This is a genomic window from Flavobacterium sp. JAS, assembly GCF_020991455.1.
Taxonomy (GTDB): domain Bacteria; phylum Bacteroidota; class Bacteroidia; order Flavobacteriales; family Flavobacteriaceae; genus Flavobacterium.
Window position 1 is genome coordinate 57,672 of the sequence record NZ_JAJMOX010000001.1, and the last position, 461,373, is coordinate 519,044.

At 33.7% G+C, this 461,373-nt stretch carries 377 protein-coding genes, 6 tRNA genes and 3 riboswitches (2 of these 386 running past the window's edge); of the genes, 209 read left to right on the plus strand and 174 right to left on the minus strand.

Annotated features, from left to right (window positions below; genetic code table 11):
• Positions 1 to 1,187: the start of an AsmA-like C-terminal region-containing protein gene (locus LPB88_RS00240; RefSeq protein ID WP_230711797.1), read on the minus strand. Its footprint begins 1,273 nt before the window's first position; the window shows 1,187 of its 2,460 coding nt (coding positions 1-1,187); its start codon is at positions 1,185 to 1,187; its stop codon lies beyond the left edge, outside the window.
• Between the two features lie 245 nt (positions 1,188 to 1,432).
• Between LPB88_RS00240 and trxA the strand changes: the two genes are divergently transcribed.
• The 10 genes from trxA to LPB88_RS00290 all read left to right on the plus strand — a co-directional run bounded on the left by trxA (position 1,433) and on the right by LPB88_RS00290 (position 12,642).
• Entirely contained in the window at positions 1,433 to 1,750 is a 318-nt protein-coding gene (gene trxA / locus LPB88_RS00245; RefSeq protein ID WP_035621938.1) for a thioredoxin, read from the plus strand.
• Positions 1,751 to 2,031: 281 nt separating this feature from the next.
• A complete protein-coding gene (locus LPB88_RS00250; protein WP_230711799.1) occupies positions 2,032 to 4,608 on the plus strand; it encodes a M1 family aminopeptidase in 2,577 nt (858 codons plus the stop codon).
• The gene (locus LPB88_RS00255; RefSeq protein ID WP_230711801.1) at positions 4,605 to 5,531 is read left to right on the plus strand and encodes a DUF58 domain-containing protein; all 927 of its coding nucleotides are present in this window, start codon (positions 4,605 to 4,607) and stop codon (positions 5,529 to 5,531) included. Before LPB88_RS00250 ends, LPB88_RS00255 begins: the two co-directional genes overlap by 4 nt.
• A gap of 86 nt (positions 5,532 to 5,617) precedes the next feature.
• Positions 5,618 to 5,691, plus strand: a tRNA-Asp gene (locus LPB88_RS00260).
• Between the two features lie 566 nt (positions 5,692 to 6,257).
• Positions 6,258 to 6,331: transfer RNA gene (locus tag LPB88_RS00265), tRNA-Asp, on the plus strand.
• Positions 6,332 to 6,506: 175 nt separating this feature from the next.
• On the plus strand, positions 6,507 to 7,331 hold the full coding sequence (locus LPB88_RS00270) for an AraC family transcriptional regulator (RefSeq protein ID WP_230711803.1): 825 nt from the start codon (positions 6,507 to 6,509) through the stop codon (positions 7,329 to 7,331).
• A gap of 409 nt (positions 7,332 to 7,740) precedes the next feature.
• A complete protein-coding gene (locus tag LPB88_RS00275; RefSeq protein WP_230711805.1) occupies positions 7,741 to 9,051 on the plus strand; it encodes a TolC family protein in 1,311 nt (436 codons plus the stop codon).
• 74 nt (positions 9,052 to 9,125) lie between these two features.
• Positions 9,126 to 10,178: an HlyD family secretion protein gene (locus LPB88_RS00280; protein WP_230711807.1), complete on the plus strand. Its 1,053-nt coding sequence runs from the start codon at positions 9,126 to 9,128 to the stop codon at positions 10,176 to 10,178.
• 1 nt (position 10,179) lies between these two features.
• Complete coding sequence (locus tag LPB88_RS00285; protein WP_230711809.1) at positions 10,180 to 11,763, plus strand: MFS transporter; 1,584 nt, start codon at positions 10,180 to 10,182, stop codon at positions 11,761 to 11,763.
• A gap of 219 nt (positions 11,764 to 11,982) precedes the next feature.
• Entirely contained in the window at positions 11,983 to 12,642 is a 660-nt protein-coding gene (locus tag LPB88_RS00290) for an HAD family phosphatase (protein ID WP_230711811.1), read from the plus strand.
• 406 nt (positions 12,643 to 13,048) lie between these two features.
• On the opposite strand, the gene LPB88_RS00295 is transcribed toward LPB88_RS00290, so the two are convergent.
• Both LPB88_RS00295 and LPB88_RS00300 read right to left on the minus strand, forming a co-directional pair.
• Positions 13,049 to 13,405 carry a hypothetical protein gene (locus LPB88_RS00295; protein WP_230711813.1) on the minus strand — a complete coding sequence of 119 codons (357 nt, stop codon included), beginning with the start codon at positions 13,403 to 13,405 and terminating at the stop codon, positions 13,049 to 13,051.
• Positions 13,406 to 13,630: 225 nt separating this feature from the next.
• Positions 13,631 to 13,712 (minus strand) — tRNA-Leu (locus LPB88_RS00300).
• 108 nt (positions 13,713 to 13,820) lie between these two features.
• Here LPB88_RS00300 and LPB88_RS00305 point away from each other — a divergent pair.
• From LPB88_RS00305 to LPB88_RS00325, 5 genes are all read left to right on the plus strand, one after another.
• Positions 13,821 to 15,209 carry a dipeptidase gene (locus LPB88_RS00305; protein WP_230711815.1) on the plus strand — a complete coding sequence of 463 codons (1,389 nt, stop codon included), beginning with the start codon at positions 13,821 to 13,823 and terminating at the stop codon, positions 15,207 to 15,209.
• Between the two features lie 557 nt (positions 15,210 to 15,766).
• Positions 15,767 to 16,189 carry a hypothetical protein gene (locus tag LPB88_RS00310; RefSeq protein WP_230711816.1) on the plus strand — a complete coding sequence of 141 codons (423 nt, stop codon included), beginning with the start codon at positions 15,767 to 15,769 and terminating at the stop codon, positions 16,187 to 16,189.
• 19 nt (positions 16,190 to 16,208) lie between these two features.
• Positions 16,209 to 17,171, plus strand: coding sequence for a DUF6624 domain-containing protein (locus LPB88_RS00315; protein WP_230711817.1), 963 nt, complete (start codon positions 16,209 to 16,211; stop codon positions 17,169 to 17,171).
• A gap of 143 nt (positions 17,172 to 17,314) precedes the next feature.
• Positions 17,315 to 17,686, plus strand: a complete 372-nt coding sequence (locus tag LPB88_RS00320; RefSeq protein WP_099710456.1) for a BlaI/MecI/CopY family transcriptional regulator — start codon at positions 17,315 to 17,317, stop codon at positions 17,684 to 17,686.
• Positions 17,683 to 18,909 (plus strand): M56 family metallopeptidase, encoded by a 1,227-nt coding sequence (locus LPB88_RS00325; protein WP_230711818.1) that lies wholly within the window; start codon positions 17,683 to 17,685, stop codon positions 18,907 to 18,909. Before LPB88_RS00320 ends, LPB88_RS00325 begins: the two co-directional genes overlap by 4 nt.
• Positions 18,910 to 18,990: 81 nt before the next feature.
• Here LPB88_RS00325 and LPB88_RS00330 read toward each other — a convergent pair whose 3' ends face one another.
• Positions 18,991 to 20,355, minus strand: a complete 1,365-nt coding sequence (locus tag LPB88_RS00330) for a saccharopine dehydrogenase family protein (protein ID WP_230711819.1) — start codon at positions 20,353 to 20,355, stop codon at positions 18,991 to 18,993.
• A gap of 195 nt (positions 20,356 to 20,550) precedes the next feature.
• Between LPB88_RS00330 and LPB88_RS00335 the strand changes: the two genes are divergently transcribed.
• The gene (locus LPB88_RS00335) at positions 20,551 to 20,937 is read left to right on the plus strand and encodes a DUF423 domain-containing protein (RefSeq protein WP_230711820.1); all 387 of its coding nucleotides are present in this window, start codon (positions 20,551 to 20,553) and stop codon (positions 20,935 to 20,937) included.
• A 300-nt stretch (positions 20,938 to 21,237) separates the two neighbouring features.
• A complete protein-coding gene (gene pckA, locus LPB88_RS00340; protein ID WP_230711821.1) occupies positions 21,238 to 22,842 on the plus strand; it encodes a phosphoenolpyruvate carboxykinase (ATP) in 1,605 nt (534 codons plus the stop codon).
• 117 nt (positions 22,843 to 22,959) lie between these two features.
• Here the strand turns inward: pckA and LPB88_RS00345 are convergent, their stop codons facing one another.
• Positions 22,960 to 24,015 carry a phytase gene (locus LPB88_RS00345; protein WP_230711822.1) on the minus strand — a complete coding sequence of 352 codons (1,056 nt, stop codon included), beginning with the start codon at positions 24,013 to 24,015 and terminating at the stop codon, positions 22,960 to 22,962.
• A gap of 72 nt (positions 24,016 to 24,087) precedes the next feature.
• Positions 24,088 to 26,898, minus strand: coding sequence for a TonB-dependent receptor (locus tag LPB88_RS00350; protein WP_230711823.1), 2,811 nt, complete (start codon positions 26,896 to 26,898; stop codon positions 24,088 to 24,090).
• A 234-nt stretch (positions 26,899 to 27,132) separates the two neighbouring features.
• On the opposite strand from LPB88_RS00350, the gene LPB88_RS00355 reads away from it, so the two are divergent.
• Positions 27,133 to 28,233 (plus strand): DUF4407 domain-containing protein, encoded by a 1,101-nt coding sequence (locus LPB88_RS00355; protein ID WP_230711825.1) that lies wholly within the window; start codon positions 27,133 to 27,135, stop codon positions 28,231 to 28,233.
• A gap of 128 nt (positions 28,234 to 28,361) precedes the next feature.
• Here LPB88_RS00355 and LPB88_RS00360 read toward each other — a convergent pair whose 3' ends face one another.
• From LPB88_RS00360 to ruvC, 7 genes are all read right to left on the minus strand, one after another.
• On the minus strand, positions 28,362 to 29,084 hold the full coding sequence (locus LPB88_RS00360) for a PH domain-containing protein (protein ID WP_230711826.1): 723 nt from the start codon (positions 29,082 to 29,084) through the stop codon (positions 28,362 to 28,364).
• 70 nt (positions 29,085 to 29,154) lie between these two features.
• Entirely contained in the window at positions 29,155 to 29,526 is a 372-nt protein-coding gene (locus tag LPB88_RS00365) for an MmcQ/YjbR family DNA-binding protein (RefSeq protein WP_056189993.1), read from the minus strand.
• Positions 29,527 to 29,534: 8 nt separating this feature from the next.
• Positions 29,535 to 29,885, minus strand: coding sequence for a DUF4260 domain-containing protein (locus LPB88_RS00370; protein WP_110837068.1), 351 nt, complete (start codon positions 29,883 to 29,885; stop codon positions 29,535 to 29,537).
• The gene (locus tag LPB88_RS00375) at positions 29,882 to 30,280 is read right to left on the minus strand and encodes a GNAT family N-acetyltransferase (protein ID WP_230711828.1); all 399 of its coding nucleotides are present in this window, start codon (positions 30,278 to 30,280) and stop codon (positions 29,882 to 29,884) included. The genes LPB88_RS00370 and LPB88_RS00375 overlap by 4 nt, the downstream gene beginning before the upstream one ends.
• A gap of 49 nt (positions 30,281 to 30,329) precedes the next feature.
• Positions 30,330 to 31,121: a cyclase family protein gene (locus LPB88_RS00380; protein ID WP_230711829.1), complete on the minus strand. Its 792-nt coding sequence runs from the start codon at positions 31,119 to 31,121 to the stop codon at positions 30,330 to 30,332.
• Positions 31,122 to 31,199: 78 nt separating this feature from the next.
• Complete coding sequence (hemW, locus tag LPB88_RS00385) at positions 31,200 to 32,336, minus strand: radical SAM family heme chaperone HemW (RefSeq protein WP_230711830.1); 1,137 nt, start codon at positions 32,334 to 32,336, stop codon at positions 31,200 to 31,202.
• A gap of 121 nt (positions 32,337 to 32,457) precedes the next feature.
• Entirely contained in the window at positions 32,458 to 33,012 is a 555-nt protein-coding gene (ruvC, locus tag LPB88_RS00390; RefSeq protein WP_230711834.1) for a crossover junction endodeoxyribonuclease RuvC, read from the minus strand.
• Between the two features lie 104 nt (positions 33,013 to 33,116).
• Between ruvC and LPB88_RS00395 the strand changes: the two genes are divergently transcribed.
• Together LPB88_RS00395 and LPB88_RS00400 are read left to right on the plus strand one after the other, a co-directional pair.
• The gene (locus LPB88_RS00395) at positions 33,117 to 34,061 is read left to right on the plus strand and encodes a lysylphosphatidylglycerol synthase domain-containing protein (protein WP_230711835.1); all 945 of its coding nucleotides are present in this window, start codon (positions 33,117 to 33,119) and stop codon (positions 34,059 to 34,061) included.
• Positions 34,058 to 35,161, plus strand: a complete 1,104-nt coding sequence (locus tag LPB88_RS00400) for a glycosyltransferase (protein ID WP_230711837.1) — start codon at positions 34,058 to 34,060, stop codon at positions 35,159 to 35,161. Before LPB88_RS00395 ends, LPB88_RS00400 begins: the two co-directional genes overlap by 4 nt.
• Before the next feature lie 68 nt (positions 35,162 to 35,229).
• On the opposite strand, the gene LPB88_RS00405 is transcribed toward LPB88_RS00400, so the two are convergent.
• Positions 35,230 to 35,715 carry a hypothetical protein gene (locus LPB88_RS00405; RefSeq protein ID WP_089349925.1) on the minus strand — a complete coding sequence of 162 codons (486 nt, stop codon included), beginning with the start codon at positions 35,713 to 35,715 and terminating at the stop codon, positions 35,230 to 35,232.
• Between the two features lie 48 nt (positions 35,716 to 35,763).
• Complete coding sequence (locus LPB88_RS00410) at positions 35,764 to 35,994, minus strand: hypothetical protein (protein ID WP_132022530.1); 231 nt, start codon at positions 35,992 to 35,994, stop codon at positions 35,764 to 35,766.
• A gap of 202 nt (positions 35,995 to 36,196) precedes the next feature.
• On the opposite strand from LPB88_RS00410, the gene LPB88_RS00415 reads away from it, so the two are divergent.
• A complete protein-coding gene (locus LPB88_RS00415) occupies positions 36,197 to 36,697 on the plus strand; it encodes a DUF456 domain-containing protein (RefSeq protein WP_230711839.1) in 501 nt (166 codons plus the stop codon).
• A gap of 271 nt (positions 36,698 to 36,968) precedes the next feature.
• Positions 36,969 to 37,571, plus strand: a complete 603-nt coding sequence (locus LPB88_RS00420; RefSeq protein WP_230711840.1) for a DUF937 domain-containing protein — start codon at positions 36,969 to 36,971, stop codon at positions 37,569 to 37,571.
• A 66-nt stretch (positions 37,572 to 37,637) separates the two neighbouring features.
• Here LPB88_RS00420 and LPB88_RS00425 read toward each other — a convergent pair whose 3' ends face one another.
• The 6 genes from LPB88_RS00425 to LPB88_RS00450 form a co-directional block, all read right to left on the minus strand.
• Positions 37,638 to 38,546, minus strand: coding sequence for a pseudouridine synthase (locus LPB88_RS00425; RefSeq protein WP_230711841.1), 909 nt, complete (start codon positions 38,544 to 38,546; stop codon positions 37,638 to 37,640).
• Positions 38,547 to 38,928: 382 nt separating this feature from the next.
• The gene (locus LPB88_RS00430; protein ID WP_230711843.1) at positions 38,929 to 39,885 is read right to left on the minus strand and encodes a geranylgeranylglycerol-phosphate geranylgeranyltransferase; all 957 of its coding nucleotides are present in this window, start codon (positions 39,883 to 39,885) and stop codon (positions 38,929 to 38,931) included.
• A 64-nt stretch (positions 39,886 to 39,949) separates the two neighbouring features.
• Positions 39,950 to 40,540, minus strand: coding sequence for a hypothetical protein (locus LPB88_RS00435; protein ID WP_230711844.1), 591 nt, complete (start codon positions 40,538 to 40,540; stop codon positions 39,950 to 39,952).
• A gap of 73 nt (positions 40,541 to 40,613) precedes the next feature.
• A complete protein-coding gene (locus tag LPB88_RS00440) occupies positions 40,614 to 41,552 on the minus strand; it encodes a mevalonate kinase (RefSeq protein ID WP_110837074.1) in 939 nt (312 codons plus the stop codon).
• Between the two features lie 106 nt (positions 41,553 to 41,658).
• Positions 41,659 to 41,853, minus strand: coding sequence for a hypothetical protein (locus LPB88_RS00445; RefSeq protein ID WP_230711846.1), 195 nt, complete (start codon positions 41,851 to 41,853; stop codon positions 41,659 to 41,661).
• Positions 41,854 to 41,882: 29 nt separating this feature from the next.
• Complete coding sequence (locus LPB88_RS00450) at positions 41,883 to 42,965, minus strand: diphosphomevalonate/mevalonate 3,5-bisphosphate decarboxylase family protein (RefSeq protein ID WP_230711847.1); 1,083 nt, start codon at positions 42,963 to 42,965, stop codon at positions 41,883 to 41,885.
• A gap of 154 nt (positions 42,966 to 43,119) precedes the next feature.
• Here LPB88_RS00450 and LPB88_RS00455 point away from each other — a divergent pair, with 154 nt between their 5' ends.
• Positions 43,120 to 43,596, plus strand: coding sequence for a TspO/MBR family protein (locus LPB88_RS00455; protein ID WP_230711849.1), 477 nt, complete (start codon positions 43,120 to 43,122; stop codon positions 43,594 to 43,596).
• 59 nt (positions 43,597 to 43,655) lie between these two features.
• The gene (locus LPB88_RS00460; protein ID WP_230711851.1) at positions 43,656 to 44,615 is read left to right on the plus strand and encodes a M48 family metallopeptidase; all 960 of its coding nucleotides are present in this window, start codon (positions 43,656 to 43,658) and stop codon (positions 44,613 to 44,615) included.
• A gap of 17 nt (positions 44,616 to 44,632) precedes the next feature.
• On the opposite strand, the gene LPB88_RS00465 is transcribed toward LPB88_RS00460, so the two are convergent.
• Positions 44,633 to 45,796: a XylR family transcriptional regulator gene (locus LPB88_RS00465; RefSeq protein ID WP_230711853.1), complete on the minus strand. Its 1,164-nt coding sequence runs from the start codon at positions 45,794 to 45,796 to the stop codon at positions 44,633 to 44,635.
• A 385-nt stretch (positions 45,797 to 46,181) separates the two neighbouring features.
• On the opposite strand from LPB88_RS00465, the gene LPB88_RS00470 reads away from it, so the two are divergent.
• From LPB88_RS00470 to LPB88_RS00490, 5 genes are all read left to right on the plus strand, one after another.
• Entirely contained in the window at positions 46,182 to 48,794 is a 2,613-nt protein-coding gene (locus tag LPB88_RS00470; RefSeq protein WP_230711855.1) for a glycoside hydrolase family 2 TIM barrel-domain containing protein, read from the plus strand.
• 136 nt (positions 48,795 to 48,930) lie between these two features.
• The gene (locus LPB88_RS00475) at positions 48,931 to 50,190 is read left to right on the plus strand and encodes an MFS transporter (protein ID WP_230711856.1); all 1,260 of its coding nucleotides are present in this window, start codon (positions 48,931 to 48,933) and stop codon (positions 50,188 to 50,190) included.
• Positions 50,191 to 50,208: 18 nt separating this feature from the next.
• On the plus strand, positions 50,209 to 51,066 hold the full coding sequence (locus tag LPB88_RS00480; protein WP_230711859.1) for an ROK family protein: 858 nt from the start codon (positions 50,209 to 50,211) through the stop codon (positions 51,064 to 51,066).
• 80 nt (positions 51,067 to 51,146) lie between these two features.
• Positions 51,147 to 54,188, plus strand: a complete 3,042-nt coding sequence (locus tag LPB88_RS00485; protein ID WP_230711864.1) for a SusC/RagA family TonB-linked outer membrane protein — start codon at positions 51,147 to 51,149, stop codon at positions 54,186 to 54,188.
• A gap of 11 nt (positions 54,189 to 54,199) precedes the next feature.
• Positions 54,200 to 55,759, plus strand: coding sequence for a RagB/SusD family nutrient uptake outer membrane protein (locus LPB88_RS00490; protein ID WP_230711865.1), 1,560 nt, complete (start codon positions 54,200 to 54,202; stop codon positions 55,757 to 55,759).
• Between the two features lie 104 nt (positions 55,760 to 55,863).
• On the opposite strand, the gene LPB88_RS00495 is transcribed toward LPB88_RS00490, so the two are convergent.
• The 13 genes from LPB88_RS00495 to LPB88_RS00555 all read right to left on the minus strand — a co-directional run bounded on the left by LPB88_RS00495 (position 55,864) and on the right by LPB88_RS00555 (position 73,065).
• Positions 55,864 to 56,613: a hypothetical protein gene (locus LPB88_RS00495; protein WP_230711866.1), complete on the minus strand. Its 750-nt coding sequence runs from the start codon at positions 56,611 to 56,613 to the stop codon at positions 55,864 to 55,866.
• 11 nt (positions 56,614 to 56,624) lie between these two features.
• The gene (locus LPB88_RS00500; RefSeq protein ID WP_230711867.1) at positions 56,625 to 57,347 is read right to left on the minus strand and encodes a hypothetical protein; all 723 of its coding nucleotides are present in this window, start codon (positions 57,345 to 57,347) and stop codon (positions 56,625 to 56,627) included.
• 85 nt (positions 57,348 to 57,432) lie between these two features.
• Entirely contained in the window at positions 57,433 to 58,098 is a 666-nt protein-coding gene (locus LPB88_RS00505) for an MBL fold metallo-hydrolase (RefSeq protein ID WP_230711868.1), read from the minus strand.
• Between the two features lie 60 nt (positions 58,099 to 58,158).
• Positions 58,159 to 58,731 (minus strand): Crp/Fnr family transcriptional regulator, encoded by a 573-nt coding sequence (locus LPB88_RS00510; RefSeq protein WP_230711869.1) that lies wholly within the window; start codon positions 58,729 to 58,731, stop codon positions 58,159 to 58,161.
• Positions 58,732 to 58,739: 8 nt separating this feature from the next.
• On the minus strand, positions 58,740 to 59,948 hold the full coding sequence (locus tag LPB88_RS00515) for an NAD(P)/FAD-dependent oxidoreductase (protein ID WP_230711870.1): 1,209 nt from the start codon (positions 59,946 to 59,948) through the stop codon (positions 58,740 to 58,742).
• 128 nt (positions 59,949 to 60,076) lie between these two features.
• The gene (locus tag LPB88_RS00520) at positions 60,077 to 60,754 is read right to left on the minus strand and encodes a glycerophosphodiester phosphodiesterase family protein (RefSeq protein WP_230711871.1); all 678 of its coding nucleotides are present in this window, start codon (positions 60,752 to 60,754) and stop codon (positions 60,077 to 60,079) included.
• A gap of 226 nt (positions 60,755 to 60,980) precedes the next feature.
• Complete coding sequence (locus tag LPB88_RS00525) at positions 60,981 to 62,648, minus strand: alpha-amylase family glycosyl hydrolase (protein WP_230711872.1); 1,668 nt, start codon at positions 62,646 to 62,648, stop codon at positions 60,981 to 60,983.
• A gap of 270 nt (positions 62,649 to 62,918) precedes the next feature.
• Complete coding sequence (locus tag LPB88_RS00530; RefSeq protein WP_230711873.1) at positions 62,919 to 64,778, minus strand: glycoside hydrolase family 13 protein; 1,860 nt, start codon at positions 64,776 to 64,778, stop codon at positions 62,919 to 62,921.
• 163 nt (positions 64,779 to 64,941) lie between these two features.
• Positions 64,942 to 67,056: a glycoside hydrolase family 97 protein gene (locus LPB88_RS00535; protein ID WP_230711874.1), complete on the minus strand. Its 2,115-nt coding sequence runs from the start codon at positions 67,054 to 67,056 to the stop codon at positions 64,942 to 64,944.
• A 22-nt stretch (positions 67,057 to 67,078) separates the two neighbouring features.
• The gene (locus tag LPB88_RS00540; protein ID WP_230711875.1) at positions 67,079 to 69,382 is read right to left on the minus strand and encodes a glycoside hydrolase family 65 protein; all 2,304 of its coding nucleotides are present in this window, start codon (positions 69,380 to 69,382) and stop codon (positions 67,079 to 67,081) included.
• Positions 69,383 to 69,683: 301 nt separating this feature from the next.
• Positions 69,684 to 70,340 (minus strand): beta-phosphoglucomutase, encoded by a 657-nt coding sequence (gene pgmB / locus LPB88_RS00545; protein ID WP_230711876.1) that lies wholly within the window; start codon positions 70,338 to 70,340, stop codon positions 69,684 to 69,686.
• Complete coding sequence (locus LPB88_RS00550; protein WP_230711877.1) at positions 70,333 to 71,853, minus strand: MFS transporter; 1,521 nt, start codon at positions 71,851 to 71,853, stop codon at positions 70,333 to 70,335. Before LPB88_RS00550 ends, pgmB begins: the two co-directional genes overlap by 8 nt.
• A 180-nt stretch (positions 71,854 to 72,033) precedes the next feature.
• Positions 72,034 to 73,065: a LacI family DNA-binding transcriptional regulator gene (locus tag LPB88_RS00555; protein WP_230711878.1), complete on the minus strand. Its 1,032-nt coding sequence runs from the start codon at positions 73,063 to 73,065 to the stop codon at positions 72,034 to 72,036.
• Positions 73,066 to 73,301: 236 nt separating this feature from the next.
• Between LPB88_RS00555 and LPB88_RS00560 the strand changes: the two genes are divergently transcribed.
• The 4 genes from LPB88_RS00560 (at position 73,302) to LPB88_RS00575 (ending at position 82,205) form a co-directional block, all read left to right on the plus strand.
• Positions 73,302 to 76,274 carry a SusC/RagA family TonB-linked outer membrane protein gene (locus tag LPB88_RS00560; protein ID WP_230711879.1) on the plus strand — a complete coding sequence of 991 codons (2,973 nt, stop codon included), beginning with the start codon at positions 73,302 to 73,304 and terminating at the stop codon, positions 76,272 to 76,274.
• Positions 76,275 to 76,284: 10 nt separating this feature from the next.
• On the plus strand, positions 76,285 to 77,805 hold the full coding sequence (locus LPB88_RS00565; protein WP_230711880.1) for a RagB/SusD family nutrient uptake outer membrane protein: 1,521 nt from the start codon (positions 76,285 to 76,287) through the stop codon (positions 77,803 to 77,805).
• Between the two features lie 22 nt (positions 77,806 to 77,827).
• On the plus strand, positions 77,828 to 79,015 hold the full coding sequence (locus LPB88_RS00570; RefSeq protein WP_230711881.1) for a SusE domain-containing protein: 1,188 nt from the start codon (positions 77,828 to 77,830) through the stop codon (positions 79,013 to 79,015).
• A gap of 313 nt (positions 79,016 to 79,328) precedes the next feature.
• Positions 79,329 to 82,205: an alpha-amylase family glycosyl hydrolase gene (locus LPB88_RS00575; RefSeq protein ID WP_230711882.1), complete on the plus strand. Its 2,877-nt coding sequence runs from the start codon at positions 79,329 to 79,331 to the stop codon at positions 82,203 to 82,205.
• Positions 82,206 to 82,319: 114 nt separating this feature from the next.
• Here the strand turns inward: LPB88_RS00575 and LPB88_RS00580 are convergent, their stop codons facing one another.
• The 3 genes from LPB88_RS00580 to LPB88_RS00590 all read right to left on the minus strand — a co-directional run bounded on the left by LPB88_RS00580 (position 82,320) and on the right by LPB88_RS00590 (position 84,458).
• On the minus strand, positions 82,320 to 82,547 hold the full coding sequence (locus tag LPB88_RS00580; protein WP_230711883.1) for a DUF6814 family protein: 228 nt from the start codon (positions 82,545 to 82,547) through the stop codon (positions 82,320 to 82,322).
• 12 nt (positions 82,548 to 82,559) lie between these two features.
• Positions 82,560 to 84,056, minus strand: coding sequence for an MFS transporter (locus tag LPB88_RS00585; RefSeq protein WP_230711884.1), 1,497 nt, complete (start codon positions 84,054 to 84,056; stop codon positions 82,560 to 82,562).
• 329 nt (positions 84,057 to 84,385) lie between these two features.
• A tRNA-Phe gene (locus LPB88_RS00590) sits at positions 84,386 to 84,458 on the minus strand.
• A 104-nt stretch (positions 84,459 to 84,562) separates the two neighbouring features.
• On the opposite strand from LPB88_RS00590, the gene LPB88_RS00595 reads away from it, so the two are divergent.
• The 7 genes from LPB88_RS00595 (at position 84,563) to LPB88_RS00625 (ending at position 91,528) form a co-directional block, all read left to right on the plus strand.
• Positions 84,563 to 85,297, plus strand: a complete 735-nt coding sequence (locus tag LPB88_RS00595) for a type III pantothenate kinase (RefSeq protein ID WP_230711885.1) — start codon at positions 84,563 to 84,565, stop codon at positions 85,295 to 85,297.
• Positions 85,290 to 86,519 carry a hypothetical protein gene (locus LPB88_RS00600; RefSeq protein WP_230711886.1) on the plus strand — a complete coding sequence of 410 codons (1,230 nt, stop codon included), beginning with the start codon at positions 85,290 to 85,292 and terminating at the stop codon, positions 86,517 to 86,519. Before LPB88_RS00595 ends, LPB88_RS00600 begins: the two co-directional genes overlap by 8 nt.
• A gap of 51 nt (positions 86,520 to 86,570) precedes the next feature.
• Positions 86,571 to 87,125: an LPS export ABC transporter periplasmic protein LptC gene (lptC, locus tag LPB88_RS00605; protein ID WP_230711887.1), complete on the plus strand. Its 555-nt coding sequence runs from the start codon at positions 86,571 to 86,573 to the stop codon at positions 87,123 to 87,125.
• A gap of 12 nt (positions 87,126 to 87,137) precedes the next feature.
• Positions 87,138 to 87,332, plus strand: a complete 195-nt coding sequence (locus LPB88_RS00610) for a hypothetical protein (RefSeq protein ID WP_230711888.1) — start codon at positions 87,138 to 87,140, stop codon at positions 87,330 to 87,332.
• 2 nt (positions 87,333 to 87,334) lie between these two features.
• Positions 87,335 to 88,597 (plus strand): hemolysin family protein, encoded by a 1,263-nt coding sequence (locus tag LPB88_RS00615; protein ID WP_230711889.1) that lies wholly within the window; start codon positions 87,335 to 87,337, stop codon positions 88,595 to 88,597.
• A gap of 108 nt (positions 88,598 to 88,705) precedes the next feature.
• Complete coding sequence (locus tag LPB88_RS00620; RefSeq protein ID WP_230711890.1) at positions 88,706 to 90,805, plus strand: peptidylprolyl isomerase; 2,100 nt, start codon at positions 88,706 to 88,708, stop codon at positions 90,803 to 90,805.
• Positions 90,806 to 91,093: 288 nt separating this feature from the next.
• Positions 91,094 to 91,528: a hypothetical protein gene (locus tag LPB88_RS00625; protein WP_230711891.1), complete on the plus strand. Its 435-nt coding sequence runs from the start codon at positions 91,094 to 91,096 to the stop codon at positions 91,526 to 91,528.
• A gap of 40 nt (positions 91,529 to 91,568) precedes the next feature.
• Here the strand turns inward: LPB88_RS00625 and LPB88_RS00630 are convergent, their stop codons facing one another.
• Complete coding sequence (locus tag LPB88_RS00630; protein WP_230711892.1) at positions 91,569 to 92,486, minus strand: GYDIA family GHMP kinase; 918 nt, start codon at positions 92,484 to 92,486, stop codon at positions 91,569 to 91,571.
• Positions 92,487 to 92,623: 137 nt separating this feature from the next.
• Positions 92,624 to 93,937, minus strand: coding sequence for a hydroxymethylglutaryl-CoA reductase, degradative (locus LPB88_RS00635; protein ID WP_230711893.1), 1,314 nt, complete (start codon positions 93,935 to 93,937; stop codon positions 92,624 to 92,626).
• Between the two features lie 181 nt (positions 93,938 to 94,118).
• Here LPB88_RS00635 and LPB88_RS00640 point away from each other — a divergent pair, with 181 nt between their 5' ends.
• The 6 genes from LPB88_RS00640 to LPB88_RS00665 all read left to right on the plus strand — a co-directional run bounded on the left by LPB88_RS00640 (position 94,119) and on the right by LPB88_RS00665 (position 101,390).
• Positions 94,119 to 96,284: a S9 family peptidase gene (locus tag LPB88_RS00640; RefSeq protein WP_230711894.1), complete on the plus strand. Its 2,166-nt coding sequence runs from the start codon at positions 94,119 to 94,121 to the stop codon at positions 96,282 to 96,284.
• Positions 96,285 to 96,321: 37 nt separating this feature from the next.
• Complete coding sequence (locus LPB88_RS00645; protein WP_230711895.1) at positions 96,322 to 97,998, plus strand: peptide MFS transporter; 1,677 nt, start codon at positions 96,322 to 96,324, stop codon at positions 97,996 to 97,998.
• 1 nt (position 97,999) lies between these two features.
• The gene (locus LPB88_RS00650) at positions 98,000 to 99,484 is read left to right on the plus strand and encodes a peptide MFS transporter (RefSeq protein WP_230711896.1); all 1,485 of its coding nucleotides are present in this window, start codon (positions 98,000 to 98,002) and stop codon (positions 99,482 to 99,484) included.
• 52 nt (positions 99,485 to 99,536) lie between these two features.
• Entirely contained in the window at positions 99,537 to 100,004 is a 468-nt protein-coding gene (locus tag LPB88_RS00655; RefSeq protein ID WP_230711897.1) for a thioredoxin family protein, read from the plus strand.
• A 223-nt stretch (positions 100,005 to 100,227) separates the two neighbouring features.
• Positions 100,228 to 100,680, plus strand: a complete 453-nt coding sequence (locus tag LPB88_RS00660; protein WP_230711898.1) for a thioredoxin family protein — start codon at positions 100,228 to 100,230, stop codon at positions 100,678 to 100,680.
• Between the two features lie 263 nt (positions 100,681 to 100,943).
• Positions 100,944 to 101,390: a thioredoxin family protein gene (locus tag LPB88_RS00665; protein ID WP_230711899.1), complete on the plus strand. Its 447-nt coding sequence runs from the start codon at positions 100,944 to 100,946 to the stop codon at positions 101,388 to 101,390.
• Positions 101,391 to 101,410: 20 nt separating this feature from the next.
• On the opposite strand, the gene LPB88_RS00670 is transcribed toward LPB88_RS00665, so the two are convergent.
• The 6 genes from LPB88_RS00670 to surE all read right to left on the minus strand — a co-directional run bounded on the left by LPB88_RS00670 (position 101,411) and on the right by surE (position 106,222).
• A complete protein-coding gene (locus LPB88_RS00670) occupies positions 101,411 to 101,800 on the minus strand; it encodes a hypothetical protein (RefSeq protein WP_230711900.1) in 390 nt (129 codons plus the stop codon).
• Positions 101,790 to 103,436, minus strand: a complete 1,647-nt coding sequence (locus LPB88_RS00675) for a ComEC/Rec2 family competence protein (protein ID WP_230711901.1) — start codon at positions 103,434 to 103,436, stop codon at positions 101,790 to 101,792. The genes LPB88_RS00670 and LPB88_RS00675 overlap by 11 nt, the downstream gene beginning before the upstream one ends.
• Positions 103,437 to 103,492: 56 nt before the next feature.
• Positions 103,493 to 103,978: a C40 family peptidase gene (locus tag LPB88_RS00680; RefSeq protein WP_230711902.1), complete on the minus strand. Its 486-nt coding sequence runs from the start codon at positions 103,976 to 103,978 to the stop codon at positions 103,493 to 103,495.
• Positions 103,979 to 103,990: 12 nt separating this feature from the next.
• A complete protein-coding gene (gene lpxB / locus LPB88_RS00685; protein WP_230711903.1) occupies positions 103,991 to 105,109 on the minus strand; it encodes a lipid-A-disaccharide synthase in 1,119 nt (372 codons plus the stop codon).
• Between the two features lie 68 nt (positions 105,110 to 105,177).
• Complete coding sequence (locus LPB88_RS00690; protein ID WP_230711904.1) at positions 105,178 to 105,450, minus strand: hypothetical protein; 273 nt, start codon at positions 105,448 to 105,450, stop codon at positions 105,178 to 105,180.
• Positions 105,443 to 106,222, minus strand: coding sequence for a 5'/3'-nucleotidase SurE (surE, locus tag LPB88_RS00695; protein WP_230711905.1), 780 nt, complete (start codon positions 106,220 to 106,222; stop codon positions 105,443 to 105,445). The genes LPB88_RS00690 and surE overlap by 8 nt, the downstream gene beginning before the upstream one ends.
• 203 nt (positions 106,223 to 106,425) lie before the next feature.
• Here surE and LPB88_RS00700 point away from each other — a divergent pair, with 203 nt between their 5' ends.
• Positions 106,426 to 108,609, plus strand: a complete 2,184-nt coding sequence (locus LPB88_RS00700; protein ID WP_230711906.1) for a carboxy terminal-processing peptidase — start codon at positions 106,426 to 106,428, stop codon at positions 108,607 to 108,609.
• A 149-nt stretch (positions 108,610 to 108,758) separates the two neighbouring features.
• Entirely contained in the window at positions 108,759 to 109,544 is a 786-nt protein-coding gene (locus LPB88_RS00705) for a DNA/RNA non-specific endonuclease (RefSeq protein WP_230711907.1), read from the plus strand.
• Between the two features lie 44 nt (positions 109,545 to 109,588).
• On the opposite strand, the gene LPB88_RS00710 is transcribed toward LPB88_RS00705, so the two are convergent.
• The gene (locus LPB88_RS00710) at positions 109,589 to 111,124 is read right to left on the minus strand and encodes an MFS transporter (protein ID WP_230711908.1); all 1,536 of its coding nucleotides are present in this window, start codon (positions 111,122 to 111,124) and stop codon (positions 109,589 to 109,591) included.
• An 85-nt stretch (positions 111,125 to 111,209) separates the two neighbouring features.
• Here LPB88_RS00710 and LPB88_RS00715 point away from each other — a divergent pair, with 85 nt between their 5' ends.
• Positions 111,210 to 112,058, plus strand: coding sequence for an AraC family transcriptional regulator (locus LPB88_RS00715; protein ID WP_230711909.1), 849 nt, complete (start codon positions 111,210 to 111,212; stop codon positions 112,056 to 112,058).
• A gap of 52 nt (positions 112,059 to 112,110) precedes the next feature.
• Here LPB88_RS00715 and rpe read toward each other — a convergent pair whose 3' ends face one another.
• The 16 genes from rpe to LPB88_RS00795 all read right to left on the minus strand — a co-directional run bounded on the left by rpe (position 112,111) and on the right by LPB88_RS00795 (position 133,406).
• Positions 112,111 to 112,773, minus strand: a complete 663-nt coding sequence (gene rpe, locus LPB88_RS00720) for a ribulose-phosphate 3-epimerase (protein WP_230711910.1) — start codon at positions 112,771 to 112,773, stop codon at positions 112,111 to 112,113.
• 397 nt (positions 112,774 to 113,170) lie between these two features.
• Positions 113,171 to 114,034, minus strand: a complete 864-nt coding sequence (locus LPB88_RS00725; RefSeq protein ID WP_007804760.1) for an RNA polymerase sigma factor RpoD/SigA — start codon at positions 114,032 to 114,034, stop codon at positions 113,171 to 113,173.
• Between the two features lie 154 nt (positions 114,035 to 114,188).
• Positions 114,189 to 114,440 (minus strand): hypothetical protein, encoded by a 252-nt coding sequence (locus tag LPB88_RS00730; protein ID WP_230711911.1) that lies wholly within the window; start codon positions 114,438 to 114,440, stop codon positions 114,189 to 114,191.
• A gap of 198 nt (positions 114,441 to 114,638) precedes the next feature.
• Complete coding sequence (locus LPB88_RS00735) at positions 114,639 to 115,385, minus strand: LytTR family DNA-binding domain-containing protein (protein ID WP_230711912.1); 747 nt, start codon at positions 115,383 to 115,385, stop codon at positions 114,639 to 114,641.
• Positions 115,378 to 116,919 (minus strand): ATP-binding protein, encoded by a 1,542-nt coding sequence (locus LPB88_RS00740; RefSeq protein ID WP_230711913.1) that lies wholly within the window; start codon positions 116,917 to 116,919, stop codon positions 115,378 to 115,380. The genes LPB88_RS00735 and LPB88_RS00740 overlap by 8 nt, the downstream gene beginning before the upstream one ends.
• Positions 116,920 to 117,219: 300 nt before the next feature.
• On the minus strand, positions 117,220 to 117,612 hold the full coding sequence (locus tag LPB88_RS00745; RefSeq protein ID WP_230711914.1) for a hypothetical protein: 393 nt from the start codon (positions 117,610 to 117,612) through the stop codon (positions 117,220 to 117,222).
• 178 nt (positions 117,613 to 117,790) lie between these two features.
• Entirely contained in the window at positions 117,791 to 119,572 is a 1,782-nt protein-coding gene (locus tag LPB88_RS00750; RefSeq protein ID WP_230711915.1) for a hypothetical protein, read from the minus strand.
• Between the two features lie 15 nt (positions 119,573 to 119,587).
• A complete protein-coding gene (locus LPB88_RS00755; protein ID WP_230711916.1) occupies positions 119,588 to 120,817 on the minus strand; it encodes a DUF4249 domain-containing protein in 1,230 nt (409 codons plus the stop codon).
• 15 nt (positions 120,818 to 120,832) lie between these two features.
• Positions 120,833 to 122,062, minus strand: a complete 1,230-nt coding sequence (locus tag LPB88_RS00760; RefSeq protein ID WP_230711917.1) for a DUF4249 domain-containing protein — start codon at positions 122,060 to 122,062, stop codon at positions 120,833 to 120,835.
• A gap of 3 nt (positions 122,063 to 122,065) precedes the next feature.
• Positions 122,066 to 124,849 (minus strand): TonB-dependent receptor domain-containing protein, encoded by a 2,784-nt coding sequence (locus LPB88_RS00765; protein WP_230711918.1) that lies wholly within the window; start codon positions 124,847 to 124,849, stop codon positions 122,066 to 122,068.
• Positions 124,850 to 125,593 (minus strand): hypothetical protein, encoded by a 744-nt coding sequence (locus LPB88_RS00770; protein WP_230711919.1) that lies wholly within the window; start codon positions 125,591 to 125,593, stop codon positions 124,850 to 124,852. It abuts the gene before it with no gap.
• A gap of 316 nt (positions 125,594 to 125,909) precedes the next feature.
• Entirely contained in the window at positions 125,910 to 127,511 is a 1,602-nt protein-coding gene (locus tag LPB88_RS00775; protein ID WP_230711920.1) for a hypothetical protein, read from the minus strand.
• Between the two features lie 71 nt (positions 127,512 to 127,582).
• A complete protein-coding gene (locus tag LPB88_RS00780) occupies positions 127,583 to 128,755 on the minus strand; it encodes a DUF4249 domain-containing protein (RefSeq protein ID WP_230711921.1) in 1,173 nt (390 codons plus the stop codon).
• 18 nt (positions 128,756 to 128,773) lie between these two features.
• Positions 128,774 to 131,524: a TonB-dependent receptor domain-containing protein gene (locus tag LPB88_RS00785; RefSeq protein ID WP_230711922.1), complete on the minus strand. Its 2,751-nt coding sequence runs from the start codon at positions 131,522 to 131,524 to the stop codon at positions 128,774 to 128,776.
• The gene (locus LPB88_RS00790; protein ID WP_230711923.1) at positions 131,524 to 132,255 is read right to left on the minus strand and encodes a hypothetical protein; all 732 of its coding nucleotides are present in this window, start codon (positions 132,253 to 132,255) and stop codon (positions 131,524 to 131,526) included. The genes LPB88_RS00785 and LPB88_RS00790 overlap by 1 nt, the downstream gene beginning before the upstream one ends.
• 188 nt (positions 132,256 to 132,443) lie before the next feature.
• Positions 132,444 to 133,406: a helix-turn-helix domain-containing protein gene (locus LPB88_RS00795; RefSeq protein ID WP_230711924.1), complete on the minus strand. Its 963-nt coding sequence runs from the start codon at positions 133,404 to 133,406 to the stop codon at positions 132,444 to 132,446.
• Positions 133,407 to 133,509: 103 nt separating this feature from the next.
• On the opposite strand from LPB88_RS00795, the gene LPB88_RS00800 reads away from it, so the two are divergent.
• Entirely contained in the window at positions 133,510 to 134,253 is a 744-nt protein-coding gene (locus LPB88_RS00800; RefSeq protein WP_230711925.1) for an LA_2272 family surface repeat-containing protein, read from the plus strand.
• 1 nt (position 134,254) lies between these two features.
• A complete protein-coding gene (locus LPB88_RS00805) occupies positions 134,255 to 134,875 on the plus strand; it encodes a hypothetical protein (RefSeq protein ID WP_230711926.1) in 621 nt (206 codons plus the stop codon).
• Positions 134,876 to 134,952: 77 nt separating this feature from the next.
• Here the strand turns inward: LPB88_RS00805 and LPB88_RS00810 are convergent, their stop codons facing one another.
• The 3 genes from LPB88_RS00810 to LPB88_RS00820 form a co-directional block, all read right to left on the minus strand.
• Positions 134,953 to 137,088 (minus strand): polyribonucleotide nucleotidyltransferase, encoded by a 2,136-nt coding sequence (locus LPB88_RS00810; RefSeq protein WP_230711927.1) that lies wholly within the window; start codon positions 137,086 to 137,088, stop codon positions 134,953 to 134,955.
• Between the two features lie 177 nt (positions 137,089 to 137,265).
• A complete protein-coding gene (gene rpsO, locus LPB88_RS00815) occupies positions 137,266 to 137,532 on the minus strand; it encodes a 30S ribosomal protein S15 (protein ID WP_026983900.1) in 267 nt (88 codons plus the stop codon).
• A gap of 163 nt (positions 137,533 to 137,695) precedes the next feature.
• Positions 137,696 to 138,151, minus strand: coding sequence for a GAF domain-containing protein (locus tag LPB88_RS00820; protein WP_230711928.1), 456 nt, complete (start codon positions 138,149 to 138,151; stop codon positions 137,696 to 137,698).
• A gap of 72 nt (positions 138,152 to 138,223) precedes the next feature.
• Between LPB88_RS00820 and xrtF the strand changes: the two genes are divergently transcribed.
• From xrtF to LPB88_RS00850, 6 genes are all read left to right on the plus strand, one after another.
• On the plus strand, positions 138,224 to 138,760 hold the full coding sequence (xrtF, locus tag LPB88_RS00825) for an exosortase family protein XrtF (protein WP_230711929.1): 537 nt from the start codon (positions 138,224 to 138,226) through the stop codon (positions 138,758 to 138,760).
• Entirely contained in the window at positions 138,750 to 139,196 is a 447-nt protein-coding gene (locus LPB88_RS00830) for an exosortase F system-associated protein (RefSeq protein ID WP_230711930.1), read from the plus strand. Before xrtF ends, LPB88_RS00830 begins: the two co-directional genes overlap by 11 nt.
• Before the next feature lie 46 nt (positions 139,197 to 139,242).
• A complete protein-coding gene (locus LPB88_RS00835; RefSeq protein ID WP_230711931.1) occupies positions 139,243 to 139,641 on the plus strand; it encodes a hypothetical protein in 399 nt (132 codons plus the stop codon).
• A 117-nt stretch (positions 139,642 to 139,758) separates the two neighbouring features.
• Entirely contained in the window at positions 139,759 to 141,765 is a 2,007-nt protein-coding gene (locus LPB88_RS00840; RefSeq protein WP_230711932.1) for a TonB-dependent siderophore receptor, read from the plus strand.
• Positions 141,766 to 141,794: 29 nt separating this feature from the next.
• Positions 141,795 to 142,139 carry a heavy-metal-associated domain-containing protein gene (locus tag LPB88_RS00845; RefSeq protein ID WP_230711933.1) on the plus strand — a complete coding sequence of 115 codons (345 nt, stop codon included), beginning with the start codon at positions 141,795 to 141,797 and terminating at the stop codon, positions 142,137 to 142,139.
• Between the two features lie 140 nt (positions 142,140 to 142,279).
• The gene (locus tag LPB88_RS00850) at positions 142,280 to 142,966 is read left to right on the plus strand and encodes a DedA family protein (RefSeq protein WP_230711934.1); all 687 of its coding nucleotides are present in this window, start codon (positions 142,280 to 142,282) and stop codon (positions 142,964 to 142,966) included.
• A 241-nt stretch (positions 142,967 to 143,207) separates the two neighbouring features.
• Here LPB88_RS00850 and rodA read toward each other — a convergent pair whose 3' ends face one another.
• From rodA to purH, 6 genes are all read right to left on the minus strand, one after another.
• Positions 143,208 to 144,443 carry a rod shape-determining protein RodA gene (rodA, locus tag LPB88_RS00855; protein ID WP_230711935.1) on the minus strand — a complete coding sequence of 412 codons (1,236 nt, stop codon included), beginning with the start codon at positions 144,441 to 144,443 and terminating at the stop codon, positions 143,208 to 143,210.
• 15 nt (positions 144,444 to 144,458) lie between these two features.
• The gene (mrdA, locus tag LPB88_RS00860) at positions 144,459 to 146,408 is read right to left on the minus strand and encodes a penicillin-binding protein 2 (protein ID WP_230711936.1); all 1,950 of its coding nucleotides are present in this window, start codon (positions 146,406 to 146,408) and stop codon (positions 144,459 to 144,461) included.
• The gene (locus tag LPB88_RS00865; protein ID WP_230711937.1) at positions 146,405 to 146,911 is read right to left on the minus strand and encodes a rod shape-determining protein MreD; all 507 of its coding nucleotides are present in this window, start codon (positions 146,909 to 146,911) and stop codon (positions 146,405 to 146,407) included. The genes mrdA and LPB88_RS00865 overlap by 4 nt, the downstream gene beginning before the upstream one ends.
• On the minus strand, positions 146,904 to 147,728 hold the full coding sequence (mreC, locus tag LPB88_RS00870) for a rod shape-determining protein MreC (RefSeq protein WP_230711938.1): 825 nt from the start codon (positions 147,726 to 147,728) through the stop codon (positions 146,904 to 146,906). Before mreC ends, LPB88_RS00865 begins: the two co-directional genes overlap by 8 nt.
• 110 nt (positions 147,729 to 147,838) lie before the next feature.
• Complete coding sequence (locus LPB88_RS00875; protein ID WP_007804822.1) at positions 147,839 to 148,867, minus strand: rod shape-determining protein; 1,029 nt, start codon at positions 148,865 to 148,867, stop codon at positions 147,839 to 147,841.
• A 54-nt stretch (positions 148,868 to 148,921) separates the two neighbouring features.
• Positions 148,922 to 150,448 carry a bifunctional phosphoribosylaminoimidazolecarboxamide formyltransferase/IMP cyclohydrolase gene (gene purH / locus LPB88_RS00880; RefSeq protein ID WP_230711939.1) on the minus strand — a complete coding sequence of 509 codons (1,527 nt, stop codon included), beginning with the start codon at positions 150,446 to 150,448 and terminating at the stop codon, positions 148,922 to 148,924.
• A gap of 165 nt (positions 150,449 to 150,613) precedes the next feature.
• On the opposite strand from purH, the gene LPB88_RS00885 reads away from it, so the two are divergent.
• Both LPB88_RS00885 and LPB88_RS00890 read left to right on the plus strand, forming a co-directional pair.
• The gene (locus LPB88_RS00885) at positions 150,614 to 151,861 is read left to right on the plus strand and encodes an ABC transporter permease (protein WP_230711940.1); all 1,248 of its coding nucleotides are present in this window, start codon (positions 150,614 to 150,616) and stop codon (positions 151,859 to 151,861) included.
• Positions 151,862 to 151,956: 95 nt separating this feature from the next.
• Positions 151,957 to 153,003, plus strand: coding sequence for an NAD(P)-dependent alcohol dehydrogenase (locus LPB88_RS00890; RefSeq protein WP_230711941.1), 1,047 nt, complete (start codon positions 151,957 to 151,959; stop codon positions 153,001 to 153,003).
• Between the two features lie 319 nt (positions 153,004 to 153,322).
• On the opposite strand, the gene LPB88_RS00895 is transcribed toward LPB88_RS00890, so the two are convergent.
• The 4 genes from LPB88_RS00895 to LPB88_RS00910 all read right to left on the minus strand — a co-directional run bounded on the left by LPB88_RS00895 (position 153,323) and on the right by LPB88_RS00910 (position 158,672).
• Positions 153,323 to 153,961: a hypothetical protein gene (locus LPB88_RS00895; RefSeq protein WP_230711942.1), complete on the minus strand. Its 639-nt coding sequence runs from the start codon at positions 153,959 to 153,961 to the stop codon at positions 153,323 to 153,325.
• Between the two features lie 86 nt (positions 153,962 to 154,047).
• Entirely contained in the window at positions 154,048 to 154,902 is an 855-nt protein-coding gene (accD, locus tag LPB88_RS00900) for an acetyl-CoA carboxylase, carboxyltransferase subunit beta (protein ID WP_029271807.1), read from the minus strand.
• Positions 154,903 to 154,969: 67 nt separating this feature from the next.
• A complete protein-coding gene (gene fbaA, locus LPB88_RS00905) occupies positions 154,970 to 156,037 on the minus strand; it encodes a class II fructose-bisphosphate aldolase (RefSeq protein ID WP_230711943.1) in 1,068 nt (355 codons plus the stop codon).
• Positions 156,038 to 156,098: 61 nt separating this feature from the next.
• Positions 156,099 to 158,672, minus strand: a complete 2,574-nt coding sequence (locus LPB88_RS00910) for a BamA/TamA family outer membrane protein (protein WP_230711944.1) — start codon at positions 158,670 to 158,672, stop codon at positions 156,099 to 156,101.
• A 37-nt stretch (positions 158,673 to 158,709) separates the two neighbouring features.
• Here LPB88_RS00910 and LPB88_RS00915 point away from each other — a divergent pair, with 37 nt between their 5' ends.
• A complete protein-coding gene (locus LPB88_RS00915) occupies positions 158,710 to 159,438 on the plus strand; it encodes an RNA methyltransferase (RefSeq protein WP_230711945.1) in 729 nt (242 codons plus the stop codon).
• A 9-nt stretch (positions 159,439 to 159,447) separates the two neighbouring features.
• Here the strand turns inward: LPB88_RS00915 and LPB88_RS00920 are convergent, their stop codons facing one another.
• The 4 genes from LPB88_RS00920 to LPB88_RS00935 form a co-directional block, all read right to left on the minus strand.
• On the minus strand, positions 159,448 to 160,164 hold the full coding sequence (locus LPB88_RS00920) for a porin family protein (RefSeq protein WP_230711946.1): 717 nt from the start codon (positions 160,162 to 160,164) through the stop codon (positions 159,448 to 159,450).
• A 1-nt stretch (position 160,165) separates the two neighbouring features.
• Entirely contained in the window at positions 160,166 to 160,897 is a 732-nt protein-coding gene (gene ubiE, locus LPB88_RS00925) for a bifunctional demethylmenaquinone methyltransferase/2-methoxy-6-polyprenyl-1,4-benzoquinol methylase UbiE (RefSeq protein ID WP_230711947.1), read from the minus strand.
• 579 nt (positions 160,898 to 161,476) lie between these two features.
• The gene (locus tag LPB88_RS00930; RefSeq protein WP_230711948.1) at positions 161,477 to 161,959 is read right to left on the minus strand and encodes a dihydrofolate reductase; all 483 of its coding nucleotides are present in this window, start codon (positions 161,957 to 161,959) and stop codon (positions 161,477 to 161,479) included.
• A gap of 12 nt (positions 161,960 to 161,971) precedes the next feature.
• On the minus strand, positions 161,972 to 162,319 hold the full coding sequence (locus LPB88_RS00935) for a 2TM domain-containing protein (protein WP_230711949.1): 348 nt from the start codon (positions 162,317 to 162,319) through the stop codon (positions 161,972 to 161,974).
• 238 nt (positions 162,320 to 162,557) lie between these two features.
• Between LPB88_RS00935 and LPB88_RS00940 the strand changes: the two genes are divergently transcribed.
• Entirely contained in the window at positions 162,558 to 162,854 is a 297-nt protein-coding gene (locus LPB88_RS00940) for an isoamylase early set domain-containing protein (protein ID WP_230711950.1), read from the plus strand.
• A gap of 37 nt (positions 162,855 to 162,891) precedes the next feature.
• On the opposite strand, the gene LPB88_RS00945 is transcribed toward LPB88_RS00940, so the two are convergent.
• The 4 genes from LPB88_RS00945 to LPB88_RS00960 form a co-directional block, all read right to left on the minus strand.
• Positions 162,892 to 163,743, minus strand: a complete 852-nt coding sequence (locus LPB88_RS00945) for a thymidylate synthase (protein WP_230711951.1) — start codon at positions 163,741 to 163,743, stop codon at positions 162,892 to 162,894.
• A gap of 78 nt (positions 163,744 to 163,821) precedes the next feature.
• Positions 163,822 to 164,445 (minus strand): bifunctional nuclease family protein, encoded by a 624-nt coding sequence (locus LPB88_RS00950; RefSeq protein WP_041516529.1) that lies wholly within the window; start codon positions 164,443 to 164,445, stop codon positions 163,822 to 163,824.
• A 164-nt stretch (positions 164,446 to 164,609) separates the two neighbouring features.
• Positions 164,610 to 165,578, minus strand: a complete 969-nt coding sequence (locus LPB88_RS00955; RefSeq protein WP_089354460.1) for an electron transfer flavoprotein subunit alpha/FixB family protein — start codon at positions 165,576 to 165,578, stop codon at positions 164,610 to 164,612.
• Positions 165,579 to 165,723: 145 nt separating this feature from the next.
• Positions 165,724 to 166,470: an electron transfer flavoprotein subunit beta/FixA family protein gene (locus LPB88_RS00960; RefSeq protein ID WP_041516527.1), complete on the minus strand. Its 747-nt coding sequence runs from the start codon at positions 166,468 to 166,470 to the stop codon at positions 165,724 to 165,726.
• Positions 166,471 to 166,961: 491 nt separating this feature from the next.
• Here LPB88_RS00960 and LPB88_RS00965 point away from each other — a divergent pair, with 491 nt between their 5' ends.
• The 5 genes from LPB88_RS00965 to LPB88_RS00985 all read left to right on the plus strand — a co-directional run bounded on the left by LPB88_RS00965 (position 166,962) and on the right by LPB88_RS00985 (position 174,548).
• Positions 166,962 to 167,939 carry a pyruvate dehydrogenase complex E1 component subunit beta gene (locus LPB88_RS00965; RefSeq protein ID WP_089354461.1) on the plus strand — a complete coding sequence of 326 codons (978 nt, stop codon included), beginning with the start codon at positions 166,962 to 166,964 and terminating at the stop codon, positions 167,937 to 167,939.
• Positions 167,940 to 168,007: 68 nt separating this feature from the next.
• Positions 168,008 to 170,509: a DUF5686 and carboxypeptidase-like regulatory domain-containing protein gene (locus LPB88_RS00970; RefSeq protein ID WP_230711952.1), complete on the plus strand. Its 2,502-nt coding sequence runs from the start codon at positions 168,008 to 168,010 to the stop codon at positions 170,507 to 170,509.
• A 141-nt stretch (positions 170,510 to 170,650) separates the two neighbouring features.
• Positions 170,651 to 171,250 (plus strand): DNA-3-methyladenine glycosylase, encoded by a 600-nt coding sequence (locus tag LPB88_RS00975; RefSeq protein ID WP_230711953.1) that lies wholly within the window; start codon positions 170,651 to 170,653, stop codon positions 171,248 to 171,250.
• Between the two features lie 109 nt (positions 171,251 to 171,359).
• A complete protein-coding gene (locus LPB88_RS00980; RefSeq protein WP_026983866.1) occupies positions 171,360 to 171,890 on the plus strand; it encodes an inorganic diphosphatase in 531 nt (176 codons plus the stop codon).
• A 111-nt stretch (positions 171,891 to 172,001) separates the two neighbouring features.
• Positions 172,002 to 174,548: a sodium-translocating pyrophosphatase gene (locus LPB88_RS00985; protein WP_230711954.1), complete on the plus strand. Its 2,547-nt coding sequence runs from the start codon at positions 172,002 to 172,004 to the stop codon at positions 174,546 to 174,548.
• Positions 174,549 to 174,662: 114 nt separating this feature from the next.
• On the opposite strand, the gene LPB88_RS00990 is transcribed toward LPB88_RS00985, so the two are convergent.
• Positions 174,663 to 175,277 (minus strand): deoxynucleoside kinase, encoded by a 615-nt coding sequence (locus tag LPB88_RS00990; RefSeq protein ID WP_072970398.1) that lies wholly within the window; start codon positions 175,275 to 175,277, stop codon positions 174,663 to 174,665.
• Positions 175,277 to 176,011 carry a hypothetical protein gene (locus LPB88_RS00995; protein ID WP_370635796.1) on the minus strand — a complete coding sequence of 245 codons (735 nt, stop codon included), beginning with the start codon at positions 176,009 to 176,011 and terminating at the stop codon, positions 175,277 to 175,279. The genes LPB88_RS00990 and LPB88_RS00995 overlap by 1 nt, the downstream gene beginning before the upstream one ends.
• Before the next feature lie 315 nt (positions 176,012 to 176,326).
• Here LPB88_RS00995 and LPB88_RS01000 point away from each other — a divergent pair, with 315 nt between their 5' ends.
• The 3 genes from LPB88_RS01000 (at position 176,327) to LPB88_RS01010 (ending at position 182,268) form a co-directional block, all read left to right on the plus strand.
• Positions 176,327 to 177,241 carry a GLPGLI family protein gene (locus LPB88_RS01000; RefSeq protein WP_230711956.1) on the plus strand — a complete coding sequence of 305 codons (915 nt, stop codon included), beginning with the start codon at positions 176,327 to 176,329 and terminating at the stop codon, positions 177,239 to 177,241.
• 33 nt (positions 177,242 to 177,274) lie between these two features.
• Complete coding sequence (locus tag LPB88_RS01005; protein WP_230711957.1) at positions 177,275 to 179,962, plus strand: carboxypeptidase-like regulatory domain-containing protein; 2,688 nt, start codon at positions 177,275 to 177,277, stop codon at positions 179,960 to 179,962.
• An 89-nt stretch (positions 179,963 to 180,051) separates the two neighbouring features.
• Complete coding sequence (locus LPB88_RS01010; protein WP_230711958.1) at positions 180,052 to 182,268, plus strand: hypothetical protein; 2,217 nt, start codon at positions 180,052 to 180,054, stop codon at positions 182,266 to 182,268.
• A gap of 83 nt (positions 182,269 to 182,351) precedes the next feature.
• On the opposite strand, the gene metK is transcribed toward LPB88_RS01010, so the two are convergent.
• A complete protein-coding gene (metK, locus tag LPB88_RS01015) occupies positions 182,352 to 183,602 on the minus strand; it encodes a methionine adenosyltransferase (RefSeq protein ID WP_230711959.1) in 1,251 nt (416 codons plus the stop codon).
• A gap of 532 nt (positions 183,603 to 184,134) precedes the next feature.
• On the opposite strand from metK, the gene LPB88_RS01020 reads away from it, so the two are divergent.
• The 11 genes from LPB88_RS01020 (at position 184,135) to LPB88_RS01070 (ending at position 197,994) form a co-directional block, all read left to right on the plus strand.
• Complete coding sequence (locus LPB88_RS01020; RefSeq protein ID WP_230711960.1) at positions 184,135 to 186,981, plus strand: TonB-dependent siderophore receptor; 2,847 nt, start codon at positions 184,135 to 184,137, stop codon at positions 186,979 to 186,981.
• Positions 186,982 to 187,507: 526 nt separating this feature from the next.
• Positions 187,508 to 187,696 (plus strand): hypothetical protein, encoded by a 189-nt coding sequence (locus LPB88_RS01025; protein WP_230711961.1) that lies wholly within the window; start codon positions 187,508 to 187,510, stop codon positions 187,694 to 187,696.
• Between the two features lie 72 nt (positions 187,697 to 187,768).
• Complete coding sequence (locus tag LPB88_RS01030; protein ID WP_230711962.1) at positions 187,769 to 189,073, plus strand: O-acetylhomoserine aminocarboxypropyltransferase/cysteine synthase family protein; 1,305 nt, start codon at positions 187,769 to 187,771, stop codon at positions 189,071 to 189,073.
• A gap of 220 nt (positions 189,074 to 189,293) precedes the next feature.
• Complete coding sequence (locus tag LPB88_RS01035) at positions 189,294 to 190,382, plus strand: aspartate kinase (protein ID WP_230711963.1); 1,089 nt, start codon at positions 189,294 to 189,296, stop codon at positions 190,380 to 190,382.
• 613 nt (positions 190,383 to 190,995) lie between these two features.
• Positions 190,996 to 191,199 (plus strand): hypothetical protein, encoded by a 204-nt coding sequence (locus tag LPB88_RS01040; RefSeq protein ID WP_230711964.1) that lies wholly within the window; start codon positions 190,996 to 190,998, stop codon positions 191,197 to 191,199.
• A 187-nt stretch (positions 191,200 to 191,386) separates the two neighbouring features.
• Positions 191,387 to 191,495: riboswitch (SAM riboswitch) on the plus strand.
• A 71-nt stretch (positions 191,496 to 191,566) separates the two neighbouring features.
• A complete protein-coding gene (locus LPB88_RS01045; RefSeq protein ID WP_230711965.1) occupies positions 191,567 to 192,556 on the plus strand; it encodes an alpha/beta fold hydrolase in 990 nt (329 codons plus the stop codon).
• Between the two features lies 1 nt (position 192,557).
• The gene (thrA, locus tag LPB88_RS01050) at positions 192,558 to 194,972 is read left to right on the plus strand and encodes a bifunctional aspartate kinase/homoserine dehydrogenase I (protein WP_230711966.1); all 2,415 of its coding nucleotides are present in this window, start codon (positions 192,558 to 192,560) and stop codon (positions 194,970 to 194,972) included.
• Between the two features lie 74 nt (positions 194,973 to 195,046).
• Positions 195,047 to 195,472: an OsmC family protein gene (locus tag LPB88_RS01055; RefSeq protein ID WP_230711967.1), complete on the plus strand. Its 426-nt coding sequence runs from the start codon at positions 195,047 to 195,049 to the stop codon at positions 195,470 to 195,472.
• Positions 195,473 to 195,615: 143 nt separating this feature from the next.
• The gene (locus tag LPB88_RS01060; protein WP_230711968.1) at positions 195,616 to 196,788 is read left to right on the plus strand and encodes a PLP-dependent aspartate aminotransferase family protein; all 1,173 of its coding nucleotides are present in this window, start codon (positions 195,616 to 195,618) and stop codon (positions 196,786 to 196,788) included.
• A gap of 63 nt (positions 196,789 to 196,851) precedes the next feature.
• Complete coding sequence (locus LPB88_RS01065; RefSeq protein WP_230711969.1) at positions 196,852 to 197,382, plus strand: alpha/beta hydrolase; 531 nt, start codon at positions 196,852 to 196,854, stop codon at positions 197,380 to 197,382.
• A 201-nt stretch (positions 197,383 to 197,583) separates the two neighbouring features.
• Positions 197,584 to 197,994 (plus strand): Rrf2 family transcriptional regulator, encoded by a 411-nt coding sequence (locus tag LPB88_RS01070; protein ID WP_099710601.1) that lies wholly within the window; start codon positions 197,584 to 197,586, stop codon positions 197,992 to 197,994.
• An 88-nt stretch (positions 197,995 to 198,082) separates the two neighbouring features.
• Here LPB88_RS01070 and LPB88_RS01075 read toward each other — a convergent pair whose 3' ends face one another.
• Positions 198,083 to 198,865, minus strand: a complete 783-nt coding sequence (locus LPB88_RS01075; protein WP_230711970.1) for a sulfite exporter TauE/SafE family protein — start codon at positions 198,863 to 198,865, stop codon at positions 198,083 to 198,085.
• A 313-nt stretch (positions 198,866 to 199,178) separates the two neighbouring features.
• Here LPB88_RS01075 and LPB88_RS01080 point away from each other — a divergent pair, with 313 nt between their 5' ends.
• From LPB88_RS01080 to LPB88_RS01165, 18 genes are all read left to right on the plus strand, one after another.
• Entirely contained in the window at positions 199,179 to 200,081 is a 903-nt protein-coding gene (locus LPB88_RS01080) for a sulfite exporter TauE/SafE family protein (protein ID WP_230711971.1), read from the plus strand.
• A gap of 26 nt (positions 200,082 to 200,107) precedes the next feature.
• The gene (locus tag LPB88_RS01085; protein ID WP_230711972.1) at positions 200,108 to 200,818 is read left to right on the plus strand and encodes a phosphoadenylyl-sulfate reductase; all 711 of its coding nucleotides are present in this window, start codon (positions 200,108 to 200,110) and stop codon (positions 200,816 to 200,818) included.
• Positions 200,819 to 201,086: 268 nt separating this feature from the next.
• A complete protein-coding gene (cysD, locus tag LPB88_RS01090) occupies positions 201,087 to 201,986 on the plus strand; it encodes a sulfate adenylyltransferase subunit CysD (protein WP_026983843.1) in 900 nt (299 codons plus the stop codon).
• Between the two features lie 151 nt (positions 201,987 to 202,137).
• Positions 202,138 to 203,382, plus strand: coding sequence for a sulfate adenylyltransferase subunit 1 (locus LPB88_RS01095; RefSeq protein ID WP_042566296.1), 1,245 nt, complete (start codon positions 202,138 to 202,140; stop codon positions 203,380 to 203,382).
• A 166-nt stretch (positions 203,383 to 203,548) separates the two neighbouring features.
• On the plus strand, positions 203,549 to 205,639 hold the full coding sequence (locus LPB88_RS01100; protein ID WP_230711973.1) for a HEPN domain-containing protein: 2,091 nt from the start codon (positions 203,549 to 203,551) through the stop codon (positions 205,637 to 205,639).
• Complete coding sequence (gene cobA, locus LPB88_RS01105; protein ID WP_230711974.1) at positions 205,632 to 206,405, plus strand: uroporphyrinogen-III C-methyltransferase; 774 nt, start codon at positions 205,632 to 205,634, stop codon at positions 206,403 to 206,405. The genes LPB88_RS01100 and cobA overlap by 8 nt, the downstream gene beginning before the upstream one ends.
• Positions 206,406 to 206,542: 137 nt before the next feature.
• Positions 206,543 to 207,124 carry a bifunctional precorrin-2 dehydrogenase/sirohydrochlorin ferrochelatase gene (locus LPB88_RS01110; protein WP_230711975.1) on the plus strand — a complete coding sequence of 194 codons (582 nt, stop codon included), beginning with the start codon at positions 206,543 to 206,545 and terminating at the stop codon, positions 207,122 to 207,124.
• A 98-nt stretch (positions 207,125 to 207,222) separates the two neighbouring features.
• Complete coding sequence (locus LPB88_RS01115) at positions 207,223 to 208,275, plus strand: NAD(P)/FAD-dependent oxidoreductase (RefSeq protein ID WP_230711976.1); 1,053 nt, start codon at positions 207,223 to 207,225, stop codon at positions 208,273 to 208,275.
• 102 nt (positions 208,276 to 208,377) lie between these two features.
• Positions 208,378 to 208,605, plus strand: coding sequence for a hypothetical protein (locus LPB88_RS01120; protein WP_089354622.1), 228 nt, complete (start codon positions 208,378 to 208,380; stop codon positions 208,603 to 208,605).
• On the plus strand, positions 208,596 to 208,889 hold the full coding sequence (locus tag LPB88_RS01125; protein WP_089354621.1) for a type II toxin-antitoxin system RelE/ParE family toxin: 294 nt from the start codon (positions 208,596 to 208,598) through the stop codon (positions 208,887 to 208,889). The genes LPB88_RS01120 and LPB88_RS01125 overlap by 10 nt, the downstream gene beginning before the upstream one ends.
• A gap of 46 nt (positions 208,890 to 208,935) precedes the next feature.
• Positions 208,936 to 209,295, plus strand: a complete 360-nt coding sequence (locus tag LPB88_RS01130; protein ID WP_230711977.1) for a TfoX/Sxy family protein — start codon at positions 208,936 to 208,938, stop codon at positions 209,293 to 209,295.
• Between the two features lie 161 nt (positions 209,296 to 209,456).
• A riboswitch (SAM riboswitch) is annotated at positions 209,457 to 209,571 on the plus strand.
• Positions 209,572 to 209,899: 328 nt separating this feature from the next.
• Positions 209,900 to 210,904, plus strand: coding sequence for a homocysteine S-methyltransferase family protein (locus LPB88_RS01135; RefSeq protein ID WP_230711978.1), 1,005 nt, complete (start codon positions 209,900 to 209,902; stop codon positions 210,902 to 210,904).
• Positions 210,905 to 210,956: 52 nt separating this feature from the next.
• Positions 210,957 to 211,604, plus strand: a complete 648-nt coding sequence (locus tag LPB88_RS01140; protein WP_132022492.1) for a hypothetical protein — start codon at positions 210,957 to 210,959, stop codon at positions 211,602 to 211,604.
• Positions 211,605 to 211,815: 211 nt separating this feature from the next.
• Positions 211,816 to 214,491, plus strand: a complete 2,676-nt coding sequence (gene metH, locus LPB88_RS01145; protein ID WP_230711979.1) for a methionine synthase — start codon at positions 211,816 to 211,818, stop codon at positions 214,489 to 214,491.
• A 171-nt stretch (positions 214,492 to 214,662) separates the two neighbouring features.
• Positions 214,663 to 215,619 carry a methylenetetrahydrofolate reductase [NAD(P)H] gene (metF, locus tag LPB88_RS01150; RefSeq protein WP_230711980.1) on the plus strand — a complete coding sequence of 319 codons (957 nt, stop codon included), beginning with the start codon at positions 214,663 to 214,665 and terminating at the stop codon, positions 215,617 to 215,619.
• 110 nt (positions 215,620 to 215,729) lie between these two features.
• Entirely contained in the window at positions 215,730 to 216,386 is a 657-nt protein-coding gene (locus tag LPB88_RS01155; protein ID WP_230711981.1) for a class I SAM-dependent methyltransferase, read from the plus strand.
• A 355-nt stretch (positions 216,387 to 216,741) separates the two neighbouring features.
• The gene (locus LPB88_RS01160; RefSeq protein WP_230711982.1) at positions 216,742 to 217,965 is read left to right on the plus strand and encodes a dicarboxylate/amino acid:cation symporter; all 1,224 of its coding nucleotides are present in this window, start codon (positions 216,742 to 216,744) and stop codon (positions 217,963 to 217,965) included.
• A 109-nt stretch (positions 217,966 to 218,074) separates the two neighbouring features.
• Complete coding sequence (locus tag LPB88_RS01165) at positions 218,075 to 219,484, plus strand: pyridoxal-dependent decarboxylase (RefSeq protein WP_230711983.1); 1,410 nt, start codon at positions 218,075 to 218,077, stop codon at positions 219,482 to 219,484.
• A 354-nt stretch (positions 219,485 to 219,838) separates the two neighbouring features.
• On the opposite strand, the gene gldA is transcribed toward LPB88_RS01165, so the two are convergent.
• Complete coding sequence (gene gldA / locus LPB88_RS01170; RefSeq protein ID WP_230711984.1) at positions 219,839 to 220,735, minus strand: gliding motility-associated ABC transporter ATP-binding subunit GldA; 897 nt, start codon at positions 220,733 to 220,735, stop codon at positions 219,839 to 219,841.
• Between the two features lie 143 nt (positions 220,736 to 220,878).
• On the opposite strand from gldA, the gene LPB88_RS01175 reads away from it, so the two are divergent.
• The gene (locus LPB88_RS01175; protein WP_230711985.1) at positions 220,879 to 221,457 is read left to right on the plus strand and encodes an outer membrane beta-barrel protein; all 579 of its coding nucleotides are present in this window, start codon (positions 220,879 to 220,881) and stop codon (positions 221,455 to 221,457) included.
• A gap of 238 nt (positions 221,458 to 221,695) precedes the next feature.
• On the opposite strand, the gene metE is transcribed toward LPB88_RS01175, so the two are convergent.
• Positions 221,696 to 224,017: a 5-methyltetrahydropteroyltriglutamate--homocysteine S-methyltransferase gene (gene metE, locus LPB88_RS01180; RefSeq protein WP_230711986.1), complete on the minus strand. Its 2,322-nt coding sequence runs from the start codon at positions 224,015 to 224,017 to the stop codon at positions 221,696 to 221,698.
• 158 nt (positions 224,018 to 224,175) lie between these two features.
• Here metE and LPB88_RS01185 point away from each other — a divergent pair, with 158 nt between their 5' ends.
• Both LPB88_RS01185 and LPB88_RS01190 read left to right on the plus strand, forming a co-directional pair.
• On the plus strand, positions 224,176 to 224,637 hold the full coding sequence (locus LPB88_RS01185) for an Lrp/AsnC family transcriptional regulator (protein WP_089353020.1): 462 nt from the start codon (positions 224,176 to 224,178) through the stop codon (positions 224,635 to 224,637).
• Between the two features lie 193 nt (positions 224,638 to 224,830).
• Positions 224,831 to 226,177 carry a deoxyguanosinetriphosphate triphosphohydrolase gene (locus LPB88_RS01190; protein WP_230711987.1) on the plus strand — a complete coding sequence of 449 codons (1,347 nt, stop codon included), beginning with the start codon at positions 224,831 to 224,833 and terminating at the stop codon, positions 226,175 to 226,177.
• A 170-nt stretch (positions 226,178 to 226,347) separates the two neighbouring features.
• On the opposite strand, the gene LPB88_RS01195 is transcribed toward LPB88_RS01190, so the two are convergent.
• From LPB88_RS01195 to LPB88_RS01210, 4 genes are read right to left on the minus strand one after another with little or no spacing between them, the layout of a single operon-like run.
• Positions 226,348 to 227,349, minus strand: a complete 1,002-nt coding sequence (locus LPB88_RS01195) for a DUF3078 domain-containing protein (protein WP_230711988.1) — start codon at positions 227,347 to 227,349, stop codon at positions 226,348 to 226,350.
• Positions 227,350 to 227,383: 34 nt separating this feature from the next.
• Positions 227,384 to 229,171, minus strand: coding sequence for a 1-deoxy-D-xylulose-5-phosphate synthase (locus LPB88_RS01200; RefSeq protein ID WP_230711989.1), 1,788 nt, complete (start codon positions 229,169 to 229,171; stop codon positions 227,384 to 227,386).
• 52 nt (positions 229,172 to 229,223) lie between these two features.
• The gene (locus tag LPB88_RS01205; protein WP_230711990.1) at positions 229,224 to 230,066 is read right to left on the minus strand and encodes a hypothetical protein; all 843 of its coding nucleotides are present in this window, start codon (positions 230,064 to 230,066) and stop codon (positions 229,224 to 229,226) included.
• A complete protein-coding gene (locus LPB88_RS01210) occupies positions 230,066 to 230,893 on the minus strand; it encodes an energy transducer TonB (protein WP_230711991.1) in 828 nt (275 codons plus the stop codon). The genes LPB88_RS01205 and LPB88_RS01210 overlap by 1 nt, the downstream gene beginning before the upstream one ends.
• 61 nt (positions 230,894 to 230,954) lie before the next feature.
• Here LPB88_RS01210 and LPB88_RS01215 point away from each other — a divergent pair, with 61 nt between their 5' ends.
• The 6 genes from LPB88_RS01215 to LPB88_RS01240 all read left to right on the plus strand — a co-directional run bounded on the left by LPB88_RS01215 (position 230,955) and on the right by LPB88_RS01240 (position 241,411).
• The gene (locus LPB88_RS01215; RefSeq protein ID WP_230711992.1) at positions 230,955 to 231,398 is read left to right on the plus strand and encodes a nucleoside deaminase; all 444 of its coding nucleotides are present in this window, start codon (positions 230,955 to 230,957) and stop codon (positions 231,396 to 231,398) included.
• 20 nt (positions 231,399 to 231,418) lie between these two features.
• Positions 231,419 to 232,051 (plus strand): hypothetical protein, encoded by a 633-nt coding sequence (locus LPB88_RS01220; protein ID WP_230711993.1) that lies wholly within the window; start codon positions 231,419 to 231,421, stop codon positions 232,049 to 232,051.
• A 210-nt stretch (positions 232,052 to 232,261) separates the two neighbouring features.
• A complete protein-coding gene (locus LPB88_RS01225; RefSeq protein ID WP_230711994.1) occupies positions 232,262 to 237,934 on the plus strand; it encodes an MG2 domain-containing protein in 5,673 nt (1,890 codons plus the stop codon).
• Positions 237,935 to 238,064: 130 nt separating this feature from the next.
• A complete protein-coding gene (gene pbpC, locus LPB88_RS01230; RefSeq protein ID WP_230711995.1) occupies positions 238,065 to 240,440 on the plus strand; it encodes a penicillin-binding protein 1C in 2,376 nt (791 codons plus the stop codon).
• Positions 240,441 to 240,558: 118 nt separating this feature from the next.
• The gene (locus LPB88_RS01235) at positions 240,559 to 240,783 is read left to right on the plus strand and encodes a DUF2798 domain-containing protein (RefSeq protein WP_230711996.1); all 225 of its coding nucleotides are present in this window, start codon (positions 240,559 to 240,561) and stop codon (positions 240,781 to 240,783) included.
• A 55-nt stretch (positions 240,784 to 240,838) separates the two neighbouring features.
• Positions 240,839 to 241,411 carry a Crp/Fnr family transcriptional regulator gene (locus tag LPB88_RS01240; protein WP_230711997.1) on the plus strand — a complete coding sequence of 191 codons (573 nt, stop codon included), beginning with the start codon at positions 240,839 to 240,841 and terminating at the stop codon, positions 241,409 to 241,411.
• 219 nt (positions 241,412 to 241,630) lie between these two features.
• Here LPB88_RS01240 and LPB88_RS01245 read toward each other — a convergent pair whose 3' ends face one another.
• Positions 241,631 to 243,175 (minus strand): ribonuclease E/G, encoded by a 1,545-nt coding sequence (locus LPB88_RS01245; protein WP_089353031.1) that lies wholly within the window; start codon positions 243,173 to 243,175, stop codon positions 241,631 to 241,633.
• Positions 243,176 to 243,569: 394 nt separating this feature from the next.
• The gene (locus LPB88_RS01250) at positions 243,570 to 243,860 is read right to left on the minus strand and encodes an HU family DNA-binding protein (protein WP_007805026.1); all 291 of its coding nucleotides are present in this window, start codon (positions 243,858 to 243,860) and stop codon (positions 243,570 to 243,572) included.
• A gap of 140 nt (positions 243,861 to 244,000) precedes the next feature.
• Between LPB88_RS01250 and mutY the strand changes: the two genes are divergently transcribed.
• Genes mutY through gldD form a run of 4 tightly spaced genes read left to right on the plus strand, consistent with a single transcriptional unit; the run spans position 244,001 to position 247,405 of the window.
• Positions 244,001 to 245,047 carry an A/G-specific adenine glycosylase gene (gene mutY, locus LPB88_RS01255; RefSeq protein WP_230711998.1) on the plus strand — a complete coding sequence of 349 codons (1,047 nt, stop codon included), beginning with the start codon at positions 244,001 to 244,003 and terminating at the stop codon, positions 245,045 to 245,047.
• Positions 245,048 to 245,083: 36 nt separating this feature from the next.
• Positions 245,084 to 245,524: a single-stranded DNA-binding protein gene (locus tag LPB88_RS01260; RefSeq protein ID WP_230711999.1), complete on the plus strand. Its 441-nt coding sequence runs from the start codon at positions 245,084 to 245,086 to the stop codon at positions 245,522 to 245,524.
• A gap of 23 nt (positions 245,525 to 245,547) precedes the next feature.
• A complete protein-coding gene (locus LPB88_RS01265) occupies positions 245,548 to 246,843 on the plus strand; it encodes a gliding motility-associated protein GldE (protein ID WP_230712000.1) in 1,296 nt (431 codons plus the stop codon).
• A gap of 1 nt (position 246,844) precedes the next feature.
• Positions 246,845 to 247,405 (plus strand): gliding motility lipoprotein GldD, encoded by a 561-nt coding sequence (gene gldD, locus LPB88_RS01270; RefSeq protein WP_230712001.1) that lies wholly within the window; start codon positions 246,845 to 246,847, stop codon positions 247,403 to 247,405.
• A 63-nt stretch (positions 247,406 to 247,468) separates the two neighbouring features.
• On the opposite strand, the gene LPB88_RS01275 is transcribed toward gldD, so the two are convergent.
• Positions 247,469 to 247,846 (minus strand): heavy-metal-associated domain-containing protein, encoded by a 378-nt coding sequence (locus LPB88_RS01275; RefSeq protein ID WP_230712002.1) that lies wholly within the window; start codon positions 247,844 to 247,846, stop codon positions 247,469 to 247,471.
• Between the two features lie 101 nt (positions 247,847 to 247,947).
• Between LPB88_RS01275 and LPB88_RS01280 the strand changes: the two genes are divergently transcribed.
• Positions 247,948 to 248,814: a DMT family transporter gene (locus LPB88_RS01280; RefSeq protein ID WP_230712003.1), complete on the plus strand. Its 867-nt coding sequence runs from the start codon at positions 247,948 to 247,950 to the stop codon at positions 248,812 to 248,814.
• A 197-nt stretch (positions 248,815 to 249,011) separates the two neighbouring features.
• On the opposite strand, the gene LPB88_RS01285 is transcribed toward LPB88_RS01280, so the two are convergent.
• Both LPB88_RS01285 and LPB88_RS01290 read right to left on the minus strand, forming a co-directional pair.
• The gene (locus LPB88_RS01285) at positions 249,012 to 251,060 is read right to left on the minus strand and encodes a pitrilysin family protein (RefSeq protein ID WP_230712004.1); all 2,049 of its coding nucleotides are present in this window, start codon (positions 251,058 to 251,060) and stop codon (positions 249,012 to 249,014) included.
• Positions 251,061 to 251,072: 12 nt separating this feature from the next.
• Positions 251,073 to 252,395 (minus strand): pitrilysin family protein, encoded by a 1,323-nt coding sequence (locus LPB88_RS01290; RefSeq protein WP_230712005.1) that lies wholly within the window; start codon positions 252,393 to 252,395, stop codon positions 251,073 to 251,075.
• A gap of 274 nt (positions 252,396 to 252,669) precedes the next feature.
• On the opposite strand from LPB88_RS01290, the gene rplU reads away from it, so the two are divergent.
• From rplU to LPB88_RS01305, 3 genes are all read left to right on the plus strand, one after another.
• On the plus strand, positions 252,670 to 253,107 hold the full coding sequence (rplU, locus tag LPB88_RS01295) for a 50S ribosomal protein L21 (protein WP_089353040.1): 438 nt from the start codon (positions 252,670 to 252,672) through the stop codon (positions 253,105 to 253,107).
• A 24-nt stretch (positions 253,108 to 253,131) separates the two neighbouring features.
• A complete protein-coding gene (gene rpmA, locus LPB88_RS01300; RefSeq protein ID WP_017497241.1) occupies positions 253,132 to 253,392 on the plus strand; it encodes a 50S ribosomal protein L27 in 261 nt (86 codons plus the stop codon).
• Positions 253,393 to 253,606: 214 nt separating this feature from the next.
• The gene (locus LPB88_RS01305) at positions 253,607 to 254,890 is read left to right on the plus strand and encodes a hypothetical protein (protein WP_230712006.1); all 1,284 of its coding nucleotides are present in this window, start codon (positions 253,607 to 253,609) and stop codon (positions 254,888 to 254,890) included.
• A gap of 253 nt (positions 254,891 to 255,143) precedes the next feature.
• Here the strand turns inward: LPB88_RS01305 and LPB88_RS01310 are convergent, their stop codons facing one another.
• Both LPB88_RS01310 and LPB88_RS01315 read right to left on the minus strand, forming a co-directional pair.
• Positions 255,144 to 257,900, minus strand: coding sequence for an AsmA-like C-terminal region-containing protein (locus LPB88_RS01310; RefSeq protein WP_230712007.1), 2,757 nt, complete (start codon positions 257,898 to 257,900; stop codon positions 255,144 to 255,146).
• A gap of 53 nt (positions 257,901 to 257,953) precedes the next feature.
• Complete coding sequence (locus tag LPB88_RS01315; protein WP_230712008.1) at positions 257,954 to 258,535, minus strand: tRNA-(ms[2]io[6]A)-hydroxylase; 582 nt, start codon at positions 258,533 to 258,535, stop codon at positions 257,954 to 257,956.
• 114 nt (positions 258,536 to 258,649) lie between these two features.
• On the opposite strand from LPB88_RS01315, the gene LPB88_RS01320 reads away from it, so the two are divergent.
• On the plus strand, positions 258,650 to 259,894 hold the full coding sequence (locus LPB88_RS01320; protein ID WP_230712009.1) for a glycosyltransferase: 1,245 nt from the start codon (positions 258,650 to 258,652) through the stop codon (positions 259,892 to 259,894).
• Here the strand turns inward: LPB88_RS01320 and LPB88_RS01325 are convergent.
• The 8 genes from LPB88_RS01325 to porU form a co-directional block, all read right to left on the minus strand.
• Positions 259,891 to 260,769, minus strand: a complete 879-nt coding sequence (locus LPB88_RS01325) for a helix-turn-helix domain-containing protein (RefSeq protein ID WP_230712010.1) — start codon at positions 260,767 to 260,769, stop codon at positions 259,891 to 259,893. The two genes, LPB88_RS01320 and LPB88_RS01325, sit on opposite strands and share 4 nt — an antisense overlap.
• A 77-nt stretch (positions 260,770 to 260,846) precedes the next feature.
• Positions 260,847 to 261,398: a carboxymuconolactone decarboxylase family protein gene (locus tag LPB88_RS01330; protein WP_230712011.1), complete on the minus strand. Its 552-nt coding sequence runs from the start codon at positions 261,396 to 261,398 to the stop codon at positions 260,847 to 260,849.
• Between the two features lie 376 nt (positions 261,399 to 261,774).
• Entirely contained in the window at positions 261,775 to 263,625 is a 1,851-nt protein-coding gene (locus LPB88_RS01335) for a hydrolase/aminopeptidase (protein WP_230712012.1), read from the minus strand.
• A 115-nt stretch (positions 263,626 to 263,740) separates the two neighbouring features.
• Positions 263,741 to 265,390, minus strand: a complete 1,650-nt coding sequence (locus LPB88_RS01340; protein WP_230712013.1) for a pyruvate dehydrogenase complex dihydrolipoamide acetyltransferase — start codon at positions 265,388 to 265,390, stop codon at positions 263,741 to 263,743.
• A gap of 6 nt (positions 265,391 to 265,396) precedes the next feature.
• Positions 265,397 to 266,395, minus strand: coding sequence for a pyruvate dehydrogenase (acetyl-transferring) E1 component subunit alpha (pdhA, locus tag LPB88_RS01345; protein ID WP_026983801.1), 999 nt, complete (start codon positions 266,393 to 266,395; stop codon positions 265,397 to 265,399).
• Between the two features lie 158 nt (positions 266,396 to 266,553).
• Positions 266,554 to 267,036: a cytidine deaminase gene (gene cdd / locus LPB88_RS01350; protein ID WP_230712014.1), complete on the minus strand. Its 483-nt coding sequence runs from the start codon at positions 267,034 to 267,036 to the stop codon at positions 266,554 to 266,556.
• An 80-nt stretch (positions 267,037 to 267,116) separates the two neighbouring features.
• Positions 267,117 to 268,325 carry a type IX secretion system outer membrane channel protein PorV gene (gene porV / locus LPB88_RS01355; RefSeq protein WP_230712015.1) on the minus strand — a complete coding sequence of 403 codons (1,209 nt, stop codon included), beginning with the start codon at positions 268,323 to 268,325 and terminating at the stop codon, positions 267,117 to 267,119.
• A gap of 41 nt (positions 268,326 to 268,366) precedes the next feature.
• Positions 268,367 to 272,203, minus strand: coding sequence for a type IX secretion system sortase PorU (gene porU / locus LPB88_RS01360; RefSeq protein WP_230712016.1), 3,837 nt, complete (start codon positions 272,201 to 272,203; stop codon positions 268,367 to 268,369).
• A gap of 214 nt (positions 272,204 to 272,417) precedes the next feature.
• On the opposite strand from porU, the gene gldJ reads away from it, so the two are divergent.
• Positions 272,418 to 274,103, plus strand: a complete 1,686-nt coding sequence (gene gldJ / locus LPB88_RS01365) for a gliding motility lipoprotein GldJ (RefSeq protein ID WP_230712017.1) — start codon at positions 272,418 to 272,420, stop codon at positions 274,101 to 274,103.
• A 115-nt stretch (positions 274,104 to 274,218) separates the two neighbouring features.
• Positions 274,219 to 275,502 (plus strand): UDP-N-acetylmuramoyl-tripeptide--D-alanyl-D-alanine ligase, encoded by a 1,284-nt coding sequence (murF, locus tag LPB88_RS01370; protein WP_230712018.1) that lies wholly within the window; start codon positions 274,219 to 274,221, stop codon positions 275,500 to 275,502.
• 38 nt (positions 275,503 to 275,540) lie between these two features.
• On the opposite strand, the gene LPB88_RS01375 is transcribed toward murF, so the two are convergent.
• Positions 275,541 to 278,411, minus strand: a complete 2,871-nt coding sequence (locus LPB88_RS01375; protein WP_230712019.1) for a triple tyrosine motif-containing protein — start codon at positions 278,409 to 278,411, stop codon at positions 275,541 to 275,543.
• A gap of 345 nt (positions 278,412 to 278,756) precedes the next feature.
• Here LPB88_RS01375 and LPB88_RS01380 point away from each other — a divergent pair, with 345 nt between their 5' ends.
• The 10 genes from LPB88_RS01380 to LPB88_RS01425 all read left to right on the plus strand — a co-directional run bounded on the left by LPB88_RS01380 (position 278,757) and on the right by LPB88_RS01425 (position 295,647).
• Complete coding sequence (locus LPB88_RS01380) at positions 278,757 to 281,867, plus strand: TonB-dependent receptor (RefSeq protein WP_230712020.1); 3,111 nt, start codon at positions 278,757 to 278,759, stop codon at positions 281,865 to 281,867.
• Positions 281,868 to 281,881: 14 nt separating this feature from the next.
• The gene (locus tag LPB88_RS01385) at positions 281,882 to 283,393 is read left to right on the plus strand and encodes a RagB/SusD family nutrient uptake outer membrane protein (RefSeq protein WP_230712021.1); all 1,512 of its coding nucleotides are present in this window, start codon (positions 281,882 to 281,884) and stop codon (positions 283,391 to 283,393) included.
• A gap of 26 nt (positions 283,394 to 283,419) precedes the next feature.
• The gene (locus tag LPB88_RS01390) at positions 283,420 to 284,295 is read left to right on the plus strand and encodes a hypothetical protein (protein ID WP_230712022.1); all 876 of its coding nucleotides are present in this window, start codon (positions 283,420 to 283,422) and stop codon (positions 284,293 to 284,295) included.
• A gap of 153 nt (positions 284,296 to 284,448) precedes the next feature.
• Entirely contained in the window at positions 284,449 to 285,903 is a 1,455-nt protein-coding gene (locus LPB88_RS01395) for a glycoside hydrolase family 30 beta sandwich domain-containing protein (RefSeq protein WP_230712023.1), read from the plus strand.
• A gap of 88 nt (positions 285,904 to 285,991) precedes the next feature.
• Positions 285,992 to 287,449, plus strand: a complete 1,458-nt coding sequence (locus LPB88_RS01400) for a glycoside hydrolase family 30 beta sandwich domain-containing protein (protein ID WP_230712024.1) — start codon at positions 285,992 to 285,994, stop codon at positions 287,447 to 287,449.
• A gap of 27 nt (positions 287,450 to 287,476) precedes the next feature.
• A complete protein-coding gene (locus LPB88_RS01405; protein ID WP_230712025.1) occupies positions 287,477 to 288,949 on the plus strand; it encodes a glycoside hydrolase family 30 beta sandwich domain-containing protein in 1,473 nt (490 codons plus the stop codon).
• A gap of 38 nt (positions 288,950 to 288,987) precedes the next feature.
• On the plus strand, positions 288,988 to 290,742 hold the full coding sequence (locus LPB88_RS01410; RefSeq protein WP_230712026.1) for a cellulase family glycosylhydrolase: 1,755 nt from the start codon (positions 288,988 to 288,990) through the stop codon (positions 290,740 to 290,742).
• Positions 290,743 to 291,057: 315 nt separating this feature from the next.
• Entirely contained in the window at positions 291,058 to 291,897 is an 840-nt protein-coding gene (locus tag LPB88_RS01415; RefSeq protein ID WP_230712027.1) for an endonuclease/exonuclease/phosphatase family protein, read from the plus strand.
• A 1-nt stretch (position 291,898) separates the two neighbouring features.
• Positions 291,899 to 293,323: a glycoside hydrolase family 30 beta sandwich domain-containing protein gene (locus tag LPB88_RS01420; RefSeq protein ID WP_230712028.1), complete on the plus strand. Its 1,425-nt coding sequence runs from the start codon at positions 291,899 to 291,901 to the stop codon at positions 293,321 to 293,323.
• Positions 293,324 to 293,421: 98 nt separating this feature from the next.
• Entirely contained in the window at positions 293,422 to 295,647 is a 2,226-nt protein-coding gene (locus tag LPB88_RS01425) for a glycoside hydrolase family 3 N-terminal domain-containing protein (RefSeq protein ID WP_230712029.1), read from the plus strand.
• Between the two features lie 297 nt (positions 295,648 to 295,944).
• Here the strand turns inward: LPB88_RS01425 and LPB88_RS01430 are convergent, their stop codons facing one another.
• On the minus strand, positions 295,945 to 297,966 hold the full coding sequence (locus LPB88_RS01430; RefSeq protein WP_230712030.1) for a hypothetical protein: 2,022 nt from the start codon (positions 297,964 to 297,966) through the stop codon (positions 295,945 to 295,947).
• 296 nt (positions 297,967 to 298,262) lie between these two features.
• On the minus strand, positions 298,263 to 298,481 hold the full coding sequence (locus LPB88_RS01435; RefSeq protein WP_230712031.1) for a hypothetical protein: 219 nt from the start codon (positions 298,479 to 298,481) through the stop codon (positions 298,263 to 298,265).
• A 395-nt stretch (positions 298,482 to 298,876) separates the two neighbouring features.
• Here LPB88_RS01435 and LPB88_RS01440 point away from each other — a divergent pair, with 395 nt between their 5' ends.
• The 6 genes from LPB88_RS01440 (at position 298,877) to LPB88_RS01465 (ending at position 303,068) form a co-directional block, all read left to right on the plus strand.
• A complete protein-coding gene (locus LPB88_RS01440; protein ID WP_230712032.1) occupies positions 298,877 to 299,632 on the plus strand; it encodes an NUDIX domain-containing protein in 756 nt (251 codons plus the stop codon).
• Between the two features lie 31 nt (positions 299,633 to 299,663).
• Positions 299,664 to 299,984, plus strand: a complete 321-nt coding sequence (locus tag LPB88_RS01445; protein ID WP_230712033.1) for an MmcQ/YjbR family DNA-binding protein — start codon at positions 299,664 to 299,666, stop codon at positions 299,982 to 299,984.
• A gap of 62 nt (positions 299,985 to 300,046) precedes the next feature.
• Positions 300,047 to 300,973, plus strand: a complete 927-nt coding sequence (locus LPB88_RS01450) for an AraC family transcriptional regulator (protein WP_230712034.1) — start codon at positions 300,047 to 300,049, stop codon at positions 300,971 to 300,973.
• A 93-nt stretch (positions 300,974 to 301,066) separates the two neighbouring features.
• A complete protein-coding gene (locus LPB88_RS01455; protein ID WP_230712035.1) occupies positions 301,067 to 301,807 on the plus strand; it encodes an SDR family oxidoreductase in 741 nt (246 codons plus the stop codon).
• A gap of 88 nt (positions 301,808 to 301,895) precedes the next feature.
• Complete coding sequence (locus LPB88_RS01460; RefSeq protein ID WP_230712036.1) at positions 301,896 to 302,648, plus strand: SDR family oxidoreductase; 753 nt, start codon at positions 301,896 to 301,898, stop codon at positions 302,646 to 302,648.
• Between the two features lie 60 nt (positions 302,649 to 302,708).
• Positions 302,709 to 303,068, plus strand: coding sequence for a hypothetical protein (locus LPB88_RS01465; protein WP_230712037.1), 360 nt, complete (start codon positions 302,709 to 302,711; stop codon positions 303,066 to 303,068).
• 46 nt (positions 303,069 to 303,114) lie between these two features.
• Here LPB88_RS01465 and LPB88_RS01470 read toward each other — a convergent pair whose 3' ends face one another.
• From LPB88_RS01470 to ahcY, 10 genes are all read right to left on the minus strand, one after another.
• Complete coding sequence (locus tag LPB88_RS01470; protein WP_230712038.1) at positions 303,115 to 303,723, minus strand: alpha-ketoglutarate-dependent dioxygenase AlkB; 609 nt, start codon at positions 303,721 to 303,723, stop codon at positions 303,115 to 303,117.
• On the minus strand, positions 303,710 to 303,955 hold the full coding sequence (locus LPB88_RS01475) for an Ada metal-binding domain-containing protein (RefSeq protein ID WP_230712039.1): 246 nt from the start codon (positions 303,953 to 303,955) through the stop codon (positions 303,710 to 303,712). Before LPB88_RS01475 ends, LPB88_RS01470 begins: the two co-directional genes overlap by 14 nt.
• 78 nt (positions 303,956 to 304,033) lie before the next feature.
• Positions 304,034 to 304,747, minus strand: a complete 714-nt coding sequence (locus LPB88_RS01480) for a 2OG-Fe(II) oxygenase (RefSeq protein WP_230712040.1) — start codon at positions 304,745 to 304,747, stop codon at positions 304,034 to 304,036.
• A 2-nt stretch (positions 304,748 to 304,749) separates the two neighbouring features.
• Entirely contained in the window at positions 304,750 to 305,472 is a 723-nt protein-coding gene (locus tag LPB88_RS01485; protein WP_230712041.1) for an alpha/beta fold hydrolase, read from the minus strand.
• A 72-nt stretch (positions 305,473 to 305,544) separates the two neighbouring features.
• A complete protein-coding gene (locus LPB88_RS01490; protein ID WP_230712042.1) occupies positions 305,545 to 306,390 on the minus strand; it encodes a methylated-DNA--[protein]-cysteine S-methyltransferase in 846 nt (281 codons plus the stop codon).
• Between the two features lie 123 nt (positions 306,391 to 306,513).
• Positions 306,514 to 306,981, minus strand: a complete 468-nt coding sequence (locus LPB88_RS01495; protein WP_230712043.1) for a GNAT family N-acetyltransferase — start codon at positions 306,979 to 306,981, stop codon at positions 306,514 to 306,516.
• Positions 306,982 to 306,992: 11 nt separating this feature from the next.
• Positions 306,993 to 307,325: a multidrug efflux SMR transporter gene (locus LPB88_RS01500; protein WP_230712044.1), complete on the minus strand. Its 333-nt coding sequence runs from the start codon at positions 307,323 to 307,325 to the stop codon at positions 306,993 to 306,995.
• 76 nt (positions 307,326 to 307,401) lie between these two features.
• On the minus strand, positions 307,402 to 308,490 hold the full coding sequence (locus LPB88_RS01505; RefSeq protein WP_230712045.1) for a WG repeat-containing protein: 1,089 nt from the start codon (positions 308,488 to 308,490) through the stop codon (positions 307,402 to 307,404).
• A gap of 266 nt (positions 308,491 to 308,756) precedes the next feature.
• Positions 308,757 to 311,075 carry a patatin-like phospholipase family protein gene (locus LPB88_RS01510; protein WP_230712046.1) on the minus strand — a complete coding sequence of 773 codons (2,319 nt, stop codon included), beginning with the start codon at positions 311,073 to 311,075 and terminating at the stop codon, positions 308,757 to 308,759.
• Between the two features lie 186 nt (positions 311,076 to 311,261).
• A complete protein-coding gene (ahcY, locus tag LPB88_RS01515; protein WP_230712047.1) occupies positions 311,262 to 312,578 on the minus strand; it encodes an adenosylhomocysteinase in 1,317 nt (438 codons plus the stop codon).
• A 390-nt stretch (positions 312,579 to 312,968) separates the two neighbouring features.
• On the opposite strand from ahcY, the gene LPB88_RS01520 reads away from it, so the two are divergent.
• The 4 genes from LPB88_RS01520 to LPB88_RS01535 all read left to right on the plus strand — a co-directional run bounded on the left by LPB88_RS01520 (position 312,969) and on the right by LPB88_RS01535 (position 316,486).
• Positions 312,969 to 313,745 (plus strand): hypothetical protein, encoded by a 777-nt coding sequence (locus LPB88_RS01520; RefSeq protein WP_230712048.1) that lies wholly within the window; start codon positions 312,969 to 312,971, stop codon positions 313,743 to 313,745.
• Complete coding sequence (locus LPB88_RS01525; protein ID WP_230712049.1) at positions 313,746 to 314,834, plus strand: glycosyltransferase; 1,089 nt, start codon at positions 313,746 to 313,748, stop codon at positions 314,832 to 314,834.
• A gap of 52 nt (positions 314,835 to 314,886) precedes the next feature.
• Positions 314,887 to 315,687, plus strand: a complete 801-nt coding sequence (locus LPB88_RS01530; RefSeq protein WP_230712050.1) for a lipid II flippase family protein — start codon at positions 314,887 to 314,889, stop codon at positions 315,685 to 315,687.
• A 136-nt stretch (positions 315,688 to 315,823) separates the two neighbouring features.
• Positions 315,824 to 316,486, plus strand: a complete 663-nt coding sequence (locus LPB88_RS01535) for a 4'-phosphopantetheinyl transferase superfamily protein (RefSeq protein WP_230712051.1) — start codon at positions 315,824 to 315,826, stop codon at positions 316,484 to 316,486.
• Between the two features lie 109 nt (positions 316,487 to 316,595).
• Here the strand turns inward: LPB88_RS01535 and LPB88_RS01540 are convergent, their stop codons facing one another.
• The 3 genes from LPB88_RS01540 to LPB88_RS01550 all read right to left on the minus strand — a co-directional run bounded on the left by LPB88_RS01540 (position 316,596) and on the right by LPB88_RS01550 (position 317,973).
• Positions 316,596 to 317,012 (minus strand): group III truncated hemoglobin, encoded by a 417-nt coding sequence (locus tag LPB88_RS01540; RefSeq protein WP_230712052.1) that lies wholly within the window; start codon positions 317,010 to 317,012, stop codon positions 316,596 to 316,598.
• On the minus strand, positions 317,009 to 317,296 hold the full coding sequence (locus tag LPB88_RS01545; RefSeq protein WP_133523218.1) for a hypothetical protein: 288 nt from the start codon (positions 317,294 to 317,296) through the stop codon (positions 317,009 to 317,011). The genes LPB88_RS01540 and LPB88_RS01545 overlap by 4 nt, the downstream gene beginning before the upstream one ends.
• Positions 317,297 to 317,376: 80 nt before the next feature.
• The gene (locus LPB88_RS01550) at positions 317,377 to 317,973 is read right to left on the minus strand and encodes a Crp/Fnr family transcriptional regulator (RefSeq protein ID WP_230712053.1); all 597 of its coding nucleotides are present in this window, start codon (positions 317,971 to 317,973) and stop codon (positions 317,377 to 317,379) included.
• 93 nt (positions 317,974 to 318,066) lie between these two features.
• Between LPB88_RS01550 and LPB88_RS01555 the strand changes: the two genes are divergently transcribed.
• The 5 genes from LPB88_RS01555 (at position 318,067) to LPB88_RS01575 (ending at position 324,405) form a co-directional block, all read left to right on the plus strand.
• Positions 318,067 to 318,795, plus strand: a complete 729-nt coding sequence (locus tag LPB88_RS01555) for a geranylgeranylglyceryl/heptaprenylglyceryl phosphate synthase (RefSeq protein ID WP_230712054.1) — start codon at positions 318,067 to 318,069, stop codon at positions 318,793 to 318,795.
• A gap of 24 nt (positions 318,796 to 318,819) precedes the next feature.
• Positions 318,820 to 319,443, plus strand: a complete 624-nt coding sequence (gene pnuC, locus LPB88_RS01560) for a nicotinamide riboside transporter PnuC (protein ID WP_230712055.1) — start codon at positions 318,820 to 318,822, stop codon at positions 319,441 to 319,443.
• Positions 319,404 to 321,518 carry a DUF4301 family protein gene (locus tag LPB88_RS01565; protein WP_230712056.1) on the plus strand — a complete coding sequence of 705 codons (2,115 nt, stop codon included), beginning with the start codon at positions 319,404 to 319,406 and terminating at the stop codon, positions 321,516 to 321,518. Before pnuC ends, LPB88_RS01565 begins: the two co-directional genes overlap by 40 nt.
• The gene (arfB, locus tag LPB88_RS01570) at positions 321,518 to 321,922 is read left to right on the plus strand and encodes an alternative ribosome rescue aminoacyl-tRNA hydrolase ArfB (protein ID WP_230712057.1); all 405 of its coding nucleotides are present in this window, start codon (positions 321,518 to 321,520) and stop codon (positions 321,920 to 321,922) included. The genes LPB88_RS01565 and arfB overlap by 1 nt, the downstream gene beginning before the upstream one ends.
• A 329-nt stretch (positions 321,923 to 322,251) precedes the next feature.
• Positions 322,252 to 324,405, plus strand: a complete 2,154-nt coding sequence (locus tag LPB88_RS01575) for a TonB-dependent receptor (protein WP_230712058.1) — start codon at positions 322,252 to 322,254, stop codon at positions 324,403 to 324,405.
• 57 nt (positions 324,406 to 324,462) lie between these two features.
• Here the strand turns inward: LPB88_RS01575 and LPB88_RS01580 are convergent, their stop codons facing one another.
• Positions 324,463 to 324,876, minus strand: coding sequence for a hypothetical protein (locus LPB88_RS01580; RefSeq protein ID WP_230712059.1), 414 nt, complete (start codon positions 324,874 to 324,876; stop codon positions 324,463 to 324,465).
• Between the two features lie 155 nt (positions 324,877 to 325,031).
• Between LPB88_RS01580 and greA the strand changes: the two genes are divergently transcribed.
• From greA to LPB88_RS01595, 3 genes are all read left to right on the plus strand, one after another.
• On the plus strand, positions 325,032 to 325,508 hold the full coding sequence (gene greA, locus LPB88_RS01585; RefSeq protein ID WP_089353083.1) for a transcription elongation factor GreA: 477 nt from the start codon (positions 325,032 to 325,034) through the stop codon (positions 325,506 to 325,508).
• Between the two features lie 45 nt (positions 325,509 to 325,553).
• A complete protein-coding gene (locus tag LPB88_RS01590) occupies positions 325,554 to 325,940 on the plus strand; it encodes an HIT family protein (protein WP_230712060.1) in 387 nt (128 codons plus the stop codon).
• Between the two features lie 79 nt (positions 325,941 to 326,019).
• Positions 326,020 to 327,171: a transglutaminase domain-containing protein gene (locus LPB88_RS01595; RefSeq protein ID WP_230712061.1), complete on the plus strand. Its 1,152-nt coding sequence runs from the start codon at positions 326,020 to 326,022 to the stop codon at positions 327,169 to 327,171.
• Here LPB88_RS01595 and LPB88_RS01600 read toward each other — a convergent pair.
• Positions 327,168 to 328,316, minus strand: a complete 1,149-nt coding sequence (locus LPB88_RS01600) for a PAS domain-containing sensor histidine kinase (protein ID WP_230712062.1) — start codon at positions 328,314 to 328,316, stop codon at positions 327,168 to 327,170. The two genes, LPB88_RS01595 and LPB88_RS01600, sit on opposite strands and share 4 nt — an antisense overlap.
• A 162-nt stretch (positions 328,317 to 328,478) precedes the next feature.
• Between LPB88_RS01600 and LPB88_RS01605 the strand changes: the two genes are divergently transcribed.
• From LPB88_RS01605 to LPB88_RS01620, 4 genes are all read left to right on the plus strand, one after another.
• Positions 328,479 to 329,354 carry a flavin reductase family protein gene (locus LPB88_RS01605; RefSeq protein ID WP_230712063.1) on the plus strand — a complete coding sequence of 292 codons (876 nt, stop codon included), beginning with the start codon at positions 328,479 to 328,481 and terminating at the stop codon, positions 329,352 to 329,354.
• Positions 329,355 to 329,384: 30 nt separating this feature from the next.
• Positions 329,385 to 329,756 carry a DUF3127 domain-containing protein gene (locus LPB88_RS01610; protein WP_160375588.1) on the plus strand — a complete coding sequence of 124 codons (372 nt, stop codon included), beginning with the start codon at positions 329,385 to 329,387 and terminating at the stop codon, positions 329,754 to 329,756.
• Positions 329,757 to 329,978: 222 nt separating this feature from the next.
• Entirely contained in the window at positions 329,979 to 330,617 is a 639-nt protein-coding gene (gene aat / locus LPB88_RS01615) for a leucyl/phenylalanyl-tRNA--protein transferase (RefSeq protein ID WP_230712064.1), read from the plus strand.
• Positions 330,618 to 330,619: 2 nt separating this feature from the next.
• Complete coding sequence (locus tag LPB88_RS01620; protein ID WP_230712065.1) at positions 330,620 to 331,414, plus strand: MOSC domain-containing protein; 795 nt, start codon at positions 330,620 to 330,622, stop codon at positions 331,412 to 331,414.
• Here LPB88_RS01620 and LPB88_RS01625 read toward each other — a convergent pair.
• From LPB88_RS01625 to LPB88_RS01685, 13 genes are all read right to left on the minus strand, one after another.
• Positions 331,411 to 332,121, minus strand: a complete 711-nt coding sequence (locus LPB88_RS01625) for a HesA/MoeB/ThiF family protein (protein WP_230712066.1) — start codon at positions 332,119 to 332,121, stop codon at positions 331,411 to 331,413. The genes LPB88_RS01620 and LPB88_RS01625 overlap by 4 nt on opposite strands.
• Positions 332,122 to 332,197: 76 nt before the next feature.
• Positions 332,198 to 333,340, minus strand: coding sequence for a 2-iminoacetate synthase ThiH (gene thiH, locus LPB88_RS01630; protein ID WP_230712067.1), 1,143 nt, complete (start codon positions 333,338 to 333,340; stop codon positions 332,198 to 332,200).
• A gap of 28 nt (positions 333,341 to 333,368) precedes the next feature.
• Positions 333,369 to 333,746: a GxxExxY protein gene (locus LPB88_RS01635; protein ID WP_110837542.1), complete on the minus strand. Its 378-nt coding sequence runs from the start codon at positions 333,744 to 333,746 to the stop codon at positions 333,369 to 333,371.
• A 170-nt stretch (positions 333,747 to 333,916) separates the two neighbouring features.
• The gene (locus tag LPB88_RS01640) at positions 333,917 to 334,693 is read right to left on the minus strand and encodes a thiazole synthase (RefSeq protein WP_305070309.1); all 777 of its coding nucleotides are present in this window, start codon (positions 334,691 to 334,693) and stop codon (positions 333,917 to 333,919) included.
• Positions 334,674 to 335,312: a thiamine phosphate synthase gene (locus tag LPB88_RS01645; protein ID WP_230712068.1), complete on the minus strand. Its 639-nt coding sequence runs from the start codon at positions 335,310 to 335,312 to the stop codon at positions 334,674 to 334,676. The genes LPB88_RS01640 and LPB88_RS01645 overlap by 20 nt, the downstream gene beginning before the upstream one ends.
• A complete protein-coding gene (locus LPB88_RS01650; protein ID WP_230712069.1) occupies positions 335,302 to 336,057 on the minus strand; it encodes a hydroxymethylpyrimidine/phosphomethylpyrimidine kinase in 756 nt (251 codons plus the stop codon). The genes LPB88_RS01645 and LPB88_RS01650 overlap by 11 nt, the downstream gene beginning before the upstream one ends.
• Entirely contained in the window at positions 336,024 to 336,623 is a 600-nt protein-coding gene (locus LPB88_RS01655; protein ID WP_230712070.1) for a thiamine phosphate synthase, read from the minus strand. Before LPB88_RS01655 ends, LPB88_RS01650 begins: the two co-directional genes overlap by 34 nt.
• A 36-nt stretch (positions 336,624 to 336,659) precedes the next feature.
• A complete protein-coding gene (gene thiC / locus LPB88_RS01660; protein ID WP_230712071.1) occupies positions 336,660 to 338,483 on the minus strand; it encodes a phosphomethylpyrimidine synthase ThiC in 1,824 nt (607 codons plus the stop codon).
• A gap of 302 nt (positions 338,484 to 338,785) precedes the next feature.
• Positions 338,786 to 338,992, minus strand: a complete 207-nt coding sequence (gene thiS / locus LPB88_RS01665; RefSeq protein ID WP_230712072.1) for a sulfur carrier protein ThiS — start codon at positions 338,990 to 338,992, stop codon at positions 338,786 to 338,788.
• A 65-nt stretch (positions 338,993 to 339,057) separates the two neighbouring features.
• A riboswitch (TPP riboswitch) is annotated at positions 339,058 to 339,155 on the minus strand.
• Positions 339,156 to 339,244: 89 nt separating this feature from the next.
• On the minus strand, positions 339,245 to 339,805 hold the full coding sequence (locus LPB88_RS01670) for a DNA-3-methyladenine glycosylase I (RefSeq protein ID WP_230712073.1): 561 nt from the start codon (positions 339,803 to 339,805) through the stop codon (positions 339,245 to 339,247).
• 70 nt (positions 339,806 to 339,875) lie between these two features.
• Positions 339,876 to 340,316, minus strand: coding sequence for a lipocalin family protein (locus LPB88_RS01675; protein WP_230712074.1), 441 nt, complete (start codon positions 340,314 to 340,316; stop codon positions 339,876 to 339,878).
• A 262-nt stretch (positions 340,317 to 340,578) separates the two neighbouring features.
• Positions 340,579 to 341,238 (minus strand): hypothetical protein, encoded by a 660-nt coding sequence (locus LPB88_RS01680; RefSeq protein WP_230712075.1) that lies wholly within the window; start codon positions 341,236 to 341,238, stop codon positions 340,579 to 340,581.
• 15 nt (positions 341,239 to 341,253) lie between these two features.
• The gene (locus LPB88_RS01685; RefSeq protein ID WP_230712076.1) at positions 341,254 to 341,922 is read right to left on the minus strand and encodes a queuosine precursor transporter; all 669 of its coding nucleotides are present in this window, start codon (positions 341,920 to 341,922) and stop codon (positions 341,254 to 341,256) included.
• A gap of 204 nt (positions 341,923 to 342,126) precedes the next feature.
• Here LPB88_RS01685 and LPB88_RS01690 point away from each other — a divergent pair, with 204 nt between their 5' ends.
• Positions 342,127 to 344,214, plus strand: a complete 2,088-nt coding sequence (locus LPB88_RS01690; protein ID WP_230712077.1) for a M3 family metallopeptidase — start codon at positions 342,127 to 342,129, stop codon at positions 344,212 to 344,214.
• Positions 344,215 to 344,286: 72 nt separating this feature from the next.
• On the opposite strand, the gene tsf is transcribed toward LPB88_RS01690, so the two are convergent.
• The 6 genes from tsf to LPB88_RS01720 all read right to left on the minus strand — a co-directional run bounded on the left by tsf (position 344,287) and on the right by LPB88_RS01720 (position 348,980).
• On the minus strand, positions 344,287 to 345,249 hold the full coding sequence (tsf, locus tag LPB88_RS01695) for a translation elongation factor Ts (RefSeq protein ID WP_230712078.1): 963 nt from the start codon (positions 345,247 to 345,249) through the stop codon (positions 344,287 to 344,289).
• Between the two features lie 136 nt (positions 345,250 to 345,385).
• Positions 345,386 to 346,183, minus strand: coding sequence for a 30S ribosomal protein S2 (gene rpsB, locus LPB88_RS01700; RefSeq protein ID WP_230712079.1), 798 nt, complete (start codon positions 346,181 to 346,183; stop codon positions 345,386 to 345,388).
• A gap of 173 nt (positions 346,184 to 346,356) precedes the next feature.
• Positions 346,357 to 346,743, minus strand: a complete 387-nt coding sequence (gene rpsI, locus LPB88_RS01705; RefSeq protein ID WP_007808909.1) for a 30S ribosomal protein S9 — start codon at positions 346,741 to 346,743, stop codon at positions 346,357 to 346,359.
• Complete coding sequence (gene rplM, locus LPB88_RS01710) at positions 346,743 to 347,198, minus strand: 50S ribosomal protein L13 (protein ID WP_160375569.1); 456 nt, start codon at positions 347,196 to 347,198, stop codon at positions 346,743 to 346,745. Before rplM ends, rpsI begins: the two co-directional genes overlap by 1 nt.
• A gap of 193 nt (positions 347,199 to 347,391) precedes the next feature.
• Positions 347,392 to 348,204 carry a ferritin-like domain-containing protein gene (locus LPB88_RS01715; protein ID WP_230712080.1) on the minus strand — a complete coding sequence of 271 codons (813 nt, stop codon included), beginning with the start codon at positions 348,202 to 348,204 and terminating at the stop codon, positions 347,392 to 347,394.
• A gap of 26 nt (positions 348,205 to 348,230) precedes the next feature.
• The gene (locus LPB88_RS01720) at positions 348,231 to 348,980 is read right to left on the minus strand and encodes a ferritin-like domain-containing protein (RefSeq protein WP_230712081.1); all 750 of its coding nucleotides are present in this window, start codon (positions 348,978 to 348,980) and stop codon (positions 348,231 to 348,233) included.
• Between the two features lie 193 nt (positions 348,981 to 349,173).
• Between LPB88_RS01720 and LPB88_RS01725 the strand changes: the two genes are divergently transcribed.
• Entirely contained in the window at positions 349,174 to 350,199 is a 1,026-nt protein-coding gene (locus LPB88_RS01725) for a LacI family DNA-binding transcriptional regulator (protein ID WP_230712082.1), read from the plus strand.
• Between the two features lie 42 nt (positions 350,200 to 350,241).
• Here the strand turns inward: LPB88_RS01725 and LPB88_RS01730 are convergent, their stop codons facing one another.
• The gene (locus tag LPB88_RS01730; protein ID WP_230712083.1) at positions 350,242 to 351,354 is read right to left on the minus strand and encodes a hypothetical protein; all 1,113 of its coding nucleotides are present in this window, start codon (positions 351,352 to 351,354) and stop codon (positions 350,242 to 350,244) included.
• A gap of 44 nt (positions 351,355 to 351,398) precedes the next feature.
• On the minus strand, positions 351,399 to 354,245 hold the full coding sequence (gene polA, locus LPB88_RS01735; protein ID WP_230712084.1) for a DNA polymerase I: 2,847 nt from the start codon (positions 354,243 to 354,245) through the stop codon (positions 351,399 to 351,401).
• 325 nt (positions 354,246 to 354,570) lie between these two features.
• On the opposite strand from polA, the gene LPB88_RS01740 reads away from it, so the two are divergent.
• The 7 genes from LPB88_RS01740 to LPB88_RS01770 all read left to right on the plus strand — a co-directional run bounded on the left by LPB88_RS01740 (position 354,571) and on the right by LPB88_RS01770 (position 359,333).
• Positions 354,571 to 354,792: a hypothetical protein gene (locus tag LPB88_RS01740; RefSeq protein ID WP_230712085.1), complete on the plus strand. Its 222-nt coding sequence runs from the start codon at positions 354,571 to 354,573 to the stop codon at positions 354,790 to 354,792.
• A gap of 60 nt (positions 354,793 to 354,852) precedes the next feature.
• On the plus strand, positions 354,853 to 355,044 hold the full coding sequence (locus LPB88_RS01745; RefSeq protein ID WP_230712086.1) for a hypothetical protein: 192 nt from the start codon (positions 354,853 to 354,855) through the stop codon (positions 355,042 to 355,044).
• A 192-nt stretch (positions 355,045 to 355,236) separates the two neighbouring features.
• Positions 355,237 to 355,911 carry a response regulator transcription factor gene (locus tag LPB88_RS01750; protein WP_230712087.1) on the plus strand — a complete coding sequence of 225 codons (675 nt, stop codon included), beginning with the start codon at positions 355,237 to 355,239 and terminating at the stop codon, positions 355,909 to 355,911.
• Positions 355,912 to 355,921: 10 nt separating this feature from the next.
• On the plus strand, positions 355,922 to 357,259 hold the full coding sequence (locus LPB88_RS01755) for a HAMP domain-containing sensor histidine kinase (protein WP_230712088.1): 1,338 nt from the start codon (positions 355,922 to 355,924) through the stop codon (positions 357,257 to 357,259).
• A 106-nt stretch (positions 357,260 to 357,365) separates the two neighbouring features.
• Complete coding sequence (locus tag LPB88_RS01760; RefSeq protein ID WP_089353114.1) at positions 357,366 to 357,551, plus strand: hypothetical protein; 186 nt, start codon at positions 357,366 to 357,368, stop codon at positions 357,549 to 357,551.
• A 175-nt stretch (positions 357,552 to 357,726) separates the two neighbouring features.
• Positions 357,727 to 358,962, plus strand: coding sequence for a metallophosphoesterase (locus LPB88_RS01765; RefSeq protein WP_230712089.1), 1,236 nt, complete (start codon positions 357,727 to 357,729; stop codon positions 358,960 to 358,962).
• A gap of 74 nt (positions 358,963 to 359,036) precedes the next feature.
• The gene (locus tag LPB88_RS01770; RefSeq protein WP_230712090.1) at positions 359,037 to 359,333 is read left to right on the plus strand and encodes a co-chaperone YbbN; all 297 of its coding nucleotides are present in this window, start codon (positions 359,037 to 359,039) and stop codon (positions 359,331 to 359,333) included.
• Between the two features lie 34 nt (positions 359,334 to 359,367).
• Here the strand turns inward: LPB88_RS01770 and LPB88_RS01775 are convergent, their stop codons facing one another.
• Both LPB88_RS01775 and LPB88_RS01780 read right to left on the minus strand, forming a co-directional pair.
• A complete protein-coding gene (locus LPB88_RS01775) occupies positions 359,368 to 360,003 on the minus strand; it encodes a polysaccharide deacetylase family protein (RefSeq protein WP_230712091.1) in 636 nt (211 codons plus the stop codon).
• Between the two features lie 92 nt (positions 360,004 to 360,095).
• Positions 360,096 to 363,374 carry a DUF2723 domain-containing protein gene (locus LPB88_RS01780; protein ID WP_230712092.1) on the minus strand — a complete coding sequence of 1,093 codons (3,279 nt, stop codon included), beginning with the start codon at positions 363,372 to 363,374 and terminating at the stop codon, positions 360,096 to 360,098.
• A 245-nt stretch (positions 363,375 to 363,619) separates the two neighbouring features.
• Between LPB88_RS01780 and LPB88_RS01785 the strand changes: the two genes are divergently transcribed.
• Together LPB88_RS01785 and LPB88_RS01790 are read left to right on the plus strand one after the other, a co-directional pair.
• Positions 363,620 to 363,690: transfer RNA gene (locus tag LPB88_RS01785), tRNA-Gln, on the plus strand.
• Positions 363,691 to 363,886: 196 nt separating this feature from the next.
• Positions 363,887 to 363,957 (plus strand) — tRNA-Gln (locus tag LPB88_RS01790).
• 275 nt (positions 363,958 to 364,232) lie between these two features.
• Here the strand turns inward: LPB88_RS01790 and LPB88_RS01795 are convergent.
• The 3 genes from LPB88_RS01795 to LPB88_RS01805 form a co-directional block, all read right to left on the minus strand.
• Positions 364,233 to 365,039 (minus strand): AraC family transcriptional regulator, encoded by an 807-nt coding sequence (locus LPB88_RS01795; RefSeq protein WP_230712093.1) that lies wholly within the window; start codon positions 365,037 to 365,039, stop codon positions 364,233 to 364,235.
• 69 nt (positions 365,040 to 365,108) lie between these two features.
• A complete protein-coding gene (locus LPB88_RS01800) occupies positions 365,109 to 366,524 on the minus strand; it encodes an aldehyde dehydrogenase family protein (protein ID WP_230712094.1) in 1,416 nt (471 codons plus the stop codon).
• A gap of 198 nt (positions 366,525 to 366,722) precedes the next feature.
• The gene (locus LPB88_RS01805; protein ID WP_230712095.1) at positions 366,723 to 367,547 is read right to left on the minus strand and encodes a universal stress protein; all 825 of its coding nucleotides are present in this window, start codon (positions 367,545 to 367,547) and stop codon (positions 366,723 to 366,725) included.
• A gap of 177 nt (positions 367,548 to 367,724) precedes the next feature.
• On the opposite strand from LPB88_RS01805, the gene rimP reads away from it, so the two are divergent.
• The 4 genes from rimP to LPB88_RS01825 all read left to right on the plus strand — a co-directional run bounded on the left by rimP (position 367,725) and on the right by LPB88_RS01825 (position 373,456).
• Entirely contained in the window at positions 367,725 to 368,189 is a 465-nt protein-coding gene (gene rimP / locus LPB88_RS01810; RefSeq protein ID WP_165902277.1) for a ribosome assembly cofactor RimP, read from the plus strand.
• Positions 368,190 to 368,202: 13 nt separating this feature from the next.
• A complete protein-coding gene (gene nusA, locus LPB88_RS01815) occupies positions 368,203 to 369,456 on the plus strand; it encodes a transcription termination factor NusA (RefSeq protein WP_042566274.1) in 1,254 nt (417 codons plus the stop codon).
• Between the two features lie 48 nt (positions 369,457 to 369,504).
• Entirely contained in the window at positions 369,505 to 372,393 is a 2,889-nt protein-coding gene (infB, locus tag LPB88_RS01820; RefSeq protein ID WP_230712096.1) for a translation initiation factor IF-2, read from the plus strand.
• A gap of 271 nt (positions 372,394 to 372,664) precedes the next feature.
• Positions 372,665 to 373,456 carry a phosphatase PAP2 family protein gene (locus LPB88_RS01825; RefSeq protein ID WP_230712097.1) on the plus strand — a complete coding sequence of 264 codons (792 nt, stop codon included), beginning with the start codon at positions 372,665 to 372,667 and terminating at the stop codon, positions 373,454 to 373,456.
• A 44-nt stretch (positions 373,457 to 373,500) separates the two neighbouring features.
• Here the strand turns inward: LPB88_RS01825 and LPB88_RS01830 are convergent, their stop codons facing one another.
• A complete protein-coding gene (locus LPB88_RS01830; protein WP_230712098.1) occupies positions 373,501 to 374,307 on the minus strand; it encodes a helix-turn-helix domain-containing protein in 807 nt (268 codons plus the stop codon).
• Between the two features lie 100 nt (positions 374,308 to 374,407).
• Here LPB88_RS01830 and LPB88_RS01835 point away from each other — a divergent pair, with 100 nt between their 5' ends.
• Positions 374,408 to 375,616 carry an MFS transporter gene (locus LPB88_RS01835; protein ID WP_230712099.1) on the plus strand — a complete coding sequence of 403 codons (1,209 nt, stop codon included), beginning with the start codon at positions 374,408 to 374,410 and terminating at the stop codon, positions 375,614 to 375,616.
• A gap of 120 nt (positions 375,617 to 375,736) precedes the next feature.
• Here the strand turns inward: LPB88_RS01835 and LPB88_RS01840 are convergent, their stop codons facing one another.
• On the minus strand, positions 375,737 to 376,126 hold the full coding sequence (locus LPB88_RS01840; RefSeq protein WP_230712180.1) for an SPOR domain-containing protein: 390 nt from the start codon (positions 376,124 to 376,126) through the stop codon (positions 375,737 to 375,739).
• A 219-nt stretch (positions 376,127 to 376,345) separates the two neighbouring features.
• Between LPB88_RS01840 and LPB88_RS01845 the strand changes: the two genes are divergently transcribed.
• The 28 genes from LPB88_RS01845 to LPB88_RS01980 all read left to right on the plus strand — a co-directional run bounded on the left by LPB88_RS01845 (position 376,346) and on the right by LPB88_RS01980 (position 426,681).
• The gene (locus LPB88_RS01845; RefSeq protein ID WP_230712100.1) at positions 376,346 to 377,680 is read left to right on the plus strand and encodes a c-type cytochrome; all 1,335 of its coding nucleotides are present in this window, start codon (positions 376,346 to 376,348) and stop codon (positions 377,678 to 377,680) included.
• A 32-nt stretch (positions 377,681 to 377,712) separates the two neighbouring features.
• Positions 377,713 to 380,766, plus strand: a complete 3,054-nt coding sequence (locus LPB88_RS01850) for a TAT-variant-translocated molybdopterin oxidoreductase (protein WP_230712101.1) — start codon at positions 377,713 to 377,715, stop codon at positions 380,764 to 380,766.
• A gap of 33 nt (positions 380,767 to 380,799) precedes the next feature.
• On the plus strand, positions 380,800 to 382,200 hold the full coding sequence (gene nrfD, locus LPB88_RS01855) for an NrfD/PsrC family molybdoenzyme membrane anchor subunit (RefSeq protein WP_074660558.1): 1,401 nt from the start codon (positions 380,800 to 380,802) through the stop codon (positions 382,198 to 382,200).
• On the plus strand, positions 382,193 to 382,717 hold the full coding sequence (locus LPB88_RS01860; protein ID WP_041516373.1) for a DUF3341 domain-containing protein: 525 nt from the start codon (positions 382,193 to 382,195) through the stop codon (positions 382,715 to 382,717). The genes nrfD and LPB88_RS01860 overlap by 8 nt, the downstream gene beginning before the upstream one ends.
• 8 nt (positions 382,718 to 382,725) lie before the next feature.
• The gene (locus LPB88_RS01865) at positions 382,726 to 383,271 is read left to right on the plus strand and encodes a cytochrome c (protein ID WP_230712102.1); all 546 of its coding nucleotides are present in this window, start codon (positions 382,726 to 382,728) and stop codon (positions 383,269 to 383,271) included.
• A gap of 27 nt (positions 383,272 to 383,298) precedes the next feature.
• Positions 383,299 to 384,693: a quinol:cytochrome C oxidoreductase gene (locus LPB88_RS01870; RefSeq protein ID WP_230712103.1), complete on the plus strand. Its 1,395-nt coding sequence runs from the start codon at positions 383,299 to 383,301 to the stop codon at positions 384,691 to 384,693.
• A 19-nt stretch (positions 384,694 to 384,712) separates the two neighbouring features.
• Positions 384,713 to 385,903: a cytochrome c oxidase subunit II gene (locus LPB88_RS01875; RefSeq protein ID WP_230712104.1), complete on the plus strand. Its 1,191-nt coding sequence runs from the start codon at positions 384,713 to 384,715 to the stop codon at positions 385,901 to 385,903.
• 31 nt (positions 385,904 to 385,934) lie between these two features.
• Positions 385,935 to 387,737: a cbb3-type cytochrome c oxidase subunit I gene (locus tag LPB88_RS01880; RefSeq protein WP_099710744.1), complete on the plus strand. Its 1,803-nt coding sequence runs from the start codon at positions 385,935 to 385,937 to the stop codon at positions 387,735 to 387,737.
• A gap of 201 nt (positions 387,738 to 387,938) precedes the next feature.
• Complete coding sequence (gene ruvB, locus LPB88_RS01885) at positions 387,939 to 388,961, plus strand: Holliday junction branch migration DNA helicase RuvB (RefSeq protein ID WP_055096839.1); 1,023 nt, start codon at positions 387,939 to 387,941, stop codon at positions 388,959 to 388,961.
• Between the two features lie 11 nt (positions 388,962 to 388,972).
• Entirely contained in the window at positions 388,973 to 390,319 is a 1,347-nt protein-coding gene (locus tag LPB88_RS01890; RefSeq protein WP_230712105.1) for a cytochrome P450, read from the plus strand.
• Complete coding sequence (gene queG, locus LPB88_RS01895; RefSeq protein WP_230712106.1) at positions 390,316 to 391,248, plus strand: tRNA epoxyqueuosine(34) reductase QueG; 933 nt, start codon at positions 390,316 to 390,318, stop codon at positions 391,246 to 391,248. The genes LPB88_RS01890 and queG overlap by 4 nt, the downstream gene beginning before the upstream one ends.
• 268 nt (positions 391,249 to 391,516) lie before the next feature.
• Positions 391,517 to 406,369 carry a gliding motility-associated C-terminal domain-containing protein gene (locus LPB88_RS01900; RefSeq protein WP_230712107.1) on the plus strand — a complete coding sequence of 4,951 codons (14,853 nt, stop codon included), beginning with the start codon at positions 391,517 to 391,519 and terminating at the stop codon, positions 406,367 to 406,369.
• A 325-nt stretch (positions 406,370 to 406,694) separates the two neighbouring features.
• Positions 406,695 to 407,120: a CBS domain-containing protein gene (locus LPB88_RS01905; RefSeq protein WP_230712108.1), complete on the plus strand. Its 426-nt coding sequence runs from the start codon at positions 406,695 to 406,697 to the stop codon at positions 407,118 to 407,120.
• A 159-nt stretch (positions 407,121 to 407,279) separates the two neighbouring features.
• Positions 407,280 to 409,571 (plus strand): NADP-dependent malic enzyme, encoded by a 2,292-nt coding sequence (locus LPB88_RS01910; protein ID WP_230712109.1) that lies wholly within the window; start codon positions 407,280 to 407,282, stop codon positions 409,569 to 409,571.
• Positions 409,572 to 409,648: 77 nt separating this feature from the next.
• Entirely contained in the window at positions 409,649 to 410,230 is a 582-nt protein-coding gene (ruvA, locus tag LPB88_RS01915) for a Holliday junction branch migration protein RuvA (protein ID WP_230712110.1), read from the plus strand.
• Positions 410,231 to 410,254: 24 nt separating this feature from the next.
• Positions 410,255 to 417,490 carry a cell surface protein SprA gene (sprA, locus tag LPB88_RS01920; protein WP_230712111.1) on the plus strand — a complete coding sequence of 2,412 codons (7,236 nt, stop codon included), beginning with the start codon at positions 410,255 to 410,257 and terminating at the stop codon, positions 417,488 to 417,490.
• 85 nt (positions 417,491 to 417,575) lie between these two features.
• Entirely contained in the window at positions 417,576 to 417,956 is a 381-nt protein-coding gene (gene gcvH / locus LPB88_RS01925) for a glycine cleavage system protein GcvH (protein ID WP_230712112.1), read from the plus strand.
• A complete protein-coding gene (locus LPB88_RS01930) occupies positions 417,949 to 418,332 on the plus strand; it encodes a VanZ family protein (protein WP_230712113.1) in 384 nt (127 codons plus the stop codon). Before gcvH ends, LPB88_RS01930 begins: the two co-directional genes overlap by 8 nt.
• A 114-nt stretch (positions 418,333 to 418,446) precedes the next feature.
• Complete coding sequence (gene deoC, locus LPB88_RS01935; RefSeq protein WP_230712114.1) at positions 418,447 to 419,190, plus strand: deoxyribose-phosphate aldolase; 744 nt, start codon at positions 418,447 to 418,449, stop codon at positions 419,188 to 419,190.
• Positions 419,191 to 421,332 (plus strand): energy transducer TonB, encoded by a 2,142-nt coding sequence (locus LPB88_RS01940; protein WP_230712115.1) that lies wholly within the window; start codon positions 419,191 to 419,193, stop codon positions 421,330 to 421,332. It abuts the gene before it with no gap.
• A 159-nt stretch (positions 421,333 to 421,491) separates the two neighbouring features.
• Positions 421,492 to 422,394 (plus strand): heme o synthase, encoded by a 903-nt coding sequence (gene cyoE / locus LPB88_RS01945; RefSeq protein WP_230712116.1) that lies wholly within the window; start codon positions 421,492 to 421,494, stop codon positions 422,392 to 422,394.
• A 2-nt stretch (positions 422,395 to 422,396) separates the two neighbouring features.
• A complete protein-coding gene (locus tag LPB88_RS01950; protein ID WP_099710761.1) occupies positions 422,397 to 422,984 on the plus strand; it encodes a cytochrome c oxidase subunit 3 in 588 nt (195 codons plus the stop codon).
• A 42-nt stretch (positions 422,985 to 423,026) separates the two neighbouring features.
• Entirely contained in the window at positions 423,027 to 424,007 is a 981-nt protein-coding gene (locus LPB88_RS01955) for a cytochrome c oxidase subunit 3 (RefSeq protein ID WP_230712117.1), read from the plus strand.
• An 18-nt stretch (positions 424,008 to 424,025) separates the two neighbouring features.
• Positions 424,026 to 424,382: a cytochrome C oxidase subunit IV family protein gene (locus tag LPB88_RS01960; protein WP_230712118.1), complete on the plus strand. Its 357-nt coding sequence runs from the start codon at positions 424,026 to 424,028 to the stop codon at positions 424,380 to 424,382.
• Positions 424,383 to 424,460: 78 nt separating this feature from the next.
• Positions 424,461 to 425,102: a hypothetical protein gene (locus LPB88_RS01965; RefSeq protein ID WP_230712119.1), complete on the plus strand. Its 642-nt coding sequence runs from the start codon at positions 424,461 to 424,463 to the stop codon at positions 425,100 to 425,102.
• Between the two features lie 10 nt (positions 425,103 to 425,112).
• Positions 425,113 to 425,802 (plus strand): SCO family protein, encoded by a 690-nt coding sequence (locus tag LPB88_RS01970; protein WP_230712120.1) that lies wholly within the window; start codon positions 425,113 to 425,115, stop codon positions 425,800 to 425,802.
• A gap of 2 nt (positions 425,803 to 425,804) precedes the next feature.
• Positions 425,805 to 426,386: a DUF420 domain-containing protein gene (locus LPB88_RS01975; protein ID WP_230712121.1), complete on the plus strand. Its 582-nt coding sequence runs from the start codon at positions 425,805 to 425,807 to the stop codon at positions 426,384 to 426,386.
• Positions 426,379 to 426,681, plus strand: coding sequence for a hypothetical protein (locus LPB88_RS01980; protein ID WP_230712122.1), 303 nt, complete (start codon positions 426,379 to 426,381; stop codon positions 426,679 to 426,681). Before LPB88_RS01975 ends, LPB88_RS01980 begins: the two co-directional genes overlap by 8 nt.
• 36 nt (positions 426,682 to 426,717) lie before the next feature.
• Here LPB88_RS01980 and LPB88_RS01985 read toward each other — a convergent pair whose 3' ends face one another.
• Positions 426,718 to 428,124: a DUF4403 family protein gene (locus LPB88_RS01985; RefSeq protein ID WP_230712123.1), complete on the minus strand. Its 1,407-nt coding sequence runs from the start codon at positions 428,122 to 428,124 to the stop codon at positions 426,718 to 426,720.
• 176 nt (positions 428,125 to 428,300) lie between these two features.
• Here LPB88_RS01985 and LPB88_RS01990 point away from each other — a divergent pair, with 176 nt between their 5' ends.
• The 7 genes from LPB88_RS01990 to tsaB all read left to right on the plus strand — a co-directional run bounded on the left by LPB88_RS01990 (position 428,301) and on the right by tsaB (position 436,383).
• Positions 428,301 to 429,002, plus strand: coding sequence for an ABC transporter ATP-binding protein (locus LPB88_RS01990; RefSeq protein ID WP_230712124.1), 702 nt, complete (start codon positions 428,301 to 428,303; stop codon positions 429,000 to 429,002).
• Positions 428,995 to 430,239 carry an ABC transporter permease gene (locus LPB88_RS01995; RefSeq protein ID WP_230712125.1) on the plus strand — a complete coding sequence of 415 codons (1,245 nt, stop codon included), beginning with the start codon at positions 428,995 to 428,997 and terminating at the stop codon, positions 430,237 to 430,239. The genes LPB88_RS01990 and LPB88_RS01995 overlap by 8 nt, the downstream gene beginning before the upstream one ends.
• Before the next feature lie 2 nt (positions 430,240 to 430,241).
• Positions 430,242 to 431,507, plus strand: a complete 1,266-nt coding sequence (locus LPB88_RS02000; protein WP_230712126.1) for an ABC transporter permease — start codon at positions 430,242 to 430,244, stop codon at positions 431,505 to 431,507.
• A gap of 38 nt (positions 431,508 to 431,545) precedes the next feature.
• Entirely contained in the window at positions 431,546 to 432,664 is a 1,119-nt protein-coding gene (locus LPB88_RS02005; protein WP_230712127.1) for an efflux RND transporter periplasmic adaptor subunit, read from the plus strand.
• 78 nt (positions 432,665 to 432,742) lie between these two features.
• Positions 432,743 to 434,125, plus strand: a complete 1,383-nt coding sequence (locus tag LPB88_RS02010) for a TolC family protein (RefSeq protein WP_230712128.1) — start codon at positions 432,743 to 432,745, stop codon at positions 434,123 to 434,125.
• Between the two features lie 4 nt (positions 434,126 to 434,129).
• Positions 434,130 to 435,422 carry an efflux RND transporter periplasmic adaptor subunit gene (locus LPB88_RS02015; protein WP_230712129.1) on the plus strand — a complete coding sequence of 431 codons (1,293 nt, stop codon included), beginning with the start codon at positions 434,130 to 434,132 and terminating at the stop codon, positions 435,420 to 435,422.
• A gap of 286 nt (positions 435,423 to 435,708) precedes the next feature.
• Positions 435,709 to 436,383, plus strand: a complete 675-nt coding sequence (gene tsaB / locus LPB88_RS02020; protein WP_230712130.1) for a tRNA (adenosine(37)-N6)-threonylcarbamoyltransferase complex dimerization subunit type 1 TsaB — start codon at positions 435,709 to 435,711, stop codon at positions 436,381 to 436,383.
• 7 nt (positions 436,384 to 436,390) lie between these two features.
• On the opposite strand, the gene LPB88_RS02025 is transcribed toward tsaB, so the two are convergent.
• From LPB88_RS02025 to LPB88_RS02035, 3 genes are all read right to left on the minus strand, one after another.
• Positions 436,391 to 437,200, minus strand: coding sequence for a mechanosensitive ion channel family protein (locus LPB88_RS02025; RefSeq protein ID WP_230712131.1), 810 nt, complete (start codon positions 437,198 to 437,200; stop codon positions 436,391 to 436,393).
• A gap of 89 nt (positions 437,201 to 437,289) precedes the next feature.
• Complete coding sequence (locus LPB88_RS02030; RefSeq protein WP_230712132.1) at positions 437,290 to 437,697, minus strand: YtxH domain-containing protein; 408 nt, start codon at positions 437,695 to 437,697, stop codon at positions 437,290 to 437,292.
• Between the two features lie 150 nt (positions 437,698 to 437,847).
• The gene (locus LPB88_RS02035; protein WP_230712133.1) at positions 437,848 to 438,747 is read right to left on the minus strand and encodes a NifU family protein; all 900 of its coding nucleotides are present in this window, start codon (positions 438,745 to 438,747) and stop codon (positions 437,848 to 437,850) included.
• A 143-nt stretch (positions 438,748 to 438,890) separates the two neighbouring features.
• On the opposite strand from LPB88_RS02035, the gene LPB88_RS02040 reads away from it, so the two are divergent.
• Together LPB88_RS02040 and LPB88_RS02045 are read left to right on the plus strand one after the other, a co-directional pair.
• Positions 438,891 to 439,880, plus strand: coding sequence for a type IX secretion system membrane protein PorP/SprF (locus tag LPB88_RS02040; protein WP_230712134.1), 990 nt, complete (start codon positions 438,891 to 438,893; stop codon positions 439,878 to 439,880).
• A 9-nt stretch (positions 439,881 to 439,889) separates the two neighbouring features.
• Entirely contained in the window at positions 439,890 to 440,408 is a 519-nt protein-coding gene (locus LPB88_RS02045; protein ID WP_230712135.1) for a gamma carbonic anhydrase family protein, read from the plus strand.
• Positions 440,409 to 440,500: 92 nt separating this feature from the next.
• Here LPB88_RS02045 and LPB88_RS02050 read toward each other — a convergent pair whose 3' ends face one another.
• From LPB88_RS02050 to LPB88_RS02075, 6 genes are all read right to left on the minus strand, one after another.
• Entirely contained in the window at positions 440,501 to 441,217 is a 717-nt protein-coding gene (locus LPB88_RS02050; RefSeq protein ID WP_230712136.1) for a LytTR family DNA-binding domain-containing protein, read from the minus strand.
• A gap of 107 nt (positions 441,218 to 441,324) precedes the next feature.
• Complete coding sequence (locus tag LPB88_RS02055; RefSeq protein ID WP_230712137.1) at positions 441,325 to 442,035, minus strand: intradiol ring-cleavage dioxygenase; 711 nt, start codon at positions 442,033 to 442,035, stop codon at positions 441,325 to 441,327.
• 12 nt (positions 442,036 to 442,047) lie between these two features.
• Positions 442,048 to 443,157: a sensor histidine kinase gene (locus LPB88_RS02060; RefSeq protein WP_230712138.1), complete on the minus strand. Its 1,110-nt coding sequence runs from the start codon at positions 443,155 to 443,157 to the stop codon at positions 442,048 to 442,050.
• A complete protein-coding gene (locus LPB88_RS02065; protein WP_230712139.1) occupies positions 443,158 to 443,490 on the minus strand; it encodes a DUF4907 domain-containing protein in 333 nt (110 codons plus the stop codon).
• Positions 443,480 to 444,487, minus strand: coding sequence for a kelch repeat-containing protein (locus LPB88_RS02070; protein WP_230712140.1), 1,008 nt, complete (start codon positions 444,485 to 444,487; stop codon positions 443,480 to 443,482). The genes LPB88_RS02065 and LPB88_RS02070 overlap by 11 nt, the downstream gene beginning before the upstream one ends.
• A gap of 16 nt (positions 444,488 to 444,503) precedes the next feature.
• Positions 444,504 to 445,265 (minus strand): DUF6268 family outer membrane beta-barrel protein, encoded by a 762-nt coding sequence (locus LPB88_RS02075; protein ID WP_230712141.1) that lies wholly within the window; start codon positions 445,263 to 445,265, stop codon positions 444,504 to 444,506.
• A 311-nt stretch (positions 445,266 to 445,576) separates the two neighbouring features.
• Here LPB88_RS02075 and LPB88_RS02080 point away from each other — a divergent pair, with 311 nt between their 5' ends.
• Both LPB88_RS02080 and LPB88_RS02085 read left to right on the plus strand, forming a co-directional pair.
• Positions 445,577 to 446,905 carry a DUF4270 family protein gene (locus tag LPB88_RS02080; RefSeq protein ID WP_230712142.1) on the plus strand — a complete coding sequence of 443 codons (1,329 nt, stop codon included), beginning with the start codon at positions 445,577 to 445,579 and terminating at the stop codon, positions 446,903 to 446,905.
• Positions 446,906 to 448,141, plus strand: coding sequence for an aromatic hydrocarbon degradation protein (locus LPB88_RS02085; protein ID WP_230712143.1), 1,236 nt, complete (start codon positions 446,906 to 446,908; stop codon positions 448,139 to 448,141).
• A 4-nt stretch (positions 448,142 to 448,145) separates the two neighbouring features.
• Here LPB88_RS02085 and murI read toward each other — a convergent pair whose 3' ends face one another.
• Positions 448,146 to 448,922: a glutamate racemase gene (murI, locus tag LPB88_RS02090; protein WP_230712144.1), complete on the minus strand. Its 777-nt coding sequence runs from the start codon at positions 448,920 to 448,922 to the stop codon at positions 448,146 to 448,148.
• Positions 448,923 to 449,036: 114 nt separating this feature from the next.
• Here murI and LPB88_RS02095 point away from each other — a divergent pair, with 114 nt between their 5' ends.
• Positions 449,037 to 449,201, plus strand: coding sequence for a bacteriocin (locus LPB88_RS02095; RefSeq protein ID WP_230712145.1), 165 nt, complete (start codon positions 449,037 to 449,039; stop codon positions 449,199 to 449,201).
• An 84-nt stretch (positions 449,202 to 449,285) separates the two neighbouring features.
• Here LPB88_RS02095 and LPB88_RS02100 read toward each other — a convergent pair whose 3' ends face one another.
• The 7 genes from LPB88_RS02100 to LPB88_RS02130 all read right to left on the minus strand — a co-directional run bounded on the left by LPB88_RS02100 (position 449,286) and on the right by LPB88_RS02130 (position 456,788).
• Entirely contained in the window at positions 449,286 to 449,789 is a 504-nt protein-coding gene (locus tag LPB88_RS02100) for an OmpH family outer membrane protein (RefSeq protein ID WP_230712146.1), read from the minus strand.
• 15 nt (positions 449,790 to 449,804) lie between these two features.
• The gene (locus LPB88_RS02105) at positions 449,805 to 450,815 is read right to left on the minus strand and encodes an OmpH family outer membrane protein (protein WP_230712147.1); all 1,011 of its coding nucleotides are present in this window, start codon (positions 450,813 to 450,815) and stop codon (positions 449,805 to 449,807) included.
• 40 nt (positions 450,816 to 450,855) lie between these two features.
• Positions 450,856 to 453,603 carry an outer membrane protein assembly factor gene (locus LPB88_RS02110; RefSeq protein ID WP_230712148.1) on the minus strand — a complete coding sequence of 916 codons (2,748 nt, stop codon included), beginning with the start codon at positions 453,601 to 453,603 and terminating at the stop codon, positions 450,856 to 450,858.
• Entirely contained in the window at positions 453,536 to 454,276 is a 741-nt protein-coding gene (locus tag LPB88_RS02115) for an isoprenyl transferase (RefSeq protein ID WP_230712181.1), read from the minus strand. Before LPB88_RS02115 ends, LPB88_RS02110 begins: the two co-directional genes overlap by 68 nt.
• Before the next feature lie 4 nt (positions 454,277 to 454,280).
• Positions 454,281 to 454,970 carry a DUF6089 family protein gene (locus tag LPB88_RS02120; RefSeq protein WP_230712149.1) on the minus strand — a complete coding sequence of 230 codons (690 nt, stop codon included), beginning with the start codon at positions 454,968 to 454,970 and terminating at the stop codon, positions 454,281 to 454,283.
• Between the two features lie 173 nt (positions 454,971 to 455,143).
• On the minus strand, positions 455,144 to 456,028 hold the full coding sequence (locus LPB88_RS02125) for an NAD kinase (protein WP_230712150.1): 885 nt from the start codon (positions 456,026 to 456,028) through the stop codon (positions 455,144 to 455,146).
• Positions 456,029 to 456,128: 100 nt separating this feature from the next.
• Positions 456,129 to 456,788 (minus strand): CBS domain-containing protein, encoded by a 660-nt coding sequence (locus tag LPB88_RS02130; protein ID WP_230712151.1) that lies wholly within the window; start codon positions 456,786 to 456,788, stop codon positions 456,129 to 456,131.
• A 116-nt stretch (positions 456,789 to 456,904) separates the two neighbouring features.
• Here LPB88_RS02130 and LPB88_RS02135 point away from each other — a divergent pair, with 116 nt between their 5' ends.
• The 3 genes from LPB88_RS02135 (at position 456,905) to LPB88_RS02145 (ending at position 460,979) form a co-directional block, all read left to right on the plus strand.
• A complete protein-coding gene (locus tag LPB88_RS02135) occupies positions 456,905 to 457,618 on the plus strand; it encodes a pyridoxine 5'-phosphate synthase (RefSeq protein WP_089353979.1) in 714 nt (237 codons plus the stop codon).
• 229 nt (positions 457,619 to 457,847) lie between these two features.
• Positions 457,848 to 460,127: a TonB-dependent receptor domain-containing protein gene (locus LPB88_RS23825; RefSeq protein WP_230712152.1), complete on the plus strand. Its 2,280-nt coding sequence runs from the start codon at positions 457,848 to 457,850 to the stop codon at positions 460,125 to 460,127.
• A gap of 3 nt (positions 460,128 to 460,130) precedes the next feature.
• Positions 460,131 to 460,979 carry a DUF4249 domain-containing protein gene (locus LPB88_RS02145; RefSeq protein WP_230712153.1) on the plus strand — a complete coding sequence of 283 codons (849 nt, stop codon included), beginning with the start codon at positions 460,131 to 460,133 and terminating at the stop codon, positions 460,977 to 460,979.
• Positions 460,980 to 461,033: 54 nt separating this feature from the next.
• Here the strand turns inward: LPB88_RS02145 and LPB88_RS02150 are convergent, their stop codons facing one another.
• On the minus strand, positions 461,034 to 461,373 hold the end of the coding sequence (locus LPB88_RS02150) for a hypothetical protein (protein ID WP_230712154.1). Its footprint extends 923 nt past the window's final position; the window shows 340 of its 1,263 coding nt (coding positions 924-1,263); its start codon lies off the right edge, out of view; the stop codon is at positions 461,034 to 461,036.

Here is a 461,373-nt window from a genome sequence, read left to right on the forward strand (position 1 = left end):
TGCGGAATCTTAAGTGGTATGTTTTTATAATTACACACAAAATGGTTTAAAATAATAGCCGAATTAGCGTCGTTAAAACCTTCTTTTGGTTTAAAATTATTGGTAAAAATGCCTTTAAAACTACAATCGGTAAGTAATCCGTCCGGAATACTGAGTTCGTTATTTTTTATCACAGCCTGAACTACAATTCTGGGATCGCCTTCGGCATTAAAATCGCCTTTGATATCGCAATTGACGTCGATTTCTTTTTTTAAATTAAATCGGTTAAGCTTAGAGCTAATGTTTGCCGATAATAAGTTGGAGGCGTTTTGCCATAAAATAGTAGTCCCGATATTGATTCCGAAAAGGGCATTTCCTTTGGCTAAATTAAAATAAGCGGTAATATCAAAAGCGTCTGTTCCAATTTTGAGGCCTTTGGTTACAACATCAATTTTTTGTTTTTCGGAATCATAAGAAACTGCAAAAGTACCTTTGAGTTCTTTTTGTTTTGCAAAACTTCCATGTACGGTATTAAAAGCTAAACTGGCGATTTGTGTGTCCAGAAAAACATCGGTTTGCCAATCATCACCGTCATATTCTACTTTTGAAGTTAAGTCGGCTATATCAAAATCAAATAATTTATGTCCCAAACGATTGTCCAGAATAAAGTGAACATCGCTGAGTTCGATTTGGTCAACGGTAGTTTCGGTTTCTGATTTATTTTTGGGATCTTTTTTCTTTTTGGGTTTAAAGATGTTTGCGTTCGAATAGCCATTTTCGGCTTTATAAACATAAATATTAGCGTCGTTAATGAGAATTTTATGGATTTTGATATCGTGTTGCAATAAACTCCAAACGTTCAATCGAACTTCGATTTCTTTTGCGTTGAGCAACGTATGTTTGTGTGTTTGCCATTGATTGTCTTTGATTTCGACATCTCTTAAAGCCAATGTAAAGTTGGGAAAACCGGTTAGAAACTTATAATGAAAATCACCAATATGAAATTTTCCGTTTATGTTCTCGTTGATTTTGGTGTTAACTTTCGCAATAATTTCGGGTTTATTCTGGTTGAAATAAATTGATAATCCACCGCAGGCAAGAAGCAGTAAAGCAATAAGGCCTAAAATAAAAAAGCCAAAACGTTTGGCATATTTCTTAAAACGAACCGATTGTAAAAAGTTTTTTAGTGGTTGTAAAATTGCTTTCATCTGGACGAGTTTTCGGAATCATTAAAGATAAGGTAAAATACTGACAATTTTATAAAAAGATGAAATTCAGGGGGTTGTAGGTTAAAACTTATAAACAATACTTTTCGTGTTAATATAATTATTGACAATACATTTATAATGAAAACTAATTTGGGAATGGTGTTTCATTTGTATTTAATTTTTAAATTTGTACTCTAGTTTGAAGCATAACAATTCAGACGATAATTTTAAAAAGATAAGAAATTATGGCATTAGCAATAACAGATGCTACTTTTGATGAAGTAGTTTTGAAATCAGATAAACCAGTAATGGTAGATTTTTGGGCAGCATGGTGCGGTCCTTGTAGAATGGTTGGTCCAATCATTGACGAACTAAGCAACGAATACGCAGGTAAAGTTGTTGTTGGTAAAGTTGATGTTGATGCAAACCAAGAATTTGCTGCAAAATATGGTGTGCGTAACATACCAACCGTTTTGGTTTTTCATAACGGTGAAGTAGTAGGAAAACAAGTAGGAGTTGCTCCTAAACAAACCTACGCAGATAGTTTAGATGCTTTGTTGTAGTCGTAAGATTATAATTTATATAAAGAAGGTTTGGCGAAAGTCAAACCTTTTTTATTTGGTTTATTTTTTTTTGCCACTAATTGCACAAATTTTTTCGAATTATTTATTTTGATGCTGCTTAAAAAGTTTGCCACAGATTAGATGATTCTCACAGATTAAAAAAACATTTTATCCCGATAGCTATTGAGAGTGGCTAAAAGTCATACTCTTTTAATTAGCGAAAATTCGTGAAATTCGTGGCAAACTTTTTTTATTTTTACAGATCTAACATTCCTTTAAAAATGAAAATTTTCTACAGCTTTCTTTGTTTTTTTGTCCTCATTACAACTGTTTTCTCTCAAGCTAAACAAAAAGAAAATTTGGTTTTAGATAACGGTGTTTCAGAACAATTGGCGCGTTTTCGAAAACATCAAATCTCTAATGTAACTTATGGGCTTTCGTTTGAAATTCCGACAGAGAAACAACAAGATATTAATTCGAATCTTAATTTGAATTTGACAATATCTGATTTGAGCGAGCCTCTATATTTAGATTTTAAAGAGAAAACTCAAAACATAAAAGCAATAGAAAGTAACGGAAAAAGCATCGCAATTGTTCCTGAAAAAGGACATATTGTAATTGCTCCATCAGCTTTAGTTTTGGGCGATAATACAATTACAATTGCTTTTATAGCAGGTAATTTATCTTTAAATAGAAATGACGATTTCTTATATACTTTATTAGTTCCTGATCGTGCGAGTACTCTGTTTCCGTGTTTTGATCAGCCGGATATCAAAGCAACTTATAAATTGAGTTTGACAGTTCCAAAAGATTGGTCTGTTTTGGCTGGTGCCGATGTGAAAGAGAAAGTAGAAAAAGGTGATTTTATAGCCTATACTTTTAAAGAATCGGATAAAATGAGTACGTATTTGTTCTCGTTTGTTGCCGGAAAATTTAAAAGCATAACAGAGAAACCAGGAAATCTCGAAATGACGATGTTGTATCGAGAAAACAATCCGGAGAAGATACAAGTAAGTACAGATACAATCTTCAAGTTACACCAACAATCGTTGGACTTTTTAGAAAAATATACCAATTATCCTTTTCCTTTTCAGAAGTTGGATTTTGCTTCAATTCCCGTTTTTCAATATGGCGGAATGGAACATGTTGGCGCAATTCAGTATAAAGAATCGAGCTTGTTTCTGGATAACAGTGCCACAGATAGTGAGAAACTTGATCGTGCGAAATTAATTGCACATGAAACTTCGCACATGTGGTTTGGCGATTTAGTGACTATGAAATGGTTTGATGATGTGTGGATGAAAGAAGTGTTTGCGAATTTTATGGCAGACAAAATCATGAATCCAATTTTCCCGAAAATTAATCACAATTTACAGTTTTTTGCGGCACATTATGCAAACGCTTACGCGGAAGATCGTTCGTTGGGCACACATCCCATAAAGCAAAATTTAGCCAATTTGAAAGATGCAGGTTCGCTTTACGGAAGTATTATTTACAACAAAGCGCCCATTATGATGCGTCAATTAGAAGCTTCGATGGGAAAGGAAGCTTTTCAGAAAGGAATTGAAAAATACATTAAAAAATACGCCAACAATAATGCTGATTGGAATAATCTGGTAGAAATTCTCGATGCCGAAACGCCGCTCGACATTCAAAAATGGAGCTCGGTTTGGGTAAATAAATATGGAAGAGCGATTTTTAATGATCAGATAAAATACGATGCTCAAAACCGAATTTCATCGTTTGAAATTTGGCAGGAGGCAGAGGGTAAATCAGATAATATCTGGCCTCAGGTTTTTCAGATTGGTTTGGTTTATTCGGATAATGTAAAGGTTATTGATGTTACTATTAAAGATAGAAGTCTTTCTTTAAAAGAAGCAATTGGACTTGAGAAGCCTTTAAATATCATTTACAATTATAATGGTTTTGGATATGGAGTTTTTCCGCTTGACGGGAATAATTTAAATTCTATTTCGAGTTTGAAAGATGAGGTTGCAAGGGCATCGGCTTACAGCAATCTTTATGAAAATATGTTGATTGGAAATGTTTCTCCGGATAAAGCTTTTGATTGTTTTACAAAAGGAATTCAGACCGAACAAAACGAATTAGTTTTAAAAATAATTACAAATCAAACCAGTGCTGTTTTTTGGAAATTCCTGACTGAAAAACAACAAAATGAAGCACAAAAGCAACTTTCGGATGTTTTGTATGCACGTTTACAAGTTGATTTACCAAGTAATATCAAAAAGACATTATTCAATTTATTTAGTTCAATCGCGTATTCAGATTCGGCGAAAGCCAAATTATATCAGATTTGGAATAAAGAAATCACAATTTCGGGTTTGAAATTAAACGAAGACGATTATACTAATATCGCCATGAATCTTGCAATTTTCAAACATGAAAAAGCAGATGAAATTCTAAATAAAACCAGAACGACAATCACAAATCCTGACAAACAAAAGCGATTTGAATTCTTGCTTCCATCTTTATCAAAAGACGAATCTGTTCGTAATGCTTTTATGGAATCTTTAAAAGACGATAAAAACCGGGAAAAAGAAGCTTGGGTTTCTGTGGGACTGGCAAATTTTCATCATCCATTACGTCAGGAAAGTGCTCAAAAGTATATTAGATTTTCATTAGATTTGGTAGATGAAATTCAGCGTACGGGAGATATTTTCTTTCCGAAGGATTGGCTTAGTAATACCGTTGGAAAATATTCATCGAAATATGCTTTTGATGAAGTACAGCGATTCTTAAAAGAAAACCCTAATTTTAGTCCGATATTAAAACGAAAATTATTTCAGGCAACAGATGCTTTATATCGGGCACAAAATATTAAAAAAGAAACCGAATGAAAATTGAAACGGAAATAGAGAAGGTCTCCAGTTTTCAGCATCTCGAAATGCTGGCAAATCAGGTTGTAGAAGGTTTTATATCCGGAATGCACAAAAGTCCGTTTCATGGATTTTCTGCCGAATTTGCCGAGCATAAAGTCTATAATGCCGGAGAAAGTACCAAACATATCGACTGGAAATTATTTGCCAAAACAGATCGTTTGTACACCAAACGTTTTGAGGAAGAAACTAATTTACGCTGCCATCTTATTGTCGATAATTCGTCTTCAATGCATTATCCTGAACTAAAATCGAATCAGCCTTTTTATGAAAAGAAGATTGGTTTTGCGGTTCTGGCATCGGCAGTTTTAATGAATATCTTAAAGAAACAGCGCGATGCCGTGGGGTTAAGTGTTTTCTCAGACAGTTATGAATATTATGCTCCGGAGAAAGGAAGCGATCGCCATCATAGAATGCTTTTGAACAAGCTCGAAGAATTATTACAGCAGCCAAAAGTTAAGAAGAGCACAGATACGATTACCTATTTGCATCAAATAGCAGAGAAAATGCATCGTCGTTCGATGATTATTTTGTTTACCGATATGTTTCAGTCAGAAGATGATGAAAAGCTGTTTAATGCTTTGCAACACTTAAAGCACAACAAACATAAAGTAGTTTTGTTTCATGTTGTAGATGATAAAACCGAGCTTAAATTTGATTTTGATAATGCACCGCGAAAGTTTATTGACTTAGAATCTGGAGAAGAAGTATCGATTTTTGCCGACAATGTAAAAGTAGAATATGAAAAAAGGGCAGAGGAATACTTTAAAAAACTGTCTTTGACTTGTGCAAAGAACCAAATTAAGTATGTTCCGGTGAATGTTGGTGATAATTTTGAAAAAATATTGACTACATATTTAGTTGAAAAACAAAACTTTGGCTAATAAATTAAAAATATATTTAATTTTTTTTAGCAAAACACTTGCAGAAACGAAATTCTGTACTATCTTTGCAACCGCAATAACGCAGAGGTTTGGTAGTTCAGTTGGTTAGAATACATGCCTGTCACGCATGGGGTCGCGGGTTCGAGTCCCGTCCAGACCGCAATATTGGGAAAAGCCTTTCTGTTAAGAAAGGCTTTTTTGCCCAAAAACGGTATCTAAGATTAGTTGTGTTGTTTGCTACGACTTTGTAACTCGTAGCTGGTTTAGTAGTTAGACCAATGAAAAGCTTTCCACTTTTGTGGATGGCTTTTTTGATTTAGGACACTTTTGATTTAACCGCAAAGAGCGCTAAGATTTACGCAAAGTTCGCAAAGTTTTTTTTAAGCTTTGCGGACTTTTTGTTTTTACTTATATTTTTTAACCGAAAAGGTCACAAAGATTTTACTTTATATTAGGTTGAGAAAATACAAAGTTCACAAAGTTGGTTCAATACACAGCTTTGTGAACTTTGCGTTTTTAGAACTAATTATGCATACAAACTTTGCGAACTTTGCGGTTAAATTCGACTTTTTAGCTTTTTATATCTGGAATTTGGTCCCGAAGCGTCGGGATTTAGGTTTGGAATTTATTTAAAATCAGTTCGTTAAAAATATTTCAATTTTTATTCGCAAAAACCCTTGCAGAATCCAACTTCTGTTGTATTTTTGCACTCACAATAACGCAGTTGGTTTGGTAGTTCAGTTGGTTAGAATACATGCCTGTCACGCATGGGGTCGCGGGTTCGAGTCCCGTCCAGACCGCAATATTGGAAGAAGCCTTTCTTAACGGAAAGGCTTTTTTATTTTGAACAGTGTACAAATAAATCCCAATCTTTTTAAATTCCAAATTCCAATAGTGTTATATATCTTATTGGAATTTGGAATTTTTTTATTTGAAATTTAAATTTCCTTATATTTATATATCATTATTACTTAAATGGAGGAACAATTCAATAATAAAATTGAGAAGTATTACATTAAAAAAGTTGATGCTGATAAAAAGAGTATTTATTGTCATCATGATTTAATGGGAGAATTGTTTGTTACCACACACAAACATGATAAAGCACAATTACTGTATGCTGAAGGCGATGTTGTTTTTGTGACTACTGAAACCAAAACTTATTTTTTACCTGCTCGACATTTGATATGGCTTCCGGCCGGAGTTGAACACAGTATCCATCCCAAGTCTGAGAATGTAATGATGCGAAATCTGTATTTTCCGGTAGAAAAAGACGAAGATGCTTTTTATCAAAACGAAGGTATTTATCCCGTGAATAATTTACTGCTTCAAATGATGCTTTTCACCAATCAATGGAATGGCGATTTAAAGAAAGGTTCTCCAAACTTTGTGATTGCAAAAGCGATTAAAGCGATTCTTCCGCAAATATGTCTGAGTAATTTACCTTTAGAATTGCCACAGCCAAAAGATGTGCGTTTGAGTAAAATCTTACGTCATGTTGAAAATAATCTTGGAGAAACAATTTTGTTTTCAGAAGTTGCGCATGAATTTGGTTATAGCGAACGCTCTTTGTATCGCTTATTTCAGAAAGATCTCGGAATGTCATTTATTCAATATTATACTATTCGTAGAATTCTAAAAGCAATCGAACTTCTGCTTGACAGAAAACTTTCGGTCAAAGAAGTGGCGCAGGAGGTAGGTTATAGTAGTGTGCCGACATTTAGTAATACATTCTTCAAAATCCTCGGTCAACGTCCTTCCGATTACTTAAATGGAGAAGATGTTTTGAGAAAAAAGTAAAAAATATTTGCCCACAGATTATACTGATTTAGCGGATACACGCAGATTTTTTAATTATCTGTATAATCATGTTTTGATTTTTTTAATGTGCATAAAATGAAAAATTATTTCTCTCGAAAATTTTGCAGATCAAGCAGATAATTAACTTTAAATAAAAAAAATCTGCCGAATCTGCAAAATCTGCGAGAAAACTTTTTTAAGTGATTGTTTTTTAATGTTTTGTTTATCGGTATTTTAATATAACGTTTTTGGAAAATACAATTTTAACATTTGTCCGAAATGAATATGTTATTGACTTTTTAGAATTATCAGTCACAAAAAAAATGCAGGAACTTTGCAGTATCAAAATATTTATACATTCATGTTCCTTAAAATAACAAATTCTACAGAAGATTGTTTTCTCAAAATTGTGTTGCTATTTTTAATTGTATTGACATTTAATAGTTTACAAGCACAGGAAATTCATTCGGTTTCTTTGAACGAAGCGGTGAAACTGGCTAAAGAAAACAACAAAAAAATCCTTAGATCTCAATTAGAGATTACACTTTCTGAGCAAAACATCAAAGAAAGAAAAGAACTCCGTTTGCCGGAAATCGAGTTAAACGGCGAATACTCCAGAATTACCAATATTACGGAATTCAAAGGAAACGGTTTCCTAAATGGTAAAGAAGTGACAAAGGCAATTCCGGAGATTTATCAGGTAAATTCCACTCTTAAAATGCCAATTTATGCTGGAAACAAGATCAATAACGCCATTAAAATTGCCAATCAGGAAAATGAAATTGCCAAAATAAAAACCGAAAAGACCGAGAATGATATCGAGCTCGAAGTGGTGGCTAATTATCTGGCGATTTATAAAATGATGGAACTTCAAAAGATTTTTGAAGAAAATATCAAAGAAGAAAAAAGCCGATTGAAAGAAGTTCAGTCACTTCAAAAACACGGAACCGTTACCAAAAACGAAGTTATCAGAGCCGAATTACAACTTTCAGACCGTGAATTAAACTCATTGACGAATTCTAAAAATATTAAAATCGCATTGCACGATTTGAAGACTTTGATTCAGCTTCCGGAAAACGAAGAAATGGCGATTGATACTACGGCTAATATCGATGAAATGAATAGTCTTGATCCATATGATTTTTATCTAAACAAAGCTTTTCAGAATGAAGAAATGCGAATAGCAAGCCAGGAATTAAATATCAAAAAAACAGAACTGAAATTGGCGAAAGCAAATTATCTGCCAACGGTAAACTTCTTTGGGAATTATGGTTTTTATTATCCAAACTACAAATTTTTCCCTCCAAATCCGTACTTGTATACTTTAGGGCAAATAGGTATTGAAGCGCATTTTGATATTTCGGCTTTGTATAAAAATAAGGTAAAAGTACAACAAGCTACGACACAAATCGAATGGCAGAAAATGCAATCTGAAATTACAAAAGATGAAATTCAGGACAAGCTGTTTAAAGAACATACACAATATCAGGAAATCCTTGAAAAATTTGTAGTTGTAGATAAGGCTTTGGATTTGGCCAATGAAAATTACCGAATCGTAAAATTAAAATACCTTAACCAATTGGTTTTAATAACTGAAATGGTCGATGCTGATAATGCTTTGTTACAGGCAAAATACAATAAGATTTCTACTCGATTGGACGCGATTCTAAAACATTATGAGTTGCTGCACACCGCGGGGATAATGCCTGGTGAGATTTAGATTTTAGATGTTAGAAGAAAGAAGTTAGAGGCAAGAGTTAGAAGAAAGACAATAGAAAATAAGAAATAGAATTTATGGTAAAGATTAAAAATGAAACTAGAGCAAACAGATCGTTTCATATCATCATAACAATTATAGCTTGCGTATTAGTGGCAAGCGGAATCACTTTGGGAATTTGGTTTTATGTGTTTAGCAGAAACCACGAAGAAACAAATGACGCTCAGGTGGAACAATACGTAACGCCAATTATGTCCCGAATTACGGGTTATGTGCAGGAAGTTCGTTTTGAAGAAAATCAGTTTGTGCATAAAGGAGATACTTTGGTTGTGATTGATAATCGAGAATACAAGTCAAAATTGAATGTGGCTCTTGCCGATGTTCAAAGTGCGAAACAAAGCAGTGTTGTAGCCGAAAGAAATGTAGCAACAACAGCAAGTACAACAGTAATTGGAGAATCGCAATTGGCGGTGGCCAAAACCAATCTTTGGAAAACAAAATTAGAATACGATCGATACAAAGCTTTGGTAAAAGATGAAGCGGCAACATCGCAACAATTAGAAAAAGTAAAAGCAGATTACGAATCGGCGCAAGCGCATTTTCAGGAAATGCGAGATCGAATTCAATCTTCAAATTTAAGTACGTCTCAGGCGCAGGCAAATGTTCCTACAATGCAAACCAATATTGCGTCGAAACAAGCTGTTGCCGATAATGCGGCATTGTTTCTTTCGTACACTATAATTACCGCGCCTTATGACGGTTGGGTTGGAAAAAGAACTTTACAACCGGGACAAATGGTAAAAGAGGGACAATCGCTGCTCTCTATCGTAAGTAAAGAAAAATGGATTACGGCCAACTTTAAAGAAACACAATTGCAATATTTAACCGTTGGCCAGGAAGTTCGCATTCAGGCCGATGCTTTGAGCGATAAAGAATTTACAGGAATCGTAACGTCATTATCGCCTGCAAGTGGCGCACGATTTTCGTTATTGCCTCCGGATAATGCAACAGGAAACTTTGTAAAAATCGAACAAAGAATTCCCGTTAGAATTCAATTAAAAGAAATGGACAAACAAGCTGACTTTTTAAGAGCCGGAATGAATATCACCGTTATTGCCGAACACCAATAAAATGGAAGATAAAAGTATTTTTAAATCCTGGGTTCCCAATTGGGCGATCATCATTATCTTGTTTGTGTGTTTACTGCATTCGATGATTTTGTTGGGCGTTTACAGTTCGAATGTTACTTATGCGGCTAGTTTTCTAGATATCGAAGCCGAAGATTTGCAGTTTGCAATGTGCGTAACCTATGGAACTTTGCTGGCGACAATCTTGATAGAAAGTAGGTTTTCGAATTATTTCCCTGCAAAAACATATTTAATGGCGCTCTATGTTTTGATTGCCGTAACGATAATTGCTTCGGGATATGTGACCAATTTTGCAGTTTTTATTATGTTAAGAATCCTCGAAGGAATCTTAATGGCTTTGCCGGTAATGATTCTGAGACAATTACTAGTAGAACGTTTTAATTCTAAAAACGCCATTATTATTGGATTCTCATTCTATTATGGCTCACTTTTATTAGCGACGCCTTTTATCATGAACATTGCAGTTTGGTTTCTGGATCATTACGATTGGAAATACATGCTGTACGTTTCGGGAATGCTTCAGGTAATCAATGTCTTTTTGATTCTAATAACCTTTAACAGTCATAGAATCACGAAGAAAATACCGTTGTATCAAATCGATTATTTGAGTTATGTTTTGGTTTTAACCTCGATTATAACCGGAGCTTACTTTTTTGTTTATGCCGAAAGAAAATATTGGTTCGAATCTTCGCAATTGATTCTTTCTTTAATAATATGTTTCATTACAGGCGGATTATTTATTTTCAGACAATTACTGGTAAAACGACCAAGCTTTGATTTTAATGTTTTACGCTATGCAAATCTAAGAATTGGATTTCTGCTATTTTTTATTTTCTATATCTCAAGAGCAACTTTAAGTTTGTGTCATGCCGCGATGTTTACAATCTGGAATTGGGACCCATCGCGTGTCGCCGGAGTTCAATACATAAACGGACTCGGAAATGTAATCGGGCTGATTCTGGCTGCAATTTTCCTGATGAAATCCATGGCGACCAAATATATTTTTATGATAGGTTTCGCGCTTTTGGCAGTTTATCATTTTTGGTTTACGTTTCTTTTTGTGTCCGATGTTTCATTGTCTGATATCTTGATTCCGTATATTTTGCAAGGAATTGCGGTTGGTGTTTTATTTGTGCCTTTGGTTTTATTTACCGTTACGGCGGTTCCAGGAAAAATGATGACTTCCTCCGGAATTGTTGGCGTTTCGGGACGTTTCTGGGGGAGTACAATTGGTTTTTGTATCATGCAGAATGCGCAGGTATTTTTGAACAAAAAACACTTTCTAAAACTGAGTCAATTCGTAACAGGTGATAATCCGCAAGCGCAGGAAACAATCGCTAAAACGGCGCAGAGTTTCGCAGCAAAAGGATATTCGCTTGACGATTCAAATGCCTTGGCTTTAAAAAAAGTTTTTAGCTCCGTTGCAAAACAATCGACTTTGCTTTCTGATATGGAAATTTATACCGTTGTGGCATATTCGCTGTTGGTTTTAGTGGTTTTAATTGGTGTAAATCAACATTTAAAACAGACGGCAAATTTGTTTAAAAAGAAGATTTGGATAAGCTGATTTGGTCTGGTATTTTTTATTTAAAGCCCTTGATTAAAATGATTTTGGTTTCTCGCAGATTTAGCGGATTCTGCAGATAATTATTGCTTAAATGAATCTGCCAAATCTGCTAAATCTGCGAGAGAAAAATTTTTGCAAATCTCCGCGAAAAACCTTTGTGAATCTCTGTGGAATAACGCTTTATTGAAGTATCTTGCAATCGTTAAAACAAAATATAGAATGAAGCAGCAATGTGTTATTTTTGATATGGATGGCGTGATTTCTCACACGAATCCGCATCATGTAAAGGCTTTCGAGGCATTTTTCGATAAATATCAAGTTCCTTATACAAACGAAGAGTTTGAAGACCATATGTACGGAAAACATAATAGTTATATTATGACGCATTTCTTCAAGCGCCCAATTGCGGGAGAAGAACTTATAAAGCTAGAAGACGAAAAAGAAGCTTTGTTTCGGGAGATTTATAAAGACAAAGTCGATACGATTCCATATTATTTGGAGTTTTTAAGCGAATTGAAATCCCGAGGTTTTAAAACTGCTGTTGCAACTTCGGCACCGCGCGCGAATCTTGATTTGATTATAAGCGCCTTAAATATCGCTGACAAAATGGATTCTATGATGTCAAGCGAAGACGTAACGTTTCATAAACCAAATCCCGAAGTATATTTGGAATCGGCAAAACGTGTTGGAGTTTCTCCGTCCGATTGTGTGGTTTTCGAAGATTCTTTCTCGGGAATTACAGCGGGACTAAATGCAGGAATGAAAGTTGTTGGCGTTTTGAGTACACATACAAAAGAACAACTTCCGCCATGTAGTTTTTATATCAATGATTACAGCGACATTGATGTCGATAAGATTTTAGAATTATTAAACGGCTAAAATTTTAAACCATATAAGAAATATAAGTTCATTTAAATACGAGAGACCTTTGTCAAAGTTTTAAACTTTGACAAAGGTTTTTTTGCGAACAGTTTGTCATTTCGAGCGAAGGGAGAAATTCTAGCAAGTAACTCCGCAACGAGATTCCAATCTTTGTCGAGCTTCTCGCGAGGATTTCTCCCTTCGCTCGAAATGACAGACTAGAAGGGTTTACTTCATTTAATTAAACGAGCATAATTATGAATAGCCTCCTGCTTTAGCTGGAGGTTTTTTTATGTTTTGAAAGGAATGGCTTTAGCCGAATTTTGATTTTGTAAAGAGTTCCAAAGGAACGGATCATATTGTAGGGATGGATTTTAATCCGTCCTATGGGAGATTATTTGTTGTGTTTGATTCTTAGATTGAATTATGCTTCTAACTCCCACAATAATTTTATGGATAATACAATTGATAAAAAGCAAAAAATCCAAAATATAATTTGACCCGCAGCTCCTTTAAATTTAAGCCCTAAGATTTCAAGTTCAATTTTTCCGGATACATATTCAAGGACCAAAACAATAAATAGAGACACTATTGCCGCCATTGGAAGTCCAATAGCTGCGGCAAAATGTTTTTGAGCAATTGGCAGCCAAATTTGAGTATCATATCCTCTTTTTGCCATTATGAAAAAAACATAAATAGAAAATAAAGTTATTAGTGTTGCTGCGACCCATGCAAAGATGCCTACGATTTTCTTTTTATTATTATAATCTTCATTGTCCATATAAAGTTTTTAAAGATTTGAATTTTTTAAAGACATGTCTAGTTTGTTTAGATCCTCTTGAAAAAAAAGTTAATTTATTTGAAATCAGATGGGTATGTTTAGATGTGTTTCCCGAAATCAAATATAGAAAGAATTTTATAAATCAGAGAAAAGCTTTTTGGAGGCAAAAAATAAGAAATGCACTAAAAACAAAAAAGCTTCTGATTTCTCAGAAGCTTTTTTCAGTGCGGATAATAGGACTCGAACCTACACGCCTTGCGGCACCAGATCCTAAGTCTGGCATGTCTACCAATTTCACCATATCCGCTCAATTGTGGGTGCAAAGATAATCATAACTTCTACATTTCAAAACATTTTTGCAAAAAAATATTAATTCTCTTTTTTGTATTTTTGAATTTCTATAAAAATAATTTAAATGGAAAATATTAAGTCATACGTTCAACAACATAAAGATCGCTTTATCAATGAGTTGATCGAATTATTAAAAATTCCGTCGGTAAGTGCCGACACTGCATATTCGCAAGATGTTATTGATACTGCCGAGGCGGTAAAAGAAAGTTTATCAAAAGCAGGTTGCGATTTTGTCGAAATTTGCGATACTCCGGGCTATCCAATTATTTATGGAGAGAAAATAATCGACCCAAATTTACCTACAGTTCTTGTTTACGGACATTATGATGTTCAACCACCAGATCCAATCGAATTATGGACATCGCCACCATTCGAGCCTGTAATTAAAAAGACTGAAATTCATCCAGAAGGTGCAATTTTCGCCCGTGGAGCTTGTGACGACAAAGGCCAAATGTACATGCACGTAAAAGCGCTTGAATATATGGTGCAAACCAATAATTTGCCTTGTAACGTAAAATTCATGATCGAAGGCGAAGAAGAAGTAGGTTCAGCAAGTTTGGCTTGGTTTGTAGAACGCAATCAAGAAAAACTGAAAAATGACGTAATTCTAATTTCAGATACCGGAATGATCTCTAATCAACAACCATCGATCACGACAGGTTTACGTGGTTTGAGTTATGTTGAGGTTGAGGTTACAGGTCCAAACCGCGATTTGCATTCAGGATTATATGGTGGAGCAGTGGCGAACCCAATCAATGTTTTGGCAAAAATGATCGCTTCAATGCACGACGAAGACAATCATATTACCATTCCTGGTTTCTACGATAAAGTACAAGAATTATCTCTTGAAGAAAGAGCCGAAATGGCAAAAGCGCCTTTCAGCCTTGAAAAATATAAAAAGGCCTTAGATCTAAACGATGTTTACGGCGAAAAAGGATATGTAACCAACGAACGCAACTCGATTCGTCCAACATTAGACGTAAACGGAATATGGGGCGGATATCAAGGCGAAGGAGCAAAAACCGTTATTGCGAGCAAAGCATTTGCTAAAATCTCAATGCGTTTGGTTCCAAATCAGGATTGGCATGAAATCACAGAACTTTTCACTAAACATTTTCTAAGTATTGCACCGGCTGGAGTTACCGTAAAAGTAACGCCACATCATGGTGGACAAGGTTATGTAACGCCAATTGACAGTATTGGATATCAGGCAGCAAACAAAGCGTATACAGAGACTTTTGGAGTTCCTGCAATTCCGGTTCGCTCAGGCGGAAGTATCCCGATTGTAGCTTTATTCGAAAAAGAATTAAAAAGCAAAACAATCCTTATGGGCTTTGGTTTAGATTCTGATGCAATTCACTCGCCAAACGAACATTTCGGAATTTTTAATTACTTAAAAGGAATCGAAACTATTCCGTTGTTTTACAAATATTTTGTAGAGCTTTCTAAATAAGGTTTCGCTCTTTGTCAAAGTTTAAAACTTTGACAAAGATGAATCTGATAAATATACAATTCAAAATCCGTTTATTCTTTATAAGAGTAAGCGGATTTTTTTATGGACGTTCCCTTCGGTCGTCCCGATAGCTATCGGGATTCGGCTATATCTTTTATTCCGTTCTACTTCATAAAAGAATACCGCCTCTATCCCTAACGCGGAAGATAGGTTCAAAGTTGCAGAGGTTCAAAATGACAAAGGTTTTAGCATCAAAATTGAATAGTCTCTAGCTTCAGCTAGGGGATTTTTAGAGAAAAGGAATTGGCTTTAACCGAATTTTTTAATCTTCAAAACGTAATTATTTGGCTAAAGCCATTTTCTAACAACCCATTTCAAACCCCAGCTAAAGCTGGAGCCTATTCAAAAAACTTTTGCGTCTTAGCGCCTTCGTGGCAAAAGAAAACTTAGTGCCTCAGGAACTTAGGATCTCAGCACCTTTAAAAAAACTTGCATATTAAAAAATAACTTCTACATTTGTAGAGCAACATCTATAATTGTAGAGTTAAAATATTCAAATGAGACCACTTTTAATTTTATTGTTTTGCGCAATACTGTTTTCGGGATGCAAAAGCAAGCCCATCAATCAGAAAATTGACCGAAAAAAAGAAGGTGTTTGGATAGACGATTATACGCAAGACAGTGTCAGATACAAATCGTTTGAATATTATAAACACGATGAACCCGTAAAAAAGTGGAAATCTTACATTGGCGGAAAAATCTACAAAACGGAGAAATACAAAAACGGAATTTGTACGGTTACTTATTATTATGAAAACGGAAAAATAGAATCAAAAGGAAAAACGAAATTAGAAACCAATTCTGTACAAACGCACTGGTTTTATTTTGGAGATTGGAAATTCTACTCTGACAAAGGAAAATTAACCGAAATCAAGAAATACAACAACGGCGAATTGATTTCGGTACAAAAGATAAAATAATCCAAATAATATTAAATTTATGAAAAAACTAATTGCTTTCTTTATGGTAATAAATGTTGGTTTCCTACAAGCACAAACTTATAAGGAATTTGTTCAAAAAGGAGATTCTTGTTACCAAGCAAAAGATTATAAAACATCTGTTGGTTATTATGAGAAAGCTTTTAAAATAGAGCACAAAACCTCGGGAGATTTATACAATGGTGCGTGTTCTGCCGCTTTATTAAATGACAATAAAAAAGCATTGGACTGGTTAAATTTAGCAATTGATAATGGTTATGAGGGTATCGCACATTTGCAAATAGATAAAGATTTAGAATCTTTACACAGTAAAAAAGAATGGCAAGAATTAATTACTAAATTTCAAAAGAAATTAGAAATTTTAGAAGTGAATTATGATAAACCTTTGCAAAAAGAGCTTTTAGCAATTTACGCCGATGATCAGGGAATTCGCGGAGACTTTATGAAAGTTTATAAAGAGAAAGGTTCCGGAAGCAAAGAAGTTGATAGTCTTGGCAAAATCATGATGTACAAAGACAGTTTAAATTTAATTAAAGTTTCAAAAATACTCGATGAAAGAGGTTGGCTTGGAAAAGATGTTATAGGATCGCAGGCAAATCAAACCTTGTTTTTGGTGATTCAGCATTCGGATTTAAAAACGCAGCAAAAGTATATGCCAATGATGAAAGAAGCTGTGAAAAAGGGAAATGCAAAAGCAAGTTCTTTAGCCTTAATGGAAGACAGAGTTTCTTTGAGAGAAAGTCACAAGCAAATTTACGGAAGTCAGATTTCTATGATTCCGGGTGTCAAAGCTTTTGTTTTGCCGCTTGATGATCCTGATAATGTAGATAAAAGACGCGCAGAAGTAGGTTTGGGGCCAATAGCGGATTATGTAAAGAAATGGAATATCGTTTGGGATGTTGAAGCTTATAAAAAAGAACTCCCGGAACTGGAAAGAATTAGTCAACAAAAGAAAACGAAATAGCCCACGGATTTTAGAAAGATATTTAGAGGCAAGATTGTAGAAGCAAGATGCAAGATGTTAGATGGAAGACTTTAGAATTTACTTAATACGTGGCAAAAAAAACTTAGAACCTTAGTAACTCAGAACCTTAGAACCTAAAGAAAATGCAATTATCAAACTCAGAAGAACAGTTAATGGAGCATCTTTGGAAGCTTGAAAAAGCTTTTATGAAAGATTTGCTCGAAGCTTATCCGGAGCCAAAGCCGGCGACGACAACCGTTGCAACGCTTTTGAAACGAATGATCGACAAGAAATTTGTAGCATATAATGAATTCGGGAATTCTCGGGAATATTATCCGTTGGTCAAAAAAACAGCTTATTTCTCCAAACATGTAAACGGATTAATAAGTAGTTTTTTTAATAATTCGGCATCACAATTTGCTTCTTTTTTTACGACCGAAACTAATTTATCAACTTCGGAATTAGAAGAACTCAAGAAAATAATCGATTCAGAAATTCAAAAAAAGAAAAAATGATAAGCTATCTTTTAAAATCAGGAATACTGCTTTTGGTTTTTTATGCAGTGTATAAATTATGGTTAGAAAACGAAAAAATGTTTCGCTTTAATCGTGCTTACTTAATTGGAAGTTTGGTTTTTAGCTTGATTATTCCGCTGCAATTGTTCTCGATTGAACTTCCTTTTTCAGCAGAAATCAGTAAGATTCAACTGGACGGAATTGTAATTAGAGCCAATAAAGTAGTTGTTGACAAGATCGACTACAGCGAAATCATAATGTACATTTTAGGTGTAGTTTATGTGGTAATTGCACTTGTTTTGGTCTTTCGATTTGTGATGAATTTGTTTTCTTTTTATCAAAAAATGAGAAACAATAAAACTCAGCTTATTCACGATCATAAAGTGGTTTTGATAAAAGAAGCGATTTTGCCACATTCTTTCTGGAATGCTATTTTTATTAATGAAGAAGAGTTTCAAAACAATAAAATTCCACTGGAATTGCTAACGCACGAACAAGCGCATTTACAGCAAAAACATACTTTGGATATTCTATTTATCGAGATTTTGCAAATCATATTTTGGTTTAATCCGCTGATTATTTTTTACAAAAAAGCCATAAAACTAAATCACGAATTTCTGGCTGATGAAGCAGTAAATAAACAGTTTAATTCAGTTTCAACGTATCAAAATTTGTTGCTTGATATGGTTTTTAATAAAAGCAATGTTGGTTTAGCGAGTACAATTAATTATCAAATAACTAAAAAACGTTTTTTAATGATGACAAAAGAAAAATCTCCGGTAAAAAGTATGCTTAAAGTTTTGAGTGTTGGTGTCATTAGCAGCTTATTATTGTTTGTTTTTAGCACAAAAACTTCGGCACAAGAAGTGCTGAACAAAATTGGTGATCAGGAAAAAACCGATTATGTAACGATGGCAGAAATCGAAGTAAAACCTGAATTTCCGGGCGGAGTTATAGAATTTTATAAGTATGTAGGACAGAATTTTAAAATGCCGGATGAGGCTGCAAAGAACAAAATTGAAGGAAAAGCTTATATGCAGTTTATTGTCGAAAAAGATGGACGTTTGTCTAAAATTAAAGTCTTAAAAGATGCCGGATACGGAATTGGAGCCGAAGCAGTTCGTGTTTTGAAAAAATCTCCAAAATGGACACCGGGAACTATTAAAGGAAAACCGGTTAGAGTAATGTACAGTTTGCCAATATTGGTTCAGGCGGCATCATAACAAAAAAAATCCGCTTCTGGATTCCAGAAGCGGATAAATTAAAAACTAAAAAAAAATTCTAAAAAACAAACAAACCAGACCCTAGAACAAATCTGGATTGTAACCGAAATAAGGCATAATTTGTTCGTTAAAAACAACCCCATATTCTTCTAACTCCTTTAAAATTGGCTGATACACTTCCTCTTTTATCGGAAGTTGTACGCCCGGAGTTGTGATTTTTTTATTCAAAATCAATAATGTCGCCATCGCAACGGGTAATCCAACCGTTTTTGCCATTGCAGTATACGTTTGATCGTCGCCAATGCAAACCATTTTTGAGTCAATTTGTCTTTTCTCGCCATTGATTTCAAAACCAAACTTATGATACATTACAATCATATCTTTATCATTTGGTTCCAGAGTCCAACTGTCCGAAAGTATTTTTTCTAATATTTGAGCCGGAGTTGCATTAGGTAAATTCACTTTTTTGTCAGGATTAAACAAATCCAGTTCCAAAAGTTTATCCCACATAATATCGTCCTGATCAATTTTTAAGATCAATCTCGTTTTAATCTCTACAGAATCTGTTGGGTGATACGGTAAAAAAGAATTTACGAACTGGCGGTAGCTCATATTTTCAGAATCTTCCATGATATAACTATCATCTGTCATTCCTAATTGTATAAACATGTTCCAGGCTTTCGAGTAGCCAACTCTTCTAATGGTTCCTCTATATAAAGTCAGAATATCGTCTAAACCGTAAATCGATCTGTATTTAAGCGAATCGCGATTCGAATAAGCTTCAAATTTGCCATAATCTTCTACTTCAAGAAATTCGGTTCTGCGAAACAAAGCTCCGTAGGGAATATATTTGTAAGTTCCTTCCTGAATAAACTTTGCTGCACCGCCCTGACCAGCCAAAACAACGTTTCTAGGCGCCCAGGTAAATTTATAATTCCATAAATTATTATCCGATTCCGGAGCTACTAAACCACCACAAAACGATTCAAAAAGTAACATTTTACCACCTTTTACTCTAATTTCATCAATAACTTTCATGGCACTCATGTGGTCGATCCCGGGATCAAGACCAATTTCATTCATGAAAATCAAATTATTCTTCTTTGCTTCTTCATCCAGAGCTTGCATTGCATCACTTATATAAGATGCAGTAACAAGGTGTTTTTTAAATTCTAAACAATCTTTGGCAATTTCAATATGCAAATGTGCCGGCAACATCGAGATTACAATAGAAGCTTTTTCTATGGCTGCTTTTCTTTCTTCAGTATTAAAAATATCTAAAGCTATTGGAGTTGCATTTGGGTGTTTCTGTGTCTTTTTTTCGGCTAGAGCCAAAGATAAATCGGCTACTATAAGATGTAGATTTTCACTCTCAGATTTTGATAACAAATATCGTATTAACGATGATGCAGATCTGCCTGCTCCAATAATTAAAATGCTTCTCATGTTTTAAATTTATAACACAAATATATTAAAATGTTATATATGTAACAATTTTAATTTACTAAAAATGCATTATTTTTTATTTTGATGCTAAAATGTAGCGGATTTCCTTTTAATGAAAGATTTTTAAAAACTAAAAAGCTTTTTAAGTTCTATTGAAGTATTTTTGTTTTGAAAAAATTGAAAAGTATAGAAACTATGAAAAGAAGAATTGTTTTAACAGGAGCTTTTATCGGAATGTTAGCTATTATTCTAGGTGCTTTTGGGGCGCATTTATTAAAAAAGTATTTATCTGTCGAAGAACTAAATACTTTTGAAGTTGGAGTTCGTTACCAAATGTATCATGCTTTCTTTTTATTCTTTTTATCTACCAGAAAAGACATTGCCGAAAAAACCTTAAAAACAATCTATAACTTGGTTGTTGCCGGAGTACTTCTGTTTAGCGGTTCAATCTATTTACTGGCTACAAAAAACTTCACTTTGTTCGATTTTAAAATTATCGTATTCGCAACACCTTTAGGCGGTTTCTTATTAATTATTGCTTGGGCGCTATTATTTGTTACGATTTTGAGGAGAAAATCATAAAATCCAGAATAAAAAATTCTATCTAAAAATTAATCTTTAATTTTGTCTCATAAATAACATATAATCTTGTTTATGTGAGTTTATTTTGTTTTTTACTTTAATTAGTAAAAAATGTAACAAATTCATTTACTGGGTTATAAGAAAACAAATTAAAAGCAGTTATTTTTTTGTTTTATTAATTTTAAACATCAAATTTTACTTTATTAATATAAATTAAAGTGAAATTGAAATATTTTTAATGGTTTAACAATAAATCTATAATTTTGCTTTTTATTAAATATCACACACAACTAAAAATTTATGGACAGTCACACAGTTTTCACGCAATCGATTTCGCTAAATGATTTAGGAATTGAAAATGCAAAGGTTCGCTACCAATTATCTGCAGATGAATTGCATGCGGTTACTTTGCAATCAGGCCAAGGTGTTGAGAACTCTACAGGCGCATTGGCAATTAATACAGGCGAATTTACAGGACGTTCTCCTCAGGATCGTTTTATTGTAAAAGATAGTATCACCGAAGATAAGGTTTGGTGGGGAAATGTCAATATTCCGTTTTCATCAGAAGCTTTCGAAAAATTATACAATAAGGTAACTCAGTTTTTATCAAACAAAGAAGTTTTTGTACGTGATTCTTATGTTTGTTCTGATGCAAATTATAGATTAAATGTTCGCGTTGTTACAGAAACAGCTTGGTCAAATTTGTTTTGCTATAACATGTTTTTAAGACCTGAAGAATCTGAACTTGCAAACTTTACTCCGGAATGGACCGTAATTTGTGCTCCAAGTTTTATGGCAGATCCTGCTGTAGACGGAACACGTCAGTCTAATTTTGCTATCTTAGATTTTACTAAAAAAATTGCACTTATTGGAGGAACAGGTTATACTGGAGAAATGAAAAAAGGAATTTTTTCTGCTTTAAATTTCATTTTGCCGGTTTTCAAAAATACCTTACCAATGCACTGTAGTGCTAATGTTGGAGAAGCTGGAGATACTGCAATTTTCTTTGGATTATCAGGAACAGGAAAAACAACTTTATCAGCAGATCCGGAACGTAAGTTAATTGGAGATGATGAACACGGTTGGACTGCAGAAAATACTGTTTTCAACTTTGAAGGCGGATGCTATGCAAAAGTTATTAATTTAACGGAAGAAAACGAACCGGACATTTTTAGAGCAATCAAAAAAGGAGCTCTTTTAGAAAATGTGGTTTTCAAAGCAGGAACAAACGAAGTTGATTATGATGATGTTTCAATCACACAAAATACTCGTGTAAGTTATCCTATAACACATATTGATAATATTCAGCCAGGATCTATTGGACATAATCCTAAAAATATATTTTTCTTAACGGCAGATTCTTTCGGAATTTTGCCTCCAATCTCAAAATTAACTCCAGGTCAGGCTGCTTATTATTTTATTTCAGGATATACTGCAAAAGTAGCTGGAACAGAAGCTGGGGTAACAGAACCACAACCTAACTTTTCGGCTTGTTTTGGAGCGCCATTTATGCCGTTACACCCAACACGTTATGCAGAAATGTTAACCAAGAAAATGGAAGATGCTGGTGTAAAAGTTTGGTTGATCAACACAGGTTGGACAGGTGGACCTTATGGAACAGGAAGTCGTATGAAGTTGAAATACACTCGTGCAATGATTACCGCTGCATTAAAAGGAGAATTGGATACTGTAGCATTTAAAAATCATAAAGTATTTGGAATTGCACAACCAGAAAGTTGTCCTAACGTTCCAAATGAAATTCTTGATCCAAGAAATACTTGGGCAGATCCAGAATTATACGATAAAAAAGCAGTAGAATTGGCTCAAAAATTCAAAGCTAATTTTGCCAAATTTGAAGAATTTGCTAATGCCGAAATTTTGGCTGGCGCACCGATTACAGAATAAGGAAAGTTACTAATTCAAATTTAAAAAAGCTGTTCAGAGATGAACAGCTTTTTTGTTTTATTTCAAGTTTCAGGTTTCAGGTTCAAACAAAAACTTGAAACCTGAAACAAAAAATAACTATTTCTTAGCGTCAATACGCGCCTGAATCAAATCCCATGCATAATAATGAAACGTCATTCCGTTACTCATGGCTACAAAAAGACCGTTTTTAAAATTTCCGCCTAAGTTTATGCTAGTTACATCAGCTCCGTCACATTCAATAGTTGACGTTGGAATTTCTGCCAACAAAGGATAATTGTTTGGATTGCCTTTTGCACCTTCTCTAGGATAAACCATAAAAGTATTCGCTTGCTGATTTGATACTAAAATATATCCGGTAGAATCTGTTTTTTTGTAAATCGCGATTCCTTCATTATCAGCTTTAAAACCAGTTTTCCCGAATAAAGCAATTTCTTTATTATCATTTAAAGCAGGATCAGCTTTATATTTTCTAATTCCGAATTGTTCGTCGCAATATAAAACAGTTCCTAATTCGTTGTCAACCGCAATAGCTTCGATTTCTTTTTTCCCGCTATAAGCGCCAAATTTACGAACCACTTTTGCAGTAGCGAATATCCCATTTCCTGAAAGTTCATATTGCCATAAATAAGAACCAGAAGGCCCCGATTTTCTTCCCACAATAACAAAAATTTTATGATCGCTTGGTCTTGTGTACAAGGCAACTCCCATTGGATCACGTAATTCTTCGCCTTCAAAAACAGAGATTCCGCCGTTATCAATTGGTTTTAAATCAGGCAAACTAAAGATTCTTATTTTATTAGATTCACGTTCTGTAGTTACGGCAACATCAACTTTTTTTCCATCGATTAGTAAACCATAAGCGATATCAACATTGTTTGGACGTTTTAAAACCTCAGATTTTGCAACGATTTTTCCCTTTAAATCAAAAGCGTACAAACCACCTTCTGTATCTTTATCCGTTCCCACGATAATACTTTTAGACGAATCTGTTGGATGAATCCAAATTGAAGGATCGTCAGTATCATGGGGTAAAGCTTGAGTAACAACTGTTGGTTTTACAGCATTTGGAGCGATTGGAGCTAATTTATCGTCTTTACAAGCGATGAATAAAGTGCTCAAAAGTAAAAAAGCTATTATAGATTTATTTCTCATTAGGATTTCATTTGAATAGATTAGACAGAACTGCAAAGTCCTGTCTAATGTAAGAATTTTATAAATTGATTATTACAAGTCAAGTTTCAAACCAAAATTGTATTTGGCTTGGTAATACTCAGCTTGTTTGGTGTGCGCCTCAACTCCTTGGTAGTAACGTAAAGGCTGGTTAGTTAAGTTGTTAGCTTCAGCAAAAAGACGAAGTTTTGGAGTAATCTTGAAAGAAGCATTTGCGTCTAAGAAAAACTGTTTGTCATAATAACTGTCTTTATAAGATTCAGAACCCAATTCATCTAAATAATCTGAAGTGAAATTAGTTGAAACTCTGGCAGAAAAACGTTTGTTTTCCCAAGACAATGATGCATTAAACATGTGTGGAGTTGTTCCCGGAAGACTGATGTTTTTTCTTTCGTTTCCGTCTTCATCGGCAATTCCTTTTGCTTTAGATTTCGTGTAAGTATAGTTCAAAAAGATACCAAATCCTTTAAGGAATTTCCCAGGAAGAAAATCTAACTGACGTTGAAACGCCACTTCAAATCCGTAAACATCAACTTTGTCTCCATTTCTGGATTGTAAAAATGACCAGTTTTCTCCAACCGGAATTGGGTTTGTTTGGTTAGGGAAATCGGCAGCAAATTTTGCAGTATCATATTGATTGTCGCTATAATTGTAGATAAAATCATTTAATTTTTTGTAGAAAACACCTCCTGAAATTAAACCAACAGATTTGAAATAATTCTCAGCCATAAAATCATAGTTGTAGGAGTAAGTGGCATTAAGATCTGGATTTCCGGCGCTAATTTCTTTATCAGCAGCAATATTATTTACATAAGGAGCCAATGCATAATAATTAGGTCTTGCCAATGCAGTTGTTGCAGCAGCTCTTAAAACTAAATCTTTTGTGGCATTATATTGAAAAGAAATACTTGGCAATACGTTTGTGTATGAATTTTTAGTGTTGATTTTACTTTCTAATTCTTCTTCATCCAAAACTCTGTTTCCGGTATAATCAATATGAGTATTCTCTACACGGAAACCCAAAACCATTGATAGTTTATCGTTAAAATCCTGATCCCATCTTACATAAGCAGCATAAATATTTTCTTTGGCATTATAATTTACTGCTAAAAATTCTGCCGGATCTGCTGATTTTTTAAATAAAGCAGCATTATTTAAATCTAAACTTCCAAGAAAATTAGCCGACGCGAAACTTCCCGGAATATATTTGCTTCCCGGATTAAAGTTTTGACCATCGTAATAACTGTTCGGAATTTGCGATAACAAAGCCATATCAGTACTAATTGGTGTGTAAGCGTAGAAATTGTTATCTCTCTCTTTTTCTTTTAATCGAAGTCTAAGTCCGGTTCTCAATCTTCCCTTTTCAGAAGGAATAATGGTAAAAGGAAAACGAATATTAATTTTTGCTCCAAATTCGCTTTCGCTGGTTTCATTTGTATTTTCGGTAACCGTTTGAAATTTGAATTTATCCAGTGATTCTCCGGTTGTTGTGATTAACGGAAATTTGATATCAGATAAATCTTCGGTCATATCCAGACCTTTCTGACGGTATTCGATATAACGTTCCTCAGGGCGATATTCTCTTGCTTTGGCATAATTTGCAGACCAGTCTAAATCTAGTTTAGAGTTGATTAAATGTTCTCCACGAATCGAATAATTTTGAACTCGTTGATCTTCTAATCGTCTGTTTTTGTTGCGATCGTTGTCAACTCCACCTTTTGTCTGACGTTTTACACGACCTTTAAAACCTGTAATTTCTTCTCCATTATAAATAGGATTAATATCATCGTAAGTAGTTCTGAAACGGTTTTCTCTATCATCTCTCCAATTGTAAATAGCATTGGCAAAAATCGTATTGTTTTCGTTAAATTTATAATCTAACGCCACAGATCCGCTACGACGAATACGCTGTACGTCGTATTTTCTAATTTCTGAAGCTTGAAGATATTCATTCCCGAACTTATCTTTTACCCATTGGTTTTCGATATTGTCAGACCCATAATTTACATTATTATAAGATCCGCTAAAAACTGCTCCAAGTTTGTTGTCCAGAAAGCGATTTCCGTACACTAATCCTGCAGTATAAGTTGCGTGCTCACGAATTGGCATATAACCACCGGCAAGAGTTGCAGAGATTCTTTCGCCATTGGGAGTTGCTCTTGTTACTAAATTCACAGAACCTCCAATCGCATCAGCATCCATATCAGAAGTTAAGGTTTTGTTTACCTCGATTGTAGAAATCATATCAGACGGAATCAAGTCCATTTGTACGTTTCTATTATCTCCTTCGGCAGAAGGAATTCGGTCACCATTTAAAGTTACCGAGTTCAATGACGGAGCCAAACCTCTAATGATAATATTACGAGCTTCACCCTGATCATTTTGCATTGTGATGCCCGGAACGCGTTTTAAAGCATCTCCAACATTAGCATCAGGAAAGCGTCCCATTTGATCAGATGAGATTACGTTTCCAATATTCTTATTGTTTTTTTGTTGGTTCAGTGCCTTTGCCTGACCTTTTAAAATGTCTCCAACAACCACTTCATTCAACTCTGTTCCTGAAGTTTTTAGCGCAAAATCAACAACGTTGTTTTTACCTTGTTCTACAGTGATTTCTTTAGTTATTGCCGTATATCCTATATATTTTACTTGTACTTTATAAGTTCCTGCATTAATGTTAAGTAACTCAAAACGACCATTGTAATCAGATACTGTGTATTTGTTTTCTCCTACAATTTGAATCATCGCTCCCGGCAAAGGAAGTTTGTCATCAATGTCTAATACTTTTCCTGAGATTATTGCTTTTTGAGCATAACCTGAAAAGGCCAAAAGCATGAATGTTACTATTAAATAAATTTTTTTCATTGTGTTTTAGTTTGATTTCTTGCGAAACTAAAACCTTAATGTTATTAAAGACGTTAAAAAAAATTAACATAAGGTTATGATTAATCTTATAAAAAAAGCAGTTATTAATGTTAAAGTAACACTTGTCTACTCTAAATAGTTTAAGAGTAACTAAAAACAAATCAACTATTTATCTCAGAATTAATTTTTTGGCGTTAAATTTGCCCTATCAATCACAATCAAAAATCATCAATCATGTTAAAACAATTTTTTATCCTATGTTCCGGGACCGATCGAGACCTGCTCGAAGGTTGCTCAGAAGGCGAACAAACCAAATATGTTGGTATTGGCGCCACCGTTTTCTTTACTGCAGTTATGGCTTTTTTGGCCAGTGCTTATGCGCTTTTTACTGTTTTTGACTCTATTTATCCAGCCGTAATTTTCGGGTTTGTATGGAGTTTACTGATCTTTAATTTGGACCGATTTATTGTTTCGACTATCAAAAAGAGAGATCGTTTTATGGATGAATTTCTGCAAGCGACACCTCGAATTATGTTAGCGATTATCATTGCAATTGTAATTTCGAAACCATTAGAAATTAAAATTTTCGAAAAAGAAATCAATACCGTTTTGCTGAAAGAAAAAAACGAAATGGAATTGGCAAACAAAAAGCAAGTTGGTAATTATTTTAAATCAGATTTAGATAAAAACAAAGCTGAGATTGCAGCTTTAAAAGCTGATATTCTGAAAAAAGAAAAAGAAGTAAACGCTTTATATTCTACTTATATTACAGAAGCTGAAGGAACGACAGGAACTAAAAAACTAGGAAAAGGTCCGGTTTATAAAGAGAAACGTGAAAAACATGATGCAACTTTAAAAGAATTAGAAACATTAAAGACGACTAACGAAGCTAAAATTGCCGATAAAGAAAAAATAGGTAAACAACTCCAGGCCGATTTAGATAAAAAAGTATCGCAAACTCAACCAATTATCGAAGGATTTGACGGTTTAATGGCGCGTATTAATGCATTAGATAAATTGCCTTGGCTGCCATCATTCTTTATAATGTTGTTGTTTTTGGCTATCGAAACGTCTCCAATTATTGCTAAATTATTAGCTCCAAAAGGCGAATTCGATTTTAAACAAGAAGAAGCCGAAACAGCAATGAAAGCAACTTTGGAGCAAAACAAATACCAACGTGATTTGTTAGTCAAAACAAGCGCCCAAATGCACGATAAAGTGTATGCAGATATCGCCGAAGATAAAAGCTTATATGATCTGCAGCGTAAAAATGCCAAAGAGTTATTAGAACTGCAATCGAATAGTTTTGTAGAAAAGCAGAAAGCGACTCTTTAAGTCTTAAAGTTGGAAAGTCGAAAGTCTGAAAGTAATTTACTTTGTATAAAAAAGAAAGCCAGAAATAGAAAATTCTATTCTGGCTTTTTTACTTTAGAAACTTTATGACTTTAGACTTTCAGACTAAATTACATGTAGCTCAATATTTCTTTTTTGAACCCATCATATTCACCTTGCATGATTAATCCGTTGTCGAGTAATTTTTTGTAATTCTGTAATTTATCAAAAAGTTCTTCTTTAGATAATTCGCTCAATTTACGATCTCCTGTTGAAGAAGGCTGAGTTGACTGGATTGGCTGAATTGGTTCAAAAGTTTCAGTATAAGATGGAGTAGTAGCCGGCATAATTTCGGCATAATTAGTAACTTCTTCCGTTTCAACTTCTTCAACTTCAAAATCGTCTTCTTCCTCGATAACTTGTGCAGTTTCTACAACCGGAGTTTCAGCAACAACTGGATTTTTAAGTAAATCTAATTGTTCTTTAGCATAAGTATAAATTTTTCTAGCCTGAGTTTTCGGAATATAATCTATCGAAATAGTCAGGTCAGTTGTAGTTCTAAATGAAAATTCAGAACCCAAAATATTCTCTTTTACAAAAGTGCTTGCAATATCATCCCAAGTATAATCTGTAAAATCCATTGAAAGGCCTAAATTTTTAGGTTTGCAAATAATAATACGTTTGTTGGTTAAGATTATGCTATCTGGAAAAACAGTAATTGCAGGTTTTTTTTGAACCGCGATATAACCAATTTCTTCGTTTTTCATCAATAAATCATTGAGTTTCGAAGTGATTTTTTCAATCGCTTTTGGATCTTGTTCTTCGTTCAGAAATTTTTTAAATTGTTCTTTCATGTTCTATAAGTTGCTAAGTTGCAAATTAATTGAGTGGTTAAGTTTATATCTTACGCTGCAAATGTAATGCCTAATTTTCTAATTCGATAATTTCATTCTGAATTTTCTTTGTCAAACTTTTGAAAACCAATTCATACGAGTGATCAATCAATTCTTTGACAAAAGCAGTCGATAAATTTCCGTTTAAAGCAATCGTATTCCAGTGTACTTTGCTCATGTGAAAGCCCGGTTTTATCTCATCATATTCGGCTCTTAATTCCTGAGCACGTTCCGGATCGCATTTTAAATTGACCGAAGGTTCGTTTTTTTCCCATTGTGATAAGGAAGATAAAGCAAACATTTTTCCGCCAACTTTAAACACTAAAGTATCTTCATCAAAAGGAAAATGTTCGCTAACGCCTTTTTTCGAAAGACAATATTCGTAATAGGTTTCTAGATTCATATCAATTTTTATTTACCAATTTCACCTAAATGAGTGTATTTAAATCCCTTTTCATATTTCAAACCGTAACCAAAAATCCGATCCATTGCAGCATGTGAAAATAGAATAATGCCTATAAGCTGAACGATTTCAATTTTTAAGTAACAGCCAATTATATAAAGTAAAACTGCAATGCCTTTATGATGAACTAAGTTGTACAAAAAAGCACCAATTTTATTACCAAAAGCATAACCAATCATAGAAAGATCTGGTGCTAAAATCAAGACCAAAAACCACCACCATTGATAGTTTAAGAGACTAAACAAATAGATTCCGAGAACAAATAGTCCTAATTCTTCAAGTTTGAGTATTGTTTTCATAATTTCTTTTCCATCATTTTCTCTGGATGTTCCAAAGGTTTAAAACCAAATTTTTCATATAAAAAATGAGCGTCAGTTGTAGCTAATCTCCAAATTTTAATCTCTTTCAAGATAGGTTCATTCATCATAGTTTCTATCAAAACAGACGAATATCCTTTTCCGCGATGTTCTTCAGTAATAAAAACATCCATTACATATCCAAAAACCACATAATCAGTTATAACACGCGCAAAACCAATTTGTTTGTCATTCAAATAAATTCCGAAGCAAACAGAAGCATCAATTGTAGTTTGCACTTCGTCAATAGTTCTTCCTGCCGCCCAATAAATGTCTTTTAAAAAATCCTGAATAAAAGGAACGTCAAGTTTGGTTTTATCAGTAGAAACATTAATCATAATAATTGTTGATTTTAGATTTTAGACTTTAGATTGGAAGATTTGAAATCTAAAATCTACGTTCTAAAATCTTAAATAATAAAGGTTTTGATGGACTTGCGTCATTTTCAAACGAAGCAATTTGTAAATTTAGTATATAATCGCCATCCTGAATTTCGTCAGAAGCAAAAATCATTTCGGTAATTGTAGCATTCAATCTCGCATCAGAATTTAAATTTAAAGTATCTTTTACATTCCAAAATGCTTTGTGGGCCAATAGTTTTCCTTCATCGTGTTCTTTATCAACACTTGGCAAATCAATTAATAAATGCTGAATTTCGCTTTCTCGGATGAAAATCGCTGCTTCTTCAGATAAATAAGGAGGATTGGTATTTGAATATTTTCGAGACTTTTTATCCTTCTGATTTGGAAGTGTTCTGATAATTAAAGCCTCAGTTTTTCCACTAAATGCAGTCGAAGCGTTTGTCAAATTGAGCGCAGTCGAAATGCTTTCTTCCGTAATCACCAAATCATCACCAATTTTTTCAGGTTCAATCGTAATCAGTTTTGCGAAAAAGAAAAACTGTTTTAAACACTGATTAATACTGTAAAAATCATTCGTAATATGCCCCAAACATTCCGTATGCGTTCCGTGTCCATGCGGATTGAAGAAAATATTATTAAAATTAGTAGAAGATTTTCCTTCAGAAACTTTCCCAATCCAATCTCCAAAAACTACAGGTTCGATAACTGGTTTTTCAATGTACCAAGCAATCGGATTTTCGTCTGTATTGGTTAATGGAATTGAAATATCAATTGGTTTTAATAAGTCTATCTCGAAGTTGTTGATTTTTGCTAACACAAATTAGGTTTTTATGCCGCAAAGTCGCTAAATCACAAAGTTTAAATAATTTGTGCCTTCGAGCCTTCGTGGCTAATTTTATTCTTCCAAATTTAGATAAAATAAATCTGAAGCAATTCCATCCGTTAAAAATTTTCCTTTTGAGGTTGGTTTTAAAATATTATTTTCAATTGAAAGCAAATCATCATTCAAGAATTTCTGACTTTGTTTTGTGAGGTAATTCAAGTATTCCAAACCGAATTCGGTTTCAATTCGTTCTAACGAAACGCCCCAAATGGTTCGCAATCCTGTCATAATATATTCATTATAACGATCCGATTTTGAGAGAATTTCGGTTTCAATAGGAAGAATATTATCCTGAATTGATTTTAAGTAAAGAGAATTGTTGGCAATATTCCAGCCTCTTTTTTCGCCATCATAACTATGTGCCGAGGGACCAATTCCGATATATTTTTTCCCCAACCAATATGCCGAATTATTCTTAGAGAAATAATTCTCTTTTCCGAAATTGGATAATTCGTAATGTATAAAACCATTTTTTTGAAGTGTATCAACCAAAATCATAAAATGGTTCGAAGCGACTTCGTCTTGTGGTTCAGCAATTTTTCCCGTATCGATTAGTTTTCTTAAAGCTGTTTTTGGTTCAACAGTCAAGGCATAACTGGAAATATGGGGAATACCAAAACTCAATGCCGTTTCAATATTTTTCTTCCACATTTCATCTGTCAATCCCGGGATTCCGTAAATTAAATCAAGCGAAATATTATCGAAATATTTTGTAGCTTCTTGTAAACATCTTATGGCTTCCGCCGAATTATGAGCGCGATTCATCATCTTCAAATCTTCTTCATAAAAAGACTGAATTCCGATACTTAAACGGTTTATTGGGCTTTTAGACAATTCAATAATTCGCTCTGTAGATAAATCATCAGGATTTGCTTCTAATGTGATTTCAGGATTTTCGACGACCTTATAATTATCGTAAATGGTATTTATTAGAAAATTAATTTCTTCAGTCGTTAAAACAGAAGGCGTTCCGCCGCCGAAATAAATTGTTTCTACAACATCGTTTTGAAACTCACTTTTACGCATGATAATTTCTTTGGCTAAAGCCAAAACCATATCATCTTTCTTTTTCATTGAAGTCGAAAAATGAAAGTCGCAATAGTGGCAAGCCTGTTTGCAAAAAGGAATATGTATGTAGATACCTGACATTTTTTTAATTAGATAATTTGTCAATTAGAAAATTAGATAATGTAATATTGGAATGTTGAAAATTATATAATTAGTTAATTTCAATTCAAGAATTATCTAATTTTCTAATTGGCACATTATCTCATTTCCTCACTTTGTCTTCGTTTTGTTTTACAAAAGCATCCCAGCCAGAATAATTTTTTCCGGCAACGATTTTTCCTGAATTAAAGAAATGACAAACGGCTGCCGCCAAGCCATCTGTTGAATCGAGATTTTTAGGTAATTCTTTTAAACCTAAAAGTTGCTGCAGCATTTTGGCAACTTGTTCTTTGCTGGCATTTCCGTTTCCGGTAATAGCCATTTTTATCTTTTTTGGTTCGTATTCTGTAATCGGAATATCTCTCGAAAGTCCTGCCGCCATTGCAACACCTTGCGCGCGACCCAACTTTAACATCGATTGTACGTTTTTACCAAAGAAAGGTGCCTCAATTGCGATTTCGTCCGGATGATGTGTTTCGATTAGTTCGATGGTACGCTCAAAAATAATTTTTAGTTTTTGGTAATGATTGTCATATTTGGACAATTGCAATTCGTTCAATTGCAAAAACTCCATTTTTTTATTGATGACCTTAATCAATCCAAAACCCATAATCGTTGTTCCGGGGTCAATACCTAATATGATGCGTTCTTTTGTCAAGTGTTTTTTGTTTCAGGTTTCAGGTTTAGAAAATTGACTCATTTTCTAATTTTCTAATTGGCACATTTTCATTGCCACATTTTCAAATTGATTACTTTTGCGGCATGATTTCAATTCCTCACAAAGCTAAACAATTCCTAGTTCTTCTAATCAAACTTTTGATTGTAGGTGGCGCATTTTATTTTATTTATGATCAATTGGCGCACAACGACAAACTCGATTGGCAAAAGTTCATCACATTGTTTCGTAAAAATCAATCGGTTTTAGGGATTGGGTTTATTTTGCTTTTGAGTGTTTTGAACCGTTATTTTGAGATTTTGAAATGGCAGAATCTGGCCAAAGTCATTCACGAAATTTCTTTGGGAGAAGCTACAAAACAAGTTCTTGCGGCTTTAACAGCAGGGATTTTTACACCAAATGGAGTTGGAGAGTATGCTGGAAAGGCGTTGTATTATCCAAAAACAGAAGCTAAAAAAGTGGTTTTCCTGAACTTGATCTGCAACGGAATCCAGATGATTCTAACGGTGATTTTTGGCCTTTTTGGATTGATGTATTTCAATGCACAACATGAAGTAATAACGGCACAAACCGTAGCAATTTTATTCGGAATTTTTGTGTTGCTTTTTGTTGTTTTATTCTCTTTGAAGAAGATAAAAATCAAAGGATATTCGATCGAAAAATTACTGCATAAAATTAATGAGATTCCGAAACCAATTCATCGTAAAAATATTCTTTTAGGGACTTTACGTTATTTGGTTTTCTCACATCAATATTACTTTTTGTTTTTGGCTTTTGATGTCGATTTGCCTTATTTTACTTTGATTGCCACAATTGCTGTGGTTTATTTTTTGGCTTCATCATTGCCAACTTTTCAGTTTTTAGACTTTGCTGTAAAAGGAAGTGTTGCCATTTATTTCTTCGGAATTTTAGGTGTAAACGAATGGGTTGTAGTTTTTATAAGCACTTTAATGTGGTTTCTAAATGTGGTTTTGCCAGTAGTTATCGGGTCTTATTATGTGCTGAATTTTAAAACGAAAACGGTAGAATGATTTTGGGTTTATTTCTCATATTGATCATTTATATAGGGAGTATTGGAATGCTTATTTATGGTTTTTCCAAAGTGAAAAAATATCAGAAAACAGATCTCAAACCTCAAACAAGTTTTACAATTATAGTTCCGTTCCGAAATGAAGCAGAGAATTTACCGAAACTTTTACAGAGTTTCTCAGAACTTAATTATCCGGATGATTTGTTCGAAGTTGTTTTAGTAGATGACAATTCGAAGGAAAAGTTTCAGGTTTCAGGTTTCAAGTTTCAGGTTTCTTTGGTCGATAATATTCGGATTTCGAATTCGCCTAAAAAAGACGCCATTTCGACAGCAATGCAACACGTAAAAACCAATTGGGTAATTACTACAGATGCAGATTGTATTGTACCCGAAAATTGGCTTTTGACTTTTGATAATTACATTCAGCAAAATGATGTTTCGATGCTTGCCGGTGCTGTTACTTATAAATGTGAGAATTCTTTTTTGGATCATTTTCAGCAATTAGATTTAACCAGTTTGCAGGGCGCAACAATTGGAAGTTTTGGACTTCAGAAAGCTTTTATGTGCAACGGAGCCAATTTTGCATACAAAAAGTCACTGTTCGAAAAATTAAATGGATTTGATGGAAACAATAAAATTGCGAGCGGAGACGACGTTTTTTTATTACAAAAAGCAGCAAGTTTATTCGCTGATAAAGTTCATTATCTAAAATCAGAAGAAGCAATTGTTGTAACTAAACCAACAGAAAATTGGAAATCTTTATTTTATCAAAGAGTGCGATGGGCGGCAAAAACAAGTTCATATCAAAGTGGTTTTGGAAAGGTTTTAGGTTTAATTGTTTTCTTCGGAAATCTCAGTTTTGTTGTTGGATTTTTATTTTCTGTTTTCGCTATTTTGCCTTATCCGTTTTTTGTAATGTTTGCTTTTTTAAAGTTTACAGTTGATTTTGTTTTGCTTTATATCACCAATCAATTTTTGACAAAAAACAGAATTAAGAGTTTATTATTAAGTAGTTTGCTTTATCCTTTTTTCAGTTCGACTGTGGCTTTGTACAGTTTGTTTGGTTCTTATGAATGGAAGGGAAGAAAGTTTGGAAAGTAAAATTCAATAAGAAAGACAAGTAAACGGAAAATTAAATGAACTTATATCACTTAAATAGTGAAAAACTGCTACTCTTTGCCTTTAGCTTTAAGAATAACGGGTAAAATAAATTGAGTTTTTACCGGAAGTCCACGTTTAAGCGCAGGATTTATTTTTGGGAAATCGACCAAACGAGCATGTAAAATACTATCGATTTTAATAGTATCATAAGCAACAGAATCTTTAGGAAACTGCGGTTCGAATTTCATGGTTGCATTTGGGAAAACCGTTACTTTTACTTCTATTGTATCCAATTCCGGATACATTATCGATAGCGTGTCAATATCTAATTTCTCCTGAATAAGCTGTGCCATTACCTGAAAAAAACATTGCTGACGCTGTTTCTTGTCGGCGATTTTTTCGCAATTGGCAACAGATGGATATTCATCAACTTCTTTCCAGTTAATTGTTTTTAGTTCTTTTTGAAGTAATTCTTTTTCAGATGGAACCTGCTTGTCAATATATTGACAAGAATGGAGGGCTAAAAAAGCTAAAAAAAGGAAAAACTGCTTCAAGATTATGAATTTGAATGAATAAACTAAATTATTGGTATAAAAATACGATTATTTTTTTTGAGAAGCTTTGAATTGTAAATATTCTTCATAGCTTTCTGATAGCCATTGCTCTTTATTTTTTGCTGCAACTTCCTTTTGTTCAGGATATAATTTAGCAAGCCGATCAGAAAAAGTAGCGATTTGAACCGTGTAGTTATAAAACTCAGTTTTTGTTAAAATAATATCTGCATCATTTTTGCGCTTAAAGTATTCAAAGAAAAGTGCATCGAATTCTTTCATAGAGAAGTTTAATACTTTTTTCTTATTACTTTTATAAATGCTGTCTTGCAATAATTGATCGTCAATCGAAAGTTTTTTAGACTGTGCATACATTGAATTACTGATCGGGATGATCAGAAATAAAAACAATATAAGTTTTAAAAGTCTACGCATTTATTAGCTTTACTAAATGATTTGTAGGGACAAAGTTACAAAAAATATTATGGATTTACTATTGCTATTGCTTGGTTTTATATGTATGATTGTTGGTATTTTTGGGAGTTTTCTTCCTGTTTTACCCGGTTTATCCAGTTGTTGGGTAGGTTTGCTGTTATTGTATTTAACAAAAGCGGTCGAGAATAATTATTGGGTTCTGGGTATTACACTTTTGCTGACCATAATTATTACTGTTCTGGATTATGTAATTCCAGCCAAAGGAACCAAAAAGTTTGGAGGAAGTTCCTACGGAATTTGGGGAACCAATATAGGCTTAATAGTTGGTATTCTGGCACCTATACCTTTTGGAGTTATCATTGGTCCTTTTGTAGGAGCCTTGGTCGGAGAATTAATTTATGATTCTAAAAATCATAAGCGTGCCTTAAAAGCTGCTACAGGATCTGTACTTGGTTTTCTGGCTTCAAGTTTTATTAATTTCATGTTCTGTATCATCTTTCTTGGTGTTTTTTTGAGCATAACATGGAAATATCGAGCATTATTGTTTTAATTGTATAACACACATTTAAGCTTTTTCTTATCTTTTTTAATTTTTAAGAAAACAATTAAATTTTTCAAAAAAAACTTTTTTGTTTGTTTTGATAACTAAGGGGTTATGTTTACTGACGATTCGAGATTTTAGTTCTAAATTACTGTTAAAATTGCTGTTATTATTTTAACTTCTTTTTTGGAAATGTTAAAATATTTTATATTTTTATCCTGATAAACGATAAAAAGCCTCACTTTATCGATTATTTTGAACTAATTTAAATAGTAAATTTATGACTCCAAACCTACAAATTGAACTTAGACGTTTCATTTCGTCTAATGTTGTCTCAAAATTGAATAAATTTTATTTTGAAAACGATGCACTTTTAATTAAGGGAATTGATGTTTCGATAGGAACAGTTTTAATGGGTTTGTATAATAGGGCCGGGGAGTCGGGCTTTTACAAAGAGATTATTTCATTAATAAAAGACGATTCTACATTTTATCAGGAAGTTGATTTTGCTTCTGGTCGAATTTTATCAGTCGATGACTGTTACCGATTGGAAGGAAACGCAATACTAAAAGAAATTTTTACCGCCAAAAAAGGCAGAATTTCTGAAATGATTTCTAACGAAGTTGGAATCAAAAGCGAAACGGCAAGAGAAATCCTTAACTTCTCAGCACTACTAGTCGTTTCTTACTTAAAAAACAATATCCAATTGTTAGACAGTTTAAAATTATTGCTAGACGAGCAAAAAAGAGAAATTTTAAACAGCATCCATCCCGGAATCAAAATTATCTTAGGTTTCTCTTGTTATGAATCAGTAGAAGATAAAAACCAATCTATCGGAAGATCAATTTTCACACTATTCGGTCATAACTTTTTCAGTTTTTAGATAAAAAAAATCCCATCTTACAAAAGTAAAACAGGATTTATATTTAAGTCCAAATTTGAAGTGCTTTTAAACGTTCTTCAAATTGATAATTTCTTGCTCGGTCAAAAAGCGCCAGTTACCTCTAGGTAAGTTCTTTTTGGTCAAACCAGCAAATGATACACGGTCTATACGTAAAACATCGTAGTCAAAGTTTTCGAATATTGCACGAACAACTTTTACATTCGATGAGCGTAGTTTAAGACCTACCTCGCTTTTTGCTTCTTTTTCAATATAACTTATTTCTTCAACAAACACGCGGTGTCCGTCAAGAACCAAACCTTTACTGATTTTCTCTAAATCCTCAAATTTCAAGTTTTTATCTAATGAAACCTGATAAATTTTAGATGATTTCTGACTTGGTAAAGTAAATTTACGAATCATATCTGTATCGTTAGTAAACAACAACAAACCAGTAGTGTTTTTGTCCATTCTTCCAATCGGAGCAATTTTTGCCGTTGTAGAACCACGAACAAGTTCCAGAACGTTACGGTATTCCTGACCTTCGTCAAGAGCAGTTGTAAAGTTTTTAGGTTTGTTCAACAAGATGTATTCTTTCTTTTCAGGAGTCAAAACAACACCGTCAAAGTTCACAACATCATTCAATTTTACTAAATAACCCATTTCAGTTACCGGAACGCCATTTACTTTTACGTTTCCAGACTGAATGTATATATCGGCATCACGACGTGAACAAACACCAGAATTAGAGATGTATTTGTTCAAACGAATTTCGTCTGCAGCTTTTTGTCTTTTTGGAGCCTGATTCTGTTTTTTAATTTTTTCAGCCTTTTCTTCTTCGGCAGCCTTAACAGCAGGTTTCACTTTTTTTGGCCCTTGAGCGCGCTTCGCCATAGGAGGTTTTGGCTTGTTAGAGTTTGGCCTAGAGCCACTTGGTCTAGAACCGCCTCTTTTATTATTGCCTTCCTTATTGTTCATAAATTCTGTAATTTGTGCAAAGATAGTTTATTCTTGCTAAATAATCCTAAGTTCATTGTTCTTAGATTAATAGCTATTAATTTTTGAGGTTCCAGAAGCATCACAACTGGCTTTTTTTCAGGCATGATTTCCCGCTTTTCGTTTCAATCTTTTATTTTTCTAAAGAAAAAAATAAAAGGATTTCCACTTCAAACGAAGTTCACTGAACTCCTATGAAAATAAATGTTAAGTGAAGTAATCGGGGCTAGTTTCAAACAATTAGCTTCTTTTAAACATTTAAAAAAAAAATATATCACAGAGATTCACAAAGTTGAAGAGTTACACAAAGTAAAATAAAGATCTGTGCAAATCTGCCTAAATCCGCGTCATCTGCGTGCAATCTTTAAAATTTCAAAAGCAAATTCTTCCCGTGCCATAAAACACTTGGATTAATCAGAACGATACAGAAAACGCCCGAAACAATCAAGAATTTAAGTACATTATGTAGTAGTAAAAATTGTTCTTTAGAATTTGATTTCCATAAATAAAGCAGGAAAAATAAGAGAACAGCAAAACAAACATAAAAGTAAATATCCATATAACCCACATCATAAATATTGATCAGAATATAAACCGGAATCACCGTTAAGAATGTCAGAACCGTAATAATTTGTTTAGAAACCGTTTCGTTATAGAGTATCGGAATTGTTTTGTAATCATTCGCCAAATCACCTTTTAAGTTTTCTAAATCCTTTATCATTTCCCGGATTAGTAATAATAAAAATAAGAAAACTGCATGTGCCGAAATCACCGCAAAATGACTCATGTGATCTTCGATTTCTTCAAACGAAATCTTATTATAAAAGTATAATAAAATAGCAAAGAAAGGAATTACAGCCAGCAATGCAGACGTTAGATTGCCAACAATTGCGTATTTTTTTATTTTATGAGAGTAAAACCAAATCAGAAAAATATATACTGAAAAAAACAGAAAAGCACGCCACGAAACAATCAGCGCCATTAAAACAGCAATAAAATTAAGCGTAAAATAAACTGATAATTTTGTTTTCTGACTCACCAATCGATCGAGCATCGATTTGTTAGGGCGATTAATTAAATCCTTTTGACTGTCGTAAAAATTATTAATAATATATCCCGAAGCGATCGTAATTGCCGAAGCAAAAACAATCAGGAATAGATTGAAATCAAGTAGAATATCGAGCGCTCTTTTTTCAGGAGCCAATATGAAAATTGCCGATAAATATTGTGCTAAAACAATAATCGGAATGTTATAACCTCTTACCACAGAGAACAAACTGACAATTTTCATCACTAAAAGTTTGTGCTGTCTGCTTAACATTTTTTAATTTCAGTTTTAGGAATTGAGGCGTAATTTAAGATTTTTTGTCGAGGGAACCTCAAGATCAAAGTTTATTTTTTAGTAGCTCCTTAGAACCAAATCCTAATTTTCGAATACAAGCCAAGGCTTGTTTTTGAGTCATATTAACTTCAGTGATGTCTTCTTTCTTTACAAAAACAACAGAACCGCTCCACGGATTTGGAGCATCCGGAATAAATACTGTAAAATTATTTTCATCGATTTGTTCTACTAAAAAGGCAAATTGTAAACCTGCATCTGTTGGTACCAAAATAACTTTTAAATCCTGATTAGATTCAAAACCCATTATGCTTTCGTTCATGCTTTTCATAAAAGAATAACCAGGAACGAAGCCTAAAATTCCGTCTTCTAGTTTTTGTATTAACTTTTGTGCAGCCGAAGTTTTCGAGATTAAACCGGCAGTAAAACAAATAAAAGCGATGATAAATATGGCAACAACTTCTTCGATTGCTAATCCCAAAATTTTCACTTTTGGGAAGTGATTGATAATAGGAAGAGTAATTTTTTGAACAATATTAAAGCCTTTTTCCAAAAGAACCAAGAGTAAAATCAATGGCGCTAAAAATAGAATTCCTCCTAAAAAAGTTGCTTTGATAATCTTTAAAATACTCTTCATATTCAATAGCTTTTTTAGGGTTAAGGTTTTAGGAAAATGTACTCAAATAACTAGCTTTTAGGAAGATTTTAATTTAAAACTGATATACTACTTCTAATTTATAGTCTTTCAAAGATGCTTTGGCGCGTTCTAAATCTTCGGTAAAACCAAGAATATATCCGCCACCGCCAGAACCACAAAGTTTTAGGTAATAATCGTTTGTGTCAATACCATTTTGCCAAATTCCGTGAAATTGCTCCGGAATCATTGGTTTGAAATTGTTCAAAACAACTTTAGAAAGCTTTTTAGTATTGGTAAACAATGATTTCATGTCGCCATGCAAAAAGTTCTCTACACAAGCGTCAGTATATTTCACAAATTGGTTTTTAAGCATCGTACGGAAACCTTTATCTTTTAAGTTTTCCATGAAAATGTTAACCATTGGAGCCGTTTCTCCAACAATTCCTGAATCTAATAAAAACACAGCGCCTTTTCCGTCAAAACTTTGAGTCGGAATGCCGGTTGCTTCAATATTATCTTTAGAATTGATTAAAATCGGAATACTCAAATAACTGTTTAAAGGGTCTAAACCAGAACTTTTTCCGTGGAAAAAACTCTCCATTTGAGCAAATATATTTTTTAATTGTAACAGTTTCTCACGAGTTAAATTCTCTAAAACCGTTATTTTATGTGTAGCATATTTATCATAAATAGCAGCAACAAGAGCGCCACTACTACCAACTCCGTATCCTTGTGGAATACTTGAGTCAAAATACATTCCGGTTTCAACATCGTTTTTTAAAGTTGCCAAATCAAAAGTAACCAATTCAGGTTGTTCTGTTTGTAGCGTTTCAAGGTAAGATGCAAAACGTTTTAAACTTGCATTTGATGCTATTGCCTCCGCCGAAGGATCTTCGATTTTCTTCAAAGCACCATTGTAAAAATTATAAGGAATAGAAAGTCCTTTAGAGTCGCGGATGATTCCGTATTCTCCAAAGAGTAATATTTTTGAGTAAAATAATGGTCCTTTCATGTTTATTTTATGTCTTTCTTAATTTTATTTGGGTCTTGTCTTGTGTGTTTCAAAAGATAAATAGAAGTTTGTTAAAAAATGCTATCTATATTTTTTCATTAAGTCTTCATAAACTTACAACTTCTCCTCTTTCAAATTCTTTTACGCTAAGTTCAAGTTCTTCTTTTTGTTCTTCAGTCAAATCATCCCACCAATCTTTTTTCGCCTCAGTCAATAATTTTTTGACTGCTTTAATGATGGATAGATCATTTGTCTCTTCCAATATTTTTATGATTTTGAGCTTTTCAGATTCGATATCCATAACCTAAATTTTAATTAAAGATACGAAAATTATCTCTTCATTGCTCCGTCTCCAATTTGGTCACAAATGTACTGACCATTCTGGCAAAATACAACTAATTCGTCCTGAATAAATTGTAGTACTTTTTCGCTAACGTTTTCGGGATATAAAACGTGAACATTCGCGCCCGCATCAAGCGTAAAACAAACCGGAATTTGTGTTTCATTTCTGAATTTCCAAATTGCATTAATGATCTGTAATGTATTTGGTTTCATCAAAATAAAATACGGCATCGAAGTCATCATCATTGCATGCAAAGTCAAGGCTTCGCTTTCTACCACTTTAATGAATTCATCTAAATTTCCGCTCTCAAAAACCGCAATTAACTGATCGAGATTTTCATGTGCCTGAGCAAAACGTCTTTCGGCATACGGATGATTGTGCATTAAATCGTGACCAACAGTACTCGAAACTTGTTTTTCGCCTTTGTCAACTAATAAAATGGTATCTTGATAATTCTTGAAATTTTCATGAATTGTATACGGAAATTCAACTCCATATAAATCAGTACTTCCTTGAATATTCGCCTGGTTTCCCCAAACAACAACATTTCCTTTTACGCTACGGCAAGCGCTTCCAGAACCTAAACGGGCTAAAAATGATGCTTTTTGATAAAAGTAATCCTCTGTCATTTCTGGATTCAATGCTTTTTCCAAACTCATAAAATTCATCGCCAAAGCCGCCATTCCTGAAGCCGAAGAAGCAATTCCGGAACTGTGTGGAAATGTATTTTGTGTGTCAATCGTAAAATGATAGTCTTTCAAAAAAGGAAAATACACTTCAATTCTTTCTAAAAACTTCTGAATTTTTGGTTTAAAATCTTCCTTCGGTTTTCCTTCAAACAATAAATCAAATGAAAAAGAATTTTGATTTTCTCTTTTTTCAAAACCTAATTTAGTAATCGTTTTGCAATTATTTAGTGTAAAACTCACCGAAGGATTTGCCGGAATTTGATTGTCTTTTTTTCCCCAATATTTCACTAATGCAATATTGCTGGGAGCGCTCCATTCAAAATTTCCGTTTTCGATGGTCGAAGTATATTTTTTAGGAATAAAATCAGTTGCTGTAAACATGAATTATAAAATTTTGGCAAAGATAGTTTTTATAATATTTCACCATATAAGTTAGATAAGAAAATATAAACGAAACGTAAACTAAAATGAACTTATATCACTTCTATGGTTTAACCTTTCTTTTTGACTATTTTTGGAAAAAAATCAGAGGAAGATGAACAAGACAGTCAAAATTGCAATAGCGTTAATTATTTGTTTAATGGTAGGATATTCTGCAAGTGTCGTAACAAGGCCAAGCGTAGAAACGTGGTATCCAACGATTGTAAAACCAAGTTTTAATCCGCCCAATTGGATTTTTATGCCGGTTTGGACCATACTTTATATTTTTATGGCTGTTGCAGCAGGATTGGTTTGGGATAAAATAAAAGAACAAAACGAAGAGGTAAAAAAAGCCTTAGGGTTTTTCTTGATTCAGTTGACTTTGAATGCGATTTGGTCGTACATTTTCTTCGGATTAAAAAACCCGATGCTGGCCGTTGTCGAAATTACACTTTTATGGTTGATGATTTATGAAACTTATTTTAAATTCAACAAAATCAATAAAATTGCCGGATATTTATTGATTCCGTATATGGCTTGGGTTGCTTTTGCCGGAATTTTGAACGCCAGTATCTGGTGGTTGAATAGATAAGAATTTTTGTTTCAGGTTTCAAGTTTCAGGTTTAATCTTTAATCAATACGTTTTACTTTATGAATAAATTCAGGGTTTTTGTTGTTGTGTTGGTTTTGTTTTCGTTTAAGACTTTTGCTTGTTTGAATGGGGATACAAAGGTTTTGAAAAATGGAGTTGAAGTTTATTACGATGAATTTGAACGAATTCCTGAGGGGCATCGATTTATTGTAGAGAATTTTCCAAAACTAATCCAAGATCTTGAAGAGCAATACAAAAAAACGAATGATATTGATTATTTGTCTGATAAAGGATATGTCCTAATTATTAGTGGGAAATATCAGGAAGCTTTAAAATTATATTTAGAGATTGAAAAATTAAAACCAAATAGATATTCTACAGCTTCAAATCTGGGAACTCTTTATGAGTTAATGGGAGAAAACCAAAATGCTTTTAATTGGATTAAAAAATCGATTCAAATTAATCCGGAATCTCACAAAGGTTCAGAATGGCTCCATTTAAAAATATTAGAAGCAAAAATCAAAAATCTTAAAGAGGTTTCAGGTGAGTTTTTAATCAATACTACTTTCGGTTTAGAAAAAACTCCTAAAACAAATTTGTCTAAGAAAGAGTTAGAAGAATTAAAGAAAGCTTTGTATTATCAATTAAACGAGCGCATAACTTTTATAAAGCCAAAAGATCGAATTATTTCGGTTTTACTTTTTGAGTTAGGAAATATTGCAATAATAAATAAAGATTATTTGTCTGCGTCTCAAATCTATGAACTTTCAAAGAAATATGGATTTCAAGAGGAATTGATAAACAAGAGAACAATACTTTGTTATGAGAAATGGGTACATTATTATTCGAGTAAAGCTGAAGAACTTGAAATGCAAAAAGGTGGTTCATTTCGATTAGAAGGATATCAAATCGATGCTGTTGTAATTAGTTTGATTATTGTGTCTCTTTTTTTTCTGAGTTTATTGATCTATTGTATTGTTCTTTTTCGAAAATTGAAAAAGGCTAATGTCTCAACTTAAATTATTCGTTTTTTAAATCATTTCGACTGTTTCAATTTTCTAAATTCTAACGGATTAACGCCTTCATGACGGCTGAAATATCTCGAAAGGTTTTTGATGTCAGTATATCCACAAACGTCTGAAATTTCGGTGATGGATAAATCTGTTTCGATCAAAAGCTGCTTTACTTGTTTAATTCGTAGCGTATTGATTTCGTCGAGAATACTTCTTTTTAAAACCAATTGAAATCTTTTTTCTAAAACTCTTCGTGACAATGCCGTTGCATTAACAACATCATCTACAGATATTCTTTCTTTATAATTGTAATAGATGAAATGCAATGCTTTACTTATTTCTTTGTCATTTACGGCAAGAAAATCAGTTGATCTTCGGGTAATTATTTGCAAATGTTCTACATAAATATCATCATAATGACCTTCTTTATTCAGCATCATTTTGTTAAGAAGCTGAGCAGTTTCGAAACCTGCTTTTTCAGTATTCAGAGAAATACTCGATAAAGGAGGATCTGACAAATTACAAATACTTAAATCATTGTCAACTCCAAGAACAGATACTTGCTCGGGAACATTAATACCAACCGCTTTACAGGCTTCCGTGACGTGTTGTCCCTGATTATCGTCGCAAGTCATAATTGCGATAGGTTTTGGTAAAGCTTTAAGCCAATCTGCCAATTGTGATTCTTTGTAACTCCATAATGGCGGAGTTTCTTCTTTTTGATGTTGGTAGATATGAACATTAAAATTGAATTCTGCTGCTTTTTCGCAGAAACCTTCACATCTTTCACGAGACCAGACAATATTGTCGAAGCCATAAAAGCCAAAATTTTTAAAGCCTTTTTCAATAAAATAAGAAGCCGCCATTTGCCCCGTTTCTTTATAAGGTCCCGTAATGTTAGGTATTCCAATAAAACGTTCGTTTGTGTCTTGTGCAATGATTGGAATGTCTAATGAAAGTAATTTTTCAAAATCCTGCTCGTTTTCAATTTGAGCAATAATACCATTTGCGCCCCAGGTTTTTGCCCATGCAATGGCGTTTTTTAGTTCCTTTTTATTTCCGCTCACAATCGGAATTCGGCAAAAGTTAAACGGACCAAATAGTCGCGAATATTTCGCAATTCCGTTTAAAAGGCCACGTCCGTATTCTTCAGAAAAGTTAACTAATAGCAGTACTTTGGGGATCATTTTATTAGATATTGGTTGATATAGAGTGTTTTATATTAAAATAAAATCAGAAAATTATTAACTGTTTACTTTGAGTTTTATAATTGTAAATATTCGCAAAATGAAGATTAATTATCGCAAATATACCATTATCAATTAAATTACAAGCCTACTTTTGTTTCGTGGTTTTCAATAAAAAACACAAAAATGCTTTAATTATTAATTTTTTTAACCTTTTTTAAATGCATTTAGGTCTTTTTACTGCTTTTGGCAAAATATACCATTTGTAATTTTGTAGTAAAAAAATGATGAATTTTAGTAAATAAACCATGAAATTTAAAACGTTTTAAACCTTAAATTTTGTTAACCAATACATTAATCTCTTTATTAGATTAAAAGAAAAATTATGAAGAATATAAATTATACTAATGGTAGAATGATCTCATTCCTTTTATGGCTTATGTGCAGTTTGGCTACTATAAGTGCTCAAAATGTAAAATTTGAGAAGCAATTAAAAGAGGGATGGAATATAGAATCATCAGCAAAAATAAATATTACCGGAGATAAAATTTCACAGGCTAATTTTGATGTCACAAAATGGTACAAAACTTCAGTTCCATCGACTGTAATGGCATCTTTAATTGCGAACAATGAGTATTCTGATATTTTTATGGGAGAAAATATCAATAAAGTTGACACGACAAGATTTAGAGTTCCGTGGTGGTATCGAAATGAATTTGTTATCGAAGATGCTTCAAAAAATACAGAATTAATATTTGAAGGAATTAATTACAGAGCAAATGTTTGGCTAAATGGTAGCCGAATAGCTTCGGCAGATAGTTTATTTGGAGGATTTAGAATATTTGTTTTGAACATTTCAAAGTATGTAAAAAAAGGAAAGAATGTTTTGGCTGTTGAAGTTTTTAATCAAAAAACAGACGAACCTTCAATTGGTTTTGTCGATTGGGCTCCTATGGCTCCGGATCGCGAATTGGGATTATGGAGACCTGTAAAGCTTAAAATCTCGGATAAAACAAGTCTGAACAGCATCTTTGTGACTTCAAAAATTGATAAAAAAGGCTATAAAAGTGCCGAGTTAGAAATTTCTGCGGAAGCGGTAAACAATACTAATGAAGCGATAGAAGCAGTTGTAAAAGGAAAAATCGAAAACATCAACTTCGAAAAGAAATTTACGCTTAAACCTTTAGAAAAACGAGTGATTGTTTTTAATGCTTCAGAATTCAAACAGCTAAAAATTAATAATCCTCGTTTGTGGTGGACGTATGAATTGGGAAAACCTAATTTGTATAAGCTAACAATGTCAATCGAAACCAATAATAAAGTTTCGTTTTCAAAATCTACTTCTTTCGGAATACGAGAAGTTGAGGATTACATGACGGCAAAAGGATACAGAGGTTATAAATTAAATGGTGTTGAAGTTCTGATTAAAGGTGGCGGTTGGGTCGATGGAATGTTCCTGAATGATACCGAAGAAAAAGTAAAAGCACAATTAGAATATGTGAAACAAACTAACATGAATACGGTTAGGATGGAAGGCTTTTGGGGAAATAGCGAAAGAATCTACGAAATGTGCGACGAAATGGGGCTTTTGATGATGGTGGGATGGAGTTGCCAATGGGAATGGAAAGGTTATCTTAATAAACCGGAAGATGATTTTATGTCGATCAAAACGCCCGAAGACATGAATCTGATTATAAACTATACTCGCGATCATGTGAATTGGCTGCGAAACCACCCGAGTATTTTTGTTTGGGTAATGGGAAGCGATAAATTACCACGTCCGGAATTGGAAGCAAAATACAATGTTCTTTTTAAAGAAGTTGATCCTTCAAGACCGCTTTTAATGTCTTGTAAAGGAATGGAAAGTTCAATTTCAGGAAAAACCGGAGTAAAAATGAACGGCCCTTACGATTATGTTGCACCTGGTTATTGGTTTGAGGATACAGAAAATGGAGGAGCCTTTGGATTTAATACAGAGACAGGCCCTGGACCGCAAGTTCCTTCGCTTGAAGTGGTAAAAAGTATGATTCCCGAAGATAAATTATGGCCCATAAATTCGACTTGGGATTTTCACTGCGGGAGAAATGAATTTCAAACGCTTGATCGTTTTACAAAAGCATTCGATAAAAGATACGGAATTCAGAATAATGTTGAAGATTTTACTTTTAAAAGCCAGGCTTCAAATTTAGAATCTATGCGATCAATGTACGAAGCTTTTGCAATAAACAGAAGTAATACAACCGGAATCGTTCAATGGATGTTTAATTCTCCGTGGCCAAAATTAATCTGGCAGTTTTGGGATTATAATTTGTTACCAAATGCCGCTTTTTACGGTGCAAGATTAGGCGCACGCCAAGTAAATATTGCCTACAATTATGGTGATAATGCGGTTTATGTAAGCAATCTAAATCCTGAGAAAACGAAGAATCTGAAAGCGAAATTACAGATATATGATTTTAACGGAAAAGTAATTTTCGAAAAAGAAGCAACAGTTTCTGTAAACGGAAATGCTTCGGTTAAAACAATTAATTTGCCTGATAATGCAGCCTATTCGAAAGTATATTTTCTGAAGATAAATTTATCTGATGAAAAAGGAAATTCAATTGCAGACAACTTTTATTGGTTATCGACTAAAAAAGATGTGTTCGATTTTGCAAAATCAGATTGGATCAATACTCCGTTAAGTGAATATGCTGATTTTACGGATTTAGACAAATTACCAAAAGTAAAAATTGAAACTCAAAACATTATTAAAAAAGAAAATGACCAATATGAGGTTACAGTACAACTTAAAAACTCATCAAATTCTATTGCATTTTTAATTGAATTAAACATTGTTGGAGACGTTTCAGGAAAATCAATAGTTCCGGTTTTATGGGACGACAACTATATTTCATTAGTGCCAAAAGAAAGCAGGACAATCAAAGTCACTTTTCCAGTCTCTGCTTTAAAAGGCGAAAAACCTGTTTTTAAATACAAAGGCTGGAATGTAGAATAAAAAGATCAGGATCGATTACTTGAAATAGTAAAATACTATTTAATAATTAAAGTGAATTAGAAGTCCAAAAAACGGATTTCTTTTTCAGAAGGAAAACTCATGTCTAAATCTAAAATTTTAATAAATAAACAAACAAATGAAAACGAGTAAATTAACAGTAGGATTGGTGTTTTTGACCTTTTTTGTTATTTCTTTTCTGACTAACATTATGGGACCATTAATTCCGGATATTATCAATAGTTACCATTTATCGCTTGGTATGGTTGGTTTTCTTCCGTTTTCATTTTTTGCTGCTTATGGCGTGATGTCGACTTCAGCAGGAGTTTTGCTCGAAAAATACAGAGAGAAAAAAGTGATGGCATTTTCGTTTCTGATAGCCGCATTAGGTTCGTTGTTATTCGGTTTGTTTCCGTATTATTCTATGGCACTGGTTTCCTTGTTTTTAATCGGAATTGGAATGGCGGCTTTGCAAGTAGCAATTAATCCGTTGTTGCGAGTTTCAGGAGGCGAAGAACATTTTGCGTTCAACTCTGTAATGGCGCAATTATTCTTTGGGTTAGCTTCTTTTTTAAGTCCGTTGGTTTATAGTTACTTGGTAACCAACATCAAACACGATCAGAAAAATTCAAATGAGTTTCTGGAAATCTTATCAAAACTAGTTCCTGCAAATCTAAATTGGGTTTCTCTATATTGGATTTTTGCCATAACAGCACTTGCCATGGTTCTTATTATTCTGCTTTTTAAGTTCCCAAAATTTGAATTAGACGAAACCGAAAAAGCAGGAACATGGAGCGTTTACAAAGATTTGCTTAAAAACAAAACGGTGCTTTTATTCTTCTTCGGAACTTTTGCCTACGTAGGAACGGAGCAAGGAATCGCCAATTGGATGTCGAAATTTCTAAGTGATTATCACGGTTATTCTCCTCAAACTGTTGGTGCCGAAGCCGTGGCCTATTTCTGGGGACTTTTGACCGCGGGATGTCTTTTAGGTTTGGTTTTGCTTAAATTTCTAGACAGCCGAAAAGTACTTATTCTATTTGCAGCTGGGGCAATTATTCTTCTAACACTTGCCTTATTTGGTTCGGCAGAAATTTCGCTTTATGCGTTTCCGCTTTCTGGTTTTGCCCTTTCAGTAATGTGGTCTGTCGTTTTTTCATTGGCATTAAACTCTCTTAAAAATAATCATGGCGCTTTCTCTGGTATTTTATGTACCGGAATTGTTGGCGGAGCTGTGATGTCATTAATCATTGGGAAACTAGGCGATATAATTGGGCTTCAATATGCAATGACCACCTTGTATATTACACTCGGATACATCCTGAGCATTGGTTTTTGGGCCAAGCCTTTAGTCAACAATGCCACAATAAATTTAAAGAAAACAAAAGAAAATCAATAATTATATAAAGTTTTAAAAATGTCGGAAAGAAAGATCATAGGCGTTGACATGGGAGGGACAAAAATCCACACTAGCCTTATTTTAGGAAAAGAAATAATCTCCGAATGTGTAGTAGATACACCCGCCAAAGAATCTGAAAAAGTAGTTTTAGACAGATTGATACATGCCATAGAACAAGTTTATCAGCCCGGTTGCGAAGGTATTGGTATTGGCGTACCAAGTGTAGTAGATTGGAAAGAAGGAATTGTATATGATGTTGTTGCCATCCCATCCTGGAAAGAAGTTCACGTGAAAAAAATACTTGAAGAGCACTTCAAAATTCCGGTGTATGTCAATAACGATTCGAACTGTTTTGCTTTAGGCGAAAATTTCTTTGGAAAAGGAACTGACTCTGCAAATTTTGTGGCAGTAACTATAGGAACCGGTCTTGGAAGCGGAATCATTATCGAAAATAAATTATATCAAGGAGTAAATACGGGAGCCGGCGAAATAGGAAGTATCTCTTATAAAGACGGAATTATTGAGCAATATTGTGCCAGCGAGTTTTTTATTTCCCGCGGATTAGACGGAGAAAAAGTCTATCTCGAAGCTAAAAAAGGAGATCCACAAGCCTTAGAAATTTTTAAGGAATATGGTAAAAATCTCTCTCAGGTTATCAAAATAGTTTTATACGCCTACGACCCCGAAATCATAATTCTGGGAGGTTCTATAAGTAATGCTTATGAATTTTTTATTGATGCGGTTTGGGAAGGTCTTCATGATTTTATGTTTCCTGTTGAGCTAAAAAAACTCAGAATTGAGAATTCAGAACTTAAAAACAGTGCCGTTTTGGGTGCTGCTGCATTAGTATACAATTTTAACCTCGAAACGGTTTAGTTTCAACCAAAAGTATTTATAACCACATTAAAAAAAATAACTAAACAAAAACCAAAATTATTAACCAAAAAAATATTACGATGAAAAATAGTCTACAAAAAGGCTTAATGGTTATTATAACCATGCTATGTACTAGTTGGATGTATTCGCAAGATGTGTCCGGGCTGGTTTCAGATTCTAATGGCCCGCTTCCTGGCGTTTCAATATTAGTAAAGGGAAGTAAAAACGAGGCTCAAACTGATTTTGACGGTAGATTTACGATTAAAAACGTAAACAAAAGTGCGGTATTGATTTTTAGCTACATCGGTCTTAAAAATCAGGAAGTAAATGTTGACGGACGAACTAAGATAAATGTAGTATTGGCTCAGGACCGCAGCGAACTAAACGAAGTTGTAGTCGTGGGTTACGGAACTTCAAAAAAGAAAGATTTAACGGGAGCTGTAGACGTGCTTTCGTCAAAAGATTTTGATGGAGTTTCAAATACATCGCCAGCTTTATTGCTAAGGGGTAAAGTTGCCGGAGTACAAATTACGCAAACAAGCGGAGAACCAGGTTCTGCAGTTACGATTCGGGTTCGTGGTTCCTCTTCTGTTCGTTCCGGAAATGGACCTTTAATTGTAGTTGATGGAGTTCCGTTAAGTGGAGGAGATGTATCTGCAGAAGGAGCTGATTTATTAGGAACTTCTTCAGCAAAAAATCCTTTAAACTTTATAAACGAAGCCGATATCGAATCTATTTCTGTTCTAAAAGATGCTTCTTCTACAGCAATTTATGGCGCACGTGGAGCAAATGGAGTAATCGTAATTACAACCAAAAAAGGAAAATCTAACGTTCCTGAATTCAACTTTAGCACCTCAACACAGTTTAGTACAAAAGCAGGAAATTTTAATGTAATGAATCCTGATCAGTTTGTTGCAGCAAGCAAAGCAGCCGGTGTACCATCTATTCCTGCGGATCCTGTTGCAGGAACTCCGGCAATTAATAACCAAGATTACGGGGGAAGAAATTACAATTGGGAAGATGCTGTATTGCAGAGGGGAGTAGCGGTAAACAATAATTTATCTTTTAATTCGTCAAGCGAAAATTCGAGCACCAGAGTATCTTTTTCTACCAGTAATAACAAGGGAATTGTAAAAAATACAGGATTAGACAAATACACGATTTCGTTTTTCAACTCAAACAATTTCTTTGATAAAATATTAAAAGTAGATACAAAATTGCTTTATGCAAGTATAAACGACCAGACGACTTTAATAACAAATAATGCGAGTTACATTGGGAACGTTATTGGATCTGCTTTATATTGGAATCCGACAAGACCAATTTACAACGCCGATGGACATTATAATGTGGTAAGCGAAACGTATTTAAATCCGGTACAACTACTGGATTCTTATAAAGATTACACCAATACCAATAAATTATTAGGAAGTATTAATGCCGTACTTAGGTTGGGAAATCACTTTAAATATAATTTCTTATTTGGCGTAGAAACTTCAAATTCTACCAGAAAAAGTCAAATTTTACCAACGATGCAAATTCAGGGAGATGCGTTTTTTGGTGCAGTTCCCGGATCAGATCCTGCGATTACAAAATACGGTACAGCGTCTATTCAGGGACTTAGTAATTTCAATAAAACCTTCGAAAACAACTTAAATTATACCAATAAATTTGGAGATAATTTTAACCTGAATGCTTTAGTTGGATATTCCTATTATTACTATCTGGCGAGTGGTTTTCTAACTTCAGGAAAAGGATATGACCCGGCTCAAACCAATTTAATAGATAATATCGAAGGCGGACTTCAAAATGAATTTAGAACCAGTTCTTTTAAAAATGCTTCTGAATTGCAATCTTTTTATGCCAGAGCCGATGCTACTTTTTTCAAACAATATGTAATTACGGCCACCGTTCGTACAGATGGATCTACAAAATTGGGAGCGAACAATAAATACGGAACGTTTCCGTCTATTGGTTTTGCTGACAATTTATTTCAGGATAAAGATGGAATTCTGAATAACTTGAAAATTAGAGGAAACTGGGGTATTACAGGAAATCAGGAATTTGCTCCAAACTCCGCTATCGGAAGAGCGAGTTATGGCAATAATGGAACTTTAAATATTGATACGAATGCCAATGATAATCTGAAATGGGAAACTACAGAATCATGGGGAATTGGAACAGATTTCACTTTATTAAAATACAGATTAACAGGGACGGTAGATTACTTTTACAGAAACACAAAGGATTTAATTTTCCCTGTTCCGCAAGCGTCAACGCAGCCGGGACCAAATACGCCGCGTAACAAAAACTTACCTGGAAACTTAATCAATCAGGGAGTTGAGGTTAGTTTGGATTATAAAATAATTGAGACTGAAAATGTTTCTTGGGAAATTGGTGCCAATGCTTCTTTCCTTAAAAACGAAATGAAAAACTTTAGCGGAACTGTTGGAACCGGAGGTTTAAACGGACAAGGATTAGACGGTGCTTATACACAAGTAATCACGAATAACAAACCGCTTTATTCGTATTATTTATATGATTTTAAGGGATATGATGCCAGCGGAAATTCTATTTATACAAATGCCGCTGGAGCACCAGCCGGACTCGGAGACGCTTCTAAACAATTACTGAATAAACAGCCATTACCAAAAATAAATTATGGTTTTTCGTCAACTTTTAAATACAAAGGTTTTGATGCTGTAGTTTCGTTCTACGGAGTTGCAGGAAATTATATTTATGATAATACACAAAATGCTTATTTCTTTAAAGGAGCTTTTTTAGGAGGAAGAAATGTTACTGAAAAAGCAGCTTATTCTGAGCAGGCACAAGGAGATCCAAACTCGCCTTCGACTAAATTTTTGCAAAAAGGAGACTTCTTAAGAATGGGAGAATTAACCTTTGGATACACTTTTACAGGAGCTTTAATCGAAAGAATGAAATGCAAAAATGTGCGTATTTATGCAAACGGTTCAAACCTGTTATTGTTTACAAATTATACCGGATTTGACCCCGAAGTAGATATTAACAAACAAGTTAACGGAGTTCCTTCTGCAGGTATGGATTATCTGGCTTACCCAAGATCAAAAGGAATTGCTTTTGGACTTAACGTAACATTTTAATTTTAAAAACTATGAAAACTATCAATATTATAAAAAGTATCTTTTTCGTAAGTACACTAATTTTAAGTGTTAGCTGTACGAACTTGAATGAAGAAGTTTTAGACGGAATCCCTACCGGAGGAGAAAATACTCCTGTAAATACAGCTGCTTTGTTACATACTGCTTATCAGGGATTAAGAAATTTTCAGGCTCAGGAACAAATGCATACATTAAACGAAATGTCTACAGATGCATTAGTTGGTCCAACACGTGGAGGAGATTGGGATGATAACGGTACCTGGAGACAATTTCATACCCTGACCTGGACGCCGGATAATGTCGAGATCAGGAATGCCTGGAACAGTTTATTGGCAAGTGTGTACGATTGTAATACGATTATCGAAAACTCTAAAGATGCTTCAGAGATTGTTCAGGCCCGTTTTTTAAGAGCTTTCTATTATTATAATGTTTTGGATCTATACGGACAAACTCCTTATAGACAAGCAGGAACTCCATTAACAAGTGATCCTAAAGTATGGACAAGAGCTCAGGCAACTGATTTTGTACTTAGCGAATTAGAAGCGATTCAGCCAGATTTACCAGCTCGTATTGCAGGAGATGCAAGTATAGTAAATGCAGATGCAGGTCATTTTTTATTAGCTAAAATTTATTTGAATCTTGGTGTTTTCAAAGCAGCAAATCCTGCTGGGCCATACACTTTTGAAGTCGCAAATATGAACAAAGTTATTGCTCATATAGAAGCCATACAAAGTAGTTTAGCCCATTCTTATTGGGATAATTTTACACCGGACAATAACAATTCGCCTGAGATTTTATTCTCTTCAAAAAATGTATTAGGAGACGGAGGATCTCTTGGAGATTACTGGAGATACGGAATGCATTACAACCAAACGCCAGACGGTTATAATGGATTTTGTACGGTAGGAGAATATTATGATCGTTTTAATGTGGCAGATGATCGTCTTCAGCATTCAACACCCGAAATTATTGCTCATTTTGGAAACCCAATCGGATTTCAATACGGACAAATGTATGCTCCCGAAACTACAGATGAGGTTACAGGCGCAATCACGCCCGGAGGAACAATTCCGTTAAAAGACAGAAACGGAAATCCGTTATTCTTTACCAAAGAAGTGACCTTAATTCTTTCAGGACCAACTATTGAAACAGCCGGAATTAGAACTCAAAAATACCAGCCGGATGTTAATAATCTTGATCATCCGGAAAATGACTTTATCTTAATGCGTTATGCCGATGCTTTGTTAATGGAAGCCGAAGCAATTCTTAGAGGAGGAGCTGCATCAGGTAATGGTTCTGCTCAGGATATTATGGATAAAATTGCAGTAAGAACAGGTGTTCCTGCGCCAACGGCTACTTTAGAAAATTTATATGCCGAAAGAGGCAGAGAATTATGGTGGGAAGGATGGAGAAGAAATGATATGATTCGTTTTGGAACTTTTCTGGGAGCCAGAGAATTAAAAAAGAACGTTTCACCAGAGAAATATTTATTGTATTGTCTTCCGTCAGATGCTTTATTTAATTTGAATTTAAAGCAGAATCCGGGATACTAAACACAAATTTTCATGTTTAGCAAATTCGATATGCAAATTCCTAATGGCAAAGGTTTTTGTATATCGAATTTGTGTTTACACAAACGAGAATTAAATGCTGCGAATTAATTTTTAGGCTCCATTTTTATTTTTTTGAACATCTCATTTTTAGCGTACAAAAAATCCATTGTAGTTAATACATTATTGTTTTCTAAAAGGTTTTTAGATTTTGGATCTGCATCGCAGAAGTCCAGAAAAAGTTCAACTTCTTCGGGAGGTAATTTTAAATCCTTGGTAAAAAAAGTGGAAGGAATTGATGCTGTTACGAGTTTTTTGAAAACAGTTTGTTCCGTTTTCTTTTTTAGTTCTTTGTCTTTATCTTTTTTGAATAAATTTATAAGCCCTGTTCCCATTCGGCCGAAGTCCGCACCATTTGTAATTGTTCCGTTGTAAACGCCAGTATATTTTTGAAGAGATAAGGCATCTTTTGTGAGCTTTATGTCGTCCAAATCTTGTTGAGAAATCTTAAAAGGATTAAGTTTTATAGAAGTGACTACTACTTCGTCCAGTTCTTCGGGCCTGATAATCATATTTACTATAAGATTATTTTTAGCAATATCTTCAGGTGTTATTTTTAATCTTGTAAAAAAGTAATCTTTAGAAAAAAACAGTAAACTATCTTTAGCTTTAACCAAAATTGAAAACTCTCCTAAATAATCTGTTGTTGTGCTGGTTTTCGCTGTTTTATTGATAACCTCTACTTTTTTAATAGGATAGTTATTAGACAGGACTTTTCCGTGAAGTAATTTTTCAGTTTGAGAAATAGAAAGCTGATAGGTTAAAAAAGAAATTGTGGTAAGTAATTTTACTTTCATTTACTTGTTTTTTAGTTTTTACTTGTGGAATTCAATTTTTTAAACTCATCATTTTTGATATACAAAAAATCCATTGTAGCTAAAATGTTTGGATGTTCCAGAAGCAATTTAGATTTTGGATCAGCATCGCAGAATTCAATAAAAAGATCTTTTTCTTCGGGTTTTATTTTTAGATTATTGATGAAAAAATCGGGTGGACAAAAAGCAATTACCAGTTTCTTAAAACGATCGTCGTCAAGTTCGATTGTTTTCTTTTGTTTGCCTTTTAAAGGAAATGAAATTCGAAGAGCTTCTCTAATTGAATTATCACTAACTCCTGTATTCCAGAATAAATCTTTGGCATTTTTGCTGATTAATACATCTGCAACAGCATCAGCATCGATCTTAACTTTATCGAATTTGGCCTTAGTTATTACAACTTCATTTAATTCTTCTGCTTTCGGAATCATATTTACTATAAGATTATTGATTTCGATTTCCTTTTCGGTAATTTTCAACCGTGCGAATAGATAATCTTTAGAATAAAAAATCAAACTATCTTTTACATTTACCAAAATCGAAAAATCTCCAAATTCATTTGTTTTTGTGCTGGTTTTGGCTGTTTTATTGATTACCTCAACTTTATTTAGCGGTGTTTTATTAGAAAGAACTTTTCCATGAATTAGTTTTTCTGTTTGAGAAATAGAAAGTTGGTACGTTAAAAAAGAAATCGTGGTAAGTAATTTTACTTTCATCTGGTGGTATTTAGTTGAAAGTAAAATTATTAGAATTGTCTTAACTAAAACTTAGCGAATATGTAAATTCTTGTTAATTATAAAATTAAAATTTTGCTGCGAATTTTTCTAATTCTCCCTTATTTACTAAAACAGGACCATGACCAAAACAAAGTACTTTTGGTCTTAGCGAAGCCAGTTTTTTAATTGAATTTCTATTTAATTCCTGATTGCTTGTAAATAAATTAGGAGGTTCATGCAAACCGACAATTGTAGTTAATAGATTCATGTTTGTTATAACATCTCCAACGATAAGAACACCATCTGATTCTCTAAAAAAAGATAAATGACCACTCGAATGCCCGGGAGTTTCAATAACAGTAAATCCTGCAATAGTATCGCCTTCCTTTAATGTTTGTGCTACAGGATATCCTTTACCTGCCCAAAATTTCTTTTGAAATTTTGAAATAATATGATTAGGATTTGGGTATTCAAAAACCACATTTCCGTTTTCTGCAGTTGGTTTCTCTAATTCACTACACCAAAGCGGGATATTCAACGTTTCACAAATAATTTTACTGCTTCCCTGATGATCGGCATGAGCGTGCGTTAATACATGTTTGGTTATTGCTTTATTTTTTAAAGAATTCAAAATGATGCTGCTAGAACTCCTAATTCCGGCATCAATTAATACATCTTCAACTAAATAACAATTAATGGCGTTACGAGGGAATAAGGGAATCTGGTAAACATCTTTGGCTATATTCTTCATCTTTTCAAATTTTATATTTGCAAAGATTTGAATTCAGTTATTCAATTCACTTGATAAATGTTAAGAAATACTTTGTCTGATTCTGCTTAAAGATTCTGGAGTTATCCCTAAAAACGAAGCGATATAAATTAAAGGCGTTCGCTGGATTATTTTGGCTGGAGCCGATTCTAAAAAGGTTAAGTACTTTTCTTTCGCCGGAATCATTTGAAGTTTCAAAACGCGATCCGCCATACAAAGGTAATTCTGCTCTGCTAAAATCCTCCCGACACGTTCCCAATTTGGAATTTCGCCATATAAATATTGCATTTTGTTATAACTTATCGAAAGAACTTCGGAATCCTCTATACATTGAATGTTTTCAAAAGATGAGGTTTGATTGATGAAACTCGAATAAGAAGCAATAAAACCGTCATCACAACTCAAGTAAGTGGTGATTTCTTTTCCATCTTTTAAATAATAAACACGGGCTAATCCATCAATAATAAAAAAAATCTTGTTACTGATTTTTTCAAAAGAAGAAAGATCAGTTTTAGCATCAAATCTTTCATATTCAAAACAAGAATCAATCGTCTCGATTTCATTTTCAGAAAATGAAGCGATCGAAAGTATTTGTTTTTTTAATGATGAATTCATGATTGTTATTAGATAGCATTAGCCAAAATAAACCCGCCTGTCCAGGCATTCTGAAAATTAAATCCTCCTGTAATGGCATCAATGTTTACAATCTCTCCAGCAAAATAAAGGTTTTGATGCAATTTGCTTTCCATGGTTTTGAAGTTGATTTCTTTTAAATCAATTCCTCCGGCGGTAACAAATTCTTCTTTAAAAGTACTTTTTCCGTTAACCTGAAACTTTGCTTTTGTCAATTGAGAAGCTAAATTCTGTAATTGTATTTTAGATAAATCTGCCCATTTCGTTTCTGCTTCAATTTCTGAAGCTAAAACAAGGCTTTCCCACAAACGATTCGGGAAATCGAAAGGAGATTTTTTAGAAACGGCTTTTTTAGCGTGTTCCTGTTTTAAGTCTTTCAGAATTTTTTCGGCGTCTTCTGTATCAACATCGTTTAACCAATTTACAAAAATGGTAAACTGATAATTTTTATCGAATAAAATACGTGCGCCCCAAGCCGAAAGTTTTAGAATCGCTGGTCCGCTCATTCCCCAATGCGTGATTAACAAAGGTCCGGTAGATTCTAGTTTGGTATCTTTTACATTTACGGTAACTTGAGCAGCAACGCCGGGTAATTCTTTTATTCTTGGGTCTTTAATATTAAATGTAAATAGGGAAGGAACGGGGCTCACAATTGCGTGTCCTTGCGTTTGAAGCATTTCCCAGATTTTTGGGTTACTTCCTGTGGCAAGAACTAGTTTTTCTGTGGCATAATTTTCATCCTGAGTATCAATTTTCCAATGATTTTCAGCTTTAAAAATCGATTGTACGCTTTGTCCGGTTAAGACTTTAATACCTAATTTTCCGGTCGCTTCTAAGAAACAATCTATAATAGTTTGAGAGGAATTCGAAACGGGAAACATTCTTCCGTCGTCTTCGATTTTTAATTCGACACCATGTTTTTCGAACCATTCAATTGTATCTCCGGAACAAAACTGGTGAAAAGGTCCACGAAGCTCTTTTTCGCCACGCGGATAAAATTTAACCAATTCATTTGGTTCAAAACAAGCGTGTGTTACGTTGCATCTTCCACCGCCGGAAACACGAACTTTAGAAAGTACTTCTTTCCCTCTTTCTAAAATGGCAATTTTCAGTTTTGGATTTTTCTCTGCAATATTAATCGCTGTAAAAAAACCTGCAGCGCCTCCGCCAACAATAATTATGTCGAAATTTTTAATCATATTTTATTTTTTGCCACTATTTTTTTTGCCACGAATTCCACGAATTAACACAAATTTTAAATGTTGTGGACTTGTTAAATAATCTTTGTCAAAGTTTTAAACTTTGACAAAGATTGCAACGATTGGTTTTATAGTCTATCCGGAAAATCACTTATGATTCCGTCTACGTTATAGCTTTTTATTCTTTGAATGTCTTCCGGAGAATCTACTGTCCAAGGCAGAACCTGAAATCCTTTTTCCTGTATTTCTTTAGTGTTTTCGGAATTCAATAATTGAAAATCCGGATTAATAGCTTTTGCTTTTATACTTTCAGCGAAAGCCAAAGCTTTGTCTACATCTTCTTCGGTTAAAACTCCGATCGCAATATTTGAATTTAGATTGTGGACTTCTTCAAGCATATTCCATTCAAAACTCGAAATGATGAAATCCCCATATTTCCAGTTTTTATCCGAAATATATTCTTCAATCAAAGCCACAACTTTACTCGCTGTTCCAACACCTTTTAACTCGACATTGATCAAGCATTTTTTGTCGATCAAATCAAAAACCTCAATTAAAGTTGGAATCTCAAGCTGATCTGCAATCAAAAAAGACTTTAATTGGGACAAAGATAAGTTATTTACAAGACCTTTTCCGTTGGTTGTTCTGTCGGTGGTTTCATCGTGCATTACGATTATATGCCCATCAGAACTTAAATGAACATCAAGTTCGATTCCGTCTGCGTTTAAGTCTAAAGCTTTCTGGAAGGATTTGAGTGTGTTTTCAGGTTCGTATCCTTTGGCGCCGCGATGTGCTATTTTTAGCATGTTGAAGAAGTTTAACCGCAAAGGTCGCAAAGTTTTACGCAAAGGTCGCAAGGAATTTATTAAAAAAGTGTTGCCACAGATTATAAGTATTTATTTCTCTCGCAGATTTTGCAGATAAAGCAGATTTATTTTAGAATGCATTTATAAATAATCTGCGTATATCTGTTTATTTTTTTTAATCTGCCTTATCTGCAAAATCTGCGAGAGAAAAACCTAGCGACTGCGGTTAAATTTTTTCCAATAGAACAAAATTGAAATCACTGTCAATTGAAACTTTTCCATCAATGACTTCAACTTCCTGATTAGAATAAGTATCTCTTAGTTTTGTTCCGTTTTGGAAAATAGAATCGACTTGAATTTCTTTTTTTCCTTGTGGTAAATCCAGACCAATAATTACCTGATCGGTAAAAGTATCTTTGGTAAATGTTCTCGAAAAAACATAAGGTTCACCGTTTATTTGTGAATGAATTCCGGCGCCAATCGCAGGATGATTTCGTCTAAATTGTCCTAATTTCTGCCAATGCAAAAGTGTTTTTTGTACTTCAGAATTATTCTGAATATCGTCCCAATTCATATTCGAACGTAAAGTAGCATCGCCCTGAGTACCTTCAATAACCAAAGATCTGTTAGATTCATCGCCATAATAAACCTGAGACATTCCAGGCGAAAGCAATAATTTAGTTCCGGCTTCGATGCCTTTTACTCTGTTTGCATCAAATGGTTGTCCATCATCGTGTGAAGACATATAATTAAGGACCGAATATCCTTTTAGATCATTATTTAAAGCATTTGAATATTTCGAAAATAAACCTTCGTAATTGTTTTGAGCAGCATTCCATTTGAATTCAAAATTAATCATGCTGTTAAAACCATTCTGAAAGTAGTTCACTTTTCGATCTCCAAAATCATAATCTTGTCCACCGCTAATTCCGTAACCGTAAACTTCGGCAATAGTATAAAACGGATTTTGATCCAGAACTTGTAACGGATGATGTTTTTTCCAGTTTTCAAAAGCATAATCACATTCTTTTTTAAAATCTGCCCAAACGCTTTCTTCGGTATGTTTTACGGTATCTCCGCGATAACCGTCAACTCCAAATTCTGTTATATAATCGGTTAGCCATTTTATGATGTAATATTTTGGAGTTCTTGGATAATTTGTTCTTTTGAAAAATTCATCCAATGAAGCTATTTCTTTTTCATAACGACCTTCTTTTTTCCATTTTCCGATTAAAAAAGGCGGTAATTCTACTTCCTGAACACTTTCAGTTCTAACGTCCGGAAGATTGTCTACCAAAGTACACATCGTAGTATTTTCGAATGACTTATAATCGCAAACAACGCCGGTTCGAACCCAGTCTGATGGCCAAACAGGATCTTCGGGAGTTACGGGGCCAGTATGATTAATAACGCCGTCAAGCATAATTCGGATGCCTTTTTCGTGTGCTTTTTTCACCAGATTTGCTAAGTCTTCTTTTGTTCCGAAGTTTGGATCTAAAGCTGTCCAATCTCTTGCCCAATAACCATGAAAACCATAACTCAATCCGGTTCCTTCGTCAACTCCATCGTGAATTTGTTCTACAATTGGTGTAAGCCAGATAGCATTTATCCCTAATTTTTCAAAATATCCTGATTCAATTTTTTTGGTAATTCCGATGATATCGCCACCTTCAAATCCGCGTAATTTCCCTGGGGTTTTGGTGCGGTTGAAGTTTAAATCGTTAGAAGTATCTCCGTTATAAAAACGATCGGTAAGTAAAAAGTAAACATTTGCGCCTTCCCAAACGAAAGGTGTTTTCGAAATATTGTCGTTATTCATTGTAACTGATTTTGAGCCAGAACAACTCGTGATTATGAATACTAAAGGTAAAAAAAGGAAAGTGAGTTTTTTCATTTATTCTAAATTTAACAAGCATTTATAATTTGACTAAGACAAAAAACCGCCACGAATTCACGAATTATTTTTTGACAATCTTTGATGATAATAATTTGTGAATTCGTGGCGGAAATAGTTGTCTATATTTAAACACATAGAAACATAGATTTGATTCTCTTGAAAAGGTTATAACAAATGACTAGTCATTTTCACATAGCTATGTGTGTTAATGCAAGTGAAACGCCTTTTGTCGAACTAAAAAATCTATGTCTCTATGTGTGTAAAAAATTATTCCAATTCTAAAACCACAGCCGATTTTGGTTCCAAAGTAATTTCAGAAGTTAAATCGAAAGTTTTTCCGGTTAGAACATCTTTTCCGGATTTAAAGCTTTTGATGTTTTCTTTAAAACGGTTTGTTTTGATAGTTTGCTCTTTTGCATTGTTATTAAAAACAACCATTACGGTTTTTGCATCGGTATATCTAAAATAAACATAAGTATTGTTTTCCGGAATATAATGTGTCATTTTCCCGAAGTGAACGGCTTCATTTGATTTTCTCCAAGTGAATAATTTAGAAGTAAAATCAAAGTATTTTGCTTGTTCAGCATTTCTTCCTGATGCCGTAAAAGCATTGTTTTTGTCGCCATTCCATCCGCCTGGAAAATCCTGACGAATATCTGCATCACCTTTGCCTTTATCGCCACCCATTCCAATTTCTGAACCATAATACAATTGCGGAATTCCACGTATTGTAGCCAATAAAGTCATGGCAAGTTTGTATTTTGGTAAATCATATTTAAACTTATCATTCATACGATCTGTGTCATGATTTTCGGCAAAAACCAAAATGTTATTCGTATTTGGATATAAATAATCCATTGCAAAATTGTTATAGAATTTGATCAAACCGTTGTCCCAGTTTGGTTCGTCTTCGTTGAAAGCAGAAGTAACCTGACTTTGCAAAGTAAAATCCATTACACTTGGCAAATTCGAATTGTAATTTTCGATCGCGCCAATTTTACTGTCTTTTTGCCAAAAGGCTAAATTCGCCTGATTGTGCATCCAGATTTCTCCAACAATATTAAAATTCGGATATTCAGTTGTAATCGATTTTGCCCAATTTGCCATTGCTGTTGGATCAGAATAATTATAAGTATCAACTCTAAATCCGTCAAGATTGGCAAATTCTATCCACCATATGGCGTTTTGAGTTAAGTATTTTGCAACTAGAGGATTTTTCAAATTCAAATCTGGCATTGACGGAACAAACCAGCCATCAATACAAACTTCCTGATCTAATTTTGAAGCGTGAATATCTGTAATAACTTCGCGTCTGTGGTGTGTTTGTGTGAAAGTTTCAAACTGATTAAACCATGTTTTCGTGGGAATATCTTTCATCATCCAATGCGTAATTCCCCAGTGATTGGTTACATAATCCATAACCAGTTTCATGTCTTTTTTGTGCATTTCTGCAGAAAGACGAGCATAATCATCATTGGTTCCGTAACGTGGATCAATTTTGTAAACATCAGATTGTCCGTAAGTATGATACGAATGTTGTTTGTCGTTGTCTTCGCATAAAGGCGTGCTCCAAATTGTTGTTGCGCCAAGAGACGAAATATAATCCAGGTTTTTGATAATTCCTTCGATATCGCCGCCATGACGTCCGCTTGGATCTTGACGGTTTCCTTTTTCTGTTAAAGTAGCATCGCTATCGTTTTTCGGATTTCCATTAGCGAAACGATCCGGCATGATTAGGTAAATCATATCCGATGCATCGTAACTTTTTCTGTCTGCCGAATTTGCTCTTCTTTCTTTAAGAGAATATTTCTGCGTAAAAGCAATTTTGTTTTTGGTTTTGAAAGAGAAAACCAATTCAGAAGCTTTTAGGTTTTGTGTGTCAATTGTAATAAAAAGGTAGTTTGGATTTTCTGTTTTCTCTACATTTTTAATCACCACATTATTTGAAACTGAAGCTTCATATTGTGCGATATTTTTTCCGTAGAACATAATCTGTAATTCCGGATTTTTCATTCCTGCGTACCAAAACGGCGGTTCTACTTTCTGGATTTGCGCTTTCGCGGAAGCAGAAAAAAGTAGAATAAACAGAAGTATTTTATAGAATATTTGGTTGGTTTGAATTCTCATAATTTATAGTTTTAATTCCTGCAAGGTTTTCAAAACCTTGTAGGTATAATTGCAATGTTTAAGAAGACCTACAAGGTTTTGGAAACCTTGCAGGACGACTTAAAATATATCAGATAAAAAAAAGACAAGTAATCCTGGGGAAAATTACTTGTCTTTGAAAAAATTATTTAGTTTCGATAATGCTAATGGCATAACCTCCGCCCGGAGCAGATAACTGCGATAATTTTGATTTGTTTGTTACAGCAATTTTCTTGATAGTATAAGCTTGCGGGTTTGTTTTGTAGTGCGCATCTTTTGCATCAGCATAAATTGTTGCGGTGTATTTTTTACCTTTTTCAAGGAAACTGAAATCGATGTTTGATGTACGCGGAGTTTCTCCGTTTACGTTTCCAACGAACCAGTTGTTTGTTCCTTTTGCTTTACGCGCAACAGTAATATAATCTCCCGGCTCAGCCTCGATATATTTACTTTCTGACCAATCTACAGCTACATCTTTAATGAATTGGAATGCATCTGGAAAACGGTTGTAGTTATCCGGAGTATCAGCTGCCATTTGCAATGGACTGTACATTGTAACGTATAATGCCAATTGGTTTGCAATTGTGCTGTTTACATGAGATTTGTTATCAGGATTCATTTTGCTGATATCCATTTCGAAGATTCCAGGGGTATAATCCATTGGTCCACCAATTAAACGTGTAAATGGTAAAACGGTAACGTGATTTGGTTTAGAACCTCCAAAAGCTTGGTATTCTGTACCTCTTGCAGCTTCGTTTCCAATTAAGTTCGGGTACGTTCTGCAGATTCCAGTTGGACGAACTGCTTCGTGAGCGTTCACCATAATTTTATAATCTGCTGCTTTTTCGATTGCATATTGATAATGGTTTACAATCCATTGATCGTAATGATTTTCACCGCGAGGCAAAATATCTCCAACGTAACCGCTTTTTACAGCATCATATCCATTGTCTTTCATGAATTGGTATGCTTTATCCATGTGACGCTCGTAGTTACGAACTGAACCCGAAGTTTCATGGTGCATGATAATTTTGATTCCTTTAGATTTTGCGTATTCGTGCAAACCTTTTACATCAAAATCAGGGTAAGGCGTTACGAAATCAAAAACATAATCTTTTGAATGTCCAAACCAGTCTTCCCAACCTTCGTTCCAACCTTCAACTAAAACAGCGTCGAAACCATTTGCAGCAGCAAAATCAATGTATTTTTTTACGTTAGCATTGTTTGCTCCGTGCGTTCCGCTTGGTTTTGCTTTTGAGAAATCAGAAACTCCTAATTGAACTGTTGGAAAATCGTTTGTGTATGACCAAGAACTTTTTCCTGTAATCATTTCCCACCAAACACCAACGTACTTTACGGGTTTAATCCAGGAAGTATCGTCAATTTTTGATGGATCATTTAAGTTTAATGTCATTTTTGAAGACAAGATTTCTGTAGCATTATCGCTTGCCATAATCGTTCTCCAAGGTGAGTGACTTGGCGCTTGCATATATCCTTTGTCTCCTTTTGCATCTGGCGTTAACCAAGATTCGAAAATCATGTTTTTGTCATCAAGATTTAAGTGCATACAAGAATAGTTGATCAAAGCTGCTTCGTGCAAGTTGATGTAAATTCCATCGTTTGTTTTCAACATTAAAGAAGTCTGAACTCCTGTTGGTGAAAAGTTTTTTTGTGAAACATTTGCAGTATATGCTTTCTCAGATAAACCTCTAATCTCAGATAATTTCGATTTTGTATAATCGTATTCCTGAGTATCGTAATCTCCTGGAATCCAGAAAGCAGTGTGGTCGCCTGCCATTGCAAACTGAGTTCTTTCTTCTTTAATTACGAAATAAGTAAGATTCTTTTGAGCCGGAAATTCATATCTAAATCCAAGTCCATCGTCAAATAAACGGAAACGAATTACGATTTGTCTGTCAGTTCCTTTTTGATTTAAAGTTACCGCCAATTCATTATAATGATTTCTAATATTGTCTACTTCTCCCCAAACTGGTTTCCAAGTTTCGTCAAAAGTGGATGTTTTTGTATCTACAACTGTAAAATCATTCAATAAAGATTTTTTGTCATCTTTAAGTTCAAGACCTAATTTACTGGTTTTAACAACTTCTTTATTTTTGTATTTTAAATTGTAAGTTGGAGTTCCGTCATTTTGAAGCGAAAATTCCATTACGAACTTGCCTTCGGGTGATTTTAATTGTTGCGCTTCTGCGATTGAGCTAAAAGCAAACAAGATTAAACTTGCGAAAAATAAGTTTTTCATGTTTTTTAGTTTTAAGGGTAATTTAATTTATTTGTACAAATTTACTTGCAATTACAGGATTTCCGTTCACGACAATTGTTAAATCTTGATCTCCGTCTACAGTAAAATTGGTTTCATTATGATTTACAGACACTTTTAAAATTTGATTTCTGAAATTAATTTTAAAAGAATATCCTTTCCATTCTTTTGGAATTTTTGGAGAAAAATGAAGCTGGTCATTTTTTACCCTCATTCCGCCAAAACCTTCTACAATACTCATCCATGTTCCCGCCATTGACGTGATGTGACAACCTTCTTCAACTTCTTTGTTGTAATCATCAAGATCAAGACGAGAAGTTCTTAAATAGAAGGTATAAGCCATATCCATTTTGTCTAAATGTGCAGCCTGAATCGAGTGTACGCAAGGCGAAAGTGAACTTTCGTGAACGGTAAATGATTCGTAGAATTCGAAATTACGTTTTAGTTCTTCTTTAGAAAAATGATCTTCGAAGAAATAAAAACATTGTAAAACATCGGCTTGTTTGATGTAAGGCGAACGTAAAACACGATCCCAAGACCATTTTTGATTGATTGGGCGTTGAGATTTATCTAAATCTTTTACCGGAACCAGATCTTTGTCTAAGAAGCCATCTTGTTGTAGATAAACTCCTAATTCTTCAGATTTAGGGAAATACATATTATTGGCTACTTTTTTCCATTCCTGAATTTCAGCCTCAGCAAGATTTACTTTTGCTAAAATGCGTTTGTGATCTGATGGATATTCTGCAGCTACTTTTTTAATTTGTTCTTCGGTATAATCAATACACCATTTTGCTATATAATTGGTGTAAAAATTATTGTTGATGTTGTTTTCGTATTCGTTTGGACCTGTAACGCCAAGAATTACGTACTGATTTTTTTCTTTAGAGAATGAAGCTCTTTGGTGCCAGAAACGCGAAATTCCAATTAAAACTTCCAGACCTTTTTCAGGAATATAAGAGTAATCTCCGGTGAAACGATTGTAGTTGAAAATCGCAAAAGCAATCGCACCATTTCTGTGAATTTCTTCATGTGTGATTTCCCATTCGTTATGGCATTCTTCGCCATTCATGGTAACCATTGGATATAAAGCTGCTCCGTTTTTGAAACCTAAATTGTCTTTGGCATTTTCAATCGCTTTGTCTAATTGATTGAAACGATACGTCAATAAATTACGTGCAACCTGCTGATCTTTTGTTGCCATGTAAAACGGAATACAATATGCCTCAGTATCCCAATAAGTAGATCCGCCGTATTTTTCGCCTGTAAAACCTTTTGGACCAATATTCAAACGAGAATCTTTTCCTAAATAAGTCTGGTTTAACTGAAAGATATTGAAACGGATTCCTTGTTGTGCTTTTACATCGCCATTGATTGTAATATCTGACATTTCCCAGATTTTTGCCCAGGCATCAATTTGATTTTGAAGTAAAGCATCGTATCCTAAATTAAGGGCAGCTTTTATTGTTTTTTCGGCTGCAGCCAAAGTATTATCGTGGTTTAAAGAAACGGTATATCCACCAATTTTCTGAATTGCTGAGGTTTGTCCTTTTGCAATAATAGTTCCGTAAGTATACTGAACTTTATCTGCCGTTGAATCGATTGTAGAAGGCGAAACATGAATATCTTCGTCGTTTGCCAAAATCGTATTGTGCATGAAAGTTGTCACTTTAAAATGCGTTTTAAACGTCTGAGCAGTTACAAAAGCTTCGTTTGTGCCTTTTTTTACTTCAAGAGGTTCCCAGAATTTTTCTTCCCAGTTAGCATCTTCATTGGTTACACCAGCATCAACATAAGGTTTGTAAACAATTTTTGCATCTTTGTTTAAAGGCGTAATTTCGAATTTGATAATTCCGGCTTCATCCAGATCCAAAGAAAGAAAACGACGAATGTTTACGGCAATTTCGGTTCCGTTTTTCAGCGTAGCTTCAAAAGAACGATTGTACCATCCTTCTTTCATATTCAATTCTCTGCGGAAGTTTCTAACCTCTGTACACGTATTTAAATCAAGATTTTCTTCGTTGATTTCAACGTCAATTCCAATCCAGTTTGGAGCGTTTAATACTTTTGCAAAATATTTTGGATATCCGTTTTTCCACCATCCCACTTTGGTTTTATCCGGATAATAAATTCCGGCAATATAACTTCCCTGAAAAGTCTCTCCGGAGTATTTTTCTTCAAAATTGGCACGTTGTCCCATCGCACCGTTTCCGATACTAAAAAGACTTTCAGACGATTTTACTCGTTCGGCATCAAATCCTTCTTCAATGATGGACCAATTGTCTGGTTTTATATAATCTTGATTCATTTGTTTAATTAGATAATTTGGCAATTAGGCTAATTAGAAAATGTGCCAATTAGATAATTTGATAATTATTTGTTTTGGGTTATTTCTAATTTGATTTTATCCTTTTAATTGCTTGTTGTTTTACTATTTTACGTTTTTATTTAGATGATCTATATTCTTAAATTAGCCAATTAGATTTCCAGTTTGGGAAATTATCTAATTATCAAATTGACACATTACCACATTTTAAATTAGCCAATAAGATAATTCAAGATTGCGTGAATTATCTAATTATCAAATTGACACATTGCCACATTCTTCACTAACCGATTAGTTTCTCGATAAACTGTGAATCGATTTCTGTGAAATCTTTAAAAATATAATCAGCTTCATGTAAAATTGTTTCCTCACCAATTCCTACACTTACCATTTCCCCTATGTTTGCCGCTTGGATTCCGGCAACTGAATCTTCAAATACGATTGAGTCTTTTGGATCAATTTTTAGTAATTGAGCCGCTTTTAAGAAAACTTCCGGATCTGGTTTGGCATTGGTAACGTCATTTCCGTCCACAATAACATCGAAATACGAAAGGATTCCTGTTTTTTCAAGGATTGGTCGGGCATTTTTACTCGCTGAACCCAACGCAATTCCTTGGTTTTTTTCTTTTAATAGTTGCAGCGTTTTAAGTACGCCCGGAAGAATCTCGCTTTCGTCCATGTCAACTAAATAAGATAAGTAATCTTCATTTTTTTGAATTAGCCATTTGTCTTTATCTGCCTGCGAAGCCTGAACATTTCCTAATTCAAGTATTATATCTAACGAACGCACGCGACTTACTCCTTTAAGCAATTCGTTGTTTTCGTGTGTGAAATTTATGTTTAATGCCTGAGCTATTTTTTGCCAGGCTAAAAAGTGGTATTTAGCGGTATCAACGATCACTCCATCAAGATCGAAGATGAATGCTTTTTTATTATTCATGGATTTCAATTTTAGTTCTGCTATTTACTCTAAGGGTTAATAATCCGGCGAATATCATGGATACACCTCCAATAATTAAGGCGTAAATAGGTTCATTGTGAAAGAATTGTTTGATTACAAATCCTAATATTGTTGCAGCTACAATTTGTGGAATTACTACAAAAAAATTAAAAACTCCCATGTAATACCCCATTTTTGCTGCGGGTAAAGCGCCTGATAACATCGCATAAGGCATAGATAAAATACTTGCCCACGCAATACCAACTCCCAACATTGGAAGTATCAGCATTTGTTTATCACCAATAAAATAAATCGAAATTAAACCAACACCTCCAGCGCATAATGCTAATAAATGTGTTGCTCTAACGCCTACTTTTTTTGCAATAACTGGCAATAAGAAAGCTACTGCTGCAGCGATTCCGTTATAAACCGTAAACAAAACCGAAACCCAGTCAGCAGCATCATTATACACTTTTGAAGTGGTATCTGTTGTGCCAAAAATGTGTTGTGTAACGGCTTGTGTAGTATAAATCCACATGGAGAAAAGCGCAAACCAAGAGAAAAACTGAACCCAGGCCAGTTTTTTCATTGTGACTGGCATATTTAATAAATCGGTCATAATGATCGTGAAGCCATTATGAACTTGAGAACTTCTTAATTGTGAGGCGAGCATAAATAAAACGCCCATAAAAACTAAACCTACAAACAGAATATAGAGTTCTTTGGCAAGGCTATTTTCGAAAATCAAAAAGGAAACTAATGCGCCAATTACGGTCAATAATATCCCTATAGACAATTGTCGCTTAATATTACTTTTAGATTCTGTTTCGGGATTTATGATCTGATCTTCTTTGTCTTTTTTACTTTGAGCTTCAAAAGCATGAAGTTCTTCGGGTGTATATTCTGTGGTTTTAAAAACGGTCCATAAAACGGAAAGCAGAAAAACAATTCCGCCAATATAAAACGACCATTTTACTGAATCCGGGATAATTCCTTCGGGTGCGGTATTGTTTACGCCAAAAACATTTGTAAAAAGATAAGGTAAAACCGAACCAACAACGGCGCCGGTTCCAATAAAGAAACTTTGCATGGCGAAACCTAAAGTGCGTTGTTTTTCAGGTAAATTATCGCCAACAAAAGCACGAAAAGGTTCCATTGAAACATTTATCGAAGCATCCATTATCCATAAAGTTCCGGCGGCAATCCATAAGGTTGGAGAGTTGGGCATGATGAATAATGCAATTGAAGATAAAACGGCTCCAATTAAAAAATAAGGGCGACGTCTGCCTAAACGAGTCCAGGTTCTGTCACTAAAATAACCAATTACGGGTTGAATTATTAATCCTGAAACGGGAGCAGCAATCCATAAAATCGGAATTTCGTCAATTTTAGCGCCTAGAGTTTCAAAAATTCTTGAAGTATTTGCGTTTTGCAGTGCAAAACCAAACTGTATTCCTAAGAAACCGAAACTCATGTTCCAAATTTCCCAGAAACTTAATTTACGCTTTTCCATTATCGTAATTAAAAAATTAATTAGACGATAAGCGCTTTGCTTATCAAAACTTACTTATGGTTTCGAAGTAAAAGTAAAAGCTTTGAGCAGGCGTAAAAGTATAAATTATTTTTTTATTTATGCTAACAAAAAAGTCATAAATATTATTTATGACTTTAGAATGTATTGATTTTAAGAATTTTAGTCAGTAGATTCTCGTTGTATTAAATGAGTTTCGATAACTTCTGTGGTGTAATTTTCGTTTTCTTCGTCGTCATCGTCATGTTCAGCTTCCAGTCTTTCGATCAGCATTTTAGCGGCTTTATTCCCCATTTTCTCACCACTTTGACTTACCGTTGTAATGCTTGGTGTTGAATATTTAGAGATAATTCCGTCAGTAAAAGCGATTACGGCAAGATCTTCAGGAACTTTAAGTCCCATTTTGCTAGCAGTTTTGATAATTGTTACGGCAAAAAGTTCATTTACAGCAAAAACAGCATCAAAAGCTCTGTCGTGCAAAAGCTGACTGATGGTTATTTCGCAAGTATCTACGTCTTCAATTTTTATGATTAAATCTTCGTTGAATGGTAACCCGTTGTCCAGGAGTGCTTTTTCGTAACCATCTGTTCTTAGTTTTCCAACACTTACGTAGTCAACAGTGGTTACCAAAGCGATCTTTTTTCTACCGCTATCAATCAAACTTTGAACGGCTTCATAAGCGGCAGCTTTATCATCAATAATTACTTTATCGCATAAAATATCATTGGTCACGCGGTCGAACATTACAACCGGCATTCCCTGATTTATAACTTCGGTAATATGATGAAAATCGCCTTTGTATTGCGTTTCTTTAGAGAGTGACATGATAAAACCATCGATACTTCCGTTGGCTAACATTTCCATATTCAGGACTTCTTTATCGAAAGAATCATCTGACAAACAAATCACAACACTATATCCGTTTTCATTGGCAACTTGTTCGATTCCGTTGATGACTGTAGAGAAAAAATAATGTACAATTTCCGGAATGATAATACCAATACTTTTGGTTTTTCGATTTTTTAGACTAAGGGCAATATTGTTGGGCTTATAGTTGTAAAACTTAGCAAAAGCTTGCACTTTTAAACGTGTCTCTTCGCCTATTTCTAAGCTGTTTCGTAATGATTTTGAGACAGTTGAAATAGATACGTCAAGTTCTTTTGCGATCTGTTTCAGGGTTATTTTGCGTTTCATAATGGTTATTTGAAAAAAATCTAATTGTTAATAAAGGTATCTTATATTTTTATAATTGACAATTTTTGACTTAAAAGATTACAAAAAATAGAAAGTTTTCAACACTACCACGTTTTCGTAACTCAATAAAAATGGTAGCTGGTTGGTCGTGTTAATAAATTCCTAATTTTGAAATTCGAAGTAAAATTAAAAACTTAACTAACAATCTAAAACTCAAACTAATTTAAACAAAAAGTATGAAAACAATTTACAAAAAGTTGTTATTTTTATTCCTATTGTTGCCGTTTAGTGTACTCGCTCAAAGTACCTTAAGCGGAACTGTTGTCGAAAAGTCAGGACAACCAATTCCGGGAGTAAATGTAAATGTACAAGGCACGCCAACAGGTGCTTCTACAGATTTTGATGGAAAGTTTCAGTTACCTAATGTAAAAAAAGGAGACAAAATTGTCGTTTCTTTTATTGGGTACAAAACTTACTCTCTTATCTATGATGGACAAAAATCTATAAACGTAATCTTGCAGGAAGATTCTAACGAACTTAAAGAAGTTGTGGTTCAAGTAGGTTACGGTTCTACAAAAAAGAAAGACGTAACTGGTGCAGTATCTAAAGTTACTGCAGAGAACTTGAATCAGGGGACTTTGGTAGATCCTATTCAGGGATTGCAAGGTAAAGCGGCGGGTGTTTCGATCACAAAACAGGGGGGTGACCCAAACAAAGGTTTTGATGTTCGTATTCGTGGTGCTGCAGGTTTTGCAGCCGGAGGTTCGCCTTTATATGTAGTTGACGGAATTCGTGGTGTTGACCCTACAACGATTTCTCCAGACGATATTGTTTCTTATGATATTCTTAAAGATGCGGCTTCGACTGCAATTTATGGTGCCGATGGGGCAAATGGAGTTGTATTTATTACGACTAAAAAAGGAAAAACAGGAAAAACTACAATCGAATTTAATTCTTCTATCGCTACAGATAAAGTTGCTAAAGAGCAAGATTTTATATCTGCAGACAAGTATAGAGAGTATATAGCAGCACATCCAAATATCGATTTTACAGATAATGGTGGTAATGTGGATTGGCAGGATCAAATTTTTAGAACTGGTTTTACTAAAGTAAATAGTTTAGCTGTTTCTGGAGGAAGTGATACTGGTAATTATAGAGGATCGATCTCAAACAGTGATTTTGAAGGTGTTATTAGAAACTCTGGAAAAATGAGAACTGTTGGTAGATTAAATCTTACTCAAAAAGCATTTGATAATAAAATGACAATTGACATGGGACTTTCTGCTACTATTGAGCACAATGACTATGTGAATTATGGAACTGACGGAAAAGATCAGGTAATTTACCAGGCTTTTCAAAGACTACCAACCGATCCTGTTTACAGACCTGATGGAGCTTTATTTGAAGCACCAGGGACTAATAACTACTACAATCCAATGCAGTCAGTTAACAATATTCAGAATGACAGAGATGCTAAATTTCTTTCTGGAAACTTAGGGATATCTTATGAGCTTGCAAAAGGATTAACAGGTAAAATTTCTACAAGTTATTTAAGAAATGATAGTGAAAGTACTTATTTTGAGCCTACTTACAATTATATTTTTACAGGTACTACAGAAACGCCAATTTATTTAGGATATGGAAAAAGATCTTATGCAAACTGGGAGCAAGGTTTGGTTGAAGCAACTTTAACATACAAAACAACATTTGCTGAATCACACAATGTTACATTATTAGGAGGTTACTCTTATAGAACTACAAAAAGTGATGGTTTTGCAATGGAAGCTAACAACTCAACTTCTAATACTTTAGGATCAGATAACTTCCAGAATTTTGAAACAATCGTTTTAGGGAATTTAACTTCTTATAAAAACGAGCGTAAAGATATTGGTATGTTCGCAAGAGCTACTTATGATTTCCAGTCAAAATATTATGTAACCGGAATGGTTCGTAGAGATGGTTCTTCGATTTTTGGAGATAATAATCAATGGGGTTACTTCCCATCTGTACAAGTGGCATGGAATGTGGCTAACGAAAATTTTATTAAAGATCACGTAAGTGCATTGAATTTATTAAAATTTAGAGGAAGCTGGGGTGTTTCTGGAAACAGTAACTTACCTGTTGATGCAAAAGACTTAGCTGTTAGACCTTCTATTCAAGGTGGATTGGTTGCTTACGGTTACAACCATAATGCTAATCCTGATTTAAAATGGGATAAAAATACAGAGACTAACTTTGGACTTGATTTTGGATTGTTTAATAACAGAATCTCTGGATCAGTTGAGTTTTACAGTAAAAAAATTACTGATATGTTGATCGCTAATACAAACGTACCAACAGAGACGAATTTTTCAAATACTACATTTATTAATGGTGGAGAAATGAAAAATAGAGGTATTGAGGCAACTTTAAACGCTAAAGTAATTGAGAACAATAATTTTAGCTGGAATACTACTGTAGTTTATACACAAAACAGACAAGATGTTGTGGCTTTAGGAAACGCACGTTACAACTATTCTTTCATTAACACAGGATATATTTCAGGACCTGGTTTGGTTGGAGTTCCAACTCAAAGAATGCAAGCTGGATATAAATTAGGTACATTTTTTGGATATGAATATGCTGGTGTATCTAATGGTAAATGGTTAATTAAAGGAAATGATAATCAACTTCATTATTTAGAAGATGTAGCTAACTCTGATGATCACAAAAAAGTAATTGGTAATGCTTTGCCAGATTTTGAAATGGGATGGAGCAATTATTTTAAATACAAAAACTGGGATTTGAGTATGTCATTTAGAGCTGTTGTTGGTAATGATGTTTATAACGCTACAAACCAGGTTTTTGGTAACCCTGACCAAGTGGGTACAAGAAGTGTAAACAATGAGGCATTAATTTTAAACGATGCCGGAATTCAAGGAGCTTACAGTGCATTGTCTTATTATATTGAAGATGCTAGTTTCATAAAATTAGACAACATTAACTTAGGATATACTTTCGTAAATCCAACATTTGCTAAAGCAATTTCAAAACTTCGTTTTTATGCTTCTATGAACAATGTATTTACGTTGACAAATTACGGTGGTGCAGATCCTGAGGTTAATTTTTCTGGAGGAAAAGACAATAAAGAAATCTTTTTTGGAATAGACAACTACAATAACTATCCTAAAACAAGAACCTTAACATTTGGTTTGAATCTTTCATTTTAATACAAAAATCATGAAACTAAAAAATAAAATAACAGTACTAGGACTTAGCTTTTTGGCTTTCTCTTCTTGTACTGATCTGGATACAACAAATAGCGAGTATTTGACAGGAGATCAATATCCTGAAACAACAGAACAAGCTTTGAATCTGGCGACTCCGGTTTTTGCTAAAACTCAGGCAATGCTTGATGGAGGCGGATGGTGGTTTGCTCAAGAGTTAAGTTCTGATGAAGCAGTTTGTCCTACAAGAGGAGCAGACTGGGACGATGGTGGAAAATGGAGAGCTTTATCAAGACATACTTGGGGACCAAATACTGAAGCAGTAGTAAATCTATATAATATGATTTATTCTGCAGTGCCACAAGCTAATTATGCTATTGAAACATTAACTCCGGCTGCTGCAGCAAATCCTAGAGTAGCTAAAGTTTTGGCTCAGGTAAAAGTTTCAAGAGCTTATTACTATTACTTAGCGATTGACAGTTTTGGAGATGTTGCTTTCCCAACTACTTTTTCAGGTGCGGATGAATTTCCAAAAAAGACTCCTAGAGCAGAAGTTTTTGCAGCTATTGTTAAGGATGTTGAAGATAACGTAGCATCGTTGCCAAAACAAGGTGATGACGGTGTTGTAAGAAGTGATATTACTCAAGGTATGGGTTATACACTTTTGGCTAAATTATACTTGAATGCAAAGGTTTATACAGGAACTGCAATGTGGGACAAAGCTATTGCAGCTTGTGATAAAGTATTGGCATTAGGATATTCATTAGAAACAAATCCTTTAGCACCATTTGCAACTCAAAACGAAAATTCTAAAGAGAATATCTATACAATACCTTTTGATCAGGATACTTATAAAGGATTCAACCTTCATATGCGTACTTTGATTGATTTGTCACAACAAACATTCGGTATGAGTACAGCTCCTTGGAATGGATTTGCAACTTTAGAAGCACACTATAATACATTTCCGGCTGGTGATAAAAGGTTAGCAGGAATTCTTGTTGGTCAGCAAAAAACAAAAGCAGGTGATAATATCCAAGATCCTAAATCTGGAAATGCAAACCTGGTTTTTACAGCTAATATTCCAAATCTGCAAATGTCATTAGGAACTAATACACAAGAGCAAATTAGAATGGCAGGAGCAAGACCAGTAAAATGGGAAATTGCTTCAGGAGCAAAAGATAACCTTAGTAATGATTTTCCACTTTTCAGATTGGCAGATGTTAAGTTGATGAAAGCAGAAGCTTTAGTTTGGTTAAATGGTGCCGGAGCCGGTGATGCTTTAGTGAATGAAATTAAAGCAAGAGCAGGTATTGCGCAAACTGGCGGATATACATTGAATGATATTTTAGCTGAAAGAGGTAGAGAAATGATGTGGGAAGGACACCGTCGTCAGGATTTAATCCGTAACGGTAAATATGAAAACACTTGGTGGGAGAAATCAGACACTGATGCCAACCACAGATTGTTCCCAATTCCGCAATCTGCAATTAATGCAAACCAAAATTTATTGCCACAAAACCCAGGATATTAATAAATTAAAAATATAAAATCAAATGAAAAAATTAACTTTTTTATTATTAGGATTAATAGCTTTTGCTTTCACTTCATGTAGTGATGACGATCCAAGTATCAATGTATACCCAGGAGAAAAAATAGTAACTGTACCAGTTTTAGAAGCATTGCCGGCACCAGCTCAATATGTTTCTCAGGAAGGTGTGAATGAAGATGTTAAGGCAGGTACTTTTAAATGGTCTGCAGCGGCGTTAGAATATCAAGGGCCAGTTAGCTACTATATTCAGATTGCTCCTGCGGGAAGTGATTTTTCTAGTGCGGTAGATGTATTTTCAGCAAGTGTATCAACAACTACAAAAGATTTTACTTTTGGAGATTTAAACTTAGCTGTTAATAGATTAAGTCTTGAGTTGGTTTCTAATGGAAAAGCTAAAGTTAAGTTTGGCACTTTAGCTGAATTTGACGTACGTGTTAAAGCAATTGCTGAAAAATCTCAAGTGATAGGATATTCATTAACACAATTAATGAAAATCAATGCATACGAAAAAATTATTTTTAATACTCCTGAATTATTTTTAGTTGGTGCACCACAAGCTTATTATGGTAAATCGGCTTGGGATGAGAAAAATGGTTTGTCAATGAAATATGTTGGTGATCCTAAAACTAATACAAAAGTTTTTGAAGCTTATGTAAAAGTTGCAGTTGGAGACGGATTCAAATTTACAGGTGATGGAAAAACATGGGATAATGGTAACTATGGTACTGATGGTACTGTTCCAGCTGTTTCTGGTGGTCAAGAATTTACTTTAATTAATAAAGGTACTAGTAGCGATCTTAAAGTTGCTGAAGTTGATGGTGCAGGATTGTATTATGTACGTGTTGATATGGATGCAATGAAAGTTAAAGTTGTAAAAATGCAATGGGGTGTTATTGGTGCCGCTACTAATGGTGGATGGGATTCAGAAACTGCAATGGGCTATGATTTTGCAACGAACACATGGGCTTATGCAGGAACTGATATCACTGCTGGAGAAATGAAATTCAGATCTAAAAATACTGGTAACTTCATTAACGGAGTAAATGGTCAAGGTGGTGAATGGACATTCAATGTAGGTGATTTACTTTTTGTTGGTGATGGTGGTACAGGAAAAAACTTTGTAGTTACTGCTGGTGCTAAACCAAAATTAACAGTTAATTTTGATGGAAAAGCTGTTGTTTCAGGATTGTAATGCATAAAATAAATATTAAAAAGGGTTGTCGAAAGACAGCCCTTTTTTTATGCGATTTTTATCAGTTCAGAAAATTAGTATAATGATAAAGGGCTATTTGTTAAATAAATACAGATAAAAAGTATCATTTTTAAATTTCATTTTCTGTCTGAAAAATATCCTTTTTTGAGTAGTTCTCAGAGTTTTAAGATAAAGTTTTGAACACTACAACGTTTGCGTAAGGTCATTTCGAAAACGCTATAGTAGATTTACGATTTATAGAATATCTTTATTAATTATCTCATTTTTTGCTTTAATACACATTACTTAAATTATGAAAAAAACATTACTATTATTTTTCTTTCTACTATCAATAGTTACTAATTCTCAGCAAATAACAGTTTCGCCAGCCGTGTTTCAGGTTAACGAACCAATAACTATTACGGCTTCATTTACATCAAGTACATGTAACACAATGGGAACTAATCCTGCAAAAGTTTATATGCATTCCGGAATAGGTACAGAAACGAATCCGTGGCAGACTACAAAAGGAAATTGGGGTGTCGATGACGGTGTGGGTCTGATGACGAAAAATGCAAATGGAACGTGGAGTATTACAATTACGCCAAGTGTGTATTTTGGATTAACATCTGGCCAACAAACTACTGCAGTTAAAATGGGTCTTGTGTTTAGAAGCGCTAATGGCTCTCAAACATTAAAATTAGCCCCATCTTGCGGTGACTTTTTTCTTAATGTGGGTTCTTTTCAAGTAACATTGACTGCTCCTGTAGAGAATAGTAATACAATTGTTTCAAGCGGAGGAAATTTGAATATTGCGGCAACAAACACAAATGGTGTGGCGACTTATACTCTAAAAGCTAACGGAACAGTAATCAACACCAGTGCAGATATATCTAATTACACTTTTAATCATACCAACATTACAGAAAACCAAAGTTATGAATTAAGTATAACTCAAGGATCTACAACGGTTACGAAAAAATTTACAGCAATTGTAAATCCAAATACAATTTCAGAAGACATGCCTGCGGGTTTAGTTGACGGAATTAATTATAATGCAACAGATGCTACAAAAGCAACTTTGGTTTTAGATGCACCATTAAAAGACTTTGTTTACGTTGCAGGAAGTTTTAATAATTGGCAGCCTTCATCGGCGTATGCCATGAAAAAAGATCCGGCTTCTGGGAAATTTTGGTTAGAATTAACAGGATTGGTTTCGGGTGTAAATAATACCTATCAATATTGGGTGGTTGAAGCAACGCCAATTGCAAATTCACCTTCATTGGTAAAAACAGCAGATCCGTATTCAACGTTGGTTTTATCGCCTTTTGATGACCCTTCGATTCCTTCAGCCTCATATCCAAATATACCAGCTTATCCAACAGGACAAAACTTTGAAGTTACAGTGCTGAAAACGGGACAAACGCCATACAATTGGAAAGTAACAAATTTTGCAAAACCTGAAAAAGATAAACTGGTAGTTTACGAAGTTTTGATTCGTGATTTTGATGCCAACAAAAACTATCAAACTTTAATTGATAAAATCGATTACTTTAAAACACTTAAAATAAATGCAATCGAATTAATGCCGGTAATGGAGTTTGAAGGCAATGAAAGTTGGGGTTATAATACTTCATTTCACATGGCTTTGGATAAATTTTATGGAACTTCAGATAAATTAAAAGAGTTTATTGATTTGTGTCATGAAAACGGAATTGCGGTGATCCTTGACGTAGCCTTAAATCATGCTTTTGGACGTAATCCAATGGTTAGAATGTGGATGAACGATCCTGATGGAGATGGTTTTGGTTCGCCAACAGCTGAAAATCCTTATTTTAATACCGTTGCAAAACATAGTTATAGTGTTGGAGAAGATTTTAATCACCAATCGCTAAAAACACAATATTATGTAGATCGAGTAATCAAACAGTGGATTGAAGAATATAAAATTGATGGTTTCCGTTGGGATTTAACCAAAGGATTTACACAAGCCTGTACAGCATCAGACGAAAATTGTACAAATGCATATCAACAAGACAGGGTAGATATTTTAAAAAAATACGCAGATTATTCCTGGAGTCTTGATCCTACACATTATACTATTTTTGAACATCTGGGAACTGATACTGAAGAAAAAGAATGGGCAAACTACAGAGTCAATGAAACACCAAGTAAAGGGGTGATGATGTGGGGGAAAATGACAGACCAATACAATCAGTTGTCAATGGGATATGCTACGAGTAGCGATATTTCTAGAATGGCCAGCTCTAGTCGTGGTTTTACAGCAAATCGTTTAATGGGTTATGCAGAAAGTCATGACGAAGAACGTTTGATGTATAAAAATGTTCAATACGGAGCTTCAAACGGAACTTATAATGTAAAAACATTAAATACAGCTTTGTCAAGAATGTCAGCAATTGGAGCGGTTTCATTATTGATTCCGGGACCAAAAATGATTTGGCATTTTGGAGAATTAGGATGGGACAGTTCTATTTATACTTGTAATAATGGTACTGTAAACGATGCTTCGGCTACAATTGCCGGAGATTGTAAATTAGATACTAAGCCACAGCCACAATGGGTGAATAATTGGTTAGGAGATACAAATAGAAACAAGATTTATTATGATTGGGCAAAAATGATTAACCTTAAAACTACAGAACCTGTGTTTTTAGGAACGTCTACTATTTCAAGTCCAAATTCACTAAGCATCAATATAAAAATTACGAATAGCAGCTTAACTTCAGCGCAATTAAAAGACGTTTTGATTCTTGCTAATTTTGATCTTACAGCAAAGAATGTTGCAACAGGATTCCCATACGCAGGAGTTTGGACGAATTTAATGGATAATACAACTATTAATGTAACAGACGTAAATGCAACGATAAGTATACCGGCTGGAGAGTACAGAATCTATGGTAATAAACAGGCTAATTTAGCCATCGAAAATTTCGAAAAAGGAAATACTGTTAGTTTGTATCCAAATCCGGTTGCTAATTATTTTACCTTAGATATTGTAACAACCAAAGTTCAGGTTTATGCAATTTCTGGTCAATTGGTAAAAAGTTTTACAACACACGGAAATTTAGATTTTCAGTTTGGAGTAAGTGATTTAACAACAGGATTATATCTCGTAAAAGCTTTTGATGAGAACGATAACGTTCGAGTGATTAAGTTTATAAAAAAATAGTTTTTAGAATATGATTTTAGTATTCGAAAAGGTATAAAGTTTGGTTTTGTTTAGTAATGAAAAAAGGGTTGTCTGGAAACAGACAACCCTTTTGATTTAAGGTGTATTTTAGATTTATTTCTTTTTGTCATTATATTCACCAATCAAGGCAAAATAGCCAAAAGTTCCCAGTCCTAAAACAATTAACGGAGTAAGGATAAAAAGAATGATAATGCCAAAGACAAGATCATCTTGTTTGTCTGAAAGTAATTTAGGCAGTCCAAATTCAAATATGCAAAAGTAAGTCGCGGCAATTGCGAGAAGAATCCATAAAACACCTAAACCTTGTTTAATCGTATTCATATTTATATAGTTTTAAAGGTGATTCGTTTTATTTTTATTATCAATATAAATCATTCCAATTACAAAGCAAACAGAAGCTATAATAATTGGATACCAAAGTCCGTCAAGATAAAAATCTGCTTTTCCTGCTTGTTTTGCATGTGTTACAAAGTAGGTTGAAATAGCAGGAAGTAAACCTCCAAAAATTCCATTTCCAACATGATACGGCAATGACATTGACGTGTATCTGATTTTTGTTGGGAACATTTCAACTAAAAAAGCAGCAATTGGGCCATAAACCATCGTAACAAACAGAACCTGAATAAAAACCAGTAAAACCAAAGTCCATTCGTCGCTTGAATTAATGTTAATTGATGTGCTCACCTGAGCTTCTTTTTTATTTACAACATACGATCTTTTTTCGAGTAATGATGTCCCGTCTGTAAATTCTTTTTTAATGGTGACAATTGAGTCGTTGTTTTTGGTAATTTCTACAGTTTGTTTTGTTTTTTCTACGATTTCGGTTTTATAACTTACATCAGTTGTATTGTACATCATCTTATATATAGGTCTATAGAATAAAATAGCAAGCAACATACCGCCCATCATAATATATTTCCGACCTACTTTATCACTCAGCCATCCAAAAACAATAAAAAACGGAGTTCCAATTAAGAGCGCAATTCCAAGTAATCCATCAACTTGTGAGGAATCTATATTCATTACTGTTTTCATAAAGCTCATGGCATAAAACTGTCCGGTGTACCAAACAACACCTTGTCCCATTGTAGCGCCAAAGAGAGCCAGTAATACAAACTTCAGGTTATAGCGGTTTCCGAAACTTTCTTTTAACGGATTTTTACTTGTTGTTCCTTCTTTTTTTGCTTTCGCGAAAACAGGAGATTCATCCATGTTTTTCCGAATCAAATACGAAACGCCAACCATAACAATAGAAACCCAAAACGGAACACGCCATCCCCAGGAATCAAAATCTTCGGCAGAAAGTACATTTTTAGTAGCCAGAATAACCATTAAGGATATAAATAAACCAATTGTAGCGGTGGTCTGAATCCACGAAGTCCAATATCCTTTTTGACCAGCAGGAGCATGTTCAGCAACATAAGTGGCTGCGCCGCCATATTCACCGCCAAGTGCGAGTCCTTGCAGTAAACGAAGAATAAGAACTAATAAAGGAGCAAGAAAGCCAATAGTTTCATAACTCGGAATGCATCCTATTAAAAAAGTAGAACCGCCCATTAATAATAAGGTAGCCATAAAAGTATATTTACGGCCAATGATATCGCCAAGCCTTCCAAAAAATAATGCTCCAAAAGGGCGAACCACAAATCCGGCAGCAAAAGTGGCTAATGTGGACAAGAAAGCGGCAGTAGGATTGTCACTCGGAAAGAATTTTGTCGAGATTACAACCGCTAAACTTCCAAAAATATAGAAATCATACCATTCAATCATAGTTCCCATTGAGGAGGCCGAAATCACTTTCCAAATGCCTTTTGTAGAAGTTTTGCTCATAAAACGCTATTGTATTCTTGTTAATGAATAAAAGTATAAGATATTATTTTACGAATATAATGGATATAGTTTTATTTAATCAATACTTTTTTAACAAAACAGCATTATTTGTTGACCTTTGTATTTAACCGTATTTTTTCTTAACCGCAAAGGACAAAAAGCAAAAAACGCAAAGTTCGCAAAGCTTAATTATAAATAGCTTTGCGAACTTTGTATAAACCTTTGCGCTCTTCGCGGTTAAGCTTTTTTGGAATTTGGAATTTTAAAAATTTTGGGATTTGCCGAAAGGATATAAAACAAAAAACCCGAATATTTCTATTCGGGTTTTGTGGTACCTCCAGGGATCGAACCAGGGACACATGGATTTTCAGTCCATTGCTCTACCATCTGAGCTAAGGTACCTTTGTGTGCGTATTGCGGGTGCAAAGATAGAATCATTTTCCGTTTATCCAAAACATTTTTTAAAAAAAATCAATTCGTATCTTCGCAGAGGTAAAAAAACAAATATGGTTTTAGCAATTGATGTTGGCAATACAAGAATTAAAGCTTCTGTCTTTGAGGGAGGTAATGTTTTAGAGAATTTCATTTTTGAGAAAAATGAGCTCGAAAAAAAAATTAAAGAAATTTTAAAAAAATTTCAAAATTGCTCCGATTTGATCGTTGCGTCGGTCGGAAACGTCGAAAAAAAATCTTTTTTGGCATTCGAAAAGGATTTAAATATTCATTTTTTTACCCATGAGGATGTTTTTCCTTTTATAAATAGATATGCAACTCCAAAAACTTTAGGAATTGACAGAATGATTTTGGCATCGGGGGCAACTTTGCAGTTTCCAAAACAAAATAGATTAGTAATTGATGCAGGAACTTGTATTACCTACGATTTTATCGACGAAAATGATAATTATCTGGGCGGAGCAATTTCTCCGGGCCTGCGTTTAAGATATGAGGCACTCCATAATTTCACGGCCAGACTGCCTTTGTTGACTTTGGAGGCGCCCGAATCCTATATAGGAGATTCGACTGCACAAGCCATTCATTCAGGAGTTGTCAATGGCTTCGTCTATGAGATTGATGGTTTTATCGATGAATATCGAGCAAACTTTTCAAATTTTATAATAATTTTAACGGGAGGTGATGCAGAATTTTTGGCTAAACGATTAAAAAATACCATATTTGCCAATTCAAATTTCCTTCTGGAGAGTTTGAACCAAACATTTCAATATAAAATCGACAATGATTAAAAAAATTATAGTAAGCGCTTGTTTGCTTATCTCGTTCGTTTCATTCGCTCAACAAGGTACTGCATCTCCATATTCTTTTTACGGAATTGGAGACGTAAGATTTAAAGGAACTCTTGAAAACAGATCTATGTCTGGAGTTGCGGTAGAGCAGGATAGTATTCACTTAAATATTGATAACCCGGCGAGTTATGCTAGTTTGCTTCAAACAACTTTTACTGTTGGAGGAACTTTTGGAACGTCTACATTAAAGACTAATACAGAATCTGCAAAAGCGCAGAGATCTACTTTTGATTATTTGGCAGTTGGAATCCCAATGGGGAAATTTGGAGCATCATTTGGTCTGATCCCGGTATCTTCAGTTGGATATAAAATTAGAAACGACAGAACGGATACTGAAGGAGCAACAAGTTCTCAGCTTAGTGGAACCGGAGGTATAAATAAAGCTTACTTTGGTTTAGGATATAAAATAAAGCCGAATTGGAATATTGGTGCAGATGTTCAATATAATTGGGGAAAAATTACAACAACAAGCGTAGAGCTTCTTACAGGTGTTCAAAATTCAACACAGGAATCAAATGCTGCAGAGTTGTCTGGTGCTAGCTTTAGTATTGGTACAATGTATCAAACAAAGATTAATAAAAAGTTAGAATTGTTTACAAGTTTGAGTTATGCTTTTGCAACCACACTAAATTCAAATACGACAAGAGTTATCGCAGTTGATGGCGATCCGGATCCTATAACGTATGATCCGCATGAAGATAATTTGAAATTACCAAGCAAATTAACATTTGGAGCTGGTATTGGGCAAGCCAGAAAATGGTTAGTAGGTACTACATTGGCTTTTCAAGGAGACGGGCAATTTGCGAATTATTACAATTCAGAGCAAAATGTACGTTATGAAAAATATCAAAAATATGCTGTAGGTGGGTATTATATTCCTAACTATACTTCTTTCTCAAACTATTTAAGCAGAATTACCTATAGAGCCGGATTGAAATACGAGAAAATAGGTTTAATAATCAACAATGAGTCAATAAAAGATGTTGGTATGACTTTAGGTGCAGGAGTTCCAATTCCCGGATCATTTTCAAACATTAATTTTGGTGTTGAATTCGGAAAAAGAGGTACCGTTTCTTCAAATCTGGTTCAGGAAAATTATGTAAATTTTAGCGTAAGTTTCTCTTTCAATGATAAATGGTTCATTAAGAATAAATACAATTAAGCATAAACTCTTAGGCTTTTTTAAGCACGTACAATTTACTACATTTGGCAAATGAATTTACCAAAGAGATATATTATAAATATTGTCACAGTTCTCGCTGTGACACTGTTTTTTGGATGCGAAAGTAATTTTAAGGAAGTTCAGAAAATTAACTTCTCTGAGTTTGTTCCGGGCAGTGATGCTGATACGGTTAATATTAAATATACTGATTCGGGACGTATAACCGGGGTTTTGATAAGCAGAAAAATGCTAGATTATTCTAATCTGGATTTTCCTTTTACAGAATTCCCTTTAGGTCTTGATGTTACATTATACGATAAAAAACAAAAGCGTACCTTTATAAGATCAAATTATGCTGTTTCATACAAAACTACAGGCATAATAGATTTGCAGGGAAAGGTCAAAATTACGTCTGAAGCTGGTCAAATGCTGGAAACAGAACAATTGTATTTTGATCAGAAAAATGAATGGTTTTATACCGAAAGAAAATTCAAGCTTACAGATGCTAAAGGAGTTTCGTACGGACAAGGAATAGATTTTAGTAAAGATTTTAAAGTGATTAATTCGCAACGAGTAAGTGGCGAAATTGAATCATCAGAAGAATAAAAAAAATACATCATGGGTTATTTAAAATATACACAATACGTTTACATCGCTTTTGCGGTTTATTTTGTTTATGACGGAATTACAAAATTAAACGAAGGAAACGATACTTCATCTTTGAGTTTTATAATTGCAGGAATGGCTGTGTTTATGTTTTTCTTTAGAAGGAAGTTTGTGAAGAAATTTGACGACCGTAACAAAAAACAGTAAAAATGGAAATTAGTATTATAATACTATGTTTAATACTATCGGCCTTTTTTTCGGGAATGGAAATTGCTTTTATTTCTTCGAATAAAATCTATCTTGAAATTGAAAAAAAACAAGATAATTTTCTTTCTCAAATCCTAACAAAACTTACCGAAAATCCTTCGAAGTTTATTGCCGCGATGTTAATTGGTAATAATGTCGCTTTGGTGGTTTATGGTTTTTTTATGGGAGATTTAATTCTAAGATGTATCATCAAATTAGGATTTCATTTCTCTGATTTCAGCAGTTTATTGATTCAGACTATAGTATCTACTTTTATAGTTTTGATGACAGCTGAATTTCTTCCCAAGGTTTTTTTTCAAATTTATGCCAATACATTGATTAAAGCTTTTGCGCTTCCGGCATATTTATTTTATAGATTATTTTATTTCATCTCGACTTTCTTTATTTGGATTTCAGATTTTGTTTTGAGAAAATTTTTCAAAACAGAAGGAGATCAGGCTCAGTTGTATTTTAGTAAAATAGAACTCGGAAATTATATTACAGAACAAATGAGTTCTGTTGAAGATGATCAAGAAGTAGATTCTGAAATTCAGATTTTTCAGAATGCTTTAGAATTTTCCGGTGTAAAAGCCCGCGACATTATGACGCCGCGTACAGAAATTGTGGATGTAGATTTGTTTGATAGTATAACAGATCTTAAGGAATTGTTTATCGAGACAGGGTATTCTAAGATTGTAGTAAGTCAAAACTCGCTCGATGATATTGTGGGATATGTACATTCTTTTGATTTGTTTAAGAAGCCAAAAACGATTAAATCAGTTCTAATGACTGTTGAGTTCGTTCCGGAAACAATTTTGATAAAAGACGCCTTGGATTTATTGATTAAAAAGCGAAAAAATGTGGCTGTAGTCTTAGATGAATACGGAGGAACATCTGGTATTATTACTATCGAAGATATTGTAGAAGAGCTTTTTGGAGAAATCGAAGATGAGCACGATTCAGAAGAAGAAGAGCTGATTGAGAAGGAATTAGAAGACGGGAAATATTTGTTTTCAACACGTTTGGATGTGGAGTATTTGAATGAAACTTATAAGTTAATGATTCCAGAAGAAGATTCTTACGGAACGTTAGGAGGTTTTATTGTTAATCATACCAAAGAAATTCCTCAAAAGGGCGATGAAATCATGATTGACAACTATCATTTTGTGATAGAAGAGGCAACAAATAAGAAAATTGAATTAGTCAAAATGACAATAAAAGAGTGATTTTTTAAATTAATAAAAAAAATTGTTGAAAATAAAACGCTAGTTGTATTGTTATTAACTAGATAATTGTATTTTCGCAAACTGAATATAAAATTAACGATAATAAAAATGGCAGTTTTAGCAAAAATTAGACAGCGTTCCGCTTTATTGATAGGAGTTATTGCACTTGCATTATTTGCATTTATAATACAAGATCTTTTCACAAGAGGAACATTTGGTCAAAGTTCAAAAGATGTGGGAAGCATCGATGGAAAAGATATTTCATTTGAAGACTTTAGAGTTAAAGTTAGTAATGTTGAAAAAAGTGGTCAAGGAATTACTTCCACTGAAGCTGCAAACAGAGTTTGGGATCAAGAAGTTTCAATCGCATTATTGTCTTCTCAGTTTGATAAATTGGGATTGAGAGTTGGTGAAAAACACTTACTTGAGGTTTTAAAAGCAGATCCAAATATTGGTAAAAACCCAATGTTCTTAAATGCTGCAGGAATGTTTGATGTTGTAAAGTTTAAAGATTACTTCAAAGCAAATCCTGAAGCAGCTCAATATATTTCTCAAAAAGAGAAAGATGCTGAATTGAACGCAAAATATCAAATCTACAATACACTTGTAAAAGCGGGACTTTATACAACTGTAAGTGAAGGAAAGTTGAAATATGAAATGGAAGCTAACAAAGTAAACTTTGCTTATGCTGCTGCATTATATTCTTCTATTAAAGATAGTGATGTGAAAATTTCTGATTCAGAAATCGTTGATTATATGAAGAAAAACGAGAAAAAATTCAAAGCGGATGAAACTCGTGAAATTCAATACGTTTTAGTAGAAGATAAAGCTTCAAAAGAAGACGAAGCTGAAATTAAAGCTAAAATCACAGCATTATTAAACGGAAGAGTAGAGTACAATGCAAAAACTGGTAAAAATGATACATTGCCAGGTTTCAAAAGTGCTACAAACATTGCTGAATTCGTAAACTCAAATTCTGATGTTCCTTACGATTCTACATACGTTCCTAAAAATGCTTTACCAGCTATTGATGCTGATAAATTATTCAGTTTGCCTGCAGGAGCAATTTATGGTCCTTATGTTTACGGAAAATATTATGCTATCTCTAAATCTTTAGGATTTAAAGCTGGTGTTAACGCAAAAGCAAGTCATATCTTAATTGCTTATGATGGATCTCAAACTCCAAATGCTAAAGAAAAAAGAACTAAAGAAGAAGCTAAAGCTAAAGCTGAAGAAATTTTAGCACAAGTTCAGGCTAATCCTGATAGTTTCATGATGTTGGCTTTTACAAGTTCTGATGACTCATCTGCACAACAAGGTGGTGATTTAGGATATTTTGGTCCAAACCAAATGGTAAAACCATTCAATGATTTTGTATTCAATAACGGAATTGGAAAAATTGGTTTAGTTGAAACTCCTTTCGGATTTCACATTATCAAAATTACAGATAAACAAGACGGAATTCGTTTAGCTACTATCGCTCAAAAAATTGAGCCATCTGAAGTTACTTCTGATAAAGTATTTACATTGGCAACTAAATTTGAAATGGATGCTGCTAATAAAGATTTTAATGCTACTGCTAAAGAATTAGGTTTAAAAGTTGCTGCTCCGGTAACTGCAAAAGCTATGGATGAAGCGTTTGGTCCATTAGGAAACCAACGTAACATCATCAGATGGGCATATGACAAAGAAACAAGTAAAGGTGATGTAAAACGTTTTGAAATCGCTAATATTGGACACGTAATTGCTCAATACAAAAGCGAAAACAAATCAGGTTTAGTATCTGTTACTTTGGCAAGACCTTATGTTGAGCCAATCTTGAAAAACAAGAAAAAAGCTGAAATGTTAAAAGCTAAAATGACAGGGTCTAGCCTTGAAGCTATTGCTAAAAGTGCTGGTGTAGCTGTTCAACAAGCGGCTAATGTTACTATGGATAACCCGGTTTTACCTGGAGGAGTAGGACAAGAGCCAAAAGTTGTAGGTAATGCATTTGCTTTGACTGCAAATAAACTTTCTGCACCAATTGAAGGAAACACTGGAGTTTATGTTGTAAAAAACATTAGTACAGTTAAAGCTCTTGCAGTTGCTAACCACGCAGAGTATGTTGCTAAAGTAAAAGCTCAAAGTGCATCTGACGCAAGCAGAATTTTACCAGCGTTGAAAAACAATGCTAAAATTGAAGATAACAGATTGCAATTTAACTACTAGTTTTTAGTAAGTAAATAAAAACATATAAAAACCCCGAAACGTTCATTTGAATGTTTCGGGGTTTTTGTTTGGAAAACAGTGAGGATTTTGTAGTAATTTTTAGCTGCTTTTCTTAAAGTATATAGGAATAATAGAAATAAAATTTTAAAAATTTGTGATATTAAAATTATTACAGTTAATTTGCTGCGATTTAACAAGATAACTTCCGCCCCTAAGGTATTGAGCTAAATTATAATTAACGGAGATAATAATCGAGTACTGTGGATAAACAAATATTTTGTATTTTTTATGTTTAATTTGTTAAGAAGAAAGCCTAGGGTATATACCAAAATTGAAAATCATATTTTTGGTATAATTACGGAACTTTTAAAACTTAGTAATACTGATATCAATTGTGATGAATTGGGAGGTAAGTATTATTTAAGTAATGAGGAACAGCATTTTAAAGTTACAGTCTTGAGTAACGATTACGTTATTAGACTGACAAATACTCGTGATTCTGTTGCCGAAAAATATGATAAACTTTTTGTTGAGGATGTTTTAAAAGCTATAAAAGAAGAGAAACATCGAAGAATGGAAGTCGTTTATGATTCTATTAATAATAGTATAGAAAAAATGGCCGAGCGTTTACATAACACGCTTATTGAAACAAATGAGATGGAAACCCAAAAGGTTCGCAGACTCGAAACAAAACATACGAAAACAAAAAAAGTGAACTATTAGTTCACTTTTTTTGTTTTAAGCAAATTGCTTAGATTATTTATTACTGTAGAATCATTTCGTTATAAGTAAGGATCGTTTCATATCCTTTTGAATTAAAATAGGCTGTTGGGTTTTCTTTTGAAACAGCCATTACAAAATCGCCGCCCCAGGCACCAAGGCTTTTAATAACTCCGTTAAAATCGGGAAAAGCAATTTCTTTTATAGTTTCCAGTTCTAATATATTACTTAAGTGGACTTCATGTTTTTCTAAAGCAAAGGCAAATTCTTTTAAAGTTTTTGCGTTTAGTACAGCTTCGGTAATTTTATTATTGTCAAGAATGTTCTGAGCCAGATTTTGATTCTTATTGTTGTAATAAGCATTTATTGCGGCCTTGCTGTTTTGTTTTTTATTAAGGTAAATGAAGTAAATATTTTTAGTAAAATCAGGACTAAACTGAATTGTTTCGACTGCTGGTAAAGTTTGCTCCAGATGATATATAATTGGCATGTTATTTTGCGCGCATGCGATATCGTAACCACTGCCTCCAAAACTGTTTTTAAGAAGCGTAAAAGCATCTATTTTGGTCCATTGAGCAATGTTGTTCAATAAAGTAGATGAAGTGCCTAATCCCCAGTTTTTAGGAAATGTAAGTTGTGTGCTTATTTTGTAACCTTCGGCGTTATTTATGAAATCCGAATTTAAAAGAAAAGCTTCGTGTAAAATATTTACTAAAGTGCTTTTTACCGTTTCGATTTGGGTTGGAGTATTGTCTATAATTTCAAAAAAAGAAATAATATCTTCAAACCAAAGATGTTGATCAAAATCGTAACTTTTCCATTGGATTTCTTTGTTTGAACCGTTTTCTACAATTAAATTTTGTCCAAATTTTGTTGGTAACGCAAAAGCTTTGGCGCCATCTAAAACTAGATATTCGCCAGTAATTAAGAGTTTTCCGTTACTGTAAAAGGTTGTTTTCATTCCGTGTTTTTTAGACCCGATGTGCTTTTAAATAAATTCCAATTCCAAAGCTTCAGGATGAAATCCCAAATTCCAACAATAATTAGAATTTGGAATTTATTCAGAAACTATACTTTTTTTGGGATTTATAATTTGGGTTATTTTCTGATATTTTCAATAAATTCTACAACTGCGCTGTGTGAAACTACATTTTTCTTAAAATGAGTTTTAATTAAATGGCGTTCTTCGTCAGTTGCTTCAAATTGGTTGATGATGTTGTTTAAGTGCATTTTCATGTGGCCTTCCTGAATTCCGGTTGTGGTTAATGAGCGTAAAGCAGCAAAATTTTGTGCTAAACCTGCAACTGCTACAATTTCCATTAATTCTTTTGCAGATGGTTTTTCGAGTATTTCCAAACTTAATTTCACCAACGGATGTAAAGAGGTTAATCCGCCAACGGTTCCTATTGCTAATGGAATTTCCAACCAGAAAGTAAAAACTTCGTTTTCGATTTTGGCGTGGGATAAACTTGCATATTGACCATTTTTTGAAGCATAAGCATGAACTCCGGCTTCTACAGCTCTAAAATCATTTCCGGTTGCCAGAATTACAGCATCGACACCATTCATAATGCCCTTGTTGTGCGTAACGGCTCTAAAAGGTTCAACTTCGGCAATTTGAACTGCCTGAATAAAACGTTCGGCAAATTCTTGCGGATTCGGAATGTGTTTTTCAGTTAAATCTTCAATTGGGCATGAAACTTCTGCTCTAACTAGACAATTTGGAACATAATTAGACAAAATACTCATAATTACTTCGAGTGTTTCATGGTCTGAAAATAGATCAGAATTTTGAAATTCCTCTTTTAAAGTAGTGGCAAATTGCTCTAAACAAGAGTTTATAAAATTGGCACCCATGCTGTCTTTTGTTTCAAAAGTAGCGTGAAGCTGAAAGTAGTTTTCTAATAAACTTCTTTTGTCTTTTAGTTTTATGTCTAAAATTCCGCCGCCACGCTGTTGCATGTTTTTGGTAATGCTTTGAGTGTCAGAAAAGAATTTTGGTTTAATTTGATCGAAGAATGATTGTAATTTTTGGGCATCTCCATTGAAAGTGAAATGTACTTGTCCGATTTTTTCGGTATCAATTACGGTGGCTTTAAAACCTCCGCGTGTTGCCCAGTATTTGGCTGCTTTTGAGGCAGCGGCAACCACAGAACTTTCTTCAATAGCCATCGGAATTGTTTTGTATTTTCCGTTAATTAAAAAATTTGGAGCGACTCCTAACGGAATGTATAGGTTGGTTATTGTGTTTTCGATGAATTCGTCATGCAATTGTTGTAGCTTTTCGTCTGAATTCCAGTAATTTCTTATAATATTTAAGGCTTCTTGGGGCTCAGAAAAGTAGGTATTTGCGATCCAGTTTATTTTTTCTTTTTTGGATAATTTAGAAAATCCGGCAACTGCGTTGTTCATTCTCAGTGTATTAAATAATATTGTTGCGACAAAGATACCAATTTAAGAGTTTTGTTTGAAATCTATTTAAAATTGAAAACTACGCAATCGTTATTTTTTTTAACATTTAACACTTGAAATGTGTATTATGTTTATTTTTTTTACTAAAATTGGGCTCTTTTTTATATTTAAAATAATTCAAATGAATACAAGTAAAATTACTGTTATACTTTTGTTATTTGTTGCCACTGTTTTTGGACAACAAAAAATTACTGTCGAGAATATTTATGGCGGTGCTTTTAAGGCAAAAGGGATGGTTGAATTGAAATCCCTAAAAAATACTGATCAATACACTGTTTTGGATCAAGCCAGTGGAAGTATGCAAATTGGTCTATATGATTTTGGAACCTTAAAGAAAGTGTCAGATTTAATAGATACTAAAAATCATAAGGAACTTGCTAAAGGTATTGATAGTTATACTTTTGATGTATCAGAAAAAAAGATTTTAATTGCCGTTAATACTAATAAAATCTTCCGTCACTCTTTTACTGCAGATTATTATTTATATGATATTGCATCTAAATCACTAACAAAGCTTTTTGATTTTCAGATTCAGGAACCAACTTTTTCACCTGACGGAACTAAAATCGCTTATGCTAAAGAGAATAACCTTTATGTATATGATGTAGCTTCAAAAAAATCAACTGCCGTTACTACTGACGGAAAGAAAAATTCGATCATTAATGGTATTACGGATTGGGTTTATGAAGAAGAATTTGCTTTTGTCCGGGCTTTTGACTGGAGTAAAGACAGTAAAAAATTAGCTTATATTCGTTTTGACGAGAGTGCTGTTCCAGAGTTTTCGATGTCAATGTTTCACAAAGATTTATATCCAACAATTGAAACTTTTAAATATCCTAAAGCGGGAGAAAAAAATTCGGTAGTTTCATTACATATTTATGATGCAGCTGCAAATGCTACTAAAAAAGTTGATTTAGGAAATTATAACGACTTTTATATTGCAAGATTAAAATGGACAAATGATAATAATACATTGTCTGCTCAGGTTTTAAACCGTCACCAGGATAATCTTGATTTGCTTTTTGTTGATGGAACTACGGCTGCGGCTAAAGTGGTTTTGAATGAAAAAGACAAAGCGTATGTTGATGTTACGGATAATTTGACTTTCTTAAAAGATAATAGCTTTATCTGGACAAGCGAAAAAGACGGTTTCAATCATATTTATCTTTATGATAAAACTGGGAAACTTAAAAATCAGGTTACTAAAGGTAACTGGGAAGTAGTGTCTTACTACGGATTTGATGAAAAAACAAAAACTATTTTCTACCAATCTACAGAAAATGGTTCTATCAATAGAGATATTTATCGCATTGCTTTAGACGGAAAAAACAAAGTGCGTTTGTCTAAAAATACTGGAACTAATGCGGCGACTTTTAGCCCAAATTTCCAATTCTTCATTAATACTTTCTCAAGCGCTTCTCAGCCTACAACTTATACTTTAAACGAGGCAAAAGCAGGAAAAGAAATTCAGGTTATCGAGAATAATCAGGCACTTGCAAATAAGTTGAAAGACTTTAATTTGCCAACAAAAGAATTTTTTGTTTTAAAAACAAGTAAAGGAAATGAACTTAATGCGTGGATTTTGAAACCAAAAGATTTTGACCCTTCAAAAAAATATCCTGTTTTCATGTACCAATATTCAGGTCCGGGATCTCAACAAGTAAATAACGATTGGAACAATAGTGACGATTATTGGTTTGCTTCACTTACACAGCAAGGTTATATTGTAGCTTGTGTTGATGGTAGAGGAACTGGTTTTAAAGGTGCTGATTTTAAAAAAGTTACTCAGAAAGAATTAGGAAAATACGAAGTAGAAGATCAAATTGATGCTGCAAAAGTAATTGGTGCATATTCTTATGTTGATGCTTCAAGAATTGGAATCTTCGGATGGAGCTACGGTGGATTTATGGCTTCAAACTGTATTTTTCAAGGAAATGATGTTTTCAAAATGGCAATCGCTGTTGCTCCGGTAACAAATTGGCGTTTTTATGATAGTGTTTACACAGAAAGATACATGACGACTCCACAAGAAAATGCAAGCGGATACGATCAAAACTCTCCAATAAATCATGTTGATAAATTAAAAGGGAAGTTTTTGTTGATTCACGGATCTGGTGATGATAACGTTCATGTGCAAAATTCTATGCAAATGATGGAAGCTTTGATTCAGGCAAACAAGCAATTTGATTCTCAGATATATCCAGATAAAAACCACGGTATTTATGGCGGAAAAACGAGAATTCAGCTTTATAATAAAATGACTAACTTTATCAAAGAAAATCTATAATTTAAATATAATTAACCTTAAATAAATAATGAATAATATGGGAGAAACTCAAGTAAAAACTGCGCATCCAAAAGGACTTTGGGTATTGTTTGGGACGGAGATGTGGGAGCGATTCAATTTTTATGGAATGCGAGCTTTATTAACTTTATTTCTTGTGAATTCATTATTGATGAAAGAAGAAGAAGCTTCTCTTATTTATGGAGGATTTCTTGGACTTTGTTATTTAACGCCAATGTTAGGTGGTTTCGTAGCAGACCGTTTTTTAGGTAACAGAAACTGTATTTTATTGGGTGGTTTGTTAATGGCAACCGGGCAAATGTTATTGTTTACCAGCGGAAGTATTTTTGAGGCTAATTTACCTTTAGCAAAAATCATCATGTATTCTGCATTAGGAGTTATTGTTTTTGGTAACGGATTCTTTAAGCCAAACATTTCTAGTATGGTTGGGTGTTTATATCCTAAACAAGAGAAAACAAAATTAGATAGTGCTTTCACTATTTTCTATATGGGAATTAATATTGGAGCTTTTTTAGGTCAGTCTATTTGTCCTTTGTTGGGAGATGTAAAAGATGCTGGCGGAATTAGAGATATCCATGCTTTTAGATGGGGATTTATGGCAGCGTCTGTTGCAATGCTTCTTGGAACTATTCTTTTCTACTTCTTAAAAAATAAATATGTGGTTTCTCCTGAAGGAAAACCATTAGGAGGTTTGCCATCTAAAAATGATGCTTCTGATTTTGAAGAAGGAGAAGCGCAAAAAGCTAATTTTTCTAATAAATCTTTGATAATTGCAGGAATTGCATTTATAGTTTTAGGATTCTTTTTTCATTATGTTGTAGGTCAGAATTTGATTTATACTTTGATTTACTCAAGTGGTTTATCATTAGCCGGATTAATTATTTCTGATACTTCTTTGACTAAAATAGAAAGAGACAGAATTATTGTAATTTATATTGTTTCGTTCTTTATTATTTTCTTCTGGGCGGCGTTTGAGCAAGCAGGTTCGTCATTGACTTTTATTGCAGATAACCAAACAGACAGAAACTTCTTTGGTTTTTTAATGCCTCCATCGATGGTTCAGATTTTTAATGGACTATTTGTAGTTATTTTGGCACTACCTTTTAGTATCTTATGGGATACGTTAAGAGCTAATGGTAAAGAGCCAATTTCTCCGGTAAAATTAGCTGCAGGTTTAGTGGTTATTTCTATCAGTTTCTTTATGATTGCGACTCAGGTTTCTTATATCGGAACTTCTGGATTGTTGCTAGTTAAATGGCTTATCTTATTATATTTCTTGAATACTTGTGCTGAGTTATGTTTATCTCCAATTGGTTTGTCATTGGTAGGTAAATTATCTCCAAAACGTTTTGCTTCATTACTTTATGGAGTATTCTTTTTATCAAATGCGTCTGGTTATGCTTTGGGAGGAACTTTAGGTTCAATCTTGCCGGCAACAGGTGATAAATTTGTAAAAGCAAAAGAATTAGGAATCGATCTTCAGGCTGTTTTAGATAATAAAATTACACCAACTGCTGAGCAATTAGCTTTGTTAGATAAACATCAAATTAGTGCTCATAATCACTTTTTTGCAGGATTCGAAATCCATAACTTATACGAGTTCTTTATGGTGTTTGTTGTTCTTACAGGTGTTGCTGCAATTATATTGTTTGCTCTGACTCCATTTTTGAAAAAAATGATGCACGGAGTAAGATAATATGGAAAATAAAATCACTTTAGAAGAAATTCAAAATTTTAAGGGCACTTATCCAAAACAATTGTGGTATTTGTTTTTTGTTGAAATGTGGGAACGTTTTTGTTTCTACGGAATGCGTGGTGTACTTACGTTTTTTATGGTAGATCAGCTTTTGTTAAAAGATGAACATGCCAATTTACAATATGGTGCTATTCAGGCTTTTGTTTATGCTTTTACTTTTATTGGAGGTATTTTTGCTGATAAGGTATTGGGTTTTAGAAAGTCATTATTTTTTGGTGGAATCGTAATGATTCTTGGGAATCTTTTGATTGCTGTTTCGCCTCATGATTTCTTTTACTACGGAATTGCTTTTTCAATTATTGGAACTGGTTTTTTTAAGCCAAATGTTTCTTCAATGGTTGGTGAATTATATCATGAAGAAGACGGAAGAAGAGATGCTGGTTATGGAATGTTTTACGCAGGGATAAATGTTGGAGGTCTTTTAGGAGGTGCTTTATGTATTTATTTAGGAAAGTATTATTCTTGGCAATTATGCTTTTTATCAGCTGCAGTTGTAATGTTTTTAGGTTTGATTACCTTTTTGTTTACTAAAAAATATTTAGGACCAATAGGTGATTCTCCATTGTTGCATTTGGATTCAGGTAAAAGAAGAATTCGTGAAATTGCTGTTTATGTATTGTCAATCCTGAGTTTGCCATTTATTTTTATAATGGTAAAAAACACAGATTATACGGATTACTTCATGTACACAATTGGTATAGTTGCAGTTTTATATTTTGCTTATGAATTAATAAAATTGGGCGATATAAAAATGCAGAAAAAGCTTTTTGCTGCCTTTTTGTTTGTATTCTTTTATTTGTTGTTTAACTCTATCTACGAACAAAGCGGTGGGTCATTATCGCTTTTCGCAAAAGACAATCTAAGTAGTAAATTATTATTTTTTAATATAGATCCTAATGTAGTAAACAACAGCTCGAATACTTTTTTCGTAGTAGTTTTAAGTCCGCTAATTGGATTGTTATGGATCTGGCTTGGCAAAAGAAGAATTGAACCAAACACTTTGATTAAATTCGGAATTGGATTCTTGTTCTTGGGAGCTTCATTTTATATCTTTTATCTAACTAAGTTTTTTGCAAATTCTGAAGGTATTGCGTCTTTAAATGTATTTACTTTTGCTTATTTGATAACAACAATTGGAGAACTTTGTTTAGGTCCAATCGGAATGTCTATTATTACCAAATTGTCTCCAAAAAGATTATTTGGTATGATGATGGGATTGTGGTTCCTGGCAAGTGCTTTTGGGCAATTATTTGCAGGAAAATTAGGCGCCGAAATATCAAGATCAAACACTGGAGATACATTGGTTTCTAAGTTGCAATCGTATACGGAAGGATATTACCAATTGGCAATTTATTCGCTTGTTGCGGGAGTTATTTTAATTGCAATTTCGCCAATTATTAGAAAATTAATGCAAGAAGTAAAGTAGACGACATTTAGCAATTCATTTTTTGCTTAAATTTGTAGAAAATAATAAGGACATGAAAAAAATTATACTAGTAGTATTATTTTTTGTTGGTGCATTTGTAACACAAGCGCAGGAACTTAAATGGTATACTGATGTAAAGGAAGCGATTACTGTAAGTAATAAAGAGAACAAACCAATGCTGATGTTTTTTACTGGTAGTGATTGGTGTGGATGGTGCATTCGTTTGCAGAATGAGGTTCTGAAAACTGCGGAGTTTAAAAAGTGGGCTACTGATAATGTTGTTTTGGTTGAGTTGGATTATCCTAGAAGGGTAGCTCAGACTCCAGAACTTAAAAGTCAAAATAGTGAATTGCAACAAGCTTTTGGAATTCAGGGTTTTCCAACAGTATTTTTTACAAGTGCTGAGTCAAAGGATGGAAAGATCAACTTTAAAGGTTTAGGAAAAACCGGTTATGTTGCTGGTGGTCCATCTGCTTGGTTAACAGTTGCAGAAGAAATTGTACATCCTAAAAAATCTTAATTAGAGTAAATTTTATTTTAATATTATAGAACTCCTTACATAATTTGTAAGGAGTTTTTTTGTTTAGTAAGAAAAGGTATTCAGTATTTTGGGTGGTATTGTAGTTTTGTTATTTTATTATAAATAAAAAAACATATAATGTATTTTTTGTATTAATAAAAATTGGAAAATTAAAATATTATGTTAATTTCGTCATGCTATACTAACCAAAACCAATTTAATTATGACCAAAAAATTACTTATCCTACTGTTTTTTTTAGGTTCATTTTTTCTGCATTCGCAAAACCTAGTTTGGAGAACAAACATGACAGATGCTATTGCAATAAGCAATGAACAGAGAAAACCAATGTTAATTTTATTCACTGCCTCAGGTGTACCGGAAAATCTTCAAAATGAAATCTTTAAAACTCCCGATTTTGCTGTTTGGTCACGTGATAATGTGATCTTAGTGAAACTGGATTTGTCTGATTCTACTACTGCTGACGAAGATAGAGAACAAAACCTTAAACTGAAAAATGCTTTTGGTGTTGAGGATTTACCAGAGGTTTGTTTTGCAAGCGCTTCTATCCGAAAAAATAAAACAACTTTTAGTGCATTGGGAAAAATTGCTTACGTACCTGGTGGCGCTAAAGCCTGGATTGCTGAATCAAATGCAATTCTGCACCCAAGTGAATAAAATAAAATTTAAATTAAGTTTCTTAGTTTAATTTGTAGAATCCCTTTTCGGCTGTTGCATGAAAAGGGATGTTTTTTTAAATACTATGCTAATAGCTTTGATATTTTTAGGGGGTGAAATTTTCATTTTACTTAAAATTTAAGGCTTAAATAATAAAATTCATTTTAATTTAAATTCTCATAACTATTTGTATTGTAATGACTTGTTGAGTGTTGGTTTTATGTTACTTTAGTTTTATTAACACAACTAAAAATCTATAATTTATGACTCAAAAACTACTTATCCTATTGTTTTTTTTAAGTCCATTATTAATGAAGTCGCAAAGTTTAGTCTGGAAAACGAGTATAAGTGATGCGATTACGCTAAGTAATGAAGAAAAAAAACCGATGTTAATTTTATTTACGACGAATTATGCTTCAAATGATTTACAAAGTGAAGTGTTTGAAACTCCTGATTTTGAGAGATGGTCTGTTAAAAATGTTATTTTGGTAAAAATTGATTTGTCTGATCCATCTGTTTCTGCAGATATGAGAGAACAAAACGTATTATTAAAAAATGCCTTCGGAGTAGAAGATTTGCCAGAGGTCTGTTTTGCAAATGCTTCAATTAGAAAAGGAAAAACTTTTTTTGATTCATTGGGAAAAGTCCATTATACTTCAGGCGGTGCGAAAAAATGGATCTCAGATTCTAATTATATTTTGAATCCATAATATACAGGAATTAAAGTTTCTTAGTTTAATTTATAGAATCCCTTTTCGGCTGTTGCGTGAAAAGGGATATTTTTTTTCAGACAACTGGCTTTCCAAATCTTCTGGTTCGAGTAAGAATTTGAAGCATCAGCAATTATTATTATCGGATGTAAATCCTGTAAAACTCGATCTAAATTTATCTTTGGTGATTGAGTCAGAAGCAATATGTCTGGTTGAATTTTATTTTCGTAAACTCCTGTGCTGTCTAGTACAAGAATCTTTTTTCCGTTAAAGAATAATGTATTCTTAATTTTACTTGTACTTTTTAAAACACCGAAATTCCCAACTAGATAGGAAGTTGAAATATTGTTTTTAAAAAGAGAATCACTTGTAATAAAGCTGATGTTTTTTCCAGTTCTTTCAGATATCAAAGTGCTTTTCTTGACGTTGTAAATGATTAATTCTTGTTGGCTCTCGATTTCTTTTTTTGGTATAAATAAAGGAAATCTGAACGATGATAATCGTGATTAAAAGTGAGATCGTTTTATTGAAACTGGGTTTGTTTAGCCAAATAGTGCCGGCAATTATTAATAAATAAATGGTCACCAAATAGTAAAAATTAAAACTTATATCTCTAATTACAAACGATTCAAATGTTGCCACGAAGTGAATCATTAGATTTAAAAGGTAAATACTCTTTTCGAAAAGAACTACCAAAATTACTGGCGGACTATAAAAAACGGCCAAGATCATGACTATAATTCCGGCAATCATGATAAATGATAATAGCGGAAGAATGATAATATTGGTTACAAAAAATAATCCTGGAAATTGATGAAAATAATACAAGCAAACTGGCAAAGTTCCGATTTGTGCGGCAAACGAAACTGTTAAGGCGTTCCAGATATAGGTAGATATTTTATGTTTTGGAGTCCAGAGATTTTTTAGAATCGGCTGTAGCCAAAGAATAAAAAACAAGGCAAGATAACTTAATTGAAAGCCAACATCAAATAAGAAGTAAGGCTCAAATAGTAAAATCAATAAAATCGAAACTAATAAAGTGTGATAAATGTTTCCGCTTCTGCGTAAATGGTTTCCAATGGCAAGAAATGAGAACATAACAACCGAACGTAAAACAGGAGGAGATAAACCCGAAATTACGGCAAAAATCGCCAGGGATATTAAAATAGAAATCAATTTTATAAAAGAGCCTTTTCGGGTATTTGGAATTGGTTTTAGAATAAAATTTATAAATAACATTATAAAACCCACATGCAAGCCTGAAACAGACAATACATGTGTAGTTCCGGAATATTGGTAATCTTTTATAATATCTGGTGAAATCTCTTGTTGTTGTCCTAAAATAAGAGCGAGGGCAACGTTCATTTCGTCTTTGCTGAAATGAGCTTTTTCAAGATTATTTATTATTCTGGAATGCAAACGACTGGAATAATACCAAATGTCTTTTTTGATATTTTTATTAATCGTTATTTCAGATTTTCGACAGTATACCTGCGCATAAATTTGTTTGTTAGACAAATACTTGGCGTAATCAAATTGATTCGGGTTTTTGCTTGAAGTATTGGGTTGTAAAATTGTTTTTACCCGGATTGTATTTCCTAGAATAACTTTATTTTTTGTGCTGTCTTTTTGAATGTTTACAATGATTCTGCCTGTATAAGTTTTACGTTCAATTTGGTTTATAATGGCAACATATCGATCATTAAAGTCGTTGCTTTTTAGTTTTTCACGTAAAGTGAAAGTTATCAATTGAGGTTTCTCAAATGCTACTTTAGAATTGATGTAATTTGATTTTTGATAAGAATCTGTCTGAAGTTGAAGTGTAATTATTCCAATAAAAAAGGAAACAATAGAGGTACTTATTCCAAAAATAATATTTAGTTTTTTGTTTTTGGCAACTAAAAAATAAAGGCAGCAGAATACTATTGCGCTTGAAATAAGGAATATTACAGCGGTTAATATTGATGGTTTTACATAATACGAAACTATGATGCCAAGGAGAAAGCTAATTGTAATTTTAGCCAAAGGAAAATCTAATACTTTCATGTTTTAAAAGTATTAAATATTTTGTAAGAAAAAGAATATATTTTATTTAATTCGATTTACTCAATTACTCTGTTGATTTGAGCAAATGAATTTTGATAATAGGTCTCTTTTGTAGATGAAACTATAACTCCTTTGGAAGTTGAAGAATGCACAAATTTAATTTCATTCGAATTTACTTCGACGATTAGTCCAACATGATTAATTTGTCTGCTTTTGTTGGTTTTAAAGAAAATTAAATCCCCTTTTTGGGCATCGCTAATTTTGATTATTTTGCCAACATTTGCCTGTTCATAAGAACTTCGTGGAAGTTTTATGTTTTCAGATTCGAACGTAGTATAAACTAATCCGGAGCAATCAAAGCCATTTTTTGTTGTACCACCAGCCTTGTAGCGAACACCAATATTGTCTTCGGCTTTCTCTATTAATTTATTAACGGTATATCTGTTTTCTTTTTTTGATTCATTTTTGCCCACGGCACTTGACGTCGATTTACACGAAGTAAATGCGATTGCTAAAAGAACAAAAAGGAGTATTTTTTTCAAAACAAAAATCTTTTAAACCTGTTTTAAATCTGCTACAATAAGTTTTGCAGTTTTTTTACTTGCGCCAATTCCGCCCAGTTTTTGCTCCAGAATATCGTAATTTTTCAATAGTTTTTCGCGATATTGAGGTTCTAGTAATTTCTGTAATTCTTCTTTAATACGTTTGGTGTTGCAGTCGCTTTGAATCAATTCGGTTACAACTTCCTGATCCATAATTAAATTTACAAGCGAAATGTATTTTAAAGTAATAATACGTTTTGCAATTTGGTATGAAATCGAACTTCCTTTATAACAAACGACTTCCGGAACTTTAAAAAGAGCTGTTTCAAGAGTTGCAGTTCCTGAAGTTACCAAAGCTGCTGTTGACGAACGAAGTAGATCGTAAGTTTTATTCGAAACAAATGCGATGTTTTTATTTTTTATAAATTGCTGATAAAACTCATAATCCTGACTTGGAGCACCAGCAATCACAAACTCATAATCCTGAAAATCATCAACAACACTTAGCATAACACTTAGCATTTTGGTGATTTCCTGTTTGCGGCTTCCTGGTAAAACGGCAATAATTGGTTTTTCTCCCAGTTGGTTTTCTTTTCTAAAAGTTGCCTCATCAAATGGAGGTTGATTCTGAATTGCATCAATTAATGGATGCCCAACAAAATCTACCGGAAAATGGTGTTTGTCTTCGTAGAAACTTTTCTCAAAAGGCAAAATCACAAACATCTTGTCGACATCTTGTTTAATAGCCGTAATTCTGTTCTCTTTCCAAGCCCAAATTTGAGGAGAAATATAATAATGAGTTTTATAGTTTAAAGCTTTTGCCCATTTTGCAATACGCATATTAAAGCCCGGATAATCAATAAAAATCAAGACATCTGGTTGGAATTCAGTGATGTCTTTTTTGCAAATTTTGATATTACTTAAAATGGTTTTTAGATTGAAAATAACTTCAACAAATCCCATAAAAGCCAATTCGCGATAGTGTTTTACCAATGTTCCACCGGCTTTTTGCATTAAATCTCCACCCCAGAATCTAATTTCGGCTTGAGGATCTTCTTTATACAAAGCCTTCATTAAGTTTGAACCATGTAAATCTCCAGAGGCTTCGCCAGCTATTATGTAATACTTCATATAGATTTCTTTGAAAGTGTGTTTCAATTTTTAAACACAACATTTTTTTTGCAGAGCAAAGATAAGATTTAAATAAATAAGGTAGAAATTGCTAAAAGAATCACTGCCAAAACTACACCTCTTGCCATAAGTTCTTTGTTTCTTTTTAGTAGAAGTAAAAAAACAGCCAGATCTAAAATAGTTCCTAAAGTGATTACTTTTCCTAAATATCCTTGTTTTCTTATCGTTTCAAGTCCTGTCGAAACATCAAAAGTGGTAAAAAAGGTGATAAACAAATAACTTCCAAGAATAGAAGTAAAAATACCGATAAAAAATCCGATAAAAATGTCTGCTTTATTCATTTAATTTCCAAGTATTAAGTTGTTGTATAGAATGATGTGCTGTTAAGTCAAATTGTACGGGAACTACAGAAATGTATCCGTTTTCTAAAGCCCATTCGTCAGTATCTTCGCCTTTGTCTTCATTGGTGAATTTTCCGGTAAGCCAATAATAATCTTTTCCGAAAGGAGTTTGTCGTTTGTCAAATTTCTGAGCATAATAAGCTTTCGCCTGACGACAAATTTTAATTCCTTTGATTTCTTTTTCTTTTAATTTCGGAAAATTGACATTTAAAACGACACCTGGAGGTAATTTATTGGCAAGTGTTTCTAAAGTAATTTTTTTCACGAATGATTTTACTTGCTCAAAATCGGCATTCCAGTCAAAGTCTAATAATGAAAATCCGATCGCCTGAATTCCTTCAATTCCTGCTTCAACAGCAGCACTCATCGTTCCGGAATAAATCACATTTATAGACGAGTTTGAGCCATGATTAATTCCTGAAACACACAAATCTGGTTTACGTTTTAAGATTTCATTTACAGCCAGTTTTACACAATCAACAGGAGTTCCTGAGCAGCTATATTCGGTTACAATGTCATCTTCTTTTGAGATTTTGTCCAAAAACAAAGTATTATTAATAGTTATGGCGTGTCCCATGGCGCTTTGAGGCTTGTCAGGAGCAACTACGACAACTTCGCCAATAGTTTCCATAACGCTTATTAATGCTCTGATTCCGGGAGCTAAAATACCGTCATCATTGGTAACTAATATTAGTGGTTTTTCGCTTTTCATATACGAATTATGATTTTGAATGTAGGATTTTAAAGCAAATGTAGTGACAGATTTTCGTAGAATAGTCACAAATAAAGTAAAATTTGTCAACTAATTTGAAGAAGATTTTTGCACGTCAAACATTTTTATATCTTTAACAAAAAATTATAGTGGGCTTGGCTTTGTTGGCACAGTTTTTACCGTAACTTAGATTAAAAAATTTGATGAATGCTATTATTAAGTTTATGAAAAGAAATTATAAAATACTTATAGCCGTATTATGCTTGTCATTGACCTTGTTTGCTTTTAAAATTAATGCAGATAAGACGGTAGATCCGGACCCAAATAGAGATAAAACGCTTTTAGAATTGCTTGCTTTTGTTATTGAAAAAGGACATTACAGCCCGGCAGAAATAAATGACGAGTTTTCAAAAGGAATTTTTAAAGATTATATTGATGCATTGGATCCTTCAAAAAGATTCTTTCTTCAGTCTGATATCGACGAATTCAAGCAATATGAATTGCAGTTAGACGATCAGTTTTTGAACAAAGATTTGACGTTCTTCAACCTTACTTATACAAGATTGATGAAGCGTATGGAAGAAAGCAAAAAACGTTATAAGACTATTTTAGCACAGCCCTTCAACTATAATGTTGATGAGACTTTTAATGCCGATTATGAGCATATTCCGTATGCAAAAAATCTAACTGAAATTAACGAAAGATGGAGAAAACAAATCAAGTTATCGACACTTTCTTCGCTTGTTACGAAACAAAAACTAGAAGAGGATAAAAAGAAAAAAGATCCTGCTTATAAGGAAAAAACTTTTGAAACTTTAGAGAAAGAAACTCGTGATAGTTCTTTAAAATCATTAGATGATAATTTCAGTTTAATTAAAGATGTGAATAAAGAAGATTGGTTTTCTGTATATGTAAACTCAATCATGACTCGTTTTGATCCTCACACCAGCTATTTTGCACCTGAAGAAAAAGATCGTTTTGATGTTAATATCAGCGGAAAATTGGAAGGGATTGGGGCAAGATTAACCAAGAAAAACGATTTTACTCAAATTGATGAATTGATCTCAGGAGGTCCTGCATGGAAAGGAAAAGAACTTGAGGCTGGAGATTTGATTTTGAAAGTAGCACAAGGAACCGAAGAGCCAGTTGATGTGGTAGGAATGCGTTTGGATGATGTTGTGAAAAAAATTAAAGGACACAAAGGAACCGAAGTAAAACTTACAGTTAAAAAAGTTGACGGAAGTATCAAGGTGATTTCAATTATCAGAGATATTGTTGAGATCGAAGAAACGTATGCTAAATCTAGTATTGTAGAAAGAAACGGATTGAAATACGGAGTGATTTATTTGCCTAAATTCTACATTGATTTTGAAAATAAAGACGGTCGTGATGCCGGAAAAGATATTGCTCTTGAAGTAGAAAGACTGAAAAAAGAAGATATCAATGGTATCGTACTTGATGTGCGTGATGACGGTGGTGGATCTCTATCTACTGTTGTTGATATTGCAGGTTTATTTATTGAAGAAGGACCAATTGTTCAGGTAAAATCAGCCGGAAAGAAAAAAGAAGTTTTATACGATAAAGATAAAAAAATCGAGTGGGACGGGCCGTTAGTAATTATGGTTAACAGTTTCTCAGCTTCTGCATCAGAGATTTTGGCCGCTGCAATTCAGGATTACAAACGTGGTGTTATCATTGGTAGTAAACAAACTTATGGTAAAGGAACAGTACAAAATGTTCTTGATTTGAACCAGTTTGTACGTAATGCAAATTATGGAGATCTTGGTGCTTTGAAAATTACCGGACAAAAATTTTATAGAATCAACGGAGGTTCAACTCAGTTAGAAGGTGTTCATAGTGATGTTGTTATGCCAGATCGTTATGCTTACTTAAAAATGGGTGAACGTGATATTGACAATGCAATGCCATGGGATAAAATCGATCCTGCTGATTATAGCACTTGGACTTCAAACGAAAACTTTGCAAAAGCAATCGATAATAGTAAAAACAGAATAGCTCAAAATGCACAATTCAAATTGATTGAAGACAACGCAAAATGGATTGATGTTAAAAATAAAGAGAATACTTATAGCTTAAATATAAATAGCTTTAAAGCTACTCAGGAACAAGTTGAAAGTGAAGGCAAGAAATACAAACCTATCTCAGATTATAAAAACAATTTAGTTTTTAAATCATTGCCTTATGAAGAACTTGAAATGAACAGTGACGCTACATTAAAAGAAAAAAGAGAGGTTTGGCATCAAGCGTTAGCTAAAGATGTTTATGTAGAAGAGGCTTTAAATGTTTTAGATGATTTACAATCTAAGAGTTATGTAAAAAACACTGTTTCTCCTAAAATGAAAAAGGATAAATTAGTAAAATCTTAGTTCCAAAGAGAATTAATTTGTTATTAAAACGCTCCATAAATTTAAATTTATGGAGCGTTTTTTTTGTAAGTTTATATAGTATAAGAAAGTAATTTGTGATCTGTTAAAAGTGATTTCCCAGATTTGAATATTGGAAAAAAAACTGTTGTATGAAGAATTATATTGTTTTAGGTTTGATAAGTTTTGTGTTTTTGTCGTGTAAAAAAGAAGGCAATAATCAAAAAGAGTTAATGCAGGAAGAGTCACAAACTTCTTTTGTTGGCAACAATAGTAGTTCAGACTCAACATATACGGTCGCTTATTTGCCAACTTCGACAACAAAACAAATTGTAAAGCACAAATATTATACACTTTCATATAATGAAAAATATGAACAGGCCGAATGGGTTGCGTATGAATTAAAGAAAGAATATTTGAAAAACGAAGACTATAAACGTCCGTATTTTATTGAAGATCCTAAAGTAACAACTGGTTCTGCAGATTGGAGAAACTACAAAAAATCAGGTTACGACAAAGGGCATCTTTGTCCTGCCGGTGATATGGAATTTGATAAAAATGCGTATAATGATACTTTTTATACCTCGAATATTTCTCCTCAAAAGCACGATTTCAATAGCGGAATCTGGAATAGACTAGAGCAAAAGACACGTTATTGGGCAGGAAAGTACAATGATGTTTATGTAGTGACTGGCGGAATTTTGAAAGATTCGGATGAAAAAATAGGGACAGAAAATGTTGCTGTCCCTAAATATTTTTATAAAATCATTTTGGCTAAATCTGGTAAAGAACATAAAGCAATTGCTTTTTTGGTTCCAAATGAAGATAGCAATAAGTCACTTTATGATTTCATGGTTCCCATTGAAACTCTTGAAAAAATGACCGGAATTGATTTTTTTCCTAATCTGAAGAATTTAAAAAGTAATAAGGACTTTTAGGTCAGCAATAGTTTGTGTTTTTTTTCTTAGAATAAACGTTCAATTTATAAGCTGCTTTGTGCTTTTCTGGGATTGAATAGTATAAAACTTAAAAGGGCTAATATCCAGACACCAATTCCTCCATAAAGTAATATCATTTCAAAACCATGTGCAAGTGCTGCTTGTAAAACTGATTCTGATGAATTTAATGTGTTTAGTTTTGAAAAATCATTGGTAAGTGATGAAACATTTCCTGCTGCTATTTTTTCCGAAATAAGCCGTAATGTAGTTTTCTCTACAGATCCAGGAAATGCGTTATTCAGATAAGAGAAAATTCCCTCCACCAAAATAAAACCCATTAAAGCAATATTAATAGATAAGGTAATTAGTCTTGCACTCATGTCTATTCCTGAGGCCATTCCGGAGCGATTAGACGAAACCGAACCTGTAGTTGTATTAGTTACAGGTGTGTTGGTTAAACCTAATCCAATTCCTGCGAGTAAAGAACCCGGAAGCATTGTTAGCCAACTGGAATGTTCTGCGATACTGCCATATCTCATAAATATAAAACCGAGTCCTATTATAAAGAGACCTGCCGGTATTATAATTCCTGAACGATAACGAACGGAAAGGTATTCTGCAAAAGGAGGAATAATTAAAGTAGGAAGGGTATAGGGGAGCAAAGAAAGTCCTACGGTAACAACGTCATATCCTAAACAACTTTGGAAGTATATAGGTAAATAAATTATAAAGGGCCAAAAGCTAAAATTCATTCCTATAGAACCTAGTATAGCGCCTGAAAAATTACGTATCCTAAATACCGAGAAGTCAAACATTGGGTACGGATTTGTTTTTTCGACCCATAAAAATATCCCGAAACTGATTATTGTAGCGCCTATAATGCTTAATGCTATAGGGCTTGCAAAGCCAAGATCTGGTCCTTGTGTGATAAAATAACTTAATCCAAAGACCGCGATAGATAATGTGGTCATTCCCCAAATATCTAGTTTTTTAGCATCAGAATCTTTAGATTCATCTACATAGCCATAGACCAAAATTACAGCAAGAGCTGCTATAGGAACGTGTATTAGAAAAACCCATTTCCAGGACAATATTGCTATGATTGCAGCTCCTATTATAGGACCAAAACCTAACCCGACACCAAGAATTATTCCCCAGATGCTGAAAGCGCTGCTGCGTTCTTTTCCTTCTTGAAATTGATGCGATAAAGTTGCTACCTGGCAAATTAACATTGCACCGCCGCTTATTCCCTGAAAAAAACGACTGATTATTAATATAGTAATGTTTTCTGCCAAACCACAAATTAAAGAGGAAATTCCAAATAAAATTAAAGTAATCATTAGAATACGTTTTCTGCCATATCGATCAGCCAATGTTCCTGCCGCCATTAGAACAGTTGTGCAGCCTATTGTATAGATATTCATGATCCATTGCATGTCTCGAAGGTTGGCGTTTAATAGTTTTTCGAGCGTTGGCAGAATAACCGGAACGCTTGAAATTTCTAAAGAGAACATTAATGTGGCTAAACAAATCGCAATGAGAACGACTGTGTTTTTGCTGGAGTAAAATTTTTGCTTCATTTTTTCTATTGTATTTTTAGCAAAATTATACTGAGTATATTTATTTTTTCGGTATAATTTAATGATAAAAAAGTACTTTTGTAGTATGAGAAAAGAAAACATGCATCAATCGGTAGAGGTAATTTATAAAAAGGTAGATGAATGCCCAATTATAAATTCTCAGTTCAGTTTTTTCCAGATGGTTTATGTTATTTCGGGAAATGGATTTCTCCATATCAATGGAAATGCAATATCTTATCAAACTGGAAATCTAATGCTGCTAACGCCAAATGATTATCATACTTTTGATATTGTAAATACGACAGAGTTTTTATTGGTTAAGATTAATAGTGAATATGTAAAAGAATATAAATCAAAAAGTATTGATCATATTGGTTGTTTGTTACATTATGCGTCACATTTATCGGGTTGTATTTTGAAAAGAAAAGCAGATGAATTCCTTGTTAAATCTATATCAGATTCTTTGATTCATGCTATAGAGAATAAGGATATTTATGATGAAGATTTAATAACACATTATGTAAACGCACTTATTGTAATTGCTGCTCGAAACATTGCTAAAATGAAACCAAAAGGCATAAAAGAGAGCGCAGATAAAAGAATTCTGGAAATTATTAATTATATTCAGGCTAACATTTTCTTTCCTCAAAAATTAAAAGCCTCGGCTATAGCAGAGAAATTTGATATATCGGATACGTATCTTGGTAGTTATTTTAAGAATCATTGTGGAGAAACGATTCAGACTTTTGTTTCAAATTATAAAATACGATTAATAGAACATCGTTTAAGCTTTAGTGATATGAGAATTAATGAAATTGTAGATGAATTTGGTTTTTCAGATGAAAGTCATCTCAATAAATTTTTCAAGAAGCATAGAAATATTAGCTTGACAGGATATAGAAGAGCTAAAGTTTTACAGAACGAATTGACATAAAAAAAGCCGAAGATTTCTCTTCGGCCTCTATTTTTTTTATCTTTTTTGAAACTTAAAAAGCGGTCAAAGCTTTTAAGTCGGCAATAGTTTGAGTTGGATTTTCGGCTTTAAAAACAAAGCTTCCAGCAACCAAAACATCTGCTCCGGCTTCTACTAGTTGTTTTGCATTTTTGCTTGTTACACCACCATCTATTTCAATTAATGTTGAAGCGTTTTTGCGTGTAATTAGAGCTTTTAATTTCTCAACTTTAGCATACGTATTTTCGATGAATGATTGTCCTCCAAAACCTGGATTCACACTCATGATGCAAACTAAATCAATATCGTTGATCACATCCTCTAATAAATCAATGTTTGTATGTGGGTTGATTGCAACTCCGGCTTTCATTCCTTCGGCTTTAATGGCCTGAAGTGTTCTGTGCAAATGTGTACAAGCTTCATAATGCACGCTTAGGATATTTGCACCTAAATCGGCAAAAGTTTTAATGTATCTGTCCGGATCAATAATCATCAAATGTACATCGATAGTTTTTTTTGCATGTCTTGAAATAGCTTCTAAAACAGGCATTCCAAAAGAAATATTCGGAACAAAAACGCCATCCATAATATCAATATGAAACCAATCAGCCTGACTGTTATTGATCATTTCGACATCACGTTGTAAATTGGCAAAATCAGCTGCAAGAACAGAAGGTGCAATAAGAGTATTCTTCATTGTGTAGTTGTGTGTTGTGTTGTTTTTTTTGTAAAGATAATTTTTTTATGATTTACATTGAAATTTAACCGCAAAGTTCGCAAAGGTTTACGCGGAGTTCGCAAAGGATTTGTAAATGATCTTTAACAAAATTTAAAGTTCACAAAGCTTTGCGAACTTTGTGTTTTTACAACATTCAAAAGATAAAAAAACCTTTGCGGACTTTGCGGTTAAAAAAACACCAATAAAAAACTCCGGTAATCAGCCGGAGTTTCAATCATCAATCAAAAAACGAACAGTCAATCAAACTGTTGTTTGCTTTAAAATTCCAATTATACTATTTTTCGAATAAAATTCCAAATTCCAACAGTAATTGGTATTTGGAATCTTTAAATATTAGGAATTTATATTTTAAATATTAACCTAAATAGGTTTTAAGAATTTTACTTCTAGAAGTGTGTTTTAATCTACGGATTGCTTTTTCTTTAATCTGACGAACACGCTCACGAGTTAAGTCGAAAGTTTCTCCAATTTCCTCTAAAGTCATTGGGTGTTGATCGCCAAGACCAAAATATAAACGAACTACATCTGCCTCTCTAGGAGTTAATGTTTCTAATGAACGCTCAATTTCAGTACGTAATGATTCGTGAATTAACTCTCTGTCAGGGTTTGGAGACTCTCCAGAACGTAAAACGTCATAAAGGTTAGAATCTTCACCTTCAACAAGAGGTGCATCCATAGATAAGTGACGACCAGAGTTTTTCATAGACTCTTTTACATCATTTACAGTCATGTCAAGTTCTTTTGCAATTTCTTCAGCAGATGGTGGACGCTCGTTAGATTGCTCTAATAAAGCATACATTTTGTTGATTTTATTGATAGAACCAATTTTGTTTAATGGTAAACGAACAATACGAGATTGTTCTGCCAAAGCCTGTAGAATCGATTGACGAATCCACCATACAGCATAAGAGATGAATTTGAAACCACGAGTTTCGTCAAAACGTTGAGCCGCTTTAATTAAACCTAAGTTTCCTTCATTAATTAAGTCAGGAAGAGTTAACCCTTGATTTTGATATTGTTTAGCAACCGATACAACGAAACGTAGGTTGGCTTTTGTTAATTTTTCTAAAGCTCTTTGATCACCAGCCTTTATTCTTTGTGCTAATTCTACCTCTTCATCAGCGGTAATTAGGTCAACTTTTCCAATTTCTTGTAGGTATTTGTCTAACGATGCAGTTTCACGATTGGTTACCTGCTTGGTGATTTTAAGTTGTCTCATGTTTTTTGTCTCCTCAATTTTTAAGTGTACAAATGGTTATACGTATGAAGATACAAAAAAGTTACAATTAGATAAGAAATATTTAAAAAAAGAAAGACACTCGGCTTTAAATGTTTAATTTGGAGTGTTTTATCTAATAAGACAAAATTTAGTTTTACTCTGAAAAATCATCAGAGGCGTCTAAAATCTCGTCAAATATCTTCTTAAGTGATTTTATATAAATAGGAAGTGCAATTAGTAATAATAGATATTCTTTTCTGAGAACTGTAACATCATCCAGGATTTGATATAAAGAAGGAATGATTACAGCTAATGAGACAACAATTCCAACCCAGGGATTGTTGATTATTTTTTTTAGGATTGATAAAAGTTTCATGTCAGGCTGGTTGATTAACGCAATTCTCATTTGTCGCTGTTTTGTTGTTTTCGAGTGTAAAATTAATTTTGATTTTGCGGTTATAGTAGAGAAATGTCATAAAGACCTGTTTTCGTGTCATGAAGTCTTAAAAGAGGGTTTCGTATTAATTTTTGTGCTAAAACAAAAAAATCCTCTTTGAAATAAAGAGGATTTGAAGATTTATGATTTTAAAAATAAGGCGTTTTTTTAGGATAAAATATTCATCTTTTTTATAAAATCTTTATAAGTGTCGCTTAAATTTATTTTGTGATTTCCTTTTAAGATTACAAGATTATCGGCGAGGATGATTTCTTCGATTTTGTCTGTATTGACAATAGTGTTTCGATGCGTTTTTATGAATTTATTCTTGTCTAATAAATTACTGATCTTGGTCAGAGAGATCTGAATGACGAATTTTTCTTTTTCGGTAATAATATTGCAATATCGTTCTTCGACTTCGATATATAGAATATCGTTTATTGCTACTTTTTTGAGAGAATTTTTCTTCTTTATAAATAAATAATCATTGCTAATTACAGTGTCTTGTTCTTCGCTTAGAAACACATTTGTTTGTTCATAGAATTTTTCGACTGCCATTTCTATAGCATATAGTATCTCTAACTCATTAAAAGGTTTCATTAGAAAACTGAAAGGTTTTGTAAGTTTTGCACGTTCAAAAATCTCCCGGTCTTGTGAGTTGGTCAAAAAGACAAATGGTTTTGAAGCGTTCGGAATGATATTGATAGACTCTGCAAAAGTAATTCCGTCTGGTTTTCCGTCAAGAAACACATCGATGATGATAACATCAACTGTGTTTTCGTAAAAAAGCTTTATGGCATCAGTAAAGTTTTTGGCTACTCCGGCAACGGTGTAATTGTTTTCAAGCAATACTTTGGTAAGCGCATCGCTTTGTTCTGGAGTATCTTCTATTATTAAAACATTGATATTATCCATTGTCTATTGTTTTTGGGAAAGTCAAAATCATTTTTGTTCCCTTGTTTAGTTCACTTTCTATAGCTAAGGTTCCGCTATTTTTCCTGATCATCTGTTTGCATAATTGTAAGCCTAAACCAGTTCCTATAATTTCAGAATTGTCCTTTTTAGCTAGCAATTCACCGTCCGAAAGTAATTCTTGAATAGTACTTTCTTTCATTCCTATACCCGAATCTTCAATAATAAGTTTGCAGAAATCGGTATTTGTATCTTCTGTGAAAAAACTTATTTTCCCTTTTTCGTTAGAAAATTTAATAGCATTGTCTAATAAATTTCGAAGTACAATTTTTAACGAATCCAGGTCTACGAAGATAAAGATATTTTTTGAAACCAAATTCTCAAAACTAATCGTTTTGTCAAGAAGTAAAGGTTTGTAATTGTATTCGATTTGCTGTACAATAGAATACAAATGAACCGATTCTTTATGAAAATACAATTGTTTGGTTTGCAGCATTGCCCAATGCAATAAATTATCTAATAAACTGTAAGCGCCATTTGCAATAGTGCTGTTTTGTATGATAAGTTGGTTTAATTCATCATAATTTTTGGTTTCAAGAGTTGCTGATAATTTGGAATTACTTGTTTTGAGTGCATTTACGGACGAACGCAAATCATGACTTACAATAGAGAACAATTGATCTTTAGTAGCGTTTAGTTCGTCGAGTTTATTTTTTTGTAATAATATAGTTTTGGAATTTTTTACTTTTTGAGCATAAAGATAAACACCGGCAGTTAAAAGTAATAACAAAACGATTGCAGCAAAAAAGAAACCATTACGTTGAGTTTTTTTTAGTTTGTTTTCGATTTCAAGCACTTTGATTTGCTTTTGTTTTTGAGCTACGGCAAATTTTTTCTCAAAGTCAGCGACAGCCCAAATTTTACTTTGATTGTTTAAAGAGTCCTTCCATTGGCCAGCTTCTTTTCTATATGACAATGCTTCTTTTAAGTTGCCTTTGTTTTCTTCTACGACTGACATATTCTTTGCGGCAACCCATTTGGTGTCAAAATCATTTGTCATTTTAGAAAGAGAATAGGCTTTTTCGAAGTAAGGAATGGCTTTTTTATCTTTATATTGGACATAATATAAATTTGCAATATTCATATATAATTCAATTAAAGAAATGGTATTTTTTTCTTTTTCTTTTAATTTAAGACTTTTAAAAAAATATACTTCTGCTTTGTCAAATTGATTAATTAGTAAATAACAACTTCCCAGATTTCCATAAATTACACTTATTTTAAAACCTTGTTTGCTTGTTAATGGGAGTTTTTCGACTTTTTCAAAATATTGAATGGCTTTTTTGTATTCTTTTAGTTCTAAAGATGTCTCTCCTAAAATTTTGTTCACTAATGGATAAAACTCGAAATTTTGTGTTACTAGTTTAAGCTCCGTTTTAGCTTCTTTAAATAGTTTTAGTTGCCGAAATGAGTTTCCTCTTAAATAGTGACAATAGTTTATTAATTCCTTGTTTTTACAAGAACTTAATTGCTTCATTGAATAAACTAACGTGGAGTCCCATTTTTTATTAATGAAAAAAAAATGGGCCTTTTTAAAGTTAATTTCAGTTTTGAACAAGAGTGCTTTTTCCTTCAGAATTTCCTCAAAAGGATCTGTTTCTATTTGTATCCTTGAGTATATTAATGATGTAGAAAAGGTCAAAAATAAAATTAAAACTAGTTTAAATTTAGACATTTTTGAATAAATTAACTTTAGGTGAGTTTTGGTAATTATAAATATAGTTTAACCTAAACTAAAGATGTTTGGTTAAACTATATGCTATAAAAAAATCTATACTTATGTTCCTACTTTTACTTCAGTCCCTCTAGAAGTTTCAGGGTCAATATTTCGTAAGTAAGACTTAACGGTCGTAATATTGTTAACTGTATCAGAGATATAATCAACTTCAACATACCAAACATCATAAGTGTCGGGTGAGCTTTCATCCCAGTTATAGTCAAAATAGATTTCGACATTGGTATCATTTTCAATTAGAGTTCCAATGACCGGATTTTGTGAATCTTTAGAGTTAATGTATACAGTAGCGCAGATTTTTAATGTAAGTACTCCTTGATTTCTGTAAAATTGTGCTGAGGCTAAAGGAGGAATTGGGAAAGTAAGATTGCTTTTGTCTGAGAACACAAAATCTTCTACATTAATTCTTGTAATTTGGGTAACTTTAAAATTCATAATAGGTTTTTTAGGGTTAATATTTTTATTTTTGGTAGGCTAAAGGTATTTTTTTTCTTTCAATAAAGTATGAAATATCTTTAGTTTTTCTTAATTAACCCTAATTGTAATAACTACTTAACTATATCCCTTTTGGAATTTAGTCCATTTTATTGCTTAAACCTTCAAAAAAACTGTTTTATTTGACAGTGATATTTTTAGAAACATAAACAGGTTGTCCGCTTTCAGTAAAACCTTCCAGGACTACCTCAAAGTTTCCTTTTAGATCTGAAGTGTAGAAAGGTATATTATCTTCCTTTTGATCTAATTTCACATTTGGTTTCCATAACAATTGATATCTGTAATCTGGAACTCTTTGCAAATTGTTTCCGGCAGAATAATCAGGATTGTTGTATACTTTCTCAGGATTTGGTCTTTGAATTTCTGTTGTTTTTAGATATTTTTTGACATAATTTGTAGCAAAATCACTGTTTTTGGTTTCAAAACTAATCATTCCCCCATACAAATTAGGGCCATAAACATACGGTTCGTTGATAAGGCTTACTTTATCTACATTTCCCATATTATAATCAAAAAGGTCACTAGGATCTTGAATTAAAAGTCCGTCAACAAGAACCAAAGGTTTGCCGTACATCTCAAGATCTTTATGGTCGTTTCGAACGCGTAATTGATACTTACCATTTTCTTTACGATAATAAAGCTCGATTATAACTTCTACAATATTTTCTTTTAATGTTGGAAAACGCGTGTAATCATCAAGAACATACGCTTTTTCGATAGTATTAAAAAACGGACTTACTACAGCTTCAGTTACTAAACTGTCTTTCTTAATCTGATAATAAGCATTCTGAATCTGGCTCGCTGTTGATCTGTCTTCAATATCTTTTTTAAGTTCAGGTGTCAAATTAAGTTTTGATGTAAACTGTAATGACGAAGTATCAAATTTTGGAAATGCATCAAAAACTATAGAATAATCGGCACTTTTATCATCCAGTACTTGTACTATTGCGTTAGAAAAATCAGGAAATTTATCCAATAAAAAGGCAAATTTTCCCTGAGCATTTGTCTTAACTATTTTTAATACAAATTCTTTTCCCGGTAAAGAAAGCGAAAGTGATTTGTCATTTACAGGAAGATTGCTTTTTGATACAATTGTTCCGGTAATTAATTCTGATCTTAATTCAGGTGTATATGCAAAGTACGTTGTATTATAATCAGTATAATTAGTAGCCGTCTTTTTTACGAATTCCTGAGGGCTTAATTGTTTTAAAGTCGGGATTTGATCTGTTTTTCTAATTGAAACAGAATAGTTTCCTTTTTCGATAGTTCCGGTAACCGATTTTATTTTTAGATTGGCTTTTTCTCTCGTGTAATAACTCTCTTTGTCTAATTCAAAATCGACTCTTTTTTCGTTGCCCAGACTTGAAGATTCTGAACTTTGAGCAGTCGAAGCGGTGCTTTTTGCGGTAAGATCAAAAGTTATATTCTCGTTTGGTTCCTGAGTTTGAAACGGATTAATGATAAAAATGTCTATTTCGTTTGTTTGCGATTTAGGATTGTTAAGCATCCATTTTGTATAAGCAATTACTTTGTAGTTACCTGTTTTTAGAGTAGTAGGTATAAAGTATTCACCCGCTCCGATTCCTTTTTCAAGGTAAACTTTGTTTTTTTGAAGCGAGTTTTTATCACGATCAACAAGTTCGATATAAGCTATTTTACTAATATGACTTGGCGTATTATTAATGGGATTTAAGCAAAATAATTTATAATACAATGTTTCTCCCGTTAAGAAAGTGGTTGTGTTTGAGTGAAGGAAGATAGTTTCCTGCATTGAGGTATTTAGATTCTTGTTTTGTTGAGCACAAACAAATAAACTGTTTGTCAATAGAAGAGTTAAAACAAAGAATTGTTTGATTCGATCCAAAATGTTTGTCTGATTGTATATTGAAAATTGTTTCATAAATTTTAAAAAGTATTAATCTATCCAAAAAGGAGGAACGATATTAGATGAAAAAGTAGTACAATCTCCGCACGGAGCTTTTACCATAGAATAAAGTGAAAAGCCATTAAATGAAACTAATGAAGCTGTATTTGTACGAATAAGAGATCGTAGTATTTGTCTTCTGCAAGGAAGATCTCCAGGACAATCGTCATAAGCTTCAATATGGCAATCACTTTCATAGTAAGGCGGAAGTGGTTCGTTTGGGAACAAATCAGCATAATTAAAGTAGATTCTTTCTGAAGAGACAGAAGATACTTCAAAAAAGCCTATAACTTTTTCGCTAGGATTTTCTACGGATTTTATATTGCCATAAAAGAAACCCGGTTGTTTAGGTGAAAGTACATTTCCTGATGTCGACAAATCTTTTAATGTTTTGTAATAAGTATATGCAGCCAGGTTTTGAACAAATTGTTTTACAAAAATGCTGTAGCGATGTGATATGATATAGCTTTGATCGCTAATGAAACGAACAGGAAAATGCACACGGTCTTCACTACTGCTATTAGTATTGTTCAAAATAATATCTTCAGATTTTTTAGTGGAGAAACAGGTTTTGTTTTCAACTGTTCTGAGAGATACTAGAATACCTTCCGTTTCGGGCCTTCCTGGGAAATCATTAGCAGGATCTGGTGGAATTGCGGGAAATGTTTTAATACTGGTCATAAGAGGCGCCCACAGGGGAGCTACTATTTTATAGGTTTCAGTATACTCGTATCTGTAATATTTTGAAGTATTTGTTGGGTCATAACTATTTACATTTATTTGAACCCCACGCTGTCCTGAAACATTTTCAACCGTTGCTGTTATATTATCAATCTTGGTTTCTGTAGTTAAAGTTTGTTCATCAGAAGTATAGTTTTTACCTTCTTTGGTTTTAATTTTTAATTGATATTTTCTTCCTGGCTCTGCTCTAAATTGAGTAAGAGAAGCATAAACGGTATCTTTCTGTTCAAATTGATATTCATTTCCTTGATCATCAGAAACAAAAAGGTTGGCACCAGTTTCAAATTTAGGGCCGGTTTCGTCGAGTTGGTAAACTTGAGAAACTCTTATAATTTGATTTTTAACTTCATTTGTAATCGTTCCTTCCACAACAAGAGCACTTTCAAAATCAGTATTTTTAAAAGCGTATTGTTCTGTACAGCCAGTTATGGCGAGGGCGAGAAAAAAGAAAATTAAGATTTTATATTTGAAATATTTCATGAATTTTAAAAGAGATTAATCTACCCAAAAAGGAGGAACGATATTAGATGAAAAAGAGGTGCAATCTCCACAGGGGGCTTTTACTAAGAAAAAAGTAGACAAGTAATTCCATGATGACATTACACGCGATCTTGTGCCGAGCAACGAAAGTAGTGCAACGCCTTTACAAGGAGGAGGGCCATCACAATTCTCAAACATTTCAGGTTCACAATCGGTTTCGTAATAAGGTGGAAGAGGTTCTTTAGGGAATAAATCCGAATAATTGAAATAAATTCTTTCTGAAGAGACAGCAGATACTTCAAAAAAACCAATTATTTTTTCAGTAGGATTTTCTACAGATTTTATATTGCCGTAAAAGAATCCGGGCTGTTTTGGTGAAAGAATATTTCCGGATGTTGATAAATCTCTTAAGGTTTTGTAATACGTATGAGCAGCCAAATTTTGCACATACTGTTTTACAAAAATACTGTAACGATGTGATATGATATAGTTTTGATCACTGATGAAACGAACCGGAAAATGCACACGATCTTCAATGCTGCTATTGGTGTTGTTTAGAATAATGTCTTCAGATTTTTTAGTAGAAAAACAGGTTTTGGCTTCTTTTACTCTAGGAGTTACAACAATTTCAGCATGCGCTGGAATAGCTGGAATATCATTTTTAGGATCTCCCGGATTGCCTGGAATTGCTATTACATTAGCCTCTAGAAAATACCACTGAGGTGCTATAATTTTATAAGTCTCAGCATACTCGTATCTGTAATATTTTGAAGTGTTTGTTGGGTCATAACTATTTACGTTTATTTGAACGCCACGTTGCCCTTGAACATTTTCAACGGTTGCAGTTATATTATCGATCTTGGTTTCGGTAGTTAATGTTTGCTCGTCAGAAATATAATTTTTGCCTTCTTTTGTTCTTATTTTTAATTGATATTTTCTGCCTGGCTCAGCTTTAAATTGAGTCAGAGAAGCATAAACAGTATCTTTTTGTTCAAATTGATATTCGTTTCCTTGGTCATCCGTAATAAAAACATTTGCCCCAGTTTCCAATCTTGGTCCGGTTTCTTCTAGTTGGTATACCTGAGAAAGTCTTATGATCTGGTTTTTATACTCATTTGTTATGGTTCCTTCAACAACCAGGGCGCTTTCAAAATCAGTATTTTTAAAAGCATATTGTTCTGTACAGCCAGTTATAGCAAGTGCCAGAAGAAGGAAAATCGAGATTTTATATTTAAAATATGCCATAATTTAGAATTTAAAATTATAGGTAATACTTGGAATTGGAATCGAGAAGATAGAAGTTTTATAAGCTTTTATTTGCCCTTTGTCTGTTACGAAAAACACAGAATAAGGATTGTTTCTTCCTAAAACATTATAAACCGAAATGTTCCAAAAACTATGCGCTAGTTTTTTTATTTTATGATTTCCTTCAATATTAACGCCAATGTCAAGTCTGAAATAATCCGGAATTCTAAATTTATTACGATCACTATAAACAGTGTATTTTGCATTTCCGTAATCATAAGTCCCAATTGGGTAGGTTATTGGTCGTCCTGTTTGGTAGATAAAATTACTAGAAAAACTGTAACGTTTTGTTATTCTGTAATTTAATACCGCACTAAAATCATGTGGTTTGTCAAAATTAGAAGCAAAATACTTTCCGTCGTTTACTTTTTCTTCATTAAATTGACTGTTTAATTTTATTAACGATCTGGAATAAGTATATCCTAACCATCCGTTAAGTCTGCCCACTTGTTTTTTTAGTAATACTTCAATACCATAAGCTTTTCCGTCTCCTTGTAGAAGTTCTGTTTCAATATTATCGTTCAATAATAAATCAGCACCAACTTTGTAATCCAGGATGTTTTTTGATTTTTTATAATATCCTTCTAAACTAAGTTCTAATTCGTCATCTTTCAAATTCTTATAAAAACCAAGTGAAACCTGTTGTGCGCTTTCTGGTTTTACATTCAAATCAGAAAGTTTCCAAATATCTGTTGGAGATTGCGTTGTGTTGTTTGATAACAAATGAATGTATTGATAGGTTTTGTCGTAACTGGCACGAACAGAAAAATCATCAGTAATAAAATATCTGGCAGCAATTCTAGGTTCTAATCCGCCATATCGTTTTATTACTTCATTGTTTTTATAGGTTTTAGTTTCGACAACAGTAGCATCGCTAATAGGAAGATTGTCTTCATATATTCTTTGAGTAGATGGTCCTAATGCTGCAAATGAAGAATATCTTAAACCAAAATCAAGTAAAAACTTGTCATTAATCTTAAAGTTGTCGCCAATATAAGCTGCAGATTCTAAACCTCTTTCTTTTTCTATTTCAATAGGAATTAAAGTAGATTCAGGATTTTCGGGTCTAAGATATCCGGGATTAATACCATATAATTTAGTAGATAAACCGTAGCTGAATTTGTGTTTTTCATTATATAAATAAATCATTTTTATCTGCGCCTGAGTCTCGTTGATTTTATATCCAAAATCAAATGAATTTACCCCGGGAGATTGATAATCAATGTTAAATTTGTATTCACTATTAGTGAAGAGTAAGGAACCTTTATTCTTTTCGTTAAAACTGTGATTCCATTTTATCGTAGCCAATCTGTTGCTGTATTTATATAATGAATCAGATGAAACACTAAACTTATCATGACTATAATATAGTGTAGACTCAATATCATTATTAGCATTTATTTTATGATTGTATTTTAAAATAAGATCATAAAATGAAGCTTGGCTGTTTTTTAAGTTCTCATCATCCAGACTTTTTAAAATCCAATCAGAGTAACTGGCTCTTCCTCCAACAACTAAACTAGATTTTCCTTTAACTATAGGTGTCGAAATCATCAGGTTGCTAGTTGCGGGCCCAATTCCTCCTTCGCCTTCAAATTTGTTGAAGTTTCCTGTTTTAGAAGTAATATCAAAAACAGAAGACAGTCTTCCTCCAAACTCGGCAGGAATACTTCCTTTGTAGATATCAACTTTTTTTGTTGTGTAAGGGTTTAAAGCTGTAAAAAAGCCAAAAAAGTGATTTGGATTATACAAAACAGCGTTATCTAGTAAAAATAAATTCTGATCTTCTTTACCACCTCTAACATTGTATCCTGCAGAACCTTCTCCAGCCGTTTTTATTCCTGGTAAGGTTAAGGCAACTTTCAGGATATCGCGCTCACCTAATACCAAGGGAACATTTTTGATTCCTTCAGAGTCAATAGTGGTTACTCCTGTAATTGCAGCTTTTGCGTTCTTGCTTTTATTTGTTTTGACTAAAACTTCATCAAGTTGGTTTATATTATCAACTACGCTAAAGTTTAAGGTACCGTCGTTATAAACCATGATGCTTTTGGTTACTTTATCGTATGAAAAAGTTTCGGTTTCAACCGTGCTCATTCCCGCAGGTACTTGTAATTTATAGAAACCGTTTTTATCAGTAACGGCTGTGTATTCAGTATTCGGAATTTTTATTAAAACATTAGCAACTCCTTGTCTGTTTTTTCCACCTCTAACAATACCGGAGAGTGTATAGGTTTTCTTCTTTTGATTCTTTACTTCCTTACCAATAAGAACAACATCCCGAACATTTTTATTCGGATTTCTGGTATTTGTTTTCTTTATTGAGTCATATTGCTGATAAAAAACAGGAGCTACCATTTCTCCGTTTTCATTTTTTTCTAATGGAACGCCAAAATAGTCATCAGGAAGTTCGTTGTATATGATACTATTATTAGTTAGTATGATTTTATTATCAGCAATAAAAAAATTAAAGCTGGTGTTTTGAAAAACATCTTCAAGAACTTCACCAATGCGAACTTCTTTAAATTGTTTTGATATAACAGTACTGTCAGTTGCCAACCATTTTTCGTCAAAATAGAATTTATAGTAAGAAACTTGTTCTATATTTTGAATAGCAGTTTTAAGATTTGCATTTTTAAATTCTACCGAAACTTTGTCGCTGATTACCTGAGAGTATATAATTTGCTGAAAGGCTAGTAATAATATTAAGAGAGTAATTTTTTTCATTTAATTAGAACTTTTTTTTAGAAGACCATTGATTTGTTTCGTTAGATTTTCCATGAATAGGTTTTTATCTGATCGTTCTAACTTTTTATTGGTACTGTAATAATCGTTAATTTCTTTTTTAATCGATGGAAAGATCTTTTTTACATCTTTTTCTGATTGAACCTTGTAAAAAAAGCTGTTGTATTTTAAGATAAAATCGATGTTGTAAATGAAGTTATAATAGACACCATCTGATTGGAATATTTTGATTTTTTCTTTTCTGTGTTTAATATAAAGAGAAACATCATTTCCAACATAAGACTCTTCGTATATGCCCATTATGAGGTTAGGGAATTTTATGGATTCTGATTTTAAGTTGACAAATTTCTTATTCTTAAAAGTAAAAAAATCAACTTTGTCCTTTATAAGTGTAATAGGCAGATTCTCAGATTCCCCGTTTTGTTTGTATATAATCTGATCATCGTAAATGTCATATTTAAGATTGACACTTGTATAGATCTCGCCTTCAAAACTTAGATTACCAATATTGAACTCGTCAATATAGTATCTGTTTTTGTTTGGCATTGGCCGAAAGGGCTCACTATGAACAACTCCATTATTAATATTGAGATTGTCTTTTCCTACAGCATTATCGAAGTAATTGTAGAGTGAGGATTTTTCATTAGTTTGGGAATGTAAATATGAAATATTTAAGAAGGTGCTAAATATCAAAAGATAAGTAGTTTTTTTTTGATAATTTTTCAAAGGAATCGTGGTTTTATGTTTTTGATTTGATGAGTTTCAAAAGTATTAAAAAAATATCTCACAAAACAATGAACAAACGTTAAAATGTAATAAAAATGCTATTATTTTTTACGGGAAACCTCATTTTGTTTAAAGAATGGGTGTTTTTTTTAAACAAATGCTCTGAAAAAATAATAATGTGATGCTTTTTTTGAGGAAACATTAAAAACTAAAAATCCCAATTCAAACAAATGAATTGGGGTTTTTGATGAGTAAACTTTTGATAACTAAGTTCTGATCGCTCCTTTTTATTTTTATTGATTTGAATCTTATTGATTTATTCTACTTTAAATATTTTGTCAAGATGAATTAAATCTCCTTTATCACTGAGACCTTCTAATATGATTTGAAAATTACCCGAAATATCAGAAATATAAAAAGGTACAATTATCTCGGTATTTTGTAATCTTATATTTGGTTTCCAAAGCAATTGATATCGATAATCAGGAATTCGATTTGCTGTATTCGATTCGTATTTTGGAGTGTAATATAATTTTGTTGGCTCGGGTCTTAGAATTGTTGTTTTCAGGATGTTTTTGTCAGAATAAATCGTTGCAAAATCCTTGTTTTTTGTAATGATACTTACAATTCCGTTAAATAATTTAGGACCATAATAATAAGGTGCAGAAACTACACTAATACTTTGAATTTGATAAGCATTGTAATTGTATAAGGCATTCATGTCCTGAATTTGCAATCCATCTACCAGAACGACACAAGGTTCAGAAGTTTGTATTACATTATATCTGGTATCTGCTAAATATAAGGAAGGTACTTGATTGTAATCTTTAAAACTAAGTTCTGTAACAATTTCTATTATGGTTTCTTTAAATGTTCGGAATCTGTCAAAGTCATCTAAGTTGTATTTTTTTTCGATGCTTTCAAAAAAAACAGCAGTGTCAGTAGATTCGATTATGCTGTCTTTTTTTTGTGAAAAATAAACATTTTCGATTTGAGTTGCTAATGAGCGTTCCTGAATTGCTTTTAGATTTTTACTGGAAATAGTCGTCCTATTTGAGAAAACTAGATTTGATAAATCCGGGCTTGGTTCTTTGTCAATCGTAATCGAATAATTTTCTCTATCAGATTCTGATAACTGAAAATAACTATCAGATGTATTGGTTTGCTTGTCTATTATAAAAATAAATTTGCCATTTCGATCTGTTTTTGTTGTCTTGAAGATGAAATTTTTTCCCGGAATTGACAGCGTAACTATTTTATAACTTAAATCAGAATTAGCAATTTTCGAGCTTATATGTCCGGTAACAATTTCACCTCTGGTTTCCGGAAGTACCGTTAAATCTTGTTTTAAATATAAATTTATAGTACCATTTTTATTGTCTGACAGAGCAGGAATACTGTCTATTTTTCGGATGCTTAAAAAGTAATTTCCGCTTTCTAATGTTTTCGGAATTATAAGAGAAGCCTTTTCTCGTTTAGAATATTTTTCTTTATTAATACCCAGAATAGTCTTGTTTATTGAGTTTTTTGTTTCGTCTGCATCATTATTTGACTTCTTATCTGCATTGTCAACAATCATGTTTATATTTTCTTGAAATGGATTTATGATTGTAATATCCGTTTCAGAAAAGTTGTTTTGCGTGTTGTTTAGCATCCAGGATGTGTAGGCAATAATTTTGTAATTTCCTGTTGGTAATGTTGTAGGTATAAAATAATCTCCAGATCCTAAGCCGTTTTTTAAACGAACTTTATTTTTAAAAACACTTTCTTTTTGATTATTAATTATTTCAATATAAGCCATTTCACTTATGTCGGAGAGTATCGTGCTTTTATTTAAACAATATAATTGGTAGTAGAGCGTTTCGCCTGTAAGTAATACCGTTGTATTAGTTTTAACCAACATTGATTCTGTACTCAAAATGGTATCGTTTTGAGCATTAAGAGTGTAAGTAATGTTTGCCAATAAAAAAAGTAAGGCTATTTTTTTGATTAATTTTCCCAAAATGAAGGTATTACGTTAGAAGAAAATGATGTACAATCGCCGCATTCTTTGTCGATCATCCAATAGGATGTTGGTGACATACCAGGACCACCTCCTATATAAACATGTGTGGTAAGGACTTTATAATTGTCATCTGGTATTTTGCTAAATGGTATTAACTCAGGTGTACATTGTCTAAAGTACTGTGTTGGATCTACTGAAGGAAATAAGTCCGTGAAATTGAAGAAAATTCTTTTTTTAGCCACTGAAGCAACTTCAAAAAAGCCAATAACTTTTTCAGATGAATCAGTTGCTGATTTTACATTTCCAACAATATACCCAGGCTGGTTTGGAGATAGTAATTCTCCCGAATCAGACATTTTCTTTGATGTGAAGTAATAGTCGTATGCAAAACGATTTTGTGTATATTGAGAAACTTCAATACTGTAACGATTTGCTATTATATAATCGGATTCATTTATAAAACGAACGGGAAAGTTTACTTTGTCTTCAGCTAAATCTGTTGTGTTGGTTTGTATAATTCCAGTAGAGTTCTGAGTACTATAACAAATGTGCGTGTTTGGCTCGGCAGGAACTATTTCCATTTTAAATGTGTTGAGATAAGGCACTAATTTTACACGTTCGGTTGTGGTATAAACAGTTACTACTTTATAGGTCTCTTCATATTCGTAGCGATAATATTTGGAAGTATTTGTTGGATCAAAACTTTTTACATTTATCTGAGCGCCTCGTTGACCCTCTTTTTCCGCAGCAACAGCTTCTAAATCAATAGTGCTTTGAGTTGTCAATGTTTCTTGTGATGAGGTATATGATTTTCCTGAAGCAGATGTAATTTTTAGCTGGTAGTTTTTGTTAGGGACTACTTTAAATTCATTTTCCGAAATATATTTGCCATCTTTTTCGACAAAATGAAACTCATTGTTTTCATTGTCAACAATTATAACTTTTGCTCCTGATTCAGTTTTTTTTATGGTATCATTAAGAGGTCTTGCTCTTGAAATCTTTATTTCCTGATGTTTTAATTCGTTTGTTATTGTAGCTTCAACAATCAATGCACTTTCAAAATCTTGATTCTGAAAAGCATATTGCTCTGTACAACTTGACAAAATAACACATGAAAAAAGAAGGAGTGCTGTTTTTTTGAGAATTGATAAATTCATATTTATAGGATAAATGAATTAAAATTTGATGTTATAAGTTATCGTCGGAATTGGCACAGAAAAAATAGAGGTTTTATAGGCCTTGATTTTTTTGTCCTCAGTAACAAAATATACGTTGTACGGATTGTTTCTTCCAAGAACATTATAAACAGAGACATTCCAGAAGCTATGAGCCAGTTTTTTTATCCTGTGATTTCCTTCAATATTAATCCCGATGTCTAATCTGTAATAGTCAGGAATTCGGTATTTATTGCGGTCACTATATAGTGTTAATGGCTCACCTGCAAAATCATAAGTCGCAATCGGGAAGGTGACAGGTCGGCCGGTTTGATAAACAAAATTAGTTGATAAGCTGTATCTCTTTGTGAATTTGTAATTTAAAATCGCACTAAAATCATGTGGTTTGTCATAATTTGTAGCGAAGTATTCTCCGTTATTTACTTTTTCAGAATCAAATTTACTGTCCAATTTTATTAAAGCTCGGGAGTAAGTATAACTTAACCAGCCATTAAAATTTCCTTTTTCTTTCTTGATTAAAAATTCAACTCCATAAGCTTTTCCTTCTCCTTGTAAAAGCTCTGTTTCTATGTTTTTGTTTAATAATAATTCAGCACCAACTTTGTAATCTAGAATATTTTTTGATTTTTTGTAGTAACCTTCAATGCTAAGTTCTAATGAGTTTTTAATTATATTTTTAAAAATCCCTAATGAGAATTGATTTGAAGATTGTGGTTTTGTATTTAAATCAGAAAGTTTCCATGTGTCTATTGGAGACTGTGTCGTATTGCTCGAAAGTAAGTGTACATATTGGTAGGTTCTGTCAAAACTTGCTTTTATTGATAAATCCGGAAGTATAAAATAACGTGCAGAAATTCTTGGTTCAAAGCCGCCGTAAGTTTTTATTACATCATTATTCGAATAGGTTTTGGTTTCTGTTACTGTTCTGTCCGATTTTGGAAAGTCGCTTTCATAAATGTTTTGAGTAGAAGGCCCAAGTGAAGAAAACATAGAGTAGCGCAATCCTAAATTGATCAATAGCTTATCGTTTACCTTATAGTTTTCGGTAAAAAACAATGCTGATTCTAAACCTTTTTCATTTTGTAAATCAATATTTTTAATTTCAGAGTCATTGTTTGTTGGTTTTAGAAAACCGGGATTTACATTGTATAACTTGCTGCTAATGCCGTAATTAAACACATGCTTTTCATTCAGAATGTATTTCATCTTAAAAATGAACTGAGTTTCGTTTATTCTGTAACCATAATCAAAAGATTTTTCAGGTTGAGAATTGTAGTTGATATTAAATTTATATTGGCTGCTGGTAATAATAAAGGAAGATTTATTTTTCTCATTAAAATCATGATCCCATTTTACGGTCGCTAATTGATTGTTATACTTGTAGACAGAGTCTGAAGAAATACGGTATTTGTCATGACTATAATAGAATGAAGTTTCGAGATTGTCCTTTTTAGTGAGTTGATGATTGTATTTTAAAAGGATATCATAAAAAGAAGCTTGACTATTTTCTAAATTTGAATCTTTGATAGTTTTTAAAATCCAATCAGAATAACTTGCTCTACCGCCAAATAGTAAACTGGATTTTCCTTTTACAACCGGAATATCGAGTGTTACATTGCTCATTACAGGTCCAATTCCAGCTTCGCCCGATACTTTCTCGGTATCGCCACTTTTAGATTTAATGTCAAAAACAGACGAAAGGCGTCCTCCAAATTCGGCTGGAATACTACCTTTATAGATATCTGCCTTTTTTGTTGTAAAAGGATTCACCGAAGAAAAGAAACCTAAAAAATGAGACGGATTGTATAGAACAGCATTGTCTAATAAAAAGAGGTTTTGGTCATCTTTTCCTCCTCGAACATTAAAGCCGGCAGAGCCTTCTCCAGTTGTTTTTATACCAGGAAGTGTTGTTGCAACTTTAAAAATGTCTCTTTCGCCTAATATTAAAGGAACATTTTTGATGTTCTCAATATCAATACTAGTAAGACCTGTTATAGCCGAAGTTACATTTCTTGTTTTTTTATTTTCAATAACAATCTCTTTTAGAGCATTTACATTTTCTTCCAGATTAAAATCAACCTTTCCATTACTATAAAGGACAATTTTTTTGAGTTTTGTTCCATGAGTAAGAGATAGTGTTTCGATTGTATTAATTCCTGCGGGTATTTTAAAACTGTAATAACCATTTACATCACTTGTTGTACTAAAGTCTTTATCTTTTACCTTAACAGTAACATTGTATTCGGGTTTTCCTGAGGTTTTATTTCTGATGTAACCTGACAAAGTATGCATTTGCAAATTATTTGCTAAAGATTGTTTTCCTAGCATAATAATCGAGTCAGAATCTCTTTTTGTGTCCTTTAGATATTGTTTGTTATAAATGGGTGCGGCTAGTGGTTTATCATTTTTAAAAGGAGTATTTTCAAAATACTTCTCAGATATAGAATTTGATATTAAAGATGCATTACTTAAAATGATGCTATTTCTATCAATGTAATAGTTTATGGTTGTATTATTAAAAATGTCATCTAAAACTATTGTAATAGATGTATTTTGAAATTTCCCAGAAATGAGCTCGTCGTTAGATAACCATTGTTCATTAAAATAAAAATGAAAAGCACTGTTGTTTTCGATTATTTCAATGACCTTTTTCCGTGTTACATTAGAATATTCTATAGAAATATTTTTTTCTTGAGAAAAAAGGAAGATCGGTAGTAAAAAGAATAAGAAACCTAAGAGATGTTTTTTCATTAAATTTTCCAACTAAGACTTTGTAAATTGTTATCAATAAATTTTATCAAATCTGCTTTAAATTGATCTGGATTAGTTTCTTCCAGAAATTTATTCTTTCTGTAATAATCTTTAATTTCAGATTTTAATTGAGGGAATATTGATGAAATCTCCTTTTGAGTATTTATCGTTCTGAATTTTGATTCAAAAAGAAGTTCGGAATTACTATGTTCTTCAAACTCTGTATATACTGCACTTTCGGTAACAACTTCTTTGGAGGTTTTAAAATGCTTGATATATAAGGAAAAATTTTTTCCCAGATATTTTTCTTCAAAAAAACCGGTTGCATCTTTTGGGTATTTGTATTTATTATCAATATTGACAAATGTTTTTCCTCCTATCAAAAAGTAATCGGTTTTTTCGCTTATTAAGTCAATGGCTAATGAATTAGTGTTTCCAAATGATTTTACAAGTTGGTCTTTGTAGATGTCATACTTTATAGGGACATTTTCATATAGTTGATTGTCATAATAAATAGTACCAGTGACAAAATTTTTGTTTAAATAGTAATTATGATCATTTTTAAGATTGTAATGATCGATATGAATTTTGCCGTTATTACTATTTAGAATTTCATCTCCAACGGTTTTGTCAAAATAATTGGAGATTTCTTTTTTTGCATTTGATTGGCAAAAACTGGAGTAGCTTATAAGGATAGAAATTATTGTTGCGTAATTTATCTGTTTCAGCATTTAAGATTTTTTTGTAAGGAAATTTAAATGTAAGGCAATTGAAATAAATTAACAGTATTATTTTGCAATTTTTTTGCAGTTTTGTGCAATTTTATTGATTTATAACAAAAAATTCCGTTTCAGTTAAATGAAACGGGATTTCTCTATGAATAAACTTTTAAGTAAACTAAGATTAGGAATGTCTGGTTTTAAAATAATAAGTCAACTTGAGAATTAATCTTTTCAATATAATAATCTATTTTTCGAATGGCTCGATTAAAGAATAGATTTTGTTCCTTAATTCCTGATTGTCCTAAAGGTTTTGAGTTTATAATTTGCTGTTTGAAAAATTGGTGCACGTTTTTACAACTTTCTTCATTATCAGTAATAAAATATCCCAGCAGTGTATAAGGAACAAACATAGTTAGCTTTTCTTCTGTTTCTATGAGCATATTATTGTTTAATAATATTAACTCATTATAATAAATATTAAAATTATTATTTGCCGTATTACATTTTTCCTGAATTAAATTGATAATTCTTTTCAAGTCTTTGCATAAAGCATTTGCATTTTTTAAAGAAAGTAAACCTGCCTCATGAAAGTATAAAATTTGTTGTAAACTACTGTTTATTGTAGTGTCGTTCCAAATTTCATTTACTACAGTGTTTTCGTATACACTTTTTAATTTTTGCATGTATTCTGCAAATGATTCTTCGATTATAAAACTTTCAAAAGTTACTTTTTTTTGATGGCTGTTTAAAAGGTTGAGCCAGACAAAAGCTTTGAATTTTGATAAAATCGTTCCGTCCATAAAATAAAAAAGCGGAATATCTTTGGCGGAATAAAATAGTGTTGTTTTTGGATTTTTTGTTAGTATTTCGATTTGTTCTGCTGATGTTTTGAAATATTGAAGCATATCTTTTAACGTTTCTATTTCAATAGTTTTTTCAACAATTACCTTTTCTTTTTTAGAAAATAAATTATCCAGCGAAATATTAAAATGATCTGCTAGTTTGATAGTTTCGTCTATCGAAAATTTACTTTTTCCAGATATTCTTCTATGAGATGCGTCATAGCTTATTTCTAAAACTGTTGCAATCTCATCTATTACAGAAGCTGATTTTGGGATTGTACTTCTAATTGCCTTTAAAAAAGATTCCTGATATTTCATAATTTGCGATAATCACAAATATAAGAAATAGTTTTATTGATTTAAGCAAATCGATATGTGATAATTGCAATAGGTTTGTCCTGTAATTTTAAAACAATAATTTATGAAAACATCAATTTTAGTAGTTCTTAGTTTTGTTTTTGGATGTTCTTACGGTCAGAATTCTATTCTAGTTCAAAATGATTCTGTCGAGCAACATTCACAAATCTTCAGTCTTTCGCCAATGTCTAAAAAGGTAGATGAAGTAAACGGGCTTGTATTAGGAATTGGTCATGTTGAGAATAAAAATATAGAAAACCAAACCATTAATGGTATAAATATAGAAGCAAATCCGGCACCGGTTGTTGGAGCTTTTATGGCATTTATGTCATTGGGATACCTGCCTGAAATAATTAAGAATAACAAGAAGAGTGATAGCATTAAAAACACAGAAGAAGGTTATAAAATTAAGAATATGAGTTATACTCCCCATTTAAAATTGAATGGATTGAATATTAGTACGGGATGTTTTTTTACTACAACTAGTATGAGCGGATTAAATATTTCTGCCGGAAATAAATTCAAAAATTTTAATGGACTATCGATTACTGTTTTAGGAACAATTGCTGACCATCAAAACGGAATTGCGATTGGTATTTATAATGCTAATAATGATTTAGCGGGTTCAACAGTAGGAGTTTATAATCAATCGTATCAATTAAGCGGTTTGCATTTAGGAATTTTTAATCAAACCAGAATTAATAGGGGATTACAAATTGGGGTTTTAAACAAATCAAATTCAAAAGGTTTTCAATTAGGACTTTGGAATGTAAATAATAAAAGGTCAATGCCTTTTTTAAATTGGTAAGATGATGAATAAACTATTTTTAATATTGATTTGCATAATTTCTCAATTTGCTTTTTCTCAAAATGATAAATCATCTCCAATAAATGAATATGAAAGAATTTATGTCGAAGCTGGTTTTGTACAGCCAATAGGAAAGCTGTCTAATAAATTTGAATTGTCACCATCATTTGGTTTTTGGTTTAGAAATAAAATGGATAGGGAAGATTATATCGATTTTGGATTTAATTTTTTTATACCAAAAAATCCGATCGAGCCCAATTTTAAATATCGTGATTCAGTTGTACAATATAAATCGAGTCATTTTGCTATAAATATCGGAACGCGTTTTGCAAAAGTTATTCCGTTATCTCAGCGAACGACAAATTTTAATTTAGAATGGAATTCAGGAATTGGGTTGGCGTTGAATTTTTATAATGCTCCAAAGGAATTAGAGTTTGATGACGGGGAACATACAAAAGAGGTTTTGACTACATTTTATCTGTCGCAAGGAATTAAGGTTAATTATAAAAATGTTGGATTGCAATGTCATTATCAATGGTCACCTTATAATTTATTTAATGATCAGGTTGAAAAAGATTTTGGCTCGCAGAGTTTAATGTTTGGAATAGTTTATCGACAATAGTAAAAAACTAAAAACCCCAAGTCAAATAAATGAATTGGGGTTTTCTATGAATAAACCTTTAGTAAACTAAGATCTGATTACTCTTTTTTCTCCTCACGTGGAGGTCTTTGTAAAAGCGCTTTTCTTGACACTTTTTCTTTTTTAGTTTTAGGATCAACTCCTAGGTATTTCACTTCAAATACATCGCCCATGTTTACAACATCAGTAACATTTTCAGTACGTTCCCAAGCTAATTCAGAAACGTGTAATAAAACCTCGTTTCCTGGCGCAGAAGTATATTCTACTACAGCTCCAAAATCTAACATTTTAATTACTTTTACTTCATAAGCTTCTCCCATTTGTGGTTTGAAAGTGATTGACTTAATTTTAGCCAATACTGCTTCAATTCCAGCAGGATCTGTACCTAAGATTTCGATAACACCTTCGTCATTTACCTCGTTGATTACGATAGTTGTTCCGGTAGCTTTTTGTAATTCCTGAATTACTTTTCCACCAGGTCCAATTAACGCTCCAATAAAGTTTCCAGGAATAGTTCTGGTAATGATTTTTGGAGAATGCGCTTTAACATCTGCATTTGGTTTAGCAAGAGTTTCAAGCAATTTCCCTAAAATATGCAAACGTCCATCACGAGCCTGAGCCAAAGCCTGCTCCATAATTTCGTATTTCAATCCGTCAATTTTAATATCCATTTGACAAGCTGTAATACCTTCTGAAGTTCCAGTTACTTTGAAATCCATATCTCCTAAGTGATCTTCATCACCTAAAATGTCAGATAAAACCGCAAAACGATCACCATCAGTAATCAATCCCATAGCAATACCAGAAACTGGACGAATCATTTGAATACCGGCATCCATTAACGCTAATGTTCCAGCACAAACTGTAGCCATAGAAGAGGATCCATTTGATTCTAATACTTCAGAAACAACTCTGATAGTATATGGATTTTCAGCAGGAATCATGTTTTTCAATGCTCTTTGTGCTAAGTTTCCGTGACCAACTTCTCTTCTTGAAGTTCCTCTTAAAGGACGAGCTTCTCCTGTAGAAAATGGAGGGAAGTTATAATGCAAATAGAATTTTTCTTCTCCTTGTTCAGATGGTGAATCAATTTGGTTTGCTTCTCTAGATGTTCCTAAAGTTGCAGTTGCCAATGCTTGAGTTTCTCCACGTGTAAACAATGCAGAACCGTGTACAGATGGTAAATAATCTACTTCACACCAGATAGGTCTGATTTCTGTAGTTTTTCTTCCGTCTAGACGAGTTCCTAAGTCTAAAGTTACGTTACGAACAGCTTCTTTATTGGTTTTGTAGAAATATTTAGAAACTAAGTCTCCGTTTTCTGCCAATTCTTCTTCTGTAAATAATGCTTTTACTTCTTCTTTTACAGCATCAAACGCAGCAGAACGTTCGTGTTTAGCCGAACCAACTTTTGCAATGTTGTAAATTTTATCATAAGCCGCTGCTTTTACTTTTGCGTAAATAGCATCGTCAGTTTTTTCAGTTTCATAAGTACGAACTTCTTTTTTTCCAAAAGCAATTGCTAATCTTTCCTGAGCAGCAATTTGTACTTTAATATGTTCGTGAGCAAATTTAATTGCTTCTAACATTTCAGCTTCTGAGATTTCTTTCATTTCTCCTTCTACCATTGCGATAGAATCAGTCGAAGCTCCAATCATCATATCTATATCAGATAATTCTAATTGTGCACGAGATGGATTGATGATAAATTTACCGTCAATTCTTCCAACTCTCGCTTCAGAAATTAAAGTTTCAAAGGGAATGTCAGACAATGCAAGTGCTGCCGAAGCGGCTAATCCTGCTAATGCATCCGGCATTACTTCTTCGTCATGAGACATTAACTGAATCATAACCTGAACTTCTGCGTGATAGTCACTTGGGAAAAGCGGACGTAAAACACGGTCAACTAATCTCATTGTTAATACTTCGCTGTCGCTAGGGCGAGCTTCTCTCTTGAAGAAACCACCTGGAAAACGACCTGCTGCTGCAAATTTTTCGCGGTAATCTACCGTTAACGGTAAAAAGTCAATACCTGGACTTGCTTTTCTTGATGATACAACTGTTCCTAAAATAACAGTTTTACCAATTCTTACTACTACAGAACCATCAGCTTGTTTAGCTAAACGCCCTGTCTCGATTGTGATGCTTCTGCCATCACCTAAATCGATACTTTCTACAAATAATTGTGGAATCATAATTTTTTCCTTATTGGTTATACAATGGGTTTTAGTTGTGTTGTAGTTGTTGTGTGTAGTTGTTGTTTATTCTAAAACCCAATGAAAAACCAAACTTTTTTTCTTTTAAAAATGCTTGTAATATTTATAATCTGTAAAAACAAAAAGAGGCACTTTCGCACCTCTTTTCTATATTGATTATTTTCTGATATTCAATACTTTGATAATCTCACGATATCTGTTGATCTCTTTCTTTTTCAAGTAATCCAACAAAGCTCTTCTTTTACCTACTAATAGTACAAGTGAACGCTCAGTGTTGTAATCGTGACGATTTTTTTTCAAGTGCTCAGTTAAGTGTGAAATTCTGTAAGTGAACAATGCAATCTGACCTTCTGCGCTTCCAGTGTTTGTTGCAGCACCGTGTTGAGCGAAAATCTCTTCTTTCTTTTCTTTAGTTAAATACATTCCAATATTATTTAATGATTTTTATGTAGTCGTACATCTTTTGTAAGACGGTGCAAAATTAGAACTTTTTTTCGGAAAAAATAAATTTAAAGATCGAAAAATTTGAAGATTAAATAATTTAGATCCAAAATAATCAGTTTTAAGCATTTAATTCGCCTAAAAATTAATATAATTTTGCAACTTCCTGATTTACAAATTCTAAAAATCTTTCGTCAGCTTCAGTAAAAGGATCTATAACGTGGCTGTCGATATCAATTTGGCCAATATTTACACCATCAACAAATAAAGGAACTACAATTTCTGATTTTACCGTAAAACTACAAGCAATATAATTGTCTTGAGCGGCAACGTCCGGCACCACAAAATTTGCATTGCTTTCAGCTACTTGTCCGCAAATTCCTTTTCCAAACGGAATAACAGTATGATCTGTTTCTGCGCCAACATAAGGGCCTAAGTGCAAGGTTTTGTTTTCATGATTGGCAAAATAAAAACCAACCCAGTTATAATACTCTACATTTGCATTTAAAAGTTGGCAAATGGCTAATAATTTTTCGTCTCTAAGTGTATTAGTGTCAGCTACAATAGCGCTTATTTTTGGTTGTAATTCTTGAAATGTCATGATATAAAAATTTTATACAAAAGTATTTAAAGCTAAACTCAAAAAATACATAAATTTGAAAAAAAAATCCCTTTGAGAAAATATTTAATACAGTTCAAACCTTTCCTGATTTTTATAGGTACTTTTTTTACCGCTTATATTGTACTTACATTTATATATAAGGTCTATTTGAGTAGTTTTGAAGTAAGTGATGTCGATGGAATTACAAAAATCGTAGGTCGTAATGTCGAACAATTAATGCAATTGTTTAATCAGGATTTTCAAGTCGATAAAAACCACTTGAATTCATGGTTAGATATCTGGTATAATAAAAAACATATGGCACGAATTATCGAAGGCTGTAATGCAGTTAGTGTTATTATTTTGTTCGTTTCGTTTGTTGTTGCTTTCTCTGGAAAGTTTAAACCAACGTTGTTTTTTATTTTATTTGGAATTCTGTTAATATATATATGTAATGTTGTTCGAATTGCTTCATTAGTTGTTTTGGTTTATAATTTTCCCGGGTACACTCATTTTTTGCACGGCGTCTTTTTTCCTTTAGTTATTTACGGAATAGTATTTACTTTATGGTTTTTTTGGATTAATAAATTTTCAAAATATGCTAGATAATATAAAGGAGTACAAATTAAAAATTCTGGTTTCGATTCTGGTTGTGTTTTGTTTTGGAGTTATCAGAGCATTTGAAGATCAATTGTTTTATGATCCCTTTTTGGTTTACTTCAAAGAAAATTTTAAAAATTTGCCTTTTCCTGAAGTTGATTATTTTAAACTTTTCTTCGGACTTTTTTTTAGGTATGTTCTAAATACAGTGCTGTCTTTACTGTTAATTTATGTATTGTTTCAAGATATAGAAATTCTTAAATTCAGTACATTTATGTATGGCTTTTTTCTGGTGCTTCTTTTTGTAATGTTTTTTATCATTATTAAATACTTTCCAGATGCAAACTGGCTTCTTTTTTATGTAAGACGGTTTATTATTCAGCCTATATTTATATTGTTGTTTATTCCGGCATTTTATTATCAGCAGCAAAATCTTAAAAAATAACATTTTATTAAATCTTTTTTAAAGTCTTTTTAGGTATTTTTGCGGTATGAATGTAAAGAAGTGCACCGGATTATTTTTAGCGTTCCTATTGTTGGTTTCCAACATTGGGTTTGCTTTTGATGTGCATTATTGTGGAGGCGAAATTGCTTCTGTTTCATTAAATACTACAGCTTCTGCATCTCGTGAAAAGAAATGTTGCGGAGCTTCCGAAAAAAAATCATCTTGTTGTAAAGACAAAGTAGTTCATTTCGAAAAGAAATCAGATAATGCTACTTTTAAGGTTTTCTTTTTTCAATTAGCTTTTCCTGCGGTAATTCAGGATTACAAGCCAATGGTTTTTGTTTCGATCCCGAATTTCAAAAGCAATCAGATCACTTCGTATTACGCTGATGCGAATGCGCCGCCCTTATTTAAATTATACAATCAATACATTTTTTACTCCTGATTTTAATGTTTAGAATCAAGCTGTTTATTGGCTTGCATTATACTGTTTAGTTATTTTTTCATTTAATGAGAATTTCTATAAAAACAGTTTTTCTAATTAACATTAAAATCATTTTTTATGCAAAAAAATATCATGCTTTTTTGTATGATTTTATTTTCTATTTCTGCTTTTTCACAAGAAGATTTAGAGGAAGTTAAAATCACAAAGAAGCAAAAAGGAATTAAAAAATCCTATACGCTTACCTCAAATACATCTGTTATTACGAGTAAAGAACTGCTGAAAGCGGCATGTTGTAATTTGGCCGAAAGCTTCGAGACAAATCCGTCAATCGATGTGAATTTTTCTGATGCTTTAACAGGAACAAAACAAATAAAAATGTTAGGGCTTACAAGTCCGTATTTGATGATTACCGAGGAGAATATCCCTTCGGTACGTGGAGCTTCTCAGGCTTACGGATTGTCATTTACACCTGGGACATGGATTGAAAGTGTTCAGATTACCAAAGGAGCCGGAAGTGTAATTAACGGTTACGAAAGTATTTCGGGGCAAATAAATACAGAGCTTCTAAAACCATTAAACGACATTCCGTTCTTTTTGAATGTCTACGGTTCTACCGATGCAAGGTTTGAGGTAAACACGCATTTCAATAAAAAACTATCTGATAAATGGGCGACAAGTTTGTTCGTTCACGGAAATGCACGTGTCGCAAAAAACGACATGAATGACGATGGTTTTCTGGATAATCCGCTAGGGAAACAAATCAACGTTTTAAATCGCTATCAATATTATGATGCAGAAAGCGGTTTGGTAAGTTTTATCAATTTCAGATATATGAATGATAAAAAACAAACAGGAGAAGTTGATTTTGATAAAGACAGAGATCGCGGAACTACAAATCACTGGGGCTCAGAAATCAACACAGAGCGGTTTGATGTTTCTACAAAAATTGGGTATGTTTTTAAAGATATGCCATATCAAAGTATTGGTTTTCAGAATGCTTTTAATAGTCATAATCAGAATTCTTATTTTGGTTTGAATTTGTATGATATTAAGCAGAATAGTTTTTATTCGAATTTGATTTTCAATTCGATTATCAATAATACCATGCACAAGTTCTCGACAGGTTTAAATTTTACTTACGACCAATATCAGGAATTTGTGAACGTAAATGATTATAGCAGAATCGATAATTCGGTTGGAGCATTCTTTGAATATACGTATGATAATACAGATAATTTCAGTTTAATTCTGGGTGGAAGAGTAGATAATCATAATCGTTTAGGCTTTTTTGTAACGCCCCGTTTACACATGAGATACAATCCGTGGAAAGATGGAGTTATTCGTTTTTCTGCCGGAAGAGGAAAACGTTCGGCTAACATTTTTGCCGAGAATCAACAGCTTTTTGCAAGTTCAAGAACATTCTCAATTTTAGACCATAGCGGAAAAATTTATGGTTTGAATCCTGAAATTGCTTGGAATTATGGGGTTAGTTTTTCTCAGAAGTTTAAAATTTTCAATAAAAATGCCGAAGCAGGATTTGATTTCTACAGAACCGATTTTCAAAATCAGGCCGTTGTCGATTTGATGCAGAGTCCGCAAGAAGTTTTGTTTTATAATCTAAAAGGAAGTTCGTTTGCAAATAGTTTTCAGTTTGAGTTCAATTATGAGTTGATTCATAATTTAAATTTGAGAACAGCCTATAAATATTACGATATTCAAACCGATTATTTGAGAGGAACTTTTCAGCGTCCGTTACAGGCAAAACACCGTTTTTTAGGAAATTTGGAGTATGAAACGCAATTAAGCAATGGAAAACAATGGAAGTTTGATTATACTTTTAATTGGTCAGGAAAACAACAATTACCTTATACAGCATCAAATCCTGTAGAGGATCAGTTCCCTGATTTTTCGCCATCTTATGCTGTTATGAATATGCAGGTTACAAGAGTGCTTTCGCCTGTTTTTGAAGTATATGTTGGAGGAGAAAACATTGGAAATTACAAACAACAGAAAGCAATTTTGGGTGCCGAAGATCCTTTTGGACCTAATTTTGATGCTTCTGTAGCATACGCACCAATTTTTGGACAAATGTATTACGCAGGATTACGATTTAAAATAAAATAATAAATTTATAAACTTTAATAATAGACAAAATGAAAAATATACTTTTAATTGCATTAGTAGCTTTTTTAGGATTTTCCGCGCAAGCTCAAACTAAGAAAAATAAGAATTTAAAATACACTACAGAAGTAAATGGTAATTGTGAACAATGTAAAAAGCGTATCGAGAAAGCTGCGTTTGGAGTTCCAGGGGTTAAATTTGCAAGTTGGGATATTAGTTCACATGAATTAACGGTGATTTTAAATGAAGAAAAATCGTCGCCTGCCGATTTAAATAAGGCAATTGCCAAAGTTGGCCATGATACTAAAGAAGTTAAAGCGACAGTAGCTGATTATGACAATTTGCATTCTTGTTGTAAATACGTACGAGAAGAATAATCGTAGAGAAAAATAGTGAGAGCCTAGGGATAACTTGGGCTTTTTTAATAGTTAATTTATCTTTAAAATATCGTATTTTATTGTGGCTAAACTAAATTATTGTTACTTTCACGAACTTATAAATATAACCAAGCGCGTTTATGAATAATTTTGATTGGACTCAATTAATTAACCCTGAATTTTATATTACACTAAGTATCGGTGGTTTTCAAATTGGTTTATTTATTGTTTTGTTTATAGTTTTTGCTGAAACAGGACTTTTTGCCGGATTTTTTCTGCCTGGAGACAGTTTGCTTTTTTTAGCAGGTATTTATAGCCGTGATTTAATTCAGAATGTTGTTGATATACCAGCTGATTTTCTAAACGTATTTATACTTTCTACTCTGGTTGCTATAATGGGAGTTTTGGGTAATATGACAGGTTATTGGTTTGGAGCTAAAAGTGGGTATTATCTGTTTAAAAAAGAAGATACATTCTGGTTTAAAAAGAAGTACTTATTGCAATCTAAAGATTTCTTTGAAAAATATGGTGGTAAAGCAATTATCTATGCGCGTTTCTTGCCAATTTTCAGAACCTTCGCACCAATTATTGCAGGTATAGTTTCTATGGATAAAAAGAATTTTATGTTCTATAATATTTTAAGCTCATTTTTATGGTCTTTTGTATTGATCTTTTCAGGACATTATTTGTATGGAGTATTTCTAAAACAAGGAATAGATTTAAAGCAACACATAGAATATATCATTGTAATCATTATTATAATATCTACATTTCCGGTTCTTCTTAAGCTTTTAAAGAAAAGACCAAGTGAAAATGAAAATATATAAAGATAAAAACTAAAAAAGGTCCGAAGTTTAAACTTCGGACCTTTTTTTATGCTTGATAGTGATTTTAATAATTCTTTGTTGAATTCCCCTTAAGCTATGTAGAATTGATTGTTATTTGAGTTTATTAAGCCTTAGAAAGGTCTTATAATTTGCTTCTAAACAATGTTTCTTCTATAATTGATTTGATATTGTTAAGTTGGAATTTGGTATTTAAAAAATTGAAATTTGACTTTTCAAAAGTTTACCATTCATTTACTTTATTTGCATCCATTTTTAAGAAGATAAACAGTAAAATGGTGAATCCCCAAAGTCCTGAACCTCCATAAGAAAAGAATGGTAAAGGAACTCCAATTGTTGGAAAAATTCCAATAACCATGGCAATGTTTACGAAGAAGTGAGTAAATAAAATTCCGGCAACACAGTAACCGTAAACTCTGCTGAATTTTGTTTTCTGTCTTTCTGCCAGGTAAATTACTCTTAAAAATAGGCCAACAAAAAGTGCGATAACAACCAATGAACCCACAAAGCCCCATTCTTCACCAACAGTTGTAAAGATGTAGTCAGTATGTTGTTCGGGAACGAATCCTCCTTTTGTTTGTGTTCCTTCCAGGAAACCTTTTCCTATCCAACCTCCAGATCCAATTGCAATTTCCGATTGGTTAGTGTTGTATCCAATACCTTTCATATCGACACTTTTTCCAAGTAAAATATTGAAACGGTCACGGTGGTGTTGCTTAAATATATGATCAAAAACATAATCAACAGATAATACAAAAGCAGACATAACGGCTAGTAAAATACCGCTTAAAATAATATTTCGATCGACAGCTCTTCCTTTAAAATGTATAATTGCGAGTACTCCAAAAGCTATTAGAATAACGGCATAAGGTTCTAAAACGAGGGTTAATACAAATAATAAAATAGTAATAAAACCAGTCCAAACGTACCAAGATGGCAATCCTTCTCTGTATAAAACAACGATAAATATACTATAGATCAACGCGCTTCCCGGATCGGGCTGCGGTAAAATCAATAATACGGGCAAAAAGACAATAGCCAGAGCCTGAATTTGCCTGTTGGTTTCTTTTAAATTGATCTGAGTATCACTTAAATATTTGGCTAATGCCAATGATGTAGCGGCTTTTGCAAACTCAGATGGTTGCAAAGTAAAACTTCCAATGGCGTACCAACATCTTTGACCGGCAATAGTTTTTCCAAATAGAAATAATCCGGCTAATGATAATAAAGAGACTCCAAAAATTATAGTAGCATATTTTTCGTAAAATTTTCCGTCAACAAAAAGTACGACAAAAATCAATGGAATCGTACAACCAATGAAAATTAATTGTTTTTGATAGGTTCCTTCAGTCGATAATAATGATGATGAATAGATATTTAGCCACCCTAATGTCACCAACGCAATGTAGATAAAAACGCTTATCCAGTCAATGTTATTTTTTACACTTTGATTTTTCATTTGAAATAATCTTTGTTAGTTTTCTTTAGTGGTGTCTATGGGTATATTTTTGACTTCTACTTTCGGTTTTACAATTTTAGCTCTCATAACAGAATCTTTTGGAGTAGATTCAATTGCGCTGGCTGCTGTTATGCCGCCTAATTTTGCATATTCACTGACCAAACTTTTATTAAGAACTCGAATTTCTAAGTCGTTTCTTGTGATTTTCTTTCTTAAATATTTTTCGATCATTAAGCTGGCAATTGGTCCGGCAACTGTTGCACCAAAACCTCCATTTTCAATCATTACTGCTATGGCAATTTTCGGATTGTCCTTTGGAGCAAAAGCCACAAAAATCGAGTGATCTTTAAGTTTTGTTCTAACGCCATCAATTTTTGCAAAGTTTTCAGCGGTACCTGTTTTTCCACAAATATCAATACCTTCTACTCGAAGCGCATAAGCTGTTCCTTTGTTGTATACATCAAACAAACCACTTATAACCGGAGGGAAATATTTTTGATCAATTGTTGTAACGTGTTTGGTTGTGAACTTAGTATCTATTTTTTTTCCTTCAATCTTTTTAATGATATGAGGTGTATAATAGTAACCCTGATTGGCCACAGTTGCCATCATATTAGCCAATTGAATTGGAGTCATTAAAACTTCTCCTTGACCGATAGCATTCGATACAATTGTTGTACTTCTCCAGCCTCCGTTAGGATAAATTTTCTTGTAGGTTTTAGATGTTGGGACATTTCCTCTTTTACCTGTTGGTAAATCATAGCCCATGAACTGACCTAATCCAAAACTTTTAACGTGATCGCTCCATACATCAACAGCTTTAGCTGGATTGTTGTATTTGTTAATAGTCAACATATATGCCTGTGCAAAGTATGTATTACAAGAATTGTAAATTCCATTATGTAATTGATGTGGACCAAAACCGTGACATTTCATGAAACGACCTCTACCATAACTAAATCCATGATGACACATGAAAGTCGTTTGCTCATTAATAACGCCTTCTTGCAAAGCAACCAAACCAGTCAGGATTTTAAATGGAGATCCAGGAGGATATTCTGCTAAAAGTCCTCTGTCGTATAAAGGTTTTGCAATAGAATCGTGATATAAAAGAGTATAGTTTTTAGATTTTTGTCTTCCAACTAAAATTCCGGGATCAAAAGATGGAGCGGTAACTAATGCTAAAATCTCACCGGTTTTAGGTTCAATAGCAACAATTCCTCCTCTTTTATTGATCATTAATTCTTGACCATACTTTTGAAGCTCAGCATCAATGGTTAAATTAATGTCTTCTCCAGCAACGGCGATAGTATCGTATTTACCATCTTTATAGGAACCTATTTCGCGGTTGTATTTGTCTTTTTGAATATATTTTACACCTTTTATACCGCGTAAAATTTCTTCGTAACTTTGCTCAACACCTTGTTGTCCAATTAAATCACCACTATTATAATATGGGTTTTTTGCAATTAGTTTTTCGGTTACCTGAGTAATGAAGCCAAAAATGTTAGCGCCATAATCTACTTCATAATCACGAAGCGATCTTTTTTGGAAATAAAAACCGTCATATTTTCTGATTTTTTCCTGGAAAGCAGCAAATTCATTTTTATTTAACATAGCCAAAAATACAGAAGGAAGTCTTGGACTATAGACTTTTGCTTTCGCAATTCTTTTGTCGTATTCTTCTTTGGTTATATCTAATAAAGAACAGAATTCAGTAACATTAAGGTTTTCCTTGATGTCTCTCGGAATAACCATTATGTCATAAGAAGCCTGATTGGCAACTAACAGTTTACCATTTCTGTCATAAATATAGCCCCTTTCAGGATAATCATACTTCTTCTTTATTGCATTATTTTCTGATTTTAATTTGAAGGAATCATCAATAATCTGCAAATAAAATATCCTGATCACTAGCAAAGATGCTGCAATAATAATTAAAGAGGGCAGCAGGACTTTTCTCATCTTTTATTGGGCTTAATAAGATAAATTATTATGATTGAAGTAATTATTGTAAATATAGAGCTGAACAATGTTCGCAGTAAAATATCCCAGATAAATTTAAATTGAAAAGCTTCAAGAATAAACAATACAATGTGATGCAATACGACAGATACTAAGATAAATGAAAATCGCTCAGGTGTTAATGATTCGTTTAGTCTAATGGTTTGATATTCGTAGCTCAATCCAAATGAAAACTTAAAAATATACGGTCTGTAATACGCTAAGATTACACAAGCTGTAGCGTGAATTCCGCCAGAGTTACAAAACAAGTCCATTGTTAATCCCAGTAAAAAACTAGAAAGGATTAATCCTGTTCTGTTGCTGTTTACCGGATACAAAATAATGTATAAGATGTATGGGAAGGGACTTATATACCCTAAAAAATTCATATTATTGAAAATAACAATCTGAATTGTTAGTAACATAATAAATCGAAAAATATTGACTAACAAAGCGCTATTCATCTTTTTCCTTGTTTTCTAAATTAATAAGTTCTTCTCTATCCTTACTCTTGATAATATAAACGTGACCCAAGTTTGTCATGTCGTTAAATAGTTTAACTTTTATAACATAAAAACTTGTCTTGGTTTCTGTATAAACGGTCTCAACAGTTCCTATGTTGATTCCTTCCGGAAAAATTACAGATTGTCCTCCGGTTACAATAGTATCTCCTTTTCTGACAGAAGCTAATCTCGGAACATCTCTAAGCTGTACGTATCCAGTGCTTTTTCCATCCCAGGTCAAAGAGCCAAAATGATTTGTTTTTTTTAGCTTAGCATTGATTTGAGATTTCATATTCAAAATACTCACAACTGTTGAGTAGCGAGGAGATGTATCATCAACAATACCAATTATTCCTAAACTGTTGATTACACCCATATCCGGTTTTACACCTTCATTAGATCCTGAGCTTAATGTGATAAAGTTCTCATATCTATTATAAGAGTTATGAATTACTTTTGATACAATTATATCAGCAGGTTTTACTCCCTTAATGCTATCTGCCAAAGGTAATTTTGCGGTGTCTGCTTTATTGAACAATAAACTTTTCAGTCTTGCATTTTCAAGTACAAGCTCGTCGTTTTCAGTTTTTAGATTCAAATATTCATTAAGACGATTGATTCTTTCGTAAACACCTCCGCTCAAAAAATTGGCAGAACTAATTACTTTGCTTCTATGGTAGGAATGCGATTGAATTGTGAGAGTCAACGAAATACCTAAAAGCAGCAAAAACAGCAATCGATTACTGTTTCTTATAATGAAATTAAAAATTTGCTGCATTTCTTGTTTGGTTATTTTGTTTCAGGATATGCTTTTGGTTTCAAATTTTATAAGAGTCAAATTCAATTAATTCAACTCTTATAAAGATATATTGATTGTTATTTTGAATCTTATTTAATTAAGATACTTTTAAATTTTGCAATATTTTTAAGTGCCATTCCGGTTCCACGAACTACAGCTCTTAACGGATCTTCAGCAATGTAAACAGGTAAATCTGTTTTTTGCGAAATACGTTTGTCAAGACCTCTAAGCATAGATCCACCACCAGCTAAATAAATACCGGTATTGTAGATATCCGCTGCTAATTCAGGAGGAGTTTGAGATAACGTCTCCATTACAGCATCTTCAATACGTTGAATAGATTTGTCTAATGCTTTAGCAATTTCGCGGTAAGAAACATCAACTTGTTTTGGTTTACCAGTAAGTAAATCTCTACCTTGAACTGACATATCTTCTGGCGGGCCATCTAAATCTTCGATAGCAGCACCAATTTGAATTTTTATTTTTTCAGCTGTACTTTCTCCAACAAAAAGGTTATGTTGTGTACGCATGTAATAAACAATATCATTTGTAAATACGTCACCCGCAATTTTTACAGATTTGTCGCATACAATACCACCAAGTGCTATAACTGCAATTTCAGTTGTACCACCTCCAATATCAACAATCATGTTTCCTTTTGGTTGCATAATGTCAATACCAATACCAATTGCTGCAGCCATAGGCTCATGAATTAGGTAAACTTCTTTTCCGTTTACTCTTTCACAAGATTCCTTTACAGCTCTCATCTCAACCTCAGTAATACCAGACGGAATACATACTACCATTCTTAAAGCTGGAGTAAACATTCTTTTTTTCAATGCAGGAATACTTTTGATGAACATATTGATCATCTTTTCAGAAGCATCAAAATCGGCAATTACACCATCTTTCAAAGGCCTTATCGTCTTTATGTTTTCATGCGTTTTACCTTGCATCATATTGGCTTCCTTACCAACAGCAATGATTTTGCCTGATATTCTATCACGTGCAACGATCGACGGACTATCAATAACGACTTTATCATTATGTATGATTAAAGTGTTTGCGGTACCAAGGTCTATCGCAATATCCTCGGTCATGAAATCAAAAAATCCCATAAGTTTTTTAGGGGTTTAAAATGTTATAAATTATTTTGAACAAAGTTAAACAAATTAATGTTTAAAATGACGCGTTCCAGTAAATACCATTGCAAGATTATTTTCGTTGCAATAATTTATGCTTAATTCGTCTTTTATTGAGCCTCCTGGCTGAATTACAGCAGTTATTCCTGCTTTTTTGGCTAATTCTACACAATCCGGAAAAGGGAAAAATGCATCACTTGCCATCGAAGCTCCCGTTAAATCAAATCCAAAAGCTTTTGCTTTGTCAACAGCCTGCATTAAAGCATCAACTCTTGAAGTCTGACCTGTACCTGAGGAAATTAATGTTCCGTTTTTTGCAAAAACAATCGTATTTGATTTTGTGTTTTTACAAATTTTTGAAGCAAATATTAAATCTTCTATTTCTGAAGCAGTAGGCTCTGTAATGGTAACGGTCTTTAAATGCTCTTTAGTATCTGTAATATTATTTCTGTCCTGAATTAACAAACCATTAAGACATGTTCTAACTTGTCTTGAAGGTAATTCAACTTCATTTTGAACTAATATGATTCTGTTTTTCTTTTCTTGTAAAACTGCAATTGCTTCGTCATCATAACTTGGAGCAATTACTACTTCGCAGAATAATTTGTTGATTTCCTGAGCTGTAGCTAAATCAATTTTAGTATTTGCAATCAAAACTCCACCAAAAGCAGATGTAGGATCACAAGCTAAAGCTGCTAAATAAGCTTCGCTAATTGTTTTTCTTGAAGCTAAACCACAAGCATTATTATGTTTTAAAATAGCAAACGTTGGTCCGTCAGTTTTAAACTCATTTATTAAGTTTACAGCTGCATCAACGTCTAATAAGTTGTTGTATGATAATTCTTTTCCGTGAACTTTTTTGAACATTGCATCAAAATCTCCAAAGAAGAATCCTTTTTGATGTGGATTTTCCCCGTATCTTAAAACCTGACCATCTGCAATACTTTCTTTGTAAATAGTCTCGTCAGTATTGAAATAATTAAAAATTGCACCATCATAGTGAGACGAAACATGGAATGCTTTTGTAGCAAACAATCTTCTGTTCTCAAGAGTTGTAGCTCCATTTTGCTCTGTAATCAAATCAAGAAGCAAGCTATATTCGTTAACCGAAGCCACAATTACTGTGTCTTTGAAGTTTTTTGCACCGGCACGAATCAATGAAATCCCGCCAATATCAATTTTTTCAATAATATCTTGTTCGCTTGCACCAGAAGCAACTGTTTTTTCAAACGGATACAAATCAACAATTACCAAATCAATTTGAGGAATATCAAATTCCTTCATTTGTTGAACATCACTTTCGTTATCCTGACGGTTTAAAATTCCACCAAAAATTTTCGGGTGTAAAGTTTTTACTCTTCCTCCAAGAATTTCAGGAAATGAAGTAATATCTTCAACCGGAACTACAGGAATTCCAAGATTTTTTATGAAGTCTTCAGTTCCTCCAGTAGAGTAAAGTGTTACGTTTTGTTCGTGTAATTTTCTAACGATTGGCTCTAATCCATCCTTTGAAAAAACAGATATTAATGCCGATTGTATTGTTTTAGTTGTGCTCATTGTGTAGTTATGATTTTCAGACTGCAAAAGTAGTTTTTTTAAATATTATTTTAAAGAAAATTAATGTAACATTATGCTAAAAAAAACTACTGATGAGTAAGTTAACTTTTATTAGGTTTTTGAATTTAAATTATTGAATTTTACTTTATTGAAAAATACGAAAATATGCTTGTTTATCTAAGATTATTAAAAGAAAGTTTAAGTTTTGCCATAAACGCTTTGCGAAATAATAAATTGCGTACTTTATTGTCTTTGTTAGGTGTAACTATCGGAATTTTTTCAATTATTGCTGTTTTGGCTGCAGTTGATTCTTTAGATCGAAAAATTTCTAAAGATTTGAGTAGCTTAGATAAAAATACGATTTATTTAATGAAATTTTGCTTTGGACCATCTGAAATTCCACAATGGAAAAGAGAACAGTTCCCGAATGTGAAATATGACGAATATATTGGTTTAAAAAACTCCCTTAATAATACAGAGCAGGTTGCTTATCAGCTTTTTGTAAATCGTGAAAGTTTAAAGTACGATTCAAAAACCGTGAGTGATGTCAATATTATTCCATCGTCAAACGAAATGGTTAATATCGACGGATTAAGTTTTGATAAAGGAAGATTTTATAACGAATCTGAATCAAATTCAGGAACTGCCGTAATTGTTTTAGGATATGATATTGCCGAAGGTCTTTTTGGAACAAGTGATCCTATCGGAAAAAACATTCGACTCTACGGGCAACGTTTTACCGTTATTGGAGTAATTGTAAAACAAGGAGCTGGTTTTTTTGGCGACAGTAACGATACTTCAGTTTATTTACCAGCCAATTTTTTACGCCGTATGTATGGTGATAGTGATGCAATGACACCGGTTATTGTATTAAAACCAGAAAAAGGTGTAGACATGGATGCTTATAAAGCGCAAGTTGCTCAGAAATTACGAGCAATTCGCGGAATGAAAGCCGGAGAAATGGATAACTTTTTTGTTAATGTGCTTTCTGGATTTACTGATTTTATTGACGGGATTCTAGGTCAGATGAATGTTGTTGGTTGGATTATCAGCGGATTTTCTCTTTTAGTTGGAGGATTTGGAATCGCTAATATTATGTTTGTTTCTGTAAAGGAACGTACCAATTTAATTGGAATTCAAAAATCATTAGGAGCCAAAAATCGTTTTATTTTATTTCAGTTTTTATTTGAAGCCATTATACTTTCTGTTATTGGAGGAATAATTGGTTTGTTGATGGTTTGGGGAATTTCGGTTATCCTAACAAAAGCACTCGATTTTGAATTTGTTCTGAGTTTGGGAAATATACTTTTAGGAACCGGATTAGCTGCTCTTATCGGATTGATTTCCGGAATTTTACCTGCTATTTCTGCCGCAAATTTAGATCCTGTTGAAGCTATTCGAACAGGAATGTAAGTGACATTTAAAAAAATGATCTTTTTACAACTTTAATTTTTGCTTTACTGTTGAATTTTGTCGTAATTTTAGTACCCTAATTAAAAGATGATAATATGATACCAGTAAAAGCTTATGCAGCCTATGATGCTGTAAATCCGTTAAAACCCTACACGTTTGAGAGAAAGGAAGTTGGTGCTCATCAAGTTCAAATCGAAATTTTATACAGTGGTGTTTGCCATTCAGATATTCATACTGCAAAAGGCGATTGGGGACCTGTAGATTATCCTTTAGTTCCGGGACACGAAATTGTTGGTAGAATTATTGCCGTTGGGAGCGAGGTTTCTAAATTTAAAGTTGGAGAACTTGCCGGAGTAGGTTGCTTTGTTGATTCGTGCAGAGTTTGTCCAAGCTGCCAGTCAGGAGAAGAGCAGTTTTGTGATGAAGGAATGACAGGAACTTACAATAGTGTTGAAAGGGGAACAAATATTCCAACCCGTGGAGGATATTCGACAAGTATTATTGTCGATGAAAGTTATACACTTCATGTTTCTGAAAAGTTGGACATAAAAGGAGTAGCACCACTATTGTGCGCCGGAATTACAACATACTCTCCATTACGTTATTTAAAAGTAGGTAAGGGGCATAAAGTTGGTGTTTTAGGTCTTGGAGGTTTAGGGCACATGGCTGTGAAATTTGCCGTTTCTTTTGGTGCCGAAGTTACGATGTTAAGCCATTCTCCATCTAAAGAAGCTGATGCTAAAAAATTAGGAGCGCATAAATTTGCCCTAACGTCAAATCCTGAAACGATGGAATCTTTAGCAAACAGTTTTGATTTTATTCTAAATACTGTTTCTGCAAAACACGATCATAATGCTTATCTGAATTTACTAAAAACTAACGGAACAATGATTGTTGTTGGAGCTCCGCCAGCGCCTGCCGAAATTCCGGTTTTTACTTTAATCATGAAAAGAAGAAGCATTATGGGAAGTTTGATAGGTGGAATTAAAGAAACACAAGAAATGTTAGATTACTGTGCCGAACATAATATTACTTCAGATGTTGAAATTATCGATATGTCATATATTAACGAAGCTTACGATCGTATGAATAAAAGCGATGTGAAATATCGTTTTGTGATTGATATGGCTTCGCTTAAATAGGTTCAAAGGTGCAGAGTTGCAAAGGTTCGGAGGTTTTATTTTATTGAGTTTAAGACTTTGTATTTAATGAGTTCTTTACCGATGGATAAAACGGATTTAAACTGTTTATCGCAAAGCTTGTTCTTTGCTAGGAACGAAGCAATCTCATTTGCTGAATCAATGTAGTGTGGCTACTTGGCTTCTAGTAATGACGAACGTTATGTTTGCTAATAAAAACTTTGCGTCTCTGCGACTTTTTGAGATTATAATTTCAGAATAACAGATATAAAAAAAATCCCAAGAAAATATTTCTTGGGATTTTTTTTGTATCAATATGTTTTTAGGTTTTTGTTTTAATTTGAATTGGAGGTTTTATGAATTTAATTTGTTCCGGGAATTTAATTTTTGTTTTGTCCCATTTTATGTCTTCCGAAGAATAATAAGATTCGTTGTTTCTTTTATATTTCAAAACAGTGTCTTCTTCTTGAGTTGTTCTTCTTATAACACAGAAATCGCGATCTCTTATAAAATATTTTAAGGATTTATGCAAATCAAAGAACATCTTCGATTTTAAAGTGTCAGATTCTGATGCAATAAAAGTTGCATTTCGAAAGTCATCTTTATAATTTAATTTTATAAATTCATAGAGGTTTTTATTTGAAATTTCAATTAAATCTTTGGGTTGTAAATTTATAAAATAAGGGATAGTGTCAGCATTTGGTGTTCCGCATATGAATCCTATTCCTTTATTTTGAAAGTAATATGCTGTAGAATCAGTGTTGATGATAAAAGTATTTGTTCCGTAGACTAGCCAGCCAGGTATAGGAGGCGATGGCGGAATAGTATCATTGTCTGTAATTTTTCCTTTATTTTCTTGAGAAATAATATAAGGTTTGTTTTTTGCAATAACCTTTTCTTCTTTTTTTGCACAATTCAAAAGAAGCAGACAGATTACAAAAGCAAGAAAAACTCTTTTCATAAAGTAAGATTTAAAATAAAGATATAAAAAAATCTCATCTGCAATTAAGCGGATGAGATTTTATATGTTTAAGAAAGTTTTTAAAACTATCTAATTGTATTATTTTGAATTAAATCGATATACAAGTTAATCTTGTCTTTTAATTCTTTTCTAGGCGTGATAAAGTCAAGGAAACCATGCTCTAAAAGAAACTCAGCAGTTTGGAAACCTTCTGGTAAATCTTTACCGGTTGTGTCACGAACAACACGAGGTCCGGCAAAACCAATCAAAGCACCTGGCTCAGAAATATTAATATCTCCTAACATTGCGTATGATGCAGTTGTTCCTCCAGTTGTTGGATCAGTACAAAGTGAAATGTATGGTAATTTAGCTTCAGCTAACTGAGCTAATTTTACAGATGTTTTAGCTAATTGCATTAACGAATAAGCAGCTTCCATCATACGAGCTCCACCAGATTTAGAAATCATTACAAAAGGCAATTTGTTTTTGATCGCGTGATCAATACCTCTGGCAATTTTTTCACCAACAACAGCTCCCATAGATCCACCAATAAAGGCAAAATCCATACAGCAGATTACAAGTTCTTTTCCTTTAGATTTTCCCACCCCTGTACGCACAGCGTCTTTCAGGTGAGTTTTCTCCATTACATCTTTTAATCTTTCTGCATATTTTTTTGTATCCACAAAATGCAGAGGATCTTTTGATGTCATGTTTTTATCCAATTCAACAAATTCGTTATTGTCGAATAAAATTTCAAAATAGGTTGCGCTTCCAATTCGAACGTGAAAATCATCTTCAGGACTAACAAATAAGTTTCTGGCTAATTCGTCAGCGTCAATAATTTTTCCAGTAGGAGATTTGTACCACAATCCTTTCGGAACGTCCATCTTATCTTCAGTAGCAGTCGTAATCCCTTTTTCGTGTCTTTTAAACCAAGCCATATTTATTAATTTTGTTGTTTCAGGTTTCAAGTTATAGAACTTGAAACCTGAAACTTTAAACTTTTACTTATAGTGTATTCACATTATTCAAGTCTGCAAAAGCTTGCTCAAGTCTTGTATTGAATGTCACTTCGCTTTCACGTACCCATTTTCTTGGGTCATAATATTTTTTGTTAGGAACATCAGCACCTTCTGGGTTACCAATTTGAGTTTTTAAATAGTCAATGTTTTTAACCATATAATCACGAATTCCTTCAGTATATGCAAATTGTAAATCTGTATCAATGTTCATTTTGATAACTCCGTAGCTAATTCCTTCTCTGATTTCTTCAAGTGTAGAACCTGAACCTCCGTGGAAAACGAAATCTACTGGGTTATGTCCAGTGTTGAATTTGTTTTGAACGAAATCCTGAGAATTTTTTAAGATTTTTGGAGTTAATTTTACGTTTCCTGGTTTGTAAACACCGTGAACGTTTCCAAAAGCTGCAGCGATAGTAAATTTAGGACTTACTTTAGATAATTCTTCGTAAGCATAAGCTACTTCTTCTGGCTGAGTATATAATTTTGAGCTATCAACATCAGAGTTGTCAACACCATCTTCTTCACCACCTGTAATACCAAGTTCGATTTCTAATGTCATTCCCATTTTGCTCATTCTAGCCAAATATTCTTTACAGATTTCGATGTTTTCTTCGATTGGCTCTTCAGATAAATCGATCATGTGAGAACTGAATAATGGTTTTCCTGTTTCTGCGAAATGTTTTTCAGAAGCATCTAATAAACCATCAATCCAAGGCAATAATTTTTTTGCACAGTGGTCAGTATGTAAAATTACTGTTGCACCGTAAGCTTCTGCTAATGCATGGATATGTTTTGCTCCGGCGATTCCACCAGCGATTGCTGATTTTTCACCTGCATTAGACAATCCTTTTCCAGCGTTAAATTGTGCTCCTCCGTTTGAAAATTGAATAATAACTGGCGCGTTTAGTTTTGCTGCAGTTTCAAGTACTCCATTGATTGTGCTAGACCCTGTAACATTTACTGCTGGTAAAGCAAAACCTTTTTCTTTCGCATAATTAAAAATCTCCTGAACCTGATCTCCTGTAGCTACTCCTGGTTTAATATTGTGTGCCATTTTAAATTTTTTTTATAGTTGTTTTTAGTTTTTAGGTTGCAAAAATAAGAATTAATTAGCATTAGAAAGGATAATTTATTCCAAAATTTAAAACAGAGTGCCCAAAATTGTATTCTTTAAACCAACGATCTCCTTCGTCATGTGCTGGATTATAGGTCTTAAAGCCCAAATCTAAACGAATAACAAAAAAGCTTAAATCGTAACGTAAACCGAATCCTGTTCCTAAAGCAATTTCAGCTAAATCGTTTACGCTGTCAAATTTTGCCTTCTCATCGATCACATTATCGAGCACATTCCAGATATTTCCGGCATCTGCAAAGATGGCTCCTTTAACATCTCCAAAAATTTTAAATCGAAGTTCGGCACTCATCGCAATCTTCATATTTGCCTCGTTAAAGTCATTAACCGCATTTGTGCTTCCCGGACCTAATGCATAGGGTTGCCATGCACGATTGTCATTTGAACCTCCAGAATAATAACTTCGTGAAAACGGAATATAATTTGAATTTCCAAAAGGAATCGCAATTCCGAAAAAGCTTCTCACTGCTAATACTTTTTCTTTTCCAAAATCCCAGTGTTTAATATAGTCAAACTCGGTTTTTATATATTCTGAATATGCTAAGTTGAATATTTCGTAGTTGCCATTTGCATTCTTCGGTAAGTTTGCAATATTCGAAATAGCGGTTAATAAAGTACCGGCAGATTCTATTTTTGTCTTAAATTGATAGAAAGTATTGTCGGCCAGATCTTTTTTAGTGGTTTTGGTAAACGTATAACTTGTAGCCAGAATAAAGTCATTTTCAGTCAAACGAATTCTTCTTTCTTCAATGCTTTCTACATCCTTATATTGAGGATCTCCAGGTCTCAATACTGTCTGATCGGTTAGTACTTGTCTAGTGAATGTATTTGTTCCGGTAGGTATAGTTAGGTTTTCTTTAGCTTGTTCCTCTGGGTCTTTTCCCCAGTTGAGAGGATCAAGATTGTAATCTTTACCAATATTATTTAACTCATTATAAGAAGAAGTATAAACATTAAAATAATTATCAGGGTTTAGGTTACGAACAAATTGTGCATTAAGTAATTCAAGTTTTGCAGTATTGTTTCTTTTTGGGGACCAATTATAGGCAATTCCTCCTGTGAAATTTTCTTTATCCAGACCAATGTTTCTTTGCTTCGAAAAACCTGCAGAAACACTTGTAGAGGGAATCATTCTTTTTGGGATAATTTTCTCGGTTCCAAAAGGCATCAGAATTCTTGGGAAATTCAGTTTTAAATCAACACCATATTCAGATACATTGAAGAAGTTATTATTCGGGTTCGCCATATCTTTAGATGAACCTAGATTTAAACGTGTGGAAATTTCCAGCGTTTCGGCTCTGTTAAAAACGTTTCGAATGGTTTCAGAAATACTCGCTCCAATACCAAAATCCTGAATATTAGAGTGCGTCACGTCAAAAGTGGCACCAAAGCTATATTTTTTTCTAGGTGTCAAATAAACATTTGCAATTAAGGATTGTGCTGTCGAGTCGCGTTTATCAACCTCGTATTGAATCGAAGGATAATTAAAGATTTTTAAGTTGTTTAAATATCTTGACGAAAGAGTAGTTCTTGTGTCAGAGAAAGTACTTCCTTTATTGATAAAAACAGCATCTGTAATAGCGCGTGGTTTATACTTTAGTTTTTTATAACTGTATAAATTGAAATTATTATAGGTTGTACTATCAGTAATTTTAGTTTTTGCATTTGCTGCTGAATAATCAGTGTAAATGTTTACATCACTAATTTTATACAATTTGAATGGCTCAGTTCTGCTTGAATCTCTTTCCTGAATATTGTTATTGTTAACAATTAAGGTTACATCGGCCTTGTTCTTTTTGCCAATGGTATCAATATCAAACGTAACATAAGTGGGCTGGAAGTAATAAGCACCATGATTTCTAAAATAGGTGGTTATACGATTTTTTTCTTCTTCAAAATCAGAAGTTTTGTATTGATTTCCTGATTTGATAGCTGGTGCTTCCGGATTAGTTCGATATAATGAATCTAATGCCGGAGTCATGATATTAGTTTTAATCGTATCTAGCGTGTAAGCGGGACCAGTGGTAATATTATAATTTATTTTGGCTTTTTTTCTTGCAATACTATCCATAGTATAATCTGTAGAAACATTAAAATAACCGTTGTTGAAATAGTAATATTTCAGACGCAATAGTGATTTCTTAGTTTTTGCAGTATCAATAATAACTGGTGGTTCACCAGTACTTTTTAAGAATTCGTGAATACCTTTGTAAAAGAATGATTGTCCAAGACGATCTACTTGTTTAGCAGATAATAATTTTGACTGACGCTCATATTTTCCCGGATTATTCTTGAATTTTGCCTGGTAAGTAGAATCGGGATTTAAATTGGCTAAATTGTATAAATTAAGACGTAATTTAAAACCTAATAAGGTACCGTTAGGTTTTTGATACATTTGGTTAAAGGCAGTTTCATCGTTTGTAGCCTTTCCATTTACAAGAATATTATTTTTTACAAGAAGATTTTTTCCATCGGGAACTCTTTTTACGGCATTACAAGCGCAAATAAATATTGCTATTAGGATAAATGCTATTATTTTTGTGGAATTCTTTTTCAAGTGTTCTAAAATATTTAATTCAAAAGTACATTATTTTATGGTTAGTAAAAACCAAATAAAACTTATCTCAAGTTTACATCAAAAAAAGCAACGTTTTGCAAATCAATTATTTTTTGCCGAAGGAGTAAAAGTAATTCAAGAATTGTTGCAATCCAATTTTGAACTAGAGCATTTATACACGACTCAAAATGATTTTGAAGCAGTTCAGTCTTCAAAACGAACACTTGTAAATGAACAGGAACTTAAAAAAATAAGTGCCTTGTCAACTCCAAATACTTGTTTAGCAGTCTTCAAAATTCCTGCCGAAAATAGCATAATTGATTCAGGTTTGATTATAGCTTTAGACGATATTCGTGATCCCGGAAATCTGGGAACTATTTTACGTCTTTGCGATTGGTTTGGGATTAAGCAAATTGTTTGTTCAAAAGAAACAGTCGATATCTACAATCCTAAAGTTGTGCAAGCTACAATGGGTTCAATTGCCAGAGTAAACGTAAATTATGTTGATCTCAAAGCTTTTATCAATCAGACTAATTTGCCGGTTTTTGGTACGTTTATGGACGGAGAAAATATTTATCAATCTAATTTGCCTCAAAACGGGATCATTATTATGGGTAATGAAGCCAATGGTATTTCAGCAGAGATTGAAAATATGGTTACAAGCCGACTCACAATTCCCAGATTTGGCGAGCTTCAAAAAACTGAAAGTTTAAATGTAGCGACCGCAACGGCAATTATTCTTAGTGAATTTAAACGAAACAGTTAAGTTTTTGTTTTAATGGAAAGTGAAATTTATTAAAATTGCTCTCGATTTCATAGAATCAATGTTTCCAGTCCAAGGGCTTGGTCCGTTTGCGGGATTATCACGAATTAATTCATCAGTAATACCAAACATTCCTCTAATTGAAGGTGAGAAAATGAAATATTCAGAGAAAATATCAATTCCAAAGCCCAATTCATAAGCAGCGCTCCATTGTTTTGTTCTAAATTTTCCTTCAAAGTTGTCGTCTTTAGATTTTGCGTTGCTCGATAAATTTAGCGTAGTCGACATTCCTCCAACTAAATAAGGGCGAATGTTTCCGGTTCTTAAAGCAGAGAATTTTAATAATAAAGGAAAATGTATATAGGTACTGTTTACTTCTCTTAAAAAATCTTTTTCTGAAGCGAAATTTGGATAGTACAAATCACGTTTTGTATAATACAAACCTGGTTCAAAACGTAAATTAATATATTCCTGTAATCTTAAGTCAGCAACAACACCAACATTGAAACCAGTTGTTTTTTTTACTTGAATATCTTGTTCTGGAGGAGTTTTGTAATCAAATTTAAAGTCAAAGCTGTTGAATCCTAGGTAATATCCAAAATATAGGCGTTGTTTTTGCCAGTTTTCAAGATTGATAATAGGGTCTTTACTAAACATACTTTTAGCAAATTGCGAATATCCTTTTGTGGATAATAAGACCAGTAAAATTAAGATTACAATTTTTTTCATACTATTTTTTAGATGCAGAATAAATGGTTGCAACACCAAAAGTTTGAGGTAAAGCTACAACATCTATAAACCCAATTTTTCTCAAAATATTGTTCAAGGCTTCTCCATAAGGAAAAGCAGCGGCAGATTCAGACAAATAACCGTATGCAGAATTATCTTTAGAGAATAATTTTCCTATAAGTGGAAGTATGTTTTTGCTGTAAAACTTATAGCCTTGTTTGTATGGTGTTTTATCTGGTACTGATGTTTCTAAAATTACGAAAACACCATTTGGTTTTAAAACTCTTAAAATTTCAGAAAAACCTTTTTCCAGATTTTCAAAATTACGTACTCCAAAGCCTACAGTAATAGCGTCAAAGTAATTATCTTCAAAAGGAATGCTTTCAGAATCACCTAAAACTAAATCAATAACATTAGATAGTTTTTTTTCTTCGACTTTCTTTTTTCCAACTTCAAGCATTCCGGCAGAAATATCAAGGCCTATTATTTTTTCGGCCTTAGTTTGAGCCATTAAAATTGCAAGATCACCGGTTCCGGTAGCGATGTCAAGGATGACTTTAGGTTTAGAATCAGAAACTATTTTCAATACTTTTTTTCTCCATTTAGTGTCAATACCAAATGAAATTACGCGATTCAAATTATCGTAGTTCCCAGAGATGTTGTCAAACATTTGGGCAACCTGCTCTTTTTTGCCTAAAGAAGAGTCTTTATATGGAGTTATTTTTTCAGACATTTTTTTTATTTAGGCAAATATAAACAATCTAGGTTAACTGTAATTGAGTTTTTTTATTTGTAAATCAAATGTTTTCAAGAATGATTTTTTACTCTTATTGAAGGCCTTATTTGGCATCACCAAAAGTGGGTATTTTGAAAAAATCACCAAAAGTGGGTATTGTAGGATGTGTATTTAATGGCCAACTTTGCTGAAGTAAAAATGATAAAAATTTAATGATTGGTAGTTATTAAATGACTCAAATCAAATGAATACTTTTTTGCACTGGTAGTTCATTTGTTCTTGAAAGTAGTTTTGAAAGTATTGTTCTTGGGGTCAATACTATTTTGAAAGTGCGAAATACGTTCTTAGGATTAAATTTGTTTTTGGAAATTTTAATTTTCTTGCCTTTAATATCTTAGTGGTATTTGTTATTATAGGCTCTTTTGAGATTCGTTCTCAATTTAACAGTAAATGTTATTCAGTTATTCAAGTATTTTTTTAAAACATTTGTGATTTTTTTCCAAAACTATTTCTTGAGCGAGTCTAATCTAGAAATCAATCGTTTTAAAAAAACATCCTCCAAAAGAGGGTGTTTTTTTATTTTCGGATGTAAGTCTCGTACGTGTAATCATAAAGATGTTTCTCATCTTTAAAGTTTTCTTCGGTTTCTACAAGTTGCCATTCGCTTTCTCTAATTTTTGGAAAAAAAGTATCTGCCTCAAAAGTATGATGCACTTTTGTTATTTCTATAATATCTGTATAAGGTAATCCCAGATTATATATTTCACCTCCGCCAATAATGTATGAATCTTCATTTTCAGGACATGCAGCAATTGCTTTTTCAATACTATCTACAACAATGCAACCTTCAGGATTGTAATCTGTTTGACGTGTAATTATTACATGAACTCTATTTGGTAATAGTTTAGGAAAGCTCTCAAAAGTTTTTCTTCCCATAATGATGTGGTGATTGGTCGTAAGCGATTTGAACCTTTTAAAATCATTTGGCAAGTGCCAAACCAAGTCATTGTTTTTTCCAAGGGCATTATTTTCGGCAACAGCCGCTATCATTATAATCATGGTATGCTAAAACTAAATTTTACTATCGGTATCCTCGTTTATTCTGGATTCTAATTGACTGATTCTTTTTTGCTGTAAAGCAACAAGTCTGTCAATTTGTTCCCTTTCCCATTTTTTATTCATGAATCTGTCTGTAATATAAACTTTTATAAAGTGTAGAATAAAGACAAATAACCATATTGTTACGGCCCAAATGCACCAATTTTGGTTCGTGGTTGTATCTCCAAAACCAAAAAATCTGTTTGCGATAAATAAAAATAAACTTCCTATTAGAAAAAGCACAAAATGAAAATAAAGCACTTTCTTCTGCCTAAGTCTTCTTCTGGCATATTCGTATTGTTCGTGTACTTCTTTTTCCATGTGATGTAAATGAGATTATAAAGTTAAAATTTATTTTGAAAACACAATATTTTGAGCGCAGATTATTTGTTTTAAAATGAGTTACGAATTGGGAATGCAAAAAAATAGGAGCTTATAAATTATTAATATGATTTAAAAAACAGTGTGTTTTTGATATTATCGCAAATCGTTTGTGTGGGTATTGAAAGTTCGTTTGAATTTGTGTAATTTAGTGTATGAATCTAAAAACTAAATAGTTATGTCTTTAAAGAAACAATTTATTAAAACGAAACCAGTTTGCAAAGTTACATTTTCTATAGATGCTAAAGATGCAAATTCGGCTGCAGTTGTTGGGGATTTTAACAACTGGAATGTTGAAGAAGGAACTTTGAGTAAGTTAAAAAACGGAACTTTTAAAGCTACTTATGACTTGGTTAAAGATGCGATTTACGAGTTTAAGTATGTGATTGATGGAAGTTATGTTAACGATCCTGAAGCTGATTCTTATAAATGGAATGATTTTGCAGGAAGTGAAAATAGTGTTTTAGTTGTATAAAAAATCCGCTTAAATTTTAAGCGGATTTTTTTATAATTTATACAGCAACACTTCCTTTTATTCCGGCATGCGGCTCGTAATCTACAAGTGTAAAGTCATTATAATCAAAATCAAAAATGTTTTTGATCTCAGGATTCAAAATCATTTTTGGTAATGGTTTTGGCTCACGGGTTAACTGCAATTCTAATTGTTCAAAATGATTGTTGTAAATGTGTGCGTCTCCAAAGGTGTGAATAAATTCTCCCGGTTCAAGATCACAAACCTGAGCAATCATCATAGTTAATAATGCATACGAAGCAATATTAAAAGGAACTCCTAAAAATATATCAGCACTTCGTTGGTATAATTGACAAGATAGCTTTCCTTTTGTTTCGCCTTTTTCACTGTCGGAACTCGTAACATAAAACTGAAAAAAAGCGTGGCAAGGAGGTAAAGCAGCCTTGTTGTTTGCAACGTTTTCTTCAAATGATTTAGTAGTGTCCGGTAAAACAGAAGGATTCCAGGCTGAAACCAGCATTCGGCGGCTGTTTGGATTTGTTTTTAGTTCTGTGATTAATTCAGATATCTGATCAATTTCTTCACTATTCCAATTTCTCCATTGATGTCCATAGACTGGTCCTAAATTTCCATTAGAATCTGCCCAGGCATCCCAGATTTTTACTCCGTTTTCCTGAAGGTATTTAATATTTGTATCGCCTTTTAAGAACCAAAGCAGTTCGTAAATGATTGATTTTAAGTGTAATTTTTTGGTTGTAACCATTGGGAAACCTTCACTTAAATCAAAACGCATCTGATAGCCAAAAACACTTTTTGTTCCTGTTCCTGTTCGGTCACCTTTTTGGTTGCCGTTTTCTAAAACGTGTTTTACTAAATCTAAGTATTGTTTCATAATTTGGTTTATTCGGTTATTCGTTGAACTGTTTAATCGATTAAACGAATAAAGAAATTCACGATTAAACAATAAGAATTAACGTTTTGAGATTTCGTCTCTAATTTTTGCTGCTTTTTCATAATCTTCCTGAGAAACTGCCTGATCTAATAGTTCGTTTAGTTCTTGTAAAGTATGTTTTGCATAAACATCTCCTGATTGATTGGTTTCTTCTTCGTGACCAAAAGTTTCTGGATTCGAAAGAACATCATCAATTTCCTGAGAACCCTGATCAGTTTCTGCAGTATTTGATTTTAAATAAATTCCGGCTTTGTCAAGAATGTTTTTATAAGTAAAAATCGGTGCATTAAAACGTAATGCTAAAGCAATTGCATCAGACGTTCGTGCGTCGATAATTTCTTCAATTTTATCTCTTTCGCAGATTAAACTGGAGTAAAAAACGCCGTCAACAAGTTTGTGAATAATAACTTGTTTTACTACAATATCAAACCTTTCAGCGAAGTTTTTGAACAAATCGTGCGTTAACGGGCGAGGAGGTTTTATTTCTTTTTCTAAGGCAATAGCAATTGACTGTGCTTCAAAAGCACCAATAACTATAGGTAATTTTCTTTCGCCATCAACTTCATTCAAAATTAAGGCATAAGCGCCATTTTGAGTTTGACTGTATGAAATTCCTTTTATGGATAATTTTACTAGACTCATATATGTGGGTAAAAAAGGGCAATTAATGCCGCATTTTAGTACTTTTTTTGATTGAAAAATAAAGGTGCAATTTTAATCAAAAAATATGGAACAAAAAAGCCACCTAAAACAAAGATACGATTATCTTGTTTTTAGGCAGCTATATTTTTATAGAGATTTTTAAATTAAGAATGTTGAGCTTTGAAAGCTTTTAATTTCTCAATTAATTGAGGTACAATTTCGAATGCATCTCCAACAACTCCATAATCAGCCACTTTAAAGAAAGGAGCTTCAGGATCGTTATTGATAACTACTTTTACTTTTGATGAGTTGATTCCGGCAATGTGCTGAATAGCTCCAGAAATTCCTATTGCAATATATAGGTTTGTTGCAACTGGTTTTCCTGTTTGTCCAACGTGCTCACTGTGAGGTCTCCATCCTAAATCAGAAACTGGTTTAGAACATGCTGTTGCAGCGCCTAATACAGAAGCTAATTCTTCGATCATTCCCCAGTTTTCAGGACCTTTAAGTCCACGTCCGCCAGAAACTACGATATCAGCATCAGCGATAGATACTTTTCCGGTTACTTTTTCTACAGATTCTACTTTTACTCCAAAGTCATTGTCTCCAATTGTTGGGTTGAAGTCTTCTTCAGTTGCAGATCCTGCACTTTCGAAGATTCCGTAAGAGTTTTTAGCTAAGCCAAGAACTTTTACATCAGTGTTGATTTCAGTAATGTTGAAAGCTTTGTTTGAGAAAGCATTTCTTTTTACCTGAAAAGGTGAAGTGCTAACCGGTAATCCAACAACGTTTGAAGCAAAACCAGCATTTAAAGCCACTGCTACTAATGATGAAAGATAAATACTGTCTGTTGTAGAAGAAAGTAAAACTAGTTTTGTTCCTTCTTTTTCAGCAGCTTGTTTGATAACATCGGCGTAAGCCTTAGCTGTAAAACCTGCTAATTTATCGTTGTTTACTTTTAATACTTTATCAACTCCGTATTTAGACAACTCGCTTACATCACTGATGTTTACAGTTAAAGCTGTAACGGTAGTTCCTAAAGTTTCTGCTACTTTTTTAGCGTAAGAAGCTAATTCAAAAGCAACTTTTTTAAATTTTCCTTCTGCAGATTCTGCATATATTAATATTGACATAATAATTTTAGATTTTAGATTTTAGATTTCAGATTTATAAAATTGAAATCTAAAAGGATTATTGATTTAGATTTTGAAGTGAATCAAATGTTGAATTTTAGATTTTTTATTGCGATCAGCAATCTAAAATCTAAACTCTACAATCTTAAATCACCTTAGCCTCGTTGTGTAATAAATTGATTAACTCATCTAAATTATCAGGAGAAACTAATTTTACTGCTGATTTTGGAGCTGGTTTTTCAAATTTCACCGCTTTTGTATTTACAGGAGCGTCAACTGGCTCAAGAATCGTCAGCGCTTTTGTTCTTGCAGTCATAATTCCTCTCATGTTTGGAATACGAAGATCTTTTTCTTCAACAAGACCTTTTTGACCACCAATAATTAATGGCAAAGTAGTACTAACAGTTTCTTTTCCACCATCAATTTCACGAACCGCTTTTACATTATTTCCGTCAACTGTTAAAGCTGTACAAGAGTTTAAAAAGTTAGAACCTAAAATTCCTGCAATCATTCCAGGAACCATTCCACCATTATAATCTAAAGATTCTTTTCCGGCAATTACTAAATCATAACCACCATTTTTAATTACTTCGGCAAGTTGTTTTGCAACAAAAAAACCATCAGTTGGGTTTGCATTTACGCGGATAGCTTCATTTGCACCAATAGCAAGAGCTTTACGTAAAGTTGGTTCTGTATCAGGACCTCCAACGTTTACTACAGTTACAGTAGCGCCTTGTTGTTCCTGAAACCAAATTGCACGTGTCAAGCCAAACTCGTCATTAGGATTAATTACATATTGAACACCATTGGTGTCGAATTCTGAGTCACCATTGGAGAAGTTAATTTTTGAAGTAGTATCAGGCACGTGGCTGATGCAAACTAATATTTTCATAAGTATATATTTTATATTTATAATATTCTTTTACAAATTTAGAAATTAAAATCGGAATAATATACTATGCGTGCATAATATTTTTTGAAAACTATTACGATTTCGCAGATTCTGAAATTTTGAAGCTGTTTCATGGCTGCCAAAAAGAGATAATGCAGTCATTTCTATTGATTCTTAGGAATTTTATAATGGAGTGAGGATGAACAACTGTTAAACTTTGGTTAGAATTATACTACAATTTGAATTGTTACGTTTTAAAGAAAGATTTTTGTAAAAATAAGAATGCAACAATTAAAGTTGAATTTGTATCAAAAGTGTTTTAGGAATGAAGAGTTGCTTTTACATCGATTTCGTAAATATCACAATAAATTTTAAAAAGTTAAAAGCAGAAGACAGAAGGAAGTTCATGTGATTTTAAATCTAATTTATGCTTTTAAGTTATTTAAAATATTTATTTTTGCTCTTCAGAAAATTCAACATACAATATAAATATGAGAACAATACAATTTAGAGAGGCCATTTGTGAAGCGATGAGCGAAGAAATGCGTCACGATGAATCCATATATTTAATGGGCGAAGAAGTTGCAGAATATAACGGAGCTTACAAAGCTTCAAAAGGAATGCTTGCTGAGTTTGGCGAAAAAAGAGTAATCGATACTCCAATTGCTGAGCTTGGTTTTACAGGAATTGCAGTAGGATCAGCTATGAACGGTTGTCGTCCTATTGTTGAGTATATGACATTCAACTTCTGTTTAGTAGGTATTGATCAAATTATAAATAACGCTGCTAAAATGCGTCAAATGACAGGAGGACAATTTAATGTGCCTATCGTTTTTCGTGGACCAACTGCTTCTGCAGGTCAATTAGGAGCTACTCACTCTCAGGCTTTAGAGAACTGGTTTGCTAATACCCCGGGACTTAAAGTTGTTGTACCTTCAACTCCTTACGATGCAAAAGGACTTTTGAAATCTGCAATTCGTGATAATGATCCTGTAATTTTTATGGAATCTGAGCAAATGTATGGTGATAAAGGAGAAGTGCCAGACGGAGAATATACAATTCCATTAGGAGTTGCTGATATCAAACGTGAAGGAACAGATGTAACTATCGTTTCTTTCGGAAAAATTATCAAAGAAGCTTTTATTGCTGCTGATGAATTAGCAAAAGAAGGAATTTCATGTGAAATTATCGACTTAAGAACAGTTCGTCCTATGGATAAAGATGCAATTCTTAAATCTGTTAAAAAAACAAACCGTTTAGTAATTTTAGAAGAAGCCTGGCCATTTGCAAGTATTTCATCTGAAATCACATATATTGTTCAGGAACAAGCTTTTGATTTCCTTGACGCGCCAATTCAACGTATCACAACTGCTGATACACCAGCACCTTACTCTCCTGTTTTACTAAAAGACTGGTTGCCAAACGCAGCTGATGTAGTAAAAGCAGTAAAGAAAGTAATGTACAAATAGTCAATTAAACAATACTCATAAAACTTCATCAGTCATATTAATTGATGAAGTTTTTTTTTTGCCGGATTATGAAAAGAATAATTTTACTCAGCCTGTTTTTTGTATTCGCATTTGCGAATATTGCTATTGCACAAACTAAAGTGAGCGGAATTGTTTTGGATAAATCGAATCAGCCTGTTCCGTTTGCCAATGTTGTTTTTAAAGGATCAAATACAGGAATCGTTTCTAATGAAGATGGACGTTTTTATCTCGAATCGCCAAACACTTATACTGCATTATTAGTTACTTCTGCCGGATTTTCTGATAAGGAAGTTCCGTTAGAAAAAACTGTAAATTATGAATTTAAAATTGTTTTAAGCGAAGCCGAAGCACTAAATGAAGTTGTAATTTTTACAGGTAAAACATCTAAAAAGAATAATCCTGCACTGGATATATTGAGAAAAATTTGGGAAAGAAAACGTAAAAACGGTCTTTATCAATTCAATCAATATCAAATGCAAAAGTACGAGAAAGTTGAATTTGACATGAATACAATCGACAGTGCTTTTATGAAGAACAAACTCTTTAAAGGAATGGAGTTTGTATTTAAGCATGTGGATACTTCAGATGTTACCGGAAAAACGTATTTGCCAATTTTTATTAATGAATCGGTTTATGATGTTTACGGCGATAACAAATTAAAGAAGGTAAAAGAGAACATAACCGGAAATAAAATGTCTGGTTTTAATGGTAATCAGCAGATTCTTTCATTCGTAAAAGATCTTTATACTGATTATAACATTTATGATAATCATCTTAAGTTTTTTGATAAGAGTTTTACAAGCCCGCTTTCAAGAACCGGAATTGATGTTTATAATTATGTTTTAAAAGACAGTGCATTTATAGATAAAAAATGGTGCTATAATATTGTTTTTTATCCAAGGCGTAAAAATGAATTAACCTTTAAAGGAGATTTTTGGGTAAACGATTCTACTTTTGCAATCAAGAAAATTAATATGGGCGTGACTAAAAGTGCCAATATTAACTGGGTAAAAGATATTTATATCGAACAGGAATTTGAGGTAGAAAATGACTCTGTTTTTCTATTAACCCGTGATTATATGATGTCTGATTTTGCTTTGAATAAAAAAGAAAAATCAAAAGGAGTTTACGGAAAACGTACCACTTTATACCGAAATCATCAATTCAATATTCAAAAGCCAGAGAAGTTTTATAAAGAAGAAGTCAATTTTATTGATAATGCTGTTTATGACCGACCACCTGAATTTTGGGAAGAAAATCGTTTTGAGAAATTAAATAAAGACGAAGCAGGGATTTATAAAATGCTGGATACTTTGCAAACCGTCAAACGATTTAAGCAATTGTATAGTCTCGTTTCGATTTTAGGCAGTGGTTATGTCGAATTTAAAAACTTTGATTTCGGACCAATATTCTCCACATTTGGCTATAATGAAGTCGAAGGTTTAAGGATTAGAGCAGGAGGAAGAACCTATTTTGGACCAAATGATCCATGGCGTATACAAGCTTATACCGCTTATGGTTTTGATGATAATAAATTCAAATATGGAGTTTCAGGAAAGTGGATGGTCGATAAGAAAAAGCGATTCATTATTTCTGGAGGAAATAGGCGGGACGTCGAACAGATTGGTGCCAGTTTAACCACAACAAATGATATTTTAGGTCGAAGTTTTGCTTCTTCAGCCTTGTTTACAACTGGAAGTAACGGAAAATTAACGAACATTAATTTGAGTAATATTTCATTTGAAATGGAACCGATGAAGAATTTTGTTGTTCAGGCGGGTCTGTCTTATAGAACTTTAGAATCTGCTTCTCCTACTTTTAGTTTAGATTATTATACCACTTTGCCAAGTCCTTCAAATCCTGCGGGTGTCGTTGCAAGTAAAGTGACACAATCTGAAGCTAATATTCAGTTTGAGTTTATGCCAAATCGTAAAACTATTGGTTTTGGAGTAGAGCGTAATCTTGTAGATAGTCCTTTTAGTCATTTCTTTGTAAACTTTAGTTATGGATTAAAAGGAGTTATGAATAGCGATTTCGCTTATGAAAAAATTCAAATCTTTTACAAACAGCCTATTATTATAGGAGCGTTAGGAAGATCAAATATTATTCTTGAAACCGGAAAAACCTTTGGTACAATTCCGTTAGGATTAATGAGCGTGATTCCTGGTAACCAGACTTATTTTACAATCGAAAATACGTTTAGTAACTTAAATTTCTATGAGTTCATAACAGATGAGTACACAACTTTGCAATGGAATCATGATTTTGGAGGAAGATTATTCTCCAGAATTCCATTTATGAGAAAACTAAACTGGAGAGAATTTGTAGGTGTAAAAGCAGTTCACGGAACCATTTCAAACGCTAACAGAGCAATAAATGCTTCAGATCAGCCTTACAACGCACCAGAAAATGTATATTGGGAATATAACGCCGGAATAGGAAATATCTTCAAAGTATTCCGAATCGATTTCTCTTGGAGAGGAAGTTATTTAAACACACCAGATGCCAATAAATTTGCAGTAAAAGGATCTTTCGGATTCTATTTCTAATTTTTTTGTCAGATCAAATAAAGCGAAAGCTATTTAATAATCTCGCAAAGACGCCAAGCCGCTAAGTTTTTAATTCTTTGCGTCTCCGCGTCTTTGCGAGATTCTTTTTTATTTAATTTTGAACAGACTTAAATCAAAGTTATGCAAGAAGCAATCGATTTTCTATCAACCAAAAATCCAATATTTCAGGAAATCATCGAGAAATACGGATTACCTCCAATCCCGAAACGTCCACAAGGTTTCGAAACATTGGTATTATTGATTCTCGAACAGCAAGTTTCTATAGATTCGGCGAAAGCCACATTTTTAAAAATAAAGGCCTATACCACTTGTAATCCAGAAACGATGTCAGTTTTAGCAGATGAAGAATTTAGAAATCTTGGTGTAAGCCGTCAGAAAACTAAGTATATCAAAATTCTTTCAGAAGCGGTTTTAAGCAAAGAATTAGATATTGAAAGTTTAGCAGCAAAATCAGCAGAAAAAGTTCGGGAAGAGTTGATAAAGCTCAAAGGAATCGGAAATTGGACTATTGATATTTACCTAATGTTTTGCCTTCAGGAACCAGATTTGATTCCGTTGGGAGATATCGCAGTCGTAAATACAATCAAAGAATTACTTGATATTCATGATAAACAAGAAATGGAAATTCATGCTAAACAATGGAGTCCGTATCGATCTTATGCTACATATTTACTTTGGCATTATTACTTAAACAAGAGAAATAGAAAAATTACATATTAACTGTTTGTTATTTAAAAGAAAAGTGCGTAGATTAATGGAGTTTTTTATTGTAAAAAAGGATTCTTTAGTTACTTTTGCAATCGAAATTAAGAAATAATAAAAAACGAAAATGACCGCAGACAAACTAACAACTTTCGATGTATTGATCGAAATACCAAGAGGAAGCAGAAATAAATATGAGTACGATTTTGAAATCAAAAGAATGCGTTTCGACAGAATGTTATTCTCTTCAATGATGTACCCTGCAGATTACGGATTTATTCCGGAAACTTTAGCTCTTGATGGTGATCCACTTGATGTATTGGTTTTGATAAACGAACCAACTTTTCCAGGATGTGTTATAGAAGTAAAACCAATTGGTGTTTTCCATATGGCTGATGATAAAGGACCAGACGAAAAAATCATTTGTGTACCAGTTTCAGATCCAATCTGGAATTCATTAAATGACCTTTCAGATATTAACGGACACTTATTGAAAGAAATCGAGCATTTCTTTCAGGTTTACAAAGATCTTGAAAATAAACAAGTAGATGTAGAAGGTTGGGGAGATGTAAACGAAGCATTTGCAATTATTGCTGAGTGTACTAAGCGTTTTAACGATATTGAAAACAAACCAGAAGGATTATTTAGTATTAAATAATTTTTACCGTATTCTATTATAAAAAAAGCAATACTCCGTCAGGAGTATTGCTTTTTTGTTTAAATTCGTTTAGTTAGTTTATTGACTATTAACCAAAACCACTACTATATTATGAATGCATTTATGATTTACTTGCCGATCGCGATGGCAATTATAGGATTACTTTTCATGGGAATAAAAAGGACTTGGGTTTTAAAACAAGATGCTGGTGATGGCAAGATGAAAGAGATTTCAGATCACATTTACGAAGGTGCTCTCGCATTTTTAAAAGCCGAATATCGATTATTGACTTTTTTCGTAATTGCTGCTAGTTTAGTTTTAGCCACAATTTCTTTTATCGTTCCTACCACACATATATTAATAGTTGTAGCTTTTATTTTTGGAGCATTTTTCTCGGCTTTAGCTGGAAATATGGGAATGAAAATAGCCACTAAAACAAATGTTAGAACAACTCAGGCTGCCCGTACAAGTTTGCCACAAGCTTTGAAAGTTTCTTTTGGCGGTGGAACAGTAATGGGACTTGGTGTTGCAGGTTTGGCGGTTTTAGGTCTAACAGGATTCTTTATTATTTTCTTTCAAATATTCATGAATGGAGTTTGGACTTCATCTGAAGATATGACTAAAGTTTTGGAGACATTAGCTGGATTTTCGCTTGGTGCAGAATCAATTGCATTGTTCGCCAGAGTTGGTGGTGGAATCTACACAAAAGCAGCCGATGTTGGTGCTGATTTAGTTGGTAAAGTTGAAGCCGGAATTCCGGAAGATGATCCGCGTAATCCTGCTACAATTGCAGATAACGTTGGAGATAATGTTGGAGACGTTGCCGGAATGGGGGCAGATTTATTTGGTTCGTATGTAGCAACAGTTTTGGCTGCAATGGTTTTAGGAAACTATGTGATCAAAGATATGGGCGGAAACATTCAGGATGTTTTTGGCGGAATTGGGCCAATTTTACTTCCAATGGCAATTGCTGGTTTCGGAATTTTATTCTCGATTATTGGAACTACATTGGTAAAGATATCTGATGACAATGCCAAAGAAGCGCAAGTACAAAAAGCTTTAAATATAGGAAACTGGGTGTCGATTGTTTTAACTGCGATTGCCTGTTTCTTTTTAGTACAATATATGTTGCCGGAAACCATGCAAATGACTTTTTTTGGAGAAGGTTCTAAAGACATCTCATCAATGCGTGTTTTCTATGCTACTTTGGTTGGATTAGTAGTTGGTGGAGCTATTTCATCGGTTACAGAATATTATACAGGATTGGGTACGAAACCAGTTATGGCAATTGTACAAAAATCATCTACAGGTGCAGGAACAAATGTTATTGCAGGTTTGGCAACAGGAATGGTTTCTACGTTTCCGACGGTATTGTTGTTTGCCGCAGCAATTTGGATTTCGTATGCTCTAGCAGGATTTTACGGTGTAGCTTTGGCAGCTTCGGCAATGATGGCTACTACAGCAATGCAATTAGCGATTGATGCTTTTGGACCAATTTCAGACAATGCAGGAGGAATTGCCGAAATGAGCGAATTACCAAAAGAAGTGCGTACCAGAACAGATATTTTAGATTCAGTAGGAAACACAACTGCGGCAACCGGAAAAGGTTTTGCAATTGCATCCGCAGCATTAACATCTTTAGCATTATTTGCAGCGTATGTTACCTTTACAGGAATTGATGGAATTAATATTTTTAAAGCACCAGTTTTAGCGATGCTTTTTGTGGGTGGAATGATTCCGGTAGTTTTCTCGGCTTTAGCGATGAATTCTGTTGGAAAAGCTGCAATGGATATGGTTTATGAAGTACGTCGTCAGTTTAAGGAAATTCCGGGAATTATGGAAGGAACCGGAAAACCGGAGTACGGAAAATGTGTTGAAATTTCAACAAAAGCCGCTTTACGCGAAATGATGTTGCCAGGAATTTTAACAATTGGTTTCCCGATTGCAATCGTATTGTTAGGTAAATTAGTTTACGGAGATAATAATCAGTTAATAGCTGAAATGTTAGGAGGATATATGGCTGGAGTTACAGTTTCAGGAGTACTTTGGGCAGTTTTCCAAAACAATGCTGGAGGAGCTTGGGACAATGCTAAAAAATCTTTTGAAGCAGGAGTGATGATCAATGGAGAAATGACGTACAAAGGCTCTGATGCACACAAAGCAGCAGTTACCGGAGATACAGTTGGAGATCCTTTTAAAGATACTTCCGGACCATCAATGAATATCTTAATCAAACTAACTTGTTTAATTGGGTTGGTAGTTGCACCAATTTTAGGAGAAGGACATTCTTCAGGCATGGCAGAAAAGGGTTCTTGCTGTGTTAAAATGGAAATGCATGCTGGAGGTGTTTCTAAATGCGGAGATATGTCAGGAATGACCAAAGAAGAATGCGCTAAAATGTGCAAAGAAAAAGGTTGTACTGCCGAAGAAACTGCAAAATGTTTAGCTCACTATGATGCAAACGGAAAATATGTACACCAAAAAACAGATTGTTTTGATACTACTAAATACAGTAAAAACAAACTTGAGGTTAATTTATCGACTGTAAATGGTGTAACCGTTGGAACAGTAACGAAAACAGAAAACGGTAAAACAACTACCGAAGTTTATGAAGGAACAGAAGCTGAAGTAAAAGCAAAAATTGAAGCTGCGAAATAAAGAATAAAAGCTTTGTCAAAGTTTTAAACTTTGACAAAGCTCTGCAAACAAAAAATGCCTCTAAATTATTTAGAGGCATTTTTTTATTCGTGTAAATCTGTAAAGTTTGTGTTTCTAAAACAATCCGTTCAATTCGGCATCAATTCTATTAATGATGTTTCCTAAATCTTCTGGATTATCAACGAAGTTAATATTGTCAACATCGATAATTAAAAGTTTTCCTTTGTTATAAGTCTGTATCCAGGCTTCGTATCTTTCGTTCAAACGGCTTAAATAATCGATCGAAATAGAATTCTCATATTCACGTCCGCGTTTGTGAATTTGTCCCACTAAATTTGGAATAGAGCTTCTTAAATAGATTAATAAATCCGGAGCTTTTACCAGAGATTCCATTAATTCAAAAAGAGAAGTGTAATTTTCAAAATCACGACTTGTCATTAATCCCATCGAGTACAAGTTGGGAGCAAAAATGTAAGCATCCTCATAAATAGTTCTGTCTTGGATAATTTTTTTACCACTTTCACGAATTTGCTGTACTTGGCGGAATCGACTATTCAAGAAATAAATCTGCAAATTAAACGACCAGCGCTCCATTTGATGGTAAAAATCGTCCAGATACGGATTGTCAACTACGTCTTCATAATGAGGCTCCCATTTAAAATGTTTCGCCAATAATTTAGTTAAAGTAGTTTTTCCTGCGCCTATATTTCCTGCTATTGCTATGTGCATTACGGTATTACGATTTTATAATTTGTGATTTCTTTAGATGTAAAAATAGATAAAATTTGGTCTTTGTAGCAGAATTTGTCAAACGATTTTTTTAAAATTTCAATTTCATAAACTGCATCCGAGTTTGATTTGCTAATATCTTTAAAATACAACAAATTAGCTTTGCTGAAAATATATTGTTGAGGACTAATAACTTCAAATTTATCAAAATCAGCAACTTTTCCCAATGAAGTCACTTTCCCAAAAATATCGCAGGAAAAGAAATTGTTTTTTTTATCAATCCAGTAAAAAGTATTAAAATCGGTTTGGCAGTATTTTATTGCTTCTGTTAACGGAGTAGAAACCGTTTTGTATTCATTTTTGAGATAATCAAAAAGTCCAATTTGTTGATTCAAAGTGTTGAAAATCCACAACTGATTTTGGGTTGACATCCCAATCGCACTTACAACAATTGGTGTATTGTTTAATGAAAAATTAATTTCGGTCATTTTATTCAGTTGATTGTCTAATAAGACCACGCTATTAAAATCTTCATAAAACAAAACTAGTTTTAAAGGATTCTGGAAATCAACTTTCGAGATTTCTCCCAAGGAAACATTTTTGTATTCAAAGATTTCTTTTTCTTTGATTTTACTGAAGACATTGTTTTTTATCTGGTAAGAAAAACCAAAAGAATCGTAACCTAAAAACTCATCAACATCTGTATTAAAGTGAGAAATTTGAGTAGTCTTCATTTTTCCTATCTGTGCTGAAACAGATAGAAAAGAGCCGGTAAGAAAAAGTAGAAATAAAAGTTTACGCACCGTTTTGCTCATGAGATTTGGTTTTCTAAAAGAGCCAAATTACAAAAAACAAAAGTAAGAAGGTACTTAAATAGGGCATATTTAGATGATTTTGTTTTTTGAAGCTTTTTTAATGTAATGGTCTTAATAATAAGCGGTTTAGTCTATATCATAAGGGCATTGATATATTTAACTTTTGGGATCTTAAAATTAATAATACATTTGAATGTAAGTTTTATCGGATTTGCGCAATTTAAAAGAAATACAATGAAAAATATAGTTTTATATATGTCTTTGATGCTTGTTTTTGTACAGGCTCAGGCGCAGAAAGATTTTCAGGGAATGGCTGTTTATGAGTCAAAAACGCAAGCGCCTAAGTTTGAAGGCATGCGTGGTAATCGTGATATCACACCCGAAATGCAAAAGAATATGGAAGAGCGAATGAAAAAAATGCTGGAGAAAACTTTTATTCTGAACTTCGACAAATCATCTTCTATATATAAAGAAGAAGAAAAACTCGAAACTCCCGGGCAACAAGGTGGCGGAATGAGAATCATGATGAACTCGTTTATGGGTGGCGGCGGAACTTTTTATAAAGATGTAAAAAGTAAATCGTACACAGTCGATAAGGAATTTATGGGAAAAGAATTTTTGGTGGTAGATTCTTTGCCGAAATTAAACTGGAAACTAGAACAGGAAACCAAACAAATTGGCGGATATACTTGCTACAAAGCAACAGCTGTAAAAGAACCAAGCAAAACTGATTTTAGAAATTTTAGACCAAAAAATAAGGATGATAAAAAACCTGAAGAAAAGAAAGACGATGTAAAGAAAACGTCGGGGGAAACGAAAACCAATTTTGAAGATAATTTTGAAATGCCAAAAGAAATTGTTGTCACAGCTTGGTATTCGCCAGAGATTCCGGTGAATCAGGGACCGGAGAATTATTGGGGTTTACCTGGTTTAATTCTTGAAATCAATGATGGAAAAACAACCATTTTATGTTCAAAAATTGTTTTGAATGCAAAAGATAAAGTTGAAATAAAATCCTCTAAAAAAGGAAAAGTGGTTTCGCAGAAAGAATACGATGACACTGTAATTAAAAAAATGGAAGAGTTTAGAGAAATGAATCGCGGGCGCGAAGGCGGTCCCGGAGGTGGTCCTGTTATGATCAGACGATAAACTTTAAGCACATTCATCTTTAGATTTTTTCCAATGAAAAATATACTCCTTTATGTCATTTTTTTAATGACATCGATCTCTTTTGCTCAAAGTGTTCGTTTTGATGGTTTCATTCAGGATGAACAAAAAAATCCGTTGGAAATGGCCAATATTATGGCTGTAAATACGGCTACAAAAGCAATGGATTCTTATGGAATTACCAATGATAAAGGAAAGTTTCAACTGACTTTAAAACCAAATACTTCTTATTCGGTTAAAGTGAGTTATCTCGGAATGAAATCTAAAGAAATTGCAATTTCTACTAAAACGGAGAATATTGTCCAGAACATTGTCATGGATGATACCGGAATTGAATTGGAAGGTGTTGAAATTGTGCGTGAAATGCCAGTTTCGATAAGTGGTGATACTATTGTCTACAATGCAGATTCGTTTAAATCAGGAACGGAGAAAAAACTGGAAGACGTCTTGAAAAAGCTCCCAGGAGTTGAAGTAAATGCTGATGGTGAAATTGAAGTTGAGGGAAAAAAAGTCAGCAAATTAATGGTTGAAGGCAAGGATTTTTTTGATGGAGATACCAAGTTAGGCGTTAAAAATATCCCTGCAGATGCGATTGATAAAATTCAGGTTTTAAGAAATTATAACGAAGTTGGTCAATTAAAAGGTCTCGAAAACGATCAGGATAATGTTGCGATGAATATTAAACTGAAAGAAGGGAAAAAGAACTTCTGGTTTGGAGATGCAACCGCCGGAATTGGCGTTGGAGAACTGGATAGTCGTTATATTATTAATCCTAAACTATTTTATTACAGTCCAAAATACAGCATTAATTTAATTACCAATTTTAATAATATTGGCGAATTACCTTTAACGGCTCAGGATTATTTCAAATTCACAGGCGGATTTAAAAATATGATGAAAAAGGGCGGAAGCAATTTTAATGTTTCTTCTAATGATTTGGGAATTTCGGTGTTGAGAAATAATCGTGCAAAAGAAATCGAAACGAAATTCGGCGCAACCAACTTTTCATATTCGGTTACAAAAGCATGGAATATTAGCGGTTTCGGAATTCTTTCGACTTCAAAAACAGATCTTGAAACCAAATCACAAACTACAATTTTAGATTCGGGAGATGAGCAAAAACGTGATGAATTGACGCATCAAAAAAACAATCTTGGACTTTTTAAATTGAGTTCGACTTACAAGCCAAATGACAAGTTTCAGTTTGATTACGACATCTTAACCAAATTATCCAAACAAGATGAAGATACGGATTTGTTGAGAGAATCTGTTGTAAATAATGCTTCGACGCTGGAAACGATTTTGACGAATAAAAAGCAAGATCCTACATCCATAAATCAAAATTTGAGTTTGTATTATACCCAAAGCGACAAGAATATTTTTGCTTTTGAAATGCAGCATTTGTATCAGGACGAAAACCCGTTTTATAATGCCAATTTAAAAACACAACCTTTTGATTTATCCGGATATACTTCAGGACAACAAAGAAATGATCTGAATCAGGATCGCTTTGTAAAAACAAATAAATTGGATGCTAAACTGGACTACTATTATATGGTAACGCCAAAAAGCAATATCAATGTAACTTTAGGAAACACGTATTCGTATCAGGATTTTAATTCTCATATTTTTCAAATGTTAGATAATGGAGATAGAAATGATTTGAATGATCCACAAAATAACAATCAGGTTAATTATAATTTTAATGATGCTTTTTTAGGCTTTCATTATAAGATATTGACGGGAAAATTTACGTTGACACCCGGAGTAAGTGTGCATTCATACGCAATGAAAAACACACAATTAGGTACTGATTATTCTCAGAATTTTGTAAAAGTCTTACCTGATTTTTTTGCCTTATATCAAATTAAAAAAGCAGAAACGTTGACGTATAATTTCTCTTTGACAAATGATTTTACAGATATTAATCAGTTGGCTTCGGGTTATGTTTTGTCTGATTATAGTAGTTTGTTTAGAGGAAATCGTTTCTTAGAAAATGCAACTTCGCAAGTACATTCGTTACGTTATTTTAAATACAATATGTTCAATTTTGAGAACATTTTTGCCAACGCAACTTATACTAAAAAAGTAGATGCGATAAAAACGGCGGCAGATTTTACGGGAGTCAATCAATCATCAACACCTTATAATTCTAATTTGGCAGACGAAACTTTCTCCGGAATGGGAAATTATGGTCGTTCTTTCCTGAAGAATTATAAAGCTTCGATTAATGCAAGTTTGAATTGGTCAAAGTTTAATAACATTCAGAATAATGTTTTGGCAACAACGGAGAGTTTTAGTCAAAGTTATACGGTCAAAGCTTCAACAAACTATAAAAACCTGCCTAATATTGAGTTTGGTTATAATGCTTTGATCAACAAATACAGCGGTTCAACCTATTATACAGACAAACCTTTTGCGAGGTTAGATTACTATTTTTTGGATAGTTTTTCGTTTGTTTCAGAATATGAGTTTTACCATTATTATAACGGAAATAAAACGGTTGATAATGAATATGACTTCTTAAATGCAAGCTTAGTCTACCAAAAAAAGGACAGTAAATGGGAATATAAAGTTTCGGCAACTAATTTGCTAAATACTAAATATCTCAATGATGACAGCTTCTCGCAGTTCTCGACCAGAGTTTCGCAATACACTGTTCAGCCTCGTTACATTATCTTTTCGATGAAATATAATTTATAGTATTTTCAGTACAAACTTTGCGTTTTGATGATTGTTTTAGTAAAGAAAGAAATATCTTTGTGTTTCTATTAACAAACAAAATTCTAAGCATGCGTAATTTTATATGGAGTTCCTTAATGATCTTTTGTTTAATATCTGTTTCTTATTCTCAAACAAAAGGAATTGAAAAAGGATCTTATCTGTCTACAAACAAAGGTCAAAAAATCAAATTAAATTTATTAGAGGATAATAAATACGAACTGGTTTTTTATTCGGGAGAGTATAAGATAAAGGGAGATTCGTTATTATTCTCTCAAACTGTAAAATCAGGTGCTGCTTTTGACGTAGCATTTAAGAATGATAAAGAGGCTAAAAAGGTTAAAATTAAGTTTATAGATCCTGCTTATTACACATTTTATATTGGTACACAAAACGGAACGGAACCTGTTCAGTACCAAAAAATAACTGATATTAGAACAAAAGTAGATCCTGAGTGGGTACAAATTGATTTGGATTTTGAGATTGATCGCGTTGACTTTTTGTATTTGGTTTATGAAGATTATCAGGGCGAAAGCAAAATTTCGAAATATGCTTTGCCAAAAGAAGCTTCAGAAGTAACGGTAAAATATGAACTGGATGCTTTAGGAGATATAAATATTTCAGGTTATTTTGATAAAAAGACAAATGAGCTGATGATTTCTGAGCAAACAGGAAAGAATCCAATTGCATTTGTAAATGCAAAAGATGCTCAGCCTGATAAAACTTCAAACATAATTCCTCTTGAAAATAAAACGGTTTCAAACTGGACATATCCGGGGAAAGAAGCTCTTGTAAAGAACGATTTTGGTTTAGAAGTAGCAGTTGATAACGCTTATGCGGATGTGCCTGCACCTCCTAAGGTTGATTTTAAATTCAAAATAGAAGATAATTTAAAGAAAGCAATTACTGCTACAAAAGATTCTAAAAGTAAATTTTTGATAGTTGCTGTTGATGGTAAAAATCCTTTGGCGAAAGCTGATTTTGATACTTTTGTTAAAGATCAGGAAACGCAAATTGGATATAATATGTATGAAACATACGACTCGCAATATGATTTGTTCAATTATTATTTGGCTAAAGCCAATGATAAAAAATGGTTGAAGACTAACAAGATTCAGGATAATCCAAGTCTTGTTGTACTAAATGGTGATGGAGTGGTTTTGGCGACTATAAAGGCTAAATTGACAGACAAACAATACCAATTTAATTACTATGATGGTTTCGGTAAAAAGCTGAAAAGAGTAAATGCGTTTTATGATTTCAGTAAAGTATTGAATGATAAAAAAGCAACAGATGCCAATTTGATTTCGGCGTTTAATAAAGTATCAGCTCTTGAAGTGCCTTACGAGTACGAAACAACTGAAAATGATTCAACCGATTTTAAATTTGTAAAAGTTGATTTAGACAAAAAAACGGTTGATCAAACCTGGAAAAAATTAATTGAAGCGCATCAAAAAGATACAAAACCGAATATGTATTTGGTAGAAACAATTTTGAAAGAGATTAAAAATCAAGGTTTTTCGAAACAGTTTTTTAAAGAAGACAAAGTTTTGAATGATACCGATTTTCTAGCTGTAGATTATTTGATAAAACATTATGACGCTATCGATACGGAACGATTAACGTTTAATGCTATAGAAGGAGAAACACATGCAATAGGAAGTTTGAACACTGAAATAACAACAGCATTACAACAGAATAAATATATTGCCGAAGACAAAAGTACTGGCGATGTGAATCAGAGTAAAGTAATATCAGTTTATAAAAAACTAATAGCTGCCAATAGAGCAAACTATGAATGTTACCAAAATTACTTTACTTATTTAGAAGAAGCCGAGGATAAAGATGGTTCTAATACCACCTATTTAAAAGAGTTTAGTTCTTATTTTAATACTCATTTAACTGGTAAGGGAAGTGCAATTGAACAATTGGATGCAATGTATTCTGGTATAGACACAAGTTCTGATTATTCGTATAACGGATGGGCTACTTTCAAAGAATACCATTCAAACTTATCCAATTCTGCAGCATGGTCTGTAGTTTTGAAACCGCAGAATTCTAACTTTTTAAAATCTGCAATTGGTTGGTCAGAGTATAGTTTGGTTGTAAACAAAAACAATCCGTATTATTTAGATACTTTGGCGCAGTTATATTACAAAGACGATCAAAAACAGAAAGCAATCGAAACACAAACATTAGCTGTTAAATATTTAACTGCCGAAGTTGAAGAAGAAACAGCTACAGAAATTAAAGAAACACTGACTAAAATGCAAAACGGAACGTATTAAGAAATACGTTTAAAGTAAAATAAAAAAGAGGCTGTCTAAATAAATAGACAGCCTCTTTTTGTATATAAAATATTTAGATTTAATTATAATCCAAATTCAGCTTTTACTTTGTCTACAAAATCAAGTTTTTCCCAAGTAAATAACTCAACAGTAACTGTTTTTGTATGTCCGCCCGGAGCAGAAAAAGTTTTAGTTACAACTTCTGGTTTACGTCCCATGTGTCCGTAAGCAGCAGTTTCGCTATAAATTGGGTTTCTTAATTTCAAACGTTGCTCGATAAAGTAAGGACGCATATCAAAAATAGCTTCTACTTTTTTAGCGATTTCACCGTTAGTTAAGTTTACTTTAGAAGTCCCGTAAGTATCGATAAAAATACCCATTGGCTCAGCAACTCCAATAGCGTAAGAAACCTGTACTAAGATTTCGTCAGCAACACCAGCAGCAACTAAGTTTTTAGCGATATGACGTGTAGCATAAGCAGCACTTCTATCCACTTTACTTGGATCTTTTCCAGAGAATGCACCACCACCGTGAGCACCTTTTCCACCATAAGTATCAACGATGATTTTTCTTCCTGTTAAACCAGTATCTCCGTGAGGTCCTCCAATAACGAATTTTCCTGTTGGGTTAATATGATAGTTGATTTTATCGTTGAATAAATGCGCGTGCGTTGGATTTTTAGCAATGATTCTAGGAATCAAAATTTCGATAATATCTTTTTTGATTTTAGCCAACATTGTAGCTTCTTCATCAAAATCATCGTGTTGAGTCGAGATTACAATCGCATCAATACGAGTTGGTTTGTTATCATCGCTATATTCTAAAGTTACTTGCGATTTTGCATCAGGACGTAAATAAGTGATTTCCTTGTTTTCACGTCTTAAAATTGCTAACTCTTGTAATAATTTATGAGATAAATCAAGTGCCAATGGCATGTAGTTTTCAGTTTCGTTAGTTGCGTAACCAAACATCATTCCTTGGTCTCCAGCACCTTGCTCTTCTGGCTTAGCTCTGTCAACACCTTGATTAATATCAGCAGATTGTTCGTGAATTGCCGAAAGAATTCCACAAGAATTTGCCTCAAACATATATTCGCTTTTAGTATATCCAATTTTACGGATTACTTCGCGAGCAATTTGCTGCACATCAAGATAGGTATTCGATTTTACTTCACCTGCTAAAATTACCTGACCTGTTGTAACAAGAGTTTCACAAGCTACTTTTGAGTCAGCGTCAAATGCCAAAAAGTTATCAATTAATGCATCCGAAATTTGATCTGCAACTTTGTCTGGATGCCCTTCACTAACAGATTCTGACGTAAATAAATAAGCCATAATAATTTATTAAATTAAAATTAAGTGAGGAAAAAAATTGCTTAAAAAGGGCTAAAGGAGAATTTCTGCTTTAGCATTTTTTACTACTGAAATTAATCTTTCAGTATTCATAACGAACCATTTCATTATGAAGAGGTTGCAATCAGTTCAAATTTTTCCTCTTGTATTCGGGTGCAAAGGTATAAAACCATTTTGATTTGCAAATTAAACTTTTGATTTTTTTGATTTTATAACGATAAATTTAACATAACATACTATTTTGATAGGGTAATAGAAATTATTTTTGTTTTTGTTTGGTCGATTAAAAAATAGTTTGCAAATTTGCACCATCAAAAACAAAGAAAAAATGAAATCAACAATTTGCAATATGTCTTGTAAGATGCCGGAGCCTTCCGCAGAGACGCTATTGTAGTTTTTTTCGAAAAATATATATAGAACCTCTGCTAAACCGCAGGGGTTTTTTTATTTCAAAAAAGAACCAAATTGTTAATCATTTTTAATCCAAAATAATAATAAATACCAAACAGAAGTAATGAAAAAAAATCTAGTAATAGCTTTAGGTCTTTTGACAATTTCAGGCATTTATGCACAGGAAAATAAAAAAGAACAAGACAGCTTAAAGAATAATGAATTGTCTGAAGTGACAATAATTGGATCAAGAAGTAAAAACAGAGTAAAAACAGATGTGCCAGTTCCAGTTGATGTTTTTAATATCTCTGAAATAACAAAAGGTTCGCCACAAACCAGTGTGACTCAAATTTTAAATTATGTTGCACCCTCTTTTACCAGTAATGCAACTTCAACTGCAGATGCAACAGATCACGTAGATCCTGCACAATTGAGAGGTTTGGGACCAGATCAGGTTTTGATTTTGGTAAATGGTAAACGCAGACATACAAGCGCATTAGTAAATATCAATGGTTCTCCGGGAAGAGGATCTGTTGGAACAGATTTAAACGCGATTCCGTCGTTTGCAATCGAAAGAATCGAAGTTTTGCGTGACGGAGCTGCCGCACAATATGGTTCAGATGCTATTGCGGGGGTTATTAATATTGTATTGAAAAAGAATGCCAATTTTATTTCAGGAGGCGTTCAATATGGTACAAACTTATCTTCGGGATCTAATAATTTTAAAGGCGGCGCCGATGGTCAAAACCTGCAAATAGATTTGAATTACGGAACTTCGTTAGGTAAAGCAGGAAGTTTCCTGAATGTTACTGCAAGTGCCGTTACCAGACAAGCAACAAGCAGAGCAGGAATTAGAAGTAATGCAATTTTTAATGCCTACAATGCGGTCGAAAACAGAGCTGCTCAGGATGGTGTTTATATAAACTCATTGTTTAGTAATATTAACAACACTTCAAACTCGGCACAAATTCTTAGTTCGTTGAAACAATATGCACCACAAGTGACTTATTTTACAACGGCACAGCAAACTGCAATTTCATCGGCAACGACTATTGCTCAAATGCAAACGGCTTTGGGATTTGATGCGACTAATAATGAATTGGCGTACAGAGGTCAGGAAAGAAGCGATTATAATATGAGTGTTGGTCAGTCAGAATTGGCTTCGGGACAAGCGTATTATAATTTAAAATATCCTTTAAGTGATATTACCTCTTTGTATTCTTTTGGTGGAGTTTCGTATAGAAATGGTAAATCTTATGCTTTTAACAGATTACCAAACGGTTCCGGAACTTTCACGCAAGTGTATGAAAACGGATTTTTGCCAGAGATAGAATCTGATATTCTAGATCTTTCATCAGCAGTAGGACTTACAACTCAATTATTTGGTTTTGATACCGATATTAGTACAAACCTTGGTACGAACTCCTTTAAATATGATGTAAACAATACTATCAATGCAACTTTAGGAACTAATTCGCCTTTTAGTTTTTACGCCGGTAAAGTTTCGTTTTTACAAAGCACAACCAATTTAGATTTGACTAAAAAGTACGATGTTTTAGAAGGATTGAACGTTGCTTTTGGTGGAGAATTCAGATATGAAAATTACCAAATTAAAGCAGGAGATGAAGCGTCTTACGGATTGTATGATATCAACGAAAATTTGGTTTCCGGAATTTTGCCAAGTAATTCACCATTAATCGTTACAGACTTTTTCGGAAATAAACGTGGAGCAGGAGCACAAGGTTTCTCAGGTTTCCAACCATCGGATGCAAAAGAAAAAGACAGAAAAAGTGGTGCAGCTTATATCGATTTAGAATTAAATGCTACAGAAAAATGGCTTTTAAACGGAGCAGCACGTTATGAGAATTATTCTGATTTTGGAAGTACAGTTACCTTTAAATTAGCGTCTCTTTTGAAATTGACTGATAATATCAATTGGAGAATTTCGGGACAAACCGGTTTTAGAGCGCCATCATTACAACAAAAATATTTTGAGGCAAGTTCAACTCAGTTTATAAATGGTTCACCGTATCAGGTTGGTTATTTTACAAATGATTCTCAGGCAGCAAAAAGTATTGGAGTTGAAAACCTGAAACCTGAAAAATCTAAAAGTATCAGTACAGGATTTACATTCAAAATTCCGGAAGCAAATATTACAATCGCAACAGATGCTTATTTTACAAGAATCGACGACAGGGTTGTGTTAACCGGACAATATGCAAGACCAACTGATGCGCAGATAGATGCAGCAACTTCACCGGCACAAAAAGATGCATTGACATTGTTTCAACAAGCATTTGATTTAAAAGGTGTCGAAAGAGCTTCGTTCTGGACTAACGGAATCAACTCTGAAACTAAAGGTATTGATGTAGTTATTTCTCAGAAATATGATGTTATTCCTGACTTTGTGATCAGAAATGATTTGGCGCTAAGTTATAATGAAACAAAAAGAGTTGGAGATTTAAATGTTCCTCAATCTATTATAGATGCAGGTGGAGAACCTTATAAATATTCATTTTTTCCTGAATCAAGCAGAATTTATTTAGAAGAGGCAATTCCGAAATTGAAAGCGAATTTAATGACAACATTCAGTATTAAAAAACTGGATATCTATTTAAGAAACAGCTATTTTGGAGCAGTTACAGATCCGGGAGCGACAGATGTAAACTTAGACGGATCAGCTTCTGTTTATGAGCATCCGGAATACAGTGCAAAAATTGTAACCGATTTATCTCTCGGATATCAAATCAATGAGAAATTCAGATTCACACTTGGGTTTAATAATATAGGAGATGTTTATCCGGACAGAAATAATCCTGCAACTCCTGCATTTACGAATACAACGCCAACATTGTCTCCTGCGCCAAGTACAGATTTAAGCAACGCAAATCAGTTTGCTTATTCAAGAGCAGTGTCACAATTTGGATTGAATGGAAGATTTGGTTTTGCAAGACTAAGTTTTAAATTCTAAAAGTTTGAAATATTACGCATATTAGCCACAGATTAAGCGGATTGAACGGATTAACGCAGATTTTTTTCAATCATTTTAATCTTTTAATCTGTGGCTAAACTTTTTTGAAGGATGCGAATCATTTTTATTTATAATATATAAGGAGAAAATAAAAAGAATCAGTGTAGATCAGTTTAAATCCGTACAATCCGTGGGCCTAATTTTTTAAAAGAAATACCAGCAATTTCAGTGTAAGAAAATATTTAAATGTTAAATGTTATTTTTTGATTTGGTAGTTCTAAAAATAGTTTCTATATTTACTCTATCGAATTAGTCGAATTAAAAAAAATGAATTAATTTAAAAAAAATGAAAATGAAAACAATAGCGAATAATATGATTATATGTTGTGAGATGATGCAAATGTGCATCCCAAATCGCTGTTGCCAAAAGTAAAAGAGTAAGTCTTTGTTATAGTTAGAACTATAAGCCCTTTTGGTAGCCATCCGAAAGGGCTTTTTTTTATTTCAACATTTTAAATTTTAAATCATGAAAACATTAGATATAAATACCATCGCATTTCAGTACTTATTGAGAACAGATTCTCAAAAAAATAATGAAAACTCGGAAGAACTAACAAGTGAAGTTCTAAAGTACAATCCGGAACTATATATAAGAGATCAAAAATCGTTGTTGTTCCAGATGTACAATCTCGAAGAAGAAGACCTTTTTGTTTAGACAATATCAATTTCAATAACAATTTCAATAACAATATATAATAGTATTAACAATACCTAAAAAACTAAGATCATGAGCACACAAAAATTTGCAACAAACGCACTACACGCAGGACACGATGTTACTAAAAATGCAGGAACCAGAGCGGTGCCTATTTACCAGACATCATCGTATGTATTTAATAATTCAGATCACGCTGCTAATTTATTTGGCTTAGCCGAAGCCGGATTTATTTATACCCGATTAAATAACCCAACAAATGATGTTTTGGAACAACGGCTTGCAGCGCTTGAAGGCGGAATTGGAGCAGTCGTTACAGCATCTGGAGCATCGGCAATTTCGACAACATTTTTGACTTTGCTAAAAGCGGGCGATCATATTGTGGCTTCAAACAGTTTGTATGGCGGAACTTATAATTTGCTAAAGGTAACTTTGCCACGTTTAGGAATCACAACGACTTTTGTAGATCCGTCTAAACCGGAAAACTTCACAAAAGCGGCTAAAGAAAATACAAGAGCCTTTTTTGTAGAATCTTTAGGAAACCCAAAACTTGATGTATTAGACCTGAAAGGAATTTCGGCGGAAGCCAAAAACTTCAAAGTACCTTTTATTGTAGACAATACAGTAGCTACTCCTTATTTATTGAACCCAATTGAATATGGAGCAAATATTGTGATTCACTCATTGACTAAATATATCTCCGGAAACGGAACTTCATTAGGAGGCGCCATTATTGATGCCGGAAATTTTGACTGGTCTAACGGAAAATTCCCTGAATTTACAGAACCTTCAGCAGGATATCACGGATTAGTATATCACGAAGCTTTAGGAAATGCCGCTTTTATTGCAAAAGCAAGAATTGAAGGATTACGTGATTTTGGCGCAGCTTTGAGTCCGTTTAATGCTTTTCAAATCATTCAGGGATTAGAAACTTTACCAATCCGAATTAAGAAACATAGCGAAAATGCTTTGGCTTTAGCCGAATGGTTAGAAAAACAAGATGAGGTAGTTTGGGTAAACTATCCAGGTTTGAAAAATAATAAATACTACGATTTAGCGCAACAATATTTACCGAAAGGACAAAGTGGCGTAATCACTTTTGGATTAAAAGGTGGTTTTGAAGCGGCAAAAAAAGTAGTTGATGAAACTAAACTGTTCTCACTTTTGGCAAATATTGGTGATACAAAATCATTAATTATTCATCCGGCAAGTACAACGCACCAACAATTGTCTGATGCAGACCAATTAGAAACAGGAGTTTCAAAAGATTTAATCCGACTTTCGGTTGGAATTGAAGATATCGAAGATTTAATAGCTGATTTGCAAACCGTTTTCACAAGCGTAACACAATCGCAATACAGCATTAATAAAAATTAGGTTTTTTTGTTTTTTGTTTGAAAAATTGCCTTTAGCAGCGTGAGTTCTGCTAGAGGTGATTTTTTATAAAAAGCAAATCTGTATAAAAAATTTCACCATATAAGTTATATAAGTTCATTTTGTAGAGACGCGCGGCAGTGTGTCTAAATTATAAGTTGACAATATTAAATGAACTCATATTACTTATATGGTTTAATCAAACCCCAATAAATTAGAAATTATGTCAAAGCTTAAAATAAATATCATCCTTTTTGGAATTGGAAATATCGGGAGTACTTTGATCAATCAAATTATAGAAAGTCAGGAGTTTTTTCTCGAAAGTAAAAATGTCGATTTTCATTTTCCAATTATCACCAATTCAACAGTGGCTTTTTTCGAGAAAGAAGGCGTTGGATATGCTTGGGAAACCAATTTCCTGGAATTGGCAGTTCCTTTTAAAGTGCAGGATATTATTGAATTTGCCAAAGTAAATGAATTTGAGAATCTAATTGCGGTAGATGCTACGGCAAGTGACGAACTAATTCATCATTATAATACGTTGATCGAAAACGGATTTAATATCGTGGCGGTAAATAAAAAAGCCAATACATTGCCAATTGACTTATATAAAGAGATTAGAGCAAATCTTAAAAAGTACGACAAAGAGTTTTTGTATGAAACATCGGTTGATACCGGTTTTCCTGTTTTACAGACTTTAAGAGATTTGTATTATTCAGGAGAAAAAATCACAAAGATTCGAGGTGTCTTTTCAGACAATCTGAGTTATGTCTTTAATCGATTTGCAACAGAAGAAGCTACTTTTTCTTCGCTTTTAAAAGATGCGAGTTTACTCGGATTAATGCGTTCTACTTTTAAAGAGGATTTATCCGGAAATGATACGGCAAGAAAACTACTGATTTTGACGAGAGAAATCGGGAAGGATTTTGATTTATCAGATATAAAAATCAATTCTCTTATTAGTGATGAACATTTAGAAAAAAATGGCATTCTTAATAAAGAAGCGGTTGATAAATCATTTAAAATTGCAAAAATCACCCAGGCAGACAATCATGTCTTGAGATATGTAGGAGAATTTGATGTGGAGAAAAATACCTTAGAAGTCAAGTTAGTTTCAGAACCCATTTCGTCAGCCATTGGTCAATTGAAAGGATCTGATACTATTTTCGAAATCTACACCCAATCTTATGCAGATGTTCCAATCGTAATTCAAAGTGCATCGGCATGTAAACAGGCTATTTCAAGAGGAGTAATAACTGACATTTTGAAAGTGGCTGAAAAAATTAAAAACAAAGAAGCAGTTTGGTTGTAAGTGGTTTTTAATAGTAGTTAGTTGTTCTTTGATATATTGAAACAGGAAAGTTCATAACATATTTTTTTGTAAGTTTTAACGTTCATTTTAATAAAAGCCAATTTTGTAAGATGTTTTTTAACGTTAAATTGATGTTTTTTAACGTTTTTTAAGATTAATTTGTTGATCCTCACTTGTGTAATTGAAAAAATATTCGCACATTTGTAACACCTCCAAATTACCAAAAAATAGATTTAGTATTCTAGATATAGTTATGGCAATCGGAGCAAAAGTTGAAAAACTTTATTTCTTATTGATTCTTAAAAGAAGAATAGGTCAAAAGTGTTTCAATAGTTTCGAAAGCTTATAAAATTAAACAAATGCAAGAATTTTTTAAAATAGCAGCAAATAAGTCACAGATGAATAAGTCCCTACAGATGAACAAGATGTTTAATGTCGCACGTATTTGTGTATGCGTCTGTTGATACTAAAAGTATATATAAGTTGTTAAAAACTTAAACCCTTTTGGTATTAAAAACCCAAAAGGGTTTTTTTATTCCATTTGGTTACCATAACAAAGAATTAAAGAAATAGTAAAGATTATAAAACGCAAACTAACATAAACTTAAATATTATGAGCACATTAAACTACTTAACAAAAACTTTTTCAACATTGAAAAACTTGAGAGCTAAAAGAAACAATCCGCCACCGCCAATAAATGAATTGGTACATCCAAGATTCGGAATCACAGAAACGGATAAAGTAACGGAGAAAAAAGAGCCAAACTCATTATTGTTTTTGATGTATTCAAAAGAAAATGAAACACTTTTTATCTAAATCGAAGAGTGTTATAAAATAAGGGAAACCTGCTTAATTTTACTGGGCAAATTGTTCGGTAATTTTTTGCGTATAATAGTTTTTGGTTGAATTATGTTTAAGAAATTGCGGAATCAGTTTCGATAAAATTTGTTTGTTTAAGAAATAAGTAGTTAATTTGCACCTTTAAGTTCAAAAACGTATTGAAATGTTATAAAGAAAGGACGAGGGATTAGACCCGATGAATCCTTAGCAACCCTTCGTTAAAGCGAAGAAGGTGCTGCATTCTACCACGCCCAAACGTGGAAAGATAACAACAAGAATTTTCTAGTTTCACTCTAGTACTTTCTTTCTAATATTTCCACATACAAATCAATAATAAAAAGATTTGAAATTGGAAAATATACCAAGTCCCATCATAATTCAGGATTTCATCACCGAAAGTGGTGCATTATATCCGTCATTACCGTTAAGTTTTACACTTTCTGGTTTGCCATTGCATAGTGCGCCTATTGTTTTGGTCAATCACGCATTGACTGGAAACGCTGAGGTAACCGGAGAGAATGGTTGGTGGAATGATTTAATTGGCGACGAAAAAACAATCGATACCCACAAATATACTATTCTGGCTTTTGACGTTCCCGGAAACGGAAACGATTCGTTTATAATCGAAAACTATTTGGATTTTACCACGAGAGACGTTGCCCGAATTTTTATAAAAGGTTTAGAAGCTTTAAACATTAGTCAGTTACATACCATTATTGGTGGTTCTGTTGGTGGAGGAATCGCCTGGGAAATTCTTGCCTTAGAACCAAACATCACCCAAAACTTAATTCCGATTGCTACAGATTGGAAATCGACAGACTGGATGATTGCTAATTGCTACTTGCAAGAGCAAATCCTGAACAATTCTTCAAGACCTATAGAAGATGCCAGAATTCATGCAATGTTGTGTTACAGATCTCCTGAATCATTCAAAGAAAAATTTCAACGTACAGTAAATACCAAACTGCCTATTTTTAATATAGAAAGCTGGTTGGCACATCACGGCGAAAAACTACAAAAGAGATACCAATTGTCATCGTATAAATTGATGAACCAATTGCTTAAAACCATAGATATTACCAGAAACAGTGACGATTTTGAAACTTTAATGTCCAGAACAAATGCAACGATTCATATTATCGGAATCAACTCAGATTTGTTTTTTACACCAAAAGAAAATCGGGAAACTTTTCAGGAATTAAAAAAGTTCAAAGACAATGTTTTTTACAGCGAAATAGATTCTGTTCACGGACATGACGCTTTTTTAATCGAGTACAAACAATTAGATCATTTACTTGCCGATATTTTTAAGGCAGAAACAATAGAAAAATAAAATGAAAATATTAAAATTTGGAGGTAAATCGTTATCAAATGGAGAAGGACTTAATAAGGTAGTTTCAATCATTTCTGATAAAGTAAATCAAGGTGAAAATATTGCTGTTGTAGTTTCGGCTCGCGGAAATGCTACAGATGAATTAGAATATATTTTAAAAATCGCTGCTAAAAACGGAGATTATAAACCATTATTCGAAAACTTTAAAATCTATCAGGTTTCAGATTATCCTCAGGTTGATTTGTCTGAAGAGTTCACCATTTTAGAAAAACTTTTTGAAGGAGTTAGTTTAATTGGCGATTACAGCAATAAAATCAAAGATCAGATTTTGTCTAAAGGAGAATTGCTTTCGGCTAAATTACTGACGGCAATTTTAAAAGAAAACGGAATTCCGGCAAACTTTGTTGATTCAAGAGAATTGCTAAAAACCGATTCTAAATTTGGTGACGCACAACCTTTGGAGCAGCTTTCCAAGAAAAATGTTGTCAATTATTTCAAAGAGCATAACGGCTCAACAGTAAATATTGTAACAGGTTTTATTGGTTCAAACAATAACAACGATACGACAACTTTGGGCAGAAACGGTAGCAATTATACAGCGTCATTAATCGCTAATTATTTGAATGCCGAAGAATTACAAAACTTCACACACGTTGACGGAATTTATACAGCAAATCCTGATTTGGTTGCTGATGCTAAAAAAATCGAGTTCCTTTCTTTTAACGAAGCAAACGAATTGGCCAATTTTGGAGCAACAATTTTGCACGCAAAAACCATTATTCCTTTATTAGAAAAAAATATCCCACTTCGTATTTTAAATACTTTTAATCACGAAAACCGTGGAACTTTAATTACTTCAGATTCTACAAAAGAAGGAATCAAAACGCTTTCTGTTTTAGAAAATGTTTCTTTAGTAAATCTTGAAGGACGTGGATTACTTGGAAAATCAGGCGTAGATGCCCGAATTTTTAAAGTAATGGGAGATCACAATATTAGTGTAAGTATTATTTCGCAAGGTTCTTCAGAAAGAGGAATTGGACTTGTTGTAGCAACTGATAAAGCAACATTGGCAATGGTTGAGTTGGAAAAAGAGTTTGAAAACGACTTTTATTCTAAAGATGTAAACCAGATTACGGTAACAGATAATGTATCGGTAATTTCGATTATTGGTCAGGATTTGAGTACTTTTCATAAACCTTACACCGCATTAATTAAAAATAAAATTGTTCCAATATTGTTTAACAATACCGTTACGGGGAAAAACGTGAGTTTGGTAGTTAAAAAATCGGAACTTAATAAAGCATTAAACGTAATTCACGGGGAGATTTTTGGAGTTTCTAAAAAAATTAATATCGCGATTATCGGTCACGGTTTAGTAGGAGGAACTTTAATCAACCAGATTTTAGAATCTACAGCGGCGATCGAAAAAAGAAAAGATGTCCGATTGAATGTTTTTGCAATTGCCAATTCTAAAAAATTACTTTTAAATAAAAATGGCGTAACTTCAAACTGGAAAACAGATATTGAAAAAGAAGGTCTTGCATATACAATTGAGGATATTATTGCTTACGCCAATCAGCATCATTTAGAGAACTTAATTGCAATTGACAATACGGCAAGTGCTGCTTTTGTAGAAAATTATATTTCGCTGGTTGAAAGCAGTTTTGATTTGATTTCGTCAAATAAAGTTGCTAATACATTAAGTTATGGTTTCTATAAAGAATTAAGAAAATCTTTGGCAGAAAACCAGAAGAATTATTTGTATGAAACCAATGTTGGTGCAGGTTTACCATTAATTGATACGATTAAATTATTGCACCTTTCGGGTGAGAATATCACGAAAATAAAAGGAGTTTTCTCAGGAACATTGAGTTATTTATTCAATAATTTTTCTGCAAAAGATGTTCCGTTTAGTGAAATTTTGAAAGAAGCAATTGATAACGGATACACAGAACCAGACCCGCGTGAGGATTTATGCGGAAATGATGTGGGAAGAAAATTATTGATCTTGGCAAGAGAATTAGATTTACAAAACGAGTTCGAAGAAATCTTAATTCAGAATCTAATTCCGGAACATTTACGTGAAGGAAATGTTTCTGATTTCTTGACAAAGTTAAAAGAGTTCGATCCAATTTATGAGAAAATTAAAGCCGATCAAAAGCCAAATCACGTATTAAGATACATTGGTGAATTGTCTGGAGATTTGCAAAACGACAAAGGAATTCTAGAAGTAAAATTAGTTTCAGTACCTTCAGATACAGCTTTAGGCGGATTGAAAGGATCTGATTCTTTTTTCGAAATTTATACAGAATCTTACGGAGATCGTCCAATCGTAATTCAAGGAGCCGGTGCAGGTTCTGCGGTAACTGCGAGAGGAGTTTTTGGAGATATTTTAAGATTATCAGATAAAGGGTAATATCGATTTTAGATTATAGAGTTCAGAGTTTGGATTTCTGATTTGAACTCAAACAAAAACAAAAAACAAAAAAAATGAAAGTAACCTTAAACAGAGTAAACGACGCGTTTCATTTTAAACTCAAAAATGAAAGAGGTCATGTAGTTGATGTTGATAGCAGAGCCGAATTTGGTGGAAGCGATTTAGGTGCAAGTCCAATGGAATTAGTTTTGATGGGAGTTGCGGGATGCAGTGCTATTGATATGATTTCGATTTTGAAGAAACAACGTCAGGAAATAACATCTTTTAATGCTGAGGTAGAAGGAGAACGTGTTCAAGTTGGAGAAGCAAAACCTTTTAAAGAAATCAATGTGGTTTTTTATTTAGAAGGAGATGTTAATCCTGAAAAAGCAAAAAAAGCAGCGCAGCTTTCTTTCGAGAAATATTGTTCAGTTTCTAAAACAATTGAACCAACAGCTACAATAAAATATAAAGTTGTATTGAACGACGAAGCATTATAGAATTAGATAATTTGTCAATTAGGAAATTAGATAATTTTCAGATTGGCTAAAAAGATTCACTTGTTTAAGTTTTAAATCATAGTTTTTACCCGTCGTATAAACCTGAAACTTGAAACCTGAAACAAAAAAAACAAAAAATTAAAATGAGCGAACAAGAATTTGGTTTTGAAACTCAGGCCATAAGAACACAATTAGAAAGAACTCAGTATTTAGAGCATTCGGTGCCATTATACTTATCGTCAAGCTTTGTATTTGAAGATGCTGAAGATATGAGAGCTTCTTTTACAGAGGAAAAAGAAAGAAATATATATAGCCGTTTTAGCAATCCAAATACTACTGAATTTGTAGATAAAATTTGCAAAATGGAAGGTGCTGAAGCTGGTTACGCTTTTGCAACAGGAATGGCAGCTGTTTATTCAACTTTTGCCGCTTTGCTAAATTCAGGAGATCATATTGTGTCTGCCAGCAGTGTTTTTGGTTCGACACATGCTTTGTTCATGACTTATTTTCCAAAATGGAATATCGAAACTTCGTATTTTGATATCAATAAGTCGGAAACAATTGAGAGTTTTATTAAACCTAATACAAAAATATTATACGCAGAATCTCCAACAAATCCTGGTGTAGATGTAATTGATTTGCAATTATTGGGAGATATTGCCAAAAAACACAATCTGATTCTAGTTATCGATAACTGTTTTGCGACACCTTATTTACAACAGCCAATAAAATTTGGAGCACATTTGGTAATACATTCTGCCACTAAATTAATTGACGGACAAGGAAGAGTTTTAGGTGGTGTTACAGTTGGAAGCGAAGATTTAATCAGACAAATTTATTTATTTTCAAGAAATACAGGTCCGGCTTTATCACCTTTTAATGCTTGGGTTTTATCGAAAAGTTTAGAAACATTGGCCGTTCGTGTTGACAGACATTGTGAAAATGCTTTGAAAGTGGCGGAGTTTTTAGAAAGTCATCCAAATGTAAATAGTGTGAAATATCCGTTCTTGAAATCGCATCCGCAGTACGAAATTGCGAAGAAGCAAATGAAAGCGGGCGGGAATATTATTGCATTCGAAATTAAAGGCGGAATTGAAGCAGGAAGAAAATTTCTGAATGCGATACAACTTTGTTCATTATCAGCTAATATTGGTGATACGAGAACAATTGTTACGCATCCGGCTTCTACAACGCATAGCAAATTATCTGAAGAAGATCAATTAGCTGTTGGAATTACGCAAGGTTTGGTACGTGTTTCTGTAGGTCTAGAAACGATAGAAGATGTAATTGCTGATTTGAAGCAAGCGCTGGCATAATTTTAGATTTCTGATTTTAGATATTAGATTTTGATCTGATATCTAAAATCTTATCTTTATAATATGGTAAAACCAAGATTGCTTATTTTATCGGATTTATTTGGAGGAAAAGATCCGGAGTGGGTAAAAAACTACACGGATTTATTACGGTCTAAATTTGAAATTCAATATTATGATGTTCTTGAATTAGCCAATATTAATGTTTCTAACCTTAAAGAAACAGATATCCACAATCAATTTCTTAACGACGGAATTGATAACGCAGTAGAAAATTTACTTAAATTAGAAAGGGGTAAAGTGGTAATTCTAGGATTTAGTATCGGAGGAACTATTGCCTGGAAAGCAGCTTTAAAGACTTTAGAAGTTTCTCATTTATTTGCCGTTTCATCAACTCGATTGCGATATGAAACGGAATCTCCAAATTGTAAACTGAAACTTTATTTTGGAGAAAAAGATCCAAACAAACCCAACTTAAAGTGGTTTTTGGATTTGAATCTTACTCATGAAATTCTACAAAATCAGAATCATCAATTATATTTAGAAGAAAATAATTGTTCCTTGATTTGTGATGATATTTTAAAATCTTTATTTTAAAAATCGTTTGTGATTGTGAATTAAGGTACGGTTAAAAATCATTTTTTGCTTATATTTCTTAAACTATACTAATTTGGTAGAACTTGGTTGTTCATTCTGTTACTTTTCTCGTTCAAAAAGCTTATTTTTGTTGCAGAAAAATATGCAGCTTGTTTATTTTAGCAAATTTAAAATCAACATTCTGCAATCTAAAATATAAAAATGCTTTCAAAGAAAACAAAATACGGAATTAAAGCCCTTACATATTTAGCTAGACGAGAAAATAACGATCCCGTACAAATTGCTGAAATTGCCAAAAGTGAACATATTTCAATTAAGTTCTTAGAAAGTATTCTATTATTGCTTAGAAACTCTGGTTTTCTTGGTGCAAAAAAAGGAAAAGGCGGAGGTTATTATCTGATAAAAGATCCAAAAGATATCAGTATGGCCAAAGTTTACCGTATTCTCGAAGGACCTATTGCATTACTTCCGTGCGCGAGTCATAACTTTTATGAAAAATGTGATGATTGCGATGACGAAACAACCTGTGCAGCAAGACGATTAATGACTGAGGTAAGAGATAATACACTTAAAATACTTGAAAGTAACTCATTGGCAGATATTGCATTTTAAACAATTCTGTTCTTAATAAACATAAAAAAGGCCATTTCAATAATCTTATCGAAATGGTCTTTTTGTATTTTCAGAAAGGATACTTATTTTAAAAAATCAATTTATATCCAGCCAGGAAAAGCATCACTGCAATGGCGTTTCTAAGAAATAAATCAGGCACTTTTCCGCTTAACATACTTCCGATAAAGATTCCGGGAAGAGAACCCATTAATAACTGAGCTAATAAAGTCAAATCTAAATTTCCCATCGAAGCGTGTCCAATTCCGGCAACAAGAGTTAACGGAACGGCGTGAGCAATCTCGGTTCCTACTAAACGATGAGTAGGCAAAAGCGGATAAAGAAAAAATAGCGTAACTGTTCCCAGAGCTCCGGCGCCAATAGAAGTTAATGTTACAGTTGCTCCTAATAAAACTCCAATTCCTATAGTAAGCATATTTTGAGTATGACTTTCACTATGAAATTTATCGCCGGCATGTTTTTGAGAAAAACGTAATAATCTTCTTTTAAATAAAATAGCGACCGATGTAAAAAGCAGTGCCCAGCCTAAACTGTATTTTATTACGGCATTAATAGTTGTAATGTCAGTTTTAATGCTGTTTAAAACCCAAAGAGTTAGCAAAGCAGCAGGAACACTCCCTAAAGTAAGCCATCCTGTTATGGACCAGTTTATGTTACCTTTTTTATGATGTACAAATACGCCTCCTATTTTGGTAAAAGCTGCGTATAATAAATCGGTACCAACTGCAGTCGTTGGAGGAATACCAAACCACAATAAAATAGGAGTCATTAAAGAGCCGCCTCCAACACCTGTTAATCCAACCACAAAACCAACGACTAAACCTGCAATTACGAGACCTATTTGAAAATCCATGAATAAAAATTTGCAGTAAAAATAATGACAATTTTATAATTATCCTATAGATATGGTAGACATTAAGAGGCGTATTTAGGAAATGATAAAAAATGTAGACTTATGTTGTTGAAATACAGTGAAATATGGTTTTTAACTTATTAAATTGTTTTGTTAAATTCTTTAAATGGCTCTTTTGGTTAATCTTATGATAATTAGAAGTGTAAAAAATTAAAATATTGTTTTGATATTTAGAAATAAATAGTAATTTTGCCTCTCAATCTACTAGCCCGATAGGGTAATGGATTTTAAAACCAAAACGAATCATCCAAATATGGAAAACGAGCTAAAAATAAATACTATTGATGTTAAGTCAGATGTATCAATAAAAGAAAAATTATGGGTTGTAATACCTGTTGTTTTATTGGTTGGCTTGCTATCAACATTAGTTTACAATCATTATGCTGAATTTTCCTGGAATGGATTTGTTAGCGGTTTTAATCAAGAATTTTTAGTCTTTTTTGCTATTGGTGTTTTTGCGCAATTAGTTGATGGAACTTTAGGAATGGGTTACGGAGCGACTTCTACCTCATTTTTATTAGCTTACGGAGTTCCGCCGGTTGTAAGTAGTACAGGAGTTCACGTTGCAGAAATGTTTACTACGGGAGCTTCGGCAATTTCACACCATCGATTTGGAAATATCAACAAAAAACTGGTAAAAAACTTATTGATTCCGGGTGTTTTAGGTTCAATTATCGGAGCTTATTTATTATCAGATGTTATTAACGGTGATGTAATAAAACCATTTATTGCGGTTTACATGATTGTTTTGGCAATTATAATTATTAGAAAAGCTTTAGTTAAAAAGATCATTAAAAAGAAAACTAAAAAATTGGGAATTTTGGCCACGTTTGGAGGTTTTATGGACGCTGTTGGTGGCGGAGGTTGGGGGCCAATTGTAACATCAACATTATTAGGAAGAGGCAGAAATCCAAGATATACAATAGGTTCTGTAAATGCCGCTGAGTTTGCAGTTTCATTTGCAAGCGGAATTACTTTCATGCTTTTTGGAGGAATTCACGGTTGGCAGGTTATTATAGGTTTGATTTTAGGAGGAGTAATTGCGGCGCCAGTTGGGGCTTATTTGTTGAATAAAATCAAAAGAAAACCAATGATGATTGCTGTTGGGATTTTAATTATATTATTGAGTTTAAAAACATTATCTAAATTATTGTAATATTTTTTAGAAAGGAAAAAGAGAATATGAGTGCGACAATTATACAATCATTATTAGATAAAACGAAAGATTTTTCGCTTGACGAAACATTAGTTTTTTTAGCTAAAGAATATCCGGGGAAAGTGATTTTTTCGACTTCTTTTGGTCAGGAAGATCAGGTAATTACAGATTTTATTGCAAAAAGTAATACGGATATTACCATCTTTACTTTAGATACCGGAAGATTATTTCAGGAGACTTACGATGTTTTTCATAAAACATTAAAAAAGTATAAAAAACAAATTGAGGTTTATTTTCCTGAAGCTACGGCAGTAGAAAATTTATTGAAACAAAAAGGACCAAATAGCTTTTACGATTCAGTAGAAAACAGAAAAGAATGTTGTTTCATCCGAAAAGTTGTTCCTTTAAGAAAAGCTTTGGCAGGAAACTCAGTTTGGATTACAGGTCTAAGAGCAGAACAATCGGAGAATAGGCATGATTTGAATTTGTTTGAATACGACGGAGGTTTTGAAATCATCAAATTCAATCCATTATTAAAGTGGTCTTTAGAAGAAGTTGAAGCCTATTTATCAGAAAAAAATGTTCCTCAAAATGCTTTGCACAAAAAAGGTTTCGTAAGTATTGGATGTGCGCCTTGTACGAGAGCAATTTTTCCAGGAGAAGATATCAGAGCCGGAAGATGGTGGTGGGAATCAAGTCATAAGGAATGTGGGTTGCATAGCGCCAAAAAAGAATAAAGATGAAAGAGTCAAGAATATAGATTTTAAGTTCCGGAGGAACGATTTATATTGTAGCGTCGGGTTTCAACCCGATGAAGATTTAAATTATAGCATCGGGTTTCGATCCGATGGAGATTAATGATCGCAACGTCTTGAATTTTCGAGATCAAACGTTGAAAAAAGCAACAAACAAAAAACACAGAATAACGATAGTTTATAGGTTTTAGATTAAACTCACAGCGATCTAAAACTAAAAAAAACTGTCAAGCATTAAACAAAATATCAAATGAGTTCAGTATTAAAAACAAACGCTTTAGAGAGTGAAGCGATATACATTTTCAGAGAAGTAATTTCACAGTTTGACAAACCGGTTTTACTTTTCTCAGGAGGAAAAGATTCTATAACATTAGTACGTTTGGCGCAAAAAGCCTTTTTCCCTGCAAAAATTCCGTTTCCTCTTTTGCACGTTGATACGGGACATAATTTTCCTGAAACAATTGCTTTCAGAGATAAATTGGTTGAAGAATTAGGATTAGAGTTAATCGTTCGTAATGTTCAGGATGCTATTGATGAAGGAAAAGTAGTTGAAGAAACTGGGAAATATTCTAGTAGAAACAGCTTACAGACAACAACACTTTTAGATGCTATCGAAGAATTTAAGTTTGATGCTTGTATTGGTGGTGCGCGTCGTGATGAAGAAAAAGCAAGAGCAAAAGAACGTATTTTTTCAGTTCGTGACGATTTTGGTCAATGGGATGAAAAAAATCAGCGTCCAGAATTGTTTGATATTTTGAACGGAAAAATAGAAAATGGTCAAAACGTTCGTGTTTTCCCAATTTCAAACTGGACAGAATTAGATGTTTGGAGTTATATCGAGAAAGAACACATCGAGATTCCATCAATCTATTTTTCACATAAAAGAAAAGTTTTTTTGAGAGACGGTTTAATCTGGTCACATTCTCCTTTTGTGTATCAGGAAGAAGACGAACAAATCGAAGAAAGAATTGTTCGCTTCAGAACCGTTGGAGATATGAGTTGTACAGCTGCTGTTGAATCGTATGCAGCAACAATCCAGGAAGTTGTTGGAGAAATCAGAACTTCGACTATTTCTGAAAGAGGAGCCAGAATCGATGACAAACGTTCTGAAGCTGCAATGGAGAAAAGAAAACAACAAGGGTATTTTTAATAATTATGAGTTATGAATTATTAATGCAATTCGGAACGTAGTTAAAGTCAAAATCAGAAAAACAAAAAACATACAGATTTAAATTTAGTTGAAAGGGAAGCAAACGTGAAACTTGAAACAAAATTTTTAAACCTGAAACAAAATTACAAGAATGGAAGTTTTAAAAATAGCAACAGCAGGAAGTGTAGATGACGGAAAAAGTACTTTAATCGGAAGATTATTGTATGATACAAAATCATTGACTACAGATAAAATTGAAGCAATCGAAAAAAGCAGTAAACAAAAAGGTTACGACTATCTTGATTTTTCATTGGCAACTGATGGTTTAGTAGCAGAGAGAGAACAAGGAATCACAATTGATGTTGCTCATATCTATTTTTCGACTGCAAAGAAAAGTTACATTATTGCAGATACTCCAGGTCACGTAGAATACACAAGAAACATGGTTACAGGAGCTTCGACTTCTCAGGTTTCTATTATTTTAATCGATGCCAGAAAAGGTGTAATTGAGCAGACTTATCGTCACTTTTTTATCAATAATTTATTGAGAGTAAAAGAGGTAATTGTTGCGATAAACAAAATGGATTTAGTTGATTATTCTGAAGAAGTTTTCAATAAAATCAAAGCCGATTTCCAGGCATTAAATGCTAAAAGCACATTTAAAGAGCAAAACGTAAGTTATATTCCGTTAAGTGCTATCAACGGTGGAAATGTAGTTGATAAATCGGAGAATATGACTTGGTATGATGGACAAACTGTTCTGGAACATTTAGAAGGATTGCATTCTTCAGATGTTTTTGAAGCAGGAAAAGCACGTTTTCCGGTTCAGACTGTGATTCGTCCAAAAACTGAAGAATACCACGATTTTAGAGGTTACGCAGGAAAATTATACGGAAACTCCATTAAAGTTGGAGATGCTGTTACGGTTCTTCCTTCCTTAACAGAATCAAAAGTTTCAAAAATTCATTTTTTCGATAAAACATTTGACGAAGCCGTTGCAGGTTCTTCTATCACAATCGAATTAGAAAATGATATCAATGTTACAAGAGGCGATATGATTGTAAAATCATCTGAACTTCCAAAAATTGAAAAAGAAATCACAACAACAGTTTGTTGGATGGACAGTAAAAAACTGGTTGCGGGTACAAAATATATTGTACAGCACAACACAAACTCGGTTTTAGCAAAAGTAGAAAGTATCAAAAATACAATCTCAACCGATTATTCAGGAACAAAAGAAGCTTCGCAATTAGCGATCAACGAAATTGGAGAAGTAACCATCAAATTAAGCAAGCCTTTATATTTTGATGCCTATAACGATAATAAATCAAACGGAGCTTTCATCTTAATTGATACAGCAACGAATACAACAGCAGGAGTAGGATTCATTCGCTAGTTTCACTGCTGTAAGCAATAAGCTTTAGGCTGTAAGCTTTTAGCAAAAAAACGTATAACAAGGTACGCAAGAAAGCCTACAGCTTATTGCCTAAAGCCTGAAGCAAGAAAACACAAAGTTAAAAAAGCTTATAGCCTACAGCTTAAAGCCTAAAGCCAGAAATAAAATGGAAAGTTTTAGAACAGAAATAGAAAATCCGATAGTTCAGAAAGAAATTATCGATTTAGAAAAAAAGATTCATTTATTCCGTGGAGGAAAAATTGATGATGAGCGTTTTCGTAGTCTTCGTTTAGCACGTGGAATTTACGGACAACGTCAGGAAGGCGTTCAAATGATTCGTATTAAATTGCCTTATGGTAAAGTAACCAGCGAGCAATTAGTACGTATTACTAAAGTTTCTGATGAATATTCTACCGGACGTTTGCATATTACAACACGTCAGGATATTCAGATTCACTATGTGAGTTTAGATAGAACTCCGGAACTTTGGGCAAATCTGGCAAAAGACGATGTGACGTTGCGTGAAGCTTGTGGAAACACCGTTCGAAATATTACAGGAAGCGAATTGGCTGGTGTAGACGTTAACGAACCATTTGATGTTTCGCCTTACGCACACGCTTTATTTCAATATTTATTAAGAAATCCGATTTGTCAGGAAATGGGACGTAAATTTAAAATTTCGTTCTCATCATCTGATGAAGATACCGCTTTGAGTTATTTGCACGATTTAGGATTTATTCCGAAGATTGTTGATGGCGTTCGTGGTTTCAAAATCATGTTTGGTGGAGGTTTAGGATCTCAGCCAGCACATGCTGAATTACTTTCAGAATTTGTACCTGCAAACGAAATCATTCCAACAGCAGAAGGAATCATTCGTATTTTTGACAGATATGGTGAGCGTGCAAAAAGAATGAAAGCACGTATGAAATTCTTAATCAAAGAAATGGGAAGAGATGTTTTCCTTGATTTAGTTGAAAAAGAGAAAAAAGCAATCGCTTTTGAAACATACGAAATTGACACAACCGCTTTTGAAGGACCAATTGCAGAGCCTTTGTTAGAAGTTCCAAAAGTTGCAATCGAAGATACCGCAGCTTATGAAGCCTGGAAAAAATCGAATGTAATTGCTCAAAAACAAGCAGGTTATTACGCGATCGGAATCAAAGTTTTATTGGGAGATTTTTATACCGATAAAGCGAGATTATTAGCCGCTTTAATTAAAAATTATGCAGCAAATGAATTACGTTTTTCATTGCGTCAAAATATTGTAATACGTCACGTAAAAGAAGAGAATTTACCTTTCTTTTATCAGGAATTAGCTAAGCTGGACTTTGTTCATTTAGGATATAATTCTACAGCAGATATTACAGCATGTCCGGGTACAGATACTTGCAACTTGGGGATTGCAAGTAGTACCGGAATTGCAGAAGAACTTGAAAAAGTTTTAAATGCAGAATATCCACAGTACTTAAACAATCAGGAAATTGAAATTAAAATTTCTGGTTGTATGAATGCTTGCGGACAGCATAATATGTCAGCAATTGGTTTTCAGGGAATGTCAATCAATTCAGGAAAATTAGTAGCTCCGGCTTTACAGGTATTATTAGGCGGAGGAAGATTAGGAAATGGTGCAGGACGTTTTGCAGATAAAGTAATCAAAATCCCAAGCCGTAGAGGACCAGATGCATTGCGTACAATCTTAAATGATTTTGACAAAAATGCAAACGGAGAAAAATTCTTAAACTACTACGATCTAAAAGGAGAGAAATATTTCTATGAAATCTTAAAACCTTTCGCAGATGTAACGAATCTAACAGAAGCTGATTTCGTAGACTGGGGTAACGCAGATAATTATGTAAAAGCAGTTGGAGTTGGAGAATGTGCCGGAGTTGTAATTGATTTGGTTGCTACTTTATTATTAGAAGCCAAAGACAAATTGACATTCGCACAAGAATCTTTCGACAAAGGAAAATGGTCAGATGCAATTTACCATGCTTATGCAGGATTTGTAAATGGAGCAAAAGCATTATTGCTTGCAGAAAACGAAAAAACTAATAATCACGCTGGAATTGTAGATTTATTTGATACTGTTTTCATTACAACATCTAAAATCGAATTACCAACAACATTTAGAGAGTTGGTATATCAAATTAATCAAACAGAGCCTTCAGAAGCGTTTGCAAAACAATACATTCAGGAAGGAATTGCATTTTTTGATACAATAGAAAAATATAGAGCTCAAGAATTAGCAAATGCTTAATATCAAACCTAAAGTAACTTTAGTTGGTGCAGGTCCCAGCGATCCGGATTTGCTTACGCTGAAAGGTGTAAAAGCACTTGCTGAAGCAAATGTGGTTTTATACGATGCATTGGCGAATGAAGAAATATTAGCTCACGCTCCTAAAAATGCCATCAAGATTTTTGTTGGAAAAAAGATAGGAAATCACGCTTATACGCAAGATCAAATCAATCAATTGATTGTTGATAATGCTTTAACGTACGGAAATGTAGTGCGTTTAAAAGGTGGAGATCCGTTTATTTTTGGACGTGGAAGCGAAGAAATAGAATTTATTGAAAGCTTCGGAATTGAGACAGTTGTAGTTCCTGGAATATCTTCGGTAGTTGCAGTTCCGGCAAGTCAGGGAATTTCGATTACAAAAAGAGGAGTTTCAGAAAGTTTTTGGGCGATTACAGGAACAACCTCTGATAGAAAATTATCTTCAGATGTGGCTTTGGCAGCTCAATCTTCTGCAACGGTTGTTATTTTGATGGGAATGCACAAATTGCCTCAAATTATCGATTTATTTCAAAAGGAAAACAAAGGCGATTTGCCCGTAGCGATCATTCAAAACGGAACAACTTCTGATGAGAAAGTAGGAGTTGGAACAGTAGATTCTATTATAGGAATTGTAAAAGAGAAAAAACTGAGTTCACCAGCAATTATTGTTCTTGGAAACGTTGTTCGCGAAAGCAATAAATTAAAAGGATTTTACGAAGAATTTCTATCAAAAGAAATCGCTCGATAAAGTTTCGAAGGAACGATTCATATTGTAGCGTCGGGTTTCAACCCGATGATGACAAAGTAAACGTTGGATTTTAAAACCGGAATTTAATCCTGTTAAGAATAAATCATCTAATTTTGATTAGATGAAATTAAATTAAAATGGAACAGAATGAATTATATCCAATATTCTTAAAACTTCACAATCTAAATGTATTGATTGTGGGCGGAGGAAATGTTGGTTTAGAGAAGTTGTCTTTCTTATTAAAGTCAAGTCCAAATGCAAATGTTGAGGTTGTAGCGCCAAATTTCCATTTAGAAATTAAGGTTTTAGCAGAGCAACATCCTTCGATTACATTAACAAAATCGAAGTTCAAAAAGAAAATGCTCAAAAAACGTCACATGGTAATCGCTTGTACCGATGATTTAAAAGTCAACAAAAAGGTATACGAATTGTCCCGAAAGCGTTATTTGATTTGCAATATTGCCGATACGCCGGATTTATGTGATTATTATTTAGGCGGAATTGTAACGAAAGGAAATGTAAAAATAGCCATTTCGACCAACGGAAAATCTCCAACAACCGCAAAAAGGCTAAGGGAGTTTTTTGAAGAGGTAATTCCGGATGATATCAACAAAATGGTCGAAAACCTGAATGAATATCGAAAGACGTTGAAAGGTAATTTTGAAGATAAGGTTAAAAAAATGAATGAGATAACTGATTCATTAAAAAATAAAGAGTAAAAAGTTTCTCAAAGAAATGAAATGATAAAAATCATTGAAATTAGAATAAATTATTCGTTTCTTTGTGTTATTAAGAATGATTATAAACAACAAGCATAATGATTAAAACAGATATACTTATAATTGGAGCAGGACCCACAGGTTTATTTGCCGTTTTCGAGGCAGGATTATTAAAATTAAAATGTCATATTTTAGATGCTTTGCCACAAGCAGGAGGACAACTTTCAGAATTGTATCCAAAAAAACCTATTTATGATATTCCTGGTTTCCCGGAAGTTTTAGCAGGAGATTTAGTTGATAACCTACAAGAGCAAATTAAGCAATTTGAGCCAGGTTATACACTAGGAGAAAGAGCTGAAACCATCGAAAAACAAGAAGACGGAAGTTTTATCGTAACCTCAAATAAAGGAACTAAATTTCATGCGCCAGTTATTGCCATTGCAGGAGGTTTAGGAAGTTTTGAGCCACGTAAACCACTTATCGAAGATATTGAGTTTTATGAAGATAAAGGAGTGAAATACTTCATCAAAAATCCGGAGAAATTCAGAGACAAAAGAGTTGTAATAGCAGGAGGAGGAGATTCAGCATTAGACTGGAGTATTTTCTTGGCAAATGTAGCTTCAGAAGTAACTTTGATTCACCGTAGAAATGAATTTAGAGGAGCTCTTGATTCTGTAGAAAAAGTACAGGAATTAAAAACGTCTGGAAAAATCAAATTAATCACACCTGCAGAAGTAATCGGAATCAATGGTGCTGAGCACGTTGAATCACTAGATATCGAAGAAAACGGAGCACACCGAAAAATAGAAACAGATTTCTTTATTCCACTTTTCGGATTGACGCCAAAATTAGGACCAATCGCAGACTGGGGATTAGATATCGAGAAAAATGCAATCAAAGTAAACAACGCATTAGATTACCAAACTAATATTCCGGGAATCTTCGCAATTGGAGACGTTAACACCTATCCGGGAAAATTAAAATTAATTCTTTGTGGTTTCCACGAAGCAACTTTAATGTGTCAGGCGGCATACCAAATCATTAATCCTGGTAAAAAATACGTATTGAAATATACAACAGTTTCAGGAGTTGACGGTTTTGACGGAACTCGTAAAGAAGCGCCAAAAGCGGTCGTTAAAGCGATAGTTTAGTTTTTAAGCTTCTAAGCTTTTTATATTAAGTAAAGCTCAAACTTGTTATCAAGTTTGAGCTTTTTTTATTCGTACCTTTGTGATACATAAATTTTGAATATCATGGATTTAGAGGCTAGAAAATATCAATTTATTCAAAAATTGGTGAAGGTAGAAGATGAGAGCGTTTTAGAAAAACTGGAATTGATTTTGAATGCAAATCAAAACGATTGGTTTGATGAATTATCGGATTCGGAGAAAGTTGAAATTCAAATAGGTTTAGATCAAGCTGAAAAGGGCGAGTTTGTAAGTCATGAAGAGGTTATGAAAAGATTTTCGAAATGGCATTAAAACTTATATGGACGACGCAAGCTGTTAAAGGTTTTAATAAAGTTGTTGATTATTTGGAAGCAAAATGGACAGCAAAAGAAATTCTAAACTTAGAGTATAAAATTCAGCAAGTCATTGATCAAATTAATCTTAATCCAGAACAATTCCCTAAATCTATAAAAAGTGAGTCTTTGTATAAAGCTATTGTAGACAAGAATAATTACTTGGTTTATAGGATAAATAACGAATCTAAGATTATAGAAATAATCAATTTTAGAGGAACAAAACAAAAGCCAAAACACTAAAGTCAATTTTAAACTTAGATATTCAGAACCTCAGAACCTAAAAAAAATGGCTTTCGACGAAGACAACGCACAAAGAATCCGAACGTTTCTACAATATAAAGAAGCTGACTTTTTCGAAAAGAAAATGTTTGGCGGACTTGTTTTTATGGTAGACAACAAAATGTGCTGTGGAACCCGACTTGACAAACAAACGGGAGAAAATCTCTTGCTTTGCAGAATTGATGATAATGCCTATGCAGATGCAATAGAAAGAGATGATATAATACCAATGTCAAGCTCTGAAAGACTAATGAAAAACTACATTTTCGTCACTGAAAACGGTTGGCAAAGAAATAAGGATTTAGAGTTTTGGTTACAGCTTTGTTTAGATTTTAATCCGCTTGCAAAAGCAAGCAAGAAAAAATAACAGCCAGAATTTTAATGGGTATAGAATGTATAAATACTAATTAAAATTTTAAACTTAGAACCTCAGTCCCGAAGCTTCGGGATTGCAACTTAGAAACTTAAAAAAACATTTGCAAGTCGCAAGGCTATTTCATACCTTTGCACTGTTCTTAAAATTATTGAAAGTTATCACGAAAGGCGGAGGGAAAGACCCAATGAAACCTTAGCAACCCTTTATCATAAAGAAGGTGCTACATTCTACTTAATACAAATTCATTGTATTTAAGATAGATAACACAAATACATAAAAGTATTTCCTAAAACTCTTCCTGACAACATACAATACTATTTTACTGAATTCAGTATTATGAGCGAATCATTGACGCATTTTTTGCTGTCATTAGTTCCCGCTGTACACAATATCTTTTTATTCTGAACCCCAGAATAAAAAGGATATTTGCTTCCATCGGGGCTAGTTAGCTTACAATAGTGAATTTTTGGAATTAATGTGAATCAAAACGCGTATCCTAACAGGTTTTCAAAACCTGTTAGGTATGTTTTAATAATAGAATAAAAAACTTAGCAGCTTAGTGCCTTAGAACCTTAGAAGCTAAAAGACAAAAAAAATGGCAATAACAATTCAGGAAGCAATAAAAAAAAATATCCTAATCCTTGACGGAGCAATGGGAACAATGTTGCAACGCTATAATTTCTCCGAAGAAGATTTTCGTGGAGAGCGTTTCAAAGATTTTCCACATCCCCTAAAAGGAAACAACGATTTACTATCCATAACACAACCACAAGCAATCCGCGATGTCCACGCCGCTTATTTTGAAGCGGGTGCAGACATCGTAGAAACCAACACTTTTTCAGGAACTACGATCGGTATGGCCGACTATTTCCTGGAAGACTTGGTTTACGAATTAAACTACGAATCGGCTAAAATTGCCCGAGAAGTAGCTGATGAATTTACAGCTAAAAATCCGGAAAAACCACGTTTCGTTGCCGGTTCAATTGGCCCGACAAACAGAACCGCAAGTATGTCTCCAGACGTAAACGATCCGGGTTACAGAGCCGTAACGTTTGATGATTTGCGAATTGCCTACAAACAACAAGTAGAAGCCTTAATGGATGGTGGCTGCGATTTACTTTTGGTAGAAACAATCTTTGATACTTTGAATGCTAAAGCAGCACTTTTTGCCATCGAAGAAGTAAAAGACGAACGTAATTTGGATATTCCGATTATGGTTTCAGGAACGATTACCGATGCTTCAGGAAGAACACTTTCCGGACAAACGGTTGAAGCATTCTTGATTTCAGTATCACATATTCCGTTATTGAGTGTTGGTTTCAATTGCGCTCTTGGGGCCGATTTGTTAAAGCCATACCTTAAAACATTAGCACAGCATACTAGTTTTAATGTTTCGGCGCATCCAAATGCAGGTTTACCAAACGCATTCGGACAATATGATGAAACACCAGAACAAACTCAGGCATTTATTAAAGAATATTTAGACGATAATTTAATCAACATAATTGGTGGTTGTTGCGGAACAACTCCGGATCATATTCGATTAATTGCGGAAGTGGCAAAGGATTATAAGCCGAGAGTGGCGCCGGTTTTTGCGTAAAGTTTTCATTTGATATTAGATGTAAATTGTTGAATAATCAAGAAAAAAATATATGGAAGAGTATAGATTTGAATATATAGATCAGATAAAATCAATATTTCTCTGTATAAGCCTGCCTTTTATATTTTATTTAGTGTTTTCTGTAATGAATTCAATCGATGGAAATATTTTTAATGTCTACATCATTATACTAATACCATTAAGCGTTTCATTTCTTTTTTATTGGTTAAATAGAAATAGGATTAAAATTCAATGTATTGCTAGAATAGGAGATAAAAATACTGAAATTGAAAGCTTAGGAAAATTAAGAATCGTTTGTTTTGAGGAAATATCGAGTTATAGAATTCAAGCAAATAATAGTATTTCTAGTGTATTGATTAATTTAAAAGGAAGTGAAAAAATTAAACTTTCTACATATTCACAGTTTTTTCATAAATCTAATACATTCAATGAATATTGTTTCGATTTAGAAGATGCAATTGACAGTTATAAAAATAAATATAATATTGAAATTAAAAGAGAAAAAACTCTTTTTGAGAAAAAGCGGTTTCTACCATTTTTAATAATTTTTTCAATCATTTGTGGATTATTATTTATCATAAACACAAAGTATGAAAATTATAATTTATGGCCATTTATCTTTCCAGTATTGTGGCTTTGGGCAGGGTACTTGGAGCAGATCAAGAAAAAGGCTATGTAATTTAGATGCTTCTAAAAAACAGAAAGTAATCATAAAACGGAATATCGCGTGAGTGATAGAAGTGGATAGCCCGATTCGCCGCGGCGAACACGCCCAAAATAAGATTATAAAAAACGAATATACCTACAAGGTTTCGAAAACCTTGCAGGAGAACAAAGAATAAAAAAAACTCAGAACCTAAACAACTTAGGATCTTAGTAACTTAGAAAAAATGGCAGAAAAAAGAAGAGACCTTGTATTAGCAGGATTAGAACCGTTGATTATTACGCCTACCAGTGTTTTTGTAAACATTGGAGAACGCACAAATGTTACAGGTTCAAGAAAATTCCTTCGCTTAATCAAGGAAGAGAAATATGACGAGGCGCTTGATATTGCAAGACAACAAGTAGAAGGTGGAGCACAAATCATCGATATTAATATGGATGAAGGAATGCTTGATGGTGTTCAGGCAATGACAAAATTTTTGAATTTAATTGCATCAGAACCGGATATCTCCAGAGTGCCAATTATGATCGACAGCTCGAAATGGGAAATCATCGAAGCGGGTCTAAAAGTAGTACAAGGAAAAAGTGTTGTAAACTCAATCTCTTTGAAAGAAGGTGAAGAAGCCTTTATTCACCACGCCAAATTAATCAAACGTTACGGAGCTGCGGCTATTATCATGGCTTTTGACGAAGTTGGTCAGGCCGATAATTTTGAGCGTAGAGTCGAAATTTGTCAGCGTTCGTATGATATTTTGGTTGATAAAGTTGGGTTTCCTCCACAGGATATTATTTTCGATTTGAATATTTTCCCCGTTGCAACCGGAATGGAAGAGCATCGCTTAAATGCTTTGGACTTTTTTAGAGGTACGAAATGGGTTCGCGAAAACTTACCTCACGCGCATATTAGTGGTGGAGTAAGTAATGTTTCGTTTTCTTTTAGAGGAAATGATCACGTTCGTGAAGCGATGCACTCGGTGTTTTTATACCACGCAATCAAGAACGGAATGACAATGGGAATCGTAAATCCGGAAATGCTTTCGATTTATGATGATATTCCAAAAGATTTATTAGAACACGTTGAAGACGTAATTCTGAACAGACGTGACGATGCAACTGAAAGACTTTTGGATTTTGCTGAAAACGTAAAAGGCGAAGTAAAATCAGATGAAAAAGCGATTCAGGAATGGCGTTTAGGAACGGTTCAGGAGCGTATTACACATTCATTAGTAAAAGGAGTTGATGCTTTTATTGAAGAAGATGTTGAAGAAGCGCGTCTTGCTGCGACAAAACCAATTGAAGTTATCGAAATCAATTTGATGACGGGAATGAACGTTGTTGGAGATTTATTTGGAAGCGGAAAAATGTTCTTGCCTCAGGTAGTAAAATCGGCACGTGTAATGAAAAAAGCCGTTGCTTATTTGTTGCCATATATTGAAGCAAGCAAACAAGCGGGAGATAAACAAGGAAACGGAAAAATATTGATGGCAACCGTAAAAGGTGACGTTCACGATATTGGTAAAAATATTGTTTCGGTAGTTTTGGCGTGTAATAACTACGAGATTGTAGATCTTGGTGTTATGGTGCCTCCGGAAAAAATTATTGCTGCTGCGATTGAGCACAATGTAGACATTATTGGTTTAAGCGGACTGATCACTCCTTCGCTTGACGAAATGGTTTATTTGGCAAAAGAATTAGACAAACAAGGAATTAAAATTCCGATTATGATTGGAGGAGCAACGACTTCGCGCGCGCATACTGCCGTAAAAATCGCTCCACAGTATAGAGAAACTGTAATTCACGTAAACGATGCTTCGCGCGCCGTTACTGTTGCAGGAAATTTATTAGATCATAACCGAAAAATATATGCAAGCGATATTCGTGCTGATTATGATGCGTTTAGAGAAACGTTTTTGAATCGTTCAAGAGATAAAAACTTCCTGACGATTGAGCAAGCACGTAAAAATAAATTACAATTAGACTGGGCGGAATATACGCCTACAAAACCAAAAGTAATTGGTAAACAAATCGTTGAAGTTGATCTTGATGTTTTGGTTCCGTATATCGACTGGACACCCTTTTTTAGAACTTGGGAATTGTTCGGAAAATATCCGGCGATCTTAACGGATGAGGTTGTGGGAACAGAAGCAACTTCGGTTTTTGCAGATGCTCAGGAAATGCTGAAAGTGATTTTGGCAGAGAAAAAATTAACCGCTAAAGGTATTTACGGAATTTTCCCTGCGAATCAAATTGATGATGACGATATCGAATTGCGTGATGAAAACGGAAAAGTTTTGGAGAAATTCTTAACACTTCGTCAGCAGTCACAAAAAACGAAAGGTGCACCAAACATAGCTTTATCTGATTTTATCTTACCAAAAGATTCTGGAATTACAGATTATATTGGAGCTTTTTGTGTAACAACAGGTTTTGGAGTTGACGAATGGGCAGCAGAATTTGAAAAAGATCTTGATGATTATAATTCGATTATGGTAAAAGCATTAGCCGATCGTTTTGCTGAGGCTTTCGCCGAATATCTTCACGAGAAAGTACGTCAGGATTTCTGGGGTTATGACGCTGAAGAATCACTTTCGACAGAAGATTTAATCGAAGAAAATTACAAAGGAATTCGTCCTGCACCAGGATATCCTGCTTGTCCGGATCACTTAGAGAAACCAACAATCTGGAAACTCTTGAATGTCGCAGACGAAATTGGAGTAACATTAACGGAAAGTATGGCGATGTGGCCAGCATCATCAGTTTCTGGATATTACTTCGGAAATCCGAAAAGTAAGTATTTTGGACTCGGAAAAATAAAAGAAGATCAAGTAGTAGATTACGCCAAACGACGTAACGTACCAACAGATTACGCAGCAAAATGGTTAAACCCTAATATAGCAGATTAAGAAAAGTTTTTTTGTTTCAGGTTTCAGGTTTCAAGTTCGTTAAGCAACTTGAAACCTGAAACTTGAAACTTCAAAAAAAAGATTATTTGATTACGTTTTTTGATTTCAGATTTTTTACACGAACAAAACTCAAAACTCAAAACTCATAATTCATAACTCATAACTCAAAGAATGAAAGTAACAGAACATATAGAAAACGCCAAAGGAAATACATTATTCTCGTTTGAACTTATTCCACCTCAAAAAGGGAAAAGTATTCAGGAATTATACGATAATATTGATCCGTTGATGGAGTTTAAACCGCCATTTATTGATGTAACTACTTCACGTGAAGAGTATATTTATATTGATAAAGGAAACGGGCTTTTGGATAAAAAGCTAACTCGTATGCGTCCGGGAACACTTGGAATTTGCGCTTCTATAAAACATAAATACAATGTTGACACCGTGCCACACTTGCTTTGTGGTGGTTTTACACAGGAAGAAACAGAATATATGCTGGTAGATTGTCAGTATTTAGGAATCAACAATGTAATGGCACTTCGTGGCGATGCAATGAAAGACGAACAATCTTTTGTGCCAAAAGCGGGCGGTAACAGTTATGCTATTGATTTGGTAAAGCAAATCAATAACTTAAACTGTGGAAAATACCTGCATGAAGTTATGGATGCCGATAATAAAGCTGATTTTTGTATAGGTGTTGCTGGATATCCGGAGAAACATTTAGAATCTCCATCTTTACAATCAGATTTAAAAAGACTAAAAGAAAAAGTAGATGCCGGAGCTGATTATGTGGTAACACAAATGTTTTTCGACAATACTAAATATTTTGAATTTGTGGCAAAAGCAAGAGAAATAGGCATTACAATTCCTATTATTCCTGGAATTAAGCCAATTGCTGTTCAAAGACATTTACAGATTTTACCACAGATTTTCCGTATTGATTTACCGGAAGATTTAATTGATGCTGTTGATAAATGCAAGAATAATGCAGAAATCAAACAAGTGGGAATCGAATGGGCAATTCAGCAATCGTTAGAATTGAAAGCTGCCGGAGTTCCTGTTTTGCATTATTATTCAATGGGAAAATCAGAGAATATTCGCCAAATCGCGAGTCAGATTTTTTAAGATTTTCATCATTATTAAACTATAATCTTTGTCAAAGTTTTAAACTTTGACAAAGATATCCACGATTGGAATTTGGAATTTAAAGTTTGGAATTTTGTAAATTTACGATTATGAAACAAGAAGAATTACAAGCAATAGCTTCTCAGCTAAAGCATCCAACGGGAGAAAAAGGAATTGAAATGGCGAATATGATGCATGAAACAAACATCAATATGACGCGCCATTCGGTTCAAAATCTACATATAGAATCAGGAAACACAATTTTAGAATTAGGTCACGGAAATGCGGGGCATGTAGAATTTATATTCGAACAAGCTGAAAACCTGAAATACTACGGGCTTGAAATGTCTGAATTAATGTTTCAGGAAGCGCGCCAGATCAACCGGAATTTTGTTTCTCAAAAACAAGCTTTCTTTTCGCTTTATGATGGAACTGAAATTCCGTTTCAAGATTCATTTTTCAATAAAATATTTACTGTAAACACAATTTATTTCTGGCAGGAACCTGAAAAGTTACTTTCTGAAATCTTTAGAGTTTTACAGCCAAAAGGAGTTTTTTGTATCACTTTTGCCGAAGAAAGTTTTATGAAACAACTTCCTTTTACCAAATATGAATTTGAACTTTATAGTACCGAAAAAGCAGAGAAACTACTTGAGAAAACTGCTTTCAAAATCATAAACAAAGAAACTTTAACCGAAAAAGTAAAAAGTAAAACAGGAGAATTGGTCGATAGAGATTTTACTACTTTAGTTTTAGGAAAATATTGATTAATACCAATTAAGGAATGAAAGTTTTTATTTTGTGCCGTTAGGTACTAAATGTTGGTAGAAAATATGAATTAAAATAAATTTAGCGTGCCGTAGGTACGCAATAGTTATCGGTTTGTTGCGTACCTACGGCACGCTAATCCATTTCGGATGTAGTGGTTACCAATATTTAGTGCCTAAAGGCACATTTTAACTCTTGATTTGCATACGCAGATTAGACAATCATTTGAAATTATTTTATCCCGATAGCTATCGGGAGTGGCATTAAAAAAAATAATTTTAGTGCTCTTTTTTTGAGTAATTTAATTGATTTTTATTTCACGTTTATATTTCCAAATTGCAATACGATTAAATTATGGAGGTCAAAAAAATCAATTTTCTAAAAAGTTACAGCAGTGTCTTGTTACTTCTGGGCGGAATAACAATTGGAAGTATTTTCGGATTAGTTTTTAAAGAAAAAGTTGCCGTTATAAAACCTGTTGGAGATATATTCTTAAACTTGCTTTTTACAGCAATTATTCCGCTTGTTTTCTTTACAATAACTTCTTCTATTGCCAATTTAGAAAAAACAGAAAAGTTAGGAAGACTATTTGTCATAATGATAGCGGTCTTTTTAGGGACACTTTTGATATCTGCTATTGTTATGATTATAGCGGTTTATCTTTTTCCCATTCACGAGAACATTATAATTACTAAAATTCCGATGGAGAATATCCAATCCGGAAGTGTTGGCGATCAAATAGCTCAATTACTAACGACCAATGATTTTTACGAATTGTTATCCCGAAAAAGTATGTTGGCGCTTATTATATTTTCATTTTTAATAGGATTTGCAACTTTGCAATCTGGGGAGAAAGGAAATGCTTTCAAAAGTTTTCTGGATTCCGGAAATGAAGTCATGAAGCAGCTTTTGACGATGATTATGAAATTAGCCCCAATAGGTTTAGGTGCTTATTTTGCTTATCAGGTTAGTTATTACGGTCCACAATTATTTGGAGTTTATGCCAAACCATTAGGTGTTTATTATGTAGCTTGTATCCTTTACTTCTTTATTTTTTTTAGTTTATATGCTTTATTGGCTGGAGGAAAAAGAGCGTTTATCGTTTTCTGGAGTAACAATATTACACCTTCATTAACGGCAATAGGAACTTGTAGCAGTATCGCAACTATTCCTGCAAATTTAGATGCCGCAGAAAAAATGGGTATTCCAAAACATGTTAGAAATTTGGTTATTCCGCTTGGCGCACCTTTGCACAAAGACGGTTCAAGTATGTCATCCATTTTAAAAATAACTTTTCTTTTTGCCATGTTTGGAAAAGATTTTACTGAACCTTCAACTATACTTTTAGCTCTGGGAATTACAATAATAGTTTCGATTGTCGAAGGCGGAATTCCTAACGGAGGTTATATAGGTGAAGTTTTAGCCATTACCGTTTATGGATTACCTATGGAACAAGCTTTGCCGGTTGCCATGATTTTAGGAACTCTCGTTGACCCGATTGCTACTTTATTAAATGCCAACGGCGATGTGATTTCCTCCATGATGGTCTCGCGATTCTCTGAAAAAACCAAGTGGTAAATAATTTCTAAAACAAACATCAATTTTAATTAAATCAGCATTAATCCGCTTGATCAGTGTAATCTGTGGGCTTTTTTGTGCTATTGATTGAGCAAATAAAATAATATATATGAATTCAATACTTCAGAAAGATCTAAACGATATCGAAAATATCCTTAATCAGGCAAAACAACAAGGAGTTGATTTTTTGAATAATCTTGAAAATATTCCAACTTCTAAAAAAGAATCGATCGACCCGACTCGTGAACTAAACAAATTAGGTTTAGGATCAATAAAGGCTTTAGAAGAATTTAAAGAACGATTGGCACCTTTAATGGTTGCTTCACCGGGACCAAGATATTTGGGTTTTGTAACCGGAGGTTCTACGCCGGCTTCTCTTGTGGGAGATTGGCTGTCTTCGGTTTATGATCAAAATACACAATCGATAAAAGCGCAGGGAGGAAATTCGGCTTTGATAGAGTTTGAAACGATTAATTTATTATTGCAATTACTGAACTTGCCAGAATCATTTTTAGGCGGATTTGTAACGGGTGCAACAATGTCAAATTTTACCTGTTTGGGAGTTGCAAGACAATGGTTTGGGAACCAACTTGGGAAAGACTTTGCCAAAAATGGAATTTCTGAAACCATAAATATTTTGACTGCTACGCCGCATTCTTCTTCTGTAAAAAGCTTGGCTATGTTAGGTATTGGAAGTAATAATTACACCACAATTAAAACTGTTGAAGGCAATCGCGAAGCAATTGATATCACTGATTTAGAAAAAAATATTCAAAGTTTAAACGGAAAACCTTTTATTTTGATTTCAAGTGCAGGAACGGTAAATACGGCTGATTTTGATGATTTTACAGCTATTTCAAAACTAAAAGATAAATACAAATTCTGGTGGCATATAGATGCTGCTTTTGGCGGATTTGCTGCAGTTTCAGAGAAATACAAACATCTTGTAGAAGGTTGGGAAGAAGCAGACAGTATTACGGTTGATTGTCACAAATGGCTGAATGTTCCTTATGAAAGTGCTTTTTATTTGATTAAAAAAGAGCACGCAAGTTTACAAATTGAAACCTTTCAGAATTCAAATGCGCCTTATTTAGGAAATCCGTTAGAGAACTTTAATTACCTAAATGTATTGCCTGAAAATTCAAGACGACTAAGAGCTTTACCTGTTTGGTTTTCTTTGTTGGCTTATGGAAAAGAAGGTTTTCAGGATATTATAGAAAATAGTGCTCATCTGGCTATGCTTTTTGGAAACGCACTTATCGAAAATGGTAATTTTGAACTTCTGGCCCCAATTCGTCTGAATAATGTTTGTTTTACTTTGAAAGGAGATCACAATCAGGAAAAAGTAAGTGAGTTTTTGACAACTTTAAATGATAGAGGAAAAGTGTTTATGACACCAACCGTATATCAAAATCGTAAAGGAATCAGAGCATCTTTTGTGAATTGGCGCACGACTGAACAAGACGTTAAAATCATAATCGAAGAATTAAGAGAGACTATTTTAGATTTGGAAATTTAGGAAATGCAGAAATAAAAAGAGCCTGCTAACTACAAACAGGCTCTTTTATTCAAAAAAAAACAAAAACAAAGTGGAAACTAAAAATCCAAGATCTTAAATCCAGTATTTTAATATTATTAGGATAATAAAGAGGATAATATTCTGCATGATAATCAATAGTGATTTTAGTGTTTAAAACTATTAGTTTCAGTTTTCAAATATAATACTATTTATATCAAGTCTAAATAAAAATAATAAAAAATTTCACAAAAAAGTGTAAGGCTTTGATAACGAGTTGTTAGTAAAGGAAAAACCAATTCATTCTGGAACAGAACAAATTGGTTTTAGGTATAAATGAGACTGTAAACTGAAAACTTATTTGGTAATTTCTCTGAAAACAGCCTCCAGATTTTTGTTTTTCTGATTTAATTGAAGTGTTTTTAATCCATTTTCGTTGGCGAAATCAAATATTGCCGGACGCATATCTTTGTCGGCAACAAAAGTTAATTCCCATGTCATATCATGGATATTTTTGTATGAAGTAATGTTTTCAAGTTTAGCCAAAAGTTGTTCTTGGATCTGATAGTCAAATTCTACTTCGATAACTTGTTCTTTACCTTCAGAAACCAGATGATCTAATTTTTTGTCGGCAACAATTTCTCCTTTGTCAATAATTATGACACGATCACAAATGGCTTCAACTTCCTGCATGATATGAGTTGATAAAAAAACTGTTTTATCTTTTCCCACATTTTTAATTACATTTCGAATTTCCATTAACTGATTCGGGTCCAGTCCGGTAGTTGGTTCGTCCAGAATTAAAACATCCGGATTATGCAATAAAGCGTTGGCAAGTCCCACACGCTGGCGATATCCTTTAGACAGCTGTCCAATTTTTTTATGACTTTCGGCTGACAGTCCTGTCAGTTGAATAACCTCTTCAATTCTTGATTTCGCAACCTGATAAACATCGGCATTAAAAGCCAAATACTCACGAACATACAAATCCAAATACAACGGATTATGCTCTGGTAAATATCCAATGGAACGTTGAACTGCCTTTGCATCCGTCATGACATCGTGACCGTTTACAAGGGCTGAGCCATTATCTGCCAATAAATATGTGGTCAAAATTTTCATTAAAGTAGATTTTCCAGCTCCGTTTGGACCAAGAAATCCTACGATTTCTCCTTTTTGAATAGAAAATGAAATTGAATTTAGAGCTTTTTGAGTTCCGTAACTTTTTGATATGTTGTTTACTTCTATCGACATGAATGTTTATTTGCTACAAAAGTAAATAGAAATACGCTTGATTGCTAAATTTTTGTCGTTTAAAGAATTCATAAAAAAAACATAAAAACCAACTGCTACGGCATCGTTCTTGTTAAAGGGATATTAAATTTAAAATAATACAAATGAAAAAAATGTTAGTGGTTCTTGCATTGGCTATGGTTAGCTTTGCAAATGCACAAAAAGGAACAATCTTAGTAGGTGGTAGTATTGGTTACACTTCTCAAACTAGAACTTTAGGGAATAGCGAAGTTAAATCGAATGAATTTGAGTTTTCTCCAAAAGTTGGTTACCAATTTCATGAAAACTGGACTGTAGGAGGTGAAGCTTCTTTCGGTTCTAACAAATCAGAGCAAGGAGTAAATGAAGTTAGAAATAACACAACTAAATTAGGTGCTTTTTTACGTTATACTATTCCTTTGAATCCAACTTTCTCTTTCTTTGCTGAATTAGGAACTGGTTTTCAAAGTGCAAAAGATAAAACGTACACAGGACCACTTACTTCAACTGCTAAGGCTGATGGTATGTACATTGGAGTAACACCAGCTCTTTTCATCGATATGAAAAAAGGTTTTGGTTTAAACTTTAACATTGGTGGTTTAGGTTATAATACATTAAATTATGACAACAACGGACCAGAATACAAAAACTTCGATTTTAATTTTGGAAGAACATTTAATATTGGAGTTTCTAAAAACTTCTAATCTTAAATATGTATTCAATTTCAGAAAAGCATTCGCCACGGCGGATGCTTTTTTTGTTTGTAATATGTGCAAAGCCTCGAAGCTGTCAAGAAATTAAACTTGACAGCTTCGCGGCTTTGTGTAAAAATTCAAAAAGAGCATGGAATGTCAACATTAGTGAAGTCGAAAACAATCATAACTACAAGAATTTCGACTCCACTTGTTGACACTAAAAAACAAAATATATCTAATTAAAATATTAATTTACGGTGGTTTCAACAGCTGCTCTCATTTCCTGCGCTGCTGCAACCATTTCTATTAAAGCTTTTTTGGTTTCATCCCAATGACGTGTTTTTAAACCACAATCCGGATTTACCCATAATTGATCTACCGGAATTACAGCAGAAGCTTTCTCTAGCAAACGAACCATTTCGGCGCTTGATGGTACACGAGGAGAGTGAATATCATAAACTCCAGGTCCAATCTCATTTGGATATTTAAAGTTGGCAAAAGCATCTAAAAGTTCCATTTGCGAACGCGAACATTCGATTGTGATAACGTCAGCATCCATATCAGCAATATTCTGGATAATATCGTTGAATTCGCTGTAACACATGTGTGTATGAATTTGCGTGTCATCATGAACGCCACTTGCAGAAATACGGAACGCTTTTACAGCCCAATCCAGATAATTTGCCCATTCTTCTTTTCTTAAAGGCAATCCTTCACGAATTGCAGGTTCATCAATTTGAATAATTTTGATTCCGGCTTTTTCAAGATCTACAACTTCGTCACGAATTGCTAAAGCAATCTGAGTACAAGTTTCAGAACGTGACTGATCGTTACGAACAAACGACCATTGCAAAATAGTTACAGGTCCTGTAAGCATTCCTTTTACCCATTTTGGAGTCAGAGATTGCGCATATTTCGACCATTTTACCGTCATTGGGTTTGGTCTTGAAACATCACCATAAATAACCGGAGGTTTTACACAACGGCTTCCGTAACTTTGAACCCATCCGTTTTTTGTAAAAGTAAAACCAGCTAGTTGCTCCCCAAAATATTCGACCATATCATTACGTTCGAATTCTCCGTGAACCAAAACATCGATTCCGGTTTCTTCCTGGAAACGAATTGTAGCTTCAGTTTCTTTTTCGATTAAATCGTTGTATTGTTCTGTTGTTAATTCTCCTTTTTTGAATTTTGCTCTCCAGCTTCTCACTTCAGCTGTTTGAGGGAAAGATCCAATAGTTGTAGTTGGGAATAAAGGAAGGTTTAAAGCTTCAATCTGACTTTTTCGTCTTGTAGCAAAAGTGCTTTTACGTTTATCATCAGAAGCTGTAATATTAGCAACTCGTGTTTTAACTTCGTTATTGTGAATTAATTTTGAAGTTTTACGATTGTCATTTGCGATAGTATTTTGCTCAAAATCAATAGAAGTTTTAGTATCAATTTCATTAGAAGCTAATTTTTTTAATAAAACAATTTCGTCGATTTTTTGTTTAGCAAAAGCCAACCATTGTTTAATCTCCGGAGTTAAAGTAGCATCGTTTGTTTCTAAATCTAAATCGCAAGGACTGTGAATTAAAGAGCACGATGGCGCAACTAAAATCCTGTTTTCTCCCAAAGCATCAGTTGCTTTTTTGATCAGGTTTAAAGAATTTTTGAAATCATTTTTCCAGATATTTCTTCCGTCAACAACTCCCAAAGAAAGATTTACTGTTGTGCTTAATTTTCCAGATTCTAAAATATCATCTAATTGTAACGGACAACGCACTAAATCTAAGTGGAAAGTATCAGCTGGTAAAGCTAATGCTGTCGCTAAGTTTTCTCCAAAACAATCAAAATAGTTTGCCAAAATGATTTTGATTTTCGGGAAACGAATATTGATTTCATTGTATACTTCTGTGAAAGTATTTCTTTCTTTGTCAGTTAAATTTAAAGCTAAGAAAGGCTCGTCTAACTGAATATATTCAACATTTTCAGCTTGTAATTTTTCGAAAATTTCGAAGTAAACCGGAAGTAATTTATCAATAAGATCAATTCGGTGAAAACCTTCTTCTTTTTCTTTCCCTAAAAGTAAATAAGAGATTGGTCCTATTAAAACTGGTTTTGTAGCAATTTTTAAAGCATTTGCCTCTTTAAATTCATCGATTATTTTTTCAGAAAACAATTCGAATTTTTGGTTCTTAGTAAATTCAGGAACAATATAATGATAGTTAGTATCGAACCATTTTGTCATTTCCATTGCCACAACATCCTGACCGTCTTTTTGCGCTCCTCTTGCCATTGCAAAGTACAAATCGATAGCCGAATTTGTTTTGGCTAATTCATGGTAACGCTGCGGGATTGCTCCAAGAGTCAATGTTAAATCAAGTACTTGATCATAAAAAGAAAAATCATTAGACGGAATCAAATCAACTCCTGCTTCAGATTGTAAATGCCAGTTTCTACGACGGATATCTTTTCCGGTTTCGATAAGTTCATCAACAGAAATTTTTCCAGCCCAATACAATTCAGAAGCTTTTTTTAATTCTCTGTTGCTACCAATTCTTGGGTAACCTAAATTATTTGTTTTCATTTTTTATTTCAGTATTTTTTACTGAACAAATTTATTGTATTAGATTTTAAAACTTATATTTGATTATTATTTAAGTAAATAGTCTTTTAAATGTTGATTTTTGAAGATTATATTACTGACAAAAACTTTTAAAAGGCATTTTGGCCGTAAAAAATACTATGGAAAATCTAGATAACACCGATTTGCAGATCCTGAAACACCTTCAGGAGAATTCAAATATTAATACAAAAGATCTGGCAAGCAAATTATTCCTGACCGTTACGCCAGTTTATGAACGTATAAAAAGATTAGAACGTGACGGATATATTACTAAATATGTTGCTTTATTAGACAGAAAAAAAATGAATCGCGGTATGACCGTTTTCTGTAATGTTCGCTTAAAAGAACATGCAAAAAACGTGGGAAGCAATTTTGTAAAAGATATTGTGGCACTTCCTGAAATTATCGAATGTTATAACATTGCCGGCGATTATGATTTTATGCTAAAAATATTGGTTCAGGACATGTCTAGTTATCAGGATTTTGTAATGAATAAGCTCTCTACTATCGAAAATATTGGAAACACTAATAGTATTTTTGTAATGGGAGAAATAAAACACAGTACGGCATTAGAGTTTTAGAATAATATTTTGCCACAAATTTCACAAATTTTCACGAATTAATTTAAGGACAATGATTTGTGTTAATTTGTGAAATTCGTGGCGAAAAAACTAATCTGCGACATGTTTTTATTCAATATTATCCTAAAATAAAATGTATTTTTGACGTTTTAGATCCTAAATCTAAAATCAACAATCTGAAATCTAAAATCAAATGAACTGGGAACAACTTTTATCACTCAAACGCCAAGGCGATACTAGCAAAAGATTACGTGTAGAACAAGATGATACGCGTTTAGGATTTGAAGTTGATTATGACCGAATTATTTTTTCGGCAGCGTTTCGCTCTTTGCAGGATAAAACCCAGGTAATTCCGCTTTCAAAAACAGATTTCGTTCATACGAGATTAACGCACAGTTTAGAAGTTTCGGTTGTAGGACGCTCTTTAGGACGCTTGGTTGGAAAGAAAATTATCGAAAAGTATCCACATCTAAAAGAGATTCACGGATATCACATGAATGATTTTGGAGCAATTGTAGCTGCAGCTTCTTTGGCACATGATATAGGAAATCCTCCTTTTGGGCATTCTGGCGAAAAAGCCATTGGAGAATATTTTTCGATAGGAAAAGGCTTAAAATATAAAGATCATTTAAAGGCCAAACAATGGCAGGATTTAATTGATTTTGAAGGAAACGCAAACGGATTTTCGGTACTTACAGCAAGTCGCCCTGGAATCGAGGGTGGGCTTAGAATTTCGTATGCTACATTAGGAGCTTTCATGAAATATCCGAAAGAAAGTTTGCCTAAAAAGCCAACGTCAAATATTGCTGATAAAAAGTATGGTTTCTTCCAGACGGATAAAGCATTTTTTGAAGAAGTTGCCAAAGATATGGGAATGATCGCCAATAAATCTGGAGATGATATTGGTTTTGAAAGACATCCGTTGGCATACTTAGTCGAAGCAGCAGATGATATTTGTTATACTATTATTGATTTTGAAGACGGAATAAATCTTGGTTTAGTTTCTGAAGATTATGCTTTAGAATATCTAATTAAACTGGTAAAAGATAATATTGGGGTTTCTAAATATAAATTGTTAGAAACCAAAGAAGACCGAATTAGTTATTTGCGTGCTTTGGCAATTGGTGCTTTGATTAATGATGCTGTTGATGTTTTTGTTGAAAATGAAGAAGCAATCCTGGCCGGAAAATTTCCTTTTGCCTTAACGGATAAAAGTAAATACAAGGCGCAAATGGATGATATTATCCAGTTAAGCGTTGCGAAAATTTATCAAAGCCGTGAAGTTGTTGAAAAGGAAATTGTAGGTTATCAAATTATCCAGACTTTACTGGACAAATTTATAACTGCTTTTAATAATAAATATGAAGGAACTGCTTCAAATTATGACAAATTGATTTTGAAAATGTTACCGGAAAAGCATCATCTGGACAAAACCAATTTGTATGAGAGATTATTACATATTTGCCATTTCGTTTCGCTGCTAACAGACGGAAACGCATTAGAATTGTTCGAAACGATAAACGGAAGAAAAGGGAATTAAATAAATTTTCTAACATATAGAAACATAGTTTTTATGTGTTGGAAGAATATAAAAAAGAAACAAGTTTCTTATCACATAGCTATGTGAATTTAAAAAAGTGAAATGCCTTTTTTTGAAGCTAAAAATTCTAATGTTTCTATGTGTTAAAACTATTCGACCAATCGTTTTAATTATTGAAAAGCATAAACCAAACCTACTCCCAGAACCTGTCTTAACTGAGCTCTTGGTCCGTCATTTACTTGAGAAGTTGATCCTGTAGTTGGGTCAACCACATCTTTTTTAGTTTTGATATCATCATCATAAACTAAATGTACACCAATGTTAGCCTTTACATAAGCATTAACAACAAGATCTAAACGCGTATCGTAGTCAACATCGACATTTCCGAATTTGTTCAAATAATCGGTGTATAAGGTTAACCTGTTTTCGTAAAAGACGTTTTTATAAATTTCGCTTTTCATGTATCCTGTTAATAGAATACCAAACTCTGCTTTTACTTTTTGTCCGTCTTTAATTAAAATTTGAGAATTAGGATCGAGAGGATCAGGTGCATAAATTGCTTTTTTAACACCAAAAGCACCTTGATTAGCCAAATCCTGATCTAAAACCAAAGTTGTCTTTAAAGTTATTGGAGAGAAGTAAAACGTTCTGTTTTTCTTTTTGTTTGAATTCTCAGCTCCCGCTCCTAAAAAGATATATGCCGGTGCAAAAGGTTTAGAGATAGCAATGTCCCTATTTGGATAATTATATCCATTTGTAAACTGTGTATTAAAATTGTATTTGGCTGAGTAATACCAATTTGAAACAGTATCTTTTCTAAAACCGTAAGTTGAGTTCAGCATTACCGCATCATCCGTTTTACGAAGTTCCATTCCGTCTTGCTGATTTAAACCATATTTTACGATAAGTTCGTTTACCCATTTATGATTTCCTTTTTGATACGTTCTCGTAAACTCGCCTTTAAATAAGCCTGAAATAGAACTTGTTCCCCCGGCGCTCCAATTCACAAAAGCAATTTCAGAAATGTCAAATCCTAATTGATTTTTTTTAGCCCAGTTTGAAGGCAGTTTCGGTAATTGATTGGGATCTAAGGTCGTTTGTATAATTTGAGCAAAGTTATTTGAAGTACACAAAAGCAATAGAAGCAAAAGGGTAGAACGCAATAATTTCATTAGGTTGATTTTATTTTTTGGTAGTGCAAAATAATTATTTTGTATCGGTTGAAAAAAGATTTACCAAACTTTTAACGTCAATTTTACACAATTGTTGTAATTGACTCACCGTTCCGTGCTCAATAAACACGTCAGGAATACCCAAAATTTCAATATTATTTTTATAATTATTTACCGCTGCAAATTCCAAAATTGCACTTCCAAAACCACCGTTTATAGCGCCGTCTTCAATGGTAATTATCCTTTCGAAAGAAGAAAATATGTTATGTAATAATTTGATATCTAGTGGTTTAATAAACGGAAAGTCATAGTGAGCAATTGTTTCCGGATTGTTCAATTCATCGATTGCCAATGTCACATTATTTCCGATAGTTCCAGTCGATAAAATTGCCTTTTTTGTTCCGGATTTTAAGACACTAGCCTGTCCTATATTAATTTTTTTATATTGTCCGAAATTTTCTACTTCCCAGTTTGGTAAAACACCTCTACCACGCGGATATCGAATTGCGATAGGATGATTTAAGCCTAATTGTGCCGTAAATAAAATATTTTGAAGCGCAATTTCGTTAATTGGTGCGTAAATTATCATGTTCGGAATTGTGCGTAAATAAGCAATATCAAAAACGCCGTGATGTGTTGCGCCATCTTCGCCAACCAAACCGGCGCGGTCCAAACAAAAAATAACAGGTAAGTTTTGCAAGGCTACATCATGAATAACCTGATCGTAAGCACGCTGTAAAAAAGTCGAATAAATATTGCAATATACAATCATGCTCTGAGTTGCCATTCCGGCTGCAAGCGTTACGGCATGTTGCTCGGCAATTCCAACATCAAAAGCACGTTCCGGAATTTCGTCCATCATAAACTTTAAAGAACTTCCAGATGGCATTGCAGGCGTGATTCCGATGATTTTTTTATTCTTTTTGGCTAAATCTAAAATGGTTAAACCAAAAACATCCTGAAATTTTGGAGGAAGATTTTCTTCAGATTTTAAAATAATTTCTCCGGTCGAAGCATCAAATTTTCCGGGTGCATGATATTTTACCTGATTTTCTTCAGCTTGCTGTAAACCTTTCCCTTTTGTAGTTACAATATGAAGAAATTTAGGGCCTTTTATATTTTTTAATCGATTTAATTCTTTGATTAAAGTAGGGAGATCATGTCCGTCAATTGGTCCTGAATAATCAAAATTCAAAGACTTAATCATGTTATTCTTCTTCGGATTTTTTCCTTCTTTTACAGCGGTAAGATATTTTTTAAGTGCGCCAACGCTGGGATCAATTCCAATAGCATTGTCATTTAAAATAACCAATAAGTTAGCATCTGTTACTCCTGCATGGTTTAAGCCTTCGAAAGCCATTCCGGATGCAATAGAAGCGTCACCAATAACTGCAATATGTTGTTTGTTGAAATCACCTTTTAAATTAGAAGCAATCGCCATTCCTAACGCTGCCGAAATAGAAGTAGAAGAGTGACCAACGCCAAAAGTATCGTAGACACTTTCGCTTCTTTTAGGAAAACCTGAAATGCCTCCGATTTGTCTGTTCGTATGAAAAATTTCTCTTCTTTCAGTCAGGATTTTATGTCCGTAAGCCTGATGTCCAACATCCCAAACCAATAAATCTTCAGGAGTATTGAAGACATAATGCAAAGCAATTGTCAATTCTACAACACCTAAACTGGCGCCCAAATGTCCTTCTTTTACAGAAACTACATCAATAATAAATTGACGTAATTCTTGTGCGACTTCTGGAAGTTGTTCTTCAGAAAGTAAGCGTAAATCAGCAGGATTGTATATGTTTGAAAGTAAGTTGCTTTTCATTGTAAGGTAAAAAGCAAATTTACGGTTTTAAATTTAATTTTTATCTGAGATCTCATTCCAATACAATTGGTAAGGAATATTGCATTCTTATTTTTTTTCCATTAGATTCTCCCGGTTGCCATTTTGGTGATAAGCTTAAAACTCTAATAATTTCGTTCTCTATATTTTTATTGATAGCAGGGACTGATTCAATATAGGATAAAGTGCCGTTTTTTTCTACTGCAAAGGAGATTCTAATTTTTAGATTTTTGGTATTTGTATTTTCGGGTGTTTTAAATTCCTTTCCAAAAAAGGTATAAAAAGGGTCAATTCCTCCAGGAAATTCAGCATTGGTATGAATAACCGCTCCAGTAACGTAAACTTCACCTTGTGATACATCATCACTTTTGATTTTCTCCTTTGGTTTTACAAATTTTACCTGATCAACTTTTGGCGGCGGTGGTGGCGGTACATGTCTTAAAGTGTCGTTTGGGTCATGTTTAGGAGGTAAAGCGAGCCCAACAGTTACATGTTCTGTTGAAGCATCATCCTGAACAACTTCTACTTTATCAATTTTCTGTTTCTTTCCTTCTTTATTCTGACAGCTAAATAAAGTTGTTCCCATTGCCAGAAATAATGCTAACAAAAACATTTTATAATAATTAGTTTGTGCATATACAATGTGACTCGGAATTTGAATTATAACAGAATCTAATTGTTCATTTTTAAATCTTCCACAAATTCCAGTATTTTGATTTTGAGCAAAAAATTGTTGAATTTCATCTGGTAACTTAGTTGTGAAATCTATAACAGTTTTGGAACAGCTCATGCAAAAGCGACCATTGTCTTTTGGAGTCATTTTGTCCCAGCTTTCATAACATGGTTCGGGAATTGTTATTTTGTGTTTTCTGTTCATTATTTAATTGTAATAGGTAAAATATAAGAGGAGCGAACAATACGATTTTTTAGTTTTCCGGGAATCCAATTTGGGGCTGTTTTTAAAACTCTAATAGCTTCTTCACCAATTTCGATTGGTGTATTTTTAGGTACGTTGAAATTACTCAAACTGCCATCTTCTTCCACTACAAATATAATATTTAGTTTTCCCTGAAATTTTTCTGTTTTGTTTGGAGCAACATAATTTTTGCTAAAAAAATCATAGAATTTTTTCATTCCATTTTCTGGAACCGGTAAAACATCTAAATCATTTGAATTGTATATAATATTGTATTGAAAAGTTCCCGTTTCAAAAGAATTGGGAGCAATTAGCATTCCCATTGTAAACCTTTGAGGAGCTTTTTTTGTTTTTACTTTTTTAGACTCGATTTGATGTCCATAACATACGGGAGTAACTTCATTTTGATCTTGCCCGGTATTATCAACAATTTCGATTTTATCAATTCTGTTTTTGTTCCCATCTTTATCTGCACAACTAAACAAAGTCGTTCCCATAGCAATGAATAATGCCAATAAAAACATTTTATGATAATTGATTTGAGTATATAAAACCTGACTCGGAATTTGAATTGTTACTGTCTCTAATTGTTCATCTTTAAACCTTCCGCAAATACTTTTGTTTTGATTTTGAATGAAAAAATACTGTACCTCTTCAGGCAGCATAGTTGTGAAATCTATGACGGTTTTAGAACAGCTTAGGCAAAAGCGACCATTGTCTTTTGGAGTCATTTCATCCCAGTTTTCGTGACATGGTTCGGGAATTGTTATTTTGTGTTTTCTTTCCATTTTTGAATTTCAATATTTAAATGTAATAAAAAATAAATACGAAAAGAGTATTTTTGCAACTATGATAAATCCCTTCACCGACGAATACTTTATGAAAAAAGCTTTGCAGGAAGCTGAAATGGCTTTTGATAAAGGCGAAATTCCTGTTGGAGCTATTATTGTTGTTGCCGACAAAGTAATTGCAAGAAGTCATAATTTAACCGAATTATTGAATGATGTTACGGCTCATGCCGAAATGCAATCTATAACCGCTGCAGCAAACTTTCTAGGTGGTAAATATTTAAAAGATTGTACTTTATACGTAACGCTCGAACCTTGCCAAATGTGTGCAGGTGCTTTGTATTGGAGTCAGATTTCTAAGATTGTTTTTGGAGCGCGTGACGAACAACGCGGTTTTATGACGATGGGAACAAAATTACATCCAAAAACAACTGTAGTTTCTGGAATTATGGCAAATGAAGCAGCCGATTTAATGAAACGTTTTTTTGTAGAAAGGCGAAAGTAAAATTTTTGGTAAGATAAATAATGACAGATTTTTCAATAATAAAAAAGCTATATCATATTACAGAACCTAACGGTTTTACGAATGATGAGATTCAAATTGTTAAAGATATCTTTGGCAACCTTCCTCAGGTATTTGTTGATTATTATACTGAATTGGGCAAAATTGAAAACTTAAATCATACACAAGATTTACTAATTGTACCGGAACGTTTTCAATATTATAAACAAATTGATTATTTGATATTTTATTCTGAAAACCAGAGAGCTTGCGTTTGGGGAATTCATAAAGATGATTTGTCAAAAGCGAATCCTCCCGTTTACATGAGTGAAGACGGAAAAGAATGGAAGTTGGAGACCGAAACACTGACCGATTTTTTTACTGCAATGGCTTTTCTTCAGGCGGGTTATGCATTAGAATATCCTTGTAATACATTTTACGAATTAGAAGAACAGGAATTAGATTTTATTGCTGATAACTTTCAAAATAAGGGATTCTCTTTTAAGCAATGGCTTGGCGGAATAAGTTTTTATGGTAATTACAGCGACGATGTAATCATAATCATAGGTGCTAATCAATTATTTTATGCGGCCAATACAAACGAACATTTTATCGAAATGGATAAAATCCTATCTAAACTTGGGGTAGAATTATAAAATCTGTTGCTCTAAAATGAATTGTAAAACTAAATTATTTAAACGATTTAAAATAATTTAGTCTAGCGAATTTTCCTCTTAAAATATTTAGAAAAATACTTTATATTTACTACAATATAATTGACATTTCACCAGTTATGGTTTTAACGGTGAAATGTTAAAACGTTCTGTTATTTTCCAAAATCTGTAACCCATTAACTCTAAATAAAAGTGAAAGCAAAAGGATTAGTTCTCGTGTTTTGTGTGTTTTTTATTTTTCAATCTTGTGGTAGAAAATCAGCTGCCGATTTCAATTCTGATTTTTCATTATTTAAAGAGTATATAGTCAGTTTCACGGGAGGAATAGTCTCGTCGGAATCTGATATTAGGGTAGTTTTAAATTTCGATAAAAAAGAATGGAAAGCTAATCAGGTTTTAGACAGTGATTTGTTCGATATTTCACCAAGCGTCGACGGAAAAGTCGTGGCACTTTCGACCAATACAATTGCGTTTATTCCGGAGAAAAAGCTAAAACCAGGAACAGAATATCAAGTAACCCTGAAGTTGGATAAACTTATCAAAATTCCGAAAGAGAAAGAAAAAGAACTTTCAGAATTCAACTTTACGGTTAAAACAATCAAACAGGATTTCACGATTAATACAGCTGATATTCAGTCATACAGTAAAGAATATCAGTATTTAAACTGTGTTTTAAAAACAGCAGATAATATTGATATTGAAACCGCTAAGAAACTGGTTTCGGCGCAACAAAAAGGGAAAGATCTTAAAATTAAATTCGCAAAAAACTCAGGTTCCGGAAAAGAATTCAGTTTTATAATTGACAGTATTCAGCGTTATTCAGAAGCAACAAATCTTGAGATTTTGTACGACGGAAGCGATTTCGATATTGATCAAAAAGGACAATTAGATGTTCCGATTACGAATATAAACGAGTTTAAAATCGTAAAAGTTGAAGTTCCCGATGGAAGCAATCAATCGGTTTTAATTAATTTCTCTGAACCTTTAGAAAAAGGACAGGATTTTAAAGGTTTGGTTTCGATTCAGAATGCTAATAATTTGAAATTTTCGACTCAGGGAAATCTGCTGAAAGTTTATTTTAGTAACGAAGCGCCGGCAAAAAAAGAAGAACCAGTTCCTGTTGCGGTTGAAGAATCTGCGGTTTCACTTGTAGATTCGTCTACAATTGTTGTTGATAGTGCGGCAGCGGTAGTTGATGATGCCGTAGAGGTTGTTCAGAATGAAGAAGCTAAACCGGAACAAATTCTGGCAGGAGATTTATTGATTGAAGTTTTTCAGGGAATCGAAAGTCAGTATGGTAAAAAAATGGACTCTAATTACACGGAGAAAATCACTTTTGACCAAATAAAACCAAGTGTTCGTTTCATTAAAAACGGAACTATTCTGCCAAGTTCAAATAATCTAAAACTGAATTTTGAAGCCGTAAATTTAAGTGCAGTTGATGTAAAAGTTTATAAGATTTATAAAAATAATATCCTGCAATTTCTTCAATACAATGAACTAAACGGAAGTCAGAACCTCAAAAAAGTGGCGCAGCCCGTCGCAAAAATGACTTTAAATTTAAGTGAAAGCAAACTAATCAATCCAAGCAAGTGGAACACATTTGCATTAGATTTATCTAAAATAATTACGCCCGAACCAGGCGCAATCTACAGAGTAGAATTTGTTTACAAAAAGAAATATTCATTATACAAATGTGAATCTTCAGAAGAAAATGAGAGTGAAGGTGATGAAGACGAAGAAGTAGATGAAAATGACGTAAACTACAGCGGAAACTCCTACGATGATTACTATTATGACGATTATGAATGGAGAGAGAGTCAGGATCCGTGTACCAATTCGTATTATTACAATGCCAGAATAGCAACTAATATTTTAGCGACAGATGTAGGTGTTATTGCCAAAAGAGGCGAGAATAAATCGTATTTGTTTGCCGTAAACAATATTGTCACGACAGAACCAATTTCGAATGCACGCGTTGATTTGTACAATTACCAACAACAAAAAATCACTACAGGCGCAACAAGCAGTGAAGGAATTGCTTCTTTTCAGTTAGATAAATTCGCCTATTTTGCTATTGTTACTCTTGGTGATCAATCGACTTACGTAAAGCTTGATGATGGACTTTCGTTATCTGTAAGTAATTTTGATGTTGCCGGTGAGACGTTACAAAAAGGTCTAAAAGGATTTATTTATGGAGAACGTGGCGTTTGGCGTCCGGGAGATAATTTGTATTTGTCATTTATCTTAAACGATGCCTCAAATAAATTACCAAAATCACATCCGATTAAATTCAGACTGAATGATCCAAATGGTAAAACAACGTATCAGACGATTCAAAAAACAAACGAATTAAATCATTACAGTTTTACAGTTCCAACAAGTGCAGATGCGCCTACAGGAAATTGGGAAGCAATGATAAGTGTTGGTGGTGCGAAATTTTACAAAAGCATTAAAATTGAAACCATTAAACCGAATCGTTTAAAAATTAAAAACACTTTCCAAAGAGCTGTTTTATCCTCTTCTTATCCAAATACCAGTAATCTTGAAGTTACGTGGCTTCACGGTGCAATTGCTAAAAATCTGAATGTAGAAATGCAGGCTAAGTTTTCGCAACAGGCAACGACTTTTAAAGGATATGAAAAATTTACTTTTGATGATTTAGTGCGTCAATTTAGTACTGAAGAAATAAATGTTTTCTCCGGAAAATTAAACGAAAACGGAAAAGCTTCGGTAAATATTGAACCTAAATTACAAGGACAAGCACCAGGAATGCTTCGCGCTTCTTTCATTACAAAAGTATATGAAGAAGGTGGAGATTTTAGTACAGATGTTATTTCGACAACTTATTCGCCTTATAAAACTTATGTTGGTATAAAATCGCCGGAACCTAATAAATACGGGATGTTGGAAACCAGAACCAATAATCGTTTTGAAGTTGCAACCGTTGATGAAAACGGAAGACCAAAGTCTGTACGAAATCTGGAAGTAAAAGTTTATAAAGTAGAATGGCGTTGGTGGTGGGATGCATCCACAGATAATTTGTCGAATTATAATTCTTCAAACGCAACTACATCTTATAAAACCTTTATAATTAATACAGATGCCAACGGAAAAGGAGGTTTTCGGTTTGCTTTATCCGACGAAGAATGGGGACGTTATTTAATTCGCGTTTCAGATAATCCAAATGGTCATGCAACAGCTTTAACCGTAAATATCGACTGGCCAATCTGGTCTGGGAAAACACGTAATAGAGATGCTTCTACAGCAAATATGTTAGTGTTTTCTACCGATAAAAAGAATTATGCAGTTGGCGAAAAAGCGCAAATATCTTTTCCTTCAAGTGAAGGCGGACGAGCTTTGATTTCGATTGAAAACGGATCAAAAGTAGTGCAGACAATTTGGGCAAAAACGCAAAAAGGAGAAACTAAAGTTGAAGTTCCAATTACGGCAGCAATGGCGCCAAACGTGTATTTTAACATCACACTTTTACAACCACACGCTTCAACCAAAAACGATTCGCCAATTCGTATGTACGGAATCGTTCCGATTGAAGTTGTAGATAAAAATACGATTCTTGCGCCAACACTTTCAATGCCGGATGTCTTAAAACCGGAACAAGCTTTTACAGTAAAAGTAGGTGAAAAAACAGGTAAAGAAATGACGTATACGATTGCCGTTGTTGACGAAGGTTTATTGGATTTAACCCGTTTTAAAACGCCAAATGCGTGGGATAGTTTTTATGTTCGTGAAGCTTTGGGCGTTAAAACCTGGGATATTTACGATGATGTAATTGGCGCGTATGGCGGAAAAATAAATCAGATTTTTAGTATTGGTGGTGACCAGGATTTAGGTGGTGGAAAAGCCAAGAAAGCCAATCGATTTAAACCAGTTGTATTGTATTATGGCCCATTTAAATTAGAAAAAGGACAAACAAAATCACATCAATTAAAATTACCAAAATACATTGGTTCAGTTCGAACTATGATTGTTGCTGGTGACGCCAATACAAGTGCTTACGGAAGTGTTGAGAAAGCCACGCCGGTAAAAAGCCCGTTGATGGTTTTGGCTTCATTACCGAGAAAAATTTCTCCTTCAGAAAAAGTGACGATTCCAGTTACGCTTTTTGCGACTGAAAAGAATATTAAAAATGTTTCTATTCAGATAAAAACCAGCAACGGATTACAAGTAATGGGAAGTGCAACTCAATCTTTGACTTTTGCACAACCTGACGAGAAAATGGCGTATTTTAATTTGGTTGTGGGTTCTTCAACCGGAATAGCCAAAGTACAGGTAATTGCTACATCAGGAAAAGAGAAATCGGTTTATGATGTCGAAATTGATATGACGAACCCAAATCCGGTTACGAATACTTTTACCGATGTTATTTTGGCGCCAAATAGTACTAAAACTATTTCATGGAAGACCTTTGGAGTATCAGGAAGTAATAAAGCCAGATTGGAAGTTTCGTCAATGCCAACAATGAATTTAAACGGAAGATTGCAATATCTTATTCAATATCCGCATGGTTGTGTAGAGCAAACAACTTCGTCTGTTTTTCCTCAGTTGTTTTTGAACGATGTTGTCGATTTAGATGCAACCAGAAAAGGAATTATTCAAAAGAATATTACGGCGGGGATTACGAGATTAGGAAGTTTTCAATTGTCAAACGGAGGAGTGGCGTACTGGCAAGGAAATACAATTGCAGACGATTGGGGAACTTCATACGCAGGACATTTCTTGATTGAAGCCGAGAAAAAAGGATATGTTTTACCAATTAATTTTAAATCAAAATGGATTTCGTATCAACAGAAAGAAGCGAAACAATGGCGATTTGAACCTAAATACGGGAATGATTTAGCACAATCGTACAGATTATATACATTGGCTTTAGCCGGAAATGCTGATTTGTCTTCGATGAACAGATTACGAGAAACTAAAGGGATTTCGAATGAAAGTAAGCTACGTTTGGCTGCCGCTTATGTTTTGGCTGGGCAAAAATCAGCGGGACAAAATCTTTTGTTAAGCACCAGTATTGATAATGAATCGAGTAATTACAATTATTACTATTACGGTTCAAGCGAAAGAAACAGAGCAATGGCTTTGGAAACTATGTTGCTTTTAGGACAAAAACAAAAAGCATTTACGATGGCTACAAAACTAGCCAAAGAAATGTCAAATAACCAATGGATGAGCACGCAAACAACCGCGTATTGCTTGTATTCAATGTCTAAATTTGCTATTAGTAACGGTCCAAAAGGAATTAATCTTCAGTTTAGTAAAAGTGGAAAAGGCGAAACGATAAACACACAAAAAACAATTGCTGACAGAAGTTTGATTGTTCAAACGGGAGCAAATAGTGTTGTTCTTAAAAACCTTAAAAACAACACGGTTTATGTACGTGTTTTAAATACCGGAATATTACCTATCGGACAAGAAAATGCCATTCAAAGTGATGTTTCGGCTAATATTGTTTTCAAAAATAGAAAAGGCGGTATTATCAACGTTTCTAAAATTAGTCAGGGAACTGAGTTTATTGCTGAAGTTACCATCAGAAATCAAAGAAATGAAAGCGTTCAGAATGTTGCTTTATCGCAAATTCTGCCATCAGGTTTCGAGATTGTAAATACGCGTTTTACAGATTATGGCGACGCAACAAACAACATCGCCGATTATATTGATATTCGTGACGACAGAACTAATTTCTATTTTGGAATGAAAGCCGGAGAAACAAAAGTCTTTAGAATTTTGCTAAATGCATCGTATTTAGGGAATTATTACTTACCTGGATTACAATGCGAAGCCATGTATGACAATACATTTCTGGCAAGAACAAAAGGATTTTGGGTTGAGGTTGTAAAATAAAATATATGGCCCACGGATTGTACGGATTAAACGGATTTTTGCAGATTAATTTTTAAATTAAGTTGGACAAAAGTAAAACCCGTGTAAACTCGTTTAATCCGCGCAATCCGGGGGCTAAAATTCAAAAGTTTTGAAAAATAAATTAATAGCGTTCTCACAACGCATTATAAATTGGATAAAAAAGAATAAAATAAAATCAGCAATTGCATTTATGCTCTTGCTGATTTATTATTTCTCATTGCCGCGAACTTTGTTTCAGGAGCCTTATTCTACGGTGATTGAAAGTAAAGAAGGCGAGTTATTAGGAGCGAAAATTGCTCATGACGGACAATGGCGTTTTCCTGCACAAGACAGCGTTCCTGATAAATTCAAGAAATGTATTGTTTATTTTGAAGACGAATATTTCTATAAACATCCGGGTTTTAATCCGGTTGCGATGGTAAATGCGATCAAGCAAAATAGAAAAGCAGGAAAAGTAGTCAGAGGCGGAAGTACATTGACACAGCAAGTTATTCGATTATCCAGAAAAGGAAAAGGAAGAACTTACTTTGAAAAAATCATAGAAATTATTCTGGCAACACGACTAGAATTAGGATATTCAAAAGATGAAATTCTCGAATTATATGCGGCTCATGCGCCATTTGGCGGAAATGTTGTTGGGTTAGAAATGGCTTCGTGGCGTTATTTTGGCGTACAATCAAATCAATTATCGTGGGCTGAAAATGCGACTTTGGCGGTTTTACCCAATGCGCCGAGTTTGATTTATCCGGGCAAGAATCAGATAAAATTACTGAACAAACGCAATCGGCTTTTGTTAAAATTGAAACAGGAAGGAATTATTGACCAGCAGACATACGAACTTTCGGTTGAAGAACCTTTGCCTCAAAAACCCTATGATTTACCTCAAATTGCACCTCATTTATTGCAAAGAGTGGCTAAAAATGAAGAAGGAACGAGGGTTAAAACAACAATTGATTATGCTTTGCAAAATAGAGTGAATCAAATTGCAAGATATTATTACAACCAATACAAGCAGAATGAAGTAAATAATCTGGCAATTTTGGTAATCGATGTTTCGAATAGAAATGTTATGAGCTACGTTGGTAATGCGCCAACAGATAAAGACCATCAAAAAGATGTTGATATTATTGATGCTCCAAGAAGTACAGGAAGTATTTTGAAGCCACTGTTATATGCCGGAATGCTTGATGATGGCGAAATATTGCCGAATACTTTAGTTGCAGATATTCCAACGCAAATTGCGGGTTATACACCACAAAACTTCAATCTCACGTTTGATGGAGCTGTTCCTGCACATCGCGCTTTGTCACGATCGCTGAATATTCCGGCAGTTTTGATGCTGCAGGATTTTGGTGTGAATAAATTTTACGAGGAATTGCAGAAATTCAAATTAAGGGATATTAATAAAACGCCGGATCATTATGGTTTGTCGCTTATTCTGGGTGGTGCAGAAAGTAATTTGTGGGATTTATGCCGAACCTACGCAAACTTGTCTTCTACGCTAAATTATTACGCTAAAAATCAGGCAAAATATCGATCAAATGAATTTACAGAGCTGAACTATAAAAATGATTTTGAACTCGATTTTGGCTCTGAAACGGATCAGAAGAATATTGTAGGCGCGGGTTCAATTTGGTTGACGTATAATGCAATGGAAGAAGTAAACAGGCCAGAAGGTGACGAAGCCTGGAAGTTTTATGACAGCTCATTAAAAATTGCATGGAAAACGGGAACGAGTTTTGGAAATCGTGATGCGTGGGCAATTGGTACAAATTCAAAATATGTAGTTGGAGTTTGGGTAGGAAATGCGACGGGCGAAGGGAGACCAACGTTGACGGGAGTTACAAGTGCAGCGCCAATTTTATTTGATGTTTTTAATTTGTTACCAAGACAAAAATGGTTTCAGACGCCTTATAAAGATTTAGAAGAAGTTGAGGTTTGTCGTTTAAGTGGTTATCTGGCAAAAGAAGGTTGTCCGAAAATCAAGCAATGGGTTTCTAAAAAAGGGAAATCTACGGTGGTTTGCCCGTATCATAAAACGGTGCATTTAGATAAAACAGAAAAATTTCAAGTTAATAGCAGTTGCGAAAGCGTTGATAATATTGTGACTAAAAACTGGTTTGTTTTGCCGCCGGTTATGGCTTGGTATTACAAAAGTCAGCATATTGAATATTTGCCTTTACCGCCTTTTAAAGAAGATTGTCAAGGAACGCAATCTGTAAATATGGATTTTATTTATCCAAAAACGAATAGTAAAATCTACTTAACGAAGAATTTTAATAGCGAAGTTCAACCTGTAATTCTCAAAGTTGCGTACTCAGAACGTGATCGCGAATTGTTTTGGTACGTTGATAACGTTTATAAAGCTACAACAAAAACGTTTCATGAATTGCCAATTATACCAACTTCAGGAACGCATTATATAACGGTTGTAGATGCTTTTGGGAATGAAATTAGGAGAAAAATTGAAATTATCAGGGAGTAATACTTTTTTGAAATGGAATATAATTTAGCCTAAATAACCGTTTTTGATTTACATCAAAATTTTTACTTTTTTGTTTATAGACCTTTGCAGTGAATTAATTATTAAACAAAATTTAAAAATGAAGAAGAAGTATTTTAAGTACATCAACACATTGTTTGTTGTGGTTCCAATGACGTTAATTATGGCTTTTGTTGGACTAATGCGTAATTATGGTTTTGGGGAAGATTGGTTTTTGAAATTCCTTAAAGCCTGGAGTGTTATGTTGCCTGTGGCTTATTTGGCAGCGTTTATTATCATTCCGAATGCCAGGAAATTGGCTGAAAGAACAGCTGCTAAATCATAATTTACGGAATAGGTTTTTGTATATTCGTAAATAGTAGAAATTGATAATTGATTGAATGATAGAACAATTAAGTATTTACATTAAAAGCATTATAACAGTTACAGATGAAGAGTTAGTCCTAATTCTTTCTTATTTTAAACCGTTAAAGGTGGAAAAGAATGAGTCATTAGTACTTCAGGGACAAATGAATCAAAGAAGCTTTTTTGTGGGTTCAGGTTGCTTGCGAATATATTTTATTACCGAAAACGGACAAGAAGCAACGCGATATTTAGCATTCGAGAATAATTTTGCGACTGCTTTGTGTAGTTTTATTTCAAACGAGCCATCGTTAGAATTCATTCAGGCGTTAGAACCAACGGAATTACTATATATTTCGAGTCAGGATTTTTATCATTTACTTGAAAATATTCCGGCATGGGAAAAATTTTATCGCGATTATTTAGAACACGCCTATGTAACTAATACTAATAGGCTGATGTCTTTCTTAACTCTTGATGCAACAGAAAGATACAAACAGTTGATGGATATAAATCCGAAAATAATTCAGCGTTTACCAAACAGAATCGTAGCAACTTACTTGAATATCTCGCAAGAAACACTGAGTAGATTAAAATCTAAACGCTACTAATTTTTACTTTATTCAAGTTACATTTCTGAAAAGATCTTGTAAAAGATACAAGCGCATAGCTGGAAATAGCTCCTAAAAAATAGCCACGACCCGAGCGATAGCGAATAGACGAAGTAATTTACGAATTAAAACTTAAAAATAATTCGTGTTCATTCGTGTAATTAGTGGCAAAAAAAGCATAAAAAAACCGCCAATCTTTCGAGAGGCGGTTTTGATTTTTTATTCTGAAATAACATTTCCTTTTTTATCATAGAAATGGTATTCTAAGTACGTGTAAGCGTCACGAGGTATGATTTTCACCCATTTCTTATGTTCAAAAAACCATTTTGAACGTAATGATGGAAAACCTTTACTGAGGTATGCAGCCACAAACGGATGTGTGTTTAGTACAACTTTATTGTGGGTTTTTAAAATTCTTTCTAAATCAGACGTGATTTTATCAATGATTAAAATTGGCGCTTCAATTTCGCCATGTTCATTGTTTGGATCTTCTTCTCTAGTTTTAATATTAACTTCGGGCCTCACGCGTTGTCTTGTAATTTGAACTAAACCAAATTTACTAGGCGGTAAGATTTTATGCTTTGCTTTATCGTCGCTCATTTCTTCTCGCAAGAAGTCGAACAGGACCTTCCTGTTTTCAGGATTAGACATATCGATAAAATCAACTACGATTATTCCGCCCATATCACGCAAACGAAGTTGTCTGGCAATTTCAGCGGCAGCAATCATATTTACTTCCATGGCGGTGTCTTCCTGGTTAGTCGCCTTATTTGAACGGTTTCCACTGTTTACGTCTATAACGTGAAGAGCTTCAGTATGTTCGATAATAAGATATGCGCCTTTACTCATGGAAACTGTTCGTCCAAAAGAAGTTTTGATTTGTCTCTCTATATTGTATTTCTCGAAAATTGGAGTGTCATTTGATTGATAAAACTTAACAATCGATTGTTTTGAAGGTGCAATTTCTTGCAGATATTCCTTCGTTTGATGGTACAACTCTTCGTCATCTATTTGTATACCGCTAAAGGTATCGTTGAATACATCTCTTAATATCGAAGAAGCTCTGTTGAGTTCTCCTAATACTTTTGAGGGATGATGAGCAGTTGGTAATTTTTTACACATTGCAGTCCATCTGCCAAGCAGGTTCTGCAAATCTTTTTCTAATTCGGCTACGTTTTTGCCTTCGGCTACTGTGCGAACAATAACACCAAATCCTTTAGGTTTGATCGATAGAACAAGTTTTTTTAGACGATCCTTTTCCTTTTTGTCTTCTATTTTTTGTGAAATAGAAACGCGGTCAGAAAACGGAACGAGAACAATAAATCTTCCTGCCAATGAAAGCTCAGCGCTTATTCTTGGACCTTTGGTCGATATAGGTTCTTTTACAACTTGAACTAAAACAGATTGATTGGCACTTAAAATATCAGTAATGATGCCATCTTTGTCAATCTCTTTTTCAAACTGAAAGGTTTTTAGGGAGAAATCTTTTAATTTACCTGCGCTTACAAGTTTTATGAATTTCAGTTGGGAAGCTAAGTTAGGTCCTAAATCGTGATAATGTAAAAAGGCATCTTTTTCGAAGCCTACATTTACAAAAGCAGCGTTAAGTCCAGCAACGGGTTTTCTTATTTTGGCGATAAAAATATCACCAACCTGAAAGTTGCTTTTCTCTTCTTCCTTGTGTAATTCAATTAGTTTTCCATCTTTTAATAAGGCAAAATCTACGGCTTCAGAACTAGATCTAATGATTAATTCTTTATTCACACTGTAAATTTTTATCTGTTTTTTCAGAAAATAGAGTATAGAGAGAAGAGCATAGATTCAAAAAAATCTAAAATCTAAAATCTAAGATCTAAAATCTTATCTACAGATGGATTAAACAATATTTTTTAACAGGTATTGAACCCGGGGAAAAGAAGATTAGTAGAGAATAGAGCAAAGAGCATAGACTTTTGGTCTATATTCTATTTTCTTTTCTCTTTCATCTTTTTTTCAATTTCAATGAACGTTTAAAAAGAAAAAAGTAGTTTAAAACTACTTTTTCTTTTTGTGACGGTTAGCTCTCGCTCTTTTTTTACGTTTGTGAGTAGCTACCTTATGTCTCTTTCTTTTTTTACCACTTGGCATATCGTGTCGATTTTATGATTAATTAATAGTATTATTTTGCTTCGTTATTCGTTTTTACTCCTTCTACAAAAACTTTTGCAGGTTTAAACGCAGGAATGTTGTGTGCTGGAATTTTGATAGTGGTGTTTTTAGAAATGTTTCTACCTGTTTTTTCAGCTCTGGTTTTTACAATAAAACTACCAAATCCTCTTAGGTAAACATTGTCTCCAGTTTCTAATGAAGTTTTAACTTCTTCCATAAAAGTTTCTACTGTTGCTTGAACATCTCCTTTTTCAAGACCTAGTTTCTCTGAAATTTTCGCTACGATATCTGCTTTCGTCATTTTCTTTCCTATTTTATTTTATAAATGGTGTACTATTTTTTTGAGTTTGCAAATATAGGAATTAAAAAAATAATTAATCAAGCTAATTCGTTAAATTTTAATTACATAAACATTTACTTTTGTATTCTAAGTATTTTGCAATGAATTTTCCTAACATATTGATAAAATGGTATTTACAAAACAAACGTGATTTGCCATGGCGAAAAACAGCTAATCCATACCATATTTGGCTCTCAGAAATTATGTTACAACAGACTCGAGTTGCGCAAGGAATGCCATATTTTTTTGCTTTTACGGAGGAATTTCCTACTGTTTTTGATTTAGCAAATGCCTCAGAAGAGCAGGTTTTGAAACTTTGGCAGGGATTAGGGTACTATTCTAGAGCCAGAAATCTACATAAAACGGCTCAATATGTCGCAAATGAGCTTAATGGAGTTTTTCCTGCTAATTATAAAGACTTACTAAAATTGAAAGGTGTTGGTGAATATACCGCTGCAGCAATTGCCTCTTTCTCTTATAATGAAGCGGTTCCTGTAGTTGATGGAAATGTATTTAGAGTACTTTCCCGTTATTTTGATATAGAATCTGATATTGCTACGCCTGCAACTAAAAAAGAATTTACGGAGCTGGCTTATGAATTAATGCCAAAAGATAATCCTGCGATTTTTAATCAGGCAATAATGGAATTTGGCGCTTTGCAGTGTGTACCTAAAAGTCCTGATTGTTCGGTTTGTGTTTTTAATGATAGTTGTCTTGCTTTGCAAAAAAAGAAAGTTTCGGTTTTGCCTGTCAAATCTAAAAAGGTAAAAGTGACCAATCGTTTCTTTAATTATTTGATTCTGGAGGATGTTTTAGGGAATACTTTAATTCAGAAAAGAACGGCAAAAGGAATCTGGCATAATTTATATGAGTTTCCTCTTTTGGAGACTGCCGAAATTGTGGATTTTGATTTTGTTTCTAATGCGATTCAAAATGATGTTTTTTCTACCTATACTATATTAGGTATAGAAGAATGTAGTGAAACTGCTGTAATTCATAAACTTTCGCATCAACATCTTCATATTCAGTTCTGGAAAGTTAAAATTAACGAAAAAATTGATAACGGTTTGAATACCACTGATTTGAAGAAGTTTCCTTTTCCAATTGTGATTTATAATTTTATCGAAAAGCAGGAAATAAATTGCTAAAAAAATGTATCTTTGAGGGAAAACCACTAAAAAACTATGAACGGAACATTAAATAAAGTGATGTTAATTGGCCATTTAGGAGATGATGTAAAAATGCATTATTTTGATGGAGGAAATTGCATCGGACGTTTTCAATTGGCTACAAACGAGGTTTATATTAATAAAACTACCAATGAAAAAATAACTTCGACGGAGTGGCATAATCTAGTTGTGCGCAATAAAGCCGCAGAAATTTGCGAGAAATATTTATCTAAAGGTGATAAAATATATATAGAAGGACGTATAAAATCGCGTCAGTGGCAAGCAGAAGATGGTACAACCAAATATACCACAGAAATTCAGGTTACCGAGTTTACTTTCTTGACTACCAAAAAAGAAACTGGAAATCATAAACCAAATCACGATTCAGAATCCGCAAAAAGTACTAACTTTGACGCGACTAGCGAAGGCTTGCCTATTAATGACCTGCCTTTTTGATTGTTTAACTAATCTTTTTTAATTTGGACCCAGAGCCCAGTTTATTTTTTAATACCACAATAGACATCAATTTAATAATTGGTTTTGTCGGAATATTTATTTTGCTGTTTCTGTCGGCAATCGTTTCAGGTGCCGAAGTGGCGCTTTTTTCATTATCTCAAAAAGACATCGACGATGCTTTGAATGAGAATCTTCCGAAAGGAAAAATTATCTCAGATCTTTTAGATAAACCCAAAAAGTTACTTGCAACATTGTTAGTTGCTAATAACTTCCTGAATATTGGTGTAGTTATTTTGTTCTCATTTATTGGGCAAAATGTATTTGAACAAATAGATTCGCCAGTTTTAAAATTTATTTTAGAAGTAATTTTAGTTACGTTTTTGATTTTGTTATTTGCAGAAGTTTTACCCAAAGTTTATGCAAGTCGAAACAATATAAAGTTTGCAAAACGCGTTGCTTATCCAGTCGCTGTTTTAGACAAAGTGCTGTCGCCAATAAGTTTGCCTATGCGTAGTATTACGCTATATTTACAGCATAAATTGGGAAAACAAAAGAATAGTTTTTCTATAAACCAGCTTTCTCAGGCACTAGAATTGACAGATTCTGAGGGAACATCAAGCGAAGAGCAGAAAATATTAGAAGGAATTGTTTCTTTTGGAAATACAGATACTAAGCAGGTTATGAGTCCGAGGATTGATATTTTTGCATTAGAAATATCAGAATCATTCGCTTCAATTTATCCAAAGATAATTGATAAAGGATTTTCAAGAATTCCTGTTTATCGTGACAATATTGATCAGATAGAAGGAGTTTTATTCGTTAAGGATTTATTGCCTCACATCGATAAAAAAGAGTTTGACTGGACAACTTTGATGAGAGAAGCTTTTTTTGTTCCTGAGAATAAAAAACTAGACAATCTATTGAAGGATTTTCAGAGCCTTAAAAGTCATTTGGCTATTGTTGTGGATGAATATGGAGGAACCTCAGGTTTAGTTTCGTTAGAAGATGTTATTGAAGAGATTGTTGGGGATATAAGCGACGAGTTTGATGACGAAAATTTGAATTTTTCTCAGATTGATGAAAAGAATTTTCTTTTTGAGGGAAAGATTAATATGAAAGATTTCTACAGAATCATTGATGTTGATGAAGATGCCTTTGAATCGCATAAAGGAGAAGCTGAAACATTAGCTGGTTTTATTTTAGAAATTCTGGGTAATTTTCCTAAAAAAGATCAAAAAGTAGCTTTTGAAAACTGCATTTTTACAATAGAAACAGTTGATAAAAAGCGTGTAAAACAAATTAAAGTAACAATAGATTAAAATGTTTAAAAGAATACTTTCGATAGCGACAATTTTACTGGCATTGACCGTATTGAGTTGTAAAGATGATGTGGTGCCAAAGCCGGCAAGTTTCCTGCGATTAGATTATCCTGAGGCAGAATATGTGAATTTTGAGAATAATTGTCCGTTTAGTTTCGAAATGAATGAAGGTGCAATTATTAAAGGTGAGAAGGATTGCGGATTTGCGATTACATATCCTAAAATGAAAGCAACTATCTATCTGACCTATAAACCTGTAAACGGAGATATTGAGAAGTTGCTTAAAGATGCTCAGAAATTAACTTACGAACACGTTATTAAAGCCGACGATATAATAGAACAGCCCTATTTAAACCCGCAAAAAAAGGTTTATGGAATGTTTTATCAAGTTGATGGAAATGCGGCTACAAACTCGCAATTTTACGTAACAGATAGTACGAAACATTTTATAACAGGATCGGTTTATTTTTATGCTAAGCCGAATTTTGATTCTGTTATGCCTGCAGCGAGTTATATCAAAAATGACATGCAAAGACTTATGGAAACCTTGAAGTGGAAATAAAAAAAAATCAAATCATAAAAAAAGGCGTTCAATTTGAGCGCCTTTTTTATGATAGATATCTTATTACGATTTAATATTCGAAACTTTATAAGTTTTTCCGTCTCCAGTTGCCTGAACTGTTTTAGTTAGGTTTTCTTGATTTTGAATCGTTTTGTCAAATACAACAGTAGCTGTTTTTTTATCAAAATCAACAGTTGCTTTTTCAACTCCGTCAAGGTTTGATAATTCTTTTTCGATTGTTTTTGCACATCCCATTGCACAAGTCATTCCTTCGATTTCGAAACTTGCAGTTTGTACATTTTCGGCTGCAATTGCTTTGTGTTCTTTTGAAACGTCTGCTATGGGTTTTATATTTGCTAAATTTTTATCTTCTTCTTTTTTGCAGCTTACGAATACTAAGCCTGCAATTGCTAATGATACTACGATTTTTGTAAATTTCATTGTGTATGATTTTAGTTATCAAAAAATGTTTGTCGCAAAATTAGCAAAAATCAAGAGGTTAGTTCACTAAAATATTACAAATTTGTATCAAAATAGTATTTATGGATGCAAAACAATTAAAGTGGGCTTATTTATTGGTTCTTTCGCTAATTTGGGGAAGTTCTTTTATTTTAATCAAAAGAGGATTGGTGGGTTTAACTGCTGTTCAGGTAGGTTCATTCCGAATTATTTTTGCGGCTCTTTTTTTATTGATTATTGGTTTTAAAAGTTTAAAGAAAATTTCGCGTCGCCAATGGAAATTTGTTGCGATAACTTCACTTTTTGGAACTTTTACTCCCGCATATCTTTTTGCTATTGCCGAAACTGAAGTTGATAGTTCGATTGTAGCTATTTTAAATTCGCTTACACCTTTAAATACACTGATTTTAGGAATTCTTATATTTGGAATCCAATTTCAAAGAAGGCAAGTTTTGGGTGTTTTTGTGGGTTTAATTGGGTGTTTGTTACTCGTTTTAAGCGGAGCGTCGTCGCATCCCGGGCAAAACTATTATTATGTTATTCTGGTTGTAATTGCAACGCTTTGTTATGCGATAAATGTCAATTTAATCAAGAAATATTTATCCGATTTGAATTCGCTGAGTATCACAACAGGAAATTTTGCAGTTTTACTTCTGCCTGCATTAATCATTTTGAGCACAACAGATATTCCTCAAAGAATAAGTTTTGACGCAACACAGCATTCTATTTTCTTCGTAATGATTTTAGGTGTTTTAGGAACCGGAATTGCGAATGTTTTGTTTTTTAAGTTGATACAAATGTCATCACCTGTATTTGCAACATCAGTGACATATTTAATTCCGATAGTGGCCTTTTTCTGGGGATTATTAGATAACGAAATGCTAACGCCAATTCAGTTTTTTGGAGCTTTTATTATTTTGATTGGAGTTTATTTATCGGCTAAAAAGTAGTTTTTTGGTTGTGAAATGGTTTTTGTGAGAGGTAAAGTGCAAATTGATTATAATATATGTCAGGCTGAGCGTCCCGAAGTTTCGGGACGCTCAGCCTGACAAAAAAAACTGTATAAAAAAAGCTTTGCCAAAGTTTTAAACTTTGGCAAAGCCTATAAAATCTTAGTAACTTAGAATCTCAGAACCTCAGAACCTTCCTAAAGAAAATCTGCGTCAGAAACTCCTTCGTTAATCTTGATGTCAGACATTTTAATATCCAATTCAAAGCCTACATTTTGAATTAAGTTAAAAGGAACTTTTATGCCTTTTACTTCTTTATAATCATTAAAGTTTGTGATTTGTGTAGATGATTTTCCTGCTTGTTCACGAACTTTAGATTCGGCTACTTTCAATCCGGATTTAACGTCGTAGAAATAAGTGGTTTTGCCATCTTTTATCGCATAAGCATCGGTGCCGTTTATAGGTTCGATTCTGTCAACTTTTAAATCTGTTCTTTTTACTAGTTGTAATTCTTCAAAAGGAGCTGCATTTGCTTTCATTTCTTTAAGATCATCGCCTTCAAGATTTTTGCGTTGTCCTTGTTGTTCGATATAAGCACCTTTTTCGTTAACAACTTGTTTCATTAAATTCATAGTTCCCATAGCAAGAGAAACCATCATTTTTCCTTTAGAATCTAATTTAGAAGTAAAAGTCAAAGGAGAAGGAGCTTGCGGAACCGATGTTGTTCCGTTCATAGCCAATGTTTTTACAGTCGAAACTGCTTTTTCTCCACCAATTGCTTTAAGGTAATTTTCGAAAACGGTTTTTGCTGTAATTCCTGCAGGAACTTCTTTTGTTGTAGCAGGTTTTTCAACAGGGTTTCCGTATTTATCAAAATAGTAAATAGGAATTTGTGTTTTTTCTAAACCAGGAATAACATCTGTACCTTTTCCAACAATTACAATTCGCATATTATCTAATAAGAAATACTTATTTGCTACACGGTAAATATCATCAGCGGTAACATTGTTTATGGTCTGAATGTATTTTTCGTAGAAATCAGCAGGAAGTTTTTCTGTTTCGATATTCAAGGCATAACGAGCAACAGCTTGTGGTTTTTCGACCTGCATTACAAATCGGCCAATGTATCCGGCTTTTACATTTTTCAGCACATCTTCAGAAACTTTTTCAGTTCTGATTCGTTTAATTTCTTTTATAAATTGAACTACAGCGCTATCTGTAACAGTATTTCTAACAGCAGATGAGGCTTTGAATTTATTGGTGTATTTTCCGCTTCCAATGCTTGAACTTGCGCCATAAGTCCAGGCGTGTTGCTCACGTAAATTCATGTTTAGGTAACTATTAAAATCTCCTCCCAAAATCTGATTTGCAATTACGGCCGGAAAAAAATCAGGATCGCTCATTTTTAAATTAACGATATTTACCAATGAAATCTCAGATTGAACGGCGTTTGGAACGTCTACAAAATCAATTTGAAGTTTAGAAACGTTCTCCGGATTTGGATAAGTATTTTTTGGAGCGGCTTGTTTTTTCCATCCGCCAAAAAGTTTTTCTACGGTTGCTTTTGTCTCTTTAAATTTAATGTCTCCAATAATTACTAAGTAAGCATTTTCAGGAACAAAGTATGTTGCATAATTAGTTTGAACATCTGCAAGAGTAACATTTTTTACGGTTTCTTCAGAAATATATTCTCCCGCTGGATGGTTTTTTCCAAAAGCTAAAACATCAACTACTCGATTTGCAATTGCAGGAACGCTTTTCTCATCGGCTTTAAGTCCTTCAAGTAATTTAGCTTTTTCTTTATCGAATTCTGTTTGTGTAAAATTCGGCTGTAAAGCACCTTCGGCCAAAAGTTCTAAAACACGCCCTGAATATTTAGAAAGCGAACTTGCATAAGCGCCTGAAGATGTAAAATTGATGTTTGCTCCGTAAAAATCAATTTCTTCGTTAAAAACCTCTTTAGTAGTTTTTTTGGTTCCGTTACCAATTAAACTGCTCGTTAATTCATCGACCCCTTTTTTATTTCCTTCTGTAAAAGGAGCATTATCTAAGGTAAGGTTGAAGCTAACTCTTGGTAATTTATGATTTTCAACGACCAAAACTTTTATACCATTTGCCAAAACAAAAGTTTGCGGTTTTTTGATGTTGACTACTGGCGAAGCGCCTGGTTTTGGTTGTGGACGATCTTGTGCTTGCATAATTCCAGTCAGGAATAAAAGGATTAAAAATGTATGTAATTTTTTCATGATTCGATAGACTTAGTTTTGAGCTTTGGTTGAAGGAATGTAATCTAAAATTAAACGCTGATTTGGATTTAGGTACTTTTTAGCAACTTCCCTAATTTCTTCTCTTGTAATAGAGTGATAAAGGTCAATTTCAGTGTTAATCAAATTTACATCACCATAAAGTAGATAGTAAGAAGCCAGATTTTCAGCAATTCCTTCTACGCTCGCATTGGCGTTTACAAAGTTGTTATCGAATTTGTTTTGTAGTTTTTCGTAATCTTTTTCAGAGATCAGGTCTGTTTGGATTTTTACGATTTCTTCGTCCATTTCTTTCAGGATATCAGCTGTAGTGTTTGGCGCCATTGGTAAACCGTACAAAATGTACATTCCGTAATCTTCCTGACTAAATCCGACAGCTCCAATTTGAAGTGCCATTTTTTTGTCATCAACTATTTTTTTGTACAATTTTGAACTTTTTCCATCACTTAAATACGAAGAAATTAAATCCAGAACTCTTGCGTCTCTCGTTTTCATCGAAGGCGTTCTGTAAGAAGCGACAATCATCGGAATTTGAATATTCGGATCTTCATAAGTTGCTCTTATGGTCTCGTTGATTGGTTCTTCGACAAAAGTTTGTTTTTTTACTTCTTCTCCTCTCGGAATTGTTGCAAAATATTTCTGAATCCACTCTTTTGTTTTGGTTTTATCAAAATCTCCGGCAACGACTAAAACAGCATTATTTGGAGTGTAGAATTTTTTATTAAAAGCTTTAAATTCGTCAAGGGTTGCAGCATCCAGATCTTTCATAGAACCAATAGTTGTCCAGCGATAAGGGTGATTTTTGAACATGTTTTTCTTAACCTCGGGAAGAATATTTCCGTAAGGCTGATTGTCATAGCGAGTTCTTTTTTCTTCTTTTACAACTTCATTTTGAGTGTCAACTCCAATTTGATTGATAATTGGATGCATTAATCGCTCAGATTCCATCCATAAACCAAGTTCAAGACTGTTTGATGGGAAAACCTCGTAATAATAAGTTCTGTCGTCAGAAGTGTTGGCGTTATTTACTCCGCCATTTGCGGTAACGATTTTCATCCATTCGCCACGTTTTATGTTTTCTGTTCCTTCAAATAATAAATGTTCAAAGAAATGTGCAAAACCAGTTCGGTCAGGACGTTCATCTTTTGATCCTACATGATACATTACCGAGGTTATCACAACCGGAGCCGATGGATCGTTATGCAAAATGACATGCATACCGTTATCTAAATTATATTCTTCAAAAGCTACCTTTTGAGCATGAGCTACCCCGCCAAGCATTAGTGCTGCACTTAACATCATTATTGAATTTTTCATAAAGATTAATAATTTTTATTTACCTAATGTATATAGGTAGCCAAGAGTTGATTATAGTTACATCAAAAATAAGTTTTTTTAATTATCATTCGGAGGTTTGACTTTATTTTGGTCGTACTTTAACAGTGTTTTACATCTGGATTGCTTTTTTTAATGCATGAAATACCTTGAAAAACAGACTTTAAAGCGAAATAAATATTTTTAGAATAAGAGATTGCACAGTAAATTATTAATTGTATATTTGCAACCTTAAAAATCAATAAATCAATTTGGTATGTATGCAATCGTAGAGATAGCAGGGCAACAATTCAAAGTAAGCAAAGACTTAAAGGTTTATGTTAACCGTTTGGCTAATGAAGAAGGTTCAAAAATTTCTTTTGACAAAGTTCTTTTATTAGACGATAATGGTAATGTAACTTTAGGCGCCCCAGCTATAGAAGGTGCTTCAGTAGAAGCTAAAGTGTTACAACACTTAAAAGGAGATAAAGTTATCGTTTTCAAAAAGAAAAGAAGAAAAGGATACAAAAAAAGAAATGGTCACAGACAATATCTTACTCAAATTGTAATTGAAGGTATTACTGCAGCAGGAGGAACTAAAAAAGCAGCAGCTAAAAAAGCAGTTGTGGCAGAAGAAGTAGCTACTGAAGAAGTAGAAGCTCCTAAAGCTAAAAAAGCAGCTCCAAAAGCAAAAAAAGAAGCTACTAAAGAATAATAACAATATTTAAACTCATACGTCATGGCTCACAAGAAAGGTGTCGGTAGTTCGAAGAATGGTAGAGAATCAGAATCAAAACGTTTAGGCGTTAAGATTTTTGGAGGTCAAGCTGCTATTGCTGGGAACATCATCGTTAGACAAAGAGGTTCAAAACATAATCCAGGTGAGAACGTTTACATCAGTAAAGATCACACACTACACGCAAGAGTAGCTGGAGTTGTTAAGTTCCAAAAGAAAAAAGATAACAAATCTTATGTATCTATTCTTCCATTCGAAGCATAATCATTTAGATTACTTATTATAAAACCCGTTCGCCTTGGCGAACGGGTTTTTTGTTTTCTGTAAATTGAAATTAATTATCGGCGTATATAATTTAAATAAACGATAGAATTTCTTGATTTATTATAGAAGGAAGTATTTTCTCTTTATTCGTTTTTTTGTACCATACTTGTAGATTTATTATTTGTATTTTTGATTGGATTAATCTACTTAAACTTTGAAAAAAATAGTTTTCTTTTTATTTCTTTTCTGTACAAGTCTTTTTGCAAAAGAAATTTATCCTACCGAACAAGTCGCATCATTAAACGATTCTCAAAAAAAGATTTTATATGAATTTGCTGTTTTACGAAATAGTGGGTCAGATGCTAATGTATATTGGCAGCAACATAAAAATCAGTTTTCTACAATTAGCGATACGCTAAGAGATCAACTGGCGAATGAAATTTACGTCAATTCTCAAGTAGTCTATATTCCTGTAAAAAATTCTGCTGTTCAATTATGGATGCAGACACAATCGCTTACCAATTGGATGTTATACCTCGCCGCATTTATTGCAATATGTGCTATAATTGGTTTATTGCGCAATTATTGGAGTTTGCTTATTGATATTCTGATCAAACAATTTGCACCAATATTTAGACTTTTGTTCTCTGTAATTTTATTAACCTACGAATTATTCTTTCTCGGAATTGTCTTTGTTATTGGTGGATGTTATATAGAAGAAATGACATTACGTACCGTAGTAATTCATTTAGGTCTCTTTTTGTTATGGAGTCAGTCAACGGCTATTTTTACTCAGAAATATTTAGTTAAGAAATATATTTTTGAAATACGAAATACTTTCTGGGGAAGCAATAAATGGGAAGTAGTCAAAACAATCTGCCTCCCTGCAATTATAGTTACGATGGCTCTTTTATATGTATTGTATAAAATTCCGGATGACGTATTGTATAATTATGAGATTGTTGTTTCTGCTATGGCAGTTATTTGTGCTTTGCCGGTTTGGCGTAGTTTAGAGCGTTATATTTCTCCTGTTTTAATTCCCTACAAAGATACTTTTATCGAAAGAAGTGTTTATTCGCTTACGGCTTGTGTTGTTCTGGCTCTAATTATTAATGGATTGTTTATAGGGATAAATAATTCGCTTTTTTCGTATATAATAGTTGCTTTGACAAGTTTGCTTATTATTTCGTTCTTACTATTGTCGCTTAAAGAAAATTTCAAACACAACTATAAGAATTACTATTATTTGCAATTTATTACCGTTCTCTTTCTTGTTGCAGTATTGTTTTATAGTTTTTATATTCATTCTGGTGAGATGATTTGGGCTTCTTTAGTGGGGACGAGTATTTATATTATTATCAAATATTGGGAGATTCCAACCTTTTTTATTAGTTGGAAAAGAAGTAAAACATCTACTTGGGGATTTTTAGGAATGGCGGTTTTATTATGGTTATTGGCGAAAGGTATTTTATATGTTTCGGGGATAATGTATGTTTAATATAAGACTTGTTTTGTTTATTTGAGATAAGAAGAAATGGTATTCAATATTCGATAATAATGCGTTCTCAACTATGTGTTAACTAGTGTGATTTCTCCCTTCGGTCGAAATGACAAGATTGCGATCGGGATTTCAGATAAAGAAAAAACCTTTGTCAAAGTTTTAAACTTTGACAAAGGTCTGTATAGGTTTCGTTATAAAAATTACAATCCAGAATTGGAATTTGGAATTTCTAAATTTGGAATTTTCCCCTTTATTCCTCAGTATCTTTTGTTTCTTCTAAATCATTAGATTTTCTTCCCACTTTTATTTTTGGATTATCCTGTGTTCCTGTAACGGTCAACGGAATTCCGAAGATTCCAAGAGGAGGTAAGCCTAAACGCATTTTTAAGTTCAATTTTCCGTCTAAGCTTGTTGTGCCTTCGATTCTTGGTCTGAAGCCTGCAAACTTAAATTTAAAGCGTTCTACGGTCATGATATTGTTCTTAATAGTTGTTTTGATATCAACTTTAGAAAGATCCGGATTTTGCATTGATTCCGAATTTGTTGCTTTGCTTACAGCATTAAACATTTTTAAGCCTCTTACTTTTACGTCTTTTATAGAAAGTGTTCCGCCGCCAACAAGTGATGGGTAAACAGGGTCCATATTAGCGTTTAAGCGGCCTTTTAATTGATAATCTACAGAAACAATTCCTTGTGCTTTTTCGGCGGCGCTTGCCATTTTTCTAAAAACCTCAATCTCATTATAGGCTCTTTTAATATCAAAATCTGACGCTTTAATAGCATAATCAAAATTTGCTTTTTTAGGTGTGATGGCTTGATAATTCGCATTCATAGTAACGGCACAGCCAATTAAATTGAAGCCTGTGTTTTGCATGCTCAGTTTACCTTTGTTCATGCTTAGATTTCCAACTGCATTTAGAAGGTTTAGTTTGTCAAAATTTACTTTTTGAGCATTCGCTGTAAACTGCAAATTCAAATTGGTTGGAATAATAATTACTCCTTTTTGCGCCGGTTGAGATTTAGGTTGAGTCTCTGTTTTGTTTTCTGTAACAGATGTATTTGGCGGAGTGCTCGACATAAACTCATCAGCATTAATATATCGCGACGTGACTTTAAAAGAACCTCTTAAAACGCCTGTATTAGTGGTTACGTAGTTAAAAACGTTTTGCAAATAACCATTCATTCTAAAATCAGATTGGCCGTATGCTGCCAAAAAGTTATTGAAGGACATTTTATCCTGATTGATTTTGAATATACCTTCTTTAATGATGAATTTCTTAGGAAGATATTCTGATGCTATTCCAATGTTTCTAAGTTCAAGTGTTCCTTTGTTGTAAAGTTTGCGGTAATTTCCTTTTTCGGCATCACTTTGTTTTCCTTTCATGACTAAATCGGCTTTTACGAAACCATCAAGATCAAGTCCTTTTTGAGAGAAAACTTTATAGATTTTATTGACATCCAATTCTCCTTTTGCTTTGATGTTGTACGTCAAATCATTGAAATTACTCAAATCGGCTTCTACAAAAACAGGTTTCCCTTCAAAAGTAAATTGAGTTGGTTTCAAGCTTACTTTCAAATCATCAAAAGTTCCTTTTTGGTTCTCAATCTTAGATTTTATTGTAATATTTGTGATCGGATTTGGATAATATGGTGTTTTCAAATAACCATTTTCCAAGTTAATAACTCCATTTGTAACTGGAAGAATTTTGTTTTTTGGATCAAATTTTCCGTTTGCTTTTACATCTCCCGCTAAGTTTCCTTTTAGAACAACATTAGGAATTCCTAGTGCCTGCATTAATTTTCCAAGATCAATATTAGCTTTAAAATCGGCATTAATATCAGGAGTATTTACACCTTTAACATAGAACTTCGATTTTAAATAATCTTTGTTAATGTTTAAAGATAGATTTTTAGCATCGACAATAAGAAGATCCGGATTTAGAGACGGAACCTTGGTTTTAACTTCTAAATTAAGATTCGAAACCGGAAATGCGCTTTTATTATAATTTACAAATCCGCTGTCTATTTTTACATCCAGATTAAGATCCGGAGCTATATTTTCTGAAGCGATATAGTCACCCTTTAAAGTAAAAAGTAAATTGGTATTTCCTTTTAATTGAGTTTTAGAAAGCCAGGTAATGTATTTTGGAGGAAGAGCCGTAAAAACGTCATGTAAGTCGCTATTGTCTGATTTTATGACAAAATCCATATTGTAACCGTCCTTCAAGAAGTTGAATTTTCCTTTAAAATCGACTAAAAGTTGATTGATTTTTAAGTTGTTTTGCTGGAAAAAGAAAGATAACGAGTTTACGTTTACCTTGGTAATCAAATCGGCGTCGACTTTCTTGTTCATTAAATAAGGTTCGCCTTCGTAAACAATATTTAATTTCTCGATTTTGGCTTTTGAATACAAGTCAAAAACGGCTTTATTCAAATCTCCTTTTCCTAAATAATCAAATCCAAAAGCGTCAAAATGAACTTTCGTCGATTTGTCATCGTAAATTATTTTACTGTTTAGAATCTCAATTTTTTCCAGTTTTAAGGCAGTTTCAGAACTGTCTTTAGAAGTTTCAGCTTGTGAAGATGATTTGTAAATGTTGTAATTCGCTTCCCCTTTTTCATTTACTTTTACATTAATAAACGAATCTGATAAATAAATTTGGTCAATTTTCACCTCTTTGCTAAAAACTAAACTTGCCACATTTATTCCAAAAGAAATCTCTTTGGCTGTGATGAATTTCTCGTTTTTATACGGAATTGATCCGTTAAGGTTTAAGTCGCTTAAAGTTAAAGTCAGAGAAGGAAAATGCTGAAAAAACGAAACAGAAACATCAGAATAATTCAATTCTGCACTTAGTTTCTCGTTGGCAATTTTTTTAATTTGCTCCTTAATCGTATCAGCAAAAATAATAGGAGTAAGGAATAATAATCCTATAATAACAACAAAAGTAATTCCCAGGTATTTAGCCGTTTTTAGTAAAATGGACTTTATTTTATTTGTAGACATAACAAGTTGTGGTGTTTATAGGTAAAAAACGAAAACTGAATTTAATAGGGATATTATCCGTGTACGGTTTCGTTTTTTCCGTAATTGGTAATAATAGAACCTTCGTATTCAATCCATTCCTTCCAGCGTTTATCAATATCTATATTGTCAGTATATTTTCTTGCAAATCCTAAAAATGTAGTATAATGTCCTGCTTCAGAAATCATTAAATCACGATAGAATTTTGCTAATTCTTCGTCTTTTATGTTTTCTGAAAGTACTTTAAAACGCTCACAACTTCTGGCTTCAATCATGGCTGAAAATAATAAACGATCGCAAAGTGCATCTTTTCGGCTTCCGTCTTTTTTCATGAATTTAAAAAGCTCATTTACATAATGGTCTTTTCTTTCGCGCCCCAATGTCAAGCCTCTTTTTTTGATAATATCATGCACCATTTGCAAATGCTCTAATTCTTCTCTGGCAATAACAAGCATTTCAGTTACTAATTCTTCTAATTCAGAATTGTAAGTAACTAAACTAATCGCATTTGAAGCTGCTTTTTGCTCACACCAAGCATGATCTGTTAGAATCTCTTCGATATTCGACTCTACAATGTTTACCCAACGTGGGTCTGTCGCTAATTTTAATCCTAACATAATTTATCAGAAATTTGTATTCTGCAAAATTAGTCATTTTTCTGACCAAAAATCAGGAAATATCGTGCAAATGAGCGTAAAAAAGCATTATTTTGTATATTGTAAACAATGAAAATGAATCAAACGAAAAAACTGTTAATTATTGGTTTTGTCTGGCCCGAACCAAATTCGTCTGCGGCTGGCGGCAGAATGATGCAATTAATTTCCATTTTTAAACAAAACGGATTTGAAATTACATTTGCAAGCCCGGCCATGGATAGTGATTTTATGGCAGATTTGTCTGAATTTGGAATAGAGAAAAAATCAATTGAATTGAATAATTCCAGTTTTGATGATTTTATTTTAGAGCTAAATCCGGATGTAGTTTTGTTTGATCGTTTTATGATCGAAGAGCAATTTGGCTGGCGCGTTGCCGAAAATTGTCCAAAAGCAATTCGATTGTTAGATACTGAGGATTTACATTGTTTAAGAACGGCAAGACAGAAAGCATTTAAAGAAAACAGAACTTTCGAATTTCTTGATTTGTTATCTGAAGAAGTTGCAAAACGCGAAATTGCCAGTATTTTAAGATGTGATTTGTCTTTTATTATTTCTGAATTTGAAATGAAAATCTTAAAAGAGGTTTTTAAAATCGATTCAGATTTACTGCATTATTTACCATTTTTGGTTTATGAAATGTCTGAATTGGATCTTCTGAAATTACCCTCATTTGAAGAACGGAAAAATTTTGTTTTCATCGGGAATTTTCTTCATGAACCCAATTGGAATACAGTTCAATATTTAAAAGAGACAATTTGGCCTATAATCAAAATGCAATTTCCGGAAGCAGTTTTGGAGGTTTATGGTGCTTATCCTTCGCAGAAAGTACTGCAATTGCATCAGTCTAAAAATGGATTTCTTATTATGGGAAGAGCCAAAGATGCAAATGAAGTGGTGAAAAATGCGAGAGTTGTTTTGGCGCCAATTCGTTTTGGAGCAGGTTTAAAAGGGAAATTATTGGAGGCGATGCAATGCGGAACGCCAAGTATGACTTCTACAATTGGTTCAGAAGCAATGCACGCAGATTTACCCTGGAATGGTTTTATTACGGATGATATTGAGGTGTTTGCCAAAAAAGCAGTTGAGTTGTATCAAGACGAAAATTTGTGGAAACAATCACAAAAAAACGGAGTTGCGATTGTCAATGAATGTTATCAGCTAAGCAAATATTCTACGGCTTTAGTTGCAAAGATTAATGCATTGCTAAATGATTCTGAAAGCCATCGTTTGCAAAATTTTATGGGAAGTTTGCTTCAGCATCATACGCTGAAAAGTACCAAATACATGGCAAAATGGATCGAGGCTAAAAATAAAAATTAAGCTTCCATTTTTCCAAAACCTACCGTTTCGCGATATAATTGTGGAGAAACATCTGCATTTGTTTTAAAAAATCGACTAAAGTAATGTTCGTCATCATAACCTAGTTCGTATGCGATTTCTTTTACCGTTTTGTTGGTCATGTACAATTCTCTTTTGGCTTCAATTATAATTCTTTCGGCGATTAAATCCGTTAGAGTTTTGTTGAAGTAGTTTTTGGATATTTTAGCTAAGGCTTTCGCCGAAATATTCAACAGATCTGCATAATTTCCGGCAGAATGTTTGGTTTTGAAATTATCTTCGATAGCATCTTTTAAATTTTGAAGAATAAAAGGTTCTTTAGTATTTGGAACCGATTTCATTTCTTCTAATTGCTGATTTTTTAATCGCGAAGCTGTAATCAAAAATATCTTTAAATACGAAACCAACGATTCATATTGAGCAAGATTTGTATTTTGAATTTCTATTTTCATCTGGTCTAAAACCATTCTGAAAGTGGCAGAAGCTTCATCGGTAATTTTAACAAATGGCGGCTGATATACATTATTAAATAAAACGCCGCTGCAGGAAACCTCTTTTTGATGCATGTGTATGCAATAGAAATCCGGATGAAAGTGAATCGCAATTCCTTCAATTGGCTCGTTTATGCAAAGCATAAAAGGTTGATAAGGTGAAAAGGCGAGGAGTGAGTTTTCTTCAAAATGATGCTCGGCAAAATCAGCTTTTACTTTTCCCTTTCCTTTGGTAACCCAAATTATAGAGAAAAAATTATTGCGTTGCAAATGATCAAAGTGGCTGTTGTCACCAAAAGGAAGAAGTTTGAAAGCCAGATTACCAGTTTGCGGGTTTATTAAAGTAAAAACATTCTGATTGCTCATAATAACTGCTTTTTGAAAATATAAAGATAGTCATGAATAAATTCACAACTATCTTTATACATTGTTTTTTGTTTGAATTACTTTTGAAGCTCTAAACTTGGAACTGCCGGGAAATCAATTTCTGTGTTAGCAGTATTATTGAAATAGTTCGTTAAAACATTCAGGGCTACATGCGCTACAGTTTCGGCTAATTCTGCATCTGAAACTCCTGCATTTTTAACTGCATTCACATCTTCATTATTTACTAACCCATTTTTGCTTATTAATGTTTTAGCAAATTGAAGAATAGCTTCTGTTTTTGCATCTGCAGAGTTTCCTGTTCTTGCATCTTGTAAAACTTGTGGATCAGTTTTTAATAATTTTTCTCCAATAAAAGTGTGAGCGGCTACGCAATAATCACATGAGTTTTTTTCTGAAATTGTTAAAGCTAATAATTCGCCAGTTCTTGTGCTTAATTTTCCGTGGCTCAAAGCACCGCTTAAATTTAAATATCCTTCTAATACTGCAGGAGAATTTCCCATTGTTCTCATCATGTTCGGAACAACTCCTAATTTAGCTTGTACAGCGTTGAATAAATCTTTTGTTTTTCCTGTTACTTCTTCTGGGTTTAATGCTGTTAATCGTGTCATCTTATTTAATTTTTTAAAGTTGTTTTTATTTGTTGTCTTTTGACATTACAAAGGTGCAACGATGACAGATTTTAGAACATGGAGAATTTACGCTATGTAATGGACAATTTTCCCGTACTGTAAATCAAATCGAATAGTTTTATCCCGTAGGGATTTCATGTTGGTAGAAATATTCAAGGTATTATAGGCATTTGTCCCGTTAGGGACTACATGTTATTGCGTATTGGTGTAGTCCCTAACGGGACAAATGATCAAAATGAATGTTGTTTTTCTACCAACATGAAATCCCTGCGGGATAAAAAAATCCCCGAATTATCGATATGGATAATCGGGGATATAAACTGTAAAATTGTAAACTGTTTACTGTAACTGAAAACTATTTCAATAAATCTCCAACAGCTTGAACCGTTGTCGCGTGATAACCTGATTTTGCTTTATCAAAAATTTGTTTTGCCCAAACTTTCCCTTCTGGAGTTTTAACAAGTTCTTTATAAAGAGTCATTAAAGATCCCGTTCTGCTGGTTGCGATCATGAATTGCTCGATTGCAGGATAAGCCGTTTTGTATTGATGACGAATTGCCTGAACAAACCATTGGCGTTTGATTACGAAGTTTCCGTTTTTAGTAAAACTGAATTCGGCATCAATTGCAGCCATTTCTTCAGCAGTCATATCAGCTGGTAAATAATCAATAAAATGCTGTTTTTCTGTAGTCGATTTTATTTTTTGACTCAATCCTTTTACGCCTGTTTTTCTCCATTCTTTTTGAATGTTATCAATTGCAGTAAAATCATCAGAATGAACAGAAGTAATATTAGATGGAACTCCCGGTTTGTAAATCCACTCGTCTAGTTTAATTTTATCGGCAAGGGCTTTATCTCCTTTAATAAGATTATCGTTTATATATTTTACAAAATCTTCTGTTGTAATAGACTGAAAAGCATGTGCATCAAAATAATTTTTAATAAACGGATCAAATTTTTCGCGTCCAACAGCTTGTTCAATTACCTTCAGAAAATTGTATCCTTTTACATAGGGAATTTGGCTAATTCCGTCATCAGGATTTCTTCCCGTAAGGCTAACTTTTAATCTTGTGTCTGGATTTGTTGCGCCATATTCGGCAATATTATCGTCTAAGTCTTTACGGGTTAGAACATCTTGCATTTCAGCTTCTTCTTTCCCAAAAATTTCTTCTCCAATTCTGTGTTCTACATAAGTAGTAAAGCCTTCGTTTAACCAAATATCATCCCAAGTTGCGTTTGTAACTAAATTTCCGCTCCAGCTATGACCTAATTCATGCGCCAATAAACTCGTTAAAGAACGATCTCCGGCAATAACGCCAGGAGTAAGGAAAGTTAAATTTGGGTTTTCCATTCCGCCATAAGGGAAACTTGGAGGTAAAACCAATACATCATAACGTCCCCAACGGTATGGTCCGTAAAGTTTTTCGGCAGCAACGACCATTTTTCCTAATTCGGCAAATTCCCAAGCTGCTTTTTTAATTAAAGATGGTTCTGCATAAACTCCGGTTCTGTTGTCTATTGCTTTGAATTCGATGTCTCCAACTGCAATTGCCATTAAATAAGAAGGAATTGCTTTGTCTTGTTTGAAAGTATAAACTCCTGTGTCATTTTTTTGTTGCGGATTTACCGATGCGCTCATTGCGGCCATTAAATCCTTAGGAACTGTAACTTTTGCATTATAAGTAAAACGTACTCCCGGTGAATCCTGACATGGAATCCAGGTACGTGACCAAATACTTTCTCCTTGAGAGAAAACGAAAGGTTTCTTTTTATCGGCAGTTTGTTCCGGTGTTAGCCATTGTAAAGCAACAGCATCTTTAGTTGTGCTATAATAGATGTTTACTTTAGTGGTATTTGGTTCAATAGTAATTTTAAGAGGTTTTCCGTGAAATTCAGCGGCTGCACCAAGTTCAAATTTAGTTTCTTTTTCGTCGTCACCTAAAGTCACTTTAGTAACGTTTAAGGTGTTTTCGTCGAAGATAATTTCGTTTCCTTTGCTGATATTGTCAATTAACCAGGAAGCTTTTCCTGAAATAGTTTGAGTGTCAAAATCGACTTTAATGTCAAGATCTAAATGTTTAACAACGGCCAATTCTGGTTTAGAATAGGAGTGCTCGTCTTTGACAGTCGTGGTTTTTTCTGTCTGGTCTTTCTTCTGACACGCCAGCGCTGTCAAGAATAAAGTTACAAGGATTATTTTTTTCATTTTTAAGAGATGTTGAATTTAAGGATGAAAATTAAACAAAAAATCCCGTTTTGAATAAACAAAACGGGATTTTATTATGAATTACCTTCGATTTAGCTCAGGCTGACAATGAAAATTATGCCAACATTGTAACTGGGCTTTCGATGTATTGTTTTAATGTTTGTAAAAATTGAGCGCCAGTTGCACCGTCAATTGTTCTGTGGTCACAAGCTAATGATAACATCATTGTGTTTCCTACTACAATCTGACCGTTTTTAACTACTGGTTTCTCAACAATTGCACCTACAGAAAGGATGGCAGAGTTTGGTTGATTGATAATTGAATTGAATTCAGTGATACCAAACATTCCAAGGTTAGATACTGTAAAAGTACTTCCTTCCATTTCTTGTGGTCCAAGTTTTTTGTTTTTAGCTCTTCCTGCAAGATCTCTTACTGAAGCTCCAATTTGAGATAAACTCATAGCATCAGTAAATTTCAATACAGGTACTACTAATCCGTCTTCAACTGCTACGGCAACACCAATGTTAACATGGTGGTTGATGATGATAGCATCTTCTTTCCACTGAGAGTTAATTTTTGGATGTTTTTTCAAGGCTAAAGCACAAGCTTTAATTACCATATCGTTGAAAGATACTTTTGTATCAGGAACAGTATTGATTGTCGCTCTTGCGCCCATTGCTTCGTCCATGCTTACTTCGATCACTAAGTTGTAGTGAGGTGCTGTAAATAAAGATTCTGCTAAACGTTTTGCGATAATTTTACGCATTTGAGAGTTTTTGATCTCTTCTGTGAAAACTTCTCCAGCGGGAACAAATACTTTTGGTGCAGCAGGAGCATCAGTTTCAGCTTTTGGTGCAGCAGAAGTTGCTGTTGCGGCTGGTTGTTGTGCTTGCGCAGATGGAGTAAAGTTTTCGATATCGCTTTTTACGATACGTCCGTTTTCTCCGGAACCTTTAACTTGTGTTAATTGAATTCCTTTGTCAGAAGCGATTTTCTTAGCTAATGGTGAAGCTAAAATTCTTCCTCCGTTTGAAGTTTCAGCAACAACTTCTGGTGCTTTTTCAGCAGCAGGAGCAGCTTTTACTTCTTCTGTAGCAGGAGCACTTGCAGTACCTCCGGCAGTATAATTTGCAGAAATTCCAGAAATGTCAGTTCCAGCAGGTCCAATGATGGCTAATAAGCTATCAACAGGAGCTGTACTTCCTTCTTGAATTCCAATGTATAATAATGTTCCAGCATTGAAAGACTCAAACTCCATAGTCGCTTTGTCAGTTTCAATTTCTGCTAATATATCTCCTTCAGCAACAGTATCACCTACTTTTTTCAACCAGGTTGCTACAGTTCCTTCCGTCATAGTGTCGCTCAAACGTGGCATAGTTACTACTATAACACCTTTTGGTAATTCAGTTGCAGCTTTTGCAGGAGCAGCTGTTTCTGTTTTTGCTTCCGCAGCCGGAGCAGCTTCCGCTTTAGGAGCTTCCGTGGCAGGAGCAGGACCACCAGCTAAAAGAGCAGAAATATCTTCTCCTTCGTTACCAATGATTGCTAATAATGAATCAACCGGAGCAGTTTCTCCAGCTTGAATTCCGATATGTAAAAGAGTTCCTTCGTTGAAAGACTCAAATTCCATTGTTGCTTTATCTGTTTCAATTTCAGCAAGGATATCTCCTTCGCTAATTTTGTCGCCTACTTTTTTTAACCAAGTCGCTACCGTACCTTCCGTCATAGTATCGCTCAAGCGAGGCATTGTTACTTTTATCGCCATGATATATTATAGTTTATGAGGTGTGAATGGATAGTCTTCTTGTGCGTATACTACATCGTATAATTGTTGCAATTCAGGATATGGAGATTCTTCAGCGAATTTCACACATTCTTCAACCAGGTCTTTAACTCTTTGGTCAATTGCTTCAATTTCTTCTTCTGTAGCATATTTTTGATCCATAATTACATCTAAAACCTGAGTAATAGGGTCAATTTTTTTGTATTCTTCAACCTCTTCTTTAGAACGGTATAATTGTGCATCAGACATAGAGTGTCCTCTGTAACGGTACGTTTTCATTTCAAGGAAAGTTGGTCCGTCACCACGACGAGCCCTATCAATAGCTTCTGTCATTGCTTCAGCAACTTTTACAGGATTCATTCCGTCAACTGGCCCGCAAGGCATTTCGTATCCTAAACCAAGTTTCCAGATATCAGTGTGGTTTGCAGTTCTTTCAACAGAAGTTCCCATTGCATAACCGTTGTTTTCAACGATAAATACAACTGGTAATTTCCATAGCATCGCCATGTTGAAAGCTTCGTGTAATGAACCTTGTCTAGCAGCACCATCACCAAAATAAGTCATAGTAACTCCGCCAGTTTCAAAATATTTATCAGCAAAAGCTAAACCAGCTCCTACCGGAATTTGTCCACCTACGATTCCGTGACCTCCGTAAAAACGGTGTTCTTTAGAGAAAATGTGCATAGAACCTCCCATACCTTTAGAAGTTCCTGTTGCTTTTCCTAAAAGTTCAGCCATTACACGTCTAGGATCAACTCCCATACCAATTGGCTGTACGTGGTTTCTGTAAGCAGTAATCATTTTGTCTTTGGTCAAGTCCATAGCGTGCAAAGCACCCGCTAATACAGCTTCCTGACCATTATATAAGTGTAGAAAACCTCTAACTTTTTGTTGAATGTATAATGCTGCAAGTTTGTCTTCAAACTTTCTCCAAAGTAGCATGTCTTCGTACCACTTTAAATATACTTCTTTTGTAACTTCTTTCATCTGAATTCTTTCTTTTGCTAAAGTTTGTTTGTGTTATCAATTGTTGCCTATAACGCAAAATAGTTTCCTCCCACAAATTTGCGCCCGAAAGGTCGGGATGCAAAAATAAGACATTCCTATTAAGAAGTAAAATTTAAAAGCCACTTTTTGGCTTTTTTTTACAAGAACTTTTTATCAAACATAAAAGGAAGTAAATTTTTTAGGGATGCCGATTGGTAAACTTCTCCAATTTCGCCCATAAAATAAATTTCGATAGGGGTCTCTTGCTTGATTTCGTATTCTGCAATTGATTGACGACAAGAACCACAAGGCGGAATTGGTGCTGTAGTTTGGTTTGTGTCTGAGGCTGCTGTAATAGCCATTTTTACAATTTTTGCCTCCGGGTAAATACTTCCTGCGTAAAAAATTGCTACACGTTCTGCGCATAATCCTGACGGATAAGCTGCATTTTCCTGATTTGAACCTAGTACTATTTTTCCGTTATCGAGTAATAATGCCGCTCCAACTCTAAATTGTGAGTAGGGTGCGTAAGCTTTCTTGCGGATTTCGATAGCTTCGTTCATTAGGTCTTGTGTGTCTTTTGATAATTCATTTAAACTGTCAAAAACTTTAAATGATGATGTAACGCTTATTTCTTTCATTTCTTTTTATGGGAAAAAAAATCCAAATTTCTAAATAGTTAGAAATTTGGATTGTAATTATTTTTTTAAATTTTTAGGATCTAGTAAACTTCATATTTGTCGCCAAAGTTAAACGTTAAAGAAAAACGAAGTGTGTTTTCTAACGGATTTTTAACTTTTGATGCTGAGAATAGATATGAAACGTCAACTTTTACAACATTGTATTTGAAACCTGCTCCTAGAGAAAAGAATCTTTTTGCTCCTTTTTCAGGGCTTTCATGATAATATCCTAAACGCATTGCAAAAGCATCCTGATACATATATTCTCCGGCAACACTATAAGTGATTTCTTTTAGTTCTTCGCTAAAACCACCCGGAGCGTCTCCAAATGATTTGAAAATTCCAGAAACCCAACCAATGTCATTGTAGTTTTTGTAGTTTATTGAATTCGCTTCTTGCTGAGAAATATCTCCCGGATCTGTAAAGTCTCCGTCTCCGTTTGCATCTACAGGGGTTCCTGGTCCCGGTGGAGTTGGTACCAGAAGTTTAGTGAATTCAAGGCTAAGAGCAAATTTATTGTAGTCGTCAAAAATAAAATCAAAACCACCACCAACTCTTAAATTAGCCGGTAAAAAGTTTGAGCTTAAATCATCATTGTCATAGCTTATTTTTGGACCAAGATTTTGCATGTTAAATCCGGCTCTCCATCTTCCGTTAAAGTCAGAGTAAGCAATTTCTTCAGATTGATAGAATCCGGCAACATCCACTGCGAAAGAACTTGCAGATGATGCGTCAACTTCTTCAGATACAATTTTTAAATTTGAATTAATATAACGTGCTGCTACTGACATTGAGAATGTTTCGCTCAATTTTAGAGAATAAGATCCATCAAGGGTAAATTCATTTGGCGATACTGTTCTGGTAGCTTCACTTGGATCTCCGGTTGTTCGGAGTTCGATATCTCCAAAACCAAAATAACGAAAACTTCCTGCAAAGGCGCTTCGGTCGTTGATTTTGTTGTAATAGGTCACCTGGCCAAGAGAAATATCATTGGCAAGATCTGTCAAATAAGGAGTGTAGCTGATTGAGAATCCTTGCTTATCTACCGAAAAAGCATATTTCGCGGGATTCCACTGTTGTGAGAAAACGTCAGACGAAGTGGCTACTCCCTGATCTGCTAAGCCTGCCGCTCGGGCATCTGCTGCGACTAATAAAAATGGAACTCCAGTTGTAATAGGTCGAACAAGTTCTTGGGCTTTTGCGTATGAAACAATTAAAAAACAAATTAATAAAAGTGATAGTTTTTTCATTTATGTAGCTAATGGTATTTATAATGCAAATATATAGATTATTATAGAATGACAAGCTTTTCGTATTTTTCTGCCTTTTTATTTGTTAAATTGGATTTTACGGTGAGCTTGTAAATATAAACTCCTTTCCCAATTCGATCTCCAAAATCGTCTTTCCCATCCCATGTTATTTCTCTGGATAAAAAACCTTCTGTTGTTATGATTTGGTTTTTTGTCCATACTACTTTTCCGGTAATGGTCATCACTTGAACCTGCACATCAAGCGGTTCGTAAGGTCTGTTGTGAGAAAACCAAAATTGGGTATAAGTCGAAAAAGGATTTGGGTAATTAAGAACGTGTGTTAATGTTAGGGAGTCGTCTCCAACAACTGTAAATTGTATTTCACTTGTTACTGGATTGTTATAAACGTCCCATGCAGTAAAGCTTATAGTATGTAATCCAGGTGCTAAATCTCTTAAGGGGAAACGTAAATTTCCGTTGGTGTAATCGTCTAATTTTGTTTGATAATAATCATTTAAAATGTACGGATTACTTACATCTCCATCTAAAATCGCTACAATGTCATGTCCAATTCCGCTTGCTGTATTGATCCCGTTTTCATCTTCAAGAAAAGCCAATAAAAATGGCGATTCGTTTGTGATTCCACCTGATACAAAAGTTTCATCGTTCATATATAACTTAACTTTTGGATTAATATTGTCCTGAGGTGCATTTTCATTTATTCCTCCTATTTTAATAATGCTGTTGTAGCCGGCTTGGTTTTCCAGGGTCCCGGTTTTCTTTGAGTAAAAACTAATTCTTCCGTTGTCGACAGGAATTCGAATGTCTCTCGGGACAACAAAACTAAATTCGAACTGGCCATTTGTTACTGAGGCGTTTCCTCTAAAAATGGTTTCTCCAAGAGTTTTAAATGACATTGCAGGGCTATATCCATCATTATTTAGGGTAGAAGTTGTGATTAACTTATCGAAAATTGCTGTTGCTAATTCTCCGTTATAATTACTTAAAATAGCATTGTTTTCATCTGTAACTTCTCCTGTAATTTTGATTTTAGCCAAAGATTTAAAATCAGGAATCGTTTGTGAAATCACAACATCATTTACTTTTGTTAAATTTATTCGCGGTTTTGCGATAGCGAGCATTAAAGCAGGATCTCCTATATAAAAAACAACATTACTCGAGGAGCTTGGGTTTTCGTTTTTTGAAATTCGGAGTGCTTCTGCAATTGTGGTGTATTGATTTGATCTGTAAGAAAGTAAATTTTTACTAAGGCTGTCATTGAAATTTTCACCATTAAATTGTCCAATAGCTCTAATTGTCGTTACCATCGAGATTGCGCCTCCTTTTGGATTCCAAAAAGTATATTCGCCTGCTGTTGGCCTTGTTGGGTCGTCGAATCGCGAAAATTCGCAGGTAATGGTTATAAATAAAGGATATTTGTATTGATTGTTTAGGTTTTGTCCGTCTGCTTTTTCCCAAATTCTTTCGCTAGCCAAGCCGTCTTCGCCACCGTGTCCCAGATAATTGAAAACTAAAGCTCCTTTTTCGAAAGCATCAAATAAATCTGTTTTGGCTTTTGGATATCGCGAACCTCCTGCGGAAGCTTCCTGAGTATAAGAATCCAGAATTATTTTGTCAATATTAAAAAAAGGCTTTTCGGTGCCAATAACATCCGCAAGATTGTTTTGACGTGATTGTATGGTTGCATCCGAGCTTTGGTCAGAATCATCGCTGATTAAAACAAAATTGTTTCTCCAATTACCGTAAGATTTAGAATCGTGATATTCTAAAACTTTATTGACCATTTCTGCGGCTTGTGAGTTGTTTGATACTAACATTCTTCCCACTGCAATATCAATTCCTCCAAAAAATGAAATAATATTTCCTTCATCAGGATCCATAAGTCCGTAAAAATCGTCTGAAGCAAATGATGCTTCTCCAGTTGAATTGCTAATTATAGAATGATATATAGGTACAATGTTGGTATTGTTCGAAATTCGGTCTTTATAGTCGTAAGAAGCGTCTCCGAATAAATTCACATATTTTATTTTCCTTTCTGTAGAAGAAGCATTTTCGTAGATGTATTTTATGCAGTTTCTAATGGCCGAAATATCCTGTTTTCCTGAAGAGAATTCCTGATAGATATTTTCTAATGAAATCACTTTTACATTCAAATGAGAATAAGTTCTGTGAAAAACAGCTAATTTTTCTGCTTGAGATTGTAAAGATTTGGGTGTGATAATTACATAATCTATATCTTGAAAGCTATTTTGGGTGTTTTTAAAAAGAGTTCCTTTTAGATTTTGGTTTGCGATTTTTGATTGACTTTCTTTTAAAGGTGTAAAATAATCTGATGGATCAACAGCAATATATTTTCTAATTTCTCCCAAAGTAGCCTTAAAGCTAAAAGTGGCTTGATTTGGATTTTCAATTTTTGATACATTATATAGGTCTGTAATGTCCCATATTTGAGAAATTCCCGCTGCGTTTCCGATGGTGTAATTTACAATTCCGGCAGTTGAACCCGCTAAGTTGTATTGAAATTTAAATTGTTTACCAAAACCAAGAAGTTTTCTTTTTGCAGTTAAATTGATATAATCCAGATATCCTTTTGATCCGGGAACGCCATTATTGTTGTAGGTTAGTTTGATTTTTATATTGTCAGTGCCAGTAAATGTACTGTTTGAAGGAAGTTTTCCGTTGTAGAATTTTATGTCAGAACTCGCTGCCAATGCATTAAAATTAATGATGCCAACATTTTGTCCATTTGTAAAAACAGTAAACGAAGTAGGTGTGTAGGCTGCTGAAGCTGCGTTTAGCTCTATCTTTATAGGAGTAGAAGTTTCAAGATTAGGAAAATTGAACTCAAATTCCTGTTCTTGATTAATATCGAAGGATTCTCCGAGCCATTCACGTCCTAAATGAGCAATGTTTGTTAAGTCGACTTCGTGATATTGATAGTCGTCAAAAGTTGTTAGGTTCAGTGTGCTGTTTCCTGTAGGCTGATTAATATTTGAAATTCGTTTTCCGTCAGCTCCAACAGCGGTAATATAATAGTAGGATTTTGTGTCAAACAAGTTAAGATTGGTTTGGCTTTCGGTATTCCAATTTCCAATTCCTTCAGCATAAAAAAGAATGTAATCTTCATTATTAAAAACGCCATCGCTTTCCCCTATAATCTGAATAGCATTTTCTGTTAAATCGTCCGGATAATAGATGTTGTTGGCAAGAGGAAGCATTTGACCTCCGTTTCCGTAAATTTTTATTCTTTTTGGATCAACTTTACTCGGATCAAATCCTAAGCTTTGCAAAAATGATTTCGAAATTCTGTAAATACCGGATTTTTCAACATAAAATCGATACCAATCACCAGTAGCTAAGACAGAATTTGATATAATATTTGCTTTTTGAAAAGAAGAGCTATTACTGTTTTTTGATGTTGAGTTATTTGAAGAATAGGAGAATGATTTAATTCGCTTAAAGCTGTTTCCTTCTTTTATAATAGGATATAAAGAGAGAAAAGTTTGCTTTCGGTCTCTTGAAGTGACTGTTTTGATAGTCTCATTTGGCTTTTCAGGGATGTTTTCTTTTGTTAAATCTCCTAAGTCTGCAATTGAGATTGATTCGTAGACGATGTTTGTTACTTGCACAGAATTTACCTCCGAGACACCTGTTTCATTCAGGTTAAGTAATAATGTTATGTTTTTTTTTGTAGTGTCGTAACGAAAACTGCTCCCTGAAAAGAAAGGAATCGTCGTTTTTGAATCGCCAAAACTCATCTCTCTTTTATTTTGCCAATCTAATGTAAAGCTTCCATTTATCTGGGAAAATGAGATAAAAGGGATTAAGAAAAAGTAAAAGATTAAGGCTTGTTTCATCAGCTGGGGATAGGGTATTAATTTAAAATTATTTTAGTAAGTAAAAATATAGTATTTCATGTTATAGTAAATAATAAAAAGTATATTTTTGCGTTCGTAACTATAGGTTATTTTCTGGTAAAAAAACAGCTAAATAAAATTATTAGAACAGATGTTGCTAATTAAATGTTAATTATTATATTGCAGCACCTAAATTTATCACCTAAGAATGAGTATGAAAGTAAACAAAATTGTAGCCTTGCAATTAATGATGTCAATGGTATTGATGTTGGGCACGGCTAGTTGTAGCAAAAAATCGAGTTCCAGTCACGCTTCAAGAGCAACAGGTTGGGATGTAGATAGTCAGAATGGAACGGCTGCTAGAAACGCAGGAAAAAAACAACAGGCTGGCCCTGGTTTAGTTTTTGTTGAAGGAGGTACGTTTACTATGGGTAAAGTACAGGATGATGTTATGCATGATTGGAATAACACACCGACTCAACAACATGTTCAATCATTCTATATGGATGAAACTGAAGTTACGAACGGTATGTACTTAGAGTACCTGGAGTGGTTAAAGAAAGTTTTCCCTCCAACTGAAGAAAACTACAAAAACATTTATGAAGGAGCATCACCAGATACATTGGTGTGGAGAAATCGTTTAGGATACAACGAGACGATGACTAATAATTACTTAAGACATCCTTCTTATGCTAATTATCCTGTAGTAGGTGTTAACTGGATTCAAGCTGTTGAATTTGCTAAGTGGAGAACAGATCGTGTTAACGAAGCTGTCTTAGAGAAAAACGGATATCTTAAAAAAGGTGCTAAAACACAAGATGTAAGCGCTGAAAGTTTATTTAATACTGAAACTTACGTTGCGTCTCCAAGTACTACTTATGGAGGTAATGAAGAATTGGTTTTAAAGAAAAATCCAAACGGAAGAAGGCCAAAAGCTGGAAAAGATGGAGTAGTTCCTGAAGAAAAAAATGTTTACGCACAACGTTCTTCCGGAGTTATTTTGCCAGAGTATAGACTTCCTACTGAAGCAGAATGGGAGTATGCAGCTGCTGCAGATGTTGGACAAAGAGAATACAATATATATAAAGGACAAAAGAAATACCCTTGGTCTGGAGATTATACACGTTCAGCAAAACGTAAAAATAAAGGAGATCAATTGGCTAACTTTAAACAAGGAAACGGTGATTACGGTGGAATTGCTGGTTGGTCAGATGATGGTGCAGATATTACAAACTCTGTAAAAAGCTATGCTCCTAATGATTTTGGATTATATGATATGGCAGGAAACGTAGCAGAATGGGTTGCGGACGTTTACAGACCTATTATCGATAATGAAGCGAATGATTTCAACTACTTTAGAGGAAATCAATACGCTAAAAACAAAATTGGTAAAGATGGTAAAATTGAAATTATCACTAAAGATAATATTCAATACAAAACATTGAGTAACGGTAAAAAAGTTGCAACAAACTTACCAGGAGAAATCGCTCAGGTTCCAGTTGATGAAAATGAAACTTACTTGAGAACAAATTTCAGTACAAGTGATAACATCAATTACAGAGATGGTGACAAACAATCTTCAAGATATTTTGACTTTGGAGATTCTGAGTCAGGACCAAAAGCTGATCAGGCAATGTACAATTCTCCTAAGCATAATATCACTACTGATAGTTTAGGTCAAATGACTAGAAAATACGATAGCTCAAGTAAACGTACTACGTTAATCGACGATAATGTAAGAGTTTACAAAGGTGGTTCTTGGAGAGATAGAGCTTACTGGTTAGATCCGGCTCAAAGAAGATATTTCCCTCAGGATATGGCAACTGATTACATCGGATTTAGATGTGCAATGTCTAGAGTAGGTGCAAAATCTGAAAGAAGAAAATCACCTAGAAACTAGGTTTTAGAAATTTTAATAAAAAATTCCAAATTCCAAAAGCTGATTATTTCAGTATGGGATTTGGAATTTTTTTATTGTTTTTTTCTACTTTTACGATCAATAAAATAAAATTTAAATGAATATTCAGGACATTCATAACTTGTTTTTACAATGTAGTTCAGTTTCAATCGATACAAGAAAGATTGAAAAGGGCTCTATGTTTTTTGCTATAAAAGGTGAGAACTTTGATGCCAATACTTTTGCGGCAAAAGCGCTCGAATTAGGAGCTTTGTATGTTATTATTGATAATGCAGCTTATGCTATAGACGAGAGAACTATTTTGGTTGAGAACAGTTTAGAAACATTGCAGGAGTTGGCAAAATTTCATCGTTCGTATTTGAAATTGCCTATTGTTGCGCTCACCGGAAGTAACGGAAAAACTACCACAAAAGAACTTATTAATGTAGTTCTTTCTAAGAAATTTAAAACGAAAGCTACCGTTGGAAATTTGAATAATCATATTGGAGTTCCGTTGACTTTGCTGTCTTTTTCAAAAGAAACTGAAATAGGAATTGTTGAGATGGGTGCCAATCATAAAAAAGAGATTGAATTTTTGTGCGAAATTGCTCAGCCTGATTACGGTTATATTACCAATTTTGGAAAAGCACATTTAGAAGGTTTTGGTGGTGTCGAAGGCGTTATCGAAGGCAAGAGCGAAATGTATCAATATCTTTTAAAATATAAGAAATTAGCATTTGTTAACCTTGAAGATCCAATTCAGATTGAAAAATCTAAAGGAATAGAGGTGTTTACTTTTGGCTTAAATAAAAGCCAATCAAATCTTAATATTAAAAATATTAAGGCTAATCCTTTTGTGGTTGTCGATTATGAGGATTTTACTGTAGAATCTCATTTAATTGGACTTTACAACGCTAATAATATTAATGCGGCAGTTGCGATAGGAAAGTATTTTAAAGTTGATGAAACAGATGTAAAACACGCTATTGAGAACTATATTCCTGAAAATAATAGATCACAATTGTTGAAAAAAGGGTCAAACGATATTATTCTGGATGCTTACAATGCTAATCCGAGTAGTATGGCTGTAGCGATTACTAATTTTTTGCAATTAGAAAATGAGAATAAAGTAATGATTTTGGGAGATATGTTTGAACTTGGAAATGAAAGCCATGAAGAACACAAAATCATTGTTGATTCGCTGGCAAACCAAGAAAATTCAGTTTGTTATTTGATTGGAAAATATTTTTACGAAAACAGAGTTTCTAATAGTAATATTCACTTTTTTGAAACTTTTGATGCTTTTGCAGCATATCTTAAAACAATTCACTTTAATGAGAATACAATTTTAATAAAAGGTTCGAGAGGCATGGCGCTGGAGCGAACATTAGAATATATTTAAAAGTAAAAAGCCATCCGATGCGGATGGCTTTTTACTTTTTAGATGCTCATTAAAAAACCAATTAAGTTTTCTTTTTTATTTAAACCAAGTTTTTTTCTTAATCTATATCTGGCTAATTCAACTCCTCCAGTCGAAATATTCATGATTTCTGCTATTTCTTTGGTTGACATATTCATTAGTAGATAAGTTGATAAATCAAGCTCTCGTGGCGAAATCGTAGGATATTTTTCTTTTAGTCGCTTTAAGAATTCAAAATGCACGTTTTTGATGTGTTTTTCGAGATCTTTCCAGCTTTTATCTGTGTTTACTTCTTTTACGATGCTTTTGTTTAGTTTACTAACCTGAAATTTTGTTGAATCGTCAAGTGCTTCGACATCAATCTCTTTTAGTTTATGGATGATTCCGTTTAAGATTTTGTTTTTCTTCACAACCTGCAAAGAATTGTTTACTAACTCTTTGTCTTTTGCTAAGATTTTTATCTGAAGTTTATCATTTTTTAATTTTTCAATTTCTTTTTCAAGATCATATTGTTCTTGCCTGATTTTTGATTCTTTTTCCAGATACAGCCTTCTTTGCTCTATAGTTTCATAGTATTTATTCTTTCTGATTTTCATTTTTATTCGGGTAGAAATTAAATAGATTCCCACAACTATTAATATAAAATAAAGCATGAAAGCCAAGAAATGTCTGTACCATGGGGGAGAAATCGTAAATGAAAATTTCGATGGTAAAGATTGAACTCCATAACTGTTTCGAACTTTTACATTCATTGTATATTCTCCTTCGCGAAGATTGGTGTATTCTTTAAGGGATATGGTAGACCAATTGCTCCATTTATCATCAAAAGGTTCTAGTTGATAGGAGAATTCAACATTTTCTAAATTCTCAAACGTAGGAGATGAAAATGTAAATCGAACATGATTTGATGAATATGGGATACGAATATTTTCGGTTTTATTTTGATTGTTGCCTAAAATAATTGTGTCGCCGGGAAATGAAAAACTACGAATAAATGCTTTTGGTTTTGTTACGAAGTTATTCAGAAACTGCGAGTCATAATGTGCCAGTCCGTCCGTTAATCCAATAAATATGTTTTTTGAATCAATTGTATTAACAGATAAATAATTGCTTACTAAGTTACCCGTTAGGTTCGAAAACGGTGCGACAATATTTTTATACTTGTTATTTTGTTTCATTAAAACTCCTAATGATTCATTAAAAGCATACCACAAATTAGATTGTGAATCTTCGCTTAAAGCGTTAATAATGGGTATGTTTTTGAATAGATTAGTTAGGTTTTTATCCTCGTAGAATAAATCCTGCTCCTTTGAATATTTATAAAAATGATTATTAGTCTGGAAGTAAATATTGTTATCTATTTTTTGAAGGCTTCCAATATTTTTAAATTTAGGAGTTAAATGGTCAATTTTTTTGATTGTCGAAAATCTTGTTAAATCATTACTAAGCGACATTCTGTAAATAGACTCGTCTTTTTTGAGCCATAAATAAGATTCATCAAGCTCGAAGCTGTTTGATGATTTGTCGAATCCTGAAATTTGATTTTTATAAACTAAGCCATTTGCTGTTTGTTGAAATATAGCAAATCCGTCATAATTAGAGCCGATAAAAAAGCCGGGATGATTTGGGATTTTCTTAAAACCAAAATAACCTTTTGGATCTATTATATGAGTTACTCTTCCGCCTTTTATAACAAGCGCACCTCTATTATTGGCACAAATAAGTTCATTTTCAACTACCTGAACATTCCATGATTGTGCCGTAGTACCTTCAACAAGTTTAAAAACATCTTCCTTAAAACTATTGTTCCAGGCGTGATAAAAAACACCTTGATTTGTTGCAACATACAAATTACCATCATGAATTACAGATGCATATACAGTACTAATATCATAGCTAAAACCAAAATAAGTAAATGGAGAACTCTCGTTTATAAAGGCGATACCATTATCAAGACCTAGCCAAAGGTTGTTTTTATTGTCTATAAAAGAGGTTAGAACAGTATTATTTTGTAACCCTTTTTTCCTGTTGATGTGCTGGATTATTTTTCCGTTATAATCGCATATTATAATACCGTCTAAGACCGTGTTTAAGACAATAAAACTGTTATTTATTGTTACGCCTCCTAATGAGTTATTTTTTTTGACAAAATTATTGGCTTCAGTATTCCAGGGAGTTACTTTGTTGTTTTCGTAAATAAACAAACCTTTTTCAAGAGTAATAATTAAGGTTTTGTCTTTTGCTATAGAGTACATTCCCCAAATCTCTGTATTGTTTAGGCTGGTTGTATTGGCTAATGCGTATAGTTTTCCGTTTTTATATTCTAGTATCCCTTTTTCTACATCTTGTAAATAAAGTTTATTGCTGACTAAAAATGAGAACTGAAAGCGTTTAGGAGCTTCTAAAATGGATAATTTTCCATTCTTATAGATGTATATCCTTGCAAAAGATTGAAAAATAGTTTGATTATTAAAAGAGTGTATTTTCCAGATAAAATCTATGATTTTGATTTTATTTTTATCTACTTGTTTAGCTAATGATGTGTATTTAAGCCTTCCTTTATTATCAGGTTGAAAATAACCAAACTCATTATACCCGCCTACGAAAATCTTCCCTGAATTATCAATCTTTAAACATCTGACAGAAGTTAGATTTGGCAATGGATATCTTCTCCATGAGGAGCCATCAAATTGTAAAAGGCCATTATTGTTAGCAAAATACAGGTTTCCGTTTTTATCCTGACCAATATTCCAGTTTTGAGTACCACCTTTATATTCGTTTCGCTTGTAATTTCTTACATCAGGAAGTCCAATGTTTTTTACCTGTCCAAAAAAGGAGATTGTGAATAATGTAAAGAAAGTAATGTAAAAATATGATTTTATCAATTTCATAGATTCTTCTATTTATTTTGATTTTTTATTGTTAAGTATTTGTTTTTTAACTGTTTAATGCTGTTTTGTGGCTGCTATTTCGTTGTAGGAAGCTAATTGTTTAATAAAAATAAGCAATCTTAGACAAGTGTAGTGTTTATTTTTGCAATTAACATTTTGATAACATTTAATATTTATTTTTTAAATTATTGTAAATTAGATAATTATAAAAAAAATGATGTGTTTTTGTAATGTAAAGAATTTTAGTTTGATGTGTTTTTGTATGGAATTTTAATTGTTGATAGTAAAAAAATAACATTATTATTGCATCAAATTACTAATTAATTAACCAAAATTTTTAGAAAAATGAAATTAACAAAATTACTTATTTTTTGTGTTTCGTCTTTGTTATTCTCGGTTATCGCTGTGGCTCAAGATGTCACGGTAAACGGAGTAATAACTGATGAAAGTGGAATGCCAGTTCCAGGTGCAACTATTGTATTAAAAGGGACACCTAAGTCAACGGCATCAGATTTTGATGGAAAATTCCAAATTCAGTCACCTTCAAATGGTGTTTTAACAGTTACTTTTATTGGATATGCTTCAGCTACTGAAGCCGTAAATGGGAGAACAAAAATTGCTATTCAATTAAAACCAGAATCACAATCATTGAATGAGGTTGTGGTTGTAGGATATGGTACTCAAAAGAAATCAGTTGTTACCGGAGCGATCTCTAGTGTAAAAGCAGCAGATCTTGAAAAAGTTCCAAATGGAAGAGTAGAACAAGCCTTGCAAGGAAGAGTAGCAGGTGTATCTGTAGCTGCCGTTTCTGGACAACCTGGTGAAAAATCAAAGGTTCGTATTAGAGGTATAACTACTTTTAGAGAAGGAGGAAATGATCCTTTATGGGTTGTAGATGGTATTGCTGTAGATGCAAATGCGATTGGTTTTATTAATCAAAGTGATATTGAATCTATCGAGGTTCTTAAAGATGCTGCTTCTGCTGCTATTTATGGTACTCGTGCTGCAACCGGAGTTATCTTGGTTACGACTAAAAAAGGAAAATCAGGAAAAATTTCTGTAAACTATACTGGTTTTGCAGGTATTTCTGGTCCAGCTAAAAAATTAGATTTGTTAAATGCTACACAGTATGGAGCAATAATGAACGAGAAATCTTTTGCAGACGGCGGTACTGCTAAATATGCTAACCCATCTGCATTAGGTAAAGGTACAGATTGGCAAGATGCAATTTTTAATAATTCAGCTTTTAGATATACTCATGAATTAAGTATTAGTGGTGGTGGTGAAAAATCAACCTTTTATGCTTCTTTTGGAATACAAGATCAGGAAGGTATCGTTGCAACAGAAATTTCGAACTATACAAAGAAAAATTTCCGTTTAAATTCAACACATAAAATTTCGGATTACTTCACATTTGGACAAACTTTTGGTTACACGCACCAAAAAACTAAAGGAATTGGAAATACAAACAGTGAGTTTGGTGGACCTTTAAGTTCAGCAATTAACTTAGATCCTATTACACCATTAGTGGTTACAGATCCGGCAGTTGCCAGCACTGGTTTTTATACAAATCCAAATGTTGTTAGAGATCCAAACGGAAATCCTTACGGAATTTCTTCTTTAGTACAACAAGAAATGACAAATCCATTAGCTTATACTCAAACAAGATTAGGTGGATTTAGCTGGTCAGATGATTTTGTTGGAAATGCTTATTTAGAGGCTAACATCACTAGTCATTTAAAATTCAGAACTACACTTGGTGGTAAATTAGCTTATTGGGGAGACCAAGGTTTTACTCCGGTTTTCTTCTTAAATCCAAACATGAAAGCGGATAAAAATAGCTATAGCCAGAATAATAATAAATCATTTGCATGGACTCTTGAAAATATTTTGACTTACGCTAATAAATTTGGTGATCATAGCATAAATATTCTGGCAGGTCAAGGTGCTTATGTTGAAAACATTGGTGGTAAAATTGGAGTAACTATGTTTGGTCTACCAATCACAAGTTATAAAGATGCTTCTTTTAATTTTGATATCCCTCAAACTGACAGAGTAAACGTTTCAGAGGATTTTACAGAACACAAATTAGCTTCATTGTTCTTACGTGCTAATTATGATTATATGGAGAAATATCTTTTCACAGGAATCGTTCGTCGTGATGGATCAACTCGTTTTGGAGAAAACAAAAAATGGGGAGTTTTCCCTTCATTCTCTTTAGGATGGGTACTTTCGAAAGAAGGATTCTGGAAAGAAAACAATGTAGTTAACACTTTAAAACTACGTGGAGGATACGGAGTTGTTGGTAACGATAATATCGACGATTTTAAATACAGAGCTTTAGTTGTTGGAGGGTATAATTATTCTGTTGGAAGCACTGGTGGAATTACAACTGGTTACGGAAACTCTACTTTGCCTAACGCAGATTTAGGATGGGAAGAAACATCACAAACTACAGTAGGTCTTGATGCAAAAATTTTCAATGATTTTAATCTTGTTTTAGATTATTACAAAAAGAGAACTAAAGGAATCCTAAGAGACGTTGTTATTCCCGGATATGTAGGGGTAGTTAATGCTCCTTCTGCAAATATTGCAGATATGAACAACAGTGGTTTTGAGGTTGAATTAGGATACAAGAAAAGACTTGGAGATTTCAATTTAGGAGTTAATGCAAATGTTGCTTACTTGAAAAATGAGATTACTTATGTAGGTTCGTCTACAAACTATATTGTTGGAGATGCATCGTTCCAGTCTATGGGACCAGTAACAAGAACACAAGTTGGTCACTCATTCAACGAGTTTTATGGTTATAAAACAGCAGGTATTTTTCAAAATGAAGCAGAAGTTGCTGCATACAAAAATGCCGCAGGTGGTTTGATTCAGCCAAATGCTAAACCAGGAGATTTCCGTTGGACAGATACAAATGGCGATGGTGCAATTTCTGATGATGATAAACAGTTTTTAGGAACAAACATCCCTAAATATACTTTTGGTCTAACTGTGAATTTAGACTATAAAAACTTTGATTTTATGGCATTTACTCAAGGATCTGCAGGAAGTAAAATTTTCCAGGGTCTAAGAAGACTTGATATCTTGAATGCAAACTATCAAACAGAAGCGTTGGGACGTTGGGTAGGAGAAGGAACTTCAAACGATTATCCTAGATTATCGAACAATGATCCAAATAAAAACTTTACCAATATGTCTGATTTTTATCTTGAAAATGGTAATTACTTACGTTTAAAGATTGTTCAGGTTGGGTACACGCTTCCAACTACTTTATCGTCTAAAATTGGTTCAGATAAAATTCGTTTTTACTTAACAGGAGAAAACCTTATCACTTTTACGAAATATACTGGATATGATCCTGAAATTGGAGGTCAAGTTTATGGTGTAGATAAAGGAGTTTATCCACAAGCCAGATCTATTCTGTTAGGAGCAAACGTTCAATTTTAAAAAATTAAAGAATTATGAAAACTATAAAATTTAATAAATACATATATATTGCTGTTGCAATGGCAGCTTTAGGATCTTGTTCTGAAGATTTTGTAACCATTGACCCGAAAGGGAAATTTGATACAAGTACCTATTTCTCTAACGAACAACAATGTTATGCAGCTTTAGTTGGAGTTTACGATCCAATGAGAAAAAACGTTGGTGGTTTTGAAAATATGGTGGGAATGCTAAATGCTGGATCAGATGATTTTTATGCTGGCGGAGGAGGTCCTACAGATGGAAATGGAATTCAGAATTTCTCTACTCACTCTCTTACATCAATCATTATTCCGGGAAGTTTCTGGAATGATCATTATCAAGGTGTTTCGAGAGCAAATATCTTATTAGAAAAACTTCCGGCAGCTTCTATGAGTGATGCCGTAAGAACCAGATTTGCTGCAGAAGCTAAAACATTACGTGCACTTTACTATTTTAATTTAGTGCGTTTGTTTAAGAATATTCCTTTGGTGCTGGTACCTTTAACTACTCAGACTATTTACGATCCGGAGCAAGTTAAACCAGAGGTGATTTATGCACAAATTGAAAAGGATTTATTAGAAGCGATTTCTGCATTACCTACTACTATTAATCCGGAAACTGAGAACGCAAGGTTTAATAAAGGTGCAGCGCAAGCAATATTAGGAAAAGTATACTTGTTTGAAGGTAAAAACCCTGAAGCTGCTGCTGTTTTAGCACAAGTGAATGGTACTCCTGGACAAACAAATCAATACGGGAATAAATTGTTAGATAATTTTAGCGATTTATGGGTAACTACAAATAAGTTTAATGCAGAGTCATTAGTTGAAGTGCCTCATAGTAGTGCAGGTAACTCTGACTGGACATTTTGGGGATCTGGTAGAGACGAAGGAAACTCTCTAAACCAAATGGTTGGACCTAGAGGATATTCCAGACCAACAGGTTCTACTGCACCGGATCTTCCTTCAGGATGGGCTTTCAATATTCCAACTCAAAAGTTGTATGATGCAATGAAAGATGACCCAAGATTTGGAGCTACTATTTTTGATCTAAAAGCTTTAAAAGCAGCTGGAAAAGCAGACTACATTCCGGCATATCAGGATACAGGTTATTTCTTGAATAAATTTCTTCCAAGACAATCAGATGTTCGTACTGGTGGAGGTAATGCTGAGTTGAACTACAAACAAAATTATTATGTTATCAGACTTGCTGATACTTATTTAATGGAGGCCGAAGCTTTAGGATCAGGACCAAGAGCACAGGCTTTACTTGATGCAGTTAGACACAGAGTTGGTTTAGATCCTGTTCCAGTAACATTAGCAGCTATCAAAAATGAGAGAAGAATGGAATTAGCTGGTGAGGGTCATAGATTTTTTGATTTAGTAAGATGGGGAGATGCTGCTGCAGCATTATCTGATAGAGGTTTTGATGCCGGTACAGATGAAATTTTCCCAATACCTTACACTGAACTTAATGGAACTAAGTTGAAACAAAATCCTAATTATCAGTAGAACTAACTAATCAAAAACAAAGACAAATGAATCTAAATATAAATTTAAAAAGAAGTGTATCCCTAATGCTATTTTTAGCATTAGGAACACTAAATAGTTGTGATGACTCAGTTAATGGCAATGACTTAATTGCTTCAAATGTTGACGCTTCGTTCACAATAACGCCAGTTGCGGGAGCAATGAATACCTACCTTTTAGTAGCACAACCTAACGGTGTAATTTCATCAAGATGGGATACAGGGTCTGGTGCGTCTCCAGGAAAGATGAATGAAATAATTTCATTACCAGATGCCGGTACGTACACAATTACGCACACAGCAGTTGGAGCGGGTGGAGCTACAGGAACAGCTTCTCATGAAGTTGTAGTTGCAACTACTGATCCTGCAAAAGGAAACCTTGTACAAGGCGGGACTTTTGCAACAGCAGCCGATCAGGCAAAATGGACGTCGGCAGGTCTTAGCCCAACGGGTGCTGCCTTTTGGTCTTATGCAAATAAAAGCGCAACAATACATTCTCCGGGAGGATGGGCTCAAGAAGGAATTTATCAAACAATTGATGTTGTAAAAGATAAAGAATATACAATTGATATGGCAGTTTCTTGCCCTAGCGGATCTGATGAAACTTGGTTTGAAGTTTATGCAGGTACATCGGTTCCTACACCTGGAGTAGAGTACAAAGACAATAGAGTTATGGGATTAAGCACTTGGGACGGTTGTGCCAAAAGTAGTTTCTCAGGACAATTGTCAAAAGTTGGTTGTGTGAAAAATGATGTAACAGGTACAGTTTCTAATGTAGTGAAATTTGCTCAAAGCGGTAAAATTTATCTTCTTATCAGAAGCGGTGGTAATACGTTTACTAAAGACGGAATCACAGTTAGCAAAGTTGAGTTCAGAGGAAAATAAAAAGTTAAGTTAAGTTTAAGTTTGGTTGTAAATAGCCCATAATCACTATGAGTATGGGCTATTTTTAAATCCTTAAACTATCAGAATGTGTTTTTATAGATAAAGAGTTTCTTTAAAAAAACTTCAATTAGAATTTAAAATAATAAGGAAAGAATGAAAAAAAATAGTTCTAAAATTCTATGCTTTCTGTTTTCGCTGGCAGCCTTTGCTCAACAGCCAAAGACAAAAAAAGAATTTACTACCAATGGAAAAAAAATAACAGTTTATACTACAGCTGAGAATTCAAATTTAAGATTAACATCTACAGATAATTTAACCTTTTCAGCGTCAAAACAACCTCTTGAAACAGAGTCATCTGTTTTTGTAGAACCATCAAAAAAGTTTCAGACTTTTATGGGAATTGGAGGTGCTATTACTGATGCGAGTGCTGAGATTTTTGCTAAACTTTCGAAAGAAAAACAAACTGAATTTTTAAATGCTTACTACGATAAACAAAAAGGTATAGGCTATTCTTTGCTAAGAACAACGATACAAAGTTCTGATTTTAGCAGTGGAAGCTATTCTTATATCGAAGAGGGAGACAAAGATTTAAAGACTTTTTCTATCGATCATGATAAGCAATATCGTATTCCGTTAATAAAGCAAGCCATAAAAACAGCAGGAGGAAAATTGACAACTTATGCTGCTCCGTGGTCGCCAAATGCTTTCATGAAAAGTAATAAAAACGTCTTAAAAGGAGGAACATTATTACCGGAGTATTATCAAAGCTGGGCAAATTTTTATGTTAAGTTTATAAAAGCATACGAGAAAGAAGGAATTCCAATTTGGGGAACTTCAACTCAAAATGAACCAATGGCGATTCAAACTTGGGAATCTTGTGTTTATACCGCCGAAGCGGAAAGAGATTTTATTAAAAACTTTCTGGGACCAACTCTTAAAAAAGAAAAGTTGGGCGATGTAAAAATCATTGCATGGGATCACAATCGTGACCTGATGAATTACAGAGCAAACGTAATTTACTCTGATCCTGAAGCTTCAAAATATGTTTGGGGAATGGGTTTTCACTGGTATGAAAACTGGTCAGGCGGAGCATCAATGTTTGATAATGTAGCCAAAGTAAATGAAGCATATCCAGACAAAAAACTTTTGTTTACAGAAGGTTGTGTCGAAAAATTTGATGCTGCAAAATATCAGTTTTGGGGTAACGGAGAAAGATATGGTATTTCTATGATTAATGATTTTAATAATGGAACTGCAGGTTGGACAGATTGGAACATTCTTTTAGATCAAAATGGAGGGCCAAACCACGTAGGTAACTTTTGCTTTGCGCCAATTCATGCTGATACAACTACAGGTGAGTTAATTTATACACCATCGTATTATTATATCGGACATTTTTCAAAATTCATCCATTTAAATGCAGTAAGAGTTAGTTCTGCAGTAAGCAGAAGCGCTTTATTAAGTACTTCATTTTTGAATACAGATGGAACAATGGCAACAATTGTCATGAATCAATCGGATAAAGAGATTACCTATAATTTGATTATTGCTGCTGAAAAAACAGTAGTTAAAATTCCTGCGCATGCCATACAAACACTTGTTTATTAATGTTTTGTAATTAGATAAGAGGGTTGAATTGAATCAACCAATTTGACCCTCAATTTAATTTTAATTTTAATCGTTTTTTGAAAGTACAATGAAAATCATAAATAGAATTCTAATAGCACCAATACTAGTTCTACAATTAAGTTGTTCTTCATCAAAGGTTGTAGATAAATCTTCAGTTTCTGCATCCAAATCAAACAAAAAAATTGAAGTTTATACCACAGCCGAAAATACAAATTTAAGATTATCACTATCGAATAATTTAATTTCGAAATCAACAAATTCAACGGTTTCTATCATTTTAGATCCTGAAAAAACAGACCAGACTTTCTTAGGAATTGGTGGTGCCATAACAGATGCAAGTGCAGAAGTTTTTGCCAAATTATCTCCTAAAAAACAACAGGAATTTCTGACTGCCTACTACGACAAAAACAAAGGAATTGGTTATACACTAGCCAGAACCAACATACATAGCTGCGATTTTAGCAGTGATAGTTACACTTATGTTGCTGAAGGAGACAAAGATTTAAAAACCTTCAACATTGATCACGATAGAAAATATAGAATTCCATTAATAAAAAAAGCAATTGAAACTGCCGGCGGGAAATTAACTTTATTTGCCAGTCCTTGGAGTCCCCCAGCTTTCATGAAAGACAATAATGATATTTTGCACGGCGGCGTTTTATTGCCGGAATTTGCGCAATCATGGGCAAATTACTATGTTAAATTTATTCAAGCCTACGAAAAAGAAGGTATTCCGGTTTGGGGATTAACCATACAAAACGAGCCAATGGCAAAGCAAAGATGGGAATCTTGCATTTATACGCCTGAAGCCGAAAGAGATTTTCTGAAAAACTTTCTTGGACCAATTTTAGAAAAAGAAGGATTAGCTTCTAAAAACGTTATCATTTGGGATCACAATCGCGGAGATCAGTTAGAGAAAAGAGCCAAACTCGTTTTCTCTGATCCTGAAGTTTCAAAATACGCCTGGGGAATTGGATTTCACTGGTACGAAACCTGGAATGGAGGAACTCCTAAATTTGAATCGGTAGGTGAAGTTCACAAACAATTTCCAAACAAAAATTTACTTTTCACAGAAGGCTGTATCGAAAAATTTGATGTCTCAAGATTTCAGTTTTGGGGAAATGCAGAACGATACGGAATCAATATGATTAACGATTTCAATAACGGAACTGTGGGTTGGACAGATTGGAATATTCTTCTGGACCAAAACGGTGGACCTAATCATGTTGGTAATTTCTGTTTTGCGCCAATTCACGCAGATACCACAAAAGACGAATTAATTTACACACCAATGTATTATTATATTGGTCATTTCTCAAAATTTATTCGACCTAATGCTAAAAGAATAATTGAAACTATTAGCGATAAAACATTAATAAGCACCTCTTTTAAAAACTTGGATAACAAAATAATTACCATTGTTATGAACCAGTCAGACAAAGAAGTTGTTTATACTTTAATAAATCAAGATACAAAAACCACGATCACTATTCCGGCGCATGCTTTGCAAACTATTATAAACTAGCCTTCGCCTAACTAAAAAACTATAAAAATGAAACCAAATTTTAAAAACGCAGTAAAGGCATTGTTTTTTGCTTTAGTAATATTTGCTCAGGTAAAATGTTCTTCATCAAATGATGCAGTCGAAAATCCTCCGGTAACGCCACCAGTGATACCACCAGTTGTCGTAAAAAATGATGTTGATTTTTGGTTGACCAAAGGAGATCAAACAGCATTATTGGCAAAACAAACCGGTGTTTTAGGTTTTGGAACAACCGTAAATGCTTACCAAAATATTGAAGTAAATGCTGCTCAAAAATACCAGACTGTAGACGGTTTTGGTTATACTTTAACAGGCGGAAGTGCAGACGTTATCAATCAATTAACCACAACAAAAAAAGCAGCTCTTTTGCAGGAATTGTTCGGCTCAGCTGAAACTTCAATCGGAATAAGTTATCTTAGAATCAGTATTGGAGCATCAGATTTGCATGCAGATACTTTTACTTATAATGATCTGGCAACAGGAGAAACGGATTTGGATCTTGCCAAATTTAGTTTAGATAAAGACAAAACCGGAGTAATTGCGCTTTTGAAAGAAATTTTAGCAATCAATCCAAAGATTTTAATTGTTGCGACTCCGTGGTCTGCACCACTTTGGATGAAAACCGAAAACAGTTTTAAAGGAGGGAGATTAGATACTAAATATTATGATGTTTATGCAAAATATTTTGTAAAATACATTCAGCAAATGAAAGCCGAAGGGATTACGATTGATGCAATTACACCTCAAAACGAACCTTTAAACCCTTATAACACGCCAAGTATGGAAATGTCTGCTTTAGAACAGACAAACTTCATTAAGAATAATTTAGGGCCTGCATTCAAAGCTGCAAATCTTACAACAAAAATCATTACTTACGATCACAATTGTGATATGCCAAATTATCCAAAAACAATTTTGGCAGATGCAGCCGCATATCCTTTTATAGACGGTTCGGCTTTTCACTTATATGCCGGAGATATTAGTGCACTTACAAATGTTTACAGCGCTTATCCTTCCAAAAATATTTATTTTACAGAACAATGGACTTCTTCTACAGGTAGTTTTGACGGAGATTTAAAATGGCATCTTAGAAATATTGTTATTGGTTCAATGCGTAACTGGAGTAAAAATGCATTAGAGTGGAATTTAGCTAACAACGCTAATTTCGGACCTCATACAAATGGTGGTTGCACAGAATGTAAAGGTGCTTTGACAGTTACTTCAAGTGAAAATTTTCAACGCAATGTAGGATATTATATTATTGCCCATGCTTCAAAATTTGTTCCGGCAGGTTCTATCAGAATTGATAGTAACTCGGGTGGGAATCTTCAAAATGTAGCTTTTATTACTCCAACAGGATTAAAAGTTTTAATTGTTGAAAATGACGGATCAGGAACAGAAACGTTTAACATCAAATTCGACGGTAAATGGGTTACAACTTCTTTAAATGCAGGAGCTGTAGGAACTTATACCTGGAAATAATCGAGCAATTTACAATCAAAAATTAATTGAGTTTTTAGATGAAAAAAATTATTATAATAGTACAGTTACTAGTTTCGATTGCAACTTTCGGACAAGGTTTTTTACATAGAGACGGACAAAAGATTGTTGACGGAAACGGAAAAAATATAATATTAAGAGGTTTAGGATTAGGAGGATGGATGGTGCAGGAAGGTTACATGATGCAAACTCAGCCTTTTGCAAGTCCGCAATATGTAATCAAGCAAAAAATTCAGGACGTTGTTGGAGAACAAGGAACAAAAGAGTTTTATGCCGCTTATAAAGCAAACGGAATTACGAAACGGGATATTGATTCATTAGCAAAATGGGGATTCAATTCCATTCGTTTGCCAATGCATTACAATTTATACACACCCGCAATTGAACAGGAAAAAAATGGTGAAATCACTTGGATAGAAGAAGGTTTTGCCATGACTGATAATTTAGTGAAATGGTGTGCCGAAAACAAAATCTATCTTATTCTTGATTTGCACGCAGCGCCTGGAGGACAAGGAAACGATGCAGCAATCTCTGATTATGATACTACAAAACCATCATTATGGCAAAGTGAAGCCAATCAGAAAAAAATGATTGCTTTATGGAAAAAACTGGCTTCTCGTTACAGAGATAATCAATGGATTGGAGCTTACGACATTATCAATGAACCAAACTGGAATTTTACCGGAACCAATAAAAACGGTTGCGACGAAAACTCAAACGGGCCTTTGAGAGATTTGATGGTTCAGGTAACAAAAGCGATTCGTGAAGTTGATACCAACCATTTAATTTTTATTGAAGGAAATTGCTGGGGAAATAATTACAACGGAATTTTCCCTTTATGGGATGAAAATATGGCGTTAAGTTTTCATAAATACTGGAACTACAACACTACAGCTTCTATCCAAAAAATATTGGATTATAGACAACAATACAATGTTCCAATTTGGTTGGGAGAAAGTGGAGAAAACTCTAATGTTTGGTTCAAAGACGCATTGACTTTAGTAGAAAACAATAATATTGGGTGGGCTTTTTGGCCAATGAAAAAAATCGAAAATATTGCCGGAGTAACTTCAGTAACCAAAATTCCGGAATACGATGTTTTACTGAAGTACTGGAAAGATGGCGGTCAAAAACCAAGTGCTGATTTTGCCAAGAAAACACTAATGAAAATGGCAGATAATTACAAAATGGAAAACGTAACCGTTAAACCGGATGTAATCGATGCAATGTTTAGACAAGTGCAAACCAATGATACAAAACCTTATAAGAAACATGCAATTCCGGGAAAAATTGCGGCAACTCAATATGATTTAGGAACAAATGAACATGCATATTCAGATAAGGATTTTATAAACTACAGAGTAGAAACTGGCAATTTTGACCAATGGAACAAAGGAAATACCATGAGAAATGATGGTGTTGATATCTTACCATGTAAAGATGCGGGATCAAACGGTTATCAGGTTTCATTTATAGAAGATGGCGAATGGCTTCAGTTTACAACTCAGGTTGCAAAACAAAAAGCATACAAAGTTGCGATTCGTTATTCAAGTGAAAACTCAGAAGGAAAACTTCATTTAGAAACAGAAAACGGTAAAAAATCAGAAACGATCACACTTCCGGCAACTGGAGGAAATGATAAGTTCAAAACAGTTGTTTTATCAGGAGTAGAGCTAAATTCAGGAACAAGTAAAATTAAAGTAGTTTTTGAAAAAGGAGGCTTTAATCTAAATTATTTAGATTTTTCTGAAACTAAAAAAATAAATAAAAAATAGTAAACATCGTTGTTGTTCGAATGCATAGTGTAGTCCCTACGGGCAATGTCATTAAGTTAAGCTTTTTTAAACTATAATTTTTCTCGCAAAGCTTAAACACAATATTGTCATTTCGACGGAGGAGAAATCTCCGCGAGAAGCTCGACAAAGATTGGATTTTCGTTGCGGAGTTACTTGCGGAGATTTCTCCTCCGTCGAAATGACAGAACCTTTGTGGCTTTTGCAAGGCAACAACATAATTAACATAAGTTTTAAATTGATTTTTTTCAGTAAAGCCTTTGAAACATTAGCTTTACCAGAACAAAATTTTTTAACATGAAAAAGATAAATACAATTATTTTAGTGGTAATGCTGCTTTTGGTAAGCAGTTCGTTTTATGGTCAAAATTTAAAAATTATGACCTACAATATTCGTTTAGATGTTGCATCTGACGGAGATAATGCATGGCCAAATCGGAAAGATTATTTTACTTCTCAAATACAATTTTATAGTCCGGATATTTTTGGAGTTCAGGAAGCAACTCCTAATCAGGTTATTGATATAGCCTCGGCTTTGCCAAAATACAATAGGTTTGGAATTGGAAGAGAAGAGAAAGGAACAGGAGAAGCCTGTACGATTTATTATAAAAAAGACCGTTTTCAGGTGCAGGAATCTAATACATTTTGGCTGTCAGAAACACCAAATAAAGTTTCAAGAGGTTGGGATGCAGCTTGTAATAGGGTTTGTACTTATGGACTTTTTAAAGATTTAAAAACAAAAAAAACGTTTTGGGTTTTTAATTTACATCTTGATCACATGGGGGAAGTGGCCAGAGTTAAAGGAGTAGAATTGGTGCTTTCGAAAATAGCAGAAATAAATACCAAAAAATACCCAGTTTTTTTAATGGGAGATTTTAACTCGGAACCAGAAACAAAACAAATTGTAGAAATTAAAAAAGTAATGGATGATACCAGAGATGTTTCAATAGAAAAACCTTTTGGACCATCAGGAACATTCAATGATTTTGAGCACAATAAACCAGTAACGTTATTAATAGATTATATTTTTATTTCTAAAAATAGCGGACTAAAAATTCAAAAACACGCAGTATTAAGTGATTCTAAAGATTTAAGATATCCGTCAGATCATTTACCTGTCTTAATAGAAATAGATTAAAATGAAAAACATCAACAAAAAACTTCAAATTTTACTTTTACTGCCACTTATTGCAGTTCAAATAAAATGCGGAACTTCAAAAAATTCAGTTGCCACTTCTGGTAAAGCCGAAGCTTGGATTACGACAACCGATGAAACATCAAAATTGCAAAAGCAAAATGATTTGGTTTTTAATTCAGAAACGAATTCAAATCAAACAATTTTGGTTGACGCTTCTCAAAAATTTCAAACCATCGAAGGTTTCGGATTTTCTTTAACGGGAGGAAGCGCTCAGGCAATCATGAAACTGGATAAAGCAAAGAAAGAAGCATTGCTTCAGGAATTGTTCACTAGAAATAATGATGCAATTGGTTTGAGTTATTTAAGAATTAGCATTGGAGCTTCTGATTTGAATGAAAAAGTTTTTTCGTATGATGATATGCCCGAAGGACAAACGGATTTAAAACTGGAACATTTTAATCTTGGTCCGGATTTAAATGATGTCGTGCCGCTTTTAAAAGAAATTTTGGCAATAAATCCAAACATCAAAATTATGGGTTCTCCTTGGTCACCACCAGTTTGGATGAAAGATAACGGAAGCTCAAAAGGCGGAAGTTTACAGCCAAAATACTATCAGGTTTATGCTGAGTATTTTGTGAAATATATTCAGGCAATGAAAGCGCAGGGAATTGTAATTGATGCAATAACACCTCAAAACGAACCATTGCATCCGGGGAATAATCCGAGTTTATTAATGCTTGCTGAACAACAGGCAGATTTCATTGGAAATAATTTAGGTCCCGCTTTCGCGAAAGCAAAAATTAAAACCAAAATCGTAGTTTACGACCACAATTGTAATAAACCTGAATATCCTTTGACGATTTTAAAAGATGCAAAAGCATTGCCATTTGTAGCAGGTTCGGCGTTTCATTTATACGAAGGAGATATCAGCGCTTTGTCTAAAGTTCACGACGCATATCCAAAGAAAGATTTATATTTTACAGAGCAATATACAGGATCAGGAAGCAGTTTTGAATCTGATTTGAAATGGAGCGTAAAAAATGTAGTAATTGGTTCGATGCGTAACTGGAGTGTAAACGCATTATCATGGGGATTGGCAAATGATGAATATTACAAACCCTTTACGCCAGGCGGATGTTCTACATGCAAAGGCGCATTAATGATCGATCAGGCTCAGAATATCAAAAGAGAAGTTGGTTATTATATTATAGGTCACGCTTCAAAATTTGTTCCGGAAGGATCTGTAAGAATTGGTAGTAATATTAGTAATAACTTATACAATGTTGCGTTTAAAACTCCTTCAGGGCAAATTGTTCTAATTGTAGAAAATGATGGAACTTCAACAGAATCATTCAATATTAAATACAATCAAAAACAAATTTCAACTACTTTAAACGCTGGTGCAGTTACAACTTACGTTTGGTAATCAAAATTAAATTAATGAAATCGCCATGATTCCAGATCATATACCGGAATGAAGAATGGCGATTCCATATTCCATTAAAGAATAGATATTAAATAAGTATGAAAAAATTAACCACATTTACCTTGTTGATGGTATCGTTTTTTGCGGTCGCACAACAAGAAACGATCGATCAGAAAGTAAATGCTTTATTGAAAAAAATGACTATTGAAGAAAAAATAGGTCAGCTTAATCAATACACTGGCGATAATTCTGCAACGGGACCAATCACCATAAACCCAAACAAACAAGCCGAAATAAAAGCAGGTTTAGTAGGTTCGATGCTTAATATTATCGGAACAAAATATACCAGACAATATCAGGAATTGGCAATGCAATCCCGTTTAAAAATTCCGTTGTTATTTGGTCAGGATGTCATTCACGGATACAAAACAACATTTCCAATCCCGTTAGCCGAAGCTGCAAGTTGGGATTTAGCTGCAATTGAATTGGCAGCAAGAGTTGCGGCTACAGAAGCATCTGCAAGCGGAATACACTGGACATTTGCACCAATGGTTGATATTGGTCGTGATCCACGTTGGGGACGAGTAATGGAAGGTGCCGGAGAAGATACTTACTTAGGTTCTAAAATTGCTTATGCGAGAGTAAAAGGATTCCAAGGAAATAAATTGGGTGATTTAAACTCGGTTATGGCATGCGTAAAACACTTTGCAGCTTATGGTGCAGGAGTTGGTGGAAGAGATTATAACTCCGTAGATATGAGCGAGCGCATGTTGCTTGAGACTTATTTACCTCCGTTTAAAGCAGCTCTTGATGCTGGTGCAGCAACTTTTATGAATTCATTTAATGATTTAAATGGAATTCCTGCAACAGCAAATGTACACTTACAACGTGATATCTTAAAAGGAAAATGGAACTTTCAGGGATTCGTAGTTTCTGACTGGGGTTCTATTGGAGAAATGGTAGCACACGGTTATTCAAAAGATCTTAAAGCCGCTGCACTTTCTGCGATTACAGCCGGAAGTGATATGGATATGGAAAGTAATGCCTATCGTTACAATCTTGCCGAGTTGGTAAAAGAAGGTAAAGTTTCTATCGATTTAATTGATGATGCGGTAAAACGTATTCTTCGTAAGAAATTTGAATTAGGATTATTTGATGATCCTTACAGATATTCAGATGAAAAAAGAGCTGAAAAAGCTTTGAGCAATCCTGAAAACAGAAAAGCAGCACTTGAAGTGGCGCAAAAAAGTATTGTTTTATTGAAGAATGACAATCAAACATTACCAATTTCTAAAAGTGTAAAAACAATTGCATTTATTGGACCAATGGTAAAAGAATATAAAGCCAATATGGGATTCTGGTCAGTAGAATTACCGGATGTTAATTATGATAAATGGGTAGTTTCGCAATGGGATGGTTTACAAAATAAAGTAGGCAAAAATACTAAATTGCTTTACGCAAAAGGTTGCGAAGTAGACGGAGATAACAAAGACGGATTTGCCGAAGCAGTTGCAACCGCAAAACAAGCTGATGTTGTTATTTTGAGTATTGGCGAAAGACGTGATATGAGCGGTGAGGCAAAAAGCCGTAGTGATCTTGGTTTACCGGGCGTTCAGGAAGATTTAGTAAAAGCAATTCAGGCAACAGGAAAACCGGTTGTAGTTTTGATAAATGCAGGAAGACCTCTTGTTTTTAATTGGACAGCAGACAACGTTCCGGCAATTGTTTATACTTGGTGGTTAGGAACTGAGGCAGGAAATGCGATTGCAAATGTTTTATTTGGAGATTATAATCCTTCAGGAAAATTGCCAATGACATTCCCGAGAGAAGTTGGGCAAGTGCCTATTTATTACAACCATTTCAGTACAGGAAGACCTGCAAAAGATGAAAATCAAACCAATTATGTTTCAGCTTATATCGATTTAAAAAACTCACCTAAATATCCTTTCGGATACGGATTGAGTTATACACAATTCAATTATGCTGATTTGAAATTATCTTCGACTAAAATAAAAAGCAACGAAACCATTAAAGTTTCATTTCAATTATCAAACGTTGGAAAACTTGCGGGCGAAGAAGTAGTGCAATTGTATTTGAAAGATAAATTTGGTTCAGTAGTAAGACCTGTCTTAGAATTAAGAGATTTCCAAAAAGTAAAATTAAATGCAGGAGAATCTAAAACGATCGAATTTACAATTGACAAAGAGAAACTTTCATTCTATAATGATAAATTAGAATGGACAGCTGAACCGGGCGATTTCGAATTAATGATCGGAACTTCGTCAGCAGATATTAAATTAAGATCAAACTTTGAATTACTATAAAATTACAATCTCCAAAAACTGTAATTAACCAAAAAAGCGGAATCGTAAGACTCCGCTTTTTTTATATTAAAGCCAATATGATTTAACTTTATTAATTAAGCTTTTAAAAAATAAAATCCGTTTTTATCTGCGTTTTTACGAAGTAAATCTGTTTTATCAGCGTTAAAATTAGACGCTGATTTACTGATTCGCTAAAGCGAAAACGCGGATAAAAACGGATTTTTCTAATTACTCCGCTGGAGCTAATTGAACGAACGTTGTTGAATTGGCTATAAATATTGCGCTCCTCCGGAGCTTTTAATTAAAATGCTTTTTGAAATTGAATTTTAGTTTATTTAGAATACCTTCTTCAATAATATCAACTCCAATTCCAAAATTACTGTCTGCAACTTCATGATGTGCAGTTCTGAAATCTTCAAAATCCTTCTCCGGAATTTCTAAGTTTATTAATGGTTTAAAATCAATAACGATAGTTCCTCCGTTTTTGGTAATTTTTTTACGACTCGTGTAATCAAAATACGGATTATTGATCGTGCTTTCCTGGATTGTAAATTTCTCCGCAACATCTATTTTTTGATCCGTCACAAGTTGGATTTCAAATCGCTCGCTGTCAAAATTATGCCAGAAAGTAATGTCTTTATGCATAAAATCCCTAGCGCTGTTTTTGACAATATTTCCATCAAAATACATTAAAAAACGGTTGTTTTTACCATCTGTATAATAAGGGTTTTCAATTGTTGTTTTGTATTCAATTATAAATTCATTCTGCTTTTTGTCATCACTTACGATTTCAATTGCAGCATCTTTAAATATATTTCTAAGATCCGTTCCGTTTCTGTCATTGACATAGTTTAGCGTATGAAAAAAGAAATTATTCCAACTGTCAATGATTTCTCTTTTATTCGTTTTCTTGAAATATTTACGCATATAATTTGCGCGATTTCCTTTGTATTTCGTTGTTAACTTTAGTTTACCAATATTGTTTTCTACAATAAGTTCTGATTTTTCATCAACAGCATAATAAGGAAAACGATGTGGCGGTTTAATTTGTAATTCCAGATTTGGTTTAACCTCCAGATAATGCATAAAGAAGATAAAACCGCGATTTTCAATAAATCCAAATTCATCACGAAGAGTTGCATCTACAAAATAACTTTCATCTTTGTAATTAATCTTAACAATTACATGATTAAAAGTCAGTAACGATGGCAAATAATATTTCATGTAGAAGTCCGTATTGAAATTGACCAAAATAATTGAAGAGTCAACGCCAATATAATCTAAAATCACCTTTAACAAAACAGATTTTGCCTTGCAATCACCCTGTTTGTTCTCATAAGTAATAGACGGTTCTTGAGGTTTATGACCGTTCATCTCATCTGCATTGTAAATATAGTTAATGTGATTTTGCACATATTCTATCGCAAATTGCAGCTGCTCATCTTTATTGTCAATTTTGTCAAGCTTTTCGATTAAGTCCGGCGCAAATTCCTTTAGAGAAGATTTCTCAAAAATAGCATCATAAATTGGAGCAATATAATTTGATAATTCTTTCCAATTATCATCTGTTGCAAAATCAATAAAGGGAGAAACCTCTCGATTCGAATCCACAAAATTGATAAAGTTGTCTTCTTCGATTACGTATTCTTCTCCTTTTTTCAAATAGTTGACTTCCGGTTCCAGAACATTTCCGTCTTCATCTCTAAAAAAAGTCTTTTTATAGGCAATTGTTCTTTCGCGATCGTTCTTAAAAGTAAACTTATATTTTCCGTAAGCCCAATAACTGTCCGGACCTATCCAAACATATTTAGAGAACTCTTTGCGTAAAAAATCACGATCAGTAAAAACTTTAACTCTGGAATCCTCCATAATCAAAATATCATAAAGACGAAGATCTTTTATCGTAATATTGACTTTCTTATTACTGCTAAGAACGCCGCCACCGCTTTGGTTTTCGCTGTCCAGAGTTTTGATTTTAGTGTCCGGAATTTTATCCACCAAAACACCATCTCTCAAAACGCTGATTCTGTGTATAAGATATGTTTCATTTTCTTCCAGAACAACATCTACTACAGATGCTCTTTCTAAATTCGCAGGTTCGTTTAGGGTATAAGCAAGACAAGCATATTCACTATTTTCAGTGTCACTTGTGTAATATATTTTATCTAAAAAATAACAATAATCACGTCCCTCATCAGCTTGTTTTTGAGAGAATTCAGATTCTTTGATATATTCAATAAGTTGAGCATCATTAATATTGCTTGCCCAATGTTCCGGTTTTTGAATTTTATAATTTTCTGATTGAAGAGCTTGTTCCATAGTAAGGCTTTTAATTGAAGTAGGTAAAATCTTTCGTATAAAACAAAAATATAGAATTTTGACAATATCTAATAGTGGCAGATTGATTATTGAGATAAGTTCGGTTTTCTTACAATAAAGATTTTATTATCTGATTATATAGAAGTTTAATCTTAGATAATTTAATGAAATTCTGAAAGAATTGAGAAAGTTGTAAAGGGCAATAGTAGTAAAAACGCCAATAACTACGCAAAAGAGATTACAATTTTCGGAAAAGGAAAGAGATTAAAATGTAGCAGTAAAATATAAAATCAGAATTATTTTAAAACCGTATTTATAAAATCCATAGCGCCAATCCCTTTATAAGATGCATATAAGGCCTTGTCAAAAGCTTCGCGTTTTGCTTTTTTATCCTTCGCTTCAGTTTCAACAATCATCTGATTGAAAATTCTCTCCTGTTCTTCGCTATATTTTATAGAAGCCTCCAGAAGATCATTTTTGGATACTAATCCAAAAGAAGAATATAGTCTTTTCATAAACTTCTTGTTCAGTTTTTCTAGGTTTGGAATGCTCATATTTAAACCAATTTATATTTTCTATATATAAGAGACGCTGTGTTTTAACTTATGTTACAGAACTGCAGTGTTAATAATAATCAATTATATATTTTCTCCTTGTACTTATTTTTTTTAATGTCTTTTTGTTGCAAAAACAACAAGTTAAGTGCTTAATGTGTTATTATGACGCAATGTACTTATTTTTTTCAATTTGTTTTTTATTTTTAAGTAAAAATTGTGATTTTAACACTTGTATTTGAGGTGGTTCAACACAATAATTCCGTGGGAATTTCGAAAAAACGCCCCGGTTTTATAAAAATGAATTAAATTGCAGTACCAATCAAAACTGGAAAGTTGTATTTAATAAAAAGTAGATGTTAAAAGACATTGTAGAAAATAATCAAAATTACCAACCTGGACTTTCAATAGATTGTGTGATTTTTGGTTTTCACGACAATCAGCTCAAGGTTTTATTGATTAAAATTCCGCACAGCGAAAAATGGTCTTTACCCGGCGGATTTATTCCGATTGATCAGGATATTGATACAGCGGCAGTAACTGTTTTAAACAGCAGAACAGGAGTAGAGGGAATCTTTTTGAGACAATTTGCAACCTTCGGAAAAATAAAACGGAACGATCAGCATTTTGGAAAAGAAGTTTTAGAATACTTAAAAATTGAAGAAGAAAAAGGAAAATGGCTCACACAGCGTTTTGTAACGATTGGCTATTATGCCTTGGTTGATTTTCTAAAAACGATCCCAAAGTGTGCCAATAAAGAAGAAGTGATAGAATGGATTGATCATAAAGAAGTTCCGGAACTTATTTTAGATCATAAAGAAATTCTGGATAAAGCTTTAGATACACTCAGAATTGAATTGAATTTAATGCCAATTGGATATAATTTATTGCCGGAAAAATTTACAATGCCCGAACTTCAGAAATTGTATGAAACGATTTTGGATAAAAAGCTGGACAGAAGAAATTTTCTAAGAAAAATAACCAACATTGGAATCCTGACAAAACTCGACGAAAAGAAAAGCAATGTCGCACATAAAGCGCCAAATTTATATTCGTTTGATAAAGATAAATACGAAGAAGTCCTCAAAAACGGACTAAATCAAGGCTGGTAAGAATTAAAGATTAATTTTAAAATTAGCGATTATGGTTTCAATAGAAACATTCAGAGAATTAGCTTTGGCCTTTGAAAATGCAACGGAAGAACCGCACTTCGAGAAAACGTCTTTTAGAATCAACAAAAAAATATTCGCGACTTTTGATGAAAAAAATAATCACGCAGTTTTGAAATTAAATGAAATCGATCAATCTGTTTTTTCCGCTTCAAGCGAAATGATTTTTTATCCAGTACCTAATAAATGGGGAAAACAAGGCTGGACAATTGTAGAGCTTTCAAAAGTAAGACCCGAAATGTTTGAAGATGCGTTATCACTTTCGTATCAAAATGTAATATCAAAAAAGAAGTAATTACAAACCCGACAGTCCCGAAGCTTCGGGATAAAACCTGTCGGGTTTAGAACGTATTTATAATGAAAGAAAAAGAGATCATATCCAAAACATTATACGATTTATACCATGATTTAGGACTTCCGGTCGATTTGATTCATCAGGATTCAGGATTTACGATTCATAATCTGAAAGATATTCCGTTTCAATTGCCGTATCAATCTCCGGTTTTTCGTCCCAATTATTTTTCTTTCGTCTTTGTAAAAAACGGTTCCGGCGAATATACCATCGATGGAAGCACGTTTGAAATACTTCCCGGTTCAATCTATTTTACCAATCCAAGTAATTACAGAACTTTTAGATGGAATACGATCGAAGAAGTTTATTTAATCACTTTTGATGAAACTTTCCTGAAAGAGAATCTGCATCACGATATCTTCAATGAGTTTTCATTTTTATTGACAGAAACCATTCAGCCCAAAAAAATGGAAGTTGTGGCTTTCGCCGAAATGGAACGTTTGTATCTTCAGATTCATAAAGAATATCATGAAAATTCAATTTACAAATATAGAATCATAGGAAACCTGTTTATTGTAATTCTGCTAAAAATAAAAGAACATTTCTGGACCGATTACGATCCTATATATGAAGGAAACAGAAGTTCACAAATCGTAAAAACCTTCAAACAAAATATAGAAAACCATTTCCGCGATTTAGTACATCATAAAACCGAAAGAATTTTTCGTGTAAACGATTATGCAGAACTCCAAAGTCTGCACCCAAATTATTTGAGTAATGTGATAAAGACGAAAACCGGGAAAACCATTATGACGTGGTTATCCGAGAAAACAATTGCCGAAGCAAAATCATTACTTCAGAATTCGGAAATGAGTATTAAAGAAATTGCCTTTCTGTTAGGCTTTACAGAATCAGCTCATTTTAGCAATTATTTCAAAAAAAACACCCAAACTACACCTGCAAACTACAAAAAAGAGCATAAAAAAGGCTAATCTTAGAAATTTGCATCTTTTGCTTTAAAACGCGTACTTTTTCAGAAGCACGTCCATCGCACCTTTGTACTATAATTTTTAAACAAAGAAAAAATGGAAACTTTAAACGGAAAAGTAGTATTAGTTACAGGAGCTTCAAGAGGAATTGGAGCTACAATTGCAAATCAAATTTCAGAGGCTGGAGCCAAAGTAATCATCAACTATTCAGGCAGTAAAGATGCAGCTGATAAAGTTGTAGCACAAATTATTGCAAAAGGCGGAGAAGCAATCGCAGTTCAGGCCGATGTAAGTAAAACAGCTGAGGTAAAAAACTTATTTGATGTTGCAATCGCACACTTTGGGAAAATCGATGTGTTGGTAAACAACGCCGGAATCATGATTACCAAATTAATCAAAGACACTACAGACGAAGATTTTACAAGACAATTTGATATCAACGTAAAAGGAACTTTCAACACGATGCGTGAAGCTGCGACTCGTTTAGAAAACAACGGAAGTATTATCAACTTTTCAACTTCTGTAAATAGAATCATGTTGCCTTCTTATGCAACTTATGTAGCTACAAAAGCTGCTGTGGAACAACTAACGAGAGTGTTTTCTAAAGAAATAGGAAGCAAAGGAATCAACGTAAACTCCGTTTCCCCAGGACCAACAAATACCGAATTATTTACTACAGGAAAACCACAAGAAGTAATCGATCGTTTAGCATCACTTTCTGCCTTCAATCGTTTAGGAGAACCAGATGATATTGCAAAAGTTGTTGTGTTTTTGGCAAGCGATTCAGCAAAATGGATTACAGCGCAAAACATTGGCGTAAACGGTGGAATGGCTTAGGCTTTAGTCTAAAGTTTAAAAGTCATAAAGTCTAAAGTCAAAAAAATCTAAGTAAGTCTAAGAAGTCTAAAAAACTAAAAAAAACATTATGAAAAATCTAAAAAATAAAGTAGCCCTTATTACCGGATCAGCAAGAGGATTAGGAAAAACAATTGCAGAACGTTATGCTGCATTAGGAGCAGATATCGTTATTAATTATTCAAGAGATAAGGCTTCCGCCGATGAAGTTTTGAGCAACGTTCTGGCGATGGGTGTAAAAGCAATCGCAGTAAAAGCGGACGTAAGCAAAGTAGCTGATTTAGAATATTTATTTGGCGAAGCTAAAAAAGCATTCGGGAAAATAGATATTGTCGTGGCAAATGCCGGAATCGAAATGGTAGAAGTTCCCGTAACTGAATTTACAGAAGAACAATTCGATAAAGTATTTTCGATCAATACAAAAGGAACTTATTTTACTTTGCAGCAAGCCGCAAAATATGTCGAAAATAACGGTAGAATTATTTACATCGCTTCAAGTACAACTTCTTTCCCCGTTCCCGGAATGGCGGTTTATGGAGGAAGTAAAACAACACCGAGATATTTGGTAGATATCTTGTCTAAAGAAATCGGACATAAAGGAATCACGGTAAATTCTATTATTCCGTTTGCGGTTGATCACTCAGGGATTTTTGCTGAAGCAGATAGTTATCCGGAACTAAGAAAACAATTATTAGACAGTTGTCCAATGCAGCGTTTGGCCGAAGTAGAAGATGTTGCCAATGTAGCGGAGTTTTTTGCCAGCGATTTGTCTTCTTTTGTTAATGGTCAGCATTTATTGGTAAATGGAGGCGCAACAAACTAAAAAAAGAAATCCAAAAGCAGTAAAATATCGAGGTGTTTTACTGCTTTTAAATTTAAAAATATGATACTGAAAATTTTACATTCAGGGTTGTTTCTATTTGTAGTTTTTATGGGAATAAAACAAGGTTTTGCTATCATAAGTGGTGAAACAGAAATGATGGAAATGTTCGAAGAGTTTAATTTCAATAAAACTGAAATTCTGCTATTTGGAATAACCACTTTAGGCAGCGGTATTTTGATTTTCTTTCCCAAAACATTTCTCGCAGGAAACTTTTTAATGGCGGCAACGATTCTGCTTTTAATCTTTCTCCAGATTCAAAACCAAAATATAAAAGGAGCGTTTATCGAGATACCATTTTTAGCTATGAATCTAATTTTGGTTTATTGGAAACATCCTTTTACTAAAGTTCTTTTAAATTAGCAAACCCGACAGGTTTTAAAAACCTGTCGGGTTTGGCAGTATATATTTACTTGACAATTGTTCTAAAAGTCAAATTTACCCGAGGTTTTGAGGTCGTTTTAGTTGGTGGTAAACGATGTAACCAATGCGTTTGGGTAGTGTCTTTCATGACCAATAAACTGCCGTGTTCTAAGATTAACGAAACCGTTTCTTTGGTTTCTTTATGTTTGAAAGCAAACTTACGTTCAGCGCCAAAACTTACGGAACCAATTGCTCCATTCTTTTTTAAATCTTTTTCGGCATCGCTGTGCCAAGCCATTCCTTCTTCACCGGAATGATATAAATTGAGTAAACAAGAGTTGAATGTTTCGCCTGTTTCTTGTTCAATAACAGTTTTTAATTCGAGTAATTCCTTGGTCCACGGAAGTGCTTTTTTTGTGGTATTCGAGTACGTATATTCAAAACCCGAATCACCGTACCAGGCTACTTTTCGTTTGGTCAAAATTAATTTCCCGAAGATTATAGCTTCATCATTTTTCCATTCAATGGTATTTAAAAGCAACTCCAAATAACGATTAGATTCTTCTCTGGAAAATAGTTTACCATAATAATTTACAGTTCCATCTTTCGGAAGTAAATTGGTCGTTTCGTCTGTATGCGGATTAAATAAGTCCATTTTTCCATTTTTGATATTCGGTTTTCATACAATGTCCGCAAGGTCTGAAACCATTTTGTTTCGCTTCACTTTCAGATAAAAAGAAAACTCGATTTTCACGTTTCATTCTTTTTCCTGAAGAACATTTTAGTGTGCCGTAGATTTTTAATTTTTGGTTTCCACCAAAGCAAATTTCCGCATTTTTAATTTTATTCCGAAGATCTGAATCCGAAATTTTGTTGTGTTGAATCATTTCTTTTCTTAAGGTTTAAAGGTGCAGAGGTTCAAAGGTTTACAGCTTTGTGCCTCTGCGCCTTTGAGCCTTTGTCCCTTAAGATAACGCATCATGAAAAATAATGCCCAATGTATGTCGTTCGCCCGAATGAATTTCGCTCACACCATGTTTCATATTCACTCGATAATATCCCTTTGTGCCTTTTACAGGTCTGAAATTGGTCGTAAAAATCAATATATCACCTTTTTTAGGTTTTAGTACAATTGCCTTCGATTGTGCTCTGGGCGTTTGCTGCGTTAATACAAATTCGCCGCCTGTAAAATCTTTGTCGGGTTCGTTCAGAAAAAGCACTATCTGAATTGGAAAATAAATATCTCCGTATAAATCCTGATGCAAAGTATTAAAACCACTTTTACCATATTTTAAAATTAAAACAGTTGCTTTTAGCTGATTATTGGCGTGACATTCTTCTAACAATTTTTCGTGGGTTTCAGGAAAAACAGTATTGATATTTAATGCTTTCATCCAGGCATTTGCAATTGGCGCCAGTTTTGGATAAATAGCCGAACGAATGTTTTGAATTAAATTTGGCAACGGATAATTAAAATATTTGTATTCGCCTAAACCAAAACGATAGCGCTCCATTACAACTGTTTTTCGATATAAACTTGGATTATCATAATTAAATTTTAAATCTTCGCATTGTTCGTTATTAAGCACATTTGGAATGATTGCAAATCCATTTTCGTGCATAGATTCGGTGATGCTTTCCCAATTAAGAGAAGCAATTTTTGATGGTATATTTTGCATTTTTATGACGTTGCTATTTCGCAGAAAATTGAAGATAGTTCTTCGGGTTTACTAAAAAAAGGAGAGTGACTGGTTTGCATTTGATATACTTTTTGACAAATTGTTTCAGCATACATTTTTCTTTGAATAAAAGGGGTTACTGCCTTGTCTTCAGTACATTCGATATAAAACCTGGGAACACTTCCATATTTTTCTTCTGATAGTTCTAAAGGTGTAATACCGGATTCTACAGATTCATGGCTTAATAATAATTTTGCCAATTCCGTAATTGTTTCGTCGCAATCATGGTAAAGGCCTTCTTTGTAAATTTCGGGCTGTAAAGTGTGAGCATTGAGTTCTGGATATCTTGTTACGTACGGTTTTAAAATACCATTAATATCTTGAGCAGAATATTGACTTTGAGTTTTACCATTCGGAATTAGATAAGCGGCTAAATAAATCAATTTTTCGATTTTTGCTGATCGATATTCTGCCGCCTGCGAAATCATAATACCATTTTTGCTATGACCTACAAGTATAACTTTAGAGTCTAAACTGTCGATTAGTTTGCAAATTGATGCTACAGATTTTTGAAATGTTACTTCACTAATTGGAGTTTTGTCTCTTCCCATTCCTGGTAAATCAACAGCAATTGCTTTATGGCCTTTGCTTTCTAAAATTGGAATTACTTTATGCCAATTCCATGCACTATGCCACGAACCGTGAATTAAAATAAATGTTTTCATGTCTTAAATAGTTAAAATTATAAGACAAAATTACTTTTGAAGGCAGCAAAATAAAATCCGTTTCTTGCTCAATTATAAATTGATTTGAGCACCTTCCCAGCCAATTATAGCCGTTTTTCGAGTGTTTCCCCACATATAACCGCCAAAGGTTCCAGTGGATTGAATAACACGATGACACGGAATTAAAAAGGCTACAGGGTTACTGCCAATTGCCGTTCCGACAGCTCTGGAAGCATTAGGTTTCTCGATTTGTTGCGCAATAGAACCATAAGTAGACAATTGTCCCATTGGAATTTTGAGCAAGGTTTCCCAAACTTTCAGCTGAAAATTGGTTCCTTTTAAATGCAGTTTGATTTCAGATAATTTACTCCAGTCGTTCTGAAAAATAAATAAAGCATTTTGCTGTACTAAATCCAGTTTTCTGGAGAATGTTGCATTCGGAAATTTATGTATTAAGTTTTCAAACCCAATTTCTTCACTTTCGGCGAAAGCCATAAAGCAAATGCCTTTTTGGGTAGAAGCCACAATAATATTTCCAAACGGACTTTCTGCAAAACTGAAATTGATTTCTAAGTTCTTTCCGCCATTTTTATATTCTGCGGGAGTCATGCCTTCGATGTTTATAAATAAATCATGAAGACGGCTTGTTCCGGAAAGTCCAGTGTCAAAAGCAGCGTCAAATAAGGTAGCCTGGTTGTCTTCTTTCAGGATTTTTTTGGCATGTTCAACACTAATATATTGCAAAAATTTCTTCGGACTTGTTCCTGCCCATTCAGTAAACAAACGCTGAAAGTGAAACGGACTTAAATGCACTTTTTCGGCAACGTCATCAAGATTGGGTTGCGCTTTAAAATTGGCTTTGATATAATCAATCGCATCTGCAATTCGATTATAATTGATGTTTTCCTGTGTGTTCATTTTCATTCAATTTTATAATACAAATATCGATTGGTTTTTGCGGGTATAAAATCCGAAACTTGCGGTGTTTTTTTGTTTCAGGTTTCACGTTCTGCAGCAACTTGAAACCTGAAACAATTGATACTATAAATCCTTTTCCATTTTGTAATTAATCAGCTCGACTCCTAATCTTATATTTTTTTGCTCGGCTTTTACTCTAAAACCTTTCTTTTCGAAGAATGGTTTTGCTGTAATACTGATGTCTGATGTTATAGTTTTTGTATGGTGTTTTTTGGCTTCTAGTTCTAATTCGGTTAAGATTTTATCAGCGATTCCTTGTCTTTGAAAGTCTTTATGAATATAAAAGAAATCAATGTAATTTCCGTCTTTTAAAGTTCCGAAACCGGTGATTTTATGTTCTAAAATTGCCAATAAAACAAATTGAGTATTAATGACTTCAAGCCAACGATCTGTATTGTGAACTCCGAAAATCCAAGCTTCAATTTGAGCCGGATTATAATCGTTTCTACAAATATGCTGAATGGTTTCGATATACAATTCCTGCATCTCTTTCAGGTCTGAAATTGTCGCTTTTCTGAAATTTATTTCCATTAGAATTGAAATTAATGCGCTGTAGTTTTAGAGAAAAGATTAATTACCACAACACCAATCATAATTAAAGCCAATCCAATAATAGCTGGTAAATCTGGTATTTGTTTGAAAAAAATGGCTCCAATTATAGTAATTAAAACGATTCCAACGCCGGACCAAATCGCATAAGCAATTCCAACGGGAATGGTTTTGATTGCAAAGCTCAAAAAGTAAAATGCAGCAAAATACCCGACAATCGTTACAATGCTAGGAATTAGTTGTGTAAACTGTTCTGATTTTTTTAAGGCCGAAGTTGCGATGATTTCGAATATAATAGCGATTCCTAAAAAGAAGAAGTTTTTCATATTTCACGTTTTTCACAAAGTTAAGCTTTGTTTTTGAGTGAGATGTAGAAAGTGAAAATGTAAAATCAAAAAAGAATTATTTAAGATTATCTTTTGACATAGAAACACTTATTAGTTTATAACCATTTTCAGTTCTTAAAAACTCGAAATGATCCTGACCAAAATCCTCATTATTTTGTGAAGATATTACAATGTTTTTAACAGGATACTGCCACTCTTTGGATTCATTACAATTATTGAAATAATCCTCATATTCACTTTCTTCAAATATAAATTGATTTAAGCCATCAGAGGAAATAAAATAGTCTGTTTTTTCAGAATTTAGTTCTTGTAATTTTAATTTTAAAAGATTGTAATTCTGATCGATAAATTTAGTTTTTGGTTCATTTACCCATCCGTTTGGGTTTTTCCAATAGGTGGTTTTTTCAAATGAATGTTTCAGTAAATTCTCTTTGGACAGATCTGAGAGCAAAGTGTTTTTGAGCCATAATTTAAATTCTTTATCATAATTAATAAAGGAATAATATTGACCGTTAATTCCGTGAAAATTTTCTCTTGTGGGGTCTTTACTTGGTTCTTTTGATTTTTGTAAAGAATAAAAGTTCAAATCATAATCGTTTTCATATTCAAAGTTCTCTACTAAGGCTTTATTACTGGTATCAATAAGAAGTTTTTTTCCGCCAGTCCAGCCATAATGTTCATCGTCAAACTTTTTTTTAATGGCTCCTTTTAATGCGACAATCAGTCCGTTTCTGGCTTTTGTTAAATTACTGTATAGTGCAGGAATGGCAATTTTTCCTTGGCTGTTGAACATACCCATTTTATCCGTTTTGGGGTCTCTAAAACGAATGAAACCTTCATTTTCGCAATCTGGTCCGTTGTCAAAAACATACAAGCTGTCAAGGCCAACTATTTTTCCGGATTTGGTTAAGTAATAATTTTTCCAACCGTCCTTTGCATCTTCGCTTACCGCAATGATAGCGTCAAATTTATGAGCAGAAGTCATTCTCGTAAATTTTGGCGTTATTTTGATGTCGCCATTTTTATCCTTAAATCCGATGTGTGTGGTGTCTTTGTCCCAAAATGAAATCCAGGTATCATTATTTTGAGCAAATACGGAACAGTTTATAAATAAAAATAGATTGAACAGAATAAATTGTTTCATGAAAAGTATTTGTGGTAAATATAAGAATAAGCTTTTGAAAAAAGAATGTCTGGCTTATGGGTTGCTTTCTTGATTTTTTTGCGTGAGGGATGGGAGGAGGCTACCGAAGTAGCCCGGATAGCCCGACAGCATCCCGATAAGAGGGCGAATACGCGCAAAGTAATTTTGCCCTCTTATCGGGATGGTGACACTCCCTAATAAATTTTTGATTTCTGAATTTAGATTAAAAGAAAATTTAAACACATTAAAGAATTATGTTGTTTCTATTATGGATTAAATGACAGTCCAACGCTAAAAAACAATCTCACTTTGTCAATATTATTTATCCAAGAAGTATCAAAATGAATAGGGCCCAAAATGGATTGATAAGAAATCGAGGCTCCTCCAGATATTACAAGGCTAGGGTCGAAGCCATCATCCCAATTTCCTTTTGGATTAAATGCCTTGTTAATGTATTTATCAAAAGATTCAAACCCAACAGTCGCGATATTAAAATGGGGAGTTAGATAGATTTTTCCCATAAGATTTATTTGAGAGGCGAGTTTTAAGCCCATGTATTGTGAAACATTGAGTTCGTCTTCATGTAGGCCAGGAAATGAAAAACGATTACTACCAGAACTTGGTATAATTCCTCCTAAGAAGTATTTTGAAGCATAACCAAAATCTGAATGTGAGATTTGAGTATCTTTAACTTTATCCTCAAAAATAAAATAAGAATCAAACCCAATGATTCCTGTAATTTTCTTTTTTAAGAGGGCTCTCTTTTCAAAGCTGAAACCAAATTTTGTATATCCATTGGTTGCACCAGATATGCTTGTTTTATCTGGGTCGTTAAAAGAGGTGTAGACATCCGTTAACAATGAGCGGGTTACATTTGCTTTTATAATTGTTCCATTTTCAGCAAAGAAAACTTTATCCATATTATTGTAGGCATAATGCATGTTTACTTCGATAGTGTTTAAGGAATAATCCGTGATATCGATCGAGTTAGGATTGTATTCTCTGTCGTATTTTGGTTTTAAATTAGCGTATTGATAGTTTAAACCATAGCCAAAATAACTTTTCAGTGAATTTAAATTTCTGTTGATCTCATTATTAAATTCAAGATAATTATAAAGTACATTATCTGAAGCTTTGCCATTAAAATAAATTTCTTGCCTTAAAAAGGCTCCATAAAGTTCAGATGCCCACCACCAGTCTCTGTTTTTTCCGAAATTTTTCTGATAATTGATTCTTGCTTTTGGCTGCTCTGCAATATCCACTGTTACAAGAAGACGAGATGCTCTGGCAAGAACATTTCTGGCGGTGTAATTAAAAATGATTCCAACGCCTCTGTAAGTATCATAATGTACGGATGTATTGAGTTGGTTTTTAGCACGTTCATGTCCAAATAGCGTAACTCCCAGTTTGTCGCCATCTTTAATAAAATAGCTGTATGTAATCTCATCAAAAAGATTAGTACCCATTGCCCGGTTAATGCCTGCTAATAAATCCTTGGTAGTATATTTGACATGTGTTTTTAGATTTGTTCTTCCTAATACCAAAGCAAGGTTTTCCGGACTGATTTTTTTGTAAATAATAGTGTCAAGAACAAATTCCTGAGGGATGTTTGGTAATTCGTGAGTTCGTTGTGTGTATCCTTTTAATTTTTCGGATAATGCAATTAAAGCGGGAAGATTTTCGGTTGTTGCAATTTTACCATCTTTGTATATTTCGTCGCTATCTGCAAAATCAGCAGTAGAAAAACGTAAGTTTGGCAGGTGATCCACTAAGATATTGCAAAGTTTTCGGTTTGCCGGGTTCTTGATATTACTCGGAAACATACTCGTTTGAGTCAATATAGTTATAAGATTGTTTAGTTTGTCGATGGGTTCCAATCCACCACCCACATCACTGCCAATAATAAAGTCTGCACCCATTTCTTTGGCGACATCTGTTGGGAAATTATTCATTACACCACCATCAACTAATACTGTTTTTTCGTATGTCATAGGCTTGAAAATGCCTGGCAATGACATACTGGCTCTCATGGCATAAGCAAGATTGCCTTTGCTTAAAATAACCTCTTTTCCTTCGGCCAAATCGGTAGCCATGGCTCTAAATGGTATTGGCAGACTATCAAAATTTTTAACATTGTAAACCGGATAGGTTAATTCGGCAAGGTATTCTCTTAAATTTTGATCATTTAATAGAGAGCCAACGCTGTTTAGTTTTTTATCTTTAATTCCTATTCCAACTAAATATCGCTGAAATTCTCTTTTTTCCTCTACACTTACAGATCTTAACGACTGGCCTCCGCCAAATAATTTATCCCAGTTAATATTTTTGGTTAATTTTTCAATGCTATCTCCGGAATATCCCATGGCATACAAACCTCCTATGATGCTTCCCATACTATTTCCAACAATAAGATCGGGGACAATGTGCAGCGAATCAAGTTTTTGCAAAAGCGGAATATGTGCGATTCCTTTCGCTCCACCGCCGCTTAATACTAATACAACTTTAGGTTTTTTTTCCTGAGAAAAAGTAATTTGTGGGAGACTTAGTAAAAATAAGAAGACGATTAAATAAATTGTTTTTTTCAAGTTTTTACTATTTAAGTATTTGAGGAATAGATTTTTTATTTATATTCTTAAAAGTAAGTAGATATTTATAAACGTGCAATTTTTTGAGAGAAATGTTTTTGGACAAAACAGAAAACCCGACAAGTTTTTAAAACCTGTCGGGTTTGATATGTATTAAAGAGATCCGGATTTAGAATCTAAAATTTACTAGTATCTGTAGTATTCTGGTTTGAAAGGACCTTCAACTGGAACACCAATATAAGCAGCTTGATCGTCACGTAAAGTTTCCAATTCAACTCCTAATTTAGCTAAGTGCAAAGCAGCAACTTTTTCATCTAAATGTTTTGGTAACATGTAAACGTCATTGTTGTAAGCAGTACTGTTTTTCCATAATTCGATTTGTGCCAAAGTTTGGTTTGTAAATGAGTTACTCATTACAAAACTTGGGTGACCTGTAGCGCAACCAAGGTTTACTAAACGACCTTCAGCAAGAATGATGATGTCTTTTCCAGCGATAGTATATTTGTCAACCTGAGGTTTGATTTCGATTTTTGATGCACCGTGGTTTTTGTTCAACCAAGCCATATCAATTTCGTTATCAAAGTGTCCGATGTTACAAACAACAGTTTTGTCTTTCATTTGTTCGAAATGAGATCCAAGAACGATATCTTTATTTCCTGTAGTTGTAATGATGATATCAGCATTAGCAATTACAGTGTTTAATTTTTTAACTTCGTAACCGTCCATTGCAGCTTGTAAAGCACAAATTGGGTCAATTTCAGTAACTGTTACAATAGATCCAGCACCTCTGAAAGAAGCAGCAGTTCCTTTTCCAACATCACCGTATCCACAAACGATAACTCTTTTTCCAGCCAACATTAAGTCAGTTGCACGACGTACAGCATCTACAGCAGATTCTTTACAGCCGTATTTGTTATCAAATTTAGATTTAGTAACAGAATCGTTAATGTTGATTGCAGGCATTGGTAAAGTTCCGGCTTTTACTCTTTCGTAAAGTCTGTGAACTCCAGTTGTAGTTTCTTCAGATAATCCTTTGATTCCAGGAACCAATTCTGGGAAACGGTCAATAACCATGTTAGTTAAATCTCCACCATCATCTAAGATCATGTTCAATGGTTTTCTGTCTTCACCAAAGAATAAAGTTTGCTCAATACACCAGTCAAATGATTGCTCATCAAGACCTTTCCAAGCATAAACCTGAATTCCGGCAGCAGCAATAGCAGCAGCAGCCTGATCCTGAGTAGAGAAAATGTTACAAGAAGACCAGGTAACCTCTGCACCAAGAGCGATTAAAGTTTCGATCAAAACTGCAGTTTGGATAGTCATGTGTAAACATCCAGCAATACGAGCACCTGCAAGAGGTTGTTCGTCTTTATATTCAGCACGAAGCGCCATTAAACCTGGCATTTCAGCTTCAGCTAATTCAATTTCTTTTCTTCCCCAAGCCGCTAGAGAGATGTCTTTTACTTTGAAAGCCACAAAAGGCGTAGTTGTAGTACTCATTTATAGTATATTTGTATATTGTAAAATTTTTGCAAATTTACGGAATAGGTTTTTAATTTTGACTACTTTCTGTAAGATTTGTGAAATGTTTAATTTCTTAATTTATAGAGTATTAGTTCGATAGTGATTTTTAGGAGCTAATCCTGCTTTTGATGTAATCCTTTTTAATTCTATATAGTTTATAAATTATAAATTTTGTAATCCATTTGTTCGATACAGGTCTATTTATCGTTAAGAGTATTACGTAATTTTTGTGATTAAGACTTTGTAGTTGTATTTTTTTGATAAAAAGAAGTGATTCGGGTGTTTTGTGAATAAATTTTAAAGTATTTAATAATCATTATCTTGCACTGTGAATTAAAGTATTTATTTAACAATTTTTAAAAGAAAATGAAAACAAAGAAGGCATTAATAATTGGTCATCCCGGACATGAACTGAGAGCATATACCTATATAAAAAAATATAAGCCAGATGTATTTATTTTAACTGATGGCTCTGGCTCAAGTAACGCTTCAAGAATTCATCAATCAATAAAATTGCTAGACTCAATAGGTGCAAAATTTCAGGATTCTATAAAAGTATTTACAGATAAAGAATTATATAATATAGTTTTAGAACAAGATCTATCTGAAATCTCATTATATATGAATAGTCTGAAGGATATCATCATTGCAAATAATTATGGTGTAATTGTAGGTGATGCTTTAGAAGGATTTAATCCGACTCATGACATTTGCAGGTATCTGATCAATGGAATTGTTTCTGCAATATCTTCTGGTGATAGTTCAAAAGCAATTTTAAATTATGATTTTGTATTGGACTCTGCTCCAAATAACATTTCAATTGATAATAATGTAGGAGGATTGTCCTTGAAGCTTTCTGACGAAGAGTTTTATATGAAAATGGATGCGGCAATGAATTATCCGGAGTTAAAATATGAAGTTGAAATGGCTGTTGAGAAATATGGGAAAGAAGTCTTTTTGTGGGAATCCTTTGGAAAGGTGTCAGATCTTAATCAAATATCAAACTGGGGCTCTTCAAAACCGTACTACGAGGAATTTGGAGAAAAAAGAGTAAATGAGGGATCTTACTCTACTATAATTACATTTGAAAAACATATCAGACCTATTGCAGAAATGTGTCTTGGAATTAATACTTTAACATAAATGAATATTTTAATTACGAATATTCATATTTCTCAATATACCGGGACCGAAACATATGTAAAAGAATTGGCAATTGAACTAATAAACAGAGGACACTCAGTAGAAATTTTTACATTGAATATGGGGGAATTAGCGCAAGAGCTAATTAAAAAAGGAATTAACGTAACGACTAATTTAAAACAGTTAAAACTGATTCCGGAAATTATTCATGCTCATCACAATATTACTACACTTAAAGCATTAAATTTTTTTAAATCTACTCCTGTAGCTTATTTTATTCATGATCGAACTTCTGTATTTGATTATCCTTTTCGGCATAAAAATATTCTTAAATATATTGCTGTTGACTATAATTGTAAAGAGAGGTATTGTTTAGAAAATAATTTTAAATCTGAAGATGTTGAAATTGTTTATAATTGGGTTAATACAGATCGATTTCGATTGAAAGAACAAATTAATAAACAACCCAAAAAAGCATTGGTTTTTTCTAATTATTTGAATGAGAATAATATTTATCCTCAAATAAAAGAGGCTTGTAAAGAACTTGGAGTTGAAGTTGAAATAATAGGTTATTCTAGTGGTAATATTTGCTTGCAACCTGAAAAAATACTTCATAAATATGATTTGGTATTTGCAAAAGCAAAAGCAGCAATAGAAGCGATGGCAACCGGAGCAGCTGTAATTGTTTGTGATTTTAGAGGATTAGGAGGTATGGTAACCAGTTCTAATGTGAAACATTTTAGAGATTTTAATTTTGGAATGAAACTGATGACAAATATTCCAACAAAAAATAATCTGATTGCAGAGATTCATAAATATAATTCTGAGGATACTCTTAAAGTTTCTCAATATATCATTAAGGAGTCTAATTTTTTCTCTGTGGTTACTCAGCTGGAAAACTTATACGAAAAAGTGATAATTGATTTTAGAAATAAAATAAGAGGTAATTATTCCTCTTCAATTTTTACAGATTTATATATATATATAATTACAAAAAAAACTCTTGCACAAATTCGAATAAGACTACAATTTCCAAAGGTATACGCTTTTTTGAAATTTATTTTAAAACGTAAAAAAACTATTTTTTAAATATATTTTAGTTTGATAAAAATATAATAAAAAGTAATAATTGTTAAATAGTATGATTTTCAGTATCTTATTAGTTTGTTCCCTTACTTCAATAATTCATTTCGTAGCGATTGTTAGTTTATCAGCTAAAATTGTGGGGACCAGAACCGGACGAATCGCTTCTTCTGCTTCCATATTCAACGTTGTAATTGTTATTTCGCAATTTTCCAATACTATTCAAGCTCCTTTGTTAACAAAAACGATAGAAAACAGTATTAATCAGGGAAATTTGCCAAATAATTTAATGTTTAGAGGTATCATTTTATCTGCAACTATTGGATGTATTTTAGGAGGGTTATTTATACCAACAATTCATAGGTTTATGGAAAGAGGCGTAAATGCTTTATATAATAATCGTTCCATTTTTGTTATACTCATAAAATCGTTTCGCTTAGAGACAGTTATTCATTTTAAGAGGAGTTTTGCCTTACCTAAGAAAGATAATTTTTTCAGATTGAATAGATATAAAGACATATATATTGAGTTAGTACTACTGAATGTTCTTGTTTATGCATTTATAACAGTAAGTGTACTCTCGTGTTTATATGCTGGTTATTTAAATCCAAATTTGAGAACAACATCATTATCTATGAGTGGTGTTGCAGTTAGTTTAGGTGCAATAGGCATGATGTTGTTTATAGAGCCATACCATGCAACATTAACGGATAAAGTAATAGATGGCACCGTTACTGAATCATTTTTCAGGAGGCATCTTACCTTTGTTGTTATTGCTCGCATTTTTGGTACAATTCTGGGGCAATTTGTATTTATTCCTTTGGCCTGGATGATTGTAAAATTAGCTGAAATGCTATAAAATAAAATCCAAACTCTACTTTTGTAGGGTTGAGATGTCGATCCTATTAAAAATTTGGAACTATATTAAGATACGTCATATATATACCTTAAATTAGAGTTTTATTTTAAAATAGAATTCACAATTCAAAAAAGAAATGCCTTTATTTCAAACCATACAATTCAACGAAACTACCAAAATCTTAGTTTGGCAAATAACCGAATCTTTTGAGGAGTTATTGAGTAAAGTAGTTTTAAAAGAAAAAACGCAGCTTCGTCTAGACGGCATGAAGTCACAAATGCATCAGCGTGCTTTTTTGAGCGTTCGTATGTTGATACAGGAAATGGGTTTTACAGATCACGAATTGCATTATGACGAGTTTGGTAAACCTTATTTTGATTGTCATAATTATATTTCAATCACACATTCGCATGATTTTGCAGCCATAATAATCAGCGACGAAACAGTTGGAATAGATATGGAATTACAACGTGAAAAAATTCTTAGAATCGCCGATAAGTTTGTTGATACTGAAAACAGTTATTTATCCCGAAACTCCACAACTCAAAATGTCGCAGATTATATTAGAGAGCTTACTGTAATCTGGGGTGCAAAAGAAGCCATATTTAAAATTAGAAATGAAAAAGGAATCAGTTTTAAAGATCATATTAGCATCGACGCTTTTTCATTAGATAAAAATCAGACCGAAGCCAGTCTTCATTTTAATGATTTGGTAATTGAATTTAATGTGCATTATGAAGAAATAAAATCGAGTACTTCAGGACAGGATTTTACTTTGGTTTATGCTTTTGAGAAATAAATTTTTAATGAAATTCCAATAACAGAAATTCCAAATTCCAAACTCTGCGAGTTAGGGTAAAACACAATCTTGTCATTTCGAGCGAAGGGAGAAATCGCATAAAATGTGCTTAGCTTAAATTTTCTAAAGAAGCTTCCGCCATCTTTTGTCGATGTTCAAACATGCTTACAAACAAGAAAGTTCCCATTTTTCGAGCACGTCTTTTTAATGTTTCTACATTTTCGCCTTCAAAATGTTCATCCAAAGTCTGAGCCCAATAGTTAAGCCATATCCCGAATTCGTTCGAAGTGATTTTACCTTCAAAATGAGCATCAACTTCATTGTGCACTACATGCGGATTACCTTTGTATTTTTTAACGGCAAACAAATTAGTTTCCCAAAAATCAGTCAGTTTTTCCAGATGCGAATCCCAGTCTTTAATCATTGTATTAAAATAAAAGCCAATTTCTTCATCGGCTCTTATTTTAGCATAGAACTGATGTACTAAAAATTCGACATCAGTTCTATTTTCTATTTGCTTTTTCATAGTACAAAACTATTCAGAAATATAAGTAAAACGCTTAATAAAGCACTTAAAATAATAAGGTTAAAAACTACTTTATGTTTCATTTGCGCTAAAATTGAAGTATTGGCAAAAACACAAGCCAAAACAATAATTGCCAATTGAATCATTTGTCCAATAGAGGTTCCGTGAGAAAGAATATACATGGCAGCTGCGCCACCTAAACAGCTTTGACCAATTACAGCCATTGCAGCAGAACCCATATAATTTTTATTGAAATTTTCGAATGTTGTTTGATATAGTGTCATGATATTGAGATTTTATACTACAAAGGTACATGCACTATACAGCTCCATTTTATGACTTTAATCATAAAACAAGAACTATTTTATCTGTATACTTTCCTGTTTATAATCTTCAAAACACCTTTTTTCTCCAAAGCTTTTATGGTTCTAATCACTGTTTCGACGCGCAAGCCGGTTAAATCTCCAATTTGTTGTCTTGTAAAACTGATGAGGTAGCCGTTTTCGTCTTTTTTAAAATTAAAATAGGCAATTCCGTGATCGATTAATTTCAAAACCCGATGTTCAGGTTCCTGTGTAGACATTTCGGCCGCCATAACCGATTTGTAATACAAACGTTGGGCTAAATTTTCGATGATCTTGATACTAATTGCGGAGTTTTCTTCCAGCAATTTCATGAAACTGTTTTTAGAAAGCAAAATAACTTCTGAATCTTCAACCGCAATGGCGTTAGCAGGATATTTTTGATTTAAGAACAAAGGAGGTTCTCCAAAAGATTGTTCTTTATAAAAGATTCCCTGAATGAATTCTCGGGCATCATCATTATAATTACTCATTTTTACTTCACCAGAAACAACTTGATAATAATGTGTTGGCAGATTTCCCTCTTCAAAAATAATTTCGTTTTTAGCGAAAAATTTATTCAGACCACCATATTTTTCCAACAGATCAATTGCAATCATAGTTTTGTTTCTTGGTTATCAAAAGAGATTACACAAATATAATTATTCAAAATAGTTCTTCTACATTAAAAATCTTTTACTTTTACGCCGATTATGCAGCAAAAATTACGCAATATACACCAGCAGATTTTAGAGGCTAAAAGAGATGGACAAAAATTATTGGCTATACTTTTAGATCCGGATAAAATTGTCTGGGAAAATTTAGACCATTTATTACAGAAGATAAATCAATCTCCTGCGACACATATTTTTGTGGGAGGAAGTATTGTTGAATCAACGATCTTAGAAGATTTAATTGCACAATTAAAACAAAACACCAATTTGCCCGTTGTGATATTCCCGGGAAATCCGTCGCAGATTTCACCTCAGGCGGATGCTATTTTGTTCTTGTCTTTATTGTCTGGTCGCAATCCGGATTATTTAATAGAATACCAGGTTCAGGCGGCACCAATTCTTAAAAAAACGAATCTTGAAGTTATTTCTACAGGTTATATTTTAATCGAAAGTGGCAATGAAACTGCCGTTGCGAGAGTTAGTAAAACTAAACCGCTAAATAGAGAGAATTTTGATTTGGCGTTGGCAACTGCACAGGCAGGCGAAATGTTAGGAAATAAATTAATCTATTTAGAAGCTGGAAGCGGAGCAAAAAATGCCGTCCCACTGGAAATGATACAGTTAATTGCGCAAAATATTAAAATTCCCGTAATTGTTGGAGGAGGAATTGTAGATTTGCACGGAATTCAAAATGCATATAATGCCGGTGCTGATTTAGTAGTGATAGGAACTGCTTTTGAAAACGACAGTCATTTTTTTGAATCATAATAAAACAACCAAAATAAACCTCAAATGATTGATTTTTTTCTCGATAGTTACAAGAACGCACCATTATGGCATATTGCTTTAGAATTTTTGGTTTTTGTTTGCGGAATTTTGAGCGTATGGTTTGCTAAAAAAGAAAATATTTGGGTATATCCTACGGGTTTGATTGCCACAGTAATTTCAGTATATCTTTTGTATGTTGCTGGTTATATTGGAGATATGATTATCAATGGGTATTTCTCGATTATGAGTATTTATGGTTGGTATGTTTGGGGAAAAGGCGGAACAACAGAGGATAATTTACCAATTACCCGCACGAATTTTAATGAAAAAATAATCGGAGTTTTACTGTTCTTTGTTACTGTTTTTGTAGTTTTCGGAATTTATAAATACTTTGATTATGAAATCAAAAAAGACAATTATGTCGATATGATTTCGTCTGGAATATTTTTTGCAGGAATGTGGTACATGGCCAGGAAAAAAATCGAAAACTGGACACTTTGGATTATAGGTGATATTATTGTAGTGCCACTTTATGCTTATCGAGGCTTAGGGATGTTGTCACTTCAATATTTAATTTTTACAATTTTGGCTATTTCAGCTTATTTAGAATGGAGAAAGATCTTAGACAGCAACAAACAGCTATCATAAAAATTGCTTTATTTGGTCCTGAAAGTACAGGAAAAACCACATTGGCAAAACAACTTGCAGAATACTATGAAACCGAATGGGTTCCTGAATTTGCACGTGACTATTTACAAGAAAAATGGGAAGAGAATCAGCATATTTGTGTAGCCGATGATATGTTGCCTATTGCATACGGACAAGTTGCATTAGAAAATGAAAAGCTTACTACGGCAAACAAATATTTGTTTTGCGATACTAATTTAATGGTTACCAAGGTTTTTTCTGAAATGTATTATGGTTTCTCAGATCCATTATTGCACGAAGCGGCCTTAGAACATGAATACGATTTATTTTTCCTTACAGATATTGATGTTCCTTGGGAAAAGGACGATATTAGAGATACTCCTGATGGCAGAGAAACAGTGTTTTCGGTTTTTAAACAAACACTAATTGATGCCAAAAAACCTTTTATAACTCTTTCCGGAGATAAAGAATGTCGATTGGTAAAAGCTACGGCTATTATCAATGATTTGACTATGGCCAAAGAACGTGATTTCACTTCAGATGATTTTGTTCAGATTTATGAGCATGGGGTTCCGTTTCAAAATATAATCAAACAGTTTAAGATTTTAAAGAAAGGGATTTTAAAAAGTAGTTTGATAAGTCCGGCAACTATTGGTAACGGAATTGTAGAATTGTCAAATGAGGATTTTGAAGAAAAAGCAGCTTTTTTTGACAGCCAGAGAGAGCATTTAAAATTAAATAAATTTGTTCCGGCTTCTGGTGCGGCAACAAGAATGTTTAAGTTTTTGAAATCATTTTTGAATGAGTTTGAAGTCGAAAAAGAAACAATAAATGCTTATATCAACAGAAAAAAAGACAAAGAATTGCCGATTTTTATTGTTGCAATGGAGAAGTTTCCGTTTTTTGAAGCTATAGATAAAAAGCTAAAAGAAATCTATCCTGATTTTGAAACTTTAGATAGAAATTATAAAAACTATTATTTCATAAAATTATTAATGTCTTCGGACTATTTTAATTTTGCTAATAAGCCAAAAGCAGTTTTACCTTTTCATAAATACAAAACGCATATTGCAAATCCAATAGAGGAACATTTGAATGAGTGTGTGCATTATGCAACAGCAAATCAAGTTTCTCACTTGCATTTTACCGTTTCTGAAATACATCAAAATCTATTTGAAGAAGCTGTAGAATTGGTTAAGACTAAGGTCGAAGAACGTTCAGCGACTAAAATTGATATTAGTTATTCTTATCAAAATAAAGCAACTGATTCTATTACTATCGACGCAAAAAATAAAATTTTCAGAGATCAAAATGGAGCCTTGGTTTTTAGACCGGGAGGGCACGGAGCATTAATTGAAAATTTAGGTAATCTTGATTCAGATGTTATTTTTATAAAGAATATTGATAATGTGATTCAAAATCATATTGAAGAAACTACATTATACAAAAAAGCTCTTGCCGGAATTTTAGTTGAAAACCAAAAAAGAGTTTTCGATTACTTAAAAGCGATTGATAAGCAGGAAATAAAAGAAGATTCTGTAGACGAAATCGTTAAGTTTTTGACTAAAAAGCTAAATATAGAAATCACAGAAGACTTCGATAAGTTTACTTTTGAAAACAAAATTGATAAAATTAAAGAATTGCTGGACAGACCAATCCGTGTTTGCGGAATGGTTAAAAATGAAGGAGAACCTGGCGGAGGCCCATTTTGGGTAATGAACGATCATGGCGTAGTAAGTCTTCAAATTGTAGAGAGCTCTCAAGTTGATATAGAAAGTAAAAAGCAACAAAAAGTTTTATCGGAAGCTACACATTTCAATCCGGTAGATTTAGTTTGCGGGATTAGGAATTATAAAAACCAAAAGTTTGATTTACTACAATTTGTAGATCAAAATGCAGGTTTTATCGTTGAGAAAAATGTAGACGGAAAAACAGTAAAAAGCTACGAATTACCTGGATTGTGGAATGGTGCAATGGCAAACTGGCTTACTATTTTTGTAGCCGTGCCGTTAATTACTTTTAATCCGGTAAAAACAGTAAATGATTTACTAAAACCAGCACATCAGCCACAATAATGGATATAGATAAAATCATATCAGAGTTAAGTTTTAAGGCCGTTAGGAGTAGTGGCGCCGGCGGACAAAACGTGAATAAAGTTTCGTCAAAGGTAGTTTTGACTTTTGACCTAAACCCTTCTCAGGCTTTATCTGAAGAAGAAAAACTACTTTTGCACACTAATATTGCGTCACGATTAACAACTGAAAACATTCTGATTTTAAATTGTGACGAAGACAGAAGTCAAATTAAAAATAAAGAAATTGTTGTAAAACGATTCCTTGAAATCATTAAAAAAGGATTGTTTGTCCCTAAAATTCGTAAAGCGACTAAGATTCCAAAATCTGTAATTAAAAAACGAATCAAAGACAAAAAGAATATTTCTGAGAGAAAACAATCTCGTAGAAAACCTAACTTAGAATAAAATTCCAATTTATAAATTCCAAATTCCAAAAAGTAGACTTCGTGTAGTTTTCAGTTGGGATTTGGAATTTTTAGTTTTTGGAATTTAATCTCAATCTATGATTTTTGGAATTTGGAGTTTGATTTTTGGAATTTTTAACTTTACATTTGCACTGTCTCAAAGGGGTGCTCTAAATAACGAGCTGAGATCATACCCAAAGAACCTGAGCGAGTAATGTTGCTAAGGGAAAAAACGACAAATTTCTAGCGTGCACACTATATTTTGTCGTGAAACATTTATTAATTTAACAAAAAGAATAATTCCCCCTTTTATTCGTAATTTTTTTACGGATGAAAACTATTTTTAAAGGTGCTGAGGTGCTGAGGTACAAAGGTACAAAGGTGAAAAACTACAAAACGTTTTCCTTAATTCTATTCTCTTTCTTCTATTCTCTTTCTTCTATTTCACAGGAGCAGGATTCTACTAAAGTTAACAAACTTGACGATGTATTAGTATCTGCAATTCGTGTTACGGCAAAAACGCCGGTAAGTTTTAGTAATCTGGACAAAAAAGATATTAAATATAGAAATCTAGGCCAGGATATTCCAATTTTAATGAATTACTTGCCATCAGTTGTAACCACTTCTGATGCAGGAAACGGAATGGGATATACTGGGATAAGAGTTCGTGGTAGTGATGCAACGAGAGTTAACATTACCATAAATGGAATTCCATATAATGATGCCGAGAGTCAAGGAACTTTTTGGGTAAATATGCCAGATTTTGCTTCTTCGGTAGAGAGTTTACAATTGCAGCGTGGTGTAGGAACTTCTACAAACGGTGCCGCTGCTTTTGGAGCCAGTTTAAACATGCTTACAGATAATTATGCATCTAAGGCAAATGGTGAAGTTTCGGCTTCTTACGGAAGCTTTAATTCTCAAAAACAAACCGTAAAATTTAGTACAGGTTTATTAAATAACCATTTTGAATTGGCAGGACGTTTGTCCAGAATTAAATCTGACGGTTATGTTGACAGAGCAAGTTCTGATTTAAAATCTTATTTTCTGCAAGGGACTTATGTGGGAAAAACAACTTTGATTAAAGCTTTGGTTTTTGGAGGTACAGAAAAAACATACCAATCCTGGAACGGAATCGATGCTGAAACTCTAAATTCAAACAGAACTTTTAATTCAGCCGGAATGTACACAGATGAATCCGGAAAGATTCGTTTCTATGATAATGAAACAGACAATTACAATCAAAATCATTATCAATTGCATTGGAGCGAGTCATTCTCTGACAAATGGAGTACAAATTTAGCTTTGCATTATACAAAGGGTAAAGGTTACTATGATAATTACAAAGAAGATGCAGAGATGTCTGAGTATGGTTTGCAACCTGTTGGTGCGGTAACCACAACTGATTTGGTACGCCAGAAATGGTTGGATAATGATTTCTACGGAACTACTTTTTCAGTAAAGTATAAAGAAGAAAAACTGGATGTTATTTTTGGCGGAGGCTGGAATAAATATGAAGGAGATCATTTTGGAAAAGTAATCTGGGCACGATACGCTTCTCAATCTGAGCCGGGAGATCATTATTATGATGATTTTTCAACTAAAACCGATGGGAATATTTTCGCGAAAGCAAACTATCAATTTACAGAAAAACTGAGTTTCTATGGAGATTTACAATATCGAAATGTAAAATATAAAGCTAATAGTGCCGAAACGGGTGTGGTTGATGATAACTTCAATTTCTTTAATCCAAAAGCGGGTTTAAACTACGAAATCAATCAAAAAAGCACTTTATACTTTTCTTATGCAAGAGCGAATCGTGAACCAAACAGAACAGATTACGAAGGTGGAAATGTAAAACCGGAAAAATTAAATGATTTTGAATTGGGCTGGAGATTCAACTCAGAGAAATTTCAATTGACTTCAAACGTTTATTATATGGGATACAGAGATCAATTGATTTTGACAGGAAGACTTGACGATGTTGGTGCGCCAATTCGTGCTAATAGCGAAAAAAGTTACCGTTTAGGATTTGAGGTAGATGCAACAATTAAACTTTCAGAGAAATTTATTCTTCGTCCAAACTTTACTTTAAGCAGTAACAAAAATATTGATTTAGCAGTTGAAGGTCAGAATTACGGTACAACTAATATTGCGTATTCTCCGTCGGTTATTGCTGGAAACATTATAGTTTATAGCCCGATTCAGAATTTACATCTTTCATTATTGCAAAAATATGTTGGGGAGCAATACCTTAATAATATAGAATCGTCTAACGCAAAACTGGCTGACTATTTTGTAAACGACTTGAATGTTTCTTATGAAATTAAACCTAAATCAATCTTCAAATCAATTATGATTACCGGTTTAGTAAATAATATTCTGGATAAAAAGTATGTTTCAAACGGATACATGTATGATGTTTATCCATACTACTATCCTCAGGCAGGAATTAACTTCCTTGCCGGACTGACTTTGAAATTCTAAAGGATTTCCATAAAATACAAAAGCCTGAAAATTTAAAACTTTCAGGCTTTTTTTATTTTAGTTGTAAACGTGAATTACGCTTCCTATAACTTCAACGCGATATTGTTTCAAAGGATATTCTTTGCCGCCAAGTCCGGTAAATAAACTGTAAGAAGATTTATCGCAAGAACAAACGGCGTTAATACCATCAATTGTCATAGCAGTACATGCATTTATGGGCTGATTTGGACAAGCTGCATCAAATGCGTTATAGCCGCTTCCGGCATTAAAAATAATTACACCTTTTGCTCCATAACTAGGAACGATAACGCCATTGCTCGCAAATTTAAGATTTGAATAAGCAGGCAGATTCATATCTATCGATAGATTAATGGAATAATTAGGGATATTAGGATTTTTATTGCTTTTGTTATTATCACTACACGAGAAGAGCACAGAAACAAATACGATTATGAGCCAGATTTTTTTCATTATTTTAATAAGAATTAGTGAAACAAAAATAAATTATTTAGGTTTGAAATTTATATGATTAACATATAATTATGTACTATTAAAAATAATAGTATATTTGTAATACAAAATCCCGTCCCGATGGGATTTTTTGTATTTATATAAACGATGAAGTTATGAGTAAAGTATCTTATTATACCGCAGAAGGATTAAAAAAGTTGAAAGATGAGTTGGAGCATTTAAAAAGTGTAATGCGTCCGAAGGCATCTCAAGATATAGCAGAAGCAAGAGACAAAGGTGATTTATCTGAAAACGCCGAATATGATGCAGCAAAAGAAGCACAAGGTTTGTTAGAAATGAGAATTAATAAACTGGAAGAAGTGTATTCTAATGCGAGATTAATTGATGAATCACAATTAGATGTTTCAAAAGCGTTGGTGCTTTCTAATGTAAAAATTAAGAACCAAAGCAACGGAATGGAAATGAAATATACGCTTGTTGCAGAAAGTGAAGCTGATTTGAAAACTGGAAAAATCTCAGTAACTTCTCCTATTGGAAAAGGTTTACTTGGAAAATCAGTTGGTGAAGTTGCAGAAATCACAGTGCCAAACGGAGTTTTGAAATTCGAAATTCTTGAAATTACCCGCGATTAAGTCTAATTTTCTAACAATCTAAGAAGTCTAATAATCTAAAAAAAAATGAGCATATTTACCAAAATAGTAAACGGAGAAATTCCTTCTTATAAAATTGCTGAAGACGATAATTATTTGGCTTTTTTAGATGTAAATCCAAATGCTAAAGGACACACACTTTGTATTCCAAAACAAGAAATCAATAAGATTTTTGATATGGAAGATGAATTGTATTTAGGGTTAATGAAGTTTTCTAAGAAAATTGCAATTGCTTTAGAGAAAACAGTTCCTTGCAAAAGAGTAGGAATGGCAGTTGTTGGATTAGAAGTCCCTCATGCGCACGTTCATTTGATTCCGTTAAACGAAATGGATGAAATGCGTTTTCATAATAAAGTATCACTTTCTAAGGAAGAATTTGAAGCTTTGGCCAAAAGTATTCAGGCAAATTTGTAAAATAAAATAAAGTCATATTTATTAAAGAAAATCACAATCAAAAATTGTGATTTTTTCTTTTTAAGCAATATCTAAAAAAATGAAAAAGTATATAATTTTAATTACGCTATTATATTCAATAATGGGTGTAGGGCAAGTTAAAAACAAGTATGAATTGATAGATAAACAAATTATGAACATTCCTGTCAATTTGAATAATTCAACAGAAGATATTGCGAATTATATAAAATCTACCTTTAAAAATGAGGACGATAAAATACGAGCTGTTTATTATTGGACAGTTTCAAATATTACATATGATATTGAAAATATGTTTGCAGTAAACTTCAATGAAAGTGCTCATGATAAGATAGAAAAAACACTTAAATCACGAAAAGGTGTTTGTGTTAATTATGCTGAAGTTTTCAATGAAATTGCAAATAAAGTTGGAATTCGATCATTTGTTATTGAAGGATTCACTAAGCAGAATGGTTTTACAGATTATATTTCTCACGCATGGTGTTGTGCAAAAATAGATGGAAAATGGTGTGTTTTCGATCCAACTTGGGGTTCAGGTATTGTAACTGGAGGAAAGTTTGTAAAAAAAATAAATAATTATTATTTTAAGACGGATCCGTCCAAAATAATAACATCTCATATGCCTTTTGATTATATGTGGCAATTTCTTAATTACCCTATTACAAATCAAGAATTCTACAATGGTAATTTTGTCGTTAATAAATCGAAACCATATTTTGATTTTGATGCTGAAATTGAAAAATATATTTCACTATCATATATTGATCAACTAACAAGTTCAGCAGATAGAATTGAAAAAAATGGAGTCAAGAATGCTATGATATTCGATAGGTTATTCTATAAAAGAAATGAAGCGGAAATTCTAAGATTTAATGAAATTGTAAGCTTATATAATGATGGAATTAATGAACTAAATGCATTTATAACATTTCGAAATAATCAATTTAAACCAAATGTTTCAGATGAAGAATTGAAAAAACTGATTGATTCACCTAAAACGAAACTTACAAAAAGTAAAGAATTATTAGAGAATCTTAGTAAGATTTCAAAAACAAATCAGTCAAATATTGCTTCTCTAGCAACAGGTGTAAATCAAACATTGAATCAGGTAGAAGAACAATTTTTATTTGTTGAGAAATATTTAGGAAAATCAAAAATGGGTAGGAAAACAATGTTTACAAAAGTAAGTTTCTTTGGAGTGCCTGTAAATTAAACTTTTTTATTTAGAGAAATCTGAAACGTAGTTCCTTTTCCAATTTCAGAATGCAAAACTTTTATTTTTCCACGATGGTATTCTTCAACAATTCTTTTAGTTAAAGAAAGTCCCAGTCCCCAACCTCGTTTTTTGGTTGTAAAACCAGGTTCGAAAATGGTTTTAAATTGCTTTTTAGCAATTCCGGTTCCTGAATCTTTTACATTTATTTTTACATGATGTGTATCTTGTTCAATTTGAAGATCCAATGTTCCTTTACCTTTCATGGCATCAATTGCATTTTTTACCAAATTTTCGATAGTCCAACTGTGTAAAGTTGGGTTTATCATAGCAAAAATTGGTTCTTCGGGAGCGTGATAAGAAAAAGCGACCTGCTTAGAAAAACGAGATTGCAAATACTCGTAAGTATTCATGGTTTCAATAACGATATCATGCTTTTCTAAAACAGGAACAGATCCAATTTTAGAAAAACGATCCGTAATAGTTTGCAATCGCTCAATATCTTTTTCTATTTCTGATGTTATCGATGGATCAATCTCTTCTGTTCTTAAGATCTCAACCCAACCTATTAAAGAAGATAATGGTGTCCCAATTTGATGCGCGGTTTCCTTTGCCATTCCTGCCCAAAGTTTGTTTTGAGTAGCCATTTTGGTACTTCTGTAGAAGTTGTAAATCAAAGCACCAAACAAAAAGATAATCAACAATAAAGCAATTGGATAATATTTAAGTTTGTTCAATAATGCCGAATTTCCATAATAGACTTGTTGAACTCTACCGGGGGCAAATTCAATAATAATAGGCTCGTTTTCGCTTTTTAAATTTTTTAAATACGACATTGATTTAGCTTCGTCAGCCAGAACTTCTTCGGGAACATTTTTAGCACTAATAACTTTATCATACATCGTGAGCATTACCGGTACCGATGTATTATTGTTAAGAATGTCCAGCGGAAGATCTAAGTCAGTATTTTCATCTGCATTAACTAATGTTTTTTGAGCATTAGCCCAAAGATTCATTTTAAGACGTTCCTCGTTTTTGAAAATTTGAAAAAAAGTATACGTATTCCAAAGAATCAAAGAAATGATTAGAAAGGAAATAGAAACAATGATCCAGCGGGTTGTATTTCTTCTTTCGGAAAAAGACATAAATTATTTTTTGAGGTATAAATATAACGAAATAAACACATTTAATATTTTATGAGCGCCTAAAGATTTTTTTTGTTTTTAAGCTCAAAAGTATTTCTTTGGCAGAAACGATTTCTCTACTTTTGTACTTTCCGAAACGAGATTCGGTTAAACAGAAAAAGTATGATTAGTATCGATCCAAAAGAGATACCAACAGCTAAATTGCATGGTTATTTGCAAAGTGCTGTCGGGCCAAGACCAATTGCATTTGCAAGTACAATTAGTGCAAAAGGGATTCCAAATTTATCACCTTTCAGTTTCTTTAATGTATTTAGTGCAAATCCGCCAATTTTGGTTTTTTCGCCGGCACGAAGAGTGCGAGACAATACTGTAAAACACACTTTAATTAATGTTGAAGCAACGCGTGAAGTAGTAATAAATGTTGTAAATTATGATTTGGTACAACAAACTTCATTAGCAAGTACAGAATATGCCGAAGGAATAAATGAATTTATAAAAGCTGGATTAACACAAATTCCGTCAGATTTAGTAAAACCATATCGTGTAAAAGAATCTCCGGTGCAGTTTGAATGCAAAGTTACGCAGATAATTCCGTTAGGAACTGAAGGCGGAGCGGGAAATTTGATACTATGTGAAGTTGTAAAAATGCATATTCATGAAGCTATTTTAGATGAAAACGGAGCAATCGATCAGCATAAAATTGACTTGGTTTCAAGATTGGGAAGTAATTGGTATTCAAGATCAAATCAAGGGCTTTTTGAAGTGCCAAAACCATTGACAACTCTAGGAGTTGGTGTAGATGCAATTCCTAATTATATCAAAGAAAGCCCCGTATTTGACGGAAATGATCTTGGAAAATTAGGGAACATAGAAGCCTTGCCTACAACGGAAGAAGTTAGTATATTTGTGAAAGAAAATTTTTCTGTAAAAGGAGTTTTAAGCTCAGACGATCAGGAAAAAATACATTTAGAAGCCAAAAAATACCTGAATAAAGATGATATTTTATCGGCGTGGAAAGTACTTTTAGCTAAGAAATAAGAAAAGAAACAATAATTAATATAGAAGAAGATGGAAGTTACAGGAAAAGTAAAAGTGGTTAACCCAGAGCAACAAGTTAGTGCTGCATTCAAAAAAAGAGAGTTGGTTGTTACCACAGATGAGCAGTATCCACAGCATATTTTGATCGAATTTACACAAGATAAATGCGATTTATTAAGTAGCTACAAACAAGGAGAGGCAGTAAAAGTTTCTATCAATTTAAGAGGAAGAGAATGGGTTAATCCACAAGGAGAAACCAGATATTTCAATAGTATTCAAGGTTGGAGAATCGAAAGATTAGCACCAGAAGGTCCTGCACAAACGCCACCAATGCCTGCTGCAGAAGCTTTTGCTCCGGCAACTAATTTAAACGAAGACGAACCGGACGATTTACCTTTCTAAGAGTTTAAATTCCAAAAAATAAATTCCAAATTCCAATTCATACAAATATGTAATTGGGGTTTGGATTTTTTTGTATTATGATTTAGCGATTGTGCAGATCTTTGTCAAAGTTCAAAACTTTGACAAAGATTCTTTGATCAACCATTTGGAATTTGGAATTTCAGTATTGGAATTTCATTGTATAATTGGGATTTGGAATTAAAAAATTGATTATTTACAAAGATGTATTACGTACTTGAAGAACTATTTTTTCCTCCCGTTACAGAAGCCGATGAAGAAGGAATTCTGGCAGTTGGTGGTGATTTAAATCCGGAACGGTTGAAACTGGCTTACAAAAGCGGAATCTTTCCTTGGTTTAATGAAGGAGAACCTATTCTTTGGTGGGCACCAGATCCGAGAATGGTTTTGTTTTTGGATGAGTTGATTGTGTCCAAAAGTATGAGAAACATATTAAACAGAAATCAGTTTAAAGTGACGTTAAATAAAAGCTTTAAAGAAGTGATTTTGAATTGCCAACAAATCAAGCGTGACGGTCAAAACGGGACATGGATTTCCAACGAAATGATCGATGCTTACTGTAAATTGAATGAACAGGGAATGGCAAAATCTATTGAGGTTTGGCAAGATGAGGTTTTAGTTGGAGGTTTATATGGTATTGATTTAGGACATGTTTTTTGCGGAGAAAGTATGTTTTCGAAGGTGTCAAATGCCTCAAAAGTGGCTTTTATCGCTTTGGTCAATTATTTAGAAAAAGAAAATTACAAGCTTTTGGATTGTCAGGTTTACAATCCGCATTTAGAGAGCTTGGGCTGTCGCGAAATTGATCGCGAAGAATTTATGTTTATTTTAGAAAACAAGTAGTAATGGGCACAATTTATACTGTAAAAGAGATTTATATATATCCGATAAAAAGTTTAGCCGGAATTAATTGTCAGAGCGCTTTCGCAGAAGAAATGGGATTCGAGAATGATCGCAGATGGATGTTGGTCGATGCTGAAAATCTGTTTATAACGCAAAGAGAATATCCAATACTAAGTCAGTTTTATCCGCAAATTTCAGATGGAAAAATTAGTATTACTTTTCAGGATCAAAAACATGAATTTTCTACAGCTGAACATTTAGAAAATCCAATAGAAGTGAATGTTTGGGACGATAAAAGCGAAGTTGTTGAGGTAAATTCTGCTACTTCAAAATGGTTTAGCGACCGTTTAGGTTTTGAATGTAAATTGATGAAAATCATTAAAAGTGGAGATCGTAAACACGAGAGTTCAAGATTAAAAGAAACCTTTAATGTGAGTCTTGCTGACGGATATCCATATTTAATGATTGGAACAAAAAGTTTGGATTTTTTAAATGAAAAACTAGATGACAAAATCACCGTTTTGAGATTTCGCCCTAATATTGTGATAAGCAGTGAAGTTCCTCATGAAGAAGATGATTTCGATACTTTTAAGATTGGAGAAGTTGATTTTAAAAACGTAAAACCCTGCGGGAGATGTATTATGGTAAATAATGATCCGCAGAAAGGTATCGTAAAAAAAGAACCTTTAAAAACTTTAAGCAAATATAGGAATTTTAATAATTCTGTTTTATTCGGAACTAATATTGTGAGTTTAAATAGTGGAATTATTAAGGTTGGCGATGGGCTTGTATTCTAGAAATTCAGTTTTGTAAAGTTCCAGTCTAAAGTATTAAAGAGAACTAATTCGTTTTTTAAAGTAGGTAATTCTAAAATTAACTTTAGAGTTTCATGTGCCATCATTGTCCCAATAATTCCCGGTAAAGTTCCTAAAACGCCATTCAAATTACAATTCGGGACATCTTTAGGATCTGGCATTTCTGGAAATAAATCACGTAAATTTTTACTTCCGTTATGATTAAAAACAGCAATTTGTCCTTCAAATTTTAGAATACTTCCGTAAACTAAAGGTTTTTGTAAAGCAACACAGGTATCATTGACCAAATAACGTGTCGCAAAATTGTCAGATCCATCGACAATAATGTCGTATTGGTGAATAATTTGACTTGCGTTTTCGGCTGTCAATTTCTCATTTATGGCCTCAACTTCAATTAACGGATTTAGTTTTGAAACAAGTGCTTTTGCTACAAGTGCTTTGCTTTGATTAATTTCATTTTCGGTATATAAAATTTGTCTGTGCAGGTTGTGAATCTCAATCGTGTCGAAATCCATTATACCAATAAAACCAACACCAGCCGTGGCAATATATTGTAAAATAGGACATCCTAAACCTCCGGCGCCAATCACTAAAACTCTTGCTTTTTTGAGTTTTTCCTGACCTTCATCACCAATTTCCGGTAATATAGTTTGTCTGTTGTAGCGTAAAAATTCTTGTATAATACTCATTTAATTTAAGTCTTAAAGTTTGAAAGTCGAAGGTCTTAAAGTCTATATTGAAAGTCAGAATTGAAATAAAAGCATCTTACCTTTCAATTTTAAGACTTTCGACTTTATGACTGTATATTTTGTCCCAATCTTTCCAAACGGGTTCGTAACCGGAATTGGTTATTATTTGTGCTATTTCTTCTGCAGAACGTTCGTCGCTAATTTCAAATTGTTCCAATGATTGCGGATCAACAACATAACCACCCGGATTTGTTTTTGAACCTGCGCTCATACTTGTAACACCAATTGGAATAATATTATTTCTGAATTTTTCATTTTCACGTGTCGAAATTGAAATTTCCAAATCTTCATTCCACAAACGATATGCACAAATAAGCTGTGTTAAATCCTTATCATCCATAATAAAATTCGGCTCAATAATTCCTTCTGCAGGGCGTAATCTCGGGAACGAAACGGAATATTTAGTCTGCCAATATTTCTTTTGAAGATAATCCAGATGCAAAGCATTAAAAAAGCTATCCGTTCGCCAATCTTCCAAACCTAATAAAACACCTAAACCAATTTTATGAATTCCTGCGGTTCCAATTCGGTCAGGAGTTTCCAGCCTGTAATCGAAGTTTGATTTTTTGCCTTTTGTATGGTATTTTTTATAGACTTCCTGATGATACGTTTCCTGATATACTAAAACCGAATAAACTCCGGCATCGTGCAAACGCTCATAATCTTCGGTAGAAAGTGGTTGAACTTCAACAGAAATAATAGAAAATTGTTCTCGGATTAAAGCAATTGCATTCAGGAAATAATTAATATTTACCGTATAATTTGCTTCACCTGTTACCAATAAAACATGATCGAAACCTGTATTTTTCAAAGCTTCGACTTCAAGTTTAATTTCAGCATCAGAAAGTGTTTTTCGTTTGATTTTATTATCTAAACTAAAACCACAATAGGTGCAAATGTTTTGGCATTCATTACTTAAATAGAGCGGTGCATACATTTGGATTGTTTTCCCGAAACGTTTTTTGGTAATTTCATGGCATTGCTGCGCCATTTGCTCTAAGTAGTTTTGGGCAGCAGGAGAAATCAAAACTAAAAAATCATCGAGATTGCGTTTGGTTTTAGCCAAAGCACGTTCGACTTCTTTAGAAGTAGTCTGGTATATTTTCGATTGAATGGTATCCCAATCGTAGTTTTCAAATACGGATTTGAATGTTTTCATTGTATTGTGTTTTTTTATTTCACGCAGATTAGATTTTGTTTGCGACTCGATGTATGTTATCTAGAATATTTGTGCAATTAAAATTGACTAATAACCCTAGTTTTTTATTTGTTAGTTTTAAATAAGTATTTAATTGTTTAAAGTGAATGGATTTCAATTCATCAACAGATTTTAATTCAACAATTACTTTGTCTTCAACCAATAAATCTAATCTAAAAGTGATGTCTAATTCTATATTATCATATTTAACAGGTAAATTAATTTGTTTGATGGTATTTAATCCATCCTTATTTAATTGATAATGCAAAGCACTTTCGTAAATTGATTCTAATAATCCAGGACCTAAAGTGTTGTATACTGTAAAAATAGCGCCTCTTACTTTATATGAAATTTCATTTTCTGACATAATATTGATTTGTAATTTTAAATCAAATTTAATGAAATTTCTTACATTTGTATAAAATGTTTTTCTCGCAGATTTGGCAGATTGAGCAGATTTTTTTTGACTTGCTTATTTATATATTTTAATTAAAATGATTCTGCTCAATCTGCCAAATCTGCGAGAGATTAAAAACATTAGTCATATAAAAAAGATGTCAAGGGACTAGAAGCAATAGCATAATTGTGTTGATTTGCGACTTTAGCCTCAAAAGCTTTTCTACCAGCGATTACAGCTTCTCTAAATGCCTCGGCCATTAATTTTGGGTTTCCGGCAACGGCAATTGCAGTATTAACCAAAACAGCATCAGCACCAATTTCCATTGCTTTTGCAGCGTCGGAAGGAGCACCAATTCCGGCGTCTACAATTACGGGAACAGTACTTTGTTCAATTATAATCTCTAAGAAATCGATGGTTTTTAAACCTTTATTGCTGCCAATTGGAGAACCTAAAGGCATAACGGCTGTTGTTCCTGCGCTTTCTAAATGTTTGCACAAAACGGGATCGGCATGAATATAAGGCAAGACAAAAAAACCAAGTTTGGCCAATTCTTCTGTTGCTTTTAATGTTTCGATTGGATCTGGCATCAAGTACTTTGGATCGGGATGAATCTCTAATTTTATCCAATTTGTTTCTAATGCTTCACGTGCTAATTGAGCTGCAAAAACAGCTTCTTTTGCATTTCTGGCACCCGAAGTATTGGGTAATAAATTGATGTTTGGATGTTTTAAATGCGATAAAATAGCATCAGTTTCTGTTTCGAGATCGATACGTTTTAAGGCGACAGTAACTAATTCACTTTCTGAAGCCAGAATTGCTTCTTCCATTTCCAGGTTTGAACCAAATTTTCCCGTTCCTAAAAACAAACGAGATTTAAAGGTTTTATCACCAATGTTAAACAATGACGTTTGCATATAATTTTTCGTTGAGTTGTTGAATTAATTTTTCTTTCTGATCGCTTTTAGTAATCATTGCGGAAACGGCGATTCCGTGAATTCCGGTTTCCATTAATTGATTTATATCTTCTAAAGTGATTCCACCAATAGCATAAACAGGGATTTTGAGATTGTTTTGTCTCATTTTTTCGAAGATTTCAAAGTATCCTGATAACCCTAAAATTGGACTTAGTTTTTCTTTGGTTTTGGTGAATTGAAACGGACCAAGACCAATATAATCACAGCCATTTTTAAAGTGATTTTCAATGTCTTCAAAGGTATTGGCTGTTCCGCCAATGATTTTTGTGTTTCCCAGAATTGCTCTTGCTTCCGCAATATTCATGTCGGTTAAACCCAAATGCACGCCATCGGCAGCAATTTGTTGTGCCAGATAAAGATTATCGTTCACAATGAAATTGGCGAGATATTCTTCGCATAAAAACTTTACAGCTTCAGCCAATGCAAAAGTATCTTTGGCAGTTTGATTTTTGAAACGCATTTGCACCCAATCACATCCGGCGTCCAGAGCCTGATGAATATTATACAATTGTGCTTCGATTGTTTTTCCTTGTGAGATGTATTGTAGTTTATTGTACATAGTGATATCCAATTAAAGTTGATGTTGAACTCAGGTAATTTTCTATGTAGGTTTTAGCATTTTTACTAGCCTCTTTTGGAGTTTGATTCAATGCTAGATTTGCGGCGATTGCAGATGATAAAACACAGCCTGAACCGTGTTTTTCATAGCATTTTTTTTCTGTGGGCGATAAATCTATAATTTCATTTGCAAGGAATAGTCTATCAGTACCGATTTCATCTGAATTATGTCCTCCTTTTAATAAAATATTAGTTGGGATTTCATTTAATAACCAAAGTTTATCAGAAATAAAGCCTGGAAATAAAACCTCAATTTCATTATAATTGGGTGTAATCAAATCTATTTTTGATAGAATTCTATTTAAGTCTAAACGATCTTCGATAGTTGTGAATTCAAATTCGCTGGTTGATTTTAATACCGGATCCCAAACAATTTGGGTAGTTGGAGATAATAATTTAATCGTCGAAAGAATTCGGTTTAAGTAATGTAAAGAAGGAACAATCCCGATTTTAACGCTTTTGATTTTATAGTTTTCAAATAACGTTTCAATAGAGCGAATTACAAAACTCAAACTCGTCCATTCAATATCATAGAACTTATTTTCAGTTTGAATAGTGTTGGCTGTTGAAACTGCAAAGCCCACAACCTGATGCTGTTCAAATGTTTTGATGTCTGCCAAAACACCAGCTCCGCCAGTTGGATCAAAACCGGCTATACTGAGAACGAAAGGGCGATTTTCTGACATAATTTGAATTGTTTTATTGGATTTTCATTGTTCCAGATACTTCCTAAAAGAGCTATATCGTCAAAGCCGTTTTCAAGAGTTTTTTGAATGTTCTCGGAATTAATTCCACCTAAAGCGACCACTTTTGTGTTGTTATTTGTTCTTGATTTTAAGGCTTCAAAAAGGTTTTCTTTCGGATAATAATCTTCCTTAGAAATACTTGTAAAAACGGGACTCAGAAAGGCATAATTAAATTCAGTTGATAATGAATTGAAATCTTCAATTGAATGTGTTGATGTTGAATACCTACAAGGTTTTGAAAACCTTGCAGGAGACTCATGAGAATTTTTTCTTGCCTTTTCAGAGAAATGAATTCTGTTAATACCAAAATCTTCTGCCAATTGATGATGACTATGTAAAACCAAATTAGTTCTAAATTCCATTTTTATCTCATGAATAAATTGAGTCATTTCAATCTCAGAAAAATCAGGTTTTCGAATATGAAGTAAAGACAATCCTTCCTCAAACAAAGAATGTATAATGTTGATTTCATTTTCAACAGCAAAAGGATTTGTAATTACGATCATAATCTTTTCTCTTTATTCTTTCTTCTATTTGCTCTCTTAAATATAAATTTCTTTCCCTTGCTCAATAAACTCTTCTGACTTTTCCTGCATACCTTTTTCGGCTGCTGCGACATCTCTAATTTCCTGAGATATTTTCATTGAGCAGAATTTAGGTCCGCACATCGAACAGAAATGCGCAACTTTTGCACCATCGGCAGGAAGGGTTTCATCGTGAAATTCTCTTGCAGTGTCCGGATCTAATGATAAATTGAACTGATCTTCCCAGCGGAATTCAAAACGGGCTTTACTCAAGGCATTATCACGATATTGCGCGCCTGGATGACCTTTGGCTAAATCAGCAGCATGAGCCGATATTTTATAAGTGATCACACCATCTTTAACGTCTTTCTTATTAGGTAAACCAAGGTGTTCTTTTGGTGTTACATAACATAACATTGCGCAGCCATACCAACCAATCATTGCGGCTCCAATTGCCGATGTGATATGGTCATAACCCGGTGCAATATCTGTTGTTAATGGTCCAAGTGTGTAAAAAGGAGCTTCACTGCAATGTTCTAATTGTTTGTCCATATTCTCTTTGATCATGTGCATTGGTACGTGACCCGGACCTTCTATGAAAACCTGAACATCGTGTTTCCATGCAATTTTAGTCAGTTCACCTAAAGTTTCTAATTCGGCAAATTGAGCTGCGTCGTTTGCATCAGCAATGGAACCTGGGCGCAAACCATCACCTAAAGAAAATGCTACATCATATTGTTTCATGATTTCGCAGATCTCTTCGAAATGTGTGTATAAAAAGTTTTCTTTATGATGAAATAAACACCATTTTGCCATAATTGATCCGCCGCGAGAAACGATTCCGGTAACGCGATCAGCAGTTAAATGGATGTAACGCAGTAAAACTCCGGCGTGAATCGTGAAATACGAAACACCTTGTTCTGCTTGTTCGATTAAAGTGTCACGAAAGACTTCCCAAGTTAAATCTTCTGCGATTCCCTTTACTTTTTCTAAGGCTTGATAAATAGGAACTGTACCAATTGGAACCGGTGAATTACGAATAATCCATTCTCTGGTTTCGTGAATGTTTTTACCAGTTGATAAATCCATTATCGTGTCAGCGCCCCAGCGGCAAGCCCAAACAGCTTTTTCAACTTCTTCTTCAATACTTGAAGTTACAGCGCTGTTTCCGATGTTGGCATTTATTTTTACCAAAAAATTACGACCCACAATCATAGGTTCACTTTCGGGATGGTTGATATTGTTTGGGATTATGGCTCTTCCACAAGCTACTTCGCTTCGAACAAATTCAGGAGTGATTTTGCTTTTTGGTGTGTTAGCTCCAAAACTATGTCCGGCGTGTTGGCATTGCATTGCTTTGGTTTGTTCGTTCAAAAGCTCGATGCGTTGGTTTTCTCGGATAGCGATATATTCCATTTCCGGAGTTATAATGCCTTGTTTTGCGTAATATAATTGTGTTACGTTTGCGCCTTTTTTTGCTCTTTTAGGCTGATGTAAATATTCGAATCTAAGATGGTTTAGACTTTCATCTTTTAGACGGGTTTGTCCGTAATCAGAAGAGATTTCGTTTAGGATTTCGACATCATTTCGGTCTAGAATCCAATTTTCGCGTAAGCGAGGTAATCCTTTTCTAATGTCGATTTCGATGTTTGGATCTGTGTAAGCGCCAGATGTATCGTAAATAGTTATTGGTGGGTTTTTCTCGATTCCGCCATTAGAAAGTTTGGTATCGCTAAGGATTACTTCGCGCATGGCCACTTCGATTGGATGAATTTCTCCTTTTACATATATTTTTTTGGAGTTTGGAAAAGGGGTTCTGGAGATTTGTTCTTCTGTAGTCATAATGTTGTTTTTTGTAGTTTTTGTTTCAGGTTTCAAGTTTCAAGTTGATGTAGATTGTGTTCTTATATGCTGTTTTCTGTAGAGACGTACAGCAATTTGTTTAAGGGATGTATGTCAATTGGAATTTGGAATTTAATTTTTGGAATTTTTCTTTCTGCCAGGGATAGGAATGGAAAGCCCGTAAAGGAGAAAACCGTAAAAAATAAGGATTAGAAAAGCGACCAGCGGAAGCTTTACTAAGGCTATATTTTTGTGGTTTACGACTGCGGACTTGAAACGGATAGCCCGCCCGAGCAGCCATATTATCCTCCTTGTGTTGCTGAGATTATCAGAATTTCGTCGGTTTCTTGTACGAAATGTTGATTCCAGTTGGGTTTTGGAATTACGGTATTATTTACGGCAACGGCAATTCCGTTTTGTTTGTTGGGAATTTCGAGATCGAGCAATGCCTGAACGCTAAGTGTTACAGCATTGAATTTCTTGCTTTTTTGGTTGATTTTTAGTTCCATTCCTTCTTAGTTTAGTATGTAGTTATACTTTAGGAATGGCTACAATTGCGCATAAAAATGCGCGCAGAAGTCATCTTACTTTTCCCTACGCTAGTATGAACTAGATCAGGTTCAGAGGGTAAAATCTCAGCCTGCTTTTTAGCAGACACCCCTAAAGTGTGAAGCAAATATATGTATTTTTTGTTTGGAAGTTTAAAAAAGTTTCAAGTTTCAGGTTTGAAGTTGTTTCTGATAACTGAAAATTAAGACTGTTTATTTGGCTCTTGTCCAGCAATCTTCGGCGTGATCATTGACCATTCCGGTGGCTTGCATGTGTGCGTAAATTACTGTGGAACCAACAAATTTGAATCCTCTTTTTTTTAAATCTTTACTGATTTCGTCAGAAAGTGGAGTGGTGGCAGGTACATCTTTTGAGGTTTTTGGATTATTGATGATTGGTTTTTTATTGGTAAATTTCCAGATATAATCAGAGAAACTTCCAAATTCGTTTTGAATTTTAATAAAAGCTTGCGCGTTTGAAACTGCCGATTTTATTTTTAGTTTGTTGCGAATGATTCCAGTATTCTGCAATAATTCTTCGATTTTGTCTTCAGAATAGTTGGCAATTTTTTTATAATCGAAATAATCGAAAGCTGCTCTGAAATTTTCTCTTTTGTTTAAAATAGTAATCCAGCTTAATCCTGCCTGAAAAGTTTCAAGTATTAAAAATTCAAATATAGTAGGGTCGTCATAAACGGGAACGCCCCATTCTTCGTCATGATATTTTTTGTATAAATCACTGGCAGTGCACCAGCTGCATCTTGTTGGTTCCATTTTTTATTTCAAATGTATAAAAAAACCTCAAACTGTTAGGTTTGAGGTTTTAAATAATTGGGGGTTGAGATTATTTTCTTTCAAAAAGAGTAATCATGACAACACTATTAGATGCGTCAACTTTTTCAGTATATTTTACTTTTAAAGTAGATTTTGTTAATTCAAGAACCTCTACTGTATTTACTTCAGTATCTCCATCATAAGTAGTTGATAAAACTTTGTCTTTTAATGACCAGGTTCCTTTATCAGTTGATGAAGTACATTTATTGTCAAAGAATTCGTAAGAAAGATCTGTGAATTTTCCATCAGTAGTATACTCAATAATATCGTTGTCGCATTTACCATCATTTGGTATATTAACTAATATTTCTTGTCCGTTTAATACGCTTCCCATTTTCACAGGTGTCCATTTTCCTTCAATTGATCCTGAATTGTCATCGTCGCTATTACAAGACGTTACTGTGAATCCGAATGTCAATACTGACAAGAATAAAATGCTTAATTTTTTCATTTTGGTGGGTATTTGTTTGTTAAATTTTTTGCAAAACTAAAATGTTTTTTAATGATTTAACAAAGTATAGTAAGTTTTTTCATCTTTATTTTGCTTTTGTTTATAATATGTTGATTTTTAAAGGTATAATTTAGATGTTTTTAAAACTTGATATAAAAAAAATCTTGTTAAAGTTATATCGGATAAAATGTAAGATAATTTTGTAAAGATATGGAGTGATTTTTTGCGTGTAAAACTCGTTTTTGTAGTATTCTTTTATAAATTATTTTCCTATTTGCCAATGATATCCTTTTACAGATGGAATGTAAGCAGAATGACCAATTATTATCAGGTCATTATAGATTTTTTTGTTGTATTTAATTCCAATAGCTTGTCCTGAAGTGTACATTTTATTGGCAACAAATTTAACTTTCATTCTGGCGTCAGTAAATTTGGCATCAGAAACTTTTTCTATAAACCAGGTTGAATGCCATTTCACTGCAATCTCATCTTCGGCAGTTTTGGTAACACTTTTTACCAGTTTTACTGCCTCTTCCGGAATTTCAAAATTTTGAGTTAACTCTTTTTGTGTTAAGGTTTGTCCAACTTTACTTCGTGAGAGTATTTTGCGAATGTTTGCAAAATTCATTAGTTCGGTATTATTATCCTTTTCTATTTCTGTGGTATTGTTTGTTGTTTCCTTTTTTAAAGCATCTGCTTTTGCGAGAACTACATCTTTTTTGTCAGCGCTATTTTGATTGTTGATATTTGAATGCGCGATAATTTCTTTCGTAAGAGTTTCGGTATTAGTTGAGATGGCTTCAGAAACTGGTTTTAAAGTGTTAACGGGCTGTACTTTTTTAGGTTGTTTTTTTTCGTTGTTACCACAGCTAAAAAAACAATATGTTATAGAAAGAAGTATAATTATGGTAGTTTTTTTCATTGTGGCGCTTGTATCTTACTTTTTCTGAGAATGATCTGGATCGTTTTCAAGATATTTTTTAATCAAATGATGTCCGGCATAAATGAGCGGGGTCAATAAAACAGCAACGGAAAGTTTGAAAATATATCCTGTTAATCCTGAGGAAATAAAAGTGTCAAAGTCGATTTTTCCGGGTAACCAAAAGGCAATTCCGAGTACTATAAACGAATCAAATAACTGCGAAATTACTGTTGATCCAGTGGTTCTTAGCCATATTTTTCTTTCTCCGGTTCGTCTTTTGAAAAACCAAAATATCCAAACATCAATTAATTGTGATGCCATAAAAGCAATTAAACTCCCGACAATAATCCACATACTTTGCCCAAAAACAGCTTGAAATTGTTCGTCATTTACAGGACTTATTCCTTTTGCAGCCGGAATTACGATTGCCATAAATAATATTAAAAAGGCATAAGCAATCAAACATGCGGTTATAAAAGAGAGTTTTTTTACTCCTTTTTCTCCAAAATATTCATTTATTAAATCTGTTGTGAGAAATACAATCGGCCACGGTAAAATTCCGATACTCATTACAAATGGTCCAATTTGAATTAATTTTCCCCCTATAAGCTCTGCTACAACTGCGTTGGTTATAAAAATACCCGCTAAAATTACAAAAACGATTTCTTTTCTGGTTTTAAACATATTGATGTAATAAATGACATTTCAAATTTAAGTTATTTCTTTTGAAGTTAAAGAAGGGTTTTTCGAATTGTACGTTATGGTTTTAAAATATTTTGCAATGTTAAACTTCCTTTTGAATTCTAAATTTTTGGGTACTTTTGGGTAAATGAGAACTTGTTTTTCTTTTTTAATTAATTATACGAAAAAAATATACCAATTTATATCATGAGTGAGATTTTATTAACTGTTGATGAAAAAATAAATTCTAATAATCCTTTACTACAAAAATGGAGTGGTCCGTATGGCGGAGTTCCGGCTTTTGATGAATATAAGGTTTCAGATTTTAAACCTGCGGTAGAGATTGCTATTCAGGAAAATTTAGTTGAATTTGATGCTATTGCAAATAATCCAGAAGTGCCAACATTTGAAAATACAATTGTGGCACTGGAGAGTTCAGGGAAGAAGATTGCTCGAATTCATACGGCTTTTGGAATTTATAGCTCGAATATTTTTACGGCTGAATTTGGAGTTGTTGAAACGGAAATGTCGCCAAAAATATCTGAGTTGAATGATAAAATGTATCAGAATAAGAAGCTTTTTTCTCGAATTGAGAATTTATACAATTCAAAGGAAAAAGAGAAGCTGAACAATGAACAGCAACGTTTAATTTGGTTGTATTATACTGATTTTGTTCGCGAAGGTGCTGAATTAGATGAACTGAATAAAGAGAAAGTAGGAAAGATTAATCAGGAACTCGCAACGCTTTTTACGAGATTTAGCCAAAATTTACTGGCAGAAGAAAATAATCAGTTTATTGAACTGAAAGAAGAAAGCGATTTTGATGGTTTGCCTTTAGAAATAAAAAATGCTGCGACCGCTGAAGCAAAAAATCGTAAAATTGACGTTCTGGGATGTGTTGCTAATACTCGTTCTTCGATTGAGCCTTTTTTGACATTTTCTGATCGCAGGGATTTAAGAGAAAAAGCATTTCAAGTCTTTGTAAAACGCGGTGATAATGGTAATGAAAATGATACAAACGAAACGCTTATTACGATTTTGAAATTGCGAAGCCAAAAGGCTAAGTTGCTTGGTTTTCCTTCTTTTGCGCATTGGAGTTTGTCAAATAAAATGGCAAAAGATCCTGAGAAAACTTTAGAATTGATGCATTCTGTTTGGAAGCCTGCCGTTGAAAAAGTGCATGAGGATGTTGCCGAAATGCAGGAAATAGTAGATGCTGAAGGTGGTAATTTTAAAATTCAGCCTTGGGATTATCGCTATTATGCCGAGAAAGTGAGAAAAGCAAAATATAGTTTGGATCAAAATGAGATCAAGCAATACTTGCAGCTTGAGAATTTACGCGAAGGAATGTTTTGGGTTGCCGGAGAATTGTTTGATTTGACTTTTAAGAAAATTGCAAATGTTCCTGTGTATCATCAGGATGTGCGTGTTTGGGAAGTAAGTAATAAGGTGTCTGGTAAAACAATTGGATTGTGGTATTTTGATCCTTATGCAAGAACAGGAAAACGTTCTGGCGCATGGATGAGTTCTTATCGTGATCAACAAAAGTTAGAAAACGCACTCCCGATTGTTTCTAATAACTGTAATTTTATAAAAGGTAATGCAAATGAATCCGTTTTGATTTCATGGGACGATGCTACGACTTTATTTCATGAATTTGGACATGCTCTTCATGGTTTGTGTTCGAATGTTGCGTATCCTAGTTTGTCCGGAACTTCAGTAGCAAGAGATTATGTTGAGTTTCCTTCGCAGATTTTTGAGCATTGGCTGGCGACTCCTGAAGTGCTGAATAAGTTTGCTTTGCATTATAAAACAAATGAACCATTGCCACAATCAATGGTAGAGAAAATTGAAAAGGCTGCCAATTTTAATGAAGGTTTTGCAACTGTAGAGACTATATCGAGCTCTTTTGTAGATATGGAACTTCATTTAACAACTGAAACTATTGATCCTGATGAATTTGAAAGAGAGACTTTAAAGAAGTTGAACATGCCATCAGAAATTGTAATGCGTCATCGTATTCCGCAATTTGCGCATATTTTTTCGAGTGATGGATATGCCGCCGGGTATTATAGTTATTTATGGGCAGATGTAATCAATGCAGATGCTTATGAGGCTTTTACAGAAGCAAATGGACCTTATGATAAAGTGGTTGCAAAAAGATTACACGATACTGTTTTTAGTGTTGGAAATACGATTGATAACGAAAAAGGATATGAGAATTTTAGAGGAAGAGCCCCAAAGTCTGATGCTTTGATGCGTGCGAGAAATTTTCCTATTGTAGAAAAGAACTAAAGTTTAGAGCACAAAAATAAAAAAGCCCGAATAAATAAATATTCGGGCTTTTTATATTGAAATAATAATATATTAACCTAAAGTAACTCTTTTGAAACCTGTAATTTCAACGTTGAATCCTTTAACATAATCACCAACTTTTTTACTGTCATCTTTGATAAAGTTTTGATCTAACAAAGCTTTTTCTTGATCTAAAGTAGTGTTGTCAGAGATGAAACGTTGAACTTTTCCTGGAATAATTTTATCCCAAATTTGTTCTGGCTTACCTTCAGCTTTTAATTCAGCTTTAGCATCTTCTTCAGCTTGTTTTATAACTTCTTCAGTTAATTGAGAGAAAGAGATATATTTAGGAACATTTTTTAAAGTTTTTCCTAAACGTTTTGCCTCTTCATTTTCTTTTTCGATTATAGCAATACGAGCAGCAAGTTCAGAAGCAACGAAAGCTGGGTCAAAATCTTTGTAAGATAATGTATCAGCTCCCATAGAAGCAACTTGCATAGAAACGTCTTTAGTTAAAACGTCACCATTAGCAATTGGTGCAGAAATTGCAGTTAATGCAGCAATTTTGTTAACGTGAACATAAGATCCAACGAAAGCGCCTTCTAAAATTTCAAAACCACCGATTTCGATTTTTTCACCGATAACACCAGTTTGCTCGATTAATTTTTCAGCAACAGTAATTCCGTTGAAATCTGAAGCTAAGAATTCTTCTTTAGAAGAGAAGTTGATAGCTCTTTCAACTAATTCTTTAGCTAAAGTTACGAAAGCCTCATTTTTACCTACGAAATCTGTTTCGCAGTTTAAAGTGATGATAGCTCCTTTAGTTTTGTCAGCATTAACAAAAGATACAGCAGCTCCTTCAGAAGACTCACGGTCAGAACGGTTAGCAGCAACTTTTTGTCCTTTTTCTCTAAGGTTTTGTATAGCTTTATCGAAATCTCCATCAGCTTCAACTAAAGCTTTTTTACAGTCCATCATTCCGGCACCTGTAGTTTGTCTTAATTTATTTACGTCTGCAGCAGTAATTGTTGCCATAATATTTTGAATTTTAATGTTAAAAGTAAAAATTCCATCTTTTAAATTCTAAACTCCAATTTTATTAAATTATCAACATAACGTTTTTAATTTGTTTTTGGATTTTAGAATTTAAAATTTGGAATTTAAATTTGATTTATTCTTCAGTTGCAGGAGCAGCAGCTTCAGCAGCTGGTGCAGCCTCTACAGCAGGAGCAGCTTCAGCAGCAGCTTCTTCTGTAAATACTTCAGTTTCTTTGTCAGAACCTCTGTCAGAAAGACCGTCGATTACAGCAGCAGTAACTAAAGATAAAATTTTGTCAATTGATTTAGAAGCATCATCATTTGCAGGAATAACGTAATCAACCTCTCTTGGGTCAGAATTCGTATCAACCATTGCGAAAACTGGAATGTTTAATTTTTGTGCTTCTTTTATTGCGATATGTTCAGCTTTGATATCTACTACGAACAATGCTGCAGGTAGTCTAGACATATCAGCAATTGAACCTAAGTTTTTCTCTAATTTAGCACGTAGACGATCAACTTGCAAACGCTCTTTTTTAGATAACGTCATGAAAGTACCATCTTTCTTCATTTTATCAATAGAAGACATTTTTTTAACTGCCTTTCTGATAGTTACAAAGTTAGTTAGCATTCCACCAGGCCATCTTTCAGTGATGTAAGGCATGTTTGCAGCTTTTGCTTTTTCAGCAACGATGTCTTTTGCTTGTTTTTTGGTAGCTACGAATAAGATTTTTCTACCTGATGCAGCGATTTTTTTCAAAGCTTCATTAGCTTCTTCAATTTTTGCTGCAGTTTTATATAGATTGATAATGTGAATACCATTACGCTCCATATAAATGTAAGGGGCCATATTTGGGTCCCATTTTCTAGTCATGTGTCCAAAGTGAACACCTGCTTCTAGTAAGTCTTTTACTTCTATTTTGTTTGCCATTTTTGTACTAGTTTACGTTCTGTTGATTAGCAATGCATAAATGGCGGTTTCCCAGGCTTTATACATTTAGATGCTAAACTATTTCCTACCTCGATAGGAGAGCAACAACAACTGTGTTTTTTAATTTCAATAAATTGATAATGTCTTGTACCATTTGTACAAGACAGGTAATATTAACGTTTAGAGAATTGGAATCTCTTACGAGCTTTCTTCTGACCGAATTTCTTACGTTCAACCATTCTTGGATCTCTTGTTAATAAACCTTCTGGTTTAAGGATAGCTCTGTTTTCAGCATTTACTTCACACATAACGCGTGCTAATGCCATTCTTACAGCTTCTGCCTGACCAGTTGAACCACCTCCGTAAACGTTTACTTTTACATCAAAGTTGTTTACATTTTCTGTCATGGACATTGGTTGTAAAACTTTGTATTGTAAAGTTGCAGTTGGAAAGTAAGTTGCGAATTCTTTTTTGTTTACAGTGATTTTTCCTGTTCCTTCAGAAACATATACACGTGCAACAGCGGTTTTTCTTCTACCGATTTTGTGAATAACTCCCATTACTTAAGATCGTTTAGGTTAACAGTTCTAGGTTTTTGAGCTCCTTGTTTGTGCTCAGGTCCTACAACAACATTTAGATTTCTAAAAAGTTCAGCTCCTAATTTATTTTTAGGTAACATTCCTTTTACAGCTTTTTCTACTAATAATGCAGGGTTTTTAGATTGCAATACTTTAGCAGTTAAAGTTCTTTGTCCTCCTGGGTAACCTGTATGACGCATGTAAATTTTGTCATTCATTTTTGTACCTGTAAGGTTAATTTTTTCTGAGTTGATAACAATTACGTTATCTCCACAGTCAACGTGCGGTGTGTAACTTGGTTTGTACTTACCTCTTAAGATCATTGCAACCTTTGAAGCAAGACGACCTAAGTTATGACCCTCAGCATCTACAACAATCCACTCTTTAGTTACAGTGGCTTTGCTTGCTGAAATTGTCTTGTAGCTTAATGCGTCCATAATATTATTTTAATTAAACATTCCATCCCCAATAAAGGGGATGCAAAAGTACAATTAATTATTTTAAAACCAAATACCTGAAAAGAATATTTTATATGCTGAAAATCAAGGTATCAGTTTTATATTTAAAAGAATAAAAAAAAACCACCTTCACAATAACGCGAAGGCGGTTCAATATTTAGAATTGTTTTGGCTAAACAATGAATAAATTTGCAATATCTACAACTTGTTGTGTTGTAAGTGGCTCATCATAAGCTTCTGAACCTGCTGCGGCTCCAAATGCGGTCGCTGTATTGAATCCTGCCTGCATTGTTAATCCTTCGCCATTATAGACTGCTTGCGTTGCTGATGGCATTCCTGCGCCTCTTTCGTCGTTAGAAATCCAGCCTTTTAATCCGCGTAATCGTCGCACTTCTGAGGCATGTCGTGCTTCTACAGAGTGAATTTGTAATGCGGCAGTTAATAAATCCGGTGCCGAAATTAAATTTGCAGCCTGACCTTTGTAGGCTCTTACGCCTGTATCTTCAAAGGCTTGTGCCAATGCCAGAAAGGTTGGGTAATCTCCAAAAGGATCAAATGCGCCTCCAACAGTAAAGTCAAATGTAGGCTTTGGAACAAAATTAGCACTTGCTGGTCCGCCGAGTCCTGCAATTAAAAAATTAACGTGATCAGATTCATGTGCTGCTATTTGTTGAAAAACCTTTAAATCTCGTCCTCCATTTTCAGAAGCCGGAATTACTCCGGAATCTAATGCCATTGCATAAAATTCGTTTTCAAGGTACTCTAAAGTTAATGCAAATTGCAAAGCTCCAATTGGAGTTGCCGGCGTTGCAGTAATATCTTTTGCTAATGCTTTATTGGCGAAAGCGGATAATCCAAAAGGAATTGATGCCATTGCCAGTGTTTTTCCAATATTTCCAAACTGATTAAAACTGTCTCTTCTTGAACCAGTGCTTCTCATTAAGCTATCATCAGTAAATGTTTCTATAAATTTTAAAATATTCATAATTTCTAAGTTTTAGCTAGTTAGGATTAAGGTAAATATTTGGCAGTGAATTTTGTAGTAATGAAACCTCCGGCAATTGGTAAAATCTTAGAAGGATCTTTGGCAACATCTAAACCTGTAGAAGTGCTTATAATGTCATCACCTGCAAAATCGCTTGAATTAGGATTGATTAAACTTCTTATTGCTGAAGCATGTCTTGCTTCAACCGAAACAATTTTCCCTGCTAATAATAGATAGTCAGGACTTTTAATCAATTTTCCGGCTCCATTATAAGCGGCAACTCCGGTATCTTCTAATGCTTTTGCCGTTGCAAGTACCTCGTTACGGCTGTTAAAATTCATAGAACCATAGTTAAATGCTAAGGAGGGAAGCAATTGTGAGCTTGGGTCAGGAAGCGCTCCAGATAGTGCGGCTTTAAAAAAATCTCTGTGAATTACTTCGTGATGATACAAATCAGTTAGTACTTGGCGTTCTATATCGTTAAAAGTTGCATTAAAGTTTGATGCATTTACAACTTTAGTATAAAAATCAGCTTCTAATTGTTCTAAGGCATAAGCGTAAGTTAAAACTCCAAAATCACCGGATCCCAAATCAAACACACCATTTCTGATTCCTGGCAATGTGGTGTCTTCCATTGGAGTATCATTATCATCATTATTGCTGCAGCCCGCGATAACCAAACCTGCACTAACTAGTGTTAAGCCGCTGAGCTTAAGAAAGCTCCTTCTGTTATTCAATGAAGGGTCTACTTCATGAATTTTAACTTCGTTTTTCATAATCAAGGTCTTTTAAAAGGTTAATAACATATATTAAGGTATTAACGAGATTTTAAGAGATGCGGTTTTGGGAAATAGGACTTATTTGATTTTATTTTAAAAAGATCTTATAAATTCAAATACTGGTAGGTGATTTTTGTTTTATTTTAGGTAATTCTACTATATTTGTATTAATTACATAAAATATTTTTAAATGAAAGCTAAAGCAACTCTAAAACAAATTGCGAAAGAACTTGGTGTTTCTGTTTCGACTGTTTCTAAGGCGTTAAATGATAGTCCGGAAATTAGTGAGCAAACGAAGGTGAAGATTAAGGAGTATGCCAAACTCAAAAATTATAAACCTAACGTAATTGGTCTGAATTTAAAGAATCGTAAAACCAAAACGATTGGTGTAATTATACCTAATATATTAAATTCCTTTTTTGCGAAGGTATTTAGTGGTATCGAAAAAGTAGCCGATAAAAAAGGATATAATGTAATTACATGTATTTCTAATGAATCTTTAGAAAAAGAAATTCATACACTTGAAATGTTGAGCAACGGGACAATTGACGGATTTATTCTTTCCGTTTCTGAAGAAGCTCAAAAATTACAAGATTACAGCCATTTCTCTGCTATTATTAATGATGGAACACCAATTGTAATGTTTGATCGTATTGCTGATGAAGTAGAATGTGACAAAGTTGTAGTTGATGATTTTGATTCTGCTTTGAACTCAACGCAGCATTTAATTGATTTAGGATGTAAAAACATCGCCTTAATTTCTTCAGTAGATAATTTAAGTGTAGGAAAATTAAGAGCTGATGGCTATTTGAAAGCTTTGGCAGATAATAATATTCCGGTAAACGAAAAAATCATTCTTCGTACCGATTCTGAAGAAGATATGAAGAGCAAAATTGATGCCATTTTTGACAATAAGATTGATGCCATTTTTGCTTTGGATGAAAATGATTCAGTTGCAGCTTTAAGAGTAAGTTTGAAAAAAGGATATAAAGTTCCGGAAGATATCTCTATTATTGGTTTTGCTGATGGAATTCTAGCTTCAAGACGTTTGTCGCCAAGTTTGACAACTGTAAGTCAGCATGGAATTGAAATTGGAGAAGTTGCTGCAAGACAATTAATCAAGCGACTGGAAGAGTCTGAAGAAGAAACCTCAGATTATGAAACAATCGTTATCAAGACAAAATTGAAAGAACGAGAATCGACAAGAAAAAAATAACATTCATAAAAAAATCCATTCGCCGCGGCGAATGGATTTTTTTTATTGTAATGGATAAGGGAATTTTGGATTTTTATACTTTTTTAGTTTTTCAAAAGGAACTAAATAAGATTCTTCACAAGATCTTGCCGCTCTATAAAAAATTGGGGTGAATTCTATACCTTTTTCAGTGTAATTCCAAGATGGGAAATCCCAATATTCTTCATCAGTGTAATCACAAGGATCATCGTCGTCTTTTGGTTTTTCAAAATGGAATTCTGAATTAATTACCGCAAGCAATTTAGGAGCAAAATAAGTGCTTCTATAAGTTGAATAACTCGAAAAATCACTTTCTTTCTCTGTTGTTACACTTTTATCAAAAGCAAGAATATTGTCTATTTGATAGTTTTTTCCGTTATTTAAATCAATCAAAAAGCCACTGCTTCCAAAATCAGGATGAGCACCTCCGCAATAATATGAACTCGAAATCTCAAAGCCCAATAAATTAGTATTCAGGAAATTTATGGTCGAATTTCCTTCTATTCCTTTTCCTTCACTGTATTCAAATGATGAAGCGCAATTTAGTTGGTCTAATGTGTTCTGTATGTGAATTTTTTCCAGAATTGGGTTTATAACCGCTTTGTTTTTTTCTGAAAAGTTGCTTCCTAATCTAAAAAAATCAGAATCACAATGTTTTTCAGAATACCAAATAAATTCTTTGTTATTATAAATAGTTACTTTCTGTTTTTTAAACTCTAAAAATTTATATTTTACAAGATTTAGTTTATCATCAGCATAATACTTATCCAAATTAGATTTGTAATTTGAAAAGTCAATAGTCTGTAATTGAACTGGTAATTGTTTTCCAGATGCGTTGTACCAGGATCCTTCAAAAGAATTATTGGCAGCTTTGTTTAAATAGAATTTTTCCAGAATTGCATCATTTGGTTTAAAAAAGAAAGTGAAGCTATTCTTGTTCATCTTTCCTTCTAACTTAATGTCTTTTAGTGAATTTTGATAAAAATAAGTTGCACTTACATTTTCATCAGAATTAAAAACCTCGATTTTCATGTAAATTTTACTTTTCGCCAAAGTTCCTTCCAGATAATAAGTCCGATCCTGAGCAATTGCAATCATAGAATAGAAGGCAAAAAAGAACAAAGCATATTTTTTCATAAAACTATACAATCAATTAATTTAAAATCTGCAATCTAGAATTCTTAATGCGCCGCTAACCAGTCTTTACCCATGCCCAATTCAACTTCTAACGGAACGCTCATTATAAAAGCATTTTCCATTTCGTGTTTAATCATTGGCTGGATTTTTTCTAATTCGTCATTATGCACATCAAACACAAGCTCATCATGAACCTGAAGCAACATTTTAGACTTCCAGTTTTCTTCTTTTAGTTTTTTATGAATATTGATCATCGCGATTTTAATCACATCGGCAGCGCTTCCCTGAATTGGTGCGTTTACAGCATTTCGTTCGGCAGCACTTCTAACCACGGCATTTGCTGAGTTAATGTCTTTTAAATATCGGCGACGACCCAGAATTGTTTGTACATATCCTTTCTCACGAGCAGATTGTATTTGTTCGTTAATATAAGATCTCAATCTTGGGTACGTTTTGTAGTATGCTTCAATCAAAGCGGCACTTTCGCTACGAGATAATGAAGTTTGATTGCTTAATCCAAAAGCAGAAACTCCATAGATGATTCCGAAGTTTACCGTTTTAGCATTGCTTCTTTGTTCGCGAGAAACTTCTTCTAACGGCACATCAAAAACTTTTGCTGCCGTAGCTTTGTGAATATCTTCTCCGTTTTTAAAAGCGGCAATCATATTTTCTTCTCCGCTTAAAGCAGCAATAATTCTTAATTCTATTTGCGAGTAATCGGCAGAAATTAAAGTATGGTTTTCATCGCGAGCAACAAAAGCTTTACGAATCTGACGGCCTCTTTCGGTACGAATCGGAATGTTTTGCAAGTTAGGATTATTAGAGCTCAAACGACCTGTAGCCGCAACAGTTTGCATATAATCGGTATGAACGCGTAAAGTTTTCTTGTCAACTTGTTCAGGCAAAGCCAAAATATAAGTGCTTTGTAACTTCACCATTTGACGCCAATCCAAAATTTCTTTTACAATTGGATTGTCATTAGCCAAATAAGTCAAAACTTCTTCACCAGTTGCATATTGACCTGTTTTGGTTTTCTTTTGTTTTGCTCCGCCAATTTTCATTTTATCAAACAAAATATCTCCTAATTGTTTTGGAGATGCCAAGTTGAATTTTTCACCGGCAGTTTCGTATATTTTTTGTTCCAAAGATTTAATCTCAACATCCATTTCTTTAGACATTGCACTTAAGAATTCAACATCCAGACGAATTCCTTCGGTTTCCATTGCTGCCAAAACGCTTACTAACGGAATTTCGATTTCATCAAATAACTTTTTAGTTTCTGTTTTGTCTAACTCAGTAGTGAAAATTTCTTTTAATTGTAAAGTTACATCAGCATCTTCGGCAGCGTACTCCTTGATATCTTCAAGTGGAACATCGCGCATCGTAATTTGATTTTTTCCTTTTTTGCCAATTAATGTTTCAATTGATTTTGGCGAATATTTCAGATATGTTTCCGATAAAATATCCATATTATGACGCATATCTGGATTAATCAAATAATGCGCAATCATGGTATCAAAAAGTTTTCCTTTTACGGTTACGCCATAATTAGAAAGGATTTTTAAATCATATTTTAAATTCTGACCAATTTTTTCGATGTTTTCATTCTCAAAAAACGGTTTAAATTTATCCACTAAAATCTGGGCTTCTTCCTGACTTTCCGGAAACGGAACATAAAATGCTTTTCCTTTTTCATAAGAGAAAGACATTCCGACCAATTCAGCGTGTAAAGCATCTAAACCAGTAGTTTCGGTATCAAAACAAACAGAAGGCTGGTTTTGTAAATTCTGCAAAAGCAATTTTATTCCTAAATCTCCCTGAATAGCTTGGTAGGAGTGAGGTGTGTTTTCTAAAGTATTGTAGAATGAAGTTCGTGTTGTTTCTGCATCTTCTTCGGTAGAACCGCCTCCAAAAAGGTCAAACTGATCTTCATTTTTAGGTTGTGGTTTTTTATACAATTTAGGATCTGCAGCCGGAGCTGAAGCTGCTAATTCATTTCCGCCACCAACTTTAAACAAATTATCAAATTGTTCCGCCATTCTTCTGAATTCTAATTCCTGAAAAATAGCATCTGTTTTTTCAATATCGGGACGTGTTAACTCGTAATCGTTTTCATTAAAAGTTACCGGGCAATCTAATATTATCGTAGCTAATGTTTTAGATAACAATCCTTTTTCTTTATTGGCCTCAATATTCTCTTTCATTTTTCCTTTTAGCTTGTCTGTATTCGCCAGAAGGTTTTCCATAGTGCCAAATTCTTTCAGAAGTTTTTTAGCTGTTACTTCACCAACACCCGGAAGTCCTGGAATATTATCGGCGGCGTCACCCATCATTCCAAGAAAATCGATTACTTGTTCGGGGCGTTCAATTTCGAACTTTGCTAAAACTTCAGGAACTCCCCAAATTTCAATTCCGTTACCCATACGAGCCGGTTTGTACATAAAGATGTTCTCAGAAACTAATTGAGCAAAATCCTTATCAGGAGTTACCATGAAAACTTTGTAATTCTCTTTTTCTGCTTGTTTAGCAATTGTTCCAATCAAATCATCGGCTTCAAAACCGGCAACTTCAATAATCGGAATATGCATTGCTTTTAATAATTCACATATATAAGGAACAGCAATTTTGATCGCTTCTGGTGTAACATCACGATTTGCCTTGTATTCAGGGAATAATTCGTTACGCAATTGACTTCCGCCTTTGTCAAAAGCTACTGCTAAATGATCTGGTTTTTCACGTTTAATAACATCCAAAAGCGAGTTCATGAAACCCATGATCGCTGATGTATCCATTCCTTTAGAGTTAATTCGCGGATTTTTTATGAAGGCATAATAACCACGAAAAATTAAAGCGTAAGCATCGAGAAGAAAAAGACGTTTTTGAGTTGACATAAAAAAAATATTAGTCTGTAAAAATAATCAATTGGGTTTTAAAAACGATTCGGTTCTTAAAATTAATTTGTTTTAAACCATATAAGCGATATAAGTTCATTTTAGTAGAGATGCACAGCAGTGCTTCTAATTGTAAACGATGAAATTAAATGAACTTATATCGCTGATATGGTAGAAAAATTAAGAACTATTTGGTAAAAAATCCCCAAAGCGTTAATGTCTAGTTAAAATATTTAGGATGAGGGTTTTCTTCATTTTGTCTTCATATTACAGGGGTAAATTTGATCTATAAAATAAAAGGTATTAATTTAAAATATTAGAAATCATGAGAAATTTATTGATGTTACTAGTAGCAGTTTTAGGAACAAGTGTCATGGTAAATGCATTTCCTGCAAAAGGTACTAAACCGGCTCCGGCTAAAGAAGTAAAAGCAACTCCTGCAAAAGAAGTTAAAGCTACAAAAGAACCTAGAAAAAAATCTGATAAAAAAGCAAAATCAGAAAAAAAAGCAGCTCCGAAAGCAGAAGCAGCTAAAGCAAAAAAATAAAAACATAGAATAAAACAGTATTACAAAAAATAAAAGGCAATTAATTTAAATTTAAAAATTATGAAAAATCTAGTTATGTTACTCGTAGCAGTTTTAGGAACAAGTGTAATGGTTAGTGCACAAACAACACCAACTCAGGCAGCTCCTGCAAAGGAAGTTAAAGCAACAAAACATCACAAACACAGTACTGATAAAAAAGCAAAATCAGCAAAAAGTGAGGCTTCAAAAGCAGAAGCAACTAAAATGAAATAATTAAAATTGTTTTTGTTTTGCATTCGAAGAATTGTAAAAGGAGGCAAAACAGAAGTAATGATTATGGAGAATGCGGTTGAGGAAAGCTGGTAAAGAAATTTATCAGCTTTTTTTGATTCGTTAATTTTTTAATAATGCGTAACAGGGCTTTTTTTAATTACTTAAATTTAGTTGCGCTTAAAAGCAGTTTTTATGAATATTTTGATTGTTGAAGATAATAGGGAACTCGCTGTAGAGGTCTATGATTTTTTGTGTAACGTGGGATATGTTTGCAAAATAGCGCACAATTGCGAAGATGCGCTTGAAGAAGTTAGCAGTAACGATTATGATGCAATGCTGTTGGATCTTGGTTTGCCCGATGGGGATGGTTTTGAGGTTTTGAAAACAGTTCGAAAAACTAAATCAAAAATTGCTGTAATTGTCCTGACGGCTCGCGGAGAATTAGACGACAGAATAAATGGTTTGCATCTTGGTGCCGATGATTATTTGACAAAACCATTTGCTTTGACAGAATTAAGTGCGCGATTGTTTGCTGTGATTCGTAGGATTCATGGGTTTACTTTAAATAATCTGACTATTCACGGGTTTTTGCTACAGCTTCAGGATTATAAAGTAAGTTATGACGAAACTCCAATAAATCTTACCAAAAAAGAGTTTGATATTTTTCAATATTTGGTTTTGAATAAAAATCGGGTAATTACAAGATTGCAATTAACCGAGCATATTTGGGGAGATATTCTGGAGGTAAATTCAGATTCTAATTTTATAGATGTTCATGTTCGGAATCTTAGAAAAAAATTGGATAAACACACCACAATTGACTGGTTTGAAACCGTAAGGAATGTTGGATATCGTATTAATGAATAAATAAAGAACTGTGAAAATAAAGCACCAATTAGCTATTTTTAATGCTCTGACAAGATTGTTGGTTATTTTGATTTTATGGCTAATGCTGCCAATTTTGGTAGAAAATGTGGTTTATAGACACATCAATAATAGTTTACTCGAAAAGAAACATAAGTTTATTGAGCATCTGGATAAAAATGAAATTGATGATTTTATCGAAAATCCAGATGATTCAACCGAAACTTACTCACAGTTTTCTACGCTTCACAGTGAATTTTTAGTGCTTTCGAGATCTCCCATAAAACCCAATCAGAAAAAAGCAGTTTTTAGCAATGATTTCAGGATTATTGAAGGAGAAGAAAATGAATACCGAATTCTGCAATATCATTTTACTTATGAAAATCAAGGATATCAACTCGAAATAGGAAGTAGTCTTAGCGAGGTAAATGACCTTACCTTTATTATTCGTTTTTTTATTTTAATTGTTTTTGTGGTAATTCTGCTGATTACTTTTTTAGCGGATACTTTTTATATTGAATTTCTGCTGAAACCTTTCTATAAAATTATTGATACAAAAATAAGGCGTGTAAACGAACCGGAATCTTTTGATCATACGCCAATAAAAGCAAGATCAAGAGATTTTAGAGAACTTGATTTTGTTTTGAACCAAATGATGGATCGTATTGCAGAGCTTTTTAAAAAAGAAAAACAATTTATTTCGAATGTTTCTCATGAACTTCTTACGCCAATTGCGCTGCTTAAAAATAAGTTTGAGAATTTACTCCAAAATAGTTCTTTAGATGATAATGCAGTCGATAAAATTGCGAGTTCTCTAAAAACACTGGACATGTTGAAAAAAATCATCAATAATTTATTGTTGATTTCCCGAATCGAAAATAATCAGTATGAAGCAAATGAAGAAATTAATTTTCATGAAATCATTTCAGATCTGCAAGAGGATTTACAAGATCGAATTGATGATCGCGAAATTCAGTTTCTGAGCAAAATGCAGCATAATTATATCTTTACAGGAAATAAAACTTTAATTCATATTCTGATTTATAATTTGGTCACCAATGCTATAAAATACAATAAGCCCAAAGGCAGTATTGTAGTTGAAGATGGTTTTCTGGAACATCGTTATTTTATTTCAATAACAGATTCAGGAATCGGAATGACCCCTTCTCAGATAGAAAACATATTCAACAGGTTTGCCAGAATTAGTTCAGACCAGGACGGTCAGGGTTTAGGTCTTGCTATTGCCGAGAGTATTGCGTCTTTTCATCATATCGAAATCAAAGTTACTTCGCACATAAGTGAAGGAACTACCTTTATGTTATTGCTTCCGGAAACGGTAAAACACAATTAAAAGTTAAAATTTTATGGTTGGTTCAATCTTCATTTAATCTTCATTTACTGATAATATCTTTGAGGTATAATAAATGAAATAATAACAATCATAAAAACTTCAAATCATGAAAAAATTAGTAATGTTAGCAGTAGCTGTTCTAGGAACAACTGCAATGGTAAGCGCTCAAACAACTCCAGCTCAAACAACTCCGGCAAAAGAAGCTAAAGCTCCTAAAAAAGACAAAAAAGCGGATAAAAAAGCTAAAAAAGCTGAGGCTGCTAAGCCAGAAGCTGCAAAAGCTCAAAAATAAAACAACATTGGTTTACATTGTAAACCTGTTGTGGATTATTAAAGGTTTTGAAAAATTTGGTAGAAAAAAGCTGGTAGAGAAATCTATCAGCTTTTACTTTTATTAGAGTTAAAATTTTGATAATAAAAAGCTATAAAATTTTCATTATTTGTTACTTTGCTTAAAACTATAACTAATGGTAATTCGTTTTGTAATTCTCTGTGCTCTTTTTTTGTTTATTGAGTTCTATTCTTATCAAGCCTTTCGTACTTTAATCAAATTAAGATGGGTTTTGGTTAGTTATCAAATTATAAGTTTACTGCTTTTAATTTTTATCATTTACTCTTTTACACAATTCGATCGTTCTGTTGGGCAAACCAGACAAACCATGTTTACAATGGGGTTGATGTTATTGGTTTATGTTCCAAAAATAGTTTTAACACTTGTAATGTTTGGAGAAGATATTTTTAGAATAGGGGCGAGTATCTTAAATTATTTTATGTACAATGCGCCTCGTTCAGAAATGATGCCGGATCGACGAAAGTTTGTGAGCCAAATAGCATTAGGTTTGGCGGCAGTTCCTTTTTTATCATTAATTTACGGAATTTTTGAGGGGAAGTATAATTTTAAAGTTATCAAACAAACGGTTTTCTTTCCTGATTTGCCTGATGCCTTTGACGGTTTTAGAATCACTCAGATTTCTGATGTTCACAGCGGAAGTTTTGATAATCCGGATAAGATAAATTATGCCATTGATTTGATTAACGAGCAAGAATCAGATATGATTTTGTTTACAGGAGATATTGTAAATACTCATGCTAAAGAAATGCATCCCTGGTTAGAAACTTTTAAAAGAATAAAAGATTATAAATACGGGAAATTTTCAGTTTTAGGAAACCACGATTACGGCGAATATGTGACGTGGCCTTCTGAAAAGGAGAAAGATGAGAATTTTAAAGAGATAAAAAATCTTTATGGTCAAATTGGCTTCAATTTGTTATTAAACGAACATACTTATATTCAAAAAGGCGATGATAAAATTGCTTTAATCGGAGTAGAGAATTGGGGGCAAAACTTTAAGAAAGCAGGAGATTTAAACAAAGCTTCTCAAAACGTGCATCAGGATGATTTTAAAGTATTAATGAGTCATGATCCTAGTCATTGGGAATATGAAATTAAAAACCATCCTAAAAACTTTCATTTAACGTTGTCAGGTCATACACATGGCATGCAATTTGGAATTGAAATTCCAGGATATTTTAAATGGAGTCTGGCAGAATACATCTATAAACAATGGGCGGGATTGTATGAAAATGTAGGACGATATGTTTATGTAAACCGAGGATTTGGTTTTCATGCCTATCCGGGGCGAGTAGGTATTATGCCTGAAATTACGGTGATTGAACTAAAAAAAGGGAACAATGTGGCTTAATTCGTTAAAAATGCTACATTTGTATATAATTATCTCTTTTTAACAGAATAAAAAAGAATTAAATTTTTGGTTTTATGTCAAAATTTGGAGAACTTATAAATGCTCAAGTTCCAGTGTTAATTGATTTTTACACAGATTGGAACGAATCATCTGTATCGATGCATCCTGTTATTAAGGATGTTGCGGCTGCACTAGGCGATAAAGCCAAGGTGATTAAAATTGATGTGGATAAAAATCAGGAATTAGCAGAAGCACTGCGTATCAAAGGACTTCCTACTTTAATGATTTATAAAGAAGGGCAAATGATTTGGAGACAATCAGGAGAACTTGATGCAAATACAATTATTGGAATTGTCCAGGAGCAAATTTAATTTATAGAATACACTTTTTCTACATTGCTATTATTTAGTGAATAATATCAAATTTATATCCATTTTCTTTTAAAAAATGTAAGGTTTTAGGTAACGCAAATTTTAAATTCTGCGATGCTTTTATGCTGTCATGAAATACAATTACGCTTCCTGATTTTACGTTTTTGGTCACGTTTTCGAGGCATTTTTCAGGAGTAATACTTTGATCAAAATCAGCGCTTAAAACATCCCACATAATTATTTTGTAGCCTAAATTTCTCAGTATTTTAGACTGCGCTTTTTTTATCTTCCCGTAAGGTGGACGAAAAATAAGATTGCATGTTTTTTCTTCTTCTAAAATGGCAGCGCAATTTTTTACATTCTCAATATAATCATTGTTGTTGCTTTTCCAGCCATTAACATGATTCATAGTGTGGTTCCCGATTGAATGCCCGTCGGTTATTAATCTCTCAAATAAAGATAAATTGGCTTTAATGTTTTTTCCGATACAGAAAAAAGTAGCTTTTGCGTCAAATTTTTTCAATTCAGACAAAACCCAATCCGTAACCTCGGGAGTTGGGCCATCATCAAAAGTGAGGTATATTTTCTTTTCTTTGTTCGGAATGTCCCAACAATATTTAGAAAATACCCTTTTTATGAATGAATTCGTTTTTACCCAATAAAAGCTCATCTTGAAAGGATTTAGAGATATGTAAATTTAAAAAATGCAGCGCTATTTATCAAACAGTGCTGCATTTTTTTAATTGCTATATTTTTCGTATATTATTCTTTTTCACGGCCAAAACGTTCAAAGACGTTTACATAAGTATTAAAAGTTACTTTCTGTTTCTCGTAGAATGCTTTGTCGTTGTTTTTCTTCATAACTTCCAGTAAGCTTCTGTAACGCTCGATATCAGTAATAATATCCATTGCTAAATCTGTTTGGTCGCCAGGAGTCAGGGTTGCATAATAGTTTAAATTCTCTCTGTATTTCTGAATTAATTTATTAAGCAAATCATGTGCTTTTGCAGTTTCGCCAACTTTATAATATCCATTTGCAAAAGGTTCAATAAGAGAGTAATATCCATATTTATCCAAAGGCATTTTTGTTATTGCTAAATTGATAACATTTTTAGCTTTATCGATTTTACCTTCTTCAATAAGTTGATCCATTAAACGCGATAAATTCGTGCGGTACGTTATGCTGTTTCTTCTGGTTTCAGGATCGTGATAAATATCGCCATTGCTATTACCCCAATCCCATTTCATTACAATATCGTACATTTTATCAGCATCAATTTGTCCCATGTCCATTGGTCCGCCATCTTTTGAAGGAACATTTTTAATAGGAACCAATTTGTAAACCATTCCGTCTAATTGTAAATAGTTTTTTAACCAAAGATAATCTTCATCATCAAAAGCTCCGCCACTAAAGTAAATAGGTCTTTTCCAATTGTTGTTAGCCAGGATATCCAACATCATTAAACGGTTTTTGTACAAAGCACTTCCTTTGATGTCAATATCGATATAAGGCACAATAGAATCGTTGTATTTTGGATTTACAACTTTGTTTTTAATGATCGTATTTTTATCAACGTTAATTCTGATTTTATTTGTTGGGTAAAAATGAATTGTTTGTCCGTTTTGTAATCCAACAGTAGATTTAGGGTTTTTGATGAAAGACATTAAATCTTTGATGTCCCAACGAGTTTCAACTTTTTGAATGTATGCTACATAATCTAATTTATCTCCCACATATTCATCATGTGTAAATGATATTGGCAATGGTTCAGATTCGTATGATTTTGCTTTCATTTGATCAATATACCAATCCGTCATAAATAAGCTCGTATTTACGATTTTTACATCAGTTCTGATGTGCTCAATTTCTTGCGCATACCAGAGCGGGAAGGTGTCATTGTCTCCAATGGTAAACAAAATAGCATCTTTGTCGCAGGAGTTTAAGTATGCTTTAGCCATTGCAACTGCAGTATATTTTCCTGATCTGTCATGATCATCCCAGTTTTGAGACGCCATTAAAACCGGAGCCGCTAAGAAAGTTGCTGCAATAATAATTGGGCCTGCAATTTTAGGTGCAATATAATTTTGAATGCTTTCGTATAATGAATAAACTCCAAAGCCTATCCAGATTGCAAATACATAGAAGGATCCTACAAGTGCATAATCTCTTTCACGAGGTTCAAAAGGGCGTTCGTTCAAGTATATTTTTAATGCAATTCCGGTAAATAAAAATAATGCTAGCAGTACATAAAAACTTTTAAGGTCTTTATTTGCGTGGTACATTATTCCAATTAAACCTAAGATAAATGGCAAGAAAAAGTAAACGTTACGACCTTTGTTGTTTAAAACATCAGAAGGTAAGTTGTCTTGAGAACCAAGGTGTAATGAATCAAGTGCTTTGATTCCGCTAATCCAGTTTCCGTCAAGGTTATCGTATTTTCCCTGAACATCACTTTGGCGGCCAACAAAATTCCACATCAAATATCTCCAGTACATATATCCAAATTGATATTCGAACATAAAACTGAAATTATCGGCAGTTGTAGGCTTTTCGATAATTAAATAATCTTTATAACTATTTAAGAATTTAACGTAACCTTCGTTGTCAATTTGTTTTTGAGAAAAAGCTCTTCTGAATTCAGCAACTGTTTTTTCAACTTCATTTCGTAGTTGAGCAGTGGCTTTGTTGTACTCTTCTTCACTTAATTGGCTAGCATCAATTCCGTATTTTGCTAAATCCTCCTCATAGTTATAATTTGGATTTATTTTGAAATTAGGAGGATTTGTAAAGCTAATGTAGTTTTGGATGTGTCCAGTTTCTGTACTCCACATTCTTGGCAGAATCGTTTTTTGATTGTCATCACTGTTTTGATCTGCATTTTTGTAATTGTTGGTAATTACATATTTACCAGTTTTATAATCTCTTTCGTAGTTAGGGTTTTTGTCTAAGTAAGGATTTTTAGCATCCAGACCAGCAAAAACTTCAGTGTATTGAGGTCCGTAAAACAAAGGATTTACACCGTATTGTTCACGGTTATAATAGGCTAAAACCTCAGTAGCATCAGATGGTTTATTTTCATTAATTACAGTGTTTGCGTTAGCACGAACCGGTAGCATGATCCAGGTCGAGAAACCAATCAGGATAAATAGAATGCAAAGAATAATAGTGTTATAGAAAACTAATCCTTTTTGTTTGGTGTATTTAAGACCAAAATAAAAGAAAGCAATAAATAATAAGGCAACAAAAATGGTTCCTGAGTTAAAAGGTAATCCCATGCTGTTTACCATGAAAATTTCGGTTTTACCAAAGAAAGCCATTGTTAATGGTAATAACAGCTTGAAAATAAATAACAGAATCGCAATTACAACGGCATTAGCAATAATGAAGTTTTTTATAGTAACTTTTTCGTAGTGTTTAAAGTAGTAAAGAAAACCAATTGCGGGAATGGTTAAAAGTGCCATGAAGTGAACACCAAATGAAAGTCCGACAACAAGCGAAATGATTAATAACCATTTGTTTCCTTTTGGTTTGTCCATATCTTGCTCCCAACGTAATCCAAGCCAAAAAAGTAATGCGATTAATAGAGATGCCATTGCGTAAACTTCGGCTTCAACGGCATTAAACCAGAAACTGTCAGAGAAAGTATAAGCAAGAGCTCCTACAAAAGAACTTCCTAGTATAACAATTGAATTGTTTTGATCAATCTCGGCAAAACGAGCAACGATTTTTTTCAAAATCATTGATGAAGACCAAAACATAAATAGAATAGTGAATGCACTTGAAAAAACAGACATCATATTTACCATCACGGCAACATGTTGAGCATCGATAGCAAACATTGCAAAAAATGCACCCATCATTTGAAATAGAGGAGCCCCGGGAGGGTGACCAACTTCTAGTTTAGCGGCTGTGGCAATGTATTCGCCACAATCCCAAAAGCTCATGGTAGGTTCAACGGTTAGTGTGTAGGTAGTTAAAGCGATTGCAAATGCAAACCAACCAATAATTGTATTCCATTTATTGAAATTGAATTGTGCCATATTTAGGTGTTAAAATTTTGTATGTTTTCTATCCTACAAAGAAAATGTTTTTTTGTTTAAAGAAGAGAGCATTAACATAAAATTCTATAAAACTATTTGACTAGAGTAATGTGTTGTTTGTGAAATACTTGTGTAGTCGTTGCGGATTTGGAAGAATGAAAAATAAAAAAAAACGAATTTTTTTTGTCAAAAAGTTTGTGCAAACTAAAAAAAGCTTTAAATTTGCACTCGCTTAACAGCACTGCTGGTCTATGGTGTAATGGTAACACAACTGTTTTTGGTGCAGTCTTTCTAGGTTCGAGTCCTAGTAGACCAACATAAAGCCTCTCAATCGAGAGGCTTTTTTTATGCAATAAATTTAAGGATCTTTGGAAATTAAAAAAAAATGGATCGGTTATAGGATTTTTTTTGATTTGAATTTTTTTGTAAAAAGGTTTTGTTGTATGAGATTAAATAAAAAATTTGCGTAAATTAAAAAAAGCTTTAAATTTGCACTCGCTTAACAGCACTGCTGGTCTATGGTGTAATGGTAACACAACTGTTTTTGGTGCAGTCTTTCAAGGTTCGAGTCCTTGTAGACCAACATAAAAGCCTCTCAATTGAGAGGCTTTTTTTATGGAATAATTTTTTTAAATTCCAATTTTTAAAAACTCCAAATCCTAATTTCCAAAAATAGAAAGTAAGTAATTAAATTTTGTAGATTTTTACATTTCAGCTATAGCTCAAAGTCTTAGCCTTGAGAGATGGTTTATAATGATTGTGTCTCGGCTAATTGAAATTGTTAATAATGTTTCTTGGGTGGGTACGTTTGAATTTGTATAGTTTGGAATTTTAAAAATTGGAATTTATATAATATTTTTATTTTGTAATTAAAGAAGATGGAACTACTCCGAATTTCTTTTTAAAGGAGAATGAAAAATGCGACAGATCTTCAAAACCAACGCCTATATAAACATCTGATGGTGGTTTTCCTTGACTAATTAAATAATAAGCTTCTTGAAGTCTCTTGTTTAATAACCATTTTCCAGGTGTTTGTTGAAATACTTTCTGAAAATCTCTTTTAAAAGTTGCTAGACTTCTGCCGGTTAAATAAGCAAAACGATGGAGTTGTACGTTAAAGTGAAAATTTTTATTCATAAAAGCTTCCAGATCCATTTTTCCGGGTTCGGTAAAATCAAATAAGATGTCTTTTAATTCCGGATTTATTTTGAGCAAGAGGTGAATGGCTTCTTTTATTTTTAAATTAAACAAGGTTTCGTTGTTTTCTTGTTCAACTTCCAGATAGGATATGAGCGATTCCATGAAGGATTTATAAAGCGGGTGTGGTGCTAGTGTAATCATGGCTTCAGAATCTGTTCTTTTGTTGATTTTGAAGTCGTATTCTTTACTTATTTCGCGCAGAATTTCCTGATCCAGAAAAAGAGATATAGTTTTGAATTCTCCTCCTTCGGGCGGGATTTTGGTGAATTTTGCTAAATGATTTCTTTTGCTAAAGCGAAAATCTCCCGCTTTTGTATGGTAAGTGTTTTTGCTGTCTGAAGCGGTCATTTCTCCTGAGATCTGATAGCTAAATACGTGTTCAGGTATAAAGTGCTCGCCTTCACGACTGCGCGCATAGTAGCAGGAGTAAAGAATTTGAGGTTTTGTATTTGTTTTTGCGGTCATATTGTAAAGTTACTAAAAGATCCGGAATATCTTTTTGCGTGAAGATTTCCGGATCTGTAAAAATTGTTTTTATTGAATTAATGCTCTGGGTTCAAGATAAGCTTCGAGTCCTAATACTCCAAATTCTCTGCCTATTCCTGACTGTTTAAAACCTCCAAAAGGAGCCATTGGATCATGTCCGATTCCGTTTATTTGTACACGTCCGGCGTTAATTTGTGAAGCAACTTTATGAGCTCTTTCTTTATTTGATGAGCTTACATAGGCTTGTAATCCGTAAGTAGTGTCATTGGCTATTTCAATTGCTTCTTCTTCGGTTTTATACGTGATGATAGATAAAACCGGGCCAAATATTTCTTCTCTCGCAATACGCATTTGATTGTTTACGTTGATAAAAACAGTTGGTTTTACGAAATTCCCGTTTTCTAATCCTTCGGGTTTTCCTAAGCCGCCAACAAGAATTTCGGCGCCCTCATTTATTCCTATCTGAATGTAATCCTGGACACGATTGTATTGTTTTGCGCTTACCATTGGTCCAACTGCTGTGTTTGCATTTTTTGGATCGCCAACAATGGTGTTGGAAACTACTTCTTTGATTAGAAGTTTAACTTCTTCGAGTTTGTTTTCAGGAACTAATAATCGTGTTCCGGCTATACAGGCTTGTCCGCTATTCATATAAGCAGCGATTATCGCAAGCGGAATTGCTTCAGAGAAATTAGCGTCGTCTAAAAGAATGTTAGGTGATTTTCCTCCAAGTTCCAGTGTTATGCGTTTCATGGAATTGACGGCTTCTTTTGCAATAATTTTTCCAACATTAGTTGATCCTGTAAAAGAAATTTTTGCAATATCTAGATTACGGCTTATTTCGGCTCCAACTACTTCTCCAAGGCCATTGACGATATTAAAAATACCTTTTGGTAATCCTGCTTCGTGAAGGCATTCTGCAATTAATTGAGTTTGCTGTGCGCTCATTTCGCTTGGTTTTATGACTGTTGTGCATCCGGCGACAATTGCAGTCGACAATTTATTACATATAAAACCGTTGCTTGAATTCCACGGAATAATAATACCGACTACGCCAAGTGGAGTCATTTGGACTTCTGATTCTCCTATTTTTTTGGTAAAATCATAGGTGTTTAATAAGTTGATTGCAGAGTCAAAACCTTTTAACATGTAATCGTAACTTATGGTTGCAAACTGAAGGGTTCCTCCATATTCTTCAACCATCACATCGATAAATTCAGCTTTTCTTTTCTCGATTGCTGTTTTTATGTTTTGCAAATATTGGATTCTTTCTGCTGTTGTAGTTTTTGAAAAAGTTTTAAAAGCATTTTTAGCAGCTTCTATAGCATTTTGAGTGTCTTCTTTGTTTCCTAAAAGAACTTTTCCGAGTTTTTCGTTTGTTGTTGGGCTTATTAAGTCGAAATATTCTTGTCCTTGCGGATTAATAAATTCTCCGTTAATGTAAATTTTGTCAATTGTTTTCATGTTGTATTGTATTGTGATTTTTATTTGACAAATTTCTGCATAAACTAGACTTTTAGCTTTGTTGAAAAGCTCAATTGTACTTTGTTAAAAAGCTCACGAAAACTTTATTAAAACTAATAGTAGTAGATTGAATTCTATAAAAAAAAAGCCTTTCGATTGAAAGACTTTTTGTGGGGTTAAATTTAAAAAGTATTTTGTTTAAATCTTAAAAGTAATTACTGGTCTTACCGTATGATTTACAAGGCCTTCGCTAATGCTTCCGTTAAAAAAATGAGCAAAGCCGGTTCTTCCGTGCGTGCACATTCCGATAATATCAGCATTTATGCTATTGGCGAAATTGAGAATTCCTTTTTCGATATTAGTGTCGTTGTATGTTTGAGAGGTATAATTGGTAATGTTGAATTGTGATATAAAATTATTCATAGCTTTTTCGACAACGTGAGTTGGTTTAAAGCTATTTGGAGTGCAAATTGTAACAAAATGAATTTTTGATCCGAAGAATTTAGTGAAATTCAAAAGTTTTTCGAATGGTTTTTTAGTTTCTGCAGAAAAATCTGAAGCAAAAACAATGTTTTCTACCTTGAAATCTGAAATGTCTTTTTTGATTACCAAAACAGGAATGTTGGAATTTCGTACCACTTTTTCGGTATTAGATCCTATTAATAGTTCTTCAATTCCGGAAGAGCCATGTGATCCCATGATGATAAGGTCAATTTCGTTGTCTTTACTTATTTGAGTAATTCCATGAATTGGCTTGTCCATTTTTACGATTTCGGTCACTTGTATTCCTTCCAGGTATGGTCTTGATGAGATTTCGTCAAGCATTTCGTTAGCTTTTTTCATAAAAAGCATTGTTTCCGGAATGCTGGTGCCTCCTAAAACTGCATCGTTCATTTGATGCGGCAGTTCCAGCATGTGTAAAATGATAATTTCGGAATCGTTTTTTTTGGCGATTTTAGCAGCAACTTTCAAAGCGTCTTCTGCGTGTTCTGAGAAGTCGGTAGGTACAAGGATTCGTTTCATAGTTTTTAAGGGGTTAAATAATGTGAAATTCCGTTATTTTAATGCTCACATAAAGATAAGAAATATTTTTAGAGCAATCTATTTATTTTGATTTATAAAAAAAACACTATATTTGCACCGTTATTTATTAAAATCTAAATAATGAGGGGACTAAGTGTCCCCTCTTTTTATAAAATTATGACATTTAAAGAAAAAGTAAACGGATTAATTACAGAAGCTCTTCTGGAAAAACCATCAATCTTTTTGATTGATCTGGCTATCTCGGACTCTTTTAAAATTAGTGTGGGCTTAGACGGAGATAATGGAGTGGCGCTGCAGGATTGTATTGATGTTAGTCGTGCAATCGAGAATAATCTGGATCGTGAAGAACAGGATTTTTCGCTTGAAGTAGCATCGGTTGGAGTAGGATCACCATTGAAATTGACAAGACAATACATCAAAAATATTGGTAGAACGTTGATTGTTACTACAAATACTGAAAAAATTGAGGCAGAATTAGTGGAAGCTAACGATGTTTTTATAATTTTGTCATGGAAAGCAAGAGAACCGAAAAAAGTAGGAAAAGGAAAAGAAACAGTTCAAAAAGAGCAACAAATACCTTATACAGAAATTAAAGAGGCAATTGTTACAGTAACATTTTAATTAAAGAATTCGCATGGAAAATTTAGCATTAATCGATTCATTCTCAGAGTTTAAAGATAATAAACTTATTGATCGTGTAACGCTTATGGCAATTTTAGAGGACGTGTTTAGAAATGCATTGAAGAAAAAATACGGTTCTGATGATAACTTCGATATTATTATAAATCCTGATAAAGGAGATATGGAGATCTGGAGAAGAAGAGTAATTGTTGCTGACGAAGATCTTGATTTTGAAAATGAAGAAATTACTTTGACTGAAGCAAGAATGATCGAAGCGGATTTTGAAATTGGTGAAGAAGTTTCTGAAGAAGTTAAATTAATTGATTTGGGACGAAGAGCTATTTTAGCTTTGCGTCAAAACTTAATATCTAAAATTCACGAACACGATAATACAAATCTTTACAAGCAATTTAAAGATATTATTGGTGATATTTATACTGCCGAAGTGCACCACGTTCGTCCTAGAGTTGTTATCTTAGTAGATGACGAAGGGAACGAAATTGTACTTCCGAAAGAAAAACAAATTCCGTCTGACTTTTTCCGTAAAGGAGATAATGTACGTGGAATTATTGAAAGCGTTGAATTAAAAGGAAACAAACCTCAAATTATTATGTCTAGAACTTCTGAGAAGTTTTTAGAGAAATTGTTTGAACAAGAAATTCCTGAAGTTTTCGACGGATTAATTACAGTTAAAAATGTAGTTCGTATTCCTGGTGAAAAAGCAAAAGTAGCGGTAGATTCTTATGATGATAGAATTGATCCTGTTGGAGCTTGTGTTGGTATGAAAGGATCTCGTATTCACGGAATTGTTCGTGAGTTAGGAAACGAAAATATCGATGTAATCAATTATACAAGCAATATTCAATTGTTTATAACAAGAGCATTAAGCCCTGCAAAAGTTTCTTCGATCAAAATTGATGAAGAAAACAAAAGAGCCGAAGTATTCTTGAAATTAGAAGAAGTATCTAAAGCAATTGGTAGAGGAGGTCACAATATTAAATTAGCAGGTCAGTTAACAGGTTACGAATTAGATGTTATTCGTGAGGGAGATGTTGCAGGGGCAACTGCTGATGAAGATGATGTTGAATTAACAGAGTTTTCAGATGAAATCGAAGGCTGGGTAATAGAAGAATTTGCTAAAATAGGTTTAGATACTGCGAAAAGTATTCTGAAGCAAGAAGTAGAAGATTTAGTAAGAAGAACGGATTTAGAAGAGGAAACTATTCTTGACGTTATGAAAATACTAAAAGAAGAGTTTGATAGCTAGTTATCTGCTCTAACAACACAACGAAAAAGGTAATAATAAAAAGGTTATATGTCTGAAGAGAGAGTAATAAGAATAAACAAGGTTTTAAGGGAATTAAATATTTCGTTAGAAAGAGCTGTTGATTATCTAAAAGATAAGGGAATTGCTATTGATGCAAATCCAAATGCGAAAATTTCTGATAGCGAATTTAATATCCTACAAAGCCAATTTGCAGGCGATAAGGGGAATAAGGAAGCTTCTAAAGAGGTAGGAGAAGAGAAAAGAAAAGAAAAAGAAGCATTACGTGTTGAACGTGAGAAAGAAATTGAGGATAAACGCAGACAAGACGAGGAGCGCCAAAAGCAACAAGAGATTATTAAAGCGAGAGCTGTAGTAACCGGACCTGTTCAAGTTGGTAAAATTGATTTAAATCCGAAGAAACCTGCAGTTGTTTCTACTCCTATTGTTGAGGAACCAGCTAAAGCTGAAGAACCAAAAGTAGTTGTTACTCCGGCTCAACCAGAAAAACCTGTTCAAAAAGAAATCGTTAAGCCTGAGCCAGTGGCTCCTGTGGCTCCAGTGATTTCTGAAGAGAAAAAGGTAGAAAAACCTATTATTACAGAGAAAAAAGAAGTAAAAGCTGAAGCTCCAAAAGTAGCATCGGAACCTGTTGTTTCGACAGATCCTGCAACTGCTGAGGAAACTATCACTACTCAATATCAAAAATTATCAGGAACTACTCTTACTGGGCAAACAATTGATTTATCTCAATTTAATAAGCCTAAGAAAAAGAAAGAAGATCCAAAGATAACTCCAAACAAACCGGGAGCTCCTGGGGCAAATAACAACGCTAACAAAAATAAGCGTAAGAGAATTGCTCCTAAGCCTGGAACTCCGGGTGCGCCAAAACCTGCTACAGGTAATGCACCGGGAACACCAAACCCTAATAAAATTACACCAAATACTGGTGGTGGAGGTTTTAATGCTAACAGAAGTGCAAGACCTGGTTTTGTAAAAGGAAACCGTCCTGCAATTGTAGCAAAAGTTGAGCCTACTGAAGAGGAAGTAAAAAACCAAATTAGAGAGACTCTTGAAAAACTTCAAGGTAAAGGTGGAAAATCTAAAGCTGCTAAATACAGAAGAGATAAAAGAGATACGCACCGTCAGAAATCTGATGAAGAGCAAAGAGCTATTGACGAAGGAAGTAAAACTATTAAAGTTACTGAGTTTGTTACCGTAGGTGAAATTGCAATCATGATGGATGTGCCGATTACTAAAGTAATTGGAACTTGTATGTCTCTTGGTATCATGGTAACCATGAACCAACGTTTAGATGCTGAAACATTAACGATTGTAGCTGATGAATTTGGTTACGAAGTTGAGTTTATTACAGTTGATATCGAAGAAGCAATTGAAGTTGTTGCAGATAGAGAAGAAGACTTAGTAGTTAGAGCGCCAATTGTTACTGTAATGGGTCACGTCGATCACGGTAAAACATCTTTACTGGATTATATCCGTAAAGAAAATGTTATCGCTGGTGAGTCTGGAGGTATTACACAACACATTGGAGCATACGGAGTAACTTTAGACAATGGTCAAAAAATTGCATTCTTAGATACACCGGGTCACGAGGCGTTTACCGCGATGCGTGCACGTGGAGCTCAAGTAACTGATATTGCTATTATTGTTGTTGCGGCGGATGATGACATCATGCCACAAACAAAAGAGGCAATTTCTCACGCACAAGCTGCGGGAGTGCCAATTATATTTGCAATCAATAAAATTGATAAACCAAATGCGAATGTTGAGAAAATCAAAGAGCGTTTGGCTAGTATGAATTTACTTGTTGAAGATTGGGGTGGAAAAATTCAGTCACATGATATTTCTGCAAAAGTTGGAACAGGAGTAAAAGAATTATTAGAAAAAGTGTTATTGGAGGCAGAGATTTTAGATTTAAAATCGAATCCAAATAAAGCAGCTCAAGGAACAGTTGTTGAGGCTTTCTTAGATAAAGGAAAAGGATATGTTTCTACAATCTTAGTTCAACACGGAACTTTGAAAATTGGAGATTATATGTTGGCTGGTAAGCATCATGGTAAGATTAAAGCAATGCATGATGAAAGAGGGCACATTGTTCTGGAAGCAGGTCCTTCGACTCCAGTATCTGTTTTAGGTCTTGACGGTGCTGCAACTGCAGGTGATAAGTTTAACGTTTTTGAAGACGAAAAAGAAGCAAAACAAATTGCATCAAAACGTTCTCAATTAATGCGTGAACAATCTGTACGTACACAAAGACATATTACGCTTGACGAAATTGGTCGTCGTATTGCTCTTGGTCAGTTTAAAGAATTGAACGTAATCCTTAAAGGAGACGTTGATGGATCTGTTGAAGCATTATCAGATTCGTTCTCTAAACTTTCTACAGAAGAAATTCAAATTAATATTATCCATAAAGGTGTTGGAGCAATTACTGAAACTGACGTTATGTTGGCTTCTGCTTCTGATGCGATCATTATCGGATTTAACGTTCGTCCTGCTGGAAATGCGAGACAACTTGCAGATAAAGAAGAAATTGATATCCGTTACTACTCTATTATCTACGCTGCTATCGACGACTTGAAAGATGCGATGGAAGGAATGTTAGCTCCTGAGATGAAAGAAGAAATTTTAGGAACTGCTGAAATTCGTGAGATTTTTAAAATTTCTAAAGTAGGTTCTATTGCAGGATGTATGGTTATGGATGGTAAAATCATGAGAACTTCTAAAATTAGAGTTATTAGAGATGGAGTAGTGGTGCATACAGGAGAACTTGTTGCCTTGAAACGTTTCAAAGATGATGTTAAAGAAGTTTCTAAAGGTTACGATTGTGGTATTCAAATTAAAGGTTACAACGACATCGAAGAAAGAGATGTTATTGAAGCATACCATGAAGTTGCTATCAAGAAAAAATTGAAATAAAATTGAAATATTTTCAGATACAAAATCCCGAGCAATCGGGATTTTTTTTGTTTGATACTTTTTGTAATATCATAAAAACACATCTTTGCTCAAGCTAATTTTCTCCCAGAAGTATAATGTGGATTAATTTGTAACGGTGTCTATTTGTTTCAATTTATAATTTGAAACGAAAACGTAAGATATTAATTATGTTTTATAGAGTGGTTATTGATTTCTTTGTACTGCTTTTGGTTTGTTTAAAAATTAAGTTTTACTAACGAAGGATTTTTTTATGAGATCGAAAATATTTCATATTATTAATACACTTGTAAATAAAGGTTTTAAATCGAAGAGTGCTGCGCGTTCCTTTACAAACGTTGAGCAGCTTAGAGAGATAATGCCTGATTTGTTGCATGGGTATTTAAAAGAAGAGGATATGCCAAATAGTTTGATGTTGTTAGAGCCGCCCCCGGAACACACATCAAAGGCTTTTGAGTTTGATTTAGAATATGCAAAAAAAGCAATAAAATCTAAAGATAAGATTCGTTTTGTACAAGCTGCAACTGACGCAGATTTATCATTTCCTGCCGCAGTTAAATCTTTTGAATCTACCTTGGGTATTGAGATCAGTGAAGCAAAAACGCCTAAACTTTATTTATTGATGCGGAGAGTAATGACAGATGCAGGGTTGTCTACTTATGCGGCTAAGAATTACTATAATCGTGAACGTCCATTTATGGTTACTAAATCAAAAACCTGTACTCCGGAGCAGGAGGAGGTACTACGTAAGGTTGGTTCTTTTCCGTCAGGGCATGCCGCTGTTGGCTGGGCGTGGGCATTGGTTTTTAGTGAGATTTTTCCGTATAACGAGCGAATGATCTTAAAGCGCGGATTTGATTTTGGCGAAAGCCGCATTGTCTGTAATGCGCATTGGCACAGTGATGTCGAAATGGGCAGGGTGATGGGGAGGGCTACCGTGGACCGTCTCCGTGATAATTCAGTTTTCCAGAAAGATTTGGAAATAGCTAAAGAAGAAGTGTTTAAGATTTTAAATGCAATTGGGAGCAAGGATAAAAATATTTAGAGAGGACTTAAAGATGTATAGTTGTTCTAAATTGCTATCTCAGGTTAAATGTATTCGTTGATTTTGTTTTCTAATATATAATTTGAAGGAGTTTTTCCCAGATTCTTTTTAAACATAAAAATAAATGAACTGGTAGTCTCGTATCCCAGATCAAAAGCGATTTCTTTTATAGACTGTTTTTCTCCTAACCTTTTTATGGCTTCCAGTAATTTTAATCTAATTCGCCAATCACTAAAATTCATTCCTAATTCTTTGATGAATAATCTTGATAATGTTCTGCTGCTCATGCAAGACAGATCGGCATAATGCTCAATAGTGTATTTACTCGAAATGTCACTTATTAAAAGAGAGATAATGTTTTTTAATTGTATATGATTGCTTGTAGGTAAAAAAGTTGAGCTTGGTTCGATTAATGTCATTTCATCCAGAAAGACATCCATAATTTTTCTTTGTTGAATCGTAACTTCTTTACCATCTTCAAAAGAAACGATTTTAAAAAGTAGTTGCTTTAAGAATGCAGAGATATCAAATGAAAAACTATTTGATGGTAGATTATTAGTAAAAGAAGGATCAATAAAAACACTATATAGGTTTACATTTTCTTGAAAAGTAACCTGATGCTCATGTCCTTCTGGAATCCATAATCCTTGTAATGGATTAACTACCCAGATTTGATTTTTTACAATGACATTCATAACGCCGCTTGTAGCATAAATAAGCTGTGCTCTTGGATGTGAATGTAATGAACAAATAGCATTCGTGATTAGTGTAGTGTAGCCAACAACGGGTAGTGCCGGATTTATTTGATATCCGTAATCAACAATTAGGTGTGTCTGATGTTCCTTATTCATTGTCCAAATGTAGTAATTCTGACAGTGTGAATTAGTATGATCTTTGTCAAAAATAAATACTTAAGATTTATTGATGTTTAAGAAAATTAAAAAATAACGTATGACTACTAATAGAGCACAGCCTGAAATTGTTCAGAAAACGATTTATTCTATACTTTTTATAATTAGCTTCTCCCATTTTATAAATGATTTATTGCAAGCTGTAATACCTTCTGTTTATCCTTTATTTAAAGAAAAATTTAATTTAAGTTTCGCTCAAATTGGTATGATAACTTTTACATATCAATTGACAGCATCTATTTTGCAGCCTTTCGTTGGTATGTATACCGATAAAAAGTCCAAGCCTTATTCATTAATCGTCGGAATGAGTTTTACTTTATTGGGATTGTTTTTTGTTTCCATTGCCTCTAGTTTTACATATCTATTGGTTGCTGTAAGTCTGATCGGGATTGGTTCTTCTATTTTTCACCCGGAATCATCCAGAGTTGCGCATTTAGCTTCAGGAGGAAAAAAAGGGTTGGCGCAATCTATTTTTCAGTTGGGGGGTAATGCGGGAAGTGCGGTTGGACCGTTATTGGCTGCTTTAATTGTTATTCCAAACGGACAGTCTTATATAGTTTGGTTTTGTCTTATTGCATTGATTGGTATTTTTGTTTTATATAAAATTGCACTTTGGTACAATGAGCATTTAGAAGAGAAAAGGCAAAGTAAAGAGGTTTCGAAGGAAGTTTTTGTTCATCAATTGTCAAAAAGCAGAGTGATATCTTCATTGGTTATATTGTTGATTCTGATTTTTTCCAAATATTTTTATTTGTCGAGTATTACAAGTTATTATACTTTTTTCCTGATAGATAAGTTTAATGTTTCTATTCAGGAATCTCAGATTTATCTATTTGCTTTTTTGGGTGCAGTAGCTGCAGGTACATTAATAGGAGGTCCATTAGGAGATAAGTTTGGAAGAAAATATGTGATTTGGATTTCTATTTTGGGAGTTGCGCCTTTTACTCTTTTGCTGCCGTATGCTTCGCTGTTTTGGGTTGGTGTTTTGTCAGTAATAATTGGGTTGATAATTTCTTCTGCATTTTCTGCCATTTTAGTATATGCAACTGAATTATTACCAGGTAAAGTTGGTTTAGTAGCCGGATTATTTTTTGGATTTGCTTTTGGAATGGGAGGATTAGGATCTGCAGTTTTAGGTAAGCTTGCCGATTTGACTAGTATTACTTACGTTTTTAAAATCTGTGCCTTTTTGCCATTAATTGGCGTTATAACAGGTTTTTTACCAAATATTGAAAGTAAAAAGCAGTAATTCTGTTTTTGAATTTTAATCTGAAATAATTCTTGTAATTGATCGGGCATATTGACAAAAAAAAAGCATCAGCCGCGGCTGATGCTTTTTTTTGTTCTAGTCTTTTTTTTTGGAAAGACTTTATTTGCTTGGTTTGATCAAAAATACGCTTTTGTATTTTTTCTTAATTTCAGCAAGATTTCTTTCCGCTTCGATTCTGGTTTTAAAATTTCCAACGATTACTTTGTAGTTAGGGGTGTTGAAAATTATTGTGCCATCGATATTGGTGTTTTCTCTTTTAAAATCGGCAAGCGTTTTTTTAGCTTCATCGCTTTTCCCGCTAAAAATTTGGATTTTATAAGTATCATTTGTGTTTATTGACGTGTTAATTTTGCGTTTATCGTTTAGTAATTGCTCAAATTTTGGATCTTGATTAAGTGTTAAATTTTGGTCTTGAGCATGAATATTATATGCTAAAGTGAACATTGTTAATGTTAAGAAAACTCTTTTCGAAGGGGTTAAAATTCTCATAATGTGATGGTTTTTATGCAAAAATACTATTTAAAGTTTGTATGTAAAATTTTAATATTATTTAGAATTGATATAAATTGATATTTAAGACTATTTTAAGGTTTTGAGAATAGTTCATAAGTCGTATTTTTGTGCAAGTTTTAAAAGAAGGTATTAGTTTTTTGTTGATTTACTACAGAAAAAATCATACCAAAAATTAGTAGATAATTATTATACTATATGAAAAAGGTGGGTAACCATAATTCGATCTCCAGAAAATTACTGCTTAGCTTATCGCTAACGCTGATTTTCTCCCTAACTTCATTTGCTCAAGATGCTGCTGCTGCTCCGGCGGCGCCTGCTGCTGCTGCTCCGGCTGCAACTTCAGGTGGTGATCCAGTAAAAGGGAAAGAACTTTTTAATGCAAATTGCGCTGCATGTCACAAATTAGATGCAAAATCAACAGGTCCTGCTTTAAGAGGAGTTGCTGCTAAGCACGAAATGGCTTGGATCTACAAATGGGTTCACAACAGTTCTGAAGTAATTAAGTCAGGTGATGCTGTTGCTGTAAAACTTTTTGAAGAAAACAATAAGTCTGTAATGACTGCTTTTCCTCAATTGTCTACAGGTGATATTGATAATATTATTGCTTATACTTCTGAAGTAAAAGCTGAGCCTGCAGCTGGTGCTCCTGGTTCTGCTGCGCCTCCTGGAACAAACGTTGAAGGTGGTGGGATTTCAAACAATATTATTTTAGGAGCTCTTGCTCTTGTAATGGCTATTTTAGTTGTGATGTTGTTCATGGTAAACAAAGTGTTGACTAAAGTTGCTAGTAATAATGGTATTGAAGTTGCTCCAAAAGAAGCTAGATTGCCAATCTGGAAAGCTTTTGCTAAAAACCAATTCTTGGTATTAGTTTCTTCAATATTCTTGCTTTTGGCGAGTGGTTATTTTGTTTATGCTTTCTTAATGCAAGTGGGTGTTGATCAAAATTATGAGCCAATTCAGCCAATTCATTATTCTCATAAAATCCACGCAGGAGATAACGAGATCAATTGTAAATATTGTCACTCTGCTGCTCGTGTGAGTAAAAATGCTGGTATTCCTTCGTTGAATGTTTGTATGAACTGTCATAAAAACATCTCTGAAGTTGCCGAAACTACTGCTACTCCTGAGTACAGCAAAGCATTTTACGATGCTCAAATTCAAAAATTATACGATGCTGTTGGTTGGGATAAAGCGAAACAAGCTTACACTGGAAAAACACAACCAGTAAAATGGGTTCGTATTCACAATCTTCCTGATTTTGTTTACTTCAATCACTCTCAACACGTTTCTGTTGCTGGAGTTGAATGTCAAACTTGTCACGGTCCAGTGCAGGAATTTGAAATCATGAAGCAATACTCTAAATTAACAATGGGATGGTGTGTTGATTGCCATAGAAAAACCGATGTTAAGATGGAAGGAAATGCATATTATGATAAAATTCATGCTGAACTTTCTAAAAAATACGGTGTAGAAAAATTGACTGCAGCGCAAATGGGAGGTTTAGAATGCGGTAAATGCCACTATTAATCGAATTATTAAGATTTTAATATTTATATACAATGTCATCAAACAAAAAATACTGGAAAAGTGTTGAAGAACTAGAAAATAGTTCTATTGTTGAGGCGCTTAGAAATAACGAATTTGTTGAAGAGATTCCTACAGAAGAATTCTTAGGGAATGCAGATGCTTTAGCTTCATCTGGAACTTCACGTCGTGACTTTTTAAAGTACGTAGGGTTTAGTACTGCAGCCGTTACACTTGCTGCTTGCGAAGGTCCTGTTCACAAGTCTATCCCTTATGTTTTACAACCAGAACAAATCATTCCTGGTGTTGCTGATTATTATGCAACTACTGTTTTTGATGGTTTTGATTTTGCTAACTTATTAGTGAAAACTCGTGAAGGTCGTCCAATTAAAATTGATAACAATACTATTTCTGGAGCTAAGTTTTCAGCCAATGCTAGAATTCATGCGTCTATATTATCATTATATGATAGTATGCGTTTGAAAGAACCTAAATTGGAAGGAAAAAATAGTAGCTGGTCTGCTGTTGATTTGAAAATAAAATCAAGTCTTGCTGATGCAAAAGCAAAAGGTGGGCAAGTGGTATTGTTGACAAATACTTTAGCAAGTCCATCTACTGAGAAATTAATAGGTGAGTTTATTGCTAAAAACCCAAGTGCAAAACACGTTGTTTATGACGCGGTTTCTTCTTCTGAAGCATTAGATGCATTTGAAACAGTTTACGGAGAAAGAGCTCTTGTTGATTACGATTTTTCAAAAGCTTCTTTAATTGTTTCTGTTGGAGCTGATTTCTTAGGAGATTGGCAAGGTGGAGGATATGATGCTGGATATGCACAAGGACGTATTCCTCAAAATGGAAAAATGTCACGTCACTTTCAGTTCGAATCAAACATGACATTGTCTGGTGCTGCTGCTGATAAGCGTATCCCAATGACTCCAGCTGATCAAAAACAAGCTTTAGTTTTAGTTTATAATATTATTGCAGGTGCTTCTGTTCCGGTATCTTTAGATGCTAAATTTAAAACAGAAGTTACTAAAGCTGCTCAACAGTTAAAAGCTGCTGGTTCTAAAGGAGTTTTAGTATCTGGAATTGAAGATAAAAATGCTCAATTATTAGTTTTGGCTATCAATCAAGTATTGGCTAGTGAAGCTTTTAATACAGCTGGTACAAGACAAATTAGAAAAGGTTCTAATGCGGTTGTATCTCAATTAATAAAAGATATGAACGCTGGAAGTGTTCATACTTTAATCATGAGTGGTATTAATCCGGTTTACACATTAGCTGATTCAGCTTCTTTTGTATCTGGATTGAAAAAAGTAAAAACTTCAGTTGCTTTCTCTTTAAAAGAAGATGAAACTGCTTCAGTTACTACAATTGCTGCTCCAGCTCCTCACTACTTAGAATCTTGGGGTGATGTTGTGATTACTAAAGGAACTTATAGTTTAACTCAACCAACTATTCGCCCTATATTCAATACAAAACAAATTCAAGACGTTTTATTATCATTAAACGGTGTTGCTGGAAGTTTCTATGATTATCTTAAAGCTAATTCAGCTGGGATTATTGCAGGTTCTTCTTGGAATAAAGTTTTACATGATGGTGTTTTTGTAATTGGTTCTACTGCTTTATCTGCTGGTTCTGTTGATTATGCTGCTGCTGCAAATGCAGTTTCAAAATCAAAAGCTGCCGGAGAATTTGAATTAGTATTATATACTAAAACAGGTTTAGGAGATGGACAACAAGCAAACAACCCTTGGTTGCAAGAGTTTCCGGATCCAATCACAAGAGTTTCTTGGGATAACTATGTTACTGTATCTAATGCTGATGCTAAGAAACTTGGTTTGACAAATGAAATTGTTGCTAACGGAGGTTTGAACGGAAGTTATGCTACAATTACTACTGCTGACGGTTTAAAATTGGAAAATGTTCCAGTTATTGTTCAGCCAGGTCAAGCTGTTGGAACACTTGGTTTAGCAGTTGGTTATGGCCGTAAAGCGGCTTTAAAAGAAGAAATGGTTGTAGGTTTAAATGCTTACGCTTTATATAAAAACTTCAATAGTGTTCAATCTGTTTCTATTGCGAAAGCAAATGGAGTTCATGAGTTCGCTTGTGTTCAAGGACAGAAAACATTAATGGGTAGAGGAGATATTATTAAAGAAACTACTCTTGAAATCTTTAATACTAAAGATGCTGAATTTTGGAACGAACAACCAATGGTATCTTTAGATCACGAAGAAGTAAAAGCTACAACAGTAGATTTATGGGAATCATTTGATCGTTCTACAGGACATCACTTTAATCTTTCTATCGACTTAAACGCTTGTACAGGATGTGGAGCATGTGTTATTGCTTGTCATGCTGAGAACAACGTACCAGTTGTAGGAAAAGCAGAGGTAAGAAGAAGTCGTGATATGCACTGGTTGCGTATTGACAGATATTATTCTTCTGAAAGTACTTTTGAAGGTGATAACGAAAGAAAAGAAAATATTGCTGGTTTATCTAGTTCATTATCTACATTTAATGAAATGGAAAAAGCTGGAGATAATCCACAAGTTTCATTCCAGCCAGTAATGTGTCAACACTGTAATCACGCACCATGTGAGACAGTTTGTCCAGTTGCTGCAACATCTCACGGTCGTGAAGGTCAAAACCATATGGCATACAACAGATGTGTTGGTACTCGTTACTGCGCAAACAACTGTCCGTATAAAGTGCGTCGTTTTAACTGGTTCTTGTATAACAAAAACAGTGAATTCGATTATCACATGAATGATGATTTAGGTCGTATGGTATTAAATCCAGACGTAAACGTTCGTTCTCGTGGGGTTATGGAAAAATGTTCAATGTGTATTCAAATGACACAAGCTACTAAATTAAAGGCTAAAAACGAAGGTCGCCCAGTTGCTGATGGCGAATTCCAAACAGCTTGTTCTAACGCTTGTTCTTCTGGAGCAATGATATTTGGTGATGTTAATGATAAAGAAAGTAAGGTTGCTAAATTAGCGGCTGATGAAAGATCATATCACTTATTAGAGCATGTAGGAACAAAACCTAATGTGGTTTACCATGTTAAAGTTAGAAATACTTAGAATAATTATTAATTAAGAAACATATAAAGGATTATGTCGTCTCACTACGAAGCACCCATTAGAAAACCTTTAGTTATTGGTGATAAATCATATCACGATGTAACTGTAGATGTAGCTGCACCTGTTGAGGGGCCTGCAAACAAACAATGGTGGATTGTATTTTCAATCGCATTAATAGCCTTCCTTTGGGGGTTAGGTTGTATAATTTACACTGTATCTACCGGTATCGGAACATGGGGATTAAATAAAACAGTTGGTTGGGCTTGGGATATCACGAACTTCGTTTGGTGGGTTGGTATTGGTCACGCCGGAACATTAATTTCTGCGGTATTATTACTTTTCCGTCAACGTTGGAGAATGGCTATTAACCGTTCTGCAGAAGCAATGACCATCTTCTCAGTAGTTCAAGCAGGTTTATTTCCAATTATTCACATGGGACGTCCATGGTTAGCATACTGGGTTTTACCTATTCCAAATCAATTTGGATCTCTATGGGTAAACTTTAACTCACCATTGCTTTGGGACGTGTTCGCAATTTCAACGTACCTTTCAGTATCATTAGTTTTCTGGTGGACTGGATTATTGCCTGACTTTGCAATGCTACGTGATAGAGCGGTAACACCTTTTACAAAAAGAGTTTATTCTATTCTAAGTTTTGGATGGAGTGGAAGAGCCAAAGATTGGCAACGTTTTGAAGAAGTATCATTGGTATTAGCTGGTTTAGCTACTCCTCTTGTACTTTCTGTACACACGATTGTATCGATGGACTTTGCTACTTCTGTAATTCCTGGATGGCATACAACAATTTTCCCTCCATACTTCGTTGCTGGAGCGGTATTCTCTGGATTTGCAATGGTAAACACATTGTTGATTGTTATGAGAAAAGTATCTAATCTTGAAGCTTATATTACAGTACAACATATCGAGTTAATGAACATTGTAATCATGATTACGGGTTCTATCGTTGGGGTAGCATATATTACTGAGTTATTTGTAGCTTGGTATTCAGGTGTAGAGTATGAGCAATATGCGTTCTTGAACAGAGCTACCGGACCTTACTGGTGGGCATATTGGTCGATGATGACTTGTAACGTTTTCTCTCCGCAATTTATGTGGTTCAAGAAATTAAGAACAAGTATCATGTTCTCATTTATTATTTCGATCGTAGTAAACATCGGAATGTGGTTTGAAAGATTCGTAATTATTGTTACTTCTTTACATAGAGATTACCTTCCATCTTCTTGGACAATGTTCTCACCAACATTTGTTGATATTGGTATTTTCATCGGAACAATTGGTTTCTTCTTTGTATTGTTTTTGTTATACTCTAGAACATTCCCTGTAATTGCTCAGGCAGAGGTTAAAACAATTTTGAAAGGAACAGGAGATAATTACATTAGAGAAAGAGCAAATAAAGATTCACATCATGAGTAATAAAGTAATATACGCCATTTATAATGACGATGATATTTTGATGGATGCAGTAAAGAAAACCAGAGCTGCTCATCATCATATTGAAGAGGTTTTTACTCCATTCCCAGTTCACGGATTGGATAAAGCTATGGGTTTAGCACCAACAAGATTAGCAATTTGTGCATTTTTATATGGATGTGTTGGTATTTCTGTTGCGACAACCATGATGAGTTATATCATGATTCATGATTGGCCGCAAGATATTGGAGGTAAACCAAGTTTTAGCTTCATTCAGAATATGCCTGCATTTGTGCCAATTATGTTTGAGATGACAGTATTTTTTGCTGCTCACTTAATGGTTATTACTTTTTATATGAGAAGTAGATTATGGCCATTCAAAGAAGCTGAGAATCCTGATGTAAGAACAACAGATGACCATTTTTTAATGGAAGTTGCTGTAAATGATAACGAAGCAGAACTAGTTTCTTTTTTCGAAGGTACAGGAGCTGTTGAAGTTAAAGTAATTGAAAAGAATTAATTGTAGCTATGAAAAGGATATATAAAATAACACTTTTAGTTGGTATAACTATTTTAGTTTCATCTTGCCACAATAATTCGGCACCAAACTATCAGTATTTCCCTAATATGTATGAGTCTGTAGGTTATGAAACCTATTCAGAAGCAAAAATATTTAAAGGTGGAAAAGAAGGACAGCTTCCTGTTGTAGGAACTATCAATAGAGGTTTTGAGCCTTATGAATATGAAAATTCAACTGCAGGTTATGAATTGGCGAAAGCTAATTTAAAATCTCCTTTGGATTCTATCGAAAGAAATTCTGGAAAAGGAAAAGAACTTTTCGAAATTTATTGTATCAGTTGCCATGGTGCAGCTGGAAACGGTAAAGGTAAATTGGTTGAAAGAGAGAAATTTCTTGGAGTACCTAGCTATAAAGACAGAGAAATCACTGAAGGAAGTATCTTTCACGTTGAAACTTATGGTTTAAATGCAATGGGTTCACATGCAAATCAATTAAGTGCCCACGAACGTTGGTTAGTTGCTGACTATGTTCTAAAACTAAGAAGCCAATTATAATTGTTGAACAAACTGATCGTAATAGATATGTATACATTTTCAAGTAAATTAAAAACTTTTTCTATCATCCTAATGGCCCTTGGTATATTAGGAATTGGATATGGTTTTTTAACTGCTCCTAAAGATATTCAAGAAGTTGAGAAAATTCTAGCTGCAGATGCACATGGATCTCATGGTGCTGCACATGAAGCAACAGCAGAAACTTCACATCAAGAAGCTGGGCATCACGAAGCTGCTGAAGCTTCACATGAATCACACAAAGGTGGTGAGCATGCACAAGTTAATGCTGGTGGTGAGCACGAAAAACATTTAACTCATGTATTGCACCAATTGCAAAATAAGCCTTGGTCTGCTTTATATGTTGCTTGTATTTTCTTCTTGCTACTTTCTATGGGAACTTTAGCATTTTATGCTATTCAACAAGTTGCTCAGGCAGGTTGGTCTCCGGTTTTATTTAGAGTTATGCAAGGGATTACTGCTTACTTACCAGTAGGTTCGGTTATTTTCTTTATTATTTTAATTCTTTGCGGACTACACTTTAATCACATATTTGTATGGTTAGGTGAAGGAGTTACAGATCCAACAAGTGCAAATTATGATAAAATTATTGCTGGGAAAGCAGGTTATTTAAACTTTGGTTTCTGGATCGCTAGAGCTGCTATCTTTTTAATAGGATGGAATTTATATCGTTACCAATCTAGAAAAAATTGTTTAGCTCAAGACGAAGCTAATGATGATCTATATTACAAAAAGAACTTTAAGTTAACTGCTGGATTCTTGGTATTCTTTATTGTATCTGAGTCTATTATGTCTTGGGATTGGATTATGTCAATCGACCCACATTGGTTCAGTACATTATTTGGATGGTATGTATTTGCTTCTTTCTTTGTAAGTGGTATTACTGCAATCGCATTAGTTACATTATATTTAAAATCTAAAGGATATTTAGAGTATGTAAATACAAGTCACATTCACGATTTAGCTAAATTTATGTTTGGTATCAGTGTTTTCTGGACTTATTTATGGTTCTCTCAATTCATGTTAATCTGGTATGCAAATATTCCGGAAGAGGTAACTTATTTCGTAACAAGAATTCAATTATACAACTTGCCATTTTTTGGTGCTGTAGTTATGAATTTTGTATTCCCGTTATTAATATTAATCAATACAGACTTTAAACGTCTTAGCTGGGTTATTGTAATGGCTGGTGTTGTTATCTTATTAGGTCACTATGTAGATTTCTTTAATATGATTATGCCTGGTACAGTTGGAGATAAATGGTTTATTGGAGTTCCTGAAATTGCATCTATTCTTTTCTTCTTAGGTTTATTTATTTTTGTTGTATTTACTGCATTAACTAAAGCTCCTTTGTTAGCAAAAAGAAATCCTTTCATTGAAGAAAGTAAACATTTTCATTATTAATATTTAAAGAAGTAAACAGATGACAAGTTTGTTGGTAATTATAGTTTTAGTTTTATTAGCAATTGCATTGTGGCAATTGACCAAGATATTTGATCTTACTCAAGTAGGATCTTCTTCGGACGATTCTCAGGTTGCATCAGATAATGATAATAATGTTCAGGGATATGTTATGTTTGGCTTTTTAGCTTTCATTTATATATTTACGATTTATGGTTTACTAAAATGGGGTCATTTAGCACTTCATACTCCTGCTTCAGAGCATGGTCTTTTAGTAGATAATTTAATGAATATTACTTGGGTTTTAATTTTTGTAGTTCAGTTTATTACACAAGGTTTGTTATACTGGTTTTCTTTTAAAAACAGAGGACATAAAGATAAAAAGGCATTATTCTTTGCTGATAGTAATAAATTAGAAGCTATTTGGAGTATTATTCCGTCTGTAGTTTTAGCTTGTTTGATTCTTTACGGATTGTACGCTTGGAACAACATTATGTTTGTTGATAAAGATGAAGATGTAATCGAAATCGAATTATATGCTCAACAGTTCAAATGGACTGCAAGATATGCAGGACAGGATAATGTTTTAGGAAAAGCAAACGTACGTTTAATTGAAGGTGTAAATACTTTAGGAGTTGATATGTCAGATCCTAATGCTCAGGATGATATTGTAGTTTCTGAATTACATATCCCAAAAGGTAAAAAAATACATTTCAAAATGCGTTCTCAAGACGTTTTGCACTCAGCTTACATGCCTCACTTTAGAGCGCAAATGAACTGTGTGCCTGGAATGGTTACTGAGTTTGCTTTTATTCCAACTTATACAACTTCTGAATACAGAGAGTTACCGTTTATGGTAGAAAAAGTTGCCAATATCAATAAACTTAGAGCTGAAAAAAGTGTTGAGTTGGTTGCTAAAGGTGGTACAGCTTTAGATCCTTATACATTTGATTATTTATTATTATGTAATAAAATTTGTGGAGCTTCTCATTACAACATGCAAATGAAAGTTGTTGTTGATACTCCTGAAGAGTATAAAAAATGGTTAAGCGAAAAAACTACTTTAGCTCAGGATATTAAAGCGGCTGAAGCTGCTAAAAAACCAGCTGAAGGAGAAGGAGCGAAAGCTACTACAGATAGTACTGCTAAAGATACTGTAAAAGCGGTTATTGATACTGTAAAAGCAGTTGTAGCTAAAGTTGCTATGAAATAATATTTATTAAGAAAATTTAAAGTACACATATATGTCAGCAGAAGCGCACGGTCACGATCACGGACACGATCACGAGCACGAACATCATCATAAAGACACGTTCATTACTAAATATATATTTAGTATTGATCACAAAATGATTGCTAAGCAATACTTAATTACCGGTATTATTATGGGAATTATTGGTATTGCAATGTCTTTGCTTTTCAGAATGCAATTAGCATGGCCAGAAGAGTCTTTCAAAATCTTTAATGTTTTATTAGGAGATAAATTTGCACCTGATGGTGTAATGGCTAATGATATTTATTTGGCCTTAGTTACAATTCACGGTACCATCATGGTATTCTTTGTACTGACGGCTGGTTTAAGTGGTACTTTTAGTAACTTACTTATTCCACTTCAAATTGGAGCAAGAGATATGGCTTCTGGATTCATGAACATGATTTCATACTGGTTATTTTTCTTGTCTGCTGTAATTATGTTGTCTTCTTTATTCGTTGAAGCTGGACCAGCTTCTGCAGGTTGGACAATTTATCCACCATTAAGTGCTTTACCACAAGCGATTCCAGGTTCTGGAACAGGTATGACTTTATGGTTAGTTTCAATGGCTATCTTTATCGCATCTTCTTTAATGGGATCTTTAAATTACATTGTAACTGTTATCAACTTAAGAACTAAAGGAATGTCTATGACTAGACTTCCACTTACAATCTGGACTTTTTTCGTAACAGCTATTATTGGTGTTATCTCTTTCCCGGTATTGTTATCTGCTGCTTTACTATTGATTTTTGATAGAAGTTTTGGTACTTCATTCTTCTTATCTGATATTTATATCGCAGGAGAGGTTTTACATTACCAAGGTGGTTCTCCAGTTTTGTTCGAGCACTTATTCTGGTTCTTAGGACACCCGGAGGTTTATATTGTAATCTTACCAGCAATGGGACTTGTTTCTGAAATTATGGCTACGAATTCTCGTAAACCAATCTTCGGATACAGAGCGATGATTATGTCAGTTCTTGCAATTGCATTTTTATCAACAATTGTTTGGGGTCACCATATGTTTATTTCAGGTATGAATCCTTTCTTAGGATCGGTATTTACCTTCACAACTTTATTGATTGCAATTCCATCTGCTGTAAAAGCGTTTAACTGGATTACGACTTTATGGAAAGGTAACTTACAATTCAACCCTGCAATGTTATTCTCTATCGGAATGGTTTCTACTTTCATCACTGGAGGTTTAACGGGGATCATTTTAGGAGATAGTACATTAGATATTAACGTTCACGATACTTACTTCGTAATTGCTCACTTTCACTTAGTAATGGGTATCTCTGCACTTTATGGAATGTTTGCTGGTATCTATCACTGGTTCCCTAAAATGTACGGAAGAATGTTGAATAAAAACTTAGGTTATATTCACTTTTGGGTAACTGCAGTTTGTGCTTACGGAGTATTCTTCCCAATGCACTTTATTGGATTAGCTGGTTTACCAAGACGTTATTATACAAATACAAACTTCCCATTATTTGATGATTTGCAAAATGTGAATGTTTTGATTACAACGTTTGCTCTTGTAGGTGGTGCTTTCCAATTGGTATTCTTGTACAACTTCTTTAGTAGTATTTTCTACGGTAAGAAAGCAGTTCAAAATCCATGGAAATCTACAACATTAGAATGGACAACTCCAGTAGAACATATTCATGGTAACTGGCCAGGAGAAATTCCTCATGTATACCGTTGGCCGTATGATTATAGTAACCCAAATCACGATGTAGATTTTGTACCGCAAAATGTACCGATGAAAGAAGGTGAAGAAGTTTTACACCACTAAAAATATTTAAAAAAGACCATCTGAAAAGATGGTCTTTTTTGTTTTTGTTAAAAGTTAGAATTGGACTATATATTGTACTTTCGGAAATATTATAATATTGGAATTTAGAATTTAAGATATTGGGATTTGGCTCTGAAGTTTCGGGATTTTATTTGAAATTTATCTGTTTTACAAACTGATTACTTTGTCTATCTTTGTAAAATGAATGAGAACCTAGATCCCACTACAAATGGGTATAACCCAGAAGAATTAGATCTTGAAAAAAGATTACGTCCGCTGTCATTTGATGATTTTGCCGGACAAGATCAAGTTTTAGAGAATTTAAAAGTTTTTGTTGCTGCTGCCAATCAACGTGGTGAAGCACTTGATCACACACTTTTTCATGGGCCTCCCGGATTAGGGAAAACTACTTTGGCTAATATTTTAGCCAATGAACTTGAAGTTGGAATTAAAATTACATCTGGCCCTGTTTTAGACAAACCAGGTGATCTGGCGGGTTTGCTTACAAATCTTGATGAAAGAGATGTTTTATTTATTGATGAAATTCACCGTTTAAGTCCAATTGTTGAAGAGTATTTATATTCGGCAATGGAAGACTTCAAGATTGATATTATGATTGAGTCCGGACCAAATGCCAGAACGGTACAAATCAATTTAAATCCCTTTACTTTAATTGGTGCAACAACACGTTCAGGATTACTAACGGCGCCTATGCGTGCTCGTTTCGGAATCTCGTCACGATTGCAATATTATACTACCGAACTTTTGACAACTATTGTTGAAAGAAGTTCTTCTATACTTAAAATGCCAATTTCACTTGATGCTGCTATCGAAATAGCAGGTCGTAGTCGTGGTACACCTCGTATTGCAAATGCGTTATTACGAAGAGTACGAGATTTTGCCCAAATAAAAGGAAACGGAACTATTGATCTGGAGATAGCCCGTTATGCTTTAAAAGCGCTTAATGTTGATGCACACGGTCTTGACGAAATGGATAATAAAATTTTATTGACGATTATCAATAAATTCAAAGGAGGACCTGTTGGACTTTCTACTTTGGCTACAGCCGTATCTGAGAGTAGTGAAACAATTGAAGAAGTATATGAACCTTTCTTAATTCAGGAAGGATTTATTATGCGAACTCCAAGAGGTCGAGAGGTTACAGATAAAGCGTATAAGCATCTGGGAAAAATAAATACCAACATTCAGGGAGGATTATTTTAATTCTATCAAAAATGTCTGAAAGTAGAAAATATAATTACCCGAATAGACTTTCAATATTGAGATTTTTCCTGAATGCTGAAGGAGTGCGTAGAAACCCGATTCCGTATCATAAAAGATATTTTGATGAATTAGGAGATTCTTTTTCTTTAAAAATTGGAAGATCTAAACATATAATTTTATCCAGGGATAATGATATCGCTCAATATATTTTACAGAAGAATCAGAAGAATTATCATAAATCTAAATTTCAATCTGTTTATCTTTCTAAATATTTAGGAAAAGGGCTTTTGACAGTTGATGGTGATTTTTGGCTGAAGCAAAGAAGATTAATTCAACCTGCTTTTCATAAGCAAAAAATGAATCAGCTGGTTGAGAATATGAATAGAACTATCGCTTTAGAGCTTGAAGGGTTAGCTGAAGAAAAGTCGATTGATCTTTTTCCAGTAATGAGTCAGTTGGCGTTTAATGTTGTAGCTAAATCATTGTTTCAACTTTCAATATCAGAAGAAAAATTAAATCGCATAAAGTTTATCATTGAAGAAGTGCAGAATTTTCTAATCAAAGAAATTCGACTTCCACACAAAGTTTGGTGGTTTACTTTAAGCGGGCAGGTTAAAAAACATCTGGGTTTGGCTGAAGAAAATAATAAAATCATTAAAGAAATTATTGATGAAAGAATTTCTTCGAAAGAAGACATTAATGATTTGCTTAATATGCTTTTAGAAACTCGTTATGAAGATACGGGCGAAGGAATGTCTGTGAGTCAGTTAGTCGATGAAATAAAGATTCTGTTTATTGCCGGTCATGAAACCACTGCAAATGCGTTGACTTTTACACTTTATCTTTTAGGAAGAAATCCAGAAGTACAGGAACAAATATTTAAGGAAATTACCGAAGTTGAAACGCAAACAAGTGATATTGTTGAGCAGCTTCAGAACATGCTTTATACAAATGCAGTTTTAAATGAATCTATGCGTTTGTATCCTCCCGCATGGATTACAGATAGACAAAATGTAGAAGATGATACAATTGCGGAATATAATATAAAAAAAGGGACACTTATTGGGGTTTCTTTTTATGAGCTGCATCGAAATCCTAAGTATTGGGAAAACCCAGAAGAATTCAATCCTGAACGATTTTTGGGGGAACAAAAGAAGCAATCTATGCAATACTTTTATCCTTTTGGTGCTGGACCCAGAATGTGTATTGGTTCAGGATTTGCTATTTATGAGATGTGTTTAACACTGTCTCAGATTGTAAAAAAATATGTGATTAAAGCCGATAAAGATGTTGTTGAATTTAATCCTTTAATCACTTTAAAACCAGTTGGAGTAGAAGTTTTATTCTCAAAAAGATGACAATTAATTCTAAAGAGTCATATTCGAAATTTATTAAATCTGAAGCTAAGCGGCTCGGTTTTATTTCTTGTGGGATATCTAAAGCCGGTTTTCTTGAGAAGGAAGCTCCACGTCTTGAAAAATGGTTAAATAATAATCATAATGGTCAAATGGCATACATGGAAAACCATTTTGACAAGCGTTTAGACCCTACTTTATTAGTTGACGATGCTAAGAGCGTTGTTTCACTTTTGCTAAATTATTTTCCTTCTGAATCTCAAAATCAGGAAAGTTTTAAGATTTCTAAATATGCTTATGGACAAGATTATCATTTTGTTATAAAAGAGAAACTGAAAGAATTTTTGTATTCCATTCAAGAAAATATAGGTGATGTTTCAGGGCGTGCTTTTGTTGATTCGGCACCTGTTTTAGACAAAGCCTGGGCAGCTAAAAGTGGATTAGGCTGGATTGGTAAAAACAGTAATTTGCTAACGCAAAAAGTAGGCTCTTTTTACTTTATTGCAGAACTTGTTCTGGATCTGGATTTAGAATATGATCATGCTACAACAGATCATTGTGGATCTTGTACAGCTTGTATAGATGCTTGTCCAACTCAGGCAATTGTAGCCCCGTACGTTGTTGACGGAAGCAAATGTATCTCCTATTATACAATCGAGCTTAAAGAAAATATTCCTTATGATATGAAAGGAAAATTTGACGATTGGATGTTTGGTTGTGATACTTGCCAGGATGTTTGCCCCTGGAATAGGTTCTCAAAACCTCATTCCGAACCTTTATTTAATCCAAATCCTGAATTACTTTCTTTTTCTAAGAAAGATTGGGTAGAAATTACAGAAGAAACTTTTCGTGTAGTTTTTAAAAATTCTCCTATTAAAAGAACCAAGTTTGACGGTTTAAAACGCAATATTACCTTTCTAAAAAAGGCTTAAATAAAAAGTTAATTTTTAACTTTTTATTTAAGCCTTTTTTATTTATTTAAAGGTCTCATTATGATACTTTTATGTTTTTGGTTTGTGCTTTTAATGTTTTTAATTAGTTAGTAATCAGATGATTATGTTGTTTATTTGCGTGTAAAAATGTAAATACCTAATAATCAATATGTTTATAGTCGTTTTTTAAGAGTTTTTTTATAAATTTGTGTTAAACCTCCCCAGTTTTACAATCATCCCTTTGTTTTTAATTCAAAAATTTAAATTTATGAAATTAAATTACTCTGATAGATTACATAAAGGATTAAATAAAACGCTTTTCTTTTTTTTATTTGTATTTCCGGTTTATATTTTTTCGCAAAATTGTACAGTTAATGCTAATGCTGATAGAATAATTTGCCCTGGTGGCAGCACATCTTTACCACCGGACCAATTTTATTTATTAGGAACGGCAAATACGACGCCGGGAAGCATTTTTTTGCAAAACCCCGTATGGACACAAATTGCCGGACCGGCAGTTCAGATTGTAGATCCAACCGCTGTTCAGTCATTAGTAAAAGGAGCTATTCCCGGTAATACTTACACCTTCAGATTAACAGCACAATGTGGAGATGGTTTTACGATTTCTAACGATGTTGTAATAATGGTTTCTTCCTTGACTCTTGCTACAGCCGGCGAGGATAAAACGTATTGCCAAGGGACATATCCATTGAATGGAAATACTGTTGGCGCTTCTGAAACAGGAAACTGGAGTGTAGTGGGAAGCAATGGTGCTGGAGTTAGTATCTCTAATCCAACATCTCCTAATACATCAATTTCAGTTTCTGGTAATAGTTCAGGAAGTACTACTTTAAGATGGACAATTACTAATCCAACGTCTAACTGTACATCTTTTGATGAAGTGGTTATTACATCTTTCGGCGGAAGAATGCCTGTTACGGCGGGTGCAGATAAAACGCTTTCAAACTGTTTTTCGGCAACTCAAAATGTAAACCTTAACGGAAGTTTCGGCGGAACAATGCCGGGTCAGCAACAAGGGACATGGACAGTCGTTTCTGGTCCAAATATACCTAGTTTTGACAATGCGAATGATAACAACACTAATGTTAGTGGACTGGTTGAAGGCACTTACGTTTTTAAATGGACTGTTGCAGGAACTTGTGCAAATGGGAGTGACGAAGTTACTGTTATAGTGCCTCCTCCAACGGCTGATGTCACTAATGTAGCTAGCTCTAATAAGTATTACTGTGATGGAAGAACCTCAACAGTTCTTCAAGGTACAGTTCCATTATATGTAAATGAAACTGTTCAATGGACTCAGACCGGAGGACCGACAGCGGTGATTCAGAATCCTACTTCTCCTTCAACAGTAGTTTCCGGAATGACAACAATGGGTACTTATACTTTTTTATATACGTTGACCAACAGTTCGACAAATTGCGTACGTACAGGTACACATACCGTTACTTTAGAAGAAGTGATTTCTATTTCAGGCGGTAGCGATCAGATTTTAGGATGTAGTGTTTCAACGGCAACAATTCCGGTTACTTATGTGGGCAATGGTAAAATGAGTTGGCAGATTGTGGACGGTCCAATTGTAAATCCGCTTTTAAATCCGCCTTATCCTTCATACCCAACAGCTTTAGTGACTTTCACAGGTAATAGTGTAGTTGTTGGTCAGTTGACTTTTTCAGGAACTTATATTGTAAGATTAATTAAAGCGCCAGATAAAGGAAGTCAATGTGAAACCGTTTATGATGATGTTTCAATTGTTGTTTCTGCAACACCAAGTACCTCAAGTGCGGCAACTTCTCAAATTCTGCCATGTAACTCTACATCGGCAGCATTGGCTGGAAATATTGTCGTTGCTGGAGTAGGTAAATGGAGTCAGATGTCAGGACCAAGTACGGCAGTTTTTTCAAATGTAAATAGTCCAACAACCCAAGTATCATCTTTAGTTAATGGAACCTACATGTTTCGATGGACGATTTCAGGAGGTGAAGCTTGTGCTGTTTCGCAAAGTACTTCGCAAATTGTTGTTTCAAGTGCAATGCCAACAATTTCTCAGGCAGGAAATGATCAGGCGATTTGTTTTGGTTCACCGGTTCAATTACAAGGGGATGCAGTTTTAAACAGTGAAACTGGTACTTGGACAGTTTCTCCAAATGCAGGAATAGTTTTTAATAATATACATGACCCAAATGCTATAGCAAAAGGTTTAGCTCAAAATACAACTTATACATTTACGTGGACTATTGCTAATGGTTGCGGATCATCTGCAGATACGGTAGATGTTGTAACAAATAATACACCAGGGGCCGATGCGAATGCGGGTACAGACCAGTGTCTTGCATCCGGAACAACAACTTTGGTATTAGACGGAAATGATCCTGCTCCCGGAACAGGTCTTTGGACACAAACTGCAGGTGCAGCAGCGGTAATTACAGATCCAACATTGTATAATGCGACTGTAACGGGATTAACTGATGGTAATTATGCATTTAAATGGACTGTTAGTAACGTTGGCTGTACTAATGGAGAAGATTCAGTTGCTATAACAATTGCACCAACAATAACCGTTGCGGACGCAGGAACTAATCAAAGTTTGTGTACTAGTACTGCAACTTTAACGGGGAATGCACCGGCAACAGATGAAACAGGATTATGGGAATTAGTAAGTGGGGGAGATGGACCAATAATTGCAGATCCGACAAGTCCAGTGACAACGGTTTCAGGTTTAACACCCGGCTCTTGGGTTTACAAATGGACAATTTCGAAAGGAGCCTGTGCCAGTTCATCAGATTCTGTACAATTAAATATTGATCAAGCACCTTCGCAAGCAATTGCAGGTCCGGATCAGGTGATGTGTAATCAAAGTTCGGTTACTCTGGCAGCAACAGCGCCTACAGTAGGAAGTGGAATCTGGTCATTGGTAAGCGGGCCAAATTCGCCTGTTTTTTCAAACGCAAAGTCTCCAACATCAACGTTATCAGGACTTATTACAGGAGAGTATATTTTAGAATGGACTACTTATACCGGAATAAATTGTCCTCAAAGTAAGGATCAGGCCAGTGTGAAAGTTACAGAGGTTGCCGCGGCAGGCCCAGATTATACAACTTGCTTAACGGGACCTCTTTATTTGGAAGGAAACGATGGAAGCACAGGAACATGGAGTTATGTTTCGGGGCCAAATACGCCAACAGTAACCACAACAGGAAATAGTACTGCATCAGTTACGGGTTTAATTCCGGGAACCTATGTTTTTAGATACACAATTCCTGCTCAGGGAGCATGTCCTCAAACATCTGATGACATTAGTATAATTATTAATGGTCAAATAACAACAACGCCAAATGCAGGAACAGATCAAGCTTTTTGTGATGTTGGTCTGGCAGGAATTCATTTAACGGCTTCATCACTTGATGTAGGTACGACAGGAAAATGGACAAAATTATTTGGTCCCGCAGGAGGATCATTCTCTGATGATACAAATCCGGATACATTTTTTTTAAATCCGGGTTACGGGACTTATGTGTTTAATTGGACAGTAAACTCAGGAACTTGTAATGCATCTGATCAGGTAAGAATTGAAAATGCCGAACCACCTTCGCCAGCACTTGCAGGAGGAGATAACACAATATGCGGATCTGTTACAGAACTAACAGCAATACCTCCATTAGCTGGAACCGGACAATGGGATCAGGTATCAGGACCTACGATAGCAGTTTTTAGTTCTCGCATTTTACCAAATACCACAGTTTCTAATCTAACTCAAACGGGTGGTGTTTATGTTTTTAGTTGGACAGTTTCTAATGGAGCATTATGTACACCTAATACCGATACAGTACAAATTACAGTCACAGCAGATTTAACCGTTCCGGATGCGGGACCAGATCAGACAATTTGCGAATCAGACAATGCTACTTTAGCAGGAAATACAATTACAGCAGGAACCGGTCAATGGACAAAGGTAAGTGGACCTGCAGGATCATTTTCAGACGATGCAAGCCCAACATCTTCATTTACTCCAAGTGGAGACGGAACTTATGTTTTGCGATGGACAGCAGTGAATCTTAGCTGTACAGCTTCTGATGATATGACATTAACTGTTGATCCTTTGCCTACTACTTCAAATGCAGGAACTCCAATTTCAATATGTGAATTTCAACCGTTGACTTTAGCGGCAAATACACCAACAATTGGAACAGGGTTATGGGCACAAGTTTCAGGTCCGTCGAATGTAGTTTTTGAAACTCCAACCTCTCCAACAACAGCAGTTTTTGGGGCACAGCCAGGAGTTTATATATTTAGTTGGACAATTTCAATAGGATTTTGTTCACCAAGTTCAAGTAATGTTACAGCGACTATAAATGCATTGCCTCCATTGGCAGATGCGGGAGCCGATCAGAAGATATGTAATACTTCAACAACAACATTAAATGGAAATAATCCATCAGCAGGAACAGGAGCTTGGACATTTGTTTCTAATTCAGGAAATACAGCATTAATAACTAATCCAAATATCTTTAATACAACCGTAACTAATCTCTCAGTAGGAACAACAAGATTAAAATGGACTATTAGTAGTGGTTCTTGTACTCCATATTCTGATGAAGTAAGTATTGAAAGAGCATCAGATTTAACCATTTCACCACTAACAAGTGATAGCACAATTTGTCAAGGCGGAACAATAACTTTAAATACAACTCCAACAGGAAGTATTGCACCTTATACGTATCAATGGCAAACATCTTCTAATGGAATTTCAGGATGGACAGACATTTCAGGACAAACGAGCGCTTCTTACACCACTAATAGTTCTTTGACAAATGGAGAATATTATTATAGAGTAAATGTTTCAAGTACATGTACTTTGGTAACGAGTAATGTTGCCAAGTTAACCATTATTGCAGATCCCCTAGTAACGACCCAGCCAGTTGGAAACACTATATGCTCAGGAGCTACACATACTATGAGCGTTGCAGCAACAACAACAAATAGTAATGCAGGTGTTATTGCATATCAATGGCAAAGTTCAGCAGATGGGGTTTCTGGCTGGACAAATGTCTCAGGTGGCAGTGGGGCAAATACAAATACATATACCACTTCAGCATTAACCTCTAGTCTTTACTTTAGAGCTCAGATTACACAATCAGGAAGCGGATGTGAAAGTTTTTCGAATCCGGCATTGGTAAATGTTACTACAATTACTGCACAACCAACAACTCCGGCAGCTATTTGTGTTGGTGGAATTGTGAATATTAGCATATCAGCTTCGTTAAACGGAGGATCAGGAACATTAAGTTATCAATGGCAGAGTAATTCAGGTTCAGGTTTTGTGAATGAAACAAATCCAACGGCGACTACGACTAATTTTACATCAGATGTTTTAAACATTACCACACAATTTAGATGTTTGGTAACCTCATCAACAACGAATTGTACTTTGACCTCAAATACTGTTACAGCAACTGTAGTTCCGGATCCTGCAATATCGGTGCAGCCAACTGGCGGAATTGTTTGTTCTGGCGGAGCACTTACTTTATCAGTTACCGCAACAGGCGGAACACCAAGTCTAAATTATCAATGGTATACTAGTTCAGATAATGTAAGTTTTGCATTAATATCAGGAGCAACTTCAAATACTTATAATACACCAGCACTAACGACCGATACCTATTACAGAGTAGATGTTTCGGCAACTGGAAATGGATGTGGTTTGGTAACGTCAAATAGCGTATTAGTCGATGTAATTCCTGATCCGGTTGTTACACTGCAACCTGTTGGAAATACAATTTGCTCAGGTGCGACACATACAATGACAGTTGTGGCTTCTGGAGATCCTGCAGGAGGCGTATTGGTTTATCAATGGCAAAGATCAACAAACGGAACGACAGGTTGGGTTAATACAACCGGCGGAAGCGGTGCTACAACAGCATCTTATACAACCGGCGCGTTGACCTCAACTTTTTATTATAGAGTACGAATCAGACAAGCAGCCAATGGCTGCGAAGTATATTCAGATCCAGTACCAGTATTTGTCGTTACAATTACCGCTCAGCCAGTTGCTCCGGCAGCTATTTGTGTGGGCGGGACGGTAATTATTAGCATATCAGCTTCATTAAACGGAGGAGCAGGAACATTAAGTTATCAATGGCAAGGTATTTCAGGTTCAGGTTTTGTAAACGAGTCGAATGCAAGCGCAACAACAGCAAATTTTACATCAGAGGTATTAAATACAACCACACAATTTAGATGTTTGGTAACTTCTTCAACAACAAATTGTACTTTGACCTCAAATGCAGTTACAGCGACTGTGGTTCCGGATCCAACAATTACAGCTCAGCCAACGGGAGCAACTATTTGTTCAGGAGGAAATGATACTTTATCAGTAACAGCGACAAATGGTACTCCAAATTTAACATATCAATGGTATAGTAGTTTAAATAATACAACCTTTTCAGCTATTGGCGGTGCAACGTCAGCTACTTATGTTACTCCTGCTCTGACTCAAACTACGTATTACAGAGTTGATGTTTCGGCTAGTGGAAATGGCTGTACTACGGTTACTTCAAATGTAGCAATGGTAACGGTTTTGTCGGCTATAAGTATAGTTACACAGCCAGTATTAAAAACTAATATTTGCAGTGGTTCAAATGCAACTTTAAATGTTGTGGCAGCTGGAGGTACAGGAAACTATACTTATCAATGGAAGAGTTCTACTGTTTTGGCAGGTCCATACACTGATATTGCAGGAGCAAATGCAGCAACTTATATAACTCCAAACTTAACAGAAACTACTTTTTATCAAGTTGTAGTTTCAAATTCAACTCAAGGCTGTATTCCGGTTACATCAAGTATTGCGGCAGTTATTATTCCGAGTATTATAGCTCAGCCTGTTACACCATCAATAGTTTGTATTGGAGGAACAGTTTCGCTTTCGACATTAGCCTCGGCAAATAACGGCTCTGCATCTTTTGATTACCAATGGCAAAGTTCTTCTGATGGCACAACTGGCTGGACTAATGTAACAGGCGGAACCGGAGCGACGAATCCAAATTATACAACAGAACCTTTATTAGTTTCAACTTATTATCGTTGTGTGATCACATCATCAAACCCAACCTGTACACTTATTACCAATGTGGTGAAAGCGACAGTTATTCCGAGTCCAACAATTACTACGCAACCAGTTGGAGGAAATATTTGTGAAGGAGGTACATTTACAATGACATCAGGAGCAACAAGTGGTTCAGGAAGTTTTACCTATCAATGGCAAAAATCGTTAGATGGCAGCACTGGTTGGGCAAATGTAACAGATGGTTCAGGTGCTAATACGACAACTTATACAACTGGTCCTTTAACTGCTGACACGTTCTTTAGATTGCATGTAACAGATTCCGGTAATGGCTGTGGTACTATAAATTCTGATCCTGCAAAAGTCGATGTGTTTGAATCTCCATTAATAAGCACAGAACCAACAGACGGAGAAGTTTGTATCAATCAAAGCCATACTTTTACCGTTGTTGCGTCGGGCAATATTCCTGCAAGTACTATATTGTACCAATGGCAAACAGCTTCTGCTTTGGCTGGGCCATATTCAAATGTAACCAATGGATCCGGAGGCACAACTGCTTCTTATACAACACCCGCTTATGTTACACCGGGAAATAGATACTTTAGAGTTTTAATATCTCAATCTCAATCTGGTTGTCAAAGTATTTCGAATCACGTTATCTTAAATGTTTTTGATGTACCATTAGCTCCAATAGGAGATATTACCCAACAACCATCATGTAATAATGCAACCGGAATTATAGCTATTTCAACTCCGGATTTAGGAACAGGATATGAGTATAGTAAGGATGGGGTTACGTTTCAGGCAAGTAATATTTTTAGCGGCTTATCTTCCGGAGCGGTACAAATCTATGTACGACGTATAGGTTTAAGCACTTGTATTTCTTTACCGGCAAGCTTTGCCATTTTTGATAGAATATGTGCAGTTCCTGAAACTTTTGCTTCAATTTCAGGTGATACAGGTGGAACTACAATACGTACTATTTTAGATTCTGATTTATTAAATGGAGTTATTTTAAATCCTGTTGATGTAACAGTGACCGTAAATTCTATCTCAAGTTTTTTAACTTTTGATCCGGTTACTAATAAAATTACTGTGGCACCGGGAACACCCGCAGATAATTATACATTGACTTATACAATTTGTGAAAACACGAATCTTTCAAATTGTTCTACAACAACAGAGACAATAAGCGTAACTACATCAGGGATTGATGCCGTAATTGATATTGTTCCTATGTTATTGAATGGTTCAAATGAGCATCTGGCAGTTATAAATGCGTTAACTAATGATAAATTAGCTAGTTTGCCGGCAACAATTTCAAATGTTCAGATTTCAGTTACTAAACCTGCAACACCTATTAATGGAGGAGGAATTCCTGTTTTGAATATCGCAACAGGAGACGTTGATGTACCTGCGGGGACAGTAAGTGGCCTTTATGAAATCGAATATATGATTTGTGAAATAGCAGTTCCTTCTAACTGTGATATATCCAGAATTATTATTCCGGTAGGAAGTGCTTTAATCGATGCTGATGATGATGTAGCAGAAGATATTAATGGTCATCTGGGGCAAATGAATGTTGTGAATGCATTTGCAAATGATAGTTTAAACGGAGTGCCAATTACCATACTAAATTTAGACAAAATTACAGTTACACAAAATACTGCAGCTACTCCTTTGTACCCAGGTGCCAATGTGCCGGTCTTTAGTACAGCAACAGGAAATGTTAGTGTACCTGAAGGAACTCCTGCCGATACTTATTACATAACATATACTATTTGCGAAAAGTTAAATCCAACAAATTGTGCAGATGCTAGTATTGCAATAGTTGTAGATGCAGCTCCAATTGTGGTAAATGATGATGTTGTAAATAATGTAAATGGGTATGATGGAGACGTCAACGCTATAAATGCCTATACTAATACCGCTGGAGCTGACAGTTTTGATGGGGAAATTATAAATATAAATCTAGCAGGTATTTTAACACCTACTGTCAAAACGCCGGCAACTCCTAAAACACCGGGAGCACCAGTTCCTGAACTTACTGTGTCATCAGGGCGAGTTACGGTACCGCCGGGAACACCAGCAGGACAATATCAAATTGAATATGAAATATGCGAAAACCTTAATCCGGGTAATTGTGATGATGCATTTATAACAATCAATGTAGTGGCACCAGCTATAGTTGCTAACGATGATACCGTTTTGAATGTAAATGGTTATGCAGGTGCAAATGATGTAATAAATGCGTTTGACAACGATTTGCTGAATGGAGGAATACTTAATTTACCAACCATCACCGTAACTGTTACAAGTTTTCCTTCGGCAATAAACGGAGGTCCAATTCCAATATTTGATAGTGCCACAGGACTGGTTAGTGTTCCGGCAGGAACGCCAGCAGGAGAATATAAGTTTGTTTATAAAATTTGCGAAAATCTTAATCCAACCAATTGTGATGATGCAGTGATTACCATTACAGTTGTTCCGGCGGAAATAGATGCTGTTAATGATGCTAATTTTGCTCCAATAAATGGATTTATTGGTGATCCAAATGCTTTAAACGCTTTAGATAACGATACTCTAAACGGTTCTGATGTAGTTCTGTCAGAAGTTACAATTAGTAATGTTATACCAGCCTCACCAATCAATGGTGGTTTAGTTCCGGTATTAAATCCAGCAACGGGAATTGTAAGCGTGCCAGCGGGAACTTCAGCAGGAGTTTACATTATTGGCTATCAGTTAAATGAAAAGTTGAATCTGTCAAATAATGATACGGCAGTAATAACAATCGAAGTTTCTGCTCCGGTTATTATTGCTAATGACGATACAGTTGCTAATATTAACGGATATGTGACGACGACTAATGCGATTGATGTTTTACTAAATGACACACTTAACGGCGCCGCTACAGACATATCAAAAGTAAATATCACGGTCGAAAATGCTGCAACTCCAATAAACGGAGGATCAATTCCGGTATTAGAACCTTTAACAGGATTTGTAAGTGTGCCAGCAGGAACTCCGGCAGGCGATTATGAGATTATATATCATATTTGCGAAAAAACAAATCCAACAAATTGTAATAATGCGACAATATTTATCAATGTAGTTAGCGCACCAATTGATGCTGTTAACGATGCAGCAACCAATATTAATGGTTTTGTTGGGGCTGCCAATGTCGTAAATGCTTTAACAAATGATAGATTAAACGGACTAGCGGTTATTCCTTCTCAGGTAACGATTAGTAGTGTTGTTCCCGCAACTCCTATTAATGGCGGGGCAATTCCTGTTTTAGATCCTTTAACAGGATTGGTGAATGTACCGGGGGGAACTGCAGCAGGAACTTACATAATTGAATATCGCTTAAGTGAAAACTTGAACACCACTAATTTTGATATTGCCACAATAACAATTGATGTTGTTGCTCCAAGTATCATTGCAAATAACGATTCTACAAGTATTATTAATGGATACGTTGGTGCGAATAATGTCGTAAATGCTATTACAAATGACAGATTAAACGGTTCGGATATTCAATTGATCAAGATTACTATTTCGTCTCTCACAACAACGACACCTTCAAATTATGTAACAGGAAATCCCGTTCCGGTATTAAATATTCTGACAGGAAATGTTGATGTGCCAGCAGGAACTTCGGCAGGAATTTATATAATTCATTATGGAATTTGCGAAAAGCTGAATCCGTTAAATTGTAGTGAAGCAGATATTACCATAGATGTTTCAGCAGCGACTATTAATGCGGATAATGATTTCGCTAATAATATTAACGGATATGTTGGCGCAAATAATGTAGTTAATGCTTTAACAAATGACGATCTAAATGGTGTAGCAGCGTCAATACTACAAGTAAACATTCATTCGTTAGGCACTACGGCTCCTATAACTTCAACAAACGGAATTGTTCCTGTTCTAAATGAATTAACGGGTAATGTAGATGTACCCGCAGGAACCTCAGGCGGAACATACATTATTCAATATGAAATTTGCGAAAAGCTGAACCCAGCCAATTGTAGTCAGGCAAATATTATAATCATAGTAGACAGACCGGCAATTTTAGCCGAAGATGATCTGATTAGCAATATCAACGGTTATAGAGGAGCGCCAGAAGTTCTAAATGCTTTTACAATTAATGATAAGTATAATGGAATCCCTTTAACAGATGTGAATTTGGTAATCCGAACTGTAATATCTCCAGCAACACCTATAAACGGAGGTTTTGTTCCTTTCCTGGTTACTGCAACTGGACTTGTAACTATTCCGGAACGTACGCCTGCAGGAGTTTATCAAATAAGATATTTATTATGTGATAAATTAAATCCACTAAATTGTGACGACGCACTTATCACTGTTGTTGTAATTGAACCTCCAATTATTGCAAATGATGATCAGGCAAATAACATTAACGGTTATGCAGGAGCAAATAATGTGGTAAATGCTTATGATAATGACACTTTAGACGGAGCGCCATTAGTATTTACGGATTTCAAAGGCGAATTAATTTCACAAGCAAGTTCAATAAACGGAAAACCAGTACCGGTATTAAATGTTCTTACCGGAAATGTAGATGTTCCGGCGGGTACACATGCAGGAGAATATTTTATTGTATATAAAATCTGCGGTACATTAAACACATCAAATTGTGATGAAGCCGTTATTAGAATTAGAGTTGTCGCTGCGCCAATTGATGCTGTTGATGACGATCTTTCTTCAACTCCAATTAATGGATTTACAGGAACAACAAATGCAGTCAATGCATTAGATAATGATACTTTAAACGGAATTCCTGTAATTCCATCAGAAGTTTTGATTACCAATGTAATTCCTGCAACACCAATAAATTCAGGTTTAATACCGGTTTTAGATGCGGCAACAGGAGTAGTTAGTGTTCCGGCAGGAACTCCGGCAGGAACATATACAATTAGTTATACGCTAAGAGAAGTATCGACATTAACAAACAATGATACTGCCGTAATAACTATTGTAGTTCAGGCTCCGTTGATAGTGGCTAATGATGACAATCTAGCCAATGTAAACGGATATGTAGCAACTAATAATGCTATTGATATTTTAACAAATGATAGCTTAAACGGCGCCATTACAAATCTGAATCAGGTAAATATTACAGTTGATACACCAGCAGCGCCAATCAACGGAGGACCGGTTCCATCATTAGAACCGTTAACCGGAATGGTAAGTATCCTGGCAGGAACACCTGCGGGAGAATATGAGATTAAATATCATATTTGCGAAAAACTAAATTCTGGCAATTGTAATGACGCAACAGTATTTATTACAGTAGTTGGACCATCAATTTTGGCAGTCAATGATGCAGTAAATAATGTTAACGGATATGTGGGAGCGACAAATGTGATAAATGCTATTTCAAATGATTTATTAAATGGAGTTGCCGTTCAATTATCTCAAATTAATATTACTTCAATAAATACGATAACTCCGGTCGATTATATTTCAGGAAGTCCGGTGCCGGTATTAAATATAGCAACAGGAAGTGTAGATGTTCTGCCGGGAACTTCAGCAGGAACTTATACTATTCATTACGGAATCTGCGAAAAATTAAATGCAATAAACTGTAGTGAAGCCGACATTGTAATTGAGATAAATGCTGCTACAATTATTGCCAATGATGATATTGAGGTTAATATAAATGGTTATGTTGGAACACCAAAAGCATTAAATATTATCGACAATGATACCTTCAACGATTCGTCAATAGTAGGTAAAAAAGCAAAAGTCACTTCGATAAATATCAGTCAAATCACGATTACGGTTTTAAATACAGCAAATCCGATAAATGGAAATCCAAATGTGCCAGTTTTAGATCCTGCAACCGGAATTGTAAGTGTTCCGGCTGGAACTCCTGCAGGATTATACACGATTCGATATAGAATTGCAGAAAATTTAAATCCGGCAAATTTTGATGAAGCAACTGTTTTTATAACGGTAACAGCTGCTACAATTCAAGCAAATAGTGATACTGTTCTCAATATTAATGGTTTTCAGGGGCAGGCCAATGTTGTAAATGCAATAACAAACGATAATCTAAACGGAGTTGCGGCTCAATTATCAGAAATTAGTATCGGAGTTGTTACGCCTGCCACTTCAATCAATGGAGGTCCGGTTCCTACTTTAGATATTATTACCGGAAATGTAAGCGTTCCTGCTGGTACACCAAGCGGAACTTACACAATTAGATATGAGATTTGCGAAAACTTAAATCCTACAAACTGTAGTCAGGCAGATATTATTGTAACCGTTATTTCGGGACCAATTATTGCAAACGATGATGCCATTGGAGGAATTAACGGTTTGGACGGAGCTAATAATGTAATCAATGTTCTAACCAATGATCTTTTAGATAATACAGCCCCAACTATAGCACAAGTCAAAATAAATGTGGTTTCGCCTGCGGATGTTATCAATTCAGCAGCGGTTCCGGTATTAGATATGAATACTGGTTTGGTAAGTGTTCCAGCAGGTACTTCCTCAGGAATTTATACTATTGTGTATCAAATCTGTGAAAATCTAAATGCTACAAATTGTGATCAGGCGGTTATTAAAATAACAGTTACGCAACCATCAATAGCATTAGTGAAACAAGGCGTTTTCTCTGATACAAATGGTGATGGATATGCAGAGCCGGGAGAGCTAATTCGTTATTCATTCTCGATTACCAATACAGGAACCATAGATTTGAACAACGTGATTGTTACAGATCCAAAAGCGACTATTACAGGTACGCCAATTGCAACGTTGGCAGTAGGTCAGACAAACGTAACAAACTTCACAGGTACTTATGTATTAACCCAGACTGATATTAATTTAGGGTTTGTTCAAAATCAAGCTTTAGTTACTGCTCAGCCTTTGGTAGGAACAGCTATTCAGGATTTATCAGATAGTAATGATCCTACTTTAATAGGTGATAACGATCCTACGATTACACCAGTAGATCAATTTAAAGATTTGACCTTAATAAAAGGAGGGCAATTATCAGGAACTGGTGGAGCAGGCTCAATAATTAATTACAGTTTTGTTGTAGAAAACACAGGTAATGTGATATTGAATAACATCGAAATTGCCGATCCATTATTAAGTAACAGTGTTATTGCAGTTACTCCAAGTACATTATCTCCTGGACAAACCGGTACAGCAACTGCATCATATACGGTGACAATTCTGGATGCTTTAGCAGGAGAAGTAGTAAATACGGCCATCGTTATTGGAGATGCCCCTGACGGAAAACAAGTTATAGATATATCTGATAGTGACGATCCTACTCTTACAAATGATGATGATCCTACTGTTGTCGATTTAACATCAGTTCCAACAATAGCAATTATTAAAACAGCAACATTCAATGATGAAAACAAAAATGGATATGCAGAAATTGGAGAAACCGTAACCTATCATTTTGCTATTACAAATACCGGAAATATTCTTTTGGTAAACATCATAGTTAAAGATCCTAAACCGGGAATTGTTATTACAGGAGATCCAATTATTCTAAGAGCAGATGAAACAAATACCGATAATTTTGTAGGAACCTATACTTTAACAGCTGAGGATATTGCTGTAGGAAGTGTAGAAAATCAAGCGACAGTTCAGGCAGTTGATCCAAAAGAGCGAGTTATAACGGATAAATCAGATGATAATTCGATTCTGGAAGATGATCCAACAATACTTCCATTAAATGCTTGTAAAATCACGGTTTACAATGCAGTTTCTCCTAATGGAGATGGTATGAATGATATTTTCAAAATTGATGGAATCAAATGTTATTCAGATGCTTATGTAGAGATTTATGATCGTTGGGGAGTTTTGGTTTATGATGCTCATGGTTATGATAATGAATCGGTTGTGTTTAGAGGAATTTCGGAAGGAAGAGCAACTGTCAAACAACAAGATGGGTTGCCTGACGGAACTTATTTTTATGTAATAACCTATAAAACATATCTAAATGAACCTATTAGTTTAACAGGGTATTTGTATATCTCCCAATAATATAAATGTTTATTGGTATAAAAAAGACCTTTCTAGATTTTAGCAAAGGTCTTTTTTATGTATTGTTATTTCGGGACTAGACAATATGTTGTGGCGATATAATCAAATTCCGTATTTTATTTATAATAAATCTAAAAGCATCAAAAAATACTGTGTTTTTCGCAAAAAATCCCTAAAATTCATTCGTTTTTTTAAATAAAAATTTCTTTATAATGAAATTTAACTTATTATGTTAAAAATGAATGTGTTAAGTTTTAAAAAATCGTTTTCGTTGTTTTTTATATTCATTTTTTTTTAACTTTATAGGACTTAAAATTTTTCAGATATGACTGTAAATCAAATACTAAACGCAAAAGGAAAAAATGTTTATTCCGTACTTTCAACAACAACAGTTTATGAAGCGCTGAAAGTAATGGGAGAAAAAAACATTGGGGCAATTCTGGTTATTGATGGAACCGATTTAAAAGGAATATTGTCTGAAAGGGATTATGCCCGAAAAATTGTTTTGAAAGACAAGTCATCAAAAGAAACCTTTGTACACGAAATCATGGAAATCGATGTTTCTTCGATAAACCTTTCAAATAATATTGAAGATTGTATGGAGTTGATGAGTACCAAAAGAATCAGACATTTGCCAGTTATGGAAGATGGAATTGTGGTAGGAATAATTTCGATCAGTGACGTTGTAAAAGCGATTATAGAAATTCAAAAAGACACTATAAATCATTTAAATTCTTATATTTCTCAGTAATATAAAATCAAAAAATAAACTTTATTAGATAGTCCAAATTATAATGGACTATTTTTTTTGGTTTAACGAAAACGTTTTTTTAAGAAAAGAAAAACATAAAAAGACGCCATTTTAAACCAAGACTTATATCTTTGTAAGCTAGAATAAAAGCTAAATATAATGAACAAAGAGAGTAAAAGAAGAGAAGCGTTACTGTATCATTCAGAACCAACTCCAGGAAAAATTCAGGTAGTTCCAACAAAAAAATACGCAACCCAAAGAGACTTATCTTTGGCTTATTCACCTGGTGTTGCTGAACCATGTTTAGAAATCGCAGCAAACATAGACGACGTTTATAAATACACAGCAAAAGGAAATCTGGTTGCCGTTATTTCAAACGGTACAGCTGTTTTAGGACTTGGTGATATTGGTCCTGAAGCTTCTAAACCAGTTATGGAAGGAAAAGGTTTGTTGTTTAAAATTTTCTCTGATATTGACGTTTTTGATATTGAAATCGGAACAAAAGATATTGAAGAATTTATCCAGACCGTTAAAAATATTGCTCCAACTTTTGGAGGAATAAATCTTGAAGATATTAAAGCACCTGAATCTTTTGAAATAGAAAGAAGACTGGTAGAAGAATTGGATATTCCGGTAATGCATGACGATCAGCACGGTACGGCAATTATTTCTTCGGCAGCTTTAATCAATGCACTTGAATTAGCAGGAAAAAAAGCAGAAGATGTAAAAGTAGTAGTTTCTGGTGCAGGTTCTGCAGCGATAGCTTGTACTGATTTATATGTTTTATTAGGAGTTAAAGTTGAGAATATCCAAATGTTTAATAGTAAAGGACTTTTAACAAAAGATAATCCTTCACTATCAGAATTGCAATTAAAGTATGCAGTAAATGGTCCTAAAATTGAATTAGCAGAAGCTGTAAAAGGAGCAGATGTTTTCATCGGATTGTCTTCGGGAGATATTCTTTCGGCTGAAATGTTGTTGACAATGAAAGATAATCCAATTGTTTTTGCAATGGCAAATCCAAATCCGGAAATCGATTATAATTTAGCTACAGAAACTCGTAAGGATGTTATTATGGCTACAGGACGTTCAGATTTTCCTAATCAGGTAAATAACGTACTAGGTTTTCCATATATTTTTAGAGGAGCGCTAGATGTTAGAGCAACTAAAATTAATGAAGCTATGAAAATGGCTGCCGTAAAAGCTTTGGCTATATTGGCAAAAGAACCAGTTCCAGAACAGGTAAATGTGGCTTATGGCGCAACAAAATTAGGATTTGGTAACGATTATATTATTCCTAAACCATTCGACCCAAGGTTGATTACTGTAGTTGCTCCGGCAGTTGCAAGAGCAGCGATGGAATCTGGTGTTGCAAAACATCCTATTACAGACTGGGCAGCTTATGAAGATGCACTTCGTGAGCGTATGGGTAATGATAATAAAATGGTGCGTTTGATGACAAACCGTGCTAAAATGGACCCTAAAAGAATTGTTTTTGCTGAAGCAGATCAGTTAAATGTACTAAAAGCAGCACAAATAGTTCACGAGGACGGAATTGGTTTTCCAATTTTATTAGGTAATAAAGAAGCAATTTTAGAGCTTAAAGCTGAGTTAGGTTTTGATGCTGAACTTGAAATCATTGATCCTAAAACAAACGAAGAAGAAGCAAGACGTAATAGATTTGCAAATTCATATTGGGAAACAAGAGAAAGAAGAGGTGTTTCGTTATTGGATGCTCAGAAATTCATGCGCGAAAGAAACTATTTCGCTGCAATGATGGTTAATGAAGGCGAAGCAGATGCTTTAGTTACAGGTCATACAAGAAGTTATCCAACGGTTGTAAAACCAATGTTACAATTGATTGAAAAAGCGCCAGGAGCATCACTTGTTGCAACAGCAAACATGATGTTGACTTCTCGCGGACCAATGTTCTTATCAGATACTGCAATCAATATAAATCCTTCGGCAGAAGATTTAATTAATATTGCAATTATGACGGCAAAAACAGCAAAAATGTTTGGTGTTGAGCCAGTTATTGCGATGGTTTCTTACTCAAATTTTGGATCTTCAACAAGTCAAAGTGCTTCAAAAGTTAGAGAAGCTGTAGCGTATTTGCATAAAAATCACCCTGAAATGATCGTTGACGGAGAGATTCAGGCAGACTTTGCTTTGAACCAGGAAATGCTTGCTGAAAAATTTCCTTTCTCAAAATTGGCTGGAAAGAAGGTAAATACATTGATTTTTCCTAACTTAGAGTCGGCAAATATTACTTATAAATTATTAAAAGAATTATATAAAGTAAATTCTATTGGTCCAATCATGATGGGAATGGGTAAACCGGTTCACATTTTTCAATTAGGAGCAAGTGTTGAAGAAATGGTAAATATGGCTGCAATTGCAGTTATTGATGCTCAGGAAAAAGAGAATAAAAAAAATAAATTAGCTAAATAGTAGAAATGATAAGGGTCGAATAATATTGTCGTATTTTTATTGCATTTTTATTATATTTGACCCTAATAAATTTTACTATGATAGCACATTTGCAAGGCAGGTTAGTTGAGAAAAACCCTACTGATGTCGTAATTGATTGTGGAGGCGTTGGGTATCAGGTACATATATCGTTGCATACCTTCTCATTAATCCCTAATGCAGAGAATATAAAATTGTATACGCATCTTCAAATCAAAGAAGATGCGCATACTTTATTTGGTTTTGCAGAAAAATCAGAGCGTGAAATATTTAGAATGTTGTTATCTGTTTCCGGTATTGGAGCTAATATTGCCAGAACAATGTTATCGTCAATAGAACCAAGACAGATAATTAATGCAATTGCCTCTGGTGATGTGGGTGTTATACAATCTATTAAAGGAATTGGAAGCAAAACAGCACAAAGAGTTATACTTGATTTAAAAGAAAAAGTGTTAAAGTTGTACGATTTAGATGAAGTTTCTGTTGTACAAAACAATACAAATAGAGATGAAGCGTTATCTGCATTGGAAGTTTTAGGTTTCGTTAGAAAAACTTCTGAAAAAGTAGTCGAAAAGATTGTTAAAGAAGATCCGGAAGCTACTGTAGAAACAATCATCAAAAAAGCTTTAAAAAGCTTATAAACTCAATTTAAATAAAGGAATTGTATGCGTAAAATTTGTATTTTTTTGCTGGTTTTATTTTGCGGTAATGTTTTGCGTGCGCAAGTAAATCAAGCAATTCAAGATACAACCAAAACTCAATTTTCAGTTGGGAAAGTTGAATTAGAAGATCCTCCAAGTATACTTTCAGCTTATAAATATGATCCAATAATGGATCGATATGTTTATACCAATTCAGTTGACGGCATTTCTATTAATTATCCAATTATTTTAACGCCTAAAGAATATGAAGATTTAGTTTTAAAAGAATCCAGAAGAGATTATTTCAAAAAAAAATCAGATGCTATTGATGGTAAAAAAGTAGGCAGCGAAGCAGATAAAAAGAATTTATTACCGAGATATTATATCAATTCGAGTCTTTTCGAAAGTATTTTTGGTAGTAATACAATTGATGTAAAGCCTACAGGGTCAGTTGAAATGGATTTGGGTATTAGATACACCAAACAAGATAATCCTTCGTTTTCTCCTAGAAACAGATCAAGTTTAACATTCGATTTTGATCAAAGAATTAGTATGAGTTTAATGGGGAAAATAGGAACCCGATTAGATGTAAATGCTAATTATGATACACAATCTACATTTGCATTTCAAAATTTATTTAAGCTGGCTTACTCACCATCTGAAGACGATATCATTCAAAAAGTTGAGGTTGGTAATGTTAGCATGCCATTAAATAGTACACTTATCCGTGGGGCTCAAAGTTTATTTGGGGTTAAAACTCAGTTGCAATTTGGTAAAACAACAATCACCGGAGTTTTCTCAGAACAAAAGTCACAAACAAAGAGTATAGTTGCAGAAGGTGGTGGTACAGTTCAAAATTTTGATTTGTATGCTTTGGACTATGATAATGACAGGCACTTCTTCTTATCACAATATTTTAGAAACAAATACGATGCTTCTTTAAAAGGATATCCATTTATTGATAGTCGTGTACAGGTGACCAGAATTGAGGTTTGGGTAACCAACAAACAAAATAGAGTTAGTACAACCAGTAATAATTTACGAAACGTTATTGCGCTTCAGGATTTAGGAGAAGCACAGGCAACCGGTATTCCTGACAATCAGGTTGTAGTTGTAACTCCAACAACTGGTTTTTTTAATAATCCTGTTGATTCTCCATCAGAAAATGATAATAACAAATATGATCCTGCAGCAATTGGTCAGGCAGGTTCGTTTTTAAACTCAAATATTAGAGAAATAGTAACGGCAAAATCAGGATTCAATAACGCAAACGTAAGTGAAGGTACAGATTATTCTGTATTAGAAAATGCAAGAAAATTAAATGCAAACGAGTTTACATTTAATGCACAGTTAGGATATATCTCTTTGCAGCAACGTTTGGCAAATGATGAGATTTTGGCAGTTGCTTATGAATATACCGTTGGAGGTAAAGTTTATCAGGTAGGAGAGTTTGGTAGTGATGGAGTTGATGGAACAATAGTTACAGGAAACAATACCTCAAATCAGGCGATTATCACCCAAAGTTTGATTTTGAAAATGCTTAAGAGTAGTTTGACAAACGTACAAAATCCGGTTTGGAACCTGATGATGAAAAACGTGTATCAAATTCCTCAGGCTTATCAAATTAAGCAGGATGATTTTAGATTAAACATTCTTTACACAGATCCTTCGCCTATAAATTATATTACACCGGTTCAGGGAAGTACTTTTCCTGTAAATCCAGCACCAGATAGTAAAGTCGATCAAACACCATTATTAAATGTCTTTAATCTGGATCGATTAAATTATAATAATGATCCACAAACCGGAGGAGATGGTTTCTTTGATTATCTTCCGGGAGTAACCGTAGACGTTCAAAACGGGCGAATTATTTTTACTACTAAAGAGCCTTTTGGAGAGCTTTTGTTTAAAAAGCTACAAAATTCAGGTTCAGGAGAAAACTATGACGATCCAAACACTTACAACGTCAATCAACAGAAATACGTGTTTAGAAACATGTATCGAAACACACAATCGGGAGCTTTACAAGACAGTGATAAAAATAAATTCTTATTAAGAGGAAAATATAAATCATCAGGAAGTAACGGTATTCCAATTGGGGCGTTTAACGTACCTCAAGGTTCGGTTGTAGTAATGGCAGCTGGAAGAAGATTAGTAGAAGGAATTGATTATAGTGTGGATTATCAATTGGGAAGAGTGCAAATTTTGGATCCTTCGCTTCAGGCTTCAAATACACCAATTGAGGTTTCATTAGAAAATAATTCAATTTTTGGGCAGCAAACCCGAAGATTTATGGGATTCAATATCGAACATAAAATTTCGGACAATTTTGTTGTTGGAGGAACTTATTTAAAAATGACAGAAAGACCTTTTACTCAAAAATCGAGTTATGGTCAGGAATCTGTAAACAATACTATTTTTGGTTTTAACGGAAATTATTCAACAGAAGTTCCTTTCTTAACCAGACTGGTAAATAAATTACCTAATATGGATACTGATGTTCCATCAAATCTTTCGATACGCGGTGAGGTTGCTTTTTTAAGACCTGATGCTCCAAAAGCGAGTGATTTTGAAGGAGAAGCAACCATATATGTAGATGATTTTGAAGGTTCACAGTCTACTATAGACATGCGATCAGCTTATGCCTGGAGTTTAGCTTCTACACCATTTTTAAATTCTATAAACGACAACACTTTTAATGCTAATTCAAGTACTTTAGAATATGGTTTTAAAAGAGCAAAATTGGCATGGTATACAATTGATCCAATTTTTTATACTTCGAAACCATCAGGTATTTCAAACGATGATTTATCATTAAATACAACCAGAAGAATTTATAGCCGTGAATTATACCCAAATACAGATATTGCACAAGGGCAAATTCAGGTTATTAATACACTTGATTTAAGTTATTATCCATCAGACAGAGGACCATATAATAATAATCCGAATTTTAATACAGATCCGGCATCATCAAATTTCGGAGGAATTATGCGTTCCTTGAATTCTACCAATTTTGAGCAAGGAAACGTTGAGTATATTCAGTTTTGGGTACTTGATCCTTATGTAGGAAACGGAGAAGCGCCAACAAATAATACAGGGAAAATTTATTTCAACTTAGGAGAAGTTTCTGAAGACGTTTTAAAAGACGGAAGAAAACAATATGAAAACGGATTAGGCCCGGGTCAGGTATTGGTAAATCCACAACCGCTTTGGGGAGACGTTCCTGCATCACAATCCTTGATTTATGCATTTGATACAAACGCAGATAATCGTAAAAATCAGGATGTTGGTTTAGATGGTTTACCAAGTTCAAAAGAAGGATCTATATATAGTAATTATGCGGGAGAAGCAGATCCGGCGGCAGATGATTATACGTATTATTTGAATACAGACGGAGGAGTTTTAAATCGTTATAAAAAATACAACGGAGTCGAAGGAAACTCCGCAGTAAGTATCGATGATCCTAATCGTGGATCGACAACGTTACCGGATGTTGAAGATATTAATCGTGATAATACAATGAGTACTATAAATGCGTATTATGAATATAGTATTGATATTAAACCGGGAATGCAGGTAGGACAGAACTATATTACTGATATTCGTGATGTAAGTAATATTGAGTTGCCAAACGGATCTACAACGAATGCAAGGTGGATTCAGTTTAAAATTCCTGTTTCCCAACCTCAAAATACAATAGGTAATATTACAGATTTTAGATCTATTCGTTTTATGCGTATGTTTATGACTGGTTTTAACAACCAAATGACTGTGCGTTTTGGGGCTTTAGATTTAGTAAGAGGAGAGTGGAGAAGATATACGGGAACTCTGGATGCAAATGATACAAATCCTGATGATGATGGTACTGAATTTGATGTTTCGGCAGTGAATATTCAGGAGAACAGCACAAAATGTCCTGTGAATTATGTAATTCCACCTGGAGTTCAAAGAGAACAATTGTACAATAACAATACAATTATCAATCAAAATGAGCAAGCGTTAGCATTACGTGTTGGAGGAGCAGGTTTACAACCTCTTGATTCGAGAGCGGTTTTCAAAAATGTAAGTGTTGACATGCGTCAGTATAAAAAACTTAAAATGTTTTTGCATGCTGAATCTTTGCCAAGTGAAAGTAGCTTGTTAGATGATGAAATGGTTGGATTTATTCGTTTCGGAAATGATTTCACACAAAACTTCTATCAAGTCGAAATTCCGTTGAAAGTAACCAGAACCGGAGGATCATGTACAATAAGTCCTGATTTGGTTTGGATGGAAGATAATAATATCGATCTGGCACTGGAGTTATTGACAAGTATGAAGATTAAGGCCATGAGTATTGATCTTAATTCGGATAAGCGTGATATTAATGGTGTTTATTATCCTGATGATGATTTAGGTAGTGGTGGCGATGGTGATAGTAAATTAAAACTAGGGATCAAGGGTAATCCTAACTTTGGTTTGGTTCGAAATTTAATGGTCGGGGTGAAAAGTAGGGCAGATCATAAAGATATCAAAGGAGAAGTCTGGTTTAATGAGCTTCGTTTGGCTGATTTAGAGAACAAAGGCGGAATGGCGGCGATATTAAATATTGATACCAATATGGCAGATTTTGCTACAGTTTCGGCTACAGGTAAAAAGAGTACAATTGGTTTTGGATCTTTAGAACAAGGTGCCAATGAAAGAGATCGTGAAGATATTCAGCAGTATAATATTGTTACCAATTTAAATTTAGGTAAATTATTACCACATAAATGGGGAATTAATTTACCGTTTAATTATGCAATTGGAGAAGAGGTAATCACGCCTGAGTATGATCCTTTTAACCAAGATATAAAACTAGATCAGTTACTTAGAGAAACTACAGATCAGGCTGAAAAAGATAATATTAGAACTCGTGCTGTTGATTATACCAAACGTAGAAGTATTAACTTTATCGGAGTAAAAAAAGACAGGGCACCAGAGCAAAAACCACATATTTATGATGTCGAGAACTTAACGTTATCGCAATCATATAATGAGGTTAATCGTCATGATTATGAAGTAGAAGCTTATCAGGATCAACAATCTAATTCAGCTGTAAATTATGCCTACACTTTTCAACCGAAAGAAGTAGTGCCTTTTAAGACAACCAAATTCATGAAAAAAAGTGAGTATTGGAAAATTTTAAGCGATTTCAATTTTAACTATTTGCCTTCTAATATTACTTTTAATACCAATATTTTAAGACAAAGTAACCGTCAGCAATTTAGACAAGTTGATGTTGAAGGGATAGGTCTTGATCCGCTTTACAGACGAAATTTTGCGTTTAACTATCAATATGGTTTTGGGTATAATCTAACAAAATCATTAAAAATAAATTATACGGCAGCATCAAATAATATTGTTAAAAATTATTTGAATGATGATAATTCGCCAAAGGAAAATTTCAATATTTGGGATGATTACTTGGATATTGGTACACCAAATCAACATATTCAACAATTAGTATTGAATTATGAAATACCAATTAATAAGATTCCTGTTTTTAGTTTCGTAAAGGCAAGTTATTCATACACGGCTGATTATAGTTGGCAGCGTTCGTCAACAGCTTTCTCTGATCATCAAGTAGAGAATCCGGATGGAACAATAACGACCTATGATTTAGGAAATACTATTCAGAATGCAAATTCTAATACATTGACGACGACTCTTAACATGAATATGCTGTACAAGTATTTAGGTCTGACGCCTGGAACTAAGTCTGGAGCAAAACCTAAGACAGCGGCGCCTCCAAAACCTGGAGAAAAAATTGTAAACACGGCAAAACCAGTTGTAAGTAATAGTCCTTTTTATGATGGTCTGATTGGAGTTTTAACCAGTGTGAAAAATATTCAGGTAAATTATACTAAAAATAGCGGAACTGTTCTTCCAGGATACACACCAAGCGTTGGTTTCTTTGGAACTTCAAGACCAACATTAGGTTTTGTTTTTGGAAGTCAGGACGATATACGTTACGAAGCTGCTAAAAACGGATGGTTGACAGACTATCAGGATTTCAATCAAAACTTTACTCAGGTAACGAATAAACTTTTGAAAATAACAGCGAACATTGATTTACTGCCAGATTTAAAAATCGATTTGGCAATGGATCGCGCTTATTCTCAAAATACGTCAGAGCAATATAGTGTTGACCCATCTAGTGGAGAATATCTGCCATTGTCACCATATACTTATGGAATGTTTTCAATTTCGACTGTGTTAATAAAAACAGCTTTTTCTAAAAGCGATGAAACACAATCGGCGGCATTTGATGATTTTAGAAACAATCGTTTGATTATTGCAAATCGTCTTGCTGAAGATCGTTATGGATCGAACCCAATACCAAGATATGATGTAAATGATATCCCGCCGCCGCCGGTAGATCCAACGGTAGAAGATCCATTTAAAAAGCAAAGAGAGATTTATGCGTCAAATCAAGGGTATCCAATTGGTTTTGGTAAAAGTAATCAGGCTGTATTGTTGCCAGCTTTTCTTGCTGCTTATACCGGAAGCGATGCTTCAAATGTTTCAACCGGAATATTTAGAAGTTTCCCTATTCCAAACTGGAGTATCAAGTATAATGGTTTAATGCGTTACAAGTTTTTCAAAGATAAATTCAAACGTTTTTCATTGCAAAATAATTATAGAGCGTCTTATACAATAAATCAGTTTAGATCTAATTTTGATTACACAGAAAATCCGGACGGACAAGATATAAATACAAATTTCTATAATAAAACAATCATGTCAAATGTCAATTTGGTAGAGCAGTTTAGTCCGCTTATACGTGTTGATTTTGAGTTGAAAAGCTCTTTGCGTATTCTTACTGAAATTAAAAAAGACAGAGCGTTATCTATGAGTTTTGATAATAACTTGTTGACAGAAGTTAAAGGATTAGAGTATGTTGTGGGAGTAGGATATCGTTTTAAAGATGTTATTTTCTCATCTAGGCTTGCAGATAGTCCAACAGGAATTATCAAAAGTGATATCAATATAAAAGCTGATTTTTCTTTTAGAAACAATGAAACATTAGTACGTTATTTAGATTATGATAATAATCAACTGGCTGCAGGTCAGAATATTTGGTCATTAAAAGTGACTGCTGATTATGCGTTTAGTAAAAACCTGACGGCAATATTTTATTATGATCATTCGTTCTCTAAAGCAGTTATATCGACATCATTCCCGTTAACGAATATTAGATCGGGATTCACACTTAGGTATAATTTCGGAAATTAATTTTTAGTTTCTAAACCAGATTTCTTAGAAGATTATTACATTTGTGGCTTAATTACTAAATTATCAATTTTCAAACAACACAATTATGAGCATACCAGCAAATTTAAAGTACACAAAAGATCACGAATGGGTTAGCATCGAAGGAGATGTTGCAACTGTAGGAATTACTCATTTTGCACAAAAAGAGTTAGGGGATATCGTGTATGTTGAAGTAGAAACTTTGGATCAAACACTTGATAAAGATGAGGTTTTTGGAACAGTTGAAGCTGTAAAAACAGTATCTGATTTATTTTTACCGCTAACAGGAGAAATTATTGCTTTTAATGATAGCTTAGAAAGTGCTCCTGAAACTGTAAATTCTGATCCTTACGGAGCTGGATGGATGATTAAAATAAAAATTGCTGATGCATCAGAAGTAGATTCTTTATTGTCTGCTGAAGCTTATACACAACTTATCGGTGCCTAAACAATTATTATTAATCTGGGCAATTATTTGTTCAGGGATTATTGCTTATTTCTGCTTGACTGATTCAAGTAATATTCCTGCAATAAATTTTCCGAGTATTGATAAAATTGTACATTTTTGTTTTCATTTCGGATTTACAATTTCCTGGATTGTTTTTTTTAAGAAAGAGCTTAAAGGAAGAGATGCAGATGATTATAAAGCATATTTAGTCTCGTTTATATTTTCTGTTTTTTTTGGAATTACAATCGAGATTTTACAAAGTGTGCTTACGACAACAAGAGCATCAGATGTGTCAGATATTTTAGCAAATGCACTTGGTGCAACTATAGCAGTATTTACCGCAATAGCTTTCAAGAAGCAATTAGATAAAATATAAGAATATAACTACCCACTTCGGTGGGTTTTTTATTGTCTAAAAATCAGGCTTTACAAAGAGTTTTTTTTGAATTTAAAATGTATTTTTGTCCCAATTCAATATAATTTCAAAATTATGAATGTCAAGCAATATTTAGATTCGACTTATTTAAAAACTGCCTCTCAAGCCAGACTTACAGAAGCAGAAAATAAAGCCGTGGTTAAAGATGCAATTGCTGAGGCAATTCTCGAAGGTTTTAAGCTAATTATGATTCGGCCTGAATATGTTGCTTTAGCCAAAGAAATGATTTTGAAAGCCAATTCAACTTTGCAGGTTGGTACCGTTATCGATTTTCCGGAAGGAAAATCAAGTATTGAGACTAAGATCAAAGAAGCAAATGAAGCAATTGAAAATGGGGCAGACGATTTAGATTTTGTCTGCAATTATGAGGCTTTTAAAAGAGGAGATACTGTCTTATTAAAACAAGAGATTTTACTGGGTACACAAATTGGTTTAGCCCACAATAAAACTGTCAAATGGATTATTGAAGTTGCTGCTTTGACAGATAAAGAGATTATTCAGCTTTCAACATTGATAAAGAATGTTGTAATGACAAACTTTAAAGAAGAGAATTACGGTTCTGTTTTTGTGAAATCATCGACAGGTTTCTTTAAAACAAAGGATGATGCTCCAAACGGTGCGACTATTCCAACTATTATTATGATGTTAGAAAATGCATCGCCTTTGCAGATAAAAGCTGCCGGAGGAGTTAGATCTTATGATGATGCAATAGAAATGATTCGTTTAGGTGTTAAACGCATCGGAACTTCGGCTGCAAAAGCAATTGCTAGCGGACAAAATACCCCAAATCAATATTAAATGAAAACCAAAATTTACGTGAATAAGATTTCTTTATCTTTTATTTTTACATTTTCTGTCTTATTTGCTTTTTCCCAAGAGAATAATAATTCATCTATTAAGCCTGGTTTTACGGCAGAACAATTTCCTGTTTTTCCAAATTGTGAAAATTTAGAAGCGAAAAAATTAGAAAATTGTTTTTATAAAGAAGTTCAGGATTTTGTATACCACAATTTTGAAGTGCCTGAAAAATTAAAGCAAAATAATTATAAAGGAGAAGTAAAAGTACTTTTTGAAGTCGATGCTAATGGCGAGTTCAAAGTAATTTATGTTAATGCTGTAAATGAGGAATTATCAGAAGAAGCAAAACGCGTTTTTGGTAAATTTCCGAAGATAAAACCTTCAACATATAACGGAAAACCAACTTATTCGAAATATACAATTTCAATTGATGTGCCATTAAAAACTGCAGATCAAATTGCTGCCGAAGCTTTGGCTGCAGCCGAAATTTTAAAACCTGTTGAAAAACCAATGACAGAATTGGATAGTATTGTGTATAAAAAGTACAATAATCCGGAATTCGAAAGTCATTTAAATATTCCATTTTCTCATAGTTATTATGCGCAATTTGATGGCGCTATGAATCAGGTTGGAACTAACAATCATACCGCTTCAAAACCATATTCTTATGCAGAAGTTTCGAAATATTATAATTTAAAAGCAGTAAATGAATCGCTTCAAAAGAATGTTTCGACCTGGTTGGGGAGAAAATTTTGGAATGAAAATTTAGTACAAATTCAAGGTGAAGATTATTGGCTGGCATTAAATCCTATTCTTGATTTGCAAATGGGTAAAGCCTCAGATCTTGATGCTTCTTATACTTATGTGAATACTAGAGCGTTAAATTTTAGAGGAGGTTTAGGTAAGCAAATTACTTTTACAACCACAGTTTTTGAAAGTCAGGGAAGATTTGCGGGTTATTTTAATGATTATGCAGAGACATTAAAACCTTCAGGAGGAAATCCGGCAATTATTCCGGGAATAGGAATTGCAAAACGATTTAAAACTGATGCTTATGATTTTCCTTTAGCGGAAGCTAATATTACATTCGTTCCAAGTAAGTTTTTTGATTTTCAATTAGGTTACGGACGCAATTTTATTGGAGACGGTTATCGTTCATTACTTGAAAGCGACGGAGCGAGTCCATATCCATATTTTAAAATCAATACTACTTTCTGGAAGATAAAGTATACAAATACTTATATGTGGCTTAAGGATGTTCGTCCTGATGTTACTTTAGAAAAAACATATGCCACAAAATTCATGGCGAATCATTATTTGAGCTGGAATGTTTCGAATAAATTGAATTTAGGATTTTTTGAATCTGTAGTTTGGACAGATACGAATAACAGAGGTTTTGATGTCAACTTTGTAAACCCGATTATTTTTTATCGAACAGTAGAATTTGCTTCATCTTCAAAAAGTGGTAATGCGCTTTTAGGATTTACAGGTAAATACAAGTGGAATAATAATGTTAATTTATACGGTCAGTTTTTACTGGATGAATTTTCAGTTGGAGACATGGCAAAAGGAGAGCAGAGTTGGAAGAACAAATTTGGTTACCAATTAGGGGCAAAATATTTCAATGCTTTTAAAGTAAAAGATTTGTTGTTGCAATTAGAGTACAACCATGTGCGTCCTTATGTGTATTCGCATAGCGCAGTTATTACCAATTACGGGCATAACAATCAAAGTATTGGACACCAGTGGGGAGGTAATTTTGAGGAACTTGTTGCAATTGGACGTTACCACAAAGGGCGTTATTATGCTGATGGAAAAATAACAATTGGAACGCGTGGTCTGGATTTTGACACTGCAACAGATAGTAATAATTATGGAGGAAATATCTATAAGAGTTACGATGTAAAACGCCCTTATGATACAGGAGTAAAAGTAGGTCAGGGAAATAAAACGAGCGTTTTTATCGCGGACTTTCAAGGTGGATACGTAATTAATCCAATGACAAATCTAAAATTGTTTGGAAGTTTAATTTATAGAAACTTTGATCCAACACAGGAAACGGCTACTACTTTTAAGCAAAACACCACTTGGTTTAGCATCGGATTACGTTCTGATGTCTTTAATTGGTATTTTGATTACTAGTATTTTTAATAAGATTTTTCGAAATAATTGTGTTAAAGATTTGCAAGTCCTTATTTTGTAAAGGTTTTATTGAAAAAAATCTAATTTTATAGGTCAGGATTCTACAATCTAATTTGTACATTTGCACCACTCAAAAAAAACATACAAATAAATACCGTATTGAACGCTACTAAAAATACATTTTCAATAAAATCAACATTTAACGATTTCAAAGAGATAACAAAGGCTGGTTTAGCTATTAGCGTGTTGTTTTCTTCCATTGCGGGATATTTATTAGGTGTTAATGATGCACATCCTTTTAAATGGAGTGTTTTAATTGTTTTGATGATTGGAGGTTATTGCATGGTTGGAGCATCAAATGCTTTTAATCAGGTAATCGAAAAAGATATCGATTCATTAATGGATCGTACTAAGAATCGTCCCGTTCCTTCAGGACGTATGTCGCCAAGAGTAGCTTTGTTTGTAGCAAGTTTGCTTACTATAATAGGTATTGCATTGTTGTATACAATCAATGCAAAGTCAGCCATGTTTGCTGCGATTTCAATATTTTTATATACAAGTATTTATACACCTTTAAAAACAGTAACTTCGTTATCGGTTTTTGTGGGTGCATTTCCAGGTGCAATTCCGTTTATGTTAGGCTGGGTTGCGGCAACAGGAGAATTTGGTATTGAAGCAGGGACTTTGTTTTTGATTCAGTTTTTTTGGCAATTTCCACATTTTTGGGCAATTGGCTGGTTTTTGTACGAAGATTATGAAAAAGCTGGGATCTTTATGCTTCCAACAGGAAAAAAAGATAAAGGAACTGCGTTGCAGATTATTTTATATACAGTTTGGCTTATTATAGCCTCACTATTGCCGGTTTTAGGATATACAGGGCAATTGTTTATTTCGCCAATCGCTGCAGTTTTAGTCTTTTTATTAGGGCTTTGGATGTTGTTTTACGCTGTGCGTTTGTATCAGTTGCGAACAGCAAAAGCAGCAAGAACATTAATGCTGGTAAGTGTTTCGTATATCTCGTTACTGCAAATAATATATATAGTAGATAAATTTTTAAGATAGTTATGGAAATGACAATGACAAAAGGTGAGGAGCAAGTAAGGAGCGCAAAATCGGCAAAACTGATTTTGTTATTCGCAATGGTGAGTATGACAATGATGTTTGCCGGACTTACAAGTGCATTTGTGGTAAGTAAATCAAGAGCTGATTGGTTGAAGAATTTTGAATTACCAACAGCGTTTTTTTATAGTACAGCGGTAATTATAGGCTGTAGCGTTACTTTTTACCTTGCTAAAAAAGCAATTCAAAAAGACAATAGAAGCGCAACTACAGCATTGCTTTTAGGAACATTGGCTTTAGGAATTTTATTTGTGGTTTTGCAATTTGTGGGTTTTGGACAAATCGTAAAAAGCGGGTATTATTTCACTGGAGAAGGTAGCTCAATTACTACAACTTTTTTATATGTAGTAACGGTAACACACTTGTTGCACTTGGCTGGAGGATTAATTTCACTTTTAATTATAATTTATAATCATTTTAAACAAAAATACAATTCGACTCAAACTCTTGGTATAGAACTAGGTGCGATGTATTGGCACTTTTTGGATTTATTATGGGTATATTTATTTTTATTTTTATATTTCTTTAAATAAGAAAAAAACGTAAATTTGGGAACTTTTTAACGAATATCTTTTATGGAAGCGACAGTTACTACTGCAAATAACGAAGAAAAAACTTGGGGAGGCGGCAATGAGCCATTAGGAGCAAGTTATGGTAAAATGATGATGTGGTTTTTTATCGTATCAGATGCCTTGACATTCTCTGGATTCCTGGCAGCCTATGGTTTTTCTAGATTTAAATTTATTGAAACCTGGCCTTTGGCTGATGAAGTGTTTACTCACTTCCCATTTATGCATGGTGTTTCGGCTCCAATGTACTATGTGGCCTTAATGACTTTTATTTTAATTTTCTCATCTGTAACAATGGTTTTGGCTGTTGATGCAGGTCACCAATTGAAAAAAACAAAAGTTGCAATCTACATGTTCTTAACTATTATTGGAGGTTTAATTTTCGTTGGCTCTCAAGCTTGGGAATGGAAAAACTTTATAAAAGGTGAATATGGAGCGGTTGAAACAGCAGGTGGAAGTTTGTTGCAGTTTGTTGATAAAGATGGTAAAAGAGTTGCTCTTGAAGAGTTTGCTGTAAAATTACCTGCACAACCAGAAGAACTTACAAGAGCTAAAGGAAAATGGTTTATGGAAAGTGCTGAAACAATACCAACATATTCTGTTGCTGAAGTTCAGGCAGGTTTTAAAGCACATCCTGAATTATTAGTAAGAACTGAACAGCTTACTGAGAAAAAGAAGAAAACAGTATTGACAAGAGCAGAATCTGAGTCTCGTTTAAGTACTGCAAAATATGTTGTTGAAGGAGCTAACTTAACTAGAAACGAATACGGAAGTAAATTATTTGCTGATTTCTTCTTCTTCATTACAGGATTCCACGGATTCCACGTATTTTCTGGAGTTATCATTAATATCATTATTTTCTTTAATGTGTTGTTAGGAACTTACGAAAAAAGAAAAAGCTACGAAATGGTAGAGAAAGTTGGTCTATACTGGCACTTTGTCGATTTAGTTTGGGTATTCGTATTTACAGTTTTCTACTTAGTTTAATTTTTAAGATTTATCATTATGTCACACGATCACGAATACGTATCAAATACAAGAAGAATCTGGTTTGTTTTTGGATTGCTATCAGTTGTAACAACAGTTGAAGTTTTCCTTGGAATCGTTAAACCAGGATTTTTAGAATTTAATCATTTTGTAGGTTTGAATTTGTTGAACTGGATATTTTATATCTTAACAATATTCAAAGCATATTATATAGTATGGGCATTTATGCACATGGAAGGTGAAAAAAGCAGCCTTAGATGGTCTGTTGTATCACCAGTTATTTTCCTAGTTTTATATTTATTGTTTATTCTGTTGACAGAAGGACATTATATTTATGGGGTTTTTAAAGATTCTACTATTAAATGGAATTTTTAACATGATATTAATTCGAAAAGAGGCTCCGTTTAACGGAGCTTTTTTTATTTTTGTACCTCAATAACTTCTGTTAATACAATGAAAAAAAATATAGTTCTCTTTGTACTTTTTGTTTTGCCAATTGTAGCGTATTTGTTTTTTGCTTCAGGTGTAAATAGTTTTACTAAACTTCCAACAATAACTCCTAAGATTGCCGATTTTGGTAATTGGAAATCTCTTAAAGGAGAAAAAGTAACTTTAAATAATAAAATCACTATTCTTGGTTTTTCCGGTTCTGAAATTTTAAAAAACAGAGGGAATTTTTTCAACTTAAATGAAAAAATTTACCAGCGTTATAATGGTTTCAAAGATTTGCAGTTTGTAGTGGTTTGCCCATTAGGAACCGAAAAGGATGCTCAGAAAATTGAAGAATCATTAGGTGCTTTTACAGATGTGTCAGGCTGGCATTTTATTTTTGCTTCCCCAGATGAAATTAAAACGTTTTATGATCAGCTTCATTTAAAAGGTAAGCTGGATAAGGATCTTGGAACGCCAAATGTTTATATCGTTGATAAAGAACGAAATTTAAGAGGAAGAAAAGACAAAGAGGAATACAAGGAAGGTTATAATACTTTTCATCCTTCTGAGTTGAGCAACGAAATGCTAGATGACTTCAAAATCATTTTGTATGAATATCGTGCAGCTCTTAAAAAGAATCACAACGCAACAAAAGAACTTTAATCTTTATATCATGTTTAAAAATAAATCATATATCGGAATTTCGTTTATTATTTTAATCTTTGGAATTTATGCTGTGCCGAAAATCGTGGACAGAATAAAAAATGGTGAAGTGGTAAAAGGAAATCGTTTGGATAATGTAGGTTTGAAAACTTCAAAATCTGATGCCAAGCTATTAACAATTGGGCCTGCTCCTAAGTTTGAATTGACAAATCAGGATAATGCTAAAATTTCAAACGAAAGCTACAAAGGAAAAGTTTATGTTTTAGAATTTTTCTTTACTACGTGTCCATCAATTTGTCCGAAGATGAATTTAAGTATGTTAGAAATTGAGAAAACATTCTTTGGGAATCCTAATTTCGGAATTGTTTCTATAACCATTGATCCTGCTCATGATACGCCACAAGTTTTAAAAGATCATGCTAAGCTTTTAGGTGTGAAGTCTTCAAGCTGGAATTTCCTTACGGGAGATAAAGCAACAATTATGAATTTGTCAAACAAAGGTTTTAATCTATATGCAGGTGAAAATGAGAAAGTAAATGGTGGTTTTGAGCACTCAGGTTTATTTGCATTAATTGATAAAGATGGAAATATTCGTTGTAGAAAAGATGATTTTGGAAATCCAATTTTATACTATGACGGACTTGATAAAAAAGGGGTTAGAGACATTCAGGAAGATATTAAAATATTATTAGAAGAATAAAAATGGAAGATAATTCATTAGAAAAAAGGTTTAGCAAGTTTATTGTAGCTGTTTCAATTGTAATTCCGGTTGTCGTTGGAATTTTATTTGGAATCAAATTAAAAGATTTTGGAATTGCTGTTGAGCCACTTTCGTTTTTGCCGCCAATTTATGCCACAACAAACGGTGTTACAGCACTAGTTTTGATTTGGGCAGTAATTGCTATTAAAAACGGGAAACGTGAGTTGCATGAGCGCTTAATGACTTTTGCGATTGGTCTTTCGGTTGCTTTTTTAGTAATGTATGTTGCATATCACATGACGGCTGATTCTACTAAATTTGGAGATTTAAATCATGATGGAACTCTTGATTTGATAGAAACAACAAGAATAGGTGCACTTCGTTATGTGTACTTCTTTATTTTAATAACCCATATTTTATTGTCTATTGTAATTATTCCTTTAGTATTAATTACTTACGTGAGAGCTCTTGCAAAACGATTTGACAGACATAAAAAAATTGCTAAAATAACTTTCCCGCTTTGGTTATACGTTGCGGTAACTGGTGTTGTAGTTTACTTAATGATTGCTCCTTATTATGCTTAAAATGGAAAATAGAATAAAGAATAAAGAAAATAGATTGGAAAATGTAGAAAATAATATAATGAGAAGTTCATCGACTAAATATATCTATATTCTTTTCTCTATATTCTTTTCTCTTGCAGCTAACGCCCAATGTGCGATGTGCCGTGCGGTGCTTGCTGGTGATTCGAATGTAAAAAAAGCCGAAGCAGTAAATAACGGAATCGTTTATTTGATGGTAATTCCTTATTTACTTGTTGCAATAATTGGAGTTCTGATTTATAGAATGTACCAATCTAAAAAGAAAAAGGCAGAATAATTATTCTGCCTTTTTCTTTTTTAATCACAATGTGTCTTATTTCAGTCCGTCAACAGAGACATTTACCGTTCCGTTTATTTTGATAAAAGCAATTATGGCTTGATTCGTTAATTGAATTTTATCAAACTGAATATCTTCCATTTTTCCATTTACAAATACACCAGGCATCGGAGAGTAGTTTTTAAGATAAGCTGCGATGTTCTTTTTACCATCTTCCAGATTTGGTTGAATAGAATAACGGCAACTTTCTTCCATTTTTCTTAAAATATATCCCTGACCCAACCAACTTGCGGTTCTCATTAGTTTGCTTTTGGTGTCTAGAACATAATCTAGTTTTTCGAAATAGATTTCTTTAGTCTTTGGATTGTATGACGGAAATCCGTTTAAATAAATGGTTCCGTTTACAGATCCTAAAACGTCCAGCGCAATGACCATTTTTCCGTCTTTGTGCCAAATAGCGACATTTTTAACGGTTACTTTTTTGCTTCCTGAGCCAAATTCCTGACCAGCAAAATTCTTGGTCATTATTTGTGAAGCATCAAGATAAGTTGAAATTGCAGCAATATTAGCAGAGATTTGATTTGGAATCTTAGCAACAGGTTTTAAAGCTATTTTATTGGCACTGAATCTTGATTCGGGTTGTTTGCCAATAATGGTTTCCATGTTGCATTTCATTCCCATATCTAACAAAAATAAATCATTTTTTAGTTTTGCATTAGTCGAATAGATTTCGACAGGAACAATTCTTAACCAGGTTTCATAAGTGTCACTCATCTGAAAAGGAGTGCATACTTTCTCTAAAGCCGATAAAACATTCGGTTTAAAATCCATTGATTTTTCTATAGCAGTATCTATACTTTTTTCGATTTTCGATTTAAAGATTGAAATAGCCGGATTTACCAAATAAGTTATTGGCATGCTTTTTCCAAAAACAAGCATCGTCGGGCTTTCGTTCCAATCAAGAGACTTGAATTCGGTTTTAGTGTTTAATTTCCAATTCGTCAATGCCACTTCGCTTGATAAAGTGATAATTCCGTTTAGGTTAAATTCACGAGTATCGTAAAGTTCAACTCCTAGTTTTTTAGTTCCAATTCTGTACTTGATCGTTGCTTTTAACGGTAGAATTGTTTTGATTTTTTTATCCGGATTTGCCGGATCATTCTGGATTTTTATCGGAGCCTGTTTCCAGATCTTCATTTCGATATCATCATCTTCAATGTTGTTATCCTCATAAATTAAACCGTTCAATAATGAGTTGGTCTGGCTCTCAATATCATTGAGTTTTACCGTTATTGGCAGGTTTATAAATGAAGGATTTGCATCATAAACCAACGGACTTGCATCATCTGGTTCGGGTTTTAACGTTTCTAATTTTTGAGATGTAGAGCAGCTAACAAGTACGGCAAGTACTGTAGACAAAGAGAGAATTGAAAAAAACTTCATAGTTAAGATTTTTTTGAGTGATGCAAAATTAAGAAAACAATTAAATTATATTAAAAAAGTGTAACATTTGATAATGAATAGAGTCTTATCTAAGTAGCAAAACGAAATTATTAACGTTTTCTTACCATAAATTACTTAATAAAAATGTTATTATTGTTTTAAAATTTAACAATATCATGATCGAAATCAAAGATTTACACAAGTCCTATAAAATGGGAAGTTCAAGTTTACATGTGTTAAAGGGGATTAATTTTAATATTGCTGAAGGGGAATTAGTTGCTATTATGGGATCTTCGGGATCTGGTAAATCTACGCTCCTTAATATTTTAGGAATTCTTGATGAGGCAGATTCTGGTAATTATATTTTGGATAAAACTCCAATTAAAAACTTAAACGAAACGATAGCTTCAAAATATCGAAATAAGTTTTTAGGGTTTGTTTTTCAATCATTTAATTTAATAAATTATAAAACAGCACTCGATAATGTTGCTATGCCGTTGTACTATCAAGGTATAAAGAGAAAGGAACGTTATGATATTGCAATGAAATATTTGGAGAAAGTGGGCTTGGGTTCTCATTCTCACCACTTACCAAATGAACTTTCAGGAGGGCAAAAGCAACGTGTTGCGATTGCAAGAGCATTGGCGTCAAATCCTAAAGTTCTATTGGCAGATGAGCCAACGGGAGCTTTGGACACCAAAACTTCTTATGAGGTTATGGAACTTATTCAAGGAATTAACGACGAAGGAAAAACTATTTTGATCGTTACACACGAGCCTGATATTGCAGCCATGTGCAAAAGAAATGTGGTCCTGAAAGACGGATTAATTATCGATGATAAAATGGTAGAACAAGTTAGAGCTTCATCTTATGTTTAATATTGAGCGTTGGCAGGAAATTTTTGAGGCAATCTCAAAAAATCGGTTAAGAACATTTCTTACCGGAGTTTCTGTGGCTTCAGGTATTTTTATCCTTGTGATTTTGCTGGGTGCGGGTAAAGGGCTTCAAAACGGAATTGAAAAACAATTTGAACGTGATGCAGCAGGAATTATTGAAGTTTGGTCAGGAACAACTACTAAAGAATATAAAGGGTTAAATCCCGGGAGACAAATTCAGTATAGAGATGCTGATTACAACCAAGCTGTGCAGAAATTTGATGATAAGTTAGATTTAAGAGCATCGACTTATAATTATTGGGGAGCTCCGTTTTCGTATGGAAAAGAATCGGGAAGTTATCAATATAGAGGTGTTACTCCTGAATATGACGGAATTGAAAATTTAACAATAGTTCAAGGCCGATATATAAATGATAAAGATATGGCCAACAATGAGAAAGTGGCTTGTATTGGGATGAAGGTTAAAACGGATCTTTTTAAAGACAAAGATGCTCTTGGTAAAGAAATCATAATTAATGGTATCAATTTTAAAGTTGTTGGAGTCTTTACTGATCCGGGAGGTGAAAGAGAAGAAACGAGAGCTTATTTGCCTTTGACAACAGTACAAAGAGCTTTTGGGAACGGAGATAAAATTAGCAATTTGTTTTTTACGATGAAAAAAACAAATAATTACGATGAGGCTCTGGCACAATCTGAAAAGTTTACACAAGATTTGAAGGAATTGCTAAAAAGCAGAAACATGGTTGCTCCTGATGATGATGGCGGAGTTGGTGTTTATAATTCAGTTAAGGATGCTAAGCAATTTTATGACTTAAACCTTTACATCAGATTATTCTTTTGGTGGGTTGGTATTTGTACCATTATTGCCGGTGTTGTTGGGGTAAGTAATATTATGCTTATCATAGTAAAAGAAAGAACTAAAGAAATTGGAATTCGAAAAGCTTTGGGAGCATCTCCAATTTCAATTATTTCAATGATACTTCACGAATCTATTTTTATTACCACGATCGCTGGTTTTGTAGGATTGCTTGCAAGTTTATTATTGTTAGAATTTGTTGGTCCGATGGTGCAAAGTGAATATTTTCAAAATCCTCAGGTAGATTTCAATGTGGCATTAACGACACTTGCTTTACTTGTATTTGCAGGCGCAATGGCAGGATTTTTTCCAGCGTACAGAGCGGCTAAAATTAAACCTATTGTAGCACTTAGAGACGAATAATTATGTTTAAGAAAGATAATTGGGATGAGATTTTACAGGCTTTAACAGCCAATGTTTTCAGAACGGTTCTAACTGCTTTTGGGGTATTTTGGGGTATATTTATTTTAGTAATACTACTTGCGGCAGGAAATGGTTTGGAAAACGGTGTAAAAAAAGGCTTTGACGGAATCGCCACAAACACCATGTTTATGTGGAGTCAAACCACTTCTAAAGCTTATAAAGGACTGCCTAAAACGCGTCGTTATGATTTTAGAAATAGTGATGTAGCAGCATTAAAAGCAGCTTTACCGGATTTATTATATGTTTCGCCAAGAAATCAGTTAGGAGATTTTAACGGATCAAACAATGTGGTTCGTGGCACAAAAACTGCTGCATTTAACGTTTATGGAGATTATCCAGAGTTGATTAAACAGCAGCCAATGGATATTATTAAAGGACGTTTTGTAAATCAGCAGGATATTAATGAAAGAAGAAAAGTTGCTGTAATTGGTAAAGGAGTTATTAGTGGGCTTTACGGAAAAGAAGAAGAAACTGTTGGAAGTTATATAAAAATAAACGGCGTTAATTTTATGGTGGTTGGAGTTTATAATTCTAAACAGCAAGGAGGAAATGCAGAACAAGAACAGAAAAATATTTTTGTTCCGTTTACTACTTTTCAACAAGCCTTTAATTTTGGTGATAAAGTGGGGTGGATGGCACTTACTGCAAAGGATGAAACTTCTATTACGGCCTTAAAACCGAAAATTTTAGATTTGATTAAGTCCCTTCATTCTATTAATCCCACAGATGATCGTGCGGTTGGGAATTTCGATTTGTATGAACAATTCAATAAAGTACAAAGTTTGTTCAGCATCTTGAAAATCATTGCCTATTTTGTGGGAACATTAGTTTTAATTTCGGGAGTAATTGGTATTTCAAATATCATGCTTATTGTAGTTAAAGAACGTACCAAAGAAATTGGTATTCGTAGAGCTTTAGGAGCCACTCCGGGAGCTATTCGTGGACAAATTTTATCTGAATCTATATTTTTAACTATTATTTCAGGGATGTTGGGTATTGCCGTCGCAACCGGAATTATTGCAATTTTAAATATGGTATTAGCTTCTATGCCTCCCGACAGCAATACGATGTTTGCGAATCCAAGTGTTGACTTAGGGGTTGTATTTGTAGCCTTATTAATATTAGTAGGATCTGGTTTGCTGGCAGGATTTATTCCGGCTCAAACCGCAATTAATGTGAAGCCGGTAGATGCTTTACGTACAGAATAAATTATCAATCAAAAATAATCGATTAAACCAAGAACAAAATGAAAAAAGGAGTAACTGTAACCGTTTTAATTTTTATTGCTTTAGTTTTCTTTGGAGCGCTATACTATTTGTATGCTAAAAATCAAGAGTCGCCAATTGTCTTTAAAACAGAGAAAGCAGAAATTAAAACGATTGTAAAAAACACAATCGCAACAGGTAATATTCAACCAAATGAAGAGGTGCTAATCAAACCGAACATTTCTGGTATTATTGAAGAAGTTTATATCAAAGCAGGAGAGCAAATCAAAGCAGGAGATATGATTGCAAAAATTAGAGTTGTTGCAAACGTGTCTAATGTTAGCAGCACTCAAAATCAAGTGCAAACAGCTAAAATAGCTTTAGATAATGAAGAGAAAATTTTTAAAAGACAAAAAACTTTGTTTGATAAAGAGGTAATTTCGGCTAACGATTTTGATGCAGCCCAATTGGCTTACAAACAAGCTAAGCAAAACTATTTGGCTGCAAAACAAAGTTTGGATATCGTAAAAACCGGAACAACAACATCATTAGGAAATTATGCTAATACTTTGATTCGTTCAACAGTAAACGGAATGGTTTTGGCTGTTCCTGTAAAAGTTGGAAATCAGGTTATCGAAAGTAATAATTTTAATGAAGGAACTACAATTGCCAGCGTTGCAGATGTTGGAAGAATGATCTTTATTGGAAAAATTGACGAATCTGAAGTAGGTAAAATCAAAGAAAAAATGCCTATCGAGATTACTGTTGGAGCTATCGAAAACAAAAAATTCGTGGCAGTTTTAACAGATATTGCTCCAAAAGGAGTTACAGAAAATGGTGCGATTCAGTTTGAGATTAAAGCTTCTTTAGAAAATAAAGAAAAGACTTTTATCAGAGCGGGATTAAGTGCAAATGCATCCATTATATTAGAAAAAGCAGATAAAGTTTTGGCTATCAAAGAATCTTTAGTTCAATTTGACAAGAAAACTCAAAAACCATACGTTGAAATCGAAACTGTTCCTCAAAAATTTGAGAGAAAAGATTTGGTATTAGGCGTAAGCGACGGAATTTATGTTCAGGTTAAAAGTGGCATCAAAAACACAGATAGAATTAAAATCTGGAATCAGGGTTTAATTAGTGAAGGTGGTGAAAAAAAGTAATCTGAAATTCTAAAGGTTTTTTGGTTTTAAAAAATGTTAAATTTGCGTAGCCATCTGCTATGCTTTCATTCAAAATATATGAAAATAAATAAATATAATAGTCTTGTTTTTGCTGTGTTATTTGGACTTGGATTCTCAGGCCACGCACAATCAAAACAATGGACTCTGGAAGAATGTGTTCGATATGCACTGGACAATAATATCACAATAAAATTATCAGAACTAGACGTAAAAAATGCTAATATTGATAAAAAGGATGCATTTGGTAATTACCTTCCATCAGTAAGCGGTAATGCTTCACACTCCTGGAATATTGGTTTGAACCAGGATGTTACGACGGGAGTTTTGCGTAATCAGACAACTCAGTATTCATCTGTAGGTTTAAATGCCGGAGTTGATATTTATAAAGGTTTACAAAATCAAAATACTTACCGAAGAAGTAAACTCGCTATTATAGCTTCACAATATCAATTGCTGAAAATGCAGGAAGATATTTCGCTAAATGTGGCTAATGCTTTTCTTCAGATTCTATCTTATAAAGAAGAATTAAAAGTAAAAAAAGAACAGTTAACGATTGATGAAAAACGTTTGGCACGTTCTGAAGAAATGGTAAATGCAGGAACAATCCCAAGAGGAGATTTGTATGACCTAAAAGCTACTATTGCAACAGATCAACAGGCTATTACAGTTTCGGAAAATAACTTATTGATTTCTAAATTAAGTTTAGCGCAGCTTTTACAACTAAAAGAATTTGCTGATTTTGATGTAGTTGACGATACAAATGCAAAAGATGAAAACAATATCATGGCACAAAGCCCAACCGATATTTATAATAAAGCAAAAGAAACGAGAACAGAATTAAAACTAGCGCAAACAAATCTTGAAATCGCTCAGAAAAATGTAGCAATTGCAAGAGGAGCTTATCAGCCAACACTTAGAGGTTTTTATGGTTTTAATACAAGAGCAAGTTATAGTGATCAGGTTAAATTGGATGCAAATAACCAGCCGTATACTGTAGGGCCAGCTCCAATATTTCAACAGTTTAGCGATAACAAAGGACATAATTTTGGTTTTCAATTAGATGTTCCAATTTTTAACGGTTTTTCTGTTAGAAATAATGTAGAGCGTAATAAAGTAAGTTTAGAGAAATCTAAAATAGATTTAGAGCAAAAAAGTTTAGATTTGCAACGTAATGTGTATACTGCTTTTACAAATGCAAAAGGAGCTTTAAATACTTATGAATCATCAACGGTAACATTAGAAGCAAGACAACAGGCTTATAATTATGCTAAAGAAAAGTATGATGTAGGTTTAATGAATTCTTTTGATTTTACACAGGCTCAAACATTATTGACTAATGCGCAGTCAGATGTTATTAGAACAAAATACGATTACATGTTTAAAGTAAAGATACTTGAATTCTATTTTGGAATTCCAATTGTCCCGATTATCAAAAAATAGTTATATGAAAAAAAAGACGGTTTATTTCTTAGTAGGCGGAGCGCTAATTATAATTTTTGCTTTGGTTGGTCTTTCGAAATCGGGAGTAATAGGAAATAAGGATGAAGGTAAAGAAGTTGAAGTTTCAAAAGTAATGGCTTCCACAATTGTCGAGACAGTTTCGGCAACTGGTAAAATTCAGCCGGAAATTGAAGTAAAACTTTCTTCAATGGTTTCGGGTGAGATTATCGCATTAAATGTAAAAGAAGGTCAGGTTGTAAAAAAAGGAGATTTGTTAGTAAAAATAAATCCTGATTTATATACATCAGGACTAGAAAGATCTGTCGCAAATTTATCAGGTACAAAAGCGGGTTTAACACAATCTGAAGCTAGTTATAAAGAAGCTAAGGCGAGTTATGAGCGTAATAAAACACTATATGATAAAGGTGTAATTTCAAAATCAGATTGGGATAAATCGGTTTCTACTTATGAAGTAGCAAAAGCCACTAAACAAAGTTCTTATTACAATGTTCAGAGTGCATCAGCGTCTGTAACAGAAGCTAAAGATAATCTAGGACGTACTTTAATTTATGCTCCTGCAGATGGAACGATTTCAGTATTGAATGTTGAACTAGGTGAGCGCGTTTTAGGGACACAACAAATGGCGGGAACAGAGCTTTTGAGAGTGGCAAACCTAAACAACATGGAAGTTGAAGTTGATGTAAACGAAAATGATATTGTTAAAGTAAAAATAGGTGATGCAGCTAATGTTGAAGTAGATGCTTATCTTAAAAAGAAATTTAAAGGTACAGTAACCAGTATTTCTAACTCAGCAAGTACAACTTTAACCTCAGATCAGGTAACTAATTTTAAAGTTAAAGTTCGTATTTTAAAAGAATCATATCAGGATTTATTAGAAGGTCAGCCAAGTACATATTCGCCTTTTAGACCAGGAATGACAGCTACTGTTGATATTATTACCAGAACTAAAAATAATGTTTTGGCTGTGCCAATTAGTTCTGTTGTTGTAAAATCAGACACAACTGCGGTAAAAGATTTTAAAGTAGAAGATCCAAACGAAGACAAAAAAGCAGCTCCAAAAAGCGATAAGAAATTTGAATGCGTTTTTGTAAAAGTTGGTGATAAAGCAAAAATAAGAATCATTAAAACCGGAATTCAGGACGATACTAATATCGAAGTAATGTCAGGACTAAAATCTGGTGATGTTGTGATTACCGGACCATATACAACGGTTTCTAAAGATTTGAACTCTGGTGATAAAGTGAAGCTTAAAAAAGCAGATACCGCTAAGAAATAATTTGGATTATGATTTCATTATGTGGTAGTCCTCCGGATGGTTTCTTTCAAATTATAGAAATTGGATTAATTACTTTATCAATATTTCTTTTTTATGTTCATTACAAAGCATATAAAAGCCAATATTATAATGAAGAATATGTTTATTTTTCCACTGGTAGAAAGTTTTTAATTTACATAGGTTTTTTGGCAATAAGTTTATGTATTACTCCTGTAGTGATTTTAATATCTTTTTTCATTTATGCAGGATTGTTCAAATAAATAATTAATTTTTAAAAATAAACACATTGTCTTTTATTCTCAATATCGAAACGGCTACGAAAAACTGTTCAGTATCTATTGCAAAAAATGGAGAAACCATTTTATGTAAAGAAATTGCCGAAGAAGGCTATTCACACGCCGAAAAACTACATGTTTTTATTGAAGAAATAATAGAAGCAGCCGGAATAAACGTTCAGGATTTAGCAGCAATTGCAGTAAGTCAGGGACCTGGGTCTTATACAGGATTAAGAATTGGGGTTTCGGCAGCAAAAGGATTGTGTTTTGCTTTAAATATTCCGTTGATTGCAGTTGATACCTTACAAACATTAGCTTCTCAGGTTAAAGTTTCTGATGGAAAAATAATTCCAATGTTAGACGCCAGAAGAATGGAAGTTTACAGTGAAGTTTTTAATTCTAAATTAGACGTAGAAAGAGGTATTGAAGCGGAAGTTATTACAGAAGATTCTTTTGCGGCATATACAGAGGTGCTTTATTTTGTTGGTGATTGTGCTGATAAATGTAAATCTGTTTTAACAAAAGACAATTTTGTATTTTTAGAAGAAATAAAATACCCTTCAGCTTCGGCAATGAGTAAAATCAGTTATGATAAATATCAAAAAAGCGACACTGTAGATGTCGCTTATTTTGAACCGTATTATTTAAAAGATTTTATGATGACATTGCCATCAAAAAAACAATAAAACTATTTTATTTTTGAAGTGTAAAAGGTTGGATTTTGATTCCGGCCTCATCAAGGGCAGCTTTACAATTCTCTAAAGTTTCAGAGAAAACAGCTCCATAATTTACATTTTTAGCCCACGGACGTACTGCAAATTCTACAGAACTAGCGGTTAAGTTTTTTACGAAAACTTCCGGAGCCGGCTTTTTAAGTACTTTAGGATTTGTATTTAAAACATTCAAAAGAACTTCCTTCGCTTTTTTAATATCCGAATCATATGAAACAGCAAAAGTCAAATCGGCTCTTCTTTCTCCTTGCATCGAGTAGTTAATAATTGTACCGTTTGACAAAGCGCCATTTGGTACAAAAACAGTTTGATTATTGGCAGTAAGCATCTTGGTTACAAAAATCTGAATTTCTACAACCGTTGCAATTACACCTTGTGATTCAATAGTATCACCAACTTTAAAAGGCTTGAATACAATAATTAACATTCCACCGGCAAAGTTAGAAAGCGAACCTTGTAATGACAAACCTACCGCAAGTCCCATTGCTCCTAAAATAGCAACAAAAGACGAAGTTTCGATACCCAGTTTTGAAATAAAAGTTACAAATAATAAAATTCGGAGTGCCCATATTAAGATATCCGAAAGGAATTTTGTTAATGTAGGATCTAAATTTCTTTGAATCATTATTTTGGTAATAATTCTATTGATTAATCTGATGGCATATATACCAACAAATAAAATTAAAAATGCCGAAATTAATTTAGGCGAATAATCAACTAATACGTCAATGAATTTTGTGGCGTAATTACTAAGTTGTTCAGGACTCATCATGTTTATTGAATAAAAAAACCTTCTCAAAAAGAGAAGGTATATTAGTGGTGCAAATATAAAGATATTTCTTTTATAAGAAAAATAAGTATCTATTCCTTGTCTGTAGTTTCGTCAATAACTTTATTTGTAGCATCTTCAGTTTTTTCGCTAACATCGGCTACAGTTTCAGATGCAATTGTTTTAGTATCGTTAGTAAGATCACTAGCTTTTTCTTTTACAGTGTCAATTACATCGCTTAATGAATCTGATGCTTTTTCTACATATTCGCTCACAATATCTTTTGCCTGATGTGCATACTCTGCAGCACTGTCCAATATTGGTTCTGAAGCTTCTTTAGCTTTTGCGATTGTTTCTTCGGCAAAAGTTTCTGCTTTTTCTACATAAGGTGCAGCAGCTTCTTTAGCTTGTTCAATAGTACTTTCTGCCTGATTGGCCAAATCTGTAGCAGTTTCTTTGGCTGAGCCAAATAAATTCTTAAAAAATGATGATACTCCCATGGGTTGAATTTTGATTTGTTAATAATACAATATTAAATCTTTTTTACAAGAATTGGAGTGTTATTGTTAAAATAATTTACTGATAATAAATGAGATATAAAAAAAGCGTCTACCAATGGCAGACGCTTTGTATTTTTAAAGAACGTACTATTATGCGTTCAAAGCTTCAACTTTAATCCCTTCGTCATTCAACATGCTTTTTAGCATATTTTCAATTCCGCTTTTTAAAGTAAAAGTAGATGAAGGGCAACCGCTGCAAGCACCTTGCAGAATTACTTTTACCGTTTTGTCCTCTTCATTATATGAATCAAAAGCAATATTTCCACCATCAGCTGCAACCGCTGGTTTTACATACTCTTCTAAGATATTGATGATTTGTTGAGAAGTTACATCCAGTTTGTCAAAAGCCTCATCTTTGGTAATATCATTTTTAGTAGCAACTTCAATTAAAGTTTCGTCTAAAACAGTTCCTCCGTTTTCGATAAATTGTTTGATGAAAGATCTTACTTCCAATGTGATTTCGTCCCAATTATTAATGTCATATTTAGTTACCGAAATATAATTTTCATCAATAAAAACCTCTTTTACATAAGGAAATTTGAATAATTCTTTTGCAAGAGGAGAAGAAGCTGTCTGATCGATATTCTTATATTCGACTGCGTTTCTGGTTAACATTCTGCTAACCACAAATTTTAAGGCAGCAGGATTTGGAGTTGTTTCTCCATAAACGGTAATAGGCTGTTTTTTTGTTGTAGCTTCGTCAACTTTTATAATAACCCCACCTTTTTCAACAAATGCTTCAATTTGTTCAGCAACAGCGTCTTTAACGTCATCCCATTCTACAATACTGTATCTTTCGATAGCAATAAAATTTCCTGAAATATAAACTGTTTTTACAAACGGAAGATAGAATAATTGTTGTGCTAATGGCGATGCTTGTGCTTCATCGATATTTTTAAATTCAAAACTTTGATTTTGGGTAATGAAATCTTCAAACTCAAACTTTAAGATCGTTGGATTTTGAGTTTCTTTTATGGTGATTTTTGTCATGAGTTGTAATTTTTTACAAATTTAGTAAAGTTATTTTCTACTAATACCTATATTTGATTTTTTAATAAAATAATTAAGACTCTTTTCAAATAAATCGTATTAAATTATGAGAGTCAAAAATTTAAGCAAACAAAATTGCCTTTATGGAATTTAGAATCAGGGTTTTATTCATTTTTTTAATCACATCATTTTATTCTTATTCACAAGAGGGGATTCCGGTTTATTCAGATTATTTATCAGATAATTACTATTTAATTCATCCGTCAATGGCGGGAGCTTCAAATTGTGCAAAAATAAGGTTGACGGCGAGAAAACAATGGTTTGGTCAGGAAGATGCACCATCGCTTCAAACCTTAAGTATGAACGGAAGAATTGGAGAAAGATCAGGAGCCGGTATAATTCTATTTAATGATAAAAATGGTTATCATTCTCAAAAGGGAGTGAAGCTTACTTATGCACATCATATTATGTTTTCGAGAGATGAAATCGATTTAAATCAGCTTTCGTTTGGTATAAATGCAGGTTTGATCCAAAATCAATTAGACGAAACTTCATTTGGAGGTACTTTTGATCCAATTGTTTATGGTCAAATTCAGAAAGATTCTTATTTTAATATGGATGTTGGAGCCTCATATAACTATTTAGATTTTTATGCTCACGCAACCGTTCAGGGTTTGTTAGAAACCAGAAGAGATTTATATACAGATTATGAAAGTGATAATTTGAGAAAGTATTTACTTAGTGCAGGATATGTTTTTGGGAAAAGAGAGAATATTACTTGGGAACCATCTATTTTGTTTCAATTATTTGATAAAACAAAACAGAAATCTATCGATTTAAACATGAAAGCTTATAAGAATATGGATTTTGGAAGTTTATGGGCTGCATTATCTTATAGAAGAAGTTTTGACGGTGCACAATATAGTGCCGGGAGCGGTGTCTCATCTCAAAAATTACAATATTTTACTCCTATAATTGGAGTGAACTTCAATAATTTTATGTTTGCTTATACCTATTCTCAGGTTGTGGGCGATGTGAAATTTGATACTGGCGGCTATCACCAGATTACTTTGGGAATTAATTTATTTTGTAAAAAGGAGCGTTACGACTGTAATTGTCCTGCTATTAATTAAATCAATATTATGTTAATCAAGTCTGTAAACGGAAAAACACCTCAAATTCCTGAGGATTGTTATGTTGCCGAAAATGCCACAATTGTTGGTGATGTTACTTTTGGAGCATCTTGTAGTGTTTGGTTTAATGCCGTAATTCGTGGAGATGTTCACTTTATCAAAATAGGAAATAAAGTAAATATCCAGGATGGAGCAATTATACATTGTACCTATCAAAAGCACCCTACGATTATCGGTAATAATGTTTCAATAGGACACAATGCTATCGTACACGGTTGTACAGTTCATGACAATGTTTTGATTGGGATGGGCGCTATTGTAATGGATAATTGTGTGATAGAAAGCAATTCTATTGTGGCAGCCGGAGCAGTTTTAACTCAAAATACGGTTGTAACTTCTGGAAGTATTTATGCCGGTGTTCCTGCTAAAAAAGTAAAAGACATCGATCAATCTGATTTTGCGGGTGAAATCGAGCGTATTTCAAACAATTATGTAATGTATTCTGGCTGGTTTAAAAACGAAGAATAAAGTATTAAATAATAAAAATTTCAAATTCCAAATTCCAATCACATCATACTCTATTGGAATTTGGAATTTCTATTTTTTGGAATTTTACAAATTTATAAGTTGATCCTTTCAAAGAAAGCATTTTTGTAGCTTTCACTAATCGGAATTCGTTTGTCACTAATCAAAACCTTATTTTTTTGAATGGATTTTACATGTTTTATATTAATAATATAAGACCTGTGGATTCTTGAAAATCCTTTGCTGAAGAGTAAGTTTTCTAACTTTATTAAACTAATTAAGGTGAGGGTAAATTTATTGTCTGTTGTATAAATCTTTACATAATCTTTTAGACCTTCAATAAACAGAATGTCCGAAAAATTCATTTTTACATTTTCATATTCAGCCCTTACAAACATAAAATCCTGTTCTAATTCCGGAGCAGTTGTGTTTTCGGAAATAGCCTGAATAGCTGTAGCCGGGTTTAAGACTTGTTGTGCCCTTACAACCGATTTTAAAAAACGATGAAACGGAATTGGTTTTACCAAATAATCAACCGCGCCAAGATTAAATCCTTCAACAGCATAATCAGAATAGGCTGTTGTGAAAATAATTAATGGCTTTTTTTCGATAGTATTCAAAAAATCTATACCAGAGAAATGTGGCATCTGTATGTCCAGAAATATCAAATCAATACTGTTTTGATTGATAAAGGAAACAGCATCAATTGCATTATTAAAAGTGCTGACTAATTCGAGTGAATCTACTTTTCGAACAAAATCTTCTAATAATTCAACCGCTAAAGGTTCATCGTCTATAATTACACATTTCATCTGTTGGAGATTAGATTTTTAAAAGTCCTGTTTTGGTGCTCAAAATTAGTTTGTAACCAATGAATTAAGTTTTAAAATTTTCATAAAAAACAAAATTCATTTCGATACTATCCGTTTACTGTAATGGTTTTGCTTAACGTGTAACCATCTGTCAAATTTCCAGTCAATGTTGCTAATTCATCAGCTAAACTATCCGAAAAAACATTGTCTCTTGTATTCGAAGTATCGGCTTGACCGTGAGCAGCATAACTTGTACTTGAATATACTTCGCTTGAAACATTTTCAGGAAAAGCAATTTGCGTTACCAATAATGATGAACCACTGGTAGTCATTACTTCAACATGTATATGCGGCGCTCTGCCTTGATACCAGCCCGGAAAAATAGAAATAAACGAAACTTCTCCTTTTGAATTTGTTGTTTGTCTGCCTCTTAAAAAATGAACCGAAGTATAATCCGTTTGCTGCATCGAAGTTCCTCCGTATTCTGAGTAATTTCCATCTTTATCACAATGCCAGACATCTACAAAAACACCCTCTAAAGGAGAACAGTTATTGTTTTTATTTTCGATTGTCAGATTAATAAGTAAAGCTACGCCAATTCGATCAGATTTTATGTTTTCTAATACCAGTTGGCTAGGTGTTTTAATAGGGAATGGCCCTTTGGTTTCGGCAGGAGAAACTGTGCAGCTTCCGTCGGTGGACGTATTTGTGCCTGAATCGTCATTGTCACTTTTAGAACAAGATTCTAATAATTTAGAGGTTGTTGCCAAAGATGCAATTCCTAATATACCGTTTCGTATGAATTTTTTTCTGTCCATAATTGGTTGTGTTTAATTGATGGTGTTTTGTATTTCATCTAATTTTAAATTCAAATGCACACGATAATATTGATTGTCTTGGGTAATCGTGAGTTCATGTGCATCCGGATAAAGCAAATCCAGTCGGTTTTGAATATTCACTAATCCAATTCCCGAATTTTCAGGATCTTTTATATAGTTTTCAATGGTGTTTTCGATCCAAAAATCAAGGCTGTTTTCCAGAATAAAAATCTTAATTTTTACGTGAGCTGCGCCTTTATAATCGGTGCCGTATTTAAAGGCATTTTCAACAAACGAAATCAATAACAAAGGCTCAATAAATTTGTTTTTGGTATCGCCATGAACATTTATAACAATGTCTTCGATGTTATTAAGTCTCAGTTTTTGTAATTCGATATAATTCTGAATATAATTGATTTCCTTTACTAAAGCCACCGTTTTATTGTCTGTTTCATAAAGCATATAACGCATTAGTTCAGACAATGTGACGATGGCATCAGGGACCAAATCAGATTTTTTGTGAGCCAGAGAATAAATACTATTTAAGGAATTGAATAGAAAATGCGGATTGGTTTGTTTGCGCAAATAAATCAATTCAGTATTTGTTCTGTGTGTCTCGGCAATAAGTTTGTTTTGTTGGTTGTTATAAAATTCTGTGAGTGTTCTTATAGCGGCACTTATGGTAATGATTAAAATATAGAAAAGCGATGGACCAATTTTGAAAAAAAGAGGTTGTCTTCTCTCTATTATGAGATGTTTGCCTCGCGGAAAAGTATTGGGACCAATTGGCATTGCTCTTGAAGGCATAATATCCGAGGGTTTTAAATGTCTGAACTCTGGAATAAAATAATTGATTCTGATAATCATGAAAATAGCAATCAGAATAAGAACAAAAGCAAAATAGAGCCAATATTTTTTTTGCAGAAGCAAAGCCGGAACCAAGTAAAAATAGTTCAGATAAAACAATATAATTCCAGTGAACCATTGTACATAAAAGTCATTATTGATCCTGAACGGACTCTCATAAAATTGAATTAAAGAAGTCAGAATAAAGAAAACCCATATCATGCAATGGAATAAAATTTTATTAGAACTTGTATTTCTAATGGTATCTATTTTCATTTATAATTTTATTTTTAATAAAATTAAATCATTTTTCGTTACCGTCGGTGATATCTGCTGATTGAGTTTGTCAACCACTAAATGTGCCACTTTTAATGCATCATCTTCTGTCGAAAAGCTTTTTGAATCACGTATTACAGGTATTATGGATTGCTTGATTATGATTTTGCTTTTGTAAGTAATTGAATATCCCCAACCTGATTTTGTTTGAAATGCTTCCGATTTAAAAGCTTCGTTTTTTGTGCAGGCAGCAAATTGTAAAACAAGCAAAAGAAACAGTAAATTCTTCTGGATTGTAGCCCAGAAGAATTTCAATTTTGTATTAATTATCATCGTCATTTTGCGCTTCTAAAGGTTTAAACTCCCAAGCATCATCAAAGTAAGTTGAACCTATTCTTCCTAACATATAAAAACCACGATTGTTTATGGCAAAACCTACAGCATCTGCTCGTATAGCACCTTCCATTGGAGTTCTTTCTACCCATAAATCAGTAGACGGAATATATTCCCAAACTGTTTTGATACTTTCACCACCCACAACATATCCAAGTCCGTTTATAGAAAAACTAGAAGCATTTGCACGTGTAATTGCATAATCGTCGTTGTAAGTTGGATCATCATCTGTGTCTTTGTCAATATCACGTTTTCTGGTCCAGACATCCGTTGACGGATCAAATTCCCAAAAATCTTCCTGATAAACGCCATTATTGATACCGGTTATCAAATATGCTTTGTTCTCAATTACAAAAACAGTAGCATTACGTCTTTTGTTTCCGCTAAAACCATTTACAAGAGTCCAGGTATTTGTCTGATCATTGTATTGATAAAAATCTTTTAGATAATTCCCGTCGTAACCCGTTCCAAAATAAGCTTTTCCGCCCACCTGAAAACCTACGGCTGCATAACGGCCAGTTCCTCCAAAATCAGTTTTTTGAGTCCAGGTATTATTGGTAGGATCGTATTGGTAAAAATCTTTCAATTTATTGGTTCCGTCATAACCAAGACCAATATATCCTTTATCGTTTAGTGTAAAAGCCGAAGCAGAACTTCTGCCAGCGCCTATAAAATCAGCTTTTTGTTCCCAATAATCTCCATTAGAGTTGTATGCCCATAAATCTTTTAAATATACATCTCCGGTATAACCAGTTGCCACATAAGCATAATCTCCTATAACAAAACTAGTAGCACTGGATCGTGCAGGGCCATCAAATGCCGATTTTTTAACCCAGTTTCCTACTAAATCATCATCGTCATCATTATTACTACAGCCTATAAAAATGAGGCTTGAAAATAGTGCCGCGAATAATATTCCTTTTTTTAAATTATTCATAGTGTATTAAATTTATTTATTGTTTGTATTTGATCCCAATGCCTAAAATATATCCGTTGCCTGTGTTGAAATCATAGATATTATGATTGTCGTTATCAATTAGGTTATATTTTTTATTAAAGTCATATCCGGCTTTAAAATTTAGAAACCAGTTTTTAGTAACATTTCTTTCATACTCAAAAGCCGAAGTCATTTGCGATAAACTCGCTTTGGTGGCATTTTCATACAGCTTGTTTTGATTGTCTAAATGATAAAAATTTCCATTGAAGCTATTCGTTAAACTGAATTTATTTCGGATGTTATTGGAGTACGAAATATTCGAATCCGGGAACCCTATCAATACATTGCTTTGCTCATTTATTTTATAGTTTATCGACAACGTTGGAATGAATTTGGGATAACCAAAAATGGCTGTTCTTGCCAATCCAATTTTAATATTAGTCTTTGAATTTAATTGCTGATTAACAGCAACACTTCCAAAAAGTAAAAAATCAGAAGCATCTGGATTTTGCTGAAAATTTAGAGATGGCGTGATCTCCAATTCCAGTTTTGTTGTATTTGAAACTTCATGTTTGATTTCAAACTTATTTTGAATCTGATTAAACTGATCTGGATTTTCAATATCTTTAAAGCTGTCTAATTCATAATTCACTTTCAAATTTGAATATTCTAATGTGTTTGTTATTTGATTTTTAGCATTTAATTTTTTACTGAAAAGGATTCCAATATTACTTTCGTTAAAATCAATTTTATCTGTTGGTTCTGTTTTCAAATTCATATTTACGGAAAAATTTTCCTGAGCTTTCATACTGAAAAATGAAATTGAAAAAATCGAACAAATTAAAAACCTTGTTTTCATTACTTATTTATTGGTTCAAAAGTAGGTGGCTAATGGTTTTAAAAAAAAGAAGATATATGTATGGCTCTTTTTGATAGACTAAATAGCCCTTTTTAAGGCTGAATGAAGTATTTGGCGGTAATAAACTGTTATAGATGATTTTCTGCTATTTATAGGCTAAAAATGCGTGACTGTATATGTTATAGTGTAGTGCAGAAGAGTGCATTTTATATTTGTTCAAAAAATTGATTATGCACAAGTTTATATTAATGTTCTTTTTTGCGCTATCGTTAATCTCATGTGGTACAGATACAGATGCCGGCGAGTTTGTTGTTGGGTCTGATTATTTGGCCTTGAGTAATAAAGTTGTTTTGATAGATACTCTTACGGTTGATATGTCTACCATAAATTTGGATTCGCTTGTAACTTCAGGGCAAAGCCGAATTTTGATTGGAAATTATGACGATCCCATTTTTGGAAAGGTAAAGTCAGACAGCTATTTTCAATTATCGTCTGCTACGTATACTTTAGTAAATAATGGTTCAGATACAGAATCTGTTAATTATGTTTTTGATTCTATTTCGATGATTTTAAAATATGATAACTATTATTTTGGAGACACTACAAAGGTGCAGACATTTGATATCCATCGATTGATTCAGAAAGTAAAACCCAACACAGAGGATAATAATTTCTATAACAATTCGACCTTGAATTATAGTGCAGAAAGTCTTGGTACGATCTCCTATAAACCTCGCCCAACGGAAAAAGATTCGATCAATATTAAAATGAGTGATGCATTTGGAGAAGAACTTTTTCAGAAATTAAAGAAAAGAGAAGTCACGGATTTTGACACGTTCACAGAATACTTGAAAGGATTTGTTTTAGTGCCTTCTTCTTCTAATTCTTCCAGTGTAATTGGTTTTAGTACTACTACCAGTAAAATTAGGCTGTATTATTCAAAATACAAGGCAGATACTGAAGAGACGCCTTATATTATGGATTTCACTATACTTGACAATACAAAACAGTTCAACTCTGTTTCATCGGATAAATCCGGAACTTTGCTCCAGAATCTGCCCGGAACAACAGGCAAGTTGTCAAGTTCCTTAACCAATCAGCAAGGATTTATTCAGTCCGGAACGGGGGTTTCCTGCAGAATTGATTTTCCCAATATCAAAGAGTTAAAAAAAATAGCCGCAAATGGGGCTATTGTTGCTGCCGAACTCGTTTTGAAACCAGTTAATAATTCTTATTCAGATAAATATCCTTTGGCCGATTCTTTAAGTGTTTATGTAGCCGATAATTTGAACAGGATTAGCGCGCCTTTGCTAAATTCTGCCGGAGCAGCAGTATATGGAATTTTAAATAAGAAGAGCGATGAGTTCAACGAAAACATTGGCTATACAATTCCTATAGGAGGTTTTCTGCAAAAAGAAATGTTGAAACAATCAGATTCCAAATCTTCTTTGCTTCTTAATTTACCCGGAATTTCTAAAGCAGTCAACAGAGTTGTTTTAGGAGATCAAAAACATTTGAACAATAAAATTCAATTGAAAATTTATTACATCTCTTATTAAATGAAAAATAAAATAGTTTATTTAAGTGGCGCCATTTTAATGTCGTTGACTTCATTTGCTCAAAGTATTTCAAGTTCTCCTTATTCATTATACGGAGTTGGAAGTTTATACGATTCTGATTTTGGATCGCTTCCGTCAATTGGTTCTTCGGGTATTGCATTGCCTTCGGATACTTTTATAAATAACTTAAATCCGGCGTCATTAGGTTATTTACCACAGAGTCATTTTATGTTTGATATTGGAGGAAAAGCTATTGCTACAACGTATCAAAGTGGTTCAAGAAGCGAAAAGCGTAATAATTTTCAATTTTCGCATATAGCTTTTGCATTTCCGGTTACTAAAAACTCCGGATTTAGTGTTGCCTTGCGTCCTTATTCCAGTGCAGCATTTAAAATTTCTAATCTTAAACTACCAATTTCGGACAGCCAGGAATATTATTATCTAACTGCAGCGGGTTCCGGAGGATTAAATAATTTTGATTTTTCGTATGGATATCGATTTGGGAAAAAATTATCGGTAGGAGCGTCGGCAGCAGTTTTGTTCGGAAATACTGAGGATGACAGAAGTTTTCTTATTGCAAATTCTATAACGACGATAAATAAAAAAACAAATTATACGGGTTTGCGAGCTACTTTTGGTGCCCAGTATAAAATTGATTCGACCTTTACAATTGCTTCAACATTTAAGTTGCCAGCACAAATTGGAGCTTCTAAAGTTCAGTCGGTTCAAACGATAGCAAATGATGTTGCAACGAGTGTAGAATCGAATGTAGCAACAGATACAGATGATTATTATATGCCTTTAGAAATTGGAGTAGGAGTGAGCAAACGTTTTAAAAACAATTTAAACGTGACTCTTGATTATGAAAAGAGTTTATGGAACAATACCAATCAGTCTGAGCTATATGGAAATTTTGTTAATCAAGACAGATTTGCACTTGGTTTTTCTTATAACTCCAGAAAAAATGCCAGAAGATATTGGGACACGGTTCAGTATTCTACAGGTTTGAATTTTGATACCGGTTATCTTGAAGTCGACGGAAAAAGAGTTAATAATTCAGCAATTTCTTTTGGAGTTTCGCTGCCAATTGAAAACACTTTTTCCGCCGTTAATATTTCTTATTCTTATGGACAAAAAGGAAGAATCTCAGATAATCTTATCAAAGAAAACTACCATAAAATATCCTTGAATTTATCTTTGGATGGGATATGGTTCGTCAAGCGAAAAATAGAGTAGCGGTTTAAAAATCTTTTTCGATTACCGGATATTTATAATTTAAAATCGATTTTAAAACTTCAGGATTTGAGTTTACATAAAAAGTAGGATCGCCATTTTGAGTATCGGTAAAACCAACTTTTTCGCGTAAGACATTTTGAGTTTGTCTTGCAACTGCTTCGCCTGAATCAATAATTTGAATATGTTCCGGCAGAATCTTTTTTATCTGTGGAATCAAATACGGATAGTGGCTACAACCTAATACCAGATAGTCAATATTTGCATCAATCATTGGTTGTAAATATGATTCTAATAATTGAGTCATCTCTGGCGAATTTAGATTTCCGTCTTCAATAAGCTGTACAAGTCCATGACCAACTTGCTCGATTATTGTAGTATGCTGAAACATTTCGGCAGTTTTATTAAATAACTCACTATTAAGCGTTCCTTTTGTAGCCAGAATACCAATCACTTGTGTTTTCGAATTATTAGCTGCAGGTTTTATTGCAGGTTCAATTCCTATAAACGGAACATCATATTCAGCACGAAGTTCTCTTATGGCATTCGTTGTAGCCGTGTTGCAGGCAACAACGATAATTTTACAATTTTGCTCCAGTAAAAAATCAACATTTTTTTTGCTCAACGCAACAATTTCTTCTTTGGTTCTTTGACCATAAGGAGCATTTTTACTATCGGCTAAATAAATTGTTTTTTCGTTTGGAAGTAGTTCATGAATGGCGCTCCAGATGGAAGTTCCTCCAATACCAGAATCAAAAACGCCTATAGGATTGTTGTTCGTCATATTACAAAGTTACATATTTCTACGTTTTTCTACTATCAGGATGCTAAATAAATAAGTTAATAAAATGTAAAAAAAGTACTATATTTACTATTCAACCTTAAAACAATTATAACTATGAAATTTGTAAAAAATTGCGAGAAATTAACAAAAGAAGAGCTTAAAAGTATTAATGGTGGAAATTTTCCATATTGTCCGGTTGGCAAAATTTGCTATAGAGGAGACGATGCAAATGGGCTTCCTATTTTTGATTGTGTACCAACAACAACTACATGCCCTTAAAAATTAAAAAGTACAAATTTTAAAAGCAAAAAAAATGGCTCAAACTTAAAAAGTTGAGCCATTTTTAATAATGAGATTTATTTCTTAGAATCCTAAGTCTTTCTTAACATCAGCAGTTATGTTTGGACCGTCAGCTAATAATAAAGTAGAACCGTCAAGAACATATTGGAAACCTTTAGCTTTTCCAACTTTTTGGATAGAAGCTCTTACTTTTTCCATTAATGGTTTTACGATATCAGTTTCTTTTTGTTGTAGTTCTTTTTGTGCATTGTCTCTATAGTCAACAATTCTTTTTTGCATGTCTTGAACTTCTTTAGAACGATCTCCGTTTACAGCATCAGTTACAGTTGCAGCTTCAGCCTCGTATTTTTTAATTTTTACTTGGTATTCGTCAACCATTTTTTTGTATTCTGCATCATATGTACCGCTTAATTTTTGTAATTGGTTTTGAGCATCTAGCATTGCAGGCATTTTCGACATAATCTCGCTAACATCAACATGAGCTACCTTAGCTTGTGCGTTCATTGTGTTACTTGCTCCTAAAATTAAAATGGCAGCAATTAGTAAAGTTTTAATTTGTTTCATCATTTTTAAAAATATTAATTAATTATTGGTCGTATTTGTTTTCGGTGTTTCGGCTTCTTTTGCTTTTTTAGCCGCTTCTCTTTCCTCTAAGATTTTTTTTCTTCTTTCTTCTAATTCTTTTTTACGTTGCTCATAAAGCTTTTGTCTTTCTGCCGCTTTATCTACCGTTGGTGCTGCTGGTGTTGTTTCAGTTCCCGCCGCTGGTGTTGCGGTTTTTGCTGTACCGTCAGTTTTAGTAGCATCAGTTGTTTTTGCTGTTTCAGAAACCGTGCCATTTTTTTTGGCTTCTCGCTCTGCTAATATTGCTTTTCTTCTGTCGTCGTATTCTTTTTTCTTAGCTTCCTGCTCTAATTTTCTGTCTTCGATTAGTTTATCTCTGGCAGCTTTCTTTTCGTCTAATACTTTTTGTCTGTCTTGCAATGCAGGATTTTCATCAATAGCATTTTCTTTACTTTCTTTAGCTTCCTGATCTTTCAATTGTTTTTTAGTCAACTGTTCACGTTTGTCAGTTCTGTTTAAAATACGTAGAACCTGATCGCTAATATCAAACCTTTTATTGCTAAAAAGCATTGTTAAATCTGATGATTTATCAAATACAAAATCATAATTTTTAGCTTCAGCTATATCTTGAACAGCTGTAAAAACTTGATCTTGTATAGGTTTTGCTAACGCCTTTTTTTGATGAATTAAACTTCCGTCAGGACCAAATTGTTTTTGTTGGTAATCTAACATTTCGTCTTCAAGAAATTTGATCTCAGTTTCTCTTTCATCAATTAACTCTTTGGTAAGTAGTGCTTTTTCAGCTTTAAGACTTTCTTTAAGAGTATTAATATTTAGCTTCTTAGCTTCAATTTCCTGTTTCCATTTTTGGGCTTTTAACTCCAATTGGGCTTTCGCTTCTTTATAGTCGGAAACATTTTCCAAAATGTATTCCATGTCGATGTAGCCAATCCTAGTCGTTTTTCCTTGTGCCTGACTTGTATTGACTACAATCAAGGCTAAAAATATAAATAAAAACTGTTTTCTCATAATATTACCTTATTTGAAAATCATTAACGGAAAATTCTCACTAAAATTGCTGACCTATGATAAAGTGAGTTTCCCAACCATGTGCTTTAGTTTCTCCTGGAAGAGCATCGAAACCATATCCAAAGTCAATACCTAATAATCCAAACGCAGGCATGAATACACGTAAACCAGCACCAGCTGAACGACTTAAATCAAAAGGATTATAGTCTTTGAACGTTGGGTATGATGATCCCGCTTCTAAAAACGTTAAAGCATAAATTGAAGCAGATGATTTCAATGTAATTGGATAACGTAATTCCATAGAGAATTTATTATAAATTGTTGCTCCAATTTGATCTCCTGCCGCATTTACCGGAGTTAACGAGTTGTTTGGATAACCTCTTAATCCTATCGTTTCTCTACCATCCATTGAGTATTGTGCCATTCCATCTCCACCTAAATAAAAACGTTCAAATGGTACAACTCCTCTTGCCTGATCATAAGCTCCTAAGAAACCAAACTCAGTTAATGTTCTTAAAACTAATTTACCATATACTTTAGTATACCAATCAGCTTTAAATTTTACTTTATAATATTCTAACCAATTATATTTTTTCTGGTCTACTTTACCTTGGTCTGTATCTGCACTTGTATAATCAGATCCAACACTCACTGTACCAGTTTGTCCATTTATTGTTTCTGACTTAATATAGTCACCATTGTTAAGTGGTCTTCCATCTGAGCCAGAAGTTGATGCTCCTGTCCATCTTGATTTGTACTCTTTTTGATTTTGCAAATCTCCATAATCAATACCATTAAATAATGAGTAAGGAGGTGTAACTTTTGCAGAAATACTAAACTCAGAACCGTACATTGGGAATATTGGGTTAACCCCTTTATTACTTCTTGAAAGTCCTATTGTATAAGCTAAGTTTCTCGATGCACCATTACCAAAGGTAAACAAACCTGTGTTATAGTTATTCAAATCATAGTGTTGGTAACTTACAGATTGTGACAATACAAAATAATCATCTGGCACTGTTAATCTTTTAGCTAGCCCAACTTGCACTGTAAAAATATTAAAACTTTTGCTTTTATCAACACTTCTGGTGACATAATTATTAAGAAATTGTTTACTATATGATATGGATGAACTAAATTGTACTGGTTTTTTTCCTCCAAACCATGGTTCTGAAAATGATAAACTATAGGTTTGGAAATATGTACTTCCTTGTAAACGTAATGCTACTTTTTGACCATCTCCCATTGGTAAAGGCTTGTAGGCATCTTTATCGAAAAGCTTTCTTGCCGAGAAGTTGTTAAATGACAATCCTAAAGTACCAATGAAACCTCCACCACCGTAACCTCCTTGAAGTTCTACCTGGCTAGATCCTTTTTCTACAACATGATATTCAATATCAACAGTTCCTGCTCCGGCATCTACGTTTTTAAACTTTGGTTCAATTGCTTCAGGATCAAAGAATCCTAATTGTCCAATTTCACGAATAGTTCGAACTAATTGTTCTTTACTATATTTTTCTCCTGGCTTAGTTCTTAACTCACGATAAATTACGTGGTCATTTGTCTTGTCATTACCAACAACCGAAATTTTGTTGAAATAGGCGATAGGACCTTCAGTAACTCTAATCTCAAAATCGATAGTATCATTTACTGTTCTTACCTCTACAGCATTAATATTTGAGAACAAATATCCGTTGTTTTGGTATAAGTTAGTAATATCTTCAGCGTCAGGTTTTGATTTGTCTGCGATTCTTTTTTCAAGTAAAACACCATTATAGGTCTCACCTTTTTTAATTCCTAAATAACCATTTAAAGTACGGTCAGAATAAACAGTATTTCCTAAAAACTTAATATTTCCGAAGTAATATTTGTTTCCTTCTTCCAGATTAATTTTAATGGCTAGCATATTTTTCTGCTTGTTGTAAACAACAGAATCATAAATAATACGAGCGTCACGATATCCTTTTTCTTTATAAGCAGAAATTACCTTTTCTAAGTCGGTTTTATATTTTTCAGGAATAAATTTTGAAGACTTTAAAACGCGAAGTATATTTTTTTGCTTTGTGTCTTTCATTGCGCCTCTTAACTGTGAGTCTGTAAGTTGCTTATTTCCAATGAAATCAATGCTGCTGATTTTTACTTTATCACCTTTGTCTACCCGAACAAGCATGTTTACCTGATGTCCGTTTATAGTATCCGGAGTAGTGGTAATAGTAACTTTGGTGTTGTAAAAACCGTCTTTTTTGTATTTGTTTTCTATGTAGTTTTTTGTCGTAGTAATTAAGTTTTCGTTGACAATTTTGCTTTTTGTTAAGTTGTTGTCTTTAATAAGTCCTTCGACTTTACTTTTCTTAATACCAACAAATTTAACTTCGTTTAGTTTAGGTAGTTCAACAATATTTAAATCTAGATATATACTATCGTTTTCTACCTTATTAATATAGAAGGCAATCTCGTCAAAAAGACCAAGTTTACCTAACTTTTTAATTGCGCCACTGATTTCTTCACCAGGAACAGTTATTTCCTGTCCTTTTTGAAGGCCAGAGAAGGTAACAACAGTTTGTTCATTGAAGCTTATTTTACCAACAACAGAAACTTTAGCAAGAATATATTTTTTTCCTTGATCAAAAGGAACTCTTTCTTGTGCTTTTATTTGTGAAAAACTACCCAAAAGAAGTAGGGTAAGGACTATTTGTACTCTTTTTTGTAACACTAAAAAATTATTTAATTTGTTCACTGGTTTTTCCAAATCTACGTTCTCTTTTTTGATAACTAATAATAGCCTCATATAAATCTTGATCTTTAAAGTCTGGCCACAAGACATTAGTAAAATATAATTCTGCATAGGCTATCTGCCATAGCAAAAAATTACTTATTCTATGTTCTCCACTTGTTCGTATTAATAAATCTACGTCAGGTAAATTTTGCGTGTAAAGATGCTCATTTATAATTGAATCGTCAATAGTGTCTATTGAAATTATATTATTTTTAACTTTATCACTGATGATTCTAACAGCATTTACCAATTCTTCTCGTGATCCGTAACTTAAAGCCAGTGTTAACGTGAGACGTGTATTGTTTTTGGTTTTATCAATTACATCAAGCAGTTCTTTTTGAGCAGATTTTGGTAATTTGTCAAGATTACCAATAGCATTTAGTCTGATGTTGTTTTCTTGTAAAGTAACTAGTTCTTTTTTAAGAGAATTAATCAATATTCTCATTAATGCTTCAACCTCGAGTTTTGGACGATTCCAGTTTTCTGTAGAAAAAGCGTATAAGGTAAGATACTCAATACCAAGTTTGGCACAAGTAGTAATTGTTTTTTTTACAGATTTAGTCCCATTTTCGTGGCCAAAAGCTCTTAAGAAGCCTTGTTGCTTGGCCCAACGACCATTCCCGTCCATAATAATGGCCAGATGTTTGGGTAAATTTGTGTGATCTATAGAGTCTATTAAATTCATTTTATTATTCTGCGCAATAGCAAGGTTTTTGTCCAAAGGTATAAGTTAAAGTAATACCTGAAAAGACATACCAGTCATTATTATTTAAATTTCCAAATTTCTTTATAGTTGCGCTGCTTGTGTCAGGGTTGCTTCCGTCAATATTATCTGTAAAAGTGTAGCGAGCTCCAACTTCGGCACCTAAAACCCAATGTGGGGCTATATTCGATTTTATACCTAATATTATAGGTATTGCAAATGAGCCTGATCTTTGAGATGTAGTCAAATTTGGATTAGATGCTTGTCGATATATTTTATCAAACCTAAAATAACTTAATCCTGAGAATATATAAGGAGTAATTTTTGGGTGATAATCGTGTAAATTAAAATCAAAAAAATTAAATTCTAAACCGGCAGATAGCTCTTGAACAGTATTTTCAAAACTGTAGCCTCTTTTATTTCGTCCCGTTTCGTCTGAATCAAAGTCGTTTGCGCTAACAGATGACTGTGTATAAGAAAAACGATAAGAATGGCGCGGACTCTTGTTCCATTTATATAAAACCCCAAAAGCTAGTTTTTCCGGAGCAATATAGGTTGTACTTCCTACGTCACCAATAAAGTTACTTCCGCCAAGAAAAACACCAATCTCATTAATTTGAGCGTTTAGTGTGATAAAGGGGAAAAAACATAACAATAAATTAAAAATTTTCTTCATTTAATTCAAAATTGCGTGCAAATATAATAATTATCGATACGAATCAACGTTGCTTTAGTTAAATGTGCTTTTTTTTCAATTTACGGTATGAATTTCAGACATTTAGTGAGGATTCGATACATGCAGAACGAGAAAAAGTGGTATTATCGTATAGGTGGGTGTCAGAAAAAGCCTTAATTTCTTTTGTCTTCTCCCCAAAGTAGCTTATTTCTTAATGTTTTTAAGAAAGTTTCGCCTGGTATTTCAACCATTTTTATTTTAAAGTCAGTTTTTGTAATTGTCAAAATAGATTCGTTTTTTACAGAAGCTATTCTGGAGTCTAATGAAACTAAATATTGATCTTCTCGCCCGGAAACACGCAGTTTAACCTCGGTATCATCAGGGATAACAAGTGGTCTTGCGGTTAGATTATGAGGAGCGATTGGAGTTATTACTAAGCTTTTAACGTCTGGAGTTAACAATGGACCGCCACAACTCAATGAATATCCGGTAGAACCGGTAGGAGTCGAGATAATTAATCCGTCTGCCCAATAAGAATTTAAATATTCATCGTTTAGGTAGGTTTCAATTGTTACCATCGATGTAGTATCTTTTCGGCTCACAGTAACCTCATTCATGGCAAAATTCAAATCTTCAATTGCTTCATTTTTTGGATCACAAGTAAGGCTTAGTAAAGTTCTTTCAGAGGTCGTATAATTTTTGTCGATCACAAATTGTAAAAAGCTGTCAATGTTTTCTTTTTGAACTGTAGCCAGAAAACCCAGCCTTCCTGCATTGATTCCTAAAATAGGAACGCCTGAATTGCGGACTAAAGTCGCAGCCCTTAAAATGGTTCCGTCGCCACCAATACTAATTAGCATTTCAAAACTATTATCTAAAGATGTGCTAGACGAAAAAGTTTCATATTCATTGTCAATGAGTTGTTTTTCGTAAAGCATTTTCAGGAAATTTTCTTCAATTACCATTTCTACATTATTGGAATTGAAGAATAGAAAAATGTCCTTAATAATTGGTTCGGTACTGTTTTGATAATACTGTCCGTATATGGCTACTTTCATTTTTTTTAATTAGATAATTTGGCAATGTGTCAATTAGATAATGTGTCAATTAGATAATTTCTGAGTCCATCTAATTATCTAATTGACACATTATCTAATTTTATATATTAAGATACTTGTCTAGGTAATCTGAACGCTCTTTTAAGCTGTTAATATAGGCGTCTTCCTGATGTTCTGAGATGATTTCATAATTGTAGCGTCTAAAGGTCTGAATGATTTCATTCATTGGTCCAACACCGATTTTTATCGTAATTTGAACATTTTCCAGATCAGCTTCAGATATAAAACAACCTAAAATTTTACCATTATTACTCTCTACAATTTGAGCAACCTGACCCATAGAATAATCTAAAAGACCTTTTTGGACAATGATAATTCCACCCTGTTCTTTTAAAAATGGAGTTTCCTGAAAAAATTTCATGATATCTTCCATTTCATAATAACCTATATAGGCATTATTTTCGTCAAGAACGGGAACTACATTGGTGTGATTTTTAGCAAAAACTTCTAAAACATCCAGCCAAAGCATTGATTTTCTGGCAAAAAAACGTTCTAAAGTATATTTATAGTCAATCGCTCTTTTGTCGGTATCAAAAGTTTCGATATCGTCAGAAGCGATACTTCCAATGAAAATTCCGTTCTCCAAAACCGGAAAATGTGAAAAATTCAAATCTGCAAAAAAGTCCTGAACAGATGATATCGTTTCCTGACTATCAATCGCTCTGAAATCATTGGTGATATAATTAGTAATTTCTGTCATAAATCAATTGAAGATATTTGATGCAAAATAATCAAAAAATAGCAAAAACTGCTACGTTTTACTTTGTATTTTTGTCGTAACAAATATAGTGTTACTAGAATTAATTATCTATTTATATGACAAAGTTAAGTGTAAATATCAATAAAATTGCAACCTTAAGAAATGCACGTGGCGGAAATGTTCCTGATTTATTAAAAGTTGCTACAGATATTCAGAATTTCGGAGCTCAGGGAATTACGATTCATCCACGCCCGGACGAGCGTCACATTCGTTATCAGGACGCTCGCGATTTAAAAGCAATCGTACATACCGAATATAATATTGAAGGAAATCCTCAACATAATTTTATCGATTTAGTATTAGAGTGCAAACCAACGCAGGTAACTTTAGTTCCGGATGCAATTGGAGCGATAACATCTTCTGCGGGTTGGGATACTATTAAAAATGAGTCGTATTTAATTGAAGTTGTTCAGGAGTTTAAACGCAACGGAATCAGAACTTCGATTTTTGTTGATCCAGTTCTGGAAATTATCGAAGGAGCAAAAAAAACAGGAACTGATAGAATCGAATTGTATACTGAAGCTTTTGCGCATCAATACAGTCTTGGAAATAAAAACGGAATCGATCCTTATGTTGAAGCTGCAAAATTGGCAAACGAATTAGGTTTAGGAATCAATGCCGGACATGATTTAAGTTTAGATAATGTTCAGTTCTTCAATCAAAATATACCTGGTTTATTAGAAGTTTCTATTGGACATGCTTTAATTTCAGAAGCGCTTTATCTAGGTTTAGATAATGTGGTGAATATGTATTTGAATAAGTTGAAGTAAAATAAAAAGGAATAGGGCATGACCCGCAGAAAAAGCGGGTCGGGCTATTCGTTTCAATCTTCTGGTTTTAAAGAAAAACCAGAAGGATTTCCACTACTATCCCTCATGCGGCATTTCGGTAATAATAATCTTTTTGGGATATGAATTTTTATCCAAAAAATAAAATATTCACTTCACCTAAGAATTGATTTATAATTGATTATTTTCGCACTTTTCTTATTAAAACCACGTGCCAAAAACTATAATTCTCTTCTTTTTATTCTGTTTATCCAATGTATTTGCGCAATCTAAAGGGAATATCAGTGGAAACCTAAAATCTTCCGAAAACGAAAATCTTGTTGGAGCAAGTATTTCTTTCAATACAAATAACCAGCATTATTATGCAATCTCAGATTCTATTGGTAACTTTTTGCAAAATATTCCCTTAGGAAAAGTCGAAATTAAGGTTAATCAGCTTGGTTATCTTAAAAAAACAATCGATTTTAATTTTACAAAAGACACCATTCTTTCTATAGTTTTAGAAAAAGACATTTCGCTTTTGAAAGAAGTCGTAATTACCAATGACAAAAAAAGTGGAATAACGACTTTATCAGGAGGTAAATTATCTTTTAATTTAAAAGAATTATCATCCGTTCCAACTGTTTTAGGAACCACTGATATTATAAAACTTTTGCAGCTAACTCCCGGAGTACAAAATTCTGGAGATGCAAACGGATATTTGTATGTAAGAGGCGGAGATCCTGGACACAACGCGATTTTGTACAATGGTACACCTATATATGGTATGTCGCATTTATTGGGAATTTTTCCTTTTTATAATACAGATCATATTAAGGAAGTAGAATTTGATAAATCCAGTTCGAATGCTAAATACGGCGGACGTTTAAGTTCGACAACACTTTTGCTTCCAAATAAAATAATACCTTCTGAATTTGGAATACAGGGAAATGTGGGAATCCTGGCGTCACAATTAAGTGTAGCGATTCCGGTGACTAAAAATTCCGGGTTTTATATTTCAGGCAGGAAAACCTATATTGATGAAATTGTTGCGCCATTACTGCGTTCAGGTTCAAAAAACAATGATGTTCAGGATATGAAATACGGATTCTCAGATGGTAATATTACGTTTTTGTCTCAAATCTCAAAGAAGAATCTATTTTCTATCGATGCTTTTATTAGCGGAGACGAATTGAAAATAAAAGACGGAAATCTGGCTTTAAGAACGAGTTTAAAGTGGAGCAACTTTACAGTTTCTCCAACACTGGTTACTACATTTTCGCCTAAAGTAAGCATGTCAAATTCGGTTTACTTTACGCAGTATTCTAATGATTTGAATATGGAACAAGCGACAATTCAGTTTGGAGTTTCTTCTTATGTAAAGGATTTTGGATTTACAAATTCGGTTCGTTATGCTATTAAAAACATTCCTTTTGAATCGGGATTACAATATGTGTATCATGATTTGCAGCCACAAAAAGTGAATGTCGAAAATCTAACATCTAATAATAATACGTCGCAAAATAGTATAATTGACGCCAATGAGGCCGCTGTTTTTACTACGGCTAAGCCAAAGATCTTCGAGAATCTAATTGTTGAATTAGGACTGAGAATCAACTATTATACTTCTGGTTCAAATAATTCGTATTTGCATTTTCAGCCTCGCGTACTATTGAATTATTATCCAAATAATAAATACTCATTTTATGCTTCTTATAATAAACAGTACCAATATTTAAGTCTAATAACTACTTCAAGCGTTGGAATTCCAACTGATTTTTGGATTGCCAGTTCAGACGGAATAAAACCACAATCATCAAACGAATTCTCAATTGGTTCCAATCAGAATATTTCGAGAAACTTTAGTTCTTCTTTCGGAGGGTTTTATCGCTCTATGAAAGATTTACTCGAATATCCTTATGGAATTACACAGTTTAACGAAACGACAACTCTCAAGAATGATTTGTTGGTAGGAAAAGGAAAAGCCTACGGACTAGAAATGATGCTGAAAAAAAGCAACGGAAGATTTACAGGCTGGTTGAGTTATACTTTAAGTTGGTCTGATCGTAATTTTGATGAATTGAATAACGGAAATACTTATTTCGCCAAATACGACCGTCGTCATAACCTTTCTTTAGTTGGAATGTATGATTTAAATTCAAAGTGGAATTTTGGTGTTACGCAGATATTTAGTTCCGGAAACCGATTTACAATGCCAACTTCCTGGTATTTTATTAATAATAACCCAGTCAAAGAATATTCGGGATATAACAATGCTCAAATGCCAAATTATATCAGAACAGATGTTTCTGTAAATTACTTTTTTTTGAAAACTAATAAAAAAGAAAGTGCATTGAATTTTTCAATTTATAACACATTCAATATTGATAATCCAATTTATGTGGTACTGAACGTTCAGGTAAATGAAGATAAAAACAGTGTGATTGTAAAACAGGAGAAAAAGGTTTTGTACCGAATTTTACCTTCGATAAGTTGGAGATTTAAATTTTAAAAGATGAAAAAATATATAGTATTTCTTTTTGCTTTAATAATAACAAGTTGTTCTAAAGATGATTTTAGTGAGAAAAGTATTGAATCTAAAGTTGTAGTTGAAGGTTGGATAGAAGAAGGAGATTACGCTCAGGTTTTGCTTTCGAGCAGTATTCCCGTTACAGATGTTATTGATTCTACAAATGTCTTAAATCACGTAATCAGATCTGCAAAAATCACGATTTCTGACGGACAGACATCTGAAGTTTTAAGGGTTAAAAACGATAAAAACAGAGTGCCGCCATTTGTGTATTTTGGATCGACTTTAAAAGGCGAAGCAGGAAAAGAATATTCGCTTAAAATTGAATATTTAAATCGGGTAATAGAAGCAATAACGACAATCCCAAAAACAGTTCTGCTTAAAAGTGCTGAATATATAAAGAAGAATGACAGAGATACGACAGGTTATGTTTTTGTGAAATTTGATGATCCTTTAAGCGAAAAAAACTACTATCAGATCGCAACGAAAATCGATCATGAAGAGCCTATTTTTGTTCCTGCATTCTATGGCAACTTAGATGATAAAAACTTTACTACATCAGAAGTTTCGGTGCAAATAAATAGAGGTATTTTACTTTTTCCTAAAACAAAATTTACGCCTTATTTTGCTGATGGAGATTTGATTTTTGTAAAATTAAGAACCCAGAATAAAGAGGCGCTGGATTTCTGGAACAGTTGGCAAAACGAAATTGTAAACAGTAGAAACCCAATTTATCCCGCAAATACAAGTTTGAAGTCTAATATAAAAGGCGGCATTGGTATTTGGGCAGGATACGGACAAAGTACATTGGTGGTAAGAACACCTCCAAAATAAAAAAGCCGATTTGAACTAATTCAAATCGGCTTTTTAGCTATAGTTTAAAAGCTATTATTTGTTGAACGCTTTTGCGAAATCTTCAAATTTAGTTTCTAGTTTATCAAAACCTTCAGAGAAATAAGCACCCATTTCTACTTCAGTTTTATCGCTGAATCTTAAATAGTTTACAACATTATAATATTGAACAGAAGAACCGTTGCTTTCTTCTTTTTCTGCATGCTGAACGATGTCTGCTATTTTAGTTCCGTCTTTTTTAGACACTAAAATTAATTTCATGTTTTTGTTGAAATTAGCAGCATCACCTTCTGCTGTTTTTTGGTAATAAGTACTTAATTCAGCACTGTAAGTTGGAGAGCTATAGTTAGTAGGACGAACCAAAGTTTTTTCTAAT

Bases quoted from the DNA above. Each gene is read 5' to 3' on its own strand.
- trxA (WP_035621938.1), top strand. From the start codon at position 1,433: ATGGCATTAGCAATAACAGATGCTACTTTTGATGAAGTAGTTTTGAAA.
- LPB88_RS00250 (WP_230711799.1), top strand. From the start codon at position 2,032: ATGAAAATTTTCTACAGCTTTCTTTGTTTTTTTGTCCTCATTACAACT.
- LPB88_RS00255 (WP_230711801.1), top strand. From the start codon at position 4,605: ATGAAAATTGAAACGGAAATAGAGAAGGTCTCCAGTTTTCAGCATCTC.
- LPB88_RS00270 (WP_230711803.1), top strand. From the start codon at position 6,507: ATGGAGGAACAATTCAATAATAAAATTGAGAAGTATTACATTAAAAAA.
- LPB88_RS00280 (WP_230711807.1), top strand. From the start codon at position 9,126: ATGGTAAAGATTAAAAATGAAACTAGAGCAAACAGATCGTTTCATATC.
- LPB88_RS00285 (WP_230711809.1), top strand. From the start codon at position 10,180: ATGGAAGATAAAAGTATTTTTAAATCCTGGGTTCCCAATTGGGCGATC.
- LPB88_RS00290 (WP_230711811.1), top strand. From the start codon at position 11,983: ATGAAGCAGCAATGTGTTATTTTTGATATGGATGGCGTGATTTCTCAC.
- LPB88_RS00295 (WP_230711813.1), bottom strand. From the start codon at position 13,405: ATGGACAATGAAGATTATAATAATAAAAAGAAAATCGTAGGCATCTTT.
- LPB88_RS00305 (WP_230711815.1), top strand. From the start codon at position 13,821: ATGGAAAATATTAAGTCATACGTTCAACAACATAAAGATCGCTTTATC.
- LPB88_RS00310 (WP_230711816.1), top strand. From the start codon at position 15,767: ATGAGACCACTTTTAATTTTATTGTTTTGCGCAATACTGTTTTCGGGA.
- LPB88_RS00315 (WP_230711817.1), top strand. From the start codon at position 16,209: ATGAAAAAACTAATTGCTTTCTTTATGGTAATAAATGTTGGTTTCCTA.
- LPB88_RS00320 (WP_099710456.1), top strand. From the start codon at position 17,315: ATGCAATTATCAAACTCAGAAGAACAGTTAATGGAGCATCTTTGGAAG.
- LPB88_RS00325 (WP_230711818.1), top strand. From the start codon at position 17,683: ATGATAAGCTATCTTTTAAAATCAGGAATACTGCTTTTGGTTTTTTAT.
- LPB88_RS00330 (WP_230711819.1), bottom strand. From the start codon at position 20,355: ATGAGAAGCATTTTAATTATTGGAGCAGGCAGATCTGCATCATCGTTA.
- LPB88_RS00335 (WP_230711820.1), top strand. From the start codon at position 20,551: ATGAAAAGAAGAATTGTTTTAACAGGAGCTTTTATCGGAATGTTAGCT.
- pckA (WP_230711821.1), top strand. From the start codon at position 21,238: ATGGACAGTCACACAGTTTTCACGCAATCGATTTCGCTAAATGATTTA.
- LPB88_RS00345 (WP_230711822.1), bottom strand. From the start codon at position 24,015: ATGAGAAATAAATCTATAATAGCTTTTTTACTTTTGAGCACTTTATTC.
- LPB88_RS00350 (WP_230711823.1), bottom strand. From the start codon at position 26,898: ATGAAAAAAATTTATTTAATAGTAACATTCATGCTTTTGGCCTTTTCA.
- LPB88_RS00355 (WP_230711825.1), top strand. From the start codon at position 27,133: ATGTTAAAACAATTTTTTATCCTATGTTCCGGGACCGATCGAGACCTG.
- LPB88_RS00360 (WP_230711826.1), bottom strand. From the start codon at position 29,084: ATGAAAGAACAATTTAAAAAATTTCTGAACGAAGAACAAGATCCAAAA.
- LPB88_RS00365 (WP_056189993.1), bottom strand. From the start codon at position 29,526: ATGAATCTAGAAACCTATTACGAATATTGTCTTTCGAAAAAAGGCGTT.
- LPB88_RS00370 (WP_110837068.1), bottom strand. From the start codon at position 29,885: ATGAAAACAATACTCAAACTTGAAGAATTAGGACTATTTGTTCTCGGA.
- LPB88_RS00375 (WP_230711828.1), bottom strand. From the start codon at position 30,280: ATGATTAATGTTTCTACTGATAAAACCAAACTTGACGTTCCTTTTATT.
- hemW (WP_230711830.1), bottom strand. From the start codon at position 32,336: ATGTCAGGTATCTACATACATATTCCTTTTTGCAAACAGGCTTGCCAC.
- LPB88_RS00395 (WP_230711835.1), top strand. From the start codon at position 33,117: ATGATTTCAATTCCTCACAAAGCTAAACAATTCCTAGTTCTTCTAATC.
- LPB88_RS00400 (WP_230711837.1), top strand. From the start codon at position 34,058: ATGATTTTGGGTTTATTTCTCATATTGATCATTTATATAGGGAGTATT.
- LPB88_RS00410 (WP_132022530.1), bottom strand. From the start codon at position 35,994: ATGAAAGAATTCGATGCACTTTTCTTTGAATACTTTAAGCGCAAAAAT.
- LPB88_RS00415 (WP_230711839.1), top strand. From the start codon at position 36,197: ATGGATTTACTATTGCTATTGCTTGGTTTTATATGTATGATTGTTGGT.
- LPB88_RS00420 (WP_230711840.1), top strand. From the start codon at position 36,969: ATGACTCCAAACCTACAAATTGAACTTAGACGTTTCATTTCGTCTAAT.
- LPB88_RS00425 (WP_230711841.1), bottom strand. From the start codon at position 38,546: ATGAACAATAAGGAAGGCAATAATAAAAGAGGCGGTTCTAGACCAAGT.
- LPB88_RS00430 (WP_230711843.1), bottom strand. From the start codon at position 39,885: ATGTTAAGCAGACAGCACAAACTTTTAGTGATGAAAATTGTCAGTTTG.
- LPB88_RS00435 (WP_230711844.1), bottom strand. From the start codon at position 40,540: ATGAAGAGTATTTTAAAGATTATCAAAGCAACTTTTTTAGGAGGAATT.
- LPB88_RS00440 (WP_110837074.1), bottom strand. From the start codon at position 41,552: ATGAAAGGACCATTATTTTACTCAAAAATATTACTCTTTGGAGAATAC.
- LPB88_RS00445 (WP_230711846.1), bottom strand. From the start codon at position 41,853: ATGGATATCGAATCTGAAAAGCTCAAAATCATAAAAATATTGGAAGAG.
- LPB88_RS00450 (WP_230711847.1), bottom strand. From the start codon at position 42,965: ATGTTTACAGCAACTGATTTTATTCCTAAAAAATATACTTCGACCATC.
- LPB88_RS00455 (WP_230711849.1), top strand. From the start codon at position 43,120: ATGAACAAGACAGTCAAAATTGCAATAGCGTTAATTATTTGTTTAATG.
- LPB88_RS00460 (WP_230711851.1), top strand. From the start codon at position 43,656: ATGAATAAATTCAGGGTTTTTGTTGTTGTGTTGGTTTTGTTTTCGTTT.
- LPB88_RS00465 (WP_230711853.1), bottom strand. From the start codon at position 45,796: ATGATCCCCAAAGTACTGCTATTAGTTAACTTTTCTGAAGAATACGGA.
- LPB88_RS00470 (WP_230711855.1), top strand. From the start codon at position 46,182: ATGAAGAATATAAATTATACTAATGGTAGAATGATCTCATTCCTTTTA.
- LPB88_RS00475 (WP_230711856.1), top strand. From the start codon at position 48,931: ATGAAAACGAGTAAATTAACAGTAGGATTGGTGTTTTTGACCTTTTTT.
- LPB88_RS00480 (WP_230711859.1), top strand. From the start codon at position 50,209: ATGTCGGAAAGAAAGATCATAGGCGTTGACATGGGAGGGACAAAAATC.
- LPB88_RS00485 (WP_230711864.1), top strand. From the start codon at position 51,147: ATGAAAAATAGTCTACAAAAAGGCTTAATGGTTATTATAACCATGCTA.
- LPB88_RS00490 (WP_230711865.1), top strand. From the start codon at position 54,200: ATGAAAACTATCAATATTATAAAAAGTATCTTTTTCGTAAGTACACTA.
- LPB88_RS00495 (WP_230711866.1), bottom strand. From the start codon at position 56,613: ATGAAAGTAAAATTACTTACCACAATTTCTTTTTTAACCTATCAGCTT.
- LPB88_RS00500 (WP_230711867.1), bottom strand. From the start codon at position 57,347: ATGAAAGTAAAATTACTTACCACGATTTCTTTTTTAACGTACCAACTT.
- LPB88_RS00505 (WP_230711868.1), bottom strand. From the start codon at position 58,098: ATGAAGAATATAGCCAAAGATGTTTACCAGATTCCCTTATTCCCTCGT.
- LPB88_RS00510 (WP_230711869.1), bottom strand. From the start codon at position 58,731: ATGAATTCATCATTAAAAAAACAAATACTTTCGATCGCTTCATTTTCT.
- LPB88_RS00515 (WP_230711870.1), bottom strand. From the start codon at position 59,948: ATGATTAAAAATTTCGACATAATTATTGTTGGCGGAGGCGCTGCAGGT.
- LPB88_RS00520 (WP_230711871.1), bottom strand. From the start codon at position 60,754: ATGCTAAAAATAGCACATCGCGGCGCCAAAGGATACGAACCTGAAAAC.
- LPB88_RS00525 (WP_230711872.1), bottom strand. From the start codon at position 62,648: ATGAAAAAACTCACTTTCCTTTTTTTACCTTTAGTATTCATAATCACG.
- LPB88_RS00530 (WP_230711873.1), bottom strand. From the start codon at position 64,778: ATGAGAATTCAAACCAACCAAATATTCTATAAAATACTTCTGTTTATT.
- LPB88_RS00535 (WP_230711874.1), bottom strand. From the start codon at position 67,056: ATGAAAAACTTATTTTTCGCAAGTTTAATCTTGTTTGCTTTTAGCTCA.
- LPB88_RS00540 (WP_230711875.1), bottom strand. From the start codon at position 69,382: ATGAATCAAGATTATATAAAACCAGACAATTGGTCCATCATTGAAGAA.
- pgmB (WP_230711876.1), bottom strand. From the start codon at position 70,340: ATGAATAATAAAAAAGCATTCATCTTCGATCTTGATGGAGTGATCGTT.
- LPB88_RS00550 (WP_230711877.1), bottom strand. From the start codon at position 71,853: ATGGAAAAGCGTAAATTAAGTTTCTGGGAAATTTGGAACATGAGTTTC.
- LPB88_RS00555 (WP_230711878.1), bottom strand. From the start codon at position 73,065: ATGAAACGCAAAATAACCCTGAAACAGATCGCAAAAGAACTTGACGTA.
- LPB88_RS00560 (WP_230711879.1), top strand. From the start codon at position 73,302: ATGAAAACAATTTACAAAAAGTTGTTATTTTTATTCCTATTGTTGCCG.
- LPB88_RS00565 (WP_230711880.1), top strand. From the start codon at position 76,285: ATGAAACTAAAAAATAAAATAACAGTACTAGGACTTAGCTTTTTGGCT.
- LPB88_RS00570 (WP_230711881.1), top strand. From the start codon at position 77,828: ATGAAAAAATTAACTTTTTTATTATTAGGATTAATAGCTTTTGCTTTC.
- LPB88_RS00575 (WP_230711882.1), top strand. From the start codon at position 79,329: ATGAAAAAAACATTACTATTATTTTTCTTTCTACTATCAATAGTTACT.
- LPB88_RS00580 (WP_230711883.1), bottom strand. From the start codon at position 82,547: ATGAATACGATTAAACAAGGTTTAGGTGTTTTATGGATTCTTCTCGCA.
- LPB88_RS00585 (WP_230711884.1), bottom strand. From the start codon at position 84,056: ATGAGCAAAACTTCTACAAAAGGCATTTGGAAAGTGATTTCGGCCTCC.
- LPB88_RS00595 (WP_230711885.1), top strand. From the start codon at position 84,563: ATGGTTTTAGCAATTGATGTTGGCAATACAAGAATTAAAGCTTCTGTC.
- LPB88_RS00600 (WP_230711886.1), top strand. From the start codon at position 85,290: ATGATTAAAAAAATTATAGTAAGCGCTTGTTTGCTTATCTCGTTCGTT.
- lptC (WP_230711887.1), top strand. From the start codon at position 86,571: ATGAATTTACCAAAGAGATATATTATAAATATTGTCACAGTTCTCGCT.
- LPB88_RS00610 (WP_230711888.1), top strand. From the start codon at position 87,138: ATGGGTTATTTAAAATATACACAATACGTTTACATCGCTTTTGCGGTT.
- LPB88_RS00615 (WP_230711889.1), top strand. From the start codon at position 87,335: ATGGAAATTAGTATTATAATACTATGTTTAATACTATCGGCCTTTTTT.
- LPB88_RS00620 (WP_230711890.1), top strand. From the start codon at position 88,706: ATGGCAGTTTTAGCAAAAATTAGACAGCGTTCCGCTTTATTGATAGGA.
- LPB88_RS00625 (WP_230711891.1), top strand. From the start codon at position 91,094: ATGTTTAATTTGTTAAGAAGAAAGCCTAGGGTATATACCAAAATTGAA.
- LPB88_RS00630 (WP_230711892.1), bottom strand. From the start codon at position 92,486: ATGAAAACAACCTTTTACAGTAACGGAAAACTCTTAATTACTGGCGAA.
- LPB88_RS00635 (WP_230711893.1), bottom strand. From the start codon at position 93,937: ATGAACAACGCAGTTGCCGGATTTTCTAAATTATCCAAAAAAGAAAAA.
- LPB88_RS00640 (WP_230711894.1), top strand. From the start codon at position 94,119: ATGAATACAAGTAAAATTACTGTTATACTTTTGTTATTTGTTGCCACT.
- LPB88_RS00645 (WP_230711895.1), top strand. From the start codon at position 96,322: ATGGGAGAAACTCAAGTAAAAACTGCGCATCCAAAAGGACTTTGGGTA.
- LPB88_RS00650 (WP_230711896.1), top strand. From the start codon at position 98,000: ATGGAAAATAAAATCACTTTAGAAGAAATTCAAAATTTTAAGGGCACT.
- LPB88_RS00655 (WP_230711897.1), top strand. From the start codon at position 99,537: ATGAAAAAAATTATACTAGTAGTATTATTTTTTGTTGGTGCATTTGTA.
- LPB88_RS00660 (WP_230711898.1), top strand. From the start codon at position 100,228: ATGACCAAAAAATTACTTATCCTACTGTTTTTTTTAGGTTCATTTTTT.
- LPB88_RS00665 (WP_230711899.1), top strand. From the start codon at position 100,944: ATGACTCAAAAACTACTTATCCTATTGTTTTTTTTAAGTCCATTATTA.
- LPB88_RS00675 (WP_230711901.1), bottom strand. From the start codon at position 103,436: ATGAAAGTATTAGATTTTCCTTTGGCTAAAATTACAATTAGCTTTCTC.
- lpxB (WP_230711903.1), bottom strand. From the start codon at position 105,109: ATGAAGTATTACATAATAGCTGGCGAAGCCTCTGGAGATTTACATGGT.
- LPB88_RS00690 (WP_230711904.1), bottom strand. From the start codon at position 105,450: ATGAATAAAGCAGACATTTTTATCGGATTTTTTATCGGTATTTTTACT.
- surE (WP_230711905.1), bottom strand. From the start codon at position 106,222: ATGAAAAGCGAAAAACCACTAATATTAGTTACCAATGATGACGGTATT.
- LPB88_RS00700 (WP_230711906.1), top strand. From the start codon at position 106,426: ATGAATGCTATTATTAAGTTTATGAAAAGAAATTATAAAATACTTATA.
- LPB88_RS00705 (WP_230711907.1), top strand. From the start codon at position 108,759: ATGAAGAATTATATTGTTTTAGGTTTGATAAGTTTTGTGTTTTTGTCG.
- LPB88_RS00710 (WP_230711908.1), bottom strand. From the start codon at position 111,124: ATGAAGCAAAAATTTTACTCCAGCAAAAACACAGTCGTTCTCATTGCG.
- LPB88_RS00715 (WP_230711909.1), top strand. From the start codon at position 111,210: ATGAGAAAAGAAAACATGCATCAATCGGTAGAGGTAATTTATAAAAAG.
- rpe (WP_230711910.1), bottom strand. From the start codon at position 112,773: ATGAAGAATACTCTTATTGCACCTTCTGTTCTTGCAGCTGATTTTGCC.
- LPB88_RS00725 (WP_007804760.1), bottom strand. From the start codon at position 114,034: ATGAGACAACTTAAAATCACCAAGCAGGTAACCAATCGTGAAACTGCA.
- LPB88_RS00730 (WP_230711911.1), bottom strand. From the start codon at position 114,440: ATGAGAATTGCGTTAATCAACCAGCCTGACATGAAACTTTTATCAATC.
- LPB88_RS00735 (WP_230711912.1), bottom strand. From the start codon at position 115,385: ATGGATAATATCAATGTTTTAATAATAGAAGATACTCCAGAACAAAGC.
- LPB88_RS00740 (WP_230711913.1), bottom strand. From the start codon at position 116,919: ATGAAGCAATTAAGTTCTTGTAAAAACAAGGAATTAATAAACTATTGT.
- LPB88_RS00745 (WP_230711914.1), bottom strand. From the start codon at position 117,612: ATGAATTTTAAAGTTACCCAAATTACAAGAATTAATGTAGAAGATTTT.
- LPB88_RS00750 (WP_230711915.1), bottom strand. From the start codon at position 119,572: ATGAAACAATTTTCAATATACAATCAGACAAACATTTTGGATCGAATC.
- LPB88_RS00755 (WP_230711916.1), bottom strand. From the start codon at position 120,817: ATGAAATATTTCAAATATAAAATCTTAATTTTCTTTTTTCTCGCCCTC.
- LPB88_RS00760 (WP_230711917.1), bottom strand. From the start codon at position 122,062: ATGGCATATTTTAAATATAAAATCTCGATTTTCCTTCTTCTGGCACTT.
- LPB88_RS00765 (WP_230711918.1), bottom strand. From the start codon at position 124,849: ATGAAAAAAATTACTCTCTTAATATTATTACTAGCCTTTCAGCAAATT.
- LPB88_RS00780 (WP_230711921.1), bottom strand. From the start codon at position 128,755: ATGAATTTATCAATTCTCAAAAAAACAGCACTCCTTCTTTTTTCATGT.
- LPB88_RS00785 (WP_230711922.1), bottom strand. From the start codon at position 131,524: ATGAAAAAACATCTCTTAGGTTTCTTATTCTTTTTACTACCGATCTTC.
- LPB88_RS00790 (WP_230711923.1), bottom strand. From the start codon at position 132,255: ATGCTGAAACAGATAAATTACGCAACAATAATTTCTATCCTTATAAGC.
- LPB88_RS00795 (WP_230711924.1), bottom strand. From the start codon at position 133,406: ATGAAATATCAGGAATCTTTTTTAAAGGCAATTAGAAGTACAATCCCA.
- LPB88_RS00800 (WP_230711925.1), top strand. From the start codon at position 133,510: ATGAAAACATCAATTTTAGTAGTTCTTAGTTTTGTTTTTGGATGTTCT.
- LPB88_RS00805 (WP_230711926.1), top strand. From the start codon at position 134,255: ATGATGAATAAACTATTTTTAATATTGATTTGCATAATTTCTCAATTT.
- LPB88_RS00810 (WP_230711927.1), bottom strand. From the start codon at position 137,088: ATGATTCCACAATTATTTGTAGAAAGTATCGATTTAGGTGATGGCAGA.
- rpsO (WP_026983900.1), bottom strand. From the start codon at position 137,532: ATGTATTTAACTAAAGAAAAGAAAGAAGAGATTTTCGCTCAACACGGT.
- LPB88_RS00820 (WP_230711928.1), bottom strand. From the start codon at position 138,151: ATGACATTTCAAGAATTACAACCAAAAATAAGCGCTATTGTAGCTGAC.
- LPB88_RS00830 (WP_230711930.1), top strand. From the start codon at position 138,750: ATGCTAGATAATATAAAGGAGTACAAATTAAAAATTCTGGTTTCGATT.
- LPB88_RS00835 (WP_230711931.1), top strand. From the start codon at position 139,243: ATGAATGTAAAGAAGTGCACCGGATTATTTTTAGCGTTCCTATTGTTG.
- LPB88_RS00840 (WP_230711932.1), top strand. From the start codon at position 139,759: ATGCAAAAAAATATCATGCTTTTTTGTATGATTTTATTTTCTATTTCT.
- LPB88_RS00845 (WP_230711933.1), top strand. From the start codon at position 141,795: ATGAAAAATATACTTTTAATTGCATTAGTAGCTTTTTTAGGATTTTCC.
- LPB88_RS00850 (WP_230711934.1), top strand. From the start codon at position 142,280: ATGAATAATTTTGATTGGACTCAATTAATTAACCCTGAATTTTATATT.
- rodA (WP_230711935.1), bottom strand. From the start codon at position 144,443: ATGAAAAATCAAAGTGTAAAAAATAACATTGACTGGATAAGCGTTTTT.
- mrdA (WP_230711936.1), bottom strand. From the start codon at position 146,408: ATGAGAAAAGTCCTGCTGCCCTCTTTAATTATTATTGCAGCATCTTTG.
- LPB88_RS00865 (WP_230711937.1), bottom strand. From the start codon at position 146,911: ATGAATAGCGCTTTGTTAGTCAATATTTTTCGATTTATTATGTTACTA.
- mreC (WP_230711938.1), bottom strand. From the start codon at position 147,728: ATGCAGCAAATTTTTAATTTCATTATAAGAAACAGTAATCGATTGCTG.
- LPB88_RS00875 (WP_007804822.1), bottom strand. From the start codon at position 148,867: ATGGGATTTTTTGATTTCATGACCGAGGATATTGCGATAGACCTTGGT.
- purH (WP_230711939.1), bottom strand. From the start codon at position 150,448: ATGAGCACAACTAAAACAATACAATCGGCATTAATATCTGTTTTTTCA.
- LPB88_RS00885 (WP_230711940.1), top strand. From the start codon at position 150,614: ATGCTTGTTTATCTAAGATTATTAAAAGAAAGTTTAAGTTTTGCCATA.
- LPB88_RS00890 (WP_230711941.1), top strand. From the start codon at position 151,957: ATGATACCAGTAAAAGCTTATGCAGCCTATGATGCTGTAAATCCGTTA.
- LPB88_RS00895 (WP_230711942.1), bottom strand. From the start codon at position 153,961: ATGAAAAGAGTTTTTCTTGCTTTTGTAATCTGTCTGCTTCTTTTGAAT.
- accD (WP_029271807.1), bottom strand. From the start codon at position 154,902: ATGGCTTGGTTTAAAAGACACGAAAAAGGGATTACGACTGCTACTGAA.
- fbaA (WP_230711943.1), bottom strand. From the start codon at position 156,037: ATGGCACACAATATTAAACCAGGAGTAGCTACAGGAGATCAGGTTCAG.
- LPB88_RS00915 (WP_230711945.1), top strand. From the start codon at position 158,710: ATGGTTAGTAAAAACCAAATAAAACTTATCTCAAGTTTACATCAAAAA.
- LPB88_RS00920 (WP_230711946.1), bottom strand. From the start codon at position 160,164: ATGAAAAAAATTGTAATCTTAATTTTACTGGTCTTATTATCCACAAAA.
- ubiE (WP_230711947.1), bottom strand. From the start codon at position 160,897: ATGTCTGAAAAAATAACTCCATATAAAGACTCTTCTTTAGGCAAAAAA.
- LPB88_RS00930 (WP_230711948.1), bottom strand. From the start codon at position 161,959: ATGATTATAATGATAGCGGCTGTTGCCGAAAATAATGCCCTTGGAAAA.
- LPB88_RS00935 (WP_230711949.1), bottom strand. From the start codon at position 162,319: ATGGAAAAAGAAGTACACGAACAATACGAATATGCCAGAAGAAGACTT.
- LPB88_RS00940 (WP_230711950.1), top strand. From the start codon at position 162,558: ATGTCTTTAAAGAAACAATTTATTAAAACGAAACCAGTTTGCAAAGTT.
- LPB88_RS00945 (WP_230711951.1), bottom strand. From the start codon at position 163,743: ATGAAACAATACTTAGATTTAGTAAAACACGTTTTAGAAAACGGCAAC.
- LPB88_RS00950 (WP_041516529.1), bottom strand. From the start codon at position 164,445: ATGAGTCTAGTAAAATTATCCATAAAAGGAATTTCATACAGTCAAACT.
- LPB88_RS00955 (WP_089354460.1), bottom strand. From the start codon at position 165,578: ATGTCAATATTAATATATGCAGAATCTGCAGAAGGAAAATTTAAAAAA.
- LPB88_RS00960 (WP_041516527.1), bottom strand. From the start codon at position 166,470: ATGAAAATATTAGTTTGCATCAGCCACGTGCCTGATACTACTTCAAAA.
- LPB88_RS00965 (WP_089354461.1), top strand. From the start codon at position 166,962: ATGAGAACAATACAATTTAGAGAGGCCATTTGTGAAGCGATGAGCGAA.
- LPB88_RS00970 (WP_230711952.1), top strand. From the start codon at position 168,008: ATGAAAAGAATAATTTTACTCAGCCTGTTTTTTGTATTCGCATTTGCG.
- LPB88_RS00975 (WP_230711953.1), top strand. From the start codon at position 170,651: ATGCAAGAAGCAATCGATTTTCTATCAACCAAAAATCCAATATTTCAG.
- LPB88_RS00980 (WP_026983866.1), top strand. From the start codon at position 171,360: ATGACCGCAGACAAACTAACAACTTTCGATGTATTGATCGAAATACCA.
- LPB88_RS00985 (WP_230711954.1), top strand. From the start codon at position 172,002: ATGAATGCATTTATGATTTACTTGCCGATCGCGATGGCAATTATAGGA.
- LPB88_RS00990 (WP_072970398.1), bottom strand. From the start codon at position 175,277: ATGCACATAGCAATAGCAGGAAATATAGGCGCAGGAAAAACTACTTTA.
- LPB88_RS00995 (WP_370635796.1), bottom strand. From the start codon at position 176,011: ATGAAGACTACTCAAATTTCTCACTTTAATACAGATGTTGATGAGTTT.
- LPB88_RS01000 (WP_230711956.1), top strand. From the start codon at position 176,327: ATGAAAAATATAGTTTTATATATGTCTTTGATGCTTGTTTTTGTACAG.
- LPB88_RS01005 (WP_230711957.1), top strand. From the start codon at position 177,275: ATGAAAAATATACTCCTTTATGTCATTTTTTTAATGACATCGATCTCT.
- LPB88_RS01010 (WP_230711958.1), top strand. From the start codon at position 180,052: ATGCGTAATTTTATATGGAGTTCCTTAATGATCTTTTGTTTAATATCT.
- metK (WP_230711959.1), bottom strand. From the start codon at position 183,602: ATGGCTTATTTATTTACGTCAGAATCTGTTAGTGAAGGGCATCCAGAC.
- LPB88_RS01020 (WP_230711960.1), top strand. From the start codon at position 184,135: ATGAAAAAAAATCTAGTAATAGCTTTAGGTCTTTTGACAATTTCAGGC.
- LPB88_RS01025 (WP_230711961.1), top strand. From the start codon at position 187,508: ATGAAAACATTAGATATAAATACCATCGCATTTCAGTACTTATTGAGA.
- LPB88_RS01030 (WP_230711962.1), top strand. From the start codon at position 187,769: ATGAGCACACAAAAATTTGCAACAAACGCACTACACGCAGGACACGAT.
- LPB88_RS01035 (WP_230711963.1), top strand. From the start codon at position 189,294: ATGTCAAAGCTTAAAATAAATATCATCCTTTTTGGAATTGGAAATATC.
- LPB88_RS01040 (WP_230711964.1), top strand. From the start codon at position 190,996: ATGAGCACATTAAACTACTTAACAAAAACTTTTTCAACATTGAAAAAC.
- thrA (WP_230711966.1), top strand. From the start codon at position 192,558: ATGAAAATATTAAAATTTGGAGGTAAATCGTTATCAAATGGAGAAGGA.
- LPB88_RS01055 (WP_230711967.1), top strand. From the start codon at position 195,047: ATGAAAGTAACCTTAAACAGAGTAAACGACGCGTTTCATTTTAAACTC.
- LPB88_RS01060 (WP_230711968.1), top strand. From the start codon at position 195,616: ATGAGCGAACAAGAATTTGGTTTTGAAACTCAGGCCATAAGAACACAA.
- LPB88_RS01065 (WP_230711969.1), top strand. From the start codon at position 196,852: ATGGTAAAACCAAGATTGCTTATTTTATCGGATTTATTTGGAGGAAAA.
- LPB88_RS01070 (WP_099710601.1), top strand. From the start codon at position 197,584: ATGCTTTCAAAGAAAACAAAATACGGAATTAAAGCCCTTACATATTTA.
- LPB88_RS01075 (WP_230711970.1), bottom strand. From the start codon at position 198,865: ATGGATTTTCAAATAGGTCTCGTAATTGCAGGTTTAGTCGTTGGTTTT.
- LPB88_RS01080 (WP_230711971.1), top strand. From the start codon at position 199,179: ATGGAAAACGAGCTAAAAATAAATACTATTGATGTTAAGTCAGATGTA.
- LPB88_RS01085 (WP_230711972.1), top strand. From the start codon at position 200,108: ATGAGTGCGACAATTATACAATCATTATTAGATAAAACGAAAGATTTT.
- cysD (WP_026983843.1), top strand. From the start codon at position 201,087: ATGAGTTCAGTATTAAAAACAAACGCTTTAGAGAGTGAAGCGATATAC.
- LPB88_RS01095 (WP_042566296.1), top strand. From the start codon at position 202,138: ATGGAAGTTTTAAAAATAGCAACAGCAGGAAGTGTAGATGACGGAAAA.
- LPB88_RS01100 (WP_230711973.1), top strand. From the start codon at position 203,549: ATGGAAAGTTTTAGAACAGAAATAGAAAATCCGATAGTTCAGAAAGAA.
- cobA (WP_230711974.1), top strand. From the start codon at position 205,632: ATGCTTAATATCAAACCTAAAGTAACTTTAGTTGGTGCAGGTCCCAGC.
- LPB88_RS01110 (WP_230711975.1), top strand. From the start codon at position 206,543: ATGGAACAGAATGAATTATATCCAATATTCTTAAAACTTCACAATCTA.
- LPB88_RS01115 (WP_230711976.1), top strand. From the start codon at position 207,223: ATGATTAAAACAGATATACTTATAATTGGAGCAGGACCCACAGGTTTA.
- LPB88_RS01120 (WP_089354622.1), top strand. From the start codon at position 208,378: ATGGATTTAGAGGCTAGAAAATATCAATTTATTCAAAAATTGGTGAAG.
- LPB88_RS01125 (WP_089354621.1), top strand. From the start codon at position 208,596: ATGGCATTAAAACTTATATGGACGACGCAAGCTGTTAAAGGTTTTAAT.
- LPB88_RS01130 (WP_230711977.1), top strand. From the start codon at position 208,936: ATGGCTTTCGACGAAGACAACGCACAAAGAATCCGAACGTTTCTACAA.
- LPB88_RS01135 (WP_230711978.1), top strand. From the start codon at position 209,900: ATGGCAATAACAATTCAGGAAGCAATAAAAAAAAATATCCTAATCCTT.
- LPB88_RS01140 (WP_132022492.1), top strand. From the start codon at position 210,957: ATGGAAGAGTATAGATTTGAATATATAGATCAGATAAAATCAATATTT.
- metH (WP_230711979.1), top strand. From the start codon at position 211,816: ATGGCAGAAAAAAGAAGAGACCTTGTATTAGCAGGATTAGAACCGTTG.
- metF (WP_230711980.1), top strand. From the start codon at position 214,663: ATGAAAGTAACAGAACATATAGAAAACGCCAAAGGAAATACATTATTC.
- LPB88_RS01155 (WP_230711981.1), top strand. From the start codon at position 215,730: ATGAAACAAGAAGAATTACAAGCAATAGCTTCTCAGCTAAAGCATCCA.
- LPB88_RS01160 (WP_230711982.1), top strand. From the start codon at position 216,742: ATGGAGGTCAAAAAAATCAATTTTCTAAAAAGTTACAGCAGTGTCTTG.
- LPB88_RS01165 (WP_230711983.1), top strand. From the start codon at position 218,075: ATGAATTCAATACTTCAGAAAGATCTAAACGATATCGAAAATATCCTT.
- gldA (WP_230711984.1), bottom strand. From the start codon at position 220,735: ATGTCGATAGAAGTAAACAACATATCAAAAAGTTACGGAACTCAAAAA.
- LPB88_RS01175 (WP_230711985.1), top strand. From the start codon at position 220,879: ATGAAAAAAATGTTAGTGGTTCTTGCATTGGCTATGGTTAGCTTTGCA.
- metE (WP_230711986.1), bottom strand. From the start codon at position 224,017: ATGAAAACAAATAATTTAGGTTACCCAAGAATTGGTAGCAACAGAGAA.
- LPB88_RS01185 (WP_089353020.1), top strand. From the start codon at position 224,176: ATGGAAAATCTAGATAACACCGATTTGCAGATCCTGAAACACCTTCAG.
- LPB88_RS01190 (WP_230711987.1), top strand. From the start codon at position 224,831: ATGAACTGGGAACAACTTTTATCACTCAAACGCCAAGGCGATACTAGC.
- LPB88_RS01195 (WP_230711988.1), bottom strand. From the start codon at position 227,349: ATGAAATTATTGCGTTCTACCCTTTTGCTTCTATTGCTTTTGTGTACT.
- LPB88_RS01200 (WP_230711989.1), bottom strand. From the start codon at position 229,171: ATGAAAAGCAACTTACTTTCAAACATATACAATCCTGCTGATTTACGC.
- LPB88_RS01205 (WP_230711990.1), bottom strand. From the start codon at position 230,066: ATGAACAGAAAACACAAAATAACAATTCCCGAACCATGTTATGAAAGC.
- LPB88_RS01210 (WP_230711991.1), bottom strand. From the start codon at position 230,893: ATGGAAAGAAAACACAAAATAACAATTCCCGAACCATGTCACGAAAAC.
- LPB88_RS01215 (WP_230711992.1), top strand. From the start codon at position 230,955: ATGATAAATCCCTTCACCGACGAATACTTTATGAAAAAAGCTTTGCAG.
- LPB88_RS01220 (WP_230711993.1), top strand. From the start codon at position 231,419: ATGACAGATTTTTCAATAATAAAAAAGCTATATCATATTACAGAACCT.
- LPB88_RS01235 (WP_230711996.1), top strand. From the start codon at position 240,559: ATGAAGAAGAAGTATTTTAAGTACATCAACACATTGTTTGTTGTGGTT.
- LPB88_RS01240 (WP_230711997.1), top strand. From the start codon at position 240,839: ATGATAGAACAATTAAGTATTTACATTAAAAGCATTATAACAGTTACA.
- LPB88_RS01250 (WP_007805026.1), bottom strand. From the start codon at position 243,860: ATGACGAAAGCAGATATCGTAGCGAAAATTTCAGAGAAACTAGGTCTT.
- mutY (WP_230711998.1), top strand. From the start codon at position 244,001: ATGAATTTTCCTAACATATTGATAAAATGGTATTTACAAAACAAACGT.
- LPB88_RS01260 (WP_230711999.1), top strand. From the start codon at position 245,084: ATGAACGGAACATTAAATAAAGTGATGTTAATTGGCCATTTAGGAGAT.
- gldD (WP_230712001.1), top strand. From the start codon at position 246,845: ATGTTTAAAAGAATACTTTCGATAGCGACAATTTTACTGGCATTGACC.
- LPB88_RS01275 (WP_230712002.1), bottom strand. From the start codon at position 247,846: ATGAAATTTACAAAAATCGTAGTATCATTAGCAATTGCAGGCTTAGTA.
- LPB88_RS01280 (WP_230712003.1), top strand. From the start codon at position 247,948: ATGGATGCAAAACAATTAAAGTGGGCTTATTTATTGGTTCTTTCGCTA.
- LPB88_RS01285 (WP_230712004.1), bottom strand. From the start codon at position 251,060: ATGAAAAAATTACATACATTTTTAATCCTTTTATTCCTGACTGGAATT.
- LPB88_RS01290 (WP_230712005.1), bottom strand. From the start codon at position 252,395: ATGAAAAATTCAATAATGATGTTAAGTGCAGCACTAATGCTTGGCGGG.
- rplU (WP_089353040.1), top strand. From the start codon at position 252,670: ATGTATGCAATCGTAGAGATAGCAGGGCAACAATTCAAAGTAAGCAAA.
- rpmA (WP_017497241.1), top strand. From the start codon at position 253,132: ATGGCTCACAAGAAAGGTGTCGGTAGTTCGAAGAATGGTAGAGAATCA.
- LPB88_RS01310 (WP_230712007.1), bottom strand. From the start codon at position 257,900: ATGTCTACAAATAAAATAAAGTCCATTTTACTAAAAACGGCTAAATAC.
- LPB88_RS01315 (WP_230712008.1), bottom strand. From the start codon at position 258,535: ATGTTAGGATTAAAATTAGCGACAGACCCACGTTGGGTAAACATTGTA.
- LPB88_RS01320 (WP_230712009.1), top strand. From the start codon at position 258,650: ATGAATCAAACGAAAAAACTGTTAATTATTGGTTTTGTCTGGCCCGAA.
- LPB88_RS01325 (WP_230712010.1), bottom strand. From the start codon at position 260,769: ATGAGCAATCAGAATGTTTTTACTTTAATAAACCCGCAAACTGGTAAT.
- LPB88_RS01330 (WP_230712011.1), bottom strand. From the start codon at position 261,398: ATGACACGATTAACAGCATTAAACCCAGAAGAAGTAACAGGAAAAACA.
- LPB88_RS01335 (WP_230712012.1), bottom strand. From the start codon at position 263,625: ATGAAAAAAATAATCCTTGTAACTTTATTCTTGACAGCGCTGGCGTGT.
- LPB88_RS01340 (WP_230712013.1), bottom strand. From the start codon at position 265,390: ATGGCGATAAAAGTAACAATGCCTCGCTTGAGCGATACTATGACGGAA.
- pdhA (WP_026983801.1), bottom strand. From the start codon at position 266,395: ATGAAAGAAGTTACAAAAGAAGTATATTTAAAGTGGTACGAAGACATG.
- cdd (WP_230712014.1), bottom strand. From the start codon at position 267,036: ATGAAAGAAATAAGCGTTACATCATCATTTAAAGTTTTTGACAGTTTA.
- porV (WP_230712015.1), bottom strand. From the start codon at position 268,325: ATGAAAAAACTATCACTTTTATTAATTTGTTTTTTAATTGTTTCATAC.
- porU (WP_230712016.1), bottom strand. From the start codon at position 272,203: ATGAAACAAGCCTTAATCTTTTACTTTTTCTTAATCCCTTTTATCTCA.
- gldJ (WP_230712017.1), top strand. From the start codon at position 272,418: ATGAAAGTAAACAAAATTGTAGCCTTGCAATTAATGATGTCAATGGTA.
- murF (WP_230712018.1), top strand. From the start codon at position 274,219: ATGAATATTCAGGACATTCATAACTTGTTTTTACAATGTAGTTCAGTT.
- LPB88_RS01375 (WP_230712019.1), bottom strand. From the start codon at position 278,411: ATGAAATTGATAAAATCATATTTTTACATTACTTTCTTTACATTATTC.
- LPB88_RS01380 (WP_230712020.1), top strand. From the start codon at position 278,757: ATGAAATTAACAAAATTACTTATTTTTTGTGTTTCGTCTTTGTTATTC.
- LPB88_RS01385 (WP_230712021.1), top strand. From the start codon at position 281,882: ATGAAAACTATAAAATTTAATAAATACATATATATTGCTGTTGCAATG.
- LPB88_RS01390 (WP_230712022.1), top strand. From the start codon at position 283,420: ATGAATCTAAATATAAATTTAAAAAGAAGTGTATCCCTAATGCTATTT.
- LPB88_RS01395 (WP_230712023.1), top strand. From the start codon at position 284,449: ATGAAAAAAAATAGTTCTAAAATTCTATGCTTTCTGTTTTCGCTGGCA.
- LPB88_RS01400 (WP_230712024.1), top strand. From the start codon at position 285,992: ATGAAAATCATAAATAGAATTCTAATAGCACCAATACTAGTTCTACAA.
- LPB88_RS01405 (WP_230712025.1), top strand. From the start codon at position 287,477: ATGAAACCAAATTTTAAAAACGCAGTAAAGGCATTGTTTTTTGCTTTA.
- LPB88_RS01410 (WP_230712026.1), top strand. From the start codon at position 288,988: ATGAAAAAAATTATTATAATAGTACAGTTACTAGTTTCGATTGCAACT.
- LPB88_RS01415 (WP_230712027.1), top strand. From the start codon at position 291,058: ATGAAAAAGATAAATACAATTATTTTAGTGGTAATGCTGCTTTTGGTA.
- LPB88_RS01420 (WP_230712028.1), top strand. From the start codon at position 291,899: ATGAAAAACATCAACAAAAAACTTCAAATTTTACTTTTACTGCCACTT.
- LPB88_RS01425 (WP_230712029.1), top strand. From the start codon at position 293,422: ATGAAAAAATTAACCACATTTACCTTGTTGATGGTATCGTTTTTTGCG.
- LPB88_RS01430 (WP_230712030.1), bottom strand. From the start codon at position 297,966: ATGGAACAAGCTCTTCAATCAGAAAATTATAAAATTCAAAAACCGGAA.
- LPB88_RS01435 (WP_230712031.1), bottom strand. From the start codon at position 298,481: ATGAAAAGACTATATTCTTCTTTTGGATTAGTATCCAAAAATGATCTT.
- LPB88_RS01440 (WP_230712032.1), top strand. From the start codon at position 298,877: ATGTTAAAAGACATTGTAGAAAATAATCAAAATTACCAACCTGGACTT.
- LPB88_RS01445 (WP_230712033.1), top strand. From the start codon at position 299,664: ATGGTTTCAATAGAAACATTCAGAGAATTAGCTTTGGCCTTTGAAAAT.
- LPB88_RS01450 (WP_230712034.1), top strand. From the start codon at position 300,047: ATGAAAGAAAAAGAGATCATATCCAAAACATTATACGATTTATACCAT.
- LPB88_RS01455 (WP_230712035.1), top strand. From the start codon at position 301,067: ATGGAAACTTTAAACGGAAAAGTAGTATTAGTTACAGGAGCTTCAAGA.
- LPB88_RS01460 (WP_230712036.1), top strand. From the start codon at position 301,896: ATGAAAAATCTAAAAAATAAAGTAGCCCTTATTACCGGATCAGCAAGA.
- LPB88_RS01465 (WP_230712037.1), top strand. From the start codon at position 302,709: ATGATACTGAAAATTTTACATTCAGGGTTGTTTCTATTTGTAGTTTTT.
- LPB88_RS01470 (WP_230712038.1), bottom strand. From the start codon at position 303,723: ATGGACTTATTTAATCCGCATACAGACGAAACGACCAATTTACTTCCG.
- LPB88_RS01475 (WP_230712039.1), bottom strand. From the start codon at position 303,955: ATGATTCAACACAACAAAATTTCGGATTCAGATCTTCGGAATAAAATT.
- LPB88_RS01480 (WP_230712040.1), bottom strand. From the start codon at position 304,747: ATGCAAAATATACCATCAAAAATTGCTTCTCTTAATTGGGAAAGCATC.
- LPB88_RS01485 (WP_230712041.1), bottom strand. From the start codon at position 305,472: ATGAAAACATTTATTTTAATTCACGGTTCGTGGCATAGTGCATGGAAT.
- LPB88_RS01490 (WP_230712042.1), bottom strand. From the start codon at position 306,390: ATGAACACACAGGAAAACATCAATTATAATCGAATTGCAGATGCGATT.
- LPB88_RS01495 (WP_230712043.1), bottom strand. From the start codon at position 306,981: ATGGAAATAAATTTCAGAAAAGCGACAATTTCAGACCTGAAAGAGATG.
- LPB88_RS01500 (WP_230712044.1), bottom strand. From the start codon at position 307,325: ATGAAAAACTTCTTCTTTTTAGGAATCGCTATTATATTCGAAATCATC.
- LPB88_RS01505 (WP_230712045.1), bottom strand. From the start codon at position 308,490: ATGAAACAATTTATTCTGTTCAATCTATTTTTATTTATAAACTGTTCC.
- ahcY (WP_230712047.1), bottom strand. From the start codon at position 312,578: ATGAGTACTACAACTACGCCTTTTGTGGCTTTCAAAGTAAAAGACATC.
- LPB88_RS01520 (WP_230712048.1), top strand. From the start codon at position 312,969: ATGAAAACAAAGAAGGCATTAATAATTGGTCATCCCGGACATGAACTG.
- LPB88_RS01525 (WP_230712049.1), top strand. From the start codon at position 313,746: ATGAATATTTTAATTACGAATATTCATATTTCTCAATATACCGGGACC.
- LPB88_RS01530 (WP_230712050.1), top strand. From the start codon at position 314,887: ATGATTTTCAGTATCTTATTAGTTTGTTCCCTTACTTCAATAATTCAT.
- LPB88_RS01535 (WP_230712051.1), top strand. From the start codon at position 315,824: ATGCCTTTATTTCAAACCATACAATTCAACGAAACTACCAAAATCTTA.
- LPB88_RS01540 (WP_230712052.1), bottom strand. From the start codon at position 317,012: ATGAAAAAGCAAATAGAAAATAGAACTGATGTCGAATTTTTAGTACAT.
- LPB88_RS01545 (WP_133523218.1), bottom strand. From the start codon at position 317,296: ATGACACTATATCAAACAACATTCGAAAATTTCAATAAAAATTATATG.
- LPB88_RS01550 (WP_230712053.1), bottom strand. From the start codon at position 317,973: ATGATTGCAATTGATCTGTTGGAAAAATATGGTGGTCTGAATAAATTT.
- LPB88_RS01555 (WP_230712054.1), top strand. From the start codon at position 318,067: ATGCAGCAAAAATTACGCAATATACACCAGCAGATTTTAGAGGCTAAA.
- pnuC (WP_230712055.1), top strand. From the start codon at position 318,820: ATGATTGATTTTTTTCTCGATAGTTACAAGAACGCACCATTATGGCAT.
- LPB88_RS01565 (WP_230712056.1), top strand. From the start codon at position 319,404: ATGGAGAAAGATCTTAGACAGCAACAAACAGCTATCATAAAAATTGCT.
- arfB (WP_230712057.1), top strand. From the start codon at position 321,518: ATGGATATAGATAAAATCATATCAGAGTTAAGTTTTAAGGCCGTTAGG.
- LPB88_RS01575 (WP_230712058.1), top strand. From the start codon at position 322,252: ATGAAAACTATTTTTAAAGGTGCTGAGGTGCTGAGGTACAAAGGTACA.
- LPB88_RS01580 (WP_230712059.1), bottom strand. From the start codon at position 324,876: ATGAAAAAAATCTGGCTCATAATCGTATTTGTTTCTGTGCTCTTCTCG.
- greA (WP_089353083.1), top strand. From the start codon at position 325,032: ATGAGTAAAGTATCTTATTATACCGCAGAAGGATTAAAAAAGTTGAAA.
- LPB88_RS01590 (WP_230712060.1), top strand. From the start codon at position 325,554: ATGAGCATATTTACCAAAATAGTAAACGGAGAAATTCCTTCTTATAAA.
- LPB88_RS01595 (WP_230712061.1), top strand. From the start codon at position 326,020: ATGAAAAAGTATATAATTTTAATTACGCTATTATATTCAATAATGGGT.
- LPB88_RS01600 (WP_230712062.1), bottom strand. From the start codon at position 328,316: ATGTCTTTTTCCGAAAGAAGAAATACAACCCGCTGGATCATTGTTTCT.
- LPB88_RS01605 (WP_230712063.1), top strand. From the start codon at position 328,479: ATGATTAGTATCGATCCAAAAGAGATACCAACAGCTAAATTGCATGGT.
- LPB88_RS01610 (WP_160375588.1), top strand. From the start codon at position 329,385: ATGGAAGTTACAGGAAAAGTAAAAGTGGTTAACCCAGAGCAACAAGTT.
- aat (WP_230712064.1), top strand. From the start codon at position 329,979: ATGTATTACGTACTTGAAGAACTATTTTTTCCTCCCGTTACAGAAGCC.
- LPB88_RS01620 (WP_230712065.1), top strand. From the start codon at position 330,620: ATGGGCACAATTTATACTGTAAAAGAGATTTATATATATCCGATAAAA.
- LPB88_RS01625 (WP_230712066.1), bottom strand. From the start codon at position 332,121: ATGAGTATTATACAAGAATTTTTACGCTACAACAGACAAACTATATTA.
- thiH (WP_230712067.1), bottom strand. From the start codon at position 333,340: ATGAAAACATTCAAATCCGTATTTGAAAACTACGATTGGGATACCATT.
- LPB88_RS01635 (WP_110837542.1), bottom strand. From the start codon at position 333,746: ATGTCAGAAAATGAAATTTCATATAAAGTAAGAGGCGCTATTTTTACA.
- LPB88_RS01640 (WP_305070309.1), bottom strand. From the start codon at position 334,693: ATGCAAACGTCATTGTTTAACATTGGTGATAAAACCTTTAAATCTCGT.
- LPB88_RS01645 (WP_230712068.1), bottom strand. From the start codon at position 335,312: ATGTACAATAAACTACAATACATCTCACAAGGAAAAACAATCGAAGCA.
- LPB88_RS01650 (WP_230712069.1), bottom strand. From the start codon at position 336,057: ATGTCAGAAAATCGCCCTTTCGTTCTCAGTATAGCCGGTTTTGATCCA.
- LPB88_RS01655 (WP_230712070.1), bottom strand. From the start codon at position 336,623: ATGATCGTAATTACAAATCCTTTTGCTGTTGAAAATGAAATCAACATT.
- thiC (WP_230712071.1), bottom strand. From the start codon at position 338,483: ATGACTACAGAAGAACAAATCTCCAGAACCCCTTTTCCAAACTCCAAA.
- thiS (WP_230712072.1), bottom strand. From the start codon at position 338,992: ATGGAACTAAAAATCAACCAAAAAAGCAAGAAATTCAATGCTGTAACA.
- LPB88_RS01670 (WP_230712073.1), bottom strand. From the start codon at position 339,805: ATGGAACCAACAAGATGCAGCTGGTGCACTGCCAGTGATTTATACAAA.
- LPB88_RS01675 (WP_230712074.1), bottom strand. From the start codon at position 340,316: ATGAAAAAATTAAGCATTTTATTCTTGTCAGTATTGACATTCGGATTC.
- LPB88_RS01680 (WP_230712075.1), bottom strand. From the start codon at position 341,238: ATGAAAAAAACTACCATAATTATACTTCTTTCTATAACATATTGTTTT.
- LPB88_RS01685 (WP_230712076.1), bottom strand. From the start codon at position 341,922: ATGTTTAAAACCAGAAAAGAAATCGTTTTTGTAATTTTAGCGGGTATT.
- LPB88_RS01690 (WP_230712077.1), top strand. From the start codon at position 342,127: ATGAGTGAGATTTTATTAACTGTTGATGAAAAAATAAATTCTAATAAT.
- tsf (WP_230712078.1), bottom strand. From the start codon at position 345,249: ATGGCAACAATTACTGCTGCAGACGTAAATAAATTAAGACAAACTACA.
- rpsB (WP_230712079.1), bottom strand. From the start codon at position 346,183: ATGGCAAACAAAATAGAAGTAAAAGACTTACTAGAAGCAGGTGTTCAC.
- rpsI (WP_007808909.1), bottom strand. From the start codon at position 346,743: ATGGGAGTTATTCACAAAATCGGTAGAAGAAAAACCGCTGTTGCACGT.
- rplM (WP_160375569.1), bottom strand. From the start codon at position 347,198: ATGGACGCATTAAGCTACAAGACAATTTCAGCAAGCAAAGCCACTGTA.
- LPB88_RS01715 (WP_230712080.1), bottom strand. From the start codon at position 348,204: ATGAATATTTTAAAATTTATAGAAACATTTACTGATGATAGCTTAATG.
- LPB88_RS01720 (WP_230712081.1), bottom strand. From the start codon at position 348,980: ATGAAAAACGAAGTTAAAATTCATGAAGTAGACCCTTCATTGAATAAC.
- LPB88_RS01725 (WP_230712082.1), top strand. From the start codon at position 349,174: ATGAAAGCTAAAGCAACTCTAAAACAAATTGCGAAAGAACTTGGTGTT.
- LPB88_RS01730 (WP_230712083.1), bottom strand. From the start codon at position 351,354: ATGAAAAAATATGCTTTGTTCTTTTTTGCCTTCTATTCTATGATTGCA.
- polA (WP_230712084.1), bottom strand. From the start codon at position 354,245: ATGTCAACTCAAAAACGTCTTTTTCTTCTCGATGCTTACGCTTTAATT.
- LPB88_RS01740 (WP_230712085.1), top strand. From the start codon at position 354,571: ATGAGAAATTTATTGATGTTACTAGTAGCAGTTTTAGGAACAAGTGTC.
- LPB88_RS01745 (WP_230712086.1), top strand. From the start codon at position 354,853: ATGAAAAATCTAGTTATGTTACTCGTAGCAGTTTTAGGAACAAGTGTA.
- LPB88_RS01750 (WP_230712087.1), top strand. From the start codon at position 355,237: ATGAATATTTTGATTGTTGAAGATAATAGGGAACTCGCTGTAGAGGTC.
- LPB88_RS01760 (WP_089353114.1), top strand. From the start codon at position 357,366: ATGAAAAAATTAGTAATGTTAGCAGTAGCTGTTCTAGGAACAACTGCA.
- LPB88_RS01765 (WP_230712089.1), top strand. From the start codon at position 357,727: ATGGTAATTCGTTTTGTAATTCTCTGTGCTCTTTTTTTGTTTATTGAG.
- LPB88_RS01770 (WP_230712090.1), top strand. From the start codon at position 359,037: ATGTCAAAATTTGGAGAACTTATAAATGCTCAAGTTCCAGTGTTAATT.
- LPB88_RS01775 (WP_230712091.1), bottom strand. From the start codon at position 360,003: ATGAGCTTTTATTGGGTAAAAACGAATTCATTCATAAAAAGGGTATTT.
- LPB88_RS01780 (WP_230712092.1), bottom strand. From the start codon at position 363,374: ATGGCACAATTCAATTTCAATAAATGGAATACAATTATTGGTTGGTTT.
- LPB88_RS01795 (WP_230712093.1), bottom strand. From the start codon at position 365,039: ATGACCGCAAAAACAAATACAAAACCTCAAATTCTTTACTCCTGCTAC.
- LPB88_RS01800 (WP_230712094.1), bottom strand. From the start codon at position 366,524: ATGAAAACAATTGACAAAATTTACATTAACGGAGAATTTATTAATCCG.
- LPB88_RS01805 (WP_230712095.1), bottom strand. From the start codon at position 367,547: ATGAAACGAATCCTTGTACCTACCGACTTCTCAGAACACGCAGAAGAC.
- rimP (WP_165902277.1), top strand. From the start codon at position 367,725: ATGACATTTAAAGAAAAAGTAAACGGATTAATTACAGAAGCTCTTCTG.
- nusA (WP_042566274.1), top strand. From the start codon at position 368,203: ATGGAAAATTTAGCATTAATCGATTCATTCTCAGAGTTTAAAGATAAT.
- infB (WP_230712096.1), top strand. From the start codon at position 369,505: ATGTCTGAAGAGAGAGTAATAAGAATAAACAAGGTTTTAAGGGAATTA.
- LPB88_RS01825 (WP_230712097.1), top strand. From the start codon at position 372,665: ATGAGATCGAAAATATTTCATATTATTAATACACTTGTAAATAAAGGT.
- LPB88_RS01830 (WP_230712098.1), bottom strand. From the start codon at position 374,307: ATGAATAAGGAACATCAGACACACCTAATTGTTGATTACGGATATCAA.
- LPB88_RS01835 (WP_230712099.1), top strand. From the start codon at position 374,408: ATGACTACTAATAGAGCACAGCCTGAAATTGTTCAGAAAACGATTTAT.
- LPB88_RS01840 (WP_230712180.1), bottom strand. From the start codon at position 376,126: ATGAGAATTTTAACCCCTTCGAAAAGAGTTTTCTTAACATTAACAATG.
- LPB88_RS01845 (WP_230712100.1), top strand. From the start codon at position 376,346: ATGAAAAAGGTGGGTAACCATAATTCGATCTCCAGAAAATTACTGCTT.
- LPB88_RS01850 (WP_230712101.1), top strand. From the start codon at position 377,713: ATGTCATCAAACAAAAAATACTGGAAAAGTGTTGAAGAACTAGAAAAT.
- nrfD (WP_074660558.1), top strand. From the start codon at position 380,800: ATGTCGTCTCACTACGAAGCACCCATTAGAAAACCTTTAGTTATTGGT.
- LPB88_RS01860 (WP_041516373.1), top strand. From the start codon at position 382,193: ATGAGTAATAAAGTAATATACGCCATTTATAATGACGATGATATTTTG.
- LPB88_RS01865 (WP_230712102.1), top strand. From the start codon at position 382,726: ATGAAAAGGATATATAAAATAACACTTTTAGTTGGTATAACTATTTTA.
- LPB88_RS01870 (WP_230712103.1), top strand. From the start codon at position 383,299: ATGTATACATTTTCAAGTAAATTAAAAACTTTTTCTATCATCCTAATG.
- LPB88_RS01875 (WP_230712104.1), top strand. From the start codon at position 384,713: ATGACAAGTTTGTTGGTAATTATAGTTTTAGTTTTATTAGCAATTGCA.
- LPB88_RS01880 (WP_099710744.1), top strand. From the start codon at position 385,935: ATGTCAGCAGAAGCGCACGGTCACGATCACGGACACGATCACGAGCAC.
- ruvB (WP_055096839.1), top strand. From the start codon at position 387,939: ATGAATGAGAACCTAGATCCCACTACAAATGGGTATAACCCAGAAGAA.
- LPB88_RS01890 (WP_230712105.1), top strand. From the start codon at position 388,973: ATGTCTGAAAGTAGAAAATATAATTACCCGAATAGACTTTCAATATTG.
- queG (WP_230712106.1), top strand. From the start codon at position 390,316: ATGACAATTAATTCTAAAGAGTCATATTCGAAATTTATTAAATCTGAA.
- LPB88_RS01900 (WP_230712107.1), top strand. From the start codon at position 391,517: ATGAAATTAAATTACTCTGATAGATTACATAAAGGATTAAATAAAACG.
- LPB88_RS01905 (WP_230712108.1), top strand. From the start codon at position 406,695: ATGACTGTAAATCAAATACTAAACGCAAAAGGAAAAAATGTTTATTCC.
- LPB88_RS01910 (WP_230712109.1), top strand. From the start codon at position 407,280: ATGAACAAAGAGAGTAAAAGAAGAGAAGCGTTACTGTATCATTCAGAA.
- ruvA (WP_230712110.1), top strand. From the start codon at position 409,649: ATGATAGCACATTTGCAAGGCAGGTTAGTTGAGAAAAACCCTACTGAT.
- sprA (WP_230712111.1), top strand. From the start codon at position 410,255: ATGCGTAAAATTTGTATTTTTTTGCTGGTTTTATTTTGCGGTAATGTT.
- gcvH (WP_230712112.1), top strand. From the start codon at position 417,576: ATGAGCATACCAGCAAATTTAAAGTACACAAAAGATCACGAATGGGTT.
- deoC (WP_230712114.1), top strand. From the start codon at position 418,447: ATGAATGTCAAGCAATATTTAGATTCGACTTATTTAAAAACTGCCTCT.
- LPB88_RS01940 (WP_230712115.1), top strand. From the start codon at position 419,191: ATGAAAACCAAAATTTACGTGAATAAGATTTCTTTATCTTTTATTTTT.
- LPB88_RS01950 (WP_099710761.1), top strand. From the start codon at position 422,397: ATGGAAATGACAATGACAAAAGGTGAGGAGCAAGTAAGGAGCGCAAAA.
- LPB88_RS01955 (WP_230712117.1), top strand. From the start codon at position 423,027: ATGGAAGCGACAGTTACTACTGCAAATAACGAAGAAAAAACTTGGGGA.
- LPB88_RS01960 (WP_230712118.1), top strand. From the start codon at position 424,026: ATGTCACACGATCACGAATACGTATCAAATACAAGAAGAATCTGGTTT.
- LPB88_RS01965 (WP_230712119.1), top strand. From the start codon at position 424,461: ATGAAAAAAAATATAGTTCTCTTTGTACTTTTTGTTTTGCCAATTGTA.
- LPB88_RS01970 (WP_230712120.1), top strand. From the start codon at position 425,113: ATGTTTAAAAATAAATCATATATCGGAATTTCGTTTATTATTTTAATC.
- LPB88_RS01975 (WP_230712121.1), top strand. From the start codon at position 425,805: ATGGAAGATAATTCATTAGAAAAAAGGTTTAGCAAGTTTATTGTAGCT.
- LPB88_RS01980 (WP_230712122.1), top strand. From the start codon at position 426,379: ATGCTTAAAATGGAAAATAGAATAAAGAATAAAGAAAATAGATTGGAA.
- LPB88_RS01985 (WP_230712123.1), bottom strand. From the start codon at position 428,124: ATGAAGTTTTTTTCAATTCTCTCTTTGTCTACAGTACTTGCCGTACTT.
- LPB88_RS01990 (WP_230712124.1), top strand. From the start codon at position 428,301: ATGATCGAAATCAAAGATTTACACAAGTCCTATAAAATGGGAAGTTCA.
- LPB88_RS01995 (WP_230712125.1), top strand. From the start codon at position 428,995: ATGTTTAATATTGAGCGTTGGCAGGAAATTTTTGAGGCAATCTCAAAA.
- LPB88_RS02000 (WP_230712126.1), top strand. From the start codon at position 430,242: ATGTTTAAGAAAGATAATTGGGATGAGATTTTACAGGCTTTAACAGCC.
- LPB88_RS02005 (WP_230712127.1), top strand. From the start codon at position 431,546: ATGAAAAAAGGAGTAACTGTAACCGTTTTAATTTTTATTGCTTTAGTT.
- LPB88_RS02010 (WP_230712128.1), top strand. From the start codon at position 432,743: ATGAAAATAAATAAATATAATAGTCTTGTTTTTGCTGTGTTATTTGGA.
- LPB88_RS02015 (WP_230712129.1), top strand. From the start codon at position 434,130: ATGAAAAAAAAGACGGTTTATTTCTTAGTAGGCGGAGCGCTAATTATA.
- LPB88_RS02025 (WP_230712131.1), bottom strand. From the start codon at position 437,200: ATGATGAGTCCTGAACAACTTAGTAATTACGCCACAAAATTCATTGAC.
- LPB88_RS02030 (WP_230712132.1), bottom strand. From the start codon at position 437,697: ATGGGAGTATCATCATTTTTTAAGAATTTATTTGGCTCAGCCAAAGAA.
- LPB88_RS02035 (WP_230712133.1), bottom strand. From the start codon at position 438,747: ATGACAAAAATCACCATAAAAGAAACTCAAAATCCAACGATCTTAAAG.
- LPB88_RS02040 (WP_230712134.1), top strand. From the start codon at position 438,891: ATGGAATTTAGAATCAGGGTTTTATTCATTTTTTTAATCACATCATTT.
- LPB88_RS02045 (WP_230712135.1), top strand. From the start codon at position 439,890: ATGTTAATCAAGTCTGTAAACGGAAAAACACCTCAAATTCCTGAGGAT.
- LPB88_RS02050 (WP_230712136.1), bottom strand. From the start codon at position 441,217: ATGAAATGTGTAATTATAGACGATGAACCTTTAGCGGTTGAATTATTA.
- LPB88_RS02055 (WP_230712137.1), bottom strand. From the start codon at position 442,035: ATGGACAGAAAAAAATTCATACGAAACGGTATATTAGGAATTGCATCT.
- LPB88_RS02060 (WP_230712138.1), bottom strand. From the start codon at position 443,157: ATGAAAATAGATACCATTAGAAATACAAGTTCTAATAAAATTTTATTC.
- LPB88_RS02065 (WP_230712139.1), bottom strand. From the start codon at position 443,490: ATGATAATTAATACAAAATTGAAATTCTTCTGGGCTACAATCCAGAAG.
- LPB88_RS02070 (WP_230712140.1), bottom strand. From the start codon at position 444,487: ATGAATAATTTAAAAAAAGGAATATTATTCGCGGCACTATTTTCAAGC.
- LPB88_RS02075 (WP_230712141.1), bottom strand. From the start codon at position 445,265: ATGAATTTGAAAACAGAACCAACAGATAAAATTGATTTTAACGAAAGT.
- LPB88_RS02080 (WP_230712142.1), top strand. From the start codon at position 445,577: ATGCACAAGTTTATATTAATGTTCTTTTTTGCGCTATCGTTAATCTCA.
- LPB88_RS02085 (WP_230712143.1), top strand. From the start codon at position 446,906: ATGAAAAATAAAATAGTTTATTTAAGTGGCGCCATTTTAATGTCGTTG.
- murI (WP_230712144.1), bottom strand. From the start codon at position 448,922: ATGACGAACAACAATCCTATAGGCGTTTTTGATTCTGGTATTGGAGGA.
- LPB88_RS02095 (WP_230712145.1), top strand. From the start codon at position 449,037: ATGAAATTTGTAAAAAATTGCGAGAAATTAACAAAAGAAGAGCTTAAA.
- LPB88_RS02100 (WP_230712146.1), bottom strand. From the start codon at position 449,789: ATGATGAAACAAATTAAAACTTTACTAATTGCTGCCATTTTAATTTTA.
- LPB88_RS02105 (WP_230712147.1), bottom strand. From the start codon at position 450,815: ATGAGAAAACAGTTTTTATTTATATTTTTAGCCTTGATTGTAGTCAAT.
- LPB88_RS02110 (WP_230712148.1), bottom strand. From the start codon at position 453,603: ATGAGGCTATTATTAGTTATCAAAAAAGAGAACGTAGATTTGGAAAAA.
- LPB88_RS02115 (WP_230712181.1), bottom strand. From the start codon at position 454,276: ATGAATTTAATAGACTCTATAGATCACACAAATTTACCCAAACATCTG.
- LPB88_RS02120 (WP_230712149.1), bottom strand. From the start codon at position 454,970: ATGAAGAAAATTTTTAATTTATTGTTATGTTTTTTCCCCTTTATCACA.
- LPB88_RS02125 (WP_230712150.1), bottom strand. From the start codon at position 456,028: ATGAAAGTAGCCATATACGGACAGTATTATCAAAACAGTACCGAACCA.
- LPB88_RS02130 (WP_230712151.1), bottom strand. From the start codon at position 456,788: ATGACAGAAATTACTAATTATATCACCAATGATTTCAGAGCGATTGAT.
- LPB88_RS02135 (WP_089353979.1), top strand. From the start codon at position 456,905: ATGACAAAGTTAAGTGTAAATATCAATAAAATTGCAACCTTAAGAAAT.
- LPB88_RS02145 (WP_230712153.1), top strand. From the start codon at position 460,131: ATGAAAAAATATATAGTATTTCTTTTTGCTTTAATAATAACAAGTTGT.